This is a genomic window from Salmonella sp. NW177 (assembly GCF_051811585.1).
GTDB classification, from domain to species: Bacteria; Pseudomonadota; Gammaproteobacteria; order Enterobacterales; family Enterobacteriaceae; genus Salmonella; species Salmonella enterica.
In genome coordinates, this window is record NZ_JAMMZV010000004.1 from 1 (window position 1) to 428715 (window position 428715).

Genomic DNA, 428715 nt, shown 5'->3' on the forward strand with positions numbered 1-428715 from the left:
GTACCACGACCGGAGATGGAGAATACGTCTTCGATCGGCAGCAGGAACGGCTTGTCAATCGCACGCTCTGGTTCCGGAATGTAAGAATCCAGGAAGCCAGCCAGTTCGATGATTTTCGCTTCCCACTCTGCGTCGCCTTCCAGCGCTTTCAGAGCAGAACCACGAACGATCGGAGTGTCGTCGCCCGGGAAGTCGTACTGAGACAGAAGTTCACGAACTTCCATTTCAACCAGTTCCAGCAGCTCTTCGTCATCAACCATGTCGCATTTGTTCAGGAACACGATGATGTACGGAACGCCTACCTGACGACCCAGCAGGATGTGCTCACGGGTCTGCGGCATCGGACCGTCAGTCGCAGCAACAACCAGGATCGCGCCGTCCATCTGAGCAGCACCGGTGATCATGTTTTTAACATAGTCGGCGTGCCCCGGGCAGTCTACGTGTGCGTAGTGGCGGGTCGGGGTATCGTATTCAACGTGAGAAGTGTTGATGGTGATACCACGCGCTTTTTCTTCCGGAGCGTTATCGATCTGGTCGAATGCACGAGCAGCACCGCCGTAGGTTTTAGCCAGTACGGTGGTGATTGCAGCGGTCAGGGTAGTTTTACCGTGGTCAACGTGGCCGATGGTGCCGACGTTAACGTGCGGTTTTGTACGTTCAAATTTTTCTTTAGACACGGCTATATTCCTTACTATAGCGCTCTCCCCTTCAGGAGAGAGCACGGGATTTTGGTTTTTAACCCTGCGGCTTATTTACCACGGGCTTCGATTACGGCCTGAGCAACGTTGTTCGGCGCATCATCATACTTCAGGAATTCCATAGTGTACGATGCGCGACCTTTGGTCAGAGAACGCAGCTGAGTTGCATATCCGAACATTTCAGACAGCGGTACTTCAGCGTGGATCTTAACGCCTGTAACTTCAGATTCCTGACCTTTGAGCATACCACGACGGCGGCTAAGGTCGCCGATAACGTCACCGGTATTCTCTTCAGGTGTTTCTACTTCAACCTTCATGATCGGCTCAAGCAGAACTGGTTTTGCTTTCTTAAAGCCTTCTTTAAAGGCAATAGACGCAGCCAGTTTAAACGCCAGCTCAGAGGAGTCAACGTCATGGTAAGAACCGAAGTGCAGACGCACACCGAGATCAACTACCGGATAACCCGCCAGCGGGCCAGATTTCAGCTGCTCCTGGATGCCTTTATCAACGGCCGGGATGTATTCGCCAGGAATTACACCACCTTTGATGTCGTTGATGAACTCGTAACCTTTCGGGTTAGAGCCCGGCTCCAGCGGGTACATGTCGATAACAACATGACCATACTGACCGCGACCACCAGACTGTTTCGCGTGTTTACCTTCGATGTCGGTAACTTTCGCGCGAATCGCTTCGCGGTAAGCAACCTGAGGTTTACCCACGTTAGCTTCAACGTTGAATTCACGCTTCATACGGTCAACGATGATATCCAGGTGAAGTTCACCCATACCAGCGATGATGGTCTGGTTAGATTCTTCATCAGTCCATACGCGGAATGACGGGTCTTCTTTCGCCAGACGGCCCAGAGCCAGACCCATTTTTTCCTGGTCAGCTTTGGTTTTCGGTTCTACCGCGATGGAGATTACCGGCTCAGGGAATTCCATACGTTCCAGAATGATCGGGTTTTCCGGATCACACAGGGTGTCACCGGTAGTCACGTCTTTCAGGCCGATAGCAGCCGCGATGTCGCCCGCGCGAACTTCTTTGATCTCTTCACGTTTGTTGGCGTGCATCTGAACGATACGACCGAAACGCTCACGTGCGGTTTTCACGGAGTTCAGTACGGTATCACCAGAGTTAACCACACCGGAGTACACACGGAAGAAGGTCAGGTTACCCACAAACGGGTCGGTAGCGATTTTGAACGCCAGCGCAGAGAACGGCTCGTCGTCGCTTGCGTGACGCTCAGCCGGAGTATCTTTACCGTCGTCCAGAATACCGTTGATCGCAGGTACGTCTACCGGGGATGGCAGGTAATCAATTACCGCATCCAGCATCGCCTGAACACCTTTGTTCTTGAATGCAGAACCACAGGTTACCAGGATGATTTCGTTGTTCAGAACGCGCTGACGCAGAGCTTGTTTGATCTCTTCTTCAGTCAGTTCTTCACCACCCAGGTATTTTTCCATCAGCTCTTCAGAAGCTTCTGCGGCGGACTCGATCAGGTTCTGGTGCCATTCGTTAGCCAGGTCCTGCATGTCAGCCGGGATATCTTCGTATTCGAAGGTAACGCCCTGGTCGGCATCGTTCCAGTTGATGGCTTTCATTTTCACCAGGTCAACAACGCCGGTGAAACCTTCTTCAGCACCAATTGCCAGCTGCAGCGGAACCGGGTTCGCGCCCAGACGGGTTTTGATCTGACCAACAACTTTCAGGAAGTTCGCGCCCATGCGGTCCATTTTGTTAACGAACGCAATGCGCGGAACTTTGTATTTGTTTGCCTGACGCCATACGGTTTCAGACTGCGGCTGAACACCACCAACTGCGCAGTAAACCATTACCGCACCATCGAGAACACGCATGGAACGTTCTACTTCGATAGTGAAGTCAACGTGCCCCGGGGTGTCGATGATGTTGATGCGATGCGGTTCATACTGCTTAGCCATACCAGACCAGAATGCAGTAGTCGCTGCGGAGGTGATAGTAATACCACGCTCCTGCTCCTGCTCCATCCAGTCCATGGTAGCTGCGCCGTCATGAACTTCACCGATTTTGTGGTTTACACCGGTGTAGAACAGAATACGTTCGGTAGTAGTGGTTTTACCGGCGTCGATGTGCGCACTGATACCGATATTACGGTAGCGTGCGATGGGTGTTGTACGAGCCATTTGATTCCTCGTTGATATCTTTAGGCGTTCAGTTAAGTTATCCAAAACGGGCGACTTACCTGAAGCGCCCGCCTGGTGACTATGACTCCGAAGGGATTACCAACGGTAGTGTGCGAACGCCTTGTTGGCTTCTGCCATACGGTGAACGTCTTCACGTTTCTTAACTGCAGTACCTTTGTTTTCTGCAGCGTCAGAAAGTTCGTTCGCCAGGCGCAGAGCCATGGATTTATCACCGCGTTTACGAGCAGCTTCTACGATCCAACGCATTGCCAGAGCATTACGACGGACCGGACGGACTTCAACTGGTACCTGATAAGTAGAACCACCTACACGGCGGGATTTAACTTCTACAGTCGGGCGAACGTTTTCGAGAGCGACTTCGAAAGCTTCCAGTTCAGATTTACCAGAACGCTGAGCCAGGGTCTCCAGCGCGCTGTATACGATTGATTCTGCAGTAGATTTTTTACCATCTACCATCAGGATATTGACAAATTTAGCCAGCAGTTCTGATCCGAACTTCGGATCCGGCAGAATTTTACGCTGACCAATGACGCGACGACGTGGCATGGAAATACTCCGTTGTTAATTCAGGATTGTCCAAAACTCTACGAGTTTAGTTTGACATTAATTTAAAACGTTTGGCCTTACTTAACGGAGAACCATTAAGCCTTAGGACGCTTCACGCCGTACTTAGAACGAGCTTGCTTACGGTCTTTAACGCCGGAGCAGTCAAGCGCGCCACGAACGGTGTGGTAACGAACACCCGGGAGGTCTTTAACACGACCGCCACGGATCAGGATCACGGAGTGCTCCTGCAGGTTGTGACCTTCACCACCGATGTAGGAAGTCACTTCAAAACCGTTAGTCAGACGAACACGGCAAACTTTACGCAGTGCGGAGTTCGGTTTTTTAGGAGTGGTAGTATATACACGAGTACATACGCCACGTTTTTGCGGGCATGCTTCCAGCGCAGGCACGTTGCTTTTCGCAACTTTGCGAGCACGTGGTTTGCGTACCAGCTGGTTAACTGTTGCCATTAAATAGCTCCTGGTTTTAGCTTTTGCTTCGTAAACACGTAATAAAACGCCCTCACACAATATGAGGACGCCGAATTTTAGGGCGGTGTCGAAAAGGTGTCAAGAAATATACAACGATCCCGCCATCACCAGGCCATCTGGTTGGCATACTTAACCGTGAGTCTGACAAACTCAGTATAGTCAACCCTGACGACACTGTCTGAAATTTGACCACCCAGGCCACGGGCGTCAATATCTTCTTTCAAGGCATAGACCGTTATGGGGGCATCGCGCAGACTTTCAAGGAAGCGGTTACCTTCAATCGCGACGGTAACGCCATCCTGGAGCAACAAAAGCGCATCGCCCTCTTTTAGCAGACGCAGCAAAGCGGGAAAATCAACGCCCGAGGCGCAATGAGGTAAGGTATGCAGCATAAACGCCTCAGAATCTCAGGATGACATCATAGTTGCCAAGCTCGCGGCGTAGCGCCACGGGTTCCAGCGGCGTGGCGTCTACCACAAAATTAACGTTCTCCAGACCACGCTCGCGCAGCGATGCCGCGCAGATCCAGCATTGATCAATATCGTACAAATCAAAGAGCTTGAAAGTAGCAATATAGTCACGCGCCAGCACAGCGTCTGGTTTTTGTCCCGGTAATAACTGAAAGACGCCGTCGCTGATAAAAAAGACGCCCAGCGCTTCCGTTAGCGCTGACGTCGCCAGCAGCGCATCCAGTCCTTCACGGCCTGAGGCGCTGCCGTGCGGCGCGGTGGAAAAGACAAATGCAATACGTTTCATTAAAACTGCACCACCCGATCGCAGGTGAGAGATGCCTCCGCCAGCGCGCCCAGGCCGCTTAGCGTAAAGCCCGGCTGAAGATTGGCGGACGGCAACGCCAGTCTGCCGGCTTCAGTTTCATCAATAATACCGCGACGAAGCGCCGCCGCGACACAGATGTTCAGCGCTACGCCATGCTGCGTATTCAATTTCTGCCAGGCGCGTACCAGATCATATTCATCGCTCGCCGGCGAGGTCAGGAGATTGGCGTTATAGACCCCTTCCCGATAGAAAAAGACGCTGGCTAACTCATGCCCCTCATTGAGCAGCGCGTGGGCGAACTGCAATGCGCTGCTGGCCTGCTGGGTGCCATATGCCGGCCCGGTGACCATAATGGCATAACGCATTATTTATCCTGCCCCTGAAAATCGCCGCTTTTGAACTGGCGAATATAGAGGTAAACCGTGTGTTTTGAGATATTCAGACGATCGGCTACCTGGTTAATGGCGTCTTTAATATCGAAAATGCCTTTTTCGTACAGGTTAAGGACGATCTGACGATTTTTCGCATTGTTAGAGACATTACGATCGGCATTCACTTCTTCGATCGTGAACTCCAGCGTCTGGGTGACTAAATCTTCGACTGAGGAGGCAAAATTAACCGCTGAGCCGACTTCCGGCGTTTCCGGCGGAATAAAGGTATTCATAATCTGTGAAAATGGCACATCAAGATTCATGTTGATGCACAGTAGACCAATGACGCGCTGCTCGCGGTTGCGAATGGCAATCGTCAACGACTTCATCAAGACACCGCTTTTCGCGCGCGTGAAATAGCATTTCGACACGCTACTGTCCGCCCCTGTCATGTCGTGCAGCATGCGCAACGCCAGGTCGGTAATCGGCGAGCCAATTTTACGGCCCGTATGTTCGCCATTGGCAATACGAATGGCTGAACATTTTAGATCCTGCAAAGAGTGCAATACGATTTCACAATGGGAACCTATAAGCATCGCTAACCCGTCCACTACCGCTTCGTAGGATTTCAGAATATCGAAGTCGGTTTGCTCGAAGGGACGCTGATCCAGCAAATCAAGTTCACTGGTTTCGTTGGTTAAAAGCGACCTGGACATGAAAAAAAACACTCCTTTTCAGGAGCCTGTCGTTATGTTTTCAGGGCAGGCTCATTATTTACGCGGATGATTAAATTAATACAGTGAGGGTTCATCTTTCCAGTACTAATTTGCTCGTCTATTTCAGACTACGTGTGCGTTGGCGGTCATTCAGCCTACGGTCTCGCCCTTAACGACCAGCGCAAGCGCCGTTATCCGCAAATCAAATTATGGTGAGTAATATATCCGGCCTGAATAAAAAAAACCGCCGCTATTACAAGCGGCGGCTCTCAGTTTTTATTTTTTAGCAGCATCTGCGGCTTTAGCGTCAGCCGCATCGGCAGGTTTAGCATCCGCTTTCGGCGCTGGTTTGATATCCAGCAGCTCTACGTCGAATACCAGGGTGGAGTTCGCCGGGATACCCGGAACGCCCGTTTTACCGTAGGCCAGCGCCGGTGGGATAACCAGTTTGATCTTGCCGCCTTTCTTAATATTTTTCAGGCCTTCAGTCCAGCCAGGGATAACGCCGTCCAGACGGAAGGAGAGCGGTTCGCCGCGGGTGTAAGAGTTATCAAACTCTTTACCGTCGATCAGCGTACCTTTGTAGTTCACCACAACGGTATCGCTATCTTTCGGCGCCTCGCCTGTGCCTTCTTTCTCTACTTTGTAAAGCAGACCGGTAGAGGAGGTTTTCACGCCTTTCTCTTTAGCAAAAGCGTCGCGGAACGTTTTACCTTTTGCTTCGTTATCAGCAGCGTCTTTTTCCATCTTCGCCTGAGCAGCGCTCTTCACACGTGCTTCAAACGTCTGCAGCGTTTGCTCAATTTCCTGATCGGACAGTTTGCTCTTATCGGCAAAGGCATCCTGAACGCCGGCAATCAACTGATCTTTATCCAGTTTGATGCCCAACTTTTCCTGCTCTTTAAGCGAATTTTCCATGTAACGACCCAGCGAGGCGCCCAGCGCATAAGCCGCTTTTTGATCGTCGTTTTTAAATGCTGCTTTGCTATCAGCGGTAGCTGCCGGTTTCGCCGCATCAGCAGCAAAAGTGATCGGTGCGTGCATAGCAACGGCCATCGTAGTTGCCAGCAGCGTGGCTTTAAACAGTGATTTCATCCATATCTCCAGGGCCGGGGCATCTCGCCCCATGTTAACTTACGTAAGAAGCGTACTATAAATCGTTGCAGAACAAATCAACATACGAACACGCCCTATTATCACTTCTTTTCAGACTCTTTTTGTTTAAATTAGTTTCGTAGTGCGCGTAATGGTTGCTGTGAAAGCCGGTAAAGTTAAGTAGAATCCGCCGACGGAGACAACATAAAGAGGTACATCATGCAGGATATCACGATGGAAGCTCGTCTGGCTGAACTGGAAAGCCGTCTGGCGTTCCAGGAGATTACCATAGAAGAACTAAACCTGACGGTAACCGCACATGAAATGGAGATGGCGAAGCTGCGCGATCATCTACGTTTGCTCACGGAAAAGTTAAAAGCCAGTCAGCCGTCAAATATCGCCTCTCAGGCAGAAGAAACGCCGCCGCCGCATTATTGAGACGAAAAAAAAGCGGGGTTAACCCGCTTTTTTTGTGCCCGATGATTTATCGAACCAATGATAATACCCTAAGGATTTCGAGTCACAGCAAGGCGGCAAGCTTGAAAATTCCCCGGGAGCATAGATAACTATGTGACCGGGGTTTGAAAGCGTAGCCAACACCGCGGTGGCTTGAAAGACGACGGGGATTAATGGCAACCGCAGCCGCCTTTACCACCACCGCCGCAGCAGCCTTCGCCGCCGTGCTCGTGACCATGGTCATGACCATGACCGCCACAGCAGCCGTCTTCACCGTGATCGTGGTGGTGATCGTGCGCGCCATGAACATGACCGTGAGCCAGTTCTTCTTCAGTCGCTTCACGAATCGCAACAACTTCTACGTTAAATTTCAGATTCTGGCCCGCCAGCATGTGGTTACCATCAACCACAACGTGATCGTCTTCCACTTCGGTAATCTCTACCGGTACCGGGCCCTGGTCGGTTTCCGCCAGGAAACGCATCCCTACCTGCAGTTCATCAACGCCCATAAAGACGTCTTTAGGCACACGCTGCACCAGATTTTCGTCATACTGGCCGTAAGCGTCGTTCGCGCCAACAGCGACATCAAATTTGTCGCCAACTTCATGGCCTTCCAGCGCGGTTTCCAGACCAGAGATCAGGGAGCCGTGACCGTGCAGGTAATCCAGCGGCGCACTCACCGGAGACTCATCAACCAACACACCGTCTTCTGTACGTACCTGATAGGCCAGGCTGACCACCAGGTCTTTTGCTACTTTCATGATATCTCCTGAGCATGGGAAGAATAGTGGCGCAGATTGTAGCGGAATTCTGCAGCCGTGTACCCCTTAGCTTAAAAAAACCTGCGGCATATCGCTAGTCCGGATGAAAAATCCCGATCACTTGCTCTTCTTTGCGAACATGCTCGCGGACGTCTTTATCCGCTTCCCGCATTTGATGCCCGCACTTAACGCATTCAACAATATCGACATTATTTTCACGCCACATCGCCATTGTATCCTGCGCCTGACAGGCCGGACATTTCGCGCCTGCAATAAAACGTTTACGGATTGCCATTGTTTTACCCCTACTCAAATTCATCCCAGCCATCCAACTGGCGCCGTTCCTGTTGCATTTCGCGCTGAAAAATCTCCTCCAGTTCGCGTCGGGCCTCTCTGGCGCGCGAAATCTGTACCATGTCGCTATGCTCCGGGATCAGCTCCCGCAACATTCGCATATCCAGCCGGCGAAAATGCAACTGCGCGCGTTGCGCCTGATGCGGATGCATACCTAACGACACCAGAGTTTTACGTCCCAATTCCAGCGCGCTGGAAAACGTTTCACGGGAAAACTGCGTGACGCCAGCCTGTAATAACTCATGGGCCTCCACACGTCCACGCGCTCGCGCAAGAATATGCAGATGAGGAAAATGCTGCTGACACAGCGCCACCAGCTTCATCGTGTCTTCCGGTTCATTACACGTGATGACTATCGACTCTGCCGCTTCCGCGCCCGCAGAACGCAGCAGCTCGACTTGTGTAGCGTCGCCGTAATACACTTTATAACCATATTTGCGCATCAGATTAACGGCGCCGATATCGCGTTCCAGCACGGTGATACGCATCTTATTCGCCATCAATAAGCGAGCGATCACCTGACCAAAACGGCCAAAGCCGACGACAATTACCTGGGGCTTATCATCCTCAACCCACGGCTTTTCATCATTCTCTTCCGGGCCATTAAGACGGCGCGATAACCACTTATCAATCCCTTTCATCAGTAGCGGTGTGGTCATCATTGATAACGTGACAGTCACCAATAATAACGCCATCTGGTCGCCCTGAAACAGGCGCTGAGAAGAGGCGGTAGAAAAGAGCACAAAAGCGAACTCGCCCCCCTGACTCAGCACGCTGGCAAACTGCATCCGTTCAGAACTTCTTATTCCATATAACCGCGCCAGCAGATACAGCGTCAGCATTTTTATGACGACCAGAATAACAACGCTCGCCGCCACCCACAGTAAATGGGTATAAAGTACGCCGAGATTTAGCGACATACCGACGGAGATAAAGAACAGCCCAAGCAGTAAACCTTTAAAGGGATCGATAGCGTTTTCCAGCTCATGCCGGTATTCGCTCTCTGCCAGTAAAACGCCGGCAATGAAGGTTCCCAGGGCCATCGACAGTCCCAGCGCATCCATAAATAAGGCGGCGCTCAACACCAGCAACAACGTCGCGGCAGTGAAGACCTCCCGCACGCCGGACGCAGCAATAAAACGAAATACCGGGCGCAACAGGTAACGACCGCCAATCAGCATTACCGCGAAGGCCAGTACCTTCATTGCCACTTTAAACCAGTCGAAATGCTCGTCGGCCGATCCCGCCAGTAAAGGCACCAACGCCAGTGCGGGGATCACCGCTAAATCCTGAAACAGTAAGACGGAAAACCCTAACTGCCCGGACTCGCTACGATTCATGCCTTTCTCGCGCATCAGTTGTAGCGCCATCGCCGTCGAAGACATCGCCAGGCCAATCCCGCCGACGACCGCCGCCTGCCATAAGAAATCAGCAAGCATCAATAATCCCGCCAGCACCGCCGCGCTTAACAGCACCTGAGCAGCGCCGACGCCGAAGATAGAGCGCCGCAGTTGCCAAAGCCGGGACGGATTGAGTTCGAGACCAATGATAAACATCAGAAACACGACGCCCAGTTCGGAAAAGTGCAGGATCTCGTCAACGTCGCTGATAAATCCCAGCCCCCACGGACCGATGGCGATTCCCGCCAGCAAATACCCTAGCACCGCGCCGATGCCCAGCCTGGCGGCTAACGGCACCGCCGCCACCGCCGCGAAGAGGAACAACACTCCCGCGGTCAATAAATCAGCACCTTCCATCAATAGCCTCCCGCGCTCACAGGATTCGCCAGCCACTCGCCATAGGCTTTCGCATGACTGGCCAGCGTCTGCGGCGACTGACGGCGCGCCCAGTACACAATAATGGGCGGCATCCAGTGCATCCGGCACATGGCCGCGGTCAGTTCAAAAGGGCGGAGTACATCGCTCATTGGATAGCGGTTTAGCGCGTCATACCGGTAAGCGCTCTCCGGCTCGCCGGTCGTAATCACGCTACGCCAGTACTTTCCCACCAGTTGGTTTCCCCCTGGTCCGCTGGCGAATCCTCGACTCAAAACGCGATCAAGCCATTCTTTCAGTAAAGCCGGACAGCTATAGGTGTAAAGGGGATGCTGAAAAACAATGACGTCGTGCTCACGTAACAGGGCTTGTTCATAGGGCGTGTCGATAAAAAAATCAGGATAGCGCGCATAAAGATCGTGCACGGTTACGTTATTGTGCTGTATGGCCGGTTTAAGCAGTACCCGGTTAGCAACCGAGTCCTGAGATTCCGGATGGGCATACAACAGCAAGACTTTCGCTGGCTGAGACATCAATCCCCCTCCCGGTTGTTTTGGGTCGATACATGCCATTCTTCAGGCCGCTTCTACGTTGATAGCGTTTGTTCAACTCAGAAACGTACTCTATGTCCGCCGCTGGGGATTAATGAGAGATATTCTTGTCCCTCACCAAAGGCGGCCTGAATGATTTTGTGTATCGTTGTTGTTTTGAGCTACCATTGCGCTCCAGCGCGGCGGTACGCCCGAATATTACATTATCATAATGATAAATTAACATAGTCTGAACATACGGCGCCTTATGATTGTTTTCTCCTCGTTACAAATTCGTCGCGGCGTGCGCGTCCTACTGGACAATGCCTCGGCTACCATTAATCCAGGCCAGAAAGTCGGCCTGGTGGGTAAAAACGGCTGCGGTAAATCTACCCTGCTGGCATTGCTAAAAAATGAAATCAGCGCCGATGCCGGGAGTTTTACCCTGCCCGGAACCTGGCAATTAGCGTGGGTGAATCAGGAAACACCTGCGTTGCCTCAGCCAGCGATTGAGTATGTCATTGACGGCGACCGTGAATACCGGCAGCTGGAGGCGCAGCTTAACGACGCCAACGAACGTAACGACGGACATGCTATCGCCTCCATACACGGCAAGCTGGACGCCATCGACGCATGGACCGTTCGCTCGCGCGCCGCCAGCCTGCTACACGGCCTCGGCTTCTCTAACGATCAGCTGGAACGTCCGGTCAGCGACTTTTCCGGCGGCTGGCGGATGCGCCTTAACCTGGCTCAGGCGCTGATTTGCCGCTCCGATTTACTGCTGCTCGACGAACCGACCAACCACCTCGATCTGGATGCCGTTATCTGGCTGGAAAAATGGCTGAAGAGCTATCCGGGCACCCTGATTCTGATCTCCCACGATCGCGATTTTCTTGACCCGATAGTGGATAAAATTATCCATATCGAACAGCAGACTCTGTTCGAGTACACCGGCAACTACAGCGCGTTTGAAGTTCAGCGCGCCACGCGCCTGGCGCAGCAGCAGGCGATGTATGAGAGTCAGCAGGAGCGTGTGGCGCATCTGCAAAGCTACATCGACCGTTTCCGCGCCAAAGCGACCAAGGCCAAGCAGGCGCAAAGCCGTATCAAGATGCTGGAGCGTATGGAGCTGATTGCGCCGGCTCATGTCGACAACCCGTTCCATTTCAGCTTCCGCGCGCCGGAAAGCCTGCCGAACCCGCTGCTGAAGATGGAAAAAGTCAGCGCAGGTTATGGCGATCGCATCATTCTGGAATCCATCAAGCTGAACCTGGTGCCCGGCTCGCGTATCGGCCTGCTGGGCCGCAACGGCGCGGGGAAATCGACGCTGATCAAGCTGCTGGCGGGCGAACTGGAGCCGCTACACGGTGAGATTGGCCTCGCCAAAGGCATTAAGCTCGGCTACTTCGCCCAGCACCAACTGGAGTTCCTGCGCGCGGATGAATCCCCGTTGCAGCATATGGCGCGTCTGGCGCCGCAGGAACTGGAGCAGAAGCTGCGCGACTATCTCGGCGGCTTCGGTTTCCAGGGCGACAAAGTAACGGAAGAGACGCAACGTTTCTCCGGCGGCGAAAAAGCGCGCCTGGTACTGGCGCTGATCGTCTGGCAGCGTCCAAATCTGCTGTTGCTCGATGAACCGACCAACCACCTGGATCTCGACATGCGTCAGGCGCTCACCGAAGCGCTGATTGATTTCGAAGGCGCATTGGTCGTCGTGTCGCACGACCGCCACCTGATTCGCTCCACCACTGACGACCTCTATCTGGTTCACGACAAAAAGGTCGAACCGTTCGACGGCGACCTGGAAGATTATCAGCAGTGGCTGAGTGACGTGCAGAAGCAGGAAAACCAGGCCGACGACGCGCCGAAGGAAAACAACGCCAACAGCGCCCAGTCACGCAAAGATCAGAAGCGTCGCGAAGCCGAGCTACGCACTCTGACGCAGCCGCTGCGTAAAGAGATTACCCGTCTGGAAAAAGAGATGGAAAAGCTCAACGCCCAGTTAGCGCAGGCGGAAGAGAAGCTCGGCGACAGCAGCCTGTATGACCCAAGCCGTAAAGCGGAGATGACCGAGTGTCTGCAACTGCAGGCCAGCGCCAAATCCGGGCTGGAAGAATGTGAAATGGCATGGCTTGAGGCGCAGGAGCAGCTTGAGCAGATGATGCAGAACGACTAACGCGCGGGGCGGACGATGAACCTGTCAATCGCCGATGACATTACCTTCCGCAAGCTCACCATCTTCATGACCTTTATGGAGAAGGGTAACATCGCCCGCACCGCCGAGGCGCTGCACACGCTGGAAGAGAACGTTCGTTGTCCGCTGTTCGTCCATAAAGGCCTCTTCGGTACTCGCCCCGGTATAAAGATTACCGTTGCGGTCGGCAGCACCGGAACAGAAGCCTGCGTTATGTGATTTAGCGGCAAAGGTTGCCGTGATTTATTTTCGTCAGCGCGTCGTTCACGCCAAATAATGTAAACGTCACCTCATCAACGCCAAGATTTTTCAGACGCGCAGTGTGTTTTTTAATATAAGCCTGCGCCGTTTCTTCGGATTCAAACAAGTAAATGCCGCCAGCTTGCTGGTTTTTCTCGCTTTCTGTCCAGATTTTCCAGATGAAGCCCGGCTCCTCATTGATAGACTCCGCCAGCCCGACCAGTTGCTGAGTCATCTCCTCGCCAAAAGGGCCGCTAAAGTTAAAATGGATCTGTAAAAGTGTCTTCGACATGCCTTCTCCTTGAGTCACATAACTATCGTGTTGCCACACTACCACGATTAATTCGGCTGATGCAGGGGTTCACGCGATTTCTGTGGGGTATTGCGCGCGCCTTGCATACCGCCCCCTCTGGTGAAATGAGGCGCAATTTTATTTCGCCAGACGACCAATTGAACGTAAAATCACATATTGACTAATCTGTGAACCTTATGCGCGGTATAGTATTGTTTCCAATTATCAATTGTTCTGGTGCTATGGTTGAGATCACGTCCACAGAAATGACCCCGCCTGTCAATGACTCGCATGAATTTATTCCCATGCGTGGCATTCGTAATCGCCATTTACAAACTATGCTGCCGCGCTTAATCCGCCGCAAAGTGAAGTTCAACGCCCACTGGCAGAGGCTGGAGCTACCGGACGGCGATTTTGTCGATCTGGCATGGAGCGAAGAACCGCAACAGGCAAAGCATAAACCGCGGCTGGTGGTCTTTCACGGTCTGGAAGGCAGCCTGAACAGCCCCTATGCCCACGGGCTGATTGAGGCGGCGCAAAAGCGCGGCTGGCTGGGCGTGGTGATGCACTTTCGCGGCTGTAGCGGCGAACCCAACCGTCTGAATCGTATTTACCACTCCGGTGAAACGGAGGACGGAGCCTGGTTTTTACGCTGGCTACAGCGGGAGTTCGGCACCGTTCCGACAGCCGCCGTGGGCTATTCGCTCGGCGGTAATATGCTGGCGTGCCTACTGGCGAAAGAAGGCCGCGATATTCCCATCGAGGCGGCGGTGATTGTTTCTGCGCCCTTTGTTCTCGAAGCCTGTAGCTACCACATGGACAAAGGGTTTTCCCGCGTCTATCAGCGTTATTTGCTTAATCTGTTAAAAGCGAATGCGTCACGCAAGCTGGCGGCGTATCCCGGGTCGCTGCCGGTGAATCTGGCGCAACTGAAATCAATGCGCCGAATTCGCGAGTTTGACGACCTGATCACCGCGAAAATTCACGGCTTTGCCGACGCCATCGACTACTATCGTCAGTGTAGCGCCATGCCGTTGCTTAACCAGATTGCTAAACCGACGCTGATTATTCACGCTAAAGACGATCCGTTTATGGATCATCATGTGATCCCTAAAGCGGAAGATCTGCCCCCGCAGGTGGAGTATCAGCTGACTGAGCATGGCGGACACGTAGGATTTATCGGCGGTACGCCGCTGCGCCCTGAAATGTGGCTGGAACGCCGAATTCCTGACTGGCTGACAACGTACCTGGAGGCGTCATCATGATCATTCCCTGGCAGGGGCTCGCCCCCGACACGCTGGACAACCTGATCGAAAGCTTTGTGTTGCGCGAAGGCACCGATTATGGTGAACATGAACGTTCGCTTGAACAAAAAGTCGCTGACGTAAAACGCCAACTGCAATCCGGCGAGGCCGTGCTGGTATGGTCTGAATTACATGAAACGGTCAATATTATGCCGAAAAAGCAGTTTCGCGAATAAAACGCCTTTGCCGACAATACATTATTACTAAAGCTCAATCATGGAGTTGCCATGTCAGCCAAACATCCGGTGATAGCAGTAACAGGGTCAAGCGGCGCGGGGACCACCACCACCAGCCTCGCGTTTCGTAAAATTTTCGCGCAGTTAAATCTGCACGCCGCCGAGGTGGAAGGCGACAGTTTTCATCGTTACACCCGCCCGGAAATGGATATGGCGATCCGCAAAGCGCGTGACGCCGGGCGGCATATCAGCTATTTCGGGCCTGAAGCCAATGACTTCAGCCTACTGGAACATACCTTTATTGAGTACGGGCAGACGGGTAAAGGCCAGTCGCGTAAATATCTGCATACCTATGATGAAGCCGTACCGTGGAATCAGGTTCCCGGCACGTTTACGCCCTGGCAGCCGCTTCCCGAACCGACCGATGTGCTGTTTTATGAAGGACTGCACGGCGGCGTCGTCACCCCGCAACATGATGTCGCGCGTCATGTTGATCTGTTGGTTGGCGTGGTGCCTATCGTCAACCTCGAGTGGATTCAGAAACTGATTCGCGACACCAGCGAGCGCGGGCACTCCCGTGAAGCGGTGATGGATTCCGTGGTGCGTTCCATGGACGACTACATCAATTACATTACGCCGCAGTTCTCGCGTACCCATATTAACTTCCAGCGCGTGCCGACCGTCGACACGTCCAATCCGTTCGCCGCAAAGGGTATTCCCTCGCTGGATGAGAGTTTTGTGGTGATCCATTTTCGCAACCTGGAAGGGATCGATTTTCCCTGGCTCCTGGCGATGCTCCAGGGCTCGTTTATTTCTCACATTAATACATTAGTGGTGCCGGGCGGCAAAATGGGGCTGGCGATGGAGCTGATTATGTTGCCGCTGGTGCAACGATTAATGGAAGGCAAAAAAATCGAATAACCGCGGTGAAATGCCCGATGGCGCTACGCTTATCGGGCCTACGAGATAAAAACGGGTAGGCCGGATAAAGCCACGCCGCCATCCGGCATCACATGTTACGCCGCAATCACTTCATACGAATGGGTAATATTGACCGCTTTTTCCAGCATTAGCGCCACCGAGCAATATTTTTCCGCGGAGAGATCGACAGCGCGCGCGACGGCAGCCTCTTTCAGATCGCTGCCGGTAACGATAAAATGCAGATTAATGTGCGTAAACAGGCGCGGCGCGTCTTCCCGGCGCTCGGATGTCAGCTTCACTTCGCAGTTGGTGACATTCTGACGGCCCTTTTGCAGGATTGATACCACATCAATAGCGCTACATCCGCCAGCCGCCATTAATACCATCTCCATCGGACTCGGCGCTTTGTCACCGGAGTTGCCATCCATTAAAATCTGGTGGCCGGAGGAGGACTCTCCGAGGAACGTGAGCCCTTCAACCCACTTTACACGCGCTTGCATATTTCGTAACTCCAATGTTTCAATTTTCCTGAAAGATTACGCGCATACAACAAAACTCGCAATGGAAGGCGACCTGGGTCATGCTGAAGCGAGACACCAGGAGACACACGGCGAAAGCTATGCTAAAACAGACAAGATGCTACAGTAATACATTGACGTACTGCATGTATGCAGAGGACATCACATTACAGGCTACAATCTATTTTCGTAGCCCCCTTCCCAGGTAGCGGGAAGTATATTTTTGCAACCCCAGAGACAGTGCCGTTTTCTGGCTCTGGAGACAGCTTATAACAGAGGATAACCGCGCATGGTGCTTGGCAAACCGCAAACAGACCCGACTCTTGAATGGTTCTTGTCTCATTGCCACATTCATAAGTACCCGTCAAAGAGCACGCTGATTCACCAGGGTGAAAAAGCAGAAACGCTGTACTACATCGTTAAAGGCTCCGTGGCAGTGCTGATCAAAGATGAAGAAGGGAAAGAAATGATCCTTTCTTATCTGAATCAGGGTGATTTTATTGGTGAACTGGGCCTGTTTGAAGAAGGCCAGGAACGCAGCGCCTGGGTACGTGCGAAAACCGCATGTGAGGTCGCTGAAATTTCCTACAAAAAATTTCGCCAATTAATCCAGGTCAACCCGGATATTCTGATGCGCCTCTCTTCCCAGATGGCTCGTCGCTTACAAGTCACCTCTGAAAAAGTAGGTAACCTCGCCTTCCTTGACGTCACCGGGCGTATCGCTCAGACGCTGCTGAATCTGGCGAAACAGCCCGATGCCATGACGCACCCGGATGGGATGCAGATCAAAATCACCCGTCAGGAAATCGGCCAGATCGTCGGCTGCTCCCGCGAAACCGTTGGTCGTATTTTGAAAATGCTGGAAGATCAAAACCTGATCTCCGCGCATGGCAAGACCATCGTCGTCTACGGCACCCGTTAATTCCGTCAGAATGGCGCGTTTTATCATGCGCCATTTTTGTTTGCATCGATGTGGCGAAGACTGATTTATCACCCAGAGATTAATTACGCACTACGGCAAACGCTGGTGCTGTGCCTGCCTGTGGCTGTCGGTTTATTGATAGGCCAGCTACACCTGGGCTTGCTTTTCTCTCTCGTTCCCGCCTGCTGCAACATTGCAGGTCTGGATACCCCGCACAAACGCTTTTTTAAACGCCTGATCATCGGCGCGTCGCTGTTCGCCGGATGCAGTCTGGTAACGCAACTTCTGCTGGCGGAATCCATCCCCCTGCCGTTGATCCTGACCGGGCTGACGCTGGTGCTTGGCGTGACGGCGGAAATTAGCCCGCTTCACGCGCGGTTACTGCCAGCATCGCTGATTGCCGCCATCTTTACCCTGAGCCTTGCGGGATACATGCCCGTCTGGGAGCCGCTGCTCATTTATGCGCTGGGCACGCTATGGTACGGCGTGTTTAACTGGTTTTGGTTCTGGCTATGGCGCGAACAGCCGCTGCGCGAGTCATTGAGTTTGTTATACCGTGAACTGGCCGATTATTGCGAAGCGAAATACAGCCTGCTCACCCAACATATCGATCCGGAAAAAGCGCTGCCTCCCCTGCTGATACGCCAGCAAAAAGCGGTCGATCTCATTACCCAGTGTTACCAACAGATGCATATGCTTTCGGCGCACAACAATAATGATTACAAGCGTCTACTGCGGGCTTTTCAGGAAGCGATGGATTTGCAGGAGCACATCTCCGTCAGCTTGCATCAGCCGGAAGAGGTACAGAAACTGGTAGAACGCAGCCATGCGGAAGAGGTGATTCGCTGGAATGCGCAAACGGTCGCCGCCCGTCTGCGCGTGCTGGCGGATGACATTCTTTATCATCGTCTGCCGACGCGCTTCTCCATGGAAAAACAGATTGGCGCTCTGGAGAAGATCGCCAATCAGCATCCTGAAAATCCGGTAGGCCAGTTCTGCTATTGGCACTTCAGTCGAATCGCCCGTGTGCTGCGTACTCAGCGGCCGCTGTACGCCCGCGACCTAATGGCCGATAAACAGCGTCGTTTGCCGCTACTTCCGGCGCTGAAAAATTATATGTCTCTTAAATCACCGGCGCTACGCAACGCCGGACGCATCAGCGTGATGATGAGCATCGCCAGTCTGATGGGCAGCGCGTTGCACCTGCCTAAACCGTACTGGATCCTCATGACGGTGCTGTTTGTCACCCAAAACGGCTATGGCGCGACGCGCGTACGTATTCTGCACCGTTCGGTCGGAACGCTGGTCGGCCTGGTGATTGCCGGCGTCACGCTGCACTTACATATTCCCGAAAGCATTACGCTGGCGGTCATGCTGGTACTAACGCTGGCAAGTTATCTGATTATTCGTAAAAACTACGGCTGGGCAACGGTCGGCTTTACGGTGACGGCGGTATACACCATCCAGTTACTGACGTTAAACGGAGAGCAGTTTATTGTGCCGAGGCTGATCGATACGCTGATTGGCTGTTTAATTGCCTTTGGCGGCATGGTCTGGCTGTGGCCGCAATGGCAAAGCGGGCTATTACGTAAAAACGCCCATGATGCGCTGGAAGCCGATCAAGAAGCTATCCGACTGATCCTCAGTAATGATCCGCAGGCCACCCCGCTCGCTTATCAAAGAATGCGGGTCAACCAGGCGCATAACACGTTATTCAACTCGTTAAATCAGGCAATGCAGGAACCCGGATTCAATACCCACTATCTGTCGGATATGAAACTGTGGGTCACGCACAGCCAGTTTATTGTCGAGCATATCAACGCTATGACGACGCTGGCGCGGGAACACACCATGCTGACGCCGGATCTGGCGCAGCGCTATCTGGAATCTTGCGAGATTGCGATTCAGCGCTGCCAGCAGCGCCTGGAGTACGACAGGCCAGGCGGCTCCGGCGATGTCAATATTCTGGAGTCGCCGGACATGCCGTCACATGGCTTATTGAGCACTCTGGAACAACATTTACAGCGCATCATTGGCCATCTGAACACCATGCACACCATTTCGTCGATGGCCTGGCGTCAGCGTCCGCATCATGGTATCTGGCTGAGTAAGCGGCTACGGGATACAAAAGGTTAAGTCCGACTGCCGGATGCGCTACGCTTATCCGGCAATCCGCCATCAGGCCACCACCTTCCCTACCGCCTGCGCAAAGCGCTGCATTCCTTCATTGATATCCGCCTCTTCCACCACCAGCGACGGGGCAAAACGCATCACGTCGGCTCCGGCATTGAGCACCATCACGCCGGCCTCCGCGCCTGCGTACAGAAAATCGCGCGCCCGACCTTTGTACTTCGGCTTCAGTTCCGCGCCAATCAGCAGCCCCATGCCGCGAATATCGCTGAAAATGTCAAATTGCTCGTCAATCGCCTGCAAATGTTGCACAAACTGTTGCCGCTTAGTGTGAATGCCTTGTAGTACCTCTGGCGTATTAATAATATCGAATGCCGCACCAGCCACCGCACAGGCCAGCGGATTACCGCCATAGGTTGAACCATGCGAACCGACATGGAAGGCCGAGGCTATTTCCTGCGTGGTCAGCATGGCGCTCACCGGAAAACCGCCGCCTAACGCTTTGGCGCTGGTGAGGATATCCGGCGTGACGCCGTAGTGCATATAGGCAAACAGGTCTCCGGTGCGCCCCATCCCGCACTGTACTTCATCAAACACCAGCAACGCCTGATGCTCGTCACACAGGTCGCGTAACCCTTTGAGGAATTCCGGTGTAGCCGCCTGCACGCCGCCTTCACCCTGAATCGGCTCGACCACCACCGCGCAGGTGTGGTCATCCATTACCGCTTTCACCGCATGAAGATCGTTGAAGGGAACGTGAATAATATCGGCGGGTTTCGGTCCAAAGCCGTCGGAATATTTCGGCTGCCCGCCGACAGAGACGGTAAACAAGGAACGGCCATGAAAGGCGTTATGGAAGGCAATGATTTTCGTTTTGAACGGGCTATGGCGCACGCAGGCATAATGACGCGCCAGTTTAAAAGCGGTTTCGTTCGCTTCGGTGCCGGAATTCATAAACAGCACGCGCTCGGCAAACGTGGCGTCGATCAGTTTACGTCCCAGACGCAACGCCGGTTCATTGGTAAAAACGTTACTGGTATGCCACAAGGTTTCCCCCTGGGATTTCAGCGCCTCGACCAGTGCCGGATGGCAATGGCCCAGCGCAGTCACTGCAATCCCGCCGGCGAAATCGATATACTCTTTGCCCTGCTGATCCCATACGCGGCTGCCTTTACCTTTGACCGGAATAAAGTCCGCCGGTGCATAAACAGGCAGAATTACCTCATCAAAAGTTGCGCGCGTAATAGCCGTTTGTTCAGTTGCCATATCATTACCACCCGGTTAAGTAGAAATGCCAGTGAAATTATAATCACAAAATATGAATAAAAAATCACTCAATAGCAACCACAAATCAACGCCGGAGGAAATTTTTCAGCAGAGCGTGTCCTTGTTCGCTGAGAATACTTTCCGGGTGGAACTGCACGCCTTCCAGATCCCACTCGCGGTGGCGAATGCCCATAATCTCCTGCGTTTCGCTCCAGGCGGTGATCTCAAAACACTCTGGCAACGTGGCAGGGTCGACAATCAGCGAGTGGTAACGTGTCACGGTTAACGGGCTGGGCAATCCCCGAAACACGCCCTGTCCATTATGCGTAACAGGTGACGTTTTACCGTGCATCACTTTCGCTGCCCGCACCACCGACGCGCCAAAGGCCTGCGCCATCGCCTGATGACCCAGGCAAACGCCCAGCATCGGAATACGTCCGGCATAATGGCGGATGACCGCCAGTGAAATGCCAGCGTCATTCGGCGTACAGGGGCCAGGAGAGATAACGATTTTTTGCGGGTTCAAAGCGTCAATGTGCGCCAGCGTCAGCGCATCATTGCGCCGGACCTGCACTTCCGCGCCCAGTTCACAAAAATACTGGTAGAGGTTCCAGGTAAAGGAATCATAGTTATCGATAAGCAGGATCATGGCGGCTCCGGGTGAGTAGAACCGCACTATTTTACTCAGTTTCGCGAGCTTCGCTTATCGCTTTCTGAAAAATCGCCTGCAAAGCGGAGAGATCGCCCATCGCGCCGCTCTGGTTCGCCTGCTTCCATGTTTCAACCGCAATACCTTGCCAACTCAGCGCATAGCCTGCATGTAACGCCAGTTGTTCAAAGAAGATGCGCTGCGCCAGCCCGCTCCCCAAACGAAACGGATGAAGCACGTTAATTTCGCAGTAGTAATGCGCCAGCCGCTCGACAAACTTCTCGTGCGCCAGACCGACCAGATAGCCCTCTTCTTCCAGATCCTGCATCAGAGCGTTGCCCTCTTTTTCGATATAGGCAAAGTGGCAGAAACGGGTATCGCCCTGGTAAATATCGACCTCCCGCAGTTGCCCTGCCCAGTCGAAAATATCCTGATAGAGCTGGCGATGAATCGCGCACAGATGAGGCAAGCCGCGTATCAGCGGCCCCAGTTCAATCGTGGCGGCACGGAGCGCGGTCATTTCATATGCCGCTTGCGCCAGTCGCTGGGCCTGATGAATCCCCAGCCGATTACGCATCACATTCAGCCCCGGATAGAGGTACGGATCGCGCCCTTCGCCAAATTTATCGCTCATAGTGCCTCCGAAGCTCGTCAAGACGTGCCAGCGCTTCATCGGCGGTCAGAGTTACTAAAGGGATCTCAATACCTTCGAGACGGCGGCTTTGCTGGAAGTTAACGTTGCGCCGCTGTTCCCAAAAGCGTGACTTTTGTTTATCGGTAAGTTTCTTCACCGGGCCTCCCTGAATATGTCTGTGCTTGACCACAAGTATAAGCAGCAATTTCAGGTTACGCTGAGACAGGGAGAAAACGCGGGCGGCTCGCGCCCGCGCAGGCATGTTTTATGGCAGGACTTTCGCGGAAAGGATAACGACTGGTTTTGTCGGCACATTCTGATAAGGCCCGACATCGTGCGTCGGTACCTGTGAGATTTTATCGGCGACATCCATACCTTTTACCACTTTACCAAATACCGCATAGCCAAAGTCGCGCTGGCCGTGGTCGAGAAAAGCGTTATCCGCGACGTTAATAAAGAACTGGCTGGTGGCGCTGTCTTTATCTGCGGTGCGCGCCATCGCGATCGTGCCGCGAGTATTACGCTGACCGTTGTCGGCTTCATTCTTAATCGGCGGATTCGGTTTCTTCTGCTGCATCTGCTCGTTAAAACCACCGCCCTGAATCATAAAGCCAGGAATAACGCGGTGAAACGTAGTGTTGTTATAGAAACCACTGTTGACGTAATCGACAAAGTTTTTCACAGAAACCGGCGCTTTCTGGCTGTTCAGCTCCAGCTCAATATTCCCGGCGGAGGTGGTTAACAGCACATGAGGATCGCCTTTTGCTGCCAACGCTGCGGGAGAAAGAGCAGAAAGAGCGAAAACAGCTGCGACAGCCGCCAGAGTCGATTTGAGCATGAGATTTCCTTAAAGAGAGCAGAAATAAAGCAAGTGGAATGATTTTAAAGAGCCTTCCTGGGCCAGGCCAGCCCTTTACCTAATTTTACGTATATGAAACAAATGTAACGTTACGACGCAACGCCGTATTCTTGCAATATGATGTGACAAACATCACATTAAAAAATGCAATGAACATTACTATCACTAATAATTATTTAAATGCATCACAAAAGCGCCTAAAATCTGCCCGCTTAACGCGCCCTCCACGCGCTTCACTTCTCTTCAAGGCCAGACATGACTAACAGCAACCGCATCAAGCTCACATGGATCAGCTTTCTTTCCTACGCCCTGACCGGGGCGCTGGTGATTGTCACCGGGATGGTGATGGGAAATATCGCAGACTATTTTCAGCTGCCCGTTTCCAGCATGAGTAACACCTTTACTTTCCTGAATGCCGGGATTTTGATCTCGATCTTCCTCAATGCGTGGCTGATGGAAATCATCCCGCTGAAAACACAGCTACGCTTTGGTTTTATCCTGATGGTGCTGGCGGTGGCCGGGCTGATGTTCAGCCATAGCCTGGCGTTGTTCTCAGCGGCGATGTTTGTGCTGGGGCTGGTCAGCGGGATCACCATGTCGATTGGCACCTTCCTGATTACGCAACTGTATGAAGGGCGTCAGCGCGGTTCCCGACTGCTGTTTACCGACTCCTTCTTCAGCATGGCGGGGATGATTTTTCCTATGGTCGCCGCCTTCCTGCTGGCGCGTAGTATTGAGTGGTACTGGGTCTACGCCTGCATCGGCCTGGTCTACCTGGCGATTTTCATCCTGACCTTCGGCTGTGAATTTCCGGCGCTGGGTAAACATGCGCAGCACTCTCAGGCGCCTGTCGTCAAAGAAAAATGGGGCATTGGCGTACTGTTTCTCGCCGTCGCCGCGCTGTGCTATATCCTCGGTCAATTAGGCTTTATCTCCTGGGTGCCGGAATACGCCAAAGGCCTCGGCATGAGCCTGAATGATGCCGGGGCGCTGGTGAGTGATTTCTGGATGTCCTATATGTTCGGCATGTGGGCGTTCAGCTTTATCCTGCGCTTTTTCGATCTGCAACGCATTCTGACCGTACTGGCGGGTATGGCAGCGGTACTGATGTATTTGTTTATTACCGGCACGCAGGCGCATATGCCGTGGTTTATTCTGACGCTGGGCTTCTTCTCCAGCGCCATTTATACCTCCATCATTACGCTGGGATCGCAGCAAACGAAAGTGGCCTCGCCTAAGCTGGTTAACTTTATTCTGACCTGCGGCACCATAGGAACGATGCTGACCTTCGTCGTCACCGGCCCGATTGTGGCGCACAGCGGTCCACAGGCGGCGCTACTCACCGCGAATGGCCTGTATGCGGTGGTCTTTGTGATGTGCTTTGCGCTCGGCTTTGTGTCCCGTCATCGTCAGCATAGCGCGCCGGCTACGCATTGATAATCCTTGCCGGATGGCGACGCGATGCGTCTTATCCGGCCTACAGCGTAAGCTGTTGGTAGGCCGGATAAGGCGACGTCGCCCTCCGGCACTCTACCCCCCTCCTGACGAGGTAGGCCTGTTGGTCTAAAAACCCCTCATTTTGTATGTTATTTGTACAAACCTGAAAAACCTGACAATTCCGTTACTTATAAAAATCCAGACAAATCAGCCATATACCCATTAAGAGGTATATAAAGGTGAATTTGATTTACATCAATAAGCGTGGTTGCTGAATCGTTAAGGTAGGCGGTAATAGAAAAGAAATCGAGGCAAAAATGAGCAAAGTCAGACTCGCTATTATCGGTAATGGTATGGTCGGCCACCGCTTTATTGAGGATCTCCTTGATAAATCCGACGCTAGCCTGTTCGACATTACCGTGTTCTGTGAAGAACCCCGTAAAGCCTATGACCGTGTCCACCTGTCATCCTACTTCTCTCACCACACCGCGGAAGAGCTCTCTCTGGTGCGTGAAGGATTTTACGAGAAGCACGGCGTGAAGGTACTGGTTGGCGAACGCGCAATTACCATTAACCGTCAGGAGAAAGTGATTCACTCCAGCGCGGGTCGTACCGTTTATTATGACAAGCTGATCATGGCGACCGGTTCATATCCGTGGATTCCGCCGATTAAAGGCTCCGAAACCCAGGATTGCTTCGTTTACCGTACCATTGAAGACCTCAACGCTATCGAAGCCTGCGCCCGTCGCAGCAAGCGCGGGGCGGTGGTCGGCGGCGGTCTGCTGGGGCTGGAAGCCGCTGGCGCGCTGAAAAACCTCGGCGTGGAAACGCACGTCATTGAATTTGCGCCAATGCTGATGGCGGAACAGCTCGATCAGATGGGCGGCGAGCAGCTACGTCGCAAGATCGAAAGCATGGGCGTGCGTGTACACACCAGTAAAAACACGCAAGAGATTGTTCAGCAGGGTAACGAAGCGCGTAAGACTATGCGTTTTGCCGATGGCAGCGAGCTGGAAGTCGATTTTATCGTCTTCTCTACCGGTATTCGCCCCCGCGACAAGCTGGCTACCCAGTGCGGTCTGGCCGTCGCACAGCGCGGCGGGATCGTGATTAACGACACCTGCCAGACGTCCGACCCGGATATCTACGCTATCGGCGAGTGCGCCAGTTGGAACAACCGCGTTTACGGTCTGGTCGCACCAGGCTATAAAATGGCCCAGGTCGCCGTTGACCATATCCTCGGCAGTGAAAACGCCTTTGAAGGCGCGGATCTCAGCGCCAAGCTGAAGCTGCTGGGCGTGGACGTCGGCGGCATCGGCGACGCGCATGGCCGCACGCCGGGCGCGCGTAGCTACGTTTACCTCGATGAAAGCAAAGAAGTCTACAAACGTCTTATTGTCAGCGAAGATAACAAAACGCTGCTCGGCGCAGTGCTGGTCGGCGACACCAGCGATTACGGCAATTTGCTGCAACTGGTACTGAATGCCATCGAACTGCCGGAAAACCCGGATTCGCTGATTCTGCCGTCGCACGCGGGCAGTGGTAAACTCGCTATCGGCGTGGATAAACTGCCGGACAGCGCGCAGATCTGCTCCTGCTTCGATGTGACTAAAGGCGATCTGATCGCCGCTATCAATAAAGGCTGCCATACCGTGGCGGCGCTGAAAGCGGAAACCAAAGCCGGAACCGGCTGCGGCGGCTGCATCCCGCTGGTGACGCAGGTACTGAACGCCGAACTGGCGAAACAGGGTATTGAAGTCAACAACAACCTGTGCGAGCACTTTGCTTATTCTCGTCAGGAACTGTTCCACTTAATCCGCGTGGAAGGTATCAAAACCTTTGAAGAACTGCTGGCGAAACACGGTAAAGGCTACGGCTGCGAAGTGTGTAAGCCGACCGTCGGTTCGCTGCTGGCGTCGTGCTGGAACGAATACATCCTCAAACCGCAGCACACGCCGCTACAGGATACTAACGACAACTTCCTGGCGAATATCCAGAAAGACGGTACTTACTCGGTGATCCCGCGCTCCGCTGGCGGTGAAATCACCCCGGAAGGTCTGGTGGCCGTGGGGCGTATCGCCCGCGAGTTTAACCTCTATACCAAAATTACCGGTTCTCAGCGTATCGGTCTGTTTGGCGCGCAAAAAGACGATCTGCCGGAAATCTGGCGTCAGCTGATTGAAGCGGGCTTCGAAACCGGTCACGCGTATGCCAAAGCGCTGCGGATGGCGAAAACCTGCGTCGGCAGCACCTGGTGCCGCTACGGCGTGGGCGACAGCGTCGGTTTCGGCGTGGAGCTGGAAAACCGCTACAAAGGCATTCGCACCCCGCACAAAATGAAGTTCGGCGTCTCCGGCTGTACCCGTGAATGTGCGGAAGCTCAGGGTAAAGATGTCGGCATTATCGCCACTGAAAAAGGCTGGAACCTGTACGTCTGCGGTAACGGCGGCATGAAACCGCGTCATGCGGATCTGCTGGCAGCCGATCTCGATCGCGACACGCTGATCAAGTACCTCGACCGCTTTATGATGTTCTACATCCGTACTGCCGACAAACTGACCCGTACCGCGCCGTGGTTAGATAACCTGGAAGGCGGCATCGAGTATCTGAAATCGGTCATCATCAACGATAAGCTGGGCCTGAACGAACATCTGGAAGAAGAGATGGCGCGCCTGCGCGCAGCGGTGGTCTGCGAGTGGACGGAGACCGTCAACACGCCAGCGGCGCAGGTTCGTTTCAAACACTTCATCAACAGCGACAAACGCGACCCAAATGTCCAGGTCGTCCCGGAACGTGAACAGCATCGACCGGCCACGCCGTATGAACGTATCCCGGTCACTCTGGTGGAGGAAATCGCATGAGCCAGTGGCAAAACATCTGCAAAATCGATGACATCCTGCCGGGAACCGGCGTCTGCGCGCTGTCAGGCGGCGAACAGGTGGCGATTTTCCGTCCTTACCATAGCGATCAGGTGTTTGCGATCAGCAACATCGACCCGTTCTTTGAGGCCAGTGTGCTGTCTCGTGGACTGATTGCGGAACACCAGGGCGAACTGTGGGTCGCCAGCCCGCTGAAGAAACAGCGCTTCCGCCTGAGCGATGGTTTGTGCATGGAAGATGAGCAGTTCTCTGTGAAACATTACGACGCGCGGGTAAAAGACGGCGTGGTGCAGTTGCGCGGTTAATTATTTTTGGGAGGCGCAACGCCTCCCCTTTTTTGTATTTTTTTTCATTTTAATTGTTATCACAAAATCATTTGTACTGCATCGCGGCGGCAACTGAGCAACAAATTCGTCAGGAACGAATTTGAACAGCCGCAGGCTGCCTTCGGTGAGGGACAAGGATGTCCCTCATTAATCCCCAGGAGCATAGTTCACTATGTGACTGGGGTGAGCGAGGGCAGCCAACAAAGAGGCAGTGCAAAGGATGAAGTGAGAAAAGGATAATCAAATGTTTACAGACACTATCAATAAGTGTGCGGCTAACGCTGCGCGCATCGCACGCCTGTCGGCGAATAATCCGCTCGGCTTCTGGGTCAGTTCGGCAATGGCCGGGGCTTATGTCGGTCTCGGCATCATTCTTATTTTCACCCTCGGCAATCTGCTCGACCCGTCAGTGCGTCCTTTGGTGATGGGAGCGACCTTCGGTATCGCCTTAACGCTGGTCATCATCGCCGGTTCCGAACTGTTTACCGGCCACACCATGTTCCTGACGCTGGGCGTCAAAGCAGGCACTATCAGCCACGGTCAAATGTGGGCTATCCTGCCGCAAACCTGGCTCGGCAACCTGGTCGGTTCCGTCTTTGTCGCCCTGCTTTACAGCTGGGGCGGCGGCAGTTTGTTGCCGGTCGATACCAGCATCGTTCACTCAGTCGCGCTGGCGAAAACCACCGCGCCCGCCACGGTACTGTTCTTCAAAGGCGCGCTGTGTAACTGGCTGGTTTGTCTGGCAATCTGGATGGCAATCCGCACCGAAGGCACGGCAAAATTTCTTGCTATCTGGTGGTGTCTGCTGGCGTTTATCGCTTCCGGCTACGAGCACTCCGTCGCGAATATGACGCTGTTCGCCCTCTCCTGGTTTGGTCATCACAGCGACGCCTATACCCTGTCCGGAATCGGACACAACCTGTTATGGGTCACTCTGGGTAATACTTTGTCCGGCGTCGTGTTCATGGGATTGGGTTATTGGTATGCTACGCCGAAATCGGAGCGTCCTGTTCCGCAAAAAACCAACCAAATTAAGGTTACAGCCAACCATTAAGGGGTAATGTCGTGGACCATTTGCCTATATTTTGTCAATTACGCGACCGCGACTGTCTGATCGTCGGCGGTGGCGATGTCGCAGAACGCAAAGCACGGTTACTGCTGGAAGCAGGCGCACGTTTAACGGTCAATGCGCTAACCTTTATTCCACAGTTCACCGTATGGGCAAATGAAGGCATGTTGACTCTGGTTGAGGGACCGTTCGACGAAACGCTTCTCGACTCATGTTGGCTGACTATCGCGGCCACTGACGACGATACCGTCAACCAGCGCGTCAGCGACGCGGCGGAGTCACGCCGTATCTTCTGCAACGTGGTGGATGCGCCGAAAGCCGCCAGCTTTATCATGCCCTCAATTATTGACCGCTCGCCGCTGATGGTCGCCGTCTCCTCGGGCGGCACTTCCCCGGTGCTGGCGCGTCTGCTGCGCGAGAAGCTGGAATCGCTGCTGCCGCAGCATCTGGGGCAGGTCGCGCGCTATGCCGGGCAACTCCGCGCCCGAGTGAAAAAGCAGTTTGCCACGATGGGCGAACGTCGTCGCTTCTGGGAAAAATTTTTCGTCAATGACCGGCTGGCGCAGTCGCTGGCGAATGCCGATGAGAAAGCGGTTAACGCGACAACCGAACGCCTGTTTAGCGAACCGCTGGATCACCGTGGCGAAGTCGTGCTGGTCGGCGCCGGGCCGGGTGATGCCGGACTGCTGACGCTGAAAGGGTTACAACAAATCCAACAGGCGGATATCGTGGTTTACGATCGCCTCGTCTCCGACGACATTATGAACCTGGTACGCCGCGATGCCGATCGGGTCTTTGTGGGGAAACGCGCGGGTTACCACTGCGTCCCACAGGAAGAAATCAACCAGATCCTGCTGCGTGAAGCGCAAAAAGGTAAACGCGTGGTACGCCTGAAAGGCGGCGATCCCTTTATCTTTGGTCGCGGCGGTGAAGAGCTGGAAACGCTGTGTCATGCCGGTATTCCTTTCTCGGTAGTGCCGGGGATTACCGCGGCTTCCGGTTGCTCCGCCTACTCCGGTATTCCGCTAACCCATCGCGATTACGCACAGAGCGTACGTCTGGTCACGGGTCACCTGAAAACCGGCGGCGAGCTGGACTGGGAAAACCTGGCGGCAGAAAAACAGACGCTGGTGTTCTACATGGGGCTGAATCAGGCAGCGACTATTCAGGAAAAACTGATCGCATTCGGTATGCAGGCCGATATGCCGGTTGCGCTGGTAGAAAACGGTACCTCTGTGAAGCAACGCGTCGTCCACGGTGTGCTGACGCAGCTTGGTGAATTAGCGCAACAGGTTGAAAGCCCGGCGCTGATTATCGTTGGCCGGGTCGTTGGCTTACGCGATAAATTAAATTGGTTCTCTAATTATTAATTAAAATAAAGCCCTGAATAACAGGGCTTTATTTTACAACTACTCGTAATCTCAAATTATTTTTACTTAAAAGTGAATTAAGAAATCAACTTTAAATACACCAGAAAAATTTAAATAGTAATAATTCTGCCTAAAAACCCTTTTACTCGTCAAATTCACCCCTTATTCATTCATACAATAAATAACACCGTTAAGCACTCAATTTGACCTGACCTGGTTATCGGGTGATAAAATAAACACTAAAGCATAATTTTTCTTCTGGCCATTTCATCATTGCCTGTACCGCTCTCTGCATATGTTTAGTACGCAAGGAAAATATTAATTAAGGATGAACCCTATGCAAAAGAAAAAACTTATTTCTATCGCTATCGCTTTAACGCTACAAAGTTATTACATTCCGGCCATCGCCGCAGAAAATAACGATGATGAAAAAGAATGTCCCAGTAATATCTCCTCCCTGCCTAAAGAAAAACGCGCAAAACTCTCACCGACCTGCCTTGCTACACCTGAAAATGATAATCACTGGGGCTGGGTTGCTGGCGGCGTTGCTGCACTGGTCGCAGGTGTGGCTATTGGCGTTGAAAATAACGGTGGCGGAGATTCTAATCATTCTTATACCCCCCCTACGCCCGATAATGGCGGCGACGTTACCCCGCCCGACGATGGCGGCAACGTCACCCCGCCCGACGATGGCGGCGATGATAATGTGATCCCACCCGATGATAGCGGCGATGACGATGTGACCCCGCCCGATGATAGCGGCGATGACGATGTGACCCCACCCGACGATAGCGGCGATGACGATGTAACCCCGCCCGACGATAGCGGCGATGACGATGTAACCCCGCCTGATGATAGCGGCGATGACGATGTAACCCCGCCCGACGATAGCGGCGATGACGATGTAACCCCGCCTGACGATAGCGGCGATGACGATGTGACCCCGCCCGATGATAGCGGCGATGACGATGTAACCCCGCCCGATGATAGCGGCGATGACGACGACACGCCCCCGGATGACTCTGTTATTACCTTCAGCAACGGCGTCACCATCGATAAAGGCAAAGACACCCTGACCTTCGATAGCTTCAAACTGGATAACGGCAGCGTTCTCGAGGGTACCGTGTGGAATTATTCAGAACTGGACAACCAGTGGCAGCTCACCACCGCGGACGGCAAAACGCTGAACGTCACCGACTGGGACGTGACCGACGCCAATGCCGCCGTGATTGAAGGCACCCAGGAAAACGGTCTCTACTGGAAGTACGACAGCCGTGGCTATCTGATTATTGCCGACGATAAAACCACCGTTATCAGCGGCGATGACCAGGCGCATAACTCCGATCGCGGCATGGATATCAGCGGCCAGGATCGCACCGGCGTGATTATTTCCGGCGATAGAACCGTCAACACGCTCACCGGGGACTCCAGTGTGACCGACGGCGCCACCGGCATGGTTATCTCCGGCGACGGCACCACCAACACCATTTCTGGCCACTCAACGGTGGACAACGCCACCGGCGCGCTGATTTCCGGCAACGGCACCACCACCAATTTCGCCGGTGACATTGCCGTGAGCGGCGGCGGCACCGCCATCATCATCGACGGTGACAACGCCACGATTAAGAATACCGGTACCTCTGACATCAGCGGCGCAGGCTCCACCGGCACCGTCATTGACGGCAATAACGCCCGCGTCAACAACGACGGTGATATGACCATCACCGACGGCGGCACAGGCGCCCACATTACCGGCGACGACGTGGTTATCGATAACGCCGGGAGCACCACCGTCAGCGGCGCAGACGCCACGGCGCTGTATATCGATGGCGACAACGCGCTCGTTATCAACGAAGGTAATCAAACTATCTCTGACGGCGCCGTCGGTACGCGAATTGACGGCGACGACGCCCATACCACCAATACCGGTGATATCGCGGTGGATGGCGCGGGCTCTGCCGCCGTGATTATCAATGGCGACAACGGCAGCCTGACCCAGGCGGGCGATCTGCTGGTCACCGACGGCGCGATGGGCATCATCACCTACGGTACCGGAAATGAAGCAAAAAATACCGGCAACGCCACCGTACGTGATGCAGACTCCATAGGTTTTGTGGTTGCAGGCGAAAAAAACACCTTCAAAAACAAAGGGGATATTGACGTCAGCCTTAACGGCACCGGCGCGCTGGTGAGCGGCGATATGTCGCAGGTTACGCTGGATGGCGATATTAACGTTGTCTCAGTCCAGGACAGCGAAGGCGTATTTAGCTCAGCGACAGGCGTGAACGTGAGCGGCGACAACAACGCCGTTGATATCACCGGCAACGTAAATATCAGCGCCAACTACGGGCAGGATGATCTGGCTGCCGGGGATCCCCCGTTAACCGGCGTTGTTGTCGGCGGTAACGGCAATACCGTTACCCTTAATGGCGCGCTGAATATTGATGACAACGATCTGTCCGCCACCAGCGGACAATACCTGGACGTTGTTGGCCTGAGCGTAACAGGTGATGATAACGACGTTGAGATTGACGGCGGTATTAATATCACCCACAGCGAGGATCCACGTGATGGAACCTCTTCAGACGTTACCGGCATCAGCGTCAGCGGTAACAGTACCGTTACGCTAAACGGTCATTCTACCATTGATACCAACACGTTAGTGGGTGGTCACGTTGTACTGGCGCGGGTCAACAACGGCGGTTCCCTGATTCTGGATGATGGCTCGGTTGTTGACGTTAATGTCAGTTATATACCCACAGGCTTTTTCACCTACAACGCGTTGCTGATGGCTGATGGCGAAGGCACATCAATTGAAAATAAAGGCGATATTACAAGCCATGGCGTATATTCCGTCATTCGCGCAGATAACGGCGCGAAAGTCAGCAACAGCGGAGATATTCTTGTCTACGCGACCAATAGCAACAGCGGTGAGGATCGTGCAGCCATCACAAGGGCTAATGGCGAGGGATCGGCTGTTCATAACAAAGCCGGCGGCGATATCACCATCATTTCTGACCAGACGCCGCAGGGCAGTGGCGGTGATGGCGCATACCCACTGAAATGGTACACCCACACCTTTTACGCCATGTTGGCTACGGGTGATGGCGATGTCGTTAGTGATAAGGACGCCACTATCCATTTGCAGGGCGCGGGTGTATATGGCGTATCCGCCAGCAGAGGAACAGCGTCAAACGCAGGCGATATCTATCTGGACGGCTTTGTCCCGACGCTGGACGATGAAAACAACATCACCGACACAAATTACTGGAAACCGTCGCAGCTTTATCTCACCAGCTCAGGAATGGTGGCGGGGTCTACCGATGCCGATGGCGACGCCACCGCTATCAACACCGGCACCATTACCGTTAACAACGCCGGGTTCGGCATGATGGCGCTCAACGGCGGCACCGCCATTAACCAGGGCGTAATCACCCTGACCGCCGATGACGGCGTTGAAGGCCAGGCAAACGAGCTGGTCGGGATGGCGGCGTTCAGCGGCGGCACCGTCATCAACGACACCAGCGGTATCATCAATATTGATGCCGATTACGGTCAGCCCTTCCTGACCGACGGCAGTAGCACCGTAGTTAACTACGGCACCGTTTGCTATGACAGCGCTTGCCAGAACAGTGACGAGTACAACCCAACCGATAGCAATGTATCCCTTTCCTTTAGAGATGGTGATGAGATTACCGCCGAGGGTGAAACGCTGACCGGTGAAACCATCATCACCAATCCGGTTGCAACAGAAACCGTACACATTAGCAATGCGGGAACCGTCAGCGGCGGTAAAGTCACCATTAAAAATTACGGCGATGTCACCAACGAATCCACTGGCAGTATCAGCAGTGTAAGTATTGAGACAGGGGGTATCTACACCAACGACGGCACAACGGCCGCCGTTTCCGTAGACGGCGGCGTCTTCAACAATACTGGTACCGTCACCGGGAAAACCGGCACCACGGTAGCAGGTTCCGTTATTAACAACAGCGGTTCCATGAACACGGTTGAGCAGTGGACCAGTACCATGAACAATACCGGTACGGTGACAGCCTGGACTGGCGCATCGGGCAGTGCAGTACTGAACAACAACACAGGCGGCGAGGTTGATAAACTGACCTTTACCGCCGCTGCAACCGTCAATAACGCCGGCGTGATTAAAAACGGCTCTGTCGATAAAAGCGGGACGCTTAATAACCTCGAAGATGGTGTGATGACGCTGGCGGATAACGGCCTGTGGTCCGGCACCTTCAATAACTGGGGGACGGTAAACAGCGATGCCGATATCGCGACTGGAGGAAATGGACACACGCTGTACAACGGTTCTACCGGCGTCATTAACGGGCAAATTACTACCTCGAAAAATAATGGCGGCAGTAAAGCCATTAACGACGGCACCATCAACATTGATAAAACCAACAATGTGGCGATGTCCGCGCACGGCAGCGCGAAGATGGTCAATAACGGCACCATTAACGTCGGCACTCAAGGCACCACGCAAACTGGCATGGTCGGGATGCAACTGGAGTCGGACGCCAAATCGGATGCAGTGGTCGAGAACAATGGCACCATCAATATTTACGCCAGCAACTCCTACGCCTTCAGCCAGTTGGGCAGCAACGGCCATATCGTCAACAACGGCACGGTCTACATTGATGACAGCGTGACCGGTTCCGGCTTTATCAAGCAGGACGGTAAAACCATTGAAGGCAGCGGCGAAAACGGCGACGGTACGGAAGTGCATTATGTTGACTTCACTGCCCCCACGGAACCCACCATTACCGATGGCACGACGACCGTTACCACCAGCGACAGTGCAGATTCATCTGCCACCAACAACCTGTCGGGCTACGTAGTCGGCACCAGCGCTGATGGCAGCGCCGGTAAATTGATGGTCAGCAATGCCAGCATGAACGGTGTGGAAATTAACACCGGGTTCACCGCAGGCACCGCCGACACCACCGTCAGCTTTGACAACGTGGTTGAGGGCAGCAACCTGTCCGACGCAGGCGCGATTCAGTCCACTTCCGTCGTCTGGAACGCCCAGGGTAGCCAGGATGCCGACGGCAACGTTGACGTCACCATGACCAAAAACGCCTATGCCGATGTGGCCACCGACGGTAGCGTGTCTGACGTGGCGCAGGCGCTGGACGCTGGCTACACCAACAACGAGCTGTATACCAGCCTTAACGTAGGCACCACCGCCGAACTCAACAGTGCGCTGAAACAGGTGAGCGGCAGCCAGGCCACTACGGTATTCCGTGAAGCCCGGGTGTTAAGCAACCGCTTCAATATGCTGGCCGACGCCGCGCCGCAGATTAAAGACGGCCTGGCGTTTAACGTGGTGGCGAAAGGCGACCCGCGCGCCGAGCTGGGCAACGACACCCAGTACGACATGCTGGCGCTGCGTCAGAAACTGGACTTAACCGAAAACCAGAATCTGACGCTGGAGTACGGTATTGCGCGTCTGGATGGCGACGGTTCGAAAACCGCAGGCGATAACGGCCTGACCGGCGGCTACAGTCAGTTCTTTGGTCTGAAGCACAGCATGGCGTTTGATGAAGGTCTGGCGTGGAACAACAGCCTGCGCTATGACGTGCATAACCTCGACAGCAGCCGCTCCGTCGCCTATGGCGATGTCAACAAAATTGCCGATTCCGACATGCGTCAGCAGTACCTTGAGTTTCGCAGTGAAGGGGCGAAAACTTTCACCATGATGAGTGATACGCTGAAAGTCACGCCGTATGCCGGAGTGAAATTCCGTCACACCATGGAAGATGGCTACAAAGAGCGCAGCGCCGGAGATTTTAACCTGTCCATGAACTCTGGCAACGAAACGGCGGTAGACTCTATTGTCGGCCTGAAGCTGGATTACGCCGGGAAAGACGGCTGGAGCGCTACCGCTACCCTGGAAGGCGGCCCGAACCTGAGCTACAGCAAGAGCCAGCGTACAGCGTCATTACAGGGTGCGGCGGGTCAATCGTTCGGCGTGGATGACGGTCAAAAAGGCGGCGGCGTTAATGGTCTGGCAACCATCGGCGTGAAATACAGCAGCAATGATACCGCGCTACATCTGGATGCCTACCAGTGGAAGGAAGACGGTATCAGCGATAAAGGCTTTATGCTTAACGTTAAGAAAACATTTCGTTAAATAAACGACATTATATAACACTAATAAAGGCCGCTTATTATTAAGCGGCCTTTTTAAATCATATCCCCTGGTAAAGATAAAGTCCTTATTTGGACTACCTGTATAGTTTAATAATTGCTATCGTACTATACGCTAAATAGATCTTATATTTATTCCACCAGTAGTGCTCGTTTTATCAACAAGGATTTTGAAATGTTTAAATTTGTAAAAATTGCCGTTGTGGCAGGGGTTCTGGCGACGCTCACTGCTTGTACTGGTCATATCGAAAACAAAAAAAATAACTGCAGCTACGATTATTTGCTGCACCCTGCAATTTCTATTTCTAAAATTATTGGCGGTTGCGGCCCGGCTGCCGATCAATAATAGAAACGACTGCGCAGATACAAAAAAACCGGGATTTTCCCGGTTTTTTTACAGGTCTGATAAACGGTACGGCGCAGATGCCTTGTCCAACTTACGCTCGTTTGTAGGCCCGATAAGCCAGCGCCATCGGGCACGCAATACCCCTTACGGTTTCGCCACAAAGCCAATGGCTTCGTAAACGGCTTTCAGCGTTTCGGCCGCACGTGCGCTGGCTTTTTCCGCCCCGTCTTTCATCACCTTCTGCAAGAACGCTTCGTCGTTGCGGAAACGGTGATAGCGCTCCTGCAACTCAGACAACATTCCGGAAACCGCCTCCGCCACTTCGCCTTTCAAATGGCCATACATTTTACCTTCAAACTGTTTTTCCAGTTCAGGAATGCTCTGACCGGTCACGGCGGAAAGAATATCCAGCAGGTTAGAGACACCCGCTTTCTCTTTCACATCATAACGCACTACCGGCGGCTCGTCGGAGTCAGTGACCGCACGTTTGATTTTCTTCACTACCGATTTCGGATCTTCCAGCAGGCCGATCACGTTATTACGGTTATCGTCCGATTTGGACATTTTCTTCGTCGGCTCCAGCAACGACATCACACGCGCGCCGGATTTTGGAATAAACGGTTCCGGTACTTTGAAAATATCGCCATACAGCCCGTTAAAACGCTGGGCGATATCGCGGCTCAGTTCCAGATGCTGCTTCTGATCTTCGCCTACCGGCACCAGATTGGTTTGGTACAACAGGATGTCTGCCGCCATCAGCACCGGGTAATCAAACAGGCCGGCGTTAATGTTTTCCGCATAGCGCGCAGATTTATCTTTAAACTGCGTCATACGGCTCAGCTCGCCGAAATAGGTATAGCAGTTCAGCGCCCAGCCAAGCTGCGCATGTTCCGGCACATGGGACTGAACGAAAATAGTGCTCTTTTCAGGATCAATACCACATGCCAGGTACAGCGCCAGCGTATCCAGCGTCGCTTTACGTAACTGCTGCGCGTCCTGACGCACGGTAATAGCATGTTGGTCTACGATGCAGTAGATGCAATGATAGTCATCCTGCATGTTTACCCACTGACGCAATGCCCCCATATAGTTGCCAATGGTCAATTCACCTGAGGGCTGTGCGCCACTAAAAACGATGGGCTTAGTCATTTTTTATTTCCTGGTTATCGCTATGCGGAAGCCCAAGTGCGGGCAAAAGATCGTTAAAACTGTCATAAATGACGTCCGGCTCGCTAAGAGCGATCGCTTCGCCATAATTGTAGCCGTATGTCAGGCCAACCGAAGGGCAGCCCGCCGCTTTTGCAGCCTGAATATCATTACGCGAATCGCCGACAAAAAGCATCTGCTCCGGCATCATGCCCAGCCGGCTTGCCACCAGCAACAGCGGCTCCGGATGCGGCTTCTTATTTTGCACATCATCGCCGCCGATAACCACACTAAAGTATTTGGCGATATCAAGCGATTCCAACAACGGCGCGACGAACGGCGTCGGCTTATTCGTCACCAGACCTAATGACAATCCGCTGGCGTGCAGCGCGCCCAGCGTGTCGGCGACATGCGGAAATAAAAAAGTGCCTTCTTCCGCCACTTCGCCATAATACCTGTCGAACAGTTTACGCAGAATGCGTACCTGTTCCTCGGCAGGAATATCTTCATCAACGGGCGGTTTCCCCATCGTCTTACGCAGCGTGGCGCGCTCCTCGCGAGCCCAGGTCAGCGCGCGTTCCATCAATACGTCTGCGCCGTTACCAATCCAGGTAATCACGCGCTCCTCGCCCGCGACCGGCAGTTCCAGCGCATACAGCGCCATATCCACCGCCGCGGCAAGACCCGGCGCGCTATCCACCAGCGTACCGTCAAGATCAAAGGCGACGCCCCGAATATTCTGCAACTTATCCATGAGTTACCTTTGCCAGCTCACTGCGCATTTCATCAATCACTTTTTTGTAGTCGGGTTTATCGAAAATTGCCGACCCCGCAACAAACATGTCCGCACCTGCTGCGGCGATCTCGCCGATATTGTTCACCTTCACGCCGCCGTCCACTTCCAGGCGAATGTCGTAACCGGACGCATCAATGCGGCGACGCACTTCGCGCAGTTTATCCAGCGTCTGCGGAATAAAAGACTGGCCGCCGAAGCCTGGGTTCACGGACATCAGCAGGATCACATCCAGTTTGTCCATGACGTAATCGAGATAACTGAGCGACGTTGCCGGGTTGAATACCAGCCCCGCTTTACAGCCGTGTTCTTTAATCAACTGTAGCGTGCGGTCAACATGTTCGGAGGCTTCCGGGTGAAAGGTAATGATGCTCGCGCCAGCGGCGGCAAAGTCCGGCACGATACGGTCGACTGGCTTGACCATCAGGTGGACATCAATAGGCGCGGTAATACCGTACTGACGCAGGGATTTCAGCACCATCGGGCCGATAGTCAGGTTCGGCACATAGTGATTATCCATGACGTCAAAGTGTACAACATCAGCACCGGCAGCCAGCGCTTTGGCGGTGTCTTCACCCAGGCGAGCAAAATCAGCCGACAGAATTGAGGGGGCAATCAAATACTGTTTCATCCGCTTCTCCTTGAGAATTATTTTCTTGCAGGCGTTGCGACTCCTGGTTGGTACAGAGCCAGCAGTTCGTCCACCTTTTTACGTGTGCCGCCGTTGCTGCTTATACTGCGTCTAACTTTGACGACATGCAATTTTGCGAGTTGATACCACTCGCGTGTGAGCGCCGTATCATGGTTGGAAATGAGCACCGGTATCCGGTTACTGACCAGATTCTCAGCGATTTCCGCCAGATGCGCTTGTTGCGTCAGGCTAAAACTATTGGTGTGATACGCTGTGAAGTTAGCCGTGGCGGACAACGGCGCATAAGGCGGATCGCAATAGACCACCGACGACTTGTCCGCACGCGCCATACTGTCTGCGTATGACTCACAGTAAAAGAACGCATTCTGCGCTTTTTCTGCAAAGTGGTACAACTCCGCTTCCGGGAAGTAAGGTCTTTTATAACGACCAAACGGTACATTAAATTCCCCGCGCAAGTTATAGCGACAGAGTCCGTTATAACCGTAGCGATTCAGATATAAAAACAGTACCGCCCGACGAAAGGGGTCCTGGCAGGTGTTGAACTCCTCACGGAGTTGGTAATAGACCTCAGCCTGGTTAGTTTCAGGCATAAACAGCTCGCGCGAAGCCTGTACATACTCGTCAGTACGTAACTTCACGATGTTATAGAGGCTAATAAGGTCGCTGTTGATATCGGCGAGGATATAACGAGAAAAGTCGGTGTTAAGAAACACCGATCCGGCACCCACAAAAGGTTCGACAAGGCACTCGCCTTTTGGCAAATGTCGTTTGATATCATCAAGCAGAGGGTATTTTCCCCCTGCCCACTTCAAAAAAGCGCGATTTTTTTTCATGCTGACTAACTAATTACACCTTCTCCGGCTGTGGAGAAAGCTCCGACAGCATCCTGCGCTTTAGGCTGTGCCGCGTTGCTTTACGGCGCATTTGACGGTAGCAAATGCGCCCCTCGCGCCTGTCCTGAACAAAAATAGCTGTCAGCGACACTCACAGGCAATTGCAGGACACAGCCTGGATTATTTCAGATCGGCCTGAACCTGATGCAACGGTTTTGCCCACGGGTTTTTCGCCTGCACATCGGCAGGTAAGGTGGACACCGCACGTTTAGCATCTTCTTTCGAAGCATACATCCCCGTTACCAGCACATACCACGGTTGTCCATTACGCGTCGTCTCGTATACCACATAATTTTTCAGGTTCTCTTTCTTCGCCCAACCGTTCAGGTTGTCGTAATTTGAAGAACTACTGAGCTGCAATGTGTAGTGGCTGGATGGCGCGCTCTTTAATGCGCCAACGTTGCCGGCGCTTTTCCCGCCGCCTGCGACAGGCGTCGTCGAGGCTTGCGCTGGCTTCGCGGTTTGTACCGGCGCAGCGCTTGCCGTCGCTGTCGGCGCAGCCGTCGTGGTGGTCGCTTTCGGCGTCGCGGCTGGCGCTGCCGGTTCCGTGCGTTTCACTGGCGCGACCGGTTTCTTCGGTTCCGCAGTGGTGGTTTTCGCCGTGGTCTGCGGTTTCTTAGGTTCAATGACGGCCTGTTTACGTTCCGGACGCGTGGTATGACGCTCGGTAGGTTCGCTAACCGCCGCCTGACGCGTCGTGCTGCCATTGCGAACTGGCGCGACGGTTGCAGGCTCTGTCGGCAACGTAGAGTTCACCGCAACATTGTTCATCTGCTCTGGATTCTGCGTCAGCGCATTATTCAGATCGCCCTGCACTTCCACGCGCTGCTGACCGTCAGCGACCACAGGCGACTGTCCCTGCGTCGGCGTTGAAGAAATCGGCGGCAACGAAATATCCTGCGACGTATTGCCCGCGGTTTGTTCTGCGGAGGTGGCGCCCGGCGCAGGCTGGGTCGCATTCGCCTGATCGGCGGCGTTACCGGAAAGATCGATACTCTTTTCGCCAGAGGCCGACGGCTCGCTGGAAGACGTTGAGGGGGCTTTCAGCGCGGAGCCGATACCGATAATCAACAGCAGCAGCACTAGCACGCCAACGCCCATCATCATGTACTGACGAGAGGCTGGCTTATGGGCCGCTTTTTTACGCTTACGTGGACGGCGTTCAACACGCTCTTCGTCCACCGTATCGTCTTCATCGGATTCGTACTCTTCTTCAACTTCAGGTTCTTCACTACGCGCTTTACGCGTACGCGTCGGACGGCGATCGTCGGCATCCAGATCAACGTCATCAAAGTTGATCTGCGGCTCATTATCGCGTTCTGAAGATTGACGAGAACGACCAGTACGACGATCGCTGGGATCGGGTTTCAGCTCGTCTTCTGGTTTGAATTCATCCATTTAACACCCCACTCAAAGGTTAATGCTTACGACATTGCACATAACCTGAAGCTAAAAGACTGACATCTACGCAATATCAGTCTGACCTTTCTTGTTGTTACGCCTGCTGACAGTCAGCAATCGCGCTAAGAACGACTTCGTGCGACACTCCGCCGCGCACTTCACTTTTCCCTATGGCCAGCGGAAGCACTAAACGCAGCTCCCCCGCTAACACTTTTTTATCTCGCAGCATGTGCGGCAAATAGTCCTGCGCGGACATCTCGCAAGGGCCATTGACTGGCAGCCCGGCCCGTTCGAGTAGAGCGATGATGCGCTGCGTATCAGCAGAACTGAACTGCCCCAAACGCTCGGATGCGCGCGCAGCCATCACTATACCTGCGGCAACGGCTTCACCATGTAACCAATTGCCATATCCCATTTCCGCTTCAATGGCGTGGCCAAAGGTATGTCCAAGATTCAGTAAAGCACGTAAGCCCGCTTCACGCTCGTCGGCGGCAACAACTTCGGCTTTCAGCTCGCAACAACGACGAATACAGTACGCCATCGCCGGGCCGTCCAGACGCAACAGCGCATCCAGATTATCCTCAAGCCAGGTGAAGAAGTCCGCGTCGAGTATAATGCCGTATTTGATCACCTCTGCCAGTCCCGATGCCAGTTCGCGTGCGGGAAGCGTTTTCAGGCAATCAAGATCGACAACCACAGAAGCGGGTTGGTAAAACGCGCCAATCATGTTTTTGCCAAGGGGATGGTTGACGGCGGTCTTCCCGCCCACGGAAGAATCAACCTGCGACAGTAAGGTAGTTGGCACCTGGATGAAACGTACGCCTCGCTGGTAGCTGGCCGCCGCAAAACCGGTGAGATCGCCAATCACGCCGCCGCCAAGCGCGACCAGCGTGGTATCACGACCATGCGGTTTTTTCAGTAACGCCGTAAACACCGTATCCAGCACCGTCAGGCTCTTATACTGCTCGCCGTCAGGAAGAATCACGCTGTCTACGTTAACGCCCGCCCGTTCGAGTACGCCGCGAACCTTGTCCAGATAAAGCGGCGCCAGGGTTTCGTTGGTCACTAACATGACCTGATCGCCTGATTTCAGCGGCAAGAATGAAGCTGGTTCGTTAAACAAACCAGCCGCGATGGTGATCGGGTAACTACGTTCCCCGAGAGTGACTGTAATCCTCTCCATGACGCGACATCCACCTTAGTTACTTGTGCCCGCTTACCCAGCGTATTCTGCTTGAATTAGTTGCTTTCCAGCATATGAATAATCTGGTTTGCCACAACCTTAGCGCTTTGATCGTCGGTGCGAATGGTGACGTCGGCAATCTCTTCGTACAGCGGATTGCGTTCGTTAGCCAGCGCTTCCAGAACTTCGCGAGGCGGCGCTTCAACCTGCAACAGCGGGCGTTTTTTATCACGCTGCGTGCGCGCCAGTTGTTTTTCGATGGTCGTTTCAAGGTAGACCACGACGCCACGCGCGGAGAGACGGTTACGCGTTTCACGCGATTTTACAGAGCCACCGCCGGTTGCCAGCACAATACCCTGTTTTTCCGTCAATTCGTTGATAACTTTTTCTTCACGATTACGGAAGCCGTCTTCACCTTCAACATCGAAGACCCAGCCCACATCAGCTCCGGTTCGTTTCTCAATCTCTTGATCAGAATCGTAAAATTCCATATTGAGTTGTTGAGCTAACTGGCGCCCAATAGTGCTTTTTCCGGCACCCATAGGCCCAACCAGAAAGATATTGCGTTTCTCTGCCATTTTTTCGGTACTACTAAGACTATTCGTTAATGGTAAACCCGCTTCACAGACACCCAGCGCAGCAGGACATGAACTGAAACCTCATAAGATATTGCGAGAGTCAGACTGAAAATTATCTCAATACTCAAGCGGGTTTGGCAACTGAATAAATCACCAAGCCTGATTGTTGCAAAACCCGAGTTAGCGTTGCCGGATGGCGGCCAGAACAACATATCCGGCCTACAAATTGTTCTACTTTCAAACAATTGTGCGCAATCCGCAGAACCAATACGTCTGCATCAGCGGACATTCAGCCGTTTATCATCGGTCTTATGCACACCTTAGGCAAGGCAAAGCGCATTAATCAATGCGTAAGCAACGAAAAGCACGACTCTCAAATCGGTACTCCTTGTATGCTAAATACATCCGCACGTCAAATCCCGCAGATGCGTTCAGTGCAAAAACAGCGCTTTTTTATGCATAAATTATTCTGTCGCCACCAGTCTGGGGGTGATAAACACCACTAATTCGCGTCGCTCGTCCTCTTTGCCGTCATGGCGGAAGAGCTGACCAAGCCAGGGAATATCCCCCAACAGCGGCACGCTATCGCTACCCGATTTATTTTTTCGCGAAAAAATACCGCCCAGCGCCAGCGTCTCGCCGCTTTTTACCTCTACCTGCGTTTCAATTTCCTGTTTATCTATCGCCAGCACTTCGCCGTCAGCCTGTTGTAGTACCTGACCGGGAACATTCTGGCTGATATGTAACTTCAGGCGGATGCGCCCTTTTTGCAAAACGGTGGGCGTCACCTCCATTCCCAGTACCGCTTCTTTAAATTCCACGGAGGTCGCGCCGCTTTCGCCGCTGGAAACCTGATAAGGAATTTCGCTGCCTTGCTTGATACTGGCTGGCTGTAGATGCGAAGCCAGCAGCCGGGGGCTGGCGATAATATCCAACTGCTGCTTTTGCTCCAGCGCTGACAGCTCCAGATCCAGCAAGCGTCCGTTAATGCGCCCGATGTTAAACCCGACGCGTGAGGTGGCGGCGGCGACAGATAAATCACTGGAAAGCGTCGTCACGTCACCCACCGAGCCCGCTTGCGTCGCGTCAGCCAGCGTCCACTTTACGCCCAGTTCCCGTAGACTCTTTTCGTTAATGGTAACGATATGCGCCGCCAGCTCCACCTGCGCCACCGGCAGATCCATTTGCGATACCCATTTTTCCAGCTCCGCAAGGGCCGCGCGGTTATCGCGCAACAGCAGGCGGTTGGTGCGCTTATCTACCATGATGGTTCCCTTCGCGCTCAGGAGTTTCTCGCCTGCTTTCGCCAGTTCGCCGGCATCGGCGTATTGCAGGCTAATGCTGCGGTTTTCCAGCGGTAAATTAGCCTGAAGCCTTAACCGCTCGGCATCCTGCCGCGCACTGTGTTCTTTCTGCCAGGCCTGTGAATGAACATGGAGAATATTCCCCTCCTGACGCAGCACCAGCCCCGCGCTATTGACCACCGTCTGTAGCGCCTGTTTCCACGGCACATCCGTCAGATGTAGCGATAATGTCCCGCTGACGTCCGGCGACACCACCAGATTCTGCCGCTCCTGCTCGGCTAAAGCCTGCAAAACCTGCACCACAGGGACGTCGTCAACCACCAGCGTCACTTTCGCCGCTTTTCCCGCCTGCGCGGCGGGCATCAAGGCTATCAGTATTATGGCTATCCATCGCTTCATTGTCCGCTCCCTGACGTAGCCACCGCCACTGCGGCGGCGCACAATTTTTACCGGTCGTTAACGTTAAGACTTCCGCCGTCAGGCGGACAATCGTCCAACCGTTTTCCAGCGTCTGCCCTTCTTCCACTCGTCGCCATTTTTGCTGGCTGTCTTTAAGAATGCCTGTCCATCGCTCGCCTTTACGCACCGCGCCCTGATACCGCCACTGCGAGAGTTCCGCTATCCGGCAGCGATCTTCCGGCGGGCGGAAGGGATCGCGCATTCCTGTCAACATCAGCAAACAAAAACAGAGCAATACACTGCGGCTAGCCTTCATTCGCCAGGCGCTCCAGTTGCAGCGTCATCAATAATTCCGCCCCCTCTTTACGCAATGAAAACCGACTTACGATCATCTCGCTTTCGGCCAACCGGACAAACAGCGACGGCACCGCATCCCAGGACGTTTTCAGCGCCATTTCTCCCCCCTGCGCCGATGGCTGCCAGTGCAGCAAACGCAGGGGAGGCGCCTGGAAATCTAACGGCGAAAAAGGACGCGGATTTTCCACGGTGCCCCCGAAAAGCGGTTCAGCCGCGACGCTCAGACGGCGCAGATGACGCCACTGTTGCCGGGCGGCCTCGCGCTGCTGGCTTAACCGCGTCTGTTGCGTATCCAGCGTTTTCCAGCCGGGATAGCCCACAGATAACGCAACCGTCAGCGTCAGGCACAGCACGCCTGCACACCAACCAAAAACCCGACCACGGCGCGACATCCCGTACCAGATATCAAAGAGCGCGTTCACGGGCGGCACTCCTCGTTAACTGATAATGGAACTGCCAGCGCCCTTGCGCATCCTGCTGCGTGGCGCCCGTGCGGTTTAGCGGAAAACTGACATAGTGACGAAGCGATGTCTCAAGCGTGAGCAGGGCGTCAAACGTTCTCGCCAGCCCTTCCAGCTCTAGCGTCTCTTGCTGATAATTGAGGCTTGTCAGCCATGCCTGCTCTGGCAACAGGTTGGCAAGGTCAGTCAAGATAGATTGCCAGGCTTGCGTCAGTTCACGCTGCGCCTGACGTTGTAATCGCGCCTGTTGCTGCCGCTGACGCTGCTGCAACTGCGGTATGTTCGCCGCAAGCGCCGTCGTGTGTCCGTTTTCCGCCGTCAGTAGCAGTTCATTAATCCTCCCCTCCTGCCAAAAAACCAACCGGGCGATCGTCGCGAGGCTTGCTATCAGCAGCAGGGACGCGCCCCATACCACGCACCACAGCCGCAGACGCGCTACGTAATGTTGGCGCCGCCAGGGGAGCAAATTGACAGAATGCGCCATCAGCGTATCTCCCCCATGGCTAAACCCAGCGCAATCGCAAAGCGATAACCGTCCGGCGGAACCGGCGGTTGGCGGACGGTAACGGCGCGCCAGGGGTCGAATTCGCCTTCGGCGCATAATGAAATATGTTCCGGCACGACGGATAATGTTGCGGCAAGGTCATGCAGCGTCGTCGCATCGCGCGCCGATTTACGCCCCCACGCATAGCGCGTCGCCCACAGCCACTGGCTCTCATCGCGCCAGACCAGACATTGCCGCCCCGAAGGTATAAACGGCAGCAAGCGCTGTAACGCGCAGGCATCGGGCGTTACAGCAGCGATGCGCACATTGAGCGTTTGCGCCAGCGTTAACAGCTCTGAAATTTCTTTGCTTTGCACGGCGGTAACGTTGAACGCGGGGCTTAGCGCATCGTCCTGAAAGTCGAAACGCAATAAGTCCGGATCCATATCCAGCTCACGCGCCATCGTTTGTGAAAGCCATGCGACTTGCTCACGTTCCCGCAGACGCATCGGCGGATGTGGAAAAGCGCGTTGCAATGTCCGATTTGCGGGAAAAGAGAGATAAATACGGTGACGTAGCGGCAGCTCGCGGCTCCAGGGTCGCAGTACGTGAGCCAGCGATTGCGGGTCAGGAATCGTACCCTCTGCCGTGGAGGCGTTCATCAGCGGCAGTCGCCACCAACGTTGCAGAGACCAGCCCGATGCGCCGTGAATAACGGCGATGGCCAGCGCTTCATGCTGCTGAATATGCAATCCTATTTGCCAGGTTTTAAAAGCCATAACGGTCGATCTCCTTATCACCCGTCGCGTTAACGGGTATATCAATGCGTCTGGCTTGCCTTTATACTACCGCGCGTTTGTTTATAAACTGCCCAAATGACACTAAATGGGAAATCTCCAGTGAAGTTCGTAAAGTATTTATTGATCCTTGCAGTATGTTGCATCCTGCTGGGAGCAGGCTCGATTTATGGCCTTTATCGCTATATTGAGCCACAGCTACCTGACGTCGCGACATTGAAAGATGTGCGTTTGCAAATTCCGATGCAGGTTTACAGCGCGGATGGTGAACTTATCGCGCAATATGGCGAAAAACGTCGTATTCCCGTTACGCTCGATCAAATTCCGCCGGAAATGATCAACGCCTTTATCGCCACCGAAGATAGCCGCTTTTATGAGCATCACGGCATTGACCCGGTAGGTATTTTCCGTGCGGCCAGCGTCGCGCTCTTCTCCGGTCACGCATCGCAGGGAGCAAGTACCATTACCCAGCAACTGGCGCGAAACTTCTTCCTTAGCCCCGAACGCACGCTGATGCGCAAGATCAAGGAAGCGTTTCTGGCGATTCGTATTGAGCAGTTGCTGAATAAAAATGAGATCCTCGAACTCTATCTGAACAAGATCTATCTCGGCTACCGCGCCTATGGCGTTGGCGCGGCGGCACAGGTCTACTTTGGTAAGACGGTCGACCAGCTTAGCCTAAGCGAAATGGCGGTTATCGCCGGGCTACCTAAAGCGCCTTCTACCTTTAACCCGCTCTACTCGATGGATCGGGCGATAGCGCGCCGTAACGTAGTGCTTTCGCGAATGTTAAGCGAGGGATATATCACTCAGGCGCAGTACGATCAGGCACGTAGCGAACCTATCGACGCAAATTATCACGCGCCGGAAATCGCCTTCTCCGCGCCTTATCTGTCGGAAATGGTGCGCCAGGAAATGTATAACCGTTATGGCGAAAGCGCCTACGAAGATGGTTATCGTATTTACACGACCATCACCCGCAAAGTGCAGCAGGCCGCGCAACAGGCGGTGCGTAATAACGTGCTGGACTATGACATGCGCCACGGTTATCGCGGCCCGGCGAATGTGCTATGGAAAGTGGGCGAAACGGCGTGGGACAGTAAAAAAATTACCGATACGTTGAAAGCGTTGCCAACCTACGGACCGCTGCTTCCCGCCGTGGTCACCAGCGCTAATCCGCAAGAGGCGACCGCTGCGCTTGCCGACGGTACGTCCGTTTCGCTACATATGGAAGGAATGCGTTGGGCGCGGCCTTACCGCTCGGATACACAGCAGGGGCCGACGCCGCGTAAAGTTACCGATGTCGTCCAGACAGGTCAGCAAATCTGGGTTCGTCAGGTGGATAACGACTGGTGGCTGGCGCAGGTACCGGAAGTGAACTCCGCGCTGGTTTCGCTTAACCCGCAAACAGGCGCGGTACTGGCGCTGGTCGGCGGTTTCGATTTTAATCAGAGTAAATTTAACCGCGCGACGCAAGCTTTGCGTCAGGTGGGGTCGAACATCAAACCGTTCCTCTACACCGCCGCAATGGATAAAGGGCTGACGCTCGCCAGTATGCTCAACGATGTGCCGATTTCCCGCTGGGACGCCGGGGCAGGTTCAGACTGGCGTCCGAAAAACTCCCCGCCGCAGTACGCCGGACCGATTCGTTTACGCCAGGGGCTGGGGCAGTCGAAAAACGTGGTGATGGTACGCGCCATGCGCGCCATGGGCGTCGACTATGCGGCGGAGTATCTACAACGCTTCGGCTTCCCGGCGCAGAATATCGTGCATACCGAATCGCTGGCGCTGGGCTCCGCCTCCTTCACGCCGATGCAGGTTGCGCGCGGTTATGCGGTGATGGCGAACGGCGGTTTCCTGATCGACCCGTATTTCATCAGCAAGATTGAGAACGATCAGGGCGGCGTGATCTTCGAAGCGAAACCGAAAATCGCCTGCCCGGAATGCGATATCCCGGTCATTTACGGCAATACGCAGAAATCTGACGTGCTGGAAAACACCAATGTGGAAGAGGTCGCGGTTTCGCAAGAGCAGCAAAACAGCGCCGTACCGATGCCTGAGCTGGAACAGGCAAACCAGGCGCTGGTCGCGCAAAACGGCACGCAGGAATACGCGCCGCATGTGATCAATACGCCGCTGGCGTTTCTGATCAAAAGCGCGCTGAACACCAATATCTTCGGCGAACCCGGCTGGATGGGTACCGGCTGGCGTGCGGCGCGCGACCTTAAACGTCGCGATATCGGCGGCAAAACCGGTACGACCAACAGCTCGAAAGACGCATGGTTCTCCGGCTATGGTCCTGGCGTCGTCACTTCCGTATGGATCGGCTTTGACGATCACCGCCGTGATTTAGGCCGCACTACCGCTTCCGGTGCGATCAAAGATCAAATCTCCGGCTATGAGGGCGGCGCGAAGAGCGCGCAACCTGCATGGGACGCCTATATGAAAGCCGTGCTGGAAGGCGTGCCGGAACAGCCGCTAACGCCGCCGCCGGGCATCGTCACGGTGAATATCGACCGCAGTACCGGACAACTGGCGAGCGGCGGTAACAGCCGTGAAGAGTATTTCATCGAAGGCACGCAGCCGACACAACAGGCAGTACACGAGGTAGGAACTACCATTATTGATAATGGTGAAACACACGAACTGTTCTGATCAAAAAAGGCGCTCCGGCGCCTTTTTTATTGTGTTTAGCGGATGACGGCGAACGGGGAGACAAACTTTCCGTTAGCTTGATCAACGCAGCGCCATCAGGCAATTCGGCCCTGCGCTTTCAACCACTCGCGTACCAGAAACAGCGCGCTGACGTTGCGGGCCTCGTTAAAATCGGGGTCTTCCAGCAGATCCATTAAATGCGCCAGCGGCCAGCGTACCTGCGGCAATGGCTCAGGCTCGTCGCCTTCCAGCGACTCCGGATAGAGATCTTCCGCCACCACGATATTCATTTTGCTGGAAAAATAAGAGGGCGCCATGCTGAGTTTTTTTAAGAAGGTCAGGTTATGCGCGCCAAACCCGACCTCTTCTTTGAGCTCCCGGTTCGCCGCTTCAAAAACGGTCTCGCCCGGGTCGATCAATCCTTTCGAGAAGCCCAGCTCATAGGATTCGGTTCCCACCGCATACTCACGAATAAGAATCAGATGCTCATCAACGATCGGCACAATCATTACCGCCTCACGGGTTGATGGTCGCATACGTTCATACACGCGACGCACGCCGTTGCTGAACTCCAGATCCACGCTTTCTACGTTAAACAGTCGGGATTGTGCGACGGTTTCCACTTTCAGAATGGTGGGTTTTTGTAATGATTTGCTCATTGTGAGAATCTTTGCAGTGTAATCTGTGGTCATTGTGCGACATACCGCACGGTTTCGGCAATGCGAATTGCCGTTTATTTACATTTATGTAACGTAATAAAAATTAATTCTTATTTCAAATTAAAAGTCAATAGGTTGAAATAACTCCAGGAATTTGCTGATATTCCGTTTTTGGTGGTATTGCTATGATTTGCCTTCACTGGGATGCGCTTTACAATGCTCAAGTTCAACTCCACGCTTGCCGATAGCCAACCACAGAAAAATGTTTATTGGACAGGGTGCGACTGACCACGCCTGACAGACTTAGTAAGATGGGGAAAGCATGAGCACCATTCTGATTTTTATAGCTGCTTTGCTGGCCTGCTCTCTACTGGCAATATGGCGGTTCCGGGTAAAGTCCAGACGAGGAAGCTTACCGTGGATCAGCGCCTTTCAGGACGCGCAAACGCGTAAACTGTTGCCCGAAGAGCGCAGCGCGGTAGAAAACTATCTCGATAACCTTAGCCAGATCCAGCAAGTTCCGGGGCCGACAGGCGCCAGTGCTGCGCCCATCTCGCTGACGCTGAACGCGGAAAGCAACAGTGTCGTGATACTGACCCACTCCATCACCCGCTACGGCATTACCACTGACGATCCTAATAAATGGCGCTACTACCTCGACTCCGTCGAAGTCCATCTGCCGCCTTTCTGGGAACAGTACATCAATGATGAAAACAACGTTGAGCTGATCCTCACGGATACGCTGCCGCTGGTGATCTCTTTAAACGGCCATACGCTGCAAGAGTATATGCAGGAGTCGCGCGGCTACGCGCTACAGAATACGGCCTCTACGCAGGCGTCGATTCGCGGCGAAGAGAGCGAGCAGATTGAGCTGTTGAATATCCGTCAGGAGACCCACGAAGAATATGCGCTCAGCCGCCCGGCTGGCTTGCGCGAAGCGTTGTTAATCGTCGCCTCCTTTTTGTTATTCTTTTTCTGCCTGATAACGCCAGACGTTTTTGTACCGTGGATGATAGGCGGCGCGATCCTGCTGCTGGCAGCCGGACTTTGGGGACTTTTTGCGCCGCCGTCGAAAAGCGCGCTGCGGGAAATTCACTGTCTGCGGGGAACGCCCCGCCGCTGGGGACTGTTTGGGGAGAATAATCAGGAGCAGATTAACAATATTTCGCTGGGCATCATCGACCTTATTTACCCTGCCCACTGGCAACCCTACATTACGCAGGATCTTGGGCAACAAACGGATATTGATATTTACCTTGATCGCCATGTCGCGCGCCAGGGCCGGTTTTTATCCCTGCATGATGAAGTGAAAAACTTTCCGTTGCAGCACTGGTTACGCAGCACTGTTATTGCTATCGGTTCGCTGCTGGTGTTGTTTATGCTGCTGTTCTGGATCCCGTTGGATATGCCAATCAAGTTCACGCTATCGTGGATGAAAGGCGCGCAAACCATTGAAGCGACAACGGTAAAACAGCTTGAAAAAGCTGGCGTGCGGGTGGGCGATACGCTGCACCTGAGCGGTAAAGGAATGTGTAATATTCATTCCGGCGCGACCTGGAGCGGCCAGTCTAACTCACCGTTTATGCCGTTCGATTGCTCGCAAATCATCTGGAATGACGCGCCTGCGTTACCGCTGCCGGAATCAGACCTGGTGAATAAAGCGATGGCGCTAAGCCAGGCGGTAAATCGTCAGCTCCATCCAAAACCCGAAGACGACTCGCGCGTCAGCGCATCTTTACGCTCCGCGATCCAAAAATCGGGCATGGTATTATTAGATGACTTTGGCGATATTGTTCTGAAAACCGCTGATTTGTGCGCGGCGGAAGACGAGTGCGTGCGCCTGAAAAATGCGCTGGTTAATCTCGGTAACAGTAAGGACTGGAACGCGCTGGTGAAACGCGCGAACGCCGGCAAACTGGACGGCGTCAACGTGCTGCTACGCCCCGTAAGCGCAGAGTCGCTGGAAAATCTGGTCACGACCTCAACGGCGCCGTTTATTTCTCGCGAGACCGCGCGTGCCGCCCAGTCGCTGAATAGCCCCGCTCCCGGCGGATTCCTGATCGCCAGCGATGAAGGCAGCGAACTGGTTGATCAGGCCTGGCCGTCAACGCCGCTGTATGACTATCCCGCGCAGGAACAGTGGAGCGCCTTCCAGCGTCTGGCGCAAACGCTCATGCAGACGCCATTTAGCGCCGAGGGCATTGTCACCAGCGTGTATACCGATGCCAACGGTACGCAGCATATCAGCCTGCATCGTATCCCCGATAAATCCGGCTGGTGGCGTTACCTCGGTACCACGCTGCTGATGTTGGCAATGATAGTGAGCGCGGTCTACAACGGCATTCAGGCGTTCAGACGTTATCAACGCCACCGTACCCGTATGGCGGACATCCAGGAATACTATGAAAGCTGCCTCAATCCCAGGTTAACCGTCTCTCCGGAAAATCTCATCTGATAGCGCCGCCGTGCGACAGGGTATGCTACCCTGTCGCGCAAATTGCGTTACCCTGGAGTTCCCCATGCATATTGATATTGACTGGCAAAACGTGGATACCGTTTTGCTGGATATGGACGGCACGCTGCTCGATCTCGCGTTCGATAACTATTTCTGGCAAAAGCTGGTACCGGAAACCTACGGCGCGCAGCAGGGTATTTCGCCGCAGGACGCGCAGGAATATATTCGTCAGCAGTATCATGCCGTACAGCATACGCTAAACTGGTACTGTCTGGATTACTGGAGCGAGCGTCTGGGTCTGGATATTTGCGCCATGACGACGGCGCAAGGGCCGCGCGCCGTTTTGCGCGACGATACCGTACCGTTTCTGAATGCGTTAAAAGCCAGCGGAAAACGTCGGATTCTGCTCACCAATGCGCATCCACATAACCTGGCGGTGAAGCTGGAGCATACCGGTCTGGCCTCACACCTTGATTTATTACTTTCCACCCACACATTTGGTTATCCCAAAGAGGATCAGCGGTTATGGCGCGCTGTCACTGAGGAAACGGGAATAAGCGCAGAGAAAACGCTGTTTATCGATGACAGCGAACCGATTCTCGACGCCGCCGCCCGGTTTGGTATTCGCTACTGTCTTGGCGTGACGAATCCCGATTCCGGTCTGGCGGAAAAGCACTATACGCGCCATCCGTCCCTGAACGACTACCGCCGTCTGATCCCCTCGCTGATGTGAAGGAGACGCCATGAAAGAAAAGTCCTCCGTTGAGGTCAGACTGGATAAATGGCTGTGGGCCGCGCGTTTTTATAAAACCCGCGCGCTGGCCCGCGAGATGATTGAAGGCGGTAAGGTGCATTACAACGGCCAGCGCAGTAAGCCGAGCAAAATCGTCGAGCTGAACGCAACCCTTACCCTGCGTCAGGGAAATGACGAACGGACGGTGATCGTTAAAGCCATCACCGAACAGCGCCGTCCGGCCAGCGAAGCCGTCGCTCTGTATGAAGAGACGGCGGAAAGCGTGGAAAAACGCGAAAAAATGGCGCAGGCGCGCAAGCTTAACGCCCTGACCATGCCGCATCCGGACAGGCGACCGGACAAGAAAGAGCGCCGCGACCTGTTACGATTTAAACACGGCGACAGCGAATAACTGTCACCCGCAAGAGAGATGATTATGCCGCAACATGACCAATTACATCGTTATCTGTTTGAAAACTTTGCCGTTCGCGGCGAGCTGGTGACCGTTTCGGAAACCTTGCAACAGATCCTCGACAATCATACCTACCCGCAGCCGGTGAAAACCGTACTGGCCGAACTGCTGGTCGCCACTAGCCTGCTGACCGCGACGCTGAAGTTTGCCGGTGACATTACGGTACAGCTCCAGGGCGACGGGCCATTAAGCCTGGCGGTGATCAATGGCAATAATCAGCAGCAGATGCGCGGCGTGGCTCGCGTTCAGGGCGACATCCCTGACAATGCGGATCTCAAAACGCTGGTTGGCAACGGCTATCTGGTGATCACCATTACGCCGGAAGAGGGTGAACGCTATCAGGGCGTGGTGGGTCTGGAAGGCGATACTCTGGCGGCGTGCCTGGAAGATTACTTCCTGCGCTCCGAGCAGTTGCCGACGCGCCTGTTTATCCGTACCGGCGATGTCGACGGTAAACCGGCGGCAGGTGGAATGTTGCTCCAGGTGATGCCGGCACAGAACGCGCAGGCGGAGGATTTCGACCATCTGGCTATGTTGACGGAAACCATTAAAAGCGAAGAGCTGCTGACGTTACCGGCAAATGATGTGCTGTGGCGTTTGTATCACGAAGAAGAAGTCACGCTCTACGATCCGCAAGATGTTGAATTCAAATGCACCTGTTCACGCGAACGTTGCGCGGGCGCGCTGAAAACATTGCCGGATGAAGAAGTGGACAGCATTCTGGCGGAAGAAGGTGAAATCGATATGCACTGCGATTACTGCGGCAATCATTACCTGTTCAATGCGATGGATATCGCGGAGATCCGTAACAACGCCTCTCCTGCCGATCCACAGGTTCATTAATCGCCTTTCAGTCGACAACATCATTGCCTGATGGCGCTGCGCTTATCTGGCCTACAGCATCCCGCTCCGTAGGCCGGATAAGGCATTTATGCCGCCATCCGGCAAAAAGCTTACTCGTTGTAGTAATCCACATCCAACCGCTGACCATCAACAATGATATCGCGCCAGGCTTTGGGGGCTGAGTCTAACCGATGCCCGGCAATCGCGTGCAACAGTTGCGTCTTAGAAAACCCGTCCGGCAATCGGGCGAACGCTTTCTGCGTCCATTTCCCCTCTTTTAAGCCGTAGACCTGGCTCTCGGCAACAATAAAGTTATACAGCACCTGCTCAGGCTGACCGTCGCCGTTAAGATCCTGACTCACCAGCACGCAGGCATCCGGTTCAAGGCAGGAATCGTCCGAATAACTCTGCTCTTTGACAAACGCCCAAAATGCGGCATCCGGCTTCTGGCTACCGGGCGCAATCATCACCACCCGCGCTAAATCGTCCGCCGTCGGAGAGACCTTATTTCTCTGCAAAAACGTCATCAGTTTACGATTGCGCTTTCTGTTCTGCGTAAACGCCTCGTCATCCCGCAACGATTTCAGCGCTTCCTGGCCAGGTTTGCCGCTGTGATCCAGCATATACAGGCTGATCTGATCCGCAGTAATTTTACCGCTATGGTAACGCGCCATATGGCTGTTGACGCTAATACGCCAGACATCAAGTACAGGCGAGGCCAGCAACAGCAATATCACCAGCGTCAACAAAGAGACGCTCAGTATCACCTTGCCTTGCCACTCACCAGGGTCGCGTCCGCGGCGTAACAGACCGATCAGATAACCGAAGGACCATACCAGCAAGACAGACACCGTCAGCGCGCCATACAGACGATCCGGCGTCCAGCCGTATTGCTGAATGCGTACCCATAACGCCCAGCCCGCCAGCAGCATATATATCGGGGCAACGCACAGCGAGGCGCTAATCATGCCGCGTAGTACGCGCGGATAGGGTAATACGCGCTTTTGCGGTTCGTTGACAATCGCCACGAGGAGCAGCAGCATCAGCGTCAGCGTGGATAGCAGCCCCGCAGCGGAAACACGCGCAGAAATCGCCTCCAGTCCGGTAAAGGGTAACGTCACAATAAACAGCAATGCCAGCAGCGACACCACCGGCAGTAAACCTGTCGCGATCAGCGTCAACAGCTTTTGCACCGCCGCCACAAGGCGCGACTGCGTGCGGGCGAGAATGACCGCCAGCGCCGTAATCAAGCCGATGGTCACATAAATAAAGGCTTCAGTTTCAAAGAAAAGGGTGCTGAAAAAGCGGATGCCCACCAGCCTGAATAGCGCGCTCCAGAGCAGGAGAACCAGCCAGAACAGTCCGTTGGCGACCAGGACGATAAACAATGTCAGTACGTTATGCCATAACCGCAGATAAAACTGGGGATAACGCGCCGAACCGGTTTGCGAATGTAGCTGATATTGCATCCAGGGTAAGACCAGCATCGCCATCAACACAAGCCGGAGACCATACAGCCAGAGGAGCTCGGCCAGGCGCCATTTCTCCACCGTCTCAACCTGCCATTTCAGCCAGCCGCTCATTGCCAGCACGACCACAAAGGTCAGCCCCAGCCAGCCCCACAGCGCGCGCTGTTTAAAAGAGACCACGGTAAGCAATAGCATTGACGACAACGCTATCGTCGCAGGCATACCATAGAACAGCCAGTCGCTATTTTGTGGTACCAGCCAGGCCATCAGCAGGTAGCACAAGACGCCCTGCAGCAAACCGGTGAGCAACATCCCCCAGCGAGTAGTACGTGAAAGCGCTACACTTTCCATGTCGTTATCCAGAATGATGAGAAAGCCGCATTATTGCACCATCTGTTCACCGCCAGGCGTCGTCATGCATAATTCAGAAAAAAACGCAGAGAGGTGAATCGATATTGTTAATGTTGGTGTTACGTAACTTTCTTACATGAATGCGATTACAGTCACATTATGTCGGTCAAAAACACTTCCTTTTAACGTTTTCAGAACATTTTCCACAACAAAAGTAGGTTTCCTGCCATAATAACCGCCGCTGCGTGACAGGAGTCACAGTGTTTTTCGTCAATCGTGATTTTGTCCAGATACGTAAATCTATGAGCCTTGTCGCGGTTAACCAACCTCAAAAAACCTTACTATTTTCGGTAATATATATTGGCTAAGGAGCAGTGATATGCGCGTTAACAATTTAACCCCGCAAGATCTCAAGGCTTATGGTATCAACGACGTCCAGGATATCGTTTACAATCCCAGCTACGACACCCTTTATCAGGAAGAACTTAATCCTGGTCTGGAAGGCTATGAGCGTGGCGTGTTAACTAACCTGGGCGCTGTTGCCGTTGATACCGGTATTTTTACCGGTCGTTCGCCTAAGGATAAGTATATTGTTCGCGACGACACCACGCGTGATACGCTGTGGTGGTCCGATAAGGGTAAAGGTAAAAACGATAATAAGCCGCTTTCCCAGGAAACCTGGCAACACCTGAAAGGTCTGGTGACGCATCAGCTTTCCGGTAAGCGCTTATTCATTGTTGATGCGTTCTGCGGCGCAAATGCCGATACGCGTCTTTCCGTGCGCTTTATTACGGAAGTCGCCTGGCAGGCCCACTTCGTTAAAAATATGTTCATTCGCCCAACGGACGAAGAGCTGGTAGGCTTCAAACCTGACTTTATTGTCATGAACGGCGCGAAGTGCACCAACCCGCAGTGGAAAGAGCAAGGGCTGAACTCGGAAAACTTCGTGGCGTTCAACCTGACTGAACGTATTCAGCTTATTGGCGGCACCTGGTACGGCGGCGAAATGAAAAAAGGAATGTTCTCGGTAATGAACTACCTGCTGCCGCTCAAAGGTATCGCCTCAATGCACTGTTCCGCCAACGTGGGTGAAAAAGGCGATGTCGCGGTCTTCTTCGGCCTTTCCGGTACCGGAAAAACCACTCTGTCCACCGACCCGAAACGTCGTCTGATTGGCGATGATGAGCACGGTTGGGATGACGACGGCGTGTTCAACTTTGAAGGCGGCTGCTACGCCAAAACCATCAAACTGTCGAAAGAAGCGGAGCCAGAAATTTATCATGCGATTCGCCGTGATGCGCTGCTGGAAAACGTCACCGTGCGCGAAGACGGCACCGTTGATTTCGATGATGGTTCCAAAACCGAAAACACCCGCGTCTCTTACCCGATCTATCATATCGATAACATCGTTAAGCCCGTGTCCAAAGCAGGTCACGCCACGAAGGTTATCTTCCTGACGGCGGACGCCTTCGGCGTGCTGCCGCCGGTTTCCCGTTTAACCGCTAACCAGACGCAGTACCACTTCCTGTCGGGTTTCACCGCTAAACTGGCCGGCACCGAACGCGGCGTCACCGAACCGACCCCCACCTTCTCCGCCTGCTTCGGCGCCGCGTTCCTGACGCTGCACCCGACGCAGTATGCTGAGGTGCTGGTGAAACGTATGCAGGCAGCAGGCGCGCAGGCTTATCTGGTTAACACCGGCTGGAATGGCACCGGCAAACGTATCTCCATCAAAGATACGCGCGCGATTATCGACGCCATTCTGAACGGTTCTCTTGATAACGCGGAAACCTTCCGTCTGCCGCTGTTCGATCTGGCGATCCCGACTGAACTGCCAGGCGTGGATACCCACATTCTCGACCCGCGTAACACCTACGCGTCGCCGGAACAATGGCAGGAAAAAGCCACCGCGCTGGCGAAACTGTTCATTGAGAACTTCGAGAAGTATACGGATACCCCGGCAGGCGAAGCGCTGGTTAGCGCCGGACCGAAGCTGTAAGGAACAGGCCGGATGGCGGCTTTGAACAGCGTCATCCAGCGTTGAGAAGAAAGGGAGGGTAATACCTCCCTTTCTTATGCCTCTTTTGTCGTCCCCTGGACGCGAGCCACAGGAACCGGTAGCCAGGCGCGAATCGACAATCCGCCACGCTCGCTGGTGCCAATCTCCAGCATCCCGTTATGGTTATCGATAATGCGCTGCACAATCGCCAGCCCCAGCCCTGTGCCGCTGGTGCTACGGGCGCTGTCGCCGCGTACAAAAGGCTGGAACAGATGTTTACGCTGCTCCGGCTTAATGCCCGGCCCGTCATCTTCTACCTGGAACCAGGCGCGATGCGACTCGGTGCCGCTGCTGACCTTAATCCAGCCGTTGCCATAGCGGGCAGCATTGACCACCATATTCGCCACCGCGCGCTTAATCGAGAGCGGGTGCATTTTCACCTGGATACTGCCTGCCTGAAGCGCAGTGTTAATCTCACGCTCATAGCCGCTTTCCGCCGCAATCACCTCGCCCAGTACGGAATTGAGATCCGCCATCTCCATTGGCATTTCCTGACCGGTACGCAGATAGTCAATAAACTGTTCGATAATGGCGTTACACTCTTCGATGTCTTTATTGATCGACTCCGCGAGATAACCGTCTTCCTCGCCCATCATCTCCGTCGCCAGACGAATACGGGTCAGCGGCGTGCGCAAGTCGTGGCTGACGCCCGCCATCAATAGCGTACGGTCATCGGCCAATTGTTTCACGCCGGCTGCCATATGGTTAAACGCCCGGGTCACAGAGCGCACCTCAGAGGCGCCATATTCACGCAGCGGCGGCGGAATAATTCCCTTCCCTACCTGCAGGGCGGCATGTTCAAGATCCACTAACGGTCGATTCTGTATACGAATAAACAGCCACGCGCCACCTATCGCCAGGAGCATGATCGCCAGCGTGTAACGGAAAAGCGGAGAAAAATCGCCCTGATGAATCTCGGTCAGCGGCACGCGCACCCAGATATTGGGCGACAGCCAGGTTTTGAGCCACACGACGGGCGAGCTTTTGTTGACCTCAACGCGCACTTCCGTCGGGCCGCCTAATTGCTGCGCCATCTGGTGGCTTAAGAATTCGTAGTGTTGCGCCCAACGCAGCCCGGCCTCTTCGGCGGCTTCGTTGGTGTAGAGAGAGATCCCCAGCTCGCGATAGATTTCCCGGCGAAACGCAGGCGGCACGACTAACTGCGTGCCGTCCTCCAGTTGCAGCTTATCGGTCATCAGCATACGGACTTCGTAAGCCAGAACCTTATTAAACTGCTGGAGGCTCGGCAAAATCGCGAAGTTCAGCACCACCAGGTAGGTCGTCACCAGGCTGACGAACAGCAAGGTGACGATGAGCAACAGCGTGCGGGCAAATGAACTTCGCGGCGAGAAGCGCATTCGCCTCATGCTTTAGAACCGTCCGGTACGAAGACGTAGCCCAGGCCCCATACGGTCTGAATATAACGCGGATGTGCCGGATCTTCTTCCACCATACGGCGCAGGCGGGAGATCTGGACGTCGATGGAGCGTTCCATCGCGGAATACTCGCGGCCACGGGCCAGATTCATCAGCTTATCGCGAGAGAGCGGCTCGCGCGGATGGCTGACTAACGCTTTCAGTACCGCAAACTCCCCGCTGGTCAGCGGCATCGGTTCATCTTCACGGAACATCTCGCGCGTACCGAGGTTCAGTTTAAACTTACCGAATGCGATAACGGCCTCTTCCTGCGACGGCGCGCCGGGCAGTTCGTTTGCCTGACGACGTAGCACGGCGCGGATACGCGCCAACAGCTCGCGCGGGTTAAACGGTTTAGGAATGTAGTCATCGGCGCCGATTTCCAGCCCGACGATACGGTCAACTTCTTCACCCTTCGCCGTGACCATAATGATCGGCATTGGATTACTTTGACTACGCAGGCGACGACAAATCGACAGACCATCTTCACCTGGCAGCATTAAATCCAGTACCATGAGATGGAAAGATTCACGGGTCAGCAGACGATCCATCTGCTCGGCGTTAGCGACGCTTCGAACCTGGAAGCCCTGCTCGGTCAGATAACGTTCCAGTAGCGCCCGCAGACGCATATCGTCATCAACCACCAGAATCTTATAATTCTCTTGCATTGTCTGTACTCCCAAAGGTTCGCAACAAATGTAAGTGTGTATTCTTAAAAAAGCTCACGTGAGTCACCAGCAAATTCTGGTATGAATTTCAGGCTAAATTGTTACAAAGCATATTTAACAGCAGCTTAAATATACAATTAATCGGCAACCCCATTATTTATTCTGTCGGGACGATCACGTTATACCCCGTGTGCGCAATATCGACAGCAAAGGTAAATCAACGAGATGAAAACGCCCCTGATCACCCGCGAAGGGTACGAAACACTCAAACAAGAGCTCAATTATCTCTGGCGTGAAGAGCGCCCGGAGGTCACCAAAAAAGTGACCTGGGCTGCGAGTCTGGGCGACCGCAGCGAGAATGCCGACTATCAGTATAATAAAAAGCGCCTGCGTGAGATCGACAGACGCGTCAGATATCTGACCAAATGCATGGAAAATCTCAAAATCGTGGATTATTCCCCGCAGCAGGAGGGCAAAGTCTTCTTCGGCGCCTGGGTGGAAATTGAAAATGATGACGGCGATACGCTGAAGTTCCGCATTGTCGGCTACGATGAAATTTTCGGACGTAAGGATTACATCTCTATCGACTCGCCGATGGCGCGGGCGCTACTGAAAAAAGAAGTGGGCGATCTGGCGGTGGTCAACACCCCTGTCGGCGAAGCAAACTGGTACGTCAATGCGATCGAATACGTCAAATAAGACAAGAAGAATCCTAAGCCCCCGCTGATGGCTGGCATTTTTGCCAGCCAATCCGTATAACTATCCCCTGATTTTTATCCTGAAGACGAAGCTAACCCATGATGAATGATTCTTTCTGCCGCATTATTGCGGGTGAAATCCAGGCAAATGCCGGGCAGGTTGAAGCTGCCGTTCGCCTGCTTGACGAAGGGAACACCGTGCCGTTTATCGCACGTTATCGTAAAGAAATCACCGGCGGTCTGGATGACACGCAGTTGCGTAACCTGGAAACGCGTCTGGGCTATCTGCGTGAGCTGGAAGACAGGCGTCAGGCCATCCTCAAGTCCATTTCCGAACAAGGCAAACTGACCGATGAGCTGGCTGGCGCCATCAACGCTACGTTAAGTAAGACCGAGCTCGAAGACCTCTACCTGCCCTATAAACCTAAACGCCGCACCCGTGGACAAATCGCCATTGAAGCCGGCCTTGAGCCGCTGGCCGATCTGCTCTGGAACGAGCCGTCCCACGATCCTGACGTGGAAGCGGCAAAGTACATTGATGGCGACAAAGGCGTGGCGGACACGAAAGCCGCGCTCGACGGCGCACGCTACATTCTGATGGAGCGCTTTGCCGAAGACGCCGCATTGCTGGCGAAAGTGCGTGATTACCTGTGGAAGAACGCCCATCTGGTCGCCACCGTCGTGAGCGGCAAAGAGGAAGAAGGGGCAAAATTCCGCGACTATTTCGACCATCATGAGCCCATTGCTAACGTCCCGTCTCACCGTGCGCTGGCCATGTTCCGTGGTCGTAACGAAGGCATTCTGCAACTTTCGCTCAATGCCGACCCACAATTTGATGAGCCGCCGAAAGAGAGCTACTGCGAGCAGATCATCATGGACCATCTCGGCCTGCGGCTAAATAACGCCCCGGCGGATAGCTGGCGCAAAGGCGTAGTGAGCTGGACGTGGCGTATCAAAGTTTTAATGCACCTCGAAACCGAACTGATGGGTACCGTGCGCGAACGTGCGGAAGACGAAGCGATTAACGTGTTTGCCCGCAACCTGCACGACCTGCTGATGGCAGCCCCCGCAGGCCTGCGCGCCACAATGGGCCTTGATCCTGGCCTGCGTACCGGCGTAAAAGTCGCTGTCGTTGACGGCACCGGCAAGCTGGTGGCGACGGATACCATTTATCCGCATACCGGTCAGGCGGCCAAAGCGGCTACCGTGATCGCCGCGCTGTGCGAAAAATACCATGTCGAACTGGTCGCGATTGGCAACGGTACGGCCTCGCGTGAAACCGAACGCTTCTATCTCGACGTACAGAAACAGTTCCCGAACGTGACGGCGCAAAAAGTGATCGTCAGCGAAGCGGGGGCGTCCGTGTATTCCGCTTCTGAGCTGGCGGCGCAGGAGTTTCCGGATCTCGACGTCTCCCTGCGCGGCGCGGTCTCTATCGCGCGTCGTCTACAGGATCCGCTGGCGGAACTGGTGAAAATCGATCCGAAATCGATCGGCGTCGGCCAATATCAACACGATGTCAGCCAGACCCAGTTGGCCCGTAAACTGGATGCGGTGGTCGAAGACTGCGTAAACGCCGTCGGCGTCGATTTGAATACCGCCTCCGTACCGCTGCTGACCCGCGTCGCAGGCTTAACGCGCATGATGGCGCAAAACATCGTCGCCTGGCGCGATGAGAACGGTCAGTTCCAGAACCGCCAGCAACTGTTGAAGGTGAGCCGTCTGGGGCCGAAAGCGTTTGAGCAGTGCGCGGGCTTCCTGCGTATTAACCACGGCGATAACCCGCTGGATGCCTCCACCGTCCACCCGGAAGCCTATCCGGTTGTCGAACGCATTCTGGCGGCGACGCAGCAAGCGCTAAAAGATCTGATGGGCAACAGCAACGAATTGCGTCACCTCAAGGCCGCTGATTTTACCGACGATAAATTCGGCGTGCCGACCGTGAGCGATATCATCAAAGAGCTGGAAAAACCGGGCCGCGACCCGCGTCCTGAATTTAAAACCGCGCAGTTCGCCGATGGCGTCGAAACCATGAACGACCTGCTGCCGGGGATGATTCTGGAAGGGGCGGTCACTAACGTCACTAACTTCGGCGCGTTTGTCGATATCGGCGTTCATCAGGATGGCCTGGTGCATATCTCCTCGCTCTCGAATAAGTTCGTCGACGATCCGCACACCGTGGTGAAAGCGGGCGACATCGTGAAGGTGAAAGTGCTGGAAGTGGATCTGCAACGTAAGCGTATTGCGCTGACGATGCGTCTGGACGAACAGCCCGGCGAAACCGCCGCTCGCCGCGGCGGCGGCGCCGATCGCGCTCAGGGCAACCGCCCGGCATCAAAAGCGGCGAAACCGCGCGGTCGTGACGCCCAGCCAGCCGGTAACAGCGCCATGATGGACGCGCTGGCAGCGGCAATGGGGAAAAAACGCTAATCGGGTAATACGCAGGCTGGGTTACTTCTTATCCGGCCTGCGATTTTGCAATACGTCCAACCCTTTCTTTTTTAATTAACAATTAAATCTTACCCATTAGAATCTGTTAATTAATTTCCTTCTGCTATCCGCACTATTAATTATCACTTTATTAACAGATGAAACCTTAATTAAACATTAAAAACGGTGAATATTTGCACATTAGGGGTATTTGCAAAAAGACAAATAAATGTTGAGCCATATCAACATCGGCGCAAATTATCGCTTATTTGTACATTCCGTCACATTTTAATCGTTGAAGATAGAAACCATTCTCATTATCATTGTGTTGTTGATTATTTACTCTTTCCTTCGTTGGCTAAACATCGGGTCTCCTGCCGCCCCCCTGAGCGCCGCATGAGGTATACATCCAGTTAGTAAGAAACAAGTAGGTCGTATGCAATTCACTCCTGACACTGCGTGGAAAATCACCGGCTTTGCGCGTGAAATCAGCCCGGCGTATCGTCAAAAACTGCTTTCGCTCGGCATGTTGCCCGGCTCTTCATTTAATGTTGTCCGCGTCGCGCCCTTAGGCGATCCGATCCATATCGAAACACGACGCGTGAGTCTGGTTTTGCGTAAAAAGGATTTGGCGTTAATAGAAGTGGAAGCGGTTTCCTGTTAATACAGTGAGTCTATAAAAATGAAAAAATTAACCATTGGTTTAATTGGTAATCCTAATTCCGGCAAGACCACCTTATTTAACCAACTCACCGGCGCGCGTCAGCGCGTGGGGAACTGGGCGGGCGTCACCGTCGAGCGTAAAGAGGGCCAGTTCGCGACAACTGACCACCAGGTCACGCTGGTAGATTTACCCGGCACCTATTCTCTGACGACCATCTCGTCACAAACCTCTCTCGACGAACAGATCGCCTGCCACTACATCCTGAGCGGCGACGCCGACCTGTTGATAAACGTTGTGGACGCCTCCAATCTGGAGCGCAACCTCTATTTGACGCTGCAACTGCTGGAGCTGGGTATCCCCTGTATTGTCGCGCTCAACATGCTGGATATCGCCGAAAAACAGCAGGTTCGTATTGATGTCGACGCTCTGTCCACGCGTCTGGGTTGCCCTGTCGTACCGCTGGTATCGACTCGCGGTCGCGGTATCGAGGCGCTGAAACTGGCCATTGACCGTCACAACGCTAACGACAACGTCGAACTGGTGCATTATGCCCAGCCGCTGCTGCGCGAAGCAGGTTTCCTGGCCGACGCGATGGCCCAGGAGATGCCTTTACAACAGCGCCGCTGGCTGGGTCTGCAAATGCTGGAGGGCGATATCTACAGCCGGGCCTACGCAGGCGAAGCGGCGCAAAACCTGGACACCTCCCTTGCCCGTCTGAAGGACGAAATGGACGACCCGGCGCTGCATATCGCCGACGCCCGTTATCAGTGTATCGCCGCTATTTGCGACGTGGTCAGCAATACCCTGACAGCCGAACCCAGCCGCTTCACCAGGGCGGTCGATAAAATTATTCTGAACCGCTTCCTCGGCTTACCGATTTTTTTGTTCGTGATGTACCTGATGTTCCTGCTCGCCATTAACATCGGCGGCGCGTTGCAACCCCTGTTTGATGCCGGTTCCGTCGCCATCTTTATTCATGGCATTCAATGGATTGGCTACACGTTGCACTTCCCGGATTGGTTAACCATCTTCCTGGCGCAAGGTCTTGGCGGCGGGATCAATACCGTCCTGCCGCTGGTGCCGCAAATCGGGATGATGTACCTGTTCCTCTCCTTCCTTGAAGACTCCGGTTATATGGCGCGCGCGGCCTTCGTCATGGATCGCCTGATGCAGGCGCTGGGACTACCGGGTAAATCCTTCGTGCCGCTGATTGTCGGCTTCGGCTGTAACGTACCTTCCGTGATGGGCGCCCGCACGCTTGACGCTCCGCGCGAACGCCTGATGACCATCATGATGGCGCCGTTTATGTCCTGTGGCGCGCGCCTGGCGATTTTCGCCGTCTTTGCCGCCGCCTTCTTCGGGCAAAACGGCGCGCTGGCGGTCTTCTCGCTGTACGTGCTGGGTATTGTCATGGCGGTATTAACCGGCCTGATGCTGAAGCATACCATTATGCGCGGCGAAGCCTCTCCGTTTGTGATGGAGCTGCCGGTTTACCACGTCCCGCATATCAAGAGCCTGATCATCCAGACCTGGCAACGCCTGAAAGGTTTTGTACTACGCGCCGGTAAAGTCATTATCATCGTGAGTATTTTCCTGAGCGCGTTTAACAGTTTCTCGCTGAGCGGCAAAATCGTCGATAACATTAATGACTCCGCCCTCGCCTCTGTAAGCCGGGTCATCACGCCAGTCTTTAAACCGATCGGCGTCCATGAGGATAACTGGCAAGCGACCGTAGGTCTGTTTACGGGCGCCATGGCGAAAGAAGTTGTCGTCGGTACGCTGAACACGCTCTACACCGCCGAAAATATTCAGGACGAAGCGTTTAATCCTGCCGACTTTCACCTCGGCGATGAACTGCTGGGCGCGGTTGACGATACCTGGCAAAGCCTGAAAGACACCTTTAGCCTGAGCGTACTGGCTAACCCGATCGAAGCGAGTAAAGGCGACGGCGAAATGGCGACCGGCGCGATGGGCGTGATGGATCAAAAATTCGGCAGCGCCGCGGCGGCGTACAGTTACCTGATTTTTGTCCTGCTTTACGTACCGTGTATCTCGGTAATGGGCGCTATCGCCCGCGAGTCCAGCCGCGGCTGGATGGGCTTCTCCATCCTGTGGGGACTGAATATCGCCTATTCGCTCGCCACGCTGTTCTACCAGGTTACCAGCTTCAGTCAACACCCGACATACAGCCTGATCTGTATTCTGGCGGTAATCATCTTTAACGTTGTGGTATTAAGTCTGCTACGCCGCGCCCGCAGCCGTGTAGACATTGAACTGCTGGCAACCCGCAAAAACGTCAGTTCCTGTTGTTCGGGCACTGCGGGCAATTGTCACTAAGGGATGTAAAAAATGGCTTCATTGATACAGGTTCGCGATCTACTGGCGCTACGGGGGCGTATGGAGGCAACGCAGATCAGCCATACGCTGCACGCTCCGCAGCCCATGATCGACGCCATGCTGAATCAACTGGAGATCATGGGTAAAGCGGTACGTATCCCGGAAGAAGCGGACGGCTGCCTTTCAGGCAGCTGTAAAAGTTGTCCGGAAGGTAAAGCCTGCCTGCGCGAATGGTGGGCCTTGCGTTAACCTTCGCCGGGTAGCGACGTAACGCGTCTTATCCGGCCTTTATCCCGCGTTATGTTGCCCGGTACGCGTCACGCTGCCGGGCAATTTTGCGTCATGCCTTCCACAAAGATGAAAGCGTTACCGCCGTGCGCATTTATCTCCCCACGCGCCTCGCAAGCGCACTAATCCTTTACTGCAATCAGCCCGGTCTGCGCGTAGTGTCACGCCATTGAACTTCACCGATGACGGATCGATATGGCGACCTCAACAACATCCACGCCGCATGACGCGGTATTCAAACAGTTTCTATGCCACCCCGATACTGCACGGGATTTTTTGGAAATTCATCTCCCGACGACATTACGTCAAATCTGTAATCTGAATACGTTACGGCTGGAGTCCGGTAGCTTTATTGAAGAGGATTTACGCCCCCATTATTCCGATATTCTGTGGTCGCTGGAAACGAGTGAAGGTGAAGGTTACATTTACGTGGTTATTGAACATCAGAGTACGCCGGACGCGCATATGGCATTTCGGCTGATGCGTTACGCAATGGCTGCAATGCAACGGCACCTGGAGGCCGGGCATAAGACGTTGCCGTTAGTGGTGCCAATGCTGTTTTATCACGGAAACCGCAGCCCGTATCCGTTCTCATTATGCTGGCTGGATGAATTTGCCGACCCGGTGATGGCGCGTAAGCTATACGCCACCGCCTTTCCTCTGGTCGATATTACGGTCGTGCCGGACGACGAGATTATGCGACACCGACGGGTCGCGCTGCTGGAACTCATACAAAAACACATCCGCCAGCGTGATCTGATGGGGCTTGTCGAACAGCTGGTCGCCCTGCTGGTTAAGGGATACGCTAATGACACCCAGCTTCAAAGTTTGTTTAATTACATGATGCACACTGGCGACGCCGCGCGCTTCAATACGTTTATCCGCCAGGTGGCTATGCGTATCCCACAGCATAAGGAGAAGATCATGACTATCGCAGACAGATTACGTCAGGAAGGACATCGTAACGGGTTACAGCAAGGCAAGCAGGAAGGCCAACGGCTCGCCGCATTGCGCATTGCCCGCTCCATGCTAAACGATGGTTTCGATCGCGATACCGTGCTTAGGGTTACCGGGCTGGCGCCTACCGATCTGGCGTCTGAAAGCCATTAACCTTGCAGAATGGTCCGGGCCCGGCAACGCCCTGGTTATAGCGATGATTTTAGCGTCATCAGCGCCTGACAAAACGCCGCCGGATGCGAGATAAACGGCGCATGGGCCGCCTTCGCCATTATCTGTGATGTACTGTGCGGCCATAACGTATCGAGCAAAGGCACGATTTTACGCGGCACCAGACCGTCCAGATAACCATACAAACGCAAAAACGGCATGTTCACATTTTTAAGCGCTTCTCGTAGATCGACCGTTTTTAAGATTTCCAGTCCGCCATTGAGCACGTCTACATCCGGCATAGGCTGCGCCAGCACCACGCTTTTTAAGGTGCGGGCATCCTGACGCGCCGTCTCCGTCCCTAACGTTTGCAGCGCCAGAAAACGCTCCACCGTGCGCTGAAAATCGTCGCTAAGCTGCTGCTGGAATCCACCGAGGATTTCCGGTTTTATTCCCGGCCACCCCTCACGCGCGCTAAAGCATGGCGAAGAGGCGACAGTCACCAGCGCCTGAACGCGTTCAGGGTGGGTGAGCGCCATCTGACTCGCCACCAGGCCGCCCAGGCTCCAGCCAAGCCAGATAGCCTGGTCCGGCGCGTTTTTCGCTACCTGCGCCGTCATCTCTTCAAGCGTCATGGCGCCAAACCCCGAGCTGCGACCATAGCCCGGCAAGTCGACCAGATGCAGCGTAAAATGCGAGCCGAGTTCCTCGCGAATGCAATGCCATACCTCCGCGTTCAATCCCCATCCGTGCAGCAGCACAAGATGACAATTTCCCTCGCCGTAGGTCTGCCACCAGATGTCATTCATCAGTTACTGTTCTCTTTTGTCTAACAAGGATGCACCTATGCTAACAGTACCGGGATTATGCTGGCTATGCCGAATGCCGCTGGCGTTAAGCCACTGGGGGATTTGTTCCGTATGCGCGCGCGCCGTCCGCCAGCGCGTCAGCCTGTGTCCGCAATGTGGATTACCCGCCGCGCATCCTTCGCTCCCCTGCGGTCGCTGCCTGCAAAAACCTCCGCCCTGGCAGCGTCTGGTGAGCGTCAGTGACTATACGCCGCCCTTGAGTTTACTGGTGCATCAGCTTAAATTTACCCGCCGCAGCGAAATTGCCGCCGCACTGGCGCGTCTACTGTTGCAGGAAGTCCTCATGGCGCGCCGCAGCACTGGCTTGCAGCTTCCCGACAGAATCGTCAGCGTTCCGCTCTGGTCGCGCCGACACTGGCGGCGGGGATTTAACCAAAGCGATCTGTTATGCCAACCGTTAGCGCGCTGGCTTGGCTGCGCGTGGGACAGCCAGACCATCACGCGGGTACGGGCGACCGCAACACAACATCATCTCAGCGCCAGGTTACGTAAACGCAATTTGAAAAACGCGTTTCGCCTTGAATTGCCGGTACAGGGTCTCCATATGGTTATTGTGGATGATGTCGTCACTACCGGAAGTACCGTCGCGGAAATCGCGCAACTGCTTTTGCGCAACGGCGCAGCGACTGTCCAGGTATGGTGCCTGTGTCGAACCTTGTAGAGCCTCGATGATGGGCGTATTATAACCAACTAAAATAGTCAACTATTAGGCCATTACTATGATCCGTATTTCCGATGCTGCACAAGCGCACTTTGCCAAACTGCTGGCAAATCAGGAAGAAGGGACGCAAATCCGCGTATTTGTCATTAATCCCGGCACTCCTAACGCAGAGTGCGGCGTTTCTTATTGTCCGCCCGACGCCGTAGAAGCCACCGATACTGCACTGAAATTTGACCTGTTGACCGCTTATGTCGACGAGCTGAGCGCGCCCTATCTGGAAGACGCGGAAATTGATTTCGTGACCGACCAGCTAGGTTCTCAACTCACATTGAAAGCGCCAAACGCGAAGATGCGCAAAGTGGCCGATGACGCGCCGCTGATGGAGCGCGTGGAATATGCTCTGCAATCGCAGATTAACCCGCAGTTGGCGGGCCACGGCGGTCGCGTCTCGCTGATGGAAATTACCGATGAAGGCTATGCAATTCTGCAGTTTGGCGGCGGTTGTAACGGTTGCTCGATGGTTGACGTCACGCTGAAAGAAGGGATCGAGAAACAGTTGCTGAATGAATTCCCGGAACTGAAAGGGGTTCGCGATCTGACCGAACACCAGCGCGGCGAGCACTCCTACTACTAAGATTTTCCCCGCATCCATGCCCGATGGCGCTTGCGCCTGTCGGGCCTTGTCTGCCCCACCGTAGGCCGAATAAGGCGTCTACGCCGCCATTCTGCGCCATCAGCCACATCTCAGAACAATGGTTCTTCTTCTTTCGCCGATAACATGACCTGTGTCTCATAATTTAAATTTTGCCTGCCAGGGTCATTTTCAACACCCATATGTTACCCGTATCATTCTTATGGGCACCTAACATCCATATAACATCTGACTACGCTCATTCGTTTCAACGGTAATCAGTATTGGTGCTATTGCGACTCTGTTCCCGTCGGGAACAACAGGAATTTGTCGTCGAAACAATGACGTTACCCATAACAAAGTAAAGGCCAGGTAAATCATGCCATTAGTCATCGTTGCTATCGGTGTTATCTTGTTACTTCTTCTGATGATCCGCTTCAAAATGAACGGATTTATCGCCCTTGTCCTGGTAGCGCTCGCTGTCGGGTTGATGCAGGGAATGCCGCTGGATAAAGTCATCGGCTCCATCAAAGCCGGTGTCGGCGGTACGCTTGGCAGTCTGGCCCTGATTATGGGGTTCGGCGCCATGCTGGGCAAAATGCTTGCCGACTGCGGCGGCGCTCAACGTATCGCCACTACCCTGATCGCGAAATTTGGTAAAAAGCATATTCAGTGGGCCGTAGTGTTAACCGGCTTTACCGTCGGCTTCGCTCTGTTCTATGAAGTGGGCTTCGTTCTGATGCTGCCGCTGGTATTCACCATTGCCGCAGCGGCGAATATCCCGTTACTGTACGTCGGCGTGCCGATGGCCGCGGCGCTTTCCGTCACACACGGCTTCCTGCCGCCGCACCCGGGCCCAACCGCAATCGCCACGATTTTCCATGCCGATATGGGTAAGACGCTGCTGTTTGGTACGATTCTGGCGATCCCGACCGTGATCCTTGCCGGCCCGGTTTACGCCCGTTTCCTGAAAGGTATCGATAAGCCGATCCCGGAAGGCCTGTACAGCGCGAAAACTTTTACGGAAGAAGAGATGCCGGGCTTTGGCGTCAGCGTCTGGACGTCGCTGGTTCCGGTTATTCTGATGGCGATGCGTGCGATTGCCGAGATGATTCTGCCAAAAGGCCACGCTTTCCTGCCCGTTGCCGAGTTCCTGGGCGACCCGGTAATGGCTACGTTAATTGCCGTACTGATTGCGATGTTCACCTTTGGCCTGAACCGCGGGCGTTCCATGGATCAGATTAACGATACGCTGGTCTCTTCCATCAAAATTATCGCCATGATGCTGCTGATCATCGGCGGCGGCGGCGCATTCAAGCAGGTGCTGGTCGATAGCGGCGTGGATAAATACATCGCTTCAATGATGCATGAAACCAATGTCTCTCCGCTGTTGATGGCGTGGTCTATCGCGGCGGTTCTGCGTATCGCGCTGGGCTCTGCGACTGTCGCGGCGATTACCGCAGGCGGCATTGCGGCGCCGCTGATCGCCACTACCGGCGTTAGCCCTGAACTGATGGTTATCGCAGTCGGTTCCGGGAGCGTGATTTTCTCTCATGTCAACGACCCGGGCTTCTGGCTGTTCAAAGAGTATTTCAATTTGACTATCGGCGAGACCATTAAATCCTGGTCGATGCTGGAAACGATCATCTCCGTCTGCGGCCTGATCGGCTGTCTGCTGTTGGGTATGGTGGTTTAAGCGAGGCGGCTTGTAGGCCGGATAAGGCAGCAATGTGCGCCAGGATTGCCTGATGGCGCTGCGCTTATCAGACCTACGTGCTCTCACCATCATAAAGCCGGGGAAATCCCCGGCTTTATTACTTCTTCTTCGCGGCCGCTTTTCGGCGCTTATCCAAGTCCTTAATCAGCTTGTTTACACCCTCATCGGCAAACATCTGCTCCAGCGTGGCGGTGAGCTTCCGCCGCCAGTTTTTATACTGATCGCTGGTGCCCGGTACGTTAACCGGATCGGCCATATCCAGCCAGTCCTCCGGCTGAAGCCCCAACAGACCGCTGTTACTGTCGGCGATGTAGCGCTGAAGTCCGCGATTTAGCGTTGGCGTCATCGACATTAACGATGCCTTATGCCCGGCGCGTTTTGGCAGACAGCCATATTTATGCAGCGCGTCCAATAGCCCCTGTTTCGCCCGCTCGCGATCCTCATACAGCCCGCGCAGAATCACTTCATCCGGATAAAGCCCCAGAGCTTTACCCAACGTCAGGTCACCGCATTCCCAATAGCCGCGCAGCGTGGGGAGATCGTGCGTCGAGGCGACAGCCATCGATTGTTGCGGATACGCGCCTGGCGCGCGGAAGTTTTTCTCAAGGTCATTTTCAAACCACAGCACTTTATAAGAATAGACCCCGCTATCGCGCAGCTTGCCGACAATCTCAACTGGCACAGTCCCCAGATCTTCGCCTATCACCATACAACGGTGACGTTGGCTCTCCAGCGCCAGAATAGAAAGCAAATCATCTACCGGATAATGGACGTAAGCCCCCTGATCCGCTGTTTCGCCATACGGTATCCACCACAGACGCAGCAACGACATGACATGGTCAATGCGCAACGCGCCGCAGTTTTGCATATTGGCGCGCAGCAGGTCGATAAAGGGCTCATACGCCCGGGCGACAATGATATGCGGGTCCATTGGCGGCAACCCCCAGTTCTGACCGAGCGGGCCGAGGATATCCGGCGGCGCGCCGACAGATGCTTTCAGGCAGTACAGCTCCCGGTCGCACCAGGTTTCCGCGCCGCCTTCCGCTACGCCAACCGCCAGATCGCGGTACAGACCAATCGGTAGTTTAAAACTCTGGCAGGTATCCCAGCAGGCGGCGAATTGGCGCCAGGCCAGCCACTGAAGCCAGAGGTAAAACTCCACCTCTTCGCGGTGCGCTTCACAGAATTGTTTTACCGCGGGAGACTCTACCGACTGGTACGCCTCCGGCCAGGCTGGCCAGCCCCAGCGCTGCTCATCCTCTTTTACCTGATACGCATGCAGCGCGTCGAATGCCGCCTGCCAGTAAAGGCTCTCGCCTTCGCGGGCGATAAAGTGACGAAACTCCGCCATTTGCGCATCGTCGCGAGCGGCAAACCGCGTCCACGCCATCCGCAGCGCCGTGATTTTCAGCGCGGTAACGGTAGCGTAATCCACCCATTGCGCATCGCGCGCCTGTCGCAGCTTTTGCTGTGTGGCGGGCATTTGCCACCATGACTGCGCCTCTTCGCTCAGGCGGAAATCTTCGACGGCGTTGACGTCGATATATATCACGTTCAGCCAGCGACGAGACGAGGGGCTGTAGGGACTGGCGCTCTCCGGATTCGCCGGATAAAGCGCGTGGATCGGATTCAGGCCGATAAACGCGCCGCCGCGTGTCGCCACATCGACCAGCATCGACTTCAAATCGCCGAAATCGCCAATACCCCAGTTTTTTTCTGAACGCAGAGTATAAAGCTGGACGCAGGCCCCCCACAGTTTTTTCCCTTCCAGCAGCGCCTGCGGCTCATAGCATCGCGGCGGGGCGACGATAATCCGGCAGTGCGTACGCTGTTCATCCTGGGTCAACGTCAGGGTGTGGTAACCTTCCGGCAATGTAGCCGGAAGGTTAAGTTTTTTACCGCCCGTCACGCGCCCTTTGTAATGCACGCCCTCTTCCGTAGTCAGCAGCCAGGCAAACTCACCGCGCCCCTCTACCGGCAACGCCATTTTTTTACCCGCGGTATAAACCTTCACATTCGGCACGACCGCCTGTGGTCCTGTTGTCGTGCCGTGCATCGCCGCCAGCAAACGTCTCTTGGTTTCAGCGCCAATAGACTGCGGTTTGCCATGAGCATTGATGTAACTGGGGCTGATCCCCGCCGCCAGCGCGGCACTATCGAGACGTTTATTTTCCATCGCGCTCCCTTAGCGTTTTGCCTGCCAGATACGGGCCTGATAATCGCGAATAGAGCGATCGGAACTGAACATACCGCAGCGCGCGGTATTGAGGATCGCGGCGCGCGTCCACGCTTCCTGGTCGCGATACAGCGCATCCACCTGCTTTTGCGCCTCGACATAAGCGGCGAAGTCCGCCATGACCAGGTACGGATCGCCCCCCTGTTTGCCGAGGCTATGCAGCATCTGGTCAAAGGCATGTTTATCGCCATCGCTGTATTGACCGCTTTCCAGCTCTTTTAACACCGCATCCAGCACTTTGTCTTTTTTACGCCATTTCACCGGATCGTAGCCTTTGGCTTTGAGCGCCTTGACCTCTTCCACAGTATGGCCAAAGATAAAGATATTCTCTTCACCCACCTTCTCAGCGATTTCAACGTTAGCGCCGTCCAGCGTTCCCACAGTCAACGCCCCGTTCAGCGCCAGTTTCATGTTGCCGGTGCCGGACGCCTCTTTCCCGGCGGTAGAAATTTGCTCGGAAATATCCGCCGCCGGAATGAGCATTTCCGCCGCCGAGACGCAGTAATCCGGCAGGAAAACCACCTTCAGCTTATCACCCACCGCCGGGTCGTTATTAATGGCTTCCGCAACCTTATTGATAGCAAAAATGATGTTCTTCGCCAGGTAATAGCCCGGCGCCGCCTTCGCGCCAAACAGGAATACGCGCGGTACGCGGTCAGCCTGCGGGTTTTCGCGGATCTCTTTGTACAGCGCCAGAATATGCAACAGATTCAGATGCTGACGCTTGTACTCGTGCAGACGTTTGATCTGAATATCAAAAATCGCATGGCTCGAAATCTCAATCCCGGTACGGGCCCGGATAAATTTTACCAGCCGTTCTTTGTTCGCCCGTTTGATGTCGCGATACTGCTGACGGAACTTCGCGTCGTCAGCGTATTTTTCGAGGTTGATCAACCGGTCGAGATCGTTAGCCCACTCTTTTTTCAGCGTTTTATCCAGCAACGCCGCAAGCTGCGGATTGCACTGTTTGATCCAGCGACGCGGCGTAATGCCGTTGGTGACATTGTGGAATTTGTTCGGCCAAAGCTGGTGATATTCCGGGAACAGATCTTTCACCACCAGATCGGAGTGCAGCGCCGCCACACCGTTGACCGCAAAGCCGCTGACCACGCACATATTGGCCATGCGCACCTGACGGTCATGCACCACCGCCAGTTTTGCCCATACCTGCTTATCGCCAGGCCAGGTGTTATCGACCAGCGTCTTAAAGCGATCGTTAATCTGTTTGATAATCTGCATATGACGCGGCAGCAGCGCTTTCACCAGCTTCTCATCCCAGCACTCCAGCGCTTCTGGCATCAGGGTGTGGTTGGTGTAGGCGAAGGTTTTGCTGGTGATAGCCCAGGCGTCATCCCAGCTCAGCTGGTGCTCGTCAATCAGCACGCGCAGCAGTTCCGGAATGGCGATGGTCGGGTGAGTATCATTTAGCTGAATGACCTCATAATCCGCCAGCTCATGCAGTTTGCGTCCGGCCAGATGATGGCGACGCAGAATATCCGCTACCGAGCAGGCGCACTGGAAGTATTGCTGCATCAGGCGCAGTTTTTTGCCCGCCGTGTGGTTATCGTTGGGATAAAGCACCTTCGTCAGTTTTTCCGCATCGATACCCTGCTGTTCCGCCCGCAGGAAAGCGCCGTCGTTGAATTTGGTCAGATCAAACGGATGGGCGTGGGTCGCCTGCCACAAACGCAGCGGTTGCGCGACGCCGTTACGATAGCCTAACACCGGCAGATCCCAGGCCTGGCCTGTAATCACAAAACCTGGCTCCCAGCGCCCTTCTTTGGTAACTTTACCGCCGATCCCAACCTGGACGTCCAGCGCCTCGTTGTGGCGGAACCACGGATAGCTGCCGCGATGCCAGTCATCCGGCGCTTCCATCTGCTTGCCTTCAACAAATGACTGACGGAACAGCCCATACTGGTAGTTCAGACTATAGCCCGTAGCGGACTGCCCGACGGTGGCCATCGAATCGAGGAAGCAGGCGGCCAGACGTCCCAGACCACCGTTGCCGAGCGCCGGATCGACTTCCTCTTCCAGCAGATCGGTCAGATTAATATCGTGCGCTTTCAGTACATCGCTAACGTCCTGGTACCATCCCAGATTTAACAGGTTATTTCCCGTCAGGCGGCCAATCAAAAATTCCATCGAAATGTAGTTCACATGACGCTGGCCTTTCGTCGGCTGCGCTACCGGTTGCGCGCTCAGTAATTCCGCCAGCGCGCCGCTAACGGCCTGCCACCACTGACGAGGCGTCATGTCGGACGCCGACAGTAAACCGAAACGCTGCCACTGACGCGTCAGGGCGGCCTGGAATTGATCTTTATTGAAGGTTGGCTGTGACATAGGAAATCCGTCCTCGGGTAATAAAACAACGTTATCGCTAGTTTGCCAGGCTCGATGTTGACCTTCCTCCTCCCGGCACTGATTAGGGAGGGAGGAGGTGCGGGGATGAGCATAAAAGTGTGATCGCCGCCACTTACCCCTGTATAAACGCGCCGATTCCTGTCAACGACCCCCAGTGTTACGCATAATCAAATGAATAAACAGAAATAACAGTAAATCGCGAAGGGGTATTTTCGAAAGATTATATGAACGCCGAAATAGTTTCTTACCTGAAATATTCAGTGGCGGGAGATTCACTCACTAAACATAATTAATTAAACGCCTGGTATCGCCATTGTGTTAAATCCGGATGATGTCCAGGACATTATTTACAATAACGGAAATATGACCTCAGCCCAGCTCTGACGCTCGTTTCAACCGAGCCGAATACTTTTTTAATACCGTTATTTAGAATTGTGACAGAGTGCAAATTCAGACACATAAAAAGTCTGCTTAGCTTGCATTAAAATGCTTTCTGGCCGACCTTATATCTATTAATTACGAAGCGCAAAAAAAATCGCAGTTCCCCCCATTTCCCACAGTGAAGTGATTGCTATGTTGATTCCGTCTAAATTAAGTCGTCCGGTTCGTCTCGACCATACCGTGGTTCGTGAGCGGCTGTTGGCTAAACTTTCCGGCGCGAACAATTTCAGGCTCGCCCTGGTAACCAGTCCTGCTGGCTATGGGAAAACCACGCTTGTCTCACAGTGGGCGGCGGGCAAAAATGAATTAGGCTGGTACTCTCTCGACGAAGGCGATAACCAGCAAGAGCGATTCGCCAGTTACTTAATTGCCGCTATCCAACAGGCCACCGGCGGACACTGCTCTACCAGCGAAGCGATGGCGCAAAAACGTCAGTATGCCAGCCTGACGTCCCTCTTCGCGCAGCTCTTTATTGAACTGGCGCAGTGGCATCGCCCGCTTTATCTGGTGATTGACGACTACCATTTGATTACCAATCCGGTGATTCACGACGCGATGCGCTTTTTCTTACGGCATCAGCCAGAAAATTTCACCCTGGTGGTATTATCGCGTAATTTGCCGCAACTGGGCATCGCTAACCTGCGCGTGCGCGATCAGCTGTTGGAAATCGGCAGCCAGCAGTTGGCTTTTAACCATCAGGAAGCAAAGCAATTTTTTGACCGTCGTCTTTCGTCGCCCATTGAAGCCGCTGAGAGCAGCCGCATGTGCGATGATGTGGCCGGTTGGGCCACTGCGCTACAGTTGATCGCCCTCTCCGCGCGCCAGAACCATACCTCTGCGCATCACTCCGCCCGCCGTCTTGCCGGGATTAATGCCAGCCACCTTTCTGATTATCTGGTGGACGAAGTACTGGATAACGTGGATGTCAGCACCCGACATTTCTTACTTAAAAGCGCGATCTTACGCTCAATGAATGACGCGTTGATCGTGCGCGTGACCGGCGAAGAAAATGGCCAGATGCGGCTGGAGGAGATTGAGCGTCAGGGGTTATTCCTGCAACGCATGGACGACACAGGCGAGTGGTTTAGCTATCACCCGTTGTTTGGTAGCTTTCTGCGCCAGCGTTGCCAGTGGGAACTGGCGGCGGAACTGCCGGAGATTCACCGCGCGGCCGCGGAAAGCTGGATGGAACAAGGTTTTCCCAGCGAAGCTATTCATCATGCGCTGGCGGCGGGTGACGCGCAAATGCTGCGCGATATCCTGCTTAACCATGCGTGGGGGCTGTTTAATCACAGTGAACTGGCGCTGCTGGAAGAGTCATTAAAAGCGCTGCCGTGGGAAAGCCTGCTGGAAAATCCGCGGCTGGTGTTGTTACAGGCCTGGCTGATGCAAAGCCAACACCGCTACAGCGAAGTGAATACGCTGCTGGCGCGCGCCGAGCAAGAGATCAAAGGGGTCATGGACGGCACACTGCATGCTGAATTTAACGCGCTGCGCGCCCAGGTCGCCATCAACGACGGCAATCCGGAAGAGGCAGAGCGGCTGGCGAAACTGGCGCTGGATGAGCTTCCTCTCGCCTGGTTTTATAGCCGTATTGTCGCGACCTCCGTTCACGGCGAAGTGCTGCACTGTAAAGGCGATCTCAGCCAGTCTTTATCGCTGATGCAGCAAACCGAACAAATGGCGCGCCATCATGACGTCTGGCATTACGCGCTGTGGAGCTTAATTCAACAAAGCGAAATTCAGTTCGCCCAGGGATTCCTGCAGGCCGCATGGGAAACGCAGGAGAGAGCCTTCCAGTTGATCAAAGAGCAACATCTGGAACAACTGCCGATGCATGAGTTTCTGGTACGTATCCGCGCGCAATTGCTGTGGGCGTGGGCGCGCCTTGACGAAGCGGAGGCCTCGGCGCGCAGCGGTATCGCTGTGCTGTCCACCTTCCAGCCGCAACAACAGTTGCAGTGCCTGACGTTACTGGTGCAGTGCTCGCTGGCGCGCGGCGATCTGGATAATGCCCGTAGTCAGCTTAACCGACTGGAAAATTTATTAGGCAATGGCCGTTATCACTGCGACTGGATCTCTAACGCCGATAAGGTGCGTGTCATTTACTGGCAGTTAACCGGCGACAAAAAATCCGCCGCCAACTGGTTACGTCATACGCCCAAACCGGCGTTTGCCAATAACCATTTTCTGCAAGGGCAATGGCGGAATATCGCCCGCGCGCAGATCCTGCTGGGCGAATTCGAGCCTGCGGAAATCGTGCTGGAAGAGTTAAATGAGAATGCCCGTAGCCTGCGCTTAATGAGCGATTTAAACCGCAATCTGCTGTTACTCAATCAGCTTTACTGGCAATCCGGGCGGAAAAACGACGCCCAGCGCGTATTGCTTGATGCCTTACAGCTCGCCAACCGCACCGGATTTATCAGCCATTTTGTGATTGAAGGCGAAGCCATGGCGCAACAATTGCGTCAGCTTATCCAGCTCAATACGCTGCCGGAGATGGAGCAGCATCGCGCGCAGCGCATCCTGCGAGAGATTAACCAACATCACCGGCATAAATTCGCCCATTTTGACGAAGGCTTCGTCGAGCGCCTGCTTAACCATCCGGATGTCCCGGAGCTTATTCGCACCAGCCCGCTCACCCAGCGTGAATGGCAGGTGTTAGGGCTTATCTATTCCGGTTACAGCAACGAACAGATTGCCGGCGAACTGGCGGTAGCCGCAACCACCATTAAGACGCATATCCGCAACCTCTACCAGAAACTCGGCGTCGCGCACCGTCAGGACGCGGTACAGCACGCGCAGCAGTTGCTGAAGATGATGGGGTACGGGGTTTAACGTGTGCCTGATGGCGCTTCGCTTATCAGGCCTGCAGAGTCATTTTAAAACATATTGATATTGCTGGTTTTGTAGGCCGGGAGCATAAACGTAAATCCAGACGTTGAGTTGGCTTCAGGCCCGATGGCCGTCGCTCAGCCGCAGGTTAAATGGCGCCCATCCATCCGGCGGGTCCCATTCGCCACTGCCATAAATAATACCCTCCCGGATATCATGAATAATGACGCCATCAATACCACACGGTTCCGATCGCCAGATAATGCCGGAACTCACGTTGATAAGAAACGTATACTGAAAGGTTGTGACCAGGAAATTCTCGCTCAGCGAGGTCTTATGATCCCAAACATCGGGTATTGAATAAATATGGCCAACATAATCATCAAGAAACAGGCTTTTAACCTGATGTGAATCCGTATCAAATAAGTGAACGTGCTGACCGTATAATATCGCAATAGTCTTATCATTATTCATGATGCCGCTGAAGCACTGCTCAACGATCCAGCGCCCCTCTTCCAGCGCGACAAAAAGACACAGCACGATAACCGGCTCGCCGTCCTGACTCACCAGCACTCTTCGCCGCATCGTTGAAGGGCCGGAAAAGGGATTAACATCCCTCTCCGGGATAGCGTCAGCAACGCGTTGTTCAGCATCAAGGAAATCAGCGTGGTATGTCATGATCCGCTATCCTTTTTACTTACCATAACCTGCACCATCTCCCTCGCCTCCTCCAGGTTGAACGTTACCGGCAAAAACCGTTCCACCACCGCAATATTGGTAAGCAAGTGAGCGGAAGCCCGCGCCACGGTAAACGCGCCTTCGCCCGCCAGCGCCAGCGGTAAAATCAGCTGGTCGGCCAGATGCTCTCCCACCGCCGCCGGGCTTGCGAGATAGCGCCGCGCTTCATGCGCAACCTGATTAGCTACCGCTTCCGCGCTGGTGCCTTTTACGCCGAACGCGGCGAACAGTTCGGTCAACTGTTCGCTTTGGATCATCAGCAACAGCGCATTGCCCGGCCCGCAGCCGCCTTCCAGCGCAACGACGTTTTTCTCCGCCAGCGGGAAGTAGGCTTCCAGCGTTGCGACTTCACGTTCGCCAACGTGGTGAGGCACCGAGGCCAGCAAAGCTTCGGCGGTGATACGCCGCGTCTCGCCGCGCGATATCAGCGTCAGACCGCGTAAAGACGCTGCCGGTTCGACGACCGTTGCCGCCGCGCCGCCGCCTGCCGGATAAAAGCCGTGTTTTATCAGCGTGGTACGCTGGTTGATGCCCATCCTCGCCAACAGCGGCTCCCAGACGCGGCAGATAAAATCGGCGCTGGGCGCGGCCTGATTATGCGTCCCGCCGTGAACCTCCACGCGGGATGAACCGTCAGCAAACCACAGCGCGGGCAGGACGGTTTGCAGCACCAGCATACAACTGCCCGCGCTGCCAATCGCGAAACGGTACTCGCCGCCGCGAATCGGCCCCGGCGTAAAACGCAACTGTTGCGAGCCCAGCTCGTCGCCGTTCACCTGCGCGCCGCAGATTTCCGTCGCCGCCCGCACCGCCGTTAAATGCTGGCGTAGCAGCCCCGGTTTAGCGCGCCCGGCGCGGATGCCGCTCATTTCAAACGGCTGGCCGGTTATCATTGATAAACTCAGCGCCGAGCGCAAAATCTGCCCGCCGCCCTCTCCCTGTGCGCCATCCAGCGCGATGATCCTTGCCATTTTCTATCCTTTAACGCACACCACCTGCCGCAGGGTGTACATGATTTCCACCAGGTCAGACTGCGCCGCCATCACCGCATCAATGTCTTTATACGCCATTGGGATCTCGTCGATCACGTCCGCATCTTTACGGCATTCGACATGCGCGGTGGCGCGAATCTGATCGTCAACGCTAAACAGTTTCTTCGCTTTCGTTCGGCTCATCACACGTCCGGCGCCGTGGCTGCACGAACAGAACGACTCTTCGTTACCCAGCCCGCGCACGATAAAGCTTTTCGCCCCCATCGAACCGGGGATGATACCGAACTCACCGCGCCGCGCCGAAACAGCCCCTTTACGCGTCACATAGATCTCTTCGCCAAAGTGCTGCTCTTTTTGCACATAGTTATGGTGGCAGTTGATCTCGTCCATATCGAGGGCGATCGGTTTTTCCACGCAGCGCTGGAGCGCCGCCAGCGCGTTTTCCATCATCGCCTCGCGGTTCAGGCTGGCGAATTGCTGCGCCCAGTGTACCGCTTTCAGGTAATCGTCAAAATATTCGCTTCCTTCATTAAAATACGCCAGATCGCGGGACGGCAGCGTTTCTAACTGCTCCTGCATTTCTTGCTGCGCCAGGCCGATAAAATAGGTGCCGATGGCGTTACCGATCCCGCGCGAACCGGAGTGCAGCATGATCCATACCCGATCGGTTTCATCCAGACAGATCTCAATAAAGTGGTTACCGGTTCCCAACGTTCCCAGGTGCTTATAGCTATTGGTATTCAAAAAGCGCGGATATTTTTGCGTTAACCACTGATATCCCGCTTCCAGTTGCGCCCATTTTTCATCAACGTTGGCGGGCGGGTTTCCCCATGCGCCCACATCGCGACGCCCGCGTCCGGTGGTACGCCCGTGAGGCACAGCGGCCTCTATGGCGTTACGCAGTTCCGCCAGATTTTCCGGCAGATCGGCCGCCGTTAAGCTGGTACGCAGCGCGTTCATTCCACAACCGATATCCACGCCCACCGCCGCCGGAATAATCGCCCCTTTCGTCGGGATCACGCTACCGATGGTCGATCCTTTCCCCAAATGCACATCCGGCATAACGGCAATATGTTTGAAAATAAACGGCATTTTCGCCGTATTGATCAGCTGCTGACGGGCATCGTCTTCTACCGGTACGCCTTTGGTCCACATTTTTACCGGTGCGTTCTGGGTGGTCATTAATTCGTAATTCATCATTTTTCTCATTTTAATCATTAGGGTGGCGACAAGTTTATGTGAATACACCGCTCTACCATTGAGCTACAGAGCCGGGCTCTGACGGGTCTCGAACCCGCAACAAATGTAGATCCACAGGCATTCGCCAAAATAGGGTGGCACGACAAGTTAAGGTGAATCACCCGCTCTACCGTTGAGCTACAGGGCTAAGCCCCGGCAGGATTCGAACCTGCGTCTGGCCATACAAGGTGTAGATCCACCAGCATTCGTGCCTTCAGCGCCGCGCGACAAATTCATAGCCGGGATGATACGCATCGGGAAAGATGTAATCCCGGCCAGCATTCGCGCCGCGCTGAATACTCTTTACAGCGTCACGGCTTCAATCTCTTCCAGCCAGTGCGCGCTGCCATAGCGACCGTTAACAAAGTTATCTATCACCGTAAACACCTCGTCGCTGAAGCCGCCGACGTTCAAAATATCGCTTCGTTCCGCCGCCTGCGTGGTGCCGTAAGGCAGCAGATCGATACACACCAGGCGCGCCTGCGGGTTGCGCTTTTTCAGTTCGATCCAGCATTCCATGGTGGCCGTTGAGCCATGGCGCGATTTATCAACCCACGATTCGTTATCCGACACCATAATCACCAGATCCACCCGCGCCCGCTCGTTCAACAACCTACGCAGCGGCGCGGAGCAGTTGGTGCCGCCGCCGCCAACCGCCGCCAGCTTTTGCGCGTTGTGCATGACCGACTGGCGCGCATCAAGCCGCACGTCGACCACATCGCATTCAAACGGCAGCACGCGGGCCTGCGGATGATTACGCAGCACGGCGGCGGCGATCAGCCCGGCAACGTCCACGCAGCGGATCTTACTGGTCGCCCCCTTGCGATAGCCGGTTATCGACGACTTCATCGACCCCGACACGTCCGGGCAGACCACCACATTGCCGCGAAACGGCGGAATGTTCTCCAGCGCGTACTCCATCGCCTGCGCTAAAGCCTCGCGAATAACCTGCGGCACGCCGCTTTGCAGATTGCTCCACGCCGACAGCAACTGATAAGGATAAACCCAGGACTGGCGCACCTGCGCTCTGTCCGCCAGCTGCTGCGCCACGCTGGCGGCAAGCGTTGTATTCTCAAACACGTCATGACGCGCCAGCGTATTCAAATTCATCCGCAACGTTTGCCAACTCATCCGCTGCGCCAGTTGTGCCCACTGTTCGCGACTCAGCGGCGCGTTGGTCAGCAGTAAAAACGGCACATCGGGTAAGGCCGCGCCCATGTCGCCTTCACGAAACGCCAGCAGCGCGCGCGTTTTTTCCGGCAGTTGCGTCTTATCGCACGGCTTACCAATCAGCCAGGCGAAGAAGGCTTCCTGCCACGCCGCTTGCGGCCGTGGGTGCACCATTTTGACGATATCCGCCAGCGACGGCGCATTGCCCACCGATGCCTGCAATAAGCGCTCTTCGCTGGCGTTCTGCAACCAACGCTGCACCAGCTTCTTTGGCCGCGTCCCCAGCGAGCGCCGTCCGGTCACGCCGCTGCGTAACATTTGCACAAAGTTACGCAGCATCCGGCCATTGTTGATCACCCGCGCAAATACTACCGGCAGCAGCGCCGAACCACGCGCCGCCAGAATGGCGGTCAACAGCGCGGGCATATCCTTCATCATCCCGCGTTCGCGGCCATAAATCGCCAGTTGCGCTAAAAACAGATCGTCGAGATCTTTCGCCGTCGCCAGAACATCATTTAGCTGCGCCTGGCCGCTGGCATAAAAAGTCTCGTTCATGCAGCCGGTCATCACCATTTGCGCCAGTTTATGGCGCGGGGTGAAGGCAAAGGCCGCTGCGCCTTGCTGATTGCTGGCGTTGGCCAGCGGCGCGTCCCTTAACAGCGAACGGAACAAAAGTGGATTAGCCATTTGTTTTTCCCATTTCCGTTATTCTCCATGCCAGAGTTATTGCAACCAGCGTGCCAGAAAATAAATTATTTTATAATTTATTGATTTTTAACTAATTTATTTCTTTAGTGTTCAAGTGAAAGAAAAATGCCTGCACGGCAGCCATTAAAAAGCGATAAAATTATCTCGTCTTTTAGAAGGAAATCTAAGATGCGAAAAACGGTGGCCTTTGGTTTTGTCGGTACGGTGCTCGACTATGCAGGACGCGGCAGTCAGCGTTGGGAAAAATGGCGCCCTACTTTGTGTCTGTGCCAGCAGGAGACGCTGGTCGTTCACCGCCTGGAACTGCTGTACGATGCCCGCTCTCGCTCGCTGTTTGAAGGATTAAAGAAGGATATCGCCAGCGTCTCGCCGGAAACGGAAGTCGTCGGCGTAGAAATCGCGATCCGCAACCCGTGGGACTTCGAAGAGGTTTACGCCTGCCTGCACGATTTCGCCCGCAGCCATACCTTTCATCCCGAAGATGAAGACTATCTGATTCATATCACCACCGGCACCCACGTCGCGCAGATCTGCTGGTTCCTGCTGGCGGAGGCGCGCTATCTACCGGCGCGATTAGCGCAGACCTCGCCGCCGCGCAAAAAAGATAAACCGCATAGCACGGGCGACGTGACGATTATTGACCTCGACCTCAGCCGCTACAATGACATCGCCACCCGCTTCGCCCAGGAGCGGGAGGAGACGCTCAACTTCCTGAAGTCCGGCATTGCAACCCGCAACCCGTGTTTCAACCGGATGATTGAGCAAATTGAGCGCGTCGCGATACGCTCCCGTTCGCCAATCCTGCTCAACGGCCCGACCGGCGCGGGCAAGTCGTTGCTCGCCCGCCGCATCTATGAACTAAAACTGGCCCGCCACCAGTTCAGCGGCCCATTTGTCGAAGTGAACTGCGCCACCCTGCGCGGCGACACGGCGATGTCGGCGCTGTTCGGCCACGTTAAGGGGGCGTTTACCGGCGCGAGAGAGGAGCGTGCGGGACTGCTGCGCAGCGCCGACGGCGGTATGTTGTTTCTTGACGAAGTGGGAGAGCTGGGCGCGGATGAACAGGCCATGTTGCTGAAAGCCATTGAAGAGAAACGCTTTTACCCTTTCGGCAGCGACCAGCAGGTCAGCAGCGATTTCCAGTTGATTGCCGGCACGGTGCGCGACCTGCGCCAGCGAGTGGCGGAGGGGACATTCCGCGAAGACCTGTACGCGCGCATTAATCTCTGGACCTTCGAACTACCGGGCCTGCGTCAGCGCCAGGAAGATATTGAACCAAACCTTGACTACGAACTAGAACGCCACGCGGCGCTAACCGGCGACAGCGTGCGTTTTAATACCGAAGCGCGCCGCGCCTGGCTGAGCTTCGCCACCTCGCCGCAGGCCGCCTGGCGCGGTAACTTCCGCGAACTCTCCGCCAGCGTCACCCGCATGGCGACGCTGGCGGACAACGGGCGAATCACGGTCGAAACGGTAGACGATGAAATCGCGCGTTTGCGCTATAGCTGGAATGACCATCGCCCCTCCGCGCTCGACGGACTGCCGGGCATTGACGCAACGGCGCTGGATCTGTTTGACCGTATGCAACTGGAAAACGTCGTTGCGGTCTGCCGCCAGGCGAAAACCCTTTCCGACGCCGGGCGGCAGCTATTCAACGTTTCCCGTCAGGGGAAAGCCACGGTGAATGACGCTGACCGGCTGCGTAAATACCTGGCGCGTTTTGGTCTGACGTGGGACGTTTTACAGAATTAACACAGCTCCAGTTGAATATGGTTCTCCGTCAACACCTGCATCACGCCCGGCGGCGGCAGGGTATCGGTGTAGACCGCATCGACCATACTAATGCTGCCCATGTTTACCATCGCGTTACGGCCAAATTTAGAGTGATCCACCACCAGCATCACGTGGCGCGAATTTTCGATAATCGCGCGCTTGGTGCGTACCTCATGGTAGTCAAATTCCAGCAACGAGCCGTCGCTATCAATACCGCTAATACCGAGAATGCCGAAATCGAGACGGAACTGGGCGATAAAGTCCTGCGTCGCTTCGCCAATAATGCCGCCGTCGCGGCTACGGAGTTCGCCGCCAGCGAGGATAATACGAAAATCCTCTTTCGCCATTAGCGTGTTCGCTACGTTCAAATTGTTGGTCACGATCCGCAAATTACTGTGCCCTAACAGGGCGTGCGCTACGGCTTCCGGCGTCGTGCCGATATCAATAAACAGCGTTGAACCATTGGGGATCTGGGCCGCGACTTTGCGAGCGATGCGCTCTTTTTCTTCCGTTTGCGTCGCCTTACGATCGTGCCACGGCGTGTTCACTGAGCTGGAGGGCAACGCCGCGCCGCCGTGGTGGCGCAAAATCATATTCTGTTCCGCCAGATCGTTAAGATCCCGACGAATGGTTTGCGGGCTGACAGAAAAATGCTCCACCAGCTCTTCCGTACTGACGTACCCCTGTTTTTTCACCAGTTCAATGATCGCGTCATGCCGTTGTGTTTGTTTCATGAATAATCTCTGAAAGTAACCAACCTTGCGCCGGATAGCGACATTCGCCCTACCCGGCCTGGAAAAATATCTCGACCACAGGCCGGATACGCCTCACGTTCGTTTTCGCGCATTCAGCGTATCAACAAAGGCCATCGCTAAACCGACGATAAGCCCAGCGATGTGCGCGCCGTTCGCCATAGACATGCCAAACCAGTCAAACCAACCAGCGACTATCCACAATAATGCAAAAATAATTAAGCCGCGCTGGAGGTAAATTCCGCTTTGCGGATCGCGCTCTCCGCGCAGCCACACGTACCCCATCAGCGCATAGACGACGCCAGACAGTCCGCCAAACCACGGGCCGCTAAATTTATGCTGTACATAGCCGCTTAGCAGCGCGCTTATCACCGTAATGACGATTAATTTACCGCTGCCCAGGCGCTTCTCTACCGCCCCGCCGAGATACCACCACCACAGCAGGTTAAAAAGAATATGCATCAGTGAGAAGTGCATAAAGATATGGGTGAAGTAGCGCCAGAATTCAAATTTTAAAACCGGATCGAACGGCCACGCCAGCCACACCATCACCGTCTGATCGCCGATGAGACTCATCGCAATATAGACCAGCACGCAGGCGAGCATCACGATCCAGGTAACAGGGCCGGCTCGTTCACGCAGCGTGGCGAGAAAGGGAAAACGGCGGTAGCGTAGCCCGCTGTTAGTCTGCCCGGACTGCCAGCTAGCCGCCAGATAACGCGGATCGCCGGGATTTTCTATAAACCGCGCCAGCTCGACCCGCACACGTTCGGCCTGCGATTCATCTGCCAACCAGATATCGCTTTGATTATGTTGCTGAATAGTAAGAATGACGCCCTGGGTGGCCATGTAATCAACAAATGCCTGCGCCACGCGAGGATTCGCAAAGGAAGTAATCATCAACATTATTGCTGTCGCTTAGTCCATACAAAAGAAGACAGTATATATACCCTTCTCGTCGGAGGCTGCATCTTTATGGGATTACGCGCCATTCGCGACATCGGCAGGGAAACGGCGATGCCAGGCCTCAAACCCGCCGTCAATGCTGTAAACCGCATCATAGCCTTGCTGGAGCAGATACTGCGCGGCGCCTTTACTACTGTTGCCGTGATAGCACATTACCATCACGGCGGTATCGAAACCATGCTCACGCATAAACGCGCCCAGCGTATCGTTAGTCAAGTGAAACGCCTGCGGCGCATGACCCATGGCATAACTTTGCGGATCGCGAATATCGACCAGCACCGCCGCGCCCTGGTGCAGTTTCTGATACGCCTCTTCTACAGTGATACATTCAAATTGTTCCATGAATCGCTCTTTCATTATTGCCGGTGAAGCCAATTAAGGCATTTTATCGCCCAGTGTACGTTGACGGAGTAGCTTAACGCCATAATGTTATACATATCACTCTAAAATGTTTTTTCGATGTTACCAATAGCGCGTTTCTTTGCTATTATGTTCGATAACGAACATTTTTGAACTTTAACGAAAGTGCAAGAGGGCAGCATGGAAACCAAAGATCTGATCGTGATAGGCGGGGGCATTAACGGTGCAGGCATCGCGGCTGATGCCGCCGGACGCGGTTTGTCCGTACTCATGCTGGAAGCGCAGGATTTGGCCTGCGCAACCTCTTCCGCCAGTTCGAAACTTATCCACGGCGGCTTACGCTACCTTGAGCACTACGAGTTCCGTCTGGTCAGCGAAGCGCTGGCAGAACGTGAAGTGCTGTTGAAAATGGCGCCGCACATCGCCTTCCCGATGCGTTTTCGTCTGCCGCACCGCCCGCATTTACGTCCGGCCTGGATGATCCGTATCGGTCTGTTTATGTACGATCACCTCGGCAAACGTACCAGTTTACCCGGTTCCACCGGTGTGCGGTTTGGCGCAGATTCGGTGCTCAAACCTGAAATCGTGCGCGGATTCGAATATTCCGACTGCTGGGTAGACGATGCGCGTCTGGTGCTGGCTAACGCACAGATGGTGGTGCGTAAAGGCGGCGAAGTCCTTACCCGTACTCGCGCAACCGCCGCTCGCAGGGAAAATGGCCTGTGGATTGTCGAAGCGGAAGATATCGACACCGGTAAAAAATATGTCTGGCAGGCGCGCGGACTGGTTAACGCCACCGGACCGTGGGTCAAACAGTTCTTCGACGAAGGGATGCATCTGCCGTCGCCGTATGGCATCCGCCTGATCAAAGGCAGCCATATCGTCGTGCCGCGCGTCCATAATCAGAAGCAGGCGTATATTCTGCAAAACGAAGATAAGCGTATCGTCTTTGTCATTCCGTGGATGGAAGAGTTTTCGATCATTGGCACAACCGATGTCGAATATAAAGGCGATCCGAAAGCGGTAAAAATTGAAGAGAGCGAAATTAATTACCTGTTGAAGGTCTATAACGCGCACTTCCAGAAACAACTGGGGCGCGATGACATCGTCTGGACGTACTCCGGCGTCCGTCCGCTGTGCGATGATGAGTCCGACTCACCGCAGGCGATCACTCGCGATTATACCCTTGATATCCATGATGAAAACGGCAAAGCGCCGCTGCTTTCCGTGTTTGGCGGTAAGCTCACGACCTACCGTAAGCTGGCCGAACACGCGATGGAAAAACTGGCGTCTTATTATCCAGGCATCGGGCCGGCATGGACCAAAACGTGCGTACTGCCCGGCGGCGACATCGACGGCAGCCGCGAAGATTACGCGGCGAAGCTGCGTCGTCGTTACCCATTCCTGACGGAATCGCTGGCGCGCCACTATTCGCGCACTTACGGCAGCAACACGGAGTGGATTCTCGGCGAAGCCACGTCACTGCTTGATTTAGGCGAAGATTTCGGTCATGAGTTTTACGAAGCGGAACTCAAGTACCTGGTGGATCACGAATGGGTGCGCCGTACTGAAGACGCTATCTGGCGTCGCACCAAAGAAGGCATGTGGCTGACCGCCGAGCAGCAGTCCCGCATCACCCAGTGGCTGGCGGCGTATGTTGAGAAACACCAACTTTCACTGGCGTCGTAATAAAATCCGGGGCGGTTTATACCGCCCTTTTCGCCACATACCGCATTCACTCGCCGGGTTTTGTACAGCCGGGCATATGATTAGTGATACGGTAGCGATCGACACTTATTTTGGTAATAAAGAAGGGTTTTGCCCGCGCTTCGCTATTCCAGAGAGTTTTCCCCGTTTTACACCAGCTTTTATGAGAAATGTTGGCATAATGAACCACGCTCTCCTCCCCCAGCACGCTTTCAAAATGCGCGCGTTTATCACCGTCGGCCACGCTAAAGTCAGCATAAAAAAGATTGCTGTCCAGGTTAAACGTCATCTCTATTTCACTGGCGGACGATGGAAAGAACACAGGTAGCCAGGTCCAGATACCGGATTGCTCCGGTATGGCGGCATAATCAGGAAAATAGCTTACCTGGCGATCATCGCAGGCGGTCAGCACAGCGACGATGATTAATGCCGCACCACACCGAAGAACCTGATTAATCAGCTCAGCAACAATATCTTTATGCCACGAAGTGGATTCACGCCGTGCAATACGAATACCAGCGCCGCTGACCGGGTCTACGCCAACCAGTTCCACATATAGTTTAACCTCTTCCATTTAATCCCTTTATTTCGCGGCCGGATACAGCGGCACATATCCCACATCCTGCACCAACTGCTGCCCCTGCGGGCTTAGAAACCAGTCCACCAGCTTTTGTGTTTCCGCTGTGGGGTGTTCACGGGTGACCATATAAACATCAACCGTGTATGGGTAACTGCCGTTACGAATATTTTCAACCGTCGGCGCAACATCGTTTATCGCCAGTAATTTAATCTCTTTATTGCTGTGCATCTGCGTAGCGTAATAACGAAAGGTATAGCCAATGGCGTTGTGCGTATTGCGATACTCAGCCACGATATCCACCATTTCCCCCATCGCGGTTGCCACTGATGTTTTTTGCGCTGGCATCAGCTTTGTTTCTTTCATTACCTTCGCCAGCATCGCCGTTTGGCTGCCAGAGTTTTCCGGTCGCTGCCAGGGCTTAATGTCGATTGCCTCTCCGCCTACCTCATTCCAGTGGGTGATTCTTCCGCTAAAAATGCCGCGAATTTGTACATCACTCAACGATGACACGGGATTGTTTTGGTTGACGATAAACACAAACGCTTCACGTGCAAAGGGGGTGTAAACCAGTTTTACGCCACTGGCCTCGGCCAATTGCTTTTGAGCAGTGGAAGGCTGGGCGACAAAAATAAGATCGGCATTACCGTTAAGGATATTTTGATAGGCTTCAATGGTTCCCTGGTTTTCAAGGTAGTCTTCAGGGCAGATATCATCCGGAAAGCGCGTAAGCGCATAAAAAGCCGAGGCGTATAACGGCAAGCCAGCCGTTGCGCCATCGAGCCGCGGCCAATTTTGAGTGAGCAAAAGTGTCGGTTCATCGCGCAGCCCGGTTAGCTTGTTGCCCCATGTGTGCGCCTGATAATCGCGGAAATAAAGATATTCACTGCTCTCGGGAGCGGGATACTTCACGGCATAAAGATGTGACTGGTATACGGCACAGCTCCCGAAAAACAGCAGACAAATCACCAGCAGGTTACGACAAGTGTAGCCCGCACCGCCGCGTAGCACTCCCCAACGCGCACCGCCATACCCTAATGCAAAACAGAGCTGCGAGCCAACCGGGATGAGCAACACTGCCCATACCCAGTCGTTGAAAAAGGATATTACGCTGGGTACTAACCAAAGCGTTTGCACCACCTGGGCGATGGGTTTACGCCCTATCGCGCGAATATTAAGATCGGTGAGAAACATCAGGATGACCCACCCCATCAGCACCACCAGAGCGGGCATAAGCAGGCAGCAATCACGCCATTCTGGATTTACCTCTGATGCATTTCCCTTTCCCCATATTCGGCCACAGAGAAAAATTAACCCTGCGCCCAGAAGCGCTACCGGGATAATGGTCGCCTTCTCAATAGATTGCGCGACGGGGATACTATTTTCAAGAACGCTAATGCACGCCCACATTCCCCCCACGATAACCGTAATAATGTTCACCAGCAGCGGCACGCCGATAAACGCCATCACCAATGATGTTAAGCTCCTTTGCATCTTCATATTTTGCTTCACCCATCCCTGTATCAGCGCAAAGTATAAACCTGCAGATATCTCCCCCTTCCCCCGCACTTTTCCGAAATACACGCATAAAAAACGGGGCCGTTTGGCCCCGTTCTCAAGCGTTAAACCGCTACAACCGCACCGGATCAATATGCCAGATATTTTCGGCATACTCTTTGATGGTTCTGTCCGATGAGAAGTAGCCCATATTGGCAATGTTGAGCATCGCTTTCGTCGTCCATTCTTCCGGGCGACGATACAACTCATCCACCTTATCCTGGCAGTCCACGTAGCTGCGGTAGTCCGCCAGCACCTGATAGTGATCGCCAAAGTTAATCAGCGAATCAACCAGATCGCGGTAACGGCCTGGCTCTTCCGGATTAAAGACGCCGCTACCAATCTGCGTCAGTACCTGATGTAGCTCTTCATCTTTTTCATAATAGTCGCGAGGCTTATAACCCTGCCTGCGCAACGCTTCCACCTCTTCTGCAGTATTACCGAAGATAAAGATATTCTCCTCGCCGACATGCTCCTGCATCTCTACGTTCGCGCCATCCAGCGTACCAATGGTGAGCGCGCCGTTCAGGGCAAATTTCATATTACTGGTGCCGGAAGCTTCTGTCCCTGCCAGCGAAATCTGCTCAGACAGGTCGGCAGCGGGAATGATCACCTGCGCCAGGCTGACGCTGTAGTTCGGGATAAACACCACTTTCAGCTTGTCGCCAATCTGCGGATCGTTGTTAATCACTTTCGCCACGTCGTTGATCAGATGAATAATGTGTTTTGCCATGTAATAGGCGGAAGCCGCCTTACCGGCAAAAATATTCACCCGCGGCACCCAGTCGGCCTCCGGATTTTCTTTAATGCGGTTATAGCGGGTAATGACATGCAGTACATTCATCAACTGCCGCTTGTATTCGTGAATACGCTTAATCTGCACGTCAAATAACGCTTTAGGGTTCACCACCACATTCAGTTGTTGCGCTATCACTACCGCCAGCCGCTTTTTATTTTCCAGCTTCGCCTGACGCACCGCATGATTGACCAGCGGATAATCACAATGCTGCTTCAGCTCGCTGAGCTGACTAAGATCGGTACGCCAGGTACGACCAATATTCTCATCCAGCACGTCAGAAAGCGGCGGGTTTGCCAGCGCCAGCCAGCGGCGCGGCGTAACGCCGTTCGTGACGTTACAAAAACGGGTCGGGAAAATCTTCGCAAAATCCGCGAACAGCGACTGCACCATCAGGTTGGAATGGAGTTCAGAAACGCCGTTGACTTTATGGCTGACCACCACCGCCAGCCAGGCCATCCGTACCCGGCGGCCGTTCGACTCATCAATAATCGACGCGCGTCCAAGCAGGCTGGTATCGTTGGGATATTGCTCCTGCAACGTTTTCAGGAAATAGTCGTTAATCTCGAAGATAATCTGCAGGTGACGGGGCAGAATTTTCCCCAGCATATCGACGGGCCAGGTTTCCAGCGCCTCGCTCATCAGCGTATGGTTGGTGTAAGAGAAGACCTGACAGCACACCTCAAACGCGTCGTCCCAGCTAAATTTATGTTCATCAATCAGCAGGCGCATCAGCTCCGGAATTGACAGCACCGGATGCGTATCATTGAGGTGAATGGCGATTTTATCCGCCAGATTCTCATAGGTTTTATGCAGTTGATAATGACGGTGCAGGATATCCTGCACTGTCGCCGAGACCAGGAAATACTCCTGGCGCAGGCGTAGCTCTCGTCCGGAATAGGTGGAATCGTCCGGATAGAGCACCCGTGAAACGTTCTCAGAGTGGTTTTTATCTTCCACCGCCGCAAAGTAGTCGCCCTGGTTGAATTTACCGAGGTTGATTTCACTACTGGCCTGCGCATTCCACAGCCGCAGTGTGTTAGTGGCGTCGGTGTCGTAACCGGGGATGATCTGATCATACGCGACGGCCAGAATCTCTTCCGTCTCAATCCAACGCGCTTTTTTACCTTCCTGCTGAATGCGACCGCCAAAAAGCACCTTATAGCGCGTATTGTGGCGCTTGAACTCCCACGGGTTGCCATATTCCAGCCAGTAATCCGGAGACTCTTTTTGCCGCCCGTCGACAATATTCTGCTTAAACATGCCGTAGTCGTAGCGAATGCCATACCCGCGACCCGGTAATCCTAGCGTCGCCAGCGAGTCCAGGAAGCAAGCCGCCAGCCGTCCTAAGCCGCCGTTGCCAAGCCCTGGGTCATTCTCTTCATCGATCAGCTCTTCGAGATCTAAGCCCATGGCCTCCAGCGCGCCTTTAACGTCGTCATAAATGCCCAACGAGAGCAGCGCGTTAGAGAGAGTACGACCAATCAAAAACTCCATCGACAGGTAATAAACCTGCCGGGTTTCCTGCGATAATTGGGCTCGATTAGAACGCAGCCAGCGCTCCACCAGACGATCGCGCACCGCGAACAACGTGGCGTTCAGCCATTCGTGTTTATTGGCAATGACCGGGTCTTTACCAATCGTAAACATCAGCTTATAGGCAATAGAATGCTTAAGCGCCTCAACGCTGAGAGTGGGCGATGCATAAGTAAACGGAGCATTCATATAAATGATTCCTGGATGACTATTTCAAGCGATAGTACAGCTCGCGGTATGATTTCGCGGCAACTTGCCAGCTAAAATCCATCGCCATCGCCTGCCGTTGTACAAACCGCCAAAGCGAAGGCCGTGACCACAACACAAAAGCACGCCGAATCGCGCGTAGCAACGACCAGGCGTTACTGTCTTCGAAGACAAAACCGCTGGCGATACCGTCCGCCAGATTTTCCAGCGAACTGTCGGAGACCGTATCGGCCAACCCCCCGGTACGCCGCACCAGAGGCAGCGTGCCATACTTTAAGCCATATAACTGCGTTAAGCCGCACGGTTCGAAACGACTGGGCACCAGAATAACGTCCGCGCCCCCCATAATGCGATGCGAGAAAGCTTCGTGATAGCCGATCTGTACGCCAACCTGCCCTGGGTGTTCCGCCGCCGCCGCGAGGAACCCTTCCTGAAGCACCGGATCGCCCGCGCCGAGTAGCGCCAACTGCCCGCCCTGCTCCAGCAGCCCCGGTAACGCCTCCAGCACCAGATCCAGACCTTTCTGGTTGGTCAGACGGCTTACCACGGCGAACAGCGGCACTTTGTCGTTAACCTTCAACCCCATCGCAATTTGTAGCTGACGTTTGTTTTCCGCCTTCTCTTCCAGGGTATCGCGCGTGTAGCGCGACGCCAGCAGCAGATCGGATTCCGGATTCCAGATCTTCTCATCCACGCCGTTCAGTATGCCGGACAAGCGCCCTTCCAGATGACGCTGGCGCAGCAGGCCTTCCATACCATAAGCAAACTGCGGTTCAGTAATTTCACGCGCATAGGTCGGGCTCACCGCCGTAATATGGTCGGCATAGTACAAACCGGCCTTCAAAAAGGAGAGTTGTCCGTTGAACTCCAGCCCATGCATATTAAAGAATGACCACGGCAGTTCGATGTCATCCATATGCTTTGCATAAAACATGCCTTGATAGGCCAGGTTGTGTACGGTAAAGACCGATTTCGCCGGCCGCCCGCGCGCCGCCAGATAGGCGGGCGCCAGCCCGGCGTGCCAGTCATGGGCGTGCACCACGTCGGGGCGCCAGAATGGATCAAGTCCGCAGGCCATTTCACAGCCGACCCACCCTAACAGGGCAAAGCGCAGCACGTTATCGGTATAGGCATATAAATTCGTATCGTGATAGGGACTGCCTGGACGCTCGTACAGATGCGGCGCGTCGATCAGATAAATGCCCACGCCGTTATAATGCCCGAACAGCAGCGATATCTTACCTGCGAAAGTATCGCGGCGGCTCACCACATGCGCGTCGGGTATCCCCCGACGGATATCGGGAAACCCTGGAAGCAGAACGCGAACATCAACACCATCCGCAATTTGTGCCGCAGGCAACGCGCCTATCACATCCGCCAGCCCCCCAGTCTTCAGCAGGGGGAACATCTCTGAACATACATGTAAAACCTGCATTATCGCTCCTGTTTGACCTGCAGTTTGCGCAGCATTTCACGCGTGACCAGTACAATACCTTCTTCTGAACGGTAGAAACGACGAGCGTCCTCTTCCGCATTTTCACCAATCACCATGCCTTCCGGGATAATACAGGCACGGTCAATAACACAGCGACGTAAACGGCAGGAGCGCCCTACCCAAACCTCAGGTAACAACACTGCCGAATCAATATTACAAAAAGAATTTATTCTCACCCGTGGGAAGAGCACAGATTGCACCACCACCGAACCGGAGATAATGCAGCCGCCGGAGACCAGCGAGTTCAGCGTCATACCGTGGCTACCGGAGCGGTCCTGCACGAATTTCGCAGGCGGTAGCGATTCCATATGCGTACGGATAGGCCAGTTCTGGTCATACATATCCAGCTCCGGCGTCACCGAGGCTAAATCCAGGTTCGCCTTCCAGTAAGCTTCCAGCGTACCTACATCGCGCCAGTACGGTTCGGCTTGCGGATCGGACTGCACGCAGGAGAGCGGGAAAGGATGCGCGTAAGCCATACCTTCGCGGGTGATTTTGGGGATAATGTCTTTACCGAAATCGTGGCTGGACGCGTCATCTTTATCGTCTGCCGCCAGCAATTCATACAGGTAATCGGCGTCAAAAACGTAAATGCCCATACTGGCCAGCGCTTTGCTGGCGTCACCAGGCATCGCGGGGGGATTCGCCGGTTTTTCGACAAAATCAATAATCTTGTCGCTTTCATCGACCGCCATCACGCCGAACGCCGTCGCTTCTTTGATCGGCACCGGCATACAGGCCACCGTGCAACGCGCGCCCTTTTCAACGTGATCGATCAACATACGCGAGTAGTCCTGCTTGTAGATATGATCGCCTGCCAGGATGACGACATATTCCGCTTTATAGCGACGAATAATATCCAGGTTCTGGGTCACCGCGTCTGCCGTGCCGCGATACCAGTTTTCGCCCTTCATACGCTGTTGGGCTGGCAGCAGATCGACAAATTCGTTCATCTCTTCGCTAAACAGTGACCAGCCGCGCTGAATATGCTGCACCAGCGTATGGGACTGATACTGAGTGATCACGCCGATACGGCGAATCCCGGAGTTCAGACAATTAGATAAGGCGAAATCGATGATGCGGAACTTCCCACCAAAGTGGACGGCTGGTTTGGCGCGTTTGTTCGTTAAATCTTTTAGACGCGTGCCGCGGCCGCCGGCCAGGATTAGGGCAACAGATTTCAATGGCAGCTGGCGCGCCAACATTACACGATCGTTCTTCTCTAAACTCACCATGATTAACTCCTTTTTTATCCTCTCTGGAACACACACAGTCCATGCGCAGGTCCCTGCCAGACCGCCGTTATCACCGGATTATCCTCTCCAGCGAATGGGGGAACGGCGCGCCATTCCCCTTCGGGTAAAACTATATCTGTCACCTCAAGCGTGGCATTTATCGCAATCAGAAAACGGTCCGACAACAGAATTTGCATCAGCTTAGGCCCGTTTTGCCACTCATCCGCACTCAAGGGTTGCGCGTTTTTATTTAGCCAACGCACGTTGCCATCGCCTTCTTCCCACCAGCTATTGCCGGTTAAAGCCGGTATCTGCTGACGCAAACGAATCAGCGCGGCGGTAAACGTGGTTAACCCACGGTTTGCCTGCTGCCAGTCCAGCCAGGTTAAGGCATTATCCTGACAGTAGGCGTTATTGTTGCCGTGCTGGCTATGGCCATGTTCATCGCCTGCCAGCAGCATCGGCGTTCCCTGAGAGAGCAGTAGCGTCGCCAGCAGGGCATGAATGCTGTCGCGCCGCCGCTCCATTAAATCAAGCGGACCGCCTAATCCTTCTTTACCATGATTGTCGCTGTAATTGCTGTTGGTGCCGTCGCGATTTTCCTCACCGTTCGCCTCATTGTGTTTCTGATTGAAACAGACGCAGTCCCGGAGCGTAAAACCGTCATGCGCCGTGAGCAGATTGACAGAGGCGCCGGGCGCGCGGCCATTGCGTTTAAACACATCGCTGGAAGCGGCGAAACGACAGGCAAACTCCCCGGTCGTCAGGTTACGCGGCAACCAGAATCGGCGGGCCGCATCGCGAAAATGATCGTTCCACTCGGCAAACGGTGGCGGAAAATTCCCGACCTGATAGCCGCCCTCGCCAATATCCCACGGTTCAGCAATCAGCTTGACCGTTGATAACACAGGACACGCTTTAATCGCGGCAAACAGCGGCGCATCCTGGCGAAACGTCGGCGTGCGCCCCATGACGGACGCCAAATCAAAACGAAAACCATCGACATGACAGGTTTCCACCCAATAGCGCAAACACTCGCACGCGTATTCCACCACGCCGGGATGGCTTAAATTGAGCGTGTTGCCGCACCCCGTCCAGTTGTGATAATCGCCATCGTCCCTTATCCAATAATAGCTACGGTTATCAATTCCGCGCAGGGAGAAGGTTGGACCGTCCAGATCCAGCTCGGCGCTATGGTTTAATACGATGTCCAGAATGACCTCAATCCCCGCGCGATGCAGCGCTTTCACCGCATCGCGAAACTCGTCCAGCGCCGTCTCGGGCGAACTGGCCCAGGCGGGATGCAGCGCGAACATCGCCATCGGGTTATAACCCCAATAATTGGTCAGCCCCATACGTTGCAGGCGCGGCTCGCTGGCAAACTGCGCCACCGGCAACAGTTCCAGCGCCGTAATGCCAAGCTGTTTGAAGTACGCCACCATGACCGGATGACCGAGCGCTTTATAGGTACCGCGTATCTCCTGGGGGAGTTCCGGATGCAGGTAGGTAAGCCCTTTGACATGTGCTTCATAGATGACCGTTTTTCCCCACGGCGTGCGCGGCGCGGCGTCATCTTCCCAGTCATAATGGTCGCTGATTACCACGCTTTTCGGCGCCACCGCCGCGTTATCGCGGTAGTCCGGTTCATCGTGTCCGCCGTGCAACAGCGGATGATCTTTTAGTTCGCCCTCGACCCGGCGCGCATAAGGGTCAAGCAGTAACTTCGCCGGATTAAACCGATGCCCCTGCGCTGGCTGCCACGGGCCATGTACGCGATAGCCATAGCGCAAACCTGGCCTGGCGCCTGCCAGATAACCATGCCAGACATCGCCGCGACGTCCTGGCAGGTCATAGCGACGCTCATTCCCTTGGGAATCAAAAACGCACAGCTCTACGCGCTCCGCATGAGCGGAAAAGAGCGTGAAATTCACGCCATGACCGTCATACGTTGCGCCATGCGGCGTTGCTTCGCCGATCGCAAGCTGCGTCATTCCCCCTCCCGCATCAGCCAGATCGTCGCCAACGGCGGTAACGTCAGGTTAAGAGAGTGCTGACGGCCATGGCTTTCGATCTTATCGCTGTGCACCACGCCACCGTTGCCGGTGTTGCTACCGTGATAATGCATCGAATCAGTATTGAGAATTTCACGCCAGCGTCCCGGCTGGTTGATGCCAAAGCGGTAGTCGTGGCGAGGAACGGGCGTAAAGTTGCTGGCGACGATGATCTCGTTACCGGCTTTATCACGGCGTACAAAAATCAGTACCGAGCGTTCATTGTCATCGACCACCAGCCACTCAAAGCCGTAAGCATCAAAATCCAGCTCATGCAACGCTTTATGGTGGCGATAGGTGTGGTTGAGATCGCGTACCAGACGCTGAACCCCGTGGTGCCAGTTATCGCCGCCCTCCAGCAGGTGCCAGTCGAGGCTGGCGTCATGGTTCCACTCGCGTCCCTGGGCAAACTCATTCCCCATAAACAGCAGTTTCTTGCCGGGGAAGGCCCACATCCAGCCATAGTAGGCGCGCAGGTTGGCGAATTTTTGCCACGCATCGCCCGGCATACGATCGAGAATGGATTTCTTGCCGTGAACCACCTCATCGTGCGACAGCGGCAGAACAAAGTTTTCGGTATGGTTGTACAACATACCAAAGGTCAGCTTGTCGTGATGATACTGGCGGTACACCGGGTCCAGCTTCATGTAGTCCAGCGTGTCGTGCATCCAGCCCAGATTCCACTTGTACCAGAACCCCAGGCCGCCCGTTTCCGGTGGACGCGTCACGCCAGAGAAGTCTGTCGACTCTTCCGCCATGCTGACCGCGCCGGGCACCTGCTCGCCAATAATGCGGTTGGTATTACGCAGAAACTCAATGGCTTCCAGGTTTTCACGACCGCCGAACTCGTTCGGTATCCACTCGCCCTCTTTGCGGCTGTAGTCGCGGTAGATCATAGAGGCCACCGCATCGACACGCAGCGCATCAATCCCAAAACGCTCCATCCAGTACAGGGCGTTACCCACCAGATAATTACTGACTTCACGACGACCATAGTTGTAGATCAGCGTATTCCAGTCCTGGTGATAGCCCTCGCGCGGGTCGCTGTGCTCATAGAGGTGGGTGCCGTCAAACTCCGCGAGGCTAAATTCATCGGACGGGAAATGGCCCGGCACCCAGTCGAGAATGACGTTAAGGCCCGCCGCATGGGCCGCATTGATGAAATAGCGGAAGTCGTCCCGCGTACCAAAGCGGCGGGTCGGCGCGTAGAGGCCGGTCGGCTGGTAGCCCCAACTGCCGTCAAACGGATGTTCGTTGACCGGCAAGAGTTCAAGGTGCGTAAAGCCCATCCATTTGGCGTAAGGCACAAGCTGATCCGCCAGCTCACGATAGCTCAGCCAGAAATTGTTATCCGTATGGCGGCGCCATGAACCTAAATGCACCTCATAAATCGAGATCGGCGCATCAAACTGATTGGCTTTTTGTCGTTCTTCGCTTGGCGTCACTTTCTCCGGCAGTCCGCAAATCATCGACGCCGTTTCCGGACGCATCTGCGCCTCAAAAGCATAGGGATCGGCTTTAATGCGCAGATTACCGTTCGCATCAAGCAGCTCGAATTTATACAGTTGTCCATTATGCGCGCCGGGGATAAACAGCTCCCAAATACCGCTCTCTTTGCGCAGACGCATCGGGTGGCGACGCCCATCCCAATAGTTGAATTGCCCGACAACCGAAACGCGGCGAGCATTAGGCGCCCAGACGGAGAAACGGGTGCCGGTGACGCCATCCATCGTATCGGCGTGCGCGCCCAGCGTTTCATAAGGGCGCAGGTGGGTGCCTTCCGACAATAGCCAGGCATCCATTTCCTGTATTAATGGACCAAAACGGTAAGGATCGTCGATGAGGTTCTGCTGTCCGTGCCAGGTCACGGCGAGTTGATAGCGAAAGAAATTTTTACGTCGGGGTAAAACGCCGCAGAAAAAACCGCGAGCGTCGAGACATTCCAGTTTACCGACTTTACGTCCGGTTTTGGGTTCAATCACCCATACATCGGTGGCGTCAGGTAATAGGGCGCGGACTTCTAGTCCGGCTTGGGTCTGGTGCATTCCGAGTACGGAAAAAGGGTCCGCAAAATGTCCTGCAATTAGCGCATTAATCACGTCTCTATCGATACGACTGGACATGGTTTGTCATCCTGTTTTGTGGCGTCACTCCATCTCACTGAATTCAACATCAGGTAGTGACACTTCTTTGACCTGAACGGCGCAGCACACTGTGCATCCTATCTGCGTCGTCCTACCTTCAGGTTAGGCTTAATACCCGTGGGATTAAGCTACCCTTAAAGAATAGCCAATGCTCTGCTTAACTCCTGATAAAAATGAAACATCTGCGTTTACTCCTGTATTACGCAAAAAAAGGGTGACGATGCACCCCTGGTTTAACACAAATTCCCCCGCCGGATGGCGGCGCGAGCGCGCCTTATCCGGCCTACAGAACCACACGCAGGCCCGATAAGCGCTGCAATAGCCACTACGCCAACTGGCGCAGCATTCGACGCAGCGGCTCGGCGGCGCCCCATAACAACTGGTCGCCTACGGTAAACGCCGACAAGAACTCTGGCCCCATGTTCAGCTTACGCAGACGACCAACCGGCGTAGTCAACGTGCCGGTCACCGCCGCCGGGGTTAATTCGCGCATAGTGATATCACGATCGTTCGGCACCACTTTCGCCCACGGATTATGTGCCGCCAGCAGTTCTTCCACCGTCGGAATGGATACCTCTTTTTTCAGCTTAATGGTGAACGCCTGGCTGTGACAGCGCAGTGCGCCGACGCGCACACACAAACCATCAACCGGGATCACAGAGGCAGTATTGAGGATCTTGTTGGTTTCCGCCTGGCCTTTCCACTCTTCGCGGCTTTGGCCGTTATCGAGCTGTTTGTCGATCCAGGGGATCAGGCTTCCCGCCAGCGGTACGCCAAAGTTATCAACCGGCAGCTCGCCGCTGCGGGTCAATGCCGTAACTTTGCGTTCAATATCAAGAATTGCGGAAGACGGCGTCGCCAGTTCATCGGCGACATGGCCATACAACTGACCCATTTGGGTTAACAGCTCGCGCATATGGCGCGCGCCGCCGCCGGAGGCGGCCTGATAGGTCGCGACGGATACCCAGTCAACGAGATTATGGGCAAAGAGACCGCCCAGCGACATCAACATCAGGCTAACGGTACAGTTACCGCCCACAAAGGTCTTCACGCCATTGTTCAGGCCGTCGGTAATCACGTCCTGGTTGACCGGGTCGAGAATAATAATGGCATCATCTTTCATGCGCAGCGTAGAAGCCGCGTCAATCCAGTAACCCTGCCATCCGCTTTCGCGCAGCTTTGGATAAATTTCGTTGGTATAATCGCCGCCCTGGCAGGTCACGATGATATCGAGCGCTTTTAGCGCATCCAGATCAAAAGCGTCCTGTAGCGTGCCGGTGGAGGTGTCGCCGAAGGTGGGCGCCGCCTGTCCAAACTGGGAGGTAGAAAAGAAAACAGGGCGAATAGCGTCGAAATCGCGCTCCTCTACCATGCGTTGCATGAGAACAGAGCCGACCATTCCGCGCCAGCCGATAAAACCAACATTTTTCATAGCGTTTTTTTCCTGCAAAGAGATGTGCTGTGTATGCGCGCCAGTATCCTGTGGCGCATCCTTCACCATACAAAAAGCAGCCAAAGTCGCAAGTGAAATTAATCAATGATAGCGAAGCCATCAGTAATGCGACTTATCCTGCCTTACCGCGCAAGCAGAAAGTCCAGTGGCGATTATCAGGGAATTTGCGTTAGGAAGGGAATCATTTCCGTCGCTGTTTTATTGATCCTAATTATGGATCAGCGTAGAAATTTGCCTGCTTTTATGCGCGTACTGAAACATGGCGAGGCAAAACGTCGTTGGGCGATTGCCATGCACACCTCAATAAAAAAACCGGGTAGCGATTACGCCTTACCCGGCTTACGGTGTCGATATGTGCCCGTTTCCAGGCCCGGTAAGCACCGCGCCACCGGGCAACAAGACTCAGCTCAGCAGTTGGAAAGCAATCATCCCGACAATCGCGCCGACCGTGCCGAGGATAGTTTCCATCATCGTCCAGGTCTTCAGCGTCTGTGCTTCGGTCGCGCCGGTAAATTTACCGAACAGCCAGAAGCCGGCGTCGTTAACATGAGAAACCACAATTGAACCGCCGGCGATACAGATAGAGAGCGCCGCCATCTGCGCGCCGGAGAAATTCAGTTGCTCAATGACCGGCATCACCAGACCGACCGCGGTTAAACACGCCACGGTCGCGGAACCCTGAATGATGCGCACCGCCGCCGCCAGTACAAAGCAGGTAATGGCAATCGGCAGTCCCATACCGGTTAACGCTTCGCCCAGCGCCGGGCCGACGCCGGAGTCAACCAGTACCTGTTTGAACACCCCGCCTGCGCCAATCACCAGCAGGATAATGCCCGCCGGTTGCAGCGCGTGGCCGCAGATTTCCATCACTTTGTCTTTCGGCATCCCCTGACGCATCGCCAGGCCGTAAATCGCTACCAGACAAGCGACCAGAATCGCAGTGAAGGGGTGGCCGATAAACTCAAACCATTCGTAAGCGGTGGAACCTTCCGGCACAAAACGCGCGGCGATCGTTTTCAGTCCTACCAGCACCAACGGCAGCAGGATCAGCGACAGGCTGAAGCCGAAAGAAGGCATTTTGCCTTCGCCCAGATGCGGCTCGGTAATGTCGTCAGGAATACGCAGCTCAACATAACGGCTGATAAAATTCCCCCACAGCGGCCCGGCGATAATCATGCCAGGAATGGCGGCGCACAGGCCAATCAGGATCATCCAGCCGAAATCAGCATGCATCTGGGAAGCCAGCAGCATCGGCGCAGGCCCAGGCAACAAAAACGCCGCGGCTGCCGCCACGCCCGCAAACAGCGGAATGACCAGCTTCACCAGGTTTGTGCCGGTATGACGCGCCATAGAGAACGCCACGCTTATCAGCAGCACAATCGCCACTTCAAAGAACAGCGGAAGCGCGCAAATCAGCCCGGCCAGGCCAATCGCATAGTGCGCGCGGTTATGACCAAAGGATTTAAGCATTTTCACGGCTATCTGATCGACCGCGCCGGTTTCATGCAGAATTTTACCGAACATCGCCCCCAACGCGACCACAATCGCCAGGAATCCCAGCGTGCCGCCCATCCCTTTTTCCATGGTCGCGGCGATTTTATCAAGCGGCATCCCTGAAAAAAGCCCCGCGCCCATTGAGACGACCATTAACGCGACGAAGGCGTGCATACGCGCCTTCATCACGAGAAACAGCAGCAGTAAGACGGAACCGACGGCGGTTAAAACCAGTGTTAATGTACTCACAGCGTACTGCCTTTATTGATGACCTCAATGGTGCTCGCCACGACGCCTTCCAGCGGCTGGTCGATATCTACCACCAGAACATCGCGTTCGTCGGCACCCGGCTCTTGCAGCGTTTCAAACTGCGTCACCAGCATTTGGGTTTTGAAGAAATGACCTTTGCGCGCTTTCAGACGGCTTTCAATGACGTCGAAATCACCTTTCAGATAGATAAAGGAGAGATTCGGGTTTCCCTCGCGCAGCAGGTCGCGATAGTGTTTTTTCAGTGCGGAACAGACAATCAGCGAGATTTTATTGGTTCGCTGCATCGCGAAAGCGGCGTCGTTCAGCGCCTGTAACCACGGTTTGCGGTCATCATCATTCAACGGCTCGCCGGAGGCCATTTTTTCAATATTGCAGCGCGGATGCAGAAAATCGCCGTCCAGAAACGCGGCATGAAGCTGATGCGCCACGGCGCTTGCGACAGCGGATTTACCGCTGCCTGATACGCCCATCAGAACGTAAACGTGGTGATCATGATTAGTCGTGCTCAAAGCGGGCCCCCACTCTACAAGTTGCAAAATTTGTTACGGGTAACTGTTATCGGTAACATTGTCCAACCGCACCATTCACGACGCAATGACCATTCGTGCCAAAAGTGAATAAGTGTGAGCTACTTCAAAGTTGTCAGACTAAATAGATCCGCCCGGTGACAAGGTGAAACCTAAATCTAACATTTTTGGCGTGACCGTTTCGCCGCGAATGCGGGCCAACAGACGTTCCGCGCCAATGCTGCCCATTCGCTCGCGCGGCGTCAGGACGCTTGCCAGACGCGGTTCCATCACCTGGCCGATGTCATGACCGTGGAACCCGGCGATCGCCATGTCGTCCGGGATTTTTAGCCCCAGGCGCTGGCATTCGAAGGCCGCCCCCACCGCCAGGTCATCGTTGGTGCAAAAAATACCGTCAAGCTGTGGGTATTCGCGTCGCGCCTGGCGCATGAGTTCGATACCGGAAGAGTAGGATGAAGATTGCTCCATCATCACACTGTAAGGAACCAGGCCTGCGTCCCGCATCGCCTGTTCATAGCCCTTCTGCTTGATGATAGTACGTTCGTCGAGGCGCGCCCCCAGATAGGCGATATGACGATGACCGCGCGCGATAATCGCGGCGGTCATCTGACGGGCGGCCTCGAAGTTGTCAAAACCAACGGCAATATCGAGACACGGCGACTGGCTGTCCATCAGTTCCACCACCGGAATCCCGGCGACTTCGATCATTTTTAAGGTGCGCGGCGTATGGGTACGCTCAGTGAGGATCAGGCCGTCGATATTCCAGGAGAGCATCGATTCCAGGCGCTCCTGCTCCATCTCCGGTTTATAGCCGTAGTGCGCCAGCATGGTCTGATACCCGTGGGCATCGGTGACGGCCTCAATGCCGCGTAACACTTCCGCAAAGACCTGGTTGGTTAAAGACGGCAGCAGAACGCCAATAGCGCGGCTGGTGGCGTTGGAAAGAATGTCAGGCGCGCGATTAGGAATGTACCCGAGCTCATCAAGCGCAGCCGCAATTTTACCCCGCAGCGCGACGGAGACCTGCTCCGGATTACGCAAAAAACGGCTGACCGTCATTTTGGTCACGCCCACACGGTCGGCCACATCCTGAAGTACGGGTCTTTTCTTTTTCATCGTCCTGAAAGGTATAAAAGGGATAGATTTGCCCAGTTTACCACGGACGTGCGGAATTAATGACAAACGATGAAAAGCCGGATGGCAACGCTTTCGCGTCTTATCCGGCCTACAAAAGGTTACAGCACGTTAGACTGGCGGCAAGTCAAACAACAACACTTCACTGTCGCTGTCGGCATGAATCGAGATTGCCTGCTCATCCCAAATCGCCAGGCCGTCGCTGGTCGTCGCTTTGGTACCGTTAATGGTCACGTTACCTTTTACCACCTGGATCCAGACGCGGCGCTCAGCGGCAATCTGATGCACCGACTGCTCATCTTTGAGCAGCGCCCAGCGGTACAGCTCCATATCCTGGTGGACCTTCAGCGAACCATCGCGAGCATCTGGCGAAAGCACCAGTTGCTTGCCCTGCGCGGCGTCGAAGCGACGCTGTTCGTAGCGCGGCGTGATGCCGGTTTCTTGCGGAATGATCCAGATCTGATACAGCCGCAGACGATCCGTTTTGCTCGGGTTGTACTCGGAGTGGCGAACGCCGGTCCCGGCGCTCATAATCTGGAATTCACCTGCCGGAACCTGTTCTTTATTGCCCATACTATCCTGGTGTTCTACGGCGCCTTCCAGCACATAGGTCAAAATTTCCATGTCTTTATGCGGATGCGTGCCGAACCCCTGGCCTGCGTCGATCACATCGTCGTTAATCACACGCAGCGCCGAGAACCCCATAAAGTTCGGATCGTAATAATCGGCAAAAGAAAAGGTATGCCAGGAGTCAAGCCAGCCATGATTCGCATGACCGCGGTCGTTTGCTTTGCGTAAGTAGATCATTGTGTTCACCCCCAGATGTTTTCGATGGAATAAGTGTGGACTCATTCCGTCCGGGATCATAGAGGGTGAAAATTGACTCCTCTGTTCAAAAAATATGAACAAGCCAAGAGGAGTCTGCGCAGGCTATTTAGCGAGGGTTATCGTCGCAGGCGATGCCTGTTCGAAAGCACGCTCGAGGATTTCCAGATTGGTAAGAACTTCAGATTCCTTGACGTAATTAGGCGTACCGACGGTCAACGTCTGGTACAGCGCATCATAAACGCGACCATAGTCACCCGTTTCCGGTTTCACCTCTTCTTTCACCGTAACGCCGTCATCGTTAACATATTCCAGCACACCGACGGATTCGTCAGCGGCAAAACCCGGCTCGCCAGGCATAATGTTCGCTTTCAGGCTGGTTTCTTGTTGATCGATACCGTATTTCACAAACGAACCTTTGGTGCCGTGAACAATAAACTTCGGATAGTCGATTTTCACCAGATGGCTGGTTTTAACGATAGCCTTCAAATCGCCATAAAACAGTTGCGCTTCAAAGGTGTCATCCGGATTCGCTTTATTACGCAGGCTACGAATATCATACGCGACATGATCCGGACGGCCAAATAGCGAAATAATTTGATCCATGGTGTGGACGCCAAGTCCATAGAATGCGCCGTCCTGCGGCAGGCCAGGTTTGGTTTCTGCTACCGGGCGGTAATAATCGAAATGGCTTTCAACTTCGACAATCTTGCCCAGTTTCCCGCTCTCAATCGCTTTTTTAGCCGTGAGAAAACAGGAATCAAAACGCCGATTCTGATACGGCGTGACGGTCAGTCCTTTGCTTCGCGCCAGGTCGAACAACACTTTTGCCTCCGCCAGCGTCGGCGTGAAAGGTTTCTCAACCAGCACATTTTTACCCGCTTCCAGCGCGCGTTTAGCGTATTCGAAATGGCTGTCAGCATGGGTACAGACGATCACCAGCTTTACCTGCGGATCGCCCAACACCTCATCCAGATCGCTGGTGAAGTGAATATGCGAATACTGCGGCGCCTGCTCTTCCGGTTTAGCGTGACGACGAAAAATATGCGCGACATGCCAGGTATCTTTCCGATTCAGAACGTAGGGGAGATGGTAACGGGTGGTACTTTTGCCGAATCCAATAAATGCGCAGTGTAAGGTCATGAGACGATCCTTTTGAAGATGATTGTTTACACCATAGCGCAAAGCGTGAGGAGACTGAATGTTGGATTCTTTGCCGGATGCGGCGTTGCCTTTTTGGGCCTACAAAAGCAGATGCCTCAAGATCGGGCGTAAGTGGCGCAGGCAGATTATTCACGGCCTGCGCGCAGGGCCCGGAGCGTACTAAATGTACGTGAGGAGCACGAGCACTTCCCGGGGACAAAATGACAAGTAAGCCAGGCTGAAACAAAACCCCAAAAAAAAAGCCAGCAAAAGCTGGCCAAAATAATACTGGAAGCAATGTGAGCAATGTCGTGCTTTCAGGTTCTCCGTAGGGGTTCCCCTGAATGCAAGGCAATAATAATCATTCTCATTCGCACTTGTCTACTTATTTTTGCAAAAAAATGCAGTTGACGGAATTTTCTTTCTCAGCGAGTGTAAATACACAATTACCCCTGCAGGAGATAAGGAATGAGTGAAATAGTGATACGCCACGCTGAACCGAAAGATTACGACGCCATTCGTCAGATCCACGCCCAGCCGGAGGTGTACCACAACACGCTACAGGTTCCTCATCCTTCCCTCGAAATGTGGCAGGCGCGGCTAACCGAGCAAGCCGGGGTTAAACAACTGGTTGCCTGCATTGACGATATTGTCGTTGGCCATCTTTCTATTCAGGTCACCCAACGTCCCCGTCGCAGCCACGTGGCCGATTTTGGTATCTGCGTGGATGCCCGGTGGCACAATCGCGGTATTGCCAGCGCGCTGATCCGCACGATGATCGACATGTGCGATAACTGGCTGCGCGTTGACCGTATCGAGTTAACGGTGTTTGTTGATAACGAGCCCGCCGTGGCGGTGTATAAGAAGTACGGCTTTGAAATCGAAGGCACCGGTAAGAAATACGGCCTGCGCAACGGTGAGTACGTTGATGCGTACTTTATGGCGCGCGTGAAATAGCGCTTCCCCGCCCCACCCTGTGGGGCGAAACGTCACAAACCTTCACAACATTCCAGTTATTACAACCTACTTCCCCTATATCAAAACAATAACCACCTGAATTTCATGGTTATTACCACTTTAAGCTTTATCACCGTTTTTTCCGTAATTTTAGCAATGTTAATATTACATTTTTGTTTTTTTTTGGTTTCTGCCATCACTTTATGGTGACAATCACAACAATATACTCCTCCCGGGACTAATTTAACCACGGTGAGGTAAAAAATGAAATTTGAACGCCATCATAGAATATTGAAGGAACTCAGTATTTCGGGAGTTGTAAAAGTTTCAAATCTGGCGAAAAGTCTCAAGGTAACAAAGGAAACTATTCGTTCAGATCTCAATGAGCTTGCCGGACAGGGATATCTTACTCGCTGTCATGGTGGTGCATTTATTACCCTTGATTCTCTTGATAACGTCGCAAAAAATGAAATTGCTTATGTGCTGGAAAAATATGAATCAGCGCAGAAAATAAAAAAAGGTCTCTCTGCCATGAAAAATAATGTATGTGTTATTGGCTCGTTCAATGTTGATATCATCAGTTATCTACCGAGATTACCCTCAACGGGAGAATCATTGCTGGCCGATAAATTTATTTTTTCACCCGGCGGTAAGGGATGTAATCAGGCATTAGCAGCAAGCTATGCCGACTCTGATGTGCATTTTATTACTAAAGTCGGCTCAGACCATTTTAGCGATTACGCCATTAATTTTATAAACTCATCAAAAATCCATAAAAGTGTTATCTACCAGACCAAAGAAACACAAACAGGTACAGCAACCATCATGGTGAATGGTGATACCGGAGATAACGTCATCGCTATCTACCCTGGCGCCAACATGACAATTTCCCCTGATGAAATCACCATTCAGAAAGAAGCCATTGTTCATTCAGATATTGTTCTTGTCCAACTGGAGACGAACTACGAAGCGCTGCAGCAAACAATTCGTCTCGCACAAAAAAATGACATACCGGTCATCATCAATCCAGCGCCGTACAATGACATGGTTAACACCATCATTGATAACATTGATTATATTACGCCAAATGAAACGGAAGCCGGCCTGCTGGCCAATATGGCGGTTAATGATATCGAATCAGCCAAATGCGCGGCCAAAATTATTCATCAGAAAGGCGTCAAAAATACCATTATTACATTAGGTAGCAAAGGTTCGCTTGCTTATGATAGCACACAATTCATCTATTCCCCGGCATTTCCGGCGGTTGTAAAAAATACTGCGGGAGCGGGTGACGCTTTCAATGGCGCCCTCGCATCTGGTCTTGCAAAAGGAAAGTCACTGGCATCCGCATTGTGCTACGCCAGCGCATTTGCCTCACTTGCGGTTGAAACGCCTAATGCCTCTGATATGCCGGAAAACGACTCCGTTCTTCATCGTATTCAGGGTTCACATTACAAACAAACTATCTCTACTCACTAAATCAAGGAGCAGACTATGAACAATACGCAGAAAAAACTAAAGGTGCTCTTTATTGGAGAATCCTGGCATATTCATATGATTCATTCAAAAGGTTATGACAGTTTCACCTCCAGTAAATATGAAGAAGGCGCTACATGGTTACTGGAATGCTTGAGGAAAGGCGGCGTTGATATTGATTACATGCCTGCCCACACAGTACAAATTGCCTTTCCAGAGAGTATTGACGAATTAAATCGTTACGATGTGATTGTTATTAGCGACATTGGTAGTAATACCTTCCTGTTGCAAAACGAGACATTTTATCAGCTAAAAATAAAACCAAACGCTCTGGAGTCCATTAAAGAGTACGTCAAAAATGGCGGTGGACTACTCATGATTGGCGGCTATCTGTCGTTCATGGGTATTGAGGCAAAAGCCAATTATAAGAACACCGTTCTTGCTGAGGTTCTGCCAGTTATTATGCTTGATGGCGATGACCGGGTAGAAAAGCCAGAGGGTATTTGTGCTGAGGCTGCCTCACCTGAACATCCTGTTGTTAACGGGTTCTCAGATTATCCGGTATTTCTTGGATATAACCAGGCCGTCGCCAGAGACGATGCCGATGTCGTATTAACAATAAATAATGACCCATTGTTAGTGTTCGGTGAATACCAACAGGGTAAAACCGCCTGCTTTATGAGTGACTGCTCCCCACACTGGGGAACCCAGCAGTTTATGTCATGGCCATTTTATACCGACCTGTGGGTCAACACGCTTCAATTCATCGCCAGAAAATAAAAAACAATGGAGTAACGAAAGTTACTCCTTTTATAAAATATAAGGATTGATGTATGAACAAGAATAAGTACTCAACCCCCTTACTGATGCTTGCCACCATCTTAGCCGGTATGCTTTCCCCGATGCAGTCTGCCGTTAATGGGCAGTTAGGACATTGGTTACAAGACGGTAATGCTTGCGCAGTAATCTCGTTTGCCAGCGGTCTGGTCGTCATGTTTTTTATTATTATTGCGCGCAAAGAAACACGCCAGCAATTCGCCGCAATCCCTACTCTGATTAAAAAGAGAAAAATTCCGCTATGGAATTGGTTTGCAGGATTATGCGGGGCGATGGTCGTATTTTCTGAAGGCGCATCCGCCAGCGCGCTGGGCGTTGCCACCTTTCAAACGGCATTAATTTCTGCCCTGCTTCTTTCCGGCCTGCTGTGCGACCGTTTTGGCATCGGTGTGGAGGAGAAGAAATATTTTACGCCATGGCGCATTACTGGCGCATTGTTCGCCGTTATCGCCACCATTTTTGTCGTGTCGCCACAGTGGCACTCAACCTCGTTTATCCTGCTCGCTATCCTCCCCTTTTTGGCAGGGTTACTCGCTGGCTGGCAGCCTGCGGGAAATGCGAAAGTCGCCGAGGCAACGGGCTCCATGCTGGTGTCCATTACATGGAACTTCATCGTCGGCTTTTGTGTCCTGGGCGCAGCGCTGGCGATACGTATCGCATTAGGCCATGTCACCATTCAGTTACCCGATACATGGTGGATGTATCTCGGTGGTCCGCTGGGTCTGCTGTCCATCGGGCTAATGGCGATTCTGGTGAGAGGCTTAGGGCTATTGATGCTGGGCGTAGCGTCAACAGCAGGCCAACTGCTTGGCTCAGTGCTAATTGATGAATTGATCCCTTCATTAGGCAATACGGTCTACCTGGTCACCATCATCGGTACGCTGTTCGCGTTAGTCGGTGCGATTGTGACCACCATCCCTGAATACAGAGCATCCAAAATGGCGCAAAGAATGGAGGTGTCAGAATGAAAGGTTTCCTGCAAACCGTAACAGGCCCGGTGGCGCATACGGATATGGGGCTGACGCTACCGCATGAACATCTGTTTAACGATCTGTCTTCGGTCGTAGACGAGCCACATTATGCTTTTTCACAGCAACTGGTGGGAAAGAAAGTCAGTGCTGACCTGCAGTGGGGGCTGAAACACGACCCATACTGCTGCGCCGATAACATGGACCGCAAAGAGATTGATGATGTTATCTTCGAAATCAATAACTTTATGTCTTTGGGCGGCAGGACGATTGTCGACGCCACCGGATCAGAATCCATTGGACGGGACGCCTCAGCGCTGCGAGAAGTTGCCTTAAAAACGGGTTTGAATATCGTTGCGTCATCCGGACCTTATCTGGAGAAATTTGAAAGTACCCGGATCCATAAACCTGTTGAGCTGTTAGCCTCACTCATTGATAAAGAACTGAATCAGGGTATTGGCGAGACGGATATTCGCGCTGGCATGATCGGTGAAATCGGCGTATCCCCCGCGTTTACCCAAGCGGAGCGTAACAGCCTGCGGGCAGCGTCTCTGGCACAATGTAACAACCCCCATACGGCGATGAATATCCATATGCCGGGGTGGCTGCGGCTGGGGGATGAGGTGCTGGATATCGTGCTGGAAGAAATGAACGTCTCTCCGGCAAAAGTCTCGCTGGCGCATTCGGACCCTTCAGGAAAAGATGTCGTCTATCAACGTAAAATGCTCGACCGTGGCGTATGGCTTGAATTTGACATGATTGGTCTGGACATCACCTTCCCAAAAGAAGGTGTCGCGCCGGGCGTTCAGGAGACCGCAGATGCAGTAGCGAATCTGATTGCATTGGGTTACGCCGACCAAATCGTTTTAAGCCATGATGTTTTTCTCAAACAGATGTGGGCGAAAAATGGCGGAAATGGCTGGGGGTTTGTCCCGAATGTCTTCCTCGCCTATCTGGCTGCTCGCGGAGTAGACAACGATACTCTGCGCAAGCTTTGTATTGATAATCCAGCCCGATTACTCACGGCATAATCTGCAAATAGCCCGGTGTCTGACACCGGGCCTGGAATTAAAAATCAGTATCCCGCCGTTAAATCACCCACGGAACGCGGGTCAGACGCACCGTACAGTTCGCCATCCGGTCCAACCATAATACTTTGGGTGCTGCCCATCGCTTCTTTCAGCGCGACTTTCTGCCCTTTCTGTTCCAGCAACTTCAGCGTATCGGGGCTGAAGCCCTTTTCTACCCGCAGTTCGTCCGGCAACCATTGATGATGGAAACGCGGCGCGTTGGTCGCTTCGGCGACGTTCATGCCAAAATCAATGCTGTTCACTACCATTTGCAGCACAGTAGTGATGATTCGACTCCCGCCAGGACTGCCGGTCACCAGCCAGGTTTTGCCCTCTTTAACGACGATAGTGGGCGACATCGACGACAGCGGACGCTTCTTCGGACCGACCGCGTTAGCATCGCCGCCCACCAGTCCGTATACGTTCGGCACGCCTGGCTTGGCAGAGAAATCGTCCATTTCATTATTGAGCAGAATACCGGTATTACCCGCCACAATCCCGGTGCCGAAGGTAGTATTCAGGGTATAGGTCACCGCCACGGCATTGCCGTCTTTATCCACCACCGAGAAGTGGGTGGTCTGGTTGCTTTCATACGGGGCCAGTTTGCCAGGTTTTATCTGGCTGGAAGGTTTGGCCTTGTTGATATCTATTTGATCGGCCAGCGTTTTCGCATAGGCTTTGTGGGTCAGCGCCTGCCACGGCACTTTCACAAAGTCCGGATCGCCCAGATACTCTGAGCGGTCAGCGTAGGCGTATTTTTCCGCTTCCGCCATGATTTGCATGGCATCGGCGCTGCCAAAGCCGTACTTCTTCATGTCGAAGTTTTCAAGAATATTAAGGATCTGTACGATGTGAATACCGCCCGAGGATGGCGGCGGCATGGAGAAGACCTGATACCCGCGATAGTCACCGCTGATTGGCGTACGCTCAACGGCTTTATAGCTGGCTAAATCCTCTTTGGTCATCAGACCGCCGTTCTTCTGCATTTCCCCGGCAATCTGGTCGGCAATCGCCCCTTTATAAAACGCATCCGGGCCGTTTTCGGCAATCATTTCCAGGCTTTTCGCCAGATTCTTCTGGACCAGCTTATCGCCTTTTTTCAGCGGCTCGCCGTCTTTCCAGAAAATGGCTTTGCTGTTCTCATGGTTGGGGATCACTTCGCTGCCGTAAGTTTTTAAGTCGTCGGCCAGCGCATCGTTAACCACAAAACCCTCTTCCGCCAGCTTCATCGCCGGACGCACCACTTTATTCAGCGGCATCGTGCCGTATTTCTCCAGCGCCAGCGAGAACCCCGCCACGGTACCCGGCGTACCGGATGCCAGATGCGACGTCAGCGACTTTTTCGCATCGGCGTTACCCTGATCGTCAAGGAACATATCGCGCGTAGCGCCAGCAGGCGCCATTTCACGAAAATCGATCGCCGTGGTAGCGCCATCTTTAGTGCGCAGCAGCATAAATCCTCCGCCGCCCAGATTCCCGGCTTGCGGATGCGTGACAGCCAGCGCATAGCCCACGGCGACGGCGGCATCCACGGCATTACCGCCCTGCTTTAAGATATCCACGCCAACCTGCGTCGCCATTGCATCCACGGACGCCACCATCCCTTGCGTCGCCCGCACAGGATGAAAGACATCTTCTTCAACACCATAGGAGACTGGCGGCGCGACGGGAGGATTGGCCACCGCGCTAAACGTCCCCCCGGCCAGCAGAGCGGCGATCGCCACCCAGCGCATAAACGTTGGTTTCATCGTTGTTTTTCTCCAGATAAATGGGTGTATGTCCCGTTTAATCCTGGTCCACAACGCTTAAAAAATCATCATCATGGCGAAATAGAGGTACACTTAAAAAGAGGCCTCATCGGGAGGAGACGACAATGAAACGCTTACTACTTATTACGGCTTTGTTACCCTTTGCTGTATTGGCCCAGCCAATTAACACTATGAATAATCCTAATCAGCCAGGTTATCAGATCCCCAGCCAGCAGCGTATGCAGACGCAGATGCAAACGCAGCAGATTCAGCAGCAGGGTATGTTGAAACAACAGATGCAAACGCAGGCGCGCAGCCAGCAGCAAAATCTACAGTCGCAGTTGAATGCCAATACGCAGCGGGTTCAGCAGGGACAGCCGGGCAACGGTATGCTCGGCCAGCAAACGCTGCCCAATACGCAGGGCGGAATGCTCAGCGGCAGCGGAAATCCGGACCGGATGCTAAACCATTCCCAGCCAATGTTGCAGCAGGACAGCGGGACGCCGCAGCCTGACATCCCGCTGAAAACCATCAGCCCTTAAAACTGACAGCCCTTAAAACTGAAAGTGAGGGCCGATGTCATCAATGCGATCGGTGCAGATACAATCCACGCCCCAGCGCAGCAGCTCTGCCGCCCGCTGGGGCTGATTGACGGTATACACCAGAATCCGCAGACCCGCGGCCTTAATCTCTTGCACTCGCGTCTCATCGAGTAATTTATGGTTGAGATGGAGGGAAACACAGCCCAGACGGGTCGTCAGTTCACGCCAGTCTTCACGCCATTTATCCAGCAGTAACCCGCGCGGCAGTTCAGGTGCTGCCGCCTGAGCCGCTTCCAGCGCCTCTATCTCAAAGGAAGAAAGCAGCGGCGGCGTCATCCCGGTCCACAGTTCGCGGGCGGCCAACGCCACGACGCGTCCTGTTAGCCTTCCGCTCCCCGTTGTCGGTTTGATCTCAATATTCGCCATCATGCCGTGTTTACGGCAGCGCTCCGCCACCTGCGAGAGCAACGGCAGCGGCTCGCCTTTAAATTCGCCGCTAAACCAACCGCCAGCGTCCACACGCAATAAATCCTGCCAGTTCAACTCGCCCGCCACGCCCCAACCGTTGCTGGTGCGCTCCAGGTTATCGTCATGCAGCAGGAAAATTTCGCCGTCTTTCGACAGCTTGGCATCAAACTCAATCATGGTGTGCCCGTATCGCGCGCCCACGTCAATCGCCGCCAGAGTGTTTTCCGGCGCCAGTTTACCGCCGCCGCGATGGGCGACAATGTGGGGATAAGGCCAGTTACTCATACACGTTGTCCTGTTTCGCCATCAAAAAGATGCCGCTGATGTTCCGGCAGATGCAGCCATAGCGTACTGCCCGCCGCCGGGCGCTGCTGATGCGCCAACCGCACCACCAGTTTCTGATCGCCCCAGCGCCCATGCGCCAGATTATCCGCGCCCAGAATCTCCAGCGTGTCTACCGTTAACGGCACGCCGCCTTCCGCCTGCGAGCTTAACGCAATATGCTCCGGGCGGATACCCAGCGTCATTTTACGTCCAGCATGACCCCGATAGCCCGCACCAATCGGCAACGCCAGACCGCCAGGCAATTCGAAACGGTCGCCGGAAGCGCTGATAACGCCATCCAACAGATTCATCGCCGGGCTGCCAATAAAGCTCGCCACGAAGCGACTGGCCGGTTTTTCATATACCTCTACCGGCGTGCCAATCTGTTCTGCGACACCTTTATTCATCACCATCACCCGCTGGGCCAGCGTCATCGCCTCTACCTGATCGTGAGTAACATAGAGCGAGGTGGTACGAAGGCGACGATGCAGATGTTGTAACTCCAGACGCATCTGCACGCGCAGCTTGGCGTCGAGGTTAGAGAGCGGTTCGTCGAATAAAAAGACTGCCGGCTCGCGGACGATCGCGCGCCCCATTGCCACGCGCTGCCGTTGACCGCCGGAAAGCTCGCGTGGACGGCGTTTAAGCAGGCCGTCCAGCTCCAGAATGCGCGCCGCCTCCCGCACGCGTTCTTCAATATGCGCTTTGCTCATACCGCGAATTTTTAGTCCCCACGCCATGTTCTCTTCTACGCTCATATGGGGATAGAGAGCATAGTTCTGAAATACCATCGCGATGCCGCGATCTTTGGGCTCCATCTCGGTGACCCGTTTGCGATCAATCCAGATATCGCCGCTGGTCACGCGTTCCAGACCGGCCACCATCCGCAACAACGTTGATTTGCCGCAGCCGGACGGCCCGACCATCACGATAAATTCGCCATCCGCCACGTCCAGCGTTAACGGTTGAATGACCTGGGTTTTGCCGTCCCAGCTTTTGGTTACTGCCTGTAGTTTTAAACCAGCCATTTTTATTTCTCACTGTCCACTAAACCACGCACAAACGCCCGTTGCATGGCTAACACAATTACGACCGGAGGGATAAGGGTGAGCAGCATTGCCGCCATCACCTGGTTCCATTGCGTGGTACCTTCGCCGGTGGCGATCATCCCTTTGATACCCGCTACGGCAGTGCCAAGATTCACGTCGGTGATAATCAACAGCGGCCACAGATACTGGTTCCAGCCGTAGATAAAGGTGATGACGAATAACGCCGCCAGGTTGGTTTTTGACAGCGGCAACACGATGTCGCGGAAAAAGCGCATCGGCGACGCGCCGTCAATACGGGCCGCCTCCACCAGTTCATCCGGAAGCGTCATGAAGAACTGACGAAACAGGAAAGTGGCGGTAGCGGACGCCATCAGCGGTAGCGTCAGACCAGCATAGCTGTCGAGCATTTTCAGGTTGGCGATCACTTCCACCGTCGGGAAGATACGCACTTCAACCGGCAGCATCAGGGTGATAAAAATCATCCAGAAGAACAGGTTACGCAGGGGAAAACGAAACCAGACGATGGCGAATGCGGAAAGCATAGATACCGTGATTTTGCCTACCGTAATGCTGAACGCCATAATGAAACTGTTAAGCATCATCAGCCAGAATGGCGCGCTATTAACACCGACGCCGTTGACCCAAATAGTTTTGATATTCTCCAGTAACTGCGTGCCGGGAAGCAGCGTCATCGGCGTCTCAAACACCGCGCGGTCGTCCAGCGTCGCCGCGACAAACGCGACATACAGCGGAAACAAAATGACCGCGATCCCCAGAATCAGCATGGTATGGCTGAATATTGTCAGCCCGCGACGATTCTCTATCATTGGTAACGCACCTTACTTTCCACATAGCGGAACTGCACCACCGTCAGAATGATGACGAGGAACATCAACACCACCGACTGCGCGGCGGACGCCGAGAGATCCAGGCCGGTAAACCCTTCGCGATAAATCTTATAAATCAGCGTTGTGGTGGCTTGTACCGGCCCGCCGGCGGTCGCGGCGTCGATCACCGGGAAGGTGTCGAAAAAGGCGTACACCAGGTTGACCACCAGCAGGAAGAAACTGACCGGCGCAATAAGCGGCAAAGAAAGCCGGAAGAAACGACGAATCGGCCCGGCGCCGTCAATGGCCGCCGCTTCCACCAGCGAGCGGGGAATGGATTGCAGCGCGGCAAAGAAGAATAAAAAGTTGTAACTAATCTGCTTCCAGACTGACGCAAATACCACCAGGAACATCGCCTGACCGCTGTTTTGCGCGTGGTTCCAGTCATAGCCGAATTCGCCGAGGAAATGGGTGATTAATCCCCGCCCCGGGTTAAACAGGAAAATCCACAATACGGCGGCGACGGCGGGCGCGACGGCATAAGGCAGCAGCATCAGCGTCTGATAAAAACGGCTGCCGCGCACCACGTAATCCACCAGGGCGGCGAAAAACAGCGAGACCAGCAGGCCGCTAAACGTGACCAGCGCGCTGAATTTAATCGTCGTCCAGAAGGCGTCGAGATAATAACTGTCGTGAAAAAGCGCGACGAAATTCTCCAGCCCGACAAATTGGCTGGAAAAACCAAACGGATCGACGCTTTGCAGCGAATACCACAGCGCTTCGCCCGCAGGCCAGATAAAGAAAATAACGGTGATAACCAACTGCGGGGCAACCAGTAAATACGGCAGCCAGCGCGAGCGGAACACCGGACGGGATGATGACATGAAGGTTCTTTTCCTGGAAGGTGCCGGATGGCGGTGCAAGCACCTTATCCGGCCTACAAACGCTGTAGGCCTGATAAGCGCAGCGCCATCAGGCACTTATACACTTAAGATTTGCTCGCTTTCTCAAAACGACGCAGTAACTGATTCCCGCGATCCACCGCGGTATCCAACGCCTGTTGTGGGGTTTTCTTCCCGGTCCAGACGCTTTCCAGCTCTTCGTCCACGATGGTACGAATCTGCGGCATATTGCCCAGACGCAAGCCTTTGGTGAAGGGTAACGGCGGCTTATTCAACATCTGGCGAGTGGCGATATCCGCACCGGGGTTTTTATCGTAATAACCCTGCTCGCGGGTCAGCTCGTAGGCGGCGGTGGTAATCGGCAGGTAGCCGGTTTTTTGATGCCATTCAGCAGCGTTTTCCGGTTTTGCCAGGAAGTCGAGGAATTTGGCGACGCCGGTATAGGTTTCTTTATCTTTACCCTGCATGACCCATAGGCTGGCTCCGCCGATAATGGCGTTTTGCGGCGCGCCCTTGATATCAGCGTCGTACGGCATCATACCCACGCCATAGTTAAATTTGGCATACTGGCGGATATTGGCGAGCGAGCCGGAGGACGCGGTTGTCATCGCGCAGTCACCGTTATAAAACTTCTCGGTAGACTCGTCCTTACGCCCAACATAGCTAAAATCGCCTTTTTTATTCATCTCTTCCAGCAGCGCTATATGTTTCACCTGCTCTGGCTTATTAAACTCCAGCACCGCATCTGTACCGTCAAAGCCATTGTTTTTACTGGCGAAGGGGAGACCGTTCCAGGCGCTGAAGTTTTCCAGTTGGATCCAACCTTGCCAGCCGCTGGCGTAACCGCATTTCATGCCTGCCGCTCTCAGTTTCGCGGTATAGTCAGCCAGCTCCTGCCAGGTTTTCGGCGGCTGTTCCGGATCTAAACCGGCTTTCTTAAAGGCGTCTTTGTTGTAGTACAGTACCGGCGTGGAGCTGTTAAAGGGCTGGGAGAGCAGATGCCCGCTTTTAGCATCGGTGTAGTAGCCTGCAACGGTCGGTACAAACTGGGACTCGTCAAAGTTAATACCGGCGTCTTTAAACACTTCATAAACCGGCTTAATGGCTTTCGAGGCCATCATGGTCGCCGTCCCAACCTCATAAACCTGCAATATTGCCGGCGCGTTGCCGGTACGGAATGCCGCGATCCCGGCGCTCAGGTTCTGTTCATAGTTCCCCTTATAGACCGGAACGATTTTGTAATCCGGATTGGCCTGGTTGAAACGTTGCGCCAGTGAATCAACTTCTTTGCCTAACTCCCCTTCCATTGAATGCCAGAATGGAATAGTGGTGACGGCCAACGCCTGACCCGTAAATGCCAGACTCAGCGCCAGTCCTAAAGCTGTATGTCGTAACGATATCATCGGTTATCTCTCTTTTTGTGCCGGGATGCGCGATATCACGCGTTTTATGTTCGCGGGGGTAACATGACATGCTCGAATGACAGAAAAATAACTTTTTTATTACAAAAAAAAGATAGTAAGGCGACAGAGAGATGGCAAGGCAGTGAAAGCGCCGGAAAAGAAAAGTGGGAGCTACGGCACGGATAGGTACGACATTATTCCCGGGGGCGGCACACATGCCGTAACTCAACCAGGCGGAGCGTCGCCGGGATTAACGTCTCAGGCGCGTAAGCGAACGGCAATTTGCTCCAGCGTAAGCCGCCCTGCCGCCGCATCGACTGTCATATCGACAAAATCTGGATTCGCAGCGAGTGAGATCCCGTTACGCTTTAAAAACAGCAGCGTAATAAATAAGGCGGTACGTTTGTTACCATCATTGAAGATATGCCCACGGGATATAGCGAGCAAATGCATTGCCGCCAGCAGCCACACGTCGGTCACCCCTTCATATTCGATTTGATTGAGTACCCGGTACATTAGCGCTTCCGCGCGGCCAGGATCAGGCATGCCTGTTACACCAGGCGTAACGCGGAGAAGCCTGTCGTGAAACTGAATTATCTCTTCCGCTGAGATAAGTTGTAGGGTCATTTATCCGCCAGCTCCCTGAGCTCATTGCCATGAACCGCCATAATGGCAGCAAACTCATCATCCATTCGCGCCGTCTGATAACGCTCAAACTCCTCGGCGCTGATGATCACTGCGGACTTATGCCCACGACGCGTGATGGTGACAGGGCCCGCCGTCACCGCGCTCTCCAGGACTTCGGCCAGATTTTGCCGCGCTTCGCTATAGTTAACCGTACGCATAAACACCTCCCCAGTTGTACATGTTTATTGTACAACAAACACGTACAAAAAAAGAGCCATCAGGCTCTTTTGAAAAATTTTACCGTTGCCGTCACCGGGGGGCGGCGCACGCGCTTCCCCCTGGCACAGTCTAACCGCCCAGATAGGCGCTGCGCACCGCTTCGTTCGCCAGCAGCGCATCACCGGTATCGGATAGCACCACGTGGCCGTTTTCCAGCACATAACCGCGGTCGGCGAGCTTCAGCGCCTGGTTGGCGTTCTGCTCGACAAGGAAGATGGTCATACCCTGCTCGCGCAACTGCTCAATGGTGTCGAAGATCTGCTGGATGATGATCGGCGCCAGCCCCAGCGACGGTTCATCCAGCAGCAATAGCCTCGGCTGGCTCATCAGCGCGCGGCCAATCGCCAGCATCTGCTGTTCGCCACCGGACATGGTGCCCGCTCGCTGGATACGGCGTTCATGCAGGCGCGGAAACAGCTCGTACACCCATTTGATACGCTCCTGAAACCGATCGCGCTCGGCAAAAAAACCGCCCATCGCCAGGTTCTCTTCCACCGTCATCCGCGAGAAGACGCGCCGCCCTTCCGGCACTATCGCCACCGCTTCACGCATGATTTTCGCCGTCTGCCAGTCGGTGATGTCTTTACCGTCAAACACCACCCGTCCGCTGGAGGCGCGCGGATCGCCGCACAAGGTGCCAAGCAGCGTCGTTTTCCCCGCGCCGTTAGCGCCAATCAGGGTAACGATTTCCCCCTGGTTGATGTGCAGACTGACGTCGTGCAGCGCCTGAATTTTGCCGTAGTGGGCGCTGACTTTTTCAAACGTTAACATCGTTTTTTCCATCTTATGCCTCACCCAGATAAGCGCGGATGACGTCCGGGTTGTTGCGGATCTCTTCCGGCGTGCCGTTCGCCAGCGGCGTGCCCTGGTTCACCACGTAAATGCGATCGGAAATGCCCATCACCAGCTTCATATCGTGTTCAATCAGCAAGATAGTGGTGTTGTGATGGTTACGTAGCTCGGCAATCAGCTCATCCAGCTCTTTGGTCTCTTTCGGGTTAAGGCCAGCCGCCGGTTCGTCGAGCATCAGAATTTCTGGCTGCGTCACCATGCAGCGGGCAATCTCCAGCCGGCGCTGGTCGCCGTAGGCCAGATTACTGGCCTGGCGGTTGGCATGTTCCAGCAGGCCAATACGCTCAAGCCAGGTCGCCGCGCGGTCCAGCGCTTCGCTTTGCGCGCGGCGGAAAGCGGGCGTTTTCAACAGGCCGGAAAAGAGGCCCGTTTTCAGTTGCTGGTGCTGCGCCACCAGCAGGTTTTCAATCACCGTCATTTCGCGAAACAGGCGAACATGCTGGAAAGTACGTACCACGCCCATGCGGGCGATCTGCTGGCCCGGCAACCCTTCCAGATGCCGCTCGCGCAACGTGATCGTACCGCCTGTCGGCTTATAAAAACCGGTCAGGCAGTTAAACACCGTCGTTTTACCCGCGCCGTTAGGGCCAATCAGCGACACAATTTCCCGCTCACGCAATTCCAGCGATACATTGTTGACCGCCAGCAAACCGCCAAAGCGCATCATCAGGCCGTTAACCGCTAATAATGGCTGACTCATGCCTGCTCTCCTTTCGCCTGACCACTTTTCAGCTTCAACTGCGGACGCGTCATCGGCAGCAATCCCTGCGGGCGCCAGATCATCATCAACACCATCAAACCGCCGAGCATCAACATGCTGTATTCGTTGAAGTCACGCATCAATTCGCGCGACACCACCAGCAGAACCGCCGCCAGGATCACCGCAAACTGCGAGCCCATTCCGCCCAGCACCACAATCGCCAGCACGAAGGCGGATTCGGCGAAGGTGAAGGATTCCGGGCTGACAAAGCCCTGGCGGGCGGCAAACAACGTCCCGGCGAAACCGGCAAACGCGGCGCTGATAGTAAAAGCGGTCAGCTTAATGCGCGTCGGGCTTAAACCTAATGAGCGACAGGCGATCTCATCTTCACGCAACGCTTCCCACGCCCGGCCCAGCGGCATACGCAGCAGGCGGTTAATGACAAACAGCGACAGGACCACCAGCAACAGGGCCACCAGATAGAGGAAAATGACCCGGTCGGATGGGTCGTACTTCACGCCAAAGAAATTGCTGAAGGTATCCCAGCCGCCTTCGCGGGTGTTGCGGCTAAACTCCAGACCAAACAGCGTCGGTTTGGGGATCTGGCTGATGCCGTTCGGGCCGCCGGTAATTTCCGTGTTGTTGAGCAACAGGATACGGACGATTTCGCCGAAGCCGAGCGTCACAATCGCCAGATAGTCGCCGCGCAGACGCAGTACCGGGAAGCCGAGCAGGAAACCAGCGGCGGCGGAGACCAATCCCGCCAGCGGCAGGCAGGTCCAGAAACCCAAACCATAATAGTGGTTGAGCAGCGCAAAGGTATAAGCGCCGATGGCGTAAAAGCCGCCGTAGCCCAATACCAGCAGGCCGGACAGCCCCACCACCACGTTCAGCCCCAGACCGAGGATGATATAAATCATGGTCATGGTGGCGATATCGACGCTACCGCGCGACACCATAAACGGCCATGCCACGGCGATAACCAACAGCGCCATCAGAAACAGCTTTTGCTTAACGGTAGAGCCATCGATCGCCGGCAGAATAAACTTCGGTCCGGAGACGTGCTTCACCGCTTTCTGGAACATCGGACGCAGCAACTGAAAGAAAAAAACCACTGCCGTACCGATAAAGATCCACTGCCAGCGGATGTCGGCGGCGGTATCCACCACCAGTTTGGTGCCGTCCAGCTCCAGTTGTACGCCCATGAAGACGCCAGCCAGAACGAAGAACATCGCCGCAGAGAACAGAGCCATCGCAATATGCATCGGTTTCATACTTTCTCTACCTCCGGACGCCCCAGGATACCGGTCGGCATCACCAGCAGTACCAGAATCAGCAGAGCGAACGATACGACATCTTTATATTCGGTACTTAAATATGCAGACGAGAGCGCTTCGGCGACGCCCAAAATCAGACCGCCGATCATCGCGCCCGGAATGCTGCCAATCCCGCCCAGCACCGCCGCGGTGAACGCTTTCATCCCGGCCATAAAACCGATGTAGGGGTTAATTACGCCATAGAACTGACCGAGCAGCACGCCCGCCACCGCCGCCATTGCCGCGCCGATAACAAACGTTAGCGCAATGACGCGGTCGGTATTAATGCCGAGCAGGCTGGCCATTTTCAGATCCTCCGCGCAGGCGCGGCAGGCGCGGCCCATCCGGGAGTAGCGAATGAAAATGGTGAGCGCCAGCATAGCCAGAAAGGTGACTATCCAGATAACCGCCTGCATGGTGGTGATGGACGCGGCAAAGTTTTCGCTGCTGCCCACAATCCACTGGCCGTTAAACAGGCTGGGTAACGCCACGTCGCGCGAACCTTCCGTCAGGCTGACGTAGTTTTGCAGAAAGATGGACATCCCGATGGCGGAAATCAGGGCGATCAGGCGCTTGGAGTTGCGCACAGGCCGGTAAGCGACTCGCTCGATACTCCAGCCGTAGGCGCTGGCAATAATAATCGCGCCGATAAATCCGGCGGCCACCAGGAGCCAACTGGTGTCTATTCCCATCATCATTAGCGCGGCGATGATCATAAAAGAGACGTAGCTGCCGATCATATACACCTCGCCATGAGCGAAGTTGATCATGCCGATAATGCCGTACACCATCGTATAACCGATAGCAATCAGCGCGTAGGTGCTCCCCAGCGTGACGCCGTTAAACATCTGCTGCAAGAAATAGAGAAACTGCTCGGACATAAGGTAACCTTTTTAAACCCGCCCGGCGTGCGGGCGGTGGGATAACTTATCTTCTGGCATTACTTCGCGACGGTTGACGAGCCGTCGGCGTGCCACTGGAAGACGCCAAATTCAAATCCCTTAAGATCGCCTTTTTCATCCCATTTCAGCGGCCCAATAACGGTATCAGCCCCGTTCGCTTTAAGATCTTTCACCAGATCCAGTGGAGCATGGCTGGCGCTACGCGTCATTGCGGTCGCCAGTGACTGGACGGCGGCGTAGGTGATCCAGACATACGGACCGCTGGGATCTTTCTTGTCGGCTTTCAGCGCCTCGACAATCGCTTTATTCGCCGGGTCCTGGTCATAACGTTTTGGCATCGTCACCAACATGCCCTCCGCCGCACCGCCCGCAATATTGGACAGCGACGCGTTACCCACGCCTTCCGGCCCCATAAATTGCGTTTTCAGGCCATTAGCCCGCGCCTGGCGCAGCATCTGCCCCATTTCCGGGTAGTAGCCGCCGTAATACACAAAGTCGATATTCTCTTTTTGCAAGCGGGCAATCAGGGCGGAGAAATCTTTTTCGCCGGCGGTAATACCATCAAAAAAGACAATATTGGCATTGCCCTGCTTCAGGCCATCCTGCACGGAGCGCGCCAGTCCTTCGCCGTATTGCTGTTTATCGTGAATGATAGCGATGCGCTGCGGTTTCACCGTTTCCAGGATGTATTTCGCGGCCGTTGGCCCCTGGGAGGAGTCCAGGCCGGCGGTACGCATAATGTACTGATAGCCGCGCTGGGTCAGCTCCGGGTTAGTCGCCCCCGGGGAGATCATCAGAATACCTTCATCTTCATAGATATCGGATGCTGGCTGAGTAGAAGAAGAACACAAGTGACCAATAACGTATTGAATACCGTCGTTAACGATTTTGTTGGCCACCGCCACCGCCTGTTTTGGATCGCAGGCATCATCGTACTCTACGCCGACCAGCTTATCGCCTTTAATCCCGCCTTTAGCGTTGATGTCTTTAATGGCCTGGCGCGCGCCGTTAAATTCCATATCGCCCCATTGCGCTACCGGGCCGGACATTGCCCCGACTATGGCGACTTTAATATCATCTGCCATTGCCCCCTGCGAGACTGCTAATGCAACCATCCCTGCGATTATCGTTTTCGCTTTCCGTTTCATGTGCCTGTATCCCCATTCGTGATGTTATATGTTTTGTTTTTTGCTGGTTAAAAAGCAGACTGTACTTTTTATAAATGGTGCGCTTTTTACTGACTCATTAATGAGTTAGCGCAGAATTTAAAGCATAATAAGATTAAAATCTCTATTTTTCAGTCTATTAAGAAAAGATAATATTCTGCTTTTCGCTATAGATAAACAAAAAAAAGCACGCTTGTCAGCATAAAATAACGGCATATTAAGTGGAATAATTCACTAGCATTCAGGGAATTATGCTGCCTGTTTTCCATTCTCTAATGCTTCAAACTGTAATTATCGTTGTTAAAAAATTAATAACCTGGTAAATGACACAAAAAAGAGAAAGCATCTGGCCTGCCTGTTTCGGTACACTGATCGCATCTTTTGAAATCGGGACAAGCCGTCGATGAAGCTGACCATTCTTCGTTTAGAACACTTTAGCGCTCAGGATCAGATCGATCTGGGCAAAATCTGGCCGGAATATTCCGCCTCCTCATTAAGCGTAGATGAAACGCACCGGATTTATGCCGCGCGGTTTAACGAGCGTTTGTTGGGCGCCGTAAGAGTGACGCTGAGCGGAACGCAGGGCGCGCTGGATTCCTTACGCGTGCGTGAAATCACCCGTCGCCGCGGCGTCGGGCAATACCTGGTAGAAGAAGTCATCCGCGATAATCCCAACGTCTCGTCGTGGTGGATGGCGGATGTCGGTGTTGAAGACCGTAGCGTGATGGCCGCGTTTATGCAGGCGTTAGGGTTTACGGCCCAGGCGGATGGCTGGGAAAAAAGATAAAAAAGCCGGATGGCGCTGACGCTTATCCGGCCTACATGCCGGGAGCAAAAAATAAAAAACCACCTCGCAATTTTCCAGGTATGTAGGCCGGGTAAGGCGAAGCCGCCACCCGGCACTCAATTACTTCGCGTCGGTCGCCGTACCATTCGCATGCCAGTCAAACACGCCGAACTCAAATCCTTTCAGATCGCCTTTCTCATCCCACGACAGCGGTCCCATTACGGTGTCGACCGTGGCGCCTTTCAGGTATTTGGCAATTTCCGCCGGATCGTCAGACTGGTTCAGGCCCGCCTGCAACGATTGCAGCGCGGCGTAGGTGGTCCACACGAATGCGCCGCTAGGATCTTGTTTCTTGGCTTTGATGGCATCCACAATCGGTTTGTTCGCTGGCACCTGATCGTAGTTCTTCGGTTTAGTGACCAGTAAGCCTTCCGCCGACTCTCCGGCGATGTTAGACAGCGACACGTTCGCCACCCCTTCCGGCCCCATAAACTGGGTTTTCAGCCCTGCGGCGCGGGACTGGCGCAAAATCTGCCCCATTTCCGGGTGATAACCGCCGTAGTAGACAAAGTCGATATTCTCTTTCTTCAGGCGCGCTACCAGAGTGGAGAAATCTTTTTCGCCGGCGGTGATGCCGTCAAAGAATACGACGTTAACGCCGCCTTTCTTCAGACCGTCCTGCACCGCGCGCGCCAGCCCTTCGCCGTACTGCTGCTTATCGTGGATAATCGCGATGCGCTGCGGTTTTACCTTCTCCAGAATATACTTTGCCGCCGTTGGTCCCTGGTCAGAGTCCAGGCCGGTCGTGCGCAAAATCAGGTTATAGCCGCGTGCGGTCAGCTCCGGCGCGGTCGCCGCCGGGGTTATCATCAGGATGCCTTCGTCTTCGTAGATATCAGAGGCTGGCTGTGTGGAAGAGGAGCATAAGTGTCCGATAACATACTTGATGCCGTCGTTCACCACTTTGTTAGCGACAGCTACCGCCTGTTTCGGGTCGCAGGCGTCGTCATATTTCACCGCGACGAGCTTATCGCCTTTAATACCGCCTTTCGCATTGATATCGGCAATTGCCTGCTCCGCACCGGTAAATTCCTGGTCGCCATACTGCGCCACCGGACCGGACATCGCGCCGACAACCGCGACTTTAATGTCCTCTGCGAATGCCATATGGCTTAATGACAGGGCGATACATCCTGCCAATAACGTTTTACCCTTCATATTCATCCTGATAATCCCCATTATTCTGGTTGTTACGTGTGTTGTGGTGTTATTGTTCAGCACTTTATTTCGATTATTGGCTAGCTACCCGTGCTTTAGCAGCATACTCTGCTAAAACATACCCGATTTTTATTATTTTGGAATAGCTAAATTTACATTCAGATAACAGATTTGTGTCGGTGGGGGAGAGGAAGGGTCCGTAGGCCCGATAAGCGAAGCGCCATCGGGCAAACGTGTTGCCGGATGGCAGGGTAAACGCCTTATCCGGCCTACAAAAAACAAAACCCCCGAATTCACATTCGAGGGTTCATTGGCAATTCGCGAAGATTACGCTTCGATCGCAGCGCGAAGCTTTTTCATGGCGTTCTTTTCAAGCTGGCGCACACGCTCAGCGGAGACGCCGTAACGATCGGCCAGCTCCTGCAACGTAGACTTATTGTCTTCGTCCAGCCAGCGAGCGCGGATAATATCCTGGCTACGCTCGTCGAGCCCCTGCATCGCGTCGGTCAGTCGATTGGCGGCCTGCTCTTCCCAGTTATCGTCTTCAATGCCGTCGGCAAAGTTAGACGATTTATCCTGCAGATACAGCACCGGCGCCATTGGCTGGCTGTCGGACTCATCGTCCGAAGACATGTCAAACGTCATGTCCTGCGCCGCCATACGCGACTCCATCTCACGCACGTCTTTACTGGAAACACCCAGTTCGCGCGCCACCATTTCAACCTCATCCTGATTAAACCAGCCCAGACGCTGCTTGGTTTTACGCAGATTAAAGAACAGCTTACGCTGCGCTTTCGTGGTTGCGACTTTAACGATACGCCAGTTACGCAGCACGTATTCGTGAATTTCTGCTTTAATCCAGTGTACGGCGAAGGAGACCAGACGCACGCCTACTTCCGGGTTGAAACGGCGTACGGCTTTCATCAGGCCGATGTTGCCTTCCTGGATCAAATCCGCCTGCGGCAGACCATAGCCCGCATAGTTACGAGCAATATGAACAACAAAGCGCAGGTGAGACAGGATCAGCGTTTTAGCTGCTTCCAGATCGCCCTGGTAATGCAGCCTTTCAGCCAATGCCCGCTCCTCGTCAGCCGATAACATCGGCCACGCGTTCGCCGCCCGGATATAAGATTCCAGGTTGCCAACAGGGGCTAAAGCTAAATTTTGCATTTCTTTGGTCATTCAAATCCTCTCAATCAGTATTGCCTGGCACCGTCAGCGAGCAACAACCGTGCCAAAGCCGATGAGCAACGAGAATATCACCCACTCTTTTATCAGACAGTGATTTTATCCACAAGTTCAATGTAACACTGTGCATAATTTGCACAAATCTTGTGACATAAAGATGACGCGCGGGGAAGAGACAACAGGGACTCTTTCCCTGCGAACGGAAGCCCATTGCAGGGAAAGATTATACCACGATTTTATCAATCGGGAGTAAAGTGACGTAAATGTTGCACCGTGGCCAGCCAGGCGGCGATCCAGCCAATCATGGAACAGACCAGCAGCAGCAACAGGCACTCATCGAACGATAAACCGTTGAGATCAAACTTCGTGCCGAAGACCTGCGCCACTTCAGTCACCGCCGATGATAAACGCATCACCAAAATTTCAGACAATATCAGTGAAAGAAACGCGCCGGAAAAACCGAGCAACGCGCCGCCGTAGAGGAACGGACGCAGGATAAAGCCATCGGTCGCGCCAATCAGCTTTTGCACGTTAATGGTGTCGCGACGGGCAAAAATGCTCAGGCGCACGCTGTTGCCGATAACGAGGAAGACCGCCGCGACCATCAGCACGCCGATCATCGCCGACACGCGGCCCACCAGCCCGGTGAGCGCCGCCAGGCGCGCAAACCAGCTATCATCCATGCGGACTTCGTCAATGCCGTTAATCTGCGAGATACGGTCGCGCAGCGTATTAAGCGAGGCGGTACTCTGGAAGTCCAGCTTGGGGATCACCACCGCCACCGCCGGCAGCGGGTTCTCTTCCAGCATGTCCAGCGCGCCGCCAAAACCCGACCAGTTGCGGAATTCTCCCAGCGCGTCCTCACGGGACAGGTAGTTGACCTTCTCAACGCCCTGCTCGGCCTGAAGCTGCCCAACGACCCGCGCCGCTGCGTCATCATCCAGCGTTTTTTGCAGATAAACGGTGATCTGCGGCGACGGATAATACTGAGTCGCCGCCTGGTTGACGTTCTTATAGACCATGTAACAGACGCTGGGCAGCGTCAGGGAGATGGCGATCACCATCACCGTCAGAAACGTCGCCAGCGGTTTGCTTTTCAGATCTTGCAGCGCGCCGTGCCAGGCATAGCGCACCTGTTCATTAAAGACATTTGTTTTACGTGAGTTCGGTTTCGGCGTCGGCTTCTGGCGTCCTGGCGCGTTGCGCCCGCCGCCTGTTCCGCCGCGAGACTTACGCAGTCGATCCAGCCGTCCGCCGAACTGCCTGATTTGGTTAATCGCGTCGCGCCTATTCATTGGCCAGGCCTCCATGCAGATGTCCATCGCTCAGGACGAGCTGCCTATAGGAACGACGGGAGATAAGTCCAATATCGTGCGTCGCCATCAGTACCGTCACCCCTACGCGGTTAAACTCTTCAAACAGACGTAAAATCCCTTCCGACAACGCGTCGTCCAGGTTCCCGGTCGGTTCATCCGCCAGCAATACCGCTGGCTTATTGACCACCGCGCGGGCGATGCCCACGCGCTGTTGTTCGCCTCCGGAGAGTTGAATCGGGAAGTTTCTCGCTTTGTCCAGTAGTCCAACCTTATCCAGCGCCGCCGACACACGACGACGGATATCATCGCCGCTGGCGCCGGCAATGATTAACGGTATCGCCACATTGTCATAGACCGTGCGATCCATCAGCAGATGGTGATCCTGGAAAATCATCCCAATCTGGCGGCGCAAAAACGGCACTTCGCGGTTTTTCAGGCGCGTAATATCATGCCCGCTGAAGAAGATTTTGCCGGCGCTGGGCCGCTCAATCCCACAGATTAGCTTCAGCAGGGTACTTTTCCCCGCGCCGGAGTGGCCGGTCAGAAACGCCATCTCGCCTGGCCGCATATGGAATGTCACTCCCTGCAGCGCTTGTCTCCCGCCGAGATAGGCCTTGCTGACATGTTCAAAGCGAATCATTGTTAATCCTCTCGGGCAAAAAGTGCCTCAATAAAATCGTCCGCCTTAAACGGACGCAAATCCTCGATACGTTCGCCCACGCCAATGTAACGGATAGGAATGCCAAACTGGTCAGCTACCGAGAAAATCACCCCGCCTTTCGCCGTACCGTCCAGCTTGGTCAGGGTAATACCGGTTAAGCCCACCGCTTCATGGAACAGTTTGGCCTGGCTTACCGCGTTCTGTCCGGTGCTGGCGTCAATGGTCAGCATAACTTCATGTGGCGCTTCTTCGTCCAGCTTTTTCATGACGCGAACGATTTTTTTCAGCTCTTCCATCAGGTGCGACTTGTTCTGCAGACGCCCTGCCGTATCGGCAATTAACACATCCACATTACGCGCCTTCGCGGCCTGGATAGCGTCAAAAATCACCGAGGCGGAGTCCGCGCCGGTATGCTGGGCGATAACCGGAATGTTGTTACGCTGTCCCCAGACCTGTAGCTGTTCGACCGCCGCCGCGCGGAAAGTATCCCCCGCCGCCAGCATCACTGATTTACCCTGCTGCTCAAACTGGCGCGCCAGTTTACCGATAGTAGTGGTTTTACCCACGCCGTTCACGCCAACCATCAGAATAACAAAAGGCGTTTTACCTTCAATATTAAGCGGTTCGTCTACCTTCGCCAGAATCTCGCCCATCTCGTCTTTCAACAGACCATACAGCGCCTCGGCATCTTTAAGCTGTTTGCGGCTGGCGCCTTCCGTCAGATTAGCGATAATCTTACGCGTGGTTTCTACCCCAACATCAGCGATGAGCAACTGCTCTTCCAGCTCCTCGAACAAATCATCGTCGATTTTCTTGCCGCGGAACAGACTGATAAATCCGGAACCGAGATTTTCTTTGGTTTTCAGCAGACTGCGTTTCAGGCGGGCAAAGAAACCTTCTTTAGTCGGTTTTTCCTGCTCCTGAACGATCGCTTCCACCGGCGCGTCTTCTTCCGCCGGCGGAACAACCATCACCGCCTCTTCCGCCGCCTGAGCGGCCAGCGCCTGCGCTTCCAGCTCTTCGTCGGTGAATTTCGCCGCGTTTTCGCCCTCTTCTTCTACCGCGGCAATGACCTCTACGGTTTCCGCTTCGGCCTGCCACTCTTCCGGCGAGATAGCCTCGTCTTTGACCTCTTCCGGCAGCGGCAATTCTTCGCGTTCCACCGCGATCTGCGGCGCTGCCGTCTCAACAGCCGTCGCGGGCTCCGGCTCTACCGGCTGCGGTTTTTCGCTCTCCTGAACTTTCTCAGTAACGTCCACCACCTCTTCCGCAAAGGCTTCGGTTTCTGCTTTGCTGTGCGCGGGCGTTTGCGCGTCTATGTCTGCCGCCGTTTCAACAGGGGGCTCAACCGGTCGTTGTTCCTCAACAATCTGCTGTTCTTCGGTCTGTTCCTGCTTCTGCTCTTTATCACCGAAGCCCAACCAGGAAAAGAAGCCACGTTTTTTCTGTTTTGCCATCTGCGACTACACCCCTCGCGGCGCTATATACATGGAAGCTAAAAAAATGATGAAATAGTCTATCACTTAACTTAATTCACATCACCGCCTGGAATAACTTGCAACAGGCGGTTCGAGCAAGAGAAATGAAAAAACCGACTCACTCTGGCAGCGGCCAAATCCGCATTATTGGCGGGCAATGGCGTGGCCGTAAATTACCGGTTCCGGACAGCCCGGGTCTGCGTCCCACCACCGATCGCGTGCGCGAAACGTTATTTAACTGGCTGGCTCCGGTAATGGTAGACGCCCATTGTCTGGATTGCTTTGCCGGCAGCGGCGCTCTGGGCCTGGAGGCGCTATCGCGTTATGCGGCCCAGGCAACGTTACTGGAAATGGATCGCGCCGTATCGCAGCAGTTGCAAAAAAATCTGGCGACGCTGAAAGCCAACAATGCTCGCGTCGTCAATACCAATACTCTGGCCTTCCTCAGCCAGCCGGGAACGCCGCATCACGTCGTCTTTGTCGACCCGCCGTTTCGTAAAGGGCTGCTGGAAGAGACGTTACAATTGCTGGAAACCCAGGGATGGCTGGCCGACGACGCGCTAATCTACGTAGAAAGCGAGGTGGAAAACGGTCTGCCGCCCGTTCCGGCGAACTGGGCATTGTATCGAGAAAAGGTGGCCGGACAGGTCGCTTATCGTCTGTATCAGCGCGACGCGCAAGGAGAAAATGATGTTGATTAATCTGGGCCGCTTATTAATGCTCTTCGTGTGGGCATTTTTGATTCTTAATCTGGTGCAACCCTTCCCGCGCCCGCTCAATATCTTCGTCAACGTGGCGTTGGTGTTCATGGCGCTGATGCACGGTATGCAGTTGGCGTTGCTGAAATCAACGATACCGAAAGAGGGTCCGCAGATGACGACGGGAGAGAAAATCCGCATTTTCCTGTTCGGCGTGTTTGAGCTGCTGGTCTGGCAGAAGAAGTTTAAGAACAAAAAATAACGTTTGCTGCCGGATGACGGTTTATTCGTTATCCGGGGTACGGCTAACAAACCCGACGAACCGCGTTCCCTTATAGCTCAGCGTACCTTGATCGCCCACCGTCAAAGCGTGGTACTGCTGCGCTTGTAAACGGAACGTTTTTTCCAGACCGCCATTGAGCGGCTTAAAACTTGCCTCATAGCGCATACTGGTTCCCGCCGGGCTCACTTCCTGCTGGCGAGAGCGTCGGTCATTAACCGGCTTCTCCCGTTTATTGCTGACCACGACCTGCTTTTGCTGTAACGGCGCCGCCTCATTAGCGGCTTTTTCCCGCCGTTGCTGAACGAAGCGGAACGACGCGGCAACTACGATTAATGCAATGATTATAATGAAGAAAAGCGGTGGCTTACTCATACTGTTAACCTGTCAGAAAATGCGGAAATAAGCATACCCTGCCCGTTATAGTGTTGTCATCTGACCGTCACGGCCTCTACACTGAATAATAGAGCCGCAAGCATACCGTTTGCGAAAAAATAACGAATTCAAGGAATTAAGATGCTTTGGTCGTTTATCGCTGTCTGCCTGTCCGCATGGCTGTATGTGGACGCCTCCTATCGCGGGCCAGCCTGGCAACGCTGGGTTTTTAAGCCCGTCACGTTATTACTGTTGCTGTTACTGGCCTGGCAAGCGCCGATGTTTGACGCCATCAGTTATCTTGTGTTGGCCGGACTGTGCGCCTCGCTGGTCGGCGATGCGTTAACGCTCTTACCGCGTCAACGCCTGCTGTACGCCGTCGGGGCATTTTTCTTATCGCATCTGCTCTACACCATTTACTTTGCCAGCCAAATGACGTTGTCGTTCTTCTGGCCGCTGCCGCTGGCGTTACTGATAGTCGGCGCGTTGCTTATCGCCGTTATCTGGACGCGACTGGAGGAGCTACGCTGGCCGGTATGTACTTTTATCGCCATGACGCTGGTCATGGTCTGGCTGGCGGGCGAACTGTGGTTCTTCCGCCCAACGGCGCCAGCCCTTTCGGCCTTTACCGGCGCGACGCTGCTGTTCATCGGCAATATCGTCTGGCTGGGTAGCCATTACCGCCGCCGTTTCCGGGCGGATAACGCGATTGCCGCCGCCTGCTACTTTGCCGGACACTTCCTGATTGTTCGCTCGCTGTACCTGTAAATAATAGCGCTTGACTCTGGAGTCGACTCCAGAGTGTATCCTCCGGTTAATGAGAAAATTATCATCAACCGGAGGACGTTATGTCGACCCCTGATACCGATGGCAAAAAAGTCCCGCCCTTTACCTCCTTCAGATTAGCCCCGGCAATACAGAAGGCCGATAGCTGCTGCTGCGAAGAACATTGCGCGTCCAGCGCGCCTGTTTCTACTGCCGTGGCAGGCACGCGCTATACCTGGAAAATCTCCGGCATGGACTGCGCCGCCTGCGCCCGAAAAGTGGAGAATGCGGTCCGCCAAATTCGCGGCGTCAACCAGGCGCAAGTGCTGTTCGCCACCGAAAAGTTAGTGGTCGATGCCGACACCGACCTCCGCGCGCAAATTGAACACGCCGTACAGAAGGCGGGTTATACCTTGCGTAGCGAAGATTCTCGCGACGCCGCGCCTGAATCTCGTCTTAAAGAGAACCTGCCGCTTATTACGCTGATCATTATGATGGCGATAAGCTGGGGGCTGGAGCAATTTAACCACCCGTTCGGCCAACTGGCCTTTATCGCCACCACCCTGGTCGGTCTGTATCCTATTGCCCGCCAGGCGCTGCGGCTGATGAAAAGCGGCAGTTGGTTCGCTATTGAAACGCTGATGAGCGTCGCCGCCATTGGCGCGCTGTTTATTGGCGCGACGGCGGAGGCGGCAATGGTATTGCTGCTGTTCCTCATCGGCGAGCGCCTGGAAGGATGGGCCGCCAGCCGCGCCCGTAAAGGCGTCAGCGCGTTAATGGCGCTTAAACCGGAAACGGCGACCCGTCTGCGCGACGGCGTGCGGGAAGAGGTCGCGATTAATACCCTGCGACCGGGCGATATTATCGAAGTCGCCGCCGGGGGGCGTTTACCCGCCGACGGTAAACTGGTTTCCGGTTTCGCCAGCTTTGATGAAAGCGCGCTCACCGGCGAGTCTATCCCTGTGGAGCGCGCAACGGGCGACAAAGTCCCGGCAGGCGCGACCAGCGTTGACCGTCTCGTCACCCTGGAGGTGTTATCTGAACCTGGCGCCAGCGCGATTGACCGTATCCTGACGCTGATTGAAGAGGCGGAAGAGCGCCGTGCGCCCATTGAGCGGTTTATTGACCGTTTCAGCCGCATCTATACGCCAGTCATTATGGTCATCGCGCTGCTGGTGACGCTTATTCCGCCGCTGATGTTCGAGGGCGGCTGGCAGGAGTGGATTTATAAAGGGCTGACGCTGCTATTAATCGGTTGCCCGTGCGCGCTGGTGATCTCCACGCCCGCGGCCATTACCTCTGGGCTGGCGGCAGCGGCACGGCGCGGCGCATTGATTAAAGGCGGCGCAGCGCTGGAGCAACTGGGCCGTATCACGCAGGTCGCCTTTGATAAAACCGGTACGTTGACCATCGGTAAACCACGGGTGACGGCGATTCATCCGGCAAGCGGTATCAGCGAAGCTGAACTGTTGGCGCTGGCGGCAGCCGTAGAACAAGGCGCTACGCACCCGCTGGCGCAGGCTATTGTCCGCGAAGCGCAGACACGCGATCTGGCGATCCCGACGGCGGAATCGCAGCGAACGCTGGCCGGCACCGGGATTGAAGCGCAGGTTAACGGCGAACGAATTCTGATTTGCGCGGCGGGAAAACAGCCTGCGGCAGCGTTTGCCGGGCAAATTAGCGAACTGGAAAACGCCGGGCAGACGGTGGTTCTGGTGCTGCGTAACGAGACCGTACTTGGCGTCCTCGCCCTCCAGGATACGTTGCGTGACGATGCGCGCGACGCCATCCGCGACCTGCATCAGTTAGGCGTTAACGGCGTGATTCTGACCGGCGATAACCCACGGGCGGCGGCAGCGATTGCCGGCGAGCTGGATCTGGCATTTAAAGCCGGACTACTGCCGGAAGACAAGGTGCGGGCAGTCACCGCCCTTAACCAACAAGCTCCGCTGGCGATGGTGGGCGACGGCATTAATGATGCGCCCGCGATGAAAGCCGCTAGTATCGGAATTGCGATGGGCAGCGGTACTGACGTCGCGCTGGAAACGGCTGACGCCGCCCTTACTCATAACCGTCTGCGCGGGTTAGCGCAGATGATTACGCTGGCGCGCGCTACCCACGCGAATATCCGGCAGAACATCACCATTGCGCTGGGGCTGAAAGCTATTTTCCTGGTGACGACGCTACTTGGTTTTACCGGGCTATGGCTGGCAATCCTGGCGGATACGGGAGCCACGGTATTGGTGACCGCCAACGCGCTACGTTTGCTGCGTAAAAACTAATCTTCTCCCACCCGGCGGCATGTCGCCGGGTTATCCCGCGATATTCCTTTCTTTGTTCATATTATTCACGCGAAAATTATTTATTTTCTATTACTTATCAAACCATTAATCAGAAATAGCGTGATTTGATGTAAGGTTAATTTTTATCCAACCGATATTGATCATACCGTCTACAAAATAAGGAATGTTAGGCACTATGAAAAATATCAAAGTCATCACCGGCGTTATCGCGACGCTGGGCATATTTAGCGCCTTATTGCTGGTGACAGGAATACTGTTTTATTCCGCCGTCAGCAGCGATCGGCTGAATTTCCAGAATGCGAGCGCGCTGAGTTACCAACAACAGGAACTGGGCGGCAGTTTTCAGACATTGATCGAAACCCGCGTCACCATTAACCGCGTGGCGATACGCATGTTAAAAAATCAGCGCGATCCCGCCTCGCTGGACGCCATGAACACGCTGTTAACCAACGCTGGCGCGTCGCTCAACGAAGCGGAAAAACATTTCAACAACTACGTGAACTCCGAAGCGATCGCGGGAAAAGATCCGGCGTTGGATGCCCAGGCCGAAGCCAGCTTTAAGCAGATGTATGACGTTTTGCAGCAGTCTATCCACTATCTTAAAGCCGATAATTACGCCGCCTATGGCAACCTTGACGCGCAAAAAGCGCAGGATGACATGGAGCAGGTATATGACCAGTGGCTCTCTCAAAATGCGCAATTAATAAAATTAGCCAGCGATCAGAATCAGAGCAGTTTTACCCAGATGCAATGGACGCTGGGGATAATTCTACTTATCGTACTCATCGTGCTGGCGTTTATCTGGCTGGGGCTGCAACGCGTTCTACTCCGCCCGCTGCAACGGATTATGGCGCACATTCAAACTATCGCCGACGGCGATCTTACCCATGAGATAGAGGCCGAAGGACGCAGTGAAATGGGCCAACTGGCCGCCGGTCTTAAAACGATGCAGCAGTCGTTAATCCGTACCGTCAGCGCGGTGCGCGATAACGCAGACTCTATCTATACTGGCGCAGGCGAAATTTCCGCCGGCAGCAGCGACCTCTCTTCCCGTACCGAACAGCAGGCCTCGGCGCTGGAGGAGACCGCCGCCAGCATGGAACAGTTAACCGCCACGGTACGGCAAAACACCGATAACGCACGACAGGCGACGGGTCTGGCGAAAACCGCATCAGAAACCGCGCGTAAAGGAGGACGCGTGGTGGATAACGTAGTGAGCACCATGAACGATATCGCCGAAAGCTCGGAAAAAATCGTGGACATCACCAGCGTGATTGACGGTATCGCCTTCCAGACTAATATCCTGGCGCTGAACGCCGCGGTAGAAGCCGCCCGCGCCGGCGAACAGGGGCGAGGATTCGCGGTCGTGGCCGGAGAGGTACGCACGTTGGCCAGCCGTAGCGCGCAGGCCGCCAAAGAGATCAAAGTGCTGATTGAAAACTCCGTGTCGCGCATTGATACCGGCTCTACGCAGGTACGCGAAGCGGGAGAAACCATGAAAGAGATCGTTAACGCCGTGACCCGCGTGACCGATATTATGGGCGAAATCGCCTCTGCCTCCGATGAGCAAAGCAAAGGCATTGAACAGGTGGCGCAGGCGGTATCGGAAATGGACAGCGTGACGCAGCAAAACGCCTCGCTGGTAGAGGAATCCGCAGCAGCGGCGGCGGCGCTGGAAGATCAGGCTAACGAACTTCGTCAGGCGGTCGCCGCGTTCCGCATCCAGAAACAGCCTCGTCGGGAGGCGTCGCCGACGCCGTTAAGCAAAGGTTTAACGCCACAGCCCGCCGCAGAACAGGCGAACTGGGAAAGCTTCTAATCAGAATGCTATCTGCCGTGCGGTTAATGCGCTTTACGCAATAAATAGCGGTACGGCAGACCCTCCGTCTCTTGCGCCAGCAAATCGTGTTCCATAAAGGTACAGAACCCCGGAATATCACGCGTCGTCGCCGGATCGTCGGCGATAATCAGCAATGTTTCGCCAGTTTGCATGTTGCGCACCGTTTTGCGCACCATCATTACCGGTTCAGGGCAACGCAGCCCCAGGGCGTCAAGCGTATGGTCAGGGGAGGAAAACAGATCGCTCATCTTCGTCTCAATGGTAGAAAAACGGCGATATTTTACGCCCATCTTCGTCAGTAAGCCAGGCAGGTTAACGATTGCGTGAAAATTAGCCATTGCAATGCCAGCGCAAAACAGTATTATGCGGCGGTTCTTTATTGGGTTCCCTCACCCCATCCAACAAAAAGGTCACAATATGACTCCGTTTACACAATCACAGCGCGTAAAAGCGTTGTTCTGGCTATCGCTATTCCATTTACTGGTGATCATTTCCAGTAACTATCTGGTGCAGCTCCCCATCACTATTTTTGGTTTCCACACGACCTGGGGCGCGTTTAGTTTTCCTTTTATTTTTCTCGCCACCGATCTTACCGTGCGTATTTTTGGCGCACCGCTGGCGCGCCGCATTATCTTCGCCGTCATGATCCCTGCGCTGCTGGTGTCATATGTGGTGTCATCGCTGTTCTATATGGGCGCCTGGCAAGGTTTCGCCGCGTTGGCGAACTTTAATCTGTTCGTCGCCCGTATCGCCGCCGCCAGCTTTATGGCCTACGCGCTGGGACAGATCCTTGATGTCCATGTGTTTAACCGCCTGCGCCAAAATCGTCGCTGGTGGCTGGCGCCGACCGCTTCAACGCTGTTTGGCAATATCAGCGATACCCTTGCCTTTTTCTTCATTGCGTTCTGGCGAAGCCCCGATGCCTTTATGGCCGGGCACTGGATGGAAATTGCGCTAGTGGATTATTGCTTTAAGGTGCTCATCAGCATTATTTTCTTCCTGCCGATGTACGGCGTTCTACTGAATATGTTGCTGAAAAAGCTGGCAGATAAATCTGAAATTTCCCCATTACCGGCAAGTTAAAGGTTCGTTTTCCGAGTTGTGATAAGATGAGCGAATGAGCCGTTATGGCCGTTTATCGAAAGGAAGAAGTCAATGCGCAATTTGGTTAAATATGCCGGTATTGGCCTGCTGGTTATGGGGCTTGCGGCCTGTGATAACAACGATACAAAAGCGTCGGCAGAAAGCGCCGCCGCAGAAAGCCAGGCCTCCGGTCAGCCCATCAGCCTGATGGATGGCAAACTCAGTTTCTCACTGCCGGCGGATATGACCGATCAAAGCGGTAAGCTGGGCACCCAGGCGAATAATATGCACGTTTATTCTGACCCGACGGGCCAGAAAGCGGTGATTGTTATCGTCGGCGATAATACCGATGAAGCGTTGCCGGTGCTGGCGAACCGCCTGCTTGAGCAACAGCGTAGCCGTGACCCGCAGCTTCAGGTCGTTACCAATAAGTCTATTGAGCTCAAAGGCCATATGTTGCAACAACTGGACAGCATTATCTCCGCGAAGGGCCAGACGGCGTACTCTTCCATCGTGCTGGGCAAAGTGGATAACCAATTGCTGACGATTCAGGTCACGCTGCCTGCGGACAATCAGCAAAAAGCGCAAACCACGGCTGAAAACATCATCAATACGTTGGTTATTAAGTAACCTTTACGATGATGATGCGGCCTCCGGCAGTGCAGACGGAGGCCGTTTTTTTAAGCGCCAGGTCAGCAATAGCGCCATCGTTACCAGCCCGGCTGCCGCCAGATAAATCACCGGCACGCCCGCCCAGGTCATCACCAGCCCCGCCAGCGGCCCGGTAACCCCCAAAGACATATCCATAAAGACGGTATAGGTCGCCAGCGCCGCGCCCTGGTTCTGCGGCGGCACGGCTTTGACGGCCACCACGCCCAGCGCCGGAAAGACCAGCGAAAACCCCATCCCCGTGAGTAAAACGCCGATTTTTGCCATCCACGGCATGGCTGCCGTTCCCACCAGTAACAGACCAATAATCTCCACGCCAAAGCAGATCATGGCGACATTCAACCCGCCTAAACGATTGATGCCGTTAGGGAACAGCAAACGCGTGCCGACAAACGCGACGCTAAATAACGTGAGCGCAAAGGCGGCGCCATCCCAACCTTTAGCATCATAAAATAAGGTAATAAACGTCGCGATGACGCCAAACCCTGCCGAGGCCAGCGCCAACGCCATACCATACAGCCAGACACGCCCCAGCACCGCGCGAAACGGCAGCGGCTTGCCTTTGTTCGCCTTCACCGACGGACGTGGAAGGGCTAACAGTACCGCCAACAGCGCCACGCCCATCACCGTTAGCGCCAGTCCCTGTAACCCGCCCCAGGCATAACACAGCACGCCCAGCGGCGCGCCCATCGCCATTGCGCCGTAGGTGACGATACCGTTCCAGGAGATGACCCGACCAATATGCAACGACCCGACGACGCCGACGCCCCATAGTGTCGAACCGGTGCCGGCAAAACTTTGCCCAATCCCTAAAATCACGCGACCCAGCCCCAGTAGCAACAAACTGATCATCGGCCAGGCGCTGGCGATATCCGCCAGCAGGTAGCCGAGTCCGCTTAAAAAACAGCCGCATAAGCCAAAGACAACGATTTTTTTTGGCCCTAATACATCCGCATACCGCCCGGCATGGGGACGGCTTAACAGAGTGGCGAAGTATTGCAGGCTGATAATAAGCCCCGCCCAGAACGCGCTGAATCCCATCGCATCATGCACATAGCCGGGCAAGACGGCGAGCGGCAGGCCGATGGTCAGGTAGCTGGCAAAGTTAAACATCACAATGGAGACAATACGCAGATTGAGGCGCAATCCGTTTAGCGCCGGTTCAGCGACGGGTTCGGGCATGAGTATCACCGCATTTTTACAACATGTTTTCTTTTCTATCATGGCGCGCGGTGAAAATCAGTAGTGAGATTCAGATTATCGGTATCAGGGCAGCCGCTACACTTAGAAAAAAACACAACAAGGAAAACTTCATGGCAACCGCTCAACCCGACAAAACGGGTATGCATATTCTGCTGAAACTGGCCTCCCTGGTTATTATTCTCGCCGGGATTCATGCCGCGGCGGATATTATTGTACAACTCTTGCTGGCGCTCTTTTTTGCCATCGTTCTTAACCCATTAGTGACCTGGTTTATTCGTCGGGGCGTGAAGCGACCGCTGGCGATTACTATCGTGGTGGTCGTCATGCTGATCGTGCTTACCGCGCTGGTGGGTGTGCTTGCCGCATCGCTTAATGAATTTATCGCGATGCTGCCTAAATACAGCAAGGAGCTGACGCGTAAGGTCTTACACCTTCAGGAGTTAATGCCCTTCCTGAATTTACATATGTCGCCGGAACGTATGCTCCGCGGGATGGACTCCGATAAAATCATGCTCTTCACCACAACATTAATGACCGGCGTATCGGGCGCGATGGCAAGCATTGTGCTGCTGGTGATGACCGTGGTTTTTATGCTGTTTGAGGTGCGTCACGTGCCTTATAAATTACGTTTCGCGCTAAACAATCCACAAATTCATATTGCCGGCCTGCACCGCGCCCTGAAAGGCGTCTCGCATTATCTGGCGCTGAAAACGCTGCTCAGTCTATGGACGGGCGCGATTATCTGGCTGGGGCTGGCGTTAATGGATATTCAGTTTGCGCTAATGTGGGGCGTACTGGCCTTTTTGCTCAATTACGTTCCTAATATCGGCTCGGTGATTTCCGCCGTTCCCCCCATGATTCAGGCGCTGTTATTTAACGGCTTTTACGAGTGCGTACTGGTCGGCGCGCTCTTTTTGGTGGTCCATATGGTGATTGGCAACATTATGGAGCCACGCATGATGGGCCATCGTCTGGGAATGTCCACGCTGGTGGTATTTCTTTCGTTATTGGTCTGGGGATGGCTATTAGGCCCGGTCGGGATGCTCTTGTCCGTTCCTTTGACCAGCGTCTGCAAAATCTGGATGGAAACCACTAAAGGCGGCAGCAAACTGGCGATCTTGCTGGGGCCAGGCCGACCGAAAAGCCGTTTACCGGGATGAGGCGACAGATGCTACAATCTCCTCTTCTTCATAGGCAACGTTGGTCCTGATATGTACCAGATCGTTCTGGGAAAAGTGTCAACATTAAGCGCAGGTCAATTGCCCGACGCGTTAATCGCTCAGGCGCCGCAGGGCGTTCGCCGGGCAAGCTGGCTGGCCGGGCGCGTGCTGCTTTCCCGTGCGCTCTCGCCGCTACCGGAGATGGTGTATGGCGAACAGGGTAAACCGGCTTTTTCCGCCGGAACGCCGCTGTGGTTTAACCTCAGCCATAGCGGCGACACTATTGCTCTGTTGCTTAGCGACGAAGGTGAAGTCGGCTGCGATATTGAAGTGATCCGCCCGCGCGATAACTGGCGTTCGCTGGCAAATGCGGTATTCAGCCTCGGCGAACATGCTGAAATGGAAGCGGAACGTCCGGAGCGACAACTGACGGCCTTCTGGCGTATCTGGACGCGTAAAGAAGCTATCGTAAAACAACGCGGCGGCAGCGCCTGGCAAATCGTCAGCGTGGACAGCACGTTGCCCTCTGCCTTGTCGGTCAGCCAGTGTCAGCTTGAGACGCTCAGTCTGGCAGTCTGTACCCCCACACCGTTTACGCTGACGCCGCAGACGATAACAAAAGCGTTATGACACATTAATTTTTCCCTCTGGCGGCGGACGTGTGTTACAAAATGCGGAGCTTCCCATGCGCCGACGCGCCATACCAAAAGGTTTAAGTCAGATGCAACGTGTCACCATCACCCTCGATGACGATTTACTGGAAACGCTGGACAGCCTGAGCCAGCGACGCGGCTATAACAATCGCTCCGAAGCGATCCGTGATATTTTGCGCGGCGCTCTGGCGCAGGAGGCCACCCAGGAACACGGTACACAGGGTTTCGCGGTACTTTCATATGTTTATGAACATGAGAAACGGGATTTAGCCAGCCGCATCGTCTCTACCCAGCATCATCATCATGATTTATCCGTCGCCACGCTGCACGTCCATATCAACCACGATGACTGTCTGGAGATCGCCGTTCTGAAGGGCGATATGGGCGACGTACAGCATTTTGCCGATGATGTTATCGCCCAGCGCGGCGTGCGCCACGGCCACTTGCAGTGTTTGCCGAAAGAAGACTAACGCCCCAGCGCTTTGCCGGGGGCGCTTCGCTTGCCCGGCCTACGTTCGCACGTCTGTCGTTTGTAGGCCAGATGAGGCGCAGCCGCCATCCGGCAATAATGTTCACGCCATTGTGCCAATCGTTTTTCTGAAGCGTAACAGCGCTATCAGGAAGAACACGCCGCCTATCGCCAGCAGGGTCAGGAACTGCGGCCAGACGATACTCAAACCTGCGCCGCGATAAAGAATAGCCTGGGCAAGGCTGACAAAATGCGTCGTCGGCATGGTCAGCATAATATCCTGCACCGCCTGCGGCATACTTTCACGCGGCGTGGAACCGCCGGAAAGCATTTGTAGCGGCAACAGTACCAGAATCATTAATAACCCCAGTTGCGGCATCGAACGGGCGATGGTGCCCATAAAAATCCCAATTGAAGTGGTGGCGAACAGGCTCAGCGCCACGCCCAACATAAACAATGGGATCGATCCTTCAATCGGTACGCCAAGTACGCCTTTCACCATCAGCATCAAAGACAAACCGGAAACCACCAGCACGACCAGCCCCATCGACCACACTTTTGCCATCATGATCTCAAAGGGCGTGACCGGCATCACCAACAGATGCTCTACCGTGCCGTGTTCTCGCTCGCGGATCAGCGCCGATCCGGTCAGCACTATCGCCAGCATGGTAATGTTGTTGATAATCGCCATCACGCCGCCAAACCACGCCGGGTCCAGATTCGGGTTAAAGCGCATCCGAATCTCCAGCGACACCGGCTGAACGTTATCTCCCCGCGCGCGCGCCACAAAGCTGTTGACCTCGCCGCTAATAATATTCTGGATATAACTGTTGCCGGTAAACGCCTGGCTCATGCGCGTCGCATCGACGTTAACCTGAATATCAGGCTGACGTCCGGCCAGCACATCACGCTGGAAATTCGGCGGAATATTGACCGCAAAGGTATAGCGTCCGGCATCCAGTCCGGCATCCATTTCCGTTGCCGTAATCATCTCCGGCGGCAGAAACCACGGGCGGTAAAAACTATTCACAATACGGTTCGACAACTGTGACTGATCCATATCGGCGATGGCGATAGGGGCAAGATGCAACGAACCGGGCAGGACGGTAGCGGAGGAGTAAACCGAAATCGTAAAGGCGAAGACGATCAGCGACAGCATCGCTTTGTCGCCCAGCAGACTGCGCAGTTCTTTAACGCCGAGGTTATAAATATTACGTAATCCGCGCATTACCCCTCCTGTTTTTTCAGCAGCAGAATGCTCAGACCCATCACCACCGGGACGGCAATCAGTAACGGCATAAATAACGGCCAGAGATCGGACAGATCCAACGCTTTGGAAAACGTCCCGCGCGCGATCGTCAGAAAATGGCTGGTCGGGTAGATCTCGCCGATCCATCTTCCCGGCCCTTCCAGCGAAGCCACCGGATCGATCATGCCGGAAAATTGTGTTGCCGGAATGAGGGTAATAATCGACGTCCCAAAAATAGCGGCGATTTGGCTCTTCATAAACGTGGAGATCAGCAGCCCCAGACCGGTGGCGATGATGACGTAAAGTAGCGCCGCGAGGGTAAGCGTGAGAAAGCTGCCTTTCAGCGGCACGCCGAACACAAAGACCGACAGCGCGCACAGTAGCAAGAAGTTCAGCATACCCAGCGCGATATACGGCAGTTGTTTACCCAGCAAAAATTCGCTGCGCGTCGTCGGCGTTACGTACAGATTAATCATCGACCCCAGCTCTTTCTCCCGCACCACGCTCAGGGCGCTAAGCATTGACGGGATCATCATGAGCAGCAGCGGAATGACCGCCGGAACGATAGCGGGCAGACTTTTCACATCCGGGTTATAGCGATAGCGCGTTTCAATGTTGAGCAGCCCGGCCTGTTTAACCGGGTTCGGCTGACGACTTGCCGCCTCCTGCAGCCAGCTTTGGTGCATCGCCTGAACGTACCCCTTCACCGTCTCGGCGCGGCTGGGCATGGCGCCATCCACCCAGACGCCAATCTGCGCTGGCGTACCGCGAGCAATATCGCGGCCAAAATTAGGCGGGATCTCAATGGCAACCGCCAACTCTCCCGAACGCATCCGCCGGTCAAGCTCGTCATAGCTGGCGAGCGGCGGCTGTTCGATAAAATAGCGCGATCCCGCCAGATTGAGCGACCATGCCTGGCTGCTGACGGTTTGATCGCGGTCGAGTACGGCAAAACGCAGGTTCTCCACGTCCATACTGATGCCATAGCCCATAATCAGCATCAGAATTACCGTTCCCAGCAGCGCCAGCGTCGAGCGTACCGGATCGCGGCGTAGCTCCAGCGCTTCGCGGCGACTGTAGCTGAACAAACGCCGGAAGCTCAATCCCTGCCGCGACGGTTTACCTGACGCGGCGGGCGTCTGGGATGGCGGTATTGGGGTTTCAGGCGCCGCTCCCGCAGCTTCCTGTAGCCAGGAGATAAACGCCGCTTCCAGATTGGCCGCGCCCCGCTGTTGCACCAATTCCTGCGGCGTACCGCTGGCGAGCACTTTACCGGCGTGCATCAATGACATTCGGTCGCAACGTTCCGCTTCATTCATAAAATGGGTCGAGATAAAAATCGTCACCTTATCCTGACGCGAAAGATCGACCATAAGCTGCCAGAACATATCCCTGGCGACCGGATCAACGCCGGACGTTGGCTCATCAAGAATCAGCATTTCCGGGCGATGGATCACCGCTACCGCCAGCGATAAACGCTGGCGGATACCGAGCGGCAACGAAGCGGGGAGCGTATCTTCCACCTCCGTTAGCATAAAGCGTTCGATCATCTGCGCGACGCGCGCCGGGATCTCCGCTGGCGGAATATGAAACAGGCGGGCATGAAGTTCCAGATTCTGCCGCACGGTGAGTTCGTTATAGAGCGAAAAAGCCTGCGACATATACCCGACCCGGCGACGAGTATCGATGTCGTTCGGGTCCACCGGCTGGCCAAATAGCCAGGCCTGGCCTTCGCTGGCGGGAAGCAGACCGGTCAGCATTTTCATGGTGGTCGATTTGCCGCAACCGTTTGAACCGAGGAAGCCAAAAATCTCGCCGCGCGGAATGCGGAAATTAACATGGTCAACCGCGACGAACTTACCGAAGCGCATGGTCAGATCTTTCGCCTCAATGGCAATCTCTTCCTGCTCAGCGTGATACGGCGGGATCACCACTGGCTTATGCGCCTGGCGCTGCGCTTCTGGCAACAGGGCGATAAACGCCTGTTCCAGCGTCGCACTATGGGTTTTTGCCCGCAGTTGCTGCGCGCTGCCGGTTGCCAGTATCTCGCCCGCATTCATCGCCACCAGCCAGTCAAAACGCTCCGCCTCTTCCATATAGGCCGTTGCGACCAACACGCTCATATTGGTCTGCCGTTGGCGGATACTGTCGATTAAGTCCCAGAACTGAGCGCGGGAGAGCGGGTCCACGCCGGTGGTAGGCTCATCAAGAATCAGCAATTCCGGGTCATGAATCAGCGCACAGCACAGCCCCAGCTTTTGTTTCATCCCACCGGACAGCTTCCCGGCAGGACGGTCACGAAACGGCGCCAGGCCGGTGCTGTTCAGCAGCTCGGTAATACGCGCTTCGCGTTCAGCTTTGTCATGACCAAAGAGACGAGCGAAAAAATCGACGTTCTCATAAACCGATAATGTGTGATAAAGGTTTTTCCCCAGCCCCTGCGGCATCCAGGCGATGCGCGGACAGACGTCGCGGCGATGTTTCGCATCGCGCATATCGCCGCCCAGGACGATAACGTTCCCTTGCTCAATCACCCGCGCGCCAGAAATCAGCGACAGCAGGCTCGACTTACCCACCCCGTCCGGACCAATCAGCCCGACCATACTACGGGCGGGAATGTCCAGCGTGATATTGTTCAGCGCGACCGTTTTTCCGTAATGCTGGCTCACCCCCTCAAGCTGCGCCACGGGAGGAACAGGCACCAGCGTCAGCGACGTCATTGCGACAGCCTCACGCTTAGAGCGTCAGGCCAGGGCACGCGCTCATCCAGACGAACCCAGGCCATTCCCGGCAAACCGGTTTTGACATATTCCAGATGCTGTCGCAGCAGCTCTGGCGGAATACGCGCTTTGACGCGGAACATCAGCTTCAGCCGTTCATCGTGGGTTTCCACGGTTTTGGGCGTGAACTGCGCCACGCTGGCGACAAAACTGATCGTCGCCGGGATACGCAGATCCGGCGCGGCGTCCAGCACCAGTCGCGCTTCGCCGCCGATCTTCAACAACCCCGCCTGTTCGGTCGGCAGGAAAAATGTCATATAAACGTCGCTGAGATCGACCATGTTCAACACCCGGCCGCCAGCCGATAACACTTCGCCCGGCTCCGCAACGCGGTACTGCACGCGTCCATCGCGCGGCGCTTTTAATTCGCTGTCGTCGATGTCGGCGACAATACGCCGCTCGGTCGCCTGCGCCGCTTCCACGCGCGTTTGCGCCTGGATAATACTGGTACGCGCCGCCTCAATCGCCGCTTTTGCCGCAGATACCTGCGCTTTGGCGGTCTCGAGGGCGGCGCGCGCGCTTTCCGCCGCCGCGCGATCGTCATCTAACTGTTGTACAGATACCGCGCCACGCTGCGACAGCGAACGGGAACGCACGTGACGTTTAGAGACGGAGTCCAGCTCAGCTTCCCGCTGTTTGACGACCGACTGCGCGGCGCGCATTTCACTCTGGCGTTGCTCCAGCAAGGCGCGGGCGGCGGCAACTGCGCTCTCGGCCTCTTTAATCTGCGCAATCGCCTCCAGCCGCTGCTCCTGCAGTACGCGGGTATCCATTTTCGCCAGCACCTCGCCCTGACGAACGAACTGCCCTTCCGAAACGAGGATGGTATCAATACGCCCGGCAATCTTAGTGGCAATATCCACTTCGGTGGCTTCAATTCTGCCGTTGCTGGCGGCAAATCCCTCCGGTATTCCCGCAGGGCGCAGCATCCACCAGGCTATCGCGGCCACCGCTACAAGAATCCCCGCTCCCCACCACACCAGATGACGCTTCATTTTGTCCATAATCGACCCGCCGTAATCCCTGTTGTCTAACCATGCGTGTCACAAAGTCCGCCGGGCGTGCGCTCAGCGGGGGTTTCCATTCGGGATAAGAATGAAAAAAGAAAAGGGGCCAGACGACGAACAGACGCCGATGAAGCGCTCGCCGTCAAAGGGAGTGAATGATGTAGGTACCCGGAAAAGAGGGAGTAATGTTGTCATCATCAGCGTTCCTGGCCGTAAATGAAACACGCATACTCATAACTGCTATAAATCGATACTAACACCTCTGTCCGGGATGTCTATTCGCTTATTGTTTGTAATGGTACTTAGCGTTTTGCCGCCAAATCCTGCGCGCAGGCCCAGGCGCTCGACCACGCCCACTGGAAGTTATAGCCGCCCAACCAGCCGGTGACGTCCATCACTTCGCCGATAAAATAGAGACCCGGCACGCGGCGCGCTTCCATAGTCCGCGATGATAGTTCGTTTGTATCCACACCGCCCAGCGTCACTTCCGCTGTCCGATAGCCTTCGGTGCCGTTAGGCTGCACTTGCCAGGCTGTAAGCGTGTCAACCAACGCCTGCTGGTCACGAACGTTCAACTGTCTGAGCGATACATCCGGGATCTGCCCCAACTGTTGTAAACACTCCACCAGCCGTTTCGGCAGATGCATCGCCAGCGTGTTCTTCAGACTCTGGTTCGGATGCGCGTTACGCTGTTCATTGAGAACGTCTTCCAGCGAGAGGTCCGGCAATAAGTTAATGCTCACTAACTCTCCCGGTTGCCAGTAGCTGGAAATCTGTAAAACGGCGGGGCCGGACAGCCCACGATGGGTAAAAAGTAGGTTTTCCCGAAATACCGTGCCATTGCGGGCGGTAATTACGCAGGGCACAGAGACGCCAGACAGCGTCTGGAGCTGTTCTAACAGCGGCTTATGTAGCGTAAAGGGCACCAGCCCGGCGCGCGTCGGCAACACCTTGAGACCAAACTGTTCGGCGATTTTATAGCCAAACGGCGATGCGCCAAGCCCCGGCATCGACAGGCCGCCGCTGGCAATCACCAGCTTTTGCGTAGTCACCGTCTCGCCGTTCAGCGCCAGTACGAAACCCGACTCATCACGCTCGACGCTCAGTACCTCGCTACGCAGGCGCATCGTTACGCCGCCTTTGTCGCACTCGGCAACCAGCATATCGACAATGCGTTGGGCGGAATCATCGCAAAAAAGCTGTCCCAGCGTTTTCTCATGCCAGGCTATCCCATACCTGCCGACCAGATCGATAAAGTCCCACTGGGTATAGCGGGCTAACGCTGATTTACAAAAATGGGGGTTCTGGCTCAAATACGCAGCAGGCTCAACATAAAGATTAGTAAAGTTGCAGCGCCCACCGCCGGACATGAGGATTTTACGTCCTGGCTTCTTGCCATTATCGATGAGCAGCACGCGGCTACCCGCCTGTCCTGCCTGCGCGGCGCAAAACATGCCCGCTGCGCCAGCGCCTATAATAACGGCATCAAACCTTTCCACGTCGCCTTCCTCTCTCAAATTCGGGCGGGAATTGTAAAGTTTCCTCAGTGGTCGCACCAGCGCGAAAAGCGCCTGAAAATGGTATTTATCTGAAATATATAAGATAATTCTTTAGTGACATCAAACAAAGCACGAAGTACATCAAAAAAAGTCTATATTTCACTTTGCCCGCGCCGCCAAAGTCACTGATAATGCGCCGCGTTCATGTCCTCAAAATGGCGTAACGTCCTATGCTACATTTGTTTGCTGGCCTGGATTTACATACCGGGCTTTTATTATTGCTTGCTCTGGCTTTTGTGCTGTTCTACGAAGCGATTAACGGCTTCCATGACACAGCCAATGCAGTCGCAACCGTGATTTACACCCGTGCGATGCGTTCGCAGCTGGCGGTTGTCATGGCGGCGGTGTTTAACTTTTTTGGCGTTTTGCTGGGGGGTCTCAGCGTGGCGTATGCCATTGTGCATATGCTACCAACGGATCTCCTGCTCAACATGGGTTCCGCGCACGGCCTCGCTATGGTCTTTTCCATGTTGCTGGCGGCGATTATCTGGAACCTCGGCACCTGGTATTTCGGGTTGCCGGCGTCCAGTTCCCACACGCTGATTGGCGCCATTATCGGCATCGGTTTAACCAATGCGATGATGACCGGCACGTCAGTGGTGGATGCGCTTAACATCCCGAAAGTTATCAATATTTTCGGTTCACTCATTATCTCCCCTATTGTCGGTCTGGTATTCGCCGGCGGTCTGATTTTCTTGCTGCGCCGCTACTGGAGCGGTACTAAGAAACGCGCCCGTATCCACCTGACGCCAGCCGAACGTGAAAAGAAAGACGGCAAGAAAAAGCCGCCGTTCTGGACGCGTATCGCGCTAATCCTCTCAGCTATCGGCGTGGCGTTTTCGCATGGCGCGAACGATGGTCAGAAAGGCATTGGCCTGGTCATGCTGGTGCTGATTGGCGTCGCGCCTGCGGGTTTCGTGGTCAATATGAATGCCTCCAGCTACGAAATCACCCGTACGCGCGATGCTATCAACAATGTCGAAACGTACTTTGAGCAGCGTCCTGACCTGCTGAAAGCCGTCACCGGCGTTGACCAACTGATTCCGTCTCCGGAACCGGGCGCGACTGAACCGACTGAATTCCACTGCCATCCGGCTAACACCATTAACGCGCTTAACCGTGCGAAAGGGATGCTGGCAAACGTGGAAAGCTACGACAAGTTAAGCGTTGAACAGCGTAGTCAGTTGCGTCGCATTATGCTGTGCATTTCCGACACGACCGATAAAGTCGTGAAATTGCCTGGCGTAAGCAGCGATGACCAGCGCCTGCTGAAAAAGCTGAAGACCGATATGTTAAGCACCATTGAGTATGCGCCGGTGTGGATCATTATGGCAGTGGCGTTGGCGCTGGGTATTGGTACGATGATCGGCTGGCGTCGCGTGGCGACCACTATCGGCGAGAAAATTGGTAAAAAAGGCATGACGTATGCGCAGGGAATGTCGGCGCAGATGACGGCGGCAGTCTCTATCGGTCTTGCCAGCTACACCGGTATGCCAGTTTCTACCACTCACGTACTCTCCTCTTCAGTGGCGGGAACCATGGTCGTTGATGGCGGCGGGTTGCAGCGTAAAACCGTGACCAGCATTCTGATGGCCTGGGTATTTACGTTACCGGCGGCGATTATTCTTTCCGGCGTGCTGTACTGGCTTTCCCTGAAGATTATTTAAGCCAAATGGGCCGGATAGCGCTGTCGCTAATCCGGCCTGTCAGGATGAAACGACACAGGCCTGACAGGCCGCTACAAGCGGCGTCATCCGGGAGGCTTATCTAATACGAGCGGGTCAGGAAACTGGCCCGCTTTTTTTATTCAGTGCCAAATCATGAGCGCAATCAAGCTCACCACCACTAAACCGCATAACGCGCTGGTCAGCAGAAACTGGCGGCGCACGCGTTCACAACGGCGAATAAATTCTTCATCATGATGATCGCGATAGCGCTGAGCGTAGATATACCATACCAGGCGCACCTGTTTGTTGGGCTGACCATGCGTGGTAAAGAAGCCGCCGCCATCGACATATTGATAGAGCAAAGGATCGCAACCACGAAGTACCACTAACAGTGCGCGTAGCGATGAGAAATAGCGCGCCATATTAACAATGCAAACGACACATAAAGCCCAGAATAGTGAGACGGTGCTTATCATATCTCCTCCCCGGCGACCCGCCCACGGAGTTCCTCTCCGGGACTACCGCTCCCCGATACCCTGCCAGACAATCAGTGAAAGAGTACTACGAAAGCCGTCCATATTAGCGCTCCGCATTCGAACGGCTCTTATACACATTGTAGGAGATCAGTTAATTTTTTTACCAGAAGGTTAATCACTATCAATGCAATTCCCTGAAAATTTTGTTTAACTAACTGGCAAGCAAGGCAGATTGACGGATTATCCTGGTCGCTATAATGTAAGGATAGTTATGGTAAACGGCTGAGCTAGCCCCGCGCATAGAGTTCGCAGGACGCGGGTGACGCGGCGGCATAAGAAACGCCAGTAGCTCAATGGTCATCGACAACTTATGGAAGGAGTAACACTATGGCTTATAAACACATTCTTATCGCAGTTGATCTCTCCCCGGAAAGTAAAGTTCTGGTTGAAAAAGCGGTCTCTATGGCGCGCCCCTACAACGCGAAAATCTCCCTCATCCACGTTGACGTGAATTATTCTGACCTGTACACCGGTCTGATTGACGTCAATCTGGGCGATATGCAGAAACGTATCTCCGAAGAAACCCACCACGCGCTGACCGAGCTGTCTACCAACGCTGGCTACCCTATCACTGAAACCCTGAGCGGTAGCGGCGATTTGGGCCAGGTGCTGGTTGACGCCATCAAGAAATACGATATGGATCTGGTCGTTTGCGGTCATCACCAGGACTTCTGGAGCAAACTGATGTCTTCTGCGCGCCAGCTGATCAACACCGTTCACGTTGACATGCTGATTGTTCCGCTGCGCGACGAAGAAGAGTAATACTTGCCGTGCCGGCTGGCGGCTAAGACCGCATCTGGTCTATAGTCAATCAGGTTGGCCTGAACCATCAGGCAAATTCCGGCTATCAACAACAACGCCCGCTTATGTGGGCGTTTTGTTTATCCCCCCTTCTTCGCAGTACTCAGTACATCATTCCATCACACCAAACATAATTAGTGTGATCCACTAATTAGTTTGCGTATCATTTGTATAATAACCTATTGATCAGGCTAATAACCGCAGTCTATATCAGGGTAAGTCTTTTCGGCGCGTTTTGATATACGCGCTCATACGTTTCGGGATGGCATTAAAAGGCGAAGGAATATGAATACAACTGCACCTACGGGCTTGCTGCAGCAACCTCGTCCATTCTTCATGATCTTTTTTGTAGAATTATGGGAACGATTTGGCTATTACGGCGTCCAGGGCATCCTGGCGGTCTTTTTCGTTAAACAATTGGGTTTTTCTCAGGAACAGGCCTTTATTACCTTTGGCGCTTTTGCGGCGCTGGTTTATGGCCTGATCTCCATCGGCGGCTATGTTGGCGACCATCTGTTAGGGACTAAACGCACCCTGGTCCTGGGCGCAATTGTGCTGGCGATTGGCTATTTTATGACCGGCATGTCGCTATTAAATCCCGATCTGATTTTTATCGCACTGGGTACGATTGCCGTGGGCAACGGGTTATTTAAAGCCAATCCCGCCAGCCTGCTCTCTAAATGCTATCAGCCTAAAGATCCCCGGCTGGATGGCGCTTTCACCCTGTTTTATATGTCGATTAACATCGGTTCTTTGTTATCGCTATCGCTGGCGCCGGTGATTGCCGATAAATTTGGCTATGCGGTGACCTATAATCTGTGCGGCGCTGGTTTAATTGTTGCGCTTCTGGTGTACTTCGCCTGCCGTGGCATGGTGAAAAATATCGGTTCTGAACCGGATCATAAACCGCTACGTTTTCGCAATTTGCTGCTGGTACTACTCGGCACCGTCGTCATGATTTTCCTCTGCGCCTGGCTGATGCACAACGTTAAGATTGCCAATCTGGTGCTCATCGTCCTTTCTATCGTCGTCACTATTTTCTTCTTTCGCGAAGCGTTTCGTCTGGATAAAACCGGCCGCAATAAAATGTTCGTGGCGTTTATTCTGATGATTGAAGCCGTGCTGTTTTACATTCTGTATGCGCAGATGCCTACCTCGCTGAACTTCTTTGCGATTAATAACGTGCATCATGAAATTCTTGGATTCGCCATTAACCCGGTGAGTTTTCAGGCGCTGAACCCATTCTGGGTGGTCGTCGCCAGTCCGGTACTGGCAGCGATTTACACCCGACTGGGTAGCAAAGGCAAAGATCTAACTATGCCGATGAAGTTTACGCTCGGCATGTTCCTCTGCGCGCTGGGTTTTCTGACCGCCGCCGCCGCCGGGATGTGGTTTGCCGATGCGCAAGGATTGACGTCGCCGTGGTTTATCGTGCTGGTGTATCTGTTCCAGAGTCTGGGCGAGCTGCTGATTAGCGCGCTGGGGCTGGCGATGGTCGCCGCTCTGGTGCCGCAGCATCTGATGGGCTTTATTCTGGGAATGTGGTTCCTGACCCAGGCCGCCGCCTTCCTGCTCGGCGGTTATGTGGCGACCTTCACTGCCGTACCGGAAAACATCACCGATCCGTTACAGACGCTGCCAATTTATACCGGCGTCTTTAGCAAAATTGGTCTGGTAACGCTGGCGGTCACCGTGGTGATGGCCATTATGGTGCCGTGGTTAAACCGAATGATTAATACGCCAGGTACCGAACAGTAATACTCAGTGCCGGATGCGGCTTACGCCTTATCCGGCCTACAAATAATTGAGAATCGTAGGCCCGATAAGCGCAACGCCATCGGGCAATCCGTTACTCCGTCAGAGGGGTTCCGGCATAAATATCAAACCGATGCCCTTTGGTAACGATGGCGTTGGGCGTCGCGACATCCGCCAGCGGCGGCGCATAATCGGGACGTTTGACCACCACGCGTTTGGTCGCCAACTGACGCGCCGGTTCCAGCAGTCCGTCGGCGTCTAAATCCGGCCCCACCAACGACTGAAACACCCGCATCTCTTTCTTCACCAGCGCGCTTTTCTGCCGGTGAGGAAACATCGGATCGAGGTAGACCACCTGCGGGCGCGGCGTGATATCGGTTAACGCCGTCAGGCTGGAAGCATGAATCAACTGCAAACGCTCCTGAAGCCAGCTGCCAATATCCGCATCGGCGTAGCCGCGCGTCAGACCGTCATCAAGCAGCGCGGCGACTACCGGATTACGCTCCAGCATCCGCACGCGGCAACCGACGGACGCCAGCACAAACGCATCGCGCCCCAGCCCCGCCGTGGCATCGACCACATCCGGCAGATAATCGCCTTTGATACCGACGGCTTTCGCCACCGCTTCGCCGCGCCCGCCGCCGAACTTACGTCGATGGGCCATCGCGCCGCCGACAAAATCGACGAAAATGCCGCCGAGCTTCGGTTCGTCGCGCTTGCGCAGCTCCAGATGTTGCGGCGTCATCACCAGCGCCATTAGATTGTCTTCGTCATGCTCCAGTCCCCAGCGGGCAGCCAGAACAGATAAGGCGCCGTCTGTGGCGCCCGTTTCATCCATTAAGCAGATTTGCACGTAAAATCAGCCTTTAATCCCGTAATGCTCCAGCATCGCGTCCAGCTGTGGTTCACGGCCACGGAAGCGTTTAAAGAGTTCCATCGGCTCTTCAGAACCACCGCGAGTCAGGATGTTATCAAGGAACGACTGACCGGTCTCACGGTTGAAAATGCCTTCCTCCTCAAAGCGGGAATAAGCGTCCGCCGCCAGTACGTCGGCCCACAGATAGCTGTAGTAGCCTGCCGCATAGCCGCCAGCAAAGATATGGCTGAACGCATGTGGGAAACGGCCCCATGTCGGTGACGGCACCACGGCGACCTGTTTTTTGATTTCAAAGAGCGTCTCAAGAATTTTCGCTCCTTGCTGCGGATTAAATTCCGCATGCAGACGGAAATCAAACAGACCGAACTCCAGCTGACGCAGAATAAACAGCGCCGCCTGATAGTTTTTCGCCGCCAGCATTTTATCCAGCAGTTCCTTCGGCAACGGCTCGCCGGTTTCATAGTGGCCGGAAATAAACGCCAGCGCTTCCGGCTCCCAGCACCAGTTTTCCATAAACTGACTTGGCAGTTCGACCGCGTCCCACGGCACCCCGCTGATACCGGAGACCCCGGCGGTCTCAATGCGGGTCAGCATATGATGCAGGCCATGACCAAACTCGTGGAACAGGGTGATCACTTCGTCATGGGTAAACAGAGCGGGTTTACCGTTCACCGGACGGTTGAAATTACAGGTCAGATAAGCGACCGGCTTTTGCAATGTGCCGTCCGCTTTACGCATCTGGCCGACACAGTCGTCCATCCACGCCCCGCCGCGTTTGTGTTCGCGCGCGTACAGGTCAAGGTAGAAGCTGCCGCGCAGCTCGTTATTTTCGTCATACAGTTCAAAGAAACGCACCTCCGGGTGCCAGACATCAACATCAGTACGCTCTTTGGCGGTGATGCCGTAAATACGTTTCACCACTTCAAACAGGCCGTTCACGGCTTTGTTTTCCGGGAAGTACGGGCGTAGCTGCTCATCGCTGATGCTGTACAGGTGCTGTTTTTGCTTTTCACTGTAGTACGCGATATCCCACGGTTGCAGCTCCTCAACGCCAAATTCGGCTTTGGCGAAGGCGCGCAGCTGGGCCAGCTCTTTTTCCCCCTGCGGACGGGCGCGTTTCGCCAGATCGGTTAAGAAATCGAGCACCTGCTGCGGATTTTCCGCCATCTTGGTGGCCAGTGACTCATGGGCATAATTTTCGAAGCCCAGCAGTTGCGCCAGTTCATGGCGCAGCGCAAGAATTTCTTCCATCACCGGGCTGTTATCCCACTTACCGGCGTTCGGCCCCTGGTCGGAGGCGCGAGTGGAATAGGCGCGATACATCTCTTCACGCAACGCCTGGTTGTCGCAGTAGGTCATCACTGGCAGATAGCTCGGGATATCCAGAGTCAGCAGGTAACCTTCCTGCTCTTTGGCTTCCGCCTGGGCTTTAGCGGCGGCGAGCGCGCTTTCCGGCATTCCCGCCAGCTCGGCTTCGTCGGTGATGAGCTTCGTCCAGCCCATGGTGGCATCGAGCACATTATTGCTGTACTGGTTGCCCAGCTCAGACAGGCGAGTGGCGATTTCGCCGTAACGCTGCTGTTTCTCTTTCGGCAGGCCAATGCCGGACAGTTCAAAATCACGCAGCGCGTTATCGACCGCTTTCTTCTGCGCGGTATTCAGAGTGGCGTAATGATCGCCGTCGCGCAGGTCGCGGTACGCGTTGTACAGTCCTTCATGTTGCCCAACCCAGGTGCTGTATTCAGACAGCAGCGGCAGCGTCTGTTCGTAGGCTTCACGTAGCTCCGGACTATTTTTCACCGAGTTTAAGTGGCTAATTGGCGAGAAAATACGCCCCAGAACATCGTCGGCTTCCGCCAACGGCTGGCAGAGGTTTTCCCAGCTATACGGCGCGCCATGCGCCACAACGCCTTCTACCGCCGCCCGGCAATCGGCCAACGCTTTGGTGACCGCAGGCACCACATGCTCCGGTTTAATTGCAGAAAAAGGCGGCAGTGAAAAAGACGTTAGTAATGGATTGGTCATATGCGCAGTCCTGGTCTAAAAAAGAAATGAAGCGCTCTATCGCGCTTTCGCTATGGATCTAGAATGGGGGATAGTTGGGGGAATTTCAATGATGGTGGGCGCTCATTTCACCCGTGCAGCAACGCCAGCATCCGAACGTAGGCATTGCTGCTGAATCCAATTTTAACGACTGAAGATCAGTAGCTGTAGCGGCATAGTGACAATATCCAGCGCCAAAGTTACCGGCAGCAACACTCTGCCAAATTTTGCCCCGGACATACTGCGCTGATACTGATAGAACTCAACGGTGAAAGGATGGTAAAACGCTAGCTGCTGAGTAACGCTCTGATCTTTATTTTTCTGATGGATAGTCCCCTTCAGGTCCATGACGGATAGCGTGCAATTTACCGCGCCGTCTGCACAAATAAACCCATAGCCTACCGCTGCCAGTTTATCTTTCTCGTCCACCCAGGCGTAAGTCACATTGACTTCACCCGTAAACTCCTTCTTATCTGTATCAATCAGGAATTTAACACCATCCTTTACTCGCATTTTATCCCGGCGAATAGTCGCATCTTTTAACAGCGCCACCACATTATCGCCGCCCTGAGTCAACAGGTAGTCAAAATGTTCGCCAACAAACACCCAGCCCGTTTTCCCGTTGCTATCTTTACCTAAGGAAAGCGCGGTAACGGTATCCGATTTCCAGGTAGACTGATGACGATTGCCATCTTTATCGGTGGCAAGTATCAGCCCAAATGAAAGACAGCCCGACAGCGAACAGCAAACCAGTAATAAAAACAGCGTGCGAACGACACATTTTCCATAATGGAACATCAATGAATCCTTTCTTTTCTATTATTAGCGCTATCGTTTTAATCAAATAAACAAGGTAAAACCAGCACTATCATCATAATAAAAACGATTTCAGAATAAGACCCGACAGGGGTAAGTCGGTGGACGCGTCGCGGCATGATTAGCGTTAAATTCAGATAGGTTTTTCATGGGCGTTTTTCTGAAAACAGGGCCGTGGCATCAATCGCTGTCATTTTTGCGCAAACTGCCCATGTATAATATTCTCAACTTTTTCGTTTCTGGAATACAAGGATTGTATATGACCACGTTATTACAGGTTATTGTACTGATATTTATTGTTTTCTTTATTTTCCCTGGGCGAAAAATTTTCCGTCGGAGTAAGCATCTGCAAGATGGCCGTAAATTAATTTCATCTTCTTCGCTGCTGCTGCGAAAATTTGGCAGTTCTCGCAGCTATAACGCGGATTACTACTTTGACATGCAGTACCTCTATGAAGTCGCGGACGGTATCACCACCGCGATACCACTCACCAGCATCATTGAGGCGAAACCGGGAACAACGAGAGTCAGTGGTCGTTCAGTCTGGTCAGTCGACTGGATAACAGCGGAAGGGCAAAGAAAACAGACGCGCTTCCTTCATAACTACACCCTATTCAATCGAAATTTTGCCACCTTCCTTAAGACCGTAAAACAGGCCAATCCAGACGCCTGCATCACTTCGTTGACGTTATTTACGCTCTGACGCCACAGCCTACTTGTTTTTCCTCCTGGCCAACGGCGATAAAAGCGCAAGAGCGGTAATCTCTACGGATCTGCGGTAAACTATCGGCTAACTTGTTTACTTCCCGGAATATCTGCATCCATGCTCAGTTATCGTCACAGCTTTCACGCTGGCAACCACGCCGACGTCCTTAAACATACCGTTCAGAGCCTGATCATCGAGTCGCTAAAAGAGAAAGAAAAACCGTTTCTCTATCTGGACACGCACGCGGGCGCGGGGCGTTATCAGTTGGGCAGCGAACATGCTGAACGTACCGGAGAGTATCTGGAAGGCATCGCCCGTATCTGGCAGCAGGACGATCTGCCCGCCGAACTGGAACCGTATATTAGCGTCGTAAAACATTTCAACCGCAGCGGGCAGTTACGCTACTATCCGGGCTCTCCGTTAATCGCCCGCCAGTTGCTGCGTGAGCAGGACAGTCTGCAACTCACGGAATTGCATCCCAGCGACTTCCCACTGTTGCGCGCGGAGTTTCAAAAAGACAACCGCGCCCGTGTGGAACGCGCTGACGGCTATCAGCAACTGAAAGCCAAATTACCGCCGGTTTCCCGCCGCGGTCTGATCCTCATTGACCCGCCTTATGAAATGAAAACCGACTACCAGGCGGTAGTCAGCGGCATCAGCGAGGGTTATAAACGTTTCGCCACCGGGACATACGCGCTATGGTATCCGGTGGTACTCCGCCAGCAAATTAAGCGCATGATTCATGAGCTGGAGGCCACTGGCATCCGTAAAATCCTGCAAATTGAGCTGGCGATCCGCCCGGACAGCGATCAGCGCGGGATGACGGCGTCCGGTATGATCGTGGTTAACCCGCCGTGGAAACTGGAGCAGCAGATGAACAACGTGCTACCGTGGCTGCACAGCAGGTTGGCGCCAAACGGTCACGGACACACTTCGGTAAGCTGGATCGTGCCGGAGTAATCACAGCCATCGGTGGAACCTTTCACCTTCAGGTATACAATCGCGAATATTTTGGCGGGTAGCGCAGAATCTATCCGTCCGACAACGAACATAAAGGAGCGGTCATGACCAAACACTATGATTACATCGCTATCGGCGGCGGCAGCGGCGGTATCGCCTCGATTAACCGCGCCGCTATGTACGGCCAGAAATGCGCGCTCATCGAAGCCAAAGAGCTGGGCGGCACCTGTGTTAACGTGGGCTGCGTGCCGAAGAAAGTGATGTGGCATGCCGCGCAGATTCGTGAAGCGATTCATCTGTATGGCCCGGACTACGGTTTTGACGCCACGATTAATCAGTTCGACTGGAGCAAGCTGATTGCCAGCCGTACCGCGTATATTGACCGCATCCATACTTCATACGACAACGTGCTGGGCAAAAATAACGTGGATGTGATTAAAGGCTTTGCCCGCTTTGTCGATGCCAAAACCATTGAAGTGAATGGCGAAACCATCACCGCCGACCATATTTTGATCGCTACCGGCGGCCGTCCGAGCCATCCGAGCATTCCAGGCGTGGAATACGGCATTGATTCCGACGGTTTCTTTGCGCTGTCTGCCTTGCCGGAGCGCGTCGCGGTGGTAGGCGCAGGTTATATCGCCGTTGAACTGGCTGGCGTTATCAACGCGCTGGGGGCGAAAACGCATCTGTTTGTCCGTAAACATGCGCCGCTGCGCAGTTTTGACCCGATGATTAGCGAAACGCTGGTTGAGGTGATGAACGCCGAAGGCCCGCAACTGCATACTCACGCCGTGCCGAAAGCGGTGGTGAAAAACGCCGACGGCAGTCTGACTCTGGAACTGGAAGATGGCCGCAGTGAAACCGTTGATTGCCTGATCTGGGCCATTGGTCGCGAACCGTCGACCGACAATATTAATCTGGCGGCAGCGGGCGTGAAAACCAATGAAAAAGGTTACATAATTGTCGATAAATTCCAGAATACCAACATTGAAGGCATTTACGCCGTTGGCGACAACACTGGCGCGGTAGAGCTAACGCCAGTCGCCGTCGCCGCCGGTCGCCGTCTCTCCGAGCGCCTGTTTAACAACAAGCCGGACGAGCATCTGGACTACAGCAACATCCCGACCGTGGTCTTTAGCCATCCGCCTATCGGCACCGTCGGGTTAAGCGAGCCGCAGGCGCGCGAGCAGTACGGCGACGAGCAGGTGAAAGTCTATAAATCATCGTTTACCGCTATGTATACCGCGGTGACGACGCACCGCCAGCCGTGCCGTATGAAGCTGGTCTGCGTCGGGCCGGAAGAAAAAATTGTGGGTATCCACGGTATCGGCTTCGGCATGGATGAAATGTTGCAGGGCTTCGCGGTAGCGCTGAAGATGGGCGCTACCAAGAAAGACTTCGATAATACCGTCGCCATCCACCCGACCGCATCGGAAGAGTTTGTGACCATGCGTTAAGATCTTGTGCGCCCATCTTCGAGGGTGGGCGCACAAGCCTGCATGATTAATACGTACTGAAATAACTCTGGATCAGTTCCGGATTACGCGTCTGAGTTAATGCCGTCATCAGCAACACTCGCGCCTTCGCCGGGTTGAGCGAGTCAGACACCAGCCCTGGCTGCCCTTGCGCCATCGGCGCTGATTGCCGACGCGGGCCGCATTGCAGCGGTAAACACCACCGGTTTGTCGCTTTTCACGGTCAAATTAAGAGCCTATCCCAGTAGGCGTTATTGGCGCAGCCAGTTTGGACACGGACAGCGCGCAAAAACCGGAGCGTACACGTAGTACGTGAGGATTTTGAGCACTGCCCAGGACCAAAATGGCAAGTAAAATAGCCCTAATGGGATAGGCTCTAAGAAAGTAGGCGGTTTCATCGAGCGTGTCAGTGCCATGAGTAATAACCACACCGTCAACATCGTCCCGCGCCAATAACGCATTCACCTTCTGTGAAAGTTTCAGGATGATATCGCTGGTCATATTTTCGCTACCAATATTCGCCACCTGCTCGCCGTCAACGCGAGCGATATTATTCATTTCCGGCACGGCATTTATTAATGTTTGCACGCCAAGTTCACCGGATTTATATCCGGCGGTTTGCGTATTATTGGCTGCCGTCCCGGCGATAGTACCGCCTGTCGCGAGAATAACAATATGCGGTAGTGACGTTGTGCTAAATACACAGTGGCTGATGAGCAGCAACACGGTGGCCATGAAAACTCTAATTTTCATTTTCTTCCTCTGAATTAAAAATAATAAGTGACGTGTGCTATAAAAATATTAATAACAATCAGGCCAGAACCATTTTTCCTATTAACAGCCCGACAATGACCGAGACAATCACGTTAACTAATCCCGGACGCATAAAACTATGGTTAAGCACATATTTGCCGATACGCGTCGTACCGGTATCGTCAAACGCCAGCGCCGCCAGACACTGCCCCGCCACCGGAATAAAGAAATAGCCGTTAACGGCAGGCCAGGAGCCGATTAACGCATAAGCGGGCAACCCTAACGCCAGCCCCAGCGGCAACAGAATTAACGTCGTTGCCGCCTGGCTGCTGACCATAGCGGACACGAAAAACATCATAATGGCGATAAGCCAGGTATGCTGTTGCAATAGAGTTTGCACTTCTGCCTTAATCAACGCGATATGACCATTCACGAACGTCTCACTCATCCAGGCCAGGCCGAAGGCGCAGACAATCGCCAGCGCGCCCGCCCGAAATACCGTACCGCTGATAATTTGATCGACCTGCGGCCGACATAACAACACAATCAGGCAGGCAAAAGAGAGCATCGTAATCTGGATAGCGGCGGACATCGAAAGCGGTTGTAGCCCTTTCGCTGTTTCCACCATGGGCCGCAGCGCCGGAATCAGTCCTAACAGAACGATAACGATCGCGCTGGTCAGAAATAACGCCACCGACAATTTGGCGCGCGAAGTGACCACCGTATTTTTACTTTCTTTCTGCGCAGGTTTAATTAACCCTTCAGCAAGCCGACGTTGATATTCCGGATCGTCTTTTAACTCTTTTCCTTTATTAAAGGTCGCTATTGCCCCCATCGCTACGCCGATTAACGTGGCGGGCACGCAAATCATCATAATGGTTGAAATAGAGACGCCCAACGGCGCCATTAAACCAATCATCGCCGCCATGGCGGCAGATATAGGACTGGCGGTGATCGCCTGTTGCGATGCGATAACGGAAATAGATAAAGGACGTTCCGGTCGAATACCAGAATCCCGTGCGACTTCAGAAATAACCGGTAACAAGCTATAAACGACATGCCCCGTTCCTGACATAAAAGTGAAGATATAACAGATAAACGGCGCTAATAACGTAATATAACGAGGGTGGCGACGCAGAATTTTTTCCGCCAGTTTGACCAGTAAATCCAGCCCGCCGGAGGCCTGTAAAGAAGCGGCCGCCAGGACAACAGAAAGAATAATCAGAATAACATCAATCGGTGGCGTAGAAGGCGTCAAGCCAAAAATAAAAACCATCACGCCGACGCCTAACCCGCCGACCATCCCTAAAAATACGCCGCCGATCCTGGCGCCTATCATCAGGGCCACAAGGATAAAACATAATTCCGTCCAAAACATACTTCCTCCTGGGTTATCTGGAGTGAGTGTCGCTTTACATTGAGGGACGTAACCTATTGTGCAAACGGTTTACCAAAACCAAATGCGCCGTAATGAGATAATACCTGCGCCGCCGATTTCCCGCCCTGCCGCATGGCGCGCAGCACGCTTTCTTTATCGGGTTCCGCCATACCCGATTGCAAAATGGAAAGCAAAAAACCGGTTAAGAAGGCGTCGCCTGCGCCCAGCGTATCGACAGGTTCGATATAAGCAGGTTGCCACTCCAGATAATCCGCGCCGGAAAAATAATAAACTTTTTCATGCCCGCAGGTGGCAATAATATGCCGACAGCCATAACGATAAAGTTTATTGAGTTTTATTTTGATTTCATCTGGCGATAACCCGCTACAGGAGACAAATCCATAATCTACCCACGGGCATACCTTTTCAAAATAGTCGTCTGTACCGCGCCCGGAAAAATCAAAAGAGAGTAAGACGGTTTGTTGTTTAATTTTCTCCAGTTCCGATTCCAGGTGGCCGTTAATACTGGAATGGACTAAGGTAAATTGTGATATATAGCGAAGATCGTCGTCAGACAGACTAAAAGGATGTTCCCGCAATACGCCGTTTTTGTTGCTGGCGACAAATTGCCGATCGCCATGCGAGAGACGGATACAGGCATACCCATTTTCGCCGGTATAATGGCGGCTGTGAGAGATGTCTATCTGTAGCTGGTGTAATACATCCTGTACGTGCTGCGCGGCGTCGTCATTGCCAAACGCCCCCATAAACGCGCTGGGGATGTCTGCTAATTTCGCATAGACAGCAAAATTTAATGCATTACCGCCGGGGTACATGATGCCGGAATGCAGGTATTTATCGACAACGTTGTCGCCAATACCCAATACGCTGATGCTCATCATTATTCCTTGTTTGTCTTTACAATAAAAAGCGTCCCTGCTTTTTTATCCATCCTGATGTAATTAATATTCCACTTTCCACATATAGCGGCGCGTCGTTAACGGATGCTGACGCGCCTCAGCTAACGCCCGATTGTAAACGGGATAAACGTTATTAAAGAGAGAGTGGTTAAAGTAATCAATAACCGTGGTTTTAATGGTCGATAGCCCCAGCTCTTTCGCATCGACAACTTCAATCCGGCGGCCATACTTTTTCAGGAAGTTTAACGCGCGTTCATCCACCGCCCGCGTATTGCCCTCGGAAAACTGGAAGAAGAAAGGCGTATTCGCATCGGTAATTTCAAACGGCCCGTGGAAAAACTCACCGCTATGAATACAGGCGGAATGTATCCATTGCATTTCCATAAAGATGCAGATGCTCTGTAGGTAGGCTGCGCCATAGCCCGCGCCGCTGGCGACGGTATAAATGACTTTATCGTCTTTATATTCCTGCGCGAACGCCTGCGCGCGTTCCGCAACCTGCTCGCAAGCGCGCCAGACGATACGGTTGATTTTGCTGACGCCATCCTGAAAATCGTCGTAGTGCGCATACCCTTCCGTCTGCTGGAGCAGTTCGACCGCACTCAGCAGGCCTTTCATCGTTTTCTCTCCGGCAATATCTTTACCGTCGCCAAACGTGTACGTTTCCACATAGTCGCAATGCGCCACCAACGGTGAATCCATTATCCAGGTTAAACCAATGACCGGCGCGCCGTGCTGACGGGCGATTTCAGCCGCTTTAATTGTCTCTGGCGTATTACCTTTGTGGGAGGCGACAACCACAACGGCATTTTCTCCCAGCGCTACCGGCGGGTTGTTAATAAATTCTCCGCTGTTATACAGACCGACAGTCAACGCTTTCGCTTCTTTTTCTAAAAATGCTTTCGCCGGATAGAACGCCGCATAAGAACCGCCGCACGCCACATAATAGACGTGTTTAACGCCTCCTTTCTCTGCCTGGCTGGTCACAATATTGCTAACTGTCTCTTTCATACCCATCATGCTTTCCTCTGGTTCCATCAATGATACAGGCGAGGATTCGCCATAAATGACTCATAATGTATTGTTATTTTTATATGACATTTAAAGACATTTGATCAAGATGGAAACCAAAAAAAATCGGGATCCGCGATCTGGATCCCGATTCAGCCTGCTCTTCGTTAGCGTAATGCTGACATCATACGGTAAACCGTATTTTATCGCCGACAATCAACTGTTGCGAAACGCAGGAGAGTTCTCCTTTGTTATCAATCATTTCACTTTTTATCAGGATCAGCGGATAACCCTCGTTGACGCCAAGATAATGGGCGACTTCAAAGCTGGCATAAACCAGTTCGATCATCTTACGGGAGTGGGTAAACCATAAGTGGTGTTTCTCGCGTAAGCATTCATACAAAGAGTGATTATTAAGATCTTCGTCCAGCAAAAACGCAAAACGAGGGGGAAGATGTACGGTTTCCAGCGATACCGCCACATCGTCGGCATAGCGGATACGTTCAATGACGACCGCTTTTTCGCCATCGTTCATATTCAGTAACGCTTTTGTCTCATCGTCTACCGATTCAAAAACGGATTTGATGGTGCGTGACCCCGGGCGACGTCCCTGGGACTGGCATAACTCGCTGAAACTCATGATGCCGGTCATGCTGCGCTGAAATTTCTCACCAGAGACAAAGGTGCCTTTGCCGGAGACACGGGTCAGCAAATTTTCACGCGTCAGCGCATCCAACGCCTTACGGACCGTGACCCTGCTCACCTGCCAGCGCGCGCTCAGTTCATTTTCCGTCGGGATCTGCTGGCCTGGTTTATACTCTCCACGCGCAATGGCCTCTTTTAAGGCGGCTTCAAGCTGCTTATAAAGCGGTTTGGCGCTTTTACTGTCGGGTTGCTCGATCATTTGTATCCATTTGTATTATCATGGTGCCATAGCTTGTATTATAACTATTTACGTTACCTTTGCTTGTGAATCCACGCCATGCGGTGACGTAGTGATACCGCTATGAAACGAATGTTCTGATTTTAGGTCTGGGGCGGGCGTCATGAAAATAGGATTTTCGCAATACTATTCAGTAAGTTATGAAGTGTTTTTCTTGAGAGACAAATTGCAAAATGTGATCTATCGCACACTTTGCCACTCAGGTATCGAAGCGAATGTCTACGCTTAATAGACAGCCGGGCAACACCCGTATCTTTTACGACGCAAGCCGGAGGTCCTTGTCATTATGCTCAACCAGAAATTAAACCCCACGCCTTCTGAAGATCTGACTATTGATGTCGATCTGCTTTATGAAACAGACCCGTGCGAGTTAAAGCTGGATGAAATGATCGAGGCGGAACCGGAGCCGGAGATGATCGAGGGGCTTCCCGCCTCTGACGCCCTGACCCCTGCCGATCGGTATCTCGAACTGTTCGAGCATGTACAGTCAACAAAACTGTTTCCAGACAGTAAAACGTTCCCGGACTGCGCGCCGAAGATGGACCCGCTTGATATCCTGATCCGCTACCGTAAGGTCAGACGCCACCGTGATTTTGACTTACGCCGCTTCGTCGAGAACCATTTCTGGCTACCGGAAACCTTATCCAGCGAGTATGTCTCTAACCCCGAAAACTCGCTCAAAGAACATATTGACCAGCTTTGGCCGATACTGACGCGCGAACCGCAGGATCATATTCCGTGGTCTTCGCTGCTGGCGCTGCCGCAATCCTATATCGTGCCGGGAGGCCGCTTTAGCGAAACCTATTATTGGGACTCTTATTTTACCATGCTGGGTCTGGCGGAAAGCGGGCGCGAAGATTTACTTAAATGTATGGCGGATAATTTCGCCTGGATGATTGAAAACTATGGCCATATTCCCAACGGCAACCGGACCTATTATCTGAGCCGTTCGCAGCCGCCGGTTTTCGCCCTGATGGTTGAACTGTTCGAAGAAGATGGCGTACGCGGCGCGCGGCGTTATCTCGACCATCTCAAAATGGAATACGCCTTCTGGATGGACGGCGCCGAATCGCTGGCGCTCAACCAGGCTTATCGCCACGTTGTGCGGATGCCGGACGGTTCCCTGCTGAACCGCTACTGGGACGATCGCGACACGCCGCGCGACGAGTCCTGGCTGGAAGATGTCGAAACCGCAAAACACTCCGGTCGTCCGCCCAATGAAGTCTACCGGGATTTGCGCGCCGGGGCGGCGTCCGGCTGGGACTATTCTTCACGCTGGCTACGCGATGCGGGCCGGCTTGCCAGCATACGTACGACCCAGTTTATCCCTATCGATTTGAACGCTTTTCTGTATAAACTGGAGAGCGCTATCGCCAATATTTCAGCGCTGAAAGGCGAACGTGACACCGAGGCGCTATTTCGCCAGAAAGCCAGCGATCGACGCGCCGCCGTGAACCATTATCTGTGGGATGATGAAAACGGCTGTTATCGGGACTATGACTGGCGACGCGAAGAAATGGCGCTCTTTTCCGCCGCCAGTATCGTGCCGCTGTATGTCGGTATGGCGAACCATGAGCAGGCCGACCGTCTGGCAAATGTGGTACGCAGCCGTCTGTTAACGCCCGGCGGGATTATGGCGACCGAATACGAAACCGGCGAACAGTGGGATAAACCGAACGGCTGGGCACCGCTGCAATGGATGGCGATTCAGGGCTTCAAACTGTATGGCGACGATATGCTGGGCGATGAAATCGCCCATAACTGGTTAAAAACAGTGAACCATTTTTATCAGGAGCACCACAAACTGATCGAGAAATACCATATTTCCGGCGGTACGCCCCGCGAAGGCGGCGGGGGCGAGTATCCGCTACAGGACGGGTTCGGCTGGACCAATGGCGTGGTGCGCCGCCTGATTGGCCTTTACGGAGAGCCTTAACCTGCTCCGGCCTCAGTGAATCGCATCATAAATGGCTGACTGAATTTTCAGCCATTTTTTATTGTCTGCGCTGGGCCGGGCCTGAGCGCGCAATCGGGCCTGCTCCGTATCGTGCTGCTGGCGCGTCACAACAGCCGGAACGGTGCAAAACGTTTGCAAATAGGTTTTATGCATCGCGGTCAGCGGCGCGCCGCTCGACATGTCATGACTTAACGTTGTGATAAATCGTCGGCAGGGTTTGACCTCATCCATCAGCGCGGGATAACGCAACAACAGTTGCAGCACCTCGGTATGTCCTGCCGCAAACGCCTGCTCCGTCCACGCGAGCTGCCAGTTCATTCCGCCCTGGAGGAACAGCGCCGTCACCCGCGTATCATTGCGCTCTATCGCCGCCCGCATGGTAAACGCATCCCAGGTAATCCCCATATGATTGAGCGTTTCCCGCGCGGAAGGCGCCTCGCGCGGCGGTTCATCCTGCGCCATTGCGGGAGCTTGCCCGTTATCGGAGCCTGGCGACGACGAACTAAATAGCCAGAACGCGCCCGCCAGTATCGCCAGCGTCATGACGCCAACCCCGGCCCACAAAGTGCCGGAAATAAGTTGCTCACGCTCTTCAGGCGTACGCGGAGGCCGCTTACGCGGTGGTTCTATGCTCTCGCTAATCTCATGCTTATCTCCCCCGGCCTGCCGATCTTTAAGCCGCGCGGTTTCCCAGAACTGGCGCAATTCACGTTCATCCGCCAGCAGAAACGAAGCGGGATTCACGCGGGTACGTTTTTCGGCATAGGCGCGCTGGATGGGCCGAACGATTTGCTGATACTGAACGTTTAGCAGCATAAGCTGCGCTGAGGTGAGCGGCTGCCTGGCGATAACCTCGTTTCGCGCGAGGCGGCAATCATCCAGAAACATACGCAGGGTGGTGCGCGACTCGGCGAACAGCGTTAACGCTGAGGCGTCATTAAAAATTCTGACGTAATGACGGGCAAACAATTTTTTATCAACCACCATAAGCGCCAGTTCGCTGAACAACATGCCCTCCAGCGCATGTTGATCTTCTCCCTGTTTTAACCACTGGCGCAAACGGTCCGGGCCGAAATGTTGCTTGAGGTAGTGATTCAGCGACGCCCGATCCGGCCATGCGCGCGCAATAAGCGCTTTTAACGTCAGTTCTATCGCCCGAAGCTGACGCTGCGCCTCAAGATGCGCCTCCTGGTCGGGGTCTTCCAGCTCAGTTTGATACGTCAGTAGCGGCTGCTGCTGACGTAGATGTTCCAGCGAGGTGACAAAACGCAACGCGGCAAGGAGTTGATTTTCGCTCACCTCTTGCCCGCTGTCATACTGGGGAACATGCTGCTGAAGGTGACGCAGTTGCAGCATAAACTGGCTCAACTGCGCGTCATTTATCCGCAATTTTTTCGCCACCGCGCCCCAACCGCCCAGGTTAAGACGCGCCTGCTCAAGTTGTTCCATGAACCACCGGGGCTCTTTTCCCTCTGTGGTATGAATACCCAGCAGCAGCAGGATTTCTATTGATGCCTGGCGGATAATCCCCAGGCTATGTTCAAAAGGCGCGCGTGTCGCCTGCGAAGCGCTATTCGTCATTATCTTCCCTAAAAAGACGATCCCGCGACGAGATCTTCGTTTTCTTTTAATTATGTTTTTTCATAGATATAACAGATTTAGCCACATTTCAGTGACTTAATCTTAATGATTGCAAATTTATAAGAAGATCGGTTACTAACCAAAAACATCAGTTTTTCATTCTGTCAACGCGGCGTGACGCTGAACGGCATAGACCTTTTCCCTGCCTGCGTTTGGCCGTCTGACCGCTAGCCACGCGTGCAGCACACTTTATAATCGCGCTTTTTATGAGAAAGATGCCATGCCGCACATTTCATCTCGCTTTAGCTCCGCCTGCGTCGCGTTTATTAAACAGTGGCAGGGTCTGTCGCTGGAAAAGTATCGCGATCGGCAGGGTAACTGGGTGATTGGTTACGGGCATATGTTGACGCCGGATGAGACGCTGACGTTCATTACGCCCGACCAGGCGGAGGCATTCTTGCTGGATGACCTCAATAGCTGCGATATGCTGCTACAGAATTGTTTGCCGGAACTTAACGATCGGTTTCAACGCGAAACGCTTATTGCGCTGATGTTCAGCATCGGACATCAGCGTTTTTTATCATTAATCAATACGGGTGATATTTCACAGCCAGAAATAAGCGGACTGCGAATTTAACGTCGTTAATTCGATTCATTTAACATCATGGCGGCCTGGGTACGATTTTTTACATCCAGCCGCCGGTAAAGCGACTCCAGATGCGCTTTAACCGTCCCGGTACTAATATTTAACGCCCGCCCAATTTGTTTATTTGATTCTCCAGCGGCAAGCATCTGTAAAATTTCCCGCTGGCGGGCGCTTAACGCTTTTATATCACGGGACTCCAGCTCCGTTGAATTTAACCAATCCCCCGGTAAAAACATCATCCCGCGAGCGACAGCATTGAGCGCAAGGACAAAGGTTTCGGCATCAGAATCGCGTGGCACCACGGCCTGAACGTTAAATTGCATGACTTCATGCAGCCACTTTTGACTGCCATCCATCGCCGTGATAATAATCTTCACCTCCGGAAATTGCTGCGCGATTCTTTGTAACACCTCGCGGCAAAATTCAGCATCCAGGCCGCTATCCAGCATGACCAGCGCATCCGGCGCGCTTTCTATTTTTTGCCAGAGTTCTTCTGCCTGACCGACACTCTGGATACTTATTCCTGGAATGTGCTGCTGCAAACTGATTTTCATTCCATGAATAAATATTGACTGCCTGTCAAACATGATTACCTGCATTACTTTTCTCCACCTGGGTAAGATAATAGTCTCAAGATGAGGAAGGGTATTACCCGTAGGGTAAAATAAGAAGTCGCCATTTGGTATAGGCCATTTTACCGATAGTCATTGGTTGAGGAAGGGAAAGGTTATGAATATTTACAGCTTCAACATCGGGATTACAGAATTCGCTAAAATTAGCCTTTTAAAGTAAGGAATATCTTATTAGCGCGAACAGCCAAGGCTAATTTGAATATTAATTTAATGAAGAGTACGCCTGGCGCGTCACAAAGGAAATATCTGCTTTTCGCCTTATGTGTTACAAAAAATAAAGTAGCACATTTTGTTAAAAAATAGCCAATCCGCCTGAAAACCGCGACGATGGGTCAATGACAATACCGTGTATGTACATACATTTCTCTCTCCCACTACACCCGCTGTTATCGGCGTGTTTTACCGCTCTCGACCCGTTTATCGGCTTTTTGGCGCTAAAATGCCTGGCCGGAAGGCGATAAATCCGCCGCGCAACGCGATCAGACGTATTCGTCACGCGAGCAATGATTGCGAAAGGGCTTATTAGGTGCTAGAAAATCAATAAAACCAGCCGCTTCAGCGTCACTGTTTCAATAAGAACAATAATAGAGCCTGATGATGGATAAAATATATGCAATGAAATTGTTTGTACGCGTGGCGGAACGGGAAAGTTTTTCCCGCGCAGCAGAGGATATCGGCCTTCCCAAAGGCAGCGTCTCACGGCAAATACAAGCGTTAGAACATCAACTGGGCATCCGCCTGCTCCACCGCACCACCCGGCGGGTACAGCTTACTCAGGACGGAATGGTTTACTACGAACGGGCAAAAGATCTGTTGAGTAACCTGGATGAACTGGAGGGTCTTTTCCAGCCTGATCCCGCCAGTATCAGTGGCAAAATACGGGTAGATATACCGCCATGTCTCGCAAACAGCCTCATCATGCCGCGCCTGCCCACTTTTTTGCATCAGTATCCCGGCATTGCGCTGGAACTTTGTAGTAGCGATCGACAGGTCGATTTACTACGGGAAGATTTCGACTGCGTGGTGCGCACAGAACCGCTACATGCGCCAGGGATACTGACGCGCCCGCTTGGCAAACTGAGGAGGGTGAACTGCGCCAGCCCACAATACCTGGCGCGCTTTGGGTATCCAGAAAACCTTGACGACCTCGCCTCACATGCGGTGGTGCATTATTCATTGACGCCGGGAGTCTCTTCACCGGGTTTTGCCTTTGAAACTCCCCACGGTATGCAGTGGGTAAAAACCGGCGGAATGCTAACGGTAAACAGTACGGAAACCTGGCATACGGCCTGTCTGGCAGGATTAGGGATCATTCAGACGCCGCGCATTGCTGTACGGGAGGCGTTACGCGCCGGAACGCTCATTGAAATTTTACCGCAATATCGCGCCGCTCCACTGCCGGTGACGCTGCATTATCCCCATCGCCGTAATCTTTCCCGCCGGGTACACCTGTTTATGGTATGGCTGACTGAAACCATTAAAGAGGCCGCAGAGTAGCCGCATTTTCAGCATCCACCGGGGAGAAGCTATACTGACATATTCTATTAATGATGAAGGACTACCGACCTGATGACGCAGGAAAATGACGTAAAACGCCCTATTCAGGAACTGGAGCACGACCCGATACAAAAAATAGAAACGCAGCCGCATGACGCCCCGGAAAAAAACGAAAAGGCAAATCAGGCGTTGCATTCCGTCACCTCCCTGGTGCAAAAAATTCAGCGTCAACCAATGGTGGCCCACCTCATTCGCGCGACCGAACGTTTTAACGATCGACTGGGTAATCAGTTTGGCGCGGCTATCACCTACTTTTCGTTTCTGTCGATGATCCCGATAATGATGGTGTCCTTTGCCGCGGCAGGTTTTATCCTCGCCTCGCACCCTAATCTACTGGAAGATATTTTCAGCAAGATATTGATGAATGTGAGCGATCCTACGCTGGCGTCCACGCTTAAAAATACGATTAATACGGCGGTTCAACAGCGTACCACGGTAGGGCTGGTCGGACTGGGTATCGCGCTCTATTCCGGCGTTAACTGGATGGGCAACCTGCGGGAAGCGATTCGCGCCCAGTCACGGGACGTCTGGGAGCGCAAGCCGCAGGATCAGGAGAAAATCTGGCTCAAATATCTGCGCGATTTTATCTCGCTGATTGGATTATTAATCGCTTTAATCATTACGCTGTCCATTACTTCCATTGCCGGTTCCGCCCAGCAGATGATCATCTCCGCCTTGTACCTCGACAGCATCGAATGGTTAAAACCGGCCTGGCATTTGATCGGTCTGGCCATCTCTATTTTTGCCAACTATCTGCTTTTCTTCTGGATTTTCTGGCGACTGCCTCGCCATCGTCCCCGTAAAAAAGCGTTGATTCGCGGGACATTTATCGCCGCTATCGGTTTTGAGGTGATTAAAATCATTATGACTTATACGCTGCCGTCACTGGTGAAATCGCCTTCCGGCGCGGCGTTTGGCTCCGTACTCGGTCTGATGGCCTTCTTCTACTTTTTTGCCCGCCTGACGTTATTCTGCGCGGCCTGGATAGCCACCGCCGAATACAAGGACGACCCGCGAATGCCGGGTAAAACGCAACGCTAGTCTGCGGCTTGCTGCCGAATGGCACGCACGGCGTCGTCATTCGGCCTACTGGCGTGTGGTCCCGGGCCGGGCAAGCAAAGCGTACCCGGCGGTACAATCAGGCACGTCCTTCCGCCCCATCTCATTGTTTCAGCATATAAATCCAGTAATTAACTTTTATTTAACCAGAAACCAGTTTTATCCACTAATTCTAAAATTATGTGAAGCATTTCATAGACGCAAAATGGCTGGCTTAAACATTATCCCCTTTTTGCGCTTTTTTTGACCATTTTTGGCTTTTGTTACACATTGAAATATAACTTTTGCTGTGCGTAATATGGCTATTCGTTCGCTAAAAATAAGAAAATAGTATGCAAGCAACCGCCACAACACTCGACCATGAGCAGGAACATGTTCCGGTAAACTCACGCAATAAAGTCGTTATTGCCTCGCTTATCGGCACCGCAATTGAGTTCTTCGACTTCTATATTTACGCCACCGCTGCGGTGATCGTGTTCCCCCTTATCTTCTTCCCCCAGGGCGATCCCACTGCGGCAACGCTACAATCGCTCGCCACCTTCGCTATCGCGTTTGTGGCGCGTCCGATTGGCTCTGCGCTATTCGGCCACTTCGGCGACCGGGTAGGCCGCAAAGTCACGCTGGTGGCTTCGCTGCTGACGATGGGGATCTCCACGGTCATTATCGGTCTGTTACCGGGCTACGCGACGATAGGTATTTTCGCGCCGCTGCTGCTGGCGCTGGCGCGTTTCGGTCAGGGACTAGGGCTGGGCGGCGAATGGGGCGGCGCAGCGTTATTAGCGACGGAGAATGCGCCGCCGCGCAAACGCGCGCTGTATGGCTCCTTCCCGCAGTTGGGCGCGCCGATCGGCTTCTTTTTTGCCAATGGCACCTTCCTGTTGCTCTCCTGGCTGCTGACCGACGAGCAGTTTATGAGCTGGGGCTGGCGCGTGCCGTTTATCTTCTCGGCGGTGCTGGTGATTATCGGCCTGTATGTGCGCGTGTCGCTGCATGAAACGCCGGTGTTTGCGAAAGTCGCCGCAGCGAAAAAGCAGGTAAAAATACCGCTGGGCACGTTGCTGACGAAGCATGTCCGCGTAACCATTCTCGGCACGTTTATTATGCTGGCGACCTACACGCTGTTCTATATCATGACCGTCTATTCCATGACTTACAGCACGGCCGCCGCGCCGGTGGGGCTTGGCTTGCCGCGCAATGAAATACTGTGGATGCTGATGATGGCGGTGATTGGTTTCGGCGTGATGGTGCCCGTCGCCGGCCTGCTGGCGGACGCATTTGGCCGTCGGAAAAGCATGGTCATCATTACCACGCTCATCATTCTCTTCGCGTTGTTCGCCTTTACCCCGCTGCTGGGTTCAGGCAATCCAGCGCTGGTATTCGTGTTCCTGTTGTTAGGCCTGAGCCTGATGGGGCTGACCTTCGGCCCAATGGGAGCGCTGCTGCCGGAGCTATTTCCGACGGAAGTGCGCTATACCGGCGCATCGTTTTCCTACAATGTGTCATCGATTCTGGGCGCTTCCGTCGCGCCGTATATTGCCGCATGGCTGCAAAGCCACTACGGGCTGGCGGCGGTAGGGGTTTACCTGGCGTCAATGGCGGCGCTGACGCTGATTGCACTGCTGTTAACCCATGAGACGCGTCATCAGGCGTTGTAATAGGGCGCCGGATGGCATCATCCGGCGCTACGTTTCACGTTACTGCTTCATCTGCGTTAAAATCGTCCGGCACTGATTGGCTTCGCCTTCAGAGGGCGAAATGAGCGCCAATAGCGCGGCGGCGGGCGTTACCAACGTCGCCAGCGCTGCCGCAACCGCGCCGCGCGCAATCAGCGGGCCGGGCTTGACGCCCGCCTGCGGATTTTTAAATGTCCCACGCACGTACAGCGGCGATCGCAGCGTAATAATACGAATCCCCTTACTTTCCGGATCAATGGTTAAATCGAGCTGTTCAGAGGCGAAGCTCGCCGTACCGGTCACGTTAATCAACGCATTTTCTGTATCAAAAGCAAAAATTTGCGGTCGCGCCACACCGTTCGTAATATTGAGATTCGCCGCCGCGCAGTTAACCCGCACTTCGTCATCGCCAAAAATCTGCCCGACAATATAGTTGCCGACGTTCAGCCCCACGATTTCCATCAGGTTGCGGCTAATCAATCCATCATTCATCAATAACTTCAGATTGCCGTTACTGTTGCCAAGCAGCGCGGCGACCGAGTTGCCCGTCCCGCGAATATCCGCATCGCCGTTCAGCTCGCCCAGCGTTTTCTGCATCAGCTCCACATCCGGCATCAGTTCTTTAAGCTTCAGCCGACGCGCCTGTATATCCGCCCGCCCCTGCATTGGCTTTTTATCCCCTTCCAGATGGATGTTGGAGACAATACTGCCGCCTGCCAGACCAAACTTCAGCGGCTGTAGACGTAAGTCGGCGTTTTTCAGGATGATATGGGTCGAAAGATCGCTAATCGGTAGACTGCCGCCATGCTCAATACGTCGGCCTTTAAACCGGACATCGGCGTCCATAACGTCCCATTTGTCGGTTTCAAAGCGATCGTAAGGCAACACTTTATCCGCCGGCTGAACATTCTTCTCGCCTTTGCGCTGTTCAGACCGTTTCGACTGCTCAGCGTCTTTCCCGGAATCCACGCCAATCAGCGGCCCAAGATCGGCCAGTCGTAACTGGCGCGATTCGACATCGCCTTCCAGTTTAGGGCGCGGTTTACCGGTGGTATAAGTGAGGGAGCCGTGGATATCACTGTCGCCAATGCGCCCGTTAAAACCGCGATAATCAAATACCGATGACTTTTCGGCGTCAATTTTCGCCACCAGTCGCCCATCGGTCTCAAACGGCGGCGTATCCGGCAGCAGCACGCCGGTTAAATCATATAAATCGCCCAGTGAATCGCCAGAGAATTTAAGCCGCAGATCGACGCCGCCCATTTTCATCGGCTCGTTCACCACGCCGCTAAAAGCCACCCGCGTGTTGCCAGAGCGGAAATCGGCCTGCACAGGAAAAGGCGTACTTTCGCTGCGTAGCGCCAGCATACCGCCTATTTTGCCCGTACCGGTCAACGGTTCCCCGTTATAACGCCCCTGCGCCTCCAGGCCGAAGACATAGTCGCCCACGCTGGATTTGTCTGCTTTGCCTTTCGTTCCCGTCACTTCGCTGAACGGCAACGGTTTGCCTAACGGATCGATCAGAATAGTGATATCCGCTTTGCTGACCTTATCATCGATCGCGATTCGCCCCTGGTCGAAGAGAATATTATCCAGCCGGAAGGACCAGGCGGAAGGTTTAGCATTGGGGTCCGTATTCTTGTCTTGCGCGAGGTTAAAGGTCCAGTTATTGGTTTTCTCAGACAGGCGAATAAGACGCGCGTCGGGTTTCACCAGTTTGATCCACGGCAGCCAGACGGTTTTGGTCAGGAGCGCCAGCGGAGCAAGCGTCGCCTCAACGCGTGGCAGATGCACCATCGTGACTTCCGGAATATCCGGCGGATTGCCGAGAATGACGTCTTCCGCGTGAACATGCGGCCACGGTACCCAGCTTCGCCAGCCGGTCTCCTGTTTTTGGCGTTCCCACACCACGCCTAAATCGCCGCGAATAGCGAAAGGCCGGTTCAATTCGGTAGAGACTTTCTGGTTGATGGTCGGTTTGAGGCGGTTCCAGTCAAATGTTGCGATCAACAAAATCACTATGGCGATCAACAACAAGAAAGTCCCTGTGATGGCGGCGGTTATTTTGCCTGCTTTAGTCATGTGTTATTTCCTCACTTCTTCCCTTGCCTGTCCTAAAGATAGTTCAGCCAGACGAAAAAGGAGGATGACCGCGCCTCGTAATACCACGTATTACGGGAACAGTCTGGCGTTACAGGGTCAGAATCACCTCTTCGAGCGATATCAGCGGCACGGGTCGAGAAAGAAAATAGCCCTGGGCGGCAAAGGCGGGCGAACGCTGCACATCACGCCACTCTTCCAGCGTCTCCACGCCCTCGACAATAACGCCGCGGCAGTAGCGGTTCATCAGTTGCAGCAGCAGAGTGAACAGGTTGCGTCCCTCCGGGGACTGACGCAGCATGACGAACAGCTCTCGCGCCACTTTAATGTAGTCATAACGCACTTCGCTCAGCGCTGAAAAATTGGCCATACCGGTACCAAAATCATCCAGCCACAGCGGGCCGAACTCACACATCGAGGCGAAAGAGGAGTCTTTCGGCAAACGAATATGTTCCACCAGTTCGAAACGCAGCCAGGGTAAGCGCTCCATCGCTGCCAGAATGTCCGGCTGTCGTCGCATGGCAATCAGCGTAGGGCCGTCGACATTGACTGATGCCAATAAGTGATGGCGAGTGAAAAAATCCGCTTTTTGTTCAAGCTGATGAAGTTGTTCTTTCACTACGTCAATGCGGTGTCGAACCGCTAACTCCGCGAAATAACGATCCGGGGCAATACGTCTGGAAGGGTTATCAGGATGGGTGACGACAGTGAGAAGTTCAACCGCCATCAAACGGCCATCCGTCTGGTATATCGGCTGGTAAGTATAGGCACGCTCGCATTGCAGCCAATAGCGCCGTTCCTGCAAATTCTCTATACCTGCATCAGGAACGCGTAGCTGCTGGATAACCTGCTTTATCATCTCAGTTGTCCTGTTAATGGGAGTGTGACTGTCCGGACTCGTCAAAGGTTATCGGCGTTCAGGCAGAGAACTTTACCCTCGGTCCCTGGCAAAATAAAAACAGCCCCCGAAACTTGTCAAAAATACGCACTTGCTCAAAAAAATAATGGACCGATGTTTTAATATTATTGACCACTAAACATCCACAGCGCACACTAACGCTAATTTTTACAGATCAGGTTCACGACTATGTCTAAAAAGATTGCCGTGATTGGCGAATGCATGATTGAGCTGTCGCAGAAAGGCGCTGATGTTCAGCGCGGCTTCGGCGGCGACACGCTGAATACCTCCGTTTATATTGCCCGTCAGGTCGATTCTGCCGCTCTGGCCGTTCACTATGTGACGGCGCTGGGTACCGACAGTTTCAGCCAACAGATGCTGGAGGCGTGGCAGCATGAAAATGTGGATACCTCGCTAACGCAGCGGATGGAAAATCGCCTGCCAGGCCTCTATTACATCGAAACCGATGACACTGGCGAGCGTACCTTCTACTACTGGCGTAACGAAGCGGCAGCGAAATTCTGGCTGGAGAGCGAGCAGTCAGCGGCTATCTGCAAGGCGCTGGCGACCTTCGATTATCTCTACCTGAGCGGCATTAGCCTCGCGATTTTAAGCCCGACCAGCCGTGATAAGCTGCTGTCTTTATTGCGTGAATGCCGGGCCAACGGCGGGAAAGTCATTTTTGATAATAACTATCGCCCGCGTTTATGGACAAGTCGCGAAGAAACGCAGCAGGTCTATCAAAAGATGCTGGAATGTACTGATATCGCCTTCCTGACACTGGACGATGAAGACGCGCTATGGGGTCAGCAACCCGTGGAAGAGGTCATTGCCCGCACCCATGCGGCAGGCGTACAGGAAGTGGTGGTAAAACGCGGGGCGGACTCTTGCCTGGTCTCGATTCAGGGCGAGGCGCTCATTGACGTTCCGGCAGTCAAACTGCCGAAAGAGAAAGTGATAGACACCACTGCCGCAGGCGACTCCTTCAGCGCCGGTTATCTGGCCGTTCGTTTGACGGACGGCAGCGCGACGGATGCCGCGAAGCGCGGACACCTGACGGCCAGCACGGTGATTCAGTACCGTGGGGCCATTATTCCGCACGACGCGATGCCGCAGTAAGTCATTTGCTCTTGCCCGGTGGCGCTGCGCTTACCGGGCCGGCAGGCGGCAGCTTACTGTGCCGCCGGTGTCTCCGTCACTTCCGGATGCGCCTCATCTGCTTCAACAGCGGCGGCAGTTGTCGGGACCATGATTTCATCCCACGTCGCCTTTAACGCCTTCATATTAAATTCCGGCTCGCCTTGCGGTTGCAGCAAAATTAATGCCATCTCCTGCGATAGCTGCTGACGTAGATTCTGATTGAGCATATCGACGGTCAGGCTGTTGAGGAAATTCTGGCGCAGCTTCTGATACTGCTCCGGCGCGATATCCACCACTTGATTCTGCAGCGAGCGCATACGCTGTCCAGTCAAAATGTCAGTATCGGTACGTGCGTAGGTCGCGAACAGCTTTTGCAATTCGAGATTTTTCTGCGCCACCAGAGCAGTAAACTCCTCTTCCGACAAACCTTTATCGCGTACTTTCGCCAGTTCATTCGCCACCAGGCTCAAATTGGTATTGAGCTTATCATTAGGTGATTCAATGTTGATGGCGCACTGCGCGCGCAGAAACAGAACCCGGCAGTCAAACCCCAGACCAATATCTTTCGCGTTATTTTTAGTCAGCTCTTGCTGGATATGCCAGAACAGCGCTTCACGCGCCAGATCCGCCTGCCAGTAGCGCAACAGCGCCGCCGATTCGCGAATCGGTTGCCACGGCGTATCCCACATAATGGAGAGACGATCCTGGCGCACCGCATCGGTCATAATGCTCACTGATTCCGCCCGCAGCGGCGAAAGCGTCGGCACCGGGGCGGGCGTTTCGCGTTTACCTTTCAGCGTACCGAACGTTTTATTGATCTGCTCGGCGACGGAGCGCGCATCAATGTTGCCGACAACAATCAGCGTCATGGCATCCGGGGTGTACCATTTTTCATAGAAAGCCTGAATTTTGGCTGCGTCTACCGGTTGCTTTAACGGTTCCGCGGGATCGTGCCCCAATAACGCTGACCCTTTCAGCCGATAACGCCACCAGCCCTCTTTAGTATCTGCTGGCCACGTCGCAACCATATCTTCGCTGCTTAACGCATGATTCACCGTCTCTGGCGTAATGGTTAATTTACCGGAGACGTTAGCCAGATAGGTCAGCGCTTCTTTCAGCAGATCGTTACGGTTATTGGGTAAACTGAGGTTATAGAGCGTGGAATCATAAGAAACAATAACGGGCGGCATGGGACGTTTCGGATCAAACCCTTGCTGCCATAAAGAACGTGCCTGTGCGGCATCCAGACCACCGCTTTGCGTCAGCGCGATACGGGGAATCGCATGGCTGAACCCGCTCTGTTGCGTACTTTCGGTGAGCGAACCGGTATTAACCTGTAGACGAACTTCAATACGATCGCTGGGGCGCTGAGGCGTAGCCAACACTTGCCACTGTAACCCATTAGCCAGCGTCCCCTGTTGCCATGCCGGATCGGGCTGGAGCGCATCTGCCTGCACATAGCCGGCAGAGGCCAACATCAACAGACTGCCCGCTAAGAGTCGAATTTTTGTGCCCTGCATGTGAACCCCTGATCAACAATCCTGGTAATAAAAAGACAGCCCCGGCAGGGATGCCTGAATATGACGTAAAAACACTTCGTGTTAGACCGCGAGAACCTAAAAATGTCACGGAAGAAGTGAAATAATCCCTAAGCATCATGCTGTATGCTTTGGGCGCAGGGGTCAATTATGCGCAAACACCCGCAGTCCTGGAAGGGACTACGGGCATAAGTGGCGAGATTAGGAGGAAATTTCGTGCGTTTTGCCATCCGGCGCACGATTATTAAGCACATCGTCCAGCTTTTGGTGATCTAACTCTTTCACCCATTTGGCAACCACCACCGTCGCCACGCCGTTACCCACCAGGTTAGTCAGCGCGCGCGCTTCGGACATAAAGCGGTCGATACCGAGGATTAACGCCAGTCCCGCAACCGGTAAATGGCCTACGGCGGAGATAGTGGCCGCCAGCACGATAAAGCCGCTTCCGGTCACGCCCGCGGCGCCTTTTGACGAGAGCAGCAGCACGACCAGCAGCGTGATCTGGTGGAAGATATCCATATGGCTGTTGGTCGCCTGGGCGATAAACACCGCCGCCATCGTCAGGTAGATAGAGGTGCCATCGAGGTTGAACGAATACCCCGTCGGGATCACCAGCCCCACCACCGACTTACGGCACCCCAGTTTTTCCATCTTATCGAGCATACGCGGCAACGCTGACTCGGAAGAGGAGGTGCCAAGCACAATGAGTAATTCTTCCCGGATATAGCGAATAAATTTAAAAATGCTAAAGCCCGTTACCCGTGCAATCGTCCCCAGCACCACCACCACGAAGAGAATACAGGTGATATAGAAGCAGATAATGAGCTGCCCCAGTTGTACCAGAGAACCGACGCCGTATTTACCGATGGTGAAGGCCATCGCGCCGAATGCGCCAATCGGCGCCAGGCGCATGATCATATTGATGATGCCGAAAATGACCTGCGAAAAACTCTCAATCACATTGAAAATGAGCTGGCCTTTGCTGCCCAAACGGTGCAGCGCAAAACCAAACAACACCGCAAACAGTAAGACCTGCAGAATGTTGCCGCTGGCAAACGCGCCGATCACGCTGCCCGGTATGACATCCATCAGGAAGGCAATAATGCCCTGCTCCTTGGCTTGTGCGGCATAAACGGCCACCGCCTGCGCATCCAGCGTTGCCGGATCGACGTTCATCCCGGCGCCAGGCTGCACAACGTTGACGATGATAAGACCGATAATCAGCGCAATCGTACTGACAATTTCAAAGTAAAGCAGCGCGACCGCGCCGGTACGGCCCACCGCCTTCATGCTTTCCATGCCTGCGATGCCCGTCACGACAGTACAGAAAATGACAGGAGCGATGATCATCTTAATGAGCTTAACGAACGCGTCGCCAAGCGGTTTCATTTGTGCGCCCAGTTCAGGATAGTAATGGCCAAGGAGAATACCAATGGCGATTGCTGTCAGGACCTGAAAATAAAGACTTTTGAACAGAGAGGTTTTCATAGGGTGTCCTTGAAGTAAAAACCACAGGTCTTGTAAGGTTATGAGTAACCTGCGGCCTTAAAATAACACCCACACAACATGACAGAAATGCGCCAGGATCATAATTGAAACAAAAATGTTAAAAAGTTTGAGCTGGCTCGCACAAGCGCGACCTTTTTTAACTTTTGTAATCAGGATTTTCGTGCGACAGATACCGTTCTTCAAAGATATCCGCGGGAACGGGCCGAGCAAACAGGAAGCCTTGCGCGACGTTGACTCCCGCCTGTTCCAGCCACGCGCGTTGCGCCTCGTTCTCCACGCCCTCGGCAATCAATTGTAAATTAAGACTGCGGGCCATCAGGATAATCGCCGTCACCATACTGTGATCATCCGGTAACCCATCGACAAACATTTTATCAATTTTAAGGATATCGACCGGTAGCGACTTCATATGCTGTAACTGGCGCAGCCCCGCGTAACCCATGCCAAAATCATCCAGTGCGATACGCACGCCAGCATTACGTAACGGACGTAAGATGGCGACGGCAGCGTGCGGATCGTCGATACGGCGGCTTTCAGTGACCTCAAGAATCAGCGTACCTGGTTGAATACGATAGCGGTTTAACAATTCCAGCAGCTCCGACACCATGCCAGGGTGCATGAGCTGTAACGCGGAAAGATTGACGGAGAGCGGCAATGTCACGCCGCGCTCCTGCCAGGCGGCAAGCTGGCGGCAGGACTCTTCCAGCACCCAATGGCCCACCGTGACCATCAGGCCGCAGGATTCAATGCGCTCAATCAGCCCCTCCGGTAATTCCCAGCTACCGTCCGGCTGCTGCATACGTAACAAGGCTTCGGCGCTTAATACGTTGCCGCTGCGCATCTCGACCTGCGGCTGCAGCCAAATGGCAAACTGATGGTTATCCAGCGCGGTAAGGATATCGCTCTCTTCGGTAAGGCGCTGTTGAGCGGCCTCCATCTGCGCCGGGTCAAAGAACTGGATTTGATTTTTACCTTTTCGGCGCGCGGTAAACGCGGCGGAGACGGCGCGACCATAGAGCTCTTCGGCGGTCAGATCGCCATAATACATCGCAATGCCAATACTGCAGCTTGGGCGCAGTTGAATACCCTGGATGGGCAGTCGTTCATTAATGATAGTGAGTATTTGCTGACCTAATGTAATGGCGTGCCACGGCTCTTTAACGCCGTGGGCGATAATGGCGAAGTCATACCCGCTGACCTGCGTAAGCACCATGCGCGGCGCCAGCACCGACTTCAGCTTCTCAACCAGCGTCAGTAATAGAATCTCCCGCTGCGTTTCTTGCAGCACGCCTGCCGTGTCACGCAACGTTTCGCACGTCACGATGATAAGCGCGGTGGTCTGTTGGCGGGTGATAACCTGTTCCAGCAGCGCCATTAAAAAGGCTTTATTGGGCAGCTCGGAAACCGGAAAACGCATCGCGTTGTCCGTTTGCTCCTCGCGTTGACGCTGCATAAGCTGCTGGTTGAGGTTATAGCTGCGCACCAGCATCCCAATTTCATCATCCTGATGCAGACGCGGCAACGCCAGCTGATGTCCGATCAGCTCCTGCTGCGGAATGTCGTTCAGCTCGCGGGCGATTTTGCGCAGCGGATGCACAATCAGGCGGTTTACGCACCAGGCGATGGCCACCGTCAGGATCAGCGATAAAAGTAAGTAAATGGTCACTAACGTAGAGAGCGCGCTCATGACGAACTTGTACATACGGTACGAATCCGCCTGCAATACAAGGTAGGCCAGCGGTTGCGGATTGGCGGGACGCTCCAGCGAATAAACCGGCAAAGAAATTTGTACCGGCAGTTCGAAGAGACGCGTCACCATAACCGGGACGGGGCGTTCAGGAATGAAGCGCTTACGCAACGCCTGGAACTGATTCGGCAATACCACATCGGCGCGACTCACCACGCCCGCAGGTTTAATACTTTCCAGAATGGTTTCCGCGCCGGGGAGATCCGCTTTTAGAATCGCGGAAGAAAGAGGTTCCCGAACAGATCGCGCGATACTTTCCAGTTGCGTAGCCGTGTTGTAGCGGTTCTGCTGTACCAGATGGAACAACAAAACGGTGCAAAAGACAAAAACAAACACCATGACAACGGCCGCAACCATTGCCATCTGTTTAATTGTTAACGAGCGGCTGACGCGCAAATTGACTCTCCCTGGATATCCCGGACTGCCGCCTGAGTATACCCGATTGCAGCGGCATTAAGAGAGGCTGTATCTGAAAAGGACTTTTCTGAATAACGGTTAATGATAGCGTCTGATGGCGCTGCGCTTCTCAGGCCTACGACGCCTGTCAATTCGTAGGCCTGACGCAATGATTACCAGTCAGCGTAAGGCACCAGAGGCTGCGGCGGTAAATCCATATCCCCCTGCCAGCCCGCCGCGGAATAACGGACATACAGCAGCAGATGACTGGGGGTATAATCTTTCGCCTGCTGAATATCGACAGCCGTACCCACAAACCAGTTGGCAGTAACACGGCGTTCAATGAGCGCCCGCGCGGTATAGCCAAATCCCTGGCTGCTGCTGCCGCCGTTGGTCTGGTCACGCGCATCCTCCTGATAATCCGCCGGAATCAAATTCATCAGCGGATAACGCGGCATGGTACGGTTGCGGGAGTGCGACCAGGATACCGAGCCGCCTAGCTCCCACGACCAGTTTTCCGTACGCTGCCGCCACATCACCGGCACCGCAAACGACAGGTATTCCTGCGGGCTATAATAACCGCCCTGACCCAGTGAATAACCGCTCAAATCTTTGTCGTAATGCCAGATCATGTTATTCAGCCCGACGGTAACGCGGCGGTTATTCTCGTTAATCACCTTATAGTAATAACCGGTCATCCAGCGCACGCGCCAGTTATCTTCCACATTTTTACCGCTCAACTGGTCGCCACTGAGCGACGCCCAGACACCGTTTGCTTCGCCTTTATCATAGCTGAGACTGACGCCGCCGCCGTTGGCCCGCACGCCGCCCCATTTGGTGCCGGTATTGCTGCTGGCGTCCTTTTGCCCGCCAAACGCCAGCAGTGAGCTGGAGATCGGGCGACGATGCGCGTTCAGGGTATAACCCAACGGCCCGATATCGTCGCTATAGCTGACGCCGCCGACCACATCAACGACATTAAAGCCCATCGGCGTCGTGCCGATATCCCAGCGCCAGGTCTCATTCTGCCAGCCGACCGCCACGCTCGCGCCCGTATCGGCCTGGCTACGATGTCCGCTGCATTTCTCCAGCGTACAGGTACCCCAGTTATTATCGTATTTTCCGTCCGCATCCGTAGAGAAACGGCCAACATCCATATTCACCATATCAGTACGAAAGAACGCCCGTCCGTCCGACCAGGGCGCATCCACCTGAAGCATCGTGGTATGCGCCTTCAGATCGGAGTAGCCGCCAGTCCCGCTCGACCCCCAATAATCGTGCGCCAACGTGACATTGAGATCCTGCTGACGGTACAGCTCCGCCGCATCGCTACGCACGCCGCGTTTTAGCCAGTCATCTTTTTCATCATTGCGCGTCAGGCGGGTAAAGGTATCGTTATCCTGGGGACGAACCGGCGTAATCGCCGCGGCGACCATTGCGTCTTTGTAGGTCTCCAGCGCCCGCTGCGGCTCGCCCGTTTGCGCCTGAAAAGCGGCGGCGTCACGCAATACCATCGCGCTTTCCATTGATGGCGGCTGTGCTTTTGCCTGCGGCGTAATGCGGTTAAAGGTCCGCGCCGCCGCCGTAATATCGCCAAGCTGGAGCTGCGCCAGCGCGACGCGGCGCTGCATGTTAATAGAGGTGATTTGCGACGCAGGCAGCGCCGCCAGTTGAGCGCGCGCCGCGGCGTTATCGCCCTGTGCGATGTCGATTTCTACCCGCCCCAGCATGGCATCGACATTACCCGGTTCCCGCGCCAGAACGGCGTCATAAGCGGCGCGGGCCGCCGCATTATCGCCACGCTGCTGCGCCCAGTCCGCCAACGTTAACGCAATGCGCGTAGAGGGCGGCTGCTGACGTAACAACGCTTCCGCTTCGCGTTCTTTGCCGCTATCGCGCAAGCGGTTAGCGCTTTCCAGCACCTGGTTACTTTGCAATCGGCCCGCCAGTTCCTGAATATTGCTGTTCCACTGGCTGGTCGGCAGGGTATTGAGATGCGCCAGCGCCGCCCGGTCCCGATCGCTGCCGGAAAGATAAAGCCCATAAGCATAGACCTGTTCCGGATCGTTTGGCTTCTGCTGCGCCAGAGAGCGCATTTGCGCATCGGCCTGGGCGTGCTGCCCGGCCTGCCACAGATCGCGTGACAGTCGGTACGTCACCCACACGCTCCCCGGATCTAATGCCAGCCGACGACGGTGCAGGTCTGCGGCCTGCGCCCATTTGCCCTCGCTTTCCAGCGTTTCCGCCTGCTGCGCCAGACGGTCATTTTCCAGACTGCGTTCGATATCGTCGATACTGCGCCGCTGGCTGGCGGAAAGAGAAGCGATAAACGCGGCGGCTTTTTGCGGCGACTGCTGGCGATAAAGATTCGCCAGCCCGCGTACAGCATTGGTATTACCGCTATCCATACGCAGCGTCTGCTGATAATAACGTTCGGCGGCGGCATTATCTTTGCGCGCCATCGCCACATCCCCCAGCCCCAGTACCGCGTAGCTGTCGGTGTTATCCACTGCTCGCGCCTGCTGATAGAAACGCTCCGCCTGGGCCAGATTATTCGCTTTTAAGGCCGCGTCGCCCTGCTGAATTAACAGCCAGTAGCGATTGACCTTCAGCAGACTCTCCCACTTATCGCGGCTGCTGCTGTGCGGCGCCATCGCCAGCGCCTTTTCAAACTGCGCGACGGCGCGGGCGCGATCGCCACGCTGTGAATATGCCTGCCCCAGCGCGCCGACCGCCTCGCTGTCGTCCTGCCGGGCGCTCACCGCCTGCTGCAATTGCGCAATGGCCTTACCGCCTTCTCCGGCATTAACCGCCGCGATGCCCTGCGAGCGCGCGCGGAACGCCGGATCGGCTAACTGTTTTTGCTGCTCGCTAAGCTGGGCGCGGGCGGCAGACACGCTATCGCCTTCGCTAAACTGCGTCAGATAGTCTTGCAACGCTTTTACGCTGGCGTCGCTAACCGGGAGATCTTTTATCTGCTGGTACCAGATGGCGGAGGCCGCGCTGCGTCCCGTACTGGATTTCGCCATCTGTTTTAGCACCGCAAATCCCTCATCGCGCCGCCCGCTGGCGAACAACAGTTGCGCCAGCGCATTTTGCAGAGCGTTATTACCCGGACTGACGGCATTGATTTTCTGTAGCTGGTTAATCGCTTCGTGACGGCGGGCGGGCAATTTCGCCACGGTCGTCCAGTATTCGACCGCCAGTTCGCCCTCCGGCGGATAACCTTTAAACAGCTTGTCGTAGCTGGCGATCGCTTGTTCAGTATGGCCGGTCGTCGCCAGTAAACGCGCCTCCTGCAAAGACTGGCGTCCTTGCGGCGTGGAGAGCAGCATCGCGGTGCGGGAAGATTGATACGCCGTCGACTCCGGCGCCAGTTGCGCCAGCCGGTCAAGTAGTTTCTGTGCCCCGTCGCTATCCCCCTGGCGCAACAGATAGCGGAAACGGGCAGCGATAACCTGTGGATCATTGGGGTCGATCAGCTCCAGGCGATAGAGCGACTGACGGACTAAGTCCTCACGGTGTGTGGCCTCGCCCAGCCGAACCTGCTCCAGCAACTGTTGCTGCGCGGAGGTCGCTGCGCCGGCAAGCGGTGTTAGCGCCATACCAAGCGATAACCCCAACAATGCCCGAGAAACTCCCCTTTTGCCAGGTAAGGCGTTTCGACCGCCAGCCGGCAAAAAAGCGTGCATGAGACTTAACGTGAACTTACGCATTCCTGGCCCCAGTCAGGTAATAATTCACCTTTGACGGTGAAGCGAAAACGGTGCTGATCCCAGCCTTGTCCAAAGAGAGTCAGCACATAGTTGTAATAGGCATCGCTGCCAGGAAAATGGTCTGCGACCCGCTGTCGCTGCACGGCCTGGGCGTCGCGATTTTGCAGGAAAGGCAGTAAAGCGGCGGAAAACCCGACCGGCCCCGTCCCTTGCGCATTCCCGCTGACGACATCCACTTTCTCCGGTGGAACGCCGTTTTTCATCGTTAACGTCGCCATCGGTTTAAATCGCGCCAGTAAACGCGCTTTTTGCGGATCGCCATCATGCATCATTCCCGCCCATAAATAGACGCGAATCGCATCGTAGCTACTGATCAGCGTCTTTTCCGCTTTCAACTGCCAGCCTTGCTTGCTTTCATAACGCACCCAGTCCGGCGAGAAACCTTTCGGCGCGGTTTCCAGCAAAAGCCGCAAATTGGTTTCCCGTAACGTCGACCACGGCGCGCCAAAACGGCTAAAGTATTGCGCCAACTGCGGCGGCAGATAGCTTGGGTTAAAACGCCAGCTATTCGCCTCGGCAAAGCCGATTTTGCCAGGTAGCAGCATTGAGCCCAGCCCCGGCACATTCACGACCTCTTCGCGGGCGATGCGTTTTAGCAACGCCGTGCCCACCTCGGTATAACGCGTCTCTTTCCACAGACGACCGGCCTCCAGCAGCGACCATGCCATCCAGATATCGCCGTCGGACGCGGAGTTGCTGTCCAGCACCGACCAGGTGTCGGGATCTTTTTGCCCCCACAGCCAGGCGGGCAGATGTTCACGCAGCGATCCCTGCGCCAGATTGTTTTGCGTCCAGTTAAAAAGTTGCGCGAACGCCGGTCGATCGTTCGCTGCCAGGGCAAAGAACATGGCGTAGCTTTGCCCTTCGGAGGTGGTAATTTTTCGCGCATCGCCCGGATCGATAACGCGTCCCTGCTGACTAATGTAATCTTTCTTGAACTGTTCCCACGCAGGCCAGCTACAGGCCGCCTGCGCATTTATTGCCGTCAGCATGACGATCATCGTTATCCATCCGCGCAGCATAGTCATCATGCGTTACTCATGGTCAGGGTCGAGACGACGGCGACTGAGAATACGTAGCAGACGCCACAATACCCACGCCAGTAATACCACACTGAGGGCCGCCAGTACCGCCAGCAGCACAGGGTGATTCGCCAGCGCATACCACAGCCGCTCAAACCACGGCAGATGTCCGACGTAATAGATATCGCCAACGCGCAGACTGTGAACGCCGGACTCGCGGATCACCGCCACGGAACCAAACATCGCGGCGCGTTTACCGCTGTCGTTCACGGCGTCGTTCAGTAGCTGGTAGCCGCGCGGGCTGTCAGCCAGTAGAGCAATCACGCTGCGCTGATCATTAAACGGCGACTGGAAGCCCACCACCGCCGCCATCGGGCCGCTGGCGGTGACGGTGGACTGCGCATCCGCCGCGCGATCGGCCTCATCCGGCATAATCGACGGGAAAGCGGTCTGCCGCATCGGGGTTTTTACCCAGCTTTGTGTCGCCTGCACCAACAGATCGATACGCTTATCGTCTTTTAGCTTGCCCGGAATAGCGCCAATAATCAGCAGATCGGCGTCTTTGTCGGCTATCTGAGCGCTATCATCGGTGATGGTCAGATTAATTGCCGGGAAACCGGTCTGCCCGCCAATGGCGCCGACCGTATTCAGCAGCGTTTCCATTTGCGCTTCGGTTGGGGTCTTCGGCATCACCGCCAGCGTGTCAGACAAGTCGGCCATCCGGCTGAACGGGAAACCCGCATTGGCGAACGCGCGTAAATCCGGCATCGCGATAAAGTGGTAATATTTCGAAAAATCGATAGTGGAGTCATCCCCTATCACCACATGATTCGGTACCGGCTGGAAGGTAATACAGTTGTCCACCGACCCGCCCGGCATCGGGTTCATGTAGCGGAAGTCAAAACGTAGTTGGTTCATCGCCCCCAGTTTGAGCGCCGGAATAGACACATCCGTTTTACCATCCAGCAGTCCCTGAAGTACCGGCAGGCGCAACAGGAGTCGATTAGTTTCCTGCGTGCTGTTAAGACTAAAGGCTTGCAGGAACTGGTTATTCAGACTGATGTCCAGCCGTGAACTGTCTTTGGTCGGCGGCGAGGTATAACGGTAGTTGAGATCCATATCAATACCGTTGCTACGCAGCAAATAGAGGTCCGGCGGCAGATTCAAAGAAACGTTGATGGGCGCCGGCTCCAGCCCACTCGACTGGAGCTGCTCTTCATAGGTTTTCAGCTCGCCAAAAGTGACCGGGCGATCGGTACGCACCCAGTTCGGCGCATCATACGGTTTGCGCGCCAGCAGCGGTTTTACATCGTTGACCACCACGCTGGAACCACGGAAGAGAATATTCCCTTGCGCGATACCTTTTGCCGCCTGCAACAGGTCTTTATCATCACGGCCAAACACGACCAGCAACTTCACATACGGATTATCCGGATGGCTCATCATCTCGATAACCGGCGCGTTAACCGCAGGATGATCGCGCAGGAAATCGGGGCGTCGATCGTTGGTGGCGAACACGATCGCATTGCGATCCGGCAGGTGATTATACAACACCGGGAAGCGCTGACCGCGCCAGCCCGCCCGCGAGCCAAACCAGGACGCGACAATAGAAGCCGCCTGCTGCTGCGCCAGATCAGGCATATCAGCAAACACTATCGGCAACGTCACCGGACGGTTATCCCGCGGATCAAAAAACGGCACCGGGAAGTGGGACAGATCGTTATTCACCGCCAGCATGTTATAGGTCAGATCCAGGGCGCTATTTCGCCCGATGTCTAACCACAGAGTACTGCTGGCCGGGTTTTCACACACGTCGCGATAGTGGCCGACAAACTCCAGCCGCACCCGGTTAAAGTCGGTGATAAATAGCGGATTGATAGGTACCTGCGCCAGCGTCTTTTTCCCCAACTGCTCTTTTGTCACCGGCAGTACGCCCATCAGTTCATCATTGAGATAAACCTTGAGCTGCGACTGAACCGGCAGGAGCGACGGCGAGGGCGTATATTCCAGATTCAGCACCGCTTTCGACGCCACTTCATCGCTGCGCATACCAAATTCAATGCCGCCGTTAGGGTTAACGCCACGCAGCGCCATACTGCCCGGCGGCGGCGCGATTTGCGCAAAGGTCAGCTTGACCTCGCGCGAAGGCGCGGTTTGCGCCACGACGGGCGCCTCAGTTGCGGGCGACGGCGCAGGCTCGGTGGGTTCAGCATTTATCAATGGCGGCGTAGCAGGCGCCGCCGCCGTCATGAAAGCAGGAAACGCGCTTAATCCTATTACCGCCGCACACATCCAGGACAATTTTCTTTTCATCGCATTATCATCATTGTTGAGCCTGAGCCATAACCCGATCCGACGGCTGTATCGCCGCTTGCCGCTCCGGGCGACGCGGAATAAACGATACAATCCAGGCAATTAACGCCGTCAACGATCGGAAAATTACTTTTACTGAAGGCGGCGCGAACTCCGCGAGGTGGCGATATCCGCGGAAGCCCAGCTTCAGAATATCCAGCAAGCTTTCCAGCGGTTTATCTTCCGGGAAGCTATCTTGCCAAAGCGCCCACGTATCGGCGCGCGCGAAGGTACACTGCACAAAATCAATATGTTGTTTGGTGGTGAGCGGCATCAGTTGTAGCCCGACCTCATTGCCCGTTACGCGCACCACCTGCGTTGGAAAGACATATTCCTGCTGCCCGCGTTTAAGCAACAGATTCACTTTCTGCCCTTCCAGCACCTGCGCCTGACCGTTGATCTTGATGCCTAACCCGCCGTCGGAGAAGTCATGTACGGTACAGGAGAACAAATGTCCATCTTCGCGGGCGATGGCCCCCGGCATGGCAATCTCGACCCGATGCGCGCGCCTGACCTGTTTACTCTCTACCGAAACCGCAACCGCGCCGCCGAGAATGACCAGGTTATAGAAGACCCACACCAGGCTAACGATGACGGTCAGCGTTTCATTTTCCGGCCCGTAATAGTATCGCCATACGCCCGCCGCCACGCCGAGCAGGTTAAGCAAGACAAGGAAGATATACGGACGCGAGATTACCCAGTCGACGTACTTCTCTTCCACCAGCCCGCCTTTCGCCGTGACGTTAAATTTCCCTTTGTGCGGATTGATCAACGCGACCAGAGTCGGCGGTGCGATATACCATGCCAGTACCGTTTCATAGATTTCACTCCAGAAAGAGTGACGATACTTGCCCTGAATCTTCGAGTTAGTCAGGCTGGCGTGGACCATGTGCGGTATCACAAATAGCGCAATCATCAACGCAGGCGCATAAATGATATAGGCGTGCAGCAGCAGAAAAGCCAGCGGCGCGGTCAGAAAGATCAGGCGCGGAATGCCGGACAAGAAATGGAACATCGCGTTGAGGTAGCACAGCCGCTGCGCCAGTTTTAAGCCTTTACCAAACAGAGGGTTATCGAGGCGGAAAATTTGCACCATGTCCCGCGCCCAACGAATACGCTGCCCGATATGCGCCGACAGGCTTTCCGTCGCCAGCCCCGCCGCCTGCGGAATGCGCATATACGCTGAGGTATAACCTCGCCGGTGCAGCCGGAGCGATGTATGCGCATCTTCCGTCACCGTCTCAACGGCGATACCGCCAATCTCATCCAGCGGCTTACGGCGAATCACCGCGCACGATCCGCAAAAGAAAGTGGCGTCCCACATATCGTTACCGTCCTGCACCAGTCCGTAAAACAGCGTGCCTTCGTTAGGCGTTTTACGAAAACGTCCCAGGTTGCGCTCAAACGGGTCCGGGGAGAAGAAATGATGCGGCGTCTGCATCATCGCCAGCTGTTTTTCTTTCAGGAACCAGCCCATTGTCATTTGCAGAAACGAGCGTGTCGGCACATGGTCGCAATCGAAGATCGCCACAAACTCGCCTTTCGCGTGTTTTAGCGCATTGTTGATGTTGCCGGCTTTGGCGTGTTCATGCGTGGCGCGGGCAATGTAATGCACGCCAACATGTCGGGCAAACTGACGAAATGATTCGCGCCCGCCGTCATCAAGGATCCAGATATTCAGCTTGTCCTTCGGCCAGTCAATGCCAAGCGAAGCGTAAATGGTATTTTTGACCACGTTAAGGTCTTCGTTATAGGTCGGTACAAAAATATCCACCGTCGGCCACTGCGACATCTCTTTCGGCAACGGTACCGGTTGACGATTTAACGGCCACACCACCTGGAAGTACCCCAGCACCAGCACAATCCAGGCGTAGGTTTCCGCAAACAGCAGAATCAGCCCGCACACCAGACTGACCGGGTCGTCCCAATTTAGTGTCGAGGTATAGCGCCACCAGATATAACGACAGGAGACCGTTAGCGACAGCACGATGAGCATCAGCGCGGAAAAGCGTCCCGGCATACGTCGTACCAACAGCGCAACGCCCCACAGCAACAGCAGAAAGATAAATTGCGATAGCGGGTTAAATGGCTGCGTAATACAGATCAGCGCCAGTATCAGTGAAAAGGTCACGATAACGCCCAGAATAAAACGCCGGGCGCCGTTGCTAAGATGTCCCAGCTCTTTTTCCTTTTCCAGATGCGTTGTCTTTTGGCGCACCCGTTCCGGTAAGGTATCCATCCATTGATGGTAACGTCCACGAACGTCCTTCAGGCGCGCAAATGACCGCCAGCGCGGTTCATGACGTTCTTTAGTCGACGAGATCATCACCAGCCAGAGGGTCTGAATGAGGTAGCGGGCCGGGTCCAGCGGGCGCGGGCGGGCGGCGTTAATATGCGGGTAAAGCGCTTTATGCCCGTCGCGAATACGCTGCCAGCGCGGATGCTCAAGCGGAAACACTATCCACGCCAGAATCATCCACAGGCAGCCGAGCGCTGCGCTAAACGGCGACGCGCCGTGGCGGCGGTAACCCTGATAGCGCTCGCTCAAGCGCGCGCTAACCGGCGGGATAAGCAGCCACCGGGAAAGGGCGCTCATCGCAGGCTCCCGGCGGACGTTTTGTCGCCCGCATCATGCAGCAGGCACCAGTTCGCCAGCGTTAACACCTCTTCGGCGGCTAACGAATCGCTGCGATATTCGCCTAACGGCTGTTTCGACGCCATGCACTCCGCCATCGCCTCATCGCGATGGATCACAATAGGCAGCAACCGGCGCTGGCTTTGCAGCCAGACTTGGTACAGATCGTCCTGTAACTGACTGCCAATGCGTAAGTCATTGATCAGAATATGCGCTCCGGCAGGCAACGCCTGCTGATGAAGGCGAATATGGCAGTTAGCGTCAACCTGGGCTATCGCCAGCGTATGGTCGCAGAGGCTCACCAGCTGCCCTGTCAGCGGTGACGCGCCGTAGGGCAAGTCCAGTAAAATCCAGCTATAACGCCCGCTCGCTTTCAGCGCCTGGATAGCCGCTCCGATCTCTCCCAGCGTCTCCTGCCAGGCCTGCGGATTTTCCCGCTCTTGCGCGGTGAGCTGTCCAAACGGCAGTAGATCAAGCTGTGAGGTATAACGTAATCCGGCATCGCGCCAGTCCTGACCGTCCAGCAACGATCGCGCCCAACCGCCCTGATGGACGAAGTCGACGTTAAACGACATGCGCAGCAGGTTATCGGGGCTGGCGTCAATCACCAGGACATTTTCCCCTAAGATTTGTAACGCCCAGGCGAGTGCTGCGGTGAGAGATGTGGTTCCCACCCCGCCGCGCACGCCCTGCAGTCCCAGAATCGCCATTCATGGCTTCCTTAATGAATGTGGTTGCGCAAATTCAGCCAGGAGTGGCCATCTTTTAATCGCCGCCGCCAACTGTTCGCGTTGGGAAATATCGGTATAATCTATTTCGGGTAGTGAAAACGCCTGGCTTAATGCCAGAAAATCATTTTGAAAAGTGTAGCCCAACGTTGGATCGGACTGAGCGCCAGGTTCATTGTTATACATTCTGGTTGCTCCTTTTTAAATATTTCTCACTGGCAGCATTACACCCCGTCGTCAATACGGGAGAACGCGCATTTTTCATCTTTCCGTGACATCATTTATAATGTGTAAAAATGCAAAGCGCAGAGTTACAGGGCATCCTGCCGGGCAAATTGATTCACATGCTAAATCTGATGCGTTTTAATTTCAATGTTAGGTTTATTTCTGTGCTTTCGCTAGTAAACTGATAAACAGTTAAAATAGTGACATGAGGGACACTGTGGACCCCGTATTTTCTCTCGGCATCTCATCATTATGGGATGAACTGCGCCATATGCCAACCGGCGGCGTCTGGTGGGTTAACGCCGATCGCCAGCAAGATGCCATCAGCCTGGTGAATCAAACGATTGCGTCACAAACGGAGAATGCAAATGTCGCCGTCATCGGCATGGAAGGCGATCCTGGCAAAGTAATCAAATTAGATGAATCTCACGGTCCGGAGAAAATCCGCTTATTTACCATGCCGGATTCAGAAAAAGGGCTATACTCTTTGCCCCACGATTTGCTTTGTTCTGTTAACCCGACGCATTACTTTTTCATTCTTATTTGTGCAAATAACACGTGGCGGAATATAACGTCAGAAAGCCTGCATAAATGGCTGGAAAAAATGAATAAATGGACTCGTTTTCATCACTGTTCATTGTTGGTTATTAACCCTTGTAATAATAGCGATAAACAGTCCTCGTTGTTGATGGGCGAGTATCGCTCACTTTTCGGCCTCGCCAGTTTACGTTTTCAGGGCGACCAACATTTGTTCGATATTGCCTTCTGGTGTAACGAAAAAGGCGTCAGCGCCCGACAGCAGTTATTGCTGTGTCAGCAGGACGAACGCTGGACGCTATCCCATCAGGAGGAGACGGCAATTCAGCCGCGTAGCGACGAAAAACGCATTCTTAGCCACGTCGCCGTCCTTGAAGGCGCGCCGCCGCTCTCGGAACACTGGACGCTTTTCGACAATAACGAAGCGCTATTCAACGACGCACGCACGGCGCAGGCCGCGACAATTATTTTTTCGCTTACACAGAACAACCAAATCGAGCCGCTTGCTCGTCGCATTCATACTTTGCGGCGCCAGCGGGGAAGCGCGCTGAAAATTGTCGTGCGCGAAAATATCGCCAGTTTGCGCGCCACCGATGAGCGCCTGCTGCTGGGCTGCGGCGCGAATATGATCATTCCCTGGAACGCCCCGCTTTCACGCTGTCTGACGCTTATTGAAAGCGTGCAGGGGCAGCAGTTCAGCCGTTACGTACCGGAAGACATCACCACGCTACTGTCGATGACGCAGCCGTTGAAACTGCGCGGTTTTCAGCCGTGGGATACCTTTTGCGATGCCATCCATACGATGATGAGCAACACCCTGCTCCCCGCCGACGGGAAAGGCGTTCTGGTCGCGCTGCGCCCGGTACCGGGCATTCGGGTTGAGCAGGCGTTAACATTATGTCGGCCAAGCCGAACCGGCGATATTATGACCATCGGCGGCAACCGTCTGGTGCTGTTTTTATCATTCTGCCGGGTCAACGATCTGGATACCGCGTTAAACCATATTTTCCCTTTGCCGACGGGCGATATTTTCTCTAATCGTATGGTCTGGTTCGAAGATAAACAAATCAGCGCCGAGCTGGTGCAGATGCGCTTATTGTCGCCGGAACTGTGGGGAACGCCGCTACCGCTGGCAAAACGCGCCGACCCGGTAATAAATGCCGAACACGATGGCCGCATCTGGCGTCGTATTCCTGAACCCCTGCGATTGCTCGACGACACCGCGGAGCGTGCATCATGATGACCATCAGCGATATCGTGCAAATTATTCTTTTTTGCGCGCTGATTTTCTTTCCGCTGGGGTATCTGGCGCGTCATTCGCTACGCCGTATCAGTGATACGACCCGGCTGCTATTTGCCAAACCTCGTTATGTAAAACCAGCCGGAACTCTGCGCCGCGCTACGAAAGTCAAGGCAGACAAAAAATGACTCAGCATACTCAAACTCCTTCAATGCCTTCTCCGCTCTGGCAGTACTGGCGCGGTCTTTCCGGCTGGAACTTCTATTTTCTGGTCAAGTTTGGCCTGCTGTGGGCAGGCTATCTGAATTTTCATCCTTTGCTGAATCTGGTATTCATGGCGTTTCTGCTCATGCCAATACCAAAGTATCGCCTTCACCGGTTGCGCCACTGGATTGCCATTCCCGTCGGCTTCGCGCTGTTCTGGCATGATACCTGGCTACCCGGCCCGCAAAGCATTATGAGCCAGGGGACGCAGGTGGCGGAATTCAGCTCCGGTTATCTGCTCGATCTGATCGCCCGTTTTATTAACTGGCAAATGATCGGCGCCATCTTCGTACTGCTGGTTGCCTGGCTTTTTTTATCACAGTGGATTCGGATCACGGTGTTTGTGGTCGCCATCATGGTATGGCTGAATGTCCTGACATTAACCGGCCCGGTTTTTACGCTGTGGCCGGCAGGCCAGCCAACCGATACGGTGACGACGACTGGCGGTAATGCGGCCGCTACCGTCGCGACAGCGGGCGATAAGCCGGTCATCGGCGATATGCCTGCGCAAACCGCGCCGCCGACGACCGCGAATCTGAACGCCTGGTTGAACACCTTCTATGCCGCGGAAGAAAAGCGGAAAACGACGTTCCCGGCGCAGCTTCCGCCTGATGCGCAGCCGTTCGACCTATTGGTCATCAATATTTGTTCGCTCTCCTGGTCGGATGTCGAAGCGGCAGGCTTGATGTCACATCCGCTATGGTCGCACTTTGACATTTTGTTTAAACACTTTAATTCCGGTACGTCTTACAGCGGCCCGGCGGCCATTCGTCTGCTGCGCGCCAGCTGCGGTCAACCATCGCATACCCGACTTTATCAACCAGCCGATAATGAATGTTATCTGTTTGATAATCTGGCGAAACTGGGCTTTACTCAGCATCTGATGATGGATCATAACGGTGAATTTGGCGGCTTCCTGAAAGAAGTTCGCGAAAACGGCGGTATGCAGAGCGAACTGATGAACCAGTCCGGCCTGCCAACCGCCCTGCTGTCATTCGACGGCTCGCCGGTATATGACGATCTGGCGGTCCTGAACCGCTGGTTGACAGGGGAAGAACGTGAAGCCAATTCCCGCTCCGCGACTTTCTTTAACCTGCTGCCGCTGCACGATGGCAACCACTTCCCCGGCGTCAGCAAAACGGCGGATTATAAAATCCGCGCGCAGAAACTGTTCGATGAACTGGACGCTTTCTTTACCGAACTGGAGAAATCCGGGCGTAAGGTGATGGTGGTCGTCGTACCGGAGCACGGCGGCGCGCTGAAGGGCGATAGAATGCAGATCTCAGGCCTGCGCGATATTCCCAGCCCCTCCATCACCAACGTCCCGGCGGGCGTGAAATTTTTTGGCATGAAAGCCCCGCATGAGGGCGCGCCGATTGATATTAATCAGCCGAGCAGCTACCTGGCGATTTCCGAACTGGTCGTACGCGCCGTGGACGGTAAGCTCTTTACCGAAGACAGTGTGAACTGGAACAAGCTGACCAGCAATCTGCCGCAAACCGCGCCGGTTTCAGAAAACGCTAATGCGGTGGTGATTCAGTATCAGGGTAAGCCCTACGTTCGTCTGAATGGCGGCGACTGGGTGCCTTACCCGCAGTAAACCGAAAAAGGCCGCAAGGTTTCCCCTGCGGCCTGGTTCGGGCGCATGTTGCCATTACGGCGGACAGACGCTCAAAAAGCGTTACTTCCTGTCACGTAGCCAGTTGACGATCACACTGGCGATAATGCCAGCAATGATCGGCGCCGCCAGATCGTGCCAGAAGGCCACGCCCAACTGCGTAAGCGTCATATAGCCGCCTTGTTGCAATGGCAACCGTTCGCGGCTATCCTTGATGCGTTGAGGTTCAAGTTAGCCCCCGTCAGGTTGCCAGGTTTATACCAGTCAACGTGCGGGGGTTTTCTCTATCCAGCAACCTATGCCGCCGGGGATCAAGCCCCCGCAACATTGCGCCTCACCGGGTAAACCCGGCTTGCTGCTGATATTACGGCAAAATCTCCGTCCCGGCACGGCGCTAACGTGCAATCTGCGTGACGCTTCGCAGACGATTACTTTTATTTGCCAGAATACATTCAGCATTTCTGAGGCTGGCAGTCAGCCGCTCAATTCTGTAAATTATGCCTCCTCGCGGCCAGTCCCGGTGATACCGAAACCCTCGTTCAGCATCCTGCGTCTATGACATATTCGCCTGTTGCGCCAGAGGAATGGCTAAAAGCAGGTATTACCGACGAACTTATCCGTCTTTCAGCGGGACCTGAAGATCCCGACGATATTATTCATGACCTTGAACGCGCCAGCAGAAAAGCAGCATTCTGACGATTGCTCGGCGAACCGCTGTCACCGGTTTGCCGCATCGGGTATCAAGGCACTATAGCCTGGTTATAGGCAGCATTCTTTATGAGAGAGCTGCGTATATTTTGGGCAGGGGGCTCTATGCAGGACGACACATTACCATTAAATAACAGTAACGCTACGACCACACCGCTTTCAATGAGATTACCGTTTACAAAATATGATTTTGGCTGGGTGCTCTTGTGTATCGGTATGGCGATCGGCGCCGGTACCGTCTTAATGCCAGTGCAAATCGGTCTCAAGGGGATTTGGGTATTTATTACCGCTTTTATCATCGCCTATCCCGCTACCTATATTGTGCAGGATATTTATCTAAAAACGTTATCTGAAAGCGAAACCTGTGACGATTATACGGATATTATCAGTCACTATCTTGGCAAAAACTGGGGCATTTTTCTCGGTGTAATCTATTTTCTTATGATTATCCATGGGGTGTTTATTTATTCCCTGTCGGTGGTGTTTGATAGCGCCTCCTATATCAAAACCTTCGGCCTTACTGAGGCCGATCTTTCGCAGTCTATTATCTATAAAGTCGCGATTTTCGCCGTGCTGGTGGCGATTGCCTCCGGCGGGGAAAAGTTATTATTTAAAATTTCCGGCCCGATGGTAGTGGTAAAAGTCGGGATCATTCTGATATTCGGTTTCGCTATGATCCCACACTGGAATCTTGATAATATTTCCGCCTTTCCCGCCGCATCGGTTTTCTTTCGCGACGTACTGCTCACTATCCCATTTTGCTTCTTTTCTGCGGTCTTCATTCAGGTGCTAAACCCAATGAACATCGCCTATCGTAAGCGCGAGCCTGACCGTGTGCTGGCCACCCGGATGGCGATTCGCACGCATCGCATTAGCTATATTACGCTGATTGCCATTATTCTCTTTTTCTCGTTCTCGTTTACCTTTTCGATTAGCCATGAAGAGGCGGTATCAGCGTTCGAGCAGAATATTTCCGCCCTTGCACTGGCAGCTCAGGTAATCCCTGGCCATATCATCCACATTACCTCTACCATCCTCAATATTTTTGCCGTACTTACCGCGTTCTTTGGTATTTATTTAGGTTTTCACGAAGCGCTTAAAGGTATTGTGCTGAATGTATTGAGTCGTATTATGGATGTCAAAAACGTCAACCCACTGTTACTGACATCTGGAATCTGTGTCTTTATCGTGGTGACTCTGGTTATTTGGGTTTCGTTTCGCGTCTCAGTATTGGTCTTTTTCCAGTTAGGCAGTCCGCTTTATGGCATTGTCGCGTGTATTATTCCCTTTTTCCTGATTTATAAAGTAGCGCAACTGGAAAAATTACGCGGCCTGAAAACCTGGCTTATTCTGTTATATGGAATATTGTTGTGCCTGTCGCCGTTATTAAAATTGATTGAATAAGAGCCTATCCCACCAGGCGTTATTGGCGCAGCCAGTTTGGACACGGACAGCGCGCAAAAACCGGAGCGTACACGTAGTACGTGAGGATTTTGAGCACTGCCCAGGACCAAAATGGCAAGTAAAATAGCCCTAATGGGATAGGCTCTAAGTCGTACCGGAGAGCCATGCCCCGTGGCGCTACGCTTACCAGGCCTACAGGTACGGTGTAGGCTTGATAAGGCGCAGGCGCCATCCGGCATAAAACGCAATTAACTCAGCGGCTTCTGCGGGTTTTCATCCTGATCGACGGCAAAGCAGGCCACCAACTGGCCGTCGTACTCTTTAAGCTGCGGCTGTAACTGCGTACAGGGTCCGAAGCGACGGCTGCAGCGGGCGTTGAAGGCGCAGCCCGGCGGCGGGTTCAGCGGGCTCGGCAACTCGCCGGTCAGCTTAATCCGCTCACGGCGATCGTCCGGATTCAGCCGCGGCGTGGCGGAGAGCAACGCCTGGGTATAGGGATGACGTGGATTGTTAAAAATCTGCTCTTTGGTCCCTTTCTCCACGCAGCGGCCTAAGTACATGACCATTACTTCATCGGCGATGTGTTCCACCACCGACAGGTCGTGCGAGATAAAGACATAAGACAGCCCCATATCCTGTTGCAAATCCATCATCAGGTTCAGCACTTGGGCGCGCACCGACACGTCGAGCGCGGAGACCGGTTCGTCGGCAATCACTACGTCCGGATCAAGCATCAGACCACGGGCGATAGCGATACGCTGACGCTGGCCGCCGGAGAACATATGCGGATAGCGGTCGTAGTGCTCGGTTTTCAGCCCCACCTTCGCCATCATCGCCAGCGCTTTTTCACGACGCTGCGCTTTACTCAGGCTGGTATTGATCAGCAACGGCTCTTCCAGAATTTGCCCCACTTTCTTGCGTGGGTTCAGGGAACCGTAGGGGTTCTGAAACACAATCTGAATTTTCTGCCGCCGCAGTTTCTGCGCGTGCGGATCGTGTTTGAGCAGATCCTGCCCCTGGTAATAAAGCTCGCCGCCGGTTGGCGTTTCAATCATCGTCAGCAGGCGACCCAGTGTAGATTTTCCACAACCGGACTCCCCCACTACGGCCAGCGTTTTACCGCGTTCGAGATTAAACGACACGCCGTCCAGCGCTTTTACCAGCCGTTCCGGAGAAAAGATCCCCTTCTTCACCGGATAGTGTTTTTTCAGGTCGATAGCCCGCAACAGCGGCTGTTGCAAGGTGGCCTCATGCGTACTCATAGTGTGGGCCTCCCGGCATCATCGAGTGGGTAATGACATTTTGACTGACGTCCATCGTCCAGTTGGTTGAGAGCAGGTTCTTCCGCACGACATCTGTCCGTGGCGTAGGGGCAGCGCGGGTTAAGCAGACAACCCGTCGGTCGGTCATATTTCCCCGGCACCACGCCCGGCAGCGACGCCAGACGCGCTTTATCTTGCGCAAACTCTGGTAACGCGCGTAGCAGTGCCTGGGTGTAGGGATGACGCGGCGCGCGGAAAATATCCTGCGCAGCGCCGGTTTCGACGACCTGCCCGGCGTACATGACGATAATTTTGTGCGCCGCTTCCGCCACCAGCGCCAGGTCATGGGTAATCAGCACCAGCGCCATGTTCTCTTTTTGCTGCAACTCCAGCAGCAGCTCAATAATTTGCGCCTGAATGGTCACATCCAGCGCCGTGGTCGGTTCATCGGCAATTAACAGCTTTGGTCGACAGGCTATTGCCATCGCAATCATCACGCGCTGACTCATGCCGCCAGAAAGCTGGTGCGGATAGACATCCAGACGAGAAGCCGGATCGGGAATGCCCACCTGGTTCAACAGGTCAATCGCTCGCTGACGACGGGTTTTCTTGTTCCCGCCCTGATGTACCTTGATGGCTTCCATAATCTGAAAGCCAACGGTATAGCAAGGATTGAGGCTGGTCATCGGGTCCTGGAAAATCATCGCCACTTCAGCGCCCACCAGGTTGCGACGTTCCTTCTCGGAAATGCGCTTCAGATCCTGTCCGTTAAAGAGCAGGTTTTCCGCCATCACGCGGCCTGGGTAATCGATAAGCCCCATAATCGCCAGCGAGCTGACGGATTTGCCGGAACCAGACTCGCCGACAATACCGACCACCTCACCCTGCTTCACGCTGTAGCTAATGCGGTCGACGGCTTTAAACGGTGTGCCTTCGTCGCCGAAGTGCACCGATAATTGATCTACATTTAATAACGCCATCTCGAACCTCTTACTGCTTCAGTTTGGGATCGAGCGCGTCACGCAGACCGTCACCCATCAGGTTAAATGCCAGTACCGTCAGCAGAATCGCCAGCCCCGGGAAGGTCACGACCCACCAGGCGCTTTGCGCGAACTGCAACACGTCGGAGAGCATGGTGCCCCATTCCGGCGTTGGCGGCTGCGCGCCCATGCCAAGAAAGCCGAGGGCGGCCATATCGAGAATGGCGTTAGAGAAACCGAGCGATGCCTGAACGATCAGCGGCGCAAGGCAGTTCGGGAAAATATTGACGAACATCTGACGCATCGCGCCTGCGCCCGCCACGCGGGAGGCAGTCACATAATCGCGGTTCACCTCTACCAGAACCGCCGCGCGGGTTAAGCGGACATAGTGCGGCAGCGCCACAAACGTCAACGCCAGCGCAGCGTTGCCGATGGAGGGGCCGAAGATCGCCACCAGCACCAGCGCCAGCAGCAGGCTCGGCAGGGCCAGCATAATATCGACCACGCGCATGATGATGTTATCGACCAGACCGCCGAAGTAGCCCGCGACCAGGCCGAGAATAATCCCCATTACCAGCGACAGGACGACCACCAGACAGCCGACCAGCAGTGACAAACGCGCGCCATACATCAGGCGCGAGAGGACATCGCGACCAACATCATCCGTTCCCAGAATATGCGCCCAACTGCCGCCTTCCTGCCAGACCGGCGGCGCCAGCAGCGCATCGCGGAACTGCTCTGCCGGGTTGTACGGCGCAATAAAGTTGGCAAACACCGCAATCAGGATCACGATGAGAACATACGCCAGCCCGACGACCGCGCCTTTATTGCGTTTGAAATAGTGCCAGAACTCCCGCAATGGCGTCATGGGCGCCGGTGCGGCATTAACATTATTTTCAGTAACCTGTGACATGATGGCCCCTTACTTCTTATGCCGAATACGCGGGTTCACCACGCCGTACAGCAGGTCTACCAGCAGGTTGACGAGAATAATCATCGTCGCTACCAGTAACACGCCGCCCTGCACTACCGGATAATCGCGGCGTTGCAGCGCATCGATCAGCCAGCGCCCCAGACCGGGCCACGAGAAGATAGTTTCTGTCAGAATCGCGCCCGCCAGCAGCGTCCCGACCTGCAGGCCGATCACGGTGACGACTGGCAGCATGGCGTTACGCAGAGCATGGACGATAATGACGCGCATCCTGGTCAACCCTTTGGCGCGTGCGGTACGGATGTAATCCTCCCCCAGCACTTCCAGCATCGACGAACGGGTCATACGCACAATGACGGCCAGCGGGATTGTACCGAGCACCATCGCAGGCAGGATCATATGCGCCAGCGCATCAATAAAGTTACCCTCTTCGCCCCAGATAGCGGTGTCGATCAGCATAAAGCCCGTCAACGGATTGGTATCATCAAGGAACACCATATCGCTCACGCGCCCGGAAACCGGCGTCAGGTTCCAGTGGACGGAGACCAGCATGATCAGCATCATGCCCCACCAGAAGATAGGCATAGAGTAACCGGTCAGCGCCAGGCCAACGGCAGTGTGATCGAAGATAGAACCGCGCTTCACTGCGGCCAGCACGCCCACCGGAATCCCCACGGCGACGGCAAAAATCATGGCGCAGACGCCAAGTTCCAGCGTCGCTTTAAAGCGAGGTACGAACTCGTCCCACACGGGGATTCGGCTTTTCAGCGAGATGCCTAAATCGCCATGCATCACCCCCCAGATATAATGGAGGTACTGCTGCCACATCGGTTTATCAAGACCGAGTTCAGCCAGCAGTTGAGCATGACGCTCAGGGGAAATACCTCGCTCACCCGCCATGATCATCACCGGATCGCCGGGGATCATGTGGACAAAGGCAAAGGTGAGAAGGGTAATACCGATAAACGTCGGGATAACGAGTCCCAAACGTCGGAGAATGAACTGCAACATAACCCGAATTCTCTCTCATGACCCACGGCCTGGAACCGTGAGTCTGTATTGCTCACAAATCTTATCCCACGCAAACTGCATCGCGGATAAAGCATTACGCCGGATGGCGCTGCGCTTATCCGGCCTACACAGCACCGGGGCGCAGCGCTCTTTTAATTATTCGACAGAGACGTTTTCGAAGTGATGTTTGCCTAATGGATCAACCACATAGCCTTTAACTTCTTTACGTACTGGCTCATAAACCGTGGAGTGAGCGATGATCAGCGCTGGCGCCTGGTCATGCATCACAACCTGGGCCTGTTTATAGAGCTCAATACGCTTGTTGTGGTCATCGGTCGCACGCGCAGGCTGAATCAGGTCTTCAAACGGCTTATAACACCATTTTGAATAGTTGGAGCCTTGCTGGGCGGCATCGCAGCTGAACAGCGTGGCGAAGAAGTTATCCGGATCGCCATTATCGCCGGTCCAGCCCATCATCACCGTCTGGTGCTCGCCATCTTTAGCGCGCTTGAGGTATTCGCCCCATTCATAGGTGACAATTTTGGCCTGAACGCCAATCTTCGCCCAGTCCGCCTGGATCATTTCCGCCATACGACGCGCATTCGGGTTATAGGGACGCTGTACCGGCATCGCCCATAGATCGATGGTGAAGCCTTTTTCCAGACCGGCTTCTTTCAGCAGCGCCTTGGCTTTTTCCGGATCGTAGCCGTAGTCTTTAATATCGTCGTTGTAGCCCCACATTGTCGGCGGGATCAGGTTTTTCGCCGCAACGCCCGCGCCCTGATAAACGGCTTTGATGATGGCCTCTTTATTCACGGCATAGGTCAACGCCTGGCGAACTTTGACATCATCCAGCGGTTTTTTCTGCACGTTATAGGAGAGATAACCCACGTTCAGACCGGCCTGCTCCATCAGGTTGATGTTTTTATCTTCTTTCATGCGCGCAATATCCGCCGGGTTCGGATACGGCATCACCTGACATTCGTTCTTCTGCAGTTTGGCGTAACGCACAGAGGCGTCAGGGGTGATGGAGAAGACCAGGCGGTCGATCTGCGGCTTCGTGCCCCAGTAGCCGTCAAAGGCTTTGTAGAGAATGCGGGAGTCTTTCTGATATTGCACCAGTTGGAATGGGCCAGTGCCGACCGGGTTCAGATCCACTTTTTCCGGCGTACCGGCTTTCAGCATGTTGTCAGCATATTCTTTGGAAAGAATAGAAGCGAAGTCCATGGCTAAATCGGCAAGGAACGGCGCTTCCGGACGCGTCAGCACAAACTGCACCGTGTGATCGTCTACCTTCTTCACTTCGCTAATCAGATCCGGCAGCCCCATGCCTTCAAAGTATTCATAGCTGCCGCCAGACACTTTATGGTACGGGTTCTGCTCGTTTTTCTGCCGGTCAAAAGAGAACACGACATCATCGGCGTTCAGCTCGCGCGTGGGTTTGAAATCCTTGCTGGATTGCCATTTCACCCCTTTACGTAGGTGGAACGTATAGGTTTTACCGTCTTCGCTGATATCCCACTTCTCAGCAAGACCCGGGATCACTTCCGTGGTGCCGGTTTTGAATTCAACCAGACGGTTATAGATAGGTACGGAACTGGCATCATAGGTGGTGCCAGACGTAAAGAGCTGTGGGTTAAAGCCTTCCGGCGAGCCTTCTGAACAATAAACCAGGGTTTTGGCCTGCACGCTTGCTGCAACGGTCATGGCCACCAGGCTCAAACCAAGCTTCAGCATCCCTGACTTCTTCAAGGAAATACTCATTCTTCTGCTCCAATTGTGATGTATGTTGTTTTGCCCTTTGCAAAGGCTTTTACCGCCCGGCCTTTTTTGTTTTTTACCTGGTCAGGTCAGTAGTGAGAGGTGGGGATTCCGTTCGCATAATCGACTGAGTTGCAGTGCGGATTCTCCATAAAATGCCCCTCATTCCCTACAATCTGTCAATAGAATGTCAAAACGTCAATACAGGTAACCAGCTTTTACAACAACGGTGAGAATTAACAAACAAAGATTAAAAAAAGTTCAGAAGGGTATTTTCAGCAGGGAAATTTGTGCTATAGGCAGAAAGGCAGAGTTATTCACTTAATATTTTGCAACAGTTAGTGATTAACAATTAGACATTAATTGAAAAATTTCTTTCGATATGTTGATTATCTGAGCGATTAATACCACTAACGCTAAAACGCACAGGCGAAAATGCTGAGGTTATCCATAAGCCGTGTGCAAAAAAGAGTTATCCGGACATTGAAAAACACCATCGAATATGTCACAAAATTGTAAATAAGTAGGCCGTCGTGCGGCCTACCGCGATCACAAAAACTAACTTTTGACCCTGGCCTGCGTGCGCTTTTCGCTCCAGTTAAACAACGAGTTCACCAGAATCGCCGTCAACGTCCCCGCTGCCATGCCGTTGCCAAAGACCATCTGTACGCCCGCCGGGAAATTCTGATACAGGCCGGGTACCAGTATAGGTAGCATTCCCATGGCCAGCCCCATCGCCAGCGCGTAGGTTTTACCCGGCGTATGCAGTGGCTCACGCGCAATCATATCAATGCCGATGACCCCGATAATGCTGAAGACAATCACCGCCGTACCGCACACCACCGAACCTGGCAGACAGGTCGCCAGACGTACCAGCGGCGCGAATATGGCAATCAGGATTAACAATCCTCCGGCAGCCGCAGTCACGAAACGCGATTTCACATTAGTGGTGCGTACCACCCCAATATTTTCGCCGGAGGTGATAATTAAGGAGGTGCCAAAAATCCCCCCCAGCAGCGACATTACCGCATCACCACGAATGGTGCGTGGAATCGCCTGCTGCACATTTTGCGTGGAATTGACTATTTCCGCGGTCGCAATCGTTTGCCCGGTTGCTTCAGCCATAGAGATGACCGCGTAAATCAGCAACGGCAGCGAGGCGGAGAGATCAAAAATCGGCCAGCCGAACGGCAAAAGCTGTGGAAAACTAAACAGCGGCCCGTGACTAACACCGCTAAAATCGGTGCTGCCCAGCGCCATTCCCAGCAACGTTCCCGCTAAAAGGCCGAACATCACCGCCAGCTGGCGCAAAATACCGCTAAACGCCAGCGCGAAAATCAGCGTTATCAGGATAGTTCCCAGCGATAAAATGATACTGGTTGGATGAGCGAAGTCGGCGCTCCCTGGCTGGCCAATGATCAACCCGCCGTACAGGCGAATAAGGTTAATCGACACCATTAGCAGCATGATGCCAATGATAAAGGGAGGAAAATGGTGCAGGCAGCGGCGGAAAATCGGCAACGCGATAAAGTAGAACAGCGAGGTCAGAATTACGGCGCCAATCGCGGTCTGGATATTGGTCTGTAAAGCGATCGCAACGAAAATCGCAATCGGCGCGCCCCCCGGTACCATAATAAACGGCAAACGCGCGCCCACCCCTTTCACACCCAGGCTTTGCAAAATAGCGCCCAGACCGCACATCAGAAAGGTCGCGCTAAGTACCGAGGCGGTCACCGTATCGGTAAAGTGGAGCGCTTTGGCGATCAGAAAGACGGAGGTAATGGGGGTGGCGGCAACGACCAGCACATGCTGAAGCGCCAAAAGTAAGGTGGTTTGCCAGGGTAATGCATCGTTATCCGGCGTAGTAAGGCCAGGTTGCGGCATGATTAACTCCCATAAAACATCAAAAAAATAACCGCCAGCGCGGGCTGGCGGTCTGTATTATTTCAACCAACTAATGGCATCAGCGGCATAGCGATGCGCACGGAAGGCGCTGTTCTGTTTTCCAGGAATAATGCCTTTACTGAGGTGCTCCGGATATTCATTAAAGAACGGAATGATATATTCCCATACCGTTTCGCCTTCGGGGGTGACTTCAAACAGGCGGCCAAACGCCGATTCACAGATAAAGGTGTTTCCGTTCGCCAACCGCTGCGCGCTCCCCATATACGGCGAGAAAAACGCCGGCGGGAAGATATCGCGATACTGCCAGGTAATCGCTTTGGTCTGCGGATCGAACTCCAGCACCGTGGAATGCGGCGAGGTGACGCCGGGACGCAGGTTGCCGTTATCGAAAACCAGAATCGACCCGTTCTCCATCTCAACCGGCGTGTGCTGCTGCGCTACGACTTCCGGCCCTGCATGCCAGATAACCTTCCCGCTCTCTTTATCCACGGCAATGACGCCGGAAGTGGTACGCAGGCTCATCAGCACAAGGCCATCACGGGTGACGGACAGGCCGTTAATCATCGGCCAGTGGCGGCGGTCGAAAATATCATGAATCGGGAAATCTTCCGGATTCAAATGCTCCCAGGCACGCCATTCCCAGACCACTTCACCGTCGCGATTGACCTCTTTGACGACGTCGCTCTGAATCACGCCGTCCGGCGCATCGCGGCGCGGGTCGCCGCCGGTAACACGGGCGGCGATATCGGCAGGTAACGGCGACGCGGCGGTATACAGCAGGTTACCGTTTTCCAGCCACTGAGCATCGTGGTGATGGTAAATATCTTCGTAATGCCAGACGATTTCGTTATCCGGCGTCACTTCGTAGAAGTCGCCGCCGTGCCAGAGATCCCACGCCGGATAGAGGTTCGCTGAAGCGCGGTGGCTGCCGTTATAACCCAGATTACCGTTCGGCAGCAGCACCGCATCACGCCCGGCGCGAACCGGAAGCTGCCACTGATGCGCGACTTCGCCCTGCTCGTCCACCAGGTAAACCCGCCCTTCGGCGGTTTGCGGCGCAAAAAGCGTATAGCCGCCAAAGCTCTTCGCCTTATCAGCGTAGATAAGGCCCGCCAGACGGCGTCCAAGGGTGAAAGTCGAATCCTGAGTTAAGTGTGCCACATCGCCTCCTGAGGAATAAATTTGCGCCAAAATACCCCATTAAAACGTTTTAATGAAGAGTTTTTTACGATCCTCACTGAAAAAAAGCAAACGTTACCGTCTGGTAAATATGCTACCCTGTGCGCAAATTTTCGCAGGTCAGGAAGCAGATGGCTGTTCAAAATAAAAAACGCGCAAAGTTGATTGATGTTGCCCGCCATGCAGGCGTATCGCCAGGGACGGTATCCAATGCATTGCACAACACCCGCTTTGTCGAGCCGCAGACGCGACGGCGTATTGAAGAGGCCATTGTTGCGCTCAACTACACGCCGAATATTCGCGCCCGCCAGTTACGAACCGGCAAAACCAATACCATTGCCTTGCTCTCTTCGGTGCCGCTGGCGATTGCCTCCGGCGCGTCACGACTGGGATTTATGATGGAGGTGGCGTTAACGTCCGCGATGATGGCGCTGGAAAAACAGCATGCGCTGATTCTGGTGCCGCCGGGGGCAAATCCACTGGATGCCGTCAGCTTTGACGCGGCGATCCTGATTGAGCCGGCGGAGAACGATCCGCAGCTCCAGGCGCTGGCGCAAGCGGGCATTCCCTGCGTCACCATTGGCCGCACGCCGGGCACCGACACGCCTGTGCCGTGGGTTGAGCTGCACTCGGCGGCAACAGCACAGCTTCTGCTCGCTCATCTGGAGGCCTCCGGCGCCAGCAAATGTGCGTTATTTGTCGGTAACACACGGCGAACATCAGTTCTGGAGAGCGAAGCGGCTTACCAGCGCTGGTGCGCGGGGCGCCAGGACCCCGTCGTCTACTCTCTCAATGAAAGCGAGGGTGAAAATGCCGGCTACCAGGCCGCGCAGCAGCTATTACAGGCGCATCCCGACGTTGACGGCGTGCTGGTGCTGATCGATACCTTTGCCAGCGGCGCGGTACGCGCTTTTCAGGAACAGGCAGTCGCTATCCCGGAGAGGATGCGCGTGGTCACCCGCTATGATGGTATCCGCGCGCGCGAATCGCTGCCGCCGCTGACGGCAGTGAATATGCATCTTGATGAGGTGGCCCGACAGGCAATCACGCTATTATTTGATTTGCTGGCGGGCAAGAAGGTCAGCCACAGCGACGGGATCATGCCTGAACTGGTGGTGAGAGCGTCAACCTGCCGGTGATAGAGGATGGCTCGCCCTGCGGGCCGTTGCTGAAGCAACGTTCTCTCGCTGCGCTCGAGTCGAACCTCTTGCCCCCGGAGGTTCTCATCCTCGTCAGGCTTCAGATACAAAAAAACCCTGCTCGTTGAGCAGGGTTTCTGAATTTGGTCGGTGATAGAGGATGACTCGCCACTGCGTGGCTCGCCCTGCGGGCCGTTGCTGACGCAACGTTCTCTCGCTTCGCTCGGGTCGAACCTCTTGCCCCCGGAGGTTCTCATCCTCGTCAGGCTTCAGATACAAAAAAACCCTGCTCGTTGAGCAGGGTTTCTGAATTTGGTCGGTGATAGAGGATTCGAACCTCCGACCCCTTCGTCCCGAACGAAGTGCGCTACCAGGCTGCGCCAATCACCGAATGCGGGCGCATCTTACTGCTCAGGCGCACGCCCGTCAATCCCTTAGTCGCAAAATACAATTCAATCGGCGAGAAAGTCGGCAGACAACCTACTTCGCGGCGACTTTCTGCGCATCGGGAATATGGCACCAGTTGTTGTTCTGGTTAATGCCGCCATCCGGCGATGTATACCCCAGGCAGCCCATTATCGTATCGTACAGCTCCACATGACGACGCGGCACTTTGATCTCCGCCTGCTGTTTCAGGTGAGCGAACATCTGCGCATGTTGCGGACTGGCAAGATATTTATCCGACATCCATACCAGCATCGGAACACGGAATTGCTCCGGCGGCGCCATATTGCGCGGCGTACCGTGCAAATGTTCGCGTTCGTTAATCGACTCGCCGTGGTCAGCCGCGTAGAACACAATCGCTTTTTTATCACGCAGCTGATCGAACACACTGGTAATAAAGTGATCCACATAGGTCACGGAGTTATCGTAAGAGTTGATCATCTGCGCTTTCGTGCAGCCGCTATCGACCCCAATACATTCGGGCTTCCACTGAGCGTAGCTGCGCGGATAACGTTGCGTATAGTTAAAATGCGACCCCTTAGTATGCAGGATAATCAGATGCTTACCCTCCGGGTTCTGGGCAAGCGAGTTCTGCATCTCATCAATCAACAGCATGTCATCAACCGTTTTACCACGGTTACGCGGCTCGGCGCCGATCTGTTCGCGGTAGGAGATATTATCCGCCATGGTATTGCTATAGAACCACATCTCGCTCTGCATGGCGTACAGATCGGAACTGAATCCGAGCTGTTTGAGTACGGCAAAAACATTCTGCTCTTTTAACGTACGCTGCGGGTTATTATCCGCCCCGCCTTCCCGTACAAACATACAGCGTAAAGAAAGCTTCGTCGCGGTATCGCAAGAATAGCCGCGGAACGCCGCCAGATTTTTTTCCTGCGCCAGCTTCGGCGTGGTATTACGCTCGTAGCCGAAAATCCCCATGTGATCCCAACGGGTCGTCTCACCGATAATGAAAACGACGTAGGTGTCATCCCCATCCTTCGGCGCAACATAGGTAAATTTCCTGGCCGGGTTTATTAACGAATTATTGTCCGACGACTCATCTACCTGCGCCCAGGCATACAGCCCTAACGCAGATAACCAGTTTGAAGGCAGATAGGAGTTCGCCACCACGCCGCCATAGCTGGGTAAGTCGATACCTGTCGCCCGTTCAACCTTTTTTTGCTGTACATCCAGCAGGCGGATAGGCGCCCACACCATTACGCCTGCGAGTACCACTACAGCGGCGCTGCGAAAACGCTGCCCCGGCGTACGTAGCTGGCGCAACAACGTGTAGCGACAGTGGTTACTCCAGATAAAGATGAGCGGAAGCACGCTCACGGCAATTAGCCACAATACGAAGTGCAGCCCCACCACCTCTTTCGAGAGATCGATATCGGTGGTCATAACAGACGCAATAATGCCGTAGCCAATCACCACGTTCAGGAAGGTCATGTAATAACTGGCGCCAGCGGAAAACAGCACCACCAGCGTGGCCAGCACACGCCAGACGCGTCGGCCAAACAGTGAAAGAAGACGAAGTAAGAAGAAAGTGACCAGCACCGTGGCGCCAAGTTCGACAACTGCGGAGAGGCCTTTCCAAATGGTAAATTCTTGCGCATAACTGCCGAAACGGCGGTAAAACACGGCGCAATTCATAAACAGACCGATATAGAGCGCAAGCAAGAAACTAAGTTTCTGTTGCGTCATCGATTTAATGTATCTCATGCAAACAAACCCTGGGAATCGGGATAAAAACGACCTGTACAACGATTCTTTAATCAAACAGGTAAATATGCGGCTAACGCAGATGTAAGAAAGTCTACAAGCACGGTTAAGTAGACCACAAGCAGAGGGGAAAGTGGCAACGGAGAGTGTGATCGGAGAAGATTTTTACAAAAAATCACTAAAAATGGAAAAGGGCCAGCGAACTGGCCCTCAGTGATTATTCGTATGTGACGCTAAAATTCACCGTCGCATTCGCTGGGCCAACGGTGGCATCCGGCTTAACAGGCACATAGCTGGCGATATAGTTCAGCTTGTTAGTACCATCAAACCAGACGGTGTGTTCTACGGGCGTAGAGTCGGTACTGGAGGGGTATTGTTGCTCCCCACCAGATGTTTTAATTTTTAACGCCACGCCCGTCGCGCCGCCGCTATCCAGGGCAAAAAGCGAGGGGTCAGTCGGGTCTGGAGAACCGTCCATCGTAACGCTGGCCTTTGTGGCATACGCGCAATCTTTTAAGCCGATGCTAAAGTTTTTCTGGTTCAGCTCTTTACCCACTTTTACCGGGCGCTGAAGCACCACAGTCTCCATATTGACGTCGATACTGTCGTTTTCCAGTTCACAGGTAGCCGCCTTAATAGTAATGGTAAAGTGGATATCACCAGCAGAACCGATATTCGACGGTGCCGCCATCGCGGAAGTGGTAAGCAGTAAACACGCTGGCATCAAAGCATGAAGGTTTTTCATCCTGCTTACTCCACATCAATACGCATGGTGGCAATTCCCTCGAAATCCCCGGCGGCCGGCAATTTGCCGGTGGTACTGATGGGGTAAGCCGAAATGGTCGTTGAGGCGGTACGATGCGTGTCGTCAACAAGACCCGATACGCTCAGCTCCTGATTAACACTGGCGTCATTTGGCACCAAAATTTTACCGTTAGCGCCCTCAATGATGGCACCGATATCCGGGTTGCCCATGTCGATGGCATTCGAATCATTAGCGTTTGGCATTCCCTCAATACGCAGGAAGATCTTTACGCCATCGGAAATATTGGTGCATTTAAACTGCAGCTCTTTGGTGAATTTCGTGGCGTTCTTTGCAACTTGTCCTTTGCGATCTTTAAAATCAGTGGCCTTAAATTCCCCAAACGGAATTTCCAGCGTGCTGCCGCTGGAGAGCTCACAGCCCTGTGGAACAATGATGCTCCCACTTAAATATACGGATGCCAACGGACTGGCATTATAAACGTCTACTTTGTGGGTTCCAAACAAGTCCAGTATCTTTGTACTCGGTATTTGCAGTTCACCGACAAATGGATGATTAATATAAAGAGATAATTTTCCTTTGCTTCCTGTTGTAAACCGTACATCACCCACAGTGCAGCCTGCTCTGGCGGCGGACAGATTATCTAAATTAGAAAATGGCGCTGTTTTATAATCCTGATAGTGTCCCTGAACCCAAACATCGACTGAAATCTGGATATTATTATTGATAATAAAATATTGGCGTTCGCCTTCGCTGTGGCCAGGAGCGAGGGGGGAAGTAGCTTTATAATATGTCGATGCCGTAGCAGTCCCCTCTGGACATTCACAAACAGCATCGTAATCCCCCCCTAAATCCCACGACCAAAAATCACGGAAAACCATACCTGAGGCATTCTTGGACGTATCGGTGATGGTTTTATTCAGCGTGGCCGAAAAAACATGAGTCCCGCCGTCAGGCGTACACGCCCCCCAATCCGCTGCCGCCAGCGCCTGGCCAGAAAACAGCACCGACCCGCCCAGCAGGCCCGCAAACATCATCAACTTTTTCAACATAATCGTTTCCTTCCCTGTTACCGGCAGACGGCATTCGCCATCACCACGCCGGTATTATCCTGTTGTTCCGGCAGCGTAAACGCCACGCGGCATTGCTGTGCCTGGTCTTTACCCCAGTTCACCTGAAGGGCACCTTTCTCCGGCATCCCGCTGATATAAAGCTGACCGTCTTCACCCACAATGCTGCTGGACTCTTTTGTGGTATCCAGCAGCGTGGCGGTAGCACCAAACGGCACCGCTTTGCCATTGGCCTGCGTCAGGTTCATCAGCACACGATAGCCCACTCGGGTATCGAAGCGGGCACGAACAATCGCGCCGCGCGTCGGCACTACGTTGACGGAGGCGGTATCCAGGTCAACCTGGTTGTTCAGGCTGTCGCTTCGCAGTGAGACTTCCGTTTCACGGTACGGAGTGAGATAAGGCACGACCGCATTACCCATCCAGTCCACTTCCACACCACCGTTGTTGATCACGTGCGCGCCGCGCGCGCCCGGCGCGGAGATAATGGCCATAGATTCACCCAGAGGTTGAGAAAGAGTGATGCCTTCGCTATGGGCTATCACACCGCCGCGCAAACCGTAGTTCACCTGCTGGCCGTCACGGTTGTAGTTGTAACCCAGGCTGGCGCTACCCACGCCGCCCTGGTAATCCAGGTTCACGCTGCCGCTGTTACCCACGCCGTTGCTGCCGTAGCCTTCCTGCACGCTATAGTTCAGGTTGTGGTCTTCCAGCGCGGTGCCGCTCACCCCTAACTGCTGGTTGGTTCGACCATGCTGATCGGTCGTGAGGTGGTAGTTACTCCACACGCGTCCCAGTGGAATCGACATGGAGAATGACAGTAAACGATCGCTCTCATCCCACTCCGGGCTTTTCGTCCAGGTGTAAGCAATGCTGTAGTTCACGCGGCCAATACGGCCGTTATAACCGGCATTCAGCGAACGCTGTTTACCTTCATCGTTCCAGTAGTCCTGCTGCGTGACGTTAAAATAGACCGAGCCCCAGGCGCCCAGTTGCTGCGTTACGTTGCCCTGAATCTGACTACGTTTGTGATACTGGCTATAAGAGCTGTCCGCATCGCTGCGCACATCCGTCGCTTCCTGGAAGGTGTAATAGCCGCTGGTCGAATACTTGTAACCCAGCAGACGGAAATCGGTACCGCTGTTAAAGCTCTTGGAGTAGAGGAAACGATAAGACTGACCTTCCGAATTCTCCTCATTTGCCAGCTTGCTTTTTGCCTGGGTTACATCGATGGAGATCGCGCCGATATAGCCGAAGTTTTTACCTAATCCTCCCGCCAGCGAGTAATAGTCGTCAGAGAAGATCGCACCACCGTAAACGGTAAAGCCATATGGCAGACCGTACATGGCATCAAGCTGCCCGAATTTCGGCTCGGCGCTGTTATAGTTCCCGGCACGGTATTCCCCAGCGGAAAGGCTGTACTTGAGATGGCCTTCACGCTGGAGGAGCGCCACCGAGGAGAACGGCTGAACGAACTTCTGCTCACTGCCGTCCGATTCTTTAATGGTGACCGTCAGGTCGCCGCTGTTTGAGGTTGGATACAGGTCGTTAATTTCAAACGCACCCGGCTGAACAAACGTACGGTAAATAACGTAGTTGTTCTGCTCAACGGTGACTTCGGCGTTACTTTTGGCAATACCCCGGATGACGGGCGCAAACCCGCGCTGGCTGTCAGGCAGCATCTCTTCGTCGGAAGTTAACTGCACCCCGCGCATCTGAACGCTGTCAAAAATATCACCGGCGGTGGAGGTATCCCCCAACGTCAGCTGTGATTTCAGCGGCACAATGGCACGGCTTAGGGATGTGCCAATGTTATCCCATGTGTTGTTACCGTCGTTTCGCGTCCAGGTACTATAATTACGTAACCGCCATGCCCCCAGGTTCATACCGCTGCGCAGGTTCAGATAGTAGCTGTCGCTGTTGTAGTTGGTATCACTGTCGTGCGCGTCATAGCTGGCGTTGCTGCCGGAGAAGTTATAATCCACCAGCAGGGCATTCACCCCTTCGTCCCACTGCGATTCTGGCACCGTACCGCGCGCTGTCTGTTTCATCGCAGCCTGCGGGAAGCTCATGATCAGGGTCTGGTCTGCAAAATCGAAATGGCTGGCGGCCTGGGGAATAATGTCGTCAAAAGCAACACAGGCTTCAGGCGGGGCCATTTTCAGCGCCGGGAAGCTATCAATACGCACGCCCATATCTTCAAGCTGCACGCGGCTTAAGCACGGCACCAGGGATTCACCCATTTTTGCGCGCTGCGCCTCTGTCGCTGCCTTAAACTCCAGGGTGCGAGACTCCATTTTTTTTTCGTTGACCACCACCGAGACGCGGTATTTACCTGGCAGGTGTTCAGCTTTATTGGATTCATACATTGAAAGGTCAACGTGCTGATCAATACCCGGCACATCCTCCAGAAAGCGCGGGTTAAATGTTCCCGCATACGCGGGGAGCGTACCCGCTATCATCAGCGCAAGCGCAGACTGCGTGAAACGCGAGGTCTTATTGCCCAGAGGAAGATGCGTCCATGTCATAGTAATAATCCTTTAAAACGTGTTAGTTAACGCGCTGTGTCAACATGTCGCCAGCCGTGCCAAAGTCATTAATAATGTTGTATTTAACTTCGCTTACCTTGCCGGTGCCGGCTGGCAGTTCAATATTCAATGAGCCTTTTGCCGGAACCATTCCCGTTTTTTCAATATCACGGCCGTTGGCATAAAATTTATTAAACGTCAGGTTAAAGGCAGATGGGTTTTCCACTTTGATCTGGTTAGCCCCTGCGCTGGTGAACTGCAGTTTGTTCCAGCCGTCCATGCTATTGCCTTTCAGGCCCGCCGGACGATAGAACAGTTTTAAGCGGGTACGTACGGCGATCTGCAGTACGTTTTTAGCTTCCGCGTCTTCACTTTTGGCAGGAATAGCTTTTACGTTAATCCAATAAACGGACTCGCGATCCTGCGGTAACGTGCTCGTCGTATTAACAATACGTAAAACGTTATTTTTAGTCGGGCTTAATTTAAATAACGGTGGAGTGATGATAAAGGGCGTCTTTTTATTACCGTTAGCATCATCAATCCATGACTGAATGAGAAATTCATCCGTGGTGCTTTTATTATTTACCGTAAGAGAAGCTTCCTTTCTACTACCGTCATAAATAACACGCGTGCTGCTTAATGCCACGCCACCGGCAAAACTGTTTTGAGCAATCAGCGCCAGCACCAGTGCTGTGCAAGATATCAAACGTGAGCGGTTCATGATTCTCTTCCTGAGCCTCCGCTGGAAAAAATGGCAACGGGATTTCCGTTGCCATTATGATTGACTGTATTAACGAAAATTCGATTATTCGTAGGACAGGTTGAAGTCCACTTCTGCGTTACCGTAACCAGTGGTTACAGCATCTTTTGTTGCAACGTAGTTAGCGGTGTAGTACAGCACGGTCTGACCAGCAGCCAGCGTAGTGGTGGATTTACCGGTGTTCATTTCAACAAGCTTGTTAGCGTTGTCGTAGATACCGATGCCCACGCCAGTTGCCGCACCTGCTTCAGTGTTAACAGAAACCAGTGTCGCGTCGTCTGCATCTCCAACGCCAGCGAAGCTCACGTTAACTTTGGTTTGAGAGGTGATGTCACAGTCTTCCAGTTTGATTTGGAAAGGCTTGGAAACAGATTTATCGCCAATGGCTTTGAAGATATTTTTCTTAACCTGACCCAGCACAACTTCCTGGTTCTGAGAGTCAGTAGAAACGACGCATGGCGCGTCAACGATTTCACCGGTGAATTTAATGGTGCCGTCACCAGATTCAGCAGCGAAAGCAGAAGTGGAAACTACAGCGAGAGCAGACAGAGCAAAAACAACTTTTTTCATTAAAAACTCCATTTATGACGGTAGATAACAGAACGCATCCTTAGGGTTATCTGCATTCTGTGAGGAAATGGAGTGTATAGAGATGGGTATTAGATACTATAATTAGTATATATAAAAATATTTTTTAGTTAAGCTTAAAAAAAATAGAAATCAATATGTTACAAATGTAACGTACATAAATGTAAATTTTTATTAAGAATAAATTAATATAAATAATATATTATTTCTTCTGATTCATAAATAAGTTAAATGCATTCCTTATTTATTAGACGTTTTTTTAACTCCAATTGATTAGGTATTTGTGCTAAATAAAAATAAAGAGCACCAAATGGGTGCGCTGTACGCCTGGTGTTGCATGTGTTACGCAGACGCTTCGCTAACCCTCTCCCGCTGCGGCTGGCGAATAGTGGTGGAAACTGCCAGCGAGATGATTAACAGCGCAAAGATAACGCAGAAGGTTAGCACCCTACTTCCGCCACAAGATCTGTTATCACAGCGTTTCGATGGTAGTTTTTAAGTTAAAACCTGGCGCTCACCCCCAGGGTATACAAATAATCGCTATCCGTAGCGCTATTTTCCGCCTGGGAAAACGCCGCATACGCCGCCATGTGCGGGTTAAGTAACACGTCCGCGCCTACGGTGACATCCAGCCAGTTTCCCGCCTGATTTCCTGCGGTCATACGACTCAACCCGGACTGCGCTTTCCAGATATTTTCCCCAAACTGTTGGTTATAGCTGATTTGCGCCCAGGGACGGACATCGCCGAACTGCGAGTTTACCCGCCAGCCTAACGTACTGACGCTGGCGTGCCATAACGGATCGGTAAGCGCTAATGTCGTCGCGCTATCGCCATATTCGTTATACATTGATGACGTCGAACCGTCGTAATGCAACGCCGCGACCGGCCCAGTGGTCACACGTCGGGAAAGCGGAAAATTCCAGCCCATACTGATACCGCTGGTCGCATCAAGCGGGGTTTCATCCGCCAGGCTAAGCACCGGCCCCACCGTATTTTGCGTAGACTGAATACGTTCGGCCAGTATGTCGTTGTAATTCGGTTGGTGATCGCTGTCCCAGGTATAGCGTTCCGTCGTATGCCCCGGAGCCGCTTCAGCGATATATTCTTGTTGCCAGGCATACGTGGTATTGATAAAAAACGAGCAGGCCATAAGGCCCGCCAGACAACGCAATGTCCGGCGACCACGGCGTTTTCTTACAATCATCAACGCGACTCCAGAGTAGAGCCGAATTCGGCGATATTATTGTCATTGAATGAAGGATGTCGGGCATCAGCCCTGTATTAACTATTGTCCTTTTAGCGAGCCCGTCAAGGCGGGTTGAAGGAAATTTTCGCGGTAACCACAATAACGAGGAAGTCTATGCAGCGTTGCGACTGGGTCAGCCAGGACCCCCTTTATATTGCCTATCATGATAACGAGTGGGGCGTACCGGAGACTGACAGCAGAAAGCTGTTTGAAATGATCTGTCTTGAAGGTCAACAGGCCGGTTTATCCTGGATCACCGTGCTTAAAAAGAGGGAGAACTACCGCGCCTGTTTTCATCAGTTTGACCCGGTACGCATCGCAGCTATGCAGGAGGAAGATGTTGAACGCCTGCTGCAGAACACGGGCATCATACGACATCGCGGTAAAATTCAGGCCATTATCAGTAACGCCCGCGCCTGGCTTGCGATGGAGCAAAACGGCGAGTCTTTCGCCGATTTTGTCTGGTCATTCGTTGATGGCCAGCCGCAGATCACCCAGGCGGCCAGCCTGGATGAGATTCCTACCTCAACACCTGCGTCCGATGCGCTTGCTAAGGCATTGAAAAAACGCGGTTTCAAGTTTGTCGGTACGACTATCTGTTACTCCTTTATGCAGGCGTGCGGACTGGTCAACGACCATATTACCGGCTGTTTTTGCCATCCGGGAGAAAAACATGATTCGCAAATCCCAGAGTGAAGACATGGCGTCTATTCTGGCGCTGTGGATGAAAAGTACCATTTATGCCCATCCCTTTATCGAAGAACGTTACTGGCACGAGAGCGAAGCAATTGTACGCGACGTCTATTTACCCGCCGCGCAAACCTGGGTATGGGAGGAAAATGGACAACTGAAAGGCTTCGTCAGCGTACTGGAAGCCCGTTTTGTCGGGGCGCTGTTTGTCGCCCCCGACGCGTTAAGACACGGCATTGGCAAAGCGCTTCTGGAATATGTCCAGCAACGTTTTCCTCTGCTGAGCCTTGAGGTTTACCAGAAAAATCAATCCGCCGTAAACTTCTACCATGCGCTTGGTTTTCGTATTGAAGATAGCGCCTGGCAGGAGGATACCGCCCACCCCACCTGGATTATGAGTTGGCAGGCGGATCAAACGCCGTAAGCGGTAGCGCCGGGCCGGTATATTTCTCAAACCAGACCAGCGCGGTGTTGCCCGCACAACCGTTCCCCAGCCGGGAACTGGGAAGATCTTTTGTCAGGACGTTTACCGCGCCGTTTTTGCATATGCCGCCTGCGGTAGGTTCAGGGTCCGGCCATGCGCCTTCGTGAATACAGATAACGCCAGGCCGAATTCCGTCGGTAACGACCGCGCCCGCCAGAACCTGCCCGCGATGATTCCAGACGCGTACCGTATCGCCATCGACGATTCCGCGCGTTGTCGCATCCTGCGGATGAATCGTCACCGGTTCGCGTCCGGCTACCGCATACCGCTCCCGTAATGAACTGTAGTTGAGCTGGCTATGCAGACGATGCGCCGGATGCGCGGAAAGTAGCTGAACCTGCCCCGCATCGGCGTTCCCGTGCCACTCATCCGGCACCAGCCACATCGGATGACCGGGACAATCCGCGTAACCATAGCTGGCAATGCGCGCAGAATAGATTTCGATTTTGCCGCTGGCCGTTTTTAGCGGATGGTTATCAGGATCGCGGCGAAAATCCGCAAAGCGCACAAACTGCGCGTTGGCGGGATTCTCCGGCATTTCCAGTAAACGGTTAGCCTGCCAGAATGCGGCAAACGGCGGCAGCGTCACCCCCTGGCTGGCGCCACGCTGGGCGGCAATATTGTAGAAAGTCTCCAGCCACGCCAGCTCGCTTTTTCCTTCGGTGAACCGAGCGTAACCGCCGGCTTCCCACCGTTCGCTCAGTTCAGCAAAAACGTCAAAATCATTCCGCGCCTCCCACCGGGGCGACACGACCTGCTTCATCGGCGCCAAATGCTGATTGCTATAGTCGCCGGTCATGGTTAAATCGTTGCGCTCATAGCTGGTGGTCGCAGGCAGAACAATATCCGCGTGTTTCGCGGCGGCCGTCCAGAAACATTCCGAGATAACGACCAGTTCCGGTTTTTGCCACGCGCGAATCAGACGGTTGGTATCCTGATGATGGGTAAAGTTCGCGCCGCCCGCCCACCAGATAAAACGAATATCCGGGAAGCGGCGATCCATCCCATTGTGTTGGTAAAACCCACCGGGGTTTTCCAGCGCCTCGACAATACGCGCCACCGGTATTTTATCTACCGCATCGACCCCGCCAGGGATGCTTCCCTGCATCGAGGCTAACACGGCGGCGCGGCGCGTCGGGTTTCCGCCGTTAGCAAAATGATAAGAAAAACCAAACCCGCCGCCAGGCGTACCAATTTGCCCCAGCATTGCGGCCAGCGTAACGATCATCCAGTGCTTTTGCTCGCCGAACTGCTGACGCTGCATTCCCCAACCGGCCATCAACATGGTGGTGTTATGATGAAATATTTCCGCCAGTTCGCGGATTTTCACCGCAGAAACACCGCAAATTTCCGCCGCCCATTCCGCTGTTTTGGCCGTACCGTCGGTCGTGCCCAAAAGATAGTCGGCGAAGCGGTCATAACCCGTTGTGCAACGGGCAAGGAACGTTTCATCCTGCCAACCGTTTTCCACCAGCGTATGGGCGATCCCCAACATTAACGCCACATCGGTGCCCATATGCGGGGCGATCCACTCCATCTTATCGCCAAAAAAGTCGACGCTTTCCGATCGCATTGGATCGATGCAGATCAGGCGCTTGCCGCTTTGTCGCAACGCCGCAAAATAGTCGAGCCCCTGTTCATCCGAGGCGTTCCAGGCAATTTTCAGAGTATTCAGCGGGTTCGCGCTCCAGAGCACCACCACCTCGCTGTGTTCCAGCACCACCGGCCAGCTAGTCTGCTGCTGGTAAACCTCGTTGCCACCCACCACATAAGGCATGATAGCCTGCGCCGCGCCGGTGGAATAATCGCCAAGATGGCCGGTATACCCTCCCGCCAGCGCCATGTAACGCTGCAATAGCGTAGCCGCTTTATGCAATACGCCGTTCGAACGCCAACCGTAGGAGCCGGCGAAGATGGACGATGGCCCATAACTTTCGCGAATACGTTTGTGCTGAGCGTGGATCAGATCCAGCGCGTCATCCCAACTTACGCGAACAAACTCATCCTGCCCGCGTATGCCTTGCGGCTTATCGGGGGAAGCCAGGAACCCTTTACGCACCATCGGGAAGCGAACCCGCGTTTTACTGTGCACCTGGTCATGCACAACGGTTTGCAGGGAATTTTGGTGTGCCGTCGGGAGTTCGCCATACGAGGCAAAAATGCGTTCTCCGTCGGTTTCAACGCGGACTGGCCCCCAGTGTGCGGCGGTCAATACCGAATGACGCGATGGTGCGTGGGTCAAGGTTCGCTCCTGAATTATTGGGATTATTTATTTTGCCGATCAATGTTACTTACAAATTTCAGAGTTTTCCCTGGAATTTTCTTCATGTGCAGACGTCATAATCAACCGCCACGGTCGCTGTGGTAAAAATAAAAAAGTGATAAGGATTTAAGATGAAAAAACGTGTATTTGTGATTGCTGCCATCGTGAGCGGCGCCCTGGCAGTATCTGGCTGCACAACAAACCCTTACACCGGCGAACGCGAAGCAGGTAAATCCGGCATTGGTGCGGGTATTGGATCGCTGGTCGGCGCAGGCATCGGCGCACTCTCCTCCTCCAAAAAAGATCGCGGTAAAGGCGCGCTGATTGGCGCGGCGGCTGGCGCGGCGCTGGGCGGCGGCGTGGGTTACTACATGGACGTACAGGAAGCGAAACTGCGTGACAAAATGCGGGGCACAGGCGTTAGCGTGACGCGAAGCGGCGATAATATCATTCTGAATATGCCGAATAATGTCACCTTCGACAGCAGCAGCGCGACGCTGAAACCGGCAGGCGCTAACACGCTGACCGGCGTGGCGATGGTGCTGAAAGAGTATCCCAAGACCGCCGTCAATGTGGTGGGCTACACCGACAGTACCGGTAGCCACGATCTGAATATGCGTCTGTCGCAGCAGCGTGCTGACTCCGTCGCCAGTTCGCTGATCACCCAGGGCGTCGACGCCAGCCGTATCCGTACCAGCGGAATGGGTCCGGCGAACCCGATCGCCAGCAACAGTACGGCAGAAGGTAAGGCGCAAAACCGCCGCGTCGAAATTACCTTGAGTCCATTGCAGTAAACTACCGTACCGGGTAAAGCGGTATGCTTTACCCGGCCTGCACTATTCCCTCTCCAGACCGGATACACGTCGCATTACTCGGTATTCATTCATTATTTACCACGACACGGCTGCCGACAGCGGGGAAATTGGCTGGTCGATGATGGCTAAACGGGTTAATAATAAGCCTGTTCCGGTTGGCGCATGCCGCGCTTACCTTTTGATTTACGGAGAGTCGCATGAAGCCGTCCATCATTCTCTACAAAACCCTGCCTGATGATTTGCTGCATCGCCTGGAGGCGCATTTTACCGTCACCCAGGTACCGAACCTGCATCCGGAAACGGTAGCGCGACACGCGCAGGCATTTGCCAGCGCGCAAGGCCTTCTGGGCGCCAGCGAAACCGTTAACCGCGCGCTGCTGGAAAAAATGCCGGCGCTACGCGCGGCGTCGACCATCTCGGTGGGATACGATAATGTCGAAGTGGACGCCCTTACTGCCCGCAAAATAGTCCTGATGCACACGCCTGCCGTTTTGACGGAAACCGTTGCCGATACAGTGATGGCGTTGATGCTGACCACTGCCCGCCGCGTGGTGGACGTCGCAGAACGGGTTAAAGCGGGTGAATGGACGGAAAGCATTGGCCCGGCGTGGTTTGGCGTCGATGTGCATCACAAAACACTCGGTATCGTTGGGATGGGGCGTATCGGGATGGCGCTGGCGCAGCGAGCGCACTTTGGGTTTACCATGCCGGTTCTCTATCACGCTCGTCGGCGGCATCAGGAGGCGGAAGACCGGTTTAACGCCCGCTACTGCGATCTGGATACGCTGTTGCAGGAGGCTGATTTTGTCTGCGTGATCCTGCCGCTAACGGCAGAAACGCGACATCTGTTTGGCGCAACACAGTTTGCCAGAATGAAATCGTCCGCCATTTTTATTAATGCCGGACGCGGTCCGGTGGTCGATGAAAACGCGCTGATTGCCGCGCTGCAAAACGGTGAAATATATGCGGCAGGTCTGGATGTCTTTGAGCATGAACCGCTATCCGTGGATTCGCCCCTGCTGAACATGCCTAATGTCGTCGCGGTGCCGCATATTGGCTCGGCAACGCATGAGACGCGCTACAACATGATGGCCTGTGCGGTGGATAATTTGATTGATGCGCTGCAGGGAAAAATAGAGAAGAACTGCGTCAACCCGCAGGCGGCGGGATAACGCTACAGGCCCGATAAGCGCTGGCTTGCGCTTATCGGGCAGACTGTCATTACTGGGTCGCGTTTACCGCCGCCGTCCAGGCCTGATTAAACGCCTGATGCTGCGAGGCCAACGGCCCAATCAGCGCATTATATTGGCTGGCCTGCTGTGAGGTCGGGAACTGAATGCCGTTCGCGACAAAGCTCACCTGCTCGCCCTGTTGCGCAATATAATCGCCCACTTGTACCAACTGCTGCGTAAAGATCTGCGCCGCCGGGATCAGCGGCTGCAAAGCATCTGCCGGCACGGTGACCACTTTTTTGTAGACCTGATCAAACACAGGTTTCAGGTCATCGGCCTGCTTTAACGCGCCATGCGCGGCATCAGCCTGCAGTTTTGCATTCTGCAACTGTTGCGCCAGCACGCCTAACGAACCATTTGCCTGCCGCAGCGGCTCGCGTTGCGTCATATAATCCTGCGGAACGCGGATGGCGTTAACGCTATCGACCACCGGGCGCAGACCGGAATCCATCGCCTGGTTTACCTGCTGCGAGTAGCCATACAGTATCGCGTAATCAGACACGAACGGACCAAACTGTTTTTTCTGATCGGCCGTCAGCGTTGGTAAACGCTCTCCGCTACGCATTGCTGTATTCTGCAGGAAATCGACAAACGCTTTGCGCTGATCGCCTTCTTTATCAAAACACCCGCTCAGGCTAAACACCATTAATAACGCCACAACAGGCGCAAACCAGCGAGAGCAGGACTTACCTGTCGCCATTGTTAATACTCCTTTCACCCAAAAATGCGCACAACGACACCTGCGTGCCTGACGGCTTACAAGGATAGTCCAGGTCAGGCTTGCAGGATACCCTTTCCACGCGATCTTGTAGCGGAAAATTATGTTTATCTGCATCAATGCTTAATTTGTTATTTTATTGTTAATTTTTGACCTGACACTGCGATAAAAAACGCGGCAAGAAAGCTTTCCAGCGGGGGATGTAATATTTTTTTAATCTTTACAATTATTTTCTGAAAGACGGATATACCTTCCTGGATCAAATTGTTAGCGTCCTAAAAGTCGCGTAGCGTAAGGCATCGAAACGAATCGATAGCGCTTCCTGGCGGCGCGTCGCCCCCCACCCGCAAGTTTCCCGACTATTCTTAAGAGGCTTCGATGCACTTCACGATCCCGCTGTGTGATTTACAGGAGTTCTCAATGGAATATAAAGATCCGATGTTTGAGCTGCTGAGCAGCCTGGAACAAATTGTTTTTAAAGATGAAACGCGAAAGATCACCCTGACGCAAAAACCCAATCCTTTTACCGAATTTGAACAGTTACGGAGAGGGACGGGACTAAAAACAGATGAATTCGCCAGAGCGCTGGGCGTAACGGTTGCCATGGTTCAGGAATGGGAATCGAAACGCGAAAAACCCACGCCAGCAGAGCTTAAATTGATGCGCCTGATACAGGCGAACCCACGCTTAAGTAAGCAATTGATGGAGTAATTTTTACCCCTTTCTGTTTTAACGGTCCTGCGCAAGGACCGTTTTCCCCGCCCGATTACTGGCCTGGAGAAATAAAGTAAAATAAAAGTTGCATCGCCCGGCATTACATGAGTTAATGTGCTCAACGGTTTGACGTACAGACCATTAAAGCAGTTTAGTAAGGCAAGTCCCTTCAAGAGTTATCCATTAGATACCCCTCGTAGTGCGCATTTCCTTAACGCTTAAAAAATCTGTAAAGCACGCCATAACGCCGAAAGGCACACTTATTTTTTAAAAGGTAATACACTATGTCCGGTAAAATGACTGGTATCGTAAAATGGTTCAACGCTGATAAAGGCTTCGGCTTTATTACTCCTGATGACGGTTCTAAAGACGTGTTCGTACACTTCTCCGCTATTCAGAACGATGGTTACAAATCTCTGGACGAAGGTCAGAAAGTTTCCTTCACCATCGAAAGCGGCGCTAAAGGCCCGGCAGCTGGTAACGTAACCAGCCTGTAAGCTTAAAAAGCTCAGAATTTTGAATCCCTGCCTGATGGCGGGGATTTTTTTTATTCCAATTCCCCCTCTCCCCCAGCATAACTTTGCATTACTTTACCCTGTGTTCCTTTGACCTTTCCCTTAGGGGAACCCCTATAGTAGGCAGGGAGATTGTTCACAAGGAATTGAAGTTATGTCGAAATCATCATGGTTATTACTTTTGGGTTTATGCGCCAGCGGCTCCGCGCTTGCGGCATCCGCAGAATCCGCTTTTCTGGCGCAACATGGGCTGGCGGGAAAAACGGTTGAGCAGATCGTGGATACGATTGATCAGACGCCGCAGAGCCGTCCTTTGCCTTACTCCGCGTCGATTACCAGTACCGAACTCAAATTATCTGACGGAGAGCAGATTTATACGCTGCCGTTAGGCGACAAATTCTATCTCTCTTTTGCGCCCTATGAATGGCGGACACACCCCTGTTTTAACCACAGCCTTTCCGGCTGTCAGGGAGAAATGCCGAATAAACCGTTCACTGTAAAAGTGACAGACAGTAAAGGCGCTGTCATCGTACAAAAAGAGATGCAAAGCTATCGAAACGGATTTATCGGTGTTTGGCTACCGCGCAATATGGAAGGGACGCTCGAAGTAAGCTACAACGGTAAAACGGCGTCACATGCCATTGCCACCAGAGATGACAGCCAGACCTGTCTGACGGAATTACCATTACGTTAAAAAAATGCCCGATAACATAATGGGTTATCGGGCCTATAAAACGCCAACAAGATAAAATTAACAGAGTGCCTTGAGAATGCATAACGCCACAAGAATGGCAGAGGTGGGCTCACTTTGTACTGACCCCAAAACCTGGACAGATTAACCGAGGCATCAGCGAAAGAGTCCATTTAATACATGGGCTCTTTTTTGTTTCTGGCTATAACTAAATAACATTGTCCGCAATCGAATTATCCATTCCGTTGCTTTCTTGCATCACGCGGATTCCTGTCTCGTCAATATTTTGTTCGTCGTATTCTTCCTGAATTTAACCTTAGACGTTCTATCAAATTATCGCTTATAGCGATTTGAACATAACAGTCTTTGCATTCTATTGAGGGAGCCTAAGGAACAATGTTCGCTGCTGAGTTTGTGATGATTTGAAACCATGGTGAATGTAGAAATTTTTGGCTTCTTCGGTAAGTGCATGAACCATGATTGCACGTACACCAATATTCTCGGCAACCCGATAGCAACGAAGCACTGCATCATGAAGTAAATCAGCCCCAAGCCCTTTTCCATGGAATGAGAGATCGACAGCAAGACGGGCAAGTATAATGACAGGGATGGGATCTGGTATGTTACGCCGAAGGTTGCCTGTCGCTTCTGTATGGTTGACGCTACCGGTGGCCAGAGAGTAAAAACCGGCTACTTGCTTCGTGTCTTTCTTGCACACCACAAATGTTCTGGCCGCTCCGAGAGCCTGGTTTTTGAGGCCCTTTTGCTTCAACCAGTCATCAAGCACAGCTTCACCGCTGACGAACTCAGCTACCTGATGAAAAGCGGACAAAGGTTCTGGTGCTGTTACACGTCCCACTGAGGTTTCCTTGCCAGCAGTTTTTCGATAACGGGATCATCTGCGACCGGTGCATCAAGCAGATTAATGAACTCCTCATATTGCTCATCGTTAAAGTTAAATACACGGCGGTCAAGGATCACATTCTCGGCAGCCCGGCAGGCCGTTTCCAGAATGAAATCTGTACGTGACTTGTGAAGGATTTCCGCAGCTGCATCAATGAGCGCCCGCTGCGATTCCTTAGCTCTAAGGTTAAGTTGAACATCTGATTTCATGAGACACCCTTTGTATAGCATTTGCTTTACAAGAATAGCACAACCACCATGTATAGCAAACGGTATACATCAAGTCGTCGTTTTTCATTTTTTGAATACTGATGTCCGCTTTGTGCCAGAAGCGGACGTTTGTGACCAGTTAATCATGCCAGCAAGATCTTAACGAAGGCATCCCAGCGGCCTTCGATATTGTCTTTGTTGATAGGGAGCAGCGTTTTGCGCATCGTTATCCCATCAATGGCCGCGAGATCTGCGTCTTTTTTTACCAGGTCTGGCGCGAACCAGAGTTTAAGCGTGTGTGGATCGATGGCGCATAGTCCCGCGTCAAAGAGCTTGTGGATATCAGCGCGCAGCAGCAGACCGTTTTTAAAGCTCGCGCCACCTTTGCGAGCGTGGGCTTTAAGGTGCGCGGCTTCACAGCGTACCGCAATGGCATTCGTGTAGACGCAACGGCCACCGCAGTTAAGCATCACATCTTCACGGAATTTCCCCTGATCACGACGGCGACGGCCATAGAACGGTACATCTTCTTTGTGTTCGCGTTCTTCAGCCAGCGACCGTTCGGCTTGCGGTTCTTCAGCCTGGGGTTCTTCGACCACCACGGGTTCAGGTTCGACCGCTTTCGGTTCTTCCCAAGTTCCCAAGAACATGGCAACGCGCTGGGGCATTTTGACACGATTCAAAATCCCAAGGTGCGCTTTTTCCCAGGCCAGGAATTCTTCCAAGCGACTCGCTGGGCAACCATGTTTAAGCGCCGGATGGGGGGATTCCTTTTTGACTGGAGCGGGCGCGGGAGCAGATACAGTCGTGCTGCTACTGCCTGTGCTGTAGCTGCTACGGCCACCCACATGGCGTTTAACCGAATTTCCTTCAACCAGGATTTGCTTGCCCTCGTCGATCTGACGCTGGAAGAACGCCTCAATTTGGGTGTAGTTCAGCTTGAAGTGGCGCATAACTGCGCCACGGAAAGCCAAACGAACTTCTTCGTTACGATTTGGCGGGCAGGCACGGTCAACGCGCTGGGAAGCATAGGTATCATTCCCCCAGGCTTGCGTACCGTAACGGCTAAATATGACCGTCCAGTTTTTCCCCGATTGGCTGCGATAAACCTTACCATCGCAGACGAACACGAACGGAGACGAAATAATAAACCCGTGAACTTCCATAGTCATTTTAATCCACCTCAACCAGCTTTTTTTCCAGTCCACCCCTTCGAGATCGACCTTGCCAACTTATTCCTGCCAACAATTGCCGTAAGGATAAATGTAGTGACCTGTATTTGAAATCGGTTCGACCTGCATTTACGATTAGCTGATCGCCCACCCGCAATATCTGCAACTGAAAATCGTGGCTGTTGGGTTCCACAAAACGTTCGATTTCTGGATACTTTGCCAGTCGGCGAGCGGGGCTGATGGGCGCTGGTGCTCTGAGTGCAGTTAGTCATTACAGGAATCAAAGACCAGAAACAACGATGACCGCTGAGTTAATGGAACAACCGCTGGTCACAAATAAAGTGGGTTCGTCAAAATGAAATGCAGGTCGAAGTGTTCGAATGTAGGTTCATTTGTAGTTAATCCGGGTTTGGTCACCCGGATAGATGCAGGTATTGTGGGCAAAAATGACGCGATAAATGCGGGCCTGAGCATTTATAAATGCAGGTCACTACAGTTACTCGCTCAAAGCAGCTTGTAAAATTCTGGCTCCCTAAAAAACAGGCTTGACGCGGGATAACTTTCGTTTTCCAAGCGGCCCCTTATAGGCCGCAGAAAAATCTGGGGTGCCGGCGTAGAACCCCTATTGCGTGATAGCATGTACCTAGAGTTATACGTCAGCGAGACATCTCCTTTACGGCAAGTTGCAGAGATCTTCTTTTCTGATATTACTCACGAATTATTTTTGACCTGTTACGAAGAGAACATTCCTCTGGAAGTAATTGAAAAATTGATTTCGAAGGCAAGAACATCTCTTCCACCAGTGGCGTCAGAACAATAAACAGCCACATAGTGCTGTGCTGCTTGCATATCAACTTTTACTCCTCGCTCATATAAGACCTTCGTCCTGCCCGTCAAGTGCCGTGAGTAGATTGTGCGAGCGTATGGATACACTAGATACCTAAAGGCTCTTGAGTAGACCCACAAACATTGTCTGTCGCTTGGGTTGAGCATAAAATACCCATTTAATTTTATGTGGGTATTTGTATGGAATACGTGGCTTTTGGTGATGAGAGTGGTACGACAGGGAGTGACCGCTGTTATGGCATTGGTTTGCTGTGTGTGCGTAAAGACACGTTACACATCTTCAATGAGCGCGTCCAGAAATTAAAAGATAAGTACGGGATTGTCGGTGAGTTGAAGTGGTCCAAGATTAAGAACAGTGCAGGGCAGGCAAACATCTGCATTGAGCTGCTGGCTATGGTGCTCAAGAACTCGTGCTGCTTCCACTCAATTGTTGTAGTTAAGAACATTTACAACAACTGGCAGACGGACAGGGAGTTGGCTTTTTACCAGACGTACACAATGCTCGTTAAGAACGTTGCTAAGCAGATTAAGAGTGACGTTGAGGTGATCATCGACCAGAAGATTGATAAATACAAAAAGAACGATGAAGTGACAGGTATTGTTGCTAACAACATGCTGGCTAGGGCAGGGATGAAGAAGCTGATTAAGTCTGTGACGATGCACGACTCTAAGCATCATCTTGGATTACAGGTTGTCGACATTCTGACCGGAGCTGTGAATTCTGGGTACTTAAAGTACCTTAATCCTCGGCTAGAACTATCAGTGGCTAAGGAGCTTGCCTTTGAACGTATGGCTGCTCTGCTTGGCTGGGATTTTTTCCATTACGATACATTCCCGAATAAGGATTTTAATATCTGGCATTTCCCGCAAGAAATGCGAGCTATGCCGGGTTCAAAGAGTATTCGACCTGATTACAGCGTTCCATTGGTTAAGCGGGAAGAGCTGTCCTAACCTTGACTTCAAAAATCGATTGTTTATGCATAGGCCGACCAGATTTAAAGGATAGGTGTCAACCGATACTGTAGTAGTGCACTAAATTTGGCCACTGGAACAAATATTTAAATGTCCGCTTCACGCCCTGAGACATTTGCGTGAGCGTATCTACCGACGTTCAGGTTTCCTGATAGCATCCCTGTACAGACCTTGTTAATTTCTGCCTGGATAGCTCTTTAGGCGGTATTCAACCGGGCTGAGTCCGTTAAATCTAAGGCTAATTCGTCGGGTATTGTAGTATCGTATGTAATCCTCAATAGCTATCTTAAGTTCATCAATATCCTTAAATTTACTGGTGTAAAAAATTTCTGATTTTAAAGTCCCGAAAAAACATTCTGCACAGGCATTATCAAGGCAGTTGCCTTTGCGGGACATACTTTGGATGATGCCAAACTCTCGTAACTGATACTGGTACCATCAATGACGGTATTGCCAGCCCTGATCTGAATGAAGAACCGGATTGGTACCCGCATCAAGTCTGGCAAATGCCTTCATGAGTATGTCATCGATCATCGGCATGGTTGGACATTCTGAAATACTGCAGGAGATCGCTTCGTTATTGAAGAGATCAATAATGGGCGCAGTGCACTTTTGATTTATATACCCTTCATACTTCAAGTTGCTTATGTGTTGGCTACGGATTACTCGGCCCATCCATGGGCCTCGCCCTGACGGGCCGTCGCACGCGACGTTCAAATCTGCTCCCGGCAGATTTGTCGCTCACCCCAGTCACATAGTTATCTATGCTCCTGGGGACTCACTCCCTTGCCGCCTTTAAGCAACTCGAATTATTTTGGGTATAGTCAGGTGGGGATTTTCTCTGTCTGCCTTTTGGTGAATACCTGAGACAAACAGTCTCAAGCACCCGCAGCTATTCTAACGCCAATATCCGTACCGCCAGCGTTAATGTATTCCTGAAATATTTTTTGCCAATCAATAGAAATAACCGCGTCTATGAGTTACAGAATTATTAGCGAATCGACTAGCACTCTTTACGTTATAAAAAAAACCTGCCCGAAAGCAGGTTTTTATTTATTTAACTGAACGCTTATTGCAGTAACGAAATATCCGCAACCTGCAGGAACAGTTCGCGTAGTTTCGACAACAGCGTCAGGCGGTTGATACGGATATCTTTCTCTTCCGCGTTAACCATGACATTTTCGAAGAATTCATCCACCGGCGCGCGCAGAGCAGCCAGCTCAATCAACGCTTCCTGATAACGACCATCGGCAAAGTACGGCTGAAGCTTATCACGCAGCACAACCAGATGTCTGGCCAACTCAATTTCCGCCGCTTCTTTCAGTACGGAGGCGTGGACGATATCGTTCAGCGGCTCAGTGGCTTTCGCCAGGATGTTGGAGACGCGCTTGTTCGCCGCCGCCAGCGCAGAGGCTTCTTCCAGGGTACGGAAGTGCGATACCGCTTTCATACGCGCATCGAAATCTGCCGGACGGGTCGGACGACGCGCCAGTACCGCCTGGATAGTGTCGACGGTGTAACCTTCGTCCTGATACCAGGCGCGGAAACGACCCAGCATAAAGTCGATCACATCATCGACTACGTTGGCATTGGTCAGCTTGTCGCCATACAGACGCGCCGCTTCTTCAGTCAGCGTTTGCAGATCAAGGTTGAGGTTCTTCTCAACAATGATGCGCAGCACGCCCAGCGCGGCACGACGCAGCGCAAACGGGTCTTTGTCGCCTTTCGGATGCTGACCGATACCGAAGATACCCGCCAGAGTATCCATCTTATCGGCGATCGCCAGCGCGCAGGCCACCGGGTTAGACGGCAGGTCATCACCGGCAAAGCGCGGCTGATACTGTTCGTTCAGCGCCACGGCCACATCTTCCGCTTCACCATCATGTCGCGCGTAGTGCATCCCCATCACGCCCTGGGTGTCGGTGAACTCGAAGACCATGTTGGTCATCAGGTCGCACTTGGAGAGCAGGCCCGCACGAGTGGCGTGGTTGACGTCAGCGCCAATCTGACCGGCAATCCAGCCCGCCAGCGCCTGAATACGGTCGGTCTTGTCGCGCAGCGTGCCCAGCTGTTGCTGGAACAGCACGGTTTGCAGACGCGGCAGATGGTCTTCCAGACGTTTTTTACGGTCGGTATTGAAGAAGAATTCAGCATCTGCCAGACGCGGACGCACCACTTTCTCGTTACCGGAGATAATCTGGGTCGGATCTTTCGACTCGATGTTGGCGACGAAGATAAAGTTCGGCAGCAGCTTGCCCGCGTTGTCATAAACCGGGAAATACTTCTGGTCGCCCTTCATGGTGTACACCAGCGCTTCGGCAGGCACGGCGAGGAATTTCTCTTCAAACTTCGCCGTCAATACCACCGGCCATTCCACCAGCGAGGCCACCTCTTCCAGCAGGCTTTCGCTCAGGTCGGCATTACCGCCAATCTTGCGTGCTGCTTCTTCGGCGTCCGCTTTGATTTTGGCTTTACGCGCTTCGTAGTCCGCAATGACTTTACCGCGCTCCAACAGAATTTGCGGGTACTGGTCAGCATTGTCGATAGTGAACTCAGGCTCACCCATAAAGCGATGGCCGCGAATGACGCGGTCAGACTGAATGCCCAGGATGGTCGCCGGAATCACTTTATCGCCCAGCAGCAGGGTCACGGTGTGCACCGGACGCACGAAGTGGACGTCAGACGCGCCCCAGCGCATCAGTTTCGGGATCGGTAGTTTCGCCAGCGAGGTGGCTACCATGTTCGGCACCAGCGCTTCGGTACTTTCGCCCTTCACGTGGGCGCGATACAGCAGCCATTCGCCTTTGTCGGTCTTCAGACGCTCGGCCTGATCAACGGTGATCCCGCAGCCGCGCGCCCAGCCTTCTGCCGCTTTGCTCGGTTTGCCTTCGGCGTCAAACGCCTGAGCAATCGCCGGACCACGTTTTTCGACTTCGCGATCGGGCTGAGATTCAGCAAGATTCGCCACTTTCAGCGCCAGACGGCGCGGGGCGGCAAACCATTCAACGTTACCGTGCGCGAGGCCGGCGTTATCCAGCTCCGCAGTGAAGTTCGCAGCAAAGGACTCAGCCAAACTGCGCAGTGCTTTTGGTGGCAGCTCTTCAGTGCCGATTTCCACCAGAAAAGTTTTCTCAGACATGGCCGCCTCTTACTTGTCTTTGTTGCACATCGGGAAGCCGAGGGCTTCACGGGAAGCATAATAAGCCTCTGCCACTGCTTTGGTCAGGGTGCGAATACGCAAAATGTAGCGCTGACGCTCGGTGACGGAGATAGCTTTACGCGCATCCAGCAGGTTGAAGCTATGGGCGGCTTTCAGAATACGCTCGTAGGCCGGCAGCGGCAGCGGGTTTTCCAGCGCCAGCAGCTGCTGGGCTTCTTTTTCATACTGCTCGAAGCAGGTGAATAAGAAATCCACATCGGCGTATTCAAAGTTATAGGTGGACTGCTCCACTTCGTTCTGATGGAACACGTCGCCGTAGGTGGTTTTACCCAGCGGGCCATCGCTCCAGACCAGGTCGTAAACGCTGTCCACGCCCTGGATATACATCGCCAGACGTTCCAGACCGTAGGTGATTTCACCGGTCACCGGCTTGCACTCCAGGCCGCCGACCTGCTGGAAGTAGGTGAACTGCGTCACTTCCATGCCATTCAGCCACACTTCCCAGCCGAGTCCCCAGGCGCCCAGCGTCGGGTTCTCCCAGTTATCTTCCACGAAACGGATATCGTGAATGGTCGGGTCCATACCCAGCTCTTTCAGAGAACCGAGGTACAGCTCCTGAATGTTGTCCGGAGACGGCTTAATCACTACCTGGAACTGATAGTAGTGCTGTAAGCGGTTCGGGTTTTCGCCGTAGCGGCCATCGGTCGGACGACGAGAAGGCTGCACATAGGCAGTCGCCATCGGCTCTGGCCCCAGCGCGCGCAGGCAGGTCATTGGATGAGAAGTTCCCGCGCCGACTTCCATGTCCAATGGTTGAACAATGGTACAGCCCTGGCGAGCCCAGTAATCCTGTAAGGTCAGGATCAAGCCCTGGAAGGTCCTGGTATCAAACTTTTGCATATTATTTCGTGCTGGATACGTGTGGATTTAAAGGAAGGAGCCAGTATACCCGCTGGATGCGAGATATACAGTATGAAACCGGTTTGTTTAGCGAAAATTGCCGGATTTCGCGGCATCACACCTCACCAGGCGCGGCTTTTACCGCATAGAAAGATGTAAAAACTGCCCATCTGCATCAAAAGAGCAGACAAAACTCTCTTTACGGAAGGTATTACCACGCATCTCATAGCTCCCCTGAAACTGTTCGAAGCCGGTAACAGCAATTTTCTGTGCGCCAGTGTTGTAACGCTGCGCCGCCTGAGCTTTACACAATGCTTCCATATCCAGCGTGCGTGTTGGGCTCACTTTACTCTGCTGGGCTTTTTGCGTCGGTGGCGGTGTCGCTGTGCATCCCACCAGAGCGATGGCTATCATCACAGTACAGAAATACTTCATTATCATTTTTATTACCGTCTGGTTTGCTGGTCAGTCTTATTATTAAGGTTTGTGGGTAACAGAAACATTGTGCGAATCTCCTTACGCCATCACAAGATGTAGCGTAGAAAGTCGGATTTTTCCAGTGAGCCACCGCGCTGGAACTCTATTCAAACGGAAGCTGAGGAACTGATGCAGCCTAAAATTAACTGGATTGATAACCTGCGAGGGATCGCCTGTTTAATGGTAGTGATGATCCATACTACAACGTGGTACATCACCAACGCCCACAGCGTCAGCCCGCTAAACTGGGATATTGCGAATGTCCTGAATTCGGCTTCGCGCGTTAGCGTTCCCCTGTTTTTTATGATTTCAGGCTATCTTTTTTTTGGCGAGCGCTGCGCGCAACCGCGGCATTTTTTACGTATCGCCCTCTGCCTTATCTTTTACAGCGTTGTCGCCCTGGCTTACATTTCACTTTTTACTTCGATCAACGTCGAGCTTTCGCTAAAAAATGCGCTGCAAAAACCCGTGTTTTACCACCTGTGGTTTTTCTTTGCGATTGCGGTGATCTACCTGGTATCGCCATTAATCCAGGTAAAAAACGTGAGCGGCAAAATGCTCCTGATGCTGATGGTGATCATTGGTATTATTGCTAACCCAAATACTGTGCCGCAAAAAATTGGCGGCGTTGAATGGTTGCCCATCAATCTGTATATCAACGGCGACACGTTCTACTACATTCTCTACGGTATCCTGGGCCGCGCCATTGGAATGATGGAGACGCAAAAGTCATCGCTGACGCTTATCTGCGCTGCCCTGTTCATCATCGCGGTATTTGTTATTTCTCGCGGCACATTGCATGAATTACGCTGGCGCGGAAATTTTGCCGATACCTGGTATCTGTATTGCGGTCCCATGGTGTTTATTTGCGCCGTCTCACTGTTCACGGTAGTTAAAAATAAGCTGAATGCGCGGACGTTACCTGGACTGGGACTTATCTCCCGCCACTCGCTGGGTATTTATGGTTTCCACGCGCTGATTATCCATGCGCTACGTACTAATGGTCTGGAGTTAAAACGTTGGCCGCCGTTAGACATCGTGTGGGTTTTTGCCGCGACGGTGACAGGAAGCCTGCTACTTTCCATGCTGTTACAGCGTATCGATAAACGGAAATGGGTTAGCTAAACGACAATGATGGCTCCGGCCATCATTCATCATCACTGTAGGAAGCGTAAAGATCGGTTCCATATATACTGACCCCCAGCGCCACCAGACACAGTATTTTCAGCGCGCCCGCCAGCGCCAGGTTAAATACGCCGACCGCGACCATGCCGATGCCAAGCAACAGCAAAGATTTGCAACGAGAAAGCAAGCGGCCATTTCCCGTGTGTTCCTGGCGAATTAAGACTGGAAAACCACACATGACGATTGCCGCAAAAAAATATCCCTTTTCGCTTAATGTATGACAGCCTGGCCACAGTCCCACCAGGTATACCACTGCACCGACAACTAACATTCCCAGGCCGAATATCCGTTTCCTGCGCGCAACGTGATCGTCCATCTCACTCTCCTTGTGGTTGTGTGAGACACATTAAGCGAAGAAATAGCGATGAAAAAGGCGCCTGCTCAGCAATAATATAAAAATCAGAAAACACACATACTTACTTCTATATAATTCAATAGAATTAATATTTACGGGAAATGCCTTTCAGCCAAAACCGAAAGGCATTCTGACTTATGACATCAACGGCAACAGCTGCTGATAGAGTCGACGGAAGGTTTCACGACGTTGTTGATAAGCCGCATGACGCTGCGCATCAGGATAATGCGCCTGCTCCAGCGGCAACTGCGGCAATACATCGGCGAGCGGAGTCTGTTTATTCACCGCAATTTGCGCCAGACGCGCCGCGCCCAGCGCTGGCCCCACATCGCCGCCAGTACGATAATCAAGCTGTAGCCCGCTAATATCAGATAGCATCTGACGCCAGTATTCGCTGCGCGCCCCGCCGCCGATAAGCGTCACGCTGGCGGGTTTGACGCCGCAGGCGTGAACCACATCCATGCCATCCGCCAGAGCATATCCCACGCCTTCCAGTACCGCCCGCGCCAGTTCCGCCGGGCCATGCTGATGGGTTAAACCAAAGAAAACGCCTTTTGCCTGCGGATTATTGTGCGGCGTGCGCTCGCCGGACAGGTACGGCAAAAACCAGATCGGATCGGTATGCTCATCCGCCAGCTGCGCGGCGGCAATCAGCGTCGGGACGTTCTTCTGCCCGGTGAGTTTAGCCGCCCAGTCCAGACAAGAGGCGGCGCTCAACATTACAGACATTAAATGCCAGCGTTCCGGCAGCGCATGGCAAAAACTGTGTACTGCGCTCTCCGGTTTACTCAGAAAGCCGTCGCTGACGGCAAAATAGACGCCCGATGTTCCAAGTGAGAGCATCGCCTGTCCGGCATCGATCATTCCTACGCCGACTGCGCCAGCCGCATTGTCGCCGCCGCCCGCCACCACAGGTACTGCTGGCATTCCCCATGCGCTGGCTACCTCTGGCAGCAACGTTCCGGTAATGTCACTACCTTCAAATAACGCTGGCATCTGCTGTCGGGTTAAATGACAGGCGTTGAGCATAACGTCGCTCCAGTCGCGCTTTTTCACGTCCAGCCACATCGTTCCCGCTGCATCCGACATATCGCTGGCAAAGACGCCCGTCATTCGCAGCCGCAGAAAATCTTTCGGCAGCAGAACTTTGTCTATCTGGCGGAAAATATCCGGTTCGTGGCGCTGCACCCAGACTAATTTGGGCGCGGTAAAACCGGGCATCATCAGATTACCGGTTATCGCACGCGACTGCGGCACCTGTTTTTCCAGCCAGGCGCACTCTTCGCTACAGCGTCCGTCATTCCATAAAATCGCTGGTCGCAGAACCTGCTGACGGCTATCAAGCAATGTCGCGCCATGCATTTGTCCGGCGATGCCCAACGCCCGGACGCCACTTAACGACTGTTGCCGACCTAAACCTTTAACCGCACGATCCGTCACCTGCCACCACTGCTCTGGTTCCTGTTCCGACCATAAGGGATGCGGACGCGATACGGTCAGTTTTTCAGTATGCGTAGCCAGCACATCGCCCTGCTCATTCAACAGGATAGCTTTTACACCCGATGTACCAAGATCGATCCCGATATACATAGTATGGGTTCCTTTACTGAAAGCGCCCGGCAGCGCTACGCTTACCGGGCTAATCACGACTACAGGCCGGGCTAACGCGGAGTCGCCCGGTAGATAGGGTTATTTATCAAACAGATAACGGTTAACCAGATTTTCTAACAGCTCCTGATGACCGCTTTGATGTACTGGCGCCAGATTATGCTGCTCCGCATACTGCGCCAGTTCGCCTAAGGAGAGTTGTCCTTTCAGAATCTGCTGCCCCAGCTCGCCATTCCAGCCGGCATAGCGCTTCGCCACGCGTTTATCCAGCTCGCCGTCTTCAACCATACGCGCGGCGATTTTCAGCGACAACGCCATCGTATCCATCGCGCCGATATGACCGTAGAACAGATCGTATTTATCGGTGCTCTGGCGACGAACTTTGGCGTCGAAGTTGAGACCGCCCGTCGTGAATCCGCCCGCTTTCAGGATTTCGTACATCACCAGCGCGTTCTCTTCAACGCTAATCGGGAACTGATCGGTATCCCAGCCCAGTTGCGCATCGCCGCGGTTGGCGTCAACGGAGCCAAAAATACCCAGCGCGATAGCGGTCGCGATTTCATGGTGGAACGAATGGCCCGCCAGCGTCGCGTGGTTCGCCTCAATGTTCACTTTGATCTCTTTTTCCAGGCCGAACTGTTTGAGGAAGCCATAGACCGTTGCAACGTCATAATCATACTGATGTTTTGTCGGTTCCTGCGGTTTCGGTTCAATCAGCAGCGTGCCCTGGAAACCCATTTTATGTTTGTGCTCGACCACCATTTGCATAAAGCGGCCAATCTGTTCGCGTTCCTGGCGCAGATCGGTATTCAGCAACGTTTCATAACCTTCGCGCCCGCCCCACAGGACGTAATTTTCGCCGCCCAGTTTATGCGTGGCGTTCATTGCCGTAACCACTTGCGTCGCTGCCCAGCTAAAGACTTCCGGATCCGGGTTAGTGGCGGCGCCTGCGCCATAGCGCGGGTTGGTAAAGCAGTTCGCCGTTCCCCACAGCAGTTTTACGCCGCTCTGCTCCTGTTTCGCCGCCAGCACATCCACCATCTGTGCGAAGTTGTTTTTATATTCTTTCAACGACGCGCCTTCCGGCGACACATCCACGTCATGGAAGCAATAAAAAGGCACATTCAGTTTGTGGAAAAATTCAAACGCCACGTCCGCTTTGCGTTTCGCCAGCTCCAGCGCTTCGCCCGGTTGCTGCCACGGACGATTAAACGCGCCTACACCAAACATATCCGCGCCGTTCCAGCAGAAGGTATGCCAGTAACAGGCCGCGAAACGCAGGTGATCTTCCATACGTTTACCTAAAACCAGCTCGTCGGGATTGTAATGACGAAATGCCAGCGGGTTAGTCGATTGAGGGCCTTCATAGCGAACACGATCGAGTTGGTCAAAATAAGCCTGCATAGTGAGCTCCATAATCAGATAAGACGGCAAGTAAACGACATAACGTCATACTGGAATTTCCTGATTTATTGCTCAATTACGTTATTTCACACCGCTATTAAGAGAATCCCCAAATGTGCTCTGGCTCTCAAAAAAACGCTGAAAACCACAGAAGAAAAAAGCGATCGCGATCGAATCCTGGCAAATAAACAAAAAACCGTAATATATAGATAAGAAATGACAATTGTCATCCGCCGTTTGCTGTGATGAATTTCGCATAACGTTTCAGGCGCAAAATAATTTGTCATCATTCGCCAGACCGTTATGTCAGCCGTTTTGATAGTATCCATGAGTCCAGGTTCACTTTTGCAGGATATATCCTCATGTTTGATAAACGTCACCGCATCACTCTGTTATTTAACGCGAATAAAGCCTATGACCGTCAGGTAGTGGAGGGGGTGGGTGAATATTTACAAGCCTCGCAATCCGAATGGGATATATTTATTGAGGAAGATTTCCGTGCCCGTATCGATAACATTAAAGAGTGGTTAGGCGACGGCGTTATTGCCGATTACGATGATGACGATATCGCGCAATTATTAGCCGATGTCGACGTACCCATTGTCGGGGTCGGCGGTTCTTACCATCTTGCTGAAAATTATCCCGCCGTTCATTACATCGCCACCGATAATCATGCGCTCGTTGAAAGCGCTTTCCTGCATTTAAAAGAAAAAGGCGTTAACCGCTTCGCGTTTTACGGTTTGCCCGACTCCAGCCGCAAACATTGGGCAGCGGAACGGGAATACGCCTTTCGCCAGCTGGTCGCCGAGGAAAAATACCGCGGCGTAGTCTATCAGGGACTGGAAACCGCGCCGGAAAACTGGCAGCACGCGCAAAATCGCCTCGCCGACTGGCTTCAGACGCTGCCGCCGCAAACCGGCATCATTGCCGTAACGGATGCCCGCGCCCGTCACGTATTGCAGGCCTGTGAACACCTGCATATTCCGGTGCCGGAAAAACTTTGCGTTATCGGTATTGATAACGAAGAGTTAACCCGTTACCTGTCGCGCGTCGCGCTTTCCTCCGTCGCGCAGGGGGCGCGGCAAATGGGCTATCAGGCGGCGAAACTGCTGCACCGTTTGCTGGCGCGCGAAGAGATGCCGTTACAGCGCATTCTGGTGCCGCCGGTGCGCGTCATTGCGCGCCGCTCGACAGACTATCGCTCCCTGACCGATCCGGCGGTTATCCAGGCGATGCACTTTATTCGTAACCATGCCTGTAAGGGCATTAAAGTCGAGCAGGTGCTGGACGCGGTTGGGATTTCACGTTCAAACCTGGAAAAACGTTTTAAGGAAGAAGTTGGCGAGACGATACATGCGCTGATCCACGCCGAAAAGCTGGAAAAAGCGCGTAGTTTGTTGATTTCTACCACGTTGGCGATAAACGAAATTTCGCAAATGTGCGGCTACCCGTCGCTGCAATATTTCTATTCGGTGTTTAAAAAGGAGTACGTCACTACGCCTAAGGAGTATCGCGACCAGCATAGTGAAGCGTTGTTGTAGTTTATCCAGCCTACAGACGCCTTGTAAGCCGGATAGCGTAGCGCCATCCGGCACACAGAATTACATATGCGCGGCGATCAGACGCTGGTTGTCCTGGTACATCGCGAACAAGTAGTTGTTATAGCGCGACCCCTGGGTAGAGTAACCCTTCAGCTTATGAATCATCGCCGTGGCGGTGACTTCCTGATCCGCCTTACGCAGTTGGGCGCGCGACTTGCGGAAAGAGGAATAAGCCGGATGCGTGTTCAGGTTGGCGACATACGCGCTCACCGACTCCTCAACCGACGCGAATTGCGAGTAACCTTTCACCTTACCCGGCGTATTGGTACAACGCCCTTTCGTGCACTTCATGCCGAACAGGTTGTTGTTGCTACGCGCCAGTTTAGAGGTTCCCCAGCCGCTTTCCGCCGCCGCCATCGTCGCCACCATGCTGGTTGGGATAATGTCGACGCGCTCCAGCAACGTATTCCACGGAATACGACGCGTGTTGCCGGACCAGCTCACTTTATAGCGCTTCGCGATATCTTTCATACGCGCGCGCTCAGACGGCGACCAGCGGTTCTGGTACTGTTTTGAGATCAGCCAATTACGGTCCGCGGTAATCGCGGCATTTTGGCTGGTGATGTAAGGCATAACGGTCCGGAGAAACGCTTTTTTTCTGGGGGTTCCGGAAGGGTATTTTCGCAAATCAGGAAGTGAACTGCTCTTTGCACTATTGCGAGAATACTCTTGTTTACTGCTAACCTGTTTATAACTTGTCTCAGTTATGTGGGACTTTTGACTCGTTTGTGTTGCGTGCGTCTTTGCCAGCACCTCACCCGAAAATGCGATGGTGAGTAACATAAGAATCATTGCCCCATATCGTCGCATGGGAGTCAATATCATTAGGTCTCCTGGTCGGATTGATACATTCCAACACCTTTTATTTTTCACGAAGTTAAGGTTTGAACCCCAAATTCTAGCAAAAATAGGCTTAAAAAGCACCTCAGGGAATAGTCTTAATCCGAAACTATGTCAACCATTAACGATAACAGGCAGCAATAATGCCAATAAAATGTGGTGCTTATCGCAAATAGAGGCGTTTTTTTGCGCCTCGTCGCTCACCCTCGCGCCTCCTCCTGCGCGACTCTCTGCTGAGGAGGAGTTCATTCGCCTAAAAACCAGGCAAGCTGATGAATATTGCCCACAAAGGATAGCGTGATGAAACTTGCCGCCTTCGCTCTGACGCTGATACCCGGTATCGCGATCGCCTCATCATGGACCTCACCCGGTTTTCCGACGTTCTCGACGCAGGAAACCGGACGCTTTACCAGCCATGCTGCATTAACAAAAGGTACACGCGCGTTAACGCTCCATATTGACCAGCAGTGCTGGCAGCCCTCCGGCGCCATAAAACTCAACCAAATGTTGTCGTTAAAACCTTGCGAAGGCGCGCCGCCGCAATGGCGTCTGTTTAAAGATGGCGACTATACGATAACGGTAGATACCCGCTCCGGTACGCCGACCCTGTTGTTATCGATAAAAACTGAACCTGAACGCACCGCGCAGCTCGCCTACCAGTGTCCCGTCTGGGATGGTTCGCCGCTCACGCTGGATGTTCGCCAAACCTTTCCGGAAGGAACGGTAGTACGCGATTATTACAGTGGTCAAACCGATACCGTCCAAAACGGGCAAATCACGCTGCGACCTGCCGACAGCCACGGGCTTTTATTGCTGGAACGCGCGGAAACCCATGCATCAGCGCCTTTTAACTGGCGCAACGCCACCGTTTATTTTGTGCTTACGGATCGCTTTCGCAATGGCGATCCAACCAACGACCACAGCTATGGTCGCCATAAGGATGGTATGCAAGAGATTGGCACTTTCCACGGCGGCGATTTGCGCGGGTTGACGAGTCAACTGGACTATCTACAGCAATTAGGCGTGAACGCCTTGTGGATAAGCTCGCCGTTTGAACAGATCCACGGCTGGGTCGGCGGCGGAACAAAAGGCGATTTTCCTCATTACGCCTATCACGGCTATTACACTCAGGACTGGACAACGCTGGATGCCAATATGGGCAGCGAAGCCGATCTCCGCGCGCTGGTCGACGGCGCGCACCAGCGCGGCATCCGTATTTTATTTGACGTAGTAATGAATCATGCCGGTTACGCCACGCTGGCGGATATGCAGGAGTATCAGTTCGGCGCGCTCTATTTATCCGGCGCGGAACGGCAAAAAATTCTCGGCGATCGCTGGACAAACTGGCGACCCGCCGCCGGACAAAGCTGGCACAGCTTTAACGACTACATCAACTTCAGCGACAGCGCCGCCTGGGAAAAATGGTGGGGGAAAAAGTGGATTCGTACCGATATTGGCGACTACGACAGTCCGGGATTTGACGATTTAACCCTGTCGCTGGCCTTCCTGCCGGATATAAAAACGGAATCTGCCACGCCTTCCGGCCTACCCGCGTTCTATGCCAACAAACCCGATACTAAAGCAAAGTTCATTGAGGGCTATACGCCACGGGATTATCTGACTCACTGGTTAAGCCAGTGGGTGCATGATTACGGCATTGACGGGTTCCGGGTCGATACTGCCAAAAACGTTGAGCTTCCTGCCTGGCAACAGCTAAAAACCCAGGCCAGCGCGGCGTTACGTGAATGGAAGCAGACCAATCCGGACAAAGCGCTGGATAATAGCCCGTTCTGGATGACTGGCGAAGCGTGGGGCCACGGCGTCATGAAAAGTGATTATTATCGCTATGGTTTCGACGCGATGATCAATTTTGATTATCAGGAGCAGGCGGCGAAAGCGGTCGATTGCCTGGCGGAAATGGGGCCAGTCTGGCAGCAGATGGCGGATAAAATGCAGGATTTCAACGTATTAAGTTACCTCTCCTCGCATGATACGCGCCTTTTCCGTGAGGGCGGTGATAAGGCGGCGGAACTGCTGCTGCTTTCACCGGGCGCGGTGCAGATCTTTTACGGCGATGAATCCGCTCGTCCCTTCGGCCCCACCGGCTCCGACCCGCTGCAAGGCACCCGTTCAGATATGAACTGGCAGGACGTGAGCGGAAAGTCAGCCGCAGCCGTCGCGCACTGGCAGCGTATTAGCCAGTTCCGCGCCAGACATCCCGCCATCGGCGCAGGCCAACAAACCACGCTGACGCTAAAACACGGGTACGGTTTTGTACGCCAGTACGGCGACGATACGGTGATGGTCGTCTGGGCGGGCCGCCGCTAATCGTGGCGCTACCGGTCTCCTCGCGTACCGGTAGCCCCTTCAAAATAAAAAACTAACCTGATAAAAATTTGTAGCATAAAACATCAACACTACCGCCTGACCCCCATTTGCGCCCCGCCATTTGTAGCGTTATGGTTATCCACTTTGACAGACAGTTCGATAGATCACCCGTTATGACATTTTCACTTTTCGGCGATAAATTTACCCGCCATTCAGGCATTACCCGCCTGATGGAGGATCTCAACGACGGCTTACGCACGCCAGGCGCCATCATGCTTGGCGGCGGTAACCCGGCACACATCCCTGCAATGCAGGATTATTTCCAGACGCTACTGACAGAGATGGTAGAAAGCGGCAAAGCCGCTGATGCGCTTTGTAATTATGACGGCCCCCAGGGAAAAACGGCGCTACTGAATGCACTGGCCGTACTGCTACGTGAAACGCTGGGATGGGATATCGAACCACAGAATATTGCGCTGACAAATGGCAGTCAGAGCGCGTTTTTCTACTTATTTAATCTCTTCGCCGGACGTCGCGCCGATGGCAGTACGAAAAAGGTACTATTCCCGCTTGCGCCGGAATACATCGGCTATGCGGATTCCGGTCTGGAAGACGACCTCTTCGTTTCGGCGCGCCCGAATATTGAGCTGCTGCCGGAAGGCCAGTTTAAGTATCACGTCGATTTTGAGCATCTGCACATCGGCGAAGAAACGGGGATGATTTGCGTCTCGCGCCCGACCAACCCAACCGGTAACGTTATCACCGACGAAGAGCTGATGAAGCTGGACAGACTGGCGAATCAGCACAACATCCCACTGGTGATTGATAACGCTTACGGCGTACCGTTTCCGGGCATTATCTTTAGCGAGGCGCGCCCGCTGTGGAACCCCAATATTATCCTATGCATGAGCCTCTCGAAGCTGGGGCTGCCCGGTTCCCGCTGCGGGATTATCATCGCCAATGATAAGACGATTTCCGCCATTGCCAACATGAACGGCATTATCAGCCTTGCGCCCGGCGGCATGGGTCCGGCGATGATGTGCGAAATGATTAAGCGTAACGATCTGCTGCGGCTGTCGGAAACGGTTATCAAACCTTTCTACTATCAGCGCGTTCAACAGACGATCGCGATCATTCGTCGCTATTTATCCGAAGAACGCTGCCTGATTCATAAACCGGAAGGCGCAATATTTTTGTGGCTGTGGTTTAAAGATCTGCCGATTACCACCGAGCTACTCTATCAACGCTTGAAAGCGCGCGGCGTGCTGATGGTGCCGGGCCACTATTTCTTTCCCGGACTGGATAAACCCTGGCCGCACACACACCAGTGTATGCGGATGAACTACGTGCCTGAACCGGATAAAATCGAGGCGGGCGTAAAAATTCTGGCAGAAGAGATTGAACGCGCCTGGCGTGAAGGCTGACGGTTATTCCGGCCATCATGCAGGCCGGAACGACGTTCAGAAAGGTTGAGAATAGAGGCGCTGGCGCTGCACGTGTGCTGCGTCAACGCACTGTAACGCACTGGTCGGGCAGGCTTCCACGCACGCCGGCCCCGCTTCCCGATGCCAGCAAAGATCGCATTTAATCGCCTGCGCGCCTGACGCGGACGCCACCACGGTCATCGCACCAAACGGGCAAGCCAGCATACAGCTTTTACAACCAATGCAGCGCGATGGCGTCACGAAGATATGCCCCCGGTCACGGCGAATCGCCTGTACCGGGCAGACATTCGCGCACGGCGCGTCCTCACACTGATGGCAGACCGTGGCCGTGGTGAAGCTATCCTCTTTTATCACCCGGATACGCGGCACAAAGTCCGCCGTCGTCACCGCCGCGCTATTCTGCTGTTCCTGGTGCGACACCACGCAGGCGACCTCGCAGGTACGACACCCGATACACGCCGACGCATCCGCCATAATAAACCGGTTCATTGTTCTCCCCCTGCGTTAAAACGCCAGAATGCCAGAGAGCCATTCCCCGCCGCTTTGATCCCACTACGCAAACGGACAAATTTTGTCAGATGCCTGATAAAACCTGGCGAGCTGTCTTATTCGAGAACGGTAAATCCCAGCTCATTAGAGATAGCCTGTGCGGTTTCACGCAACGGTTTGAGCAGATTTTTCTCGCCGATCTGTTTTAGCCGTGACGTCGACAGTGAAATAGAAATGGCGTAAGGCACTCGATGGTGAATATCAAACACAGGCACAGCAATACAGGAGACGCCCAGTTCATTTTCTTCGCGGTCCATCGCCATGCTGGTTTCACGAATTTGCGCCAGCTCATCGTACATTGCTGGTAAATCGGTAATGGTGTTGCGAGTCAGCGGCTGGATCTGATCTTTATGGCTTTCCCAGTAAGACGCCACATAATCCGGCTGACCAAACGCCATATAAATTTTCCCCATCGCCGAGCAGTACAGCGGCATATGCTGGCCAATGTAGGCACGCGTGCGCAGCATACCGGTGGTCGGTTCCAGCTTATAAATCAGGATAGCGTGGTCATCTTCACGGCTGGAAAAATTCACCGTCTCGCCGGTAGCCAGGTTGAGCGCCTCAAGGTGCGGTGCCGCAACGTGGATGATATTCAGCGATGACAGGGCTTTTTGGCCGACGGCAATAAACTTTGTCGTCAGACGGTAGCTTCCGGCCGCCGGCGCTGGCGTCACGTATCCGCAGGATTGAAGCCCCTGCAACAAACGATGGACGGTACTCTTGTTCAACCCCGCCAGCTCCGACAGGTGCGCCAGTGGGCAACCGTTCGGGTAGTTACTCAAAATTTCTATCAACATCAGGCCACGAAACAGGCTCTGACTCCCCGCAGGCTTCTCTTTATCGTTGTTCTGGCTCATCAGAAAACTCTCTCCTTTCTTGGGCGATCAGATGGTAGCTCAAAGTGTGTTGCAGTTCACGATATCAGCATAAAAAACATAACCCGATGATTTTAATCGTTTTTAAAAACCTTCTCTGGCGTTGCCATGTCAATTTTTGATCTATATATTTGGAACTACATTTCGTATTATGAAATTTATCGATAAAAAAACATACTAAAATTTCTAACAATCGACCAGGAGAACAGGGATGAAAGTAGCTTTCGAAGAGTTAAAAGGGGCCTTCTACCGCGTCTTGCGGTCGCGGAATATTGCGGAAGATACCGCCGACGCCTGCGCGGAAATGTTCGCTCGCACCACCGAGTCCGGTGTCTATTCCCACGGCGTGAACCGCTTTCCCCGCTTCATCCAGCAACTGGATAACGGCGACATTATTCCTGATGCTAAACCGCAGCGAGTTACCAGCCTCGGCGCCATCGAACAGTGGGATGCTCAGCGCGCTATCGGCAACCTGACGGCGAAAAAGATGATGGACCGGGCCATCGAGCTGGCTTCCGACCATGGTATTGGCCTGGTGGCGTTACGTAATGCTAACCACTGGATGCGCGGCGGCAGCTACGGCTGGCAGGCGGCGGAAAAAGGCTATATCGGCATTTGCTGGACCAACTCCATCGCCGTCATGCCGCCGTGGGGCGCGAAAGAGTGCCGTATCGGTACCAATCCGCTGATCGTCGCCATCCCGTCTACGCCGATCACGATGGTAGATATGTCGATGTCGATGTTCTCTTACGGCATGCTGGAGGTTAACCGTCTGGCGGGCCGCGAACTGCCGGTGGACGGCGGTTTCGACGATAACGGTCAGTTGACCAAAGAACCGGGCGTGATCGAGAAAAATCGCCGCATTTTACCAATGGGTTACTGGAAAGGATCTGGTCTGTCGATTGTGCTGGACATGATTGCCACCCTGCTTTCCAACGGCTCTTCCGTTGCCGAAGTGACCCAGGAAAACAGCGATGAATATGGCGTTTCGCAGATTTTCATCGCCATAGAAGTGGATAAGCTGATCGATGGTGCAACCCGCGACGCCAAACTGCAGCGGATTATGGATTTCATCACCACCGCTGAACGCGCCGACGACAACGTCGCGATTCGGCTGCCCGGCCACGAATTTACCAAATTGCTGGATGACAACCGCCGTCACGGTATCACCATTGACGACAGCGTCTGGGCCAAAATTCAGGCGCTGTAAGGAGCCACATCATGATTTTTGGACATATTGCGCAGCCTAATCCGTGCCGGCTACCGTCGGCCATAGAGCAGGCGCTCGATTTCCTGCGCAATACGGACTTTCGCACGCTGGAACCCGGCGTAGTGGAAATCGACGGCAAAAATATCTTCGCGCAGATTATCGATATGACCACCCGCGATGCTGCTGAAAATCGTCCGGAAGTCCATCGCCGCTATCTGGATATTCAGTTTCTGGCATGGGGCGAAGAGAAAATTGGGGTTGCCATTGATACCGGTAATAATCAAATCAGCGAATCATTATTAGAACAGCGCGATATTATTTTTTATCACGACAGTGAACATGAATCATTCATTGAAATGATACCGGGAAGTTATGCCCTGTTTTTCCCGCAGGATGTTCATCGTCCAGGTTGTAATAAAAGCATTGCTACGCCGATACGGAAAATAGTCGTAAAAGTCGCCATAGACGTTTTATAAAATAGAGTTTACTGGAGCACAAAATGAAAAATAATACCGGTTATATTATCGGTGCGTACCCTTGTGCACCCTCATTTCACCAGAAGAGTGAAGAGGAAGAGACGGAATTCTGGCGGCAACTCTCTGATACTCCGGATATCCGGGGGCTGGAGCAGCCTTGTCTTGAACATCTTCACCCGCTCGGCGACGAGTGGTTATTGCGCCATACACCGGGAAACTGGCAAATCGTGGTCACCGCGATAATGGAAACCATGCGTCGCCGTAGCGAAAACGGCGGTTTTGGATTAGCGTCCAGTGACGAGGGACAGCGTAAAGCCTGCGTGGAATACTACCGTCATCTTTATCAGAAGATAAATAATCTCAATGCGAAAACCCCCGGCAAAGTCATAGCCCTTGAGCTTCATGCCGCCCCACTGGCGGGCAATCCGAACGTAGCGCAGGCAACCGACGCCTTTGCGCGCTCATTAAAAGAGATTGCCAACTGGGACTGGTCCTGCGACCTGGTGCTTGAACACTGCGACGCGGTGACCGGCCCCGCACCGCGCAAAGGATTCTTACCGTTAGTAAACGTACTGGAAACTATTGCCGACTATGACATAAGCGTCTGCATTAACTGGGCGCGCTCGGCTATTGAAGGGCGGGATACCTCTCTACCATTGATCCACACGCAGCAGGCCAAACAGGCTGGAAAACTCGGGGCACTGATGTTCTCCGGTACAACGCTGGATGGAGAATACGGCGAATGGCAGGACCTCCATGCTCCGTTTGCACCTTTCTGTCCACAAAGTCTGATGACGGAGAAACATGTTAAAGAACTGATTACCGCCGCAGCTCCCGATCTGTTGCAGTTTACCGGTATTAAATTATTGGAAATCAATGCCAGCGCCGATATTAATCACCGCATAAATATATTACGCGATGGTATTAACATGATGAAAAAGGCCACACGCGGCTAACCTGAATGAAACATCATCACCTTAATTCTCGGCCTGCAACTCAACGTTGCGCCGACCTAATATAAACCAAACATAAGAAATTAAGTTCCACTATTCAGCATCGAAAGAAATAAGTTTCTATAACCTGATGGAGTCGTTATGAAGCGGGTACTTGAGGGCATACTTGCGGTATTAATTGCCGTACTTTCCTGCATTGTATTTATTAATGTTATTTTACGTTACGGTTTTGAGAGCAGTATTTTGTCGGTAGATGAACTATCACGTTATCTATTTGTATGGCTGACGTTTATTGGCGCCATCGTTGCATTTATGGATAACGCTCACGTTCAGGTTACTTTTGTGGTGGAAAAACTTTCGCCAGCGAATCAGCGTCGACTCTCGCTGCTGACACATTCGCTGATTTTATTGTTATGCCTCGCATTAGGCTGGGGCAGCCTGCAAAAAGCGTTGCAGGACTGGAGCGATCACTCGCCAATCCTCGGTTTACCGATCGGCCTGATGTATATCGCCTGTCTGCCCACAAGCGTTGCTATCGCGTTAATCGAGCTGCGTCGGCTTTATCACTTAATAACGCGTAACGATTCCTTTCAACAACCACAGCAAGGAGCCTAATCATGGCCGTGGTGATATTTCTCTGCTGCCTGCTCGGCGGGATCGCGATAGGTTTACCCATCGCCTGGTCGCTGCTGCTTTGCGGCGCTGCTCTGATGGCATACCTGGATATGTTTGACGTGCAGATTATGGCGCAAACCCTGGTTAACGGCGCGGACAGCTTCTCCCTGCTGGCCATTCCCTTTTTTGTTTTGGCCGGTGAAATCATGAACGCGGGCGGCCTGTCAAAGCGAATTGTCGACCTGCCGATGAAGCTGGTCGGCCATAAGCCCGGCGGCCTGGGCTACGTGGGCGTTATTGCGGCAATGATTATGGCCAGCCTTTCCGGCTCTGCGGTAGCAGATACCGCTGCGGTCGCCGCGCTGCTGGTGCCGATGATGCGCTCCGCAAACTACCCGATCAACCGCTCCGTTGGGTTAATCGCTTCCGGCGGGATCATTGCGCCAATTATTCCCCCCTCGATTCCTTTTATTATCTTCGGCGTTTCCAGCGGCTTGTCGATCAGCAAGCTGTTTATGGCCGGGATCGCACCGGGCATCATGATGGGCGCGGCGCTTATGCTCACCTGGTGGTGGCAGGCCGGGCGATTAAATCTCCCTTCTCAGCCTAAAGCAACACCGCGTGAAATCTGGCAATCATTGGTTTCAGGTATCTGGGCGCTGTTTTTACCGGTGATTATTATCGGCGGCTTCCGTTCCGGACTTTTCACGCCAACGGAGGCAGGGGCGGTTGCCGCCTTTTACGCCCTGTTTGTCGCCGTGGTTATCTATCGGGAATTAACGTTTTCCAGTCTCTACCACGTGCTGGTCAATGCCGCCAAAACGACGTCAGTCGTCATGTTTCTGGTGGCCGCGGCCCAGGTATCCGCCTGGCTGATTACGATCGCGGAATTACCCATGATGGTGTCAGATTTGCTGCAGCCGCTGGTCGACTCTCCGCGACTCTTATTTATCGTCATTATGATCTCAATTATGGTCGTCGGTATGGTGATGGATTTAACGCCAACGGTGTTAATTCTTACCCCTGTATTATTGCCATTAGTTAAAGAAGCCAATATTGATCCGATTTATTTCGGCGTCATGTTCATTATTAACTGCTCTATTGGATTAATCACACCGCCCGTTGGCAACGTCCTCAACGTTATTTCCGGGGTAGCAAAATTGAAATTTGATGACGCGGTAAGAGGCGTATTCCCTTACGTTGTCGTCCTGATGTCGCTGCTGGTTTTATTTATTTTTATTCCCGAGCTAATTATCACACCGCTTAAATGGATTAATTAAAGGATAATATTATGAAATTACACGTTATTGCTCGTTCATTATTGATAGCTGGTCTGACGGTTTTCAGCGTGTCGTCTCTGGCGGCGCAATCTTTACGTTTTGGTTATGAAACACCGCAAACTGACTCTCAACATATTGCCGCGAAAAAATTTAACGAACTATTAAAAGAAAAAACTAACGGCGAATTAACGCTAAAACTCTTTCCTGACAGCACATTAGGTAACGCCCAGGCAATGATCAGCGGGGTGCGCGGCGGAACTATTGATATGGAAATGTCCGGTTCGAACAATTTCACCGGCCTGGCCCCTGTATTCAACTTACTTGATGTCCCCTTCCTGTTTCGCGATACCGCGCATGCGCATAAAACGCTCGACGGCAAAGTCGGCGATGAACTGAAAAAATCACTCGATTCAAAAGGGTTAAAAGTCCTCGCCTACTGGGAAAACGGCTGGCGCGACGTCACCAACTCCCGCGCGCCGGTAAAAACGCCGGGCGATTTGAAAGGCTTAAAAATCCGCACTAACAACAGCCCAATGAATATCGCGGCCTTTAAAATCTTCGGCGCGAACCCTATTCCGATGCCATTCTCCGAAGTCTATACCGGCCTCGAAACCCGTACGATTGATGCCCAGGAACACCCTATCAACGTCGTGTGGTCAGCGAAATTCTATGAGGTACAGAAATACCTCTCCCTCACTCATCACGCCTATTCGCCTCTTCTGCTGGTGATCAATAAAGCCAAATTCGACGCTTTAAGCCCGCAGTTCCAGGAGGCACTGCTGAGTTCCGCCAAAGAAGCGGGTGACTATCAGCGCAAACTGGTCGCCGAAGATCAGCAAAAAATTATCGATGGCATGAAAGAAGCCGGAGTTGAAGTCCTGACCGATATCGACCGTAAAGCCTTCAGCGATGCGCTGGGCAGCCAGGTGCGCGATATGTTCCTGAAAGACAACCCGCAGGGCGCCGATCTCCTGAAAGCCGTGGACGAGGTGCAATAAGTCATGAGCAACTACTGGCTGGGGTTAGATTGTGGTGGGAGTTGGCTAAAAGCCGGGTTGTACGATGGCGCAGGCCGGGAAGTAGCGGTGCAACGCCTGCCGCTGCACGCTTTAAGCCCGCAGCCAGGCTGGGTTGAACGCGATATGACCGAGCTGTGGCAACAGTGCGCCTCGGTCATCAGCAAACTGCTGGCGCACACGGGGGTGAACGGTTCACAAATCCGCGGTCTGGGTATTTCAGCCCAAGGGAAGGGCCTGTTTCTGTTAGATAAAAGCGATCGGCCATTAGGTAAAGCGATACTCTCTTCCGATCGTCGCGCCATGGAAATTGTCCAGCGCTGGCAAAAAGAAGCGGTTCCGCAAAAACTCTACCCGCTGACTCGGCAAACCCTGTGGACCGGGCATCCGGTCTCCCTTTTACGCTGGGTAAAAGAGAATGAGCCGCAGCGCTACGCGCAGATAGGCAGCGTCATGATGACGCATGACTATCTGCGCTGGTGCTTAACCGGCGTGAAGGGCTGCGAAGAGAGCAATATCTCCGAGTCCAACCTCTACAACATGGCGACGGGCCAGTACGACCCGCGCCTGACCGAATGGCTGGGCATCAGCGAAATCGACAGCGCGCTGCCCCCCGTGGTGGGTTCAGCCGAAATATGCGGGGAGATCACCGCTCAGGCGGCCGCCATCACCGGTCTGGCGGCGGGTACCCCCGTCGTCGGCGGCCTGTTTGACGTGGTTTCCACCGCCCTTTGCGCCGGTATTGAGGATGAATCAACGCTCAATGCGGTGATGGGTACCTGGGCCGTCACCAGCGGCATCGCTCACGGCCTGCGCGACCATGAGGCCCACCCTTACGTCTATGGCCGCTACGTCAATGACGGGCAGTATATCGTTCACGAAGCCAGCCCGACCTCCTCCGGCAACCTTGAATGGTTCACCGCCCAGTGGGACGACCTCTCTTTTGACGAGATCAACCAGGCGGTCGCCAGCCTGCCGAAAGCCGGTAGCGACCTCTTTTTTCTGCCGTTTCTCTACGGCAGCAATGCCGGACTGGAGATGACCTGCGGTTTTTACGGCATGCAGGCGCTGCACACCCGCGCGCACTTGCTGCAGGCGATTTATGAAGGCGTGGTCTTCAGCCATATGACCCACCTCAACCGCATGCGTGAACGCTTTACCGACGTTTGCGCCCTGCGCGTTACCGGCGGCCCGGCCCACTCCGACGTCTGGATGCAGATGCTGGCGGACGTCAGCGGTTTACGCATTGAACTGCCGCAGGTGGAGGAGACCGGCTGCTTCGGCGCGGCGCTGGCAGCCCGCGTCGGCACCGGCGTATATCGCGATTTCCGCGAGGCCCAACGCGACCTGCAGCACCCGGTGCGCACGCTGCTGCCGGACATGACCGCACACGCCCTCTACCAGCGCAAATACCGCCAATACCAGGATTTGATTGAAGCACTACAGGGCTATCACGCCCGTATTAAGGAGCACGCATTATGAGCCGACCATTACTGCAACTGGCGCTCGACCACACCAGCCTGGAAGCAGCCCAGCGCGATGTCGCCCTGCTACAGGATCATGTCGATATCGTTGAGGCCGGAACCATCCTTTGTTTAACCGAAGGCCTTAGCGCGGTGAAAGCCCTGCGAGCGCAGTGCCCGGAAAAAATCATCGTCGCCGACTGGAAAGTGGCCGATGCCGGAGAAACCCTGGCGCAGCAGGCGTTTGGCGCTGGCGCTAACTGGATGACTATCATCTGCGCTGCGCCGCTCGCCACGGTCGAGAAAGGCCATGCCGTCGCGCAATCCTGCGGCGGTGAAATTCAAATGGAACTGTTCGGCAACTGGACGCTGGACGACGCCCGAGACTGGTATCGCGTCGGGGTTCGCCAGGCGATTTACCACCGCGGACGCGATGCTCAGGCCAGCGGGCAGCAGTGGGGAGAAGCGGACCTGGCGCGTATGAAGGCGTTGTCCGACATCGGCCTTGAACTGTCAATTACCGGCGGCATTACCCCAGCGGATCTGCCGCTGTTCCGCAACATTAACGTTAAGGCATTTATCGCCGGACGTGCGCTGGCGGGTGCCGCCCATCCGGCGCAGGTCGCAGCCGAATTCCACGCCCAAATTGACGCCATTTGGGGAGAAAAGCATGCGTAATCATCCATTAGGTATTTACGAGAAAGCGCTGGCGAAAGACCTCAGTTGGCCGGAGCGGCTGGTGCTGGCAAAAAGCTGCGGTTTTGATTTTGTCGAGATGTCGGTGGATGAAACGGATGAACGCCTTTCGCGCCTGGAGTGGACGCCAGCCCAACGCGCATCGCTGGTGAGCGCGATGCTGGAAAGCGGCGTCGCCATCCCGTCGATGTGCCTCTCCGCCCATCGTCGCTTCCCTTTTGGCAGCCGCGACGAAGCGGTACGCGAGCGGGCGCGTGAAATCATGACCAAAGCCATTCGCCTGGCGCGCGACCTGGGGATCCGCACCATCCAGTTGGCAGGTTACGACGTCTATTACGAAGAACACGACGAAGGCACCCAGCAACGTTTCGCCGAAGGGCTGGCGTGGGCGGTGGAACAGGCCGCAGCGGCGCAGGTGATGCTGGCGGTGGAGATCATGGATACCGCGTTTATGAACTCCATCAGCAAGTGGAAAAAGTGGGACGAGATGCTTTCGTCACCGTGGTTCACCGTTTATCCAGACGTCGGCAACCTCAGCGCCTGGGGGAACGACGTGACCGCCGAACTGAAGCTGGGTATCGACCGTATCGCCGCTATCCACCTGAAAGACACGCTGCCGGTAACCGGTGACAGCCCCGGCCAGTTCCGCGACGTGCCGTTTGGCGAAGGATGCGTTGATTTTGTCGGCATCTTCAAAACGCTGCATGAGCTGAACTATCGCGGTTCATTTCTGATTGAGATGTGGACAGAGAAAGCCAGCGAGCCGGTGCTGGAAATTATCCAGGCCCGCCGCTGGATTGAATCACGGATGCAGGAAGGAGGTTTCACATGTTAGAGCAACTGAAAGCCGAGGTGCTGGCGGCCAACCTGGCCCTCCCGGCGCACGGGCTGGTCACCTTTACCTGGGGCAACGTCAGCGCGGTCGATGAGACGCGCAAGCTGATGGTCATTAAGCCTTCCGGCGTCGAATATGAGGTGATGACCGCCGACGATATGGTGGTGGTAGAGATCGCCAGCGGTAAGGTCGTTGAAGGCAACAAAAAACCGTCGTCCGATACCGCGACCCATTTGGCGCTCTATCGCCGCTATCCGCAGATCGGTGGGATCGTGCATACCCATTCCCGCCATGCGACGATCTGGTCGCAGGCCGGGCTCGATCTCCCCGCCTGGGGCACCACCCACGCCGACTATTTCTATGGCGCGATCCCCTGTACCCGGCTGATGACCGTTGAGGAGATTAACGGCGAGTACGAGTATCAGACCGGCGAGGTGATTATTAAAACCTTTGAAGAGCGCGGTCTCGATCCGGCGCAAATCCCGGCGGTATTGGTTCATTCGCACGGCCCGTTTGCCTGGGGTAAAAATGCCGCCGATGCCGTCCACAACGCCGTGGTGCTTGAGGAGTGCGCCTATATGGGGCTGTTCTCGCGCCAGTTGGCCCCGCAGCTACCGGATATGCAGCCTGAACTGCTCGATAAACATTATCTGCGTAAACACGGCGCGAATGCCTATTACGGGCAGTAATGCCGGCAGCCACAGCCTGTGTCAGATGGCGGCTGCGCCTTATCCGACCTACAAGATTTGCAATATCAATACGTTGTGATGAACTCTTGTAGGCCCGATAAGCAAAGCGCCATCGGGCATTCAGTTTGCAACCGCGTTGTCAGAGGGCCAAAGATTATACTCAAGAATTAACGTGTTCCTTACTGTAGCGCCGCTTCCAGGCGGTAGGCGTCAGGCCGGTGTGCTTGCGGAAGATCTGGCGAAAGTAACCAACGTCATTAAAACCGCACCGCTCCGCCACCTCTTTTAACGAACGCGCGTCGCTAATCAGCAACTTTTCCGCCTCGCGCACCCGCTGGCGGTGGATGGCTTCCGTTAGCGTAAGGTGAAATACCCGCCGATAAACGCGTCCCAGATAATCCACATTGCAATGCAGTTCTTTCGCCAGAACCGAGCTGGAAAGCGGCAGGTGATAGTGCGTTCGAATCAGCTGCTTCACTTTCCAGGCCAGCGACACGCCAGCGGCCTCGGCGTTTTCATTCTGCCGGGCGTCAACAGTGAGCTGCTGCAAAATCAGCAGCACGATGAACTCCAGCGCCGGGCTGCGCTGGTGCTTTTCCTGCTCGTTCATAAACTGGCGAAAAAGCGCAATCAGCGCCTGCGGATCGGCAACCTGGGTATGCTGCGGCACGGAAAGATGCGTCAGCCAGCGCGGGTCACTGTCCGGCGCTTTGACCTCAAAATGGAGCCAGTAAAATTTAAGATCGGCGGGAAACTCCTCAACGCCAATATGGCGGCGATGCGGCCAAAGCAACAGGCTTTCCCCGGCTTCGACACAGAAAACACATTCTTCTTCCTGAATTTTCAGGCAGCCTTTTTCCACAAATATAATTTCCCACGATTGCAGACGCCTGGCAGGATGACGCCCAATGCCGCGAGAAATAAATAATCCGCCGTTTTGGACTTTAATCGGTAATGTTATGGATAATTCGAGCATTAATATGTCATTTCCCGCTCATTCAGCACCGTATTTCATATTACCTTTTGATTATTAACTAAAAATAGTCCTTTCACTCGATCCATCTCACATTTTTAAATACGGGTCGGAATCGTCATCTTTTTTTACTCTTTTATCGCCTTGTCGCTCACCGCTATCCGGGCAAAATGAATCAGGTCATAACGCGAAAATAAAAATTACTGCCATAAAATACCCCGTCAGCGAGGAATATCTATGACCTCTACAGCCTTAAGGAGCACGAAATGAACGTACTGGAAGTCGATCTGCATAAACTGACGGTCAGCGATCCGTTCCTCGGACAGTATCAACAACTGGTTCGCGATGTGGTTATTCCTTACCAGTGGGATGCGTTAAACGATCGTATTCCAGAGGCTGAACCCAGCCATGCCATTGAAAATTTCCGCATTGCCGCAGGCCAGCAGACGGGCGACTTTTACGGCATGGTCTTTCAGGACAGCGACGTGGCGAAATGGCTGGAAGCGGTTGCCTGGTCACTGTGCCAGAAGCCCGATCCAGCGCTTGAGAAAACCGCCGATGAGGTGATTGAACTGGTGGCCGCCGCGCAGTGTGACGATGGCTATCTCAATACGTACTTTACGGCAAAAGCCCCGCAAGAACGCTGGAGCAACCTGGCGGAGTGCCATGAGCTTTATTGCGCCGGGCATCTGATTGAAGCGGGCGTCGCCTTCTTTCAGGCCACCGGCAAGCGTCGGCTGCTAGACGTCGTTTGTCGCCTGGCCGATCATATCGACAGCACTTTCGGCCCTGGCGAAAATCAGCTGCACGGCTATCCGGGCCACCCGGAAATTGAGCTGGCGCTGATGCGTCTGTATGAGGTAACAGAGCAGCCGCGCTATATGACGCTGGCAAGCTACTTTATCGGGCAGCGCGGCACCCAACCGCACTTCTACGACGAAGAGTACGAAAAACGCGGCCAAACCTCTTACTGGCATACCTACGGCCCGGCGTGGATGGTCAAAGACAAAGCCTACAGCCAGGCGCATCTGCCAATTTCACAGCAGCAGACGGCAATCGGCCACGCGGTACGTTTTGTCTATCTGATGACTGGCGTGGCGCATCTCGCTCGCCTGAGCAACGATGAAGGCAAACGCCAGGACTGCCTGCGTCTGTGGAAAAATATGGCGCAGCGTCAGCTGTATATCACCGGAGGCATCGGTTCACAGAGCAGCGGCGAATCCTTTAGCAGCGATTACGATTTACCGAATGATTCGGTCTATGCGGAAAGTTGCGCTTCAATCGGCCTGATGATGTTCGCCCGCCGGATGCTGGAAATGGAAGCCGATAGCCAGTACGCCGACGTGATGGAGCGCGCGCTGTACAACACCGTCCTCGGCGGTATGGCGCTCGATGGCAAGCATTTCTTCTACGTCAACCCGCTGGAAGTGCATCCAAAATCGTTAAAATTCAACCATATTTACGATCACGTTAAGCCCATCCGCCAGCGCTGGTTTGGCTGCGCCTGCTGCCCGCCGAACATCGCCCGCGTGCTCACCTCCCTTGGTCACTACATCTACACGCCGCGTGCGGATGCGCTGTACATCAATATGTACGTGGGTAACAGCATGGAAATACCGGTTGAAAATGGCGCGCTCAAACTGCGAATCAGCGGGAACTACCCGTGGCATGAGCAGGTGAAGATTGCCATCGACTCTGTGCAGCCGGTACGTCACACGCTGGCGCTACGTCTGCCGGACTGGTGCCCTGAGGCAAAAGTGACGCTCAACGGGCTGGAAGTGGAGCAGGATATTCGCAAAGGTTATCTGCATATCCGTCGAACCTGGCAGGAGGGCGATACGATAACCCTGACGCTGCCGATGCCGGTTCGCCGCGTGTATGGCAATCCGCTGGCGCGTCACGTCGCCGGTAAGGTTGCCATTCAGCGCGGGCCGCTGGTCTATTGCCTTGAGCAGGCCGATAACGGCGAAGAACTGCATAATCTGTGGCTACCGAAAGAGAGTGAGTTCCGGGTCTTTGAGGGCAAAGGGCTTTTTGCGCATAAGATGCTGATTCAGGCTGAAGGCGAGAAGCAAAGCGCCCCAGATGCGCAGCATCAGGCGTTGTGGCACTACGATAACGCGCCGTCATCGCGCCAGCCGCAGACGCTAACGTTCATTCCGTGGTTTAGCTGGGCCAACCGTGGCGAGGGCGAAATGCGGATTTGGGTTAACGAACGGTAATACTGTGCCGGATGGCGGCTGCGCCTTATCCGGCCTACAAGATTTGCAATATCAGTATATTGCGATGAATTTTTGTAGGCCTGATAAGCGCAGCGCCATCAGACATTACCACCAGGCTAATATCAACGCGGTAGGCCCGATAAGCGAAGTGCCATCGGGCATTACCACCAGGCTGATATCAATGCGGTAGGCCCGATAAGCGCAGCGCCATCGGGCATTACCACCAGGCTGATATCAATGCGGTAGGCCCGATAAGCGCAGCGCCATCGGGCATTACCTCTTGCGTCAGAACAGCCCCAGCGGCTTATCGGAATAGCTCACCAGCAGGCACTTGGTTTGCTGGTAGTGTTCCAGCATCATCTTATGCGTTTCGCGCCCGATGCCCGACTGCTTATAGCCGCCGAACGCCGCATGTGCCGGATAGGCGTGATAGCAGTTGGTCCATACGCGCCCGGCCTGGATCCCGCGCCCCATTTTATACGCCAGCGATCCATTACGGCTCCAGACGCCAGCGCCCAGGCCGTATTGGGTATCGTTAGCGATTTCCAGCGCCTCCTCCATGGTTTTAAAGGTGGTTACCGCCAGCACCGGGCCAAAGATCTCCTCCTGAAAGACGCGCATATTGTTCTTACCAAACAGGATAGTAGGCTCAAGGTAATAGCCCTCTTTAAGTTCGCCATCCAGCTCCTTGCGTCGCCCACCGGTCAGAATATCGGCCCCCTCTTTTTTACCGATATCGATATAATTGAGGATAGTCTCAAGCTGGCCGTGGGAGACCTGCGCCCCCATCTGTGTACCGCTATCTAGCGGGTTCCCGCTGCGAATGCTCTCTACCCGGCGAATAGCGCGCTCCATAAAGCGCTCATAGATGGACTCCTGGACCAGCGCACGGCTTGGACAGGTACACACCTCGCCCTGGTTAAAGGCAAACAGGGCAAATCCCTCCAGCGCTTTATCAAAGAACGCATCTTCCTCATCCATCACGTCGGCAAAGAAGATATTTGGCGATTTACCGCCTAACTCCAGCGTCACCGGAATAATATTCTGCGTGGCGTACTGCATGATCTGTTGACCCACTTCCGTCGAACCGGTAAACGCCACCTTCGCGATACGTTTCGAGGTCGCCAGATATTCACCGATCTCGCCGCCCGCGCCGTTCACGACGTTGACGACGCCCGGCGGTAACAGATCGCCAATGACTTCCATTAACAGCAGAACGGAAAGCGGCGTCAGGCGTGCCGGTTTAAGCACCACGCAGTTACCCGCCGCCAGCGCTGGCGCCATTTTCCAGCTTGCCATCAACAACGGAAAGTTCCACGGGATTATCTGCCCCACGACGCCAAGCGGTTCGTGAAAATGGTAGGCCACGGTTTCGCTATCAACTTCGCTGATCCCGCCCTCCTGCGCACGTATACAGGAGGCGAAATAGCGGAAATGATCAATCGCCAGCGGTACGTCGGCGGCGCTGGTTTCACGAATCGGTTTACCGTTATCCCAGGTTTCCGCTGTCGCCAACAGTTCGAGGTTTTGTTCCATCCGATCGGCGATCTTAAACAAGATAGCGGCACGGTCTTGTACTGACGTATGCGCCCACTTATCTTTCGCCTTATGCGCGGCGTCGAGCGCTAAATCGATATCTTTTTTACCGGAGGAAGCGACTTCACATAGCGGCTGGCCGGTCACTGGCGTCAGGTTTTGATAATATTCGCCGTCGGCGGGCGCAACCCAGTCACCGCCAATAAAATTGTCATAGCGGGCTTTTAACTTCAGTGGGTACCCGTATTCACCTGGCTGAATACGTGTTGAAGGGGGATTGTTCGTCATGACCAACTCCTTATTGTAAAGGTACTCCACAAGGGTAGACGGTACTGGTGAATTTTTCGCCAATGGTTTCCCGCTTTACGACAGCAATCACGAATTACTTTCCTTTACGTTTCTCCGTCTGGTTTTAGCCATACTAAACAGGTGCCTGTTTAACGTACGGAGAACACTATGCAGCAATATATCGGCATTGATGTGGGAGGAACTCACGTCAAATATGGCGTGATTAACAGTGACGGCGAAGAATTAACCCATTATCAATTCGATACGCCAGAGGACGCCTCCACGTTTACCCGCAAATGGCAGGATGTGGTGGCGCGTTGTCAACAGGACTATGACATTGCGGCAATCGGGGTCAGTTTCCCCGGCCATATTAATCCCCATAACGGTCATGCGGCAAAAGCGGGCGCGCTGGCTTACCTGGATGACGTCAACCTGATGGAGTTGTTCAGCGGGCTGACCGATCTGCCGCTGGTCGTGGAGAACGACGCGAACTGCGCGGCGCTGGGCGAAATGTGGCGAGGCGCCGGGCAGCATTATGAAAACATGGTCTGTATCACCATTGGAACCGGCATTGGCGGCGGTATTATCGTCGGACGAGAACTGTATCGCGGCGCACATTTCCACGCCGGTGAATTCGGCGTCATGCCGGTCGGGAATAATGGCGAAAGTATGCATAAAATCGCGTCAACCAGCGGATTAATGGCGTCGTGCCGCCAGGCGCTGGCGCTGCCTGCCGAAGAGATGCCGCCTGCGGATGTGATCTTCGAACGAATGGCGACCGATGTTCATCTGCGTGAGGCGGTCAATGACTGGGCGCGTTATCTTTCACGCGGCGTTTACAGCGTGATCTCTATGTTTGATCCGGGCGTGGTGCTGATCGGCGGAGGAATAAGCGAACAGGAAAAGCTCTACCCGCTCCTGACGCGGCATCTTGAAACGTTTGAAATGTGGGAGGCGCTCCAGGTGCCGATTCAGCCCTGCCAACTGGGAAATCAGGCGGGCAGGCTGGGCGCCGTCTGGCTGGCGCAGCAAAAGCTCGATCGAAGCTAACGTGTTACGCCTTATCCGGCCTGCATCGTCTACGCAGGCCCGGTAAGCGTCCGCGCCACCGGGCAAAGGCGTTACATCAAATTTCCACAATCTCATCGTGAGTCGCCTGAATAAGGCGCAAAGAATACGGGTGAAATTATCCTGATAACAGGTTCACGCTGGCTATTTTAAGAAGCCAGAAAAATAAAAAGCACATCTGGTTCATTTCCTGATGTGCTTTTTATAAAGCAACGCAATAATTGTATTGCTTCATTTGTTATTTAATTTAACCATTTCATTCTTTTTGCGGAAATAATAACGCATCACGTAATAAATGATCATTCCCACGACGTCGTGTAAATCCAATCCGGTCAAAATATTCAAGGATCTGAATGGCCAGCTTCCGCCCTACATTCAGCCTGTCGCGAAAATCCGCCGCACACGTTGATCCTCTCTCTTGATCCAGCTCGCGGATCATATTGGCGAAAGCGACAATCCGATCGTTACGATAGTACCGATCTTTTACGATCGCGGTAATGATGCCTTGCTGCGCCGCCTGCCGCAGCACCAGCCGCATCAATTGTTCTTCCGTTCCGGTCTCTTTCGCCAGATCGCGTACCCACCAGGGCTCATCGCCAAATAGCGGTTCAACTTTTTGCCAGACGGCCTGCTGCTCATCGCTAAATCCCGCTTTATGATCCGGCAGATGCAACCAACCGTGATGGCTATGAATCAGGCCGTCGTCGCGCATCCGCTCGATCAGCATCAGGACCAGCGCTTCATCCTCCATTGGCAGGGCCATGCGACGTAAACGCTCGCGTCCCGGCCCCGGTTCATCGCGGTGCTGTTCGTGGTAGGTCGCCAGCGTATCAAGAATCTTACGCTGCCAGCGGGCGGCGACGGGCGCGCTTAACAGATTGTCTCCGGCCTGGATAAAACCATGTTGCTCAATAAGCTGACGCATACCGAGAGGATTAAGCTGACGCGCCCAACCGAAATCCGGCAGGTTGACGGCGCCGCGTTCCAGATGAATGGCCAACGCCGCGCTATCGTCCTGCGCGGCAGCAAGCGTTGAAAGCCAGTGCAAATAATCTGGCTTACGTTTACCGCGACGCGGCGCCTTAAGCGTCACCACGCGTGCGCCGGCAAGGGTGGCACGTGCGGAAATATCACGCAGCACCAGTCTGTCATTATCGGCCAGCCACAACGGCGTATCAAAGATCAGCTCGGCCAGCCCGCCTTCCAGCAAAGAGACGCGACCGGTCACATGGCTGGCGGCATGGTGAATATGTAGCGGCTGCCATTGGGAAAGCGGCGCATGAAGCGCCAGAGAAACGATCACCCGGGAAAAAGCTTCCCCCACCGGCGCATCGGAAAGCAGCCAGTCGCCGCGGTTAAGCTGCTCCTTCTCCGCATCGCCCGCAATATTGAGCGCAATACGTTGCCCGGCATACGCATGGTCGGTGGGCTGATTTTGCGCGTGTAGACTTCGTACGCGCATCGGCGTATTAACGCCGGTCAACCATAGCGTATCGCCCACGTTTACCTCTCCGCTCAACGCCGTTCCGGTCACCACCAGTCCCGCCCCTTTCACCGTAAACGCACGGTCGATAGCCAGACGGAAGCGATGCTGCGCGGCGTGTAAACGTGCAGGAAGCTGCTGTAAATGAGCGCGAAGTTCTGCAATACCGCGCCCTTCATTGGCAGCGGTGACAAATACAACGGTATCGGCGAAGCCATAGTTGTCGAGCGCCGCCAGTACCTCTTCACGTACTTCACCGATACGCGCCTCGTCCACGCGATCGGCTTTGGTCAGCGCTACGGTGAGCTGGAGATTACCCGTCAGTTGCAGGATCTGTAAATGCTCGCGCGTTTGCGCCATGACGCCGTCATCACAGGCGACCACCAGCAAAGCGTGATCGATACCGCCTACGCCCGCCAGCATGTTAGAAAGGAATTTTTCATGCCCAGGCACATCGATAAAGCCCAGCACACGACCATCCGGCTGCGGCCAATAGGCGTAACCCAGATCGATAGTCATCCCGCGTTTTTTCTCTTCCGGCAGGCGATCGGCATTGACTCCGGTAATCGCCTGGAGCAACGTCGTTTTACCGTGGTCTACGTGTCCGGCAGTTGCAATAATCATTTCAGCATCATCTCCATAAACCGGCTTTCGTCTTCAAGACAGCGCATATCCAGCCATAAACGGCCATCATAAATTCGGCCAATGACCGGTACAGGCAGCATGCGCCAGCGGGCCGCCAGCGCCTCCAGCCGACTACCGCGCCCATCGTGCGGGGTAAAGGTCATGGCGGCGCTGGGAAGGCGGTCTACCGGTAATGAACCGCTGCCGATTTGCGACAGGCAGGGTTTAACCTCCAGCGCAAATTCATCGCCGTAACGTGCCGCCAGCCGCGCCTGTAACCGCTGCGCTTGTTCGCGAATCGACGCTTCGCTGCGGGTTAACAGACGCAGGGTGGGTAATTTCTCCGCCAACGCTTCCGGGTGCAGATACAGACGTAACGTTGCCTCCAGCGCCGCCAGCGTCATTTTATCCGCACGCAGGGCGCGTTTCAGCGGATGGCTTTGCAGTTGGGCAATCATCGCTTTTTTGCCGACGATGATCCCGGCCTGCGGCCCGCCCAGCAACTTATCGCCGGAGAAGCTTACCAGGCTGACGCCTGCGGCAATGAGCTGCTGCGGCATCGGCTCTTTGGGTAAGCCATATTGACTTAAATCCACCAGCGAACCGCTGCCCAGATCCGCCACCACCGGAATATCCAGCTCTCGCCCGATTTCCGCCAGTTCCGCTTCCTCTACCGTTTTGGTAAAGCCCTCAATGCTGTAATTACTGGTATGTACCTTCATCAACAGCCCGGTATTTTCATTTACCGCCTGACGGTAATCTTTCGCGTGCGTCCGGTTGGTGGTGCCTACTTCATGCAGCGTACAGCCCGCCTGGCGCATAACATCCGGAATACGAAACGCGCCGCCGATTTCGACCAGCTCACCACGCGAAACCACCACCTCTTTGCCGCTGGCTGTCGCCGCCAGCATCAGCAATACCGCCGCCGCATTGTTATTGACGATACAGGCGTCCTCCGCCCCGGTGATTCGGCATAACAGCGTCGCCAGCGCCCGGTCGCGATGCCCCCGCCCGGCGCCATCTAAATCGTATTCCAGCGTCACCGGCGCGCGCATCGCCTGCGTTACCGCCTCAATCGCTTCTTGCGCCTGCAATGCGCGGCCAAGGTTGGTGTGCAGCACCGTCCCCGTCAGGTTAATCACCGGGCGCAGCGCGCTTTGCGCCGCATTTTCCAGCCGGAGTTTCGCCTCTTGCGCCCAGTCTGCGTACCAGTCGGGAAGCGTTTGCGTATTCCGTATGACGTCGCGCGCGTCGTCAAGCATCCGCCTAAGCAGATCAACCACCTGGGTATGGCCATACCGATCGCGCAGAGAAAGAAAAGCGCTATCGTGCAATAAGCGATCGATAGCAGGAAGCTGGCTGTAGAGTGTACGCGTTTCGCTTGTCATGAAAATGCCTGGCTGTTGGTGGCCCTCTCCTGGCGGGAGAGGGATATCGACATAAGGGGGATTGTAACGTGAGTTTGCTCAGGCGGACATAATGCGCGTCAAGCCTTTGGCGCTTCGGTGCGGGCAAAGCTTTCGCGTTGAAAAAGCGTTTCGACCAGTTTGACCAGGTGGGGGCGGCTAACACACCAGCCGGGCGCGACCCGGCGGAAGTTGAGATAGCCTACCGCACAGGCAATCGCGATAGTCGCCAGATTGACCGTATCCGTTTTTAGCGTCCCGTCGCTCAGATAACTTTCGAGCATATCCAGGCTGCGGTTGATTTTTTCCCGCTGGCGCAACAGTTCCGTTTCCGATTGTTGCGCCGCCGGACGCGCCTGTTCGCGTACAGAAACCAACGCTGCATCCATAATGCCGTCAGCCAACGCTTCAAGCTGGCGAACTTTAAGCGCTGCCATCGGGTCACGCGGGACCATCGCTGGCGCGATATCCAGCAGCTCAATATATTCCGCGATGATCGGCGAATCGAACCAGTACTCCCCTTTCTCCGTCACCAGCGCTGGCACCTTACCCAGAGGGTTGTATTGCGCCACGCCGTTATCCGCCTCGTAGGGTAGTTCATTAATAAATTCGAAGGTAATGCCTTTTTCGAGCAGCAGAACAGAGATTTTGCGCACAAAAGGGCTGGTGTAGCTACCGATGAGTTTCATGCCGTGTCCTTTTTGCCAACCAGTAAAAATCATAGTATGGCTCAAATAAGACGAAAAGAGACACAAAAGGAGGTTGCTGAATGACATAACGTGAGAGGGCTCGCGACAAAATGTTTGCCGGATCGTATTGACGTTACCCGGGCTTAAAATTTCTTGTGAAGAGGATCACAAAAATTCAACAAAGCACCAAAATAAAAATGTGAAATATCTCACATAAAATGGTCTTTTAAGGGCTAAAAATTAGATTCGTTGTTTTTTTACACAGCCACTTTGTGATCAATATCACATCAATTACCTCTCTACCCCCTATATTTATGTGACACAAATCACATAAATTGTCCCTGTCTGGACAGTTGAACGATTCAGTGCCAGATTGCGCAGTATCTACACTACAGGGTCCGGCTACCTCTGCCGCTACATTAACAAACCTCGGGCTTTCAGCCTGCGCGACAGCAACATAAGAAGGGGTGTTTTTATGTCATCCGATATTAAGATCAAAGTGCAAAGCTTTGGTCGATTCCTCAGCAATATGGTGATGCCTAATATCGGCGCGTTTATCGCGTGGGGTATTATCACCGCATTATTTATTCCAACAGGGTGGTTGCCTAACGAAACGCTGGCGAAACTGGTTGGTCCGATGATCACCTACCTGCTGCCGCTGCTCATCGGTTATACCGGCGGTCGTCTGGTTGGCGGCGAACGCGGCGGCGTAGTGGGCGCTATCACTACCATGGGCGTTATTGTCGGCGCGGATATGCCGATGTTCCTCGGCTCGATGATCGCCGGTCCATTAGGCGGCTACTGCATTAAGAAATTCGACAGTTGGGTAGACGGTAAGATCAAATCCGGTTTTGAGATGCTGGTGAACAACTTCTCCGCTGGCATTATCGGTATGATCCTCGCCATCCTGGCGTTCCTCGGTATTGGTCCGGCGGTTGAAGTCCTGTCCAAAATTCTGGCGGCGGGCGTTAACTTCATGGTGGCGCACGATATGCTGCCGCTGGCGTCCATTTTTGTTGAACCGGCGAAAATCCTGTTCCTCAATAACGCGATTAACCACGGCATCTTCTCACCGCTGGGTATCCAGCAGTCCCATGAGATGGGTAAATCCATCTTCTTCCTGATTGAAGCTAACCCGGGTCCAGGGATGGGCGTCCTGCTGGCGTACATGTTCTTCGGTCGCGGCAGCGCTAAACAGTCTGCGGGCGGCGCGGCAATTATCCACTTCCTGGGCGGTATCCATGAGATCTACTTCCCGTACGTGCTGATGAACCCACGTCTGATCCTGGCCGTTATCCTTGGCGGTATGACTGGCGTATTCACCCTGACCATCCTGAACGGCGGTCTGGTTTCTCCGGCTTCTCCTGGCTCCATTCTGGCCGTACTGGCGATGACGCCAAAAGGCGCTTACTTCGCTAACATCGCTGCCATCGTGGCGGCAATGGCGGTCTCCTTCGTGGTTTCTGCAATTCTGCTGAAAACCAGCAAAGTGAAAGAAGAAGATGACATTGAAGCGGCCACCCGTCGTATGCATGACATGAAAGCGGAATCTAAAGGCGCCTCTCCGCTGGCGGCTGGCGACGTGACCAACGACCTGAGCCATGTGCGTAAAATCATCGTGGCTTGCGATGCCGGTATGGGTTCCAGCGCGATGGGCGCAGGGGTACTGCGTAAGAAAGTACAGGATGCAGGCCTGAGCCAGATTTCCGTCACCAACAGCGCCATTAACAATCTGCCGCCGGATGTGGATCTGGTCATTACTCACCGTGACCTTACCGAGCGCGCGATGCGTCAGGTACCGCAGGCGCAGCATATTTCGCTGACCAACTTCCTGGATAGCGGCCTGTACACCAGCCTGACCGAACGTCTGGTTGCCGCACAGCGCCACAATACTAATGAAGAGAAAGTACGCGACCATCTGAAAGACAGCTTTGAGGAGGGTGATAACAACCTGTTCAAACTGGGTGCGGAGAATATCTTCCTGGGCCGTAAAGCCGCTAACAAAGAAGAGGCGATTCGCTTTGCCGGTGAACAACTGGTGAAAGGCGGCTATGTTGAGCCGGAATACGTCGAGGCGATGCTGGACCGCGAAAAGCTGACGCCGACTTACCTCGGTGAATCCATCGCAGTACCGCACGGCACGGTGGAAGCGAAAGATCGCGTGCTGAAAACCGGCGTGGTGTTCTGCCAGTATCCGGAAGGCGTACGCTTCGGTGAAGAAGAAGACGATATTGCCCGTCTGGTCATTGGTATCGCCGCTCGTAATAATGAGCACATCCAGGTCATCACCAGCCTGACCAACGCGCTGGATGATGAATCCGTGATCGAGCGTCTGGCGCACACCACCAGCGTGGATGAAGTGCTGGAACTGCTGGCAGGTAAAAAAGCTTAACAGTTAAGTATCCCCAAAATAGTTCGAGCTGCAGGAAGGCGGCAACGCAGTGAATCCCCAGGAGCGTACATAAGTACGTGACTGGGGTGAGCGAGGAGAGCCAACGCATCTGCAGTTCGAAATATGAAGGCGATATCCTCTCCCTTGTGGAGAGGGTTAGGTTGAGGGGAAATCTATGCAGTCCCTCACCCCAGCCCTCTCGGGTAAAAACATTAATGAAGGTTAATACTATGAAAGCATTACATTTTGGCGCAGGTAATATCGGTCGTGGCTTTATCGGCAAACTGCTGGCTGACGCGGGGATACAACTGACGTTTGCGGATGTAAACCAGGTCGTACTCGATGCCCTGAATGCCCGTCATAGCTATCAGGTTCATGTTGTGGGTGAAAATGAGCAGGTGGATACCGTTTCCGGCGTCAACGCTGTCAGCAGCATCGGCGATGATGTTGTCGACCTGATTGCCCACGTTGATTTAATCACTACTGCCGTGGGTCCGGTTGTGCTTGAGCGTATCGCTCCGGCCATCGCTAAAGGGCTGGTAAAACGTAAGGCGCAGGGCGTGGATGCCCCGCTGAATATCATCGCCTGTGAAAATATGGTGCGCGGCACAACGCAGTTGAAAGGCCATGTGATGAATGCCCTACCGGAAGACGCCAAAGCATGGGTAGAAGAACATGTTGGCTTTGTCGATTCCGCCGTTGACCGTATTGTGCCGCCATCTGCTTCTGCGACCAACGATCCGCTGGAAGTGACGGTAGAAACGTTCAGCGAGTGGATTGTCGATAAAACCCAGTTTAAAGGCGCGTTGCCAAACATTCCGGGGATGGAGTTAACGGATAACCTGATGGCATTTGTCGAACGTAAACTCTTCACGCTGAACACAGGTCATGCTATAACCGCGTACCTCGGCAAATTAGCCGGTCATCAAACCATTCGCGACGCCATTCTCGATGAGAGTATTCGTGCGGTGGTGAAAGGCGCGATGGAAGAAAGCGGCGCGGTGCTGATCAAACGCTACGGTTTTGATGCCGACAAACATGCGGCATACATTCAGAAAATCCTCGGTCGTTTTGAAAACCCGTATCTGAAAGATGACGTCGAACGCGTAGGTCGTCAGCCGCTACGCAAACTCAGCGCGGGCGACCGTCTGATCAAACCGCTGCTTGGCACCCTGGAATATGGTCTGCCGCATGTGAATCTGGTCAAAGGGATCGCGGCGGCGATGCATTTCCGTAGTGATGAAGATCCGCAGGCGCAGGAGTTAGCGGCTCTGATTACCGAAGAAGGCCCGCAGGCCGCGCTGGCGCAAATTTCCGGGCTGGATGCCAATAGCGATGTGGTGGCGGAGGCGGTTAACGCATATAACGCGACCAAATGACGCAGAATCCGGCGCAGGTTAGCCTGCGCCCAAATAACAGATTGTCAGATATGCAGGCAATAATGGAACAAACCCAGGCCTTTGAAAATCGTGTGCTTGAGCGTCTGAATGCTGGCAAAACCGTACGGAGCTTCCTGATTACCGCCGTCGAGTTATTGACCGAGGCGGTGAATATTCTGGTGCTCCAGGTGTTTCGCAAAGACGACTATGCCGTGAAATACGCTGTGGAACCGTTGCTGGACGGCGACGGGCCGCTGGGCGATCTTTCGGTACGTCTGAAACTTATCTATGGTCTGGGCGTACTCAGCCGCACCGAATATGAAGATGCGGAGCTGTTAATGGCGCTGCGCGAAGAGCTGAATCACGACGGCAATGAGTACGCCTTTACCGACGATGAAATCCTCGGGCCGTTTGGCGAACTGCACTGCGTCATGGCGCTACCGCCGCCGCCGCATTTTGATACGTCCGACGCGGCGCTATACGCCATGCAAATTCAGCGCTACCAGCAGGCGGTGCGTTCGACGATGGTCCTCTCTCTGACCGAGCTGATTTCTAAAATCAGCTTAAAAAAGGCCTTTCAAAAGTAAATCCCGCCGTTAACCTCTTTCTTCTTCTTTTGGTCGGTACAGCCGTCGGTAATATTCCAGACGCTGCAAATAAATGGGCGCGCTCTCCGACGGCACTTCGGAAGGAACATAATCACGCGGCGGCGTTTTATTCAGGTATTCACGGAACGCCTGGCTGGACGCCATAAAATCGACGGCTTTATCAATAAGAAGTGGTACGTTCTCACCTATTTTTGCCATGATAGATCCTCCATGTGGGACCCGCGTCTGACTCCCGCGGTCGCTTATTTGAGTTTAGGATCAATTTAGCGTTGTCATTGAGGAAAATGTGCTTAATCGCTTTTCTTGCCGACAAAAGGGCGCTTCATCTTTTCTTTCGACAAAAAGGATTTTATTCTCAACGAGATAATTAAATAGTGAGCAGTGTAATACTTGCCATAATTGATTATCTTTACGTCATGAGTTGTGAAGAATCACTCACTGCGCGCATACTATAAGGTATCTATCCCATTTCTATCAGAAGCTATCCCATGAAAGAAGTCGAAAAAAACGAAATTAAACGCCTGAGCGATCGTCTTGACGCTATTCGCCACCAGCAGGCAGGTCTCTCTCTGGTTGAATCCGCCGATAAATACGCGGAGCTGGAAAAAGAAAAAGAGACGCTGGAAGCAGAAATTATCCGTCTGCGCGAAGTACACAGCCAGAAACTGAGTAAAGAAGCGCAGAAGCTGATGAACCTGCCGTTTCGCCGCGCGATCACTAAAAAAGAGCAGGCCGATATGGGCAAACTCAAAAAAAGCGTACGCGGCCTGATCGTGGTGCACCCGATGACGGCGCTGGGCCGGGAAATGGGGCTCAAAGAGATGACAGGCTTCGCGAAGAGCGAGTTCTAAACCTTCCGCATCACAGGCTCTCAGGACACCCGTTGTACGGAGGGTGTCTTGAGAGCATCGGGCTATATTCCGAATTTTTCCTGGAAGTATTTACACCGCTTATATACAAGTTCATTTTTAACGGTAGCCCCTGCTTTTTCAGGATGAAAAATTCCACTATCATGCCTGTTTGTATTTATACAATGAATTTTTTTCATCCTCTTTTCTTATATCCCGCAGAATATGATTGACCCGCAAAATTAAATAACATTATCATCCCTGAAAAAAATCCCCATACATAAACATTATAATTATATTTTTATAAAGCATTGCTATGAGTAATTGATAAACAACGTCGGGTATTTGCGCATTTCTATAGAAACAATGAATGTTTTAATTATAACCATATATTAATGGCTATTGGCAATGCTCGCAAAATGATAAGTTAGCTGTATAAATAACAGGTTAACTATTTATATTATATAAATTATTAACAAGGATATTTTATATGCACAAAAATGGAAAATTTATCCCCCTGCTTGCGTTGGGATTCACATTCTTTTTATCTGGTTGTGACTACTTTGCAGATAAACACCTTGTTGAAGAGCTGAAAAAACAACAAAAAGAACAAGAAACAAAGATAAACCTGTTAGAAAAACAACAAAAAGAACAAGAAGCAAAGATGAATTTGCTAGAAAAACAACAAGCTACGCTTATCAACACGACTCAAAAGGTCGCCGAAGTCGTTGGCCGCGTTGAACGCAAACAACGGCTATTCGACTATACAGAACTGGACCCATCACAAACGCACTATTTTATTATTAACAACGGCAATATCGGATTAGCCGGGCGTATTCTATCTATTGAGCCAATAGATAATGGAAGTGTTATTCATCTTGATTTAGTTAACTTACTCAGCATTCCCGTATCAAACCTTGCGTTTAATATGACATGGGGTACGAAAAAACCTTCCGAGGCAAAAGATCTGCCTCGATGGCGACAACTCCTGCTCAACACAAAAATGGATTCGACAATCGAACTCTTACCGGGAGCATGGACAAACGTCACGCTAACATTAAAAGGCGTATCGCCCAATAATCTTAAGTATCTAAAAATAGGTATTAACATGGAGAATGTCATATTCGACAGCATACAGCCTATTAATGATACGAAAAAGAAGCCAAAAAAATAATAGCCATTGATACAATTATTTTAGAAAAGGAAAGCACTTATTCATGAACAGAATATTTAGAGTCCTCTGGAATGCCGCTACGGGAACATTTGTTGTCACCAGCGAAACCGCAAAAAGCCGCGGCAAAAAAAGCGGCCGCAGAAAGCTGGCGGTTTCCGCACTCATCAGTCTTAGCAGCATTATGGTTTCTGCGGACGCACTGGCCAATGCTGGGAACGATACAGGGAAAGGGATCGGCACTGAGAATGGATGGATAGCCATTGGCGAAGGCGCCGAAGCTGATTCAACAATAACAACTAAAGAAAAGGTCGCAGAAGATCCGTCCAAAGGATATGTAGCGGGTGCCGGTATTGCAATAGGTTACTATAGTAAGGCATCTGGGGCTTCCAGCACTGCGTTGGGCGGATATAGCCTTGCTGAGAGTATAGGCTCAGTGGCGCTAGGGGCAGGTGCACATACCACTTCTACGGCTAAATACTCTATGGCAGTAGGTACAAACGCAGTTGCCTCAAATCTTTACGCCATCGCACTGGGAACAAATGCAAATGCCTCAGGGAAAAATGCAATAGCGCTTGGACGCGATACCGTATCATCAGCAGAAAGAAGCCTGACGGTAGGATTAGGGGCGAATGCCGCATCTCTGGATAGCATGGCTTTCGGTTACAATACATCCGTAACGTCAGATGCGGCAAATGGCATTGCCTTCGGTAGTGGGGCGGTAACCTCTGCAAAAAATTCCGTCGCGATAGGGAGCAATTCTACAGCGACCGAAGAAAACGTAGTTTCTGTAGGGAGTGATGCCCTAAAGCGCAAAATTGTCAACGTTGGTAACGGAGCCATATCAGAAAGCAGCACCGACGCCGTTAACGGCTCTCAGCTATTTGCAACCAACGCCAATGTGACGCAGAACACCACTGATATTGCTGCCAATACCGACAGCATTAACCAAAACACAACCGATATCGCCACCAACACCACCAATATCAACAGCCTGAGCGACTCCGTCACCACGCTCACCGACGATGCCCTGTTGTGGGATGCAGCCTCTGGCGCATTCAGCGCTAAGCACAACGGAAGCGACAGCAAGTTAACCAATCTGGCGGCGGGTACCCTGGCCGCAGACAGCACCGACGCCGTTAACGGCTCTCAGTTGTTTGATACAAATGAGAAAGTGGATAAGAACACTGCTGATATCGCCACCAATACCGACAGCATCAACCAAAACACTGCCGATATTACCGCTAATACCGACAGCATTAACCAGAACACAACCGATATCGCCGCCAATACGACCAGCATCAATCAGAACACCACTGATATTGCCACCAACACTACCAATATCAACAATCTGAGCGATTCCATCACCGGCCTTACCGATGATGCCCTGCTTTGGGATGCTGACACTGGCGCATTCAGCGCTAAGCACAACGGAAGCGACAGTAAAATCACCAATCTGGCGGCGGGTACCCTGGCCGCTGACAGCACCGACGCCGTTAACGGCTCTCAGCTGTTTGCCACCAACGAAAATGTGTCTCAGAACACAACCGATATCGCCGCTAATACGACCAGCATCACTCAGAACACCACTGATATCGCCACCAACACCACCAGTATCAACAGTCTGAGCGACTCCGTCACCACGCTCACCGATGATGCCCTGCTTTGGGATGCGACCTCTGGCGCATTCAGCGCTAACCGCAACGGAAGCGCCAGTAAAATCATCAATGTCGCCGCCGGGGACCTTTCTGAGGACAGTACAGACGCAGTGAACGGCTCCCAGTTGTATGAAACCAACCAGAAGGTGGATCAAAACACCTCTGCTATCGCAGATATTAATACGTCCATCACCAATCTTAGCTCTGACAACCTGAGCTGGAATGAGACAACGAGTTCGTTCTCTGCCAGCCACGGAAGTAGTACGACAAACAAAATCACCAACGTTGCTGCCGGAGAGCTGTCTGAAGAAAGTACCGACGCGGTTAACGGATCGCAGCTGTTCGAAACCAATGAAAAAGTGGATCAGAACACGACCGATATCGCCGCCAATACCACTAACATCACTCAGAACAGCACCGCGATTGAGAACCTGAATACTTCTGTCTCCGACATTAATACGTCCATTACCGGCCTCACTGATAACGCTCTGTTATGGGACGAAGACATCGGCGCTTTCAGCGCAAACCACGGTGGAAGCACCAGTAAAATAACCAATGTCGCCGCCGGGGCGCTTTCTGAGGACAGTACAGACGCGGTAAACGGCTCACAGTTGTATGAAACCAACCAGAAGGTGGATCAAAACACCTCTGCTATCGCGGATATCAATACGTCCATCACCAATCTTGGTACCGATGCACTGAGCTGGGATGACGAAGAAGGCGCGTTCAGCGCCAGCCACGGTACCAGCGGTACCAATAAGATAACCAATGTAGCAGCAGGTGAAATCGCCAGTGACAGTACTGACGCCGTTAATGGCTCTCAGCTCTATGAAACTAACATGCTGATTTCTCAGTATAATGAATCTATTAGCCAACTAGCCGGCGATACCAGCGAAACCTATATCACGGAAAATGGTACCGGCGTGAAATACATCCGTACGAATGATAACGGGCTTGAAGGCCAGGATGCATACGCAACGGGTAACGGCGCAACGGCAGTAGGTTACGACGCCGTCGCCTCTGGCGCTGGCAGTCTGGCTCTTGGCCAAAACAGCAGCAGTAGCATTGATGGCAGTATCGCTTTGGGCAGTGGCTCCACCTCTAACCGCGCTATTACAACCGGTATACGAGAAACGAGCGTAACAAGCGATGGCGTTGTCATTGGCTACAATACAACAGACAGAAAGTTGCTGGGCGCGTTGTCATTGGGGACGGATGGAGAAAGCTATCGTCAAATTACCAACGTTGCGGACGGCTCTGAAGCGCAAGATGCGGTAACAGTTCGTCAGTTACAAAATGCCATTGGTGCGGTCACTACTACACCGACCAAGTACTACCACGCAAACTCAACGGAAGAAGATTCACTGGCTGTCGGAACTGACTCACTGGCAATGGGTGCGAAGACCATCGTCAATGCTGATGCAGGTATTGGTATTGGTCTGAATACACTGGTGATGGCTGATGCCATCAACGGTATTGCTATCGGTTCTAACGCACGCGCCTACCATGCAAACAGTATTGCAATGGGTAATGGTTCTCAGACCACTCGCGGCGCACAGACTGACTACACCGCCTACAACATGGACACACCGCAGAACTCTGTCGGTGAGTTCTCTGTCGGCAGTGAAGACGGTCAACGTCAGATCACTAACGTCGCGGCGGGTTCGGCAGATACCGATGCCGTTAACGTTGGTCAATTGAAAGTCACCGACAGCCGTGTTGCCGCGAATACCGAAAGCATCAATAACCTGAACACGCAGGTGAGTAGTCTTGATACTCGCGTCACCAATATTGAAAACGGTATTGGCGATATCGTCACTACCGGTAGCACCAAGTACTTCAAGACCAACACCGATGGCGTAGATGCAAATGCCCAGGGTGCGGACAGCGTCGCGATTGGCTCTGGCTCTATTGCTGCCGCTGAAAACAGCGTGGCGTTAGGCACAAATTCCGTCGCAGATGAAGCTAATACTGTGTCTGTCGGCTCTTCTACTCAACAACGCCGTATTACCAACGTTGCCGCAGGGGTGAACAACACTGACGCGGTTAATGTGGCGCAACTGAAAGCCTCAGAAGCAGGCTCCGTGCGTTATGAAACCAATGCAGATGGCTCGGTTAACTATAGCGTGCTCAACCTGGGAGACGGGAGTGGCGGTACCACTCGGATCGGCAATGTTTCAGCGGCGGTGAATGATACGGATGCGGTTAACTATGCGCAATTGAAACGCAGCGTCGAAGAAGCAAACACCTATACCGACCAGAAAATGGGTGAAATGAACAGCAAAATCAAAGGTGTAGAAAACAAGATGAGCGGCGGTATCGCTTCAGCGATGGCGATGGCCGGTCTGCCACAAGCCTACGCCCCGGGCGCCAACATGACCTCGATTGCTGGCGGTACGTTTAATGGTGAAAGTGCCGTCGCCATTGGGGTCTCCATGGTAAGTGAAAGCGGGGGCTGGGTGTATAAATTGCAAGGAACCAGCAACAGCCAGGGCGATTACTCTGCGGCCATTGGCGCGGGCTTCCAGTGGTAATGAAGTAACAACACTCCCGACATCAAAGGCAATGGCATAATGCCATTGCCTTTTCACTTCCCTTTGCTGTCCTCTCCCCTCAATTGGCCCTACCAATTTTAGCCCGTTACCACAGCCTACTCACATTTCACTAAATTAACTCTACAATACCGTTGCCAATAAATAACATCTGGTTAACTATTTGTTGTCATTATCCATACACAACAATATTGGCAGGACCACTTTTACACATAATGTGACCCCAACGAGATGAGCAAAGATTCATCCCATTATGCGTGTGGTTCTCAGGAGACCTGCAATGAACCTCTGGCAACAAAACTATGACCCGGCGGGTAATATCTGGCTTTCCAGCCTGATCGCATCGCTCCCAATCCTGTTCTTCTTTTTCGCCCTGATTAAACTCAAGCTGAAAGGCTACGTTGCCGCTTCGTGGACGGTGGTTATCGCGCTCGCCGTTGCGCTGCTGTTCTATAAAATGCCGGTCGATCACGCGCTGGCATCGGTCGTGTATGGCTTCTTCTACGGGCTATGGCCGATTGCCTGGATAATCATCGCCGCGGTCTTCGTCTATAAAATTTCGGTCAAGACCGGGCAGTTTGACATTATTCGCTCGTCAATTCTGTCAATTACCCCCGATCAACGTCTGCAAATGCTGATTGTCGGCTTCTGCTTCGGTGCGTTCCTTGAAGGCGCGGCGGGTTTCGGCGCGCCGGTGGCGATAACCGCCGCGCTGCTGGTGGGTCTGGGCTTTAATCCGCTGTATGCGGCAGGGTTGTGCCTGATTGTAAACACCGCGCCAGTCGCCTTTGGCGCGATGGGGATCCCGATTCTGGTTGCCGGACAGGTCACGGGCCTGGACAGCTTTGAAATCGGTCAGATGGTAGGCCGCCAGTTGCCATTCCTGACCATTATCGTCCTGTTCTGGATTATGGCGATTATGGACGGCTGGCGCGGCGTGAAAGAAACCTGGCCTGCGGTGATGGTCTCTGGCGGTTCGTTTGCTATCGCCCAGTATCTCAGCTCCAACTTTATCGGGCCGGAACTGCCGGACATTATCTCTTCGCTGGTGTCTCTGGTGTGCCTGACGCTGTTCCTCAAACGTTGGCAGCCGGTGCGCATCTTCCGCTTCGGCGATATGGGCGCGTCACAGGTCGATCAGACGCTGGCCCGTACCCGCTATACGACAGGGCAAATCGTTCGCGCCTGGTCGCCGTTTCTGTTCCTGACCGCCACGGTCACTCTCTGGAGCATACCGCCGTTCAAAGCGCTGTTTGCCCCCGGCGGCGCGCTGTATGACTGGGTAATTAACGTTCCGGTACCGTATCTCGATAAACTGGTCGCCCGTATGCCGCCGGTTGTACACGAAGCGACCGCTTACGCGGCGGTGTATAAATTTGACTGGTTCTCCGCCACCGGCACGGCGATCCTGTTTGCCGCGCTGTTGTCTATCGTCTGGCTGAAAATGAAACCCTCAGCCGCAATCCAGACCTTTGGCAGCACGCTGAAAGAGCTGGCGTTGCCGATTTACTCCATCGGCATGGTACTGGCGTTCGCGTTTATCTCGAACTATTCCGGGCTTTCTTCCACGCTGGCGTTAGCGCTGGCGCACACCGGCAGCGCCTTCACGTTCTTCTCGCCGTTCCTCGGCTGGCTGGGCGTCTTCCTGACCGGCTCGGATACCTCATCTAACGCGCTGTTTGCCTCTCTACAGGCTACCGCGGCGCAGCAAATCGGCGTCTCTGATGTGCTGATGGTGGCGGCGAATACCACTGGAGGCGTAACCGGGAAGATGATCTCGCCGCAGTCTATCGCCATCGCCTGCGCGGCGGTGGGACTGGTAGGAAAAGAGTCCGATCTGTTCCGTTTTACCGTCAAACACAGCCTGATCTTCACCTGTATGGTGGGCGTGATCACTACGCTTCAGGCCTATGTTTTAACCTGGATGATTCCGTGATTGTGATGCCAAAACGCCTGTCAGACGAGATTGCCTCTCGCGTGCGGGCGCTGATTGAAGAACAAAACCTGGAAGCGGGCATGAAATTGCCCGCCGAGCGCCAGTTGGCTCTACAGCTTGGCGTATCACGCAACTCTTTACGCGAAGCGCTGGCGAAGCTGGTCAGCGAAGGCGTGCTGGTGAGCCGTCGCGGCGGCGGGACATTTGTCCGCTGGCAGCACGAAACCTGGTCTGAACAGAATATCGTACAACCGCTGAAAACCCTGCTGGCGGACGATCCGGACTACAGTTTCGACATTCTGGAAGCCCGCCACGCCATTGAAGCCAGTACGGCCTGGCACGCCGCCATGCGTGCCACCGTTGCCGACAAAGAGAAAATCAGACTCTGCTTTGATGCGACGCTCAGCGAAGACCCGGATCTCGCCTCCCAGGCCGACGTGCGCTTTCATCTGGCGATCGCGGAAGCCTCGCACAATGTGGTGCTGTTGCAAACCATGCGCGGTTTCTTCGACGTCCTGCAATCCTCCGTCAAACAGAGTCGCCAGCGTATGTATCTCGTTCCGCCCGTATTCTCAAAGCTGACGGAACAACACCAGGCGGTGATGGACGCCATTCTGGACGGTAACGCCGAGGGCGCGCGTAAAGCGATGATGGCGCACCTCAGTTTTGTCCACACCACGATTAAACGATTTGATGAAGACCAGGCCCGCCAGGCGCGTATTACCCGCCTGCCTGGCGACCATAATGAGATGACCAGGGAGAATAAATCATGATTATTTCAGCAGCCAGCGATTATCGCGCCGCAGCTCAGCGCACGTTGCCTCCTTTCCTCTTCCACTACATCGACGGCGGCGCGTATGCGGAATATACCCTGCGCCGAAATGTGGAAGACCTGTCGCAAGTCGCTCTGCGCCAGCGCGTGCTGAAAAATATGTCCGATTTAAGCCTGGAAACGACCCTGTTTAACGAAACGTTGTCGATGCCGGTGGCATTAGCGCCGGTAGGTCTGTGCGGCATGTACGCCCGTCGCGGCGAAGTACAGGCCGCCGCCGCCGCAGACGCAAAGGGCATTCCGTTCACCCTTTCCACCGTCTCCGTCTGTCCGATAGAAGAAGTTGCACCAACCATTAAGCGCCCGATGTGGTTCCAGCTTTATGTACTGCGTGACCGGGGCTTTATGCGCAACGCGCTTGAACGTGCGAAAGCGGCGGGCTGCTCCACGCTGGTCTTTACCGTGGATATGCCGACGCCGGGCGCGCGCTACCGTGACGCCCACTCCGGGATGAGCGGCCCAAACGCGGCCATGCGCCGTTACTGGCAGGCGGTGATGCACCCTAAATGGGCGTGGGATGTCGGCCTGAACGGTCGCCCGCATGATTTAGGCAATATTTCCGCCTATCTGGGTAAACCGACCGGCCTTGAGGACTATATCGGCTGGCTGGCAAATAACTTCGATCCGTCCATCTCCTGGAAAGATCTGGAGTGGATACGCGAATTCTGGGACGGCCCAATGGTGATCAAAGGGATCCTCGATCCAGAAGATGCCCGCGATGCGGTACGTTTCGGCGCTGACGGTATCGTGGTGTCGAATCACGGCGGCCGCCAGCTCGATGGCGTGCTCTCTTCCGCCCGCGCCCTGCCCGCCATTGCCGATGCGGTGAAAGGCGATATCGCCATTCTGGCGGATAGCGGGATTCGTAACGGGCTGGATGTCGTGCGTATGATTGCGTTGGGGGCCGATACCGTACTGCTGGGTCGGGCCTATCTCTACGCGCTGGCGACGGCAGGAAAAGCGGGGGTCGCCAACCTGCTGGACCTGATCGAGAAAGAGATGAAAGTCGCCATGACCCTGACCGGCGCGAAATCCATTAGCGAAATCAGTGGCGATTCACTGGTGCAGGAACTGGGGAAAAGTTTGCCCGCCGCGCTGGCGCCAATGAGCAAAGGCGATGCCGCCTGAACGCCTGGCGCGTGAGAGCCCGGTAAATTTCTGCTATTCTGCCCCCCGCATTTAAGGGGGCATCATGCTTAACATCGTACTCTTCGAACCAGAAATCCCGCCGAATACCGGCAACATCATTCGTCTTTGCGCCAATACCGGCTTTCGTCTGCACATCATCGAACCGATGGGGTTTACCTGGGATGATAAGCGCTTACGCCGCGCAGGGCTGGACTATCACGAATTCGCCGCGGTTCAGCGCCATCACGATTATGCCGCCTTTGTCGCCGCCGAAAACCCGCAGCGCCTGTTTGCGTTGACGACAAAGGGCACGCCCGCCCATAGCGCCGTAAGCTATCAGGATGGCGATTATTTGATGTTTGGCCCGGAAACGCGCGGCCTGCCCGCCAGCATTCTCGATGCGTTGCCTAAAGAGCAGAAGATTCGCATTCCGATGATGCCGGATAGCCGTAGCATGAACCTGTCGAATGCGGTGTCGGTGGTGGTGTATGAAGCGTGGCGCCAGTTAGGATATCCCGGCGCGGTATTGCGGTCGTAATATATTCAATGCCGGATGGCGGCTAACGCCTGATCCGGCCTGGCCGATCCCGATGGCATGTTCCCGTTTATGCGGACTCTCGCTCAATCAAATGAAAGCCAATATCCACAATAGCTTCTGCGCACGGTTTCTGTTCAATACGATCGGCCAACAGCGTAGCGGCGCGCTGGCCAATGGCGCGTCTGTCAACGCTTACGGTAGTAATTGATGGTCGATTGCTGGCGGCAAAATCAAGGTCGCCAAAACCAATAACCGCTAAATCATGCGGAATGCGCATACCACGGCTTTCCGCCTCCATCATCGCCCCCTGTGCCAGGGTATCAGAACTGCAAACAATGACATCAAACGTCCCTTCGTCAAAAAGCTGGCTTAAACCGCTGCGCCCCAGCGAAAGCGATGCCGGAAGGGGGACATCTACCTGCGGTACGGCATGAATCGCGTGGCGTTGAAGAACACTACATAACCCCTGCTTACGTTGCGCGGCTCGGCGATCGGCGGTCCACAACAAGCCGGGACGACGATAGCCCTTACTCAAAAGATACTCCCCCGTCGCCTGCCCGACTTTTTCATGGGAAAAACCGACCAGCATATCAAGCGGCGTGGGCGTTAAGTCCCAAATTTCCACCACCGGAATAGCCGCGTTCAGGATGACCTTTTTCAGTTCTATCGTGTGATGGATCCCGGTAAGCACCACGCCATCGGGGCGGCGGGAAAGCAGTGTCGCCACCAACTCCGCTTCCGTTTGTTCGGTATATCCCGCCACGCACAGCAATATGTGATATCCGCGTCGGGCCAGTTCATCGCTCAGCGACTGGATGGTATCGACAAACATGTTGTTGTTAATTTGCGGCACGACGACAGCGATTAATTTACTCCGTCGCGACGCCAGACCACCGGCTAACGCGTTGGGTATGTAGCCTGTGACGCGAACCGCCTGCATGACTTTCTCAACCGTTTTGGGGCGAACCAGTTGTGGCGAATTCAATGCCCGGCTGACTGTCATCGGAGACAGCCCGGCGCTACGTGCTACATCTTCCAGCGTCGGCGCACGAGGTGATTTGGTTCTCTTCACGTCTGATGCCCCTGCAAAGATTGGCTGATTTATCCGCGCATTATTCATCATGCCTGCGGCTATTGCCAGCTTCGCATCAGGAAAGGCCGTAAATACAGTAGCTTATCAAGCTCAGTCATTACAAAATGATAGCGCCATCATTTTGTATTATGCATTTCCCCAGATATTTTTGGATCGTGATCCATTTTGCAATAAATCCTGCTTTTTATACGACATATGTGATCAAATGTTCAAATCAACATCAACTTTCTGGATCCTGCGTTCGCTTAATAATAAAAATGTTAGCGCAATCATTTTGTGATTATCAGGAGAAAAAAAATGGCTTTAAGCGCGAATTCCGACGCCGTAACGTATGCAAAAGCGGCGAATACCAGAACCGCGGCAGAAACCGGCGATCGTATCGAATGGGTGAAGCTATCACTGGCTTTTCTACCGCTGGCGACGCCAGTAAGTGACGCGAAGGTACTGACCGGTCGCCAGAAACCTTTGACCGAAGTGGCAATCATCATTGCCGAAATCCGCAGTCGCGATGGCTTTGAGGGCGTTGGTTTTAGCTACTCCAAACGTGCTGGCGGCCAGGGTATTTATGCTCACGCCAAAGAGATAGCCGACAATCTACTGGGCGAAGACCCCAATGATATCGACAAAATATACACCAAGCTGCTGTGGGCCGGAGCCTCGGTGGGGCGTAGCGGGATGGCGGTACAGGCTATCTCCCCTATCGATATCGCCTTATGGGATATGAAGGCTAAACGTGCCGGTCTGCCACTGGCAAAACTGTTGGGCGCGCACCGCGACTCCGTTCAGTGTTACAACACCTCAGGGGGGTTCTTGCATACACCGCTCGATCAAGTGCTGAAAAATGTGGTGATTTCCCGCGAAAATGGCATTGGCGGTATTAAGTTGAAAGTCGGACAACCCAACTGCGCTGAGGATATTCGCCGCTTAACCGCAGTACGTGAAGCGCTTGGGGATGAGTTCCCGTTAATGGTTGACGCTAACCAGCAGTGGGATCGCGAAACGGCTATCCGCATGGGGCGTAAAATGGAACAGTTCAACCTTATCTGGATTGAAGAACCATTAGATGCTTACGACATCGAAGGCCATGCCCAGCTTGCTGCCGCGCTGGATACGCCTATCGCCACCGGGGAAATGCTGACCAGTTTCCGGGAACACGAGCAGTTGATTCTGGGCAATGCCAGCGATTTCGTTCAGCCAGATGCGCCGCGTGTCGGCGGTATCTCTCCGTTCCTGAAGATTATGGATCTGGCGGCGAAACACGGGCGTAAGCTGGCGCCGCACTTTGCGATGGAAGTACATCTGCACCTTTCCGCAGCGTATCCCCTGGAGCCGTGGCTGGAACATTTCGAGTGGCTGAACCCATTATTCAACGAGCAACTTGAGCTGCGCGATGGCCGCATGTGGATTTCCGATCGTCATGGTCTGGGTTTTACGCTCAGTGAACAAGCGCGCCGCTGGACACAATTAACATGTGAATTTGGCAAACGCCCTTAACCCGACTGGCGGGAATCCGTCCCGCCTCTCTTACCTTACAGGATGCATTCTGCCCTTATCTGAGGAGTAGATAATGAACACAATAATAAAGCGCACAAAAGTGCGTCATACCATTCTTATATTTTTATTTCTTGCTACCGTATTTAATTATGCGGATCGCGCAACTCTATCCGTAGTTGCCCCAATAATGAGTAAAGAATTAGGTTTTGATCCGGAAGCGATGGGCCTGGCCTTCTCCTCATTTGGTATCGCCTATGTCATTATGCAACTACCCGGTGGTTGGCTATTAGACCGCTACGGTTCACGACTGGTTTACGGTTGCGCATTGATTGGCTGGTCGTTAGTAACCATGTTTCAGGGAACGATCTATCTGTATGGCAGCCCATTAATTGTACTGGTTATTCTACGTCTGCTGATGGGCGCGATTGAAGCGCCTGCCTTTCCGGCGAACAGTCGTTTAAGCGTACAATGGTTTCCCAATAATGAACGAGGTTTCGTTACTTCAGTTTATCAGGCTGCGCAATATATCTCGCTGGGCATTATCACCCCGCTAATGACGATCATTCTGCATAATTTAAGCTGGCATTTTGTCTTCTATTATATTGGCGCTATTGGTGTGATGCTCGGTATATTCTGGTTAATGAAAGTCAAAGATCCGATGCACCACCCAAAAGTTAATCAAGCGGAAATTGACTATATTCGTAGCGGTGGTGGCGAGCCCTCTCTGGGCTGTAAAAAGGAGCCGCAGAAAATAACGTTCGCGCAGATTAAAACCGTCTGTGTTAACCGGATGATGATCGGTGTTTACATCGGGCAATTCTGCGTTACCTCTATCACCTGGTTCTTCCTGACCTGGTTCCCGACCTACCTGTACCAGGCGAAAGGCATGTCGATTCTGAAAGTCGGTTTTGTGGCCAGTATTCCAGCCATTGCCGGTTTTATTGGCGGCCTGCTCGGCGGCGTGTTCTCCGACTGGCTACTCAAACGCGGCTATAGCCTTACCGTCGCGCGGAAACTGCCTGTTATCTGCGGTATGTTGCTCTCTTGCGTAATTGTGATCGCCAACTACACCTCTTCAGAATTTGTGGTCATTGCGGCGATGAGTCTGGCCTTTTTTGCCAAAGGGTTTGGTAACCTGGGCTGGTGCGTACTCAGCGACACCTCGCCGAAGGAAGTTCTGGGTATTGCCGGCGGTGTATTTAACATGTGCGGCAATATGGCAAGCATCGTTACGCCACTGGTCATCGGCGTGATTCTTGCCAATACTCAGTCGTTCGACTTTGCCATTTTATACGTTGGCTCAATGGGACTTATTGGTCTCATTTCATATCTGTTTATCGTCGGCCCGCTGGATCGCATCACGCTGACATCATCCGCAGCCTGATTGTCCACATTGCGAATTCTTCGCTCCGCTGTTCCGGGATTGCACTCCATCGGAACAGCGTTTTTTAGTTGTACCGCGCAATTCAGATGCCGTCGCCATACTCAAACGTATGGTGTAGCCCGTTGAAATGCTGGTCCATATCCATCGACGGCTTATCGCTGCCCGGCTTGCCGACAATACGCGCCGGAACGCCTGCGGCGGTAGTGTGCGGCGGGACAGGCTGTAAAACAACGGAACCTGCGCCAATTTTCGCGCCGCGCCCCACCTCGATATTGCCGAGAATTTTCGCGCCCGCGCCAATCATCACGCCTTCGCGGATTTTAGGATGGCGATCGCCGCTCGTTTTCCCGGTACCGCCCAGGGTGACGGATTGCAGGATCGACACATCATCCTCAATAACCGCCGTCTCCCCCACCACAATACCGGTGGCATGGTCGAGCATAATCCCGCGGCCAATTTTCGCTGCCGGGTGAATATCCACCTGAAACGAGACCGAAACCTGATTTTGCAGGAAGATAGCCAGCGCGCGGCGACCTTTATTCCACAACCAGTGACCAATGCGGTAGGCCTGTAGCGCATGAAAGCCTTTCAGATATAACAGCGGCGTGGAGTATTTATCCACCGCCGGATCGCGAGTGCGCACGGCCTGAATATCGCAGGCTGCCGACGCGATCATTTCCGGGTCGGCGGCATAGGCTTCTTCAACTACTTCACGGATAGCGATAGCGGGCATGATGGGCGAAGCCAGTTTATTTGCCAGCATATAGCTCAGCGCACTGCCCAGATTTTCATGCTTGAGTAGCGTGGCGTGATAAAAACTGGCCAACATAGGCTCACAGTCAGCTAAAGCGCGGGCTTCAGCTTTAATATTCTTCCAGACGATTTCCAGTTCTTCACACGGCATGGCTTACTCCAGACGGGCAGAAAACGACCAACCCGTTCTGTGCGGGTTGGGTCGTTTATGCAAACAGTTCCTTACGGCTAGTGGCGACTCAGCTCTTCCTTGCGGGCGCGACCTAATAACGTTAATGCTGCCTCGCGCGCGTTTTTTCCGCAATACAATACTTGATAAATTTCCTCGGTTATTGGCATTTCAACACCAAAACGGTGCGCCAATTCACGAACTTCTTTCGTATTGCGATAGCCTTCGACCACCTGGCCAATCTTATCCTGCGCGCCTTTAACGTCCATGCCCTGGCCAAGCATCATGCCAAAACGACGGTTGCGCGACTGGTTGTCGGTACAGGTCAGCACCAGATCGCCTAAGCCCGCCATCCCCATAAAGGTGGCGGGATCGGCGCCAAGCGCTGCGCCAAGCCGCGACATTTCGGTCAGTCCACGCGTGATTAGCGCCGTGCGGGCGTTCGCGCCGAAGCCGATGCCGTCAGACATCCCCGCGCCAATCGCAATCACGTTTTTCACCGCGCCGCCAAGCTGCACGCCGATAAAATCCCCATTGATATAGACGCGAAAACTTTTTCCGCAGTGCAACAGTTGCTGGAGATCGTCGGCAAAGGTCTCATCGGTTGAGGCCAGCGAGATTGCCGTCGGCAAACCCGCCGCCAGCTCTTTAGCGAACGTCGGGCCGGAAATCACCGCCAGCGGGATTTGATCGCCTAACGCCTCGCGAGCGACATCCTGCAACAGGCGCCCCGTTTCCGCTTCCAGGCCTTTGGTCGCCCATACCAGACGCGCATCCGGACGCATCAGCGGTTTAATCTGCCGCAGCACGTCGCTGAAAACATGGCTTGGCACCACCACCAGAATGTTACGACTGGCCGCCAGCGCGGTTGCTAAGTCGCTTTCCAGGTGTAACGTATCGGGAAAAGGCACATCGGGAAGGAACGCGACGTTGCAGCGATCGTGCTCCAGGGTCGCGATATGTTTTGGGTCGTGGCCCCACAGGACAACCTGGTGGCCGTTTCTCGCCAGAGTGATGGCAAGAGCGGTGCCGTACGAGCCGGCACCGATGACTGTCATTGACGCATTACTTTGGTTCATCAGGCATCCTGATGTTCTTCAGTACCTTCGCCAGCCTGCTGCTGCAAATAGTTCATGAACAGCGCATCAAAGTTGACCGGCGCAAGGTTCAGTTGCGGGAACGTACCGCGTGAAACCAGGCTGGTGATGCACTCGCGAGCATACGGGAACAGAATGTTCGGGCAGTATGCACCCAGGCAATGCGCCATCTGAGTACCTTCAATACCGCTGATGGAGAAAATACCGGCCTGCTGAACTTCGCACAGGAACGCGGTTTCTTCCCCCAGGGAAGCCGTTACGGTAACACGCAGCACAACTTCATAAACGTCATCCGCCAGTTGGGAAGATGCCGTATCAAGATCCAGTTTAACCTCTGGCTGCCAATCTTTCTGGAAAACATGCGGTGCGTTTGGCGCTTCGAAAGAAACATCCTTGGTATAGATACGTTGGATCTGGAAAGCCATTTCAGTGTTATTTTGTTCTGACATGTGTAAAACCCTTTAGTGTTGTCCTTAAATACTTGAGTACGCCTTAACGCAACAGCGGATCCAGTCCACCACGCGCATCCAGCGCATACAAGTCGTCACAACCGCCAATGTGCTGTGCATCAATAAAAATTTGCGGAACCGTCGTTCGGCCACTACGTTTGATCATCTCTTCACGCTTCACGGCGTCGCCGTCAATCGCAATTTCCTGGAAACTCACGCCCTTGCTGTTTAACAGCGCCTTTGCACGATGGCAAAACGGACAGGTTGCTTTGGTGTAGATTTCAATATTGGCCATGACTTCGCTCCTGTTTTTTACCCGATGGATTTCATGTCGACGCAAGGGCAAGTCATTCCCCTTGCGTCATGAAAACGACGGGTAATCACTTACCGCGCACCAGAGGCAGATTCTCGCCGCTCCAGCCTGCTACGCCTTCTTTCAACACAAAGACCTTTTCAAAGCCGGCTTTTGTCAGCGCGTTAGCGGATTCCTGGCACTGCATACCAGAACCGTCGACCACGATAATCGGCTTGTCTTTGTGCTTTTCCAGTTCGCCAACATTGTTGGCTTTGATTTCGCTCGGCAGCAAATTGGTCGCGCCAGCGATATGGCCTTTACGGAAATCGTCACGTTGACGTAAATCCACAACAACGGCGTCCTCTTTGTTGATAAGGCGCGTGGCTTCGCCGCGTGTAATCACCTTAACTTTTGAAGTCAGACCTTTGAACGTGGTAAATAAAACCGCCACCAGTAACGCAATCCAGGCGATACTCAGTATGGGATGACGGCCAACAAATTGCATAATTTCTTGCATGGGGGGTAACAACTCCCGACGTAGTGATTAAAAAACCAGGAAAGGAGTATACCTGTGCAGTGGCGCAAATACAGCCAGAGCGTGCACTGGAATGCATTTTTGCGGGGCGCTACGAAAAAAAATCACGCTATTACTTGCCTTCTCACGCCAGCGCGATCCCTTTCTTTGATCTTCTGAGGCTATTTTATCGATTCAGCTGTAGTAAAATTACGCAATTATTTTGTCTATTGAGTATGAGGTTGTCGCAATGTCGGTTTCTAAAAAACCTATGGTACTGGTGATTCTGGATGGCTACGGCTACCGTGAAGAACAGCAGGATAACGCTATCTTAAACGCCAAAACCCCGGTGATGGATGCTCTGTGGGCAAAACGTCCGCATACCCTGATCGACGCATCCGGTCTGGAAGTGGGTCTGCCTGACCGCCAGATGGGCAACTCCGAAGTGGGCCACGTTAACCTGGGCGCAGGCCGCATCGTTTATCAGGACCTGACGCGTCTGGACGTTGAAATTAAAGAACGTACTTTCTTTGCTAACCCAGTCCTGACCAATGCGGTAGACCAGGCGAAAAACGCCGGTAAAGCGGTTCATATTATGGGTCTGCTGTCCGCGGGCGGCGTCCACAGCCACGAAGATCACATTATGGCGATGGTGGAGCTGGCCGCAGAGCGCGGCGCAGAAAAAATCTATCTGCACGCCTTCCTCGACGGTCGCGACACGCCGCCGCGCAGCGCTGAAGCCTCGCTGAAAAAATTCGAAGACAAATTCGCCGCGCTGGGCAAAGGCCGCGTGGCGTCTATCGTCGGTCGTTACTACGCTATGGACCGCGACAACCGTTGGGATCGCGTGGAAAAAGCGTATGATCTGATGACCCTGGCCCAGGGCGAATTCCAGGCGGATACCGCTGTGGCTGGCCTGCAGGCCGCTTACGCTCGTGATGAAAACGATGAGTTTGTCAAAGCGACCGTTATCCGCGCCGAGGGCCAGGCTGATGCGGCGATGGAAGACGGCGACACGCTGATTTTCATGAACTTCCGCGCTGACCGCGCGCGCGAAATTACCCGCGCTTTCGTTAACGCTGATTTCGACGGCTTTGCGCGTAAGAAAGTGGTTAATCTGAACTTCGTGATGCTGACCGAATACGCCGCCGACATCAAAACTGCCGTTGCCTACCCACCAGCGTCGCTGGCGAATACCTTTGGCGAATGGATGGCGAAAAACGACAAAACTCAGCTGCGTATTTCCGAAACGGAAAAATATGCGCACGTAACCTTTTTCTTTAACGGCGGCGTAGAAGAACCGTTTGCTGGTGAAGAGCGCATTCTGATCAACTCCCCGAAAGTGGCCACTTATGACCTGCAACCGGAAATGAGCTCTGCAGAATTGACTGAAAAATTGGTCGCGGCGATCGAAAGCGGTAAATACGACACCATCATTTGTAACTATCCAAACGGCGATATGGTCGGTCATACCGGCGTGATGGAAGCCGCCATCAAAGCGGTGGAAGCGTTGGATAACTGCATTGAACAGGTAACAAAAGCGGTTGAGTCCGTTGGTGGACAACTGTTGATTACCGCGGACCACGGCAACGCGGAGCAGATGCGCGATCCGGCGACCGGTCAGGCGCATACCGCCCACACCAACCTGCCGGTGCCGCTGATTTATGTCGGCGAGAAAAACGTGAAGGCGGTCGAAGGCGGCAAACTTTCAGACATTGCGCCTACCATGCTGTCGCTGATGGGGATGGAAATCCCGCAAGAGATGACTGGTAAGCCGCTGTTCATCGTGGAATAATCCCTCCCCATGAGGGGAAAGGCGATTAACACCATTCAACAGGCCGTGAAACCAAGAACGTTTTCAGTCAGGCCTTTGTTCTACGCCAGCGTACTTAGCGCTGGCGTATTGTTGTGCGCCTTTTCCGCCCACGCGGATGACCGCGATCAACTCAAATCTATTCAGGCCGATATCGCCGCGAAAGAACGCGACGTACGCCAGCAGCAACAACAACGCGCCAGCCTCCTGGCACAACTGAAAGCCCAGGAAGAGGCCATCTCGGCCGCAGCACGTAAGTTGCGCGAAACGCAAAGCACTCTGGATCAGTTAAACGCGCAAATTGATGAGATGAACGCCTCAATTGCCAAACTGGAGCAGCAAAAAGCCAGCCAGGAGCGTAATCTCGCCGCACAGTTGGACGCCGCTTTCCGCCAGGGCGAACACACCGGCATTCAGCTTATTCTTAGCGGAGAAGAAAGCCAGCGTGGGCAACGCCTGCAGGCCTACTTCGGCTATCTGAACCAGGCGCGCCAGGAGACTATCGCCGAACTGAAACAGACTCGCGAACAGGTCGCCACGCAAAAAGCCGAGCTGGAAGAGAAGCAAAGCCAACAACAAACGTTGCTGTATGAGCAGCGCGCCCAGCAGGCGAAGCTGGAGCAGGCGCGTAATGAACGTAAGAAAACGCTTGCCGGACTGGAGTCATCTATTCAGCAAGGCCAGCAACAGTTAAGCGAACTGCGCGCCAACGAATCACGCCTACGCAACAGTATCGCGCGGGCGGAAGCGGCGGCCAAAGCGCGAGCGGAGCGTGAAGCCCGCGAAGCGCAGGCGGTACGCGATAAGCAGCAGGAAGCCTCGCGTAAAGGCAGCACCTATAAGCCGACGGAAAGCGAGCGTTCGCTAATGTCCCGCACCGGCGGTCTGGGCGCGCCTCGCGGTCAGGCATACTGGCCGGTACGCGGCCCGATATTGCATCGCTATGGCGAACGGCTGCAGGGTGAGCTACGTTGGAAGGGGATGGTGATCGGCGCGTCGGAAGGCACCGAGGTCAAAGCCATCGCCGACGGCAGGGTGATTCTGGCGGACTGGCTGCAAGGCTATGGCCTGGTGGTGGTCGTGGAGCATGGTAAAGGCGATATGAGCCTTTACGGCTATAACCAGAGCGCGCTGGTCAGCGTAGGCGCGCAGGTGCGCGCCGGACAACCTATCGCCCTTGTGGGCAGTAGCGGCGGTCAGGGCAGACCCTCGCTTTATTTCGAAATTCGTCGCCAGGGTCAGGCCGTCAATCCACAGCCGTGGTTGGGAAGATAAGTTTTGCCTCAGTTTCGTCGCTCCATTCTCACGCTGGCCACTTTGCTGGCGTTTGCACATCCCGTTTTCGCTGGCAAGCTCGCCATCGTGATTGATGATTTTGGCTATCGCCCGCATACGGAAAACCAGGTTCTGGCGCTGCCGCCAAACATCTCCGTCGCCGTACTGCCCAACGCGCCGCACGCGCGCGAAATGGCAACTAAAGCGCACAATAGCGGGCATGAAGTGTTAATCCATCTGCCGATGGCGCCGCTAAGCAAACAGCCGCTGGAGAAGGATACGCTGCGACCAGATATGAGCAGCGATGAGATCGAGCGCATTATCCGCGAGGCGGTAAACAACGTACCGTATGCCGTCGGGCTTAATAACCACATGGGCAGCGCAATGACTTCCAGCCTGTTCGGTATGCAAAAAGTTATGCAGGCGCTGGAACATTACAATCTCTATTTTCTCGACAGCATGACGATTGGCAATAGCCAGGCGATGCGCGCGGCATCCGGTACGGGTGTGAAAGTGATCAAGCGTAAAGTGTTCCTCGACGATACGCAAAACGAGGCGGATATCCGCCGTCAGTTTAATCGCGCTATCGAACTGGCCCGTCGCAACGGTTCCGCTATCGCGATTGGACATCCGCATCCCGCAACGGTTCGCGTGCTGCAACAGATGGTTTATCGCCTGCCGGCGGATATCACCCTGGTACGCCCAGGCAGCCTGCTCAACGAACCGCAGGTAGATACGTCCCGACCGGGTGTGACGCCGCAGAAAATTGACGCGCCGCGCAATCCCTTTCGCGGCGTGAAGATGTGCAAGCCGAAAAAACCGCTGCAACCGGTCTACGCTACGCGCTTTTTCAGCGTCATCGGCGAGAGCATTACGCAAAGTTCCGTGGTTGTCTGGTTTCAGCACCAGTGGCAAGGCTGGGGGAAAATCGCCGCGCCTAAAAACGTGAGCGCTAAGACAGATTGAGCGCCTTACGGGCCATACGACGGTGCGACAAGGTTTTGTCGCGCCATTGCCACAGCCGGAAAGACCAGAGCAGCGTCTGATAAGCCGCTTTCGCGCTGCGGACGTTAGCCATCATCCGTCTATACATGCCAGAAGTAAAAATTTCGGCAATCATACGCTGGCGGGTCAAAATATCAGGCTCTTTACGTACCGCATGACAAACGCGTAACGCTTCCCAGGTAATTTGCTGGCGAAACTCCGGGTAAATCGGAATACGCCGGGCATAATCACGATTGAGCTTTTCTAATAAGCGCGTAATTTTAATATAATGCCGCTGATAATTAAGATTTTTATTGCCTTGTCTTTGCAAACGGCTTACCGAATTATCATGCAGGAAATATTTATATAATGATTGTTCGGTATAACGTACGCGCGTGGCATTAAACATAACTTCCGTCGACCATAATATGTCCTGATGATGTAGTCCGGGAACGAAAGTAATATTGTTATCGGTAATTAACGCACGTCGATAAACGCCCATCCAGACAACATGCGTCCAGCGTCGCGAGGCCAACGCCATACGCAACCAATCCGGTCCGCTTAATACCCCGGTGGAACGCAGACGATCGGTCGGAATAGATTGCCAGGCGTGCCCGGTTTTTCGGACGCACCAGTCCGCGTTGCACTGCGCAACGTCCAGATCATCGTTAAGCGCCATGGTCATCAGCGTTTCATACATCTTCGGGTAGACCAGGTCATCTGCATCGACAAAGGCGACATAATCGCCGGTCGCTGCTTGCAGGCCAAGATTACGGGCGACAGATGCGCCAGCATTGGCCTGATGAAGCAGTCGAACATGCGGGTAATGTTCCGCGTAATGTTTTGCTATCTCAACGGAATGATCCGTCGATCCATCATTCACAATAATAATTTCCAGCGCCGACCACGTTTGCGCGATTAACGACGCCATGCAAGCATTAAAATCCGCTCCCGCATTATATAACGGGACAATGATACTCACTTTGGTTTTACTATTTTTCATAACGATTACCAGAAAAACCTTAATTTACCCTGCCTTTATACTGTGGCTCTATTAAGAAACTATTAAGCCGCCATAATTAATTTTTACAGTAAAAAGCAAGCACAAAACTCAGAGTAGAGCGTGACGTTAGCGAGTAAAATAAGAGTAAAGCGCAATTACGAATGCTTGATGTCTATGACAATTCTTTACGGCTTTCCAGATTTTCCCTAACAAAAAAGGTTGGCGAATGACACCAACCTTTTACGATGAAACGTATATCAGACCCGATAAATATCATCGGGTCTCTATACATATTAATCCCAGCTCAGAATAACTTTTCCTGACTGGCCTGAACGCATGGCATCAAAACCTTTCTGGAAATCATCAATAGAGAAACGATGGGTGATAATCGGTGACAGATCCAGACCGGACTGGATCAGCGCCGCCATTTTGTACCACGTTTCGAACATCTCACGACCATAAATACCTTTAATGAACAAGCCCTTAAAGATAACTTTTGTCCAGTCGATAGACATATCTGATGGCGGAATCCCCAGCATCGCAATACGACCGCCGTGATTCATGGTGTCCAGCATGGTACGAAACGCCGGCGGCGCGCCGGACATCTCCAGACCCACATCGAACCCTTCGGTCATTCCCAGCTCCGCCATGACGTCGTTCAGGCTCTCTTTCGCGACGTTGACCGCGCGGGTGACGCCCATTTTACGCGCCAGCTCCAGACGGTATTCATTGACGTCAGTAATCACCACATGACGCGCGCCGACATGTTTCGCCACTGCGGCGGCCATTACACCGATTGGCCCCGCCCCCGATACCAGTACATCTTCGCCGACCAGATCGAAAGACAGCGCCGTATGCACCGCATTACCAAACGGGTCGAAAATAGAGGCTAAATCATCAGAAATGTTATCCGGGATTTTAAACGCATTGAACGCCGGGATGACCAGGTATTCCGCGAAGCAGCCGGGACGATTGACACCCACGCCGGTGGTGTTGCGACACAGGTGAGTATGACCGCCACGGCAGTTGCGGCAATGACCGCAGGTGATATGACCTTCGCCGGAGACGCGATCGCCGATTTTAAAGCCTTTCACTTCCTGACCGATGCCGACCACTTCGCCGACATATTCATGCCCCACGACCATCGGAACCGGGATGGTTTTTTGCGACCAGTCATCCCAGTTATAGATGTGAACGTCAGTACCGCAGATGGCTGTTTTACGGATTTTAATCAGCAAATCGTTATGGCCGACTTCCGGTTCCGGAACGTCGGTCATCCAGATGCCCTCTTCCGCTTTCAGTTTGGATAACGCTTTCATCTTACATCCTCAGGCAATCACGCCCAGTTGTTTACCAATACGCGTGAACGCGTCTACCGCACGCGTAATTTGCTCAGGCGTATGCGCCGCAGACATCTGGGTACGAATACGCGCCTGACCTTTTGGTACGACCGGATAGAAGAAACCGGTAACGTAAATGCCCTCTTTTTGCAGTTCGCGGGCAAATTTCTGCGCGACAACCGCATCTCCCAGCATTACCGGGATGATGGCGTGATCCGCGCCTGCCAGCGTAAATCCCGCGGCAGACATCTGCTCACGGAACTGCCGGGCGTTCGCCCACAAGCGATCGCGCAGTTCTGCGCCCGCTTCCACCATCTCTAACACTTTAATAGAAGCCGCCACGATCGCCGGCGCCAGGGAGTTGGAGAACAGATATGGGCGGGAACGCTGACGCAACCACTCAACGACCTCTTTACGCGCCGCGGTATAGCCGCCGGATGCGCCGCCTAACGCTTTGCCCAGCGTACCGGTAATAATATCTACGCGGCCCATTACGTCGCAGTATTCATGGGAACCGCGACCGTTTTCGCCGACAAAGCCTACCGCGTGAGAATCATCAACCATCACCAGCGCATCGTATTTATCGGCCAGATCACAGACGCCTTTCAGATTGGCGATGACGCCATCCATTGAGAACACGCCGTCGGTGGCGATCAGGACATGACGCGCGCCGGCCTCACGCGCCTCTTTCAGCCGCGCTTCCAGCTCTGCCATATCGTTGTTGGCATAGCGATAGCGCTTCGCTTTACACAAACGCACGCCGTCAATGATAGACGCGTGATTCAGCGCGTCGGAAATAATAGCGTCTTCCGCGCCCAGCAACGTCTCAAACAAGCCGCCGTTAGCATCGAAACAGGAGGAATACAGAATCGCATCTTCCATGCCGAGGAAGCTTGCCAGCTTTTGCTCCAGCGCTTTGTGGCTGTCCTGGGTGCCGCAGATAAAACGCACGGACGCCATACCGAAACCGTGGCTGTCCATGCCCGCTTTTGCGGCATTAATCAGCTCAGGGTGATTCGCCAGCCCGAGATAGTTATTGGCGCAAAAGTTAATAACGTGGCTTCCATCCGCCACGGTGATATCCGCCTGCTGCGCAGACGTAATAATGCGCTCTTCTTTAAACAATCCTTCCGCTCGGGCGGTTTCCAGATCGTTGGTTAACTGTTTGTAAAAATCCCCACGCATTGCGATTCTCCAGACTGGGCAAATTTCAGCACATATTACCCAAAGCGATACGTTGATACGAGATGACGCGTCATCACTTCTTTAAAATGCAGCATAAATCACGCGTATCCTCACGGGTTATCAGTGAATGGATGAATAGTGTTATGATAAGAGCATTCATGTCTGAGACAGTCTCTGACACCATAATTCAAAGGTTACAGTTATGATCATCGTTACCGGCGGCGCGGGCTTTATCGGCAGCAATATCGTTAAGGCCCTGAATGATAAAGGTATCACCGATATTCTGGTGGTGGATAACCTGAAAGACGGCACCAAGTTTGTAAACCTGGTGGATCTGAACATTGCTGACTATATGGATAAGGAAGATTTCCTGATCCAGATTATGTCCGGAGAAGAGCTCGGCGATATCGAAGCTATTTTCCATGAAGGCGCCTGCTCTTCCACCACCGAGTGGGACGGCAAGTATATGATGGATAATAACTATCAATACTCCAAAGAGCTGCTGCACTATTGTCTTGAGCGCGAAATCCCGTTCCTCTACGCCTCTTCTGCCGCCACCTATGGCGGTCGCACGTCTGATTTCATCGAATCGCGCGAATACGAAAAACCGCTTAACGTTTATGGCTATTCTAAATTCCTGTTTGATGAATATGTGCGCCAGATCCTGCCAGAAGCGAACTCGCAGATTGTCGGTTTCCGCTATTTCAACGTCTATGGACCACGTGAAGGCCATAAAGGCAGCATGGCAAGCGTGGCATTTCATCTGAATACACAGTTAAACAACGGCGAAAGCCCGAAACTGTTTGAAGGCAGCGAAAACTTCAAGCGCGACTTCGTTTACGTGGGCGATGTGGCCGCCGTTAACCTGTGGTTCCTGGAAAGCGGCAAGTCCGGCATCTTTAACCTGGGCACAGGCCGTGCGGAATCTTTCCAGGCCGTCGCCGACGCGACGCTGGCATACCATAAAAAAGGCAGCATTGAATACATTCCGTTCCCGGATAAGCTGAAAGGTCGCTATCAGGCGTTTACGCAGGCGGATTTAACCAATCTACGCAACGCGGGCTACGACAAACCCTTTAAGACCGTCGCCGAAGGCGTCACGGAGTATATGGCCTGGCTGAACCGCGACGCGTAAGTATGAAAATTTTGGTCATTGGCCCGTCCTGGGTGGGCGACATGATGATGTCGCAAAGTCTCTATCGCACGCTTAAAGCGCGCTATCCCCAGGCGATAATCGACGTGATGGCGCCAGCCTGGTGCCGTCCGTTGTTATCGCGTATGCCGGAAGTTAACGAGGCGATACCCATGCCGCTGGGCCACGGCTCGCTGGAAATCGGCGAGCGCCGCAGATTGGGCCATAGCCTGCGAGAGAAGCGCTACGATCGCGCCTGGGTGCTGCCAAATTCGTTTAAATCGGCGCTGATTCCTTTCTTTGCCAATATCCCGCACCGTACCGGCTGGCGCGGCGAAATGCGCTATGGCCTGCTGAACGATGCGCGCGTCCTTGATAAAGACGCCTGGCCACTGATGGTAGAGCGCTACGTGGCGCTGGCCTATGACAAGGGCGTGATGCGCACGGCGAAAGATCTGCCGCAGCCGCTACTCTGGCCACAGCTCCAGGTTAGCGAGGGTGAAAAGTCGCTGATGTGCAGCGACTTTTCACTATCTTCTGAACGTCCTCTGATCGGCTTTTGCCCCGGCGCGGAATTTGGCCCGGCAAAACGTTGGCCGCACTATCACTACGCCGAACTGGCAAAACAGCTCATTAACGAAGGGTATCAGGTCGTACTGTTTGGCTCGGCAAAAGACCATGAAGCCGGAAATGAGATCCTGGCGGCGCTGAATAGCGAGCAGCAGGCATGGTGTCGCAACCTGGCGGGGGAAACCCAGCTGGAACAGGCCGTCATTCTGATAGCCGCCTGTAAAGCCATCGTCACCAACGATTCCGGGCTGATGCACGTCGCGGCGGCGCTCGACCGCCCGCTGGTCGCCTTGTATGGCCCAAGTAGCCCGGATTTCACGCCACCGCTGTCTCATAAGGCCCGGGTGATTCGTCTCATTACGGGTTATCACAAAGTGCGTAAAGGCGATACGGCGCAAGGCTATCACCAGAGCCTGATCGATATCACGCCGCAGCGGGTTCTGGAAGAGCTTCATTCGCTGTTGTCGGAAGAGGGCGTTTAATGCGGGTTTTGATCGTTAAAACATCATCGATGGGCGACGTATTACATACCCTGCCTGCGCTTACCGACGCGCAACAGGCGATTCCGGGGATTCAATTTGATTGGGTTGTCGAAGAAGGGTTTGCGCAAATTCCGTCCTGGCACAGTGCTGTCGATCGCGTGATTCCCGTCGCTATTCGCCGTTGGCGCAAAGCCTGGTTTTCCGCGCCCATTAAAGCGGAACGCACAGCCTTTCATCGGGCGGTATGCGCATACCAATACGACGCTGTGATTGATGCGCAGGGGCTGGTAAAAAGCGCGGCGCTGGTGACGCGTCTGGCGCATGGGATAAAGCACGGTATGGACTGGAGTACCGCCCGCGAACCGCTGGCCAGCCTGTTCTATAACCGTAAACACCATATCGCAAAGCAACAACATGCGGTTGAACGGACGCGCGAGCTGTTCGCCAAAAGCCTGGGATACGATAAACCGCAGTCGCAGGGCGATTATGCCATCGCAAAACATTTTCTGCATTGCCAGCAGGCGGTCAGCGATCCGTATGCGGTGTTTTTACATGCCACGACCCGCGATGATAAACACTGGCCGGAAGCAAACTGGCGCGAGCTTATCGGTATGGTGGGCAACACCGGATTACGGATAAAACTTCCCTGGGGCGCGCCTCATGAGGAGGCCCGTGCTAAACGACTGGCCGAAGGCTTTGACTATGTGGATGTGTTACCGCGCATGAGCCTGGAGGAGGTCGCCAGAGTGCTGGCTGGCGCAAAATTTGTCGTATCGGTTGATACCGGCCTGAGCCATCTCACCGCCGCGCTCGACAGACCGAATATTACGCTATATGGCCCAACGGACCCTGGGTTAATTGGAGGTTATGGGAAGAACCAAATGGCATGCTGCTCACCAGAACAGAACCTGGCGAATTTAGATGCCACAAGCGTATTTGGAAAGATTCATTAAAGAGACTCTGTCTCATCCCAAACCTATTGTGGAGAAAAGATGCTAACCACATCATTAACGTTAAATAAAGAGAAATGGAAACCGATCTGGAATAAAGCGCTGGTTTTTCTTTTTGTTGCTACGTATTTTCTGGATGGTATTACGCGTTATAAACATTTGATAATCATACTTATGATTATCACCGCGATTTATCAGGTCTCACGCTCACCGAAAAGTTTCCCCCCTCTTTTCAAAAATAGCGTATTTTATAGCGTAGCAGTATTATCATTAATCCTTGTTTATTCCATACTCATATCGCCAGATATGAAAGGAAGTTTCAAGGAATTTGAAAATACGGTACTGGAGGGTTTCTTATTATATACTTTATTAATTCCCGTACTATTAAAAGATGAAACAAAAGAAACGGTTGCGAAAATAGTACTTTTCTCCTTTTTAACAAGTTTAGGGCTTCGCTGCCTTGCAGAGAGTATTCTGTATATCGAGGACTATAATAAAGGGATTATGCCATTCATAAGCTATGCGCATCGACATATGTCCGATTCCATGGTTTTCTTATTTCCAGCATTATTGAATATTTGGCTGTTTAGAAAAAATGCAATTAAGTTGGTTTTTTTGGTGCTTAGCGCTATCTACCTTTTCTTTATCCTGGGAACCCTATCGCGAGGGGCATGGTTGGCGGTGCTCATAGTAGGTGTTCTGTGGGCAATACTGAACCGCCAATGGAAGTTAATAGGAGTTGGTGCCATTTTATTAGCCATTATCGGCGCTTTGGTTATCACTCAACATAATAACAAACCAGACCCAGAACATTTACTTTATAAATTACAGCAGACAGATAGCTCATATCGTTATACTAACGGAACCCAGGGCACCGCGTGGATACTAATTCAGGAAAACCCGATCAAGGGCTACGGCTATGGTAATGATGTGTATGATGGTGTTTATAATAAACGCGTTGTCGATTATCCAACGTGGACCTTTAAAGAATCTATCGGTCCGCATAATACCATTCTGTACATCTGGTTTAGTGCAGGCATATTGGGTCTGGCGAGCCTGGCCTATTTATATGGCGCTATCATCAGGGAAACAGCCAGCTCTACCTTCAGGAAAGTAGAGATAAGCCCCTACAATGCTCATCTCTTGCTATTTTTATCTTTCGTCGGTTTTTATATCGTTCGTGGCAATTTTGAACAGGTCGATATTGCTCAAATTGGTATCATTACCGGTTTTCTGCTGGCGCTAAGAAATAGATAAAAAAACGCGCTGATACTTATTACGGTATCAGCGCGTTTTCCATCGTCCGGACTCAATCACTTATCAAACCAGCTTTTCATTTGTTCCTCGAAACGCTGCGCTACATTTTCCCAACTGTATTTTGAAAACACCAGGGATTTTGCTTTTTCGGCAATCTGGTGGCGTTCCTTATCAGCAAGCGCACGGTTAATATCATTAATTATACTGTCGCTCGACATAGGTTCTGCGAGGTGATAGCCCGTTATGCCATCTAACACAAATTCGCTAATCCCCCCTTTTTTGCTGGCAAGAACCGCTTTTCCTGCTGCCATCGCTTCTACAGCTACCATGCAAAATGCTTCTTCAACCTGAGATGGCACAATAACCAGATCGGCTATATGATAGAAGTTATGCATCTGGTCGGGAGATTGCCCCCCAGCCATAATACAATCCGTTCCAATCTCTTTTGCGGCGTCCAGTACTTTCTTTTGATACTCAGCTTTTTCACCCTTGCGGCTTGCATAAGGGTCGCCAACAACGACAAGTTTAATATTACTTTTTAAGGTACGTAATTTTTTGAACGCCTGCAAAAGCAACAGGATGCCTTTATCAGGCGAAATTCTCCCGGCATATAAGAGAACGGTGGCATCTTCCGCAATATTTAATTGCTGACGGAGGTTATTTTGTGGGTTTCTTTTATAAGTCTCAGCACAAAAACCATTAGGCACAATACTAACAGCAGCGGCGGGCAACCTTTCTTCATAAAACGCTTTAAGAAACTGACTGGGTACGATAATTTTTGCATCGTTATCAGGAAGTTCTGGTTCAAATGCGTTATGCATGTGCATAACCAGTTTTGCATTCGGATTGCGCTCTCTGATCTGCCGATACAGTTTCATACTATTATGAATAACAATGACGCTATCTTCCTGGGTAGTCACTTTATCTCTAATATTAAGGATGCGCTGGGAATAGGGTAATGGGTCGAGACGAGTCCATTTCTGAAAAAGACGCTTATAAACTTTACTAAACCCAATGTAATGAATATCACAGTTATCGTTTATTTTATTATATTCAGGATAGCCAGCATTCTTTATACAAGCAATAGCACTCGGTATTGATAGTCGTTTTGCAACCTGGTAAATCCAGGTTTCTACCGCAGCCGCACCACGAGGAGGAATTGAAAATATAGGAGTAACAGTAAATATGATTTTTTTAATCATAATAGCTATAATCCAGAATAGTTAACTTTATAGAAAAAGAAATGTTATACAAAAAGAAATGCGTGCCGAAGCAACGCAAAATAATGATTTATCTAGTATCTAGACAATTTTATCGTAATATATTTCATCCTCAAGTTCCGAGGCTGTAATATATGGAATAATATCGTAATGAATTGCAGTATCATCTGATAAATTAAAGATATTTAAATCACTCACATTTTTTCTCATAAAAGTAAAAAATGGCAGTATTTTAAACAGGTCTTTACTAAGTTCAGATGGCATAGGGCTGGTAGATTCGTCATAGAAACGTGGGCAACTTCCTGTTAAGTCAAGCCCAGAACATATAATACGACCATACTTGAGGGAATAGGCAACCTGAATAGCGGTATAAGCAATAGTATGGCAAGAGCAATACCCGATGCTGATATCCTTGCAAAATCCAGCCAGTCGCCCTCTTTTCGAAAGAGGAACTGAAATAAGTAATGCTTTATGAACCCGCTTGAGGATATTAAATTTAATTTTCTTTAAAAAGCCCCCTTTTTCTCGGCGATAAAAGGAGCGAATAATTAAACAGTTTTCTTCAATATATTTTTGATCATCCACTGAAGCCTGTTCGTACACATCAAGATTGACGATAGTAAACTGACTGTTACGGCTAAAGTTATAAAAATCTTCGCGCCGGCGATGGAGGAAGCGAACATCCGTCAGAAGGTACAAAAATGGCTTGACGTTATTGTTTAGCAAATATTGAACAGAACCATTGACTGCAATGACATCTTTCATTCGTAACAAGGACAGCGGCGTCTTTCTGGACGTAGGACCAGAAAGAAAAATAATACAATCTTCAGCCGTTCTTTTCGCAATAAGTTGCAGAACATCGGCGTGAGTTATGAAGTTAACGCTGCCCATAAAAAACTCGTATGTTTATCATGCAACCTATAAATAAATGTTATATTCAATAACTAATATTACATCTCAAATTCTCTCAAGTATGTCATAACGCTGCAGCAAATAAAAGTCAGTCAGCCCCTTAAATTAAACCAAACGTGCTACATTGATCAGCGCTTTTCCTTACCCTTAATACGACGCAAGAAATTTCGAAGTTTTTTCTTATAAATCAATAAGTAAAATCCGATATCTCTCACATTATTTTTGATACCATAATGTCTTTCTAAATCAATACGATCCTTTGCTTTTCGTTGTCTGGAAGGTCTTTTTCCGGACAAATCGATAATCCTGATCTCATTGCCTTGCAGGATAAAGTTACCTTTATGGGGATCGCCCGAAACCATACCATGCTGATGCAGAGAATATATCGACTGTTTGATTTTCCCTCTCACCTCGTCAGAAATTTCTGGCATATCAACAAGTTCAATACCTTCAATATACTCAATTATCATCACGTATGTTTTTACATAGCGTAATGTTTTAATTTCCGCCAGCAGGTAAAAATCATTAAGCGCCGCAAACCCTTCACGCCGCACACGATCTGTCTGATGAAAAAGCTTTTCGTAGTAATCTCCTTTTACTAACGATTTGAAAAAGCGTTCAGTATTTTTTACTTTTGGACTAAATACTTTGAGAATATATTTTCCGTAGTCTGTATTAATCAATACAACTTTTGTATCTTCTATATTACGGAAGACTTTAATAACCTGATGATTATAAGATAGAAAATCTTTGAATATCTCAATGTATTTTTCACCGTCTTTTTTGACAAAGACGGTATAGTTTTTAATCTTTTTTTCAATAATCATAATGGAGATTTAGGGAGGGAAATTATTTGTGGAAAAGTTTACGATAAAGATATGCGCTTCCAGCCAGAAGGCCTTTAAAATAATGCCCCTGCACAAGAAGATGTTTATATCGCTTCTTAAATTCAACTATGGTACGCGCATCTTTTGCAGGAGAATCTTTCCAGGGCGAGTTCAGTCGTGCATTTTTATAATAGATAACTGAAGGATAATTTGCCCAGGCATGCCATGGTTTTGTAGCGCCCGTATAATGAATTAAAATAGTATTATCATTAATTATATTTCTATATTTTTTATGTGACTTATCTTTCAACTCACTTTTAATAGTATAAATGGTATTATACGGTCGCGGTAGAAAAATGACTTTATCCTGTAGGAGAATATTCAAAACATCCTGATCGGGATATTTAAAAGAGTCAGCCTCTTTACCTGCCAAAAGTAAAAATGCCTTTTTGGTTAAGGCATTCTCTTTCCATAATTTCAGGTTAACAAAAACCACGCCGGAGTTAAAATAACCACCTTGTAAATTAAAAGCGCTTAATCTCTCATTTACCTTATTCTGGATGGAATCAACATCTTTTACGACCGCAGCAATCTTCTCTGTCAAATCAAGCTGTAGAAGATCTTGCAAAGATCCTTTGCATACAACATCGGCATCCAAATAAAGTAAGGTGTTTACCTTCTTGCTGAGATAATCGAAAGCAAATAAACGAAAATACATTGCTCTCGACCATACTTTAGTTTGAGGCAATACCTCAAGGCTTTCTACTTTAATAAGATAAAGAGAAATTTTTATGTGATGCTGTACGGCTAAACGCTCTATATATTTTACAAAACACGGAGAGTATGAGTCACAAATAATGTGAAAAGCGAGCGGGATATTATTGTTTAATACAACTGAAGCGATTGATACCCCCACACCATCAAGATAGTTTTCATCAACACCATAAGAAATGTTCAATACGTTATCATCATTATTATTACTTTCATCAAAAACTTTATATTCAGCTATTTCTATCTCAGGAAATGAATCCATCACATCACCTATGGGTTTTATTCAAGAAGTTTACGTTTAAAGTAGGCTATATAATAATTTATACCCGAAGTATAATGCTTCTGATTAAACATATGCTTTGCCGCATAACGTAACTGATGGCTAGTGACTGGATTTAAAAGTGCACAATGAGACCATGGTGAGTTGCTCTTAGCCTGTAAAAAATATTGTGACACAGGGTAAGCCCCCCAACTATGCCAGGGCTTCGTTGGTCCGATATAATGAACAAATACAGTCTCAGCATCGACTGGATTAATAACTGAATCTTTTAATTCATAGTTAAGACTAAATTGTGTATTAAATTTTTTATCAACAAAACGCGCTTTATTCACTAACAATATATTTAATACATCCTGATCAAGGTGCGTTATGCGCTGTACTACCTCTGGATCTTTTAGCATTTCAATCGCTTTCTTAGAGATATTTTCTGCGGTCCAAAGAGGTATGTTAATTAAAATAAAACCGGCATTAAAATAGCCAGAAACCAGCCCAGGCGTTGCCAGGCTAACCGAGCGCTTAGTCCACCATTCCAACTCGCCTTCAGCAACGACAGCCGCAATCTCATTTTCAGCGAAATTAAGATCAATAAGTTCCTGAATACTCCCCTTACATGCAATATCTGCATCCAGATAAAGTACTCTATCTGTTTTATCTGAAAAATAATCGGCGATAATGAATCTAAAGTACGTTGCATAGGTCCAGTTTTTGGTACTGGGTAGCGATTTTAAGCGCTCACAGTCGATTAGGTAAACAACAATCTGCGTAGCGTACTGTTTTGCTAATGCCTCAAATCGCTGCTGGTCTTCAGAGCCAAAGAAATCGGTAAAAACATGGAAAGCTAACGCCTTCTCTGGGTTAGCGAGGAGAACCGATGCAATAGAGACACCACAGCCAAAAAGAAAGTTTTTATCAATCCCATAAGCTATATTAAATTTAGCAGCATCACTATGTTGTGCATAGTTATAATCTAAAGTCTGTTGAATGACTTCTTCTTCAAAATATTTTCTGCTCATAGTGATCACTTTTGTAATTTCGAGAATATCGCATTATTAAAATTTTTAAAATATAGCACATCGTAAAATCTCTCAATCGTGCCGGGAATAATATCATGCTGATATTTTACCTCACCAGAAATAACACGATTAAGGTGTCCTACAAAATCATCTATAGCCCCCGGGGTGTAAAGCTCACCATTCAAACCGGGTTTAATCATATCGCGCGGGCCAGACATACAATCAGAACTAATACATGGAATTCCATATGACATTGCTTCCAGCAGGGTCATGGGAAATCCCTCAAACGCAGAGGTAAGTAGTAACGCGGTGACATTTTTTATTTTTTGCTGTACGACTTGCCACGGCGCGCTTTGCCAACCATACCAGATCACACGCTGCTCAATACCAAGCTCCCGACTATAGGCCTGGCACTTTTCAAAATCTGAGCCATCACCAATAATATGTAACTGCCATTCACCTGTCGTACGAGCTAAGCCATCAAATAAATCTTTAACTCTTTTCTGCCCTTCAAATTTAAGACGCCCTACATAGAGAAATACAGCGGGTTTATCGCGCTCAGGCGGCGGCACAATGATTGTTTTAATAGAGACAGGATTATAAACGACGCTAATATCTTGCGCTGAGATACCCCGTGCCATCATCTGTTCTTTAATACCACTACTGATGGCCAGATGATAATCCGCGTACGTTATACATTCTGCATGTTTTTTATGGTCGAGCGAAAAATGCGGCCACGAGAAAATAGTAAACTGTTTACCACTTTTCTTTCGTGCTTTATTGGCATAAAGACATGAGATGACATCAATACATATCACAATATCTGGTGACGTTTCTTTCAGCCACTGACTAAAATTATAAACATGCTTAGCTCGACGAAGGAAACTTAATTTTATATTTGAGAATGATTGCGCATATTTAATCTCTTTTAGCCATGCTTTATCCATTTTGTCATTACGACAAAAGAAAAACATTTCACAGTTGATTTTCGGAGAGCTATTTTCAAACGTATAGATAACGTTGCTAATAACGGTTTCCATCCCTCCAAAACCGGATACCGCTTCGCCAATAAAAGCTATTTTCATATATACCCCAGAGTTAAAACCTTAATCTAAAGACTTTAGATATTAAATAGCAAAAATAGTAATATAACCCTATAGAGTAATTTTTACCTGACATCTCTCTTTTGCTTTAAGGCGTAGTCAATATCTTTATTATTTTCGATAATGGAATATATTGCCACACCTGCTGGCATTATAAAACCATGATCAAAGCAAAGAGCAATGTCCAGTCTTCTTCCAAAAAAATCATCATGTTGAATTATGTTTTTTTGGTTTGAAATATAACTTTTAATGTCAGACATTCTGTCTATCCTTGTCTCACTCATAAATTACTCACTGAGTGCATAATTATTATAATTACAGATTTTTTCTTATTGTTCTTTCTTTAATTCGAGCGGCTTTAACATCTGCCTGATGAATCAACCCCGATTCTTTTTGCAAAATCTCTCGCAGGGGGAGAGAGAAATACTCACGCATAAACCGGAATATATCTCGCTGAGTCAGGCCAATATTCATTGAAGAAAAATAAAGCCCAATTAAATCTTTGTCACGCCAGCGAAGGGGAACGTGCTGACGTATCTGCGCGCGATGCAGGTCGATTACGGAGATTTTTAAATCCTCTTCGCGACCAGTGAAAGGTAAATGCAGAAGAAAGTGGCAAATATAACAGTCGCGATGATTAATTCCCCCGGCGTGCATTTTACGTACCATAGTCGCAACACGCTTAATGATCATCCACTTCACCTGCGCGTCCGGTGGATTAACAGCCCAGTCAGCACAGTAGTCTTCAAGGCTAATGGTGGGCGTTAAATCTTCGGTGATAATAAATGATGTTCTGGTTAGCGGGTTTACGCCTTTTTCACCAAAACCAACGCCGTGCATCGTATCAACGCCCAGCTCATGTAGACGATGAATGGCGTGCCATTCTCTGTCAGCGCCCAGAACAGGCATACGTAACGAAATCAGGTTCTTCACAATTTCTTTCAGCGAAGTGCCTTTATGCCACTTCAGGAAGTAACTTTTGCCGTCCAGCTCAAACCGCAATGTTCGACGCGTCTCCAGCTCTCTGAACACTTCGCCCTGTAACGTTTTCACTTCCTCAAAAGCATCTTTACCGCGCCATAGTGTGGTTAACGGCGCTTTCAGCTCAACCATCTAAATCACCTGTAATAATATCTGCGGCCTTCTCCGGTAAGCTGTATAAATCCTGGGTATCAGCATAATACCGCGCATTTTCAGCCCAGGCGTTGCGTAAGGAAGGCTGTGTCAGCGCTTTGAGTAAAACCTCATTTAGCGAATCCTGACGGAATGGTTCAGTCATCGCTTCGCCACAGTTGGCATCCACAATATAATGTGCATAACCGCACACCGCAGTTGTCAGCACCGGCAAACCAGCAGTAATGGCTTCCAGCAAAACAATACCTGCAGCTTCCTGATAGGCTGGATGCAGTAAAAGGTCGGCTGCCGCCATTAACTCCGCGATATCATTACGTCCGGAGAAAAAATGCACATTCGTGCCGACGCCGCTTCTTTCAGCCAGTGCTGCAAACTTCTTCGGCTTATCCTGCCCGACAACATAGAGCACCGTATTTTGCCGTAAAGATTCGGGTAGCGATGCCAGCGCTTCAATAGAGCGATCCACACCTTTACGGGTAAAGTCAGACCCTACTTGCAACAGTAATTTTTGCTGTTCTGAGATACCATTTTTCTGACGATAAATTTGACGACTGTTCGGGATCTGTTGGCTATATTTTCTGTCCGGGTAAATCCCCGGAGGAAGAATATGGAAACGCTCCGCTTCAGTCTGATAATGTTTTTGGAAGTCAGCAATCTGCTTATTCGTCAGCATTAATAGTTGCGTCGGCTTGCCGTGTTCAAACGTGGCGCGTTCAAAAGCAGCATAATGCCGATAGCGTGATGTCAGGCGATAGAAAAAACCTTTTTCCTGTGCGACTTTTTCGGCGTAACACACGTCTGCGGCGTAATACACATCAAGGCCCGGCATCTTATTGAATCCAACCACCCGATCGACAGGGTGGTCGCGCAAATGGTGTTGCACCCAGGCATAATATTCTGCGTTACGACCGTGGTTCGTCCGGGATTTAACCGGCACGCGGATTAATTCAAAGTTATCCGGGCATTCCCCTTCCCATGACTGAGTATAAACACGAACCTGATGACCTCGCGCCGCCACGGTTTGGGCAATGCGCATAAAATCACGCTGCAGACCGCCAAAAGGAAAATACTTATATAAGCAAAAGGCAACTCTCATAGCAGGCTGTCCAAATCTATGGCGCGTGCCTCATGCGGCAGCATTTTTTCCGTCGCGGCGATAACATCTTCAGCCGGAATCACGGAAAGGTATTTTTTATTACGATCAAGCTCATGCCGTTCAGGCATCGGCTGATAATTGCCTGCCCAAAACTGAATGATGTCGTCGGTCCAGGGACGCCAGAACACATGATCCGTCGCGCCGAAAAGGCAAATGACCGGCGTTTTGACTGCTGCGGCAATATGACCAGGGGCCGAATCAACGCCGATAAAGAGATCCGCATGGTCAATCAACGCGCCCAATTCAGGAAAGCGAGTTTTACCCGCCAGACCAGTAACCGGTTTTGTTTCACAGCCGCGTGCAATAGCATCCACGCAGGCCATCTCGTCTGCGGCCGGGCCTGACGTCAGTACAACTTGATAACCGCGGCGCTGCACGGCATCAATAACCTGCGAGAATTTATCATTATCCCAGCACTTAAATAGCTGCCGTGCCGTAGGCTGAATAACAACATATTGTCGGGTCACACCAAGTTGTTTGAGCTGTTGTCGCATGTTTTCCCAATGTTCCGGGCGATAGCTCATGGTGGTTTCCGTGACATACTGTTTTAGCGCTAACGGCTTTAGCGCGGATAATGTGCGCTCAACAGCATGTTCTCCCGCATAAGGTACTAAATGCGTAAAGCTCTTTTTCCATAAAGCAGACTGACGATTACCGAAATCCTGCGAGATTTTTATTTTTGCGTTTAAAAAACGCACAATAAGCGCCACGCTCCACTGATCGGTGAGGTTGACGACCAGATCATACGAGTTAGCACGCAATTTTTTGATTAGCGATAGCGCGTTTTTGATCTTCTCTTTTGTTCCTGCGCCTTTGTTACTGATGCCGTAGAGTGCATTAATCTCCGGATTTTCCGACAATATCGGTATGGTGTTCTGGTAAAGAAGCACATCGATTTTTGCATCGGGATAATTCTGCTTCAGCGTACTGATGACAGGGGTGGTAAGTAACATGTCTCCATGAAAACGCATTTTTATAATCAGAATTCTTCGAAATGGCTTTTCCACAAGCGACTCTTTGGTTGAAATTGTCCGGATAAATAAGCAGAAAAAAGCACGCTACCGCCCCAGGCTTCACAGCAACCCGATGGCTAATACCGCACTCATTTTAGATGCGCTAGTGTAACACTTCTTTCGCAGCAATCCGATACGAATAATTTTTATACACAATCATTTTTTTAATTATAAATTCAAAGAGATAATAATTTATCCCTCTCTTGTGAATGGTCATTCCCATTGTCTGGGGCGACAAGGGCGGCAAATTTCAATGGATTGCGTAAAAATGCAAAAATAATGGGGTTCAGCGCCTGGAATCCTCGCTTCTGAGCCAATTTGGCGCAAAAATGGGAAAAGTAATGGTAAAGCCCAGGCTAAATACATAGAATCCCCAGCACATCCATAAGTCAGCTATTTACTATGCTCGAATTGCTTTACACCGCTCTTCTCTACCTTATTCAGCCTCTGATCTGGATACGGCTTTGGGTGCGTGGACGTAAAGCGCCGGCCTATCGTAAACGCTGGGGTGAACGCTACGGATTCTACCGCCGTCCGTTGAAACCGGGCGGAATCATGCTGCATTCCGTCTCGGTGGGCGAAACTCTGGCGGCCATCCCATTGGTCCGCGCTCTACGTCATCGCTATCCCGATCTGCCTATTACCGTAACGACCATGACGCCGACCGGCTCGGAGCGCGTCCAGTCCGCCTTTGGCAACGATGTTCAGCACGTTTACTTGCCTTATGATTTGCCCGATGCGCTCAATCGTTTCCTCAATGAGATTGATCCTAAGCTGGTATTGATCATGGAGACTGAGCTCTGGCCAAATCTGATTGCTGCGCTGCACAAACGTCATATTCCGCTGGTTATCGCTAATGCGCGGCTTTCCGCCCGCTCCGCCGCGGGTTATGCGAAGCTTGGCAAGTTTGTCCGTACGCTCCTGCGCCGTATCACCCTGATTGCCGCGCAAAACGAAGAAGATGGCGAACGCTTTGTGGCATTGGGCGCGAAGAACAATCAGGTCACGGTCACCGGCAGTCTGAAATTTGATATTTCAGTTACGCCGCAGTTGGCGGCTAAAGCCGTTACGCTACGCCGCCAGTGGGCGCCGCACCGTCCGGTCTGGATTGCCACCAGCACCCACGATGGCGAAGAGAGTATCGTTATCGCCGCTCACCAGGCGTTATTACATCAATTCCCGAATTTATTACTGATTCTGGTGCCCCGCCATCCGGAGCGTTTCCCGGATGCTATCAATCTTGTGCGTCAGGCAGGGTTAAGCTACATCACTCGCTCTTCGGGCGAAGTGCCGTCCGCCAGCACCCAGGTCGTGGTAGGCGATACCATGGGCGAATTAATGTTGCTCTATGGCATTGCCGATCTCGCCTTTGTTGGTGGTTCGCTGGTTGAACGCGGCGGTCACAACCCGCTGGAGGCCGCCGCTCATGCGATTCCGGTACTGATGGGTCCGCATACCTTTAACTTTAAAGATATTTGCGCCCGTCTGGATCAGGCGAGCGGACTTATCACGATTACCGATGCGGCTACGCTGGCAAAAGAAGTTTCCTCTTTACTGACCGACGCTGATTATCGTAATTTCTACGGACGTCACGCAGTTGAAGTGCTGTATCAAAATCAGGGCGCGCTCCAGCGTCTGCTGCAACTGCTGGAACCTTATCTGCCACCGAAAACGCATTGAGGACTGTCATGCAAAAACGGGCGATTTATCCAGGTACGTTTGATCCGATTACTAACGGTCATCTCGATATTGTGACGCGCGCAACGCAGATGTTCGACCATGTCATTCTGGCCATCGCCGCCAGCCCCGGCAAGAAACCCATGTTCCCCCTGGAGGAGCGTGTGGCGCTGGCGCAAAAAGCGACCGCACACTTGGGTAACGTAGAGGTGGTGGGCTTTAGCGACCTGATGGCCAATTTCGCCCGCGACAGACAGGCGAATATCCTGATTCGTGGTCTGCGCGCGGTGGCGGATTTTGAATATGAAATGCAGTTGGCGCATATGAATCGCCATCTGATGCCGCAACTGGAAAGCGTTTTCCTGATGCCGTCCAAAGAGTGGTCGTTTATTTCATCGTCGCTGGTCAAAGAAGTGGCACGCCATCAGGGCGATGTGACCCACTTTCTGCCGGACAATGTGCATCAGGCGCTAATGGATAAGTTGAAATAAGTTTCCTTCCCTGCCGGGCCTGGCGTTTTACTTCTGACAGTGACGGCAATAGAACGTCGCACGCTGTGCGTGTTTCGTTGCGACTATCGGCGTACCGCATACCCAACACGGCTCGCCTTTGCGCCCGTACACCTGCAACTCCTGCGCAAAATAGCCCGGTTTCCCATCGCTTTGCAGAAAATCCTTCAGCGTTGTCCCGCCTTGTTCAATAGAGCGCAGCAAAACGGCTTTAATCACCCGTGCCAGCAGGTCGCACTCCTCTGTCGAGAGTGACGACGCCAGGCGGTCAGGGTGAATACCAGCGGCAAACAGCGACTCGCTGGCGTAGATATTCCCCACGCCGACCACCAGCTTGTTATCCATCAGCCAGGGTTTAATCGCCGTCTTCTTCTTCGCGCATTTCTGCCGCAAATATTCGCCATTAAACTCATCGCTTAGCGGCTCCGGTCCCAGATGCGCCAGTACGTTATGCCCTTCCAGCTCTTTGGTCCATAACCAGGCGCCAAAGCGGCGAGGATCGGTATAACGTAGAATTTTGCCATTGCTCATCACCAAATCGACATGGTCGTGCTTTTCCGCCGGCAGCGCTTCCGACAGTATCCGCAAGCTTCCCGACATCCCCAGGTGAATAATTATCCAGCCGTCAGGCAGCTCCAGCAGTAAATATTTAGCACGACGCTGAACGCTAAGGACGGGTGTATCGCTCAGACGATAAATTTCGTCTGAAACCGGCCAGCGCAGACGGCCGTTACGGATATGGGCGTGCAGGATAGTAGCGCCAACTAAATGGGGTTCAATACCCCGGCGGCTGGTTTCAACTTCGGGTAATTCAGGCATAACGTCTCCGGCTGTGTGGCAGGTCTCATTAATATGGGGACGGCCAGAAAACAAAAAACCCCGCCGAAGCGAGGTTTTTGTTACATCAAAGCGAGAATTATTTGATTTTCGCTTCTTTGTAGATCACGTGCTGACGGACAACTGGATCGAATTTTTTCAGTTCCAGTTTTTCCGGTTTAGTACGTTTGTTCTTCGTAGTGGTATAGAAGTGACCAGTACCAGCAGAAGAAACCAGCTTGATTTTCTCACGAATACCTTTAGCCATGATTTATTTCCTCTTAGTACTTAGTACTTTTCGCCACGGGCACGCAGTTCAGACAGAACTGTTTCGATGCCTTTTTTATCGATGATACGCATACCTTTAGCAGATACACGCAGGGTGACAAAACGCTTCTCGCTCTCAACCCAGAAACGGTGAGAGTGCAGGTTAGGCAGGAAACGGCGTTTAGTCGCGTTCAGTGCGTGGGAACGGTTGTTACCGGTCACCGGACGCTTGCCAGTAACTTGGCAGACTCGGGACATGTCTATTCTCCAAAAATCAAATTAGCTCGAGCTTCGTATGGGGTATCGGCGCCTCGTCAGGCTTTACAGCCTGGTCATCGCGCAGTTCTATTGAACTCTCGATTGCCAGGCCCAAATGCCAAACCCGAGATTCTCAAAGGTGGCGTAGTATACGCTGACCCGGCGATATGCTCAAGTCCCGAACAGACAAAGATCCCGATGGATCGCGCAAAGAATCTTAAATCCAGCCGCGTTCGGCAAAAGAAACGTACTCTCCGCGCCCAATTATCAGGTGATCGAGCACCCGGATATCCATAAACTGGCAACACTTTATCACGCGCTCAGTGATAAGTTTATCTGCTTTACTTGGCTCTGCGCAGCCTGAAGGGTGGTTATGCGCCAGAATGACCGCTGAAGCATTGAGTTTAATCGCTTCCCGAACAATCTCACGCGGATGCACTTCTACGTGGTTAAGCGTGCCGGAAAACAGGCGGCTGTGCTGAAGCACCCGGTGCTGGGCATCAAGGAAGATCACCAGAAAGATCTCACGCTCTTCGCCCGTCAGTTGGCTTTGCAGAAATTCCCGCGTCATTTCCGGACTCAGCAACGCACTTTCCTCATTCATGCGCACGCTGTAATAGCGCCTTGCCAGCTCAGCAATGCCTTTCAACTGCGCGAATTTCGCCAGGCCGATGCCGTTTACGCCGCGAAACTGCGCAAAGTCCGCCGACAGCAGGCCATACAGCGACCCAAAGTGCTGCAATATCTCTTTTGCCAACGTCATAACATCTTTTCCCGGCGTGCCGGTACGTAAAAAAAGCGCCAGCAGTTCCACGTCGCTGAGGGAAGCAATACCGGATCTGAGCATTTTTTCACGCGGTAATAATTCGTCCAACGTATCCATACGCGCACCTCCTTTTTTAAGGAAGCGGCATAGTGGCATAGCCTTTGGGAGAGATCGACGCCCCGATTTTGTTCTTGCGTAGCGCCTCGCAAAGTGGAGCGCAGGCAAAGACACGACGCCGTAGAGATTGTGATAAAATAGCCGCCTTTCAAAGTCACCCAACAGGAAAGACATGATGAGCCTGGCCGGTAAAAAAATTGTTCTCGGCGTTAGCGGCGGTATCGCTGCGTATAAAACGCCGGAACTGGTGCGCCGTTTACGTGAGCGCGGCGCTGACGTGCGCGTGGCAATGACCGAGGCGGCAAAAGCCTTTATTACCCCCCTGAGCTTACAGGCAGTGTCGGGCTATCCCGTATCCGACAGTCTGCTTGACCCTGCCGCTGAAGCCGCGATGGGGCATATCGAGTTGGGGAAATGGGCCGACCTGGTGATTCTTGCCCCCGCGACCGCCGACCTGATCGCCCGTGTAGCATCGGGTATGGCTAATGATTTAGTCTCCACCATTTGCCTGGCGACGCCAGCCCCGGTGGCCGTGCTTCCGGCCATGAACCAACAGATGTACCGCGCTGCCGCCACGCAACATAATCTGGAGGTGCTCGCCTCTCGCGGCCTGTTCATTTGGGGGCCGGATAGCGGCAGTCAGGCGTGCGGCGACGTAGGCCCAGGCCGAATGCTGGACCCATTAGTTATCGTTGATAAGGCCGCCGCGCAAATCGCTGCCGTCAACGATCTGCGACATCTTAATATCATGATTACGGCAGGCCCGACGCGCGAACCGCTCGACCCGGTGCGTTATATTTCCAACCACAGCTCAGGTAAAATGGGCTTCGCTATTGCGGCGGCGGCCGCGCGTCGCGGCGCAAATGTCACGCTGGTCTCCGGTCCCGTTTCGTTACCGACGCCGCCTTTTGTAAAACGGGTTGATGTCATAACCGCGCTGGACATGGAAGCCGCTGTTCAGGCCGCCGTTCAACAGCAGCACATTTTCATTAGCTGCGCCGCCGTGGCTGACTATCGCGCAGAGACTATCGCCAGTGAAAAAATCAAAAAACAGGCGGCGCAAGGTGATGAATTACTAATAAAAATGGTCAAAAACCCGGACATTGTCGCCGGGGTGGCCGCACTCAGTGACAATCGCCCCTACGTTGTTGGGTTTGCCGCGGAAACGAATAATGTGGAAGAATACGCCCGGCAAAAACGTATCCGTAAGAACCTTGACCTGATTTGTGCAAATGATGTTTCTCTTTCAAATCAGGGATTTAATAGCGATAAAAACGCTTTACACCTTTTCTGGCAGGATGGAGATAAAGTCTTACCGCTTGAGCGAAAAGAACTCCTGGGCCAATTATTACTCGACGAGATCGTGACCCGTTATGATGAAAAAAATCGACGTTAAGATTCTGGACCCGCGTGTTGGTCAGCAGTTTCCGCTGCCGACTTATGCTACTTCTGGTTCTGCCGGGCTTGACCTGCGCGCCTGTCTCGACGACGCCGTAGAACTGGCGCCTGGCGCAACGACGTTGGTGCCTACCGGACTGGCCATTCATATCGCCGATCCATCACTGGCGGCAGTCATGTTGCCGCGTTCGGGCCTGGGCCATAAACATGGTATCGTGCTGGGCAACCTGGTCGGGCTGATTGATTCCGATTATCAGGGGCAACTGATGGTTTCGATCTGGAACCGTGGTCAGGACAGTTTTACCATTGAACCGGGCGAACGTATCGCGCAAATGGTGTTTGTTCCGGTCGTTCAGGCCGAATTTAATCTGGTGGAAGCATTTGACGCCACCGAACGTGGCGAGGGCGGCTTCGGTCATTCTGGCCGTAAGTAAATTTTACGCATCCCCATAACGTCATAATACTGCCGCAAGCGCTGAGTTTGCGGTTATAGCGTGGGTGCTCGCCTGGCAAGTGCTTATTTTCAGGGGTATTTTGTAACATGGCAGAAAAACAAACTGCGAAAAGGAATCGTCGCGAAGAAATACTTCAGTCACTGGCGCTGATGCTTGAATCCAGCGATGGAAGCCAACGCATCACGACGGCAAAACTGGCGGCCTCGGTCGGCGTTTCCGAAGCGGCGCTATACCGCCATTTTCCCAGCAAGACCCGCATGTTCGATAGCCTGATTGAGTTTATCGAAGATAGTCTGATTACCCGTATCAATCTGATTTTAAAAGATGAAAAAAACACCAGCACGCGTTTGCGCCTGATTGTGTTGCTGATTCTGGGTTTTGGCGAACGCAACCCTGGCCTGACGCGCATTCTTACCGGGCATGCGCTGATGTTTGAACAGGATCGCCTGCAGGGGCGCATTAATCAGCTTTTTGAACGCATCGAAGCGCAGCTCCGCCAGGTGCTACGAGAAAAAAGAATGCGTGAAGGCGAAGGCTACACGACGGATGAAAATCTGCTGGCAAGCCAGCTGTTAGCCTTCTGTGAAGGGATGCTTTCACGGTTCGTGCGTAGCGAATTTAAATACCGCCCAACGGACGATTTCGACGCCCGCTGGCCGCTCATTGCCGCTCAGCTACAGTAACGCTGACTGGATAGTGGCTCACGCCTTATCCAGGCGACAGAAACATAAGCCCGGTAAAGCGCCACCGGGCAATTCGCTTACACGCCAAATTCTTCCCGGTATGCTCGCACAGCCGCCAGATGCTCAGCCATATCAGGTTTTTCTTCCAGATAGGCAATCAGGTCTTTCAGCGTAATGATGGAGATAACCTTACAACCATAGTCGCGCTCCACTTCCTGAATCGCGGAAATCTCGCCGCGGCCACGTTCCTGACGATCCAGCGAAATCAGTACGCCAGCCAGCGTAGCCCCGTGCGCCTGAATAATCTCCATCGACTCGCGAATCGCCGTACCTGCGGTAATCACGTCATCCACCAGCATCACGCGGCCCTGTAGCGCGCTGCCCACCAGACACCCGCCTTCGCCATGATCTTTTGCCTCTTTGCGGTTAAAGCAGTACGGCAGGTCTTTATCGTGATGTTCCGCCAGCGCAACCGCCGTCGTCGTCGCGATCGGAATACCTTTGTACGCGGGGCCAAACAGCAGATCAAATTCAATACCGGAATCCACCAGCGCTTCGGCATAAAAACGGCCTAACAACGCCAGGTCGCGCCCGGTATTAAACAGCCCGGCGTTGAAGAAATAGGGGCTTTTGCGCCCGGATTTCAGCGTAAACTCGCCAAACTTTAGTACCTGCTTGTTAAGCGCAAACTCAATAAACTGGCGCTGATACGGTTTCATGGATTCGCTCCTTTTCTTACTTTCATCATTTACGAAATTTACGGACAAAAAAAAGGCGACTTTTCAGTCGCCTTAAAATCAATTTTCTAACGCCGCCTTCTGCGTCGCCACAATGGATTCAATTCCCCCTCGGGCCAGCGCCAACAAAGTGAGAAGTTCTTCATGGCTGAACGGCTCGCCTTCCGCGGTACCCTGTACTTCAATAATACGGCCGTCTTCAGTCATCACGACGTTCATGTCGGTTTCTGCGGCGGAATCTTCAACATATTCCAGATCGCAGATCGCTTCGCCGTTAACGATGCCTACGGAAACCGCCGCCACCATGCCTTTCATCGGATTGGTTTTCAGCTTACCGTTGGCAACCAATTTATTCAGCGCATCCGCCAACGCCACGCAGGCACCGGTAATAGACGCTGTACGCGTACCGCCATCGGCCTGGATTACATCGCAGTCCAGCGTAATGGTAAATTCGCCGAGCGTTTTCAGATCGACCGCCGCACGCAGCGCACGCGCGATCAAACGCTGAATTTCCATAGTACGGCCGCCCTGCTTACCCTTTGCCGCTTCGCGCGCGTTACGGGTATGGGTAGCGCGAGGCAACATGCCATACTCTGCGGTGATCCACCCCTGGCCTTGCCCTTTCAGAAAACGTGGAACGCCTTCTTCAATGGAGGCGGTGCACAACACTTTGGTATCTCCAAATTCGACCAGTACCGAGCCTTCAGCGTGTTTTGTATAGTTACGGGTCAGGGTTACGGGACGCACCTGATTAGCGCTACGGCCTGCTGGACGCATATTGAGATCTCCGGCTTAAAACGAATGTGGCTGCGCATTATACGGACTTCCGATGGTTATTCCTATCCTGACAAGGCATGGATAGCTATAATCCCCTCATCTCTCCTTTAAAAACGGGAACATCTATGATCCGCAGTATGACCGCCTACGCCCGGCGTGAAATCAAGGGTGAATGGGGTAGCGCGACCTGGGAAATGCGCTCGGTAAACCAGCGTTATCTGGAAACTTACTTTCGTCTGCCGGAACAGTTCCGTAGTCTTGAACCCGTCGTGCGCGAACGCATTCGTACACGCCTGACGCGCGGCAAAGTCGAATGTATGCTGCGTTTTGAACCCGATGCCAGCGCGCAAGGCGAGCTTATTCTGAATGAAAAGCTCGCGAAACAATTAGTTAGCGCCGCAAACTGGGTCAAAATGCAGAGCGACGAAGGGGAAATCAATCCGGTTGATATTTTGCGCTGGCCAAGTGTCATGGCGGCGCAAGAGCAGGATCTGGACGCGATTGCCGCAGAAATTTTAGCCGCACTGGACGGTACGCTGGATGACTTTATCGTCGCGCGCGAAACGGAAGGCCAGGCGCTGAAAGCGCTGATTGAACAACGTCTGGAAGGCGTCAGCGCCGAAGTAGCGAAAGTCCGCGCGCATATGCCGGAAATCCTGCAATGGCAGCGTGAACGCCTGGTCGCGAAGCTGGAAGATGCTCAGGTTCAGTTGGAAAACAACCGTCTGGAGCAAGAGCTGGTGATGATGGCGCAACGCATTGATGTGGCGGAAGAGCTGGATCGTCTGGAAGCGCACGTCAAAGAGACTTACAACATTCTGAAGAAAAAAGAGGCGGTAGGTCGCCGTCTGGACTTCATGATGCAAGAATTTAACCGTGAGTCGAACACCCTGGCCTCCAAATCCATCAACGCTGATGTAACTAACTCCGCTATTGAATTAAAAGTGTTGATCGAGCAAATGCGCGAGCAAATCCAGAATATTGAGTAACGTTTCACGCGATCTAGCGTAGTCTCACTAAATCTCGTCAGGATAAAAAGGCCATTTTAAATCATGGCCTTTTTTGTTTTATATAGTCTCATGTCGTATCACTACAGCGTGCGTTTCGTGTGTACATAGACATGTACATACTGGCATTTATGACACGCATTTTATGTACACAGCAATGAGATGAGTGGACTGACCCCACCCCGGTAGACGATCCTGCCCTATAGTTTGAGCATAAAAGGAGACAGTCCCAGCTTTTCGTTAAAAAGACTAGGTATTTCAAAATAATGGTTTCGAATGTGAACTTGAACAGAATTCTGGATGATAGTCTAGATTTTCACCATTATCTTCTTGTAATATGCCCAAAAGGGTGAAACAGCACCTTCTATTTTGGATGGAACCATATGGCAATTTCAAAAACGAATGGTCAATCTAAGCCCAAGCGTAAAACTGAGGTTCCTGGTCAAGCGTTAGGGTACAGCCTTCAATTTACACTACTCACTCATTTGTTGCTTCAAGCGCCTGAGGGTAGTCTTTGCAGTTTGGAGGTACTTGATGACGTTGCCCAAGAGAATAATTCTGGTGATATCAAATTCATTCAAAGTAAAAGCGCTCTTACAGCTAATCCTGCAGCTGACCGTGCAAAATCATTATGGAAAACACTTTCTAATTGGATTGACCTTGCTACATCTCCAGACTTCGAAGTGGAAAAAGCCATTTTTGAGCTATATGTATCGCGTCCAGTTGAAGGAAGTATTGTTAAAAAGTTTAATGAGGCTAAAACACCAGAGGATGCCCAAGAAGCCATTACCCATGCCCGAACAGAATTATGGGGAGATTCACCACACTTCACTTTGAAGGATGGCATCTCGAAAGAAATTTCCAAATACGTCGAAAAAGTCTTTACCGCAGACCAAAACCTTCTACAACGACTTATTTGCAACTTTCAACTGACACTTGGTAGTGGTAGTCCACAAGCAGATCTTGAAGCATGTGTGCGAAGCCATCCTGTCTCGCCTTCAAAGGTTAGCGATATCACTAATTATCTTTGCGGAAAAGTGAAACGCCACATCGATATGCTTCTAGAGGCAGAAAAACCTGCTGTCATTGCCCGTGATGATTTTTACACTTGGTATAAAGCATATGTTCAGAAAATAGATCGCCAGATGGTTCTTTCTAGCCGTGCTCAGGCCCCAGTAAAAGAGAAGGCTCAGGAGTATCTTCCTGATAAATTTGTCCAACAATTAGAGATCATCGGCCTGCCTTATGAAGAAATACTTGGAGCCATAAGTGACTATTTAATGGCCTCATTCGACCGAACTGATTGGGCTGCGCGGGGAGAAGTTGACGAAACCTCATTTGATGATTTGGATACTGCGCTACAGAGAACATGGAAGAATAAACAGAGAATCTGTGGTTTAACACACAGTGAAAAGTCCGAACAAGATCAAGGGAAGCTACTTTACTTTGAATGTATGCAGTTTAATATCCCACTTCAGGCTATGTCTCCACCAAGCCATTTTATTCCCGGTTGCTATCATATTTTAGCTGATAGCTTAGCTGTAGGATGGCATCCAAACTATACGACGCAGTTGAAGAATAAGAAGGTCGCATAAATGTTGGCAAGAGAAGCTCAAAATATTCAGAATCCTGCATTAGGTGCTGCTCTTGTATGGCGGTTTTGTTGTGGTTATGTCAAAACTAATCGAGTAAGCGCGCCCCCTCCTCTTCCATTTCTCTTTCTGGTACTTCCTATAATTCTGCATCAAGAGACTTCTGAGTTTGTTAAGCGTACCTATAAAAGTTCAGGGCTGCGAGCTTTTGCTGCAAAGTTTGGCGATTCATCGGTATCAAAGCAAGATTTACTGTTTCAAATTCATGAACGTTCAATCCGTTGGCGACAGCTTAGCCTACGATCAATTGAGCTTGCTGTCGCAAGCGATCTACTCAAATTGCAAGATGGGAGTGATGTAATCCCTTTATCGAAAACAAAGGCGAGGGGATTATCGGATGAGGTAAAGACACTCATGGATTTGGCAGAAAAACTGGGCTCTTGGTTTGGCGAACTCTCGATTCATGAAGTTGTGACAACTTTAAAGGTGAAACTCTAATGTATTTTCAGATTCGAGGCATCATACTCTGGCCGCGAAATAAAAACTTTAAGCCTCATACCATTCGTTTTGAACTCGGCAAAGTTAATGTTATCAGTGGTGCCTCACGCACTGGGAAATCGGCAGTTATCCCTATCATCGATTATTGTTTGGGCGCCAATACCTGTTCAATTCCAGTAAAAACAATTCGTAAATATTGTGAATGGTTTGGAATCGTCGTGGCAACAGAGCAAGGTGAAAAACTGTTGGCGCGAAAAGAACCGGGAAACCAACGTAGCACCACTGATATGTTTGTGCTAGAGGCTGAAAATATTACGTCAATCCCTATTCGCTTGGAAAAAAATACTAATGTTATTGCAGTCAAGAGAATGCTTGATGATTTGGCAAACCTCTCTAACCTTGACTTTTCAGGTGGTGATGAAAATTCAGGGTTTGATGGTCGCCCAGCTTTTCGTGATTTAGCTGCTTTCACATTCCAGCCGCAAAACGTTGTCGCCAACCCAGATGTTTTATTTTTCAAAACCAATACCTATGAGCATAGAGAAAAATTGCGGAAGATTTTTCCCTATGTACTTGGCGCAATAACATCTGAATTAATGGCTAAACAATTCGAGTTGAATAGAATCCGCCTATTTTTACGCCGCAAAGAGCGAGAGCTTAAAGATGCCCAGGATGTATCAGCACAATGGCTTGCTGATTTAAAATCTAAGTATAGTGAGGCCCAAGAACTTGGCTTGGTTCCTAAACCACAGGAACAGTTATCCCGAAAGCAGATGATTAGCCAGCTTGAAGAAGTCATTTCGCGAACCGATCTAACGTTGAAGGTAACAGTATCAACTATTTCAGATGCTTTGAGTGAATTAAATACTCTTGAAAGTGAAGAGCGATTAGTTTCTCGTGAATTGACTACAATGCGTCACCGTCTTGAAGAAATGAATCGTCTACGAGTTGGAATGCATCAGTATGAAAATGCCCTATTAATGCAACGAGATCGGCTTAAAATTTCTGGCTGGCTATTATCTAATACGAATGATGAGTCGGATTGCCCTATGTGTGGTAGTCATACGGATTCTGCTAAGCAAAAACTACAGGCTCTTGTCCAACGTCTGTCAGATGTTGAGGCTGCGGTGGGGGCTGATGCCCATAAGGAAGTTCCAGCCGCATTTGATAGAGAGCTACAACGTGTAACTACTGAAGTGGCTAACGCTACTGAACGTTTAAGAGCCATACAGTCACGTAAGCGAACCTTAACGAGCAGATCGAAGGAAGCTCGTGAGCAGCAGTTTTCTACTAGGCGTGCTGAGCGTTTTATCGGTAATGTCGAATCTGCGCTAGAGTTACATAGAAAACTAGGTAGCGACAGTGAACTTGTTGAAGAAGTAAGGAAACTTAAAGAAATGGTACAGACCTTGGAAAAAGAGTTACGTGAAAAAGATGTCGAATTGCGTAAAAACCAAGCATTAAGAGTGATTAATGCTCAAGCAGGTAATATTCTTCAGGGCCTAGATGTAGAAGACCCAAGCGCACCTATTTCTTTAGAAATTAATGATCTAACAATAAAGGTGTTGGGAGATGAGCGTGATGATTATCTTTCGGAGATAGGAAGTGGGTCAAATTGGCTCTCCTACCATTTGGCAATATTGCTTTCACTCCATCAATTTTATTTAAGCCAAAAAAATAATCCAGTTCCTAGTTTTCTTATACTTGACCAACCAAGTCAGGTCTATTTCCCTAAAACTACTCAGCTTCCAAATATTGCTAATGAGGATGAGCCAAAACTTCGTGATGAAGACGTTGAAGCTGTTAGACGGGCATTTAAAGCAATGGGGAATGTGGTAATCAAGGAAAAAGGTAAACTTCAATTAATCGTTTTGGATCATGCTCCTCGTGAAGTTTGGGGCGAAATTGATGGTGTTGTTGGATTACCGGAGTGGCGTGATGGCATTAAATTGGTTCCGATGGAATGGTTGACTGGAGTTTAGGCAAAACTCTTCATCTTTTCGTTATGAAATTTAGGATAAATATAAAAGCTGGTCAGACATAGATTACCTGGTTGGTTTTACGTCTTGATGCCTCCAAACACATAACTTCGTAATATATAAATCTGAAAAATTAACGTAATCAATAATAATCATGGATGTTAAGATGAATGAACTAATTAAACTAATTGATACCAATCCCGAAGAAGCTACAGTACAGAACTTTTTCGAAAAACATCCAGCTTCAATCATAGGTACTGCCTATGCGTTATCGAATACTTTGATAGCTAAACTTCCATTAGGTGTGGATTTTGTTACAGACTTTACATGGGTAAATCCTCGCTCTGGACCAACATATGTCTATATTATTGAGATCGAAAAGCCTTCTAAATCGATATTTAATCAAGACAATTCATTTACTCAAAGTTTTAATCACGCATACGGGCAAGTGGAAGATTGGCTCGGTTGGTGTTATAGAAACCAAGGAACGTTTCGGGATATCCTAATCCCACTAAAGTCTCACAACGACTTGCTATCATTTTTTGCTGTAAGAGGAATTCTAATTTATGGAAGAGATTCTGAATTAAATAATAGTAGAAGGAAGGAACGTTGGACTCAAAAAGGATTATCAAACCCATTTATTGAGGTACGAACATATGATGGATGGGCTCGTGAAAAGAATAATACCATACCACCTCACGATGGGTTAGCTAGCTATTTATCTACTGTACATTATTCTAATCGCTCTTATATCAAAAAATCCCACAAATTAAACACACATAATCATGTTTAAAATAGGCAGGTGTCATTAACTAAAATGACACCTGCCTATGAAATTATCGCTCCCTATAATTCCCATCCATTCAACCGACAGCAGAAACACCACAATAATTCTCGCAACTACGCGTCATCACATTAACAGAGCCATCTTTCAATTCGCTAATCACCGCTACACAGGCGCTTGATGGTTGTAAATAGACCCGTTTTAGTTCCAGGCATTTTTTGAGATCCCGGCCAAATGATTGTGTTGCCGATATTCCTCCGGCGTCATATTGTTCAGTGATTCATGAGGGCGTTCACAGTTATATTCTGACACCCATCTTTCCGGGATTTCCCGCACTTCATTCAGCGTTCTGAACAGATAAAAATCGAGTATTTCTGTACGGTATGTTCGGTTAAAGCGCTCAATAAAAGCGTTCTGCGTCGGCTTACCCGGCTGAATAAATTTCAGTTTTACTGCATGTTGCTCTGCCCATTCAGCCAGTGCAAGTGAGATAAATTCCGGACCATTATCCATGCGTAGCATAACCGGATAGTCGCGATTTGCCGCGCTCCTGTCGAGTACACGGACCACGCGCAAAGCTGGTAGATTCAGATCGATTTCAATCGACAATGCCTCACGGTTAAAGTCATCAACGACATTGAACGTGCGAAAACGACGGCCACAGACCAGAGCATCATGCATAAAATCGACAGACCAGCTCTGGTTAAGCGCTTCCGGTGTGGCCAGTGGCGAGGGATTACGCACCGGCAACCGTTGTTTGCCTTTACGGCGAAAATTCAGCTTCAGCAGACAATAAATACGATGGATCCTTTTGTGATTCCACGGGTATCCCTGCCGCCGCAGAACCTGGAAAAGTTTTGGAAAACCGTACCGTGGGTATCGCTCTGCCACTGCCTGCAACGCGACAATAACGGGTTCGTCACGCGTGGTATCCGGATGGTAATGGTAAACCGTTCTGCTCAGGTTCAGACTCCGGCAGGCCTGACGGATACTGAGTCCAAATGTCGTTATCAGATGAGTGACCAGCTCACGCTTAAAGGCTGGTTTTAAAGCTTTTTTTCGATAATGTCTTTCAGCGCACGGTTCTCAAGGCTCAGGTCGGCAAACATCTGTTTGAGACGCCGATTCTCGTCCTCAAGATCCTTGATCTTTTTAATATCAGAAGCCTCCATGCCGCCGTATCTGGACTTCCAGTTGTACCAGGTGGCTTCAGATATACCGGCCTCCCGGCAGACATCTTTAACGGTTCGTCCGGCTTCAACCGATTTAATTACGGCAATGATCTGATGCTCAGTAAAACGGGCTTTACGCATAGCGATCTCCTTTGTTGGCAGATTGATTATGCCGGAGGATCTCTAAATGTGAATGGCACGATTATGCGGGATACTTACAAATGCTTACGGAGGAGGGAAACTTATTTATAGTGAAAGGTCGAAGTTCATAAACATCAATTTTGATGAACATCAGCACTTCTTACGTATTGAGGCCCGATATAGGCCAAATGCTAAACCCAAAAATAAAAAAAGAATGCTTTGAAGCTCACCAATCTTTTAGAAATGAGAAATCCCTTCGAGCGACTCAGGGTATACTCAAATGATTTAGGATATGAGCTACTGGCTAGAGACTATCTTCACACGCTACCTGACGCTCCCAGCATCGCTGAGATGAAACGTTACATGATGGAAGCTATGCAATGCTCATGTTTGCCTTGTAAGATCGATAGACTCATTGCAGAGCACGAGATAGAGCTGTTCGATAAACGTACAGTTTGGGAGCAGTAGTCACGCTGCGTTGCTCAACTAAGCGGCATTTTCGGTATAGCGTCTGTTTTCTGTGTACATAAATGTGTACATAGTGAAAATGTGGAGTAGTAGAAAATTAACAAAATCAAAGCATTATCACCAATACTCAACATTCAGATCCAAATTCTGGCGCTCAATATGTCACAGAGCCCGCCTTATGCGGGCTCTCGCGTTTATCGGTAGTACGTTTTTAATTTCCGGCGAATAGCGTCGATAAGGCGTCGCTTCCACTCTACCGTTGAAGCCCGATACTGCATAAAAATAGCGCCTTCCGCCTGCTCCCCGGCAAGCGGCAGGACAAAAAGACCGCGCTTATCGGATAAATTTTCATACCAGGGGCGCGGTACAATCGCCATTAGCGGCGCCGACTGGACAGCAGGCGCCAGTTGACTGTAATCATGACAAACAAACGCCAGCGGACGTTCAAACCCGGCACGAGCCTGCTGCCTGTCCAGTTCGTTGTTCTCTTTTGTCCACGGCAAACAGTAAATGTGTTGATAATGCTGTAGATCAGCAAAATTCAACGCTGTGGCATTCTCCAGACGTGAACGCAATGGCGCGCCATAAACCGCGATCAAACGCGTAGTCCCCACCCGCTCGTAATGCAGAGCGCTGACCTGCTTTTGATGGTCGCCAATTGCCAGCACCAAATCAACCGAGCTATCCAACAGTTCATCACGCCAGGGTCGGCGGGCAAAAGGAAGGCACTCGATCACCGCCTGATGAAGATGACCTTTCTCTGCGAGAACGGGCGTAAGCAGCGCGTTCAATGCGGGAGGAAGTACCACCCGAAAACAACGGGAGCCGTTCTCTTTATCGCCAAACAGCCCCTCATTAAGCGAAACAAACACAGGCGCCAATTTGTCACGCAGCGCCTGCGCATAAGGCGTAGCAATCTGGCGGTTCCCTTCCCGTCGAAACAACGGATCGTTTAGCGCATCGCGCAATCTCATTAGCGCATGACTTACCGCAGAAGGCGACAAAGCCAGCTTTTGCGCCGTTTTCCCCGTAGAGCTCGTCTCCAGCAGCACATAGAGTACTTTTAACAGGTTCATATCCATTTGCAGCAAGTTCATTAAACGTCTCTCTTATTGAACCTGGCTAAATTACTGCCAGGTATACTGCGGGCGCTTCAATCAGGAGAACATTATGAATCGCTATGCATTATTCTTTGTATGTATATTTTCAACATCAGCACTTCCTGCCATGGCGGCATTAGATCCTTCACAACCGTTATCACCCGCGCCTCCGTTATCACTGTTTAAAGCGTGGGCTAAGCCTATAAAGCCGTTTCAAATCACAGAAGGCGTGTGGTATGTCGGCACGAAAAATCTCTCTTCTATTCTGCTGACCACTCCGGCAGGGCATATTCTTATTGATGCGGGGTTGGATGAAAGCGCACCGCAAATTAAAGCGAATATTGAAGCGGCAGGATTCCGCCTCACAGACGTGCGCTATCTGTTGAATAGCCATGCGCGGCTGGATCAAGCGGGGGGCATGGCACGTTTGAAAGCGTGGAGCGGCGCACAATTGGTCGCCAGCCAACCCAACGCCGATCAGATGGCGAGGGGTGGACGAGAGGATTTTGCGCTTGGCGATGCGCTCCCCTTCCCGCCCGTCACCACTGATAAAATTATCCACAACCAGGAAAGCATCAGCCTCGGAGGGATAACCGTGACAGCACTATTCACGCCTGGACATCTGCCCGGCTCAACTTCCTGGCGCGTAACGCTCCGCAACGGCAAGACGCTAATTTACGCAGATAGTCTCGCCACACCTGACTATCTGCTGATTAACAACAAAAATTACCCTGACCTGGTTACTGATATTCAGAGTAGCTTTAAGACACTGGCCGCCCAGCATGTTGATATCTTTATTGCCAACAAAGGTGACCGCTTCGGGCTACTGGAGAAACGACAGCAACTTCGCAACGGCGATACACACGCATTCTTTGATTCCAATGGGTTGCAACAGTATGTGGAACGCTCGCGTCAGCGCTTCATCACACAACTTACCGCACAGCAGCCATAATGAAATGATTCACCGGCGGCGCGTCCAGGGCGCCGTTCAGGTAATTTATCTAAGTCAAAACAGAAAAACCTCACATAAAATAAACCACAGAAATGATGTTCAATTTATTGATATTTATAATAAATAATTATTAATCATAAATTTAAAATCATTACTAAAATTTATTAATCGTGTAATGCCTTAGAAAATCTCAATCGTGATACAGCGCACAAATCGTTAATCTTCGCCCCCAGTAAATTAGGGGGAAATCATGCTGTTGCACGTTCTTTATTTAATTGGCATCACTGCCGAGGCCATGACGGGCGCACTCGCTGCGGGTCGTCGTCGCATGGATACATTCGGCGTAATTATTATTGCTACCGCCACCGCCATTGGTGGAGGCTCGGTTCGCGACATTCTGCTCGGTCACTATCCGCTGGGTTGGGTGAAGCATCCCGAATATGTCATTATTGTGGCGACTGCCGCTGTATTGACCACCATTGTTGCCCCCGTCATGCCCTATTTACGCAAGCTTTTCCTGGTACTTGACGCGCTGGGGTTGGTGGTTTTCTCTATTATTGGCGCTCAGATAGCCCTTGATATGGGCGAAGGGCCAATTATCGCCGTGGTAGCCGCCGTCACTACCGGCGTCTTTGGCGGCGTGCTCCGCGATATGTTCTGCAAACGCATTCCTCTGGTGTTTCAAAAAGAGCTATATGCCGGCATTTCGTTCGCCTCAGCGGTGCTCTATATTGCGCTGCAACATTACGTCATGAATCCGGATGTCGTCGTTATCTCTACGCTACTGTTTGGCTTTACAGCAAGGTTATTAGCGCTACGTCTTAAACTTGGCCTGCCGGTATTTTATTACCGCCATGAAGGGCACTAAGACCCAAATCCGGGAATATGCTGAGCAGCCAGCCATCTGCTCAGCGTTGTGATCTGCGGATTATCCCGCCAGTCGATAACTCTCCCGGCACGACGCTCGCCCGTCGCTGGCAACTGCCGCCAGTATTGCTCTGTTCGCATTAATAACTGCTCCCATGAGCGATCGCCGCTGGCCTGTAATGCGGCCTGCGTTAAGGGGATATCCATCGCCATGATCCAGCGGGTAAACGGCTGCCGGCGCGCCAGGTTAAATTGCCGCCATATCTGCTCGCTTTTTCCTTTAGCAAAGCCTGGCGTGTTGGCTATTTGCGCTGACGTCAGGGTAAGCCAGGAGAAGATATGCTCAAAGCGATGCGTCTGATGCAAGGCCCGCCAGCTGGCTTCACCCATTCCGTCCAGACCCAACGCCGACCGTGACCCCAGCCATACCAGCCTGGAGATAAACTGTTCCTGACACGTTGCCGACGCGTAAAAGCAGGTCAGCGAGTTGAAATGGCTATCAGGCGGTACAGGCTTACTCCGCTCACGACTCCGCCAGACGACCTCATCAAGCCGGGGAATGCCTTGCCCCGCCAGACTCACCAGGATCTGATCGCCCGGCGCGATATCCCACGCTTCCCAACGTTTCACAGAGCCGATATTGACCCGTTGAACCCGCTTATCATCCAATATAACGGGGACAAGCGACGCTACTACGGTAATTTTGCCGCTTTTCCCCACCGAGAACTGAATAGCGCTCACTTGCGCGACCTGCGCTACTGGCGGATATTTCCATGCTACCAGCCAGTCGCCCTGCCCGGGTCGCCAGTATTGTGCCGCGGGCTCTTTAGCCATGCGTATCACTACGCCATCCGTCACAAAGGGCAACGCTGACGTCAGCCATGACTGGCGCGCCCGCTCGACCTCGCTGGCATTTCTTACCGCCAGGGAATATTTCTTCGTCAGACTGAATCCAGCCTTAGCAAGTTGGCTTAATCTTTCGGGCATATTTGCCGGACCATCCGGCCACGCCCAAATAAAAATACCCAACGAATTTAGCGCGGAGGCGTTATCCTGGCGCATTAACATTCCTGCGACTTTCGAGCGCGCATTCATCCCGCCCATCCGTTGCTGGATATGCCCCTCGCGCTGTAGAAAGATTTCGCCCTGCAACACCGCGTTAGCAAGCGCGCCTTGTGTTGTCTGCGGTATAGAGGGGATCAGGCGAATTTTTGGCGTCCAGTCCTCGCCTTGTAGTCCGTTACCCCGGCTAATAGCCCTGGTCAGTTTACCGTTTTGATAAACCAGCGTTACCGCTACGCCATCCACTTTTGGCTGTACCCAAAGCTCGCTGCGCCCGCGCATCCACTGTTCTACCGCCTGTCGGTCCGCGAGTTTACGTACGCCCGTGTGCGCAACAGGGTGCATTGTTGTACCGTTTAACGGCGGTGAAACCGGAGTAGATGAAACATCCTGACCAACACAGCGTTGCCACTGAACCAGCCTTGCGCTGAGTTGGTCGTACACACTATCGTCAACCGCGCTAACCCCTTGTTTCCAGTAGATGTCATTCCAGTCAGCGAGCTGTTGCTGTAAACGGGCGATTTCTTCAGCGGCCCTTGCTGGCGGCCAGGCCGGGCAAAGCGCCCCACTCTGCGAATGCCACAATAAAATTCCCCACGCCATACTTTTCCATAATCTCATCACAACCTCCTGCGCACATTGCCCGGCAGGTATAGCGCTTTAGTGAATAAAAACCGACAGGTAAAAATGCATCATCCGAGCCGCTTTCCAGATTTTTTGGTGGGTTGCTGCAACGACGCGATAAAAGCGGAAAAAGGGACGCAAAATGCAATAATCTGGCGCAAAAAGTGTGACAAAGACTACGTCGCATAACGGCGATGTGTATAATAAGCCCGTATCAAGGCTCTATTTCGATAATCACAGACGTAAGATACTCATGGCTCAAGGTACGCTTTATATTGTTTCTGCCCCCAGTGGCGCGGGTAAATCCAGCCTGATTCAGGCTTTATTAAAAACCCAACCGTTGTATGACACTCAGGTTTCCGTTTCACATACCACGCGCGCGCCGCGTCCGGGTGAAGTGCACGGTGAGCACTATTTCTTTGTAAATCATGATGAGTTTAAAACCATGATTGGCAGGGAGGCGTTTCTGGAGCACGCGGAAGTGTTTGGCAATTACTACGGCACTTCGCGCGAAACCATTGAGCAAGTGCTGGCAACCGGCGTTGATGTTTTTCTGGATATCGACTGGCAGGGCGCCCAGCAAATTCGCGAAAAGATGCCGCAAGCACGCAGCATTTTTATTTTGCCGCCATCAAAGATCGAATTGGATCGCCGTTTACGCGGCCGCGGGCAAGATAGCGAAGAAGTCATTGCCAAACGAATGGCGCAAGCGGTTGCAGAAATGAGCCATTACGCCGAATATGATTATCTTATTGTGAATGACGACTTTGATACCGCGTTAAGCGACTTGAAAACCATCATTCGCGCTGAACGTCTGCGTATGAGCCGCCAAAAGCAGCGTCATGACGCTTTAATCAGCAAATTGTTGGCAGACTGAACCCACTTTCAGTATCATGCCCAGTCATTTCTTCACCTGTGGAGCATTTTAAGTATGGCACGCGTAACTGTTCAGGACGCTGTAGAGAAAATTGGTAACCGTTTTGACCTGGTACTGGTCGCCGCGCGTCGCGCTCGTCAGATGCAGGTAGGCGGAAAGGATCCGCTGGTACCGGAAGAAAACGATAAAACTACCGTTATCGCGCTGCGCGAAATCGAAGAAGGTCTGATTAACAACCAGATTCTCGACGTCCGCGAGCGCCAGGAACAGCAAGAGCAGGAAGCCGCTGAATTACAAGCCGTTACCGCTATTGCTGAAGGTCGTCGTTAATCACAAAGCGGGTCGCCCTTGTATCTGTTTGAAAGCCTGAATCAACTGATTCAAAACTACCTGCCGGAAGACCAGATTAAGCGTCTTCGGCAGGCGTATCTCGTTGCACGTGACGCTCACGAGGGCCAGACACGTTCAAGCGGTGAACCCTATATCACGCACCCGGTAGCGGTGGCCTGTATTCTGGCCGAGATGAAACTCGACTACGAAACGCTGATGGCCGCTCTGCTGCATGACGTGATTGAAGATACCCCCGCCACCTATCAGGACATGGAACAGCTTTTCGGTAAAAGCGTTGCCGAGCTGGTAGAGGGGGTATCGAAACTTGATAAGCTCAAGTTCCGCGATAAGAAAGAGGCGCAGGCCGAAAACTTCCGCAAAATGATTATGGCGATGGTGCAGGATATCCGCGTCATTCTCATCAAACTTGCTGACCGTACCCATAACATGCGCACGCTGGGCTCGTTACGCCCGGATAAACGTCGTCGTATTGCCCGTGAAACCCTCGAAATTTACAGCCCGCTGGCACACCGTTTAGGTATCCATCACATCAAGACCGAGCTGGAAGAGCTGGGTTTTGAAGCGCTGTATCCCAATCGTTACCGCGTCATTAAAGAAGTGGTAAAAGCGGCGCGCGGCAACCGTAAAGAGATGATCCAAAAAATCCTCTCTGAAATCGAAGGACGCTTGCAAGAGGCGGGAATTCCGTGTCGCGTTAGCGGTCGCGAAAAACATCTTTACTCGATCTACTGTAAAATGGTGCTCAAAGAGCAGCGTTTTCACTCGATCATGGACATTTACGCGTTCCGCGTCATCGTTCATGACTCCGATACCTGCTATCGCGTACTCGGCCAGATGCACAGTCTCTATAAGCCGCGTCCGGGACGGGTGAAAGACTATATTGCCATTCCCAAAGCGAACGGCTATCAGTCTTTGCACACCTCGATGATCGGCCCGCACGGCGTTCCTGTTGAAGTCCAGATCCGTACCGAAGATATGGATCAGATGGCGGAAATGGGGGTCGCGGCGCACTGGGCGTATAAAGAACACGGTGAGACCAGCACCACGGCGCAGATCCGCGCCCAGCGCTGGATGCAGAGCCTGCTGGAGCTACAACAGAGCGCCGGTAGTTCGTTTGAATTTATCGAAAGCGTAAAATCCGATCTCTTCCCGGATGAGATTTACGTTTTCACCCCGGAAGGACGCATTGTCGAACTGCCCGCTGGCGCTACGCCGGTGGATTTTGCCTATGCAGTGCATACCGACATCGGCCACGCCTGCGTCGGCGCGCGTGTTGACCGCCAGCCTTATCCGCTGTCGCAGCCGCTTAGCAGCGGTCAGACCGTCGAAATTATTACCGCGCCGGGCGCGCGTCCCAACGCCGCTTGGCTGAACTTTGTCGTCAGCTCTAAAGCGCGCGCTAAAATTCGTCAGTTGCTGAAAAACCTCAAACGTGATGACTCCGTAAGCCTGGGCCGTCGTCTGCTTAACCATGCCTTAGGCGGTAGTCGTAAGCTGGCGGAAATTCCGCAGGAAAATATTCAGCGCGAATTGGATCGTATGAAGCTGGCAACGCTTGACGATCTGCTGGCGGAAATCGGTCTCGGCAACGCGATGAGCGTAGTGGTCGCGAAAAATCTGCAGCAAGGCGAAGCCGTGGTGCCGACCGTTGCGCAATCGAATCACGGCCACCTGCCGATTAAAGGCGCGGATGGCGTGCTTATCACCTTTGCGAAGTGTTGTCGTCCGATCCCAGGCGACCCGATCATCGCTCACGTAAGCCCAGGTAAAGGACTGGTGATCCACCATGAATCCTGCCGTAATATCCGTGGATACCAGAAAGAGCCAGAGAAATTTATGGCGGTCGAATGGGACAAAGAGACGGAGCAGGAATTCATTACCGAAATCAAGGTGGAAATGTTTAACCATCAGGGCGCGCTGGCTAACCTGACGGCGGCGATTAATACCACCACCTCCAATATTCAAAGCCTGAATACTGAAGAGAAAGATGGTCGCGTCTATAGTACCTTTATTCGCCTTACCGCACGCGATCGCGTACATCTGGCGAATATCATGCGCAAAATTCGCGTGATGCCAGACGTTATTAAAGTCACCCGTAACCGAAACTAGCGCTATGAATCCAAAACGTTATGCGCGTATATGCGAAATGCTCGCCAGGCGTCAGCCTGATCTCACGGTCTGCATGGAGCAAGTCCACAAACCTCATAACGTTTCTGCAATCATTCGTACCGCAGATGCCGTTGGCGTCCATGAAGTCCATGCTATCTGGCCAGGTAGCCGGATGCGCACCATGGCTTCCGCGGCGGCGGGCAGCAACAGTTGGGTACAGGTGAAAACTCACCGTACCATTGGCGATGCGGTAGCCCATTTGAAAGGACGGGGAATGCAGATTCTGGCAACCCATCTTTCTGATAAGGCCGTAGACTTTCGCGAGATTGATTACACGCGCCCGACCTGTATTCTGATGGGTCAGGAGAAAACCGGTATTACGCAGGAAGCATTAGACCTGGCGGATCGGGATATCATCATTCCGATGATCGGTATGGTACAGTCGCTGAATGTTTCCGTCGCCTCCGCGCTCATTCTTTATGAAGCCCAGCGCCAGCGACAGAACGCGGGCATGTATCTGCGTGAAAATAGCATGTTGCCGGAAGATGAACAGCAGCGCCTGCTGTTTGAGGGTGGTTATCCGGTGCTGGCGAAAGTCGCTAAACGTAAAGGTCTGCCTTATCCTCGCGTCAATCAGCAGGGCGAAATCGACGCCGATGCTGACTGGTGGGCGACGATGCAGGCGGCAGGGTAATCACCATGTCAGGCCGCTTGTTAGACGCTGTTCCGCTCAATTCCCTGACAGGCATCGGCGCAGCGCAAAGCAGTAAACTGGCGAAAATTGGCCTGCATACCGTGCAGGACCTCCTGCTCCACCTCCCTCTGCGTTACGAAGACCGTACCCATCTCTACCCTATTGGCGAACTGCTGCCTGGCATCTACGCCACCGTTGAAGGTGAAGTGCTGAACTGCAATATCACTTTCGGCGGTCGTCGGATGATGACCTGCCAGATTAGCGACGGTTCCGGCATTCTTACCATGCGCTTTTTCAATTTTAACGCGGCGATGAAAAACAGCCTGGCGACGGGACGACGTGTGCTGGCCTACGGGGAAGCGAAGCGCGGCAAGTATGGCGCAGAGATGATCCATCCGGAATATCGCCTGCAGGGCGATCTCAGCACGCCGGAACTTCAGGAAACGCTCACCCCCGTCTATCCGACCACCGAGGGCGTGAAGCAAGCGACACTGCGCAAGCTTACCGATCAGGCGCTGGAGTTGCTCGACACCTGCGCCATTGCCGAACTACTGCCGCCGGAACTGGCGCAGGGTATGATGAGCCTGCCGGAGGCGCTACGTACCTTGCATCGCCCGCCGCCGACACTCCAGCTCGCCGATTTAGAAACCGGCAAACACCCGGCGCAGCGGCGGCTTATTCTTGAAGAGCTACTGGCGCATAACCTCAGTATGCTGGCGCTTCGCGCAGGCGCGCAGCGCTACCACGCTCAGCCGCTAAGTACCAACAACATATTGAAAGACAAGCTGCTGGCGTCGTTGCCGTTTAAACCCACCAGCGCGCAGGCGCGGGTGGTGGCAGAGATCGAACGTGATATGGCGCTGGATGTGCCGATGATGCGTCTGGTTCAGGGCGACGTCGGTTCAGGGAAAACGCTGGTTGCCGCCCTGGCGGCGCTACGCGCCATCGCTCATGGTAAGCAGGTGGCGCTGATGGCGCCGACCGAATTGCTGGCTGAACAGCACGCAAATAATTTCCGCAACTGGTTCGAACCGTTGGGCGTTGAAGTGGGTTGGCTGGCCGGTAAGCAAAAAGGTAAAGCGCGTCAGGCGCAGCAAGAGGCTATTGCCAGCGGTCAGGTGCAGATGATTGTCGGCACCCACGCTATCTTTCAGGAACAGGTGCAGTTCAACGGCCTGGCGCTGGTTATTATCGATGAGCAGCACCGCTTTGGCGTCCACCAGCGGCTGGCATTGTGGGAAAAAGGCCAGCAGCAGGGCTTTCATCCGCATCAGTTGATTATGACCGCAACGCCCATTCCGCGCACCCTGGCGATGACTGCCTACGCCGATCTCGATACCTCGGTGATTGACGAGCTACCGCCGGGCCGTACCCCTGTCACTACCGTTGCGATTCCGGATACCCGTCGCCATGAAATCATTGATCGTGTGCGCAACGCCTGCACAACCGAAGGCCGTCAGGCTTACTGGGTCTGTACACTGATTGAAGAGTCAGACCTGCTGGAAGCGCAGGCGGCGGAAGCCACCTGGGAGGAGCTCAAACTGGCGTTACCGGAGTTGAATATCGGCCTGGTACACGGCCGCATGAAGCCCGCCGAAAAACAGGCGGTGATGCAGGCCTTTAAGCAGGGTGAACTGCATCTGCTGGTCGCCACTACGGTGATTGAGGTGGGGGTCGATGTTCCTAACGCCAGCCTGATGATTATTGAAAACCCGGAGCGACTGGGCCTGGCGCAGTTACACCAGCTCAGAGGGCGCGTTGGCCGTGGCGCGGTCGCATCGCACTGCGTGCTGCTCTATAAATCGCCGCTGTCGAAAACGGCGCAGAAGCGTTTACAGGTATTGCGCGACAGCAACGACGGCTTTGTGATTGCACAAAAAGATTTAGAGATTCGCGGCCCGGGGGAATTACTGGGCACGCGCCAGACGGGTAACGCCGAATTTAAAGTAGCTGATTTGCTGCGCGATCAAGCCATGATCCCCGAAGTTCAGCGTATTGCCCGTCATATTCACGAACGTTATCCGCAGCAGGCACAAGCGCTGATTGAGCGCTGGATGCCGGAAACCGAACGTTATTCCAACGCCTAGTGAGCACGGCGGCTTTAATGCCGCCGTACAAACCCTTATTGCGCGAAAATCGGTAACATCAGGTACAGCTTAATCACCAGCGCATTGACGATATCGATAAAGAACGCGCCGACCATCGGCACCACCAGGAACGCCATATGTGAGGGGCCAAAACGGTCGGTAATCGCCTGCATATTAGCAATGGCGGTCGGCGTTGCGCCCAGGCCAAAACCGCAGTGACCCGCCGCCAGCACCGCCGCATCGTAGTTTTTCCCCATCATGCGCCAGGTGACGAAGATCGCGTACAGCGCCATGAAGATGGTCTGTACCACCAGAATCGCCAGCATCGGCAGCGCCAGCGACGCCAGTTCCCACAGCTTCAGGCTCATCAGCGCCATTGCCAGGAACAGTGACAAACTCACGTTCCCCAGCACCGAAACAGCACGCTCAAATACGCGATAAAAACCCACCAGCGCCAGGCCATTACTGAGGATCACCCCAACAAATAGCACACAAACGAAGACCGGCAGTTCAAGCACCGTTCCCGCCAGTAGCTGCGCTACGATTTTGCCCACGGTCAGACAGATAGCAATCAGGGCGATAGTTTCGATTAGCACCAGAGAGGTGATCATACGACCCACATCCGGCTTTTCAAAGGCTGTCGGCACGGCCTGATCGTCAGGCATTCCATCCGGCGTGGTGGAGTGTTTCACCAGATAACGCGCTACCGGGCCGCCAATCAACCCGCCCAGCACCAGGCCAAAGGTTGCACATGCCATCGCAACTTCGGTGGCATTGGCAAAACCATAACGTTCGACAAACAGTTTACTCCACGCCGCGCCGGTACCGTGTCCGCCGGACAGCGTAATTGACCCGGCAATCAGCCCCATTAACGGGTCCAGCCCCAACAGACTCGCCATGCCGATACCGATGGCATTCTGCATCAGCAGTAATCCGACCACGACGACCAGGAAGACGCCAACAACGCGTCCCCCCTTGCGCAGGCTGGCAAGGTTGGCGTTAAGGCCGATCGTCGCGAAAAACGCCAGCATCAACGGATCGCGCAGGGTCATATCAAAGTTGACCTCCCAACCGACGCTTTTTTTCAGTACCAGCAGAGCAACCGCGACCAGTAACCCCCCCGCCACCGGCTCCGGAATCGTATATTTCTTCAGTAAGGAGACAGACTGGACCAGCTTGCGACCCAGTAGCAGCACCAGCGTGGCGGCGACAAGGGTCGATAAGGTATCGAGTTCAAACATTTAAAGCTCCTGTAGTGCGCTGTGACATGTGCGCACAAATCATTTCCTGAGTCAGTTTTTTAGCTCTTTGCGAGTCTTCGGCATGGATTTTAAGCAGAAAAAGGCAAAAAGTTATATAAAAAGGTGCATTTATCTTTTTTAAATATTAAGAATATTCGCTCGCAATCGTTTGCTTTTACCATCTGGTCAGATAAAATCACCGCTTTTCCACCACGAGAATGTCCCTGATGTCCGTTAACGCCATCGAGCCGGCAGATGCGCAACCGGTTGCGCAGACGCAAAACAGCGAATTAATTTACCGTCTTGAAGATCGCCCGCCGCTCCCTCAAACCCTTTTTGCCGCTTGTCAGCATCTGCTGGCCATGTTTGTTGCGGTAATCACGCCAGCGCTGTTAATCTGCCAGGCGTTGGGTTTACCGGCGCAGGATACGCAGCACATTATCAGCATGTCGCTGTTCGCCTCCGGCGTAGCCTCTATTATTCAAATCAAAGCGTGGGGGCCGGTAGGATCGGGGCTGTTATCCATCCAGGGAACCAGTTTTAACTTTGTCGCCCCGCTGATTATGGGCGGTACCGCGCTGAAAACCGGCGGCGCGGATGTCCCGACGATGATGGCGGCGCTGTTCGGCACGCTGATGCTGGCAAGCTGCACCGAGATGGTGCTTTCTCGCATTCTACATCTGGCGCGCCGGATTATCACGCCGTTAGTCTCCGGCGTCGTGGTGATGATTATTGGCCTGTCGCTGATTCAGGTGGGGCTAACCTCCATCGGCGGCGGCTATGCCGCAATGAGCGACAACACCTTTGGCGCACCGAAAAACCTGCTGCTGGCCGGCGTCGTCCTGGCCATTATTATCCTGCTGAATCGGCAGCGTAATCCCTACCTGCGCGTGGCTTCTTTAGTTATTGCCATGGCGGCTGGCTATCTTTTGGCCTGGTTTATGGGCATGTTGCCTGAGAATAACGCGCCGGTCTCACAGGACATCCTGATGGTGCCGACCCCGCTGTATTATGGTCTGGGCATTGACTGGAACCTGTTACTGCCGTTGATGCTGGTCTTTATGATTACGTCGCTGGAGACCATCGGCGACATCACCGCCACCTCTGATGTCTCCGAGCAGCCGGTATCCGGCCCCTTGTACATGAAACGGCTAAAGGGCGGCGTACTGGCTAACGGCCTGAACTCATTTGTTTCAGCGGTATTTAATACGTTCCCGAATTCCTGTTTCGGTCAGAACAACGGCGTAATTCAGTTGACCGGCGTCGCCAGTCGCTATGTGGGATTTGTCGTCGCGCTGATGCTGATTGTGCTCGGCCTGTTCCCGGCGGTAAGCGGTTTTGTGCAGCATATCCCGGAACCGGTGCTCGGCGGCGCCACGTTGGTGATGTTCGGCACCATTGCCGCCTCCGGGGTACGTATTGTCTCGCGTGAGCCGCTGAACCGCCGCGCGATTCTGATTATCGCCCTGTCGCTGGCCGTGGGTCTTGGCGTTTCGCAACAGCCGCAGATCCTGCAGTTCGCGCCGGAATGGGTGAAAAATCTGCTCTCATCCGGAATTGCCGCTGGCGGCATCACGGCTATCGTGTTGAACCTGATTCTCCCGCCGGAAAAACCGTAAAAACCCTGCGGCGGCGACACGATTCGCCGCTGCTGTAACGCTCTTTCACCATTCCTGTCTTGAGGATTGCACGCAAATCGTGCATAAATCCCCTATGTGCATTTCACGGGATGGAAGACCATGAAATTGATTGGGAGGTTGCTTCTCTACGTGCTGATCGCCTGTTTAGTGGTGATTTTCGGCTTTTATTTTCTGCTGCAAACGCGCTGGGGCGCAGATCATGTCAGCAACTGGGTATCAGAGAACAGCGGTTATCACCTCACATTCGACGTGATGGATCATCGTTTTTCCGCCCCATCCCATCTTTTACTGGAGAATGTGACCTTTGGTCGTGATGGTCAGCCTGCAACCCTGGTCGCGAAAACCGTAGATATCGGTCTGAGCATTCGCCAGTTAACCGCGCCGCTGCATGTCGACACGATTCTGTTACAGGACGGCACGCTGAATATTTCAGTGCAAACCGCCCCTTTCCCGTTTGAGGCCGACCGCCTGCAACTTCGCAATATGGCGCTCAATAGTCCCGGCAGCGAATGGCGGTTGAGCGCCCAGCGCGTTAACGGCGGCGTTATGCCCTGGCGCCCCGAAGCCGGTCGGGTATTAGGCAATAAAGCCCAGATCCAACTGAGCGCCGGTTCGCTGACGTTAAACGACGTTCCCGCCACGAATGTGCTTATTGAAGGCAGTATCGACCATGATCAGGTGATGTTAAACACCGTTGGCGCCGATATGGCGCGCGGAGCGTTAACCGGCGTCGCCCGGCGTAACGCTGACGGTAGTTGGGTCGTTGAAAATCTGCGGCTGAATGATATTCGGTTACAAAGCGATAAATCCCTGAGCGAGTTTTTCGCGCCGCTTACTACGGTTCCATCTTTGCAGATTGGTCGTCTTGAAGTGACGGACTCCAGCCTGCAAGGACCAGACTGGGCTGTCACCGATCTTGACCTGAGTTTGCGCAATCTGACTCTGCGCAAAGAAGACTGGCAAAGTCAGGAAGGTAAATTATCGATGAACGCCAGCGAGTTTATTTACGGCTCACTGCACTTGCTCGATCCAATCCTGAACGCCGAATTTTCACCACAGGGCGTTGCGCTACGCCAGTTCACCACCCGCTGGGAAGGCGGTATGGTCAGAACCTCCGGCGCCTGGTTACGCGAAGGCAAAGCGCTTATTCTGGACGATACCGCTATCGCCGGGCTGGAGTATACGCTGCCGGAAAACTGGAAGCAGTTATGGATGAAGCCGCTGCCCGACTGGTTGAACAGCCTGACGCTGAAAAAATTCAGCGCCAGCCGCAATCTGGTGATCGATATCGACCCGGCCTTCCCGTGGCAAATCACCGCCCTGGACGGCTACGGCGCAAACCTGGAGCTGGTACAACATCATCAATGGGGCGTCTGGAGCGGCAATGCGACCCTCAACGCCGCAGCGGCAACCTTTAACCGTGTGGACGTGCGCCGCCCGTCGCTGTCGTTGACGGCTAATGCCAGCACGGTCAACATCAGCGATCTGAGCGCGTTTACTGGAAAAGGGATACTGGAAGCCACTGCCAGCGTATCGCAACTGCCGCAGCGTCAGACGCAAATCAGCCTGAACGGACGCGGCGTACCAATGGATGTGCTACAGCAGTGGGGCTGGCCGGCATTACCGATTGCTGGCGATGGCAATATTCAGCTCACGGCCAGCGGCAATATTCAGGCCGATGCGCCGTTGAAACCGACGGTAAACGGGCAATTACACGCGGTCAACGCACAAAAGCAGCAGATAACACAGACGATGCAAGCGGGCGTGGTGTCCGGCGGTGAAGTTACGTCAACGGAGCCAACGCTGTAATTGAGGGCTTGCCCGGTGGCGATGGCGCTTACCGGGCTTACGGTTCTTGCTCATTTGTAGGCCGGATAAGCGCAGCTCACGGCGCCATCCGGCGATTCAGATTTAAAGCGTAATCACCACTTCATTTCCCTGCGGGGTGATCACTACACCCAGTTCACTTTCCGCATATGAACCGCATTTGGTACCGCTAATCTGCGTAATATTACGCAGACACAGCGTCCAGTTGCGCGCCTCGCCTTCGCCGCTCACCGTAATGGTATTGCCTGTGCGTTTCGCCTGCAGCGTAAAGATAGTCGAACCATCCGTAGCAGGGACTTCGCAGACCGCTTCGCAGCCGTCATCCAGATGGAATAACTGGAAGGCCGTACCCTCATGCCAGGCGTAATCGGGCTTCTGGCTATTGTTGCCCAGCGCCAGTAGTGTATTGTCACGCACGTACACTGGCAGGCTCAGGAAGTCATGCTGCTGTTTATGCCAGCGGCTGCCCTGCACTTCATCGTTGCGCCACAGGTGCGTCCAGCGGCCTTCTGGCAGGTAGAACTCCACGTCGCCCGCTTCACTAAATACCGGCGCTACCATGACCGCATCTCCCAGCATGTACTGGCGATCAAGATAATCACACGCCGGATCGTCCGGGAACTCCAGCATCATCGCCCGCATCATGGGCGTACCGGCTTCGTTGGCACGCGCCGCTTCCCGATACAGATATGGCATCATCCGGCACTTCTGTTCGGTGAAGAAGCGCACCACGTCACAGGACTCGTCGTCATAGGCCCACGGAACCCGGTAGGATTTGCTACCGTGCAGGCGGCTGTGGCTGGAAAGCAAGCCGAATGCGCACCAACGCTTGTAGACATGCGCCGGCGCGGTATTCTCGAATCCGCCAATATCATGGCTCCAGAAGCCAAACCCTGACAGGCCGATGGACAGCCCGCCGCGCAGGCTTTCCGCCATCGATTCGTAGTTGGCGTAGCAGTCGCCGCCCCAGTGCACCGGGAACTGTTGCGCGCCCACCGAGGCGGAACGGGCGAACAGCACCGCCTCTTCAACGCCGACGGTCTCTTTCAGCACGTTCCACACCAGTTCGTTGTAGATGTAGGCATAATGGTTGTGCATTTTCTGTGGATCAGAACCATCAAACCACTGCACATCCGTTGGAATGCGTTCACCGAAGTCAGTTTTGAAGCAGTCCACTCCCATCTCCACCAGGCCCTTCAGCTTGTCGGCATACCATTCGCAGGCTTGCGGGTTGGTGAAGTCGTAAATCGCCAGTCCCGGCTGCCATTTATCCCACTGCCACAAGGAGCCGTCCGGGCGTTTTAGCAAATATCCTTTCTCTTTCAGCTCCTGGAAGACCGGGGATTTCTGGCCGATGTAGGGGTTAATCCACACGCAGACTTTCAGCCCTTTCGCTTTCAGGCGGCGAATCATCCCTTTCGGATCGGGGAAAGTCACCGGGTCCCATTCAAAATCGCACCACTGAAAAGCTTTCATCCAGAAACAGTCGAAGTGGAAGACGTGCAGCGGCAGATTGCGCTCGGCCATACCGTCGATAAAACTGTTAACGGTCGCTTCGTCGTAGTTGGTGGTGAATGAGGTGGTCAGCCACAGGCCAAACGACCAGGCAGGCGGCAGCGCCGGACGACCCGTAAATTGGGTATAGCGGTTCAGCACGTCTTTCGGGGTCGGGCCGTCGATGACGAAGTATTCCAGATACTCGCTCTCGACGCTGAACTGGACTTTGGAGACTTTCTCGGAGCCAATTTCAAACGACACGCACTGCGGATGGTTTACCAGCACACCGTAGCCACGGTTGGTGATATAGAACGGGATATTCTTGTACGATTGCTCGGTGCTGGTGCCGCCGTCGCGGTTCCAGGTCTCCACCGTCTGACCGTTGCGCACCAGTGCGGTAAAACGCTCGCCAAGCCCGTAGACGGTTTCGCCCACGCCGAGATCCAGACGCTCGAACATGTAGTTGCGCCCGCTGTTGGTGTCCTGCACATAGCCGTTATTTTTCAACTGGCTACCGGTGATACGTACACCGTTGCGCAGAAAATCCAGAGACCAGAGCTCGCCTTTGGTGACGCGCACGCTCAGGCTGCCGCTCTTGAGTTCGGCAAATTCGGCGTTGTTCCGCATCTCCACGTTGATATCTTGCAAGACATTGAGCGGATAATGTGGGCCGTTATCCAAAGCGCCCTGGAAGTGTTCCATCCGTACACCTATCACTCCTTCCTGCGGCGAGAAAAAGCGTAGGGTAAACAACGGGGTATCCAGTTGCCAGGTTCGTTCGCGGACATCACGCGGCGCGGCATAGATCACCATCTCATTCCCGTGCTGTTCAACGTCGAACACCTGAACCGGGTGAATCAAATTAAGGCCAGGCTGGATCAGCCAGTTTCCGTCGCTAATTTTCATAGTCTGTTCCTTTAGTTTTGCAATTCTTTATGGGTAAATTCTTGTTCGTTGCGGTGTGCGCCCTGCGCCAGTTGTTCCAGAATGGTTTTCAGGAACGGGCTTTTCAGGGTGTAGTAGCGTTTAGCGATCGCGGCGCTCAGCAGATAACAGATGGCCGGGACGATAGTGAACAGAGCGATGATGATGCTGATCGTGGCGCTGTTTTGCGTTTTCGCCGCCGCGTCGTAACCGCCGCCTGCCAGCATCCAGCCAATCAGCGCCCCGCCGAGGGCAAGACCCAGTTTCAGCACAAACAACGTGCCGGCAAAACTGATCCCCGTCAGGCGTTTGCCGTTACACCATTCGCCGTAGTCGACGGTGTCAGACATCATCACCCACTGGATAGGCGTGACTAACTGGTGCAATACGCCAATCACAAAGATAAAGACGAACATAGCGATCGTGGCGTGCATCGGTACGAAGAACATCGCCACGCTGATTACTGCGAGTAAAGCATTGGTCCACCAGAAAACGCTCACTTTGCATTTCCAGTCGGTCAACGGTTTTGCCAGCGCCGAGCCAATCAGGTTGCCGACGCAATAGGTGGTGAGGAAGGCGACAAACACGCCCGGTTTGCCCAATATCCAGGTGACGTAATACATCATCGCCCCGCCGCGCACGCATACCGCCAGAATATTCAGGATGGTGAGCATGCCGACTATGCGCCACTGGTCGTTGTGCCAGATATCACGCAGGTCTTCACGCATGGAGGTATGGGTGGCAGGCGCTTCAACGCGCTCTTTGGTGGTAAAGAAACAGAACGCCAGCATCAGGAACGCCACCACCGAGAGCGCCGCGATACCCCCCTGGAAGCCCAGCGCCTTATTCTCGCCGCCAATCAGTTTCACCAGAGGCATCATCAGTACGGTAGAAAGCATTCCGCCCGCCATTGCCAGCACAAAGCGCCAGGATTGCAGGGAGATACGCTGCGTTGGGTCATTGGTTATTACACCCCCCAACGCGCAGTAAGGGATGTTGACCACAGTATACAGAAGGGTGAGCAACGTGTAGGTGATGGCGGCATAAATCATTTTGCCGTTCAGACTGAGATCCGGCGTGCTATAAGCCAGCACACAAACGATACCAAACGGCAACGCGCCAAACAGCACCCAGGGTCGGAATTTGCCCCAGCGAGAGCGGGTGCGGTCGGCCAGCAGGCCCATGCAAGGGTCGGAGATGGCATCAAGCGCACGCGCCAGTAAAAACATGGTGCCAACAAAACCAGCGGGAATGCCGAAAATATCGGTATAGAAGAACATCATATATAACATGACGTTATCAAAGATGATGTGGCTCGCGGCATCGCCCATACCATAGCCAATCTTCTCCTTAACGGAGAGAATCTCACTTTTCATTACGCATCCTTAACGCTTACAACGCTCACTGATACCGGTTACAGTTTTTGTAAACCTTCCCTGCGAGCGTGAATATTCCGTTATTTGGTTATCAAATTACGATTCTTGTTTTCTGTGATCAGGGTAGCGCCAAAAAGTGTGATGAAATGTAACTAATGGATTTTATGGGGGTTTATATGAAACCGATCATGGCAGAAGGAAAGGGAAGTTAAAAAAGCACGGGAGGGGATGTGGAAACGTCAGGAAGTAGCTATAATGCGCGCGCCTCCATGTAGCAATCGAGGCGCGGAAGATCGTCGTCTCCGGTGAGGCGGCTGGACTTCAAATCCAGTTGGGGCCGCCAGCGGTCCCGGGCAGGTTCGACTCCTGTGATCTTCCGCCAATTTGCCTCTTCTGAACTCTCCCGACGTCAACAAACCCCCGTTTAATCCCTTATATATCAGGCGTTCCTTGTATCCTCAAGTCAACCGACTTCAACCCACATCAAGTTGTTTTTGGGGGTGTATTAGGGGGTGCCATTTCCCTCTTAAAATATCAGCACCCCCATAATGGTAAAAATGTGAGATATAACAATGGGTTTTAAAGATATCTTTGTTATACAAGGGGTGCATTGAGGGTATCAGGTCGATTACTAGCGGAAATCCCCCCAGGAGGATGGATTCATCAAAAGCCGGAGGATGTCATGGCGCTAACCGATGTTAAAGTGAAAACCGCGAAGCCAAAAGAAAAGCCCTATAAGCTGGCTGATGGCGGCGGTATGTATCTGCTGATTAACGCTAATGGTTCCAAATACTGGCGAATGAAGTACCGCTTCGCCGGTAAAGAAAAGATGCTGTCCATTGGCGTCTACCCCGATGTTTCACTGGCCGACGCGCGCGAAAAACGCAGCGAAGCCAGAAAAATTCTCGCTGCTGGAGGCGATCCGGGTGAAGTAAAGAAAGAAGAGAAAGTGGCCCAGCAAATGAGTTTGAAAAACACTTTCGAAGCCGTTGCTCGCGAGTGGCATCAAACCAAAGCCGATCGCTGGTCATTACGCTATCGTGATGAAATCATCGATACCTTTGAAAAAGATATCTTCCCCTACATCGGCAAACGTCCTATAGCCGAAATCAAACCAATGGAACTACTGGAAGCACTGCGTAAGATGGAGAAACGTGGAGCGCTGGAGAAAATGCGCAAAGTCCGCCAGCGCTGTGGCGAGGTGTTCCGCTATGCAATTGTCACAGGTAGGGCCGACTACAACCCCGCTCCCGACCTTGCCAGCGCATTAGCTACGCCGAAAAAAGTACATTTCCCCTTCCTTACTGCTAATGAACTTCCCCACTTCCTTAACGATCTGGCGGGCTATACCGGCAGCGTTATCACGAAAACAGCGACTCAGATCATTATGTTAACCGGTGTGCGTACGCAAGAACTGCGTTTCGCACGCTGGGAGGATATCGATTTTGAGGCAAAATTGTGGGAGATTCCGGCAGAGGTAATGAAGATGAAACGGCCTCACATTGTGCCGCTCTCAGAGCAGGTCATTGCCCTGTTTAAGCAACTTGAACCGATCTCAGGGCATCACCCGCTAGTTTTTATCGGCAGGAACGATCCTCGCAAGCCTATCAGCAAGGAAAGCATCAATCAGGTTATTGAGTTATTGGGGTACAAAGGCAGACTAACGGGGCATGGCTTCCGCCACACGATGAGTACCATCCTGCATGAGCAGGGCTTTAACTCAGCGTGGATTGAAACTCAACTTGCCCATATTGATAAGAATGCGATTCGTGGCACGTATAACCACGCTCAATATCTGGATGGGCGTCGGGAGATGATGCAGTGGTATGCGGATTACATTGGTGAACTGGGGAAAGGCGGGGGTGTGGTAGAGGGGACATTTAGGAAGACAGCATAAATCAATAAATAGCCATCTGGCAGTAAAGATGGCTATTTTTTTAGCAAAGTGGCATAAGGCCCTTCAGCCATCGGGATATCTTGCTGCGCATCCTCCGGGGCGTGAAAAGCGGCCATCCCTTGAGTTTTATAAACTAACTCACTTTCATCAGAGAAAAGCACTGCATCACCATCAAAAGCAATGCGCACTTGCCCTTCCGGAATATCAGATGCGTCAGAAGGCGGATCTTTCAGGATTGCAGCGGCGCAGAATCGGGAATCAATCACCTTTTGCTCATCTTCAACATTGGTTGTTAAAAACAGATCCACATCAAAAGCATCCAGGTAATCGGCGACAGTTTCACCTGCCGTAAAGGCAGAGCGAGTGATATCGAGCCTGTCATAGCGGATAGTATTCAGAACGCGGATACCCGTATCAGGGCTGTTACGCGACATTACAACAACCTCAACCAGCAGTGATTTCTCTAATGCTTCTTTTAAAATTTCTCTGACATATCCATTAATTTCATCAAAAGGTTTTAATAACACAGTTAATTCATAATTAGTTGATTTACATATTACATATTCAGTTGGTGCAACTGTTGTTCTAAGTTGTCTGGTAGTGGGAAATTTACTGTTTTCAGTTCCTAATATTTTTCGAATAAAAGTCGTCTTTCCAGCCCCCGTATCACCTAAAAGATATATTTTAGGTATTCCTTTCGGTATTGGGCTTACTTCATCTAATTGATGCTGTATTTCGCTATATTTACTCACAATTGTGCCTTTTAACTGATGATAATTTAGATATGGCTGGCAGTTGGTACAGCTAGCCTAAAAGTCACATCGTCCAATGATTCGAAATAACTTCCGCTTGTTTTAAAATTAACTCCACCGCCCCTGGTGTTTTATCGGGCGGATACTTATAACGACGCAGAGTCTGGCGAACCAGGATACGCAATCTGGCACGCACACTCTCGCGCACCTGCCAGTCAACGGTAGTTGATTGCCGTAGTTTCAGCGTCACTTCTATCGCCAACTTTTTAAGCACTTCATCACCTAACTCCCTGACAGCACTTTCATTTTCTGCCAGGGCGTCGTAGAAGGCGATCTCGTCAGGATTCAGGCCAAGAGCATCATCACGCGCCATTGCGGACTGAAAATCCTTCGCCATCTGGATCAGCTCTTCAATCACCTGCGCCGTTTCAATAGCCCGGTTGTTGTATTTAATCAACACCGCCTGAAGACGTTCAGAATACTTCTTCTCCTGTACTACGTTATTTTTAGTGCGGGACTGGATACCATCATTAATCAGTTTTTCCAGCAACTCCACCGCCAGGTTGCGATACGGCATATCACGGACTTCCTGCAAAAACTCATCAGAAAGTAAGCCGATATTGGGTTTATCCAGTCCGGCCAGCGTGAAAATATCATCCACGCCGTTAGCAATAACGGCATTATCCAGAATCTGTTTCAGCGCGGAGTTCTTCTCAGCCTGACTTATTTTTTTGTCCACACTGGTGAATTTGCTGATAGCAGCTTTTACCGCAGACAAGAAAGCAATCTCCAGTTTATAAGGCTGCGCCGCATCCAGCGTACAACAAAGCGACCAGGCTTTGGTAATTGCCAGTACGTTATCAAGAAAACGCTTCTTGCCGTCTTCAAGGCCGAGCACGTAGTTTGCAACCGGCACCAACACCTTCTGTGCATGCGCTTCAAAGCCGGTGTAATCAAAACCCGCTGATGTTGCCGTTTTGGCAAACATACCGTGGATGATGTCCAGCTTTTCCAGCATGATTGCCAGCGCTTCTTCAGCGTTAATAGTCGCATCACCTTTGCCGTTTGCATCTGTATAGGTTTTCAGCGCCAGTTTCAGTTCATTGGCGATACCGATGTAATCCACCACTAATCCGCCGGGTTTATCTTTGAATACCCGGTTGACTCGGGCAATGGCCTGCATCAGGTTATGTCCGCGCATTGGCTTGTCGATATACATGGTGTGACAGCAAGGGGCGTCAAAGCCGGTCAGCCACATATCGCGCACAATCACCAGCTTCAGCGGATCGTTCACATTCTTGAAACGTGACTCTAGTCGTTTTTTAGTTCGCTTGTTGTAGACATGCGGTTGCAGCATGGCCTTATCGGATGCTGTACCGGTCATTACGATCTTGATTTGCCCTTTTTCAGGATCGTCATCGTGCCACTCTGGACGTAGCGCGATAATTTCATCGTAAAGATGGACGCAGATTTCACGGCTCATCGCGACAATCATCGCCTTGCCATCCATTACGGTATTGCGCTTCTCAAAGTGAGAAATAAGATCGGCAGCAACCTGTTGGAGACGAGGTTTAGCCCCAACCAGTTTCTCCAGACGGCTCCATTCACCTTTGGTTTTTTCACGCTGGTCCAGTTCATCGTCTTCAATCAGTTCATCAACCTGATCGGACAGTGCCGCCAGTTCTTCATGATTAAGATCGAGTTTCGCCAGCCGGGATTCATAGTGAATAGGCACAGTTGCGCCATCGTCCACGGCATCCTGAATATCATAAATCGAAACGTAATCGCCAAATACAGCGCGGGTATCTCGATCCTCTTCCGAAACTGGCGTTCCGGTAAACCCGAGAAACGAGGCGTTAGGCAGCGCGTCGCGCATATGTTTAGCGTAACCGTATTTATAGATACCCGTTTCCCGGTCCAGATTGGCTTTCATACCGTACTGGCTGCGGTGCGCTTCATCGGAAATAACGACGATATTACTGCGCCCATTGAGAACCGGATGGGCGTTTTCCCCTTCCTCCGGGGAGAACTTCTGCACAGTGGTAAAGATAATGCCGCCAGCATCGCGGGTTGCAAGCAGTTCACGCAATGCCTCGCGATCATCAGCCTGCACTGGCATCTGTTTGAGCAGTTCCTGCGCCTGGCAGAAGGTGCCATAAAGCTGACCGTCCAGATCGTTACGATCGGTTACAACCACAATCGTCGGGTTGCCCATCTCCGGCTGTTGCAACAATTTGCCGACGTAGCAACACATGGAGATGCTTTTACCGGAACCCTGCGTATGCCAGACCACACCTGCTTTCTTACTGCCTGGTTGGATGTTGCTGTGCAGAGCCAGTTGCTTACCGGTAGAAGCGACGATCGTCGCCTGCACGGCTTCACGTACCGCGTGGAACTGGTGATAACCGGCTATTTTTTTAATCAGCCTTTCATCGTTGCTCTCGAACAGGACGAAGTAACGGATATAGTCGAGCAGCAGTTCCCGGTTAAAGAACCCCCGTACCATGGTCTCCAGTTGCCATTCCAGCAACGGCTTGTCATTTTCATTACTGATGGTCTTCCACGGCATAAAACGTTCTTCCGTGGCCGTCAGAGAGCCCACACGCGCCAGATAGCCATCGCTGACAATCAGCGCTTCATTGCTGATAAACAGATCGCGGATTTCATCTTTATAGGTCTGTAGCTGATGGTAGGCATCCCAGATATCTACTTTGTCGTCGATGGGGCTTTTCAGTTCCACCACCGCCAGCGGCAGTCCGTTAATAAAGCAGATGATATCCGGCCGACGCGGCTGTTTCGTTCCACTGATGGTCACCTGATTGACTACCATAAAACGGTTGTTTTGCGGCTGGTTAAAATCCACCAGCAGAGCGTGATCGTGGATAAGTTCTTCGTCGCAGCGGTACTGAACCGGTACCCCTTCCAGCAGCCAGTGATGAAAGGCTTTGTTACTGGCAATCAGATCAGGGCTTTCAGCGCGAGTAATACGGGAGATAACCTGTTCGAAGACGTCAGCGGGTAGATGCGGGTTGATTTTTTGCAGACAGGAGGTTAACACGGGCGTCAGGAACACATCATGATAGCTGGCGCGTTGCGGGTTACTGCCATCAGGGGCAATATCCGGCCCGTGATGAATTTCCCAGCCTTGTTCGGCAAACCAGCCCAGGCAAAGCTGTTCTAAGTCGTCTTCAGTCAGCATCGGTAACGTCCTGTGTTAAACGTGTTCGGCTTCTTCAGTAGTAATTTCAGCTTCATCATGCCCGTTAAAGGTCTGCTTGATCAACTGGTTAAGCTGTGGCAGATACGGCGAAAGCGCATTTTCAAAACGAGTCATATGTTCCACCAGCCAGTCGATCATTTGCGGCCAGTTTTCCTGCTGGAAGCCATCTATTTTTTGGCGGCATTGAATACGACAGGCTTTTTTACCGGGCAGCGCCAGCCACTCCAGCGGATTGCCAAATACCGCTTCGACAGATGCCCGGTGTTGTTCCAGCCACTGCAACGCCATGGTGTTAATATCCGCTGATGCTCGCGAAATCCATAATTCTACGCGGATTTCCTTCTTGCTGAATATTAGGCTATATGGCATACCACTTATGCCGGAGCCTGCACATAACCAGTGATCCATAGAGGGGCTGATGTTGTTATACAGCGTACAGTCACTGGCATGGAATTTCTCCAGCATCTGCGTCCAAAAGGCCTTGCGCAGGCGTTGGCTATGTTTCAGCTCACCGCTGGTTGACTGTTCTTCCGCTTCCTTCTGCGCCATACCGATCATGTAGGATTCGGCTTCCGGCGTGGGAATAACCTGACGGATATCGATGAATACATCGTTCCTATAGCGATAAGGCGTGACCTTAAAGCACTGTATACGAATATTGAACTGCATCAGCCAGAGCGCGGTATTGGTGACTTCTTTGCGGAAATTCGCCGCGACCATCATCACGCGCTGGGAACGACTCTGGTTGATTTGTACTTCATCCAGACTTTCATGTTCGAGGAATTCCGCCAGCACGTCAGAGGCAGGGCGGGTTTCTTCTGGATCGTTCTGATCGAGGTAACGCTGGAAGATCTCAACAATATGTTCTTTGCGCAGGTTCGCGCAGTAACCCGCGTATTTCAACGCCTGCCAGACGACATCACGCCCGGAATCATCCAGTTTGTTCTCGATGATCACCAGATTACCGTCTTTATCGATCGCCAGTAGATCAGGCCGCTCTTTGGTGTCATCAAACCCGGCAAACTCTTTCTGAATGATAAGTAGTTCGTCATCGCTGCTGCGGGTCAACGCCTGCGGATGCTTCGCCAACCATTCCTGCAAATGGTAGCGTTCGGTGAATCCGAGGCCGCTAAATGAGACTTTCTGTAGAGAGTGCAGGCTGTTGGTAGGAGTATCGACTTTATACATTCTCCACCTCGCTTACCGCCTGCTCCACTTCTGGCAGGGTGATTTCGCCTGAGAGAAGTTTGGGTAGGAGGGTGTCGCGGATGTTTTGTAATATCATGTTTTGTTTTCTATTCTGTTCCAATAACCCGAATAAACTCTCGCATTTACTTGCAAAGAAATTTGTCAACAACAAACCATTAGCCCCATCAGGGATAATAACTTGCTTAACTTTTAAGTCCGACCAATGTCTTTTATACTCTTGAAATTTCTGCTTGCCTTTTAAGGCAAAAAAGGTCCAATAAGTATTAAATCCCTTACCTTCCAAGACTAATGTGTTTTTAGAAATATCAAATGGCACAATAGACAAATGCATAACACAGGTGTGATCACCAAAAATGAACATAGGGCTTTGCAACGATGCGTTAAATGAAGGTTCTTCATCGTGGTAACCCTGATAAACTTTTGCCCCTTGTTCGAGTACTGGATGCTTTCCAAATTGCTTAATACAATCAGGCGGAAAAGTATTTTTAACTTTTAATCGGTTGACAATACTATCAACGATATCTGTCCTCCATCCAGCCGGAATCGCCCCCATCTCACTACTCTGCATTGCAGACGGAAACAGTTCTGCCGTGGCTTTTAACTCCGCATATTGCTCAGGGTGTTCACGCTCAAAAATTACCAGCGCATCAGTACGTTTCCCGGAAATCGTCGCCATAGCGGCAAGCGTCGCTTCTTCCTGAGAACCACCAACTTCCAGCGCTGTAATTTTGGCTTTTACCGGTTCAAAATCAACAAACCAGCTTTTGAACAGGGCTTGTGCTATTTGTTCGAGGGTTTGATTTATTTTCGTATTATTATTAATTTTTGCATCTAGTGAAGCTAAAATACCAGCGATGTGATCCTGAATTTTCCTGTCCGCCCAAAAAACTTCAAGTGGATGAACATGATTGCGATTCAATGCCGGATTTGCTGCACCAACATCCATATCTTTCAATAACTGACTAATATTTTTAAAGAAATAATAAACGAAAATTGGGTTGTTATTTTTAAAGTCTTTAACCCAGAGAGTTGTATCATGCGGCCAATAGGGACCATCAATATAGAATACTGTACCAAGACTTCCTTTTCGTCCCAATACGACTCCAGGACCTGAAATTTTTGCTTCATTGTGATAGCTGGATATACCTCCAGAAGAAACAACAGGGATATTTCCTTCCACTTGATCTTTTTTGGTGATGTCGAAGCCTCTCTGCAAAATAACTTGTTCACCAATTTTTGTTTTATAGAAACTAAAGCTCATATCCCAACCCTTCCAGATTAGTTTTAATCTTCTTCTCCAGTTCCACACCTTCCAATAGTTGTTCTTTAAGCTGGGTTGTTAAACGCGACATCTTATCTGCAAACGATTCATCATCTTCTTTTTGCTCAGCAGCACCAACATAACGCCCCGGAGTCAGAACATAATCATTTTTCTTTATATCGTCCAGTGTGGCAGCAAAGCAGAAACCGGCTTCATCTTCATAATCTTTATCCGTTTGCCAGGCATGAAAAGTATCGGCAATCTTTTTGATATCATCTGTCGAAAAGTCACGCAATACGCGCTCTTTCATGAAGCCAATCTGGCGAGCGTCAATAAACAACACTTCACCTTTACGGTGCGCTTTGCCGTTACAACCGGATTTATCTTTGGTCAGCAGCCAGATACAGGCAGGGATTTGGGTGTTGGTAAACAGTTGACCCGGCAGCGCTACCATACATTCCACCAGATCCGCCTCAATAATCGCCCGACGAATTTCACCTTCACTGTTGGTATTGGAACTCATCGAACCGTTCGCCAGCAGCAGCGCCATTGAACCTTTCGGGGCCAGATGGTGGAGCATATGCTGCATCCAGGCAAAGTTGGCGTTACCTTGCGGCGGGGTGCCGTATTTCCAGCGAACATCCTCTTCCAGCGTTTTGCTCCACCACTCCTTCATGTTGAATGGCGGATTCGCCATAACAAAATCGGCACGTAAATCCGGGTGCTGATCGTTCAGGAACGTATCGGCGTTCTGTTTACCGAAGTTAAAATCGATACCGCGAATCACCATATTCATCGCAGCCAGACGCCAGGTAGTCGGGTTGGATTCCTGACCGTAAACGGAGATATTGCGCTTTTGCTCGGCGGCGTTGTAATGCTTTTCATCAGCGTGTGCTTCGATAAAGCGATCGCTGGAAACGAAGAAGCCACCGGAACCCATCGCTGGATCATAAACACGGCCATTGTAGGGCTGGAGCATTTCAACAATCAGCGTAACGATGCTTTTCGGCGTGTAATACTGGCCGCCCTGTTTGCCTTCCGCCAGCGCAAACTGACCAAGGAAGTATTCGTAAACGTGACCGAGAATATCTTTGCTCTTCAAATTGAGCTTCACGCCATTGTATTTAGGTTCGCTGAAACTGGTATCGGAGAAGACGTTAATCAGGCTGATTAACAGGTCATTGCCAAGCTGATAGTGCCCGATACGATTAAGGATGTTTTTCAGTTTCGGGTTGCTGTTTTCGATAGTATCCAGAGCGATATCAATCAGCTTCGATACTGACGTCATGACAATATCTTTGCCGCTATCGTCTTTCCCCAGAACCGTCCCTACAGGCAGAGCTGCGTTGGTTTTGAGCGTTTCCCAGCGAGCTAGCTTTGGCACCCAGAAAACGTTTTTCTCGGTGTAATAGTCCTGAACTTCCAGTTCTTCTGCGATCGCCTGCTGGTACGCCTCTTCCGTGTCGTAATCACCACGAGAAAGTGCGTAAATGTTGTCCGGGTTGGACTTGTCTTCAAACAGCCCTCTCAGTTCCTTCTGACGGGCGTCAAAGGCATCTGAAACATACTTCAGAAAAATAAGCCCCAGCACCACATGCTTGTAGTTGGCCGCGTCCATATTGGCGCGTAGCTTGTCTGCGGCTTTCCAGAACTTAGTATCCAGATCGTTCAGAAATTGCTGTTCAGCGTTGTCCATCAAAACCTCAAAAAATCATCTGTGCCTGGTTCGATGTCCAGGTTGGGTAAAATCGGGGAAATTGTCAGAGATCATACCCTGACGTCAGAGCGATACCAAGATGAAGGGATGATTTCCGCATCAATACCTTGTGGCAAAGGGGGATTACTCTTTTACACTTATCGGCGCAAAATAACGTTATTTTTCATTTCCCTACCGGAGCATCTTACGCGCTATGACCACTCTCGTTTTTTCCTATTCCCACGCAGACGAAGCGCTGCGCAATGAGCTTGAGAAGCATCTTTCACCCCTGAAGCGCATGGGCAAGATCACCACATGGCATGATCGTCGCATCATTCCAGGGCAAGAGTTTGAGAACCAAATAGATCTCTACTTTTCCCAGGCAGATATCATCCTGTTGTTGATTAGCAGTGATTTTATCGCTTCTGATTATTGCTATCAGGTAGAAATGACCAACGCTCTGGAACGGCATAGCCGGGGCGAGGCGATGGTCATTCCGGTGATTTTGAGAGAATGTGCGTGGAAGATGTTACCGTTTGGCCGTATTCTGGCGGCAACGGTAGACGGTAAGCCAATTGATAAATTTGCCAGCCATGATGAAGGCTACGTTCAGGTTGTCGATGCCGTTTCCCGCGCTATTGCCAATTTGGAAGCGAAGAAACCACAGCAGAGTGCTTATGCTTCTTCTCCTGCGCCAGCAAACCCAATGTTTCAGGCAACGGATACCGTTTTTACGCCACGTTCCAGCAATCTTTCGCTGCCAAAACGTTTTACCGACCTTGATAAAGATCGTGCCTGCCGTGATGGTTTTGAATATGTCGCCCGTTATTTTGAAGGATCGCTGGCTGAACTCAAAAAACGCCATGCCGGGTTAGAAGTCGATTTTCATAAGCGTGACGCAGACGCCTTTACCTGCGCGATCTACATGGGTGGGAGTAAAGTCGGTCAATGTGCAATCTGGCGGGCCAGCGGTCGCAACATGGGGATGGGCGATATCGTTTATAGCCAGGATGGTACAATTGGCAATGCTTACAATGAAAGCTTAACTATTGGTGATAACGACCAGCTCCTTGGTTTTCGTCCATTAATGGGCGTCTTTGGCGCGGGTTCATCAAGGGAAGCATTGCTCACCAATGAAGGTATGGCTGAGCATCTCTGGGATATATTTTTTGAGCCAATAAAACAGCGGGCTCGTTAATGTGAGTGGGCGTCACTCACTTGGTGCGACGCCCTTTCATTAGTTATTCAAAGCGACGTAGTCTTCTATCTGCGGCTGCAACTCCCAGAGTGTCTGTAGCTTTTCGTCAAGCCATCGCATTAAAGCCTCAGCTTGCAGTCGGTGCAGTTCATTCCATTCATCGTGATTAATACTTGTTGCCAGTTCTGACCAACATAGCAGCGTCAGGCATTCCTTCACTCCCGGCGAATTGAACTGTTGAAACAAAGACACAAGTTTATTGCTGAGACGACGCATCCCCAGCCGCTCGCATTCGCTAAGCAGCACACCCGGCAGCAGTAACGACATCAGGCCTGTGTTGATGTCCTGCGCCGCTGTTATTGGTGCTGTTGTCGGGAGACTGAGAACGTGCTGGAGGCGTTCAGGGATCACCAGCCCGGCAAGCTCACCACCGGGAAGTGTGCAGGGCACCATCGCCAGTTTATGCCAGCTGATAATTTCGGGTTGGCACTGACCATGAATAATGGCCGGGCGCGTGAAATCGTTCAGGCAGGTCTGATAGTGGTTGAGTAATGTGTTCATTGTTTTTTCCTTACGTTAGTTAGCAGGCAGGCGGCAACCACCGCAAAGTGCCGGATCGCCGGTGTGCCAGGGTCAGATTGAAATCAGATAATGCAGCGAATGATTTGCGGGATGGTTCAGATGCTCACGGGAGGAATGGCTTTGATGAGGCGGATCAGTAGTGCATAAACACGACGTACTCATCCATCAGCGCCGTCAGTACCGTATTCTCCTCCTGCCGGTGTATCAGCCAGGTGGTAATTTGTACATCGTCCGCCAGCGCCAGCATATCCAGCCAGTCGTCTACCGGAGCCCCCATCATCAAATCGTACCAGCACAGCCAGATAAGCTTCTGGCGAAGCTCACGCGACCTGACCCGCGTCAGAAGATGGCGCAGTTTGCTGGCAAGGTGGTTTTGTTTCAGCCTGACGCATTCACTCAATAAACCCCCTTCCAGCCCGGCATGGGTGAACAACAGTTCCGTGTTGATGTCGAGGCTGATTAGAAAATCACGCTGAATGCTCAGTGGGTCTGGCCGCGTTTTGCCATAAATCATCCGGTACAGGCTTTGCGGCACCACCGCAGTGACGGCTCCAGCCTCCGGGAAATACAGTGCTGAGAGTGTAAGACCGTGGCTGGACTGGACGTTCGGGTGGCACATGCCATTTTTGATGGCAATACTGGTCAGATCGCTCAGCCAGCGCTGATAGGTGTTGAGCAGTACATCATGACGGGCCGTGGTTTCTTTCATCGATCGATACCTTGTAAAGCAGACAGCCGCAGCAGGTAGCTTGTCCGGCAGGCTACAGGGAAAAATGGTGCAGGAAATGGAAAGCCTACTGACGAGATTTGTTGATGTAGTTCTCTAACCACGTTTCTACTTCGCTGCGATACCAGCGGGAAGCGCGGCCCAGCTTGATGGGTTTGGGGAACTTACCGTCTTTCATCAGCTTGTAGAACCACTTGTCGGACATCCCGGTGTAGTGGGTGATAAAGACCATATCGATGAGTGGATCTTCTGCACGAATCAATGACGCTGTTGTGGTGGTTGTCATAATCGGGTTCTCCCTCTGAATGATTGATTACGGGAGAAAGGCAATGCGATAAATGGTTTGCGCCTGTTCTCCTCAAAGGATGGGGGGAGTACGTAAAAAAGTGGGGAACTGATCGACAGCGAAACTCGCCTACCCATCGGGCAGGCACAGTTCTGCTGTTGTACCCCGGAATATTTCAACCGAACGGGAAGTTAACGGTCGGTGGATGGTTAATTTTTCATTTCTGGCTGCAACCAAAAGAGCGCGTATTTGCGCTATAACTTTTTGTGCTTTCTTTTGCCATATAACTCAACCGAAATGTCAGCTTGTTGTAGGTATCCTGGAACATTCCGTTACTGTTACCTTTATCAAGATAGTAAATGGGGTTTTTAGGGATCTGAACCAGTCCTGATGTATTCAACCCTTGATCTATTCTTAGTGCACTAAGCCAGGCCTGGTGAATTAACGAGGCCAATCCTGTGCTATTTTCTTTATAGCTTCCCAGACTATTGAATACATCATTGTTCACGAATATTACCGCATGATAGTGAGGTTTATTTTCGTTCCCTATTTCACGAACCCATATGTAACGAACTTTGCATGAGCATGTTCTACCCCATTGTTTACTTTTCCGCTTGCAATAGACCTCTACTTTCTCGTTTAATGATTCCATCATTCTGGACATCAGTCCCGGATCCAGATTTGGCATACAGAGAATACTGTCGCCAATATCTCTGTATTCAGGAAGATGTAAATCTATCCGTATTGCTGTTGTTCTGGGATATTGAGCAAGAGCGTTATCGATAACGGATATCATTCTGACAATATAGTGTGTATTGAATGGTGAATGGGTCATATCAAGACAGATATTGTTAAGCATGTTATATTTCCATGGAATGGGAGGATGAATAACAGAAACCATTCATCATTATCGATGAATGAGTATTCTTATTACGTAAGCGGACTTATGGCGTGTGTTTTAACGGATGTATCTCTGATGAGATGTATGAATGGTACCTGATAGAGTTCCTGTTAAGGGAAGTGCATCTATCTGGTAACTATTATCCTGATATAAGGATATCCAAGAGGTAATGCATTATCTCAGGTGACTGTAATATATATATTAACAAACCGTCATTAAGCCAAATGGATAAACCCTGTTGCGCCGCAGCTAAAGAATAGTATTTCCTCTTATTTTCACTCCGAAGTTAGCTGGGGTGTATTGTGCAATGATTAATGTCTATGCGTTAGCCCCAAGGTATCGGACAGGGGCCTTCAAAGTAATCATGCTTAACGTAATTTTTAGTCTGAGTGTTGTTCATCCTGAACCAGGAAGAGGCTGCTCATAGCCTGGCTGGATGTTGATTTCGGGCAGTGATCGTTTTCCGATGCCCCCCTTCCCATGCGCCAGATAACGATGTCAGTATTATGGTTTAAGGTATTATCAATATTCCATATTGATATTTTCATAATCCATTGTTTTTGAATGATTTTAAATAAATCTCAATAAGTTTTATTTTGGGGGTTTTCTGGGGTATGCTTGAAGGCATATCGTGCTGAAGCAACCCATTCCTAGCATGGTGTTGCTTCAGTCAATGTCTGTTGATAAGGAATGATAAATGGCAGAAAAAACCAAAACATGTTCATTGAGCATGCGAAGAGAAACGCGTGAATTGTTGGATAAGTATGCTGCTGGACATAAGCATAAATCACGCTCCAGTCTTATCTGTGACCTTCTTGAATTTGCTATTGAGAAGAAAGGACAGTCTTCAAATCAGGAAATACCTCTACCCGACGAAAAGGTTATTTCACAAAAAGTTGGGAATATCTGGTATTCCTCTCTGTACGTTAACCAAATACCAGAAATGCCTTACTGTGGCGAAACATGGCTAAAAGTCGATATTGATGGCGTATTGGGGGAAAACGAAGCAGATGAAGTTGGTAACCTAGAGATTGAATTAAAGACGAAATGCTCTCATCTTTTCAATAATGATTATGGTGAATCAAAAAACACATCGAAAAAGAATGGAGAAAATGCTACTGGAATAAAATCATGGTATGTGGTGAAAGAGTCAGAGAAGGCTACATTGCTGGCTAAAAATGTCGATAAAACTGAAAGCAACAAAAATATAAAAATTTTGGCTGTAAGGTTAAATACCACTGAGCTACACCGGTACGGTGGTGATTCGCGATACAGTGCCAGTTATGCTGTGACATTAATTGATATCTCAAAAAATATCGACTCAAAAGATCATTTTTATCTCGACTATCATTCGATAGAAACCATTCCGATAACAGAATTTGGCAGCGGTTCACTACCCGGACTCATCAAAGGCAAAAAAACACATACACCTTTAAACTATATTTACTGGTTACCCATTACAATCTTTGCTGGCAATGTATTCATCCTTGGAGTGAAAAGAAGAGCTCATGCAAAAGATGATATTGAGAGACTTAAAACAGAGAAAATAATCATTGCCAGATCACAGAAGATAAAACCTTATAAAGCTCAGAGCGAAAATAGTCCTGAGAAACAATACTAATATAATGTTCATGAATTATTATCCGGGTTGCGGCTAACTAATCCGCAATTCGGGCATCCTGTTTATCAAAATTATTACTGACACTTAAAAAATATTCAGATAGATATTATCCCCATGACAACACCCAATAACCCGCTGTGAATCACCTTCCGGCGAGTTTTCTTTTAACTGTCTCAGGAGATAAAAATGATCTGTCCTCATTGTGGTTCTACGAATACGCAGAAACGAAACATTGGCCGAAAAGTTGGTGGTGGTCTTGGTGCCATCGCAGGCGGCGTTGCCGGTGCGGAGGGTGCCACGATCGGCGCAGCGGCAGGCTCCATTATTCCCGGCATTGGAACGATCGCCGGAGGCGTGATTGGCTTCCTCGTCGGAATGGGAAGTGGCACTGCGCTGGGCGCAATGACTGGCGGGAGCCTGGATGGTGAGGTGCTTGATGAGTATCTCTGCCATGACTGTCTGCTGACATTCAATGATTAAATATTTTCTGGCTCTTGCCCCAGGCATCATTCCGCGTTGTACGGTTTAACCTCGCTTTTCCTGCTGTAGCCCTGTCGCTTCCCGCGACAGGGCCGGGCTTTATTTTCATGCTTTCACTCTGGTTCGTCACGGATCGCCGGAGTGCTGCCCCATCACTCTCGGGCGTCATGTGGACATACCCTGTCCGCCTGGCTCGCCAGAAAGTGATGTAAAAACCATCAGTTTTGTCCACCAGCACCCGTAGTGACGGGGATCGGGCCACCGGGAAAAATATTTTTCGCCGTGTCCATACCCTGTCCGCGCCCCTCTTTATCATAACCACATATTTTTCATGGCATTAAAACGGAGCCTTTTATGCCTCAGACTGAACGCCGTCATGAACGGCTTGCCGACAGGCTGACGCAAATCATTCGCCGTCTGTTTGCCGGGGAGAATCTCAATATGCGCCACCTTGCAGAAGAGTTTGGTGTTTCCGTTCGTACCCTGCGCCGGGATCTCCGCGAACGCCTGACCGGATTGGATCTGGAATATAACGACGGTCATTGCCGCCTGGTGACTGCCGACAGTGCAGGTCAACGTGAAAGAAGCGGACTGACACTTGCCCGGCAAAGCGATATGGAAGCGCTGTTTCCGGGGCTGGATCTTCGTCTGGCAGGTGCGCTGCTGGATGAAACTGAACATAGCCCCTGCTGCATCTGGCCCCCGGTGGCACTGACTGCGGGTTCATTTACCGGGATTTTCAGCCATCTCGTCACCGCGATTAACCGGCGTAACCGTATCTCCCTGCTGGCGGAAGGGCAGCGCTGCGAGTGCCTCGCGCCTTACCGTCTTATCTGTCTTGATCGCAACTGGTATCTGACGGGCGAGTTATGGAATGACATTGCCGTGTTCCCACTGGCTGAGATCCAGAATGTGGCGGTGCTGGCGGACACCTATACACGTAATGAAACCATCAGCCGTCTTACCCGTCATCCCAACTTTATTAATGCCTTACCGCATTACCGGTTTATCCGGGATCTGCTCGCCACCTTTAAATCCGGTCCGTTCCCGAACGGTGCCGACGAATAAATGCTGATGATTCAGCACAACACCACCGGATGGAGTTCACTGCCGGTTTATCTGAACGAAAAGGAGTACATCATGAAAATCCAGAAAATCACGCTTCGCCTCTGTCATGCCGGGCGTCGCTGCCCGGACTGCGGTTCATCGGACGATATCATTCCATGGGGCGACGGCTGGATGTGCCGTGACTGCGGCTGTGAGTGGGGAAAAAATAACGGTTACTGATTCAGGGAGCGATGTCATGGGATTCTGGGATACAGCGGGTCGCCTCGTGCTCAGCGCGGCAAAAGAGGGGCTGAACACCGTCCGGGACATGAAGGAAACGCACGATCAACTGGAAGGGAAAAGCAGCTCACAACTGGAGCAGATCGCCGATAGCCGCAGGGTGGGGGAGATTGAAAGGCGGCTTGCCCGCAAGATCCTGCGCGATCGCGGTGAAAGATAATTGTCTGCGTTGTCCGGGGCCTTTTACGGCCCCGTTTTTATTAAAGGAAATAAACAAAGTGAAGATGAAAAACAGAATCACACAAGGGTTATTGGTCGCATCGCTGATGGCGGCAAGCGCCGGGGCATGGGCTGCGGGTGCGGCAAAAACCGCCGTAGATGCACTGAACTGCACGGACGACAGTTGCCCATATCCAACCGACCTTTATAAATCCGATCCGGTTTATACCCACGATATTGAAAGCAATTTAAGCGCGGCGGGAATGGCAAACCTGATTGGTCCCTCGGGCAAACTGGCCGGGCCGGAAGATCCGTTGTCACCCGTACAGATTGGGGGCAAGACCTGGCTGAAGAGTATGGTGTGCGAAGCAGGGAACTGCGGCTATCACTATTTCAACTTCCTGTATCAACCTGATAGTCATCAGTTACTAGGGTACTATTTCGATGGTAAAGGGGTCTGGGTAGGTAAACCTGATAACGAAGAGGCCAGTATCCTGACGGACGGTGAGATAAAAACCGGCCCCGGTGAAGCCGGTACTGCACCGGTTGCCGCTGCACCCGCTTCCGTGCCTGCATCACCGGATGCGCCGCCAGCCAATACCATCTGGACGTTCAGCAATAACGGCACGACGCTCTGGCAGGCCTGTGGCGGACAGAACAGCGCCTGTGCGATTGTGGGAAATTCAAAGTGGTACGTTGCGGTGCTGAACCGTCGTTCGGCAACCGGCTGCGCTTTTGGTGACTTTTATGTCGCTGACCGGAGTTCAGCGTCGTGGCACCGGTATGATACCGGCACCTGTAGCGCCGATGCCTACATCCAGGAGGGCAGTATCAGCCACGGCCAGTATTCATCGGTCGATATTCTTATCAACGGGTCGCTGGTGAAGCAGTTCCCTATTGGTTACTGGTCGGCACAGAAATCGTTCTCCGGCGGCAACCGGCCTTCCTGGTCGAAAGCAAAACAAAAAAATCAGCACTAACCCCTTCTGTTATCACGCTTCCCCGGCCCCTGTCGCTAATAGCACAGGGGCTTTTTTATCTTTATACCTTCAGGAGTATTTATCATGACCCGATTATCCACGCTTTACGGTGCGGCGACGTCTATTCGCCGCGATCGCCCGCTGACCCACGATGAACTGATGCGCGTCGTTCCCGGCGTCTTTGGCGACGACAAGCACACCTCGCGCAGTACGCGTTATACCTATATTCCGACCATCACCGTGCTGGAAAGCCTGCAACGAGAAGGCTTCGAGCCGTTTTTCGCCTGTCAGGCCCGCGTGCGCGACCCGGATCGCCGCGAGTATACAAAACACATGCTGCGCCTGCGTCGCACCGGGCAAATCACCCAAAAGGAGGTGCAGGAGATTGTGCTGCTTAACAGTCACGATGGCACCAGCAGCTACCGCATGATGCCGGGGATGTACCGTCAGGTATGCAGCAACGGTCTGGTGTGCAGTCAGTCCTTTGGCGACATCCGCGTTCCGCATAAAGGTGATGTCGTCGGGCAGGTGATTGAGGGGGCATATGAAGTGCTCGGCGTGTTCGACCGCATTGAATAGGGCAAAGAGACGATGCAGGCTGTCACGCTTTCACCGGAGAACCAGAACGCCTACGCTCGCGCCGCGCTGGCGTACCGCTATGGAGAAGAGCATCACCCTGTCACCGAAGCGCAGGTGCTGAGCGCCCGCCGCTGGGAGGACAAGAAGGATGACTTGTGGACCACTTTCCAGCGGGTGCAGGAGAACCTGATGAAAGGCGGGCTGAATGGTCGATCGGCACAGGGTAAACGCAGTCACACCCGCGCCATTAAAGGTATCGACGGCGATATCAAACTTAATCGCGCCCTGTGGGTGCTGGCTGAACAAATGCAGCAGGCGCTGAGCTGAAGAGGAGGACAAATGAATACTGTAATATCACTGATACCGGCATCCGCGCCCGATGCGCCACCTGCCTTAACGCCGTATGCACAGCGCACTATCAGAAGGGCCGTGAATCTGCTGGATAAACACCTGCGCCAGCCTGGCGTGATTTTTACTTCCGCAGCATCCGTTCGCGACTGGCTGCGTCTGCAACTTTCGCCGCTGGAGCGGGAGGTATTTATGGTGCTGTTTCTGAATAATCAACACCAGTTACTGGCGCATGAGACGCTGTTCACCGGTGGTGTCAGCCATACGGAAGTTCATCCACGGGAAGTCCTGCGCGCCGCCATGCGCCATAACGCTGCGGCAGTGGTGCTGGCTCATAATCACCCGTCCGGGGATGCCGAACCCAGTCAGGCCGATCGACTAATTACCACACGGTTGGTGAACACGCTGGAGCTGGTCGATATCCGCGTTCTCGACCACTTCATCGTCGGCCACCGGGATATCCTGTCCTTTGCCGAACGGGGCTGGCTGTGAAAATCATCAGCAAGCGCCAGGCGATGACGCTTTGTTAATCCCCCTTCTTAAGGAAAACCACAATGCCCCAAAACCAACCCTCCGCGCCTGTCTGGGGCCTGCGGAGCGATATCACGCCCTCGTTTGGCGCTCGGTTAGTGCAGGAAGGTTGTCGCCTGCATTTTCTGCCCGACCGCGCCAGCCTTCGCGGTGATTTCACTGCGGAACAACTACACTCGCTGGATATCACCTTTCCGCAGTTTGTGAAGCAACTGGAATCGGCGCTGAAAAGCGGGGCGCTCGATCCGCACCAGTCGCGCCGCTACAGCACCATCCTCAATGGCCTGACCTGCGAAGCCGACACCAACGGTAGTCACGGCTACGTTTACCTCACTATCTACCCAGCCGAATAAACAAGGACATTCCCATGCAAAACGTTTTATCACTGCCTTCACCGGCAGCGGCCTCGTCACGCCTGTCGCCCGTCGAAGCCTGGCAAAAACTGCTGTCGTACCTGCTGCAACGCCACTACGGCCTTGAACTTAACGACACGCCATTCTGCGACGATATTGTTATTCAGGAACATATCAACGCAGGCGTTGCGCTTGCCGATGCCGTTAACTTTCTGGTGGAAAAGTACGGACTTGTTCGTATCGATCGCAAGGGATTTAGCTGGCAGGAACAATCACCCTATCTCCGGGCTGTCGATATTCTGCGGGCGCGGAAAGCAACGGGGTTGTTAACACGTTGCAAAAAACACAATGGTAATCAGCCTGATGGCAGATTCACTCTATGATAAAAGGCGTAACCGTTGCCCGCTTAAAGCGGGCAATATTGCAGACAAGAGATGTTATTATACTAAAACATAAAAACAGGTGAGGCTGGTGTAATGAGAATCGACAAACTTTCACTGCTTAACTTTCGTTGCTTCAGACGGCTCGATATTACTTTTGATGAGCACATTACGATTCTGGTTGCACCGAACGGCGCGGGCAAGACCACAGTGCTGGATGCGGTACGCCTGGCGCTGTTTCCCTTTATTCGTGGTTTTGATGCCAGCCTCTACGTGAAGGATAAATCGCTGGCGATCCGTACTGAAGATGTACGTCTGGTTTTCCGCGCCAAAGCGCTGAACATGGAAATGTCATCTCCGGCCATGATTACGGCTACCGGGGAATGGGAAAGCGGAAAAACGGCAACCTGGATGCTCGACAAGCGAGGAGAGCAGCCGCCGCATGAAGATAAGACGGCGGCGCAGCTTACCCGTTGGGGTGAAGAGCTTCAGAAACTGGTTCGAGATGAGGAGCATAAACAGCCAGTTGATCTTCCGCTCATGCTTTATCTTGGCACGGCAAGATTATGGTATCAGGAGCGCTATGAACCACAGATGGCAGAACAACGCCTGGATAACAGCGCATTTTCACGCCTGTCCGGTTACGACGATTGCCTTTCTGCTACATCGAATTATAAGCAGTTTGAACAGTGGTATAGCTGGTTGTGGCGCAGTCACCTTGAGTTTCAATACAAACTGATTGAGGCGGGCAGGCAAAATAAAAGTGTGGATTTGGTCGAAGGCTTGCGCGACGACAGTATGAGAGATGCCATTCAAGCTATCCAGCAGGCCATTAACTGTCTGACGCAGGAAGTAACTGGCTGGCGCGATCTGGAATACAGCTCCAGCCATAACCAGCAACTGGTTATGAGCCATCCGCAACACGGCAAGATCCCCTTATCCCAGCTCAGCGACGGCTTGCGTAATGCGGTTGCGATGGTAGCGGATATCGCGTTTCGCTGTGTCAAACTCAACCCGCATTTACGCGATGAAGCCGCCTTAAAAATCCAGGGAATTGTGCTGATCGATGAAGTTGATATGTTCCTGCACCCAGCCTGGCAGCAGCAAATTATCCAGTCTTTGCGCAGCGCATTTCCGCAGATCCAGTTTATTGTTACGACCCATAGCCCGCAGGTGCTCAGTACGGTAAAACGCGAATCCATTCGTCTGCTTGAGCAGGATGAGAATGGCAACGGGAAAGCGTTGATGCCGCTCGGAGCGACCTACGGCGAGCCGAGTAACGACGTGCTGCAAAGTGTGATGGGTGTCGATCCGCAGCCTCCGGTTAAGGAAAAGGCCGATCTGCAAAAGCTGACGGCATGGGTGGATCAGGGGAAATATGACGAGCCAGAAACACAGCAACTGATGGCTGCATTGCAGGTGGCGCTGGGTGATCAACATCCGCAACTCCAACGCTTACAGCGCAGCATTGCCCGGCAGAACCTGCTGAAAGGGAAGGCACAATGAGGCATGTGATCAAAACTCGCCGGGGGACAGATGCCTTACTCACTGCAAATGAAAATCCACCACAAGATTCGGATCAATCGACCCGTCGCTGGCGAAACTTTAGACGAGACAAAGCAGATTTAATGACGCTTCTGCTCAATGAGCAATATCATCTTTGCTGTTACAGCGAAATCCGTGCTGATTTGCGTGGCCTCGGCTATCACATTGAACACGTCGAAAATAAAAGCCAGCAGCCAGGGCGAACCTTCGATTATCAAAATCTCGCCGCCAGCGCGTTAGACTCTGAGAATGGTTTGCCCCAGCTTGGCATCAACGCGTTCGGTGGTCATGCACAGGGAAAGAATAAATCTGTGGATATGGCAAAGTTTATTCATTGCCACCTCCCTGACTGTTCTCGTTATTTTGCCTATTTATCTAATGGGCATGTGGTTCCTTCAATAGATTTAACTGAGCAGGAAGCTGAGTACGCACAGTACACCATTGATCACCTGAACCTGAACAGCGGATTCCTTCAAACGGAACGCCGTAATCATTGGGAAGAGCTGGAACAGCTTTTTGAGGAACATATTGAGAAAGGCTGGGATCTGCAACAATTACTCCAGCTTGATCTGGTTCCGACACCAGACCATAAACTGCATGAGTTCTTCAGCTTTACACGCCAGTTCTTTCAGCAAGAAGCAGAGCAGGTATTACAGGATTACGCTCCCGAATTGATGTAACAGCACCATCCCATTCCAGATTCAGGGCGACAGCATGATTTATTGCGAGCCGCCTTCCTGATTTACACCCTCAATATTTATTCACCTTTATTTCACCGCATAATGCGCCTGCCACTCCCGGCAGGCGCGTTTGCTTTTATATGGACCAAAAATATGCAAACAGAAGCTGAAGTCTTAACTGACCATAATGAGCTAATTTGCTCAACTAGTATTGAACGTATCGTCACAGGGCGCGACGCTGCGCTGAGCCTGATAGAAATCCTGATTCATAAACTTGATGACATCTCGCGGCTTACCTCCAGCATCGGTGGTGATGTAGCGGAGCATTGGGCGATGCGACAGGGCCATTCCTTTGACTGCTGGTTGATGCAACCGGTTGATAAAGCGATGCCGGTGATCACCCGTAATATTGACCGCAGCATTTGGCGCGATCTGATGCTGAAGTCCGGGATGTTGACCTTAATGGACGCTGAAGCCCGCAGCCAGTGGGCTAAAAATCTCGAAGGAGGAGATCTTCCGGCCATCAGCGAAGCCAACATCCTGAGCACCTTTGAACAACTCCACCACAATAAACAGGATGTTTTCGAACGTGGGATTATCAATGTATTTAAAGGGCTAAGCTGGGACTATAAAACCAATAATCCCTGCTGCTTCGGTAAGCGGATCATCGTTAACGGCCTGGTAAAGCACGACCGATGGGGCTACAGCCTGAACTGGGGCTGGCGACGCGATCAGCTCGCCGATCTGGAACGGATGCTGTACCTGCTTGACGGGAAGACCATTCCCGACAACCGGCATGATGTCTCTATCCGGTTTATGGACTTTGTGCGAGATAATCCGCGTGAGCAGGTCTTTGAAGACGATATGTTCACCATCCGCTACTTTCAAAAAGGTAGTGGGCATATTACTTTTAAGCGCTTGGATCTGGTGGAGAAGATGAATGATATCGTGGCGAAGCACTTTCCGGGGGCGCTACCTGCAAGATAACCTGAGTAGATTATGAGTTTCTGGCATAATCAGTGCAGCCAAGAACTCTCAACAGGCTATTATGCAACCTGTAAGTCTAACTTACAGGTTCAGCAGGAAGGACATCATCAGATGTTGGCAAACTGAATATACGAAACTTCAGTTGTTCGTTTTTACCGAACAACTGCGCCTCTTAAAAGCAGCCGGAAGCGAGAAGGATATTACCGCTTTGCTACAGTGGAAAAAGAGGCCAAAAAGTAGCTCTGAATGCCTCCGCTCCCTACAAGCAAAATCATTTGGGGGTGCTTATGGGGGTCACTCATTTATCAAACACAAAAAATCAATTTTAAATCAATAAGTTAAACATCAAACACGACTCCTGTGATCCGCCAATTAGCCTCTTCTGACCTCAATAAAATGAATCGCCACGCGCCCGTGGACTTCGGTATCCGACCTGAGCCTTTATCTCCACACGTTGCATCAACCACCAGACTTTGTTTACACCGCATTGTTCCCGATATCCAGCAGATCGAGACAGATCTTGCGATAACCATAAACACAGCCCGATTCCAGCCAGAACTGCCTGTATGCCCCGTCAGATTCAGGTCAACATGATGCCGTCGTGAATGTGGCGGCTTTATCCAGGCGTAAAGACTATGGGTAGTAATATCAAGACGTGTTGCGACGCTGGAAACAGAATGGCCGCGCTCAATAATCTGTTTTACCGCTTTAATTTTAAACGCTTCGGGATAACATTTACCGCTCATGGGCTCCTCTCTTTAAGTCATCTTAAATGACTCAGCGGTGTCTGTTAAACCTGTGGCGATTCCCTCCTCCGTTTTATCCAGACGAAATTATCCTGATAATGCGCTGTAGCGGCTGAATGACTTAATATCACATCAACCTAAACACTGAATAGTTTCTCAATTACCTGATTTTTCATTGTTATCTATTAGATACTGCAAGCATTTTATCTTTATACCCTTTCTCTCCCATACGTCCTGTTTATTCATAACCCCTCCCATTATTATATTTCAGCAGTAAAATATCCGTATACATTCTTATACCATGTGCTCATATTACTCCACATAATCGTGCTATTCACATTTAGAGATCACGTCATCGATCTGCTGACGAAGGAATCTCTATGCGTAAAGCCCGTCTCACTGAGCATCAGAACATCGCCGTAATTAAGTTGGTCGAAGCTGGACGAGCGGTTAAAGATATCTGCCAGGAGGCGGATATTTGTGAAGTAACTGACGACATCTATGGACATTAGGTTTGACCACATCCTGTTTCTCACTAATGTGCTCCGGGAAAGAGTTTTCATCAGATGAGCAATTGAAAAGAGAAGCCAGAAGCTGAAGTTGCTTCGACCGATAAGTCTGTCGGTTGCTCAGACCGTCACGATCAGAATTAAGTTAGATCAACTTATTGGCAAGGTATAACTCCCGGCGTTAAGTTACAAGATTTTCTCATGGCATTAGCATTACACCCTCTTAAAGTTTACATGTGTCTCTATAAAATAGTCTTAAATTTGTATATAAGAAGTTGATGAGAGCACAAATGTCACCATTAAGTCATTGAATAACAATGCAATAAAAGAAAAAATCTTAAATTAGGTTTTAATAATAAGAATTCATTACAGGTTTACAGGAATTACTTTTATATTTCATCACATCACCCCGATAGTGACGAAGGCAGCAGACAGATGATATTGATAACCGTTATTTATCACTCTCATGATTTAGCAAATAGTGCTGTTTTAAGATTTTTTATGATATTGGAGATTATGTATAAAAATCCCAATGGGTGAAATACAAATCCGAAATGATGTATTACGACTGTCGGATCTGTCATGGTTCCTTAAAGCTGTATTTTAGGTCTTTCCAGGAGTTTATGACACTGACAATAATTCGCGACTTTTGACAGCCGTAGCACGGTATATTATCTGGATTGACACATTTATTTACCAATGAAATATTAATAGAAACATCGACGGGAGTCGTTCAGGATGATGAGAAAGCCTTCACAAATTGTCCATTGCATTAGTTGCGATTTATCCTGTCAATTATTCCCTGACAGCGCAGTACGGGTGCAATACTGTCATAATGCGGCATTTTCCATCTGGCCAGATGGTAATGCTTTCCTGAAAAAAGGGTTTATTGAAAAGTTATTGCTTGATAGACACAACCATTTATCCAGCGGTTTTATCTTTGTTGATTTTTCTTTCCCGAATCTTCGACGATTTACCGATTTACAATGGGCTGACAGTCTGGCAAACAGTGGTATGCATATTGTCCTGATTTCTGACAGAAGTTTAACTCCGCTGGCCAATTACTGGATTTTGAAAAGCAATAAAATACAAGGAATTATTTATTCCGATGACGATGATATTGTGCAACAGCAAAAGATGCACCGCTTGTTTACCGGTCGGCTTGCCAACAGTAAACGTGGACGAACGCTTAACTATACGGAATTTATATTACTGAAGCGCTTTGTATCAGGAATAAGTATTCAGCAGATTGTAAATATTGACAATATTGATATTAAGAAACTTTATGTGCATAAGCTGCGGCTTGAAAATAAGCTAGGGCATAGCATTCATAAAATAATATCAAATATTTTATAGATCCGTTTCCATTTTTATTATTTCCATATTATTGCGATGTGGAAGACGCTTTACGCCATAATGCAGGAGGCAGAATGCCAACTCCCCAAAATTACTCATTCATCGCCATAGCGGTATCAGCAGCGTTAGCCTCTATGGTATTTCCCTCCCAGGCGGCCTGGGTTGACGTTGATGGTCTGCCATCCAGTGGGCTGGTCAGCCAGTTGCCGCCGGAATTACAGGCCATTATTCCCGCTCAGGCCAGTACCGGTTTCACCAAAGTCGGTACCATGCCCAACTACGTTTATCAGTGGAACACCGGTACCATCCCGGTTTATGGCAATGGCCTCACGCTTAATGGGCCGGGCGCGGAGGCGTTTGAACACACTGTCACGGTTATTCAAAACAGCGGGACGGGAAGTCCGGGCGTGATTTTTGGCAACGACCTGACCATTCGGACGCAGTCGGCGAATGCCGCGAATAATGGTAGAGACGTCGATGGCATCCGTACTCACGGCGCGAATACTCCGGATAACCCGGTGTTTATTATTACCGGTGACCGCACCCGCATCTACGTGGATGGTCAGGATGGTGACGGTATTAACGCCGGATATAACTCACTGGGCCAGGGTTGGACCGGATCGGCCAATATTTACGTCGGCGACGATCTGTATATCAAAACTACCGGTAGCCAGGGACGTGGAATTACAGCCAACGCCATGAGGGATGCGTCACGTGCCAAAAATACGATTGTCGTCGGCAATCGTGCACATATTGTTACTACCGGCGACAGTTCGGAGGGGCTGCGTACCGGACAAAGCGGTTCGTTGATTCGTCTGGGTGACGATGCAACCATCGAAACCTCCGGCGCATCCTCTACGGGGATTTACGCAGCATCCTCCTCCAGAACCGAGCTTGGCAACAACGCTACTATTACGGTGAACGGTGCCAGCGCACACGCGGTATATGCAACTAACGCTACCGTTAATTTGGGAGAGAATGCCACTATTAGCGTTAACAGCGCCAGTAAGGCTGCATCCTATAGTAAAGCCCCTGCCGGTTTATACGCCCTCTCCCGAGGCGCCATTAATCTGGCAGGCGGTGCGGCTATTACTATGGCGGGCGATAACAGTAGCGAAAGTTACGCCATCAGCACGGAGACTGGCGGCATTGTTGACGGTTCTTCAGGAGGTCGTTTCGTCATCGACGGTGATATTCGTGCTGCTGGCGCCACCGCTGCCAGCGGTACGCTACCGCAGCAGAACAGTACGATTAAACTCAATATGACGGACAACTCGCGATGGGACGGGGCGTCGTACATCACCAGCGCTACGGCGGGCACAGGCGTTATCTCTGTACAAATGAGCGATGCGACCTGGAATATGACCAGCAGCTCAACGCTCACTGACCTGACGCTGAATAGTGGCGCAACCATTAACTTCAGCCATGAAGATGGCGAGCCATGGCAAACGCTCACCATCAATGAAGATTATGTAGGCAACGGCGGTAAGCTGGTCTTTAATACTGTGCTCAACGATGATGATTCCGAAACGGACAGGCTGCAGGTTCTCGGCAATACTTCAGGCAACACATTTGTTGCAGTAAATAATATTGGAGGATCCGGGGCGCAAACCATTGAAGGTATTGAAATTGTTAACGTTGCTGGCAATTCCAACGGTACTTTCGAAAAAGCAAGCCGTATTGTTGCCGGAGCCTATGACTACAACGTGGTGCAGAAAGGTAAAAACTGGTATCTGACCAGCTACATTGAGCCGGACGAACCGATTATTCCCGATCCGGTAGACCCTGTTATCCCTGACCCTGTCGTTCCCGATCCGGTGGACCCTGATCCAGTAGACCCGGTTATCCCTGACCCTGTGATTCCCGATCCGGTGGACCCTGATCCAGTAGACCCTGAGCCAGTAGACCCGGTCATCCCTGATCCGACAATTCCTGACATAGGGCAATCTGACACACCGCCGATAACAGAACATCAGTTCCGTCCGGAAGTGGGCAGCTATCTTGCCAACAACTATGCGGCAAATACGCTGTTCATGACGCGTCTCCATGACCGTCTGGGTGAAACCCAGTACACCGACATGCTGACGGGTGAGAAGAAGGTCACCAGCCTGTGGATGCGTAACGTCGGCGCCCATACTCGCTTCAACGATGGCAGCGGGCAGCTAAAAACCCGCATCAATAGCTATGTGTTACAACTGGGAGGCGATCTGGCACAGTGGAGCACTGACGGTCTTGACCGTTGGCATATTGGTGCAATGGCAGGTTATGCCAACAGCCAGAACCGCACGCAGTCTTCCGTGAGTGACTATCATTCCCGTGGTCAAGTCACCGGTTACAGCGTCGGCCTTTACGGCACCTGGTATGCTAACAATATCGATCGGTCTGGGGCTTATGTGGATACCTGGATGCTGTACAACTGGTTTGATAACAAGGTCATGGGTCAGGATCAGGCCGCTGAGAAATATAAATCCAAAGGAATTACCGCCTCGGTTGAAGCCGGTTACAGCTTCAGGTTAGGTGAAAGCGCGCATCAAAGCTACTGGTTGCAGCCCAAAGCGCAGGTGGTATGGATGGGCGTGCAGGCTGACGACAATCGCGAAGCCAATGGTACCCTCGTCAAGGATGATACCGCCGGTAATCTGCTAACCCGCATGGGCGTAAAAGCCTATATTAACGGCCACAATGCTATTGATGACAATAAATCTCGAGAGTTCCAGCCGTTCGTGGAGGCGAACTGGATCCATAATACGCAGCCTGCCAGCGTGAAGATGGACGATGTCAGCAGCGATATGCGTGGTACGAAGAATATTGGAGAACTGAAAGTAGGTATTGAAGGACAAGTTACCCCGCGCCTGAACGTATGGGGTAACGTGGCGCAACAGGTAGGTGACCAGGGCTATAGTAATACCCAAGGCCTACTGGGGGTTAAATACAGTTTTTGATTCAGGTAACAACAGAGCCGCTGATCTTCAGCGGCTTTTACCCGGAAGCGCTTTCATTTGGCTGATACGTTCCATGAACGGCTCCAAAACCGCTTAATGTGTACAGAAAAATATCGGGCGTTTCCCGATGGTGAACATAAAGCCACGATGGCCCTGAGTCAGGATGGTGTAACTGATACTTTTCCCTGGATAGACATAAAAATCGGGTAAAACCGTCTCGATAACCGCATCGGACAGTGTTTCGTCACGCGTGACTTTGTTGATATCCGTCGATATAAAATGGGTGCTGTCTTTATTTTCACTCCATACATAGGAAACATCACGGCGGATCACGCCGCTCATTTTATTATCGACGTAATACGTTCCGCTGATGGAAACCACCCCAGTACGTTTTTTCAGCGAATACATAAAGTCCAGCGTCAGGTTAGCCTGAGTATTGTTATAAAACACAATCACAGGCGCCGTACATTTCTCTGGATCCCGGTTCTTTTCCGTATACAAATGAAAAAGATGTCCAAGCCCTACTCCCAGAAACAGTAACGTCAGGCAGGCTAACATCAGTGCCTTTTTACCCATGTGTCACCCCGCGGAAAAAAAGCGTCACGCAGCCTGTATCACCGCGCGTTTTATAAGGTTGCTGACAAATCAATGCCGTAACCGCTGGGGTGCGACTGCTGGAAGGGAAATAGACCCATGGGTATTTCTGACAATCCATACCGGTTTTTAGAATCATTGACTTATAGCTTGCAAAGCGGCTACCGCTTTCGATATCTTCATTCCGCGAGAAAAAATGACAGCCCTGAGTTGTTTCAACCAGCGTGTAGCGATCGTAAAAATCCTTATCGGGAACGGTTTGCCAGCTGATAGTGCCAAGCAAAATACCGACAGCAAATGTCCCGGTCATCCAAAGTACAGGTACATAATGTTTAAACCAACGCCCTGACATACGCGGCGGCGTCTCACCCTTTTTTTCTATTGCCTGAGCGAAGTCTTTGCGGATAGTCATGAGGCTCACACCAGGCTCAATCTGAAAGCCTCTACGCGGAACCGTGATTATCAGCGTATCTTCATTTTCGCCAACGGTACGTAATCCGCGGCGAATAATGGAGATATTCTGATAAAGCGTATTTGCCGACACCACCATGCCGTCTTCTTCCCACACTTTTTGAAAGAATGTTTGTTGTGAGACGACGGAGGGGGCGTTTTCCAGCAGAAGGCGCAAGCAGCGGCTGGCGGGCGTTGTCAGAATAATGTTGAGATCTGGCCTCGATAATGACGCCAGGCGATTCATTTCTGGATTAAATTCAATATTATCGTTAATTATCCATAACATCGCATTGTTACCATGCCAAAACATAACGTAGTTGGAGAGGGTTAATAGACACCACTGAGTATAGTCTGATGCTGTGGCTGCGTAGCAGGACATGGATTGTCCCCTGCACATACCGATCATATAGAAGAGCGAGAGGCATAAGACATTAACAGGTAAGCGTAGACACCGCTTTTCTCATTATAGCAGACTCAGGAGTGAAAGTACGTTTGGTTTTCTTGTTCGTTAAGTCTCCTGTTTTGTATTGAGGTGAGAATATCACCTTTAATCAGGTGGCCAAATTTACTGTGCCGCTACGCTTTAATATCTCATAGATAAATCATGAGAAAATATATCCTGACAATCTATATCATATGAAAGAGAGGGTTTTATTGAACGTGTTCTCTATAATGACTTGTAATATCCAAAAAAGCAGCACTCGTTATGTAGGGATAGTTTCCAATTTATTAAGAGTTACAGTAGCCATACTTAATAAAAGCACGCTTCCCACTTAATATTTAAGCTGTGCTTTATGTTATTTAAATATAAATAAGTTAACTCTTAATTGATATATTTCAAACTTATACTAAATAAGTTTAAAACTATCTATCAGAAACAATTTGTAGGGATATAGCCTGTTTTTTCAATCAATAATCCTCTCCGACATGTAAAATAGAAACATTTATTCATAATATGAATATTGTTGTGATAACAAATTCGCGTGAAAGTAAATCGACTGAAGGTGATGCCGATGAATATTCCTTCAGAAAGAACTCAACAGGGTAATCCAGAATCGGCAACGGATTACTGTCATCAGCTTAAAAACGGAAATCGCCCCGGCGATTAATGACTTTAACACTGATAGTGACTATCAGTGAAAGGCAACAACAAGGAATGAATTATGTCTACACCCGCGAATTTTAACGGTCAACGCCCTGCCATTGATGCTAACGACGCAGTAATGCTGCTGATTGACCACCAAAGTGGCCTGTTTCAGACCGTCGGCGACATGCCGATGCCGGAATTACGCGCGCGCGCCGCGGCGCTGGCTAAGATCGCTACCTTATGCAATATGCCGGTCATTACTACCGCATCCGTACCACAGGGACCGAATGGTCCGCTGATTCCGGAAATCCATGCGAATGCGCCACACGCGCAATATGTCGCGCGTAAAGGGGAAATTAATGCCTGGGATAATGCCGATTTTGTACAAGCGGTAAAAGCGACAGGCCGTAAAACGCTGATCATCGCCGGTACTATTACCAGTGTCTGCATGGCTTTTCCAGCCATCAGCGCCGTCGCGGAAGGTTACAAGGTATTTGCGGTAATTGATGCCTCCGGTACGTACAGTAAAATGGCGCAGGAAATTACGATGGCCCGCGTGGTGCAGGCGGGCGTAGTACCAATGGATACCGCGGCGGTAGCCTCTGAGCTGCAACGTACCTGGAATAGGGAAGATGCCGCAGAATGGGCGGATGTATATACCAAAATATTCCCGGCCTATCAGCTACTGATTGAAAGTTATACCAAAGCGCAGGAAGTAGTAAAAAATAATGAACAGCTGGATTCTCAGCGCGCATAAATAACGCCCTGAAGCGGCTAAATAGCCCCATTTAATGGGGCTATTTTACTTGCCATTTTGGTCCTGGGCAGTGCTCGCCAAAACGCGTTAGCGTTTTGAACGCCGCTTGCGGCGGCCCGAAGGGCGAGCGTAGCGAGTCAAACCTCACGTACTACGTGTACGCTCCGGTTTTTGCGCGCTGTCCGTGTCCAAACTGGCTACGCCAATAACGCCTGGTGGGATAGGCTCTTAATCAAATACGCCATTAATAATCGCCGTGACCACCGCGGTACTGAGCGCGATCAGCACCAGATTATCCCCAACGATTTTCCACTCATAGCCCGGATAATAAGGTAATTGTCCCAGCATAGACGCCGGCACCGTTTTTTTAGCGATTCCCGGCGGCAGCGGTTTTCCTCTCGCCAGATTTTTCGCAATCCCCGGAGGTAAAGACTGATAACCCGTCAGCCCTAAATTCACTGCCAGTTGCCTGGCGACAGCGTAGCTAATGTCCGACTCGACGTGATCCGGTTTGCCGCCATTTTTACGGTGTTCCGTTTTTTGCCCGGCATTTCCTTTATGTCCGTTACCGTTATTACCCTGATTAGCCGCGTTATTACCATGTCCGCCGCCATTGCCATTTCCCGGATTCGCCAGCACAGGCGTAGCGCTCAGGGAAAACGTAATCAACGTCGCCAGGACGGCGGTTAAACCACGACGATTATTCATGATATTGCCCTTCTGATGTGGGATACCATGAAAATAGCGCCCCGCCATAAAAAGAACAACTACATCGATTCTTATTTTAAGCGGGGCTCGCCAACAGCAGCTTATCGTATCCAGATAGTCAGTAAAATCAGGATGATTGCTATCAGGACAACCTGATAAAAAATTTTGTCCAACCCTCTTTTTTGCATGGCGTCACCTCGTTATAAAACGATTTGCCAGAGGGCTAAACACAACACCAACAGGCTAATCAGTAAAAATATCAGCGCGATGATTTTATCGGGTGAGCGATTCATCTGGGCGATCCTCAAACATCATTAAAACCACTGGCCAAAGCGTTTGATATAAAAGCGTTTCATGCCTTGCGCCACCAGACAGTAGCTCAATAATGTCGCCACCAACCACGGGAAGTAGCTCAGTGGCAGCGGCTCCAGTCCAACCATCGCGCCCAGAGGTGAGAATGGAATATAAATGCCTATCGCCATAATCAAGCCGGTCGTCAATAATACCGGCAACGTCGCCCGACTTTGGATAAACGGTATTTTCTGCGTCCTTAGCATATGCACGACCAGTGTCTGCGAGAGCAGACCCTCAATAAACCAGCCGGACTGAAAGAGCGCCTGCGCCTCTACGTTATTAGCTGCAAAGACGTACCACATCAACGCAAAGGTTGTGATATCGAAAATAGAAGACGTTGGGCCAATCCATAGCATAAAACGGCCAATATTTTTCGCGTCCCATTTCCGCGGCTTACGCAGGAACTCTTTATCCATTTTGTCCCACGGCAACGACAACTGCGAAATATCGTACATCAAATTCTGGATCAACAGATGAATCGCCAGCATCGGCAGAAACGGAATAAACGCGCTGGCTACCAGTACCGAAAAAACATTGCCGAAATTAGAGCTGGCGGTCATATTCAGGTATTTAATGATATTGCCAAAGGTTTCCCGCCCTTTGATAACGCCTTCCTCAAGCACCATGAGATCTTTTTCCAGCAGAATAATATCTGATGACTCTTTAGCAATATCGGCGGCGCTATCGACGGAAATTCCCACATCCGCATCACGAAGCGCGGGCGCGTCGTTGATCCCATCTCCAAGAAAACCAACGGTATGACCATTTTTCTGTAGCGCTTGCAAAATACGCGTTTTTTGTAACGGCGTCAGCCGGGCGAATACTGCGCGTTTCTCCACCTCAGACGCCAGTTCGGCATCTGACATCGCCTCAACCTGGGTTCCGGTCAGGATATCGTGCGTATCAATACCCACTTCCAGACAGATACGCGCCGTCACAACCGGATTATCGCCGGTGAGGACTTTGACCGCCACGCCGTTATCCCGCAACGCGGCAATCGCTTTTCCGGCGCTCTCTTTCGGCGGATCGAGAAAAGTGAGCATCCCTTCAATGGTAAGTTCGGTCTCATCCTCCACACTTAATGTCGGATTGTTCCCGGAACCATCCAGCTTACGTGTCGCTATCAGCAATACACGGAATCCCTGCGCATTGTAATCTTCGGTTTTCGCCAGCAGCAGCTCGCGGCGTGTTTCCGTCAGCGCCACCACACGATCGCCTTCGCGAAGATGGGTGGCTACCATCATCATCTCTTCAACAGCGCCTTTGCAGATCAGGCATCTGTCTCCATGCTGCGTATCCTCCACCAGGACCGATACCCGGCGACGTACAAAGTCGAATGGCAGTTCATCGCGTTTAATGAAGCGCGCTTTTGTCGATGGTGCGATTCGCCCCTCGCCAAAACGCAGTATGGCGCGATCCATCACATTCCGGGCGCCGCTCTGGCTGCTACTATTCAGCCAGGCCAGCATCAATACCCGGCTGCTTTTTACACCGCTCACATCCAGATGATGCTCCAGAAAAATATTGTCCTGGGTTAAGGTGCCAGTTTTATCTGTACACAGCACATCCATCGCGCCGAAGTTTTGAATAGCGTTCAGGCGCTTGACGATCACTTTGCGCCGCGACATCGCAATCGCGCCTTTTGCCAGGTTGGAACTGACAATCATGGGCAACATTTCCGGCGTCAACCCCACCGCAACCGCCAGCGCGAACAGCGAAGCCTCTACCCAGTCTCCCTTACTGAAACCATTGATCAGCAGGACAACCGGCACCATGATCAGCATAAAGCGTATCAACAGCCAGCTCACGCTGTTGACTCCGCGATCGAAAGCCGTCTGGGTACGCGTACCCACAATGGATTTCGCCAGCGAGCCGAACCAGGTACGGCTTCCCGTCGCGACCACGACCGCTTGCGCTCTGCCGCTGGTTACATTGGTTCCCATCAGACAGATATTGCCCAAATCTAACAGGCTCTTATCTTTGTCAGGCAATTGCTCGCTGTCTTTACCTGCCACATCAGCCATAACATCGTATTTTTCTACGGGTAATGATTCACCACTAAGAATTGACTGGCTGATAAAGAGATCGCGCGACGCCAGCAGACGGACGTCGGCGGGCACCAGATCGCCTGCGGCCAGAAAAACCACATCGCCCGGCACCAGTTCTTCAATGGGAATCTCTTCCTGCACCGCGCCTATATTGCCCGGCCCACGACGCAACACCGTGGCGGTGGTGCGCACCATCTTTTTCAGCGCCTGTGCTGCTCTGTTAGTGCGAAACTCCTGCCAGAAACGCAATAACCCGCTCAAACTGACCATCGTCAGAATAATCAGCACGCCGGTGAGATCGGTCTCTTCGCCACGGCGTAACGGGAGCCAGTAATCCGTGATGAAACTAACCCCTGCCAGTGCCATCAGAACGTAAATAAACGGGTTATTGAATGCCTGCAGAAGCTGAACCAGCACCGGAGGAACTTGCTCATGCGCCACTTCATTGCGCCCATACACTTTCAACCGTTCGCTGGCCTCTTCTATCGTGAGGCCCTGACGATGGCTGTTCAGCCGCACCAGTGTCTCCTCCGGGCTATGAAAAGCTTCCGCTTCGATCGGAAATACTTTTTTATGCTGCTTATCATTTTCTGACGCCGGGCGATTGAGTTTCCGGTTTTCAATGTTCATGTCAGTCATGATGAATCCCCAAAATTAAGGTGTAGTGTTTCCTGCATATCACGCCCGGGGAATAGCAAACTCACGATTTGAAGGTGAATGCCCCGGGAGAATTATCTATGCATAAAAAAGGTTATTGCTTACTCACTATTTTGAGTGGGTTTTATTTTATCGACTCGGGAATATCCATCATTCCCTCCTTATACGCCTGGCGTAATGTTGAAATTGAATAAAAAACTATTATTGACTATCAATACTCCAGTGAATTGCGGTGATATTATCGTTATCACCTATTCTGGATATAATCAGTTCTCGCGTTTTACGATAATCAGCATGACCCACGAGCTCGGCACGAATTTCTTTATAGCCCTGTTCCTGAGCGGGGACCGAACCTAACCCTTGTAAACAGATCGCGGCCTCTTTTACGATATTCAGTAACCACTGACGAACCGCGCTCTCATCTTCTTTATTACAGGTTACTTTCAGGATATAACGTTTTTCTTCCTCAGCGGATATCGGGAGTTGATTTATACGCTGCGCCGCTTCACGCAATAAAATATTGGCGCAAAGAATAATGATCGTCGCCGCCAGCGCATTTTTGAACTGCCCTAAGCCGCATAACACGCCGATGCCCGCCGAACACCATAGCGTTGCCGCAGTGTTCAGTCCGCGCACATTCATCCCTTCGCGCATGATGACACCCGCCCCCAGAAAGCCAATACCAGAGACAATCTGCGCCGCAATTCTCCCGGGGCTGTCTGGCGATGTCGTCATGGAGCTCAGAATAAAAACGGCGGCGCCTGTCGCCACCAGCGCATTAGTGCGTAATCCCGCCATACGTTGACGCCATTGTCTTTCCGCGCCAATCAGCGCGCCCAACAGCATAGCGGCCAGTAAATTCAAAATATAAGGAAACATTAACATACGTTCCTCCATTTTTTCTGGAAGAATAAGTACGTGCTATATTTAGCACACGACAAATTTCTGCCCTGAGGCAATTAGCGTCGTGTTAACGGCGGAGGAAATAAAGCGTGTTTAAACATGAACATGACGATTACCTCGCGACAATGCGCGTGTTGTAACATTATTGGGATGACAATCGTCACAAGGGGAGATTGCTGCCCACCGGTTCGGCAAGCAGCGCAGGAATAGCGTGCGTTAACTTGCCAGATGATTTACGTAAAAGTGACTGTCCAACATATTACTCCTGCATGAATTTGCGCTTATTATAGTCAGTCAATATGTTCTGTAAAGTGCAAAGGCGGGGATAGTGACGATTTGTTTAAGTTTGTTTGATATTTTCCTATGACAAAAAAATGACAATATTATGTCAATAACAGGCTCGTCTGAAATCATTAAACAATAAATTCCTGCTTAATGCTGGCGATAGCTCTGTTATGATGCCTGCACGTAAAAAAATAAAACAACATGACGAGGAAAAAATGGGTTCCACCAGAAAAGGGATGCTAAACGTCCTGATTGCCGCCGTATTGTGGGGGAGTTCAGGCGTTTGCGCGCAGTACATCATGGAGCAAAGCCGTATGTCGTCACAGTTCCTGACGATGATACGTTTGTTATTCGCCGGGCTGATACTGGTGACCTTCTCCTTTATGCACGGCGATAAGATATTTTCAATTCTTAAAAACTGCAAAGATGCACTGAGTCTGCTGGTTTTCTCCGTGGTGGGCGCGCTCACCGTTCAGCTAACCTTCCTGCTCACGATAGAAAAATCCAATGCCGCCACCGCGACAGTGCTGCAATTTTTATCGCCGACCATTATTGTCGCGTGGTTTGCATTAGCGCGAAGAACACGACCAGGCATTCTGGTCTTAACCGCCATTCTTACATCGCTTATCGGCACCTTTTTACTGGTGACTCACGGCAATCCAACATCGCTGTCGATCTCTTCAGGCGCGCTGTTCTGGGGTATCGCCTCCGCATTTGCCGCCGCCTTTTATACGACCTGGCCTTCCAGGCTAATCGCCCAATACGGCACACTGCCAGTGGTCGGCTGGAGTATGTCCTTTGGCGGCCTTATTCTGCTGCCCTTCTACGCTAAAGAAGGAACGCACTTTGCGGTGAGCGGCAGCCTGATTCTGGCCTTTTTCTACCTTGTGGTGATCGGTACGTCTCTGACGTTCAGCCTGTATTTGAAAGGCGCGCAACTGATTGGTGGCCCCAAAGCCAGCATTTTAAGCTGCGCGGAACCGTTAAGCAGCGCCCTGCTGTCGCTGCTGCTGTTGGGGATTAGTTTTACCTTGCCGGACTGGCTGGGCACGCTGCTCATTCTCTCGTCAGTGATTCTGATCTCCCTCGATTCCCGTCGACGCGCGCGGGCCGCTTAACGCCGTTGATAATCACGATGACCGGGCGGAAGAGGGAAAAGTTTAATGGCGCTTTGCCTTAATCTCTTCGTCAGAAAGCCCGGTAATCATCAGCACCATCTGCCGATCGATCCCCTGTTCCAGCATCGTATGCGCAATACGCAAGGCTTCCTCCTGCTTACCTTGATGTATACCTTGCTGTATGCCTTGTTGCACGCCTTCACGCTTACCTTTTCTGCGCCCCGATTCACGTATTCTGTCTACGATCGTCATTAATCTCTCCTTGTGTTGGGGAACACGACGCGCCACCTCGCGGATAAACTTGCCAAAACGAGGCGTGCTGCCATGCTGTATTAGCAAATAATTAAACAGCGCTTTTAGCTGACTGTCATTAGCGTTTCCCGTAATCAGAAGTACCGCTAAGCGCTCGACCAATCCCATCAGGTCGCGTTGACGTATATGCTTTTGTACCAGCTCCAGCATCGCGATACGTCGATGCTGCATAATCTCGTTATCCGGCACCACCGTAATGTCTACCAGTGGAAATGCCGTCGCATAAAGCTGACGCGCCAGTGCAGGATCGTCAAACTCATCCAGCCAGCACAGCGAAAAGGGATACGGGCTTTTCGCGCCATGGTAAAACAGCATGGGAATCACCAGCGGTAACGTTTTATGACCAGCATCCAGATGGCGCTGCATCGCGGCAGTCGCGTAACGCATTAACCGGAACGCCATATGCGCGTCCGGCGTACTCTGATGCTCTATAACGACATAGATATAACCGTCGCCTTCACACGTTTTTAGTGACCAAAGGACATCGGAATAAAACGCGCGTAAATTTTTCTCGATAAAACTGTCCGGCGCCAATTTCAACGTCGTCAGATCGCAACGTATTCTTAGCGAATGGGGAAGATGAATATTGAGAAAATCCCGCGCGGTATCCGGATGGCGTAAAAACGTTTTGAATACCGCATCATGAGGCGTGGACGTGGGGCTTTTTTTCATGGCGATCCGTCACCTGAGGAATAAGATGACGCCACTGTACTCGCCAAAAATACAGACAGCATTCAGGAAAATTTAACCCCGCGAGGAGGCTCGAAAGGGAATCACTGATGGCTGCAATACGTACATTTTTGCCCAGCCTGCTACGCATTATCGCCCAATAGCGTAACGCTAACCGGGCCTACAAATACACGTCATCTGTAGGCCAGGTAAACGTAGCGCTCTTCGGCGATAAATCTCACACCAGCGCTTTGACTATCTCCATCAACCGAATGACGTCTTCGGGGCGCGTATTGCCGGTTTGCGGATCGATAATCGAGCTGTAAACATGCGGCATGACGCGCGGCACGCCTGCTTCCAGGCAGGTTTGCAGGATAATACCGAAATTATCCAGTGAGATACCGCCGGTCGGCTCGATGAGCGTCATGCCGTGGCGGGCGGCGGTTGTCGCCAGCGCATAGAGTTCCGGTAACGACTTTTCGCCGCCCATCGGGAAAAACTTCGCCGCATGTGCGCCCATATCCTGCATCATGCGTACCGCCGCTTCACAGGAAACGCGGGCTGGCGTTCCCTGGCTGCTGCTGACGCCGGTAGAAATCACCACCTCGCCAGGCGTTCCCGTCGGGCTGACCAGGGCGTTAATATGTGTTTGCTCGCCGCCTGTCGCCGCCAGTGCGCCCGCTGCGAAGCCGCTGCCGGTAAAGGTCTGGTTGACATGGGCCGGGTGAGTATGGGCGGCAATCATCGCCGCTTTGTAGTACTGCGCCGGGTCGCCTGCGCCCAGACCCACTGAGATAGACGGCACCTCCGCCATCCAGCGTTTCACCTCCGGCACGCCCTCTTCTACCGTAGCGAACTGCGCGGAAAGTACGCCAATGACCGCATGGCCTTCGGCGGCTTCATAGATAGCCTTCGCGTTGGCGATATCCTTTGCCAGCACGTTAATCGCTACCCGCTGACGATAAAAATTAATCTGCTGCATGTTCTGCAATCTCCCTGAGTCGCGCCACAATCAATGCCATTTCCCCTTCGGCTACCGTGCGTGGATCGAGGCTAAAAACCCCCTGATGAAGCTGATATTTGCGGGCGTAAATCGCTATCTCGCCGCCGCGCAACTGCGCTTCGACGTCCTGCGCATTCAGCCCCAATTCAGATGCGTTCACCCGCACACGAATACGCCAGATTGCACGCCCGGCCTCATCCTGTTCGATATCGGCATAAAGCCCATGGATGGCGGAAATCGCTTCCGCGACCGGCTGTAACTGTGCTGCGGTCACGGTCGTCTGGCCCTGGTGGTAATTCTCCAGCGCATACACCAGCCCAACCATGTTTTCCTTGCCGATTTTCATTGCCCTGGCAATCCCCTGGTGCTGCGCTTTGCAGGCGGCAATCCACGTTTTCTTACCAGTGATAAAGCCGGAGGTTGGCGCATTAAAGGCTTTCGCGCCGCTATAGATAACCATATCCGCGCCGCTCGCCACCCAGCCGCGCAAATCCTCTTCCGCCGCGGCATCGACAATCAACGGCAGGTGGTTGGCCTGCGCCACCTGTACAAAATCGTCAATGCTCAACATGCCTTTCTGTACGCAATGGTGTGATTTCACATACAGTAGCGCGGCGGTCTTTTCGTTAATGGCGCTTTCCAGTTGCCAGCGGGCCGCCAGATTGCTCGCCCCCACTTCCACTATGCGCCCGCCGCCAAGACGAATGGCGCTGGCGACTGGCGCGCCGTAGTCCACATTATGCCCGCGCAGCATCACTACCTCATTGGCCATACCGGTACTGTCCGGCATCAGGGCGACGCGCGCCCGATCGCCGTGGGTGATAGCGGCAGCGACGGCAATGGCAATACCCGCCGAGGCGCACGAGGTGATATAGCTATCTTCAGCACCCGTATAGCGCGATACCAGTTCGCCGGTTTTTTCCACCAGCGCATCAATCTCGACGAAAGCGGAAGCCGCGCGCGCGGTGGCCTGCATGACCTCCGGCGCGACGCTTGAGACGCCCAGAATGGTCATTTTGCCGCAGGCGTTAATGACCTTTTTCAACCCCAGTTGTTGATAGATATTCGGCGTCATGATTTACAGCACTCCTAACAACGAACAGACTATGCTCAGTGCGACAATCGACAGCAAAATGGTGGTGTAGCGCGGCCCTTTTTTTACCAGATAGAAGTAGATGGCGAATACCGCCGCCAGTGGCAGTAAGCCCGGCGCGATAGAGTCGAGGATCTGCTGAACCACCACTTCAGATCCTTTCAAAGCGCTAATTTTTAACGGCGTGGTGATTTTGACGTAGCTGGCGGAAAGCGCGCCCATCATGATCAAACCCAGCACGTTGGCCCCGTAGATCAGTTCTTTGATTCGCCCCCCTTGCAGCAGGCCGATAATCGAATCACGCCCCAGCGTATATCCCTTGTGGACCATGCCGTAGCTGATCGCCAGGGTGATCGCCGGGTAGAGAATCAGCGGGATAATACCGCCCATCGCGCTGCCATTTGCCGCGAACGGAATGAAGATCGCTATCAACAGCGGCATCACCGCCGCCCAGATAATCGAGTCGCCCATCCCGGCAAGCGGCCCCATCAGGCCAGTTTTAATGCCGGTGATAGACGAGTCGTTAATCGGCTCGCCGCGCGTTTTTTGTTCTTCCATGGCAATAGAGATGCCCTGAATCACCGCGCCGAAGGTCTGCTCGGAGTTAAAGAAGTTAAGGTGGCGTTTTAGCGCTTCTACCTGCTCCTCTTTTTGTGGGTAAAGTTTTTTGATGATCGGCGTCATCGAGGCGCAGAAAATCAGGCTTTGTAAGCGCTCATAGGAGCTGGAAACCTCGGCGCCCAGCCAGTAGATAAACCAGGCTTTGGTGATATCTGCTTTGGTCAGCGCCCCGCTTTCCCGCGCACGCTCAACCAGTTCATGTTGCATTACGTCACTGCTCATCATGCTGCTCCTTCATTTTTCGCCAGGCCTTTAATCAGGAAGGCGACACAGGTGCCGAAGATGGCCATCGCCATGATGTCGACCTTGAGGTATAACACCGCGAAGAACCCGCCGATAAACCACGGCAACAGGCTCTTTTTACCGATCACCATAATGGTGATGGCAAAGCCCAGCGCCGGCAGAATGCCGCCCATGATTTCAAAGGAGTGGGTTAACCAGTGCGGCATCAGTTTAAGGAAACTTTCCACCACATCCTGGCCAAAGTAGTTAGCGGCAAAGACCACCGGGAAGCGCAGCACCAGCCCCAGCAATGCCGGGTAAAGAAAGGCGCAACGCATGATGCCCGCCATGTTTGCCGTTTCCGCGTGTTTATCCGCCATATGCACCCAGGCGGCGTTCAGCGTGCGCCTCAGCTGATCGAGAAACACGCCAATCACGCCAAACGGGATTGCCAGCGCGATCGCCAGGTTTGGGTCCATACCGGCCTTCACCGCGATAGGAATGGAGATACAGGCCGCCAGCGCCGGGTCCGACGGCACGTTGCCGCCCGGCGTTGAGGTCACGCCCAAATAAACGAGCTGCATCCCTGCGCCGATGATCATCGCGGTCTGCATATTGCCAAGCAAAAGCCCGACAAATACCGCGATCACCACCGGTTGTAACAGCATCGCGGAGAAGGTGTAGCCGAGGCGTAAACGGGCAAACCAGTAATACAACCCCATCAGGCTTGCAAAGAGTAAGGTATCCATAGTGTTATCCTATACACTTCATTCTTCAGGCTGCCTCTTTGTTGGCTGCCTTCGCTCACCCCAGTCACTTACTTTAGTAAGCTCCAGGGGATTCACTCAGTTGCCGCCTCGATGCATCCAGAATGATTTTGTGTCTATTAAAGGGTTAGAATTTTTTCAGGATATCGTCGAGCGGCTGCGGCTTATCTTCCGGAATGGTCTGGAAAAATACCTGAACGCCACGGTTTTTCAGGTCGTTAAGAATGCCGACGTCTTTTTCATCCAGCGTAATATTCTGAAAAACCGCTTTGCGGTTTGGCCCGCCGCCGAGACCGCCAACCTGAATGCGGGTGACGTCAAAGCCCAGTTGTATGGCGTCCTGCACCGCCGCCAGTGAGGGAAAAAGCACCAGCACGTTACCGTCGCCAAGCTGATTTTCTTTCCATGCAGCGGCAAAACTCTGGTTGCCGAAGCAATCCACTTTGATATTTGGCGGCGCCGCCATCAGGTAGATATTTTTCATAAACGGATCGGCATCCAGTTCATCACTCACAACGGCTATCCGGTTCGCCTGAGATTGTCCGACCCACTTCGTGACAACCTGCCCATGAATGAGACGGCTGTCGATGCGGCATAAAACGATATTGGCCATGATGTTTTCCTTAGAGTGATTGTTGTAGCTGACGTACATGGGCGACCACATCCAGGCAGCTACTGCGCCCGGCCTCAACTAACTCGTCCACGCAGGCGGTTAGCATCCCTTGTTCGCGCCTGTCCAGCGCTTCCAGCAGTAGCGACGCATTCAGTCCGGCAATCACCGCCACCGGATAATCGGCGCTTAGCCGCGCCGCGACGTTGGACGTCGTGCCGCCGACAAAATCCGTCAGGATCAGCGAGCCTTCCGGCAGCGTTTTCACCACGGCCTCGACGCGTTGATAAAACTCGCCCAGCGTATCGACAGGCATTAGCGCGATTTCCGTCACGCCTTTAATTTCGCCCGTGACCATACGCAGGCTGTTGCAAAGCGGTTGTCCCCAGCCGCCATGCGTCAGCAGCAGGATGTGGGGCAACGGTTGTGTGGTAGTCAAAATGGCCTCCTGGCGCAATTACATGAGAACACCGGCATATATTGCCCGGTGGCACTGCGCTTACCGGACCTACAGGACACTCCCGGTAGGCCGGATAAGGCGTTTACGCCGCTATCCGGCATAACGCATCATCAGAAGAGCAAAGGTTGTGCCAGAATTTGTGTCACGCGAGGAAGAAGAAAGGTCTGGCGAGGCGCGAAGCCCCGCCAGTAAAAGGATTAGCTATAGAGCAGTTCGTAGATATAAAAATATTCCGCATCCGATAAACGGATGGCGTAGGCGTCTTCGATCGGCAGAAAAGCGGATTTGATGACACTAAACGCGCGCGCGTCCAGATTCGGCTGACGTTCCAGCGCCATCTGTAACGGTTTACGGTTAATCACAATACGCTCTACCATACAGCAGCAGTGGATCAGGAAGCGCAGTGTCACCTGGCGGCTTGGTTTCAGGGAAAGCGAAGACGTCAGATGGTTAAAAACGCCCTCCATCTCTTTCAGAATACGCTGCGGGTTAAGCACAGAAATATGGTTGATGATGCTCTCCATCGTTAGCGCGCTGATAAAGCGCATGGCGCTGCGCTCCATCTCCAGACGGCGTTCAGCGTTGGACAGATCGGGCGTTAACAGGCTCAACACCAGTTCCGGCCCTTGTTCGGAGAAAAGCTCTTCCAGCGAAATAAACGGAATATCCGGCAACCCCGGCTGGAAAGTGCCGACAATCCCCGCCAGCCGCTCGCTGGCATTCAATGCCTGCTGAACGCGCTCCAGACTACGTACCTCGTTATAATCAAGGATCACCATCCTGGTGTCCTGCGACATCAGCTCGCCAAAGCTCTCCTCCAGCACCTTTTTGATTTTTTCCGCCGTTCCCATGCCGGTAATACAGGAGATGACCAGCACTTTGCCGCCGTTCTCCTGCTGCGGCGTACAAAGCTGGCAGGGGATATTTTTACTCTGCAGGAGCGCCGCCAACTGTGGTAAGTCGCTGGTTTCATAGCTTAAATCCAGCCCGACTTCCAGCAGACTGGTCAGCGTGATGTTCGGCATGAGCAAAACATCTATCTGGAATAACTTACTGATCGTACTGCCGAAATGGATTAATGAACCGATGTCCACCAACAGGATAAGCCGCCGATATTGGCGGGTTTGAATCATTTGGGTCAGCGTTTCCAGCGTGTCATGCACCGACTGTTCAAACGGCATGTCGATGGCGCTGAACAGCTCGCGCTCCAGCACGCGGTTGACATATTGCGCCTGGCTGGTGGCGGTGGTCGCGCCGTGGGCGATCAAAATGACCCCGCAGTCGGGGCTGGCATCGATACGCTGACGATAATGGCGGCACTCTTTCAGGAACAGGCATAGCCAGACCACTTCCGTCGCCGGACACTGAATATGCAGCAGTTCGTTGATTTTCCGACACAGCAGCGTGGCGTTGTCATATTCGTCTTTGCAGCGATCCAGGATCAAACTGGAAGAGTAAAGCTGCGGGATCAGGCCGCGCTGCACGTAGCCTATCAGCGCCAGGAAGTGTTTACGCAGTGGGTTAACCAGATTTTCCGGCAGCGAAAAGCCCAACACCTGCTCTACGCAGCCAATCAGCAGCGTCACGCGCTCTTCAATCTGGTCGCCATAGCGCGGCGGATGCGCCACGCTGTCGCGGCTGTAGAGACCGTATTCAAAAATCGAGCTGAGTTTATTTTTCAGGATCGCCAGCGTCTCCGCCGGGGGGACGTTACTGTTGCGCAAATTAACATATTCGCGCGTCAGGAAGCTGTAAAAGAGGTCGCTCTCTTCAATTTCCGCCCCGGTCGCCAGCGACGTCTTCAATGCGGGCAGCGTGCGCGCGTCTATATTTAGCCGCGCTTTACCGTCAAACAGAGTATCCACCAATAGACGCTGTTCCGGCGTCGGGTTAACCGACATCTCCGCCAGCCGTTTATCCAGCTGTAGCGTGTCGTTGTGCTCGGTCATTCCCGATGCCCACGCCTGAGCGCAAAGAAACTGAATATCGCTTTTTAGCTGGCCAATATTGCCTTCCAGGGGTTTATTCAGCAACCAGAGCAACAACGGTTTATCAATGCTGACCGTGCGTTCTATTTTGCGGCTTTCCCGCTGTAAGAACCCCACGATCAGTTCGATCTGTTCTTCAACGGAGCGCTGGCGAATGCCCGGCAAATCAATGCATACCTGAATACGCCGCTGGAAAGTACGTAACAGCGCCGACCCGACCGGCTCGGTAGTGGCGCAAATCAGGCGTACCGAAATTGATCGCGGCTGGCTGCTCACGCCAAGCGGACGGTACTCGCCTTTATCCAGAATAGAGAACAGCTTTTCCTGCCCTTCATAAGACAGACGGTGCACCTCGTCCAGCAGCAGATAACCACCGTCCGCCTGCTCCACGAGGCCTGTTTTATGTTCATTCGCGCCGGTAAACGCCCCCTGCCGATGACCAAACAGATGCGAGGAGAGCAGTTCCGGGTTATGGGCGTATTCCGCGCAGTTAAAGTAGACCAGCGGCGGGATAGCGCCGCTCGCCTGTTCACAGGCGAAACGGTGCATCAGTTCCGCAAAAAAGGTTTTACCGACGCCGGACGGTCCGGTAAGCAGAACGTGTAAACCGTGCGGATAGAGCACCGCCGCACGGCCTTTTTCTACCGCATCGCGCAGGCTGCGATCGTAACCAATCAGGCTGGTAAACGGATCGTCGGGCGCATAATGCTCTTCATGCGGCAGCACATCCGCCACCGACCGCACCTCGCGTTCAGACTCTTCCAGCTGTCGTCCCAGCAACATTTCCAGCGCCTGGCGATGCAGAAAATAGACCGGGCGGCCACGGCTTTTGATTGCCAGGCCGTCATTCCATAACTGATTGAGATCTTTGCTGACGGAGTTACGCGCCAGCCCAAGATTGAAACCTATCGCCTCCGCCGTAAACGCCGTCTCCTGCGCCAAATCGGCAAGGCATAGCCCGCGCGTCAGCCGTTCCAGCTCTCCCAGTACGATCTCAATACGTCTCATTACACTACCGCTTACGAAATAAAAGAGTAGTCAGAACATACACTATTCTGCCACGCAAGAAAGTGAAGGCGCAGCGAGAAACCGCCTTCCCACTTTTGCCTGACTTCAACGCCAACGGATAGCACGCCCCGATGAGTGAGCGTCGCGCGGTCTACACTTACTCTTGAAAAAGTGCAAACCGATAAGGATACCGTTTATGAAACGAAAAACGCTTCTGCTTATTGCCACACTTGTCGCGCTACCGGGCGTCACGTATGCCGACTCTCCGTTTAGCTCACTCCAGTCGGCGCATGAAAAAAATACGATTTTAAAGGATTTGCGCAAAATGTGTACGCCCAAAGGCACGCTAACCGATGAAGCCTGGGAGAAAAAAATCATGGCGAGCGAGGGGAACCAGCAGCATATTCGGGAGGCGATGATCGCGATAGAGCGCAACAATCAGCATAACTACTGGCAGGCTCTCGGTAAGGTGGAATGCCCGGAGATGTAGCACCGCTTTTCCGCTTTTTGGTCGCGAAAATGCGGACTGTAACCGGTTTCTGTTCGCTAAAAACGCGTATTCTGGAGCGAATTTACGCGATCAAGGAGTACGACAATGCGATACCGTTTTCCCGATAACTTCTGGTGGGGCAGCGCCTGCTCAGCGTTGCAAACCGAAGGGGATAGTCTGAATGGCGGTAAAAGCCAGACCACGTGGGATGTGTGGTTCGAGCGCCAGCCGGGTCGTTTTCATCAGGGCATCGGTCCAGCGGAAACCTCAACGTTCTATCGCCACTGGAAGCAAGACATCGCGCTACTGAAACAGTTAAAACACAACAGTTTTCGCACCTCACTAAGCTGGGCGCGGCTCATTCCAGACGGTGTAGGCGAGGTGAATCCACAAGCGGTGAGCTTCTACAATCACGTCATCGACGAGCTACTGGCGCAGGGCATCACGCCGTTTATTACGCTGTTCCATTTTGATATGCCGATGGTCATGCAGGAGAAAGGCGGCTGGGAAAATCGCGACGTCGTAGAGGCGTTTGGTCGGTACGCGCAAACGTGTTTTACCTTGTTTGGCGACCGCGTGAAGCACTGGTTTACCTTTAATGAGCCGATTGTGCCGGTGGAAGGCGGCTATTTGTACGACTTCCACTATCCCAATGTGGTGGATTTTAAACGTGCGGCCACCGTGGCGTACCATACCGTGCTGGCGCACTCGACCGCCGTGCGCGCCTGGCGCGCCGGGCGCTACGACGGTGAAATCGGCGTAGTGCTGAATCTGACGCCGTCCTACCCACGCTCGCAGCATCCCGCCGATGTGCAAGCCGCGCATCATGCGGATCTGTTATTCAACCGCAGTTTTCTTGACCCGGTATTAAAGGGAGAATACCCGGCGGACTTGGTGGCGCTGCTGAAAACCTATGACCAGCTGCCTGCCTGTCAGCCAGGCGACCGTCAGCTTATTGCCGACGGCAAAATCGATTTACTGGGGATTAACTATTATCAGCCGCGCCGCGTGAAATGCCGTGATACGGCGGTGAATCCGCAAGCGCCGTTTATGCCGGAGTGGTTATTTGACTATTACGACATGCCGGGGCGCAAGATGAACCCTTACCGCGGCTGGGAAATTTACGCGCCAGGAATTTACGACATCATCACCAACCTGCGGGATAATTACGGCAATCCGCGCTGTTTTATCTCCGAAAACGGGATGGGCGTTGAGAACGAGCAGCGTTTTGTGCAAGCGGGACAAATTCACGATGATTACCGGATTGACTTTATTTCTGAGCATCTTAAATGGCTGCATAAAGGCATTAGCGAGGGCTGTCACTGCCTTGGCTACCACATGTGGACCTTTATCGATAACTGGTCATGGCTGAACGGCTATAAAAATCGCTATGGTTTTGTACAACTGGATTTAGCCACCCAAACGCGCACGGTGAAAAAAAGCGGAGAATGGTTTGCCGCCACCGCAGAGCATAACGGTTTTGATTAAGCATTTATTATTGCCGGATAACGACTAACGTCGTATCCGGCCTACAAATGGCAGCAATATCAACTCATTGGCGTAATACGGACTTTCGCCGCCACGACTAATGCCGTCAACAGCATCAGTCCGCCGGAAAGCGCCAGCGGCGAAAGCAGCCCGAAATTGTCGAGCGCATAACCGCCCACCGCCGCGCCACAGGTATTTGCCAGTTGAATCACCGCGACCTGGATGGAACCGGCTTTTTCCGCCTGATCGGCAAGGGAACGAGTGATCCACGTTGACCATCCCACCGGCACCAGCGCAAACGCCAGTCCCCAGATAATCGCTATTGCCGCCGCCACGGTTTTGTCGCTTCCCCACACAATGAGCGTCAGCGCGCTCAGCGCCAGTAGCAGCGGCGCACCGGCCAGCGCCAGTTTTACCGAACGTTTCAGGACATAAGATGAGAAAGAAGTGCCAACGAAGCTGGCAATACCAAAACTGAGCAACACCAGCGTCAGACCATCAACGTCAAAGCCCGCCAGATTCATATAGACCGGGCGAATATAGGTAAAGAAAGCGAACTGCCCGGCAAAAGACATAAAGATGGCGATCATCCCGGCCATCACGCCAGGGCGTTGCAACAGGCTAAACATATTCTGTTTCTGGTGAGAAGGTTCGCCCGGCAGCGACGGCAGTGATTTCACCACCCAGATGACGCACAGTACGCCCATCACCGCAGCGGCGTTAAAGACATTACGCCAGCCAATAATACCGCCCAAAAAACTGCCCAGCGGCGCGGCGATCACTAACGCGATGGAAACCGCGCCAAAAATCACCGACAGCGCTTTCGGCACGGTACGCGCGGGAACCAGTCGCATGGTCAGCGACGCCGACATCGCCCAGAATCCGCCCAGCGCCAACCCAAGACAGGCGCGGCCCAGCAACAGCAGCGTAAAGCTGCTGGCAAAGGAGACCATCAGACAAGAAGCCGTCAGCAAAACGGCGAACAGAATAACGATATAACGCCTGTCGGTCGCCTGAATAATCTGGGTAATGAACAGGCTGGAAAACATCGCGACAAACGCCGTAACGGTGACCGACTGACCGGCGACGCCCTCGGAGATCCCCAGAGCCTGCGCCATCGGCGTCAACAGACTAACGGGCAAAAACTCAACGGTAATCAGGCAGGCGACACAAAACGCCACGGCAAAAACGGCTGACCAGTTAGGCCTGGCAACCCCATCAGCGCGGAATTTTTCTGCGATATTTTCATTCATTGTGGTCACCTGCGTCGTTTTAGTGCGGAAAATTCATGCAGTGTAACATTACAAAATGTGATCTGATTAACGTTTTAGCAACTGACATTGTTACGCTGCATTTTGCGAGGCTGGTCGAGCGTTGAGAATTATCTTCTCTCGCTGCGTGCAAAACCAAAAGGTAAGACATAGTGTATCACCTGGTGCTATACTTTAGATTACAGGATGTCAACCTGATGCGAATCTTCAAAACCAGGTGGTTTAACAGAGAAGCGAAGTCCCACACGATAAAAGACGACGAGTTAAGCGAGGCCATCAACGCCGTACTGCAAGGAAAAGCAGATAATCTCGGCGGCGGAGTTTATAAAAAACGTCTCAATCAAAACCGCGATCGCGCAATCGTGTTGGCAAAGGGAGGCGAACATTGGTTTTACACCTTCCTGTATGCCAAACAGGATATGGCCAACATTAGCTATCGCGAACTCGCGGGTTTCCGTGAGTTAGCAAAACACTATGCTTGCCTGACCGAAGATCAGATAACGGCACTCATTAATAACAAAGAACTGATAGAGGTGCGCCATGTCAGCAAAAACTAAATTCAAAAGCCCTGCCTTTGAAGCGATTCATAGCGCGGCATCTGGATTATTTAGCGTGGATGCCATTCCCCCGGAGACAATGCGCAGTTTTGACACGACCTGCTTAAGCAGCATCAAAGACCTGCAGCCACTTGAAATAAAAGCGTTACGAGAAGAACTCAACGTTAGCCAGCCGGTTTTCGCTCGGTACCTGAATACCAGCGTATCAACGGTTCAAAAGTGGGAAAGCGGCGCCAAGCGTCCCAGCGGGATCTCACTGAAACTACTTAATGTTGTCCAAAAACACGGGCTAAAGGTGCTGGTATGAGGGTTTTACCGATGGTCTGTTAAGGCTAAGTCGGATGTCTGGGGGTGGGCAAATTCAGTGTGCCACTACAATGTTTTCATGGTGCGCGCTTAAACATTTAGAGTTGTCTATAGATAATCATGTACAACTTCGAGTTTATGATAAGAAATTTTGAGACAGGAGGTATGGCAAGGAGTCACAGTTTTAGTGTTCAAAACAAGATCACATTTCCGTGATATATGTCACGGAAATGATGAGCTATAAGTCTCTGACGTTTTGGCGTCGTTAGCGGTTATTCGGTGCGTTACTTCTGTGGTTCACCCTTAGCAAATACGATGGCGGCTACGCTTTATTTAGTTAACGATGAATCGCGCTATCCGACCGTTAATCGTGGCTCTCCGCCCTTGCCAGCCTCATTCATCTCGTCTTTTGTTAACGAGATAGTGAAGAGTATCAATGCAGCCAGTGGACACCCTCTTCCGGCTGAAAAAAGGCGTTATAGCGCAGTTGAAACGCGTTGATCTCCTGCATATCGGGTTCCATTTCGCGCAAAAAGCCCAGCGCCAGCCGTACCTGTGTATCGGTGATCGGCGCGGCTAAACGCGCTTTTTGTAGCAAGCGATGCCACCGCTGCAAATTCTGATCGCCGCCATCGACAATCACCATTTGCCAGATAAGTAACACCTGAGCGGCATTTTGCAAATGCGACTCATCAGGGCGATGCAGATACTGTAAAAATTCACCGCCCGCTGTTTTACCCATCTGATCAATCATCGATTCTATCGGCACTACATCAATATTCAGCCGTTCGCTCAGGCGGCGAATCGCCCGGCGGGTATCCGATGTCAGCACCCGAAAACCCACAATAAACACCACCACAAACGTGGCCAGAATCAACCAAATCATGCGCACATCCGTCACCAAACAGGATGCCCATCATAACGGTAAATTTATAACTGTCGACGTTCTGGCCTGTCAGGATGTGATTTATTAACGCCTGTCTTCATTTACGCCAGACGCCGGATGTCCTGTCTAACGAACGCAAGGCATAAAAAAGCCCGGCGTTAAGCCGGGCAAAACGTTACCAAATGCACACATTTAAGCGATATTGACTTGCTGAATTTTTTTCTCACGGCGGATTTTGCGCTCTTCCATCACGGCGACCATCGCCATCAGGCAGATACAGCCGATCGCGGCGGCGTCCAGCGCGGCGAAGGTGCCCGCCCAGCCGGTCAGACCAAAAACGGGGGTGCCGTCGGCAATCATGCCCAGACCCAGCTTGGCAAAGCTATCGCCGATAAGATAAGCGAAGGTTCCCTTGATACCGTCCGCAGCGCCGATGGCTTTTTTCGGTACGAAACCGACAGCCGCCACGCCAATTAACAGCTGCGGCCCAAACACCAGGAAACCGAGCGCGAACAGCGAGGCCAGATAGACATACTGGTTGCTGGCGTGCTGGTAGACGCCGAGGGTGGCGATGATTAACGCCAGCGCCACACAGGCTACTAGCGCACGACGACCGTTCGCCAGGTCAGAGAGCCAGCCCCACAGCAACGTACCGACCAGCGCGCCCACTTCAAACAAGGTAAAGCCCTGAATCGCCACCTCTTTAGAAAGTTTCAGTTCCTGGAAGGCGTAGACGGTTGACCACTGGTCGATACCAATACGTACCACATACAGGAAGATATTGGAGAAGCACAGCAGCCAGATCACTTTGTTTTTCAACACATATTCAACAAAGATCTGCCACTTGGTCATTTCGTTTTCTTCAGTCTCTTTGTCCTCTTCGCTGATCTCTTCGCCGAACAGTTCTTCAGCTTTGCCCAGACCGTAAGACTCTGGGGAGTCGCTGCCAAAACGCAGACCGATAAAGCCAACAATCAGCGCGATAATCGACGGGAAGATAAACATGCCGATGACGTGACCGTCGAAAAGGTAGTTGGCGCCGAACAGCGCCACGCCTGCCGCGCCCGCGCCGCCGAGGTTGTGGGAGATATTCCAGAAGCCGAGAAAGGTGCCGCGTTTACGACGCGGAGTCCATTTGGTGATGGTCGAGTAGCTGCACGATCCGCCAGTACTCTGGAAGAAACCGCTCAGGGCATAGAAAGCGATCATCAGAAACAGACTGGTTGACCCCGCGCCCATGCTGGCGCTGAAGCCGAGCATACAGATAGCGGAGAGGATCAACATAAACGGTAGAAACTGCTTGGTATTTTTACCGTCAGCGTAGTAGGAAACCAGCGTTTTCCCCACGCCGTAGGTGATCGAAAAGCCCAGGCCAATCATCCCCAGCTCGGTCATGCTCAACCCGTAGGTAGAGATCATGTCGTTCTGCGCGATGTTAAAGTTTTTGCGGATCAGGTACATGGTCAGGTAGCCGATAAAAACCACCAGATAGGACTGCATGAACGGCTTGAACCACATTTTACGCCGCACATCGAGCGGCAGATCCAGGGTCGGCTTGCGCACCTGGTTTAAGAAGGCCAGCATGGATTACTCCTGAGCTAATTTTTATACCTGCGAATGGCAGGCATTGTAAAAATCCACAGGAAAAGTGGCCTGCGACAGCGTCCAGGCAAAACCGGGAAAATTTCTTAGTTTTGCCCCATTCAGCGCAAAAAGGTGAGGTGCATCACGCTTCGCTGGTCTCGCGCGGGGCCTGAGCGTTCAGAAATGGCAACAGCAATAGCGCGGAGATCCCCGCCGCGATGGCGATGACCGCAAAAAAACCGGTCCAGTGCCAGATCTCCAGCACTTTCGCTAACGGCCAGCCGGAAAGCGACGCGCCGAGATAGGCGAACAGGCCGACAAAGCCGGTGGCCGCGCCCGCCGCCTCTTTATGCGAGCACTCCGCCGCCGCCATGCCAATGAGCATCTGCGGGCCGAAGACAAAGAAACCGGTGGTGAAGAAACAGGCCGCCTGCATGACGTAGCTGGCGAACGGCATCAGCCACAGCGAACCCACAGAGAGCAAAATCCCGGCAGCGAAGATTAAATTCATCGGTCCGCGGTTACCGTTGAAGAGTTTGTCCGAGCCCCAGCCCGCCACCAGCGCGCCGATAAATCCACCCAGCTCAAACATCGATACTGCCGTGTTGGCCGTGACCAAATCCACGCCCAGCGTCTCGGACATATACAGGTTGCCCCAGTCGTTGATCGCCGCGCGCACCACGTACACTAAGACATAACACAACGAAAGCAGCCAGATATAGGGATTCAACAGCACATATTTAGCGAGGATTTCTTTGCGACTTAGCCCCGCACCCTCTTGCTGTTGGGCTACCTCCAGCGCATCGTGCCGCCAGTCGCCTACCGGCGGTAAACCAATCGCCTGCGGACGGTCGCGCAGCCGCCAGCAGAGGACCATGCCCACCCCGATGGCAAGCAATCCGGCCACCATCATTCCGACGCGCCAGCCATAATGCAGGGCGACAGCGGCCATGACGAGAGGGATCAGCGCCCCGCCGACATTGTGCGCGGTATTCCATAACGCCCACCAGCCGCCGCGCTCGGTACGCGAGTACCAGGCAGTCAGCAAACGGGCGCAAACCGGCGATCCAAACCCCTGGAAAAAGGCGTTCAGCGCCCATAGCAGAGCAAAGGCCCACAGCGAGGTCGAGAAGCCGAACAGAATATTCACTACGCCGGTCGCAATCAGCCCGATGCCCATAAAATAGCGAGCGTTAGAGCGATCGCTAACGATGCCGGAGACAAATTTCGACACCCCGTAGGTGATGTAAAACAGCGTCGCCAGCAGGCCGATATCGCTGCGGGACAGAATGCCGCTGGCAAGGATTTCCGGCGCGGCGGCGTTAAAGCTTTTACGGGTGAAATAGAACAGCGCGTAACCCAACCAAATGGTGATCAGGATATGCCGCCGCCAGTAGCGATAGCGGGCGTCAACCTCGTGCTTATCGGTGATGAGCGGCGCGTTGGCCGGGGCTTTTAAAAACGAAAGCATTATCCTTCCTTAAACGTAACGCTGGGGCAACGAGACGCTCACCCGCGTACCGTGGGTACAAGAGATGGTTAGCGTCCCGCCGAGCGCCGACACGCGTTCGCGCATTCCGGTCAGGCCGAAGCCCTGCTGGTGAGAGCCCGGCGGCAGGCCGCTGCCGTCATCCTCAATCACCAACATCAGCCGCTCATCCTGCTGCCAGCCCTGGAGCGTCACCGCGCTGGCATTGGCATGTTTTACGATGTTATTCAGCCCTTCCTGACAGACGCGAAACAGCGTCACGCGCTGACTTTCACTCAGCGCCGTTTCGTCAATTCGCCAGTCGAGGTGACTGACAATACCGCGGCTTTCCAGCTCCATTTCGCGCAGCAGCGAACGGATGGCCTGCGCCAGCGTTAAGTCGTCTAACTGGCGCGGGCGCAAGCGCCCCAGCAGGCGACGCACGGCGTCATACACACCCAGCGAAAGCTGCTCGATAAGTTGCCCGCTCTGCTTCACGCCGCCGTTATCCGCCGCCAGTCGTTGCACAATGCCCGCCTGGGTACGAATCGCGGTGATGGTCTGCCCGATGTCATCGTGCAGCTCACGCGCAACATCGCGCCGCACGCTCTCTTCGGTCTCCAGAAGACGCTCCGCCAGCCGATGGTTGCGCGCCAGCTCCTTTTGCAACGACTGGTTCAGCTCGCGCAGACGCTGAATGCCCGCGCCAAGCAGTAGCCCGGTCAGGCTTTGCGCCAACAGCGAAAGTAATAAATCGACGGGATGATCGTGCCAGGTCTGGCTGGCGATCAGCGCGATAGCGTTCATCAGTGTGGCAATGAGCGCGCCCTGCCAGCCATAATGCCAGGCGAGCGCGATAATCGGCAACGCCAGGCAGAACGGCGTAAAGCGCGAAAGTTCAGCAGGTAAACCCAGTTGCAGCCACAGACTGACGATAAACAGCAGCAGATACCAGATCAGATGCCGCCCGCGCCAGTTTACCGGCTGCGATACCAGCGATGGTCCCAGCGGCAGCCAGGTAGTGCTGGTGAGATAGTGCCAGAAAACCAGGCAGATGGGGGCCAGCGTCAGACCACCCGTGAGGGTCAGCAGTAGCGCGTTCCATGCCGCTTCCCCCTGCCCCAGCCAGGGCAGGGATTGCAGTAGCGCCGCGGCGGTGAGGGCCGCGCCCTGAAGCAATAACGTGCGCCAGTCGCGCTGATGGCGGTAACGTGAGGTTAGCGCCACGGGCAGTAGCGTCAACACACTACCGATCATCAAAAGCGGCAGATGGGCCAGCGCAACTTCCTGCGCTAACCAGTACACCAGCAGCCACTCCGCGCCCAGCAATACTGGCCAGTATCCGCGCGGACATTGCAGCATAAGTCCCAGGCGCAGGCCGAAGGGAAAGAGCAGCGCCGCCAGCTCCGGGCGCTCTACCAGATGCAGGCTGATGCTCCACAGGCAGAACCACGCGGCGGAGAAAATAAAAAAACAGGCAACAACGGTGATTAAACGGGAAAAAAAGGTGTTCATTACCAACCGTCAAACATGCGATGCGCCAGTTCAACGTCATTGCTGACGCCTAATTTTTCCAGCAGATTCGCGCGATGGACATGCACCGTTTTTGGCGACAGCCCCAGCTCGGCGGCAATCTCTTTTACCGCCATACCCTGGGCGAGTTTTTCCGCCACCTGACGCTCGCGTTTGGTTAGCGGATCTTGCCGACCCGCCGCCAGTTTCACGGCAATATCGGGGGTCAAATAGCAGCCGCCCGTCGCCACCGTATGCACCGCGGCGATCAGCTCATCCGGACTACAGCGTTTAGAGAGAAAACCGCGCGCGCCGGCGTTCAACGCCTGTTCCACCAGCGCCGGGCTATCGTGAACCGAGAGCATGATCGTCGCCATCCCTTTTGGCAGTTGGCTTAGCAGCTCCAGTCCGGAAATATCCGGCATCGAGATATCGCAGATACACACCTGTACGCCGCGCCCCGGCAAGCCTGCCAACGCTTCGCGCCCGGAACCAAACTCAGCGACCACCTGCAAATCAGGTTCCAGCCCCAGTAGCTGTGCAAAGCCGGAGCGGACGATAAGGTGGTCGTCGATAAGGGCAACGGTGATCATGGATTCTGTCCTGATGGATAAAAAAAACGCGCTTACCTTAACGATAAGCGCGCGGCTGTTCAAGCCTTGAGCGGTCAGACAATGCCTGTCGTGACGGTGAACGTCCGGGTTTGCTGCGGTTCCAGTTGAAGCAAGGTTCCATTTCGTTGCGCCGCGAGAAAACCTTCAGGCCGACAGGTCGCGGGCAGGGCAAAGGCGGCAACCTGCTGATCGCCGTTATAAAGAATCCAGCGGGTCACGTAATTCAGCTCCGCACTGGCGAAACGTGTCACGAACGTGGTGCCATCCGGGGCGATCATACTGAATTCCGGGGTATCCGTGTACCTGTCCAGTTCATCGGCGAAGAACACGATTTCCGGGTCGTAAAAGCCAGGCGCGTTGAGCGTTGCCAGCGAGGCTTCACCCTGCAAAAGTCGTTGATTAAACGCCAGCCACTGCGCCGTGGGTTTGACATGCGCCGGCACCGACTCGCGTAGCTTCAGCGCGGTATCCGGGATATTCTGGCGGAACGTGGCGTTCGGCACATAGGCATAGTTCATGTGGCACATGTACTGTAGCGGCATGGCGACTGAAGCCAGGTTAGTCACTGTCATCTGAATATCAAACAGCGCGCTTGCTTTACGCATTACCACCGCAGGTTGCGCCTGATAATGATGACCGAACCCCATCACATACTCGTAGCGCCCGGTCACGCGCAGACTGTCGCCCTCTAACTCCAGCCAGGCGTCGTCCATGGCAGCGCAGGGCATCTCGCCGTGCAGTGGATGTGTATCTTCCGGCGACGGGCAGCCATTCGCCAATAGTCCGGAATGGAAAGCAAAGCAACCATACGTTGCCACCACTTCCGCTGCCGGCTTCGGCTGGCGGAACATGTTGCGCATAGTCAGGTCATGACCGTCAAACTGCGCGTCCCAAATCATCTGCCCCATCCAGGGCAGAATCACCAGATGACCGCGGCTGTTTTGTATTTTCAGTCCTTCCACGCCGCTGGCGTAACGAAACGCCGTAACCGTAAAATCATCATTTTCCAGCAAGATACGCGGCTGCTCGCTAAAAAGCTCCCGCCATAATGTAATACGTGTTGTCATGGTTGATCTCCTCAGGACGCGGCGACTTCAGCCAGGTTGCCGCGCACTTTGCTTTCGCGCCAGAAGTAAACGCCAACGTAAACAAAGCACAGCATGGAAACCAGGAATGAGAGCTGTAGCGAGTGGAACATGTCCGCCACGTAGCCCTGAATCGCGGGAACCACCGCCGCGCCGACAATCGCCATCACGATCACCGCCCCCGCCATTTCGGTATGCTCGTTATCGACGGTATCGAGCGTTCCGGCATAAATGGTCGCCCAGCAGGGGCCAAACAGAACACTGACCAGCACCGCCACGTATACCGCGCTAAAGCTGGGCGCCAGCGCCACATAGGCCAGGAACAGCGCGCCGATCACAGAGTAAAGGATCAGGACTTTTTCCGGGTTAAAGCGTGTCATCAGAATATTGGCGATAAACTTGCCGATAAAAAAGCAGGCGAAGCTGTAGACCATAAAGGTTGAGGCATCGCGCTCATTGATATCGCCTAACTCCAGCGCCAGACGGATAGTGAACGACCAGACCGCCACCTGCATTCCCACATACAGGAACTGCGCCACAATACCGCGACGGAAACGGGCGTTGCTGGCGAGATAGCGTAACGTATCCAGCGCCGAGGGACGTTTATGACTCGCGGTTTGCGCGACTTTACAGGTCGGGAAACGCGTCAGCAGGAACAGTACCATCACCACTACCAGGACCATAATCATGTACTTATAGGGTTCCAGAGTGTTTTCCAGCATCAGCACCTTGAAGTTGTGGACTTGCTCGGCATTCATGCCCGCCATCTGTTTTTCCAGGCTTTCCCCTTCGGAAAAGACCAGATATTTACCCAATAAAATGCCTGCCGCCGCGCCGATCGGATAAAAGGTCTGACTGATATTCAGCCGCAGCGTGGCGTAGGCTTTCGGCCCGATCATCGAACTGTAGGTATTCGCCGCCGTTTCCAGGAAACTCAGGCCAATCGCAATGGCGAAAATCGCCGCGAGGAACATGGTGTAGGTCGCCATGTGCGACGCCGGGAAAAAGAGCGTACAGCCGACAATGTATAGCGTCAGGCCGATAAGTATCGCCACTTTATAACTGGTTTTTTTAATGACCAGCGAGGCCGGAATAGCAATTAAAAAATAACCGCCATAAAAGGCGCTTTGTACTAATGCCGAAGCAAAGTTGCTCAGCGAAAATACACTTTTAAATTGCGTAATCAGAATATCATTTAACGCGGCTGCGCATCCCCATAATGGGAATAAACAGGATAACAAAATAAACTGGAACAGAGGTGTCTTATTCAGATACCCGTCGGGCATCTGAACGATGTTTTTATCGTTCATAGTGCTACCTTTAACAGTGCAGGGTGATTGTTATTCGTTCAACGAAAGATACTCATTAAATTGCTCAATACTTGGATAAGAGGATTGGGTGCCTTTCCCGGTGACGCTGAAAGCGGCAAAGAGGACGGCTTTTTTCATGGCGGCTTCCACATCCCCGCTCTGGACGTAGTAATGCGCGAAACAGCCGATAAAGGCATCGCCCGCGCCACTGGTATCGACAGCGTTCACTCTAAACGCCGGAACATGGACTTCCTGGTCACGCGTCATCCACAGCGCGCCTTTCTCACCCATGGTGACGATAATATTGTTCAGCCCTTTATCCACCAGCGAACGTGCCGCTGCGCGAATATGGTCATAGGTATCCACTGGCATACCGGTTAATATTTCCAGCTCGGTTTCATTGGGTACAAAGAAATCGCATTTACAGGCATAAGACATATCTAATTCCCGTAATGCTGGCGCAGGGTTTAATAACACTTCAATCCCATGTTTCTTGCCAAATTCTATTGCGTGATAAACCGTTTCAAGCTGAACTTCCAGTTGCAGAACAATAAGCTGGCATTTTTTTAAATCTTCCGCCGCGCGATCGATATCTTCCGGCGAGAGAAACTTGTTAGCGCCTTTGATGATCAGAATGCTGTTGCTGGAGTTGGCGTTGACGAAAATCGGCGCTACGCCGCTGCTGGTACACGGTACTTTTTCTACATACGTCGTATTGATCCCCCAGGATTCGAGATTACGAATGGTGTTGTCGGCAAAAATATCGTCGCCCACTTTGGTCAACATCAATACTTTTGAATTGAGCTTAGCGGCCGCCACGGCCTGGTTCGCCCCTTTTCCGCCGCAGCCGATTTTAAACGCCGGCGCTTCCAGAGTTTCCCCTTCTTTAGGCATCTGGTTGGTGTAGGTGATAAGGTCCACCATGTTAGAGCCAATAACCGCGATATCCATTTTACTCCCTCTCAGAAATCGTCACACGACAATGATATTAAAATAACATTATCATGTTACTTCCGTATCATTTGTGACTATGATCGCGATTAGAGGATCATTTTGCCATTTACTGCGTGAACAATCCCTGGCGGAACAAATCATTTTTAGGGTTACAATTTACTGAAAATTAACTATTTATTGTTATAAAACGCGAATAAACCCACTTTTATTTCCTGACAGCCGGACGTATAGTAGTGCCACACTGTAATGTTCTCAGAAACACATAAATGTTACTGATGGAACATAACAACATGATTTGCGGAGAGGGTGAATGGAGACCAAGCAAAAAGAACGTATCCGACGCTTGATGGAGTTACTGAAAAAGACCGATCGAATCCATCTGAAAGACGCCGCGCGGATGCTGGAAGTTTCGGTGATGACCATTCGCCGCGATCTCAGCCAGGATGATGACCCTTTACCGCTGACGCTGCTCGGCGGCTATATCGTCATGGTAAATAAGCCTGCGTCTTCAACCAATATGCCGCTGCCGGCGAAAAAGACGCATCATCGGGACGACCTTCCCGTTGCGATCCTGGCCGCCGGCCTGGTGCGTGAAAACGATCTGGTTTTTTTTGATAACGGTCCGGAAATGCCATTAGTTATCAGCATGATACCGGATGATATTACCTTTACCGGGATTTGCTACTCGCATCGGGTATTTATCGCGCTGAATGAAAAGCCTAATGCCACGGCGATTCTGTGCGGCGGCACCTATCGGGCCAAGAGCGATGCCTTTTATGATGCCAATAATCCTTCGGCGCTGGATTCGCTCAATCCGCGCAAAGTGTTTATTTCCGCCAGCGGCGTACATGAACATTTTGGCGTGAGCTGGTTTAACCCGGATGATCTTGCCGCCAAACGTAAAGCGATGGAACGCGGTCTGCGCAAAATTTTGCTGGCGCGTCACGCCCTGTTTGATGAGGTCGCGCCTGCCAGCATTGGTCCGCTTTCTGCCTTTGATGTCCTGATTAGCGATCGCCCATTACCGACAGATTATGCCGCTCACTGTCGGAATGGTTCCGTCAAAGTCATCACGCCTGATTCGGAAAGTGAATAACTTACTCAAAAAAGACGGCAATTTTATTGAACATGGTGGGATCGGACTGGTTTCGTACCACCTTCGCCACGTCTTCCAGTTTATCGATCTGACTGATCATCTGTTCAAGCCGCTGATCGTCATTGACCAGAAGCCAGATGCGGCTCTGATCGCTGCCCTGAATCGGTAAACAGAGAATACCCTCAACGTTGAAAGCGCGTCGGGCGAACAGCCCGCAGACGTGGGTCATCACGCCAGGATGGTTGCGAACGGTCAGCTCCAGAATAACGTTATCATGTGATTGTTTCTGCATGGCTTATTCCCCCACCATCTCTGTATTTGCCGCGCCCGGCGGCACCATCGGATACACTTTTTCTTCTGCATCAATGCGCACATGGATCAACGCCGGTCCAGGACGACGAATGATAGCCTGCAACGCCGCCTGCGGATCGGCTTCGTTATTCAAATCACAGGTATCCAGACCAAACCCGGCGGCAATCTGCATAAAGTTGATGCTTCCCGGATAGGTTGCCGCAAAAACGCCCTGTTTATAGAACAGACTCTGTTGCTGATGTACCAATCCCAGCGCGTCGTTATTCATCAGGATAATTTTCACATCCAACTGGTTTTCACTGGCGGTAGCCATCTCCTGAATATTCATCATCAAACTACCGTCACCGGAAAAACACAGCACCTTGTTGCCCGGATTCGCCAGCGCCGCGCCAATCGCCGCGGGCAGACCAAACCCCATGGTGCCCAGCCCGCCGGAAGTCAGCCACTGACGCGGACGGTTGAGCGGATAAGCCTGCGCGGTCCACATCTGATGCTGACCTACGTCAGTGGTAATAATCGCGTTGTCGTCCACACAGGCGGCGACTGCGTTAATCAGCCCATAGTGACTAAGCGGGTTATTTTCCTGGGGAATACTGCAAGGGAATTCTTGCTGCAAGTCCGCCACCAACTGATGCCATGCTTCCCGCGGCTGTGCCTCGATATGGGGAATTAACTGTGCCAGTACATCATCGACATCCGCCTGAATAGCCACATGCGGCTGCTTAATTTTGCCTAACTCGGCGCGATCGATATCCACATGGATGATTTTGGCGTTCGGACAAAACTGCTCCGTTTTGCCAATCGCCCGGTCATCAAAACGCGCGCCCAGGACAATCAGTAAATCGGCCTCTTGCAGAATAAAATTGGTACTGCGCGCGCCGTGCATCCCCAGCATTCCTAACGACAGCGGATGCGCCTTAGGCAGCATTCCCAGCGCCATTAAGGTCATTGTCGTCGGCAGTTGCGCTTTTTCCGCGAGTTCGCGCACGCGTGTCGGCGCATTGATCACGCCGCCGCCCAGATACAGCACCGGACGCTTCGCCGCGTTAATCATTGCGGCGGCCTCGCGGATACTCTCCGCGCTAAACTCCGGCGGGGGTGATTTTTCCGCCGGCGACGGCAACGCATCCAGCTCAATTGTCGCCGTCTGCACATCTTTAGGAACGTCTATCCACACCGGGCCGGGACGCCCCGACTGCGCCAGACGAAAAGCATCGCTCATCACCTGAGGCAGCTCGTTGATATTTCTGACCAGATAGTTGTGCTTGGTGATGGGGATAGAGATACCGTAAGTATCCACTTCCTGAAACGCGTCAGTACCGATCATGGACGCCGGAACCTGCCCGGTAATGCAGATTAACGGAATGGAATCCAGGCGCGCATCGGCAATGGCCGTGACCAGATTGGTCGCGCCCGGCCCGCTACAGGCCATACAAACAGCAGGTTTACCCTCCGTTCGCGCCATCCCCTGCGCAATAAACCCCGCGCCTTGTTCGTGGCGCGCCAGAATATGACGGATTTGCGTGCTTTGGCTTAACGCGTCGTAAACGGGGAGGATCGAACCGCCGGGAATGCCAGTGACGATACGAATCCCCTGGCGCTCCAGAAAATGAACAATAAATTCCGCGCCCGTAAAGCGCTGAGGTGTAGATGTTGTGCCCGAACTTGCCATGCTCCATTCCTTTTATTCTGAGCCGACGTTCCGGGAAGGTGTCTTAAACAAAAAACCCCGCCCGGTTTGCGCCGGCGGGGTTTTGGAATCGTGTGTGTTCCGGACCCTACGGCGCATTGCCGACGACCACCACCACACGCACGACGACCACTGCGCGAGATGGCGCAGTTGTTAGTAGGGTCGCGTTCAGCATGGAAGGGTTCATTAGGGGCCTTGTCTGTTTGTTATTAACACGTTTTATACAAGCACAGCGCTTTCAGCATGACAACGGAAAAATTTTCATCTGCACAAAAATGCGTCATCGATCACATTTTTCTACGAATTTACGCACCTGGGGTATAGGCGTGATAAGCGTAGCGCCCTCTGGTAATCGCCGGGATTGATGATTACGCGTTTCACAATGCCGGAAAACAAAAAACCTCGCCGAAGCGAGGTTCTTACAGCGTAATGCGGATGGTAGCCGCGAAGCACACTGTGTTATGTCAACAGCAGAAGTATACGCGTTCTGTGCAGAACGCGCAATTTCGGCGCGAATTTTGATGAATTTGAGTATGGATCAGAAGCTCCGTTCTGTCTATAAATTACTGTTAATTTATACAGTGCTTAACTATAATGTCTTTGACACAATGTGTTATGCGGGGGCCGCATCGTAAACCGGCGCAACGAAGTCCTGGCTGAAACGGGTGGTGCCGTCAGCGCCTTAACCCCCTCGTGAGCACACTGTGTTATGTCAACACGCACACTATTCCTCGCAAAAGGGATCGCGTGCGCAACAGCTGGCAACAGGCAGCGGAAAGGTACGTCGGCTGGCAGTGCTCCTTAACCACAGGAGACGCGTATGAGCGTAGTGGATATCACCATTCTTATCCTGAAACTCATTGTTGCAGCACTGCAACTGCTTGATGCTGTTCTGAAATACCTTAAGTAATTCAGATTCAAGCCGCACCGAAGGGGAGCGGGCAACCGCTCCCCTTTCACCTTATCCGCTGGTCTTTCGCTTCCCGGGTATGTTACGTTTTTATGACACCCTCAACGACGCCTGACGCTATGACCCTTTCCGTTTTCTGCATTTTGCTGTTCGCCGCGCTGCTACATGCCAGCTGGAACGCCATTGTCAAAGCGGGAAACGATAAGCTCTACGCCGCGATCGGCGTCAGCGGTTCTGCGGCGGTCATGGCATTGATCCTTTTGCCCTTCTCGCCGCAGCCAGCTCACGCCAGTATCCCTTTTTTAGCGGCCTCTACCGCGCTCCAGGTGGTGTATACCGTCCTGGTGGCGAAAACCTATCAGGTCTCGGACATGAGCCAGACCTATCCTCTTATGCGCGGCACCGCGCCGCTGCTGGTGGCGCTCATTAGCGTTCTGTTTCTTGGCGACAGCCTGTCGTCGATGGCCTGGGTCGGCATCGCAGTGATCTGCATGGCGATACTTGGGATGGCCTGTAATGGCCGCGCCAGCTCTCAACGTGGTGTCGTGCTGGCATTAACTAACGCCTGTTTTATTGCCGGATATACGCTGGTGGACGGGACCGGCGTAAGACTCTCCGAAACGGCGCTGGGCTATACGCTATGGTCATTTTTTCTCAACGGCGCCTGCCTGTTAACCTGGGCGATGATTGCGCGGCGGCGGGAAGCGTCGCGTTATCTGGCGCAACAGTGGAAAAAAGGCATTTTGGGCGGGATTGGCACTATGGGATCTTATGGGCTGGCGCTATGGGCCATGACCCAGGCGCCGCTGGCGGTGGTCGCCGCGCTGCGTGAGACGTCGATTTTATTCGGCGCGCTGATAGCCTGGCTGTTGCTTAAAGAGAAAGTGGCCGGGCTACGTCTGGTGGCGGCGGGCGGGATTGCCCTCGGGGCGATTTTACTCCGTCTGTCATGATCGCCCAATGACAGCCGCAGACGTAACACATTCTCGGCAACATTTGTTGCCGCTTTTGTTTACATATCCTGCCGTTCCTTCGTCTGCCATTGCTGGTTGCTGTCTGGCCTTCTTTTTCTGGTGTGATAGATTCCTCTCGCATTTATGGGAATGCGCAGCAAGTTATTCTTATTTTTTCTTTTTTTGAAAAGTAATCAGCGAAATGAAAAGGCAGAGAAACGTCAATTTGTTGTTGATGTTGGTGTTACTGGTGGCCGTAGGGCAGATGGCGCAAACCATTTATATTCCCGCCATCGCCGATATGGCGCAAGCGCTAAACGTCCGGGAAGGCGCCGTCCAGAGCGTAATGGCTGCTTACCTCCTGACCTACGGCGTCTCGCAACTGTTTTACGGCCCGCTTTCCGACCGGGTTGGGCGCCGCCCGGTAATCCTCGTCGGCATGTCTATTTTTATGGTAGCGACCCTGATCGCCATGACCACGCATAGTTTGACGGTGTTGATTGCCGCCAGCGCCATGCAAGGGATGGGAACCGGCGTTGGCGGAGTAATGGCGAGAACGCTCCCGCGCGATCTGTATGAAGGAACGCAGCTTCGTCATGCCAATAGCCTGTTAAATATGGGGATTCTGGTCAGCCCGCTGTTAGCGCCGCTGATTGGCGGTCTGCTGGACACCCTGTGGAACTGGCGCGCGTGTTACGCTTTCCTGCTGGTGCTTTGCGCTGGCGTCACCTTCAGCATGGCGCGCTGGATGCCGGAAACCCGCCCCGCCGGCGCGCCGCGCACACGGCTGATCGCCAGCTATAAAACGCTGTTTGGCAACGGCGCATTTAACTGTTATCTGCTGATGCTAATCGGCGGGCTGGCTGGCATTGCGGTCTTTGAAGCCTGTTCCGGCGTGCTGATGGGGGCAGTATTAGGTCTCAGCAGTATGGTGGTAAGCATTCTGTTTATTCTGCCGATTCCGGCGGCGTTCTTCGGCGCCTGGTTTGCCGGACGCCCGAATAAACGCTTCTCAACCCTGATGTGGCAGTCAGTTATTTGCTGTCTGCTGGCAGGTCTTATGATGTGGATTCCCGGCTGGTTTGGCGTGATGAACGTCTGGACGCTACTCATCCCCGCAGCGCTGTTTTTCTTCGGTGCCGGGATGTTATTTCCACTGGCCACCAGCGGCGCGATGGAGCCGTTTCCGTTCCTCGCAGGCACCGCTGGCGCGCTGGTCGGCGGGCTGCAAAATATTGGTTCCGGCGTACTGGCGTGGCTTTCGGCAATGCTGCCGCAAACCGGTCAGGGCAGCCTGGGACTGTTGATGACCCTTATGGGATTGCTGATCCTGGCGTGCTGGCTGCCGCTGGCGTCACGGATATCGCATCAGGGACAGACGGTTTAACGTTCCCCTCGCCCGGCTTTTTGCCGGGCGTTTCACACTCCGGCGCGATCATCGCATTGAGCAGGGGCTCTTGCGCCGGACGCCACGCCCCTTCTTCGCCGTCATAAAACTGAGTGTCCGCGTTTATCGCATACGGAATATGCGCTTTTTTCAGCTCGCAGGCCATAAAACGGGCAAACGCGAACTGTGAAGCGACCGGCGTCATTTTTATCGACTCTCCCGGCGCCCATCCGCCCACCCAGCTTGCATGGCCAGTCTTATGCTGCCAGCGAACCGCAGCGTTGATCCGTGCCCGAATCGCCGCTTTTTCCGCCGCCGTGCCTGATGTCCACGGATATTTACCGCCGCTTTTCAGGGGGCCCCACGGGAAGATGTGCCACTCCGCCAGTACATAGTTCTGGCTTTGCGCCGGCAGTTTAAGCGCCGACAAATCCTCCGGCGCGGCGCGCATGCGGGGGGCAACGAAAATCATCCGCTGTGGATCAATGGCGTGAATCAGGCGGATGGTTTTGTCATATACGCGATTCAGCGACGCCATATTATGATTGAGTTTGTCGGCAGGCTCATAAATGAGATCGAACCCCAGAAGCGGGGATGTCTGACCAAAATAGCGCGCGACCACGCTCCACCAGTTGATCAGCTCCTTTTCATGGCTGGCGCTGGGATCGGTTTTATACGCATCCGCCTGATAGGCAATAATGGGTATGACGCCATAGTATTCGCAGGCTTCTACCAGCTTACGCAAATGGATGAGGCGCGCTTCCGTCGGCGCGCCTGCCACACGAATACGGACATGCGTTAACCCTTTTGCCTTAAAATCCCGCACGACCAGCGGATCAAACTCGCGGATACCCCGTTCCGTTCGCGCCCAGTCAACATCCATCCCAACGCCAAGCTGCTGCGCATAGCGCGCCGCCGTCAAAGGCATCGGTTTCGCATAGACGACCGCGCTGGTCAGCATGAGAGAGGCAATAAGCGGTTTAAACACGACGCCCCCTAAAATTTTTACCACGGTGATAGCACGTATTTAGCATATTCACTCCCGGCAGGTGTAGCGACAAAGCGTAATAAATCTTCACACCTGTTCCTGCAACCAGCGAATAAATGCCTCGATTTTCGGCCACTGCCTGCCAGGCAGAGTGGTGACATAATAATGCTGATGACATTTCAGCCTCATGTCACCAAAAGGCGCAATCAGTTCTCCGCTGTCGAGACGCTTTTGCACCAGCCGTTTACGTCCCATCGCCACGCCAATGTGGTTCATCGCGGCAATTACCGCTAAATCAGAACGATCGAAGCCAATGCCGGATGAATCCGGCAAATTTACCGCAAAATGCTGCGCCCAACTGTGCCACTCATCGGTGCCAGAATCGTTACTCCACGCCTGTCTGTCGTGTAAGAGCGTACAGTGCCGCAGGTTATTCAGGTTGTCCTGCAAGGCGAAACGACGGGCATAATCCGGGCTGCAAACGGGCAAAATCGCCTCATCCATTAAAAAATGGTGCGTGAGCTGCGCCGACGGCGCATCGTCAAAATAGATAGCCAGGTCAATGCCGGCACGCTGTAGGTTAACGTTATCGTTGCCGGTCAGCATAGTGAGAGAAATTGACGGATAGCGACGGGTAAAGTCCCCCAGCGCGGGCACCAGCCAACACTGGGCGATAGAGGGACGGGAATACACGGTCAGCGTGCCGGACAGTTCCTGATTTTTGATATCGAGAATTTCCTGATTCAACGTATCCAGCGACGATTTCAGCGCCCAGAATACCCGTTTGCCTTCATGGGTAAGCTCCACTTTACGGTGAGAGCGGACAAATAGCTGGATTCCCAACTCGGCTTCCAGTTGATTGATACGATGGCTTACCGCACTTGGGCTTAACGACAGCTCATCTGCCGCCAGAGCAAAGGACTGGTGTCTGGCCGCGACTTCAAAAGTATAGAGTTTGGATAACTGCCAGCCGTTGAGTAAGCGGTTTCGGGTATCGCGAAGGGGTTCCATGGCAACCTCAGTCATCTTTTAATTTCCCGAAGTGTAAAAAAACACGCTGAAAAAATCCGCACATAGATGAAGCAAAATGAACCATATCGCAAAATAAAAGCAATATTAGATGGAAATCACATAGTTGATTCAATTTACATCATGTGAATGGCAAATTATATCGTTTGTCAGGGGGTGCTGTTTTTCTGTCCAATAAGAACAGATTAATCACAGGGTAGGTGAGATATGCACGCTCAAATCTGGGTAGTGAGCACGCTGCTGATCAGCATCGTGTTAATCGTATTGACCATCGTGAAGTTTAAATTCCACCCCTTCCTGGCGTTACTGCTCGCCAGTTTCTTTGTCGGCGCGATGATGGGCATGGGGCCGCTGGAGATGGTCACGGCGATAGAAAACGGAATAGGCGGTACGCTCGGTTTTCTGGCCGCCGTTATCGGTCTTGGCACCATCCTCGGCAAAATGATGGAGGTTTCCGGCGCGGCGGAACGCATCGGGCTTACGCTCCAGCGCTGCCGCTGGCTCTCTGCTGACGTGATCATGGTACTGGTGGGGCTGATTTGCGGTATCACGTTGTTCGTGGAAGTGGGCGTCGTGTTGCTCATCCCACTGGCGTTTTCTATCGCTAAAAAGACCCATACCTCGCTGCTGAAGCTGGCCATTCCGCTGTGTACCGCGCTGATGGCCGTCCATTGCGTGGTACCGCCGCATCCGGCTGCGCTGTTTGTCGCAAATAAACTGGGGGCGGATATCGGCTCGGTGATTGTCTACGGTCTGCTGGTCGGGCTGATGGCCTCATTGGTCGGCGGCCCGCTGTTCTTAAAGTTTCTGGGTAATCGTCTGCCGTTCAAGCCCGTACCGACAGAGTTTGCGGATCTTGAAGTGCGCGCCGAAAACACCCTGCCGTCGCTGGGCGCAACGCTGTTTACCGTTCTGCTGCCGATTGGCCTGATGCTGGTGAAAACCGTCGCTGAACTGAATATGGCGAAAGACGGCACGTTGTATACGCTGCTGGAGTTTATCGGTAATCCGATCACCGCAATGTTTATCGCTGTCTTTGTGGCGTATTACATACTCGGTCTGCGCCAGCATATGGGTATGAGCGCGCTACTTACCCACACCGAAAACGGCTTTGGCGCCATTGCGAACATCCTGCTGATTATCGGCGCGGGCGGCGCGTTCAACGCCATTCTCAAAAGTAGCGGGCTGGCGGACACGCTGGCGGTGATCCTCTCAAATATGCATATGCACCCGATTCTGCTGGCATGGCTGGTAGCGCTGATTCTGCACGCGGCGGTCGGCTCTGCGACGGTAGCCATGATGGGCGCCACCGCGATTGTTGCGCCCATGCTGCCGCTCTATCCTGACGTCAGCCCTGAGATCATTGCGATTGCCATTGGTTCCGGCGCCATTGGCTGCACGATCGTGACCGATTCCCTGTTCTGGCTGGTCAAGCAGTATTGCGGCGCTACGCTGAATGAAACGTTTAAATACTATACGACGGCCACGTTTATCGCATCGGTCGTTGCACTGGCTGGCACATTCCTGCTTTCCTTTATCATCTGATCGTAAAGAGACGTACTATGGAAAACATACAAAAGCTCATCGCCCGGTATCCTTTGGTCGAGGATCTGGTCGCCCTCAAAGAAACCACCTGGTTTAACCCGGGCGCCACCTCTCTTGCACAAGGTCTACCGTATGTCGGCCTGACGGAGCAGGACGTAAACGCCGCCCATGACCGTCTGGCGCGCTTTGCGCCGTATCTGGCGAAAGCGTTTCCGCAAACCGCTGCCGCTGGCGGCATGATCGAATCTGACGTGGTCGCTATTCCGGCCATGCAAAAGCGGCTGGAAAAAGAGTATGGGCAAACGATCGACGGTGAAATGCTGTTAAAAAAAGACAGTCACCTGGCAATCTCTGGTTCCATTAAAGCGCGCGGCGGCATCTACGAGGTGCTAACGCACGCGGAAAAACTGGCGCTGGAGGCGGGTCTGTTAACCACCGACGATGACTATAGCGTGTTGCTTTCGCCGGAATTTAAACAATTCTTCAGCCAGTACAGTATCGCCGTCGGTTCAACCGGCAATCTGGGGCTATCGATCGGTATCATGAGCGCCTGCATCGGTTTTAAAGTGACGGTACATATGTCTGCCGACGCCCGCGCCTGGAAAAAAGCGAAGCTGCGTAGCCACGGCGTGACGGTCGTAGAATACGAAGATGATTACGGCGTGGCGGTTGAGCAGGGCCGTAAAGCAGCGCAATCCGATCCAAACTGTTTCTTTATCGATGATGAAAACTCCCGCACGCTATTTCTGGGCTATGCGGTAGCGGGTCAGCGTCTGAAAGCGCAATTCGCGCAGCAGGGACGCGTCGTTGACGCCAGTCACCCACTGTTTGTCTATCTACCGTGCGGCGTTGGCGGCGGCCCTGGCGGCGTCGCCTTTGGCCTGAAACTGGCGTTTGGCGACAACGTCCACTGTTTCTTTGCCGAACCGACCCATTCACCCTGCATGTTACTCGGCGTTTATACCGGTCTGCACGATGCCATCTCAGTACAAGATATCGGTATTGATAACCTGACGGCGGCTGACGGCCTGGCGGTAGGTCGCGCTTCGGGCTTTGTTGGTCGGGCAATGGAGCGTCTGCTTGACGGCCTCTATACCTTAGACGATCAAACAATGTATGACATGCTGGGCTGGCTGGCGCAGGAGGAAGGAATTCGACTGGAGCCATCAGCTCTGGCGGGGATGGCCGGGCCACAGCGCATTTGCGCCTCCGTCGCGTATCAGCAAAGGCATGGATTCAGTCAGACGCAGCTCGGCAACGCGACGCATCTGGTATGGGCAACCGGGGGCGGCATGGTGCCGGAGGATGAAATGGAACAATACCTGGCGAAAGGACGCTAATACTCGCTCAGTGCCGGAAAGACGGCTGCGCCATCCGGCACGCCATCGCCTGATGGCGCTACGCTTATCAGGCCTGTGACGTTAACGCAGCATCGCCATCAACTCCTCCGGCGAGCGATGCTGCTTCAGTAAATCCCGCATCACCCGCATATGCGGCGAGGAGTAGTTAAAAAAGGTCTGGTAGCCCTCGCAAAGCTGATTTTTCCCCTGGCTATCCCGATGCTCAGGGCATCCGCCGCCGCAAAATCGTAATAAAGAGCACTTCTGACATTCAGCGCTTAGCGGCGCCTTGTCCGGCGCTTCAGCGCCATTCCTGCCGCCGCACCACTGCTGTAGCGTCTCATCAAAAAGGCGGACCGAGATACGCTGAATATCTTCACGTACCCAAATATCAAATACGCTATTTAAAAACCGCCCCCAGTCTGCTGAACACAATGAATCCTCGGTCAACATTCCGTTCCGGTCATGTTCCAACAATGGGATAAAATGGACATTGCGAATGCCGAGCCGTTGTAAGTTACGGTACAGTTGCTGAGGGCGCTGGCTATTCTGGCGATTTACGACGACCTGAATCTGGTCATCACTCACGACAATGTCCTGACGTCCTGTCATATAAAATTCCCGATAAATGCAATAAGTTGGCGAATATGGGTAACAGCAAACAGGATTGCGAGCGACAACACCGCGAGGGAGATCAAAAATTTGTCACGCACGACATGAGTTTCGGAAAAATCGCTATGCGCGACATCCATCAAATTACGACTCAGGGTATAACGCCAAAGAATCACCGCCACTATCGCCAGAACGCTGATTGACACCCAGAACAAGAACCCCGCCTGATGCCAGTGGTGCCTGACGGCTAACGCCATTAACGCCCCGTATCCCAGCAGCGTGCGAAACCAGGCCAGCGACGTACGCTCCGGTTGCAGTCCCGGATCGTTCTGCCGACGGGCTTTACGACTATCCGGCATACAGTACCAGCCCCATCACTATCACCGCGACAATCATCAAAATGACGCTGATGATCAACAGGCTATGGGTATAAGGCAAATCCTCTTTCAGGCGCATCGCTTTTTCATTACGTAACCAGCGTAGATAGCCATAAATCGCCAGGCCGCCCGCAAACAGACACAACAGTAGCGCCAGCAGTTCACGGATCACCGGCGTGGCAAAATCCGGGGCGAGCTGATCAAGACCGACGCCTGCCGCCAGAAATCCCAGCGAGGTGCGAATCCACGCCAGAAAGGTACGCTCATTTGCCAGCGAGAAGCGATAATCCGGCGCTTCTCCGAGGCGGGAAATCTTCATGACGACTCCTTTTACGTTCTTATGTATTCCCGTTCGTTTTCAGAATACCACTCACGTTGTTGCTGATATGCTTCACATTATCCCGCAGCAAGGGAATCTTATTGCAAAATAACTGTAGTTCACTGGTGACGCGTTTCGGCGCAACCGCGCTCATTCCCGCTATTTTTCATTTCAGTTGCGACCTTTTTCAACGCCACCGCCAGGAAAGGCATTATTGCCGAATTAAAAGCTGAAAAACTACCCGTCGCGACGAAAAAAAAGGCGATGAAGATTGATAACCAACTGAAATAAAATGGAATTATGCTCGTTGGCATTACGCTGATTAGCGCGTTCATTGAGGAAAGAGATAAGAAGAAGAGCAGAAGTGTGGCCGGTGCGGCGCGCGTTATCCAGCCTGGATTTAACACAGTGCGTAGGCTGGATAAGCAACGCGCCATCAGGCGCTAACCCATTCCCCAAAAAATCACCGCCAGCAGTTGTGGCGTGATAATACGCAGGAACATCACTAACGGATAGACGGTCGCGTAAGAGAGCGCCGCCGCGCCGCTGGTGGCATGAAGATTGTTGGCAAATGCCAGCGCTGGCGGATCGGTCATCGAACCGGCCAGCATCCCGCACAGCGTCAGATAGTTCATTTTGGCAAAAATCCGCGCCAGCAAACCGACGGTAATCAGCGGAATAGCGGTGATGAAAATACCGTAGCCAATCCAGCTTAATCCTTCGCCCTGCGTCAGCGTATCGACAAAATCGCCGCCGGATTTCAGCCCAACGACCGCCAGAAACAAAACGATGCCTAACTCACGCAGCGCGAGGTTGGCGCTCGGCGGCATAAACCAGTACAGCTTACCGATGCTGCCGATACGCCCCAAAATTAGCGCCATGATCAGCGGCCCGCCAGCCAGCCCCAGTTTTAACGCGACCGGGAATCCCGGCACAAACAACGGGATTGACCCAAGCAGAACCCCTAATCCGATGCCGATAAACACCGGCAGCATCTGCACCTGCTGGAGTTTTTGCTGCGCGTTGCCGACCACATTGGCTACCGCATCAATCGAGGCAGGACGCCCCACCAGATTGAGAATGTCGCCAAACTGCAGGCTGGCGTCGCTGCTGGCGACCAGCTCAACGCCCGCGCGGTTAAGACGGGAGATAACCACGTCATAACGCTCTTTAAAGTGCAAATCGCGGATACGTTTGCCGAGCACTTTTTCGTTGGTGACGACCACACGCTCGACACGTAAATCCGTGCCGCGCGTCGACAACGAGGTGTCCACTTCCTTGCCGATCACCAGTTGCGCGTTATGCAGGTCGGTAGATTGGCCGACGAGGTGCAGCAGGTCGCCTGCCTGGATAATCGTCCCCGGCGACGGCACCATCAGCGTGTCGTCGCGTTTCAGGCGTGAGCAAATGATTTTATCGCTGTTCAGGATCGGCACATCCTGGATAGCCATATTATTGAGGTTCGGATTCTCGACACGGATATTCATTGTTTGAATTAATGAATGGCCGTTAGCGAGAGAGGATTCGTGCTTCTGCGCCTCCGCCTCGACGTTAACGCGAAAAATCAGCCGCATCAGCCACATGGTGAGCAAAATACCGCAGATGCCAAACGGATACGCCATCGCATAGCTCATCCCCATCTGATCCACCAGATCCACTGGCGTTCCCAGATCGCGCAGGATTTGCTGACCCGCCCCTAACGCAGGCGTATTGGTGACTGCGCCGGAGAAAATCCCCAGCACCACCGGCAGCGGAATAGCGAAAATTTTATGCAGAATCGCGGTGACCAACCCGCCCATAATCACAATCAGAACAGCAAACAGATTGAGACGCAGCCCGGAAACGCGCAGCGAGGCGAAAAACCCCGGCCCCACCTGTATGCCGATGGTATAAACAAAAAGGATCAGGCCGAATTCCTGGATAAAGTGCAGCATATCGCCGCTCAGCGTCACCCCAGCCTGATCGACGAAGTGGCCGACGATAATACCGCCGAACAGAACGCCGCCAATACCAAAGCCGACACCGCGCACTTTAATGTTGCCGATCCATAAACCGACAACCGCCACCAACGCCAGAACGCTGACCGTCAATGCGATATCACTCATCTTTTCTTCCCTGTGAGTAACATTTCAATTTATAGGGATTATGACTGAACCGTTAAGGCATATATACAGCATGGCGCACATTCTCATGTTACAAAACCGCCCAGACGTCCTGACTTCGGCAGCGTCTTACCCTTTTTCGTGGCACAAAAAAGCCCCGCCATCTCTGGCGGGGCAAGGCAAGGAGCTTATTAGCTATTTAATGCGGAGCGTTCGTTAATGGCGATACGCTGCGGCGCAATGGTTTCCGGCTCGTTACGGGTTAAATCAATATGCAGCAGGCCGTTGGTAAACGTCGCGCCGGAAACTTCCATATTCTCAGCCAGCGTAAAGCTCAGGCTAAAAGGCTGCATGACCAGGCCCTGATGTAACCATTTGGGCTCGTTTTCCGGCTGTTCCGGCGTACCTTTCACCGTCAGGCGCGTGCCTTCCAGTTGAATATCCAGATCTTCCTGACGGAAACCGGCTAACGCTAAGGTGATGCGATAATGGTTATCGTCGCTTTTTTCGATGTTATAGGGCGGGAAGCTCTGGCTTTCGCCGCTGTTTTGCAGCGCATTGGCCAGCTTGTCAAAACCGATCCATTGACGCAGCAGTGGGGATAAATCGTAGTTACGCATAATCATTTCTCCTTCTAAGAAGCGAGTTTTTACCTTCACACTTTACGTGCGAATATGCTCCCTGACGGCGAGCATGGGATGACAGGCCGCGCAACGCGACCCGACGGAATCAGTTAATTTCGATACGGCGCGGTTTGTTCGCTTCCGGAATCACGCGCTCCAGTTCGATATACAGCAGCCCGTTGACCAGGTTTGCGCCGCGAACGTGAATGTTCTCCGCTAACTGGAACTTACGTTCAAAGTTACGCTCGGCAATGCCCTGATACAGGTAAGTACGTTCTTTCTGCTCGTCCGCATGAGCGCCTTTTACCACCAGTAAATTATCCTGGGCGGTAATCTCCAGTTCGCTTTCCGCGAAACCGGCAACGGCAATGGCGATGCGGTAGTGGTTTTCGTCTACCAGCTCAACGTTGTACGGAGGGTAGCCGCCATTACTTTGGCTTTGGTTATTTTCAAGCAGGTTAAACAGACGGTCAAAACCAATGGCAGAACGGTACAGCGGGGATAAATCAAAGTTACGCATAATCATAAACTCCTGAAATCAGCGAGAATGTCAGACCTTCCATCATGGACAGGCCAGGATTGCCAGAACACCCATCAGGCGTGCCCTTCTATTCACTACGTCTTATAAATGGGTCTGAATACGTACTTTTCAAGTATTTTAATCCGACTTTTTTTTGCAGTTTATTGGCTATTGCATAGACTGGTTGGGACAGCACTGATTGTTAAAGTGCGATTACCGCCACAGTGCCACGTACTGGTGATGTTATTTTTAGCAACGGATCGCTATAACTCATCATGCAAATAACGACAACCAACAGATGAATGAGTGATGATAAAAAACGTGTGGTTAACGCTGATAATATGGAATGGGATGCTTTTATTAAGCGGTTGTTCAAGCGTCATGTCGCACACCGGCGGTAAAGAAGGCACTTATCCTGGCACGCGCGCCAGCGCTACGATGATCGGTAACGATGAGACAAACTGGGGCACAAAATCGTTGGCCATCCTGGATATGCCGTTTACCGCCGTGATGGATACGATCCTTCTGCCGTGGGACATCTTCCGCAAAGACAGTTCGGTAAGATCGCGCGTAGAGAAAAGCGAGGAGGAGACGAAAATGACCAATGCCGTCATCCCCCCGGCGAAGATGCCTCCTCCCTGATTTATCGCCCGGTTTCTGTCACCCATAGCTGACGGAACCCTTTCACCTCTTCCATCCATGCGACGTGTCGCCCATCCGGTGAAAAAACGACGGCGTCCGCAGACGGCGGGTTGTCGTGCCTGGCGGTTAAGAAGTCGATCCTCCCACTTTGTGCGTCGCAGCAGGCAATCCGGTTTTCCAGCACCAGTCCCAGCCATTTACCCGACGGATGCCAGTTAAACGCTGACTGTACGCCGGTCGCATGATGCGTTAACTGCCGGGGCTCGCCTCCCTGCGGCGATATCAGCCACAGTTGCGCTACGCCGTTATCGTCCCGCATCAAAAAGGCGATCGCCGTCGCCTGCGGATTACTGCGGACCCAGTGGCGTGGTTCGTTAGTGAGTCCAGGATAAACACGCTGGTGAGTGAAGGTAAGACGCCGCTGAACTACGCCCAACGGCGGCGATGGCATCGTTGATTCGGTTCCCGTCAGCGGCGTGTCGCCTGCCTGTTTCCAGCCGTTTTCATGACACGGTAAATCGACAATAAACAGCTCCGGGACTTTTTGGCCCGTCAGCGACAGCGTATCGCCAATAAAGGCGATCTGGCGGTTGCCCACCCAGCCCTCTTCATAGGCGCGGTTAATGTCATCGCTGCCAGGTCTCGGCGCAGGCGTCGTGCGGCTAACCAGTACGCACCAGTAGCTACCGCTGTATTCGCGCGCATGCTGAACCGGCACCGTAACCGGCCCATACGGCACGGCCACGCCGACATTACGTAGATCCAGCGCCGGATCTCGCTCATGCAGAACGTGGTCATTATAGGTAAAACTCACCAGCTCGCCGTTCGGGCTAAACACATGGACGTGGCTGCCGCCGCGCAGCGCGCCGGGAGTATACGGCGCAGTAATATCCATCGCATCGAGGTTAGTCACGCCCCCCGGCGTTGCAATAACGCCCCGGCGGTGGTGGAAATCGTAATGCCACGTCTCATCAGGGTTTTCAGGGCCATGAATAAACACATAGTGATTGTCGGCAGGATGCACCGTCACCACACCGACATGCGCGCCCTGCACGGCGCGATAGATCACCTCCACGTCGCCGGTATGCACATTGACACGCTCAATAGTCTTGCCCGTAAATGACGCGCCTGAAGGCCGTACATCAAAGACCAGCCACTGGCTGTCAGGTGTCCAGGTATTGGTGTTGGTAAGCTGGTGATGGCGCGGCGTAAAGGTGATTTGTTTCATGGGATGTCCTGATAAGAGACGATGCTCGCCATCATACTTCACACGGGCTTTACTTTCAGGCTTTAGCGTATCATTGGGATAGCCAGGCCCGATGGCGCCACGCCACCGGGCCGTCAGGGTCTTATTTCTCCTGCGCCAGCCGGATACTGCGCTCTATCACCGCCCGCCG

At 52.9% G+C, this 428715-nt stretch carries 373 protein-coding genes, 2 tRNA genes, 2 other RNA genes, 14 pseudogenes and 1 other annotated feature; of the genes and pseudogenes, 165 read left to right on the forward strand and 226 right to left on the reverse strand.

Annotation, left to right across the window (positions count from 1 at the left end; translation table 11 throughout):
* The 9 genes from NA986_RS12850 to fkpA form a co-directional block, all read right to left on the reverse strand.
* A partial coding sequence (locus tag NA986_RS12850) for a GTP-binding protein (protein ID WP_079965015.1) occupies window positions 1–677 on the reverse strand: 677 nt, incomplete at its 3' end.
* 71 nt (window positions 678–748) lie between these two features.
* Window positions 749–2863, reverse strand: coding sequence for an elongation factor G (gene fusA, locus NA986_RS12855; protein ID WP_000124693.1), 2115 nt, complete (start codon window positions 2861–2863; stop codon window positions 749–751).
* Between the two features lie 96 nt (window positions 2864–2959).
* Entirely contained in the window at window positions 2960–3430 is a 471-nt protein-coding gene (gene rpsG / locus NA986_RS12860) for a 30S ribosomal protein S7 (RefSeq protein ID WP_001138043.1), read from the reverse strand.
* Window positions 3431–3525: 95 nt separating this feature from the next.
* Window positions 3526–3900: a 30S ribosomal protein S12 gene (gene rpsL, locus NA986_RS12865; protein WP_000246815.1), complete on the reverse strand. Its 375-nt coding sequence runs from the start codon at window positions 3898–3900 to the stop codon at window positions 3526–3528.
* Between the two features lie 125 nt (window positions 3901–4025).
* Entirely contained in the window at window positions 4026–4313 is a 288-nt protein-coding gene (gene tusB / locus NA986_RS12870) for a sulfurtransferase complex subunit TusB (protein WP_000903398.1), read from the reverse strand.
* A 7-nt stretch (window positions 4314–4320) separates the two neighbouring features.
* Entirely contained in the window at window positions 4321–4677 is a 357-nt protein-coding gene (gene tusC, locus NA986_RS12875) for a sulfurtransferase complex subunit TusC (protein ID WP_000820705.1), read from the reverse strand.
* Window positions 4677–5063 (reverse strand): sulfurtransferase complex subunit TusD, encoded by a 387-nt coding sequence (tusD, locus tag NA986_RS12880; protein ID WP_001268010.1) that lies wholly within the window; start codon window positions 5061–5063, stop codon window positions 4677–4679. The genes tusC and tusD overlap by 1 nt, the downstream gene beginning before the upstream one ends.
* On the reverse strand, window positions 5063–5785 hold the full coding sequence (locus tag NA986_RS12885) for a helix-turn-helix transcriptional regulator (protein WP_000091471.1): 723 nt from the start codon (window positions 5783–5785) through the stop codon (window positions 5063–5065). Before NA986_RS12885 ends, tusD begins: the two co-directional genes overlap by 1 nt.
* A 276-nt stretch (window positions 5786–6061) precedes the next feature.
* Window positions 6062–6880 carry an FKBP-type peptidyl-prolyl cis-trans isomerase gene (fkpA, locus tag NA986_RS12890; RefSeq protein ID WP_000838225.1) on the reverse strand — a complete coding sequence of 273 codons (819 nt, stop codon included), beginning with the start codon at window positions 6878–6880 and terminating at the stop codon, window positions 6062–6064.
* A 219-nt stretch (window positions 6881–7099) separates the two neighbouring features.
* On the opposite strand from fkpA, the gene NA986_RS12895 reads away from it, so the two are divergent.
* Window positions 7100–7318 carry a protein SlyX gene (locus tag NA986_RS12895; RefSeq protein WP_001152701.1) on the forward strand — a complete coding sequence of 73 codons (219 nt, stop codon included), beginning with the start codon at window positions 7100–7102 and terminating at the stop codon, window positions 7316–7318.
* Between the two features lie 188 nt (window positions 7319–7506).
* Here NA986_RS12895 and slyD read toward each other — a convergent pair whose 3' ends face one another.
* The 4 genes from slyD to kefG all read right to left on the reverse strand — a co-directional run bounded on the left by slyD (window position 7507) and on the right by kefG (window position 10759).
* Entirely contained in the window at window positions 7507–8097 is a 591-nt protein-coding gene (gene slyD, locus NA986_RS12900; RefSeq protein ID WP_000861341.1) for a peptidylprolyl isomerase, read from the reverse strand.
* A 94-nt stretch (window positions 8098–8191) separates the two neighbouring features.
* Window positions 8192–8392, reverse strand: coding sequence for a YheV family putative zinc ribbon protein (locus NA986_RS12905; RefSeq protein ID WP_001007735.1), 201 nt, complete (start codon window positions 8390–8392; stop codon window positions 8192–8194).
* Between the two features lie 10 nt (window positions 8393–8402).
* Window positions 8403–10208, reverse strand: a complete 1806-nt coding sequence (gene kefB, locus NA986_RS12910) for a glutathione-regulated potassium-efflux system protein KefB (protein ID WP_000398133.1) — start codon at window positions 10206–10208, stop codon at window positions 8403–8405.
* Entirely contained in the window at window positions 10208–10759 is a 552-nt protein-coding gene (kefG, locus tag NA986_RS12915; protein ID WP_000081820.1) for a glutathione-regulated potassium-efflux system ancillary protein KefG, read from the reverse strand. Before kefG ends, kefB begins: the two co-directional genes overlap by 1 nt.
* A gap of 265 nt (window positions 10760–11024) precedes the next feature.
* On the opposite strand from kefG, the gene NA986_RS12920 reads away from it, so the two are divergent.
* Both NA986_RS12920 and NA986_RS12925 read left to right on the forward strand, forming a co-directional pair.
* Window positions 11025–12932 (forward strand): ABC transporter ATP-binding protein, encoded by a 1908-nt coding sequence (locus tag NA986_RS12920; protein WP_000634765.1) that lies wholly within the window; start codon window positions 11025–11027, stop codon window positions 12930–12932.
* A 15-nt stretch (window positions 12933–12947) separates the two neighbouring features.
* Window positions 12948–13169, forward strand: a complete 222-nt coding sequence (locus NA986_RS12925) for a helix-turn-helix domain-containing protein (RefSeq protein ID WP_023216443.1) — start codon at window positions 12948–12950, stop codon at window positions 13167–13169.
* Between the two features lies 1 nt (window position 13170).
* Here the strand turns inward: NA986_RS12925 and NA986_RS12930 are convergent, their stop codons facing one another.
* On the reverse strand, window positions 13171–13482 hold the full coding sequence (locus NA986_RS12930) for a monooxygenase (RefSeq protein ID WP_000047690.1): 312 nt from the start codon (window positions 13480–13482) through the stop codon (window positions 13171–13173).
* Window positions 13483–13679: 197 nt separating this feature from the next.
* On the opposite strand from NA986_RS12930, the gene NA986_RS12935 reads away from it, so the two are divergent.
* The 3 genes from NA986_RS12935 to NA986_RS12945 are packed head-to-tail and all read left to right on the forward strand — an operon-like array spanning window position 13680 to window position 15883.
* On the forward strand, window positions 13680–14747 hold the full coding sequence (locus NA986_RS12935; RefSeq protein ID WP_001214116.1) for a hydrolase: 1068 nt from the start codon (window positions 13680–13682) through the stop codon (window positions 14745–14747).
* A complete protein-coding gene (locus tag NA986_RS12940; protein WP_000586568.1) occupies window positions 14744–14962 on the forward strand; it encodes a YheU family protein in 219 nt (72 codons plus the stop codon). Before NA986_RS12935 ends, NA986_RS12940 begins: the two co-directional genes overlap by 4 nt.
* A gap of 51 nt (window positions 14963–15013) precedes the next feature.
* On the forward strand, window positions 15014–15883 hold the full coding sequence (locus tag NA986_RS12945; RefSeq protein WP_001274690.1) for a phosphoribulokinase: 870 nt from the start codon (window positions 15014–15016) through the stop codon (window positions 15881–15883).
* Between the two features lie 95 nt (window positions 15884–15978).
* Here the strand turns inward: NA986_RS12945 and NA986_RS12950 are convergent, their stop codons facing one another.
* The gene (locus tag NA986_RS12950) at window positions 15979–16383 is read right to left on the reverse strand and encodes an OsmC family protein (protein ID WP_001148919.1); all 405 of its coding nucleotides are present in this window, start codon (window positions 16381–16383) and stop codon (window positions 15979–15981) included.
* A 307-nt stretch (window positions 16384–16690) separates the two neighbouring features.
* Here NA986_RS12950 and crp point away from each other — a divergent pair, with 307 nt between their 5' ends.
* Together crp and NA986_RS12960 are read left to right on the forward strand one after the other, a co-directional pair.
* Entirely contained in the window at window positions 16691–17323 is a 633-nt protein-coding gene (gene crp / locus NA986_RS12955) for a cAMP-activated global transcriptional regulator CRP (RefSeq protein WP_000242758.1), read from the forward strand.
* A 48-nt stretch (window positions 17324–17371) separates the two neighbouring features.
* A complete protein-coding gene (locus NA986_RS12960; protein WP_000269311.1) occupies window positions 17372–19459 on the forward strand; it encodes a YccS/YhfK family putative transporter in 2088 nt (695 codons plus the stop codon).
* A 42-nt stretch (window positions 19460–19501) separates the two neighbouring features.
* On the opposite strand, the gene argD is transcribed toward NA986_RS12960, so the two are convergent.
* The 5 genes from argD to ppiA all read right to left on the reverse strand — a co-directional run bounded on the left by argD (window position 19502) and on the right by ppiA (window position 22840).
* Entirely contained in the window at window positions 19502–20719 is a 1218-nt protein-coding gene (argD, locus tag NA986_RS12965; protein ID WP_000190024.1) for a bifunctional acetylornithine/succinyldiaminopimelate transaminase, read from the reverse strand.
* A gap of 85 nt (window positions 20720–20804) precedes the next feature.
* The gene (gene pabA, locus NA986_RS12970; protein WP_000601880.1) at window positions 20805–21368 is read right to left on the reverse strand and encodes an aminodeoxychorismate synthase component 2; all 564 of its coding nucleotides are present in this window, start codon (window positions 21366–21368) and stop codon (window positions 20805–20807) included.
* A 31-nt stretch (window positions 21369–21399) separates the two neighbouring features.
* Entirely contained in the window at window positions 21400–22002 is a 603-nt protein-coding gene (locus NA986_RS12975; protein WP_001280665.1) for a putative adenosine monophosphate-protein transferase Fic, read from the reverse strand.
* Window positions 21992–22159 carry a YhfG family protein gene (locus NA986_RS12980; RefSeq protein WP_001519136.1) on the reverse strand — a complete coding sequence of 56 codons (168 nt, stop codon included), beginning with the start codon at window positions 22157–22159 and terminating at the stop codon, window positions 21992–21994. Before NA986_RS12980 ends, NA986_RS12975 begins: the two co-directional genes overlap by 11 nt.
* Window positions 22160–22267: 108 nt before the next feature.
* Entirely contained in the window at window positions 22268–22840 is a 573-nt protein-coding gene (gene ppiA, locus NA986_RS12985; protein WP_198889139.1) for a peptidylprolyl isomerase A, read from the reverse strand.
* A 276-nt stretch (window positions 22841–23116) separates the two neighbouring features.
* On the opposite strand from ppiA, the gene tsgA reads away from it, so the two are divergent.
* The 7 genes from tsgA (at window position 23117) to NA986_RS13020 (ending at window position 36459) form a co-directional block, all read left to right on the forward strand.
* The gene (gene tsgA / locus NA986_RS12990; protein WP_000185267.1) at window positions 23117–24298 is read left to right on the forward strand and encodes an MFS transporter TsgA; all 1182 of its coding nucleotides are present in this window, start codon (window positions 23117–23119) and stop codon (window positions 24296–24298) included.
* Window positions 24299–24615: 317 nt separating this feature from the next.
* A complete protein-coding gene (gene nirB, locus NA986_RS12995; protein ID WP_023216442.1) occupies window positions 24616–27159 on the forward strand; it encodes an NADPH-nitrite reductase large subunit in 2544 nt (847 codons plus the stop codon).
* On the forward strand, window positions 27156–27482 hold the full coding sequence (gene nirD, locus NA986_RS13000) for a nitrite reductase small subunit NirD (protein WP_000084814.1): 327 nt from the start codon (window positions 27156–27158) through the stop codon (window positions 27480–27482). The genes nirB and nirD overlap by 4 nt, the downstream gene beginning before the upstream one ends.
* A 265-nt stretch (window positions 27483–27747) precedes the next feature.
* A complete protein-coding gene (gene nirC / locus NA986_RS13005; RefSeq protein WP_000493576.1) occupies window positions 27748–28557 on the forward strand; it encodes a nitrite transporter NirC in 810 nt (269 codons plus the stop codon).
* A gap of 11 nt (window positions 28558–28568) precedes the next feature.
* Complete coding sequence (gene cysG, locus NA986_RS13010; RefSeq protein ID WP_023216441.1) at window positions 28569–29942, forward strand: siroheme synthase CysG; 1374 nt, start codon at window positions 28569–28571, stop codon at window positions 29940–29942.
* 328 nt (window positions 29943–30270) lie between these two features.
* Entirely contained in the window at window positions 30271–36096 is a 5826-nt protein-coding gene (locus NA986_RS13015) for an autotransporter adhesin BigA (RefSeq protein ID WP_240890597.1), read from the forward strand.
* A gap of 192 nt (window positions 36097–36288) precedes the next feature.
* The gene (locus tag NA986_RS13020) at window positions 36289–36459 is read left to right on the forward strand and encodes a YhfL family protein (RefSeq protein WP_000472323.1); all 171 of its coding nucleotides are present in this window, start codon (window positions 36289–36291) and stop codon (window positions 36457–36459) included.
* Between the two features lie 144 nt (window positions 36460–36603).
* On the opposite strand, the gene trpS is transcribed toward NA986_RS13020, so the two are convergent.
* The 12 genes from trpS to NA986_RS13080 form a co-directional block, all read right to left on the reverse strand.
* Window positions 36604–37608 (reverse strand): tryptophan--tRNA ligase, encoded by a 1005-nt coding sequence (trpS, locus tag NA986_RS13025; protein WP_000165562.1) that lies wholly within the window; start codon window positions 37606–37608, stop codon window positions 36604–36606.
* The gene (gene gph, locus NA986_RS13030) at window positions 37601–38359 is read right to left on the reverse strand and encodes a phosphoglycolate phosphatase (RefSeq protein ID WP_000359652.1); all 759 of its coding nucleotides are present in this window, start codon (window positions 38357–38359) and stop codon (window positions 37601–37603) included. The genes trpS and gph overlap by 8 nt, the downstream gene beginning before the upstream one ends.
* Window positions 38352–39029: a ribulose-phosphate 3-epimerase gene (rpe, locus tag NA986_RS13035; RefSeq protein ID WP_000816287.1), complete on the reverse strand. Its 678-nt coding sequence runs from the start codon at window positions 39027–39029 to the stop codon at window positions 38352–38354. Before rpe ends, gph begins: the two co-directional genes overlap by 8 nt.
* Before the next feature lie 17 nt (window positions 39030–39046).
* The gene (gene dam / locus NA986_RS13040; RefSeq protein WP_000742132.1) at window positions 39047–39883 is read right to left on the reverse strand and encodes an adenine-specific DNA-methyltransferase; all 837 of its coding nucleotides are present in this window, start codon (window positions 39881–39883) and stop codon (window positions 39047–39049) included.
* Window positions 39884–40063: 180 nt separating this feature from the next.
* Complete coding sequence (gene damX / locus NA986_RS13045; RefSeq protein WP_000343147.1) at window positions 40064–41341, reverse strand: cell division protein DamX; 1278 nt, start codon at window positions 41339–41341, stop codon at window positions 40064–40066.
* A 97-nt stretch (window positions 41342–41438) separates the two neighbouring features.
* Window positions 41439–42527 carry a 3-dehydroquinate synthase gene (aroB, locus tag NA986_RS13050; protein WP_000439820.1) on the reverse strand — a complete coding sequence of 363 codons (1089 nt, stop codon included), beginning with the start codon at window positions 42525–42527 and terminating at the stop codon, window positions 41439–41441.
* Between the two features lie 56 nt (window positions 42528–42583).
* Window positions 42584–43105 carry a shikimate kinase AroK gene (gene aroK, locus NA986_RS13055; protein WP_000818621.1) on the reverse strand — a complete coding sequence of 174 codons (522 nt, stop codon included), beginning with the start codon at window positions 43103–43105 and terminating at the stop codon, window positions 42584–42586.
* A 464-nt stretch (window positions 43106–43569) separates the two neighbouring features.
* Window positions 43570–44808: a DNA uptake porin HofQ gene (gene hofQ, locus NA986_RS13060; RefSeq protein WP_023216438.1), complete on the reverse strand. Its 1239-nt coding sequence runs from the start codon at window positions 44806–44808 to the stop codon at window positions 43570–43572.
* The gene (locus tag NA986_RS13065) at window positions 44723–45124 is read right to left on the reverse strand and encodes a DUF2531 family protein (protein ID WP_023216437.1); all 402 of its coding nucleotides are present in this window, start codon (window positions 45122–45124) and stop codon (window positions 44723–44725) included. Before NA986_RS13065 ends, hofQ begins: the two co-directional genes overlap by 86 nt.
* A complete protein-coding gene (locus tag NA986_RS13070) occupies window positions 45114–45587 on the reverse strand; it encodes a HofO family protein (RefSeq protein WP_023216436.1) in 474 nt (157 codons plus the stop codon). The genes NA986_RS13065 and NA986_RS13070 overlap by 11 nt, the downstream gene beginning before the upstream one ends.
* The gene (locus NA986_RS13075; protein WP_000951381.1) at window positions 45571–46110 is read right to left on the reverse strand and encodes a PilN domain-containing protein; all 540 of its coding nucleotides are present in this window, start codon (window positions 46108–46110) and stop codon (window positions 45571–45573) included. The genes NA986_RS13070 and NA986_RS13075 overlap by 17 nt, the downstream gene beginning before the upstream one ends.
* Complete coding sequence (locus NA986_RS13080) at window positions 46110–46889, reverse strand: hypothetical protein (protein ID WP_023216435.1); 780 nt, start codon at window positions 46887–46889, stop codon at window positions 46110–46112. The genes NA986_RS13075 and NA986_RS13080 overlap by 1 nt, the downstream gene beginning before the upstream one ends.
* 120 nt (window positions 46890–47009) lie before the next feature.
* On the opposite strand from NA986_RS13080, the gene mrcA reads away from it, so the two are divergent.
* Window positions 47010–49562 (forward strand): peptidoglycan glycosyltransferase/peptidoglycan DD-transpeptidase MrcA, encoded by a 2553-nt coding sequence (gene mrcA, locus NA986_RS13085; protein ID WP_000673808.1) that lies wholly within the window; start codon window positions 47010–47012, stop codon window positions 49560–49562.
* A gap of 95 nt (window positions 49563–49657) precedes the next feature.
* Here the strand turns inward: mrcA and nudE are convergent, their stop codons facing one another.
* Window positions 49658–50221: an ADP compounds hydrolase NudE gene (gene nudE / locus NA986_RS13090; RefSeq protein WP_000045725.1), complete on the reverse strand. Its 564-nt coding sequence runs from the start codon at window positions 50219–50221 to the stop codon at window positions 49658–49660.
* A 322-nt stretch (window positions 50222–50543) separates the two neighbouring features.
* Here nudE and igaA point away from each other — a divergent pair, with 322 nt between their 5' ends.
* The 4 genes from igaA (at window position 50544) to hslO (ending at window position 54724) form a co-directional block, all read left to right on the forward strand.
* Entirely contained in the window at window positions 50544–52676 is a 2133-nt protein-coding gene (gene igaA, locus NA986_RS13095) for an intracellular growth attenuator protein IgaA (RefSeq protein ID WP_000104092.1), read from the forward strand.
* A gap of 64 nt (window positions 52677–52740) precedes the next feature.
* Window positions 52741–53409: a GMP/IMP nucleotidase gene (yrfG, locus tag NA986_RS13100; protein WP_001520508.1), complete on the forward strand. Its 669-nt coding sequence runs from the start codon at window positions 52741–52743 to the stop codon at window positions 53407–53409.
* A gap of 10 nt (window positions 53410–53419) precedes the next feature.
* Window positions 53420–53821, forward strand: a complete 402-nt coding sequence (hslR, locus tag NA986_RS13105; protein WP_000660721.1) for a ribosome-associated heat shock protein Hsp15 — start codon at window positions 53420–53422, stop codon at window positions 53819–53821.
* A gap of 24 nt (window positions 53822–53845) precedes the next feature.
* Window positions 53846–54724 carry an Hsp33 family molecular chaperone HslO gene (hslO, locus tag NA986_RS13110; protein WP_001135571.1) on the forward strand — a complete coding sequence of 293 codons (879 nt, stop codon included), beginning with the start codon at window positions 53846–53848 and terminating at the stop codon, window positions 54722–54724.
* 110 nt (window positions 54725–54834) lie between these two features.
* Here the strand turns inward: hslO and NA986_RS13115 are convergent, their stop codons facing one another.
* On the reverse strand, window positions 54835–56544 hold the full coding sequence (locus tag NA986_RS13115) for a DUF4153 domain-containing protein (RefSeq protein WP_023216666.1): 1710 nt from the start codon (window positions 56542–56544) through the stop codon (window positions 54835–54837).
* A 379-nt stretch (window positions 56545–56923) separates the two neighbouring features.
* Here NA986_RS13115 and pckA point away from each other — a divergent pair, with 379 nt between their 5' ends.
* Window positions 56924–58543, forward strand: coding sequence for a phosphoenolpyruvate carboxykinase (ATP) (gene pckA, locus NA986_RS13120; protein ID WP_001265689.1), 1620 nt, complete (start codon window positions 56924–56926; stop codon window positions 58541–58543).
* 74 nt (window positions 58544–58617) lie between these two features.
* Here pckA and envZ read toward each other — a convergent pair whose 3' ends face one another.
* On the reverse strand, window positions 58618–59970 hold the full coding sequence (gene envZ, locus NA986_RS13125) for a two-component system sensor histidine kinase EnvZ (protein WP_001253818.1): 1353 nt from the start codon (window positions 59968–59970) through the stop codon (window positions 58618–58620).
* A complete protein-coding gene (gene ompR / locus NA986_RS13130) occupies window positions 59967–60686 on the reverse strand; it encodes an osmolarity response regulator transcription factor OmpR (protein WP_001157751.1) in 720 nt (239 codons plus the stop codon). Before ompR ends, envZ begins: the two co-directional genes overlap by 4 nt.
* 225 nt (window positions 60687–60911) lie before the next feature.
* Here ompR and greB point away from each other — a divergent pair, with 225 nt between their 5' ends.
* The 6 genes from greB (at window position 60912) to NA986_RS13160 (ending at window position 68213) form a co-directional block, all read left to right on the forward strand.
* Window positions 60912–61385: a transcription elongation factor GreB gene (gene greB / locus NA986_RS13135; RefSeq protein ID WP_000856695.1), complete on the forward strand. Its 474-nt coding sequence runs from the start codon at window positions 60912–60914 to the stop codon at window positions 61383–61385.
* 98 nt (window positions 61386–61483) lie between these two features.
* The gene (locus NA986_RS13140; protein ID WP_000980659.1) at window positions 61484–63814 is read left to right on the forward strand and encodes a Tex family protein; all 2331 of its coding nucleotides are present in this window, start codon (window positions 61484–61486) and stop codon (window positions 63812–63814) included.
* Between the two features lie 436 nt (window positions 63815–64250).
* Window positions 64251–64478: a ferrous iron transporter A gene (gene feoA / locus NA986_RS13145; protein ID WP_001160955.1), complete on the forward strand. Its 228-nt coding sequence runs from the start codon at window positions 64251–64253 to the stop codon at window positions 64476–64478.
* Window positions 64479–64496: 18 nt separating this feature from the next.
* Window positions 64497–66815: a Fe(2+) transporter permease subunit FeoB gene (gene feoB / locus NA986_RS13150; RefSeq protein WP_023216665.1), complete on the forward strand. Its 2319-nt coding sequence runs from the start codon at window positions 64497–64499 to the stop codon at window positions 66813–66815.
* Between the two features lie 12 nt (window positions 66816–66827).
* The gene (gene feoC / locus NA986_RS13155; RefSeq protein ID WP_000157587.1) at window positions 66828–67064 is read left to right on the forward strand and encodes a [Fe-S]-dependent transcriptional repressor FeoC; all 237 of its coding nucleotides are present in this window, start codon (window positions 66828–66830) and stop codon (window positions 67062–67064) included.
* Between the two features lie 234 nt (window positions 67065–67298).
* Window positions 67299–68213: an Rpn family recombination-promoting nuclease/putative transposase gene (locus NA986_RS13160; protein WP_023216664.1), complete on the forward strand. Its 915-nt coding sequence runs from the start codon at window positions 67299–67301 to the stop codon at window positions 68211–68213.
* A 35-nt stretch (window positions 68214–68248) separates the two neighbouring features.
* On the opposite strand, the gene bioH is transcribed toward NA986_RS13160, so the two are convergent.
* The gene (gene bioH, locus NA986_RS13165) at window positions 68249–69019 is read right to left on the reverse strand and encodes a pimeloyl-ACP methyl ester esterase BioH (protein ID WP_000998144.1); all 771 of its coding nucleotides are present in this window, start codon (window positions 69017–69019) and stop codon (window positions 68249–68251) included.
* Between the two features lie 37 nt (window positions 69020–69056).
* Between bioH and gntX the strand changes: the two genes are divergently transcribed.
* The 3 genes from gntX (at window position 69057) to gntT (ending at window position 72067) form a co-directional block, all read left to right on the forward strand.
* Window positions 69057–69740 (forward strand): DNA utilization protein GntX, encoded by a 684-nt coding sequence (gene gntX / locus NA986_RS13170; RefSeq protein WP_000958733.1) that lies wholly within the window; start codon window positions 69057–69059, stop codon window positions 69738–69740.
* A 58-nt stretch (window positions 69741–69798) separates the two neighbouring features.
* Entirely contained in the window at window positions 69799–70374 is a 576-nt protein-coding gene (nfuA, locus tag NA986_RS13175; RefSeq protein ID WP_000619387.1) for a Fe-S biogenesis protein NfuA, read from the forward strand.
* Window positions 70375–70750: 376 nt separating this feature from the next.
* Window positions 70751–72067, forward strand: a complete 1317-nt coding sequence (gntT, locus tag NA986_RS13180) for a gluconate transporter (RefSeq protein WP_001131737.1) — start codon at window positions 70751–70753, stop codon at window positions 72065–72067.
* A gap of 118 nt (window positions 72068–72185) precedes the next feature.
* Here the strand turns inward: gntT and malQ are convergent, their stop codons facing one another.
* A complete protein-coding gene (malQ, locus tag NA986_RS13185; RefSeq protein WP_023216663.1) occupies window positions 72186–74264 on the reverse strand; it encodes a 4-alpha-glucanotransferase in 2079 nt (692 codons plus the stop codon).
* A gap of 9 nt (window positions 74265–74273) precedes the next feature.
* Entirely contained in the window at window positions 74274–76667 is a 2394-nt protein-coding gene (gene malP, locus NA986_RS13190; RefSeq protein ID WP_198889137.1) for a maltodextrin phosphorylase, read from the reverse strand.
* Window positions 76668–77261: 594 nt separating this feature from the next.
* Between malP and malT the strand changes: the two genes are divergently transcribed.
* The gene (gene malT, locus NA986_RS13195; RefSeq protein WP_000907030.1) at window positions 77262–79967 is read left to right on the forward strand and encodes an HTH-type transcriptional regulator MalT; all 2706 of its coding nucleotides are present in this window, start codon (window positions 77262–77264) and stop codon (window positions 79965–79967) included.
* 114 nt (window positions 79968–80081) lie between these two features.
* On the opposite strand, the gene NA986_RS13200 is transcribed toward malT, so the two are convergent.
* The 4 genes from NA986_RS13200 to NA986_RS13215 form a co-directional block, all read right to left on the reverse strand.
* Entirely contained in the window at window positions 80082–80642 is a 561-nt protein-coding gene (locus NA986_RS13200; protein ID WP_000220922.1) for a hypothetical protein, read from the reverse strand.
* The gene (rtcA, locus tag NA986_RS13205; protein ID WP_000101026.1) at window positions 80639–81673 is read right to left on the reverse strand and encodes an RNA 3'-terminal phosphate cyclase; all 1035 of its coding nucleotides are present in this window, start codon (window positions 81671–81673) and stop codon (window positions 80639–80641) included. Before rtcA ends, NA986_RS13200 begins: the two co-directional genes overlap by 4 nt.
* 3 nt (window positions 81674–81676) lie before the next feature.
* Window positions 81677–82891, reverse strand: a complete 1215-nt coding sequence (gene rtcB / locus NA986_RS13210; RefSeq protein WP_001105526.1) for an RNA-splicing ligase RtcB — start codon at window positions 82889–82891, stop codon at window positions 81677–81679.
* A 345-nt stretch (window positions 82892–83236) separates the two neighbouring features.
* The gene (locus NA986_RS13215; protein WP_023216688.1) at window positions 83237–84790 is read right to left on the reverse strand and encodes a vWA domain-containing protein; all 1554 of its coding nucleotides are present in this window, start codon (window positions 84788–84790) and stop codon (window positions 83237–83239) included.
* 189 nt (window positions 84791–84979) lie between these two features.
* On the opposite strand from NA986_RS13215, the gene rtcR reads away from it, so the two are divergent.
* Complete coding sequence (gene rtcR / locus NA986_RS13220) at window positions 84980–86563, forward strand: RNA repair transcriptional activator RtcR (protein ID WP_023216689.1); 1584 nt, start codon at window positions 84980–84982, stop codon at window positions 86561–86563.
* On the opposite strand, the gene NA986_RS13225 is transcribed toward rtcR, so the two are convergent.
* From NA986_RS13225 to glpE, 3 genes are all read right to left on the reverse strand, one after another.
* The gene (locus NA986_RS13225; RefSeq protein ID WP_000815085.1) at window positions 86560–87318 is read right to left on the reverse strand and encodes a DeoR/GlpR family transcriptional regulator; all 759 of its coding nucleotides are present in this window, start codon (window positions 87316–87318) and stop codon (window positions 86560–86562) included. The genes rtcR and NA986_RS13225 overlap by 4 nt on opposite strands.
* Window positions 87319–87411: 93 nt before the next feature.
* Window positions 87412–88242 carry a rhomboid family intramembrane serine protease GlpG gene (glpG, locus tag NA986_RS13230; protein WP_023216690.1) on the reverse strand — a complete coding sequence of 277 codons (831 nt, stop codon included), beginning with the start codon at window positions 88240–88242 and terminating at the stop codon, window positions 87412–87414.
* A 75-nt stretch (window positions 88243–88317) separates the two neighbouring features.
* The gene (gene glpE / locus NA986_RS13235) at window positions 88318–88644 is read right to left on the reverse strand and encodes a thiosulfate sulfurtransferase GlpE (protein WP_000434523.1); all 327 of its coding nucleotides are present in this window, start codon (window positions 88642–88644) and stop codon (window positions 88318–88320) included.
* 198 nt (window positions 88645–88842) lie between these two features.
* On the opposite strand from glpE, the gene glpD reads away from it, so the two are divergent.
* On the forward strand, window positions 88843–90351 hold the full coding sequence (gene glpD / locus NA986_RS13240; RefSeq protein ID WP_000448178.1) for a glycerol-3-phosphate dehydrogenase: 1509 nt from the start codon (window positions 88843–88845) through the stop codon (window positions 90349–90351).
* A gap of 46 nt (window positions 90352–90397) precedes the next feature.
* Here glpD and NA986_RS13245 read toward each other — a convergent pair whose 3' ends face one another.
* The 8 genes from NA986_RS13245 to asd all read right to left on the reverse strand — a co-directional run bounded on the left by NA986_RS13245 (window position 90398) and on the right by asd (window position 103399).
* Window positions 90398–90943: a hypothetical protein gene (locus NA986_RS13245; RefSeq protein WP_023216691.1), complete on the reverse strand. Its 546-nt coding sequence runs from the start codon at window positions 90941–90943 to the stop codon at window positions 90398–90400.
* Between the two features lie 9 nt (window positions 90944–90952).
* Window positions 90953–92446, reverse strand: a complete 1494-nt coding sequence (locus NA986_RS13250) for a PstS family phosphate ABC transporter substrate-binding protein (protein WP_024147211.1) — start codon at window positions 92444–92446, stop codon at window positions 90953–90955.
* 130 nt (window positions 92447–92576) lie between these two features.
* The gene (glgP, locus tag NA986_RS13255) at window positions 92577–95024 is read right to left on the reverse strand and encodes a glycogen phosphorylase (protein WP_000993424.1); all 2448 of its coding nucleotides are present in this window, start codon (window positions 95022–95024) and stop codon (window positions 92577–92579) included.
* 19 nt (window positions 95025–95043) lie between these two features.
* Window positions 95044–96477, reverse strand: coding sequence for a glycogen synthase GlgA (gene glgA, locus NA986_RS13260; RefSeq protein ID WP_001197669.1), 1434 nt, complete (start codon window positions 96475–96477; stop codon window positions 95044–95046).
* Window positions 96477–97772: a glucose-1-phosphate adenylyltransferase gene (gene glgC, locus NA986_RS13265; RefSeq protein WP_000253994.1), complete on the reverse strand. Its 1296-nt coding sequence runs from the start codon at window positions 97770–97772 to the stop codon at window positions 96477–96479. Before glgC ends, glgA begins: the two co-directional genes overlap by 1 nt.
* A 14-nt stretch (window positions 97773–97786) precedes the next feature.
* Window positions 97787–99763, reverse strand: coding sequence for a glycogen debranching protein GlgX (gene glgX / locus NA986_RS13270; RefSeq protein ID WP_023216693.1), 1977 nt, complete (start codon window positions 99761–99763; stop codon window positions 97787–97789).
* On the reverse strand, window positions 99760–101946 hold the full coding sequence (glgB, locus tag NA986_RS13275; protein WP_023216694.1) for a 1,4-alpha-glucan branching enzyme: 2187 nt from the start codon (window positions 101944–101946) through the stop codon (window positions 99760–99762). The genes glgX and glgB overlap by 4 nt, the downstream gene beginning before the upstream one ends.
* Before the next feature lie 346 nt (window positions 101947–102292).
* Window positions 102293–103399 (reverse strand): aspartate-semialdehyde dehydrogenase, encoded by a 1107-nt coding sequence (gene asd / locus NA986_RS13280; RefSeq protein ID WP_000799940.1) that lies wholly within the window; start codon window positions 103397–103399, stop codon window positions 102293–102295.
* A gap of 234 nt (window positions 103400–103633) precedes the next feature.
* On the opposite strand from asd, the pseudogene NA986_RS13285 reads away from it, so the two are divergent.
* A pseudogene (locus tag NA986_RS13285) lies at window positions 103634–103708 on the forward strand (MarC family protein); the annotation flags it as partial.
* Between the two features lie 114 nt (window positions 103709–103822).
* Here NA986_RS13285 and gntU read toward each other — a convergent pair.
* From gntU to NA986_RS13310, 5 genes are all read right to left on the reverse strand, one after another.
* Window positions 103823–105163 carry a gluconate transporter gene (gntU, locus tag NA986_RS13290; protein WP_000105950.1) on the reverse strand — a complete coding sequence of 447 codons (1341 nt, stop codon included), beginning with the start codon at window positions 105161–105163 and terminating at the stop codon, window positions 103823–103825.
* Entirely contained in the window at window positions 105160–105693 is a 534-nt protein-coding gene (gene gntK / locus NA986_RS13295; protein ID WP_000108342.1) for a gluconokinase, read from the reverse strand. Before gntK ends, gntU begins: the two co-directional genes overlap by 4 nt.
* Window positions 105694–105831: 138 nt before the next feature.
* Window positions 105832–106827 (reverse strand): gluconate operon transcriptional repressor GntR, encoded by a 996-nt coding sequence (gene gntR / locus NA986_RS13300; protein WP_000730239.1) that lies wholly within the window; start codon window positions 106825–106827, stop codon window positions 105832–105834.
* Between the two features lie 129 nt (window positions 106828–106956).
* A complete protein-coding gene (locus NA986_RS13305; RefSeq protein ID WP_000639789.1) occupies window positions 106957–107652 on the reverse strand; it encodes a pirin family protein in 696 nt (231 codons plus the stop codon).
* A gap of 123 nt (window positions 107653–107775) precedes the next feature.
* Window positions 107776–108813, reverse strand: coding sequence for an oxidoreductase (locus tag NA986_RS13310; protein ID WP_023216695.1), 1038 nt, complete (start codon window positions 108811–108813; stop codon window positions 107776–107778).
* Between the two features lie 468 nt (window positions 108814–109281).
* On the opposite strand from NA986_RS13310, the gene yhhY reads away from it, so the two are divergent.
* The 5 genes from yhhY to NA986_RS13335 all read left to right on the forward strand — a co-directional run bounded on the left by yhhY (window position 109282) and on the right by NA986_RS13335 (window position 114082).
* Window positions 109282–109770 (forward strand): N-acetyltransferase, encoded by a 489-nt coding sequence (gene yhhY / locus NA986_RS13315; RefSeq protein WP_001290278.1) that lies wholly within the window; start codon window positions 109282–109284, stop codon window positions 109768–109770.
* 264 nt (window positions 109771–110034) lie between these two features.
* On the forward strand, window positions 110035–111249 hold the full coding sequence (locus NA986_RS13320; RefSeq protein WP_023216696.1) for a PfkB family carbohydrate kinase: 1215 nt from the start codon (window positions 110035–110037) through the stop codon (window positions 111247–111249).
* 15 nt (window positions 111250–111264) lie between these two features.
* Window positions 111265–112026: a glutamine amidotransferase gene (locus tag NA986_RS13325; RefSeq protein WP_023181725.1), complete on the forward strand. Its 762-nt coding sequence runs from the start codon at window positions 111265–111267 to the stop codon at window positions 112024–112026.
* Between the two features lie 53 nt (window positions 112027–112079).
* Window positions 112080–113051, forward strand: coding sequence for a DMT family transporter (locus tag NA986_RS13330; protein ID WP_023216697.1), 972 nt, complete (start codon window positions 112080–112082; stop codon window positions 113049–113051).
* On the forward strand, window positions 113048–114082 hold the full coding sequence (locus tag NA986_RS13335) for a phosphotriesterase family protein (RefSeq protein ID WP_000675710.1): 1035 nt from the start codon (window positions 113048–113050) through the stop codon (window positions 114080–114082). Before NA986_RS13330 ends, NA986_RS13335 begins: the two co-directional genes overlap by 4 nt.
* Before the next feature lie 44 nt (window positions 114083–114126).
* On the opposite strand, the gene ggt is transcribed toward NA986_RS13335, so the two are convergent.
* Window positions 114127–115869 (reverse strand): gamma-glutamyltransferase, encoded by a 1743-nt coding sequence (gene ggt, locus NA986_RS13340; RefSeq protein ID WP_023216698.1) that lies wholly within the window; start codon window positions 115867–115869, stop codon window positions 114127–114129.
* 125 nt (window positions 115870–115994) lie between these two features.
* Here ggt and NA986_RS13345 point away from each other — a divergent pair, with 125 nt between their 5' ends.
* A complete protein-coding gene (locus tag NA986_RS13345; protein ID WP_000826041.1) occupies window positions 115995–116411 on the forward strand; it encodes a DUF2756 family protein in 417 nt (138 codons plus the stop codon).
* 12 nt (window positions 116412–116423) lie between these two features.
* On the opposite strand, the gene ugpQ is transcribed toward NA986_RS13345, so the two are convergent.
* The 12 genes from ugpQ to livK form a co-directional block, all read right to left on the reverse strand.
* Complete coding sequence (gene ugpQ, locus NA986_RS13350; RefSeq protein ID WP_023216699.1) at window positions 116424–117164, reverse strand: glycerophosphodiester phosphodiesterase; 741 nt, start codon at window positions 117162–117164, stop codon at window positions 116424–116426.
* A complete protein-coding gene (locus NA986_RS13355) occupies window positions 117161–118231 on the reverse strand; it encodes a sn-glycerol-3-phosphate import ATP-binding protein UgpC (protein ID WP_000907842.1) in 1071 nt (356 codons plus the stop codon). Before NA986_RS13355 ends, ugpQ begins: the two co-directional genes overlap by 4 nt.
* Before the next feature lie 2 nt (window positions 118232–118233).
* On the reverse strand, window positions 118234–119079 hold the full coding sequence (gene ugpE, locus NA986_RS13360) for a sn-glycerol-3-phosphate ABC transporter permease UgpE (RefSeq protein WP_000572196.1): 846 nt from the start codon (window positions 119077–119079) through the stop codon (window positions 118234–118236).
* Window positions 119076–119963, reverse strand: a complete 888-nt coding sequence (gene ugpA, locus NA986_RS13365) for a sn-glycerol-3-phosphate ABC transporter permease UgpA (protein WP_000099303.1) — start codon at window positions 119961–119963, stop codon at window positions 119076–119078. Before ugpA ends, ugpE begins: the two co-directional genes overlap by 4 nt.
* A 104-nt stretch (window positions 119964–120067) precedes the next feature.
* Window positions 120068–121384 carry a sn-glycerol-3-phosphate ABC transporter substrate-binding protein UgpB gene (ugpB, locus tag NA986_RS13370; protein WP_000624747.1) on the reverse strand — a complete coding sequence of 439 codons (1317 nt, stop codon included), beginning with the start codon at window positions 121382–121384 and terminating at the stop codon, window positions 120068–120070.
* 258 nt (window positions 121385–121642) lie between these two features.
* Window positions 121643–122011 carry a type II toxin-antitoxin system death-on-curing family toxin gene (locus tag NA986_RS13375; protein WP_000174963.1) on the reverse strand — a complete coding sequence of 123 codons (369 nt, stop codon included), beginning with the start codon at window positions 122009–122011 and terminating at the stop codon, window positions 121643–121645.
* On the reverse strand, window positions 122008–122229 hold the full coding sequence (locus NA986_RS13380) for a type II toxin-antitoxin system Phd/YefM family antitoxin (protein WP_001522145.1): 222 nt from the start codon (window positions 122227–122229) through the stop codon (window positions 122008–122010). Before NA986_RS13380 ends, NA986_RS13375 begins: the two co-directional genes overlap by 4 nt.
* A 130-nt stretch (window positions 122230–122359) precedes the next feature.
* Window positions 122360–123073, reverse strand: coding sequence for a high-affinity branched-chain amino acid ABC transporter ATP-binding protein LivF (gene livF / locus NA986_RS13385; RefSeq protein WP_000416114.1), 714 nt, complete (start codon window positions 123071–123073; stop codon window positions 122360–122362).
* 1 nt (window position 123074) lies between these two features.
* On the reverse strand, window positions 123075–123842 hold the full coding sequence (livG, locus tag NA986_RS13390; RefSeq protein WP_000082083.1) for a high-affinity branched-chain amino acid ABC transporter ATP-binding protein LivG: 768 nt from the start codon (window positions 123840–123842) through the stop codon (window positions 123075–123077).
* Window positions 123839–125116, reverse strand: coding sequence for a branched chain amino acid ABC transporter permease LivM (gene livM / locus NA986_RS13395; RefSeq protein ID WP_000803764.1), 1278 nt, complete (start codon window positions 125114–125116; stop codon window positions 123839–123841). Before livM ends, livG begins: the two co-directional genes overlap by 4 nt.
* Window positions 125113–126039, reverse strand: a complete 927-nt coding sequence (gene livH / locus NA986_RS13400) for a high-affinity branched-chain amino acid ABC transporter permease LivH (protein ID WP_000003005.1) — start codon at window positions 126037–126039, stop codon at window positions 125113–125115. The genes livM and livH overlap by 4 nt, the downstream gene beginning before the upstream one ends.
* A 59-nt stretch (window positions 126040–126098) precedes the next feature.
* Window positions 126099–127208, reverse strand: a complete 1110-nt coding sequence (gene livK, locus NA986_RS13405; protein ID WP_000822983.1) for a high-affinity branched-chain amino acid ABC transporter substrate-binding protein LivK — start codon at window positions 127206–127208, stop codon at window positions 126099–126101.
* 421 nt (window positions 127209–127629) lie between these two features.
* Between livK and panM the strand changes: the two genes are divergently transcribed.
* Both panM and NA986_RS13415 read left to right on the forward strand, forming a co-directional pair.
* Complete coding sequence (gene panM / locus NA986_RS13410; protein ID WP_000778872.1) at window positions 127630–128013, forward strand: aspartate 1-decarboxylase autocleavage activator PanM; 384 nt, start codon at window positions 127630–127632, stop codon at window positions 128011–128013.
* Window positions 127998–128092, forward strand: a pseudogene (locus NA986_RS13415) (hypothetical protein); the annotation flags it as partial. The gene panM and the pseudogene NA986_RS13415, both read left to right, overlap by 16 nt.
* A 41-nt stretch (window positions 128093–128133) precedes the next feature.
* Here NA986_RS13415 and livJ read toward each other — a convergent pair.
* The 5 genes from livJ to ftsY all read right to left on the reverse strand — a co-directional run bounded on the left by livJ (window position 128134) and on the right by ftsY (window position 133853).
* Entirely contained in the window at window positions 128134–129237 is a 1104-nt protein-coding gene (livJ, locus tag NA986_RS13420; protein WP_001533929.1) for a branched chain amino acid ABC transporter substrate-binding protein LivJ, read from the reverse strand.
* Window positions 129238–129558: 321 nt separating this feature from the next.
* Complete coding sequence (gene rpoH, locus NA986_RS13425; protein WP_000159621.1) at window positions 129559–130413, reverse strand: RNA polymerase sigma factor RpoH; 855 nt, start codon at window positions 130411–130413, stop codon at window positions 129559–129561.
* A 245-nt stretch (window positions 130414–130658) separates the two neighbouring features.
* Window positions 130659–131714, reverse strand: coding sequence for a permease-like cell division protein FtsX (ftsX, locus tag NA986_RS13430; RefSeq protein WP_001081707.1), 1056 nt, complete (start codon window positions 131712–131714; stop codon window positions 130659–130661).
* Complete coding sequence (gene ftsE / locus NA986_RS13435; RefSeq protein WP_000617729.1) at window positions 131707–132375, reverse strand: cell division ATP-binding protein FtsE; 669 nt, start codon at window positions 132373–132375, stop codon at window positions 131707–131709. Before ftsE ends, ftsX begins: the two co-directional genes overlap by 8 nt.
* Window positions 132376–132377: 2 nt before the next feature.
* A complete protein-coding gene (ftsY, locus tag NA986_RS13440; protein WP_001118680.1) occupies window positions 132378–133853 on the reverse strand; it encodes a signal recognition particle-docking protein FtsY in 1476 nt (491 codons plus the stop codon).
* A gap of 125 nt (window positions 133854–133978) precedes the next feature.
* On the opposite strand from ftsY, the gene rsmD reads away from it, so the two are divergent.
* Complete coding sequence (gene rsmD / locus NA986_RS13445) at window positions 133979–134575, forward strand: 16S rRNA (guanine(966)-N(2))-methyltransferase (protein WP_000743275.1); 597 nt, start codon at window positions 133979–133981, stop codon at window positions 134573–134575.
* Window positions 134565–134834: a DUF1145 family protein gene (locus NA986_RS13450; protein ID WP_000906762.1), complete on the forward strand. Its 270-nt coding sequence runs from the start codon at window positions 134565–134567 to the stop codon at window positions 134832–134834. Before rsmD ends, NA986_RS13450 begins: the two co-directional genes overlap by 11 nt.
* A 21-nt stretch (window positions 134835–134855) precedes the next feature.
* Here NA986_RS13450 and NA986_RS13455 read toward each other — a convergent pair whose 3' ends face one another.
* The gene (locus tag NA986_RS13455) at window positions 134856–135227 is read right to left on the reverse strand and encodes a DUF2500 domain-containing protein (RefSeq protein ID WP_000042855.1); all 372 of its coding nucleotides are present in this window, start codon (window positions 135225–135227) and stop codon (window positions 134856–134858) included.
* Window positions 135228–135368: 141 nt separating this feature from the next.
* On the opposite strand from NA986_RS13455, the gene NA986_RS13460 reads away from it, so the two are divergent.
* The 3 genes from NA986_RS13460 (at window position 135369) to tcp (ending at window position 140114) form a co-directional block, all read left to right on the forward strand.
* The gene (locus NA986_RS13460; RefSeq protein WP_000964735.1) at window positions 135369–135995 is read left to right on the forward strand and encodes a lysoplasmalogenase; all 627 of its coding nucleotides are present in this window, start codon (window positions 135369–135371) and stop codon (window positions 135993–135995) included.
* Window positions 135996–136075: 80 nt separating this feature from the next.
* Window positions 136076–138274, forward strand: coding sequence for a Zn(II)/Cd(II)/Pb(II) translocating P-type ATPase ZntA (gene zntA / locus NA986_RS13465; protein WP_023216700.1), 2199 nt, complete (start codon window positions 136076–136078; stop codon window positions 138272–138274).
* 196 nt (window positions 138275–138470) lie between these two features.
* Entirely contained in the window at window positions 138471–140114 is a 1644-nt protein-coding gene (tcp, locus tag NA986_RS13470; RefSeq protein ID WP_000789682.1) for a methyl-accepting chemotaxis citrate transducer, read from the forward strand.
* 23 nt (window positions 140115–140137) lie between these two features.
* Here tcp and tusA read toward each other — a convergent pair whose 3' ends face one another.
* Window positions 140138–140383, reverse strand: a complete 246-nt coding sequence (tusA, locus tag NA986_RS13475; RefSeq protein ID WP_001541054.1) for a sulfurtransferase TusA — start codon at window positions 140381–140383, stop codon at window positions 140138–140140.
* A gap of 169 nt (window positions 140384–140552) precedes the next feature.
* Here tusA and NA986_RS13480 point away from each other — a divergent pair, with 169 nt between their 5' ends.
* Together NA986_RS13480 and NA986_RS13485 are read left to right on the forward strand one after the other, a co-directional pair.
* The gene (locus NA986_RS13480) at window positions 140553–141218 is read left to right on the forward strand and encodes a 7-cyano-7-deazaguanine/7-aminomethyl-7-deazaguanine transporter (RefSeq protein ID WP_001518097.1); all 666 of its coding nucleotides are present in this window, start codon (window positions 140553–140555) and stop codon (window positions 141216–141218) included.
* Window positions 141219–141290: 72 nt separating this feature from the next.
* Window positions 141291–141848: a DcrB family lipoprotein gene (locus NA986_RS13485; protein ID WP_198889135.1), complete on the forward strand. Its 558-nt coding sequence runs from the start codon at window positions 141291–141293 to the stop codon at window positions 141846–141848.
* Window positions 141849–141851: 3 nt separating this feature from the next.
* On the opposite strand, the gene NA986_RS13490 is transcribed toward NA986_RS13485, so the two are convergent.
* Window positions 141852–143111 carry an MFS transporter gene (locus NA986_RS13490; RefSeq protein ID WP_077677850.1) on the reverse strand — a complete coding sequence of 420 codons (1260 nt, stop codon included), beginning with the start codon at window positions 143109–143111 and terminating at the stop codon, window positions 141852–141854.
* A gap of 89 nt (window positions 143112–143200) precedes the next feature.
* Here NA986_RS13490 and NA986_RS13495 point away from each other — a divergent pair, with 89 nt between their 5' ends.
* The 3 genes from NA986_RS13495 (at window position 143201) to nikR (ending at window position 145373) form a co-directional block, all read left to right on the forward strand.
* Entirely contained in the window at window positions 143201–144250 is a 1050-nt protein-coding gene (locus tag NA986_RS13495; protein ID WP_000179588.1) for an AI-2E family transporter, read from the forward strand.
* Window positions 144251–144301: 51 nt separating this feature from the next.
* Window positions 144302–144880: a 4'-phosphopantetheinyl transferase AcpT gene (gene acpT / locus NA986_RS13500; protein ID WP_023216702.1), complete on the forward strand. Its 579-nt coding sequence runs from the start codon at window positions 144302–144304 to the stop codon at window positions 144878–144880.
* A gap of 91 nt (window positions 144881–144971) precedes the next feature.
* On the forward strand, window positions 144972–145373 hold the full coding sequence (gene nikR / locus NA986_RS13505) for a nickel-responsive transcriptional regulator NikR (RefSeq protein ID WP_001190057.1): 402 nt from the start codon (window positions 144972–144974) through the stop codon (window positions 145371–145373).
* Window positions 145374–145475: 102 nt separating this feature from the next.
* On the opposite strand, the gene NA986_RS13510 is transcribed toward nikR, so the two are convergent.
* The 4 genes from NA986_RS13510 to NA986_RS13525 form a co-directional block, all read right to left on the reverse strand.
* Window positions 145476–146600, reverse strand: a complete 1125-nt coding sequence (locus NA986_RS13510; protein ID WP_001214764.1) for an ABC transporter permease — start codon at window positions 146598–146600, stop codon at window positions 145476–145478.
* Window positions 146600–149341, reverse strand: coding sequence for a ribosome-associated ATPase/putative transporter RbbA (gene rbbA / locus NA986_RS13515; RefSeq protein ID WP_000202922.1), 2742 nt, complete (start codon window positions 149339–149341; stop codon window positions 146600–146602). Before rbbA ends, NA986_RS13510 begins: the two co-directional genes overlap by 1 nt.
* Window positions 149338–150405 carry an HlyD family secretion protein gene (locus NA986_RS13520; protein ID WP_000359836.1) on the reverse strand — a complete coding sequence of 356 codons (1068 nt, stop codon included), beginning with the start codon at window positions 150403–150405 and terminating at the stop codon, window positions 149338–149340. Before NA986_RS13520 ends, rbbA begins: the two co-directional genes overlap by 4 nt.
* A gap of 305 nt (window positions 150406–150710) precedes the next feature.
* Window positions 150711–151907, reverse strand: a complete 1197-nt coding sequence (locus NA986_RS13525) for an NAD(P)/FAD-dependent oxidoreductase (protein ID WP_000439234.1) — start codon at window positions 151905–151907, stop codon at window positions 150711–150713.
* A gap of 230 nt (window positions 151908–152137) precedes the next feature.
* Between NA986_RS13525 and pitA the strand changes: the two genes are divergently transcribed.
* Window positions 152138–153634, forward strand: coding sequence for an inorganic phosphate transporter PitA (gene pitA / locus NA986_RS13530; protein ID WP_000902764.1), 1497 nt, complete (start codon window positions 152138–152140; stop codon window positions 153632–153634).
* Window positions 153635–153774: 140 nt separating this feature from the next.
* On the opposite strand, the gene uspB is transcribed toward pitA, so the two are convergent.
* A complete protein-coding gene (gene uspB, locus NA986_RS13535; RefSeq protein ID WP_000626193.1) occupies window positions 153775–154110 on the reverse strand; it encodes a universal stress protein UspB in 336 nt (111 codons plus the stop codon).
* Between the two features lie 387 nt (window positions 154111–154497).
* On the opposite strand from uspB, the gene uspA reads away from it, so the two are divergent.
* Window positions 154498–154932: a universal stress protein UspA gene (gene uspA, locus NA986_RS13540; protein ID WP_000323565.1), complete on the forward strand. Its 435-nt coding sequence runs from the start codon at window positions 154498–154500 to the stop codon at window positions 154930–154932.
* A 324-nt stretch (window positions 154933–155256) separates the two neighbouring features.
* Window positions 155257–156729, forward strand: coding sequence for a dipeptide/tripeptide permease DtpB (gene dtpB / locus NA986_RS13545; protein WP_001098275.1), 1473 nt, complete (start codon window positions 155257–155259; stop codon window positions 156727–156729).
* Between the two features lie 91 nt (window positions 156730–156820).
* Here the strand turns inward: dtpB and rsmJ are convergent, their stop codons facing one another.
* The 3 genes from rsmJ to NA986_RS13560 all read right to left on the reverse strand — a co-directional run bounded on the left by rsmJ (window position 156821) and on the right by NA986_RS13560 (window position 160444).
* A complete protein-coding gene (gene rsmJ, locus NA986_RS13550; RefSeq protein WP_023216703.1) occupies window positions 156821–157579 on the reverse strand; it encodes a 16S rRNA (guanine(1516)-N(2))-methyltransferase RsmJ in 759 nt (252 codons plus the stop codon).
* Between the two features lie 6 nt (window positions 157580–157585).
* Window positions 157586–159628, reverse strand: coding sequence for an oligopeptidase A (gene prlC / locus NA986_RS13555; RefSeq protein WP_000184178.1), 2043 nt, complete (start codon window positions 159626–159628; stop codon window positions 157586–157588).
* Window positions 159629–159790: 162 nt separating this feature from the next.
* Window positions 159791–160444 (reverse strand): hypothetical protein, encoded by a 654-nt coding sequence (locus tag NA986_RS13560; protein ID WP_000469190.1) that lies wholly within the window; start codon window positions 160442–160444, stop codon window positions 159791–159793.
* A 277-nt stretch (window positions 160445–160721) separates the two neighbouring features.
* Here NA986_RS13560 and NA986_RS13565 point away from each other — a divergent pair, with 277 nt between their 5' ends.
* The 3 genes from NA986_RS13565 to gorA all read left to right on the forward strand — a co-directional run bounded on the left by NA986_RS13565 (window position 160722) and on the right by gorA (window position 163585).
* Window positions 160722–161165 carry a hypothetical protein gene (locus tag NA986_RS13565; RefSeq protein ID WP_031618999.1) on the forward strand — a complete coding sequence of 148 codons (444 nt, stop codon included), beginning with the start codon at window positions 160722–160724 and terminating at the stop codon, window positions 161163–161165.
* A gap of 120 nt (window positions 161166–161285) precedes the next feature.
* Complete coding sequence (locus NA986_RS13570; protein WP_000954235.1) at window positions 161286–162128, forward strand: 23S rRNA (adenine(2030)-N(6))-methyltransferase RlmJ; 843 nt, start codon at window positions 161286–161288, stop codon at window positions 162126–162128.
* Window positions 162129–162232: 104 nt separating this feature from the next.
* Complete coding sequence (gene gorA, locus NA986_RS13575; RefSeq protein ID WP_000160768.1) at window positions 162233–163585, forward strand: glutathione-disulfide reductase; 1353 nt, start codon at window positions 162233–162235, stop codon at window positions 163583–163585.
* A 46-nt stretch (window positions 163586–163631) separates the two neighbouring features.
* On the opposite strand, the pseudogene NA986_RS13580 reads toward gorA, so the two are convergent.
* The 7 genes and pseudogenes from NA986_RS13580 to NA986_RS13610 form a co-directional block, all read right to left on the reverse strand.
* Window positions 163632–163757: pseudogene (locus NA986_RS13580) on the reverse strand (asparginase); the annotation flags it as partial.
* Window positions 163753–163836: pseudogene (locus NA986_RS13585) on the reverse strand (asparaginase domain-containing protein); the annotation flags it as partial. The pseudogenes NA986_RS13580 and NA986_RS13585, both read right to left, overlap by 5 nt.
* A gap of 148 nt (window positions 163837–163984) precedes the next feature.
* Window positions 163985–164356: pseudogene (gene fraE / locus NA986_RS13590) on the reverse strand (fructose-asparagine asparaginase); the annotation flags it as partial.
* 58 nt (window positions 164357–164414) lie between these two features.
* A complete protein-coding gene (locus NA986_RS13595) occupies window positions 164415–165734 on the reverse strand; it encodes an anaerobic C4-dicarboxylate transporter family protein (RefSeq protein WP_000498935.1) in 1320 nt (439 codons plus the stop codon).
* Window positions 165735–165787: 53 nt separating this feature from the next.
* Window positions 165788–166633, reverse strand: a complete 846-nt coding sequence (fraD, locus tag NA986_RS13600; protein WP_000028430.1) for a fructose-aspartate kinase — start codon at window positions 166631–166633, stop codon at window positions 165788–165790.
* 63 nt (window positions 166634–166696) lie between these two features.
* Window positions 166697–167674, reverse strand: coding sequence for a 6-phosphofructose-aspartate deglycase (fraB, locus tag NA986_RS13605; protein WP_010989080.1), 978 nt, complete (start codon window positions 167672–167674; stop codon window positions 166697–166699).
* Window positions 167675–167849: 175 nt separating this feature from the next.
* Window positions 167850–168569, reverse strand: coding sequence for a GntR family transcriptional regulator (locus NA986_RS13610; RefSeq protein WP_000572565.1), 720 nt, complete (start codon window positions 168567–168569; stop codon window positions 167850–167852).
* A 325-nt stretch (window positions 168570–168894) separates the two neighbouring features.
* Here NA986_RS13610 and NA986_RS13615 point away from each other — a divergent pair, with 325 nt between their 5' ends.
* A complete protein-coding gene (locus NA986_RS13615; protein ID WP_000934254.1) occupies window positions 168895–170544 on the forward strand; it encodes an alpha,alpha-trehalase in 1650 nt (549 codons plus the stop codon).
* A gap of 12 nt (window positions 170545–170556) precedes the next feature.
* Here the strand turns inward: NA986_RS13615 and NA986_RS13620 are convergent, their stop codons facing one another.
* Window positions 170557–172146, reverse strand: a complete 1590-nt coding sequence (locus tag NA986_RS13620) for an STY4199 family HEPN domain-containing protein (RefSeq protein WP_000185010.1) — start codon at window positions 172144–172146, stop codon at window positions 170557–170559.
* A gap of 280 nt (window positions 172147–172426) precedes the next feature.
* Between NA986_RS13620 and NA986_RS13625 the strand changes: the two genes are divergently transcribed.
* Window positions 172427–172783: a glycoside hydrolase family protein gene (locus NA986_RS13625; protein ID WP_023216705.1), complete on the forward strand. Its 357-nt coding sequence runs from the start codon at window positions 172427–172429 to the stop codon at window positions 172781–172783.
* A 5-nt stretch (window positions 172784–172788) separates the two neighbouring features.
* Here NA986_RS13625 and NA986_RS13630 read toward each other — a convergent pair whose 3' ends face one another.
* A complete protein-coding gene (locus NA986_RS13630) occupies window positions 172789–173391 on the reverse strand; it encodes a response regulator transcription factor (RefSeq protein WP_001196081.1) in 603 nt (200 codons plus the stop codon).
* 630 nt (window positions 173392–174021) lie between these two features.
* Between NA986_RS13630 and NA986_RS13635 the strand changes: the two genes are divergently transcribed.
* The 3 genes from NA986_RS13635 (at window position 174022) to NA986_RS13645 (ending at window position 177695) form a co-directional block, all read left to right on the forward strand.
* A complete protein-coding gene (locus NA986_RS13635; RefSeq protein ID WP_000358046.1) occupies window positions 174022–174921 on the forward strand; it encodes a LysR family transcriptional regulator in 900 nt (299 codons plus the stop codon).
* 72 nt (window positions 174922–174993) lie between these two features.
* Window positions 174994–176022 (forward strand): inner membrane protein YhjD, encoded by a 1029-nt coding sequence (gene yhjD / locus NA986_RS13640; RefSeq protein WP_000191230.1) that lies wholly within the window; start codon window positions 174994–174996, stop codon window positions 176020–176022.
* A gap of 350 nt (window positions 176023–176372) precedes the next feature.
* Entirely contained in the window at window positions 176373–177695 is a 1323-nt protein-coding gene (locus NA986_RS13645) for an MFS transporter (RefSeq protein ID WP_001148981.1), read from the forward strand.
* 39 nt (window positions 177696–177734) lie between these two features.
* Here the strand turns inward: NA986_RS13645 and NA986_RS13650 are convergent, their stop codons facing one another.
* Window positions 177735–179795: an AsmA family protein gene (locus NA986_RS13650; protein ID WP_023216706.1), complete on the reverse strand. Its 2061-nt coding sequence runs from the start codon at window positions 179793–179795 to the stop codon at window positions 177735–177737.
* A gap of 109 nt (window positions 179796–179904) precedes the next feature.
* Entirely contained in the window at window positions 179905–180672 is a 768-nt protein-coding gene (gene pdeH / locus NA986_RS13655; RefSeq protein WP_000595626.1) for a cyclic-guanylate-specific phosphodiesterase, read from the reverse strand.
* Window positions 180673–180900: 228 nt separating this feature from the next.
* On the opposite strand from pdeH, the gene NA986_RS13660 reads away from it, so the two are divergent.
* Window positions 180901–181830, forward strand: coding sequence for a sugar kinase (locus tag NA986_RS13660; protein WP_023216707.1), 930 nt, complete (start codon window positions 180901–180903; stop codon window positions 181828–181830).
* A gap of 53 nt (window positions 181831–181883) precedes the next feature.
* Here the strand turns inward: NA986_RS13660 and NA986_RS13665 are convergent, their stop codons facing one another.
* From NA986_RS13665 to bcsR, 9 genes are all read right to left on the reverse strand, one after another.
* Entirely contained in the window at window positions 181884–183371 is a 1488-nt protein-coding gene (locus NA986_RS13665; RefSeq protein ID WP_001163182.1) for a M16 family metallopeptidase, read from the reverse strand.
* 219 nt (window positions 183372–183590) lie between these two features.
* On the reverse strand, window positions 183591–184877 hold the full coding sequence (dctA, locus tag NA986_RS13670) for a C4-dicarboxylate transporter DctC (RefSeq protein WP_000858228.1): 1287 nt from the start codon (window positions 184875–184877) through the stop codon (window positions 183591–183593).
* Between the two features lie 157 nt (window positions 184878–185034).
* Complete coding sequence (gene hmsP / locus NA986_RS13675; protein WP_001266362.1) at window positions 185035–187041, reverse strand: biofilm formation regulator HmsP; 2007 nt, start codon at window positions 187039–187041, stop codon at window positions 185035–185037.
* 173 nt (window positions 187042–187214) lie between these two features.
* The gene (gene bcsC / locus NA986_RS13680; protein WP_023216708.1) at window positions 187215–190757 is read right to left on the reverse strand and encodes a cellulose synthase complex outer membrane protein BcsC; all 3543 of its coding nucleotides are present in this window, start codon (window positions 190755–190757) and stop codon (window positions 187215–187217) included.
* The gene (gene bcsZ, locus NA986_RS13685; RefSeq protein WP_000988802.1) at window positions 190739–191848 is read right to left on the reverse strand and encodes a cellulose synthase complex periplasmic endoglucanase BcsZ; all 1110 of its coding nucleotides are present in this window, start codon (window positions 191846–191848) and stop codon (window positions 190739–190741) included. The genes bcsC and bcsZ overlap by 19 nt, the downstream gene beginning before the upstream one ends.
* Window positions 191849–191851: 3 nt before the next feature.
* Window positions 191852–194152, reverse strand: coding sequence for a cellulose biosynthesis cyclic di-GMP-binding regulatory protein BcsB (gene bcsB / locus NA986_RS13690; RefSeq protein WP_000823812.1), 2301 nt, complete (start codon window positions 194150–194152; stop codon window positions 191852–191854).
* Between the two features lie 10 nt (window positions 194153–194162).
* Window positions 194163–196787: a UDP-forming cellulose synthase catalytic subunit gene (gene bcsA / locus NA986_RS13695; RefSeq protein WP_198889134.1), complete on the reverse strand. Its 2625-nt coding sequence runs from the start codon at window positions 196785–196787 to the stop codon at window positions 194163–194165.
* Window positions 196784–197536 (reverse strand): cellulose biosynthesis protein BcsQ, encoded by a 753-nt coding sequence (gene bcsQ / locus NA986_RS13700; protein ID WP_000996114.1) that lies wholly within the window; start codon window positions 197534–197536, stop codon window positions 196784–196786. The genes bcsA and bcsQ overlap by 4 nt, the downstream gene beginning before the upstream one ends.
* Window positions 197537–197740 (reverse strand): cellulose biosynthesis protein BcsR, encoded by a 204-nt coding sequence (bcsR, locus tag NA986_RS13705; protein ID WP_000282616.1) that lies wholly within the window; start codon window positions 197738–197740, stop codon window positions 197537–197539.
* 244 nt (window positions 197741–197984) lie between these two features.
* Here bcsR and bcsE point away from each other — a divergent pair, with 244 nt between their 5' ends.
* Genes bcsE through bcsG form a run of 3 tightly spaced genes read left to right on the forward strand, consistent with a single transcriptional unit; the run spans window position 197985 to window position 201420 of the window.
* Window positions 197985–199556: a cellulose biosynthesis c-di-GMP-binding protein BcsE gene (gene bcsE, locus NA986_RS13710; protein WP_023197652.1), complete on the forward strand. Its 1572-nt coding sequence runs from the start codon at window positions 197985–197987 to the stop codon at window positions 199554–199556.
* Entirely contained in the window at window positions 199553–199744 is a 192-nt protein-coding gene (gene bcsF / locus NA986_RS13715) for a cellulose biosynthesis protein BcsF (RefSeq protein WP_000988321.1), read from the forward strand. The genes bcsE and bcsF overlap by 4 nt, the downstream gene beginning before the upstream one ends.
* A complete protein-coding gene (bcsG, locus tag NA986_RS13720; RefSeq protein WP_023216711.1) occupies window positions 199741–201420 on the forward strand; it encodes a cellulose biosynthesis protein BcsG in 1680 nt (559 codons plus the stop codon). The genes bcsF and bcsG overlap by 4 nt, the downstream gene beginning before the upstream one ends.
* A gap of 81 nt (window positions 201421–201501) precedes the next feature.
* Here bcsG and NA986_RS13725 read toward each other — a convergent pair whose 3' ends face one another.
* On the reverse strand, window positions 201502–201609 hold the full coding sequence (locus tag NA986_RS13725) for a type I toxin-antitoxin system toxin Ldr family protein (protein WP_001537650.1): 108 nt from the start codon (window positions 201607–201609) through the stop codon (window positions 201502–201504).
* Window positions 201610–201981: 372 nt separating this feature from the next.
* Between NA986_RS13725 and NA986_RS13730 the strand changes: the two are divergent.
* Window positions 201982–202134, forward strand: a pseudogene (locus NA986_RS13730) (PLP-dependent transferase); the annotation flags it as partial.
* Between the two features lie 117 nt (window positions 202135–202251).
* A complete protein-coding gene (locus NA986_RS13735; protein ID WP_023216712.1) occupies window positions 202252–203550 on the forward strand; it encodes an aromatic amino acid transport family protein in 1299 nt (432 codons plus the stop codon).
* A gap of 248 nt (window positions 203551–203798) precedes the next feature.
* Here NA986_RS13735 and dppF read toward each other — a convergent pair whose 3' ends face one another.
* The 7 genes from dppF to NA986_RS13770 all read right to left on the reverse strand — a co-directional run bounded on the left by dppF (window position 203799) and on the right by NA986_RS13770 (window position 212561).
* Window positions 203799–204812, reverse strand: coding sequence for a dipeptide ABC transporter ATP-binding subunit DppF (dppF, locus tag NA986_RS13740; protein ID WP_000103563.1), 1014 nt, complete (start codon window positions 204810–204812; stop codon window positions 203799–203801).
* Window positions 204809–205792, reverse strand: a complete 984-nt coding sequence (gene dppD, locus NA986_RS13745) for a dipeptide ABC transporter ATP-binding protein (protein WP_001196509.1) — start codon at window positions 205790–205792, stop codon at window positions 204809–204811. Before dppD ends, dppF begins: the two co-directional genes overlap by 4 nt.
* 10 nt (window positions 205793–205802) lie before the next feature.
* Window positions 205803–206705: a dipeptide ABC transporter permease DppC gene (dppC, locus tag NA986_RS13750; RefSeq protein ID WP_000084690.1), complete on the reverse strand. Its 903-nt coding sequence runs from the start codon at window positions 206703–206705 to the stop codon at window positions 205803–205805.
* 9 nt (window positions 206706–206714) lie between these two features.
* Window positions 206715–207734 (reverse strand): dipeptide ABC transporter permease DppB, encoded by a 1020-nt coding sequence (dppB, locus tag NA986_RS13755; protein WP_000938843.1) that lies wholly within the window; start codon window positions 207732–207734, stop codon window positions 206715–206717.
* Between the two features lie 156 nt (window positions 207735–207890).
* Window positions 207891–209498: a dipeptide ABC transporter periplasmic-binding protein DppA gene (dppA, locus tag NA986_RS13760; protein WP_000028047.1), complete on the reverse strand. Its 1608-nt coding sequence runs from the start codon at window positions 209496–209498 to the stop codon at window positions 207891–207893.
* Between the two features lie 555 nt (window positions 209499–210053).
* The gene (locus tag NA986_RS13765; protein ID WP_001136079.1) at window positions 210054–211379 is read right to left on the reverse strand and encodes a uracil-xanthine permease family protein; all 1326 of its coding nucleotides are present in this window, start codon (window positions 211377–211379) and stop codon (window positions 210054–210056) included.
* A 57-nt stretch (window positions 211380–211436) separates the two neighbouring features.
* A complete protein-coding gene (locus NA986_RS13770) occupies window positions 211437–212561 on the reverse strand; it encodes an aryl-sulfate sulfotransferase (RefSeq protein ID WP_023216713.1) in 1125 nt (374 codons plus the stop codon).
* 149 nt (window positions 212562–212710) lie between these two features.
* Here NA986_RS13770 and NA986_RS13775 point away from each other — a divergent pair, with 149 nt between their 5' ends.
* Window positions 212711–213718, forward strand: coding sequence for a LacI family DNA-binding transcriptional regulator (locus tag NA986_RS13775; protein ID WP_039519735.1), 1008 nt, complete (start codon window positions 212711–212713; stop codon window positions 213716–213718).
* On the opposite strand, the gene NA986_RS13780 is transcribed toward NA986_RS13775, so the two are convergent.
* The 10 genes from NA986_RS13780 to NA986_RS13825 form a co-directional block, all read right to left on the reverse strand.
* Window positions 213709–213827, reverse strand: a non-coding RNA gene (locus tag NA986_RS13780) — RtT sRNA. The two genes, NA986_RS13775 and NA986_RS13780, sit on opposite strands and share 10 nt — an antisense overlap.
* A gap of 35 nt (window positions 213828–213862) precedes the next feature.
* A non-coding RNA gene (locus tag NA986_RS13785) (RtT sRNA) lies at window positions 213863–213996 on the reverse strand.
* A 35-nt stretch (window positions 213997–214031) separates the two neighbouring features.
* A tRNA-Pro gene (locus tag NA986_RS13790) sits at window positions 214032–214108 on the reverse strand.
* Between the two features lie 90 nt (window positions 214109–214198).
* Window positions 214199–215890, reverse strand: coding sequence for a kdo(2)-lipid A phosphoethanolamine 7''-transferase (eptB, locus tag NA986_RS13795; RefSeq protein ID WP_001269263.1), 1692 nt, complete (start codon window positions 215888–215890; stop codon window positions 214199–214201).
* A 217-nt stretch (window positions 215891–216107) separates the two neighbouring features.
* Window positions 216108–216635, reverse strand: a complete 528-nt coding sequence (gene lpfE / locus NA986_RS13800; RefSeq protein WP_000792959.1) for a long polar fimbrial protein LpfE — start codon at window positions 216633–216635, stop codon at window positions 216108–216110.
* 5 nt (window positions 216636–216640) lie between these two features.
* Window positions 216641–217705, reverse strand: coding sequence for a long polar fimbrial protein LpfD (gene lpfD, locus NA986_RS13805; RefSeq protein WP_000914405.1), 1065 nt, complete (start codon window positions 217703–217705; stop codon window positions 216641–216643).
* 17 nt (window positions 217706–217722) lie between these two features.
* Window positions 217723–220251 carry an outer membrane usher protein LpfC gene (lpfC, locus tag NA986_RS13810; RefSeq protein WP_023216230.1) on the reverse strand — a complete coding sequence of 843 codons (2529 nt, stop codon included), beginning with the start codon at window positions 220249–220251 and terminating at the stop codon, window positions 217723–217725.
* Between the two features lie 22 nt (window positions 220252–220273).
* Window positions 220274–220972, reverse strand: a complete 699-nt coding sequence (gene lpfB, locus NA986_RS13815; protein WP_001082125.1) for a long polar fimbrial chaperone LpfB — start codon at window positions 220970–220972, stop codon at window positions 220274–220276.
* Between the two features lie 84 nt (window positions 220973–221056).
* The gene (lpfA, locus tag NA986_RS13820) at window positions 221057–221581 is read right to left on the reverse strand and encodes a long polar fimbria major subunit LpfA (RefSeq protein WP_001747709.1); all 525 of its coding nucleotides are present in this window, start codon (window positions 221579–221581) and stop codon (window positions 221057–221059) included.
* 518 nt (window positions 221582–222099) lie between these two features.
* Window positions 222100–222804 carry an autotransporter outer membrane beta-barrel domain-containing protein gene (locus NA986_RS13825; RefSeq protein WP_000637073.1) on the reverse strand — a complete coding sequence of 235 codons (705 nt, stop codon included), beginning with the start codon at window positions 222802–222804 and terminating at the stop codon, window positions 222100–222102.
* Between the two features lie 156 nt (window positions 222805–222960).
* On the opposite strand from NA986_RS13825, the gene tag reads away from it, so the two are divergent.
* Together tag and NA986_RS13835 are read left to right on the forward strand one after the other, a co-directional pair.
* Entirely contained in the window at window positions 222961–223542 is a 582-nt protein-coding gene (gene tag, locus NA986_RS13830; protein ID WP_001188416.1) for a DNA-3-methyladenine glycosylase I, read from the forward strand.
* Window positions 223520–223960: an N-acetyltransferase gene (locus NA986_RS13835; protein WP_000619902.1), complete on the forward strand. Its 441-nt coding sequence runs from the start codon at window positions 223520–223522 to the stop codon at window positions 223958–223960. Before tag ends, NA986_RS13835 begins: the two co-directional genes overlap by 23 nt.
* Here the strand turns inward: NA986_RS13835 and NA986_RS13840 are convergent.
* On the reverse strand, window positions 223929–226262 hold the full coding sequence (locus NA986_RS13840; RefSeq protein WP_000148463.1) for a molybdopterin guanine dinucleotide-containing S/N-oxide reductase: 2334 nt from the start codon (window positions 226260–226262) through the stop codon (window positions 223929–223931). The two genes, NA986_RS13835 and NA986_RS13840, sit on opposite strands and share 32 nt — an antisense overlap.
* A 152-nt stretch (window positions 226263–226414) precedes the next feature.
* On the opposite strand from NA986_RS13840, the gene NA986_RS13845 reads away from it, so the two are divergent.
* Window positions 226415–227077 carry an OmpA family lipoprotein gene (locus tag NA986_RS13845; protein WP_000747548.1) on the forward strand — a complete coding sequence of 221 codons (663 nt, stop codon included), beginning with the start codon at window positions 226415–226417 and terminating at the stop codon, window positions 227075–227077.
* A gap of 218 nt (window positions 227078–227295) precedes the next feature.
* Window positions 227296–228270 carry a glyoxylate/hydroxypyruvate reductase GhrB gene (gene ghrB, locus NA986_RS13850; protein WP_023216229.1) on the forward strand — a complete coding sequence of 325 codons (975 nt, stop codon included), beginning with the start codon at window positions 227296–227298 and terminating at the stop codon, window positions 228268–228270.
* A gap of 49 nt (window positions 228271–228319) precedes the next feature.
* Here the strand turns inward: ghrB and NA986_RS13855 are convergent, their stop codons facing one another.
* Window positions 228320–229030 carry a DUF3053 domain-containing protein gene (locus NA986_RS13855; protein ID WP_000190524.1) on the reverse strand — a complete coding sequence of 237 codons (711 nt, stop codon included), beginning with the start codon at window positions 229028–229030 and terminating at the stop codon, window positions 228320–228322.
* Between the two features lie 438 nt (window positions 229031–229468).
* On the opposite strand from NA986_RS13855, the gene NA986_RS13860 reads away from it, so the two are divergent.
* The 3 genes from NA986_RS13860 (at window position 229469) to cueP (ending at window position 230971) form a co-directional block, all read left to right on the forward strand.
* Window positions 229469–229759 carry an HTH-type transcriptional regulator gene (locus NA986_RS13860; protein WP_000455790.1) on the forward strand — a complete coding sequence of 97 codons (291 nt, stop codon included), beginning with the start codon at window positions 229469–229471 and terminating at the stop codon, window positions 229757–229759.
* Window positions 229760–230046: 287 nt separating this feature from the next.
* Window positions 230047–230259, forward strand: a complete 213-nt coding sequence (cspE, locus tag NA986_RS13865; protein WP_000014594.1) for a transcription antiterminator/RNA stability regulator CspE — start codon at window positions 230047–230049, stop codon at window positions 230257–230259.
* Between the two features lie 172 nt (window positions 230260–230431).
* The gene (gene cueP / locus NA986_RS13870) at window positions 230432–230971 is read left to right on the forward strand and encodes a copper-binding periplasmic metallochaperone CueP (RefSeq protein WP_000047140.1); all 540 of its coding nucleotides are present in this window, start codon (window positions 230432–230434) and stop codon (window positions 230969–230971) included.
* 370 nt (window positions 230972–231341) lie between these two features.
* On the opposite strand, the gene NA986_RS13875 is transcribed toward cueP, so the two are convergent.
* The 3 genes from NA986_RS13875 to NA986_RS13885 form a co-directional block, all read right to left on the reverse strand.
* Window positions 231342–231827, reverse strand: coding sequence for a GNAT family N-acetyltransferase (locus NA986_RS13875; RefSeq protein ID WP_023216228.1), 486 nt, complete (start codon window positions 231825–231827; stop codon window positions 231342–231344).
* Window positions 231815–232102 (reverse strand): DUF1778 domain-containing protein, encoded by a 288-nt coding sequence (locus tag NA986_RS13880; protein ID WP_000965889.1) that lies wholly within the window; start codon window positions 232100–232102, stop codon window positions 231815–231817. The genes NA986_RS13875 and NA986_RS13880 overlap by 13 nt, the downstream gene beginning before the upstream one ends.
* Window positions 232103–232224: 122 nt before the next feature.
* Complete coding sequence (locus tag NA986_RS13885) at window positions 232225–233253, reverse strand: HNH endonuclease signature motif containing protein (protein WP_023196719.1); 1029 nt, start codon at window positions 233251–233253, stop codon at window positions 232225–232227.
* A 1026-nt stretch (window positions 233254–234279) separates the two neighbouring features.
* Here NA986_RS13885 and NA986_RS13890 point away from each other — a divergent pair.
* On the forward strand, window positions 234280–235050 hold the full coding sequence (locus tag NA986_RS13890) for a DUF3800 domain-containing protein (RefSeq protein WP_000456879.1): 771 nt from the start codon (window positions 234280–234282) through the stop codon (window positions 235048–235050).
* 195 nt (window positions 235051–235245) lie between these two features.
* On the opposite strand, the pseudogene NA986_RS13895 reads toward NA986_RS13890, so the two are convergent.
* From NA986_RS13895 to NA986_RS13910, 4 genes and pseudogenes are all read right to left on the reverse strand, one after another.
* A pseudogene (locus NA986_RS13895) lies at window positions 235246–235674 on the reverse strand (transposase); the annotation flags it as partial.
* Between the two features lie 466 nt (window positions 235675–236140).
* On the reverse strand, window positions 236141–238210 hold the full coding sequence (gene glyS / locus NA986_RS13900; protein ID WP_001291738.1) for a glycine--tRNA ligase subunit beta: 2070 nt from the start codon (window positions 238208–238210) through the stop codon (window positions 236141–236143).
* A gap of 9 nt (window positions 238211–238219) precedes the next feature.
* Window positions 238220–239131 (reverse strand): glycine--tRNA ligase subunit alpha, encoded by a 912-nt coding sequence (gene glyQ, locus NA986_RS13905; RefSeq protein ID WP_001168551.1) that lies wholly within the window; start codon window positions 239129–239131, stop codon window positions 238220–238222.
* A gap of 138 nt (window positions 239132–239269) precedes the next feature.
* The gene (locus tag NA986_RS13910) at window positions 239270–239572 is read right to left on the reverse strand and encodes a YsaB family lipoprotein (RefSeq protein ID WP_000605592.1); all 303 of its coding nucleotides are present in this window, start codon (window positions 239570–239572) and stop codon (window positions 239270–239272) included.
* 165 nt (window positions 239573–239737) lie between these two features.
* Between NA986_RS13910 and NA986_RS13915 the strand changes: the two genes are divergently transcribed.
* On the forward strand, window positions 239738–240733 hold the full coding sequence (locus tag NA986_RS13915; RefSeq protein WP_023216227.1) for an acyltransferase: 996 nt from the start codon (window positions 239738–239740) through the stop codon (window positions 240731–240733).
* 22 nt (window positions 240734–240755) lie between these two features.
* Here the strand turns inward: NA986_RS13915 and NA986_RS13920 are convergent, their stop codons facing one another.
* The 3 genes from NA986_RS13920 to xylA all read right to left on the reverse strand — a co-directional run bounded on the left by NA986_RS13920 (window position 240756) and on the right by xylA (window position 244160).
* Window positions 240756–241109 (reverse strand): YiaA/YiaB family protein, encoded by a 354-nt coding sequence (locus tag NA986_RS13920; protein WP_000340935.1) that lies wholly within the window; start codon window positions 241107–241109, stop codon window positions 240756–240758.
* 174 nt (window positions 241110–241283) lie between these two features.
* On the reverse strand, window positions 241284–242738 hold the full coding sequence (xylB, locus tag NA986_RS13925; RefSeq protein ID WP_023216226.1) for a xylulokinase: 1455 nt from the start codon (window positions 242736–242738) through the stop codon (window positions 241284–241286).
* 99 nt (window positions 242739–242837) lie between these two features.
* The gene (gene xylA, locus NA986_RS13930) at window positions 242838–244160 is read right to left on the reverse strand and encodes a xylose isomerase (RefSeq protein ID WP_001149561.1); all 1323 of its coding nucleotides are present in this window, start codon (window positions 244158–244160) and stop codon (window positions 242838–242840) included.
* Window positions 244161–244522: 362 nt separating this feature from the next.
* Here xylA and xylR point away from each other — a divergent pair, with 362 nt between their 5' ends.
* A complete protein-coding gene (xylR, locus tag NA986_RS13935; RefSeq protein WP_000459824.1) occupies window positions 244523–245701 on the forward strand; it encodes a D-xylose utilization transcriptional activator XylR in 1179 nt (392 codons plus the stop codon).
* A gap of 60 nt (window positions 245702–245761) precedes the next feature.
* Here xylR and NA986_RS13940 read toward each other — a convergent pair whose 3' ends face one another.
* Window positions 245762–246586, reverse strand: a complete 825-nt coding sequence (locus NA986_RS13940) for a protein bax (protein ID WP_001575119.1) — start codon at window positions 246584–246586, stop codon at window positions 245762–245764.
* A gap of 315 nt (window positions 246587–246901) precedes the next feature.
* Here NA986_RS13940 and NA986_RS13945 point away from each other — a divergent pair, with 315 nt between their 5' ends.
* Window positions 246902–248929 carry an alpha-amylase gene (locus NA986_RS13945; RefSeq protein ID WP_023216223.1) on the forward strand — a complete coding sequence of 676 codons (2028 nt, stop codon included), beginning with the start codon at window positions 246902–246904 and terminating at the stop codon, window positions 248927–248929.
* A gap of 173 nt (window positions 248930–249102) precedes the next feature.
* The gene (gene avtA, locus NA986_RS13950) at window positions 249103–250353 is read left to right on the forward strand and encodes a valine--pyruvate transaminase (RefSeq protein ID WP_000144383.1); all 1251 of its coding nucleotides are present in this window, start codon (window positions 249103–249105) and stop codon (window positions 250351–250353) included.
* A gap of 36 nt (window positions 250354–250389) precedes the next feature.
* Here avtA and NA986_RS13955 read toward each other — a convergent pair whose 3' ends face one another.
* Together NA986_RS13955 and yiaJ are read right to left on the reverse strand one after the other, a co-directional pair.
* Window positions 250390–250863, reverse strand: coding sequence for a 4Fe-4S dicluster domain-containing protein (locus NA986_RS13955; protein ID WP_001078817.1), 474 nt, complete (start codon window positions 250861–250863; stop codon window positions 250390–250392).
* Between the two features lie 116 nt (window positions 250864–250979).
* Window positions 250980–251780: an IclR family transcriptional regulator YiaJ gene (gene yiaJ, locus NA986_RS13960; protein WP_023216222.1), complete on the reverse strand. Its 801-nt coding sequence runs from the start codon at window positions 251778–251780 to the stop codon at window positions 250980–250982.
* A 229-nt stretch (window positions 251781–252009) separates the two neighbouring features.
* On the opposite strand from yiaJ, the gene yiaK reads away from it, so the two are divergent.
* From yiaK to araD, 10 genes are all read left to right on the forward strand, one after another.
* Complete coding sequence (yiaK, locus tag NA986_RS13965) at window positions 252010–253008, forward strand: 3-dehydro-L-gulonate 2-dehydrogenase (RefSeq protein WP_000861182.1); 999 nt, start codon at window positions 252010–252012, stop codon at window positions 253006–253008.
* An 11-nt stretch (window positions 253009–253019) separates the two neighbouring features.
* Entirely contained in the window at window positions 253020–253484 is a 465-nt protein-coding gene (locus NA986_RS13970) for a YhcH/YjgK/YiaL family protein (RefSeq protein ID WP_000576100.1), read from the forward strand.
* Between the two features lie 23 nt (window positions 253485–253507).
* Window positions 253508–254440 carry a DUF4862 family protein gene (locus NA986_RS13975; protein WP_023216221.1) on the forward strand — a complete coding sequence of 311 codons (933 nt, stop codon included), beginning with the start codon at window positions 253508–253510 and terminating at the stop codon, window positions 254438–254440.
* A 138-nt stretch (window positions 254441–254578) separates the two neighbouring features.
* Window positions 254579–255052: a 2,3-diketo-L-gulonate TRAP transporter small permease YiaM gene (gene yiaM, locus NA986_RS13980; RefSeq protein WP_000832316.1), complete on the forward strand. Its 474-nt coding sequence runs from the start codon at window positions 254579–254581 to the stop codon at window positions 255050–255052.
* Window positions 255053–255054: 2 nt separating this feature from the next.
* Window positions 255055–256332, forward strand: coding sequence for a 2,3-diketo-L-gulonate TRAP transporter large permease YiaN (yiaN, locus tag NA986_RS13985; RefSeq protein WP_000301822.1), 1278 nt, complete (start codon window positions 255055–255057; stop codon window positions 256330–256332).
* A gap of 11 nt (window positions 256333–256343) precedes the next feature.
* Window positions 256344–257330 (forward strand): 2,3-diketo-L-gulonate TRAP transporter substrate-binding protein YiaO, encoded by a 987-nt coding sequence (yiaO, locus tag NA986_RS13990; protein ID WP_000766337.1) that lies wholly within the window; start codon window positions 256344–256346, stop codon window positions 257328–257330.
* Between the two features lie 3 nt (window positions 257331–257333).
* Window positions 257334–258830: an FGGY-family carbohydrate kinase gene (locus tag NA986_RS13995; protein ID WP_023216220.1), complete on the forward strand. Its 1497-nt coding sequence runs from the start codon at window positions 257334–257336 to the stop codon at window positions 258828–258830.
* Complete coding sequence (ulaD, locus tag NA986_RS14000) at window positions 258827–259489, forward strand: 3-keto-L-gulonate-6-phosphate decarboxylase UlaD (protein ID WP_000089530.1); 663 nt, start codon at window positions 258827–258829, stop codon at window positions 259487–259489. The genes NA986_RS13995 and ulaD overlap by 4 nt, the downstream gene beginning before the upstream one ends.
* On the forward strand, window positions 259482–260342 hold the full coding sequence (locus NA986_RS14005) for an L-ribulose-5-phosphate 3-epimerase (RefSeq protein ID WP_023138218.1): 861 nt from the start codon (window positions 259482–259484) through the stop codon (window positions 260340–260342). The genes ulaD and NA986_RS14005 overlap by 8 nt, the downstream gene beginning before the upstream one ends.
* Window positions 260336–261031: an L-ribulose-5-phosphate 4-epimerase gene (gene araD, locus NA986_RS14010; RefSeq protein ID WP_000893174.1), complete on the forward strand. Its 696-nt coding sequence runs from the start codon at window positions 260336–260338 to the stop codon at window positions 261029–261031. The genes NA986_RS14005 and araD overlap by 7 nt, the downstream gene beginning before the upstream one ends.
* 160 nt (window positions 261032–261191) lie before the next feature.
* On the opposite strand, the gene NA986_RS14015 is transcribed toward araD, so the two are convergent.
* The gene (locus NA986_RS14015) at window positions 261192–262007 is read right to left on the reverse strand and encodes a helix-turn-helix domain-containing protein (protein ID WP_023216219.1); all 816 of its coding nucleotides are present in this window, start codon (window positions 262005–262007) and stop codon (window positions 261192–261194) included.
* A gap of 263 nt (window positions 262008–262270) precedes the next feature.
* Here NA986_RS14015 and NA986_RS14020 point away from each other — a divergent pair, with 263 nt between their 5' ends.
* The gene (locus tag NA986_RS14020; protein ID WP_023216218.1) at window positions 262271–264226 is read left to right on the forward strand and encodes a glycoside hydrolase family 127 protein; all 1956 of its coding nucleotides are present in this window, start codon (window positions 262271–262273) and stop codon (window positions 264224–264226) included.
* Between the two features lie 285 nt (window positions 264227–264511).
* Here the strand turns inward: NA986_RS14020 and aldB are convergent, their stop codons facing one another.
* A complete protein-coding gene (aldB, locus tag NA986_RS14025; RefSeq protein ID WP_000183989.1) occupies window positions 264512–266050 on the reverse strand; it encodes an aldehyde dehydrogenase AldB in 1539 nt (512 codons plus the stop codon).
* Window positions 266051–266218: 168 nt separating this feature from the next.
* Between aldB and NA986_RS14030 the strand changes: the two genes are divergently transcribed.
* Window positions 266219–267100 carry an ROK family protein gene (locus NA986_RS14030; RefSeq protein WP_023200285.1) on the forward strand — a complete coding sequence of 294 codons (882 nt, stop codon included), beginning with the start codon at window positions 266219–266221 and terminating at the stop codon, window positions 267098–267100.
* Between the two features lie 274 nt (window positions 267101–267374).
* Here the strand turns inward: NA986_RS14030 and selB are convergent, their stop codons facing one another.
* From selB to NA986_RS14045, 3 genes are all read right to left on the reverse strand, one after another.
* Entirely contained in the window at window positions 267375–269225 is a 1851-nt protein-coding gene (selB, locus tag NA986_RS14035; RefSeq protein ID WP_023216217.1) for a selenocysteine-specific translation elongation factor, read from the reverse strand.
* The gene (selA, locus tag NA986_RS14040; RefSeq protein ID WP_000200187.1) at window positions 269222–270613 is read right to left on the reverse strand and encodes an L-seryl-tRNA(Sec) selenium transferase; all 1392 of its coding nucleotides are present in this window, start codon (window positions 270611–270613) and stop codon (window positions 269222–269224) included. Before selA ends, selB begins: the two co-directional genes overlap by 4 nt.
* A gap of 98 nt (window positions 270614–270711) precedes the next feature.
* Window positions 270712–271320 carry a glutathione S-transferase gene (locus NA986_RS14045; protein ID WP_000766687.1) on the reverse strand — a complete coding sequence of 203 codons (609 nt, stop codon included), beginning with the start codon at window positions 271318–271320 and terminating at the stop codon, window positions 270712–270714.
* 475 nt (window positions 271321–271795) lie between these two features.
* Here NA986_RS14045 and mtlA point away from each other — a divergent pair, with 475 nt between their 5' ends.
* The 3 genes from mtlA (at window position 271796) to mtlR (ending at window position 275678) form a co-directional block, all read left to right on the forward strand.
* Window positions 271796–273712 (forward strand): PTS mannitol transporter subunit IICBA, encoded by a 1917-nt coding sequence (gene mtlA, locus NA986_RS14050; RefSeq protein WP_000093287.1) that lies wholly within the window; start codon window positions 271796–271798, stop codon window positions 273710–273712.
* Between the two features lie 230 nt (window positions 273713–273942).
* The gene (gene mtlD, locus NA986_RS14055) at window positions 273943–275091 is read left to right on the forward strand and encodes a mannitol-1-phosphate 5-dehydrogenase (RefSeq protein WP_023216216.1); all 1149 of its coding nucleotides are present in this window, start codon (window positions 273943–273945) and stop codon (window positions 275089–275091) included.
* Window positions 275088–275678: a mannitol operon repressor MtlR gene (gene mtlR, locus NA986_RS14060; RefSeq protein ID WP_000193201.1), complete on the forward strand. Its 591-nt coding sequence runs from the start codon at window positions 275088–275090 to the stop codon at window positions 275676–275678. Before mtlD ends, mtlR begins: the two co-directional genes overlap by 4 nt.
* Before the next feature lie 9 nt (window positions 275679–275687).
* Here the strand turns inward: mtlR and NA986_RS14065 are convergent, their stop codons facing one another.
* Window positions 275688–275897 (reverse strand): hypothetical protein, encoded by a 210-nt coding sequence (locus tag NA986_RS14065; RefSeq protein ID WP_001062558.1) that lies wholly within the window; start codon window positions 275895–275897, stop codon window positions 275688–275690.
* Window positions 275898–276187: 290 nt separating this feature from the next.
* Between NA986_RS14065 and NA986_RS14070 the strand changes: the two genes are divergently transcribed.
* The 7 genes from NA986_RS14070 to trmL all read left to right on the forward strand — a co-directional run bounded on the left by NA986_RS14070 (window position 276188) and on the right by trmL (window position 286362).
* Window positions 276188–276550 carry a YibL family ribosome-associated protein gene (locus NA986_RS14070; RefSeq protein WP_000665687.1) on the forward strand — a complete coding sequence of 121 codons (363 nt, stop codon included), beginning with the start codon at window positions 276188–276190 and terminating at the stop codon, window positions 276548–276550.
* Window positions 276551–277037: 487 nt separating this feature from the next.
* Window positions 277038–277721, forward strand: coding sequence for a DUF3251 domain-containing protein (locus NA986_RS14075; RefSeq protein ID WP_023216797.1), 684 nt, complete (start codon window positions 277038–277040; stop codon window positions 277719–277721).
* 43 nt (window positions 277722–277764) lie between these two features.
* A complete protein-coding gene (locus tag NA986_RS14080) occupies window positions 277765–281910 on the forward strand; it encodes a YadA-like family protein (RefSeq protein WP_023216798.1) in 4146 nt (1381 codons plus the stop codon).
* 298 nt (window positions 281911–282208) lie between these two features.
* The gene (gene lldP / locus NA986_RS14085; protein ID WP_001055308.1) at window positions 282209–283864 is read left to right on the forward strand and encodes an L-lactate permease; all 1656 of its coding nucleotides are present in this window, start codon (window positions 282209–282211) and stop codon (window positions 283862–283864) included.
* Window positions 283861–284637, forward strand: coding sequence for a transcriptional regulator LldR (gene lldR, locus NA986_RS14090; protein WP_023216799.1), 777 nt, complete (start codon window positions 283861–283863; stop codon window positions 284635–284637). The genes lldP and lldR overlap by 4 nt, the downstream gene beginning before the upstream one ends.
* Complete coding sequence (gene lldD / locus NA986_RS14095) at window positions 284634–285824, forward strand: quinone-dependent L-lactate dehydrogenase (RefSeq protein ID WP_000586988.1); 1191 nt, start codon at window positions 284634–284636, stop codon at window positions 285822–285824. Before lldR ends, lldD begins: the two co-directional genes overlap by 4 nt.
* A gap of 64 nt (window positions 285825–285888) precedes the next feature.
* The gene (gene trmL, locus NA986_RS14100; protein WP_000932335.1) at window positions 285889–286362 is read left to right on the forward strand and encodes a tRNA (uridine(34)/cytosine(34)/5-carboxymethylaminomethyluridine(34)-2'-O)-methyltransferase TrmL; all 474 of its coding nucleotides are present in this window, start codon (window positions 285889–285891) and stop codon (window positions 286360–286362) included.
* Between the two features lie 67 nt (window positions 286363–286429).
* Here trmL and NA986_RS14105 read toward each other — a convergent pair whose 3' ends face one another.
* Window positions 286430–287434: a LacI family DNA-binding transcriptional regulator gene (locus tag NA986_RS14105; RefSeq protein WP_001805166.1), complete on the reverse strand. Its 1005-nt coding sequence runs from the start codon at window positions 287432–287434 to the stop codon at window positions 286430–286432.
* Window positions 287435–287752: 318 nt separating this feature from the next.
* Here NA986_RS14105 and NA986_RS14110 point away from each other — a divergent pair, with 318 nt between their 5' ends.
* Entirely contained in the window at window positions 287753–288949 is a 1197-nt protein-coding gene (locus NA986_RS14110; RefSeq protein WP_001218249.1) for an L-talarate/galactarate dehydratase, read from the forward strand.
* Window positions 288950–289022: 73 nt separating this feature from the next.
* Entirely contained in the window at window positions 289023–290333 is a 1311-nt protein-coding gene (locus NA986_RS14115; protein WP_001092104.1) for an MFS transporter, read from the forward strand.
* Between the two features lie 82 nt (window positions 290334–290415).
* On the opposite strand, the gene cysE is transcribed toward NA986_RS14115, so the two are convergent.
* The 5 genes from cysE to NA986_RS14140 form a co-directional block, all read right to left on the reverse strand.
* Entirely contained in the window at window positions 290416–291237 is an 822-nt protein-coding gene (gene cysE / locus NA986_RS14120; RefSeq protein ID WP_001112114.1) for a serine O-acetyltransferase, read from the reverse strand.
* 77 nt (window positions 291238–291314) lie between these two features.
* Window positions 291315–292334 (reverse strand): NAD(P)H-dependent glycerol-3-phosphate dehydrogenase, encoded by a 1020-nt coding sequence (gene gpsA / locus NA986_RS14125; protein WP_023216800.1) that lies wholly within the window; start codon window positions 292332–292334, stop codon window positions 291315–291317.
* Window positions 292334–292801 carry a protein-export chaperone SecB gene (gene secB, locus NA986_RS14130; RefSeq protein ID WP_000003370.1) on the reverse strand — a complete coding sequence of 156 codons (468 nt, stop codon included), beginning with the start codon at window positions 292799–292801 and terminating at the stop codon, window positions 292334–292336. Before secB ends, gpsA begins: the two co-directional genes overlap by 1 nt.
* 43 nt (window positions 292802–292844) lie before the next feature.
* Window positions 292845–293096, reverse strand: coding sequence for a glutaredoxin 3 (gene grxC, locus NA986_RS14135; RefSeq protein ID WP_001273795.1), 252 nt, complete (start codon window positions 293094–293096; stop codon window positions 292845–292847).
* A gap of 85 nt (window positions 293097–293181) precedes the next feature.
* Window positions 293182–293613, reverse strand: a complete 432-nt coding sequence (locus NA986_RS14140) for a rhodanese-like domain-containing protein (RefSeq protein WP_001156179.1) — start codon at window positions 293611–293613, stop codon at window positions 293182–293184.
* 247 nt (window positions 293614–293860) lie between these two features.
* Here NA986_RS14140 and gpmM point away from each other — a divergent pair, with 247 nt between their 5' ends.
* Genes gpmM through NA986_RS14155 form a run of 3 tightly spaced genes read left to right on the forward strand, consistent with a single transcriptional unit; the run spans window position 293861 to window position 297664 of the window.
* The gene (gpmM, locus tag NA986_RS14145; protein WP_000116576.1) at window positions 293861–295405 is read left to right on the forward strand and encodes a 2,3-bisphosphoglycerate-independent phosphoglycerate mutase; all 1545 of its coding nucleotides are present in this window, start codon (window positions 293861–293863) and stop codon (window positions 295403–295405) included.
* Window positions 295406–295438: 33 nt separating this feature from the next.
* Window positions 295439–296698 (forward strand): murein hydrolase activator EnvC, encoded by a 1260-nt coding sequence (gene envC, locus NA986_RS14150; RefSeq protein ID WP_058814511.1) that lies wholly within the window; start codon window positions 295439–295441, stop codon window positions 296696–296698.
* A 3-nt stretch (window positions 296699–296701) separates the two neighbouring features.
* A complete protein-coding gene (locus NA986_RS14155) occupies window positions 296702–297664 on the forward strand; it encodes a divergent polysaccharide deacetylase family protein (RefSeq protein ID WP_001135519.1) in 963 nt (320 codons plus the stop codon).
* On the opposite strand, the gene NA986_RS14160 is transcribed toward NA986_RS14155, so the two are convergent.
* The 3 genes from NA986_RS14160 to kbl all read right to left on the reverse strand — a co-directional run bounded on the left by NA986_RS14160 (window position 297651) and on the right by kbl (window position 301210).
* Complete coding sequence (locus tag NA986_RS14160) at window positions 297651–298685, reverse strand: glycosyltransferase (protein WP_000798200.1); 1035 nt, start codon at window positions 298683–298685, stop codon at window positions 297651–297653. The two genes, NA986_RS14155 and NA986_RS14160, sit on opposite strands and share 14 nt — an antisense overlap.
* A gap of 293 nt (window positions 298686–298978) precedes the next feature.
* A complete protein-coding gene (gene tdh / locus NA986_RS14165; RefSeq protein WP_023216801.1) occupies window positions 298979–300004 on the reverse strand; it encodes an L-threonine 3-dehydrogenase in 1026 nt (341 codons plus the stop codon).
* A 9-nt stretch (window positions 300005–300013) separates the two neighbouring features.
* A complete protein-coding gene (gene kbl, locus NA986_RS14170) occupies window positions 300014–301210 on the reverse strand; it encodes a glycine C-acetyltransferase (RefSeq protein WP_001213790.1) in 1197 nt (398 codons plus the stop codon).
* Between the two features lie 202 nt (window positions 301211–301412).
* Here kbl and rfaD point away from each other — a divergent pair, with 202 nt between their 5' ends.
* From rfaD to rfaL, 4 genes are read left to right on the forward strand one after another with little or no spacing between them, the layout of a single operon-like run.
* Complete coding sequence (gene rfaD / locus NA986_RS14175) at window positions 301413–302345, forward strand: ADP-glyceromanno-heptose 6-epimerase (protein ID WP_000587771.1); 933 nt, start codon at window positions 301413–301415, stop codon at window positions 302343–302345.
* Window positions 302346–302347: 2 nt separating this feature from the next.
* The gene (gene rfaF / locus NA986_RS14180; protein ID WP_023216802.1) at window positions 302348–303394 is read left to right on the forward strand and encodes an ADP-heptose--LPS heptosyltransferase RfaF; all 1047 of its coding nucleotides are present in this window, start codon (window positions 302348–302350) and stop codon (window positions 303392–303394) included.
* Complete coding sequence (rfaC, locus tag NA986_RS14185; protein ID WP_001264617.1) at window positions 303394–304347, forward strand: lipopolysaccharide heptosyltransferase RfaC; 954 nt, start codon at window positions 303394–303396, stop codon at window positions 304345–304347. The genes rfaF and rfaC overlap by 1 nt, the downstream gene beginning before the upstream one ends.
* A 39-nt stretch (window positions 304348–304386) precedes the next feature.
* Window positions 304387–305601: an O-antigen ligase RfaL gene (gene rfaL / locus NA986_RS14190; RefSeq protein ID WP_001728215.1), complete on the forward strand. Its 1215-nt coding sequence runs from the start codon at window positions 304387–304389 to the stop codon at window positions 305599–305601.
* 56 nt (window positions 305602–305657) lie between these two features.
* Here rfaL and NA986_RS14195 read toward each other — a convergent pair whose 3' ends face one another.
* The 10 genes and pseudogenes from NA986_RS14195 to rfaQ form a co-directional block, all read right to left on the reverse strand.
* On the reverse strand, window positions 305658–306803 hold the full coding sequence (locus NA986_RS14195) for a lipopolysaccharide N-acetylglucosaminyltransferase (protein WP_000591825.1): 1146 nt from the start codon (window positions 306801–306803) through the stop codon (window positions 305658–305660).
* A gap of 99 nt (window positions 306804–306902) precedes the next feature.
* On the reverse strand, window positions 306903–307712 hold the full coding sequence (waaZ, locus tag NA986_RS14200; protein ID WP_000536017.1) for a 3-deoxy-D-manno-oct-2-ulosonate III transferase WaaZ: 810 nt from the start codon (window positions 307710–307712) through the stop codon (window positions 306903–306905).
* Between the two features lie 149 nt (window positions 307713–307861).
* Entirely contained in the window at window positions 307862–308560 is a 699-nt protein-coding gene (rfaY, locus tag NA986_RS14205) for a lipopolysaccharide core heptose(II) kinase RfaY (RefSeq protein WP_000582809.1), read from the reverse strand.
* 22 nt (window positions 308561–308582) lie between these two features.
* Window positions 308583–309593, reverse strand: a complete 1011-nt coding sequence (gene rfaJ / locus NA986_RS14210; RefSeq protein ID WP_000376864.1) for a lipopolysaccharide 1,2-glucosyltransferase RfaJ — start codon at window positions 309591–309593, stop codon at window positions 308583–308585.
* A 17-nt stretch (window positions 309594–309610) separates the two neighbouring features.
* The gene (waaO, locus tag NA986_RS14215) at window positions 309611–310624 is read right to left on the reverse strand and encodes a lipopolysaccharide 3-alpha-galactosyltransferase (RefSeq protein ID WP_000088475.1); all 1014 of its coding nucleotides are present in this window, start codon (window positions 310622–310624) and stop codon (window positions 309611–309613) included.
* Window positions 310625–310629: 5 nt separating this feature from the next.
* Window positions 310630–311709, reverse strand: a complete 1080-nt coding sequence (gene waaB, locus NA986_RS14220; RefSeq protein WP_000683990.1) for a lipopolysaccharide 1,6-galactosyltransferase — start codon at window positions 311707–311709, stop codon at window positions 310630–310632.
* A gap of 116 nt (window positions 311710–311825) precedes the next feature.
* Window positions 311826–311987 (reverse strand): annotated as a pseudogene (locus NA986_RS14225) (glycosyltransferase family 8 protein); the annotation flags it as partial.
* A 55-nt stretch (window positions 311988–312042) separates the two neighbouring features.
* Window positions 312043–312840, reverse strand: coding sequence for a lipopolysaccharide core heptose(I) kinase RfaP (gene rfaP, locus NA986_RS14230; RefSeq protein ID WP_000229825.1), 798 nt, complete (start codon window positions 312838–312840; stop codon window positions 312043–312045).
* The gene (locus tag NA986_RS14235) at window positions 312833–313957 is read right to left on the reverse strand and encodes a glycosyltransferase family 4 protein (protein WP_001261580.1); all 1125 of its coding nucleotides are present in this window, start codon (window positions 313955–313957) and stop codon (window positions 312833–312835) included. Before NA986_RS14235 ends, rfaP begins: the two co-directional genes overlap by 8 nt.
* A complete protein-coding gene (gene rfaQ, locus NA986_RS14240) occupies window positions 313954–315024 on the reverse strand; it encodes a lipopolysaccharide core heptosyltransferase RfaQ (protein ID WP_001519059.1) in 1071 nt (356 codons plus the stop codon). Before rfaQ ends, NA986_RS14235 begins: the two co-directional genes overlap by 4 nt.
* A gap of 408 nt (window positions 315025–315432) precedes the next feature.
* Between rfaQ and waaA the strand changes: the two genes are divergently transcribed.
* Together waaA and coaD are read left to right on the forward strand one after the other, a co-directional pair.
* Window positions 315433–316710, forward strand: a complete 1278-nt coding sequence (waaA, locus tag NA986_RS14245) for a lipid IV(A) 3-deoxy-D-manno-octulosonic acid transferase (RefSeq protein ID WP_000891580.1) — start codon at window positions 315433–315435, stop codon at window positions 316708–316710.
* 8 nt (window positions 316711–316718) lie between these two features.
* Entirely contained in the window at window positions 316719–317198 is a 480-nt protein-coding gene (gene coaD, locus NA986_RS14250; protein WP_001171881.1) for a pantetheine-phosphate adenylyltransferase, read from the forward strand.
* Window positions 317199–317225: 27 nt separating this feature from the next.
* On the opposite strand, the gene mutM is transcribed toward coaD, so the two are convergent.
* The 4 genes from mutM to radC (NA986_RS14270) all read right to left on the reverse strand — a co-directional run bounded on the left by mutM (window position 317226) and on the right by radC (NA986_RS14270) (window position 319440).
* Complete coding sequence (gene mutM / locus NA986_RS14255; RefSeq protein ID WP_023216804.1) at window positions 317226–318035, reverse strand: bifunctional DNA-formamidopyrimidine glycosylase/DNA-(apurinic or apyrimidinic site) lyase; 810 nt, start codon at window positions 318033–318035, stop codon at window positions 317226–317228.
* Between the two features lie 97 nt (window positions 318036–318132).
* Complete coding sequence (gene rpmG, locus NA986_RS14260) at window positions 318133–318300, reverse strand: 50S ribosomal protein L33 (RefSeq protein WP_001051798.1); 168 nt, start codon at window positions 318298–318300, stop codon at window positions 318133–318135.
* Between the two features lie 20 nt (window positions 318301–318320).
* Window positions 318321–318557, reverse strand: a complete 237-nt coding sequence (rpmB, locus tag NA986_RS14265; RefSeq protein WP_001519051.1) for a 50S ribosomal protein L28 — start codon at window positions 318555–318557, stop codon at window positions 318321–318323.
* Between the two features lie 217 nt (window positions 318558–318774).
* Window positions 318775–319440, reverse strand: a complete 666-nt coding sequence (gene radC / locus NA986_RS14270) for a RadC family protein (protein WP_000380129.1) — start codon at window positions 319438–319440, stop codon at window positions 318775–318777.
* Window positions 319441–319615: 175 nt separating this feature from the next.
* Here radC (NA986_RS14270) and coaBC point away from each other — a divergent pair, with 175 nt between their 5' ends.
* The 3 genes from coaBC to slmA all read left to right on the forward strand — a co-directional run bounded on the left by coaBC (window position 319616) and on the right by slmA (window position 321976).
* Window positions 319616–320836, forward strand: a complete 1221-nt coding sequence (gene coaBC, locus NA986_RS14275; RefSeq protein ID WP_023216805.1) for a bifunctional phosphopantothenoylcysteine decarboxylase/phosphopantothenate--cysteine ligase CoaBC — start codon at window positions 319616–319618, stop codon at window positions 320834–320836.
* On the forward strand, window positions 320814–321272 hold the full coding sequence (gene dut / locus NA986_RS14280) for a dUTP diphosphatase (protein ID WP_000976078.1): 459 nt from the start codon (window positions 320814–320816) through the stop codon (window positions 321270–321272). The genes coaBC and dut overlap by 23 nt, the downstream gene beginning before the upstream one ends.
* Before the next feature lie 107 nt (window positions 321273–321379).
* Entirely contained in the window at window positions 321380–321976 is a 597-nt protein-coding gene (gene slmA / locus NA986_RS14285; protein ID WP_000818607.1) for a nucleoid occlusion factor SlmA, read from the forward strand.
* 77 nt (window positions 321977–322053) lie between these two features.
* Here slmA and pyrE read toward each other — a convergent pair whose 3' ends face one another.
* Complete coding sequence (gene pyrE / locus NA986_RS14290) at window positions 322054–322695, reverse strand: orotate phosphoribosyltransferase (RefSeq protein ID WP_000806165.1); 642 nt, start codon at window positions 322693–322695, stop codon at window positions 322054–322056.
* A 78-nt stretch (window positions 322696–322773) separates the two neighbouring features.
* Window positions 322774–323490, reverse strand: coding sequence for a ribonuclease PH (rph, locus tag NA986_RS14295; RefSeq protein WP_001247078.1), 717 nt, complete (start codon window positions 323488–323490; stop codon window positions 322774–322776).
* 125 nt (window positions 323491–323615) lie between these two features.
* Between rph and NA986_RS14300 the strand changes: the two genes are divergently transcribed.
* The 5 genes from NA986_RS14300 (at window position 323616) to NA986_RS14320 (ending at window position 329359) form a co-directional block, all read left to right on the forward strand.
* The gene (locus NA986_RS14300; protein WP_023216806.1) at window positions 323616–324479 is read left to right on the forward strand and encodes a YicC/YloC family endoribonuclease; all 864 of its coding nucleotides are present in this window, start codon (window positions 323616–323618) and stop codon (window positions 324477–324479) included.
* A 401-nt stretch (window positions 324480–324880) separates the two neighbouring features.
* Window positions 324881–326092, forward strand: a complete 1212-nt coding sequence (locus tag NA986_RS14305) for an ABC-three component system protein (protein ID WP_001018276.1) — start codon at window positions 324881–324883, stop codon at window positions 326090–326092.
* A complete protein-coding gene (locus NA986_RS14310; RefSeq protein WP_000881068.1) occupies window positions 326093–326587 on the forward strand; it encodes a three component ABC system middle component in 495 nt (164 codons plus the stop codon).
* Window positions 326587–328569 carry a DUF3732 domain-containing protein gene (locus NA986_RS14315; protein WP_000273878.1) on the forward strand — a complete coding sequence of 661 codons (1983 nt, stop codon included), beginning with the start codon at window positions 326587–326589 and terminating at the stop codon, window positions 328567–328569. The genes NA986_RS14310 and NA986_RS14315 overlap by 1 nt, the downstream gene beginning before the upstream one ends.
* Window positions 328570–328732: 163 nt before the next feature.
* Entirely contained in the window at window positions 328733–329359 is a 627-nt protein-coding gene (locus NA986_RS14320; protein WP_071590694.1) for a Shedu immune nuclease family protein, read from the forward strand.
* A 192-nt stretch (window positions 329360–329551) separates the two neighbouring features.
* Here NA986_RS14320 and NA986_RS14325 read toward each other — a convergent pair.
* Together NA986_RS14325 and NA986_RS14330 are read right to left on the reverse strand one after the other, a co-directional pair.
* A protein-coding gene (locus tag NA986_RS14325; protein ID WP_094445138.1) for an IS3 family transposase occupies window positions 329552–330663 on the reverse strand; the annotation gives its coding sequence in 2 pieces (ribosomal slippage) (window positions 329552–330402 and window positions 330402–330663; 1113 coding nt in all).
* A 662-nt stretch (window positions 330664–331325) separates the two neighbouring features.
* Complete coding sequence (locus NA986_RS14330) at window positions 331326–332228, reverse strand: LysR family transcriptional regulator (protein WP_070793966.1); 903 nt, start codon at window positions 332226–332228, stop codon at window positions 331326–331328.
* Between the two features lie 73 nt (window positions 332229–332301).
* On the opposite strand from NA986_RS14330, the gene NA986_RS14335 reads away from it, so the two are divergent.
* Both NA986_RS14335 and NA986_RS14340 read left to right on the forward strand, forming a co-directional pair.
* The gene (locus NA986_RS14335; RefSeq protein WP_023216810.1) at window positions 332302–333183 is read left to right on the forward strand and encodes an HARLDQ motif MBL-fold protein; all 882 of its coding nucleotides are present in this window, start codon (window positions 332302–332304) and stop codon (window positions 333181–333183) included.
* Window positions 333184–333433: 250 nt separating this feature from the next.
* Window positions 333434–334051 carry a trimeric intracellular cation channel family protein gene (locus NA986_RS14340; protein ID WP_000924334.1) on the forward strand — a complete coding sequence of 206 codons (618 nt, stop codon included), beginning with the start codon at window positions 333434–333436 and terminating at the stop codon, window positions 334049–334051.
* Here the strand turns inward: NA986_RS14340 and ligB are convergent.
* Entirely contained in the window at window positions 334048–335733 is a 1686-nt protein-coding gene (ligB, locus tag NA986_RS14345; RefSeq protein WP_023216811.1) for an NAD-dependent DNA ligase LigB, read from the reverse strand. The genes NA986_RS14340 and ligB overlap by 4 nt on opposite strands.
* Window positions 335734–335989: 256 nt before the next feature.
* On the opposite strand from ligB, the gene gmk reads away from it, so the two are divergent.
* Genes gmk through recG form a run of 5 tightly spaced genes read left to right on the forward strand, consistent with a single transcriptional unit; the run spans window position 335990 to window position 341854 of the window.
* Window positions 335990–336613 (forward strand): guanylate kinase, encoded by a 624-nt coding sequence (gmk, locus tag NA986_RS14350; protein ID WP_000046966.1) that lies wholly within the window; start codon window positions 335990–335992, stop codon window positions 336611–336613.
* A 54-nt stretch (window positions 336614–336667) separates the two neighbouring features.
* A complete protein-coding gene (gene rpoZ, locus NA986_RS14355; protein ID WP_000135058.1) occupies window positions 336668–336943 on the forward strand; it encodes a DNA-directed RNA polymerase subunit omega in 276 nt (91 codons plus the stop codon).
* An 18-nt stretch (window positions 336944–336961) separates the two neighbouring features.
* A complete protein-coding gene (spoT, locus tag NA986_RS14360) occupies window positions 336962–339073 on the forward strand; it encodes a bifunctional GTP diphosphokinase/guanosine-3',5'-bis pyrophosphate 3'-pyrophosphohydrolase (RefSeq protein ID WP_000280467.1) in 2112 nt (703 codons plus the stop codon).
* Between the two features lie 4 nt (window positions 339074–339077).
* On the forward strand, window positions 339078–339767 hold the full coding sequence (gene trmH, locus NA986_RS14365) for a tRNA (guanosine(18)-2'-O)-methyltransferase TrmH (protein ID WP_001068436.1): 690 nt from the start codon (window positions 339078–339080) through the stop codon (window positions 339765–339767).
* A gap of 5 nt (window positions 339768–339772) precedes the next feature.
* Entirely contained in the window at window positions 339773–341854 is a 2082-nt protein-coding gene (recG, locus tag NA986_RS14370) for an ATP-dependent DNA helicase RecG (RefSeq protein WP_017442022.1), read from the forward strand.
* Between the two features lie 35 nt (window positions 341855–341889).
* Here recG and gltS read toward each other — a convergent pair whose 3' ends face one another.
* A complete protein-coding gene (gene gltS / locus NA986_RS14375) occupies window positions 341890–343095 on the reverse strand; it encodes a sodium/glutamate symporter (RefSeq protein ID WP_000462250.1) in 1206 nt (401 codons plus the stop codon).
* Between the two features lie 227 nt (window positions 343096–343322).
* On the opposite strand from gltS, the gene xanP reads away from it, so the two are divergent.
* Window positions 343323–344714, forward strand: a complete 1392-nt coding sequence (gene xanP / locus NA986_RS14380; protein ID WP_000115428.1) for a xanthine/proton symporter XanP — start codon at window positions 343323–343325, stop codon at window positions 344712–344714.
* Window positions 344715–344834: 120 nt separating this feature from the next.
* Window positions 344835–346544 carry an AsmA family protein gene (locus NA986_RS14385; RefSeq protein ID WP_023216814.1) on the forward strand — a complete coding sequence of 570 codons (1710 nt, stop codon included), beginning with the start codon at window positions 344835–344837 and terminating at the stop codon, window positions 346542–346544.
* Between the two features lie 102 nt (window positions 346545–346646).
* Here the strand turns inward: NA986_RS14385 and yicI are convergent, their stop codons facing one another.
* Complete coding sequence (gene yicI / locus NA986_RS14390; RefSeq protein WP_023216815.1) at window positions 346647–348965, reverse strand: alpha-xylosidase; 2319 nt, start codon at window positions 348963–348965, stop codon at window positions 346647–346649.
* A gap of 11 nt (window positions 348966–348976) precedes the next feature.
* Window positions 348977–350359: a glycoside-pentoside-hexuronide family transporter gene (locus tag NA986_RS14395; protein ID WP_023216816.1), complete on the reverse strand. Its 1383-nt coding sequence runs from the start codon at window positions 350357–350359 to the stop codon at window positions 348977–348979.
* A gap of 287 nt (window positions 350360–350646) precedes the next feature.
* Between NA986_RS14395 and NA986_RS14400 the strand changes: the two genes are divergently transcribed.
* Together NA986_RS14400 and NA986_RS14405 are read left to right on the forward strand one after the other, a co-directional pair.
* Window positions 350647–350741 (forward strand) — tRNA-Sec (locus NA986_RS14400).
* Between the two features lie 300 nt (window positions 350742–351041).
* Entirely contained in the window at window positions 351042–352256 is a 1215-nt protein-coding gene (locus NA986_RS14405) for a tyrosine-type recombinase/integrase (protein ID WP_023216817.1), read from the forward strand.
* Window positions 352257–352291: 35 nt separating this feature from the next.
* Here the strand turns inward: NA986_RS14405 and NA986_RS14410 are convergent.
* The 5 genes and pseudogenes from NA986_RS14410 to NA986_RS14430 form a co-directional block, all read right to left on the reverse strand.
* Window positions 352292–352720: pseudogene (locus tag NA986_RS14410) on the reverse strand (5'-nucleotidase); the annotation flags it as partial.
* 352 nt (window positions 352721–353072) lie between these two features.
* Window positions 353073–356207 (reverse strand): type I restriction endonuclease subunit R, encoded by a 3135-nt coding sequence (locus NA986_RS14415; protein WP_070793964.1) that lies wholly within the window; start codon window positions 356205–356207, stop codon window positions 353073–353075.
* A 15-nt stretch (window positions 356208–356222) separates the two neighbouring features.
* Window positions 356223–357416, reverse strand: coding sequence for a DUF4268 domain-containing protein (locus NA986_RS14420; protein WP_023216819.1), 1194 nt, complete (start codon window positions 357414–357416; stop codon window positions 356223–356225).
* Window positions 357409–358698, reverse strand: coding sequence for a restriction endonuclease subunit S (locus NA986_RS14425; RefSeq protein WP_023216820.1), 1290 nt, complete (start codon window positions 358696–358698; stop codon window positions 357409–357411). The genes NA986_RS14420 and NA986_RS14425 overlap by 8 nt, the downstream gene beginning before the upstream one ends.
* On the reverse strand, window positions 358688–360394 hold the full coding sequence (locus NA986_RS14430) for a type I restriction-modification system subunit M (protein WP_023216821.1): 1707 nt from the start codon (window positions 360392–360394) through the stop codon (window positions 358688–358690). Before NA986_RS14430 ends, NA986_RS14425 begins: the two co-directional genes overlap by 11 nt.
* Before the next feature lie 214 nt (window positions 360395–360608).
* Between NA986_RS14430 and NA986_RS14435 the strand changes: the two genes are divergently transcribed.
* A complete protein-coding gene (locus NA986_RS14435; RefSeq protein ID WP_023216822.1) occupies window positions 360609–361592 on the forward strand; it encodes a toll/interleukin-1 receptor domain-containing protein in 984 nt (327 codons plus the stop codon).
* 39 nt (window positions 361593–361631) lie between these two features.
* On the opposite strand, the gene NA986_RS14440 is transcribed toward NA986_RS14435, so the two are convergent.
* The 4 genes from NA986_RS14440 to NA986_RS14455 form a co-directional block, all read right to left on the reverse strand.
* Window positions 361632–362153 (reverse strand): hypothetical protein, encoded by a 522-nt coding sequence (locus NA986_RS14440; protein WP_023216823.1) that lies wholly within the window; start codon window positions 362151–362153, stop codon window positions 361632–361634.
* 154 nt (window positions 362154–362307) lie between these two features.
* Window positions 362308–362883, reverse strand: coding sequence for a hypothetical protein (locus tag NA986_RS14445; RefSeq protein WP_023216824.1), 576 nt, complete (start codon window positions 362881–362883; stop codon window positions 362308–362310).
* 85 nt (window positions 362884–362968) lie between these two features.
* Entirely contained in the window at window positions 362969–363187 is a 219-nt protein-coding gene (locus tag NA986_RS14450) for a helix-turn-helix transcriptional regulator (RefSeq protein ID WP_023216825.1), read from the reverse strand.
* Between the two features lie 217 nt (window positions 363188–363404).
* A complete protein-coding gene (locus tag NA986_RS14455) occupies window positions 363405–364046 on the reverse strand; it encodes an inovirus Gp2 family protein (RefSeq protein ID WP_079940926.1) in 642 nt (213 codons plus the stop codon).
* 739 nt (window positions 364047–364785) lie between these two features.
* Here NA986_RS14455 and NA986_RS14460 point away from each other — a divergent pair.
* Window positions 364786–365709, forward strand: coding sequence for a hypothetical protein (locus tag NA986_RS14460; protein ID WP_023216827.1), 924 nt, complete (start codon window positions 364786–364788; stop codon window positions 365707–365709).
* A gap of 84 nt (window positions 365710–365793) precedes the next feature.
* On the opposite strand, the gene NA986_RS14465 is transcribed toward NA986_RS14460, so the two are convergent.
* Window positions 365794–366162, reverse strand: a complete 369-nt coding sequence (locus NA986_RS14465) for a hypothetical protein (RefSeq protein WP_165850589.1) — start codon at window positions 366160–366162, stop codon at window positions 365794–365796.
* A gap of 381 nt (window positions 366163–366543) precedes the next feature.
* Here NA986_RS14465 and NA986_RS14470 point away from each other — a divergent pair, with 381 nt between their 5' ends.
* The 12 genes and pseudogenes from NA986_RS14470 to NA986_RS14525 all read left to right on the forward strand — a co-directional run bounded on the left by NA986_RS14470 (window position 366544) and on the right by NA986_RS14525 (window position 374078).
* The gene (locus NA986_RS14470) at window positions 366544–367257 is read left to right on the forward strand and encodes a helix-turn-helix transcriptional regulator (protein ID WP_023216829.1); all 714 of its coding nucleotides are present in this window, start codon (window positions 366544–366546) and stop codon (window positions 367255–367257) included.
* Window positions 367258–367329: 72 nt separating this feature from the next.
* Window positions 367330–367476 carry a hypothetical protein gene (locus tag NA986_RS14475; protein ID WP_023892166.1) on the forward strand — a complete coding sequence of 49 codons (147 nt, stop codon included), beginning with the start codon at window positions 367330–367332 and terminating at the stop codon, window positions 367474–367476.
* Window positions 367477–367492: 16 nt separating this feature from the next.
* A complete protein-coding gene (locus tag NA986_RS14480; protein ID WP_023216830.1) occupies window positions 367493–367696 on the forward strand; it encodes a hypothetical protein in 204 nt (67 codons plus the stop codon).
* 64 nt (window positions 367697–367760) lie between these two features.
* On the forward strand, window positions 367761–368675 hold the full coding sequence (locus NA986_RS14485) for a hypothetical protein (RefSeq protein WP_023216831.1): 915 nt from the start codon (window positions 367761–367763) through the stop codon (window positions 368673–368675).
* A gap of 84 nt (window positions 368676–368759) precedes the next feature.
* Window positions 368760–369581 (forward strand): annotated as a pseudogene (locus NA986_RS14490) (DUF932 domain-containing protein).
* A 12-nt stretch (window positions 369582–369593) separates the two neighbouring features.
* Window positions 369594–370094: a RadC family protein gene (gene radC / locus NA986_RS14495; RefSeq protein ID WP_023216834.1), complete on the forward strand. Its 501-nt coding sequence runs from the start codon at window positions 369594–369596 to the stop codon at window positions 370092–370094.
* A 62-nt stretch (window positions 370095–370156) separates the two neighbouring features.
* Window positions 370157–370486: a type IV toxin-antitoxin system YeeU family antitoxin gene (locus NA986_RS14500; protein ID WP_023216835.1), complete on the forward strand. Its 330-nt coding sequence runs from the start codon at window positions 370157–370159 to the stop codon at window positions 370484–370486.
* Window positions 370487–370500: 14 nt separating this feature from the next.
* A complete protein-coding gene (locus NA986_RS14505; protein WP_023216836.1) occupies window positions 370501–370869 on the forward strand; it encodes a TA system toxin CbtA family protein in 369 nt (122 codons plus the stop codon).
* Window positions 370870–370962: 93 nt separating this feature from the next.
* Window positions 370963–372166 (forward strand): annotated as a pseudogene (locus NA986_RS14510) (AAA family ATPase).
* Window positions 372151–372372: a hypothetical protein gene (locus NA986_RS14515; protein WP_133297822.1), complete on the forward strand. Its 222-nt coding sequence runs from the start codon at window positions 372151–372153 to the stop codon at window positions 372370–372372. The pseudogene NA986_RS14510 and the gene NA986_RS14515 overlap by 16 nt, the downstream one beginning before the upstream one ends.
* Entirely contained in the window at window positions 372369–373091 is a 723-nt protein-coding gene (locus NA986_RS14520) for a retron system putative HNH endonuclease (protein ID WP_077957236.1), read from the forward strand. Before NA986_RS14515 ends, NA986_RS14520 begins: the two co-directional genes overlap by 4 nt.
* A 153-nt stretch (window positions 373092–373244) precedes the next feature.
* Complete coding sequence (locus NA986_RS14525; protein ID WP_023216839.1) at window positions 373245–374078, forward strand: DUF4942 domain-containing protein; 834 nt, start codon at window positions 373245–373247, stop codon at window positions 374076–374078.
* Between the two features lie 406 nt (window positions 374079–374484).
* Here NA986_RS14525 and NA986_RS14530 read toward each other — a convergent pair.
* Window positions 374485–374824 (reverse strand): annotated as a pseudogene (locus NA986_RS14530) (transposase); the annotation flags it as partial.
* Between the two features lie 380 nt (window positions 374825–375204).
* Between NA986_RS14530 and NA986_RS14535 the strand changes: the two are divergent.
* The 3 genes and pseudogenes from NA986_RS14535 to misL form a co-directional block, all read left to right on the forward strand.
* Window positions 375205–375315, forward strand: a pseudogene (locus NA986_RS14535) (transposase); the annotation flags it as partial.
* Window positions 375316–376071: 756 nt separating this feature from the next.
* Window positions 376072–376689 carry a helix-turn-helix transcriptional regulator gene (locus NA986_RS14540; RefSeq protein ID WP_000984812.1) on the forward strand — a complete coding sequence of 206 codons (618 nt, stop codon included), beginning with the start codon at window positions 376072–376074 and terminating at the stop codon, window positions 376687–376689.
* A 74-nt stretch (window positions 376690–376763) separates the two neighbouring features.
* Window positions 376764–379631 carry an intestinal colonization autotransporter adhesin MisL gene (gene misL, locus NA986_RS14545; RefSeq protein WP_024147222.1) on the forward strand — a complete coding sequence of 956 codons (2868 nt, stop codon included), beginning with the start codon at window positions 376764–376766 and terminating at the stop codon, window positions 379629–379631.
* A gap of 93 nt (window positions 379632–379724) precedes the next feature.
* On the opposite strand, the gene NA986_RS14550 is transcribed toward misL, so the two are convergent.
* Window positions 379725–380189, reverse strand: a complete 465-nt coding sequence (locus NA986_RS14550; protein WP_001521985.1) for a hypothetical protein — start codon at window positions 380187–380189, stop codon at window positions 379725–379727.
* A gap of 10 nt (window positions 380190–380199) precedes the next feature.
* Window positions 380200–381057: a winged helix-turn-helix domain-containing protein gene (locus NA986_RS14555; protein ID WP_001278062.1), complete on the reverse strand. Its 858-nt coding sequence runs from the start codon at window positions 381055–381057 to the stop codon at window positions 380200–380202.
* 784 nt (window positions 381058–381841) lie between these two features.
* On the opposite strand from NA986_RS14555, the gene NA986_RS14560 reads away from it, so the two are divergent.
* Window positions 381842–382522 carry an isochorismatase family protein gene (locus NA986_RS14560; protein ID WP_023216843.1) on the forward strand — a complete coding sequence of 227 codons (681 nt, stop codon included), beginning with the start codon at window positions 381842–381844 and terminating at the stop codon, window positions 382520–382522.
* 228 nt (window positions 382523–382750) lie between these two features.
* On the opposite strand, the gene cigR is transcribed toward NA986_RS14560, so the two are convergent.
* From cigR to NA986_RS14585, 5 genes are all read right to left on the reverse strand, one after another.
* Window positions 382751–383230, reverse strand: coding sequence for an anti-virulence regulatory inner membrane protein CigR (cigR, locus tag NA986_RS14565; protein ID WP_001065324.1), 480 nt, complete (start codon window positions 383228–383230; stop codon window positions 382751–382753).
* Between the two features lie 101 nt (window positions 383231–383331).
* The gene (mgtU, locus tag NA986_RS14570; RefSeq protein ID WP_252515021.1) at window positions 383332–383418 is read right to left on the reverse strand and encodes a magnesium transporter protection protein MgtU; all 87 of its coding nucleotides are present in this window, start codon (window positions 383416–383418) and stop codon (window positions 383332–383334) included.
* A 12-nt stretch (window positions 383419–383430) separates the two neighbouring features.
* Complete coding sequence (gene mgtR, locus NA986_RS14575; RefSeq protein WP_001082118.1) at window positions 383431–383523, reverse strand: protein MgtR; 93 nt, start codon at window positions 383521–383523, stop codon at window positions 383431–383433.
* Window positions 383524–383544: 21 nt separating this feature from the next.
* On the reverse strand, window positions 383545–386271 hold the full coding sequence (gene mgtA / locus NA986_RS14580; protein WP_023216844.1) for a magnesium-translocating P-type ATPase: 2727 nt from the start codon (window positions 386269–386271) through the stop codon (window positions 383545–383547).
* Between the two features lie 219 nt (window positions 386272–386490).
* Entirely contained in the window at window positions 386491–387186 is a 696-nt protein-coding gene (locus NA986_RS14585) for an MgtC family protein (RefSeq protein ID WP_000392692.1), read from the reverse strand.
* 506 nt (window positions 387187–387692) lie between these two features.
* On the opposite strand from NA986_RS14585, the gene NA986_RS14590 reads away from it, so the two are divergent.
* Complete coding sequence (locus NA986_RS14590; RefSeq protein ID WP_023216845.1) at window positions 387693–388595, forward strand: EamA family transporter; 903 nt, start codon at window positions 387693–387695, stop codon at window positions 388593–388595.
* 42 nt (window positions 388596–388637) lie between these two features.
* Here the strand turns inward: NA986_RS14590 and NA986_RS14595 are convergent, their stop codons facing one another.
* The 8 genes from NA986_RS14595 to dagR form a co-directional block, all read right to left on the reverse strand.
* Window positions 388638–389579, reverse strand: coding sequence for an Rpn family recombination-promoting nuclease/putative transposase (locus NA986_RS14595; protein ID WP_000749539.1), 942 nt, complete (start codon window positions 389577–389579; stop codon window positions 388638–388640).
* A 235-nt stretch (window positions 389580–389814) separates the two neighbouring features.
* Window positions 389815–390558, reverse strand: a complete 744-nt coding sequence (dagF, locus tag NA986_RS14600; protein WP_001186147.1) for a 2-dehydro-3-deoxy-phosphogluconate aldolase — start codon at window positions 390556–390558, stop codon at window positions 389815–389817.
* The gene (gene dgaE, locus NA986_RS14605) at window positions 390545–391654 is read right to left on the reverse strand and encodes a D-glucosaminate-6-phosphate ammonia lyase (protein ID WP_023216846.1); all 1110 of its coding nucleotides are present in this window, start codon (window positions 391652–391654) and stop codon (window positions 390545–390547) included. The genes dagF and dgaE overlap by 14 nt, the downstream gene beginning before the upstream one ends.
* A gap of 3 nt (window positions 391655–391657) precedes the next feature.
* The gene (locus NA986_RS14610) at window positions 391658–392518 is read right to left on the reverse strand and encodes a PTS system mannose/fructose/sorbose family transporter subunit IID (RefSeq protein WP_001526325.1); all 861 of its coding nucleotides are present in this window, start codon (window positions 392516–392518) and stop codon (window positions 391658–391660) included.
* Window positions 392515–393264 carry a PTS mannose/fructose/sorbose/N-acetylgalactosamine transporter subunit IIC gene (locus NA986_RS14615; protein ID WP_000380259.1) on the reverse strand — a complete coding sequence of 250 codons (750 nt, stop codon included), beginning with the start codon at window positions 393262–393264 and terminating at the stop codon, window positions 392515–392517. The genes NA986_RS14610 and NA986_RS14615 overlap by 4 nt, the downstream gene beginning before the upstream one ends.
* A gap of 145 nt (window positions 393265–393409) precedes the next feature.
* Window positions 393410–393895 carry a PTS system mannose/fructose/N-acetylgalactosamine-transporter subunit IIB gene (locus tag NA986_RS14620; RefSeq protein ID WP_001284295.1) on the reverse strand — a complete coding sequence of 162 codons (486 nt, stop codon included), beginning with the start codon at window positions 393893–393895 and terminating at the stop codon, window positions 393410–393412.
* 10 nt (window positions 393896–393905) lie between these two features.
* Window positions 393906–394331, reverse strand: a complete 426-nt coding sequence (locus NA986_RS14625) for a PTS sugar transporter subunit IIA (RefSeq protein WP_000214106.1) — start codon at window positions 394329–394331, stop codon at window positions 393906–393908.
* A 218-nt stretch (window positions 394332–394549) separates the two neighbouring features.
* Complete coding sequence (dagR, locus tag NA986_RS14630; RefSeq protein ID WP_070793963.1) at window positions 394550–397348, reverse strand: transcriptional regulator DagR; 2799 nt, start codon at window positions 397346–397348, stop codon at window positions 394550–394552.
* Window positions 397349–397544: 196 nt separating this feature from the next.
* Between dagR and NA986_RS14635 the strand changes: the two genes are divergently transcribed.
* Complete coding sequence (locus tag NA986_RS14635; RefSeq protein WP_023216564.1) at window positions 397545–397838, forward strand: YicS family protein; 294 nt, start codon at window positions 397545–397547, stop codon at window positions 397836–397838.
* A 105-nt stretch (window positions 397839–397943) separates the two neighbouring features.
* On the forward strand, window positions 397944–399326 hold the full coding sequence (locus NA986_RS14640) for a glycoside hydrolase family 1 protein (protein ID WP_001270479.1): 1383 nt from the start codon (window positions 397944–397946) through the stop codon (window positions 399324–399326).
* Between the two features lie 59 nt (window positions 399327–399385).
* Here the strand turns inward: NA986_RS14640 and nepI are convergent, their stop codons facing one another.
* Window positions 399386–400579, reverse strand: coding sequence for a purine ribonucleoside efflux pump NepI (nepI, locus tag NA986_RS14645; RefSeq protein WP_023216563.1), 1194 nt, complete (start codon window positions 400577–400579; stop codon window positions 399386–399388).
* Window positions 400580–400794: 215 nt separating this feature from the next.
* Here nepI and NA986_RS14650 point away from each other — a divergent pair, with 215 nt between their 5' ends.
* Together NA986_RS14650 and NA986_RS14655 are read left to right on the forward strand one after the other, a co-directional pair.
* Window positions 400795–401154, forward strand: a complete 360-nt coding sequence (locus NA986_RS14650) for a type II toxin-antitoxin system RelE/ParE family toxin (RefSeq protein ID WP_023216562.1) — start codon at window positions 400795–400797, stop codon at window positions 401152–401154.
* Window positions 401138–401461 carry a helix-turn-helix domain-containing protein gene (locus tag NA986_RS14655; protein ID WP_001274839.1) on the forward strand — a complete coding sequence of 108 codons (324 nt, stop codon included), beginning with the start codon at window positions 401138–401140 and terminating at the stop codon, window positions 401459–401461. Before NA986_RS14650 ends, NA986_RS14655 begins: the two co-directional genes overlap by 17 nt.
* 432 nt (window positions 401462–401893) lie before the next feature.
* Here NA986_RS14655 and NA986_RS14660 read toward each other — a convergent pair whose 3' ends face one another.
* The 8 genes from NA986_RS14660 to rbsK all read right to left on the reverse strand — a co-directional run bounded on the left by NA986_RS14660 (window position 401894) and on the right by rbsK (window position 410870).
* Entirely contained in the window at window positions 401894–402346 is a 453-nt protein-coding gene (locus NA986_RS14660) for a DUF1198 domain-containing protein (RefSeq protein ID WP_001519640.1), read from the reverse strand.
* A 192-nt stretch (window positions 402347–402538) separates the two neighbouring features.
* Entirely contained in the window at window positions 402539–403930 is a 1392-nt protein-coding gene (gene uhpT / locus NA986_RS14665; protein WP_000879181.1) for a hexose-6-phosphate:phosphate antiporter, read from the reverse strand.
* A 142-nt stretch (window positions 403931–404072) separates the two neighbouring features.
* A complete protein-coding gene (locus tag NA986_RS14670; RefSeq protein WP_000948164.1) occupies window positions 404073–405401 on the reverse strand; it encodes an MFS transporter in 1329 nt (442 codons plus the stop codon).
* Between the two features lie 9 nt (window positions 405402–405410).
* On the reverse strand, window positions 405411–406913 hold the full coding sequence (gene uhpB, locus NA986_RS14675) for a signal transduction histidine-protein kinase/phosphatase UhpB (RefSeq protein WP_001091262.1): 1503 nt from the start codon (window positions 406911–406913) through the stop codon (window positions 405411–405413).
* A complete protein-coding gene (gene uhpA / locus NA986_RS14680) occupies window positions 406913–407503 on the reverse strand; it encodes a transcriptional regulator UhpA (protein WP_000633672.1) in 591 nt (196 codons plus the stop codon). Before uhpA ends, uhpB begins: the two co-directional genes overlap by 1 nt.
* 74 nt (window positions 407504–407577) lie before the next feature.
* Window positions 407578–408591, reverse strand: coding sequence for an aldose 1-epimerase family protein (locus NA986_RS14685; RefSeq protein WP_000213203.1), 1014 nt, complete (start codon window positions 408589–408591; stop codon window positions 407578–407580).
* Between the two features lie 11 nt (window positions 408592–408602).
* Window positions 408603–409919 (reverse strand): L-fucose:H+ symporter permease, encoded by a 1317-nt coding sequence (fucP, locus tag NA986_RS14690; protein ID WP_000998359.1) that lies wholly within the window; start codon window positions 409917–409919, stop codon window positions 408603–408605.
* A gap of 30 nt (window positions 409920–409949) precedes the next feature.
* Window positions 409950–410870: a ribokinase gene (rbsK, locus tag NA986_RS14695; protein ID WP_000350272.1), complete on the reverse strand. Its 921-nt coding sequence runs from the start codon at window positions 410868–410870 to the stop codon at window positions 409950–409952.
* A gap of 313 nt (window positions 410871–411183) precedes the next feature.
* Here rbsK and NA986_RS14700 point away from each other — a divergent pair, with 313 nt between their 5' ends.
* The gene (locus NA986_RS14700; protein ID WP_000448637.1) at window positions 411184–411969 is read left to right on the forward strand and encodes a DeoR family transcriptional regulator; all 786 of its coding nucleotides are present in this window, start codon (window positions 411184–411186) and stop codon (window positions 411967–411969) included.
* Window position 411970: 1 nt separating this feature from the next.
* On the opposite strand, the gene ilvN is transcribed toward NA986_RS14700, so the two are convergent.
* From ilvN to ivbL, 3 genes are all read right to left on the reverse strand, one after another.
* On the reverse strand, window positions 411971–412261 hold the full coding sequence (gene ilvN, locus NA986_RS14705; protein WP_001171826.1) for an acetolactate synthase small subunit: 291 nt from the start codon (window positions 412259–412261) through the stop codon (window positions 411971–411973).
* 3 nt (window positions 412262–412264) lie between these two features.
* A complete protein-coding gene (ilvB, locus tag NA986_RS14710) occupies window positions 412265–413953 on the reverse strand; it encodes an acetolactate synthase large subunit (protein WP_000168439.1) in 1689 nt (562 codons plus the stop codon).
* Between the two features lie 106 nt (window positions 413954–414059).
* Entirely contained in the window at window positions 414060–414158 is a 99-nt protein-coding gene (gene ivbL / locus NA986_RS14715) for an ilvB operon leader peptide IvbL (RefSeq protein ID WP_001541152.1), read from the reverse strand.
* Between the two features lie 522 nt (window positions 414159–414680).
* Between ivbL and NA986_RS14720 the strand changes: the two are divergent.
* The 4 genes and pseudogenes from NA986_RS14720 (at window position 414681) to emrD (ending at window position 417221) form a co-directional block, all read left to right on the forward strand.
* Window positions 414681–414795, forward strand: a pseudogene (locus tag NA986_RS14720) (hypothetical protein).
* On the forward strand, window positions 414792–414881 hold the full coding sequence (tisB, locus tag NA986_RS14725; RefSeq protein WP_000117642.1) for a type I toxin-antitoxin system toxin TisB: 90 nt from the start codon (window positions 414792–414794) through the stop codon (window positions 414879–414881). Before NA986_RS14720 ends, tisB begins: the two are co-directional and overlap by 4 nt.
* A gap of 92 nt (window positions 414882–414973) precedes the next feature.
* A complete protein-coding gene (locus NA986_RS14730) occupies window positions 414974–415834 on the forward strand; it encodes a DMT family transporter (protein ID WP_020437762.1) in 861 nt (286 codons plus the stop codon).
* Window positions 415835–416036: 202 nt separating this feature from the next.
* Window positions 416037–417221: a multidrug efflux MFS transporter EmrD gene (gene emrD, locus NA986_RS14735; protein WP_000828744.1), complete on the forward strand. Its 1185-nt coding sequence runs from the start codon at window positions 416037–416039 to the stop codon at window positions 417219–417221.
* On the opposite strand, the gene NA986_RS14740 is transcribed toward emrD, so the two are convergent.
* Both NA986_RS14740 and dsdC read right to left on the reverse strand, forming a co-directional pair.
* On the reverse strand, window positions 417148–418233 hold the full coding sequence (locus tag NA986_RS14740; RefSeq protein WP_000238925.1) for a cellulase family glycosylhydrolase: 1086 nt from the start codon (window positions 418231–418233) through the stop codon (window positions 417148–417150). The two genes, emrD and NA986_RS14740, sit on opposite strands and share 74 nt — an antisense overlap.
* Before the next feature lie 63 nt (window positions 418234–418296).
* A complete protein-coding gene (gene dsdC / locus NA986_RS14745) occupies window positions 418297–419220 on the reverse strand; it encodes a DNA-binding transcriptional regulator DsdC (RefSeq protein WP_001541637.1) in 924 nt (307 codons plus the stop codon).
* A 225-nt stretch (window positions 419221–419445) separates the two neighbouring features.
* Here dsdC and dsdX point away from each other — a divergent pair, with 225 nt between their 5' ends.
* Together dsdX and dsdA are read left to right on the forward strand one after the other, a co-directional pair.
* Window positions 419446–420783 (forward strand): D-serine transporter DsdX, encoded by a 1338-nt coding sequence (gene dsdX, locus NA986_RS14750; RefSeq protein ID WP_000543317.1) that lies wholly within the window; start codon window positions 419446–419448, stop codon window positions 420781–420783.
* Between the two features lie 17 nt (window positions 420784–420800).
* The gene (gene dsdA / locus NA986_RS14755; protein ID WP_000427991.1) at window positions 420801–422123 is read left to right on the forward strand and encodes a D-serine ammonia-lyase; all 1323 of its coding nucleotides are present in this window, start codon (window positions 420801–420803) and stop codon (window positions 422121–422123) included.
* Window positions 422124–422204: 81 nt separating this feature from the next.
* Here dsdA and NA986_RS14760 read toward each other — a convergent pair whose 3' ends face one another.
* From NA986_RS14760 to ibpA, 7 genes are all read right to left on the reverse strand, one after another.
* The gene (locus NA986_RS14760) at window positions 422205–422735 is read right to left on the reverse strand and encodes a radical SAM protein (RefSeq protein WP_000147830.1); all 531 of its coding nucleotides are present in this window, start codon (window positions 422733–422735) and stop codon (window positions 422205–422207) included.
* A complete protein-coding gene (locus NA986_RS14765; protein WP_001113454.1) occupies window positions 422732–423094 on the reverse strand; it encodes a DUF202 domain-containing protein in 363 nt (120 codons plus the stop codon). Before NA986_RS14765 ends, NA986_RS14760 begins: the two co-directional genes overlap by 4 nt.
* Window positions 423084–423431: a YidH family protein gene (locus NA986_RS14770; protein ID WP_000703964.1), complete on the reverse strand. Its 348-nt coding sequence runs from the start codon at window positions 423429–423431 to the stop codon at window positions 423084–423086. The genes NA986_RS14765 and NA986_RS14770 overlap by 11 nt, the downstream gene beginning before the upstream one ends.
* Window positions 423432–423550: 119 nt before the next feature.
* Window positions 423551–423868 carry a hypothetical protein gene (locus tag NA986_RS14775; RefSeq protein ID WP_139145233.1) on the reverse strand — a complete coding sequence of 106 codons (318 nt, stop codon included), beginning with the start codon at window positions 423866–423868 and terminating at the stop codon, window positions 423551–423553.
* Window positions 423869–423874: 6 nt separating this feature from the next.
* A complete protein-coding gene (locus tag NA986_RS14780) occupies window positions 423875–425536 on the reverse strand; it encodes a putative transporter (RefSeq protein ID WP_001279793.1) in 1662 nt (553 codons plus the stop codon).
* A 188-nt stretch (window positions 425537–425724) separates the two neighbouring features.
* A complete protein-coding gene (gene ibpB, locus NA986_RS14785) occupies window positions 425725–426153 on the reverse strand; it encodes a small heat shock chaperone IbpB (RefSeq protein WP_001246919.1) in 429 nt (142 codons plus the stop codon).
* Between the two features lie 109 nt (window positions 426154–426262).
* Window positions 426263–426676: a small heat shock chaperone IbpA gene (gene ibpA / locus NA986_RS14790; RefSeq protein WP_001532742.1), complete on the reverse strand. Its 414-nt coding sequence runs from the start codon at window positions 426674–426676 to the stop codon at window positions 426263–426265.
* Window positions 426670–426743: a sequence feature (ROSE (Repression Of Heat Shock gene Expression) occurs in the 5'-region of heat shock genes and acts as an RNA thermometer to modulate expression.), on the reverse strand. It overlaps the preceding gene by 7 nt.
* Before the next feature lie 242 nt (window positions 426744–426985).
* Between ibpA and NA986_RS14795 the strand changes: the two genes are divergently transcribed.
* Entirely contained in the window at window positions 426986–427318 is a 333-nt protein-coding gene (locus NA986_RS14795) for a YceK/YidQ family lipoprotein (RefSeq protein ID WP_001581211.1), read from the forward strand.
* 1 nt (window position 427319) lies between these two features.
* On the opposite strand, the gene NA986_RS14800 is transcribed toward NA986_RS14795, so the two are convergent.
* The gene (locus tag NA986_RS14800; RefSeq protein ID WP_000809940.1) at window positions 427320–428546 is read right to left on the reverse strand and encodes a DUF3748 domain-containing protein; all 1227 of its coding nucleotides are present in this window, start codon (window positions 428544–428546) and stop codon (window positions 427320–427322) included.
* Window positions 428547–428715: the final 169 nt, after the last annotated feature.

Coding starts and splice junctions, on each gene's coding strand:
- xylB (WP_023216226.1), bottom strand. CDS start 242,738: ATGTATATCGGGATCGATCTTGGTACATCGGGTGTAAAAGCTATCCTG.
- nikR (WP_001190057.1), top strand. CDS start 144,972: ATGCAACGTGTCACCATCACCCTCGATGACGATTTACTGGAAACGCTG.
- bcsF (WP_000988321.1), top strand. CDS start 199,553: ATGATGACCATCAGCGATATCGTGCAAATTATTCTTTTTTGCGCGCTG.
- nfuA (WP_000619387.1), top strand. CDS start 69,799: ATGATCCGTATTTCCGATGCTGCACAAGCGCACTTTGCCAAACTGCTG.
- rbsK (WP_000350272.1), bottom strand. CDS start 410,870: ATGGATATCGCGGTTATTGGCTCTAACATGGTGGACCTTATCACCTAC.
- NA986_RS13765 (WP_001136079.1), bottom strand. CDS start 211,379: ATGCCGCAACCTGGCCTTACTACGCCGGATAACGATGCATTACCCTGG.
- ugpB (WP_000624747.1), bottom strand. CDS start 121,384: ATGATATCGTTACGACATACAGCTTTAGGACTGGCGCTGAGTCTGGCA.
- NA986_RS14160 (WP_000798200.1), bottom strand. CDS start 298,685: ATGAAAAATAGTAAAACCAAAGTGAGTATCATTGTCCCGTTATATAAT.
- NA986_RS12940 (WP_000586568.1), top strand. CDS start 14,744: ATGATCATTCCCTGGCAGGGGCTCGCCCCCGACACGCTGGACAACCTG.
- glpG (WP_023216690.1), bottom strand. CDS start 88,242: ATGTTGATGATTACTTCCTTTGCGAATCCTCGCGTGGCGCAGGCATTT.
- NA986_RS13455 (WP_000042855.1), bottom strand. CDS start 135,227: ATGAGTAAGCCACCGCTTTTCTTCATTATAATCATTGCATTAATCGTA.
- fusA (WP_000124693.1), bottom strand. CDS start 2,863: ATGGCTCGTACAACACCCATCGCACGCTACCGTAATATCGGTATCAGT.
- ulaD (WP_000089530.1), top strand. CDS start 258,827: ATGAGCCGACCATTACTGCAACTGGCGCTCGACCACACCAGCCTGGAA.
- NA986_RS12960 (WP_000269311.1), top strand. CDS start 17,372: ATGTGGCGAAGACTGATTTATCACCCAGAGATTAATTACGCACTACGG.
- selB (WP_023216217.1), bottom strand. CDS start 269,225: ATGATTATTGCAACTGCCGGACACGTAGACCACGGTAAAACGACGTTG.
- eptB (WP_001269263.1), bottom strand. CDS start 215,890: ATGAGATACATTAAATCGATGACGCAACAGAAACTTAGTTTCTTGCTT.
- tisB (WP_000117642.1), top strand. CDS start 414,792: ATGAGCGTAGTGGATATCACCATTCTTATCCTGAAACTCATTGTTGCA.
- yicI (WP_023216815.1), bottom strand. CDS start 348,965: ATGAAAATTAGCGACGGAAACTGGCTGATCCAGCCTGGCCTTAATTTG.
- NA986_RS13020 (WP_000472323.1), top strand. CDS start 36,289: ATGTTTAAATTTGTAAAAATTGCCGTTGTGGCAGGGGTTCTGGCGACG.
- NA986_RS12935 (WP_001214116.1), top strand. CDS start 13,680: ATGCGCGGTATAGTATTGTTTCCAATTATCAATTGTTCTGGTGCTATG.
- NA986_RS13380 (WP_001522145.1), bottom strand. CDS start 122,229: ATGCGTACGGTTAACTATAGCGAAGCGCGGCAAAATCTGGCCGAAGTC.
- NA986_RS13200 (WP_000220922.1), bottom strand. CDS start 80,642: ATGACATACCACGCTGATTTCCTTGATGCTGAACAACGCGTTGCTGAC.
- NA986_RS13460 (WP_000964735.1), top strand. CDS start 135,369: ATGCTTTGGTCGTTTATCGCTGTCTGCCTGTCCGCATGGCTGTATGTG.
- yiaK (WP_000861182.1), top strand. CDS start 252,010: ATGAAAGTAGCTTTCGAAGAGTTAAAAGGGGCCTTCTACCGCGTCTTG.
- NA986_RS14505 (WP_023216836.1), top strand. CDS start 370,501: ATGCAAAACGTTTTATCACTGCCTTCACCGGCAGCGGCCTCGTCACGC.
- bcsQ (WP_000996114.1), bottom strand. CDS start 197,536: ATGGCGATTCTGGGACTGCAGGGCGTGCGCGGCGGGGTGGGAACCACA.
- glgX (WP_023216693.1), bottom strand. CDS start 99,763: ATGACGCAGCTTGCGATCGGCGAAGCAACGCCGCATGGCGCAACGTAT.
- NA986_RS13225 (WP_000815085.1), bottom strand. CDS start 87,318: ATGAAACAAACACAACGGCATGACGCGATCATTGAACTGGTGAAAAAA.
- yiaO (WP_000766337.1), top strand. CDS start 256,344: ATGAAATTACACGTTATTGCTCGTTCATTATTGATAGCTGGTCTGACG.
- selA (WP_000200187.1), bottom strand. CDS start 270,613: ATGACAAGCGAAACGCGTACACTCTACAGCCAGCTTCCTGCTATCGAT.
- NA986_RS14610 (WP_001526325.1), bottom strand. CDS start 392,518: ATGATGAGCAGTGACGTAATGCAACATGAACTGGTTGAGCGTGCGCGG.
- dsdX (WP_000543317.1), top strand. CDS start 419,446: ATGCACGCTCAAATCTGGGTAGTGAGCACGCTGCTGATCAGCATCGTG.
- gntX (WP_000958733.1), top strand. CDS start 69,057: ATGCTAACAGTACCGGGATTATGCTGGCTATGCCGAATGCCGCTGGCG.
- NA986_RS12895 (WP_001152701.1), top strand. CDS start 7,100: ATGCAGGATATCACGATGGAAGCTCGTCTGGCTGAACTGGAAAGCCGT.
- NA986_RS13325 (WP_023181725.1), top strand. CDS start 111,265: ATGAACAATACGCAGAAAAAACTAAAGGTGCTCTTTATTGGAGAATCC.
- NA986_RS12975 (WP_001280665.1), bottom strand. CDS start 22,002: ATGAGCGATAAATTTGGCGAAGGGCGCGATCCGTACCTCTATCCGGGG.
- NA986_RS14730 (WP_020437762.1), top strand. CDS start 414,974: ATGACACCCTCAACGACGCCTGACGCTATGACCCTTTCCGTTTTCTGC.
- yiaN (WP_000301822.1), top strand. CDS start 255,055: ATGGCCGTGGTGATATTTCTCTGCTGCCTGCTCGGCGGGATCGCGATA.
- dppF (WP_000103563.1), bottom strand. CDS start 204,812: ATGAGTACGCATGAGGCCACCTTGCAACAGCCGCTGTTGCGGGCTATC.
- slyD (WP_000861341.1), bottom strand. CDS start 8,097: ATGAAAGTAGCAAAAGACCTGGTGGTCAGCCTGGCCTATCAGGTACGT.
- kefB (WP_000398133.1), bottom strand. CDS start 10,208: ATGGAAGGTGCTGATTTATTGACCGCGGGAGTGTTGTTCCTCTTCGCG.
- NA986_RS13845 (WP_000747548.1), top strand. CDS start 226,415: ATGAAAAAACGTGTATTTGTGATTGCTGCCATCGTGAGCGGCGCCCTG.
- NA986_RS13345 (WP_000826041.1), top strand. CDS start 115,995: ATGAAACGCTTACTACTTATTACGGCTTTGTTACCCTTTGCTGTATTG.
- NA986_RS14315 (WP_000273878.1), top strand. CDS start 326,587: ATGTATTTTCAGATTCGAGGCATCATACTCTGGCCGCGAAATAAAAAC.
- NA986_RS12925 (WP_023216443.1), top strand. CDS start 12,948: ATGAACCTGTCAATCGCCGATGACATTACCTTCCGCAAGCTCACCATC.
- NA986_RS13825 (WP_000637073.1), bottom strand. CDS start 222,804: ATGATTGTAAGAAAACGCCGTGGTCGCCGGACATTGCGTTGTCTGGCG.
- glgP (WP_000993424.1), bottom strand. CDS start 95,024: ATGAATGCTCCGTTTACTTATGCATCGCCCACTCTCAGCGTTGAGGCG.
- ftsE (WP_000617729.1), bottom strand. CDS start 132,375: ATGATTCGCTTTGAACATGTCAGCAAGGCCTATCTCGGCGGGAGACAA.
- avtA (WP_000144383.1), top strand. CDS start 249,103: ATGACATTTTCACTTTTCGGCGATAAATTTACCCGCCATTCAGGCATT.
- lpfA (WP_001747709.1), bottom strand. CDS start 221,581: ATGAAAAAAGTTGTTTTTGCTCTGTCTGCTCTCGCTGTAGTTTCCACT.
- rsmD (WP_000743275.1), top strand. CDS start 133,979: ATGAAAAAACCGACTCACTCTGGCAGCGGCCAAATCCGCATTATTGGC.
- waaB (WP_000683990.1), bottom strand. CDS start 311,709: ATGAAAATAGCTTTTATTGGCGAAGCGGTATCCGGTTTTGGAGGGATG.
- aroB (WP_000439820.1), bottom strand. CDS start 42,527: ATGGAGAGGATTACAGTCACTCTCGGGGAACGTAGTTACCCGATCACC.
- NA986_RS13495 (WP_000179588.1), top strand. CDS start 143,201: ATGGCAACCGCTCAACCCGACAAAACGGGTATGCATATTCTGCTGAAA.
- NA986_RS14660 (WP_001519640.1), bottom strand. CDS start 402,346: ATGATTTGGTTGATTCTGGCCACGTTTGTGGTGGTGTTTATTGTGGGT.
- rpoH (WP_000159621.1), bottom strand. CDS start 130,413: ATGACCAAAGAAATGCAAAATTTAGCTTTAGCCCCTGTTGGCAACCTG.
- NA986_RS13510 (WP_001214764.1), bottom strand. CDS start 146,600: ATGCGCGGATTACGTAATATTTATAACCTCGGCGTTAAAGAACTGCGC.
- lldD (WP_000586988.1), top strand. CDS start 284,634: ATGATTATTTCAGCAGCCAGCGATTATCGCGCCGCAGCTCAGCGCACG.
- ivbL (WP_001541152.1), bottom strand. CDS start 414,158: ATGAACCCTTCCATGCTGAACGCGACCCTACTAACAACTGCGCCATCT.
- NA986_RS14065 (WP_001062558.1), bottom strand. CDS start 275,897: ATGGCAAAAATAGGTGAGAACGTACCACTTCTTATTGATAAAGCCGTC.
- NA986_RS12885 (WP_000091471.1), bottom strand. CDS start 5,785: ATGTCCAGGTCGCTTTTAACCAACGAAACCAGTGAACTTGATTTGCTG.
- igaA (WP_000104092.1), top strand. CDS start 50,544: ATGAGCACCATTCTGATTTTTATAGCTGCTTTGCTGGCCTGCTCTCTA.
- cysE (WP_001112114.1), bottom strand. CDS start 291,237: ATGCCGTGTGAAGAACTGGAAATCGTCTGGAAGAATATTAAAGCTGAA.
- rfaY (WP_000582809.1), bottom strand. CDS start 308,560: ATGATTATTGAAAAAAAGATTAAAAACTATACCGTCTTTGTCAAAAAA.
- asd (WP_000799940.1), bottom strand. CDS start 103,399: ATGAAAAATGTTGGTTTTATCGGCTGGCGCGGAATGGTCGGCTCTGTT.
- yiaJ (WP_023216222.1), bottom strand. CDS start 251,780: ATGAGCCAGAACAACGATAAAGAGAAGCCTGCGGGGAGTCAGAGCCTG.
- NA986_RS14475 (WP_023892166.1), top strand. CDS start 367,330: ATGAAAATCCAGAAAATCACGCTTCGCCTCTGTCATGCCGGGCGTCGC.
- NA986_RS14430 (WP_023216821.1), bottom strand. CDS start 360,394: ATGGACAACGCTGAACAGCAATTTCTGAACGATCTGGATACTAAGTTC.
- mgtR (WP_001082118.1), bottom strand. CDS start 383,523: ATGAATCGCTCACCCGATAAAATCATCGCGCTGATATTTTTACTGATT.
- uhpT (WP_000879181.1), bottom strand. CDS start 403,930: ATGCTGGCCTTCTTAAACCAGGTGCGCAAGCCGACCCTGGATCTGCCG.
- NA986_RS14140 (WP_001156179.1), bottom strand. CDS start 293,613: ATGCAAGAAATTATGCAATTTGTTGGCCGTCATCCCATACTGAGTATC.
- NA986_RS13450 (WP_000906762.1), top strand. CDS start 134,565: ATGTTGATTAATCTGGGCCGCTTATTAATGCTCTTCGTGTGGGCATTT.
- rfaD (WP_000587771.1), top strand. CDS start 301,413: ATGATCATCGTTACCGGCGGCGCGGGCTTTATCGGCAGCAATATCGTT.
- NA986_RS13970 (WP_000576100.1), top strand. CDS start 253,020: ATGATTTTTGGACATATTGCGCAGCCTAATCCGTGCCGGCTACCGTCG.
- NA986_RS14620 (WP_001284295.1), bottom strand. CDS start 393,895: ATGGCCAATATCGTTTTATGCCGCATCGACAGCCGTCTCATTCATGGG.
- feoB (WP_023216665.1), top strand. CDS start 64,497: ATGAAAAAATTAACCATTGGTTTAATTGGTAATCCTAATTCCGGCAAG.
- NA986_RS13355 (WP_000907842.1), bottom strand. CDS start 118,231: ATGGCTGGTTTAAAACTACAGGCAGTAACCAAAAGCTGGGACGGCAAA.
- NA986_RS14115 (WP_001092104.1), top strand. CDS start 289,023: ATGAACACAATAATAAAGCGCACAAAAGTGCGTCATACCATTCTTATA.
- NA986_RS13775 (WP_039519735.1), top strand. CDS start 212,711: ATGGCTGTTCAAAATAAAAAACGCGCAAAGTTGATTGATGTTGCCCGC.
- rpsL (WP_000246815.1), bottom strand. CDS start 3,900: ATGGCAACAGTTAACCAGCTGGTACGCAAACCACGTGCTCGCAAAGTT.
- glyS (WP_001291738.1), bottom strand. CDS start 238,210: ATGTCTGAGAAAACTTTTCTGGTGGAAATCGGCACTGAAGAGCTGCCA.
- NA986_RS14015 (WP_023216219.1), bottom strand. CDS start 262,007: ATGCTCGAATTATCCATAACATTACCGATTAAAGTCCAAAACGGCGGA.
- NA986_RS14500 (WP_023216835.1), top strand. CDS start 370,157: ATGCCCCAAAACCAACCCTCCGCGCCTGTCTGGGGCCTGCGGAGCGAT.
- uhpB (WP_001091262.1), bottom strand. CDS start 406,913: ATGAACACCTTTTTTTCCCGTTTAATCACCGTTGTTGCCTGTTTTTTT.
- NA986_RS13915 (WP_023216227.1), top strand. CDS start 239,738: ATGCAGCCTAAAATTAACTGGATTGATAACCTGCGAGGGATCGCCTGT.
- ligB (WP_023216811.1), bottom strand. CDS start 335,733: ATGAGATTATGGAAAAGTATGGCGTGGGGAATTTTATTGTGGCATTCG.
- dppA (WP_000028047.1), bottom strand. CDS start 209,498: ATGAGTATTTCCTTGAAGAAGTCAGGGATGCTGAAGCTTGGTTTGAGC.
- livM (WP_000803764.1), bottom strand. CDS start 125,116: ATGAAACCGATGCATATTGCGATGGCTCTGTTCTCTGCGGCGATGTTC.
- tusD (WP_001268010.1), bottom strand. CDS start 5,063: ATGCGTTATGCCATTATGGTCACCGGGCCGGCATATGGCACCCAGCAG.
- ugpE (WP_000572196.1), bottom strand. CDS start 119,079: ATGATAGAGAATCGTCGCGGGCTGACAATATTCAGCCATACCATGCTG.
- NA986_RS13885 (WP_023196719.1), bottom strand. CDS start 233,253: ATGACTATGGAAGTTCACGGGTTTATTATTTCGTCTCCGTTCGTGTTC.
- NA986_RS14585 (WP_000392692.1), bottom strand. CDS start 387,186: ATGGAGGAACGTATGTTAATGTTTCCTTATATTTTGAATTTACTGGCC.
- cueP (WP_000047140.1), top strand. CDS start 230,432: ATGTCGAAATCATCATGGTTATTACTTTTGGGTTTATGCGCCAGCGGC.
- glpE (WP_000434523.1), bottom strand. CDS start 88,644: ATGGAACAATTTGAATGTATCACTGTAGAAGAGGCGTATCAGAAACTG.
- coaBC (WP_023216805.1), top strand. CDS start 319,616: ATGAGCCTGGCCGGTAAAAAAATTGTTCTCGGCGTTAGCGGCGGTATC.
- NA986_RS14340 (WP_000924334.1), top strand. CDS start 333,434: ATGCTGTTGCACGTTCTTTATTTAATTGGCATCACTGCCGAGGCCATG.
- NA986_RS13065 (WP_023216437.1), bottom strand. CDS start 45,124: ATGAAGGCTAGCCGCAGTGTATTGCTCTGTTTTTGTTTGCTGATGTTG.
- waaZ (WP_000536017.1), bottom strand. CDS start 307,712: ATGGGCAGCGTTAACTTCATAACTCACGCCGATGTTCTGCAACTTATT.
- NA986_RS13835 (WP_000619902.1), top strand. CDS start 223,520: ATGATTCGCAAATCCCAGAGTGAAGACATGGCGTCTATTCTGGCGCTG.
- glgB (WP_023216694.1), bottom strand. CDS start 101,946: ATGTCCAGTCGTATCGATAGAGACGTGATTAATGCGCTAATTGCAGGA.
- NA986_RS12920 (WP_000634765.1), top strand. CDS start 11,025: ATGATTGTTTTCTCCTCGTTACAAATTCGTCGCGGCGTGCGCGTCCTA.
- waaA (WP_000891580.1), top strand. CDS start 315,433: ATGCTCGAATTGCTTTACACCGCTCTTCTCTACCTTATTCAGCCTCTG.
- NA986_RS14330 (WP_070793966.1), bottom strand. CDS start 332,228: ATGAACTTGCTGCAAATGGATATGAACCTGTTAAAAGTACTCTATGTG.
- NA986_RS14385 (WP_023216814.1), top strand. CDS start 344,835: ATGAAATTGATTGGGAGGTTGCTTCTCTACGTGCTGATCGCCTGTTTA.
- malQ (WP_023216663.1), bottom strand. CDS start 74,264: ATGGAAAATAAACGTCTCGATAGTGCCGCGCTGGCGGCGGGGATCAGC.
- NA986_RS14310 (WP_000881068.1), top strand. CDS start 326,093: ATGTTGGCAAGAGAAGCTCAAAATATTCAGAATCCTGCATTAGGTGCT.
- rbbA (WP_000202922.1), bottom strand. CDS start 149,341: ATGACGTCGCTGACGCTGGTGCCTGTTCCTCCCGTGGCGCAGCTTGAG.
- NA986_RS14795 (WP_001581211.1), top strand. CDS start 426,986: ATGATAAAAAACGTGTGGTTAACGCTGATAATATGGAATGGGATGCTT.
- bcsE (WP_023197652.1), top strand. CDS start 197,985: ATGAGGGACACTGTGGACCCCGTATTTTCTCTCGGCATCTCATCATTA.
- feoA (WP_001160955.1), top strand. CDS start 64,251: ATGCAATTCACTCCTGACACTGCGTGGAAAATCACCGGCTTTGCGCGT.
- NA986_RS13080 (WP_023216435.1), bottom strand. CDS start 46,889: ATGGCTTTTAAAACCTGGCAAATAGGATTGCATATTCAGCAGCATGAA.
- NA986_RS14110 (WP_001218249.1), top strand. CDS start 287,753: ATGGCTTTAAGCGCGAATTCCGACGCCGTAACGTATGCAAAAGCGGCG.
- yiaM (WP_000832316.1), top strand. CDS start 254,579: ATGAAGCGGGTACTTGAGGGCATACTTGCGGTATTAATTGCCGTACTT.
- livF (WP_000416114.1), bottom strand. CDS start 123,073: ATGGAAAAAACGATGTTAACGTTTGAAAAAGTCAGCGCCCACTACGGC.
- NA986_RS13570 (WP_000954235.1), top strand. CDS start 161,286: ATGCTCAGTTATCGTCACAGCTTTCACGCTGGCAACCACGCCGACGTC.
- recG (WP_017442022.1), top strand. CDS start 339,773: ATGTCAGGCCGCTTGTTAGACGCTGTTCCGCTCAATTCCCTGACAGGC.
- rfaC (WP_001264617.1), top strand. CDS start 303,394: ATGCGGGTTTTGATCGTTAAAACATCATCGATGGGCGACGTATTACAT.
- tsgA (WP_000185267.1), top strand. CDS start 23,117: ATGACTAACAGCAACCGCATCAAGCTCACATGGATCAGCTTTCTTTCC.
- xylR (WP_000459824.1), top strand. CDS start 244,523: ATGTTTGATAAACGTCACCGCATCACTCTGTTATTTAACGCGAATAAA.
- fucP (WP_000998359.1), bottom strand. CDS start 409,919: ATGAACGATAAAAACATCGTTCAGATGCCCGACGGGTATCTGAATAAG.
- zntA (WP_023216700.1), top strand. CDS start 136,076: ATGTCGACCCCTGATACCGATGGCAAAAAAGTCCCGCCCTTTACCTCC.
- NA986_RS13485 (WP_198889135.1), top strand. CDS start 141,291: ATGCGCAATTTGGTTAAATATGCCGGTATTGGCCTGCTGGTTATGGGG.
- NA986_RS14595 (WP_000749539.1), bottom strand. CDS start 389,579: ATGAAAAAAAGCCCCACGTCCACGCCTCATGATGCGGTATTCAAAACG.
- glyQ (WP_001168551.1), bottom strand. CDS start 239,131: ATGCAAAAGTTTGATACCAGGACCTTCCAGGGCTTGATCCTGACCTTA.
- ugpA (WP_000099303.1), bottom strand. CDS start 119,963: ATGTCATCATCCCGTCCGGTGTTCCGCTCGCGCTGGCTGCCGTATTTA.
- NA986_RS13520 (WP_000359836.1), bottom strand. CDS start 150,405: ATGGACAAAATGAAGCGTCATCTGGTGTGGTGGGGAGCGGGGATTCTT.
- pckA (WP_001265689.1), top strand. CDS start 56,924: ATGCGCGTTAACAATTTAACCCCGCAAGATCTCAAGGCTTATGGTATC.
- NA986_RS13955 (WP_001078817.1), bottom strand. CDS start 250,863: ATGAACCGGTTTATTATGGCGGATGCGTCGGCGTGTATCGGGTGTCGT.
- envZ (WP_001253818.1), bottom strand. CDS start 59,970: ATGAGGCGAATGCGCTTCTCGCCGCGAAGTTCATTTGCCCGCACGCTG.
- trpS (WP_000165562.1), bottom strand. CDS start 37,608: ATGACTAAGCCCATCGTTTTTAGTGGCGCACAGCCCTCAGGTGAATTG.
- NA986_RS14235 (WP_001261580.1), bottom strand. CDS start 313,957: ATGAGAGTTGCCTTTTGCTTATATAAGTATTTTCCTTTTGGCGGTCTG.
- gntT (WP_001131737.1), top strand. CDS start 70,751: ATGCCATTAGTCATCGTTGCTATCGGTGTTATCTTGTTACTTCTTCTG.
- gpmM (WP_000116576.1), top strand. CDS start 293,861: ATGTCGGTTTCTAAAAAACCTATGGTACTGGTGATTCTGGATGGCTAC.
- NA986_RS13075 (WP_000951381.1), bottom strand. CDS start 46,110: ATGGCGCATTCTGTCAATTTGCTCCCCTGGCGGCGCCAACATTACGTA.
- NA986_RS13650 (WP_023216706.1), bottom strand. CDS start 179,795: ATGACTAAAGCAGGCAAAATAACCGCCGCCATCACAGGGACTTTCTTG.
- yhhY (WP_001290278.1), top strand. CDS start 109,282: ATGAGTGAAATAGTGATACGCCACGCTGAACCGAAAGATTACGACGCC.
- NA986_RS14470 (WP_023216829.1), top strand. CDS start 366,544: ATGCCTCAGACTGAACGCCGTCATGAACGGCTTGCCGACAGGCTGACG.
- NA986_RS13335 (WP_000675710.1), top strand. CDS start 113,048: ATGAAAGGTTTCCTGCAAACCGTAACAGGCCCGGTGGCGCATACGGAT.
- NA986_RS13375 (WP_000174963.1), bottom strand. CDS start 122,011: ATGACCCTACAACTTATCTCAGCGGAAGAGATAATTCAGTTTCACGAC.
- aldB (WP_000183989.1), bottom strand. CDS start 266,050: ATGACGAACAATCCCCCTTCAACACGTATTCAGCCAGGTGAATACGGG.
- ompR (WP_001157751.1), bottom strand. CDS start 60,686: ATGCAAGAGAATTATAAGATTCTGGTGGTTGATGACGATATGCGTCTG.
- ppiA (WP_198889139.1), bottom strand. CDS start 22,840: ATGCTCAAATCGACTCTGGCGGCTGTCGCAGCTGTTTTCGCTCTTTCT.
- uspA (WP_000323565.1), top strand. CDS start 154,498: ATGGCTTATAAACACATTCTTATCGCAGTTGATCTCTCCCCGGAAAGT.
- NA986_RS14590 (WP_023216845.1), top strand. CDS start 387,693: ATGGGTTCCACCAGAAAAGGGATGCTAAACGTCCTGATTGCCGCCGTA.
- NA986_RS14045 (WP_000766687.1), bottom strand. CDS start 271,320: ATGAAACTCATCGGTAGCTACACCAGCCCTTTTGTGCGCAAAATCTCT.
- ftsX (WP_001081707.1), bottom strand. CDS start 131,714: ATGAATAGGCGCGACGCGATTAACCAAATCAGGCAGTTCGGCGGACGG.
- NA986_RS13940 (WP_001575119.1), bottom strand. CDS start 246,586: ATGATATTGACTCCCATGCGACGATATGGGGCAATGATTCTTATGTTA.
- pyrE (WP_000806165.1), bottom strand. CDS start 322,695: ATGAAACCGTATCAGCGCCAGTTTATTGAGTTTGCGCTTAACAAGCAG.
- xylA (WP_001149561.1), bottom strand. CDS start 244,160: ATGCAGGCTTATTTTGACCAACTCGATCGTGTTCGCTATGAAGGCCCT.
- NA986_RS14480 (WP_023216830.1), top strand. CDS start 367,493: ATGGGATTCTGGGATACAGCGGGTCGCCTCGTGCTCAGCGCGGCAAAA.
- nepI (WP_023216563.1), bottom strand. CDS start 400,579: ATGAATGAAAATATCGCAGAAAAATTCCGCGCTGATGGGGTTGCCAGG.
- ilvN (WP_001171826.1), bottom strand. CDS start 412,261: ATGCAGAAACAATCACATGATAACGTTATTCTGGAGCTGACCGTTCGC.
- malP (WP_198889137.1), bottom strand. CDS start 76,667: ATGTCACAGCCAACCTTCAATAAAGATCAATTCCAGGCCGCCCTGACG.
- livH (WP_000003005.1), bottom strand. CDS start 126,039: ATGTCCGAGCAGTTTCTCTATTTCTTGCAGCAGATGTTTAACGGCGTC.
- fkpA (WP_000838225.1), bottom strand. CDS start 6,880: ATGAAATCACTGTTTAAAGCCACGCTGCTGGCAACTACGATGGCCGTT.
- rfaF (WP_023216802.1), top strand. CDS start 302,348: ATGAAAATTTTGGTCATTGGCCCGTCCTGGGTGGGCGACATGATGATG.
- dppC (WP_000084690.1), bottom strand. CDS start 206,705: ATGTCACAGGTTACTGAAAATAATGTTAATGCCGCACCGGCGCCCATG.
- grxC (WP_001273795.1), bottom strand. CDS start 293,096: ATGGCCAATATTGAAATCTACACCAAAGCAACCTGTCCGTTTTGCCAT.
- gmk (WP_000046966.1), top strand. CDS start 335,990: ATGGCTCAAGGTACGCTTTATATTGTTTCTGCCCCCAGTGGCGCGGGT.
- NA986_RS14780 (WP_001279793.1), bottom strand. CDS start 425,536: ATGAGTGATATCGCATTGACGGTCAGCGTTCTGGCGTTGGTGGCGGTT.
- NA986_RS13320 (WP_023216696.1), top strand. CDS start 110,035: ATGAAATTTGAACGCCATCATAGAATATTGAAGGAACTCAGTATTTCG.
- NA986_RS14775 (WP_139145233.1), bottom strand. CDS start 423,868: ATGGCGCGTTGCTTATCCAGCCTACGCACTGTGTTAAATCCAGGCTGG.
- livG (WP_000082083.1), bottom strand. CDS start 123,842: ATGAGTCAGCCATTATTAGCGGTTAACGGCCTGATGATGCGCTTTGGC.
- NA986_RS14300 (WP_023216806.1), top strand. CDS start 323,616: ATGATCCGCAGTATGACCGCCTACGCCCGGCGTGAAATCAAGGGTGAA.
- greB (WP_000856695.1), top strand. CDS start 60,912: ATGAAAACGCCCCTGATCACCCGCGAAGGGTACGAAACACTCAAACAA.
- rfaJ (WP_000376864.1), bottom strand. CDS start 309,593: ATGGATTCATTTCCTGAGATAGAAATAGCTGAATATAAAGTTTTTGAT.
- kbl (WP_001213790.1), bottom strand. CDS start 301,210: ATGCGTGGGGATTTTTACAAACAGTTAACCAACGATCTGGAAACCGCC.
- NA986_RS14445 (WP_023216824.1), bottom strand. CDS start 362,883: ATGAAAGAAACCACGGCCCGTCATGATGTACTGCTCAACACCTATCAG.
- NA986_RS14635 (WP_023216564.1), top strand. CDS start 397,545: ATGAAACGAAAAACGCTTCTGCTTATTGCCACACTTGTCGCGCTACCG.
- rpmG (WP_001051798.1), bottom strand. CDS start 318,300: ATGGCTAAAGGTATTCGTGAGAAAATCAAGCTGGTTTCTTCTGCTGGT.
- lpfB (WP_001082125.1), bottom strand. CDS start 220,972: ATGAACCGCTCACGTTTGATATCTTGCACAGCACTGGTGCTGGCGCTG.
- NA986_RS14320 (WP_071590694.1), top strand. CDS start 328,733: ATGAATGAACTAATTAAACTAATTGATACCAATCCCGAAGAAGCTACA.
- cspE (WP_000014594.1), top strand. CDS start 230,047: ATGTCCGGTAAAATGACTGGTATCGTAAAATGGTTCAACGCTGATAAA.
- NA986_RS13945 (WP_023216223.1), top strand. CDS start 246,902: ATGAAACTTGCCGCCTTCGCTCTGACGCTGATACCCGGTATCGCGATC.
- hslR (WP_000660721.1), top strand. CDS start 53,420: ATGAAAGAAAAGTCCTCCGTTGAGGTCAGACTGGATAAATGGCTGTGG.
- NA986_RS14685 (WP_000213203.1), bottom strand. CDS start 408,591: ATGACAACACGTATTACATTATGGCGGGAGCTTTTTAGCGAGCAGCCG.
- rtcB (WP_001105526.1), bottom strand. CDS start 82,891: ATGAATTACGAATTAATGACCACCCAGAACGCACCGGTAAAAATGTGG.
- NA986_RS14435 (WP_023216822.1), top strand. CDS start 360,609: ATGACCACTCTCGTTTTTTCCTATTCCCACGCAGACGAAGCGCTGCGC.
- xanP (WP_000115428.1), top strand. CDS start 343,323: ATGTCCGTTAACGCCATCGAGCCGGCAGATGCGCAACCGGTTGCGCAG.
- NA986_RS14020 (WP_023216218.1), top strand. CDS start 262,271: ATGAACGTACTGGAAGTCGATCTGCATAAACTGACGGTCAGCGATCCG.
- NA986_RS13245 (WP_023216691.1), bottom strand. CDS start 90,943: ATGGAAGAGGTTAAACTATATGTGGAACTGGTTGGCGTAGACCCGGTC.
- damX (WP_000343147.1), bottom strand. CDS start 41,341: ATGGATGAATTCAAACCAGAAGACGAGCTGAAACCCGATCCCAGCGAT.
- nirC (WP_000493576.1), top strand. CDS start 27,748: ATGTTTACAGACACTATCAATAAGTGTGCGGCTAACGCTGCGCGCATC.
- NA986_RS13910 (WP_000605592.1), bottom strand. CDS start 239,572: ATGATAATGAAGTATTTCTGTACTGTGATGATAGCCATCGCTCTGGTG.
- NA986_RS14450 (WP_023216825.1), bottom strand. CDS start 363,187: ATGACAACCACCACAACAGCGTCATTGATTCGTGCAGAAGATCCACTC.
- NA986_RS12950 (WP_001148919.1), bottom strand. CDS start 16,383: ATGCAAGCGCGTGTAAAGTGGGTTGAAGGGCTCACGTTCCTCGGAGAG.
- rpmB (WP_001519051.1), bottom strand. CDS start 318,557: ATGTCCCGAGTCTGCCAAGTTACTGGCAAGCGTCCGGTGACCGGTAAC.
- NA986_RS13660 (WP_023216707.1), top strand. CDS start 180,901: ATGTCTAAAAAGATTGCCGTGATTGGCGAATGCATGATTGAGCTGTCG.
- lpfE (WP_000792959.1), bottom strand. CDS start 216,635: ATGAAAAACCTTCATGCTTTGATGCCAGCGTGTTTACTGCTTACCACT.
- dut (WP_000976078.1), top strand. CDS start 320,814: ATGATGAAAAAAATCGACGTTAAGATTCTGGACCCGCGTGTTGGTCAG.
- NA986_RS14425 (WP_023216820.1), bottom strand. CDS start 358,698: ATGAGCTTTAGTTTCTATAAAACAAAAATTGGTGAACAAGTTATTTTG.
- trmH (WP_001068436.1), top strand. CDS start 339,078: ATGAATCCAAAACGTTATGCGCGTATATGCGAAATGCTCGCCAGGCGT.
- glgC (WP_000253994.1), bottom strand. CDS start 97,772: ATGGTGAGTTTAGAGAAGAACGATCGTGTAATGTTGGCGCGCCAGCTG.
- NA986_RS12905 (WP_001007735.1), bottom strand. CDS start 8,392: ATGGCAATCCGTAAACGTTTTATTGCAGGCGCGAAATGTCCGGCCTGT.
- NA986_RS14030 (WP_023200285.1), top strand. CDS start 266,219: ATGCAGCAATATATCGGCATTGATGTGGGAGGAACTCACGTCAAATAT.
- tusA (WP_001541054.1), bottom strand. CDS start 140,383: ATGAGCGATCTGTTTTCCTCCCCTGACCATACGCTTGACGCCCTGGGG.
- NA986_RS13855 (WP_000190524.1), bottom strand. CDS start 229,030: ATGGCGACAGGTAAGTCCTGCTCTCGCTGGTTTGCGCCTGTTGTGGCG.
- NA986_RS14655 (WP_001274839.1), top strand. CDS start 401,138: ATGTCAGCAAAAACTAAATTCAAAAGCCCTGCCTTTGAAGCGATTCAT.
- NA986_RS13625 (WP_023216705.1), top strand. CDS start 172,427: ATGCCGCACATTTCATCTCGCTTTAGCTCCGCCTGCGTCGCGTTTATT.
- bcsZ (WP_000988802.1), bottom strand. CDS start 191,848: ATGATGACTATGCTGCGCGGATGGATAACGATGATCGTCATGCTGACG.
- ggt (WP_023216698.1), bottom strand. CDS start 115,869: ATGAAACCAACGTTTATGCGCTGGGTGGCGATCGCCGCTCTGCTGGCC.
- rpe (WP_000816287.1), bottom strand. CDS start 39,029: ATGAAACAGTATTTGATTGCCCCCTCAATTCTGTCGGCTGATTTTGCT.
- NA986_RS14195 (WP_000591825.1), bottom strand. CDS start 306,803: ATGATTAAAAAAATCATATTTACTGTTACTCCTATATTTTCAATTCCT.
- bcsB (WP_000823812.1), bottom strand. CDS start 194,152: ATGAAAAGAAAATTGTCCTGGATGTGTGCGGCGGTAATAGGATTAAGC.
- NA986_RS13735 (WP_023216712.1), top strand. CDS start 202,252: ATGCAGGACGACACATTACCATTAAATAACAGTAACGCTACGACCACA.
- NA986_RS13250 (WP_024147211.1), bottom strand. CDS start 92,446: ATGAAGATGCAAAGGAGCTTAACATCATTGGTGATGGCGTTTATCGGC.
- ilvB (WP_000168439.1), bottom strand. CDS start 413,953: ATGGCAAGTTCGGGCACAACATCTACACCTCAGCGCTTTACGGGCGCG.
- NA986_RS14440 (WP_023216823.1), bottom strand. CDS start 362,153: ATGAACACATTACTCAACCACTATCAGACCTGCCTGAACGATTTCACG.
- dam (WP_000742132.1), bottom strand. CDS start 39,883: ATGAAAAAAAATCGCGCTTTTTTGAAGTGGGCAGGGGGAAAATACCCT.
- NA986_RS13725 (WP_001537650.1), bottom strand. CDS start 201,609: ATGACGCTTACGCAGTTGGGCGTGGCCTTCTGGCACGATCTGGCGGCG.
- NA986_RS14070 (WP_000665687.1), top strand. CDS start 276,188: ATGAAAGAAGTCGAAAAAAACGAAATTAAACGCCTGAGCGATCGTCTT.
- NA986_RS14770 (WP_000703964.1), bottom strand. CDS start 423,431: ATGAAGATTTCCCGCCTCGGAGAAGCGCCGGATTATCGCTTCTCGCTG.
- NA986_RS14005 (WP_023138218.1), top strand. CDS start 259,482: ATGCGTAATCATCCATTAGGTATTTACGAGAAAGCGCTGGCGAAAGAC.
- araD (WP_000893174.1), top strand. CDS start 260,336: ATGTTAGAGCAACTGAAAGCCGAGGTGCTGGCGGCCAACCTGGCCCTC.
- bioH (WP_000998144.1), bottom strand. CDS start 69,019: ATGAATGACATCTGGTGGCAGACCTACGGCGAGGGAAATTGTCATCTT.
- gph (WP_000359652.1), bottom strand. CDS start 38,359: ATGGATAAGTTGCAGAATATTCGGGGCGTCGCCTTTGATCTTGACGGT.
- NA986_RS13665 (WP_001163182.1), bottom strand. CDS start 183,371: ATGCAGGGCACAAAAATTCGACTCTTAGCGGGCAGTCTGTTGATGTTG.
- NA986_RS14335 (WP_023216810.1), top strand. CDS start 332,302: ATGAATCGCTATGCATTATTCTTTGTATGTATATTTTCAACATCAGCA.
- dppD (WP_001196509.1), bottom strand. CDS start 205,792: ATGGCGTTATTAAATGTAGATCAATTATCGGTGCACTTCGGCGACGAA.
- bcsR (WP_000282616.1), bottom strand. CDS start 197,740: ATGTATAACAATGAACCTGGCGCTCAGTCCGATCCAACGTTGGGCTAC.
- NA986_RS14765 (WP_001113454.1), bottom strand. CDS start 423,094: ATGCCGGATAGTCGTAAAGCCCGTCGGCAGAACGATCCGGGACTGCAA.
- emrD (WP_000828744.1), top strand. CDS start 416,037: ATGAAAAGGCAGAGAAACGTCAATTTGTTGTTGATGTTGGTGTTACTG.
- feoC (WP_000157587.1), top strand. CDS start 66,828: ATGGCTTCATTGATACAGGTTCGCGATCTACTGGCGCTACGGGGGCGT.
- gpsA (WP_023216800.1), bottom strand. CDS start 292,334: ATGAACCAAAGTAATGCGTCAATGACAGTCATCGGTGCCGGCTCGTAC.
- fraB (WP_010989080.1), bottom strand. CDS start 167,674: ATGATGGGTATGAAAGAGACAGTTAGCAATATTGTGACCAGCCAGGCA.
- rpsG (WP_001138043.1), bottom strand. CDS start 3,430: ATGCCACGTCGTCGCGTCATTGGTCAGCGTAAAATTCTGCCGGATCCG.
- NA986_RS13615 (WP_000934254.1), top strand. CDS start 168,895: ATGCTCAACCAGAAATTAAACCCCACGCCTTCTGAAGATCTGACTATT.
- radC (WP_000380129.1), bottom strand. CDS start 319,440: ATGGATACGTTGGACGAATTATTACCGCGTGAAAAAATGCTCAGATCC.
- ibpB (WP_001246919.1), bottom strand. CDS start 426,153: ATGCGTAACTACGATTTATCCCCACTGCTGCGTCAATGGATCGGTTTT.
- NA986_RS13480 (WP_001518097.1), top strand. CDS start 140,553: ATGACTCCGTTTACACAATCACAGCGCGTAAAAGCGTTGTTCTGGCTA.
- ghrB (WP_023216229.1), top strand. CDS start 227,296: ATGAAGCCGTCCATCATTCTCTACAAAACCCTGCCTGATGATTTGCTG.
- secB (WP_000003370.1), bottom strand. CDS start 292,801: ATGTCAGAACAAAATAACACTGAAATGGCTTTCCAGATCCAACGTATC.
- NA986_RS13630 (WP_001196081.1), bottom strand. CDS start 173,391: ATGCAGGTAATCATGTTTGACAGGCAGTCAATATTTATTCATGGAATG.
- acpT (WP_023216702.1), top strand. CDS start 144,302: ATGTACCAGATCGTTCTGGGAAAAGTGTCAACATTAAGCGCAGGTCAA.
- pitA (WP_000902764.1), top strand. CDS start 152,138: ATGCTACATTTGTTTGCTGGCCTGGATTTACATACCGGGCTTTTATTA.
- gntR (WP_000730239.1), bottom strand. CDS start 106,827: ATGAAAAAGAAAAGACCCGTACTTCAGGATGTGGCCGACCGTGTGGGC.
- radC (WP_023216834.1), top strand. CDS start 369,594: ATGAATACTGTAATATCACTGATACCGGCATCCGCGCCCGATGCGCCA.
- tcp (WP_000789682.1), top strand. CDS start 138,471: ATGAAAAATATCAAAGTCATCACCGGCGTTATCGCGACGCTGGGCATA.
- pdeH (WP_000595626.1), bottom strand. CDS start 180,672: ATGATAAAGCAGGTTATCCAGCAGCTACGCGTTCCTGATGCAGGTATA.
- rpoZ (WP_000135058.1), top strand. CDS start 336,668: ATGGCACGCGTAACTGTTCAGGACGCTGTAGAGAAAATTGGTAACCGT.
- dsdC (WP_001541637.1), bottom strand. CDS start 419,220: ATGGAACCCCTTCGCGATACCCGAAACCGCTTACTCAACGGCTGGCAG.
- uspB (WP_000626193.1), bottom strand. CDS start 154,110: ATGATAAGCACCGTCTCACTATTCTGGGCTTTATGTGTCGTTTGCATT.
- rtcA (WP_000101026.1), bottom strand. CDS start 81,673: ATGGCAAGGATCATCGCGCTGGATGGCGCACAGGGAGAGGGCGGCGGG.
- tusB (WP_000903398.1), bottom strand. CDS start 4,313: ATGCTGCATACCTTACCTCATTGCGCCTCGGGCGTTGATTTTCCCGCT.
- dgaE (WP_023216846.1), bottom strand. CDS start 391,654: ATGACGCCGAATATCTATCAACAACTGGGGTTGAAAAAGGTCATTAAC.
- NA986_RS14560 (WP_023216843.1), top strand. CDS start 381,842: ATGTCTACACCCGCGAATTTTAACGGTCAACGCCCTGCCATTGATGCT.
- NA986_RS13890 (WP_000456879.1), top strand. CDS start 234,280: ATGGAATACGTGGCTTTTGGTGATGAGAGTGGTACGACAGGGAGTGAC.
- glgA (WP_001197669.1), bottom strand. CDS start 96,477: ATGCAGGTTTTACATGTATGTTCAGAGATGTTCCCCCTGCTGAAGACT.
- NA986_RS14640 (WP_001270479.1), top strand. CDS start 397,944: ATGCGATACCGTTTTCCCGATAACTTCTGGTGGGGCAGCGCCTGCTCA.
- dagR (WP_070793963.1), bottom strand. CDS start 397,348: ATGAGACGTATTGAGATCGTACTGGGAGAGCTGGAACGGCTGACGCGC.
- tdh (WP_023216801.1), bottom strand. CDS start 300,004: ATGAAAGCGTTATCCAAACTGAAAGCGGAAGAGGGCATCTGGATGACC.
- mtlA (WP_000093287.1), top strand. CDS start 271,796: ATGTCATCCGATATTAAGATCAAAGTGCAAAGCTTTGGTCGATTCCTC.
- mtlD (WP_023216216.1), top strand. CDS start 273,943: ATGAAAGCATTACATTTTGGCGCAGGTAATATCGGTCGTGGCTTTATC.
- NA986_RS13645 (WP_001148981.1), top strand. CDS start 176,373: ATGCAAGCAACCGCCACAACACTCGACCATGAGCAGGAACATGTTCCG.
- mutM (WP_023216804.1), bottom strand. CDS start 318,035: ATGCCTGAATTACCCGAAGTTGAAACCAGCCGCCGGGGTATTGAACCC.
- ibpA (WP_001532742.1), bottom strand. CDS start 426,676: ATGCGTAACTTTGATTTATCCCCGCTGTACCGTTCTGCCATTGGTTTT.
- NA986_RS14650 (WP_023216562.1), top strand. CDS start 400,795: ATGCGAATCTTCAAAACCAGGTGGTTTAACAGAGAAGCGAAGTCCCAC.
- misL (WP_024147222.1), top strand. CDS start 376,764: ATGCCAACTCCCCAAAATTACTCATTCATCGCCATAGCGGTATCAGCA.
- NA986_RS14395 (WP_023216816.1), bottom strand. CDS start 350,359: ATGAAAAGTGAGATTCTCTCCGTTAAGGAGAAGATTGGCTATGGTATG.
- dsdA (WP_000427991.1), top strand. CDS start 420,801: ATGGAAAACATACAAAAGCTCATCGCCCGGTATCCTTTGGTCGAGGAT.
- NA986_RS13860 (WP_000455790.1), top strand. CDS start 229,469: ATGGAATATAAAGATCCGATGTTTGAGCTGCTGAGCAGCCTGGAACAA.
- dppB (WP_000938843.1), bottom strand. CDS start 207,734: ATGTTGCAGTTCATTCTCCGACGTTTGGGACTCGTTATCCCGACGTTT.
- dagF (WP_001186147.1), bottom strand. CDS start 390,558: ATGCAGCAGATTAATTTTTATCGTCAGCGGGTAGCGATTAACGTGCTG.
- trmL (WP_000932335.1), top strand. CDS start 285,889: ATGCTTAACATCGTACTCTTCGAACCAGAAATCCCGCCGAATACCGGC.
- NA986_RS14700 (WP_000448637.1), top strand. CDS start 411,184: ATGGAGACCAAGCAAAAAGAACGTATCCGACGCTTGATGGAGTTACTG.
- rtcR (WP_023216689.1), top strand. CDS start 84,980: ATGCGAAAAACGGTGGCCTTTGGTTTTGTCGGTACGGTGCTCGACTAT.
- rph (WP_001247078.1), bottom strand. CDS start 323,490: ATGCGTCCAGCAGGCCGTAGCGCTAATCAGGTGCGTCCCGTAACCCTG.
- yhjD (WP_000191230.1), top strand. CDS start 174,994: ATGACGCAGGAAAATGACGTAAAACGCCCTATTCAGGAACTGGAGCAC.
- hslO (WP_001135571.1), top strand. CDS start 53,846: ATGCCGCAACATGACCAATTACATCGTTATCTGTTTGAAAACTTTGCC.
- rfaP (WP_000229825.1), bottom strand. CDS start 312,840: ATGGTTGAGCTGAAAGCGCCGTTAACCACACTATGGCGCGGTAAAGAT.
- NA986_RS14760 (WP_000147830.1), bottom strand. CDS start 422,735: ATGACAGGACGTCAGGACATTGTCGTGAGTGATGACCAGATTCAGGTC.
- aroK (WP_000818621.1), bottom strand. CDS start 43,105: ATGGCAGAGAAACGCAATATCTTTCTGGTTGGGCCTATGGGTGCCGGA.
- NA986_RS14415 (WP_070793964.1), bottom strand. CDS start 356,207: ATGCTGACTGAAGACGACTTAGAACAGCTTTGCCTGGGCTGGTTTGCC.
- waaO (WP_000088475.1), bottom strand. CDS start 310,624: ATGAGCAGAAAATATTTTGAAGAAGAAGTCATTCAACAGACTTTAGAT.
- NA986_RS13635 (WP_000358046.1), top strand. CDS start 174,022: ATGGATAAAATATATGCAATGAAATTGTTTGTACGCGTGGCGGAACGG.
- tag (WP_001188416.1), top strand. CDS start 222,961: ATGCAGCGTTGCGACTGGGTCAGCCAGGACCCCCTTTATATTGCCTAT.
- lpfD (WP_000914405.1), bottom strand. CDS start 217,705: ATGTTGAAAAAGTTGATGATGTTTGCGGGCCTGCTGGGCGGGTCGGTG.
- NA986_RS13880 (WP_000965889.1), bottom strand. CDS start 232,102: ATGCTATACAAAGGGTGTCTCATGAAATCAGATGTTCAACTTAACCTT.
- NA986_RS13595 (WP_000498935.1), bottom strand. CDS start 165,734: ATGTTTTGGACGGAATTATGTTTTATCCTTGTGGCCCTGATGATAGGC.
- NA986_RS14520 (WP_077957236.1), top strand. CDS start 372,369: ATGAGGCATGTGATCAAAACTCGCCGGGGGACAGATGCCTTACTCACT.
- NA986_RS13565 (WP_031618999.1), top strand. CDS start 160,722: ATGACCACGTTATTACAGGTTATTGTACTGATATTTATTGTTTTCTTT.
- dctA (WP_000858228.1), bottom strand. CDS start 184,877: ATGAAAACCTCTCTGTTCAAAAGTCTTTATTTTCAGGTCCTGACAGCA.
- NA986_RS13160 (WP_023216664.1), top strand. CDS start 67,299: ATGGCGACCTCAACAACATCCACGCCGCATGACGCGGTATTCAAACAG.
- lpfC (WP_023216230.1), bottom strand. CDS start 220,251: ATGACATGGACGCATCTTCCTCTGGGCAATAAGACCTCGCGTTTCACG.
- coaD (WP_001171881.1), top strand. CDS start 316,719: ATGCAAAAACGGGCGATTTATCCAGGTACGTTTGATCCGATTACTAAC.
- nirD (WP_000084814.1), top strand. CDS start 27,156: ATGAGCCAGTGGCAAAACATCTGCAAAATCGATGACATCCTGCCGGGA.
- mgtA (WP_023216844.1), bottom strand. CDS start 386,271: ATGACTGACATGAACATTGAAAACCGGAAACTCAATCGCCCGGCGTCA.
- NA986_RS14615 (WP_000380259.1), bottom strand. CDS start 393,264: ATGGATACCTTACTCTTTGCAAGCCTGATGGGGTTGTATTACTGGTTT.
- NA986_RS14075 (WP_023216797.1), top strand. CDS start 277,038: ATGCACAAAAATGGAAAATTTATCCCCCTGCTTGCGTTGGGATTCACA.
- crp (WP_000242758.1), top strand. CDS start 16,691: ATGGTGCTTGGCAAACCGCAAACAGACCCGACTCTTGAATGGTTCTTG.
- NA986_RS13490 (WP_077677850.1), bottom strand. CDS start 143,111: ATGATAGAAAAGAAAACATGTTGTAAAAATGCGGTGATACTCATGCCC.
- glpD (WP_000448178.1), top strand. CDS start 88,843: ATGGAAACCAAAGATCTGATCGTGATAGGCGGGGGCATTAACGGTGCA.
- mtlR (WP_000193201.1), top strand. CDS start 275,088: ATGACGCAGAATCCGGCGCAGGTTAGCCTGCGCCCAAATAACAGATTG.
- NA986_RS13995 (WP_023216220.1), top strand. CDS start 257,334: ATGAGCAACTACTGGCTGGGGTTAGATTGTGGTGGGAGTTGGCTAAAA.
- NA986_RS14405 (WP_023216817.1), top strand. CDS start 351,042: ATGGCGCTAACCGATGTTAAAGTGAAAACCGCGAAGCCAAAAGAAAAG.
- hofQ (WP_023216438.1), bottom strand. CDS start 44,808: ATGAAGCGATGGATAGCCATAATACTGATAGCCTTGATGCCCGCCGCG.
- cigR (WP_001065324.1), bottom strand. CDS start 383,230: ATGAATAATCGTCGTGGTTTAACCGCCGTCCTGGCGACGTTGATTACG.
- livJ (WP_001533929.1), bottom strand. CDS start 129,237: ATGAATATGAAGGGTAAAACGTTATTGGCAGGATGTATCGCCCTGTCA.
- rfaL (WP_001728215.1), top strand. CDS start 304,387: ATGCTAACCACATCATTAACGTTAAATAAAGAGAAATGGAAACCGATC.
- NA986_RS14555 (WP_001278062.1), bottom strand. CDS start 381,057: ATGTCCTGCTACGCAGCCACAGCATCAGACTATACTCAGTGGTGTCTA.
- NA986_RS13610 (WP_000572565.1), bottom strand. CDS start 168,569: ATGATCGAGCAACCCGACAGTAAAAGCGCCAAACCGCTTTATAAGCAG.
- NA986_RS13620 (WP_000185010.1), bottom strand. CDS start 172,146: ATGACGAATAGCGCTTCGCAGGCGACACGCGCGCCTTTTGAACATAGC.
- NA986_RS14080 (WP_023216798.1), top strand. CDS start 277,765: ATGAACAGAATATTTAGAGTCCTCTGGAATGCCGCTACGGGAACATTT.
- NA986_RS13140 (WP_000980659.1), top strand. CDS start 61,484: ATGATGAATGATTCTTTCTGCCGCATTATTGCGGGTGAAATCCAGGCA.
- NA986_RS14550 (WP_001521985.1), bottom strand. CDS start 380,189: ATGTTAGCCTGCCTGACGTTACTGTTTCTGGGAGTAGGGCTTGGACAT.
- NA986_RS13310 (WP_023216695.1), bottom strand. CDS start 108,813: ATGACCTTACACTGCGCATTTATTGGATTCGGCAAAAGTACCACCCGT.
- NA986_RS13015 (WP_240890597.1), top strand. CDS start 30,271: ATGAACCCTATGCAAAAGAAAAAACTTATTTCTATCGCTATCGCTTTA.
- uhpA (WP_000633672.1), bottom strand. CDS start 407,503: ATGATCACCGTTGCCCTTATCGACGACCACCTTATCGTCCGCTCCGGC.
- NA986_RS14485 (WP_023216831.1), top strand. CDS start 367,761: ATGAAAAACAGAATCACACAAGGGTTATTGGTCGCATCGCTGATGGCG.
- NA986_RS13330 (WP_023216697.1), top strand. CDS start 112,080: ATGAACAAGAATAAGTACTCAACCCCCTTACTGATGCTTGCCACCATC.
- prlC (WP_000184178.1), bottom strand. CDS start 159,628: ATGACCAATCCATTACTAACGTCTTTTTCACTGCCGCCTTTTTCTGCA.
- dtpB (WP_001098275.1), top strand. CDS start 155,257: ATGAATACAACTGCACCTACGGGCTTGCTGCAGCAACCTCGTCCATTC.
- bcsA (WP_198889134.1), bottom strand. CDS start 196,787: ATGAGCGCCCTTTCCCGGTGGCTGCTTATCCCGCCGGTTAGCGCGCGC.
- NA986_RS13115 (WP_023216666.1), bottom strand. CDS start 56,544: ATGGAAAGTGTAGCGCTTTCACGTACTACTCGCTGGGGGATGTTGCTC.
- gltS (WP_000462250.1), bottom strand. CDS start 343,095: ATGTTTGAACTCGATACCTTATCGACCCTTGTCGCCGCCACGCTGGTG.
- panM (WP_000778872.1), top strand. CDS start 127,630: ATGAAGCTGACCATTCTTCGTTTAGAACACTTTAGCGCTCAGGATCAG.
- lldP (WP_001055308.1), top strand. CDS start 282,209: ATGAACCTCTGGCAACAAAACTATGACCCGGCGGGTAATATCTGGCTT.
- yrfG (WP_001520508.1), top strand. CDS start 52,741: ATGCATATTGATATTGACTGGCAAAACGTGGATACCGTTTTGCTGGAT.
- NA986_RS14465 (WP_165850589.1), bottom strand. CDS start 366,162: ATGGCAGAGATACTCATCAAGCACCTCACCATCCAGGCTCCCGCCAGT.
- NA986_RS14420 (WP_023216819.1), bottom strand. CDS start 357,416: ATGTATAAAGTCGATACTCCTACCAACAGCCTGCACTCTCTACAGAAA.
- NA986_RS14525 (WP_023216839.1), top strand. CDS start 373,245: ATGCAAACAGAAGCTGAAGTCTTAACTGACCATAATGAGCTAATTTGC.
- NA986_RS13975 (WP_023216221.1), top strand. CDS start 253,508: ATGAAAAATAATACCGGTTATATTATCGGTGCGTACCCTTGTGCACCC.
- NA986_RS14540 (WP_000984812.1), top strand. CDS start 376,072: ATGATGAGAAAGCCTTCACAAATTGTCCATTGCATTAGTTGCGATTTA.
- NA986_RS12930 (WP_000047690.1), bottom strand. CDS start 13,482: ATGTCGAAGACACTTTTACAGATCCATTTTAACTTTAGCGGCCCTTTT.
- NA986_RS14800 (WP_000809940.1), bottom strand. CDS start 428,546: ATGAAACAAATCACCTTTACGCCGCGCCATCACCAGCTTACCAACACC.
- argD (WP_000190024.1), bottom strand. CDS start 20,719: ATGGCAACTGAACAAACGGCTATTACGCGCGCAACTTTTGATGAGGTA.
- NA986_RS14455 (WP_079940926.1), bottom strand. CDS start 364,046: ATGCTTAACAATATCTGTCTTGATATGACCCATTCACCATTCAATACA.
- bcsG (WP_023216711.1), top strand. CDS start 199,741: ATGACTCAGCATACTCAAACTCCTTCAATGCCTTCTCCGCTCTGGCAG.
- NA986_RS14305 (WP_001018276.1), top strand. CDS start 324,881: ATGGCAATTTCAAAAACGAATGGTCAATCTAAGCCCAAGCGTAAAACT.
- nirB (WP_023216442.1), top strand. CDS start 24,616: ATGAGCAAAGTCAGACTCGCTATTATCGGTAATGGTATGGTCGGCCAC.
- NA986_RS13305 (WP_000639789.1), bottom strand. CDS start 107,652: ATGATCTACTTACGCAAAGCAAACGACCGCGGTCATGCGAATCATGGC.
- NA986_RS13560 (WP_000469190.1), bottom strand. CDS start 160,444: ATGTTCCATTATGGAAAATGTGTCGTTCGCACGCTGTTTTTATTACTG.
- malT (WP_000907030.1), top strand. CDS start 77,262: ATGTTGATTCCGTCTAAATTAAGTCGTCCGGTTCGTCTCGACCATACC.
- NA986_RS12945 (WP_001274690.1), top strand. CDS start 15,014: ATGTCAGCCAAACATCCGGTGATAGCAGTAACAGGGTCAAGCGGCGCG.
- tusC (WP_000820705.1), bottom strand. CDS start 4,677: ATGAAACGTATTGCATTTGTCTTTTCCACCGCGCCGCACGGCAGCGCC.
- slmA (WP_000818607.1), top strand. CDS start 321,380: ATGGCAGAAAAACAAACTGCGAAAAGGAATCGTCGCGAAGAAATACTT.
- pabA (WP_000601880.1), bottom strand. CDS start 21,368: ATGATCCTGCTTATCGATAACTATGATTCCTTTACCTGGAACCTCTAC.
- NA986_RS14460 (WP_023216827.1), top strand. CDS start 364,786: ATGGCAGAAAAAACCAAAACATGTTCATTGAGCATGCGAAGAGAAACG.
- mgtU (WP_252515021.1), bottom strand. CDS start 383,418: ATGCAAAAAAGAGGGTTGGACAAAATTTTTTATCAGGTTGTCCTGATA.
- NA986_RS13215 (WP_023216688.1), bottom strand. CDS start 84,790: ATGGCTAATCCACTTTTGTTCCGTTCGCTGTTAAGGGACGCGCCGCTG.
- kefG (WP_000081820.1), bottom strand. CDS start 10,759: ATGTCTCAGCCAGCGAAAGTCTTGCTGTTGTATGCCCATCCGGAATCT.
- NA986_RS13920 (WP_000340935.1), bottom strand. CDS start 241,109: ATGGACGATCACGTTGCGCGCAGGAAACGGATATTCGGCCTGGGAATG.
- NA986_RS14670 (WP_000948164.1), bottom strand. CDS start 405,401: ATGCTTTCGTTTTTAAAAGCCCCGGCCAACGCGCCGCTCATCACCGAT.
- ugpQ (WP_023216699.1), bottom strand. CDS start 117,164: ATGAGTAACTGGCCTTATCCCCACATTGTCGCCCATCGCGGCGGCGGT.
- ftsY (WP_001118680.1), bottom strand. CDS start 133,853: ATGGCAAAACAGAAAAAACGTGGCTTCTTTTCCTGGTTGGGCTTCGGT.
- livK (WP_000822983.1), bottom strand. CDS start 127,208: ATGAAACGGAAAGCGAAAACGATAATCGCAGGGATGGTTGCATTAGCA.
- gorA (WP_000160768.1), top strand. CDS start 162,233: ATGACCAAACACTATGATTACATCGCTATCGGCGGCGGCAGCGGCGGT.
- bcsC (WP_023216708.1), bottom strand. CDS start 190,757: ATGCGTAAGTTCACGTTAAGTCTCATGCACGCTTTTTTGCCGGCTGGC.
- fraD (WP_000028430.1), bottom strand. CDS start 166,633: ATGAGCATCAGCGTATTGGGTATTGGCGACAACGTTGTCGATAAATAC.
- nudE (WP_000045725.1), bottom strand. CDS start 50,221: ATGAGCAAATCATTACAAAAACCCACCATTCTGAAAGTGGAAACCGTC.